The organism is Myxococcus xanthus (assembly GCF_006402735.1).
GTDB classification, from domain to species: domain Bacteria; phylum Myxococcota; class Myxococcia; order Myxococcales; family Myxococcaceae; genus Myxococcus; species Myxococcus xanthus_A.
Map to the genome: position 1 here is coordinate 3792984 of NZ_CP017174.1, position 461373 is coordinate 4254356.

Here is a 461373-nt window from a genome sequence, read left to right on the forward strand (position 1 = left end):
CAGCTTGGGCTTGGACAGGAGGCTGAGCAGGTGCGTGACTGGAGCACTGCGCGTGAGCTGATGGGCCTCGTGTACCGGTCAGCTTCGTCGTGAGGGGCGCGACCTTGCTCGCCTCGCTCGTCGGGTTGGCGGAGGGGTTGGTGACGATGAGGCCCGAGTAGTTGGCCTAGGCCGGGTTGTTCGTGTTCTGCACGCGCACCACGTAGAGTCGCTCGGAGAGGCTGAAGCCTCCGGTGGCCGCCACCTGGGTGCCGATGGGGGTGTACTCGACGCACTTGTCCGCGGCCACGTTGGTGAGGAGCGCGCGCAGCTCGGTGGTCCGTTGACGAAGGCCGCGCGCCGCAGGGGAATCTCCACGAGCTTCGTGGGGGCCGCTTTCAGCGGCGCGAACAGGACGATCTCCGGCAGGCCTCCGGAGAAGGGCTGCTCGTCACTGTTGGAGGGCGTATCGAAGAGGGTGAGGGGCTGGTTCTGGCGCCGCCAGCCGAAGCGCGGGTCGATGTTGAGCGTGCCCAGGCGCGCGAAGCTGACGACGAGCCCCTGGGGCAGGGTGAAGGCACAGCCGTCGGGGGTGGTGAGCACCAGCAGCTTGACGAACCTGTCCAACGAAATCGGGGCAAGCCCAGACCGGCACCGCGCTTGTTCTGTCACATGCACGATAGTGGTTTCACTCCGCACCTGGATGCCTCGCGGCGCGTCGCTCATGCTCGTACCGTGATGGACTCCGTCCACCATGTGCTCCCTGGCTCGGGGGTGAACCGTGATGAGTCGACACGGAATGATGCGGTCAATCGCCATGGCGCTGGCGCTCGTCGCTTCCCTGTGCAGTCGAGGCGCCGAGGAACGCCCGGGCTTGCTTCGCCAATAGGACATGGCGCCGGTCAGCACCGTCATGCTCGCCAGGGGTGGGCGGCACACGTTGGCGCTGAGGGCGGACGGCACCGTGCGGGGAAGGGGGCTGACTTCTATGGTCAGCTCGGAGATGGGACGAATCTCAATCACTCCGCCTTGGCGCTATGCGTAACCACGCCTTCATCCGCGAACCACTCATCGTCGACCCCATGGCCACGGGCGGCCAAGGCGTCACCGACTGCCAGCACAGAGCCTGCCGAGCCGCTGTTGGGATCCGGAGCAAACTGGGCTGCCACGAGGAATCGCATCACTTGAATTCATAGGACAGGACTCCGTGCCCTGGTGATAGGTTTCGCAAGGGCTCGTTCACGGACAGTCATCCCGGGAGCGAACGGGCAATCACGGAGGCATTTCCGTCCCCGAGCCCGTGTGAAAGACAATGCGAGGCGCCCTTCATGCCCTCTCCTCACCCGAAGACCTCAGACTCGGGAGTCATGGACTCAGGGCCCTCACGCAAGGACGGCCTGGACATGCTTCGGGCTTTGGCCATCGTTTCGGTGCTCTGTTTCCACTCCCCGGAGTCCGTGCGGCGGGCCCTGCCGGAGGTGCTCCGTGCCGGCTTCGACGTGGGCTGGGTGGGCGTGGACCTGTTCTTCGTCCTCTCCGGCTACCTCATTGGTCGGCAGGTGTTCGCGACGGAGGACGCAGCGCCTCTGGGACTTCAGCTCCGCACGTTCTGGATCAAGCGGTGGATGCGAACGCTGCCGCTCTACTTTCTCGTCCTCGCCTTCCATGGACTGAAGCCATGGTTGCTCGGGACACCCTTCGTGGGAGGAGGTTGGCACTACCTCGTCTTCCTCCAGAACTACGTCGGCGTGCGCGACTTCGTGCAGAGTTGGTCGCTCTGTGTCGAAGAACATTTCTACGTGGTCCTGCCGCTGCTCGCCTTCGGCCTGCGCGCCCGCTCCGCCCCCGCCTGGGCATGGCTGATGCCCTTGCTCCTGAGCTTGGGGGCCCGAGCCTGGGAGGTACACACCGCCGCGCCGGGCCAGTTGCCCGCGGAGCAGTGGGTGCGTTTGCAGTGGCGCACCCACCTCCACCTGGATGGACTCGCGGTGGGTGTCTTTCTCGCGAAGACCGCGCCGCGCTGGCAACGGTGGCCCCAGGCTTGGCGAGGGGCCTGCGGCGCGATGGGCGCCCTATTGCTCGGGGTGACCTTGGCAGTGTGCGTGCCTCACCTGCCGGACTGGGGAGGCGTGTGGATCTTCGCAGGGCTCGCGATGGGATTTGGCGGGCTGCTCGTGGCCACGGAAGCGGTTGCGCTGCCCGTACCGCTGAGAGGTCTCGTGTACCAGACCGCGGTCCTCTCCTATGGCACCTATCTCTGGTTCTGGGTCGTGGTGCGCGTGTTCGAGCGGCAAAGCCTGACCTTGGGTGTGTGGGGATTGGATCTGCTCGCCTTCATCACGGTGACGCATGGGCTCGCATGGGTGACGTACGTCGCAGTGGAGAGACCTGCCCTGCGGCTGCGGGATAGGCTGCTTGCGTGGCAGTCCTCGCGGGCGGAGGCGCGTGACGGGGTGGTGGCACCCGGGCGCTAACGGCTCGGCAGTACAGACATCGGAGCAGGACCATGCGGGTCACCACTCACTTCGCCCTCTGGTTGGCGGGCAGGGTACCCGCACGATAGGCCTATGAAATGACGAGGGTGAGGAGGTGGGTGCGGTAGGTGTCGTCGTGAGCATCCTGCCGCACGCGTCTGGGCAGACTTGCCTTGAACGAGGTGTCAGCCTTCAGGACGGCGAGAGCGGCTCGGCGTACCACGGCGAGGTTCTGAGCGCCTGGGGCCATTGTGGATGCGCGTGGCATCCTCATGCAGCACGACGTCCAGACGCTGATGCAGCCCATTTTCCACCTCTCAGTGCGCACGCACGAAGGTCGCCATGGCTTCGGCATCGGAGGGCTCGCGGGTGCTGACGAAGAAATGCAGCTCGCGGCTTGTCTCGGTGCCGTTCAGCGTAACGACAGAACGCTCTCGAACCAGCGCCAACACACTGTCCAGTCTCCCCATGACACGCTCCAGGCATGTCGCTCAGCGCCGCTCCAAAGACGATGAGCAGCAGCAGTTCGAGCGGGAAGACCACCTTGTGCGCGCGCCGCCTCGGGTCCTCCACCGCCGCAAAACGCGCAAAGAGCAGCTGGGACATCCCATCACTCGAGGTCGTCTCTCCCGTTCTGGTCATGGCAAGGGGGCACGGACACGACCGGAGTTGCCGCTGCGCACGCTGTGGTCAGTCCGTTTGGGCGTGTCGCTTCCTGGGGATGCCACGTGGATTGACGCTGACATGACACCCTCATGGCGCAGCGACCGAGCGTGGGAGAGGGGCAAGTGCATGCGAATGAGCTCCGCCTGCGCTTGATAGCCTCGTGCCTCAACTTCTCTGAGAAACACAGGCCAAGGTGGGATGTTGCTCATGTATACATTGGTGGCGGACGTGGACATGCCTCCACCCTGGCCCGTCGACAGTCCTCCGCCCTGATCCGTGCTCAAATTGCGCGGCCACAATCTCTCGCCCGGCGCGGCCTTCACTGACGGCCCTCGTCCGCTACTCCGTCCAGGAAGTGCGAGGACTCCTGCTTTCACTCCTGCGTCTGACCGTGGCTCCACTCGCGCACGTCTTGGCCTGGAGTCGCTGGCGACGCCACCACCAAGCCGTCGCCATGCGCTGTCACTACCGCGCACGTGGTGCGCGGCTCAAACTACAACTGTAGGATAGCAGCGCCTAACGAAAGTGTGGACCGGACTGGCCAGTAGCAAGGGCCGTCTCCAGCTTGAGGAGCATGGTCCGCGAACTCGTTCCCGACGCCTTCTGGCAGCGCGTGGCGCCGCTGCTGCCTTCGCCTCGGCCCAAGAAGAAGCTGGGCCGGCCTCGTGCGGACGACCGGGCGGCGCTGGAGGCCATCGTCTTCGTGCTTCAAAGCGGCATCCCGTGGGAGATGCTGCCTCGCAAGCAGTTCGGCCTGTCGGACATGACGGCCTGGCGCAGACTGGAGGAATGGACCCGCGCAGGCGTGTGGGAAAAGCTCCAGGAGCGGCTGCTGGATGAGTTGGGCCTGCGCGGCAAAGTGGACCTCTCCCGCGCCTCCATCGACTCCTCGTCCGTGCGGGCGTCAAAAAGGGGGCCCTCACGGGCCCAAGCCCGACGGATAGAGCGAAGGCGGGTAGCAAGCATTATCTCCTCGTAGAGGCCCACGGCCTGCCGCTGACCGAGTCCGTGACGAGCGCAGGGACGACGTCGACTTCGGCTTCCTCGTCCTCGGCTGCTGCGTCATGCTCCTCCGCCGCCTCTGTCCTGGCATTTGTTAGGAGCTGTTACCTCCGAAGTACTCGCCAGGGACGCGGGCCCTGTCACTTGACAACCCAAGGTGCCCCCGTTACCACAAGGCAAACCGCTGACGTTCGAGGTTGATGCGCAGGAGGCCTAGATCACCCTGAGGCCCCGCCCACACACTGGGCGGACACCGGCTGTTGAGACAGCCGAAGGGGGGGCGTGTGCCCCTCTCCCGCATCAAATTGGTAGGATTCCTCCGTGAACGTCTCACGCAAGGAGCTGCGCGTCCTGAACGTGCTGGCTCAGGGCGGGCGTATTCTGAAGCACAAGGATGAGAACGGGCAGTTGACCCACGTGGCGTGTGTCACGCCAGAGGGCTGGCAGTTGTCGCTCTGCACGCTGGAGGTCTTCCAGCAGTTGAAGCGGCGAAAGCTCATCTCCTCGGTGAAGGGCGGCCCGTACCTCATCACCAGGCTGGGGCTTCAAGCGCTCTGCGGAAGTTCAAAGACACGCTAGAGGCGATCTCAGAATTGCCTCAAGAGGATGAGGATGCACCCGAGTCACCGTTCAGGGGTGGTGTTGAGGTCCTCGTCGCTGTGTGCAGCCCGTGGAGGATGCGCACGAAACCCCTGCGACGCTGGAAGCGAAGATTGAAAGACTGGTTCGCGAACATCTGGTGGAGCAGCAGCTCTTGGTGAAGGCGGCGGTGAGTGCGCATTCTCAGCGCTGACTGCCTCCCCAGATGTGGCGACGCAGCGGCGAAGGACGGGAGTCCGACGGCCATCGAGCGCGGTCGCCGACCTCGCGAAGCGGTTGCTCGAAGCGGTACAGGCGTGCCCAGGCGAGACGATGACGCGGTGAACGTCAAGGTAGTTGTCGCGTGAGAGGGGGCAGCCCATGCGCTTCATCTCCTGCACTGCCGGGGTGAGGTTCGGAGAGGGGCCGAGGCGGACGGGGCCAGCTGGCGTCCCGTCGCGCGTGTCACGACTCCATCGCTCGGGATGCCGGACTCGGGCACGTTGAGACACTTGGTGGCGCTGGGCGAGGTGCGCCATCTCGCGGCCGAAGTGCCTGTCGTCGGGCGTGGCGAAGCGGATGGCGGAGTGGCGGCTTCTCAGGTCTGCAGGCTGGCGAAGCCGTCGTCCCTGCGTCTGAAGTGCAGGCCCTCAAGGCCCAGGTGAGAGAGCTCCAGCGGCTTTTGGGCAAGGAGACGCAGGAGGCGGAAATCCTCCGGAACGCGGTGGAGTTTGCCCGCGAAAAAACTATGCCGGCAAAGCTCTCCTGAGCTCCCGCTCAATCGCGGTGAGGGAGGCGTTCGGATTGGCCCGGAATCGACGGCCCAAGAGTCGAGCGTGTTGCCGTCTTCGAAGGGAGGCACGCAGATACCTCCACGCGACGACGTCTTTGGGGGCCAGTTCAACGCCGACAGTAGGGGCCAGCCGGGTCGCCACTGCGGCGACGACTCGCACCTGACCGCGCACCACCAGGCCCTCATTCGCGAGACAGCCGGACGCGGGTGAACGCCGAGCGCATGCGCATGAAGGGCAACTCCACGTAGGCATACAGCAGGAGTGACAGCGCCAGGGTCAGGGCCCAGCAGAGCGTCATCGCTCCCAGCAACTGGGCGACGGAGGGCACCTCTTTCAGTCCGATGAGCGTGTAGACGCCAAAGATGATGATGGGGTGGAGCAGGTACGTTGAATAGGACAGCCGCGCGATGGGATGCCATGCCTTCGCCGCGAGCAATCGGCCCCACCACGCACCGACTCCGCGTGCGGCGAACCCGGCGAGCAGGAAGGCCGCGGCGCCGATGGCGAACACGGTGTGGTAGGCGCTCAGGTAGGTGATGCTGAACACGGCGGACCATTCGCTGCCGGGCAAGAAGACGGGCGGCGCGATGACCCACACCCAGCTTACGATGCCGACCGCGAGCAGGAGCACCGCACTCCAGGGAGTGTCCACCACCCACCGCCGGTAGGGGCCACGCATCAGCTCCGTGACGGCCACTCCGATGAGCAGGGCGCCGAAGCGGGTGTATGGCTTCACGTAGAACACGTCGTTGTATGACTCGAAGGGCTGTGGGGCGATGCGTTCGTGGATGATGATGGGCAACTCCACCCCGTGGCTCCGGATGAGCCACGCGCGGATGGCGATGCCCACCCCCGCGAGCGCCACCATCACCGCGAGGTTGCGTCGCGCCGACGTGCCGCACAGCAGCAGCAGCAGAGGAAAGAGGAGATAGAACTGCTCTTCAATCGCCAGGGACCATGCCCACTTCATGCACTGCTGGGCGGTGGGGATGAAGTTGTTGACGTAGAGCAGGTTGGCCCAGGCGAAGCGCCAGTTCTCGCCTGACAGCAAGCAGAAGAGCAGGAGCACCACGACATATGCGGGCATCAGCCGCAGCAGGCGGCGGGAGTAGAACTGGAGCAGGTTGATTTCACCCCGCGTCTCCAATTCGCGCACCAGCATCCCGCTGATGAGGAATCCGCTGATGACGAAGAACAGGTCGACGCCCAGGTCGCCGCGGATGAAGAAGGTGAACAGGGGATGGGTCGCGTGTTCGTTCACCACCGCCATCAGCGCGTCGCGCGGGATGAACATCCCGATGCACCAGATGCAGTGCAGGATGAACACCCAGATGATGGCGATGGCTCGCAGGCCATCCACCTGCTTGACGCGTGCCTCCCCTGGGTTCACCAGGGTCGCCAGGGCCTGTCTCAGACGGCCTGCCTCGATGCGCTCACCCATGTTGGTCTCGCTCACTGCACGTCTCGCAGAAGGTCGTCGACCTCTTGGTCGAATTCGTCTTCGGTCAGCCCCGCGATCTCCTGCACCAGCCGTTCGTCGTCGCGAGTGTCAGGCGGTGTGGCCCGGGTGGGAAGACTTGCTGGGGGCGCCTCGGTGGCTTCGCCCCAGATGGACTTCAGCAAGTGCGTCGCCAGCTCCGAGATGGTCGGACTGTCGAAGACCACCACCGAGGGGAGTTCGTGCGACAGCTCGCGCTGGAGACCGTCCTTCAGGTGCAGCGCCGCCAGCGAGTCGAGCCCCAGCTCGAAGAGGGCCCGCTCGGGGTGAATCTCGTTGGCGGCGCGGTTGCCAGGGAGCAGTTGCGCCGCCAGCCGCAGGATGAGGGCCGTGAGCGCCTCGCGCCGCTCGCCCGCGGGAAGTCCGTCGAGCATGCCGCGCGCGAGCGCGCCAGGGGCCTCCTCCCCGGCTCCGCCCAGCGCGGCCAGCCAGCCGAACCTGGACGTGCGGAGCAGGGTGGCCAGCTTGGACCAGGTGAACCGGCCGATGACGACTTGAGGCGCTGTGGCGTCCAGCAGCCAGGGCAGGCATTCGATGCCGCGCTCGGGGGCGATGAGCGACACGCCCCGGCGCTCCATTCCCTGCCGCTCACCGGCCTGGGCCATCAAGCCGGTGCCCGCCCAAGGGCCCCAGTTGATGCTGGTGGCGGGCAGCCCCGTAGCGCGTCGTTCAATGGCCAGCGCGTCCAGCCATGTGTTCGCCGCCGCGTAGTTGCTCTGTCCCGCCGAGCCCAGCACGGCGCTGGCCGAGGAGAATATCCAGAAGAAATCGAGCGCGTGGGTGCGCGTTGCCTGGTCCAGCCACAAGGCACCTTGCACCTTCGCGGCGAAGGCCCGGGAGAAGGACTCCCACGTGTGCTGCCGAATGAGCCCGTCCGCCAGCTCGGCCGCCGCGTGGATGACGCCACGCAGGGGCGGACCCTGGAGCTTCTTCACCAACGCGAGCACCTGCTCCCGGTCGGTGATGTCCGCCTGGAGGACATGGACCTGGAGCCCCTGGGCTCGCATGGCGTCGATTCGTGCCTGCTTCGCGGTGTCGGGGGCCCGGCGGCCCACCAGGGTGACATGTCCGGCCTTGGACCGGGCCATCCACTCGGCGACCAGGAGGCCGATGTCTCCGAGTCCTCCGGTGATGAGGTAGTGCCCGTCCTCGCGCAGCTCCACGGGGCCCGGGACCGCGGCGTCCCGAAGCGGCGCTGGCTGGAGGCGCAGGACCCAGCGCTCCCCCGCGCGCAGGCAGCGTTGATCCTCTCCCGCTTCCGTGCTCAGCGCGGAAAGGAGTGCGTCGACCTGCGCATCAAGCGGACCGTCGTCGAGGTCGAGCAGGCCGCCATACCGCTCCGGCATCTCCTGCGCTAGCGAACGGCCAAAGCCCCAGAGCGACGCCTGGGTCGAGTCCGGAACGCTCGATGCGTGCACCACTTGCTGGGCATTGCGGGTGACGAAGAGGATGCGAGCCTGTTGCTTCATTCCACCCAGCGCCTGGGCGAGTGACAGGGGGCCCGCGCAGGTCAACGCCATGGCGTCGGCGATGCGCCGCGCTGACTCGGGCCTGGTGGCGTCCAGGGCCCAGAGATAGACGGCGTGGGAGCACGCTTCGAGGGCGTGGGGCAGGACGCTTCCGGGAGCCGTGGGCGCGATGACGAACGTGGTGTCGTCGACGCGGTGTGACTGCTCGCCTGCGAGCACCTGCACCCATGGGATTCCGCGGGACGAGAGCGTGGCGCAGAGCTTTTCACCCAGGCCACCCGCGTCCGAGAAGACGGCCACTCGGCTGATGTCCTGGAGCTTCCGTGCCTCGCCCGCTCGTGGCGTCTCCTCACGAACCCACGTGGGCACGTAGGTCTCCAGCACGGAATCGGGCTGTTCGCCTGGGCCTGCCTCGGGGGCCTGCCGCAGTGACTTCACGCGGAAGCCCTCCACTTCCGCGATGCAGTCGCCCGCGGTGTTTCGCAGCAGGAGGTCACAGCTCCACACGCCCTGGGCCGGAGCCTCGGCGTTCCACTGGCCGAGCACCTCCGTGGGGCCTCGGGGCGTTCCCCGGAAACGGAGCCGTTTGACGCCGACGGGGACGAATGTTCCTCCCGACGAACCAGGAGGTTCGACCACCGCCAGGCCATGGAAGGCGGCGTCCAGCAGGGCAGGCGGGATGTCCTGACGTGTGTCGCTCACCGGCTTGAGCCACGCCTGGAAGCGGTGCGCGTCATGGCGCAGACGTTCGACGAGCGCGAACGCGGGGCCATAGTCGAGTCCTCGCGATTTCAGCAGGGCGTAGAAGTCCTTCATTCCCTCCGGACCGACCTGGGGTGCGCCCACGCCCGCGACGAACAGCGCTGGCATGGCGCTTCCGTTCCCCGATTCGACGGCGAGCGGGCCGCACTGGCCCTTCGCATGAAGACGGCTTCGTCCCTCTTCATCCTGGCTCGTGATGGTGAAGGTGCCTCCCTTCACGTCCACCTGGACGGTCGTCTCCCCCGAACCCATGGAGAGCATCTGGACGATGTCCACGTCACGGAGTTCAACGTCCATTGAACCCGAGGCGAGCATGCACGCGGCGCGGGCCATCTCGAAGTAGCCAGCGCCCGGAAAGACGACGCGTCCCTGGACCTGATGGTCGCGCAGCTCGGGATGGCTTCGGGTGGAGAGCACCGAGGTGAAGCGCGCCTCTTGCCCATCGCGACGGGTACACGTCTGGACCAGCGGGTGGAGCCAGTCGTGCTGGGGACCGCGTGCCTCGTGGTTTCTCACGCCACCGGGCCACAGCGCCTCGTGTTGCCACGGATAGCGGGGCAGGGGGACACACCGGCCACGCTCGCCCGACAGGATGCTCCAGTTCACGGATGCGCCAGCCGTGTAGACGAGCGTGACGGCTCGCCGGAGCGCCTCGGCGGGTTCGCGGGCTTCCCCGATGGAGATGACGTGGACGGATTGCAGCGTTGCATCCGGTGAAGAAAGCTCCGCCCCCAGCTCAAGCAGCAGTCCGTGGCCTTCGCGGGTGAGCTTCGCGACATGGGACGGGAGCGCCTCGACGCTCCCTCCTGTCACCGTCAGCTCGCTGCCCCGGACCCAGCCTCCGCTCAGCGTGGAGTAGAGCGGAAGGCCTGTGTCGTGGAGCGGCAGGGCGGCATGCCAGGACGCTCGCGACGCGGTGTCCATCCTGGCGGCGGATTCCAGCGCGGTCGACACCGCGTCGGGAGAGACCCGTCCCGCCACGAAGGCCGCCGCGAGCAGGGCTTCACCGTGCCCCAGCACCGCTTCCGGCACCACGCCCCAGGCGCGCCAGAGGTCCGCGAGCGCCACTGCGACCACGAAGCGTCCGGGAGCCTCGAGGTCGAGCCCCGAGGAGACGGCCGACGGCGCTGTCCCCGCGAGCCAGGTCTCAAGCTCCACGCCCAGCCCTGCCTGGAAACGGTGGCTCCACTGCCGGCACGACTCGGCGAAGCGCGGCTCCTGCTTGAGGAGCGTCGCGGCGAAGGCCCGCCAGTGACTGGGAAGCGCGGTGAAGGCCCAGGCGAGTCGTGGGGGCTCCGAGGGGGCGTTCCAGGGGCCGGGCCGCCGGGCCTGCTGCCGCAGCGCCGTCACGACTTCGTCGCGGGAACGGCCAATGACCGCCGCGCGGAAGCGGTGGTGCGTGCGCCGCGCTCCCGCCGTATGCGCGAAGTCTTCCAGCGACAGTCCAGGCGTCTGCTCCAGCCAGTCCGCATAGCGCGAGACCTGCTCGCGAAGTGCTGCCTCCGAGCGCGCGGAGACGGGCACCAGGTGGAGGGACTCGCCGGCCGAGCATGGCTGCCGAGCCTCTTGCCCTGGCGGGCCTTCGAGGATGACGTGGGCGTTGGTGCCACTGAAGCCGAACGCGCTCACCCCCGCCCGCGCGGGTGCGCCAGCGCCGAACCAGGGGCTGTGCTCGGTGAGGACGCGAAGCGGGGCGTTGGTCCAGTCGAACAAGGGATTGGGCTTCTTCAGGTGAAGATGCGGAGGCACCTCCCGGTGCCGGACGACCAGCGCGGCCTTGATGAGCCCGGCGATTCCCGCCGCGGGTTCCAGATGGCCCATGTTGGTCTTGATGGAACCGATGGCGAGCGGCTCATTCGCCGCGCGACCCTGCCCATACACCGCGGAGAGCGCCGCCAGCTCGATGGGGTCTCCCAGCTTCGTCCCCGTCCCGTGCGCCTCGACATAGGCGATGTCCCGGGGCTCCAACCCGGCGTCGCGCAGGGCATCCCGGATGACCATCTGTTGCGCCCGACCATTGGGGGCAGTGAGGCCGTTGCTCCTCCCGTCATGGTTGATGGCGGAGCCCCGGATGACGGCGGCAATCGGGTCCCCGTCTCGCATGGCTTCCGACAACCGCTTGAGCACGACCATGCCGCAGCCCTCGCTGCGCACGAAGCCGTTGGCCGCGGCATCGAAGGTCTTGCACCGGCCGTCTGGGGCCTGGGACATCAGCACGGAGAAGTAGACGTTGTTCTGCGGCGCGAGGATGAGGCTGACGCCGCCCGCCACCGCCAGGTCGCATTCCCGCGAGCGCAGGCTCCTCACGGCCTGATGGACGCTGACCAGGGACGACGAACAGGCCGTGTCCAGCGTCATCGCCGGACCCATCCAGCCGAACACATACGAGATGCGGCCCGCGGCGATGCTGGCGGTCGTCCCGGTGCCCGCGTACGGGTCGATGCGACGGGCATCACCGGAGTGCATGTTCTGGAGCATGAAGTCCTGCCCGGACAGACCCAGGAAGACACCCGTGCGGCTGCCCTCCAGGTGCTCGAGCCGCTGCCCCGCGCTTTCGAGCGCCTCCCACGTCACCTCCAGCGTGAAGCGGTGCTGCGGGTCCATCTGCACCGCTTCACGCTCGGAGATGTCGAAGAAGCCGCGGTCGAAGTCCTCAACACGCTCCAGGAAGCCGCCGTGCCGGGTGTACATCTTCCCGGCGACCTGCGGCTTCGGGTCGTAGAACGCGTCGAAGTCCCAGCGCTCCCGCGGAATCTCCCCGATGACGTCGCGCCCGCCGCGCAGCAACTCCCACAGCCCGGACGGGTCTTGGACGTCACCTGGGAGCCTGCACGCCATGCCGATGATGGCGATGGGCTCCCGCTGCGAGCGGACCACCGCATCGAGCTGCTCCTGGAGTTGACGCAGTGCCGCCGTGGCCCGCGACAGGAGTGCGGAGCTGTCTCCGGTCTTCTGTTGCATGACTTCCTCCCGCGCGAGCCCGCGCGTCAGTGCTTGATGCGCTGTTCTGCCCGCTGGAGTTCCTGCTCGAGCTCCGACACGACGTCCGTGGGGGCTGCTGCCGGCGCGACGTCACCCGCGGCCTGCTGGAGCGACTGGGCCAGGTCCCGGAGCGTGGGGTGGTCGAAGAACGTCGTCGCGGGCACCTTGCGCCCCAGCAGCCGCTCCAGCGCTCCCGAGAAGGCCAGCGCATCCACGGAGCTCAGCCCCAGGTGCGTGAAGGGCGTCTGCGCCGTCACGTGCGCGTCGGGGAGCCGGAGTTGGCGGGCCAGCCAGGCCCGGCCCCAGGACTCGATGGCGCGCCAGTGGAGCCCGTCCAGCTCCGGCGCCACCGCGGGCGCCGTGTCGACATCGCCGCCACGCGCGTTCTCCCAGGTGGCCAGCACGGACAGGTCGCCCCGCAGCCACGCCTCCTTGCTCTGGAGCCGTTGCAGCTTGCCGCTGGTGGTGCGCGGCAGGCTCCGCTTGGCGACCAGGACGAAGCGCGACAGCGTGAGCCCGTGCGACTCGCTGATGGCGCGCGCCACGGGAGCCGCGAGCTCTGTCACGTCCTCCGCGCCCGCGTCATCTGGCGCCTCCGCGAGCAGGACGATGCTGTTCTCCGTCTCACGCTCCGCGGAGATGGCCACGGTGCTGTCGTCCCGCAGCCGCGGCATGGCCGTCACCGCCGTGGACTCGATGTCCTGGGGATAGTGGTTCTCGCCGCGGATGATGATGAGCTCCTTGGCACGGCCGGTGATGAACAGCTCACCGTGGTCCAGGAAGCCCAGGTCGCCCGTGTCCAGGAACTTCGTGCCGTCGCCGCCCGCGAACTCGTTGTGGAACGTGGCCCGCGTGGCCTCGGGGTTTTCGTAATAGCCGGGGGACACCGAGGGACCGGCCACCCAGACATGCCCCACCTTGCCGGGCGGGCTGGGCTGGCGCGTGCGCGGGTCGACAATCTCCAGGCGCATCTCGTGGGGCCTCTCGCCATGGCTCGTCTTGCCGCAGCTCACGAGTTGCCGGCAGTGGGGGGACGTCTCCTCGACGGGTGTGACGGCGCCTCGTTCCAGCTCATCCCGGTGCAACGCGAGCACGCGGGAGCGCTGGCCCGTCGTCACGCGCAACGTGGATTCCGCCAGACCGAAGCCGCAGTCGAACACGTCATACGAGAAGCCCACGCCCTTGTAGGCGTCCGCGAAGGCGCGGAGCGTCTCGTATCGGATGGGCTCCGAGCCGGACACCGCGCAGCGCAGCGCGCTCAGGTCCAGGTCCTTGCGGTGCTCCGGCGCCACGTGCGTGACACAGCGCTGGTAGCCGAAGTTGGGGCTGCCCGTGTGCGTCGCGCGGTGCTCGGACAGGGCGCGCAACCAGGTCAGCGGGTCCTTGATGAAGGTCTCCGGCGCGAGCAGCACCGCCCGAGCGCCGCTCATCAGCACCGCGAAGAGCGTGAACACCATGCCGAAGTCATGGAACATCGGCAGCCAACTGACGACCAGGCCGTCCTCGGTCAGTCCCAGCGACTGCTGGATGTCCGTGGCGTTGAACAGCGCGTTGCGGTGGGTGATCATCACGCCCTTGGGCGCCGCCGTGCTCCCCGAGGTGTACTGGAGATAAGCGGTGTCACTGCTCCGCGCCGGTGGCGGTTCGCCCAGGGACGCATCCGGCGCGGTGGCCGGGAGCGCATCGCTGGCCACCCACTGCACGGTGGACCAGTCCGGCAGGCCGGACATGGGGCGCAGCAGGGGGAGCAGCTCGTTGCTCGTGAGCACCACCTGGGCCTTTGCGTTGGCTCGCGTGGTGGCGACACGCCGCACGTCGCTCTTGCCACGCGGCGGGCAGAGCGGAACGGGGATGCCACCGGCTTGGAGCACACCGAAGAAGCCGGCGATGAACTCCAGTCCAGAGGGGTAGAGCAGCAGCGCGGTCTCTCCGGGCTTCAGGCCGGGACGCAGCGCCGCGGCGATGGCCGTGGCGCGCTGATGCAGCGCACCGTAGGTCAACGTCGCCACCTTCTCGCCGCGTCCGTCGAGGAAGGAGAAGACTTCCCGGTCCGGTTGTGTCCGGGCCCGGTGTGACAGCAGTTCTTGCAAGGTCTCGAAGCTCATGGGCGTCTCCTCCTGGCGTCAGGACCGCAGGGCCGCCGACACGATGTTGTTCATCATCATCCGGAGCATCCCGCCGGCCGGGAGGCCAGCGTACCGCTGCTTGATGGACTCGGGCGCGGACAGCTTTCCCCACGCGAAGGCACTGAGCGCGTCCGTCACGCTGCTCCCGTCGAAGTGGTGCCGGGAGGGGTCGGTGAGCCCCAGCGCGGGCGACACAATCTGCGCGTGCTGAAGCCCCTGGACGATGAACCTCGTCGCGTCCTCGGAGCTCATCTCGCCGCGCTCCACGGCCTCGATGCTGGCCACGGACTCATCCCAGAGCTTCTTGTAGGCGGCATCGTCGGGGCAGAGCAGGCCCGGGTAGGGCACCTCGTCCATGCCATGGAAGACGCGCTCGTCCTGCGTCTCCTTGAACTGGAACTTGGCCTTGAGCAGCCGCAGGAAGTCCAGCGCCGCCTCGCCAACCACCCAGACGCGGAAGAAGGCATTCCAGAGCTCGAAGTCGCGGAACGCGATGAACGCGCTGTTGACCAGCTCGTCGTTGTGATTCAGCAGTCCCTGCTGCAGCCGGTTGAAGGTCTCGAAGCGGCTGACATCGAAGTCGTCGTCCTTGAGCGCTTCCAGGAGGCGCAGCGACAGCGAGTGCACCGACATCATCGTGCCGGCGAGCCCACGCGAGAAGAGCGGGTCGATGAAGCCGGCGGCATGGCCCAGCAGGCAGTAGCGATGCCCGATGGTCCGCTTCGACGAGTACTGGAGCCGGGGCACGGACACCCACTCGCGCACCGCGCGGGCGCCGACGAACTGCCGCTCGACGACGGGGTTCTCCTTGAGCCAGGCGTTGAATTCCTGCTCCGGCGTGATGCCCTCCGGCACGGGCCAGCGGCGCGGGTCCAGTTGGAGCCCCACGCTGCACAGCGGGTTGGTGGACCACTTGTGGTTGTTGAAGGGAATCACCCAGAGCCAGCCGCCGTCGAAGATGTGGTGCAGCGTGCACTGGAACCACGGCACGGGGGACGGCTTGCGCTCGGCACCCACGAGGACGTCGTCGAACGGCTTCACGCCAATCATGTGCGTGAAGATGGACCGCGAATGTGTCTTGCAACGGGTGGGCGTGTCCCGCAGCGCCTGCTGCCGAGCCACGGGCGAGTTGGGACCCGCGGCATCCACGAGGTAGCGGCAGGTGATGCGCTCGTTGCGCTCGCTCACCAGCGTGACCTTGTCCAGGCCCAGGTCGATGTCCTTGACGCGGAGCTGCTGCTTCAGGTCGCAGCCGTAGCGCACGGCGATGTGCGCGACGTAGGCGTCGATGTCCTGCCGGTACCAGTGGGCCTCTGGGCCGTGAAGGATGGGGGAGATGACCAGTTGGTTCGAGTAGTCGAGGTCGAAGGGCCGCGACTTGTCATGGTGGATGAAGGCGAAGCCACGCTTGATGCCAATCGCGCTGGCGATGTGCTTGCGCGCTCCCATGAAGGTGGAGAGCTGCACGAACTCCGGGATGTCGAACTGCATCCCCAGCAACTCCAACATGCTGGAGGTGTGGCCCACCGTGGACTCGCCGACGGCGAACTTGGGATGCGCGGCCGCGTCAATCATGACGACCCGGGCACCCCGCTTCGCCAGGATGGCGGCGAGCAAGGACCCGGAGATGCCACTGCCGAGAATCGCGACGTCGTAATCAGTACCCATGCCGTTTTTCATGGACGTGTTCCTGTCGTGTGAGGCCGGGCCTCCCTCATCAGGTGGGAGCCCGGCCGGTGAGGGATTCACGCGGCGCGGCGCTCGTGGACCTTGAACAGCAGGGGCCCGGGACGGAGCGTCAGGCTGAAGTCCCGCTTGGGCTCGGGGACGCCGACGTATTCGATTCGGAAGCGACGGGTGAGCAGCGCGAGGACGACCTGCGCCTCGATGACGCCGAAGAACCGGCCGATGCACATGCGGGGCCCACCGCCGAACGCCACGAAGGCATACGCGGCGGAGTCATCCAGGTAGCGCTGCGGCCGGAACTCCTCTGGCGCATCCCAATACTGGGGATGCCGGTTGATGAGGAAGGGGACGAGCACGATGCGGCTGCCCGCGGGGATGTGGTAGCCGTCCAGTTCGTCATCCAGCGCCACGTCGCGGGGAATCATCCAGCCGGGCGGATACAGGCGCATTCCTTCGTAGAAGACGGCCTCCGCGAAGTTCAGCTTGTCCAGGTCATCGCGGGTGGGGTGGTCCCCCGTCAGGCTCTGGTCCACCTCCGCCATGAGGCGCTCGTAGGCTTCGGGGTTCTGGGCCAGCAGGAACCACGTCCAGGCCATGGACGTCGCCGTCGTCTCGTGCCCGGCGTAGAACGCGGCCAGGACCTCGTCGCGGAGGAGCTCATCGGACATGCCCGTCTTGTTGTCCTCGTCCCGGGCATGGATGAGCAGGTCGAGCAGGTCATGGAACGGGCAGCCGCTGGTGCCGCGGCGCTGGCGAATCATCCCGTTGATGACGCCGTCCACCCGGGTCATGGCCTGGATGAAGCGCTGGGCCCGCGCGCTGCCTAGACCCAGCGGGAGCTCGACGCTCGCGGGGCTCGCGTAGTCCATGGTGAACATGATGTCCCGATGGAGCTCGTCGCCGTGCTCGCCAATGCCACCCAGGAGCGTGGTGGTGATGACGTCGAGCGCGACACTGCGCATGTCGGCGGACACGTCGATGACCGAGCCGTCACGCGCCGCCTTCTCCCAGCGCCTGGCGATGACCTCCACGGACTTCGCGATGGCGGGGGTGAATTGGAGCAGGCTCTCCCGGGAGTAGGCCGGGTCCATGAGCCGGCGCTGGCGCTTCCACAGTTCCGTGTTGCTGGTCGTCAGGCCATAGCCAGACACCAGCCGGCTGCGCTCCCACGTCTTGCCCTTGATGTAGTTGTTCCGGTTCTCGACGAAGACGTAGTGGAAGTGCTCCTTCTTCATCGACATGTGCCAGGTGTCGACACCGAAATCGAGCCGGACCAGGTCGCCGTAGCGGGTCCACAGGTCGCGGATGACCTTCTCCATGCCTCCTCGCGCCATCGAGTACATCATCCGCGGGAGCGTCTGATAACCGGGGCCCGGCGCCTGACGGCGGCGCAGCCCGCCGGTGGGGCTGTCGTTGTATTCACGGAGAATGGTGTGGAGATAGCTTTCGCTCTTGGACGCCATGATGACTTGTCACTTTCATTGAGGAGGGTCGAATCCGGGTCGCGGCGTGCGCCGCGCCTCAGGCGCTGGCGCGGCGGATGGCGATGCCAGACCAGATGAACCAGATGGGGGCCACGAGGATGCCGGCGATCACCGCGCCCAGCTCCTGGAGCACCATGATGCGTCCCGCGATGCCGACCACGACCAGCACGTAGCCCGTGGTGGCGACGAAGGTCAGCCCGGTCAGCGGCTTGGACAGAATGCCTGATTTGAGGCTCGCCAGCGCGACGGTCAACGTCCACAGCCCCAGCGCGCCGAAGCGCATATAGGTGCCAGGGTCCAGGCGTGACACGCTGTAGGTGAACTCGACCATCTGCCGCGTGGCCGCGTCACCCGTCGCCCACTGCTGGGCCAGGTGGGGCAGGGTGGCCAGCAGCCGCGAGCCGTCCACACCGGTAATGACATACGCGCTGGCGCCCAGGATGGCGCCCCAGTTGACCCAGCCCGCGTTCTCGTCGCGGCGCACGAAGGTGCTCAGCGCGACGACGAAGCCGACGCCCGTGAAGCCACTCAGGATGTAGGCGACCTGCCGGACGATGAACGGCGTGAGGTTGGAGGCCAGGCCCTGCCAGTATTCGGGGGTCGTCGTGGTGGCCGTCGCCTTGGACGCGCCGGGGTCCACTACCATGGAGCCAGCGATGACGATGTAGAGCAGGCCCGTCAGGACGCCGCAGATGCCGCCGAAACGATAGACGGTGGAAGTCTTGTACATGGGTTGTTCCGCCTTCAGGGGGATTCCGGGAAGCCGAAGAGCTGGTTGGCGGTGGGGGCTTCAATCAGGGTCTTCAGCCGCCGGAAGTCGACGGCGATCTCCCTGCGGAAGACGACGATGCCCACGCGGAGCAGCGCCGAGAACATCGCCGTCTTGAATCGCTCACCCAGCGTCGCGGAAGCTCCGGCCTCCGTCGCGCCCTTGGTGCCGATGCGCGCTTCGATATCAATCTGCGTGCCGCCGTCCGCCGGCTCCAACACGTACTTGCCCCAGAAGGTGAAGGGGCCGGCGGTGCCGTGGAACTCGCCCATGTGTGGCGGCTCCAGGCGAAGAATCTCCACCGACGCGTCGGAGCGGCGCCCCATGAGCTGACGGGAGACCTGGTAGCGCGTCCCCGCGCCCACCGGGCCGTCATTCACCTGACGGAACTCGATGACCTCCGGGCGCCACTTGCTCTCGTGCCGCTCCGGGTCCGCCAGCACGGTGAAGATGTCTTCCCGTCGTCGGCGGATGTGAACGGAGTGATGAATCATGTTGTGACTCATGGATGTCTTCCTCTCTCCACGCGGGACGCGGGAGGCTCGGGCTGCTTGTTCCCCCGCCGCAGCCAGGGAGGCACGGGCAGGTAGCGGGGGCGGTCCATCAAGAGACGGGCGTAGTCGGTGTCTTGCTTCAGGGCCTGCTCTTCCAGGTCCGTCCGGCGGATGAGGAGCGCCGTGTAGACACAGCCAAAGACGGTGGACGTGAGCCAGGCGCCGTGGACGAGCGGCAGGGCGAACATCTCCACCATGACGGCGAAGACACTCGGGTGGCGGCAGTATCGGTAGACGCCTCGGTCGACCACGCCCAGCTCGGGCATCGTGAAGAAGCCCAGCGTCCACTGCACGCCCAGCGCTTGCATGGAGGCGTAGCGCAGGGCCTGGGCCAGCAACACCGCGGTGACCATGGCGATGCCGAGCGGCGCCTGGAAGGGACGGCCCCATGCCCAGACCTCCAGCAGCATGGCCGCGAACCACGCCATGTGGAGCACGAGCAGGGTGCGTGACAGCTCGCGCGGCGTGTGGTCTCTCGCCCCACGCTGACGCAGGGCGGCCGTGTTGCGATCGCTGAAGCGCTGCTCCAGGCCGCGCTGGAGGAAGACCAGGACGACCAGCAGCGTGAAGCCGCCCTGTGTCACCATTGAAGGAGCACCAACTCCTCGGAGAAGCCGGGGCCCATGGCGGTGAGCAGCCCCAACTCGCCCGCCTTGGCGCCGTTCGCGTCATGGTGCTGGTCCAGCATGTGGAGCACCGTCGCCGACGACAGGTTGCCCACGTCGTGGAGGACGCTCCAACTGGGGGCGAGCGCCGCGTCCGGGAGCCGGGTGGCCGCCTGGAGCTCCTGGAGGACTTTGGGGCCGCCGGGATGGATGAACCAGTGGGCGACGCGTGACGCGTCCACCGCGTGCTCTGCGAGCAGCGTGCCCAGGCCCTCCGCGAAGGTCCGCGACGCCATCTCCGGCACGTCGACGCCCAGCACGTTGCGGGGACCCGCGTCCTCCATGTTCATGCCCATGAGGCCCACGGTTCCAGGGACGAACACGGAGCGGGTGTCCACGACCCGAGGTCCCGGCTTCGTGGCCAGCGGGTGCTCGTCACCGACCATGAGGAGCGCCGCGGCGCCGTCACCGAACAGCGACGCGGCTACAACCTGCGAGAGGATGACGGGGTATACCGCTGAGTCGCGTTGGAGCTGCTCGATCAGGTGTTCGAGGTCCCGCTGGAGCGGGCCCGCCCAGATGCTCGAGCCCATCTCCACGCCCAGGAGGATGGCCGCCTCGCGCGGATGTCCACGCAGGTAGTCCGTCACCCGGGAGATGCCCGCGGCGCCGGCCTGACACCCGAGCCCGAGCAGGGGAGCGCGCTTGAGGTCCCGGCGGAACCCGAAGCGGTTCATCATCTCCGCGTCCACCGACGGAATGGACATCACCGAGGTGACGGACGTGAGCTGGGTGATGTCCGACGCCGCGACGCCGGACTTCTCGAAGAGGCGCGAGAGCGCGTTCGCGCAGAGCGCGTTCCGCTCCTCCACCATCCGCCGGTGCCCCTGTCCGATGTCCAAGGGCTCGTAGAAGGAGTCGAGCGGGATGGCGAAGTGCCGGCCCCGCACCTTCGCGTTCTTGAAGATGTCCGCGACGAGCCAGAGGCCCTCGAAGGGGCGCTCCAGCGACGCGATGTAGTGTTCGAGCGTCTGCGCGAGGAGCGTCTGCTCGTAATAGGTGCTCGGCAGCGAACTGGCCGTGGCGATGATGCGAGGCATGTAGGCTCCTACGCGGGCGGGCGCTGGGTCATGAGCGCGCGCAACCGGGCGACGAGTTCCTGGGCGTGCTGCTGGAGGAAGAAGTGGCCCCCTGGGAGCACATGGACGTGGGCTTCCGCGGCGGTCAGCTCCGACCAGCGGGAGAGGTTCTCCACGGGAACACGGGGGTCCGACACGCCCGCGAACACGTCGATGGGGCAGGGCAGCGGCGGGCGACGAGCGTGCACATGGGTGCCCAGCACGCTGAAGTCCGCGCGCAGCACCAGCAGGAATCCGCTCATGAACTCGCGCTCGGCGAGCACCTGCTCGGGCGTTCCACCCATGCGGCGCAGCTCTTCGATGAGGCGCTCGTCGCTCAACCGGAAGAGAGGGCGCTCCACCACGGCATGGGGCGCGCCTCGCGCCCCGACGAAGAGGTGGCGCGGTGGCGGCTGGCCGTCCGCGATGAGCCGCGCGCTGACCTCATACGCGAGCACCGCGCCGAAGCTGTGGCCATAGAAGGCATACGGAACATCGAGCAGCGGCGAAAGCGCTTCCACGAGCGCGGACACCAGGGGCGCCATGCGCTGGAAGGCGGGCTCCTCGCGGCGCGTCTCCCGGCCGGGGAGCTGGATGGGAATGACTTCGATGTCCTCGTCGAAGAGCCCGGGCCAGGCGCGGTAGGCCGAAGCGCCTCCTCCCGCGAAGGGCAGGCAGAACAGCCGAGCGCGCGGCGGCGTTGGCCGAGGACGCTTCAGCGGAAACCAGCCGTCCTGCATCACCATGCCGCCAGGAGACGGTGGCTCCGCCTGGACGGGCGCGGGCGTTGGACCCGGGTCGACCTGCGCGGGCGACGTGGCGACCGTCCCCGAGGGCTCCAGATCCGCGAGCACCCGCTCCGTCAGTTCGTTCACGCTCAGCCCGGGAAGCTGCACGGAGGCGGGCAGCGCGACCTTGAGCTGGGAGCGCAGCCAGTTGCGGACCATCAGCGTCAACATGGAGGTGAAGCCGAACTCCTGAAGCTTCTGGTCCCGAGGCAGCCGGCTCACGGAGACGCCGAGCGTGCGCGCCACCTCCTCGTGAACCTGCCGCGTCAGGTGTTCGCGCCGTGCCTCGGGCGTCAGGTCCTCCTGGGGAGGCGCAACGGGAGCCACGGGGACCGTGGCTTTCGGCGCCTGGCGTGGTTCGCTCGTGGGCCCGGTGCCTCCCGCGCGAAGCTGCGCGGAGAAGGACTCCATGAGCCGGGCGAACTCGTCACGCACGACGGACCGCACGTCGCCTTCGGGGCCTCGCGGCTCGGGCGGTGCCACGTCCTTGCGCCAGGTGCCGCCCGTGCCGGCCTGGAACCAGTGACGTTCCTGTTGCCAGGGATGGTTCGGGTAGTCCACGCAGCGGCTGTCCGGCCCCAGGACGGCGGCCCAGTCCAGCACCAACCCTTCCGTGTGCAGCTCCGCGAGGCATGCGAGCAGTGCCGTCCGTGAGGGCTGGTCCCGGCGGAGCGTGGCGACGCAGCGGGGCGCATTGGCAATCGACGCGAAGGTCGGCGTGAGCACCGGATGTCCGCTGACCTCCACGAACAGGGCCCGCGGCCCCTCCGCGATGGCGGCGACCGTCGGAGCGAAGCGCACCATCTGGCGGAGGTTGCGCGCCCAGTAGTCGGCGTCGAGCCGCGCTCCCTCCACCCGTGCTCCTTCGACCGTGGAGTAGAAGTCGAGCGTGCCTTCCTGGGGGCGCACGTCCGAGATCAGCTCACGGAAGTCCGGCAGCAGCGCGTCCACCTGGGGGCAGTGGGAGGCGAAGTCCACGCCCACGCGCCGGCAGAAGGTGCCGTCCGCGGAGATGCGGGCCATCAGCGCGTCGAGCGTGCCGCTCTCTCCCGAGAGCAACACGGTGTCCGGCCCGTTGATGGCCGCTACGCCCACGCTGTCCTCGTAGCCCTGCAGCGCCTGCCTTGCCGCCTCCAGGCCCAACCCGGCCACCAGCATGCCGCCCTTGCCTCGGAGACGTGGCAGCAGCTGGGCTCGTGCGCTGACCACGCGCGCCGCGTCCCGAAGGCCCAGGCAACCGGCGACGTGCGCGGCGGCAATCTCGCCCATGCTGTGGCCCACCACGCCGCTCGGGACGATGCCCCAGGCGCGCAACTGCTCGGCGAGGGAGACCTGGAGCGCGAAGAGGATGGGCTGCACGCGCTCGGCCGCGGACAACCACGCCTCCGTGTCCGTGTCGGAAGCCAGCCGCTCCATGACGGACCACCCCAAGAACTCCTGGAGACAGGCGTCCGCCTCCTCCAGCTTGCGCTGGAATGCGCCGCCTTCGCTCAGGAGGTCCCGCGCCATGCCCAGCCACTGCGAGCCCTGTCCGGAGAAGACGAGGATGCAGCGCGGGGTACGCTCCACCAGTTCGGGCCCCATGAAGATTCCCGGAGCGCGCTCGTTGGCCGCACCGGCCTCGAGCTGCGTGCGCATCTCCTCCGGCGTGCTGGCCAGGAGTCCCGCGCGCCACTTCAGGTGCTCCCGGTGCAGCGCGGAGGTGTGGCACAGGTCGCGCAACGCGGCGGGAGTGGCGGCCTGGAGGGAGGGCCTCAGTGCCTCCAGGCGCCGTTGGAGTCCTTCCTTCGAGCCCGCGGACACCAGCAACAGGTGTGGACCGTCTTCAACGGACTCGGGAACGGCCCTGACGGGGGCGGGCCCGAGCACGATGTGGACGTTGGTTCCCGAGACGCCGAACGAGTTCACCCCCGCGGCGGGCCTGCCTTCGGGCCACGGCGTGCAGGAGGTGGGAACGCGCAGGTTGAAGGCCTCCCAGTCGACGTTTGGACTGGGCTTCTGGAAGTGCAGGTGCGGGGGAATCTCGCGGTGGTGGAGCGAGAGGATGGTCTTGAGCAGCCCGGCGATTCCCGCCGCCGCCTCGGTGTGGCCGAAGTTCGTCTTCACCGAGCCCACGTAGAGCGCTTCCGCGGAGGCACGCTCCGGCCGGAGGACCTCGCCCAGGGCCTGGAGCTCTATCGGGTCCCCCAGGGGCGTGCCCGTGCCATGGGCCTCCACGTAGCCAATCTCACGCGGAGCCGTTCCCGCGCTCTCCAACGTGCGAGCAATCAGCGCGGCCTGCGCTGCGCCATTGGGCGCCGTCAGGCCGTTGCTGCGGCCGTCCTGGTTGGTACCCGAGCCGCGAATCACCGCGAAGACGCGGTCGGACGGCTGCACGTCCGACAGGCGCTTGAGCACGACGATGCCGCAGCCCTCACTGCGAACGTAGCCATCCGCACTGGCGTCGAAGGTCCGGCACCGGCCCGACGGTGAGAGCGCGCCCGTCTGGGCCAGGCAGACGCTCGTCTCGGTGGAGGCGATGAGGTTGACGCCCCCCGCCAGCGCGAGGTTGCACTCGCCCTGCCGCAGACTCTGACACGCGAGGTGGACGGACATCAGCGACGAGGAGCACGCGGTGTCGACGATGAGTGAGGGACCGCGCAGTCCCAGTTGGTAGGAGATGCGGCCACTGGCCACGTTCACCGCTGCGCCCGTCAGCGAGTACGCGTCCAGCGACGCGTTCGCCTTCAACATCGCGACGGGGTAGTCGTTGTTGCCCGCGATGCCCACGAAGACACCGGTGGCGCTCTTCTGGAGCCGGCCTGGAGGAATGCCCGCGTGTTCGAGCGCCTCCCAGCTCACCTGGAGCAGCAGCCGCTGCTGCGGGTCCATGCTGGCGGCTTCTCGCGGCGGAATGCCGAAGAAGCCGGCGTCGAAGCGGTCCACGCCGTCCAGGAAGGCGCCGTGGCGGCAGTAGCTCTTGCCCGGCACCCCCGGGTTCGGGTCATAGACTTCGTCGAACGGCCAGCGTTCGGGTGGGAGTTCGCCGACCGCATCCTGTCCATCGCGCAGGAAGGCCCAGTAGTCATTGGCGTCCCGGATGCCGCCGGGAAAACGGCAGGCCATGCCGACGACGGCGATGGGCTCGCGTTGCTGGGCGAGCACCCGGTTGAGCCGGGCCTTCGTCGCCTCCAACGCCATGAGGGCTCGCTCCAGCGTGCTGGCTTCTCCGTTGCTGCTCACGTCACGCATGTCGTGGGTTCCCCGCGTCGAGCTCATTCCCTGCCCAGCTCCAGACCTTCACCAATCAAGGCTTCAATCTGTTCCGGGGTCATTTGCCGCACGCGCTCCAGTGCCTCCTGGGCGCGCGGTGTTCCATGGGTGTCCGCGCTGGCCACCGGCGGTGCCGCCAGTCCGGTCGTTTCGAGCAGGACGTCGACCAGGCTCTCCACGGTGGGATGGTTGAAGAGCACCGGGAGCGCGAGCGTCTGGCCCAGCGCACTGGCCAGCGCGTTGCGCAGCTCGACGACCATCAGTGAGTCCATGCCGAACTCGCGCATGGGCTTGGACTCCGGCAGCGGCTCCGCTTCGTCCCATGCCAGTACCCGGCGCACCTGACTGACGACCAGGTCCTGAAGCAGCTCGCGTCGGCGCGCTCCGGCGGCCTGTTTCAGCCGCAGGCGGAGCGCGTTGGTATCCACCGGCACCTCCGCGGCCGTGTGCTCGCCCACGAGCTCCCATAGGAGTCCGCGCGCCATCCGGGGCCCGAGGCTCCGCCCCACCTGCTCCCAGTTCGCGGAGAGGACCACGACGCGCGCGTCCGGTGATGCGCCCAGCAGTGAGGCAAGCACGGCACAGGCCCGCTCCACCGGAAGCTGTTCGAGGCCTTGCCGCGCCAGCCTTCGGCGGCTGTCATCCCCCAGCTCCGCGGCCATGCCGGCTTCCGCCCAGGGGCCCCAGTTGATGCTGAGCGCTGGGAGCCCGAGGTCCTTGCGGTGTTCGGCCAGTGCATCGAGCCCCGCGTTCGCGGCGGCGTAGTTGGACTGCCCCTGAGGGCCGAGCAGCGCGGCCACGGACGAGAAGAGCACGAAGAAGTCCAGCGGCTGTTCTCGCGTCAGCGCATGCAGGTTCCAGGCGCCCACCCACTTGGGCGCGAACACCTTGTGGAAGCGTTCCCAGGACTGCTCCAGGAGGATGCCGTCATCCAGCACGCCGGCCGTATGGAGGATGCCGCCGAGCGCGGGGCCGTCACGAAGGCTGTCGAGGCCCTGCGACAACTCCTCCGCATTGGCGACGTCGCATCGCAGATAGCGGACCTGGACGTGCTCGTTTCGCAGCGAGTCCATCCAGTCCCGTGCCGAGCCGTCCGGTTCGCCGCGGCCCATGAGCACGAGGTGCCGCGCGCCCAGGGAGACCAGCGTCCGTGCGGTGCGCCGCCCCAGTGCGCCGAGGCCCCCCGTCACCAGGTAGCTCCGGTCGTCTCGCACGGTGGGGACCTGCGCGGGAGGCGGGGGCGTGGCGTGCCGCAGCCGCCCGGCGAAGAGCCTGTGTCCCCGGATGACGACCTCGGGCTCGTTCGCGCCGAGCGCCTTCACCAGCATGTCCCCAGCCGTCTCAGAGGCGGTGGGGTCCAGGTCGATTGACAGCGTCGAGGCCTCCTGCATCTCACTTCGCAGCACGCGCATGAGGCCCCAGAGCGGCGCCTGCGCGGCTTGTGACACGGGGCCTTCGCATCGCTGCGCGCCCAGGGTGGTGAGCACCAGCCGGGGGAGCGCGGGCACCGCGCCCGACAGCAGGCGCTGGATGAGCGCGAGCAGGGGCCGGTAGACGCGCTCCTGGGCGTGCGCCAACGGAGAGGTCAGCTCCAGGCCGCTCAGGAAGAGCAGGTCCGAGAAGCCCTGCTGGCACAGTCGTTCGATGAGCGAATCGAGCTCGGGCCCTTCGTCCGATGCGAGCGAGGCGACCTGGACGTGCCGTCCCTGCGCGCGGAGCGTGTCGGCCAGGGGCGCGGCGTGCTCGAGGCTGGGCGCAACAAGCAGCAGCGGGCGTTCGTCCGCCACGGGGCGCGCGGGCAGCTCCAGCTCGCTCCAACCGAGGGTGTAGTGGTCCTGCTCGGACGTCCGCGCTTCGGGGGCGTGCTGGCGCGGCGGAGCGGCGGGCCAGAAGCGGCGGGGCCGGAAGGGATAGCTCGGCGCGGGAACGAAACGCGCCTGCATACCCGCCATCACGCCCCGCCAGTCCACGGGGACGCCACGAAGGCCCAGCTCGCCCGCGCTCTGGAGCAGTTGCCGGCAGTCTCCGCCCTTGGCATTGAGCGACCGGAGCCAGAGGGTTTCAGGGGCCGGCGCGGCGGTGCCGGCGGACGCCTCGACGCACTGCTGGGCCATGCCGAGGAGCGTGGCGCCCGGGCCAATCTCGATGAAGGTGTCGCACTTGAGCCGCTGGAGGGCGCGGATGCTCTCCAGGAAGCGCACCGGCTCCCGCGAGTGGCGCCGCAGGTAGCGGCCATCCAGGGTGCCGCCACGCGGGAGCACCTCGCCGGTGAGGTTGCAGACGAGGTCGAGCCGCGACGGTTGGAAGGTGACGGCCCTCGCCTCGTACTCGAAGGCTTCCAGCATGGGCTCCAGCAGCGAGGAGTGGAACGCGTGCGAGACGCGCAGCACCTGGCTGCGGACGCCTTCCTGCTCGAAGCGGGCCAGCACTGCCTCCACGCCGCTCGCGGGCCCGCTGACCACGGTGCTCTCGGGGCCGTTGATGGCGGCGATGTCCACGCCGCCGCCGAGCTGCTCCAGGACGGTCGCGACGCGCGTCGCGCTGGCGAACACCGCGCCCATGGCGCCTCCGGCGGGCAGCGTCTGCATGAGGCGGCCTCGTACGGCGATGAGCCCCAGCGCCTGCTCGAAGTCGAGGCACCCGGCCGCCCACGCCGCGGCGTACTCGCCCACGCTGTGTCCCATGACGAAGCGAGGCTCTACGCCCCAGGCGCGCCACAGCTTCGTCAGGGCGTACTGGAGGGAGAAGAGGGCGGGCTGGGTATTCGCCGTCGCGTGGATGTCTCCCGCGCTCCCGTACAGCACGTCGAGCAACGGGAGGTCGAAGGACTCGCGCAGGAGCCGATCGCATTCATTCAGGGCGTCCCGGAACACCGGCTCGCTCTCGTAGAGCTCGCGCCCCATGCCGCGGTACTGGGAGCCCTGGCCGGTGAAGAGGAAGGCCACGTTCGCGCGGCGCGGCTGCTGGATGACATGGGCGCGGACGCCAGGGCTGCTGGTGCCGCGGGCGAAGGCCGCCAGGTGCTCGGCCGCCTTTCGCGGGGTGTTCTCCACGAGCGTGAGCCGGTGGGGCAGGGCGGAGCGTCCGACGTTCGCGGTCAGGGCCAGGTCGGCCCACGCGGACTCCGGCGCGGCGGTCAGTTGGTCCGAGTAGCGCTGTGCCAGCTCTCGCAGGGCCTCGTCACTGCGCGCCGAGAGCAGGAGCGGCTGCACCGGCCGCGAGGGCTTCACCCGCCGCTCCTCGTCCGGAGGGGCCTCTTGGACGATGACGTGGGCAATGGTGCCGCTCATGCCGAAGGAGCTCACGCCCGCCATGCGAGGCGTGCCATCCGTGTCCCAGGGCTCCAGCTCCCGGACGACACGCAGGGGCAGGTCCTCCCAGGCGAATGCCGGATTCCCGCGTTGGAAGTGCAAGTGCGCGGGCAGTTGCTGGTGCCGCATCGCCAGGATGACCTTGATGAGACCCGCGACGCCCGCCGCCGACTCCAGGTGGCCGATGTTGGTCTTCACCGAGCCGACCCGGAGCGCGTCGGGACGGGAGCGCCCCTGGCCGTACACGGCGTTCAGCGCCTCCAACTCGACGGGGTCACCCAGCGGCGTGCCCGTCCCGTGCGCTTCGACGTACTGCACCTCCGCGGGCCGGACGCCGGCACACTCCAGGGCCTGCCGCATCACCTGCTGCTGCGCGATGCCGTTGGGCGCCGTGAGGCCCGCGCTCGCGCCGTCATGCGCCACCGCCGAGCCGCGCAGCACCGCCAGGATGCGGTTGCCGTCCCGCCGTGCCTCCGACAGGCGCTTGAGGACCAGCACTCCCACGCCTTCGCCGCGGCCAATGCCCTGGGCCCCGGCATCGAAGGTCCGGCAACGGCCATCCGGTGAGAGCACCTTCGTCTGCGACAGCAGCACGCTGGTGACGGGTGACAGCAGGAGGTTGACGCCCGCGGCCAGCGCGACGTCGCACTCCCCCGTGCGCAGGCTCTGACATGCCACGTGCGTGGAGACCAGGGAGGATGCACAGGCGGCGTCCACCGCGAACGCGGGGCCCTGGAGGCCCAGCAGATAGGAGACGCGGCCCGCCGCGAAGTTCAGGGGGCTGCCCGTCGTCGTGTACGCGTCGAGCCCGGCCAGCCCGAGCCGTGCGAGCTGCTCCTGGAAGTAGTCACTCGCGGTGATTCCGACGAAGACCCCCGTCCGCCCGCCGTGCAGTCGCTCCGGTGCGAGCGCCGCGTCCTCCAGGGCATGCCAGCACGTCTCCAGGAGGAGTCGGTGCTGCGGGTCCATGGCCAGCGCCTCGCGGGGGGACACTCCGAAGAAGTCGGCGTCGAAGTGCTCCACGTTCGAGAGGAAGCCGCCCTCGCGGTTGTAGATCTTCCCCGGGGCTCCGGGCTCCGGGTCGTAGAAGGCGGCCACGTCCCAGCGGCCTTCCGGCACGGGGCTGACGCAGTCGCGCTGCTCCCGGAGCGCCTGCCAGAAGGACTCCACCGAGCCGGCGCCAGGCATCCGGCAGGCCATGCCAACGACGGCGATGGGCTCCGGGCGGCCCCCCTTCAGCCGCTCCACCTCCGTGCGCAGCTTCTGGATGACCGCGTCCGCCTGCTTCAAGCGCGCGACGTGTGGGAACCGTTCGAGCTCCGCCTGGCCCATGTCCTCGATGGAGGCCGGGCTCGTGCTTCCGCCGCCAGAGGGCTTCGCGCGGGAGGCGAGGACGTTCTGGAGGGAGGGGATGCTGCCACCGGCCTCGGGGACGGGCTCGCGGATGGGCTCGGGCGTGGCGCTCTGGGGGAACAAGCGCTTGAGCAGGGTTTCGGCCAGCGACACGACGTTGGGCGTGCTGAAGGCGAAGGTCGCGGGAATCTTGCAGTCCAGCGTCCGCTCGAGGCGCAGCCGCAACTCGACGCTCATGATGGAGTCCATGCCGAGGTCGAAGAAGCCGCGCGTCGGGTCCACGCTCCCCGCGTCTGGCAGTCGCATGGCGGTGGCGAGCTCTGCGCAGAGGTGTGCCACCAGCCGCTCTTGTCGCGAGTCCCCATCCAGCCGCGCCAGCTCGGCGCGAAGCTGCCCACGCGCGGCGCCGTGGGAGGCTGTGCCCTCATCGAGCTGCTTGAGCAGTCCGCGCTCGCCAAAGGCCTCGAAGAGCGGCCGGAAGCGCTGAAGGTCGAGGTTCGCCACCGACGCGAGGTGCCGGTCCGTGCGCAGCAGCGCATCGAATGCGGCCAGTGCATCCGGCGCGGCCATGGCCTGGAACCCGGAGCGGTCGGAGATGCGGCGCTCCTCTTCCGAGGCCTGCCGCATGTACTCCCACCGGCCCCAGCGAACACAGAGGACCGGGAGGCCCTGGCGGTGAAGGTACTCCGCCAGCGCCTCCATGCCGGCGTTCGCCGCCGCGTAGTGGGCCAGTGCCCTGGAGCCGAGCACGCTGGTGATGGAGGAGTACAGGACGAAGAGGTCGGGCCGTGCGTCGCGGCAGGCCTCGTACAGGTTCCACGTCCCCTCCAGCTTGGCCCGCATGAGCGCCTGGGTGTCGCCGGGTTGCAGCTCCGCGAGCGTCTTCGGGGTGATGGACGCCGCCGCGTGGATGACGCCGCCCAGCCTGGGCCAGTCCTGCCCGAAGTGGCGGACGACACTCGCGAGGGACGGGGCATCGCCGACGTCACACGCCTCGATGCAGACGCTCGCGCCTTGTGCCTCGATGTCCGCGACCCGGGCCGCCACGCTGGCGTCGTCGATGAGGCCCTGGCGGCCCTTGCGGCCGAGCAGCACGAGGTGTCGCGCGCCCCGGGAGACGAGCCAGCGCGCCATCTCCAGGCCCAGGTCGCCCAGGCCACCTGTCACCAGGTAGGACGCATCCGCGTGCACCCGGGGATGTGTGTCCGCGCGAGCGGCCGGAAGCGCCTTCGCCGTTTCCGGAGGCGCCTGCTTCACCAGCCGCGCCCCGAGACGCCGGCCCCCACGGATGAGCACCTGGTCCTCGATGGACTCATGGACGAGTTCGTCCGTGAGCAGCGCGGTGAGCTCCGCCGTGGCCACGCCCGGCTCGAGGTCGATGAGGCCTCCCCACAGCAAGGGATGTTCGAGCGCGATGCTCCGGCCCAGCCCCCAGAGAGTGGCGCCGACCGCGCCTTCGAGCGTTCCGCCGTGAGCGCCCTGGGTCACGAGGTGGAGCGGCAGGCGGCGTGATTCCGCTGGCGTTCCGGCGTGCTCCGCGTGACGCAGCAGCGTGCGCAGGAAGGTGACGCATCGATTCGACGCGGCCTCCCACGTCCTGGGCCGGCCATCCCGCCCGCCGTCGAGGGTGGGGGAGGACAGGTACACGGCGCGCACGGCCTTGCGAGGGGGGACGGACGTCAGGGCCCCACTGACGCAGTCCTCGCAGAAGCGCTCCCAACGGGGGGCATCCGTGAGGCAGCCGTCGTCAGGCCGGCAGACGCGTGCCACGTGCCCCCGGGCTTCCAGTGCCGTGGCCAGCGCCTGCCCATGCAGCCCGACCTCATCGACGATGAGCCACAGGGCCTCGCCCGCCTGCTCGCGCGCCTCGCGTCGTTCGGACGCCAGCTCGCGCCATTCGACCTCCCAGTGCCAGTCGGCGTGGGCCTGCTTCTCCGCCGCAGTGCTCTGGAGCACCACGCCCCGAAGCTCCACGACGGTGCGCTTCTGGGCGTCACTCAGGAGGATGTCCGCGACACAGCCCTCCGCGTCGGCCTTGTGCAGCCGGACGCGGCTCGTGACGGTGCCCGCGTAGCCGCGTGGCCAGAGTCGCAAGCGGTCAATCCGCGTGGGGCGCAGCGTGCCCCAGGTGTTGCCGTGGGGCGCCAGTGTCTTGAGGTGCTGGAGTGCCCGCCGCAGCGCGGTGCCCGGCATCACCCACGGCTCATCAGGGACGCTGTCGGAGGGGAGCCATGTGTCGGCCCCGGCGTCCGTCGGGGGCGCCTCCATTGGCTCCGCTTGCGCGAGCCCGCTCAGGCAGGACCGCCACGTACCCGCGCCGCCCCCGGTCCGGCCATGAACGGACAGCATGACGCGGTCCTGCTCGCCGGGCGCGAGGAGCGCCTGCAGGTGACGCAGGTCCGTGTCCGGCGCCGCGCTGGTGTCGAGCAGGGAGAGGCCCTCGGCGATCAGCGCCTTGCCCTCGTTCACCTCGCGGAGCGCCGCGGCCGTCAACTCCAGCGCCAGCCACGACGTCCAGCCTGCGTGGCCAGCATCGTCCCCGGCGCCCGCGAAGCGCTCCCGGAGCGTTCGGGTGAGCTCGGCCTGGATGAGGTGTCCACCTGCTTGCTGCGCCAGGCTGAGTACCTGCTGGAGCAGCGGATGCCCATCATGGGCATCCCCGTTCCGGAGCGGCTGGTAGCCAGGGGCCCGCGTGAGCCAGTAGCGCGTGCGTTGCCAGGCATAGGCGGGCAGCGACACCACCTGGCCGCGCGGATACAGCTCCGTCCAGTCGAGGTCCTCGCCCTCCAGGTAGCGATGCACCTTCCGGGCTTCCAGCGCGCTGAACGCGGCCTCCAGCTCACGGCGGCTGTCCCGCCGAAGGGAGTCTCCCGCCAGGAGCCGGTCGAGCGACGCCACGAGCCGGGTCCGACTCTCACCTGTCGCGAGCGCCCGCAGGGGGTGATGATCCCTTCGGACGGCCGCCGTGTAGCAGAGGTCCGCCAGCTCCTCGTCCGGCGCGTTGGCGAGCCGCTCGCGGAACCGGGCGATCATGGCCCTCAGCGCCGGGTCGTCATGCGCGGAGATGGGAAGCACCCACTGGGCGCGTTCGACGGGCGCCGGGACTTCGACAGGGCAGGGGGGCTCGCCAAGCAGCAGATGCGCGTTGCTGCCGCTGAGGCCGAACGAGCTCACGGCGACCACGCTCTGCTCGTTGCCGCGAGGCAGGTCGGTCAGCTTGGTGGCGACCCGGATGGGCGGCCGCCAGTCAATCTTCGGGCTTGGCACCTCGAAGTTGATCTGGGGCGGTATCTTCCCGTGGCGGAGGATGAGGATGCCCTTGGTGAGGCTCGCCATGCCGGCCGCGGACTCCAGGTGGCCGATGTTCGCTTTCACCGAGCCGACACACAGGGCCTTGTCGGGAGCGCGGTTGGCGCCATAGACGCGGCCGATGGCGCCCATCTCGATGGGGTCTCCCAGCGGCGTCCCCGTCCCGTGCGCTTCGAGATAGCCCACCTCCGCCGGCTCCACGCCGGCGGCGTCGAGCGCGTCGCGCAGGACAGCCTCCTGGGCCTTGCCGCTGGGCACCGTCACGCCGCCGCTGGGGCCGTCGTGATTGCTGGCCGTCCCGCGAAGCACCGCCAGCACCCGGTCTCCATCCGCGAGCGCCCGGGACAAGGCCTTGAGCACCACGACTCCACAGCCTTCACCCCGCACGTAGCCATTGGCCGCCGCGTCGAACGCCTTGATGCGCCCGTCTGGTGACTGGGCGCCAATCTTGGAGAGGCTGATGGTCGTCTGGGGTTGGAGCATCAGGCTCACCCCACCCACCAGGGCGGCCTCGCACTCCCCCGCGCGGATGCTCTGACAGGCCAGGTGCGTGGCCACGAGCGAGGACGAGCACGCCGTGTCCAACGTGAGGCTGGGACCCATCAGCCCCAGCAGGTGGGACAGCCGGCCTGACAGGAAGCTGAAGCCAACCCCAGAGGCCGTGTACGCGTCGATGCGCGCGGGATCCTCCGACTGCATCCGCGCGTAGTCGTCATACATCACGCCCATGAACACGCCGGTGCGCGTGCGCAGCAACTTCTTGCGCACGAGCCCCGCGTCGCAGACCGCCTCGACCGCGACCTCCAGGAGCAGCCGCTGCTGCGGGTCCAGCCGGGAGGCCTCGCGCGGTGAGACCTGGAAGAAGCCCGCGTCGAAGCCGTCGATCTGATCAAGGAATGCGCCGTAGCGCGTGGTCATCTTGCCCGGCGCTTCGGGATTCGCGTCATAGAATGCATCGACATCCCAGCGGTCCGCCGGCACTTCCCGGACCATGTCAGACCCGGCGCATATCATTCGCCAGAACGCGTCTGTGTCTTGTCCGCCGGGAAACCGGCAAGCCATACCAATCACAGCAATGGGCTCTCTGCTCTTGCGTTCGTAGGCTTCGGCCCGCTCCTTCCATTTTCGGGCAGCAAGGAGCGCTTTGCGCTCTGGAGAGAGCGTTGTCATTGGGCGGATTGTCCTGGAAAGACGTTATTTGCCGGTCTTGATATGAAGACAATCTATTTTGTCTCAAGTGAAATATGCCATGGCGATAATATGAAAATTAGTAATTGCTAGATTAGAATTCGTGATGGATGGTGATTATGTGTGGCTGTTTTGGAACCGTTGGGTGGGGCGGTCCGACGCATGAGGTTCTGTGGTGATTGATGTCAGGCTGTCATGCTTCGATTCCAGGGAAAGCTGTGAATCTGTTTGTCTATTTGGGGGTCTTGATCTCATGACCGGTACTTCAATGACGCGCTTGGAAGCTGGAGTCCTCACGCTCACCTTCAACCGGCCGCAAAAGAAGAATGCCTTCAACGGCGAGCTCTACGAGGCAGCGGCGCAGGCGTTGCTCGATGCCGACAGGAATGATGAGGTCCGGGTGGTCGTCCTGACGGGAGCGGGCGACAACTTCACGTCGGGCAACGACATCAAGGACTTCCTCCAGAAGCCGCCCAACAGCGAAGACAATCCGTTCCTGCGGTTCATGCGCGCCATCTCCCGCTTCGAGAAGCCGCTCGTGGCGGGCGTGGATGGCGTCGCGGTGGGCGTCGGAACGACCATGCTGCTGCACTGCGACCATGTGGTGGCCAGCGCACGCGCGATGTTCAGTATGCCTTTCGTGAACCTCGGGCTGTGCCCGGAGGGGGCCTCCAGCGTGCTGCTGCCACGCCTGGCGGGGATGTCGCTGGCTTCGGAGTTGCTGATGTTTGGCGACACTTTCGATGCGGCCACCGCGCTACGGGCGCGCATCGTGCATCAGGTGGTGCCAGAGATTGAGCTCGCGGAGGTGGTCTCCCAGCGTGCCTCGGCGCTGGCCGCCAAGCCCGTGGAGGCGCTCCGTTTGACAAAACGTCTGTTACGAGAACCGCTTCGCGCTGAAGTGGACGCGGCGCTCCAGCGCGAAGGCAAGCATCTCTTTGAGAGAATCGCGTCCGCGGAGGCCCAGGCGGTGTTTGCTGCGTTTCTCAGTGGCCGGAAATAATCTTTCTCAAAGCCAGACAAAGACAGGCCCCAGCACGGGGTCCGTGGTGAGGATAAAGGTGCCCTGGAGCAGGTCGAGCAGTTCCAGCGGCACCGCGACAGGCTTTTCCGCCGACACGGGGGCGCCTCGGTTGCCCGCGTGGATCAGCCTCCCGTCCTCGAGGAGGATGGCCCAGCTCACGTCGCCTGTTCTGTCCGAGTGAGGTTGATGGCAGTGCCGTGCCACGGCCGCGCGCGCGGGGGACGGGAGGTCCGTCAAGGGTTTCAGGCGCGCGGGGGCCTCCAGGCGCCCGTCGGAGCGGAAGCGGACCTCCATCAGGATGGCCTGGTGAGGGTTCTTCAGTGACGCCGCGACCAGGGCCGCATGGACGCGGCCGGCTTCGTCAATCCACACGCCCGGCTCCGAACCGGGAAGGCCGCGCAGTCCACGGATGAGGGTGCTCGCTGCGCGGATCAGCCGTCCGGCGCCAGTGGCGCGCACGTGCTGGACTTCCAGCCCGCCGGGGGCCTCGCTCACCAGGATGATGCTGATGCCGTTGCCCACCGATGCGGGCTGGAGCGTGGCGCGCGCCGCGATGGGGACGGAGTTGAGCTTCACCCGGCCCACCTCCTTGCCTGGGGTGACGTGCACGGCGTCCATGCTGGACTGGAACCGGATGAGGCGCAGGTCCAGGCCTCCTGCCCCGAGGAGCGGAATGAAGAGCTCACCGGCATGCGTCTCGAGCGGCGGGCGGATGAGCTGGGCGGGGGGGGCCTCCAGGTCGAAGCGGAAGGGGGTCTGGGGTGTCGCGGGGGGGGCCAGCGCGAGGAGCGAGGCGCCGTTGCGCCACAGCGTCCAGCTCACGGCCTCGCCGCCCGGCGCGTCGTTGGTCCAGGGGGCCATGGCGTCGCTGGCGCCGGGCTCGACGGTGCCCAGGACCTTCGAGGTCCTCCGGCTGGCGCCGCGCCCTTCCTCGTCCGTCTCGTCCACGAAGACGGCCTGCATCAGCAGGGAGCGTCCCTCCAATTGTTGCAGCCAGACGGCGCTCATGCCCGAGTAGGCCCCACCGCCCAGCATGACGCCCACCGAGGCCGGCCCGGGGGCGCCCGCCATGACGTCGAACTCCACCGGGGCCGACACGGCGTCGACGCCCGCCGCCCGGAGCCGCGCCGTGACCTGGTAGCGGCCGGGCTTGCGGATGGGCAGCCACTCCTGGAGTGCAACGACGGACTCCAGCGTCTGTCCGGTGCCCAGGCGCACCCGTGGCGCCACGACACCGCCGATGGGCTGCGCCAGCTCACGGGAGATGACGGCATGGTGGTTGACGTCATGGCCTTTCGGGTACTCGGGGCCGGTGACGGTGTAGGTCAGGGACTGGTCGGCGTGGCGGAAGGGGTCGGGAAGCTCCAGGGGGGTGGCGCTCTCGTTGGAGAGCAGCACGCGCACGTCCAGGTCCTCCGAGGTGACGAGCTGCGCTTTGGGGAGCCTGAGCTGGATGCGCATGGGCGTACCTCGTGACGTGGGCGTGGGGGGGGGGGCCGAGGACGTGGCGGGGCTCGACGAGGTGAGGGTCATCATGAGCAGCCACGGACCGCGCAGGAGGGCGCTCATGGCCGCGCGTTCCGTGCTCCGTCACAATCCAGGGCGTGGGTGTGCCACCCGCGGAGGCGCAGCATGCACAGGCCGCAGAAGCGCCGCTCCGACGTGAAGTCGTAGCCCATCAGGCAATCCTTCCCGTCGAGGTCGTGCCGCTTCGCCAGGGCCCCGCCAATCTTGCGGTGCACGGGGAAGGGGGCATGGGGCAGGAAGAGTTGGTGCCCGATTTCATGGGCCAGCGTCTGCTCCAGGGTGTTGAGGGTGCGGTGGTAGTTGTCCGCCGCCGCGCACTGGATGACGGCGCAGCGGTCCCGCTTGCGCGAGGGGAACTCCGACGCGAAGCCGTTCACGCGAATCCCGTCGACGGTCGTCTCCAGGTTGTAGAGCCCGGAGAACTGGAAGAGCACGATGCCCGGCGCCGTCCCCAGCGCGGAGTCGAGGGCCTGGGTGAGCAGCTCCTTCGCCCAGTCCTTGCATTGCCGGTGGTAGTCGCGCGCTGTCAGCAGGGACAGCCGTCGCTCCCGCGTGGCCGCGAGCCACCGGGGAAGGTCCGCGTCCTGGCAACGCTTCACGCGCGTCACCTCGGCCAGGAACTCCGGGTAGGTGCGGAAGGTGATGGCGTGGCCGTTCGCCGTGTATTGGTCCACCGCGGGGTCGATGGCCGCGCGAAGCTCCCAGTGCCGCGACGCCGCCACCGCCTTGGCGATGCACGCGTTGTAGTCCCGGGCACTCCAATCCGAGACGCCACCGGTCTTGTCCTCCAGTCGGAGGTAGGCGCGCTCGAAGTAGCCCTGCACGGTGGCGAGCGAGAAGCCGGAGACGCCCGCGTCCTTGCGCATGAGGCGGGAGATGTGGACCTCGCGCCAGGATTCGAAGACGCCGGTGGCGGCGCGCACGGCGGCGGGCAGCGGTCCATCGTCGTCCACGTCCAGCACCACGCCGCCATCCCTGCGGCGGTCATAGGCAAGCTGCACGGTGACTCGCCAGGCGTCTCCCGCGATGCTGGAGGGCTGGAACACCACGCCTGTGCGTCCCGCGAAGGCCCCTGTGGTCCAGGCCTGGCTGTAGGCCGCCCAGCCGCGCTTGTTGCAGGGCGTGACGCGGAAGGGGAAGACGCCGTCACGGGGCTCGGCCTGGGGCGCGTAGCCTGCCTGCCTGGGAAACACCGCCGACGACGGCGCACCGCGCTTGCCGCCCACGTCCCGGTGCGCGTTGTCGCCCTTGGGTTGTGACGTCGAACAGTGACGGTCCAGCGCATGTTTGAGGAAGGCCCGGGCCGTGGGGGCATGGTGTTCGATGGCCTCCGTCTCGTCCTCCCAGTCCCAGAGGAAGCGCACGCGGCCCAGGGCCTTCGGCGCATCCACCCGGTTGCCGCGCGAGTCCTTCAGCCAGGCTCGGGCGAACAGCGGAAGCTCCGGTCCGCTACCCCAGTGCTTGCGGTGCAGTTGGTGGTCCGTGTCATCGGACATCTCCGACGGCTTTGTCTTGAAGGCGTTCCCGACCAGCCGGATTTCAGCCTTCTCGCCGGGCGCGGGGAGCCGCTTCAACGACTGGGTCAGCTCACGGTCGCGTGGTCGCGAGAGCACCCGAGGCTCACCCAGCTCCAGGTCAACGCCCGCCACCAGGACGTGGAAGAACGTCCACGCCACGGGCGCCTGCGCCAGTCCGCTGCCTTGGAGCGTCAGCTTCAGCTTGTACGGCGAGTGCTCCACCGTGACGACGCCATCTGGGAATGTCTCCGACTCGGGCACGCGGCCATCCCATTTCCACCGGTGCTCGCCTTGGACGAGCTCCTCGCGGCTGAGTTCGCGCGACCACAGCGGCGCCGTGCGGTAGCGCGTGAAGAGCTCCAGCTTTCCGGCGCGCACCAGCCCGCCTGTATTGAGCAGGCGCCACGTCAACTCCACCGGCTCGACCTCGGGCGCGAAGTGGAAGCCGTCATCACCCCCTGTCAGCGCGGGGAAGGGCACGGGGCGGTGGCAGCGGGATTGGGGACCTCCAGGGCTGCGGAGCCGGAAGTCCGCGACGCCATGGCTGGCGGGACGGAGGCGGTTGCGGTTGCGTCCTCCGGGCGCAGCGAGGGCGACACTGGCCGTCAGTGAGATGCGTGCCATGGGTGGGGGCCTCAGGCGTCGTGCAGGCGGATGAGCTCGCGGGAGATGTCCGCGAGCTGTCCCGTTTCTGGCAGGCCATGGCGGCGCTGGAACGCTCGCACGGCGGACTTCGTCGAGGCTCCGGGCGACCCGCGCTCACCTTCAATGGCGTAGCCCAGGTTGTGCAACCGCTCCTGCGCGGCCCGGAGGGCGTCGGACTCGAATCCCGGGAGCGACTGGAGCTGCAGCGCCCAGCGGAGCGTCACCGGCTCGGACGCGGCGGCGGCGGGCGCGGCGTCCGGAAAGTCCTCATCGGCGACGGCGGGTGGGTAGGGCGGAGGCACGCCCTTGGCGGCGGCGGGAGGCGCGCTCCGGCGGGGCGGCGGCGCTGGCGGCTTGGACAGCTTCACCAGCAACTCACCCGCGGCGAGGCCCGGGACTTCGTGGCTCAGCGAGCCATCCGCCGCCGTCCTGCCGCAGTGCTCGGTGCGGCCGACCGTGAGCACGTACTCCGTATCCGCGTAGGGCACTTCCTGTGGATCCAACAGGACCAGGTGCAGCCGTCGCTGCTTCAAGATGAAGGTACTGGTGTTTCCTGTCCGGATTGGTGCCGTCCTCGGACTGACCATGCCGCGCTCCCCCCGTGCCTGGATTCGCGATGGTGTCTGTGCGTCGTTGAAGGCGTGCCCAAGGTACGGGAACCCGGAGCGCCCTCTATCACCGGAAGTTCTGGGATAACCCTGTTCTGTGCGTCGGGTTAACGGACCTCAACCTGGTGGGTCAGTCAGAGGACGCATGCATGGCCAGCCGGGCGAGCCGGAGTGATCGCTGCGCGACGAGGCCACGTTCGCGGCCGCGTGCATGCCCGGCGCGTACGGCGTGTCTATCTTGGCCACGGACGTTGAGTCTCGCTTTCTTGGAGGAGCCACGCATGCGCACCACGGACGTTGCCAGGCACGACGAAGCCAGGTGCATCTGGCCCGCACGAGCCGTGCTCGGCGAGGGCCCCTTCTGGATGGCCACCGAGGGCGCGCTCTACTGGCTCGACATCCCGGGCCGCAAGGTGCACCGGCTGGAGCTCCAGAGCGGTGCCCAGGCGAGCTGGGACACCCCTTTGCGTATCGCCTCGCTCGCGCCCCGGCGGAGTGGAGGCTTCATCGCGGGGACGGAGCGAGGCCTGGCCTTCTACGAGCCCCGGAGCGCGCGCCTGGAGCGGCTGCTGGACCCGGAGCCGGAGCGCCCCCACAACCGCTGCAATGACGGGAAGGTGGACCCACAAGGCCGCTTCTGGGTGGGCACCATGGATGACCACGAGAAGGCGCCCACCGGCGGGCTCTACCGGTTCGACGCCCAGGGACACCTCGCTCGAATCGATGAGGGCTACACCGTGACGAACGGCCCCGCCTTCAGCCCCGATGGGCGGACCCTCTATGTGAACGACTCGCCCCGGCGCGTCACCTACGCCTTCGACCTGAGCCCGGACGGCGCGGCCTCCCGTCGCCGGGAGTTCCTCCACTTCGACGAGCCCCACGGCTTCCCCGACGGAATGACGGTCGACGCGGAGGGCGGATTGTGGATTGCCTTCTACGGAGGGGGCTGCGTGCGCCGCTTCTCTCCGGACGGCGCGTGGCTGGCCGAGTACCGGCTGCCGGTGGCGAAGACGACCAGTGTCGCCTTCGCCGGGGACGCGTTGGACCGGCTGTTCGTCACCACCGGGCGGGATGGGCTCAGCGCGGAGGAACTCGAGGCCCAACCGCTGGCCGGTGGGCTCTTCGAGCTGACACCGGGCGTCCGCGGCGTCGCGCCGGTGCCCTTCGCGGGCTGACCCGGCTCAGCCTTCCTCTTCGACTTCTTCTTCGTACTGCCGCGGGGGCAGCTCGGCGGCGCGAGCCGCGCGCAGGTGCTGCACCGCGAGGAAGCCCACCGCGCCCAGGCCGAAGACGAAGACGAAGGGCCCGGGGAGCAGGCGCATGTTCAGCCCCGCGAACGCGAGCGACAGGGCCACCGCGCCCGCGGGCAGGTAGCGCGTCCAGGACGGGCGCTCCACCTCCGGACGCAGCGCCAGCAGGGCGAGCACGGCCAGCAGCGCCAGCTCCACCACCACCGACGCGGGCAAATCCCAGCCGCGCAGGTGGGTGACGCCGCCGCCGTAGCTGTAGAGAATGTCGTCGGTGGGCCGCTGCGTGGCGATGACGCGCAGCTCGGGCGGGCCCTGGGGCACTGGCGCGTTGTCCGGCACGCCCAGGTCCAGCTTCGCCGTGCCCCACGGCGCGAACAGCGCCAGCAGGCACACCGCCACGCCGCCCAGGCCCAACAACCGCGGCATCGCCAGGAGCTGCCGGGGCTCGAAGTACGCGCCCACGCCGTCCTCTCCCGCGATGACCTTGCGATACTGGTCATGGGCCACCAGCCCCACGCCCGCCACCATCAGGAGCGGTAGCACGCCCGGGCTGAGTGCGCGCAGCGCCAGCGCCACCATCACCGTGGTGGCGGTGGCGGCGGCCTCCGGCGTCATCAGCACCGCGGGCATCCGCTCGGTGAAGCCAGGCGACTGCTCCGCGGCGCGCAGCTCGCGTGCGACCAGCACCGTGCCACTCACCACCGCCAGCAGCGTCCCGAGGAGGCCCACGCCAGAGGAGGAGAGCAGGGCGGACAGGAAGACGGCGCAGCCCACCACGATGATGCCCAGCACCGTGGGCGAGTGGGCCGGCACGTGCGCCAGCCACTTCGGCCCGTCGTAGGGCGGGGCGGACTGGCCCGGGTCCGTCTTGTCCTCGGGCGGAAGCTCGGGTGCGTTACTCACGACATAGGGCCGCGAGTGCTCATCCGCCTCCTCGAGAATGTCCGCCGCATAGGCGGGCTCCGCCAGGTCACGCTGGGGCCGCGAAGAGCGGAGCGCGGCCCGGGCGCCCGTTCCCTTGGGCGGCTCGGGCATGGTCGCCCCGCAGTTCTCGCAGTACCGCAACCGGGAATTGGAGTCTTCACCACACTCCAGGCACCGCATACCGCCACCTCGTTGGGACGACAGGGGCTACTTCCGCGCTGCCTCGGCGGGGGCGGAGGGCGTGGACAGCTCCTGAATGCGCAGGGCCAGCGTCTGCGGGTCGATAGGGCCCACATGCTTGCCCCGGATGATGCCGTTGGGGTCGATGAAGTACGTCTCCGGCACGCCCGCCACGCCGTAGTCCAGCGCCATCCGCGAACGAGGATCCACCAGCTGCGGGAAGCTGGCGCCGTACTGCTGGAGGAAGCCGCGCGCGTTGTCGTCGGTGTCCTGGAACACCACCCCCAGGAACACCGCCTGCGAGCCGTACTGCCGCGCGCCCCACTCCAGCACGGGGTGTTCGACGCGGCACGGGCCGCACCAGGACGCCCAGAAGTTGATGACCACCGGCCGGCCCTTCAGGTCGGCCAGGCTCACCTTCTCTCCGCTGTCCAGCGCGCGCAGCCCGAAGTCCGGGGCCGGCTTGCCCTTCATCATGAAGGGGACTTCGTGCGGGTTGCGCCCGAAGCCCTTGAACAACACGAAGAGCAGGCCCGCGCAGAGGACCACGAAGCCCAGCGTGTAACGCCAGCCCTTCATCAGGCGGCCCCTCGCTCGGCGTCACCACCCGTGAGCGGGGATGGGCCCACCGCCGGCGCGCCCGCCATGGCCACGGCGGCCTTCCGGCGCGGCCACAGCGCGATGAGGGTGCCCAGCACCAGCAGGGGGATGCTCCACCAGATCCACCCGACGAGCGGGAAGACCCAGATGTTGATGCTCGCCGTGCCGGCCTGCTCGGAGAAGGCCATCAGCGACACGTAGAGGTCCTCGGCCGGCGTCTCCCGGACACCGGGGGTGCCAATGGGGTCCGTGCTGCGCTCGTAGTAGTTGAGCCGCGGCTTCAGCTCGGAGACCTTGCCGCCCGGGGACGTCACCTCCATGCGCGCCGCCACGTAGGTGCGGTGGGGCTCCTCGCCGCTGACCAGGCCCAGGTACTTCATCTGGTAGCCGCCCAGCTCGATGACCTGCCCCTTCTTCAGCGTGCCGGAGGTGTGCTTCACGTACGCGGAGGACGCGGCCACCGCGACGATGATGAGCACGATGCCCAGGTGCACCACGTAGCCGCCGAAGCGGCGCTGGGCCTTGAGCGCGCTGGTGGTCAGCGCGGCGACGAAGCCTTCCTTGCGCTCGGACATGCGCACCCGCACCGGCGCCACCAGCTCCCGCACCGTGATGACGGTGACGAAGCCCGCCAGACCGAAGGTCATCAGCGGGTACACGCCGCGCAGGCCCACCGCGAAGCACGCCGCCGTCACCACCAGCCCCACCACGGAGGGGATGATGAACTGCCGGCGCAGCGTGGCCGGATCCGGCTTGCCCCAGGGGAGCACCGGGCCCACGCCCATCAGGAAGAGCACCGCGATGCCGCCCGGCACCGCCATCTTGTTGAAGTACGGCTCACCCACGCTCACGCGCACGCCGCGGACCGCCTCGGAGATGAGCGGGTACAGCGTGCCCAGCAGCACCGTGAAGGTGATGGCGACGAACACCAGGTTGTTCACCAGGATGCTCGCCTCGCGAGACAGCGGCGAGGCCAGCTGGCCTTCCGGCACCAGCAGCGGACCGCGCACCGCCAGCAGGCCCACGCACAGCACCAGCAGGACGCCCAGGAACACCAGGAAGGTGGGGCCGATGTCGGACTGGGTGAACGAGTGCACCGAGTTGAAGATGCCCGAGCGCGTCATGAACGTGCCCAGGATGGTGAGCACGAAGGACGCGAGCGCGAGGCTGAGCGTCCACAGCTTCAGCATCCGCTTGCGCTCCTGCACCATGGTGGAGTGCATGAACGCCGTCGCCGTCAGCCAGGGCAGGAAGGACGCGTTCTCCACCGGATCCCACGCCCAGTAGCCGCCCCAGCCCAGCACGGCATAGGCCCACCAGGCGCCCAGGATGATGCCAATGGACAGGAAGAGCCACGCCACCAGCGTCCAGCGCCGCAGGGGCGCCATCCACGCTTCGCCAATCTCGCCGCGCAGCAGGCCCGCCACCGCGACGCCGAAGGGCACCGTCATGCCCACGTAGCCCAGGTACAGCATGGGCGGGTGGATGACCATCAGGATGTGGTTCTGCAGCAGCGGGTTGGGGCCGGGGCCGTCCCCCGGCACCGGGGTCACCGCGCCCCAGGGGTTGGCCGGGCCCGCGATGAGGAAGGCGAAGAAGACGCCCACCGCCAGCATGGTGCCCAGCGCCAGCTGCATGTACCGCGCGTGCTCGCGCCGGTGGATGAAGGCGAAGACGGCGATGTATCCGCCCATGATGAGGCCCCAGAAGAGGATGGACCCCTCCAGGGCGCTCCACAGCGAGACGATGGTGTAGACCAGCGGCGTGGCCCGGCTGCCCACCTGCGCCACGTAGCGCACGCTGAAGTCGTGCGTGACGAGCGCGTGGACCATCACCAGGTTGGAGCCCACCATGCAGGCGGCGAAGCCCCACACCGCGCGCAGCACCCACGGGAAGCCCGCGTCACTACGACGCAGGCCGCTCACCAGGCCCACGAGCGCGCCGAAGGCCGCGAACGCGAGCCCTCCGAGCACCAGGCCGTAGCCAACGGTTCCGTTCACTTCGCACCCATGGCGGTGGCGTCGGAGAGCGTCTCCTGCCACTGACGAGGATCCTCACCCTCCTTGGGGGCGCGGTACTCGTTGGAGTGGTTCACCATCAGCCGGTTGGAGCTGAAGACGCCGGACTTGTCGTAGGTGCCTTCCACGACGACGCCAATCTTGTCGCGGAACATCTGCGGCGGCGTCTCCGTGGCGCGCACCAGCACGCTGGGCGCGCCTTCCTTGACGTCATCCGCCACGCGGAATTGCAGGGTGGTGTGCTCGGCGTTCCACTGGATGCTGCCTGCCTCCACCACGCCACCCAGGCGGATGGTGGCCGAGTACGCCTTGTCACCCTGGCCCAGCATCTCCGACGGGCTCCAGTAGTAGACGAGGTTCTCACCGATGTTGCCGAAGGCCACGAATCCCAGGCCGGCCCCCGCGACGAGCAGGGCCCCCAGGGCAATCAGACGGTTGCGAGCGACGGGGGACATGGCAACTCACTCCTTGGCGTCGGTGGGGGCTTTGGGCCGACGAACCCACAGGGACACAGCGTAGAGAACGAGCATGGCGACTGTAATGCCGTAGCAGGCCCAGACATAGCCCCAGCCGCCAACGATGCGGCCGCTGCCCACCTGTCCGGGCGCCGCCGCGAGGAGCCACAGCATCTGCGTGGAAAGCGTCATCATGTTCAGGCCACCCCCGAGGAGTTGGCGCCACCCGCGGCGGCGAGGTCCGACGGCAGCGCATCCGGGAGGGCCACCTCTGCCTGGCGCTCGGCCAGGGCCTGGCGGTAGCGCAGCACCAGGAACCAGAGGGTGAGGAACAGCATGCCGAACGCCGAAACGCGCAGGGCCAGCGTCATCTCCGGGTCCACCGTCTTCGGCGTGGACTGCACCTGGTGCAGGCTGCGCCACCACCGCACGGAGAACCACACGATGGGCAGGTTGATGGCGCCGATGATGGCCACCACCGAACTCCACGTGGCGCGCTTCTCCGGGTCCTCTACGAAGCGCCGCAGCACCAGGTAGCCGGTGTACGTCACCAGCATGATGGCCTGCGAGGTCAGGCGCGGATCCCAGGACCAGTAGACGCCCCAGGTCGGCCGGCCCCAGATGGCGCCGGTGATCATCCCCGCGGTGCCCAGCACCAGGCCAATCTCCGCGGACGCCTCGGCGGCGGCATCCAGCTTCCAGCTCGCCTTCATGAGGTAGCTGATGGCCACCCCGAAGTTGATGGCCATGGCCACCATGGCCACCCACTGGAGCGGGACGTGGACGTACATGATGCGCTGCACGTCACCCATCTCACGGTCCGGCGGTGCCCACGCCAGTCCCAGCCACCACCCCGCGGCGAGAACGACCAGGGCCAGCGCCGGCAGGCCCCACTTGATGAACTTTCCCATCCGTCAGTCCTCGATGATCCGCGGGAACAGCAAGAAGCCTACGCCCCAATAAATCAGATTGAATCCGCCTAAAAGCCCCGCCCATGAGTCAAACTGACGCATGGGGTCTCCCTGAAGTACGAGCGTGGTCGCCTTGGCCGCGGAGAGGAGGGCTGGGATGACCAGCGGGAACAATAGCAACGGCAGGAGCACATCCCGTGCCCGGGCATTGCTTGAAATCGCAGCGTAGACGGTTCCTGGGGCGCTCAAGGCCAGGCTGCCGAGCAGGAGGATGAGCCCCAGGTCCACCACGCTGGTGACGATGCGCACCCCGTACAGGGCCACCATGACGGGCACCAGCAGGACGCCCAGGGCCGTCAGCAGCAGGGTGTTGCCCAGGGCCTTGGACAGGAAGATGGCGCGGGCGTCGGCGGGCGCCAGCCGGATGCCGTCCATGCACGCGTTCTCCGACTCGACGCGGAACGACTCGCCCAGGGCGAGCACGCTGGCGAAGAGGATGGCCAACCAGAAGTAACCACCGGCGTTCTTCTCCAGCAGCTTCGTGTCGGGGCCCAGCGCGAAGGAGAACATCAGCAGCGTGGCCAGCGCGAAGAAGATGATGGCGTTGAGGCGCGCGCGGGTGCGCCACTCGATGAGCAGGTCCTTGCGCAGCAGCGCCAGGGTCGCCGTCAAAAGGCCGATGGGGCGGGGACGCGAGGTGCTCATGCCGCCACCGCCCGGCCTTCCTGCAGGTGAAGGCGTTCTTCACACAGCGTCAGGCCTTGCTCGATGAGGTGGGTGGCCAGGATGACGGTGACGCCGCTGGCCTTGAGCTCCGCGATGATGGCCTCCATGTCGCGGATGCCGGCGGGGTCCAGCTCGCCGAAGGGCTCGTCGAGCAGCGCGATGGACGGCGCCTTGAGCAGCAGGCGGGCAATCGCCAGGCGCTTGCGCATGCCGGCGCTGAAGCTGCGGACCGGGCTGTCGGAGCGGCGGTCGAGCCCCACCCGGGTCAGCTCGGCGCTGGCGGCGTCAGCGGGCGAGGGCCGTCCCAAAAGCCGGGCCAGCACCGTGAGGTTCTGGTGCGCGGTGAGGTCCTCATAGAGGAAGCTGGCGTGCGACAGCAGCGCCACGTCTCGGCGCACCGCGTCGCGCTCCACCACCGCGTCGCGGCCGAGCACCTCCACCCGGCCCGCGGTGGGACTCAGGGCGGTGGCCAGCAGGCGCAGCAGGGTCGTCTTCCCGGAACCGTTGTGGCCGGTCAGCAGCAGCGAGCGTCCGGCGGGGAGCGCGTACGTGAGACGCGCCAGGGCCCACCGGCGGCCATACCGCTTGCTGACGTCATGCAGGGCAAGCGCGGGGGCGGCGGAGAGGGGAGGCATCGGCGGGGGCGTTCGTATCCGGAAACCAGAACGTCCACCAGTGAAACCCAAGGTGGTGGCCTGGACGGAGAAAGGGCGAGCCCGTCGGGAGGAAAGGTTTTCCTCCCTATGTGGTCGGAGGTGCCCGCCGGGGGCCTCCGGGGTTCCACGGAGGGGAACGTCCACTGCTCACCACGCGACCCGTTCGGACGGATGGCCCTCTCGACTGCCCGGTCCGGGGTGCCCAACCTCCTGGCACCTCCCCTGCAACGGTGCGCGGGCATGCGAGGCGGACTCAGCTGATCCGCGCGGAGGGCGTGAATGGCGACGGGCAAGGTGGTGCGAAGAGCGGTCAAGGCGGCGGCGGCGGGGATGATCCATTACAGCGGGATGCGGCGGGCAATGGCCGCGTATCGGCGCTCCCAGTCTGGCGGGAGGCGCATCCTCATCGTGAGCTACCACCGCGTGGTGAGCGACTTCACCGGGGAGCTGCAGCGCTCGATTCCCGGGCTGCTCATCTCCCAGGAGACCTTCCGCCGGCACCTGGAGGAGGCGCACGCGGCGGGCTTCGAGCTGGCCTCCATCGGTGACGCGGTGGACGTCATGAATGGCCGCCGGGTGGCGAAGAAGGACCTGTGCGTCGTCACGTTCGACGACGGCTACCGCGACGTCTACCGGTACGCCTATCCGGTGCTCAAGGAGATGGGCATTCCGGCCATCACCTACCTGCCCACGGCGTTCATCAACACCGACAAGCGCTTCAACCACGACCGGCTGTTCCACCTGCTTCGCCGTGTCCAGGAGCGCCGCTTCCGGCCGTTCTACGACTCGCTGCCCGCGCCCGCGCTGCAACTGCTGGGGCCCATCCTCTCCGGGCAGAAGACGGTGTCGGCGTCGCTGGACGACTTCATCGGCGAGCACCCCACGCGCGTGCTGACGGAGATCATCGACGCGCTGGAGCAGCAGCTCGGCGGCGGCGCGGACCTGCTGCCGGAGCAGGGCGACATCATGAACTGGGACGAGGTGCGCCGCATGGCGCGCGACGGCTTCGAGTTCGGCGCGCACACGCTGGGCCACACGGTGCTGACGCTGGAGCCGCAGGAGGTGGTGGAGCGCGAGATCCTGGAGTCCAAGCGCGCCATCGAGCGCGAGGTGGGCATCACCGTGCGCGACTTCGCCTACTGCAACGGCTGGTACTCGGACGAGGTCATCCGCGTGCTATCGGCCAACGGCTTCCGTTCCGGTGTCACCACGGAGGACATGCCCAACCGCATTGGCGGTGACCCGTTCACCCTCAAGCGCAAGGTGCTGTGGGAGAACTTCAGCCTGGGCATGCTCGGCGACTACTCGTCGGCACTCACCGGCTGCCAGCTGGATGACTGCTTCGGGGTGCTGGGCATGAGCAGCCCGGTGCCGGGGAAGCGCCCCCATTTCATCAGCGCCCCCACCGTGGGAAACCAGTTGAGCAGTGCCCCGGTGCGGGTGAGCCCCAAGCCAGCGACCAGCAATGAAATCGTGGTGGGTCCGGAGACCGCCACGACCATCCAGGAGGCTCCGTGAGCGGAAGTTCCACGTCGGCCGCGTCCGGGGGCTCGTTCCTCGGGCGCGCCGGCCCCTTGGTGTTGGCCCGGCTGTTCACCGCCGGGCTGACGCTGTCCATTCCCCTCGTGCTCGCCCGGGTGCTGAACCTGGACGACTACGGGACGTACTACCAGCTGTTCCTCATCGCCACGACGCTCTACTACGTCCTGCCGTTCGGCGTGGTGCAGAGCCTCTACTACTTCCTGCCTCGCACGGACGCGAAGCGGCCCTTCCTGGGGCAGACGCTGCTGTTCATGTCCGCCATGGGCCTGGTGGGCGCGGGAGCGGTGTGGGCGCTGCTCGGGCATGTGGCGGGCTGGTTCTCCAACCCCGCGCTGGCCGAGTACCGCCTGCCGCTGGCCGCGTACACCGCCTTCCTGCTGGGGAGCTTCCCGCTGGAGGTGTCCCTCACCTCGCAGGGCCGCACGAAGGCGTCCGCGGTCGTGTACCTGGTATCGGACGCGGTGCGGGCCTCGGTGATGGTGGTGCCACCACTCCTGGGCGCCTCGCTCTACGGAATGATGATGGCGGTGGCGGCCTTCGCGGGCCTCCGCTACCTGGCGACGTGGGTGGTGTCGCTGCGCGGTGCCACCGGACCTTTGGTGGACGGCCAGCGCTTCCGCGAGCAACTGACCTACGCGGCGCCGTTCGGCGCGGCGATGCTGTTGGCCATTCCGCAGCAGAACGCGCACCTGTACGCGGTGGCGGGCGCGGTGGCGCCGGCGCTGTACGCGCTCTATCGCGTCGGCTGCTTCCAACTGCCGGTGGTGGACCTCTTGTACACGCCCACCAGCGAGGTGCTGATGGTGCGGCTGGGCGAACTGGAGCGCGAGGGCCGCCTGGAAGAGGGCGTGGAGGCCTTCCGCGAAGCGGCCGGGAAGCTGGCCTACTTCTTCCTGCCTTTCGCGGCGTTCCTCTTCTCGGCGGCGCCGGAGTTCATCGGGGCGATGTTCGGTGAGAAGTTCCTGCCCGCGGTGCCCGTCTTCCGCATCAGCGTGCTGGGCGTGGTGCTCTCCATCCTCCCCATGGACGGGACGCTGCGCGCCCGGGGGCAGACGCGGGCCATCTTCGCGTCCTACGCGGTGAAGGCGGCGGTGACGGTGCCGCTGGTGTGGCTGGGTGTGAAGCACTTCGGGCTGATGGGCGGCATCGGCTCGTGGGCGCTGGCGGAGGTGGTGGGCAAGGCCATGCTGCTGGCCCGGGTGCCCGCGGCGCTGTCCACGCCGGAGCGGAAGCTGGGCGTGGCGGACGTGGTTCCCTGGCAGTCGCTGGGCAAGGCCACGCTGGCGGCGTGCGCGGCGGCGGCGGCGGTGTTCGTCCTGCGGGCTGGTTCCCACGGGGCCTGGGCGCACCTGCCCACGGGCTTCCTGTGGCGCGTGCTGCCGCTGGCGGTGGCCGGGGCACTGTTCTTCATCGGATACCTGGTGGTGCTGCACTTCACGGGGGTGCGGCCGCTCAGCCTGATCGCGGGGCTGCGAGCGCGAAGGGCGGGGTAGCGCACTTCCCTCCCTGCGGGGCGGTACCTAGTTTGGTGCGGGTCGGAACAAGGGGATTGGGAGACGTGATGGGTGTCGACGCGATGACGTTCTACCGGCTCGCGCGCGGGCTGAAGAAGCGGGGCGTGCCCCTGCTGCCAGCCGTGCTGCGCAAGGCCATCTACTATCTGCACAGTTCGTACATCCCCGAGGACGCGGAGATCGGCGAGGGGACACAACTGGGCTACGGCGGCATTGGCGTGGTCATCCACAAGGCCGCGCGGATTGGACGCCACTGCCTCATCTCGCAGCAGGTGACCATCGGCGGGCGCTCGGGCATCGAGGGCGCTCCCGTCATTGGTGACTACGTGCGCATGGGCGCGGGCGCGAAGATCCTGGGCAACATCCACATCGGTGACTTCGCCGTCATTGGCGCCAACGCGGTGGTGGTGAAGGACGTGGCGCCGGGCACCGTGGTGGCCGGGGTGCCCGCGCGGGTCATCCGGCAGGACCCGGATCCGCTCGGGACGTACCAGCGCGAGATGGGGCAGCTGCCGCCCCGTGTGTCGCTGGTGTCCGTGCCGTCGTCTTCCACGCTGCGCCAGTAGTCCGCGGGAGTCACATCGATGCGCGTGCTCCTCGTCGGGGATTACCCGCCGCCGCATGGTGGCGTCGCGGTTCATGTTCAACAGCTTCATGGCTACCTGCGCGGCCGCGGGGTCGACGTGAAGGTGCTCGATATCGGGAAGGGGGGCCGGCCGGCTCCGGATGTCATCCCGGCTCGCGGCGCCGCTCCGTTCGCCCTGCGGCTCGCGCGGCACGTTGCCACCGGCTGGACGATTCACGCCCACACCAGTGGCAACAACCCGAAGTCCTGGGTGCTGGCGGGAATGGTGGGAAGCCTGCCCGGGCCGAAGTCTCCCCGGGTCATCACCCTCCACTCCGGACTGCTGCCGGACTACCTCGCCGCGTCCGGCACGCGCCAGAACTTCGCGCGCGTGGCGCTGGCGGGCTACGCGCGGGTGGTCGCCGTGTCCGACGCGGTGAAGGCCGCGCTGGTGGGCTGCGGCGTGTCCGCGGAGAAAATCGACGTGCTCCCGGCCTTCTGCCCCTCGCAGGTGCGGCCGGGGCCCGTTCCATCGGCGGTGGAGGCCGCGCGCTCCCGGCGGCGGGTGCTGCTGTCCATGGCGCACCACCCATCGCCCGTCTACGGGCGCGCGCTGATGTTCCGGGCCTTACGCGAGCTGGCGCAGGCGTGGCCGGACGTGGGCCTGGCGCTCTTCGGTCCGGGCCTGGAGTCCGAGGCCTTCATTCGCGACGTCCGCGAGGCGCGTGTGGCGGGCCACCTGGAGGTGCTGGGGGAACTCGAGCACTCCGCGGCGCTGGGGCTCATCTCGCGCAGTGACGCCTTCGTGCGGCCCACCACACATGACGGGGACTCCATCTCCGTGCGCGAGGCGCTGACGCTGGGAGTGCCCTGCGTGGCCAGCGATGTCTGCGTCCGGCCCGAGCCCACCCGCGTGTTCGCCGCGGGCAATGCCGGGGAGCTGGCGCGGGTGATTCGCGAGGCCGTGGCGGCAGGGCCCATGCATGTGCCCCAGGTGGATGCGGGGCCGGAGCTGCTCTCGCTGTACGGGGAGTTGTCCTCCAACAACGGTTTGAAGTCGTCAAACGAACAAGGTTCAGGCCTGGGGGAGACGAGACATGCGGCGCAGTGATGAGCTGGACCTCGCGCGCAGGGCACTGCGCGGACGTGACCTGGTGGTGTTCTCCAACGACTGGGATGGGGACCCGCTGTCGAAGGTCCACATCATGCGGATTCTCTCCCGGGAGAACCGCATCCTCTGGGTGAACAGCATCGGCAACCGCGCGCCGAAGGCCAACGCGCATGACGTGAAGCGCATCTTCGACAAGCTGGGCCGCTTCACCGAAGGCGTCCGCGAGGTGGAGCCCAACATCCACGTGCTGTCGCCGCTGGCCATTCCCTTCTATGGCTCGGAGCTGGTGCGCGGCGCCAACCGGCAGCTGCTGCGGCTCCAGGTGCTGCGGGCGATGAAGAAGCTGGGCTTCCAGAAGCCCATCTCCTGGAGCTTCCTGCCCGCGTCCGCCCCGGTGTCCGGCACGCTGGGCGAGGAGTTCGTCATCTACCACTGCGTGGACGAGTTCTCCGCCTTCAGCGACACCAACGGCCGCCACATCGCGGAGCTGGAGGAGCGGCTGCTCAAGCGCGCCGACCTCTGCATCACCTCCGCGGAGCGGCTGCGTGAGAACAAGGCCCGCGTCAATCCTCGCACGGTGCTGGTGCGGCATGGCACCGACTTCACCCACTTCGTGAAGGCGTGCGACCCGGCCACGACGATTCCCGCGGACATCGCCCGTCTGCCCAAGCCCATCATCGGCTTCTTCGGGCTGGTGGCGGACTGGGTGGACCAGGAGGCCATCATCGCCACGGCCCGCGCCCACCCGGAAGGCTCGGTGGTCATCATCGGCAAGACGACGCCGGACTGCGACGACTCCGCGCTGCGCGCCGAGCCGAACATCCACATGCTGGGCCGCAAGCCGTACGCGGACCTGCCCGGCTACAGCAAGGCGTTCGACGTGGCGCTGATGCCGTTCAAGGTCAGCGAGCTGACGCTCAACGCCAACCCGCTCAAGGTGCGTGAGTACCTGGCGTCCGGCCTGCCCGTGGTGTCCACGGACCTGCCAGAGGTCCGCAAGGTGGGGCTCTGCAAGATTGCCAAGGACACCGGGGACTTCGTGCGCAAGGTGGACGAGTGTCTGGCGGACAAGCCCGGTCCGAACCGCGAGCGCGCCGAGCGCATCTTCGGCGAGAGCTGGGACGCGCGCGTGGATGAGATTCGCCACCACGTGGGCGCGGCGCTCATGGCGGACGGCAAGCCGCTCTGAGGTACCGCCCGCCTAGGCGCGGGCTTCGCGGCCCGCCAGCGCCCGCTCCAGGTGGGCGTAGCGGCGGGCCACCCGCGCGTAGTCCGCCGGTGCCACGGTGGGCTGCGCGTGGGTCCGCGTGAGGTCGGCCTTCGCCTCCAGGTACTCGGTGGCGGAGACGCCTCCGTCCTGTTCCATCAGGCGCGCGGCGTCCGCGTCCGACAGGCTCAGCGGGATGCCCAGGCGCTCCTGCATCTGCTGGCGCAGGGCGTGGTCCAGCTCCGGCAGCAGTTCCTTCTCCACCTTCGCGCGGCGCATCAGCCAGCCCATGCTGCGCACGTACTCCAGCGCGGACCGGTGCCGCTCCACGCGCAGCGGGCGCGGCGCACCGAAGCGTGTGCCTCGCGACACGACGTAGAGCAGGCCCACCGCCAGCACCTGCGCCGCGAAGACCCAGATGCCACGGGAGAAGGGGGGCGGCGGCGCGAGCTGGTGGTGATACTCGTCGAACAGCAGGGGCCCGCGGGCAGCCAGCGCTTCCCAGAAGCGCAGGTTGTCCAGCAGCTCCAGGCGCCGGTTCTCCAGCAGGTCCGAGCCAGCCAGCACGTACACTTCGCCCTTGCCCATGCCCCTGCGCCACACCGCCACCGCGCCACCCAGGCCGGCGACGGGCACGGCGTCATCGTGGCCCATGCGCAGGCCCCGGTCCTGGGAGACTCGAAAGCGGGAGAGTCCGTGCAGGGGGCCCACGGGCAGCCACACGTCCACGGTGGTTCCGCCCACGTCGGACAGTGTCGAGTCCAGGCCGCGGCTGCTCGCCGGCATCATCAGCCCGGACTCCAACTGCAGCCACCCCTCGAGCGCCGCTTGATTCTTCCCCAGCTCACGGGGCGACAGGTACACCAGGGTGCCGCCCTCGTTGATGAAGCGTTCCAGCTCGGTGACTTCTTCCGTCGTCACGGGCCGGCCCTCGGGCGCCGCCAGCACCAGGGTTCGCGTGTCAGGCGGAATGGCTTCGAGCGGCGAAAGCAGTGTGTCCACGGCCCGGCCCCCCTCGCGGAGGTACAGATAGAGCGCGCGAGCACCCTGCGGCGCCGTGTTCTCCACGGTGGGCACCGGGGAGTCAGGCGCGTCCGTGCGCGTGGACAGGCCCATCGCCAGGGCCAGTGCGATGAGCACTCCGAAGAAGACGACGGCCCGGGGGTTCGTCACCGTGCGCCCTCCGTGGCCAGGGTTCCGTTCAGCGACTCGACCTCGGTGACGAAGCGGGCGGCGTCCTCTGGCGCCACCGGCGCGAGCGAATAGAAGGTCCGGTCGTACCAGCCCATGAGCCGCTCCACCTCTCGCACCAGCGCCGCGGGAGCGCCGCGGCCCGGTAGCTCCGCCGCCAGCTCACGGTTCGTCCGCACACGGTCTGGCCGGGCCAGCCGCTGCTCCTCCAGTGAGGACAGCAGGCTCAACAGGCCTTCCCGGATGGCTTCGCGTGCATCGGTGGAGAGCGCCGCGCGGGCCCTGCGCAGGTGCTCCGCCGGAGAGTCCAGGACCAACGGCTCCGCGCTCGTCGCGGAGGATGCGGAGACCCGCGCCGCCCTGCGTCCACGCCTCGCGCGGAGCCGGAGCACGCCCCACAGGATGAGCGCGAGCGCCAGCCCCAGCATCACCGCGCGCGTAGCCACCGCGAAGCCCTGGGCCTCCCTCGATTCGAAGAGGCCCTCCAGCCACGCTGTCACCTCCCGCATGATGCGCTTCAGTGCATCGCCGTGTCGCTGGCGCGCGCGGGCGAACTCGGGCCTGTCGAGGATGGCCTCCAGCCGCTCGGGTTCTGTCGGTGGAGGAGAAACGGCGTTGGGATTGTTCGCCAGCGCCTGGACGTCACAGGCCTCCTTCAGGAAGCGCGCGATCTGCTCCGCGCGCTCGGGCGTGGTGTCCCCATCCTGGGCGGGAGGCAGCGGGATTCCGCCCAGGCGTGCTGACAGCGTGCTCACTTCATCGGCGAACCCGGCGGGGCGGTGTTCGGCCGTCTCGCGCAGGTCCAGGGTGATGTCCTCGCGCTCGGCGCAGGGCAGGGAGGCCAGCAGCAGGAGGAGGGGCAGGCTCGGCACGGTGGAGTCCAGGGGGTGCCGTCAGACGGCGGGCGTCTTCGTGTTGAGCTGGTGCTCCAGGTCCAGGGCTTCGCGGCGCACGCGCATGTCCAGGTAGAAGAGCGCGCAGAAGACGAAGTTGATGGGCGTGAAGAAGGACTGCGCCACCGTCTGCAGCAGCTCCACGGGCACCAGCAGCAGCTGCGGCGTGCGGGCCATGGTCCCCGGGTCGAAGGGACTGCCGTAGGGCATCATCACCAGCCACGACGGCAACCCGGAGACGAGCTGGACGGAGATGAGGATGAGGCTCACCACGGTGAAGAGAATCATCGCCCGCACCATCACCCGGCCCATGAAGCCGGGCTCCACCCGGCCCGACAGGAGCTGACCGGAGCGCTGGAACGTCTCCCAGGCGCTCAGGTCCTCCATGGCAAGCACCGGGGGGACCAGCAGGAAGCGCAGCATGTACCAGAGCGCCGCGGCCAGCAGGCCCAGGCTCGCGAGCACTACGCCGACCACACCCAGGACGACGGCCAGGGTGTTGGAACCCGAAGCCACTCCGACGGCGATGCCGATGACCGCCAGGATGAACCCGGGCAGCATGAGCGCCATCGTCACCAGCGCGGACCAGCCGAGCGACAGCAGATACACCCCCGTCAGCGTGCCCAGCCGCGAGAAGCTCCGGCGCAGGGCATCCGCGGGGCGGACCGGCTCTCCCAACTGGGAGGTGAGGACGTAGCGGGACGCGGCCAGGGTGGCCAGCCAGTACGCCCAGACGAGGAACAGGAAGAGGCCCATCCACAGCGCGATGGTGATGCTCGCTTGCGGCAGCATGACCGCCGGGTCCAATTGGGCGCGCGACTCCGCGTCTCCCATGTAGAGCAGTGGCGCTAATCGCTGACCAATCACCAACGTCGCCTTGGTCACGATGTAGTTCACCAGCGTGAAGCCGAAGCTCAGCAGGAAGAGGGGCTTCAGGTGGGAGCGCCAGAAAGTGGCGGCTCGGTCGATCATCTCCCCCATGGCGAGGGGGCGCAGCGCGGCGGCAGCGGGAGTGGATCTCACGGGGTGCGCAGCATATCCCGCCCGGCGCACGCGGCCAGCAGGCTCCGAGCCGCCGCGGTGGGGTCGTCGGCCTCCAGGACGGACGAGATGACCGCGAAGCCCGCCGCGTCCGGCAGCGTCACCGCGCGCGCGGGGGTGATTCCGCCCAGGGCCAGCGCGGGAAAGGGCAACGCCGCGGCCAGGGCGCTGAATCCCTCGGGTCCAAGAGACGGCCGCGTGTCCCCCGGCTTGGAGCCGGGAGCGAACACCGGGCTCACCAAGGCGAGGTCCGCGCCCCGGGCCGCATGGGCCTCCGCCACGTCATGGACGGCGGCGCTGATCCACCTCCCCGCGGGAAGGTGCGGGCGGACGTCCATGGGGAAAGGGCCATGGGCGGGAAGGTGGACATGGGCGCCGACGAGCAGCGCCACGTCGACCCGCCCATTGATGAAGAGCGGGTTGCCTCGCGGGTGGCACAGCGCGGCCAGCTCCCGCGCCTCGTCGAGGAAGCGGCGCCCGGTGGCCTCGGGGTGGCGGTGCTGGACGGCCACCCCGGGCCCGGCGTCGAGCGCCCGGGTGAGCGCCCACCTCAGCCGCTCGGGCGGCAGGCGCCAGTCGGTGATGACGACGAGCCGAGGAAGGGTGGAAGGCACCACCGTGCGTACCCGGCCGTCAGTGGTGGACGAGCCCTTCAATCGGGCTGGACGCGGAGCCGTAGGCCTTTCGGGGGATGCGGCCCGCAAGGTATGCGTCGCGGCCGGCCTCCACCGCCTTCTTCATGGCCACGGCCATGCGCACCGGGTCCTGCGCGCCGGCGATGGCGGTGTTCATCAGTACCGCCTCCACGCCCAGCTCCATGGCGATGGCCGCGTCGGACGCCGTGCCCACGCCCGCGTCCACGATGACGGGGACCTTCACCGTCTCCAGGATGAGGCGGATGTTGTGCGGGTTGCGGATGCCCAGGCCGCTGCCGATGGGCGCCGCCAGCGGCATCACGGCCGCGCAGCCCGCGTCCTCCAGCTTGCGGGCGGTGATGGGGTCGTCGCTGGTGTAGGGCAGCACGGTGAAGCCCTCCTTCACCAGGATGCGGGCCGCCTTCACCGTCTCCTCGACGTCCGGGTAGAGCGTCTTCTCGTCGCCGAGCACCTCGAGCTTCACCCACTTGCTCATGCCCAGCTCCTCCGCGAGCCGGCAGGTGCGGACCGCGTCATCCGCCGTGTAGCAGAGCGCCGTGTTGGGGAGCAGGCGCAGGCGGTTGCGGTCAATCCAGTTCATCAGCGACGCCTCGCCCGTGGCCTTGAGGTCCAGGCGGCGCACGGCCACGGTCACCATCTCCGTGCCGGAGGACTCGTGGCAGCGCTTCATGATGTCGTGGCTGGGATACTTCCCCGTGCCGAGGATGAGCCGGGAGCTGAACGTCACTCCGGCGATGGTGAAAGGCTTGTCCTGGATGCTCATGTGCGGACTCCTGGCTAGCCGCCGCCGACGAAGGTGACGATTTCCACGCGGTCTCCCGCCTGGAGGTGGTGTTCGGGATGGCGGGCGCGGCGCACCACCTCCGCGTTCACTTCCACGGCGACGCCGGGGCCGCCCACTTGAAGCGACTCCAGCAGCGCCGAAAGGGTGGTGCCTTCCGGCACCTCGCGCGTCTCTCCGTTGACCCAGACCTGCATGGCCTCACGGCTCCTTGCGACGACGGGGACCTGGGCACGCACTACAAGGGTGACTCCGCGCTGTCAACGCGCTCGCCGGCCCATGCGCCCGCCACCGTCACCGGTATACTCGGGGGCATGCTCGTGGCTTCTCGCCGGCACATCGCGCTCGCACTGCGTGTCGCGGCGAGGCCAGGGGAAGGGCGCACCTGTGAAGTGCTGGGACTGCCGGGGGCGCCGGACGGCGGTGACGCGGGGCCCGTGCCCACGTGGTGCGGGGACATCCAGCCCATCATGGCGGCGAGTTGCGTGAGCTCGTGCCACGGCGCCGATACGAGCAGCAGCGGCGTGACGTCATTCCGCCTGGATTATCTCGCGCCCGAGGATGGAGGTGTCCCGGGCGCGCAGGCGATGGCGGCGCGCATCCAGGCGCGAGCGTACGTGTTCCAGGACATGCCGCCTCCGGGGAGTCCGGTGCCCATGCCGACAGCACAGGAGCGCGAGCACATCGCGCGGTGGGCGCGAGAAGGCGCGCCGCTGTGCGCGGACGCTGGCTCCGAAGAGGTGCCCCGTGACGGTGGCGTGGGCGGCGGTCTCTAGCCGTTCTTGCGGTTGGGCCCGGTATCTCCGTTTTCTGCCCTTGTTCCCTGGTAGGGCAGGCGGGCGGCCATGCGCCCCGTGGTCCGCCGTGTGCCCCTAAGGCATCCGTGTGCGCCAGACAACCCCTGTTCAAGGGCAGGGGGAGCACCCAGTTTCTGCCCAACGCCGGGGGAAACGCTCTCTCGGCCGCAAGTGAGTGAGGGGGAAACCTTCTCCCGTTTCCACGTGAAAGGAGCAGGAACAAATGCGCAAGCTCATGATGGCGGTCACTGCGGTTGCGGGTATGTCGTTGGTCGTCACTGGCTGCAGCAAGCGCGACAACGTCGAGTCGCAGCGCCAGGACGTCGCCGAGGCTCAGGTGGAGGCGCAGCAGGAGACGGCGGAGATCCGTCAGGACGCGCGGGAGGACATCGCCAGCACGCAAATGGAGGCCCAGGAGGACATCGCTGGGACGCAGCGTGAGGCCGCGGAAGAGGTCGCCAGCGCGCAGCAGGACGTCCAGGACGAGCGCCAGGACCTGGCCGAGGCCGAGGCTGATCGACGGGCGGACCTGAATGATGACATGGCCCTTGGTGGCTCCGGCGCGGCGGGTGCCACCGCTGCCGCGAGCAGCGTCAGCGGCCGCGTGCTCTCCACCGGCAGCGATGAGCTGACCGTGGTCGACACCAGCAACAACAAGCAGCTCGAGCTGAAGACGAACGACCAGACGCGCATCCTGCACAACAACCAGCCGCTGAAGCTGGATGACATCGAGGAGGGTGCCCAGGTCCGCGCCTCGTATGTCCAGGACGGTAAGGACTTGGTGGTTCGCGAGCTGACCGTGACGCAGCCGGTGCAGAAGAAGAAGTAGTCAACGCGTCGAGCGCAGCGGGCGTCTCGTTTCCTCACGGGCCGCTCAGGGACGGCCTCCGCTTCGGCGGGGGCCGTTTCCTTTTTTCCCTGAATCCGTGCTGGGAGGTTGGAAGGGTGTGTCGGACGTGGGTGGTAGGAGGGATGCGTGAGGTTTTCTCACGCCTTCCCAACCCAGGGGAGGACTTCCTGCCCAGGAGGCATCACCCGAGATGTCCACTCACCCCCCAGAGCCACCCGCTTCAAAGCCGTTCATCCTCTTCACAACCGGGGCCACGGCGTATGAGTTGATCCGCTACCTCGGGGCACGGGGCTCCGGAGAGCTGCTGCTCGCCCGGCGGCACTATGCGGGCGTCCCCGGCGACCTCGTGCTCATCAAACGTTTGCAGGACGTCGGCGACGCGCAGGGGCGCGCGCGCCTGCGCGAAGAGGTCAAGCTGCTGATGCGGCTCAGCCACCCGGCCATCGTGCAGGTGTTCCTGGTGCGGGTGCATGAAGGATTGCCCCATCTGGTCATGGAGCACGTAGACGGAAAGTCGCTGGAGACGCTCATCAGCTACGCGGCCCTGCGGCGTCGGCCCTTCTCAGAAGCGTTCGCCGCCTACGTGGGCGCGGAAGTGGCGGATGCGCTGCACCATGCCCATGCGCTGGAAGATGCCCGGGGCCGTCCGTTGGGCATCGTCCACCGGGATGTGTCGCCGCGGAGCCTGCGTCTGGACGCGCGGGGCCATGTGAAGCTGTCTGACTTCGCCATGGCCTGGGCGAAGCTGCCGGGGCGCATCGTCACGGAGACCCATGTCGTCCGGGGCGACCTGGCCTATGCCTCACCGGAAGCGCTGGCGCGAAAGCCGCTGGACGGCCGCGCCGACCTTTTCTCCCTGGGGGTGGTGCTGCTCGAGGTGCTCACCGGCTTGCACCTGTTGGATCTGGAGGACGTGGAGCGGGCCGCGCTTGCCGCGGGGCCGCTGCCTGACGCGGAGGTGCTGCTGGCGGAGGTGCCCAGCTGGCTGCCCGCGCCCTTGATGGCCGCGCGCATGGCGTGTCTGGCTCCGGCGCATGTGGAACGCGCCACCCAGGGATTGTCCCCGGCCATGCGGGCCATCCTCGGCCGGCTCTTGCGCCGGGAGCCTTCAGAGCGCTTCCAGTCCGGGCAGGAACTGGCGGACGCCCTGCGCGCCGTGTTGGCCGGTCAGGGGTATGCCTACGGACCGACCGAAGCCGCGCGGGAGGCCACCCAGGTCCGCCGCGACGCCCGCTGCCGCCGGCAGATGGCGGATGTGCTGCGCTGGGAGGACTCCGAGCGTCCGGAGGCCCCGCCGCGCACGACATCCGGGTCGGGGCCTTGAGGGACGGCGGAGGCAAAGGGGTCGGGGCAGGGACCTTGAGTGAGCACTGGGACACGGGTGGTGCTTGTTTCGCGCACGCGGGTGGGCAGACTTGCGCGCATGGGTGACGTGAAAGAGTTCCACCAGCGGTGGTGCATCGCGGACGGCCATGCGGATTCCCTCATGTGGAACCGCGACCTGTGTGCACGCTCTGAAGAGGGCCATGTGGACTTCCCCCGCCTGCGGGAGGCGGGGGTGAAGCTGCAGTGCTTCACCATCGTCACCCGGGGCTTCCCCTTCATCGGAGGCTTCCCGGTGTTCGCAGCGTGGCGTGGGTGGCCCCGGGAGGCCCGGGCGAGCGAGTGGACCCGGGCGCTCTGGCAGATTGAACAGATGGCATCCTTCTGTGCGCGCTCCGGGGATGCCGCCCGCATCACCACCACCGGCGCCATGCTGGAGGACAACCTCGCGCAGGGGCGGCTGTCCGCGGTGCTGGGCGTGGAAGGGGGGCACGCCATCGAAGGCCAGGTGGCGCGCCTGACGGAGCTTCACCAGGGTGGGGTGCGCTTCATGGGCCTCACCCACCTGTCCAACAACGACCTGGGCGGCTCTTCCTTCCCGATGATGGGCAACCGGGGCCTCACACCGCTGGGCCGGGATGTCATGGAGGAGATGGCCCGGCTGGGCATGAGCGTGGATGTGGCGCATGCCTCGGAGTCCACCCTCAAGGACCTCTTCACCCACCCCTCGGTCCGGTTCTTCTGCTCGCACACGGGCGTTCGCGCGGCGGGCGGCGGCTGGCGCAACCTCTCCGACGAATCCCTGCGCTTCATCGCGGACCGGGGCGGGGTGGTGGGCATCATCTTCGCCCCCGTCTATCTGGGCGGTGACACCGTGGATGACGTGGTCCGGCACATCGAGCACGCCGTGGGCGTCATGGGGGAGGGCGGGGTGGGGTTGGGCTCCGACTACGATGGAATGGTGCCGCTTCCTCGTGGCATGAAGGATGTCACCGGGTTGCCTTTGCTCACCGAGGCGCTGTTGCGCCGCCATCCACCGTCCTGGGTGGAACGCGTCATGGGTGGAAACTTCCGTCGTTTCTTCCAGGAGACACTGGGTGGTTGACCGGCGGCGGGACGCTCGAAATATTGGCTGGTGCCCATGAACCGCTCACTTCTTGCACTCGTCCCGTTGATTGGCTCTCTGCTCCTCGCTGGTTGTGGCCCGAGCGCGGGAGGCGACTGCGACGGAGGCGGCTTCGTCTGTCAGGAGCGGGTGCTGGCGCTGGAGTGCCGGGGCGGCACCTGGCGTGAGTTGCCCTGCCGGGGCCCGTTGGGGTGCCGTGAGTCGTCGGAGGCCGTGCGGTGTGATACGTCCAACAACGTCGCGGGGGACGCCTGTGCCTCCAGCGCCGAGGGCACGGGGCTGTGCCGCGCGGACGGCCAGGCCGTGTTGGAGTGCCGCCAGGGCGTGTTGATGGAGACGGCCACCTGCTCCGCCTGCACCGTGGAGAACAGCCAGGTGACGTGCCAGCCCTGAGGTTGGCGCTGGCCGGGGTGTCAGTCCCCTCGCCTCGAATCGTGTGGTAGCCTCGGCGCGCCGCTCGCGGGACTCCGATGCGACTTCCGATTCAAGCCTTTGGAGCCTGACCCGCGGTCGTTTCACTCTTCCCCGAGCGGCGCTTCCTTTCCCAAGCCCGGGCGCCCGGGGAGGACGTGCACACGATGGCCGCACTGGCGGAAGTCCGCGTCGAACAGGTCGCCCGCGAAGACCTGGTGATGTTCGTCAACGCCTGCTTCTCCTGCACGGGGCAGCGGGAGTTCTACGGCGACGCGCGCGGCCAGTCCGTCTCCATCGAGTTCCTGCACCAGTACATCCTGGGCAACTACCGCCGGCTCTACGCGCGAACGCTCGCGGCGGGCATCAACCACTTCAATCAAGCGCAGATCATCCTCAACCTGCTCGCCAGTGGCAGCCCAGCGGATGCCCGGGACAAGGCGGAGGAGGGCGCGCTCATCGCCGCCGCGCTGCGCGCCCTGCCGCCCCAGCGGGCCTTCCGTGTCCTGGAGTCCCTGCGCGGCCGGCGCATCAACAATCGCCGGGCGCGGGCGATTGTTCGGGACTACGTGCACGGTCGCGCCAACCTGGCCTTCGACGCCGTGAAGTACCGCTCCAAGCTGCGCGCCGCCGTGTCCCACGGACACCTGAAGCTGGAGGGAGAGCTGGGGCCGTTCCTCTTCCGTGGCTGGAAGAAGCGCTCCTTCACCCAGCCCTTGCTGGAGACCTTTCGCCGCGCGCACTACACCCACGAGGCTCTGTACGAGCTGCCCTACACGGTGGCGGAGGGCCTGGCGGTGAAGCACGGCATCTCCCGCGAGGTGTTCCTCCGGCGCATCGAGCCGCGCCTCACGGCGGCGGAGCGCCTGCGCCTGCAAGAATCCGCGGCGCGCGAGCGCGGGACTCCGCCCCCGGTGGACCTGGGGCGGGCATCCCTGACGAAGTTGGCGCTGTATGTCCTGGCCCTGTCGCTGGAGGTTCGCCGGGAGCGCCACGCGGAGCTGCACGCCGCGCTGGAGCAGGCCGCGGCCCGCGTCCTGCGCAGGGCCCCGTCGCCGTTGCAGCGGGTGGCCGCGATTCTGGACAACAGCTATTCGTCGTCCGGGTCGCTGGAGAAGCGCCGCCGTCCTCTCGGTGTGGCACTGGCCACGCACTACCTGCTGTCCGCTGCCGCCCGGGAGTACCGCGCGTGGTGGACGTGCCCGGTGGAGGAACCGCTGCTCGTCAGTGCACGAGGGCAGACGGACATCGCCACGCCGCTGTTGGAGGCGTTGGCCTGGGGCGCCGACCTGGTGGTCATCGTCTCCGACGGCTACGACAATGATCCGCCCAAGGCGGTGGCCGAGCTGACACGCGTGTTCCGCTCGAAGCTCGACCCGGAGCGCCACACGGCGCTGGTTCATGTCAATCCGGTGTTCGATTCGGAGGGGTATGCCCCCCGTTCCTTCGGTGCGGCCGTGCCCACGGTGGGGGTCCGGGACGCGGAGGACTTGCCCACGGTGCTGGGCTTCGCGCGCTTCGCGGAGGGGGTGGCGTCGCTCTCTGAGCTGGAGGCCTACCTCGCGTCGCGCGTGGGCGCGATGTTGCAGCGGGACGCCGGGGGCCGGCAGGGCCATGACGAGGGGCGCCGTCAGGATGCGCCGCCGGCGGAGGAGGGCGAATCATGACGGACGCACGGCTCATTCAACGGCTGGAGCCCGCGGGCCTGCGGTTGGCTCCGTCTCAGGTCTGCGGTGGCATCCGGTTGGTGCCAGTCTTGAGGGACGAGGTGCGTGGCGACCTCCGCATGACCTTGCGGACGTACGACGACGTGGCCGCGGTCGTCTCGGTGAAGGGTGGGCTGAAGGAGCCAGGCCTCAAGTACATCTCGTATGTTCCTCACGGCCTGGTCATGACGTGGGGAAACCGTCAGGCGGAAGCCGTCTATGGAACGCAGCTGCAAGCCGTGGATGGGAAGAGCCTGAGGGCTGGCCCCTTCTCCATCCGGCTGCTGCACCGGATGGTGCACCGTGAGGACCGCCGCCAGCTTCGGATGCTCCCGTTGCATCTGGCCATGGAGGGCTTCCTGTCCTTGCAGTTCGGCGGGCCGGAGATTGCCTGGGCCGAGTATTCACGCGAGGGCCTCTCGCGAGGCCTGGCCCCTCGCTCCGAGAGCTCGGTCCCTGGGTGGGCATCGCCAATGCTGGATGGGGCGCTGCGCACCTTCGAAATCCATCCGCGGCAGGTGGGTCTGCTGCTGTTCAACGCGGACGTGTTGCTGTCGGCCTTCGTCGTCGCGCACCCGGATGACTACCGCGCGCTCCACAGGACATTGGTGGAGGACTTCTATTGCGACCTGCTGCTCCAGTACGGATTCCTGGGGGACGCGCCCGAATTGGGGCTCACCCTGGATGACGCTCGGGTGTCCAGCTTGGAGGACTTGCGCAACGAGGTGCACCGCATGCGCCAGGACTGGGCCGACTTCCACGGTTTCATGGCCGGGAGCCTCTTCGGTGCCAGCCTGTCGTCCACCCCTGTCTACAAGGCGGGCGGTTTTCTCCTCCAGCGCTTCCACACCTCGCTGGACCCGGCAGAGGAGAACCACATCGGCGAGGCCATCGTCGGTACGGACGGCACCCTGGAGTACCTCAAGACGTATCGCTTGTCGGCGGCCCAGACGCGCCGGGCTTACCTCTTGTCACAGCTTGCCCAGTGCGAATGGCATCTGGAGGACACGGCGGAGCGTCTGCGCACCACGGCCAGCGACCTGTCCCTCCGCCTGCGAAACGCCGGATTCGGCTATCTCCTCAAGGACTCCGTCCTCGAAGCCGCCCAGCGGAAGCCTCGCCGCTGAGTTCTCGCGCGGCGGTGTTACTCCTCGGGCTTCGCGGGCGGCGGCGGCGCATAGCCTGTGGCGGCCATCCGCTGCCCGCTGCGCTGATACATCTCCGCGGGCATGTCCTGCACGCCGGTGCCGTCAATCCATCGATTGTAGAAGTTGAAGAGCGCGCACACCGTCACGGTGTCGAAGAGGGCTTCGTCCGTCCACCCGGCGTCCTTCAAGCGTGCGATGTCCTCCCGTCCCACCTGCGCCGCACGGTGGTTGAGGGTGTCCACGAAGGCAAAGAGCGTCTTCTCGGCCTCGGAGATGGGGGCTGTCGCCACGTCCTCCAAGACTGCTTTCACCATGTCGGGATTGCCCAGCAGTTCCGCCGCGACCGCGGCGTGAGAGCCCGTTCAAAACAAGCATTGGTTGCCGCGCGATGTGTACGCGGCAATCAGCTCTCTCAGTCCGGGCGACAGCGGGGAAGGTCCCCGCATGACTTCATGGGTGAAGCGGGACAGGGCCTCGCCCAATCGCGGCTTGTACGCGAACAGGTGCCAGATCTGCGGGACGGGAGAGCCCACCTCTCGGGCCATGCGAATCAGCCGGCCGTAGTGGCCATCGGATTCGCGGTCCTCGACGTCCTTCAGATGCATGCGGTCCACGGCACCCTCGGCGGCAGCGGGCTGGAATGTCCAGCCCGCATGCTCGCATGGGCCACGGCGTGCCACCAGCCTTCGCTCAGGCGCTGGGCCCCTGAAGCGACGTCAGGAAGGCATCCAGCACGGCGTTGACCCGATCGGGCTGTTCCTGGTTGGCCAGGTGCCCCGCATCCGGAATGACCTCCAGCTTCGCTCCGGAGATCAGTCCGGCGATTTCCTTCGCCTTGGCCAGCGGGGTGAGGGCGTCGTGCTCGCCCACGACGACCAGTGCCGGGCCCGCGTACCGCGCCAGCATGTCCTTGCTGTCCGGACGCAGGGCCATGCCGCGCAGCGCGGCCGCGACGCTCGCGGGCGAGGCCGCGCGCATCAGTGCCGCCACTTCCTGGGCCACCGGTGAGTCCGGTCCCGCGGCCACCATCTTGGGAAGCATGGCCTGGATGATGGGCTCCACGCCGGCCTCCAGCGCCTGGGTCGCGGAGGTCTCCCGGCGCGCCTTGCCCTCCGCGTCGTCCGCGGTGGCCTGCGTATCCATCAACACCAGCCCGCTGACGCGGCCCGCATCCTCGCGCAGCAGGGCCATGGCGGCGTAGCCCCCCATGGACACGCCACCCACCACCACGGTGTCCAGCTTCAGCGCGTCCAGCAGCGCCAGCGCGTCACGCGCGATGCGGGACATCTCCGTGGGGCCGTCGCCCAGCGCGCTCTCACCGAAGCCTCGGATGTCCGGGATGATGAAGCGGTAGCGCCCCGACAGCGCCTTCACCTGTTTGTCGAATGTGCTGCCATTCAGCGGAAACGCATGCAGCAGCAGCACGGGCGGGCCCTTGCCCTCGTCCCGGTAGTGCAGGGGGACGCCATCCACGGCGACGGTCAGCATGTTTCCTCTCCTCGCGAAAATGTCAGAGCCACTCTTTGTGCTTGAACCAGAAGATCATCCCCACCGGCAGCGCGAGAATCGACGCCCACATCAGGTACCAAGCGCCGTTCGTGTAGAGCCGGTCGAAGTTCTGCCCGAAGAATCCGACGATGCAGGACAGCGGCAGGAAGATGGTGGCGAAGATGGTGAGCTGCTTGGAGATATCGTTCGTTTTGTTCGCCACCATGGACAGGTAGCCGTCAATCACGTTGCCGATGATGTCGCGCCCGGCATCAATCTGCTCGTACAGCCGCACCAGATGGTCGTACACGTCACGGAAGTAGAGCGTCGTCTTCTCGTGGACGTGGGGGATGCCTCGCCGGGACAGCAAGCCCACCACGTCGCGCTGGGGCGACAGCACTCGCCGGAACGTCACCAGCATCCGCTTCATGGCGAAGATGCGTTGCAGGTGGGACTTCTCCGGCTTGTCGAAGATGGCGATCTCCAGGTCCTCGAGCTCATCGCTGAACGCGTCGAGGATGGGGAACTGCGCATCCACCAAGGTGTCCGCGAGCATGTAGAAGACGAAGTCCGTCCCGCGGATGAGCGTCGCCTGCGGGTCGTCCTTCACGCGGCGCACCACGGTGTCGTGGCCAGCGAAGGGGAGCTCGTGGACGCTGATAAGCCAGTCCTTCGCCAGGAAGAAGTGGTGCTCGTGCAGCGTCAGTTCGCAGATGTCCTTGCCCGTGACGGTGAATCCCTGGAGTACGACGAACTGGTGGTTGGGGTATTCCTCCAGCTTGGGCCGCTGGTCCAGGTGGAGGCAGTCCTCCACGGCCAGCTTGTGCAGACCGAACCGCGCGGCCAGCCGGGCCAACACCTCCTCGGTCGGATGCAGGACGTCGATCCACTTCCGGCCGTCCTCGCCCAGCAGCTCTTCACCACCGGTGAGAAGTTGACCGTCCTTCACAAGACAGACCTGAATCATCCCGTAGCGCTCCCAAGCCAGCGGCATGGCCCGCATGCGAGTGCTAGAACTCCCCCGCGCGGAAGTCGAGCGCTAGAGTGTGACACCCGTGTCTGAAGCCGCTGAGACCCCCCAGGCCTCGCTGTCCGCGAGGCTCGAAGAAATCCTCCAGTCCCATCCGGATCCGGCGTTCGCCGGCCGCCTGCGCAAGGTGTACGTCGCCACCGCGCACGCCATCTCCCGGCTGAGCGACCTCGACCTGGTGCGGTACGAAACGCCCGTCGTGGATTCCTCGCCGGACCTCTCCTTGTGGGAAGAGATGGCGCCCGTCATCCGTGACACGGTGATGGACGTCAACGGCCTGCTGAACGTCATCCGGGAAGAGTTCCCCGTGCCGTCCCCGGGCGGCGCGAGCGCGCAGGCCCCCGTCGGCATCCTCCAGGATGCGATGAGCCAGATTGCCCAGGGCATCACCCAACTGGGCGAGGCCATGCGCAATCCGTCGGTCGTGAGCGACCGGTGGACGCTGCTGGCGGAGATTCAGCGCATCCGCGCGCGCTTCCGCGAGCAGATGAGCAACCTGGTGTTCGAGTCCGCGAGCCTCCTGGGCGAGGTGACGCGGGCCCAGGTGGTGCCGGGCTACGCGGCGGAGGTGAAGGCCGCGGTGACGGTCCGCGCCATCACCGCCGACCTGGGCCGCATCCTCACCGCGCGCCTGAAGAAGGTCCGCGATGCGGAGGCGCAGGACGTGCAGTGGAACGCCCAGCAGCTCCAGACGGAAATGGACGCCTTCGGGCGCACGGCCGCGTACCGGAATCTGCGCGCGCAGGACAAGCGGCACATCGTGGAGATGCGCGCCGAGGTCGGCCGCCTGGCCATCCTCCCGAACCCGTCCCGCGCGGAGTTGGTGACGGTGGTGGAGGCCCTGGACACCTTCGTCCAAGGCCTGTCCGCGGTGAACCAGCGACAGCTGCTCATCATCCATGACCGCGAGGTGTGGGCGTCGTGTGGCGTCCGGCTGGAGCGCGCCATGTCGCTGGTGGGCTCTGACCCCGCGGGCGCGGCCCGGGCCCTGGCCGAGGCGGCCGGCAGCGGCCAGTCCCTCTACGGCCGTGCGACGGAGCTGGATGCCTTCCTGCGCAAGGCGCGCAAACTCCAGGTGGGCCAGCTCCCGCCCGACGAGCTGCGGTCCACCATCGTCACCTTCCAGGGCCTGCTCGCCGGTCTGGACGTGATGTGATGAAGGCGCTCCTGAAGGCGCGAGTTCCGCGCCCGCTTCGCGAGTCCGACCTGTCCCGCGTGGAGGGCATCTTCACCGACGTGGATGGCACGCTGACCACGGGCCACAAGCTGCGCTCGGACACGGTGCGGGCGCTGGAGCGCCTGTCGTCCGCGGGCCTGCGCGTGGTGCTGGTGAGTGGCCGCCCGGCGGGCTGGGGAGAGGCCTGGGCGCGGCAGCTCCCCGTGGACGGCGTCATCGTGGAGAACGGTGGCCTGTTCTTCCTGAAGGGCGCGCATGGCCGGCTGCGGAAGGTCTACGCGGAGGCGCCGGCGGAGCGGGTGGCGAACCGGCGGAGGCTCCAGTCCGAGGTGGCCCGGGTGCTCAAGAAGGTGCCCGGCGCGCGGCTGTCCATGGACAGCGCGTACACGGAAGTGGACCTGGCGGTGGACTACAACGAGGAGGCCCGCCTGGGGGACGCGGGGGCGGACCGCATCGAGTCCCTGTTGGTTGCGCGAGGCGTGACGGCCGTGCGCTCGTCGGTCCACATCAACTGCTGGCTGGGCCGCTTCGACAAGCTGAGCGCCACGCGGCGCTTCTCGCGGGCGGCGTGGGGCGAACGGCTGGACCCACGTGACGGCCGTTATGTATACGCGGGGGATTCTTTCAACGACGCCCCGATGTTCGCCGCCTTTGGACTGGGCGTGGGCGTGGCCAACGTGCGGGCCGTCCTGGACCGCATCGAGGCGCCACCTGCTTTCATCACCCGGGCGCCCGAGGGGCGGGGCTTCGAGGAACTGGCTCGCGCCATCCTGGCCCGGAGGGGCCGCGGCGCGGCCCGTGAGGAGTGACACCGTGAATGTCGTGAAGCTGGAGCTGGCGCGCGGACTGGGGCGCCACCTGCGCGCGGGGCACCCGTGGGTGTTCCGCAAGGCGCTGGAGCACGTGCCGAAGATTCCGGCCGGCAGCGTGGTGGACCTGACGGAGAACGGGAAGTTCGTGGCGCGCGGGTATTACGACCCGCACTCGGCCATCGCCGTGCGCGTGCTCACGCGCGACTCGCGCGACACCGTGGATGCGGGCTTCATCACCCGGCGGGTGCGTCAGGCCCTGTCCGAGCGCACGGCCCTCATCGACCTCACCGACACGGACAGCTACCGCCTGATTCATGGCGAGGGCGACGGCCTGCCGGGCGTGGTGGTGGACCTGTACGCGGGCTGGGCGGTGATGAAGCTGTACTCCGCGGGCCTCACGCCGTACCGGCCGCTCCTCATCGAGGCGCTGAAGGCCGGCGTGCCCGGGCTCAAGGGCATCATCGGCCGTGATGAGGTCGGCCGCGACGACGTCGACGAGGACGAGGGCCGCGGCTCCGGGAAGATGCTCTACGGCCACGAGGCCCCGGAGCTGATTCCCATCCGCGAGCGCGGGGCCACCTTCCTGGTGGACGCCTGGAAGGGGCAGAAGACGGGCTTCTTCCTCGACCAGCGGGAGAACCGCTACCTCATCCGGCGGCTGGGCAAGGGCCGCGACGTGCTCAACTGCTTCAGCTTCAGCGGCGGCTTCTCCGTCAACGCGGCGCTGGGCGGGGCCAACAGCGTCTTCTCCGTGGATCAGGATCCGGACGCCATCGCCCTGGCCCGGGAGAACTTCACGCGCAACGGCATCGCCGCGGAGAAGCACGACTTCCTGGCGGCGGACGTCTTCAAGATCATCCAGTCCTTCAAGGACGAGGGCCGCACCTTCGACCTCATCATCCTGGACCCGCCCGCCTTCGCGAAGACTCAGCGCGCGGTGCAGGCGGCCATCGACGGGTACGCGTCCCTCAACCGGCAGGCGCTGGGCATCCTCCGGCCGGGCGGGCTGTTGGCCACTGCGTCGTGCTCGGCGCGCGTGAGCCCGGAGGACTTCATGGGCGCGGTGCGCGAGGCGGGTTTCAAGGCGGGCGTGGACCTGGCGCTCGTCGAGGAGCGCTACCAGCCGCCGGACCACCCGGTGCGCCTGCAGTTCCCGGAGGGGAAGTACCTCAAGTTCTACGTGCTGCAGTCCGTGTAGCCCGCCGACGAGAAGCGCGCGCTGAAACGCAAGAGGCCACGAGGTTCATCACCTCGTGGCCTCCGCTGTTTCCCGGTAGGGAAGGGTGCCTCAGAAGTTGCCGGCTCGGCCCTCTTCGAACGGGACGCGGTGGTTCAGGTACGTCTCCGTCAGCGAGTGGGCGCCGCTGAACATTCCCTTCTCTGAGAAGTGGTGCACCTGCGCGCCCTTGCCAGCGTCGCGGAACAGGTCACCCGGCGTCCAGCCCTTGCTGCCCTGGCCGAAGATGACGGGCACCGGGTCCTTGTTGTTGACGTAGTGCACGTAGTTGGGGCCGTCCGGGTAGGTGGTCGCCGCCGCGCCGAAGGTCTCCACGTTGACGCGGCTGAGCAACTGCTCCACCTGCGCCTTGGACATCCCATCTTCGATGCGCAGCCGGTTGCCGACATCCTTCAGCGCGCGCGAGGTGATGAGGCCGCCGTGGCTGTAGCCCACCAGGTGGATGTCACGGCCCGCCTTCAGCTCGGAGTAGACGATGTCCGACAGCGAGTCGACCGCGGGATTCTTGCCCTTGTTCAGCTTGTCCTTCGCGGCCTGGATGACGTCCGCAATCATGCCGGACGTGGCGTTGTGCACGCCGATGGCGCGCATGCCGGTGCTGTTCGCGAGGGCCTGCAGCTCGCGCGCCTGGCCGTCCTTGTTGGTGCTGATGCCGTTGACGTAGACGACCGTCGCCGTGGCGTTCGGGTTGTTCGCAGGAACGAAGGCGGGCACCTGGTTGAGCGGCGTGTTCGGCTCGAACGTCTGGCCGCCAGCGCCCACCAGCTTGCCGTCGAAGACCTTGTCCTTGGAGCCCGCGGGCGCGGTGAAGACGCCACCGACGGCTTGCGTCTGCGCGGAGCGGCTGTCGAAGCCATCCACCACGACGCCGCGCTGAGCGGCGCCACCCGTCACGGGAGGCTGCACGGTGTTGGTGGCAGGTGAGCCACTTCCACGAACGCGGTCGGCAGTGCTGCGAGAGGTCTGCGCGATGCTGTTCCGTCCGCGCTGGATGGTGCTCATGGGGTGGGGGCTCCTGCGGAATCTGGGGGTGTTTCCGCATTGTCCTCGAATCCACCTGGAAGTTTCCTGCTGGCGAAGATTTTGCGTGAAATCGTGTGTGGGTTTCTGTCGGATGGTGCGTGTGGGCGGGTGCGCAAGGGGGGAGGGGTTAAGGTGGGGCAATGGTCCAGAAAGGTCAGTTCCTCGAACGTGCGACGCTGGTGCCGGTGGGCTCGGAGGTCATGGAGGGCACCACGCATCGGGGAAGCCGGGCGCCGCCGCTGCTCGTGATTCCGCCCCGGCCGGACGAGGGGGGCGGCATGGATCACGTCATCGCGGCGGAGCTCGTCTGGGCGGCGGCGAACGCGGGTTTTCCGACGCTGCGCTTCAACCACCGGGGGGTGGGGGCCAGCCAGGGCAAGCGGGGCAGGGACTTGGAGTTGCTGGCGGACGCGGAGGCCGCCATGCGGATGCTGCTGGAGAACGCAGGGGTCAACGCGCTGGCGGTGGCGTCACTCCACGGGGGCGCCCAGGTGGCCCTGGCGCTCCAGGCGAAGCACCCCGCCGTGGGAGGCCTGTGTCTGGTGGCCCCGGCCCTGGTGGCGCCGGAAGTCCTGTCCCGAGTGACATGCCCGCTGCTGGTGGTACAGGGCGAGGAGGACTCCCGGTTGCCTCGGGCCGCCGTCTCCGCCGCTGTCGCTCGGGCAGGAGGCGACTTAGAGGTCATCGACGATGCCGGACCTACCTTCCAGCGGAACCTTCCTCAGGTCGGCCGAGCTGTCGCGGCCTGGCTGCGGCGGCTCTCCGGCGGATGACCGATGTAGCGCAAACCATCGTATTTCATCACGTTTCTCCTCCTTGCCGCCCTTGCACGCAGGGAGAGGGGACATCCAGACTGTCGGTGCAGACCCAATCGTTGCGACGTTCGTTCGTAGGGGTCTTCCAGACGCGTGTTTCGTTTCTCAAGGAGTGGCCTGATGCGGAAGGTGCGATGGACCCTGGGTGGCGCGGCGCTGGCCCTGACGCTGACGGCCGCCTGTGCGTCCGCTTCTCGTGAGCAGGACACGCCTCCCCCCGCGAATCTGCGGACGCTCGATGCCCGGGACGTGGTGGCGAGCGCCATCGTCGTGGACTTCAAGGACGGCACGACGAAGGCGGAGTTCGACGCCTGGGAGGCCGACTGGGGCGTCGACCTGGAGCTCAACTCCGTGGAGAGCGCCGACGAGGCCCTCACGGTGGCGGTGGGCGTGGACGACGTGGACGGGGTGCTCGAGCGCATCCGCCAGCATCCAGCCGTGGAGGCCGCCGAGCCACTGATGGAGGTCCGCGCCAGCTTCACGCCGAACGACCCGCACTTCGCGCAGCAGTGGAACCTGCGGATGATCGACATGCCCAAGGCCTGGGAGCGAAACCGGGGCAAGGGCGTGGTGGTGGCGGTGCTGGACACCGGCATCGCGTACGAGGACCACGGCGACTTCAAGCACGCACCGGACCTCAAGGGCGTGAAGTTCGTGAAGGGCTTCGACTTCGTCAACGACGATGAGCACGCCAACGACGACCACGGGCACGGCACGCACGTGGCGGGCACCATCGCCCAGGCCACCAACAATGGCGAAGGCGTGGCGGGCGTGGCCTTCGAGGCGACGCTGATGCCCGTCAAGGTGCTCAACCACTTCGGTGGCGGGAACACGGCGGACATCGCGGACGCCATCCGCTTCGCGGCGGACAAGGGCGCGAACGTCATCAACCTGTCCCTGGGCGGCGGGGCGTACTCGCAGGTGATGGCCAGCGCGGTGGAGTATGCGCGCAAGAAGGGCGTCACCGTGGTGGCCGCGGCTGGCAATGGCGGGCGGGCGACGGTGGAGTTCCCCGCGGCCTACCCGGGCGCGGTGGCGGTGTCGGCCGTGGGGCCGGACGGAATGCTGGCGCCGTACTCCTCCTACGGCAAGGAGCTGGATATCGCCGCGCCGGGTGGCGACAAGCGCCGGGGCGACCAGGGGGGCATCCTCCAGAACACCCTGGACCCGCGCGATGTCTCACGCTTCGTCTACGCGTCATACCAGGGCACCAGCATGGCCACGCCGCACGTCGCGGCCGTGGCGGCGATGCTCTACGCGGCCGGCGCCAAGGGGCCGGACGAGGTCGAGCAGGCCCTCTACGCGGGCGCGAAGAAGTCGGCGGACCAGGCGTGGAGCGAGCAGTACGGCCACGGCCTGCTCAACGCGGAGGCGTCGCTCGCGTCGCTGCGCGGCGGGGGCTCGGCGCAGTGGCCGCCGCTGTACTGGGCGCTGGCGCTGCTGGCGTTCGTGCTGCTGACGCTGCGCGGCCGTGCGCGGCCGGGCTACCTCAACGTGCTGGTGCGGCCCGCCTTCCTCATCCCGTTGTTGCTGTCCACGGTAGGTGCCTTCTTCCTGCGCGGCTGGTTCGGGGGCGCTGAGGGGGCCGCGGGGGACGTGGTGCAGGTGGCGTCGCTGCCCCTGCCGGACTGGGAGCGCATCATCTTCGGCCGGGGCCGGACGGTGAACCCGCTGTTCTACAGCGCGCTCATCCCGCTGCTCCTGTCGCTGCCGGCCATCAAGTGGCGTGGGCTGCGGTCGGCCATGGGGGGCCTGGCGCTCGGCTTCGCGGGCTTCCTGGCCTACACGGCCTGGGCCGGGGCGCCGGCGCTGGCGTGGCTGCCCTTCGCGTTCCTCGCCAAGCCGTGGCTGGGCTTCAACACCGTCATCTGCCTCGTCATCGCCCGCGCGATGCTCCAGAAGGAGGACGCATGAAGCTCACTGGCCGCGTCGTCTTCCGTGACATCGAAACGGGCGTCTGGGTGCTGGAGGGCGACGACGGCACCACGTACCAGCTCGCTGGCGGGGACCGGAAGCTGAAGAAGGACGGTCAGCGCATCGAAGCCGAAGGCAGCGTGGACGGGGACACGCTCACCAGCGCCATGGTGGGCCCCATCTTCCACGTCAGCACGTACCGCTTCGTCTGAAGCGGCACGTCGCGGGTCAGGGCTTCAGCCCTGGCCCGGTTTGGATGCGGTGCGCGCGAATCTGCCGCTCCCGCTCCTCGTAGTAGGCCTCCATGGGTAGCTCCCCTCGGCGCGCCGAGGCGCGGAGCGCGCTCAACGCCTTGCGCTCCGCATGCAGCGCGGGGGCCTCGGGGGACTCCAGCGTCGGAAGCGGGTGCTGCGCGTCGTAGAAGTTGAGGGCCAACCCTCGCGAGTCCACGGCCACCAGCAGGCCCAGTGACACCGTGGCCCCCACCACCCAGGGCAGCAGCAGTCGCACCAGGGAAGGCGTGGGGCCGGGCTCCTGGGCCTCCTCGTCGCTGGCGCGTGCGCCGGGACCCCAGACGCCAGGCTGCCGCCGCGCGTAGGAGAGCAGGGCGCTCATGCCCGCCCAGCCCGCCGCGGCGAGCACGAGCACCAGGCGGGGGTCTGTCGCTTCAGACGTCGCTTCGGAGGCATCCGTGCCCAGTGCCTTGGCGGACAGGAAGAGCACCGAGGACACCAGGTTGTTGGCCGCGTGGGCGCCAATGGCGGGCCACAGCGAGCCGGTGCGCAGGTAGAGCCACCCGAAGAGCAGGCCCAGTTCCGTGCGAGCCAGGAATCCCACCGGGTCCAGGTGAAAGGCGCTGAACACCACGGCGGAGATGACCAGGGGCGCGGTGGTGGGCGCGGGTGCCGGTGGGGTGAGGCCTCGCTGGAAGATGCCGCGGAAGAAGAACTCCTCGCAGAAGGGCGCGGCCACCGTCACACCCGTGAGGATGATGGCCAGCTCCAGCGGCGTCTGATCCGCGAACAGCTTCGAGCTGTCGAACATCCGCGTCAGCCACTCCGGCGCCACCGACTGGGCCAGGAACTGGATGGGGACCACCACCGCGAAGAAGTTCGCCACGCCCAGGAGGAAGCCGAAGACGGTGGCCGCTCGCGGCGCTGGCAGCAGCCCCGTGTAGAGGACAGGGCGCCAGCCCGCGTTGCGCAGCATCACCCAGCCCAGGCCCAGGAACACGACCAGCTCGGTGAACCAGATGCCGAAGGCTGGGTTCGCGAGCTGGACGGTGCCGCCCACGAGGATGAACGCGCCGAGTGCAAGCGCGGCGCTCACCACCGCGAGCCATTTGGGGCTCGTGCTGAAGCGGGTGCCAGAGGGCGGCCCCGGTGGAGGGGGCGCAACGTCGCTGGGGGTGGCGTCTTCCAACGGGCTTTCTCCTATTTCTATCCTGTTCGAACCTTGACGTCCTTCATCCTGGCTCGAACAGCGCGGCGGACGTGGAGGAGTGGCTTTCGCGTCCTGGGCGTCCTGGGGGGAGGGCTTGGGGGCGGGCACGTCGCACGCGGCGGCGTTCCAGGTGGAAGCCCGCACCGAGGCGCAGGCGTACCAGATTCGCGCGTGGCGTGGCAGCACGCCGGAGAGTCCGGTGCTGTTGCCGCGGCGGCGAATCGTCCAGTACCTGGGGCTCAACGCCTTCGAACTCGCCACCGGCGAGGACATGGGCTTCGAGTCCAACCTCCGCATCTGGGCCGATTTCGGGCTGCCGCGAGGCGAGGCGGCGCTGGTGGACGGCTGTTGCTGGAGGATCTGGGCGGCTTCAACGCGGCGGCGGGGTATCGCAAGGCGCTGATGGAGGGGAAGACGGACCTGGAGCGAGCCGCTGTCCATCCATCCCAACGACTACCTGACGCTGCATCCGGTGCAGGATCGGCCGAACTCGCCCCGCTGTGAGCGCTGCCACCGGGTGCAGTCCTTCTGCGTCGCCTGTCACGAGCGCACGGGCGTGGGCATGGATGCGACGGCTCCGGCCTGGGCGGTGTCGTGCTCACTGGTGTGGCCGCGTGCCTGGAACCAGGAGCCCCGCTCTACGCCGGCCGAGGTCCGCGCGGAGTTCACGACGCAGCCCTGATGGCCAACGGGCCCGCCGTCTCCAGGGCTTGAAGGGGACGCCAAGGTGCGCAGGGCCAGTGCACACCGGCCTACCACCTTGCCCCCCGCCCGCGGGCGCGGACGGGGCCAGTGAGGGCCTGTGGCTCAGCCGCGCTTCAGGTAGCCACGGATGTCGTCAACGAGCTGTGTGCGGGCCTGCTGCTCGCTGGCGGCGGGGCCCAGCGTCAGCTTCTTGTCTGACTCGATGAGCAGCTTCTGGTCCAGGAGGAACGCCACCGCGTTCTCCAGCGTCACCTTGGCCAGGGATTCGGAGGCGGTGATGCGGCCGGCGTGGTACTCCGCGCGGCCCGTCTCCAGGGCCATCTTCACGAAGGACTTCCGGTCCGCCGCGGCGCCGTTGGCCACGTCCTGGAGCGTCATGGCCGCCAGCAGGTAGGCCTCCAGGTAGTCGCGCAGCATGTCGGCCTGGAATTCCAGGTCCGGACGCGCGTGGGCCTCGGGGGCGACGCGAAGCGCCTCGTTCTCCTCGAGCACCAGACCCATGCGCTCCAGCCGCTCCACCGTCTCCGCGAAGATGGAGTCGAACGTGGTGCCCACCCGGTAGATGAACTCCACCTTGAAGAGGCGGGACAGGAACAGTGCGCGCTCCTTCACGGTGTCATAGGGCGCGGGGCTCCCGCTGGCCAGCATGGCGTTGGCCACGAGGCTCCGGGAGGCCACCAGGTTCATCAGCGTGTTCTTGTAGAAGGACAGTTCCGGGCGGCGTGCCTCCTCCGCCTGGTAGATGACCTCGCCACGCGCTTCCTGGGTGCGCACCATCTCGTCGGAGATGAACGTGCGCATGGCGTCCTGGATGGGACCCATCGTCTCCGGGTTGCTGGGGGCGTTGCGCATCTCCACTGACTGCGGCGAGCCCTCCTCCACGGCGATGCGGCGCAGGATGTTGATGCGGTCCGCCATCTCCCGCTGCGTCAGGCCGCGGCGCCGGTGCGAGAGCAGGGCGGTGCTGACCAGCGCGTGCGGCGTCACCGTGGACACCTTGCTGATGCCGTACATCACCCGGTTGCCCAGCGCGCGGACGAGCCCCTTCTTCTGCTCGTCCGACACCGGCTCGTCCGGGTTGATGCCGCGCGCCTGCATGAACGCGCGCAGGGAGATGGGCTCATCGAAGCCCAGGTGGATGCGGCCATATCGCGCCGCCAGCACCTTGGGCGTGCTCAACAGGGCCTTGAGGTCCTCGGGCTTCTTCTCGCCGCCGGCCAGCTCCTTCGAGTAGCTGCTGGACTCGACGACCTTCTCGTAGTCGATGGCCACCGGCACGAAGATGAGGTCATCGCGCGCGCCCTCCAGCACGGACTCCACCTGCCAGGTGAACATGCCCAGCTTGGGCAGCAGCAGCTTGCCCGTGCGCGAGCGGCCGCCTTCCGGGAAGAACTCCTGGTGGATGCCGTCGTGCACCAGCTTGCGCACGTAGGCCTTGAAGGACGCGGCGTAGACCTTGTCGCCCTTGAAGGAGCGCCGGAGGAAGAACGCGCCGCAGCGGCGGAAGAACGTGCCCAGGGGCCAGAAGGAGAGGTTGGCGCCCGCGGCCACCAGGGGCACCGCGTAGCCCCGGTTCCACAACACCCAGCTCATCACCAGGTAGTCGACGTGGCTCTTGTGGCTGGGGCACAGGACGATGGGCGCGTGGCTCGCGGCCTTGAGCGCGCGGTGGAGGCCGGCCTCGTCCACGTGCATGCCGTCGTAGATGCGGTTGAACACCCACTCCAGCACGGGGGAGGTGAACGCCAGCGCGGTGGGGCTGGGCTTGGCGGCAATGGCCTCCAGGTTGCGGCGAGCCTCACGCAGGACGCTCTCCGGCTTGCGCCCGGATTCAGCCGCGCACTCCTCCACCACCTTGCGCAGGGACCTGTCGCGCAGCGTCTCGTCGATGACGCGCGAGGCGGGCTTCACGGGCGGACCGAACACGGCCCGCGTTTCGCGCGCGAGGTGGACGTGGAGACTGCTGCGCACCTTGCGGGCCAGCAGCTCATCCGAGTCGCGAGGGTTCTCCGCGACGAAGCGCTGCAGGTCGATGGGCTCGCCCACGCGGAACTGCGCGCGCTTGTAATTGCGGAAGAAGGCCAGCATCGAGTGCAGGAAGCCCGGTGCCTCCGGGCTCCCGAACACCACGTCCACCCAGTTGGGCTTCAGACGCGCGGGGCGCTTCTCCCAGACGAACAACTCCGGCACCAGGTACACCGGCTTGCCGGACTGGCGGGCCATGGCCACCAGGGCGGGGAAGGGGTCCTCGCGCGTCTCCTTCCCGGACGGACGGAGCAGAGCGGTGCGGCGCAGGAAGACCAGTCCGCTGCCCCCCGTCTGCCGGGCGTGCTCGAAGCGCTGCGTGAAGTCACCGCTCTGTTTCGCCTGTCGCCAGGGTCTGGTGAACCACGGCCGCAGGTTCACCACGGCGCGCACGGGCGGCAGCGCCCGGCGCACCATGGCCCACGTCAGGTAGAGGAAGTTCACCCAGGCGGTGGTGCGCATGACGTGCACCACGAAGCCCTTTGCGTGCAGGTTCCGGAGCTCTGTTTCGGCTTCCGGCGGGAAGTGCACGCTCTCCAGGTAGCGCGTTCCCAGCGCCCGGCCCATGGGGCCGAATTCATCCTTCAGCGAGGACGCTCCCTGATTCGCAGTCGGTGACAGCGCGGTCTCCAAGAATGCTCCCGGCTACATGTTGTCGGGCGTGGGAATGCCCAGCAGCGTCAGTCCCGCGGCGAGCGTAACCCGAGCGGCGTCAATCAGGGCGAGTCGTGCAGAACGCAGCGCGTCATCGCCTTCGACGTTGATGCGCTTGTCCCGCTCCTGGTTGCCGAGCGTGTAGTAGCGGCTGAGCGCCGAGGCTACGTCGAGCAGCAGCCGGGCCACGAGGCTGGGCTCGTACTGCTCCGCCGCGTCGCGGACCACCTCGGGCAGGCGCATGATTTCGCGCAGCAGGGCCTGCTCCTCGGGGAGTGTCAGCAGGGCCGCGTCGTAGCTGGCCGGCGCGCCACCGCCCTTGCGCAGCACGTTGACGGCGCGCGCGTGGGCGTACTGGAGATAGGGGCCGGTGTGACCCTCGAAGCTGAGCACCTCGTCCCAGTCGAAGGTGTAGTCGCTGGCGCGCTTGTGCTTGAGGTCGCCGAAGGCGATGGCGCCCAGGGCGATCTGCTCGGAGAGGGCGTCCGCGTCGTCCGTCTGGATGCGTCCGGCCTCCACGTTCTCCCGCACCTTGACGGAGACACGCTCGCGCGCCTCGTCCAGCACGTCGTTGAGCTGGACCACCTGGCCCTTGCGCGTGCTCATGCCGTGGATGCGGCCGAACGCGACGTGGACGGTGCGGTCCGCCCAGGGCAGGTCCATTTCCTTCAGCGTGCGGAACACCTGCCGGAAGTGCAGCGCCTGGTCCTGAGCGACGACGTAGAGCGACTTGTCGAACTGGAAGCGCTCGTACCGGTCCTGCGCGGCGGCCAGGTCACGCGTGGCGTACAGCGTGCTGCCGTCGTTCTTCTTCAGCAGGATGGGCGGCTCGTTCTCCGCGTAGGGCAGGTCGACGATGAGCGCGCCCTGCGACTCCTTCACGCCGGGCTTTTTCGCAATCTGGTCGATGACCGCGTCCATCTTCCCCTGGTAGCGGCTCTCGCCCTCGATGTGCTCGAACTCGATGCCCATCCGCGCGTAGATCTTCTTGAAGCCCTTGATGCTCGTGTCGCGGAACTGGTTCCAGAGCTTGAGGGCCTCGGCGTCACCGGCCTCCATGCGGCGGAAGAAGGCGCGGGCCTTCTCGTCGAACTCGGGCTCGGCCTCGGCGCGCTTGTTGGCCTTGACGTATACCTCCACCAGGTGGCCCATGTCGTCGATGCGGGCCGGGTCGCCGTACTCCTGGAATCCCACGGCCACCAGGCCGAACTGTTTGCCCCAGTCGCCCAGGTAGTTGATGCCTTCCACCCGCCAACCCAGCGCCCGGTAGATGTTGGCGATGCAGTGGCCGAGGAACGTCGTGCGGATGTGGTGGAAGCCAATGGGCTTGGCGATGTTCGGCGACGAGTAGTCGATGGCCACCGTCTTGCCGCGGCCCGCGTCCTCGTCACCGCCGTAGCGGATGCCCGCGCCGCGCGCGGCGTCGATGACCTCCGAGGTGAAGGGCAGGGCGGTGAAGCGCGCGTTGACGTACGGACCCACGGCCTTGATTTCCAGTCCGGGGACGCTGAGCGACTGCGCCAGTCCTGCGGCGATGGCGGGCGGGGCCTTCTTCTGGGCCTTGGCGAGAGGGAAGGTGGCGAAGCTGAGGTCGCCGTGCGCCGGCTCGGCGGGCTTGACCTGGGCTTCGATGTCGGCGGCCGGCACACCCAGGGCAGTGGCAAGAGCCTGGGCGAAGGCGGCGCGGTAACGGGAGTAGACGGATGTGCTCATGGGACTGCGCGGATACTAGACAAACCGAGGTGGCCTACGGCCACCTCTTGTTCGCACCCACGACGAATCCCCAACTCAAGGCACGGCGGGGGCTCGTCGGCTGGGCCGGACCACCGCGGAGACGGTGTCCAGCAGCTTGGGCAGGTTGAGGGGCTTTTCGAAGAAGCCGTCAATGCGCTCCAGCCCCTGACCCGAGGTGAGTGACGCCACCTCGCTGGCTCCAGAGATGATGTACACGACGATGTCCGCCAGCGACTCGTTGCCACGGATGTAGCGGAGCACCGACTGCCCGTCCTCCTCGCTCAGCCGCAGGTCGAGCAGGACCATGGCTGGCCGGATGTGGGAGAGAATGGACCGTGCCTCGGAGGCGCCCGAGGTGGCCATCACCCGGTAGCCCTCCTGCTCCAGCACCTGCTGAAGCACCTCGCGGCAGTCGGCGTCGTCCTCCACCAGCAGGATTCCGCCGGACTTGGGCGCGGCCTGGGCCATCTCCGGCGCGCTGACGGCGCCGGCGAACATGGGGAGCACCATTTGGAACGTGCTGCCCTCGCCCAGGACGCTGGCGCTCTCCATGCGTCCGCCGTGGAGGGCGACAATCTTCCCCACCAGGGGCAGCCCGAGCCCCGCACCGGGCGGCCGAGGCATGCCCGGGGTGGCGCGGTAGAAGGCGTCGAAGACGTGCTCCAGGGCCTCGCTGGACATGCCCGGACCGCTGTCCTTCACGGTCAGCATCGCCAGGCCGTCCTCGGCGGAGACGCGCACCTCGACGGTGTCGTCCGCCTCACTGTGGTGGATGCCGTTCTCCACGAGGTTGTGGATGGCCTCGGCGATGCGCTCGCGGTCTCCGCGGACGAACACCTCGGGGCAGGGGGGAATCACCACGCGCACCTTGCAGTGCTCCGCGAGCGCCCCCAGCGAGCGCACCACTTCCTCCGCCACGGCCTTGAGGCCGAAGGGACGCTGATTGAGCTGCATCTTCCCGGACTGGAGCCGGGACATGAGCAGCAAGTCATTCACCATGCGCAGCATCCGGTCCGAGTTCCGGTCGCAGATCTGCACCGCGCGGCGCTGGGCATCCGTGAGGGCCCCCAGCTTCTCGCGGCCCATCATCGCCAGGTAGGACTTGATGGTGGTGAGCGGGTTCTTCAGGTCGTGCGAGACGTTGCCCAGCAACTCCTCGCGGTTCTGTTCCAGGCTCTTGAGGCCGGCGATGGCGGTCTGCAGATCCTTGTTCCGGCGGGCGCTGTCGTCACGCAGGCGCGCCACCTCGTAGGCTGCGGTGAGCTGCGCGGCCAGTGACTGCAACAGCGTGTCGGACGGCTCGCGCCGGGAGCCCAGCACCACCAGGACGCCACCGACGCCCTGCGGGCCCTCCAGGGGCACGGCAATCGTGTCCCCATCACGCAGTAGTGCCTTCTGGGAGAAGGCCCGGCCCACCACACCCTCACCGGGGACAGCGGCGGTGACGCGGTCGTCGTAGCGGCCTCGGACGTGCTCGACGTGGAGCTGCTCCCGGGACGGGAAGTAGCGCGCCACGTAGCAGACCTTCGGCTTGAGGAGCGTGTGGATGGTTTGCAGGTGGGAGCGGAGCGCTTCGGTGGGCCCCGCGTTGTCCGTCAGGTGCCGCGACATCTCCAACAGGGCGCGGTGAGCAACATCCGCATCCACCGAGGGGAGCGGCTTCGCGGGCCGCTTCGGAGTCTTCTTGGCCGCCTTCGCAACCGGACGCAGCGGTACGACTTCCGCCAGCGTCCCCTTCTTCTTTGAGCGCACGGGTGAATCCTTGCTCAAGTTCCGCGCGCATGTGAACGGCCTCTGTCCTCCGGGGCCTTCCGGAGGACAGTGTCCATGTCGGGTGGCCGACAGCCGGGGCTCAGGCTCGGCGCTGGATGCGCTGGTCGTTGCCCAGGGCGTAGGGCTCCACCAGCAGCGGCTCCACCTTCTCCTGGTAGCCCTCCACGGAGAAGCCGCCTTCCGCCAGCGCGCTGAGCACGGACGTCTGCACCCGGCGAGCCGTCTCATCGGCGGTGAGCAGCTTCAGCATGGGCTCGCGCGCCGGCTCGTACTTGAAGGCGCCCAGTGCCTTGAGCGCGGCGATCTTCACGTCGTCCGACATGTCCTCCAGGAAGGGCACCACCGCGGGGGGGATGCGGGGATCCTGGCTGCCGGCCACGTGGTGCAGCAGCACCACCTTCTTCTCCGGGTTGCGCGTGTAGTAGGCGGACAGGTGCTGGAGCGCGCTCACGCAGGCGGTGATGGTCTCCTCCTCGGAGATCAGCTCACCGAGCAGCCGCAGGGCCCACGAGGCGGCCTGCTCGCTGGTGCGCAGGAACTCCAGGATGGGCGGCACGGCGACGTCCTTGCCGAAGCTCTTCACCAGCTCGAACGTGTGCTCCTTCTCATCCGCGTCCGTGGTGAGCGGGTCCACGGTGATGGTGAAGCGGCTGAGCAGCACGGACACGGCCTCGGGGACCTTCATCTCCCCCAGCTGTTGAATCGCCTTCTGCCGGGTCGCGGGGTCTCCGTACTTCTGGGTGACCTTGGGCTTGAGCTTGAGGGCTTTCTCGGGGCCCGAGCCGCCTGTGAAGATGTCTAAGAGGCCCATGTGCGCGTGTGCTCCGTATGGTTCGGCGGCGTGAGAAGGTGGGGCGCCGTCCGTCTATGACGGTGCGGCGCCCAGGACAAGAGGCAAGAGGCTAGAGCGTCAGCTCGCGGCGGACGTCGCCCTGATAGGCCCGGGCGAGCGCCTCGGCGGCGGCCCGGGCTTCGGCGGTGGTCTCCTCGGGAACCTTCACTTGGAGGTGGAGGTACAGGTCGCCCTGTGGTCCGCCCTTGAGCGAGGGAACGCCGCGCCCCTTCAGCCGCATGCGGCGGCCGGATTGGGAATGGGGGAGCACCTTCACGGTGACTTCCCCCTGGAACGTGGGGACGCGCACGTCGGCGCCCAGCAGGGCCTCGGAGACCGTCACGGGCAGGTCGAGGTGCAGGTCGTCGCCTTCTCGACGCACCAGGGGATGCTCGGCCACCTCGGTCTCGATGTAGAGGTCCCCTGGGGGGCCGCCCCGTGTCCCCGCCGCGCCCTGGCCGGAGAGCCGCACCTTCGAGCCGGTGTGCACGCCAGCGGGAATCTTCACCGTCAGCCGGGCCTGCTCCTCCTTCACGCCCGAGCCCGCGCACTGGGGGCAGGGCGGCGCGGCCTTGCCCGTGCCGTGGCAATTGGCGCACGCACCCGCGCTGCCGAACAGGCTTCCTGCGCGGCGGGAGCGGCCCGTGCCGTTGCAGACGGTGCAGGTGGACACCGGACCGGACGTGCCCCGGCCGTTGCACGTGGAGCACCGGCCCGGACGGTTGAAGGCCAGGGGGCGCTCGGTACCGGAGACGGCTTGGGCAAGCGTGAGTTGGACGCGGACCGTCAGGTCCTCTCCACGCTCGGGCCCGGCGTTGCGAGCGCGACGCCCGAACATCTCGCCAATGTCGAAGCCTCCCGGGGCGCCGCCCGCCGCGCCACCGCCACGGCCTCCGAACAGGTCGCCGAAAAGGTCACCCAGGTCGAAGCCCTCGGCGCCATAGGGAATGCCCCCGGCACCGGCGCTCCCGGCCGAGGCTTTGTAGGCCCGATAGGCCTCCGCCTTCTTTTCGTCGAAGCCTATCTTCTCGGCGTCCGGGCCGAACTCGTCGTAGAGCTTGCGCTTCCGGGTGTCTGACAGCACCTCGAACGCCGCGCTCACCTGCTTGAACTTCTCCTCGGCGGCCTTGTTGCCCGGGTTGACGTCCGGGTGGTACTTGCGTGCCAGCTTGCGGTACGCCTTCTTGACGTCCTCCGCTGAAGCCGACCGATCGACGCCGAGGGTCTGGTAGTAGTCGTCCGCCATTTGTTCCCGCCGTGGTGTACCCGATTCAACGTAACCAGCCGGTAGGCACGCGCCAGCAAGGACTGTCCAGACCGTGCGAGATGTATAAAGTCGCCGGAGGATGAGGGAGCCCATGTCACCGCCTCGCTGGCTCGGCGCGGATACCCTGTGGCTTGCGGGCTGGCTCTCGCTGGCGCCAGCCGTGGGGACTGCGGCCGCCCCGCCGTCCGCCGTGGAGGGCCAGGTCGCGGACCGGGTGGTGGCCATCATCGAGGGCCAGGTCCTCACCCTGAGCGAGCTGCGCTTCGAGGCCCGGGTCGCGCTCCTCCAGCGAGGCGGCGTGCAGGCCCTGGAGCTCCCGCTCGACGAGGACACGCTCCGGGGCGCCCTGGAGCTCATCATCAACCAGCGGGTCCAGGTCCTGAACGCGGACCGGCTGCAGGCTTTCCCAGCCGAGCCCGCGGAGGTCCAGGCGCGCGTGGAGGCGTTCCAGGCGGGGCTGGGAGGGGAGGCGGCGTTGAAGCGGTTCCTCTCCCGCCATGACGTGGACGTGCAGGGGCTGGAGCGGGTGCTGGCGCGGGGGCTTCGGGCCGAGCGCATCCTGGACAGCCGCATCCGTTTGCGGGCGCAGGTGGGTGAGACCGAGGTCCGCCGCCACTTCGAGCAGAACGCGGACGACTATCCGGAAGGCTACGAGGTGGCGCGCGCCGCCATCCGGGAGAAGCTGGTTCGGGAGCGGTATGGGGCGCTGGCAGCGGAGGAGCTGGCGCAGGTGCGGGCCTCGGCGCAGGTGCGCCGCGTGGCGCCCTTTGCCCGGGAGGCAAGTCGATGAGGCGGATGCGCGAGGAGCCGGCGCCCGGGGCCCGGCACGGCTACACCATCCGGCAGATGATGCCGGAGGACCTGTCCGCGGTCATGCTGCTGGAGCAGGCCGCGTTCAAGAACCCCTGGTCCCAGGACCTGCTCAGGCGCGAGCTTCAACACGAATGGTCCACCATCCTCCTCGTGGAGGAGGAGCGGGAGGGGGACGCGCCGGAGCTGCTGGGCCTGGCCATCTTCTGGATCGTCCATGACGAGGTGCACGTGCTGAACGTGGCCACCGCGCCCAAGCACCGGCGCCGGGGCGTGGCGCGCGCTGTCATGGACGAGGTCCTGGCGCGGGGGAGGGCGAAGCGCTGCTCCCTGGCCACCCTGGAGGTGCGCAAGAGCAATGAGGCCGCGCTCCAGCTCTACCGGGCCTTCGGCTTCCGCCCCGTCGGCATCCGGCCGAACTACTACGTCGACGAGGGCGAGGACGCCGTCGTGATGGTCCTCGACTTCTAACCGCACGCGGAGTAGAGGACCGCCCCGTTGTAGACCAGCCGTGCGCGGAAGCGCCGAGGCGGGGAATGGGACCTGGGACCCTTGCCGGTTGTAGGCAAGGAACACGCCGTGCTTGACACGGGTAGGCCCCTTCCTATACTCGCGCGCCTTTCCGTTGTCTTGTAGGTAGATATGCGCCGCCTGGTGTCTCTGGCGGCGACGAACCCGAAGAAGAGGTATCAGTGCCGACCATTAGCCAGCTGGTCCGCAAGGGCCGCGAGAAGCTCGTCGTCAAGGGCAAGAGCCCCGCGCTCAAGGAGTCCCCTCAGAAGCGTGGCGTCTGCACGCGCGTGTACACCACGACCCCGAAGAAGCCGAACTCGGCCCTCCGCAAGGTGGCCCGTGTTCGTCTGACGAACGGGATCGAGGTCACGTCCTACATCCCCGGCGTGGGTCACAACCTCCAGGAGCACTCGGTGGTGATGATTCGCGGTGGCCGTGTGAAGGACCTCCCGGGCGTCCGCTACCACATCGTCCGTGGAACGCTGGACTCCGTGGGTGTCGCGGGCCGCAAGCAGAGCCGCTCCAAGTACGGCGCGAAGCGTCCGAGCTGATCGCTCGTCACGCGGATCACCTTCTGTAGCGCAGAGTCTGGACGCATTGCCCCGCACCCTGGGGAGCGTCCTTGTGAAGTTCCTCCTGCAGTACTTGAAGCCCCGTGGATTTCTCCCAATGGGAGTGGGGCGTAAGGGAAGAGAGAAGAGATGCCTCGCCGTCGCGTAGTCGCCAAGCGCAAGATTCTTCCGGATCCGAAGTTCCAGGACCGGCTCGTCACCAAGTTCGTCAACGACCTGATGCGGAAGGGCAAGAAGTCCATCGCGGAAGGCGTTTGCTACGGCGCCTTCGCCCTCATCGAGGAGCGCGCGAAGGAAGACCCCCTCAAGACCTTCAAGAAGGCCCTCGACAACGTCAAGCCGGTGCTCGAGGTCAAGAGCCGCCGCGTCGGTGGCGCCACCTACCAGGTGCCCGTCGAGGTCCGTCAGGACCGCCGCGTGGCGCTCGGCATGCGTTGGATCATCACCTACTCCAAGGCGCGTGGTGAGAAGACCATGCAGGAGAAGCTGGCTGGTGAGATCATGGACGCCGCCAACAACCGCGGCAACGCGGTGAAGAAGCGTGAAGACACGCACAAGATGGCGGAGGCCAACAAGGCCTTCGCTCACTACCGCTGGTAGGCCCTAGAGGCTTCGCGGTTGCCGCCCGGATGCAGAGGATGCATCCGGGCGGTTTTGTTAGATGAGCAGGTTCTCTGAAATCGTCCGGCCGGCAGGTGTCGAGGCCTTGGGCCCGCCCTTGCTTCCTGGAGAGGTATTGAGTCATGGCCCGTGAGTACCCCCTCGAGCGCTACCGCAACATCGGCATCATGGCGCACATCGATGCCGGCAAGACGACGACCACGGAGCGCATTCTCTTCTACACCGGCGCCATCCATCGGATGGGCGAGGTGCACGAAGGCAACACCACCACCGACTGGATGGTCCAGGAGCGTGAGCGCGGCATCACGATCACGTCCGCCGCCATCTCCGCCTTCTGGGCCCGGCGCGACCAGCGCTACCGCGTCAACATCATCGACACGCCGGGACACGTGGACTTCACCATCGAGGTGGAGCGCAGCCTGCGCGTGCTGGACGGCGCCATCGCGGTGTTCGACGCGGTGAACGGTGTGGAGCCGCAGTCGGAGACGGTGTGGCGCCAGGCGGACAAGTACAAGGTCCCCCGCATCTGCTTCATCAACAAGATGGACCGGGTGGGCGCCGACTTCGAGATGTCCGTGGGGACCATCCGCGAGAAGCTGGGCGCGCGTGCGGTTCGCATGCAGCTGCCGCTGGGCGCGGAGGACAAGCACCGCGGCGTCATCGACCTGGTGAAGATGAAGGCCCTGGTGTTCCAGGACTCGGAGCAGGGCAGTCGCTACGACGAGACGGACATCCCCGAGGAGTTCAAGGAGGAGGCGGACGCCGCCCGGGCCGAGTTGCTCGAGGCCGCGGCCGAGCAGGACGACGCGCTGACCGAGAAGTTCCTCGAGGGCGTGGAGTTGACCGAGGACGAAGTGCGTGGCGCCATCCGCAAGGGCTGCGTGAGCCTGAAGCTGTTCCCGGTGTTCTGCGGCTCGGCCTTCCGCCACAAGGGCGTGCAGCCGCTGCTGGACGCGGTGGTGGACTACCTGCCCAGCCCGCTGGAGGTGCCGCCCATCCACGGCAAGACGCCCAACGGCGAGGACGCCGTGCGCGAAACGCGGGACGACGCGCCCTTCAGCGCGCTGGCGTTCAAGATCATGAACGACCCCTCGTTCCAGTCCCAGACGCTGACCTTCCTCCGCGTGTACTCCGGCAAGCTGGAGGCGGGTTCAGCGGTATGGAACTCGGTGAAGGGCAAGCGCGAGCGGGTCAGCCGGCTCGTGCAGATGCGCGCGGACAAGAAGGACGAAATCACCGAGTGCTACGCCGGTGATATCTGCGCCGTGGTGGGCCTGAAGCTGGCCGGCACGGGCGACACGCTCTGCGACGACAAGCAGCCCATCATCCTGGAGCGGATGGAGTTCCCCGAGCCCGTCATCGACATCGCCATCGAGCCGAAGTCGACGGCGGACCAGGACAAGATCCTCCAGTCGCTGCAGCGCCTGGCCATGGAGGACCCGTCCTTCCGCGTGAGGACGAACGAGGAGACGGGTCAGACGCTCATCGCCGGCATGGGCGAGCTCCACCTGGAAATCATCGTCGACCGCCTCCTGCGTGAGTTCAAGGTCGACGCGAACATCGGCAAGCCCCAGGTGGCCTACCGTGAGACGGTCACCTCCCGGGTGGAGATGGAAGGGAAGTACATCCGCCAGACGGGCGGCCGAGGCCAGTACGGCCACATCTGGCTGCGCGTGGCCCCCAACGAGCCGGGGCAGGGGTTCTCCTTCGAGAACAAGGTCACCGGCGGCGTGGTGTCCAAGGAGTTCGTCGACGCGGTGAAGGCCGGGTGCGCGGAGGCCATGCAGAACGGCCCGGTGGCCGGCTACCCCATGGTGGACGTGAAGGTGGAGGCCTTCGACGGCTCCATGCACGACGTGGACTCCAGCGAGATGGCGTTCAAGATCGCCGGCTCGCTGGCCTTCAAGGATGCCGTGCGCACGGCCACGCCCGTGCTCCTCGAGCCCATCATGAACTGCGAAATCGTCACGCCCGATGACTTCATGGGCGACGTCATTGGCGACCTGAACGGACGGCGCGGGAAGGTGCTGGGGATGATCCCCCGGCCTGGCCGTGTGCAGGCCATCCAGGCGCAGGTGCCCCTGGCGGCCATGTTCGGCTACTCGACCGACCTGCGCAGCCGCAGCCAGGGAAGGGCGACGTACACCATGCAGTTCAGCCACTACGCGCCCGCGCCCAAGACGGCGCTCAACCGCTGAGTGGCTTCGGCCCGGCCGCGGACCGGACGGGCGATTTCAGTTGACGTTGTGGCAGGTTTGGAGCAGGACGCAGCACCTTCGCAGTTGTTTTCCGCGAGTCGAGACGTGCCGGGCTTCGGACCGGCAACCCCGTGAGGAGAGGCCATGGCCAAGGAAAAGTTCGAGCGTAACAAGCCCCACGTGAACATCGGCACGATCGGACACGTGGACCACGGCAAGACGTCGCTGACGGCCGCCATCACCAAGGTGCTGGCGAAGACGGGCGGCGCCACGTTTCTGGCGTACGACTTGATTGACAAGGCGCCGGAGGAGCGTGAGCGCGGAATCACGATTTCCACCTCGCACGTCGAGTACCAGACGGCGAGCCGGCACTACGCCCACGTCGACTGCCCGGGCCACGCCGACTATGTGAAGAACATGATTACGGGCGCGGCGCAGATGGACGGCGCCATCCTGGTGGTGTCGGCCGCGGACGGCCCGATGCCGCAGACGCGTGAGCACATCCTGCTGGCGCGCCAGGTCGGCGTTCCGTACATCGTGGTCTTCCTGAACAAGGTGGACATGCTGGACGACCCCGAGCTGCGCGAGCTCGTGGAGATGGAAGTCCGCGACCTGCTGAAGAAGTACGAGTTTCCTGGCGACGACATCCCCATCGTCCCGGGCTCGGCGCTCAAGGCACTGGAGGGTGACACCAGCGACATCGGCGAGCCGTCCATCCTGAAGCTGATGGAGGCGGTGGACAGCTATATCCCGACGCCGCAGCGCGCGACGGACAAGCCCTTCCTGATGCCGGTGGAGGACGTGTTCTCCATCTCTGGCCGCGGCACGGTGGCCACGGGCCGCGTCGAGCGCGGTATCATCAAGGTCGGCGAGGAAGTGGAAGTCGTCGGTCTGCGGCCGACGCAGAAGACGGTTGTCACGGGCGTGGAGATGTTCCGCAAGCTGCTGGACATGGGCATGGCGGGCGACAACATCGGCGCGCTGGTGCGCGGCCTGAAGCGCGAGGACATGGAGCGCGGCCAGGTGCTGGCCAAGCCGGGCAGCATCACCCCGCACACCAAGTTCAAGGCGCAGATCTACGTGCTGTCGAAGGAAGAGGGCGGCCGTCACACCCCGTTCTTCAAGGGGTACCGGCCGCAGTTCTACTTCCGCACCACGGACGTGACGGGCACGGTGAAGCTGCCGGAGAACGTCGAAATGGTAATGCCGGGCGACAACATCGCCATTGAGGTGGACCTCATCACCCCCGTGGCCATGGAGAAGGAGCTGCGCTTCGCTGTTCGCGAGGGCGGCCGCACGGTGGGCGCCGGCGTTGTGGCGGAAGTCATCGAGTAGCGCAGGCCCCCAGTGGCTCCTTGAGTTCCCATTCCTGGGAATTATCAAGGAGCCGTTGGGAATCCAGTTGCACACCCTGGGGCGGGATGGTAGACACCGCGCCCCTTCGTTCTGAAGAAACGGCTCTGTGAAATCCAGGGGACGTCGGTCGTAACGCCCTCCCGCGGCAGAGGCAGAGTCCGTTCAAAGAGGTTCTTGCGAATGGCGACACAGAAGATCCGCATCCGGCTGAAGGCGTACGACTCGAAGCTCCTGGACCAGAGCGCGGGTGAGATCGTCGAGACGGCCAAGCGCACGGGCGCGAAGGTGGCCGGTCCGATCCCCCTTCCCACGCGCATCAACAAGTTCACGGTGCTGCGGTCTCCGCACGTGGACAAGAAGAGCCGTGAGCAGTTCGAGATCCGCACGCACAAGCGCCTGCTCGATATCCTCGAGCCCACGCAGCAGACGCTGGATGCGCTGATGAAGCTGGATCTGTCGGCTGGCGTTGACGTCGAGATCAAGTCCTAGGAAGCGGGTGGGCGTTCGAGTGGTTACACTCCGACCCCCGCGAGGAAAGTGCCATGGCGAAGTTTGACGTTGTCGACCTGGATTTGAAGAAGGTGTCGGAGATTGAGCTCTCCGACGATGTCTTCGGCACCGAGCCGAACGCCCACCTGTTTTACGAGGTGGCGAAGATGCAGCAGATCAACCGGCGCCGCGGCACGGTCGGGGTGAAGAACACCTCGCTGGTCAGCGGCGGCGGCAAGAAGCCCTGGAAGCAGAAGGGCACCGGCCGCGCTCGTCAGGGCTCCATCCGCGCTTCCCACTGGGTGGGCGGCGGTAAGGCGATGGCTCCCAAGGCGCGCGACTACTTCTACCGCCCGCCCCGCAAGGTGCGCCGCGGCGCCCTGAAGTCCGCGCTGTCCCTGCGGGCCCAGGAGAAGACGCTCATCATCCTGGACGGTTTCTCCCTGGATGCTCCGAAGAGCAAGCAGGCCTTCGAGGTCCTCACCAAGCGTCTGAAGCTCCAGAACGCCCTGGTGATTGACGACAAGGGCAACACCAACCTGCACCGCAGCGTGCGCAACCTGGCGAAGTTCGACGTGCTGCCGCCCGAGGGCCTGAACCTCGAGGCCGTTCTCCGGCACTCGCACCTCGTGCTCACGTCCGCGGCCGCGAAGACCCTCGAGGGGGCGCTGTCATGAATCTGAACGACGTCATCAAGGGCCCGCTCATCACCGAGAAGCTGGACAAGGCCCGCGAGAAGTTTCGCCAGTACTCGTTCATCGTCGACCGCAAGGCGACGAAGCACGACGTGGCCCGCGCGGTGGAGACGCTCTTCAAGGTCACCGTCGAGGGCGTGAACACCAACATCGTCCGCGGCAAGATCAAGCGGGTGGGTCGTAGCATCGGCAAGCGGCCCAACTTCAAGAAGGCGGTTGTGACGCTGAAGCAGGGCGACTCGATCGAACTCTTCGAGGGAGGGGCGGCCTGACGCCACGGCGTCGAGCCAGCCTGAGGAACACACCATGGGCATCAAGAAGTACAAGCCGACTAGCTCCGCCCGCCGTCTGATGACGGTGTCCGACTTCGCGGACATCACCAAGGACTCGCCCGAGAAGAGCCTCACCGAGCCGCTCAAGCGCTCCGGTGGTCGCAACGTCCACGGGCACATCACCCGCCGGCACCAGGGTGGCGGCCACAAGCGCCGCTACCGTGTCATCGACTTCAAGCGCCGGGACAAGGATGGCGTCCCCGCGAAGGTCGTGGCCGTCGAGTACGACCCCAACCGCACCGCCAACATCGCGCTGCTGCACTACGCGGACGGCGACAAGCGCTACATCCTCGCTCCGGTCGGTCTGAGCGTGGGTGACACGGTGTTCGCCGGCGAAGGCGCGGACATCCGGCCGGGCAACAGCCTGCCGCTGCAGAACATCCCGGTGGGTACGGTCATCCACAACGTGGAGCTGAAGCCGGGCCGTGGCGCCCAGGTCATCCGCTCCGCCGGCACGTCCGGACAGCTGATGGCGAAGGAGGACCGCTACGCACAGGTGCGTATGCCCTCCGGCACCGTCCGCAAGGTCCTCATCGAGTGCCGCGCCACCGTGGGCCAGGTGGGCAACATCGAGCACGAAATCATCCGTATCGGCAAGGCGGGTAAGAGCCGCTGGTTGGGCATCCGTCCCACCGTCCGCGGTCTGGCGATGAACCCGGTCGACCACCCGCACGGCGGTGGTGAAGGCAAGTCCGGTCAGGGTAACCCGCACCCTGTGTCCCCCTGGGGGAAGAAGACCAAGGGTCTCACCACGCGCACCAACAAGCGCACTGACAAGTTCATCGTGTCCGGCCGCCGCCAGGGCGCGCGCAGCCAGTAAGAGGATTCCATGGCTCGTTCGATCAAGAAGGGTCCGTTCGTCGATGACTTCCTCGTGAAGAAGATCGAGGACATGATCAAGACGAACAAGAAGGCCGTCGTAAAGACGTGGTCCCGCCGCTCCACGATTCTTCCGGAGTTCGTGGGTCACACCTTCGCGGTGCACAACGGGAAGAAGTTCATCCCGGTGTTCGTCACGGAGAACATGGTTGGCCACAAGCTCGGCGAGTTCGCCCCGACGCGTACGTTCGGCGGTCACTCGGCGGAGAAGAAGGTCGCCAAGGCCCCGGGCAAGTAGCCTGGCGCATTGCCTGAGAGCCTGAGGAGAAGACCATGGAGTCGACTGCACATCTGCGTTTCCTGCGCATGAGCCCCCGCAAGATTTCTACCGTTGCGGAGCTCATCCGGGGCAAGCCTGTTGAGGCGGCCCTCAACATCCTGAAGTTCACCAAGCGCGCCGCGGCCAAGCCGGTGGAGAAGCTCATCAAGAGCGCCGTGGCCAACGCGACTGACAAGTCCAAGGGCCAGGTCGACGTGGACACGCTCTACGTGAAGACCATCTCCGTGGACCAGGGTCCCACCCAGCGCCGGTTCATGCCGCGCGCCATGGGCCGGGCCACCCCCATCAAGAAGAAGACGGCCCACGTCCACGTGGTGCTCGCCGAGGCGAAGAAGTAGGACCCGTCGGGCCCTGCCCGGACGCTTCAAGGAGAATCACGTTGGGACAGAAAGTTCATCCGATCGGGTTCCGGCTTGGTGTCATCAAGACCTGGGACTCCAAGTGGTTCGAGCACAAGAACTACGCGCAGTGGCTCCACGAGGACATCCGCATCCGCGAGTTCGTGAAGAAGTCGCTGAACCACGCGGGCGTGTCGAAGGTGGAGATCGAGCGCGCGGCCAACAAGGTCAAGGTCAACGTCCACACTGCGCGGCCGGGCATCGTCATCGGCAAGCGTGGCGCGGGCATCGAGACGGTGAAGAAGGACCTCCAGCAGTTCACGAAGAACGAGGTCTTCCTCAACATCGTCGAGGTCCGCAAGGCCGAGACCGACGCGCAGCTGGTGGCGGAGAACATCGCCACGCAGCTCGAGCGCCGCATCGCGTTCCGCCGCGCCATGAAGAAGGCCCTGCAGACGGCGATGAAGTTCGGCGCCAAGGGCATTCGCGTGGCCTGCTCGGGCCGCCTCGGTGGCGCGGAGATGGCGCGCTACGAGTGGTACCGCGAGGGTCGCGTGCCCCTGCACACCCTGCGCGCGGACATTGACTACGGTTTCGCCGAGGCGAAGACGACCTACGGCAAGATCGGCTGCAAGGTCTGGGTCTGCAAGGGCGAGGTCCTCCCGGGCAAGGGTGGCCAGGCCCCCATGCCCTCCAACCGGTAATCAGCCCACCCGCGCCGGGCGCTCCCAAAAGGGGCGCCCGGGGCAGGGCGGCGAAGGACAGCGACGATGCTTCAGCCTGCTCGTACGAAGTACCGCAAGATGCACAAGGGCCGCATGCCTGGCAGTGCCCACCGGGGTAGCGACATGACCTACGGTGAGTACGGCCTGATGAGCCTCCAGCCGGGGTGGATCACCTCTCGGCAGATCGAGGCGGCTCGTATCGCGATGACGCGTCACGTGAAGCGTGGCGGCAAGATCTGGATCCGTATCTTCCCGGACAAGCCCATCACCAAGAAGCCCGCTGAGACCCGTATGGGTACCGGTAAGGGTGGCGTGGAGTACTACGTCGCGGTGGTGAAGCCCGGCCGCATCCTCTACGAGATGGAGGGTATGACGCCGGAAGTGGCCACCGGAGCGCTGAAGCTGGCGCAGGCGAAGCTGCCGGTGCTCACGAAGATCGTGAAGCGGGCGGACCTGAGCCTCTAAGGCACCGAGCGGCGGGAGCTGGTCCCCAGGACGGCTTCCGCTCGCATGGAGAGTGAAATGGCGACTGCGAAGGAATTGAAGGAACTGTCGGCGGACGACCTGAAGCAGCGCGCGGCCGAGCTGCGTGAGACGCTGTTCCAGGACCAGCTGAAGCGTCGGACCGGTTCGCTGGACAACCCGGCCGAGCGCACCCAGCACCGGCGGGACCTGGCGCGGGTTCTGACCGTGCTGACCCAGAAGATGAAGGCTTAAGGGCTGAACACCCACGACTCCAACCGCGCTCAGCTGATAGAGGAGCGCGTGCGGCCATCCGGGCGCCAATGCCCGGGTGCATGAGAGACAGTGAGAGAGAAGATGGCTGAAGCGACCGAGACGCAGTCTCCCGAGACTTCCACCCGTGGCCGTCCCAAGACGCGCGTGGGGATTGTCACCTCCAACAAGATGCAGAAGACGGTGGTCGTCACCGTCCAGCGCCGGGCTCCCCACCCGAAGTACGGGAAGATCATGAGCCTGCGCGAGAAGTACAAGGCGCACGTGGAGGATCACGACTACCCCAAGAAGATCACCATCAACGAGGGTGATCGGGTCCGGATCGCCGAGACCAAGCCCGCTTCGAAGGACAAGCGTTGGCGCGTGGTCGAGGTGCTGGAGAAGAGCAAGAACGTCTAGCACGCATGTCCCTTCCGCGCGGCCGTGAGGTGGCGCGGGATGGTCACCGGCGACAGGAGATTCCCAGATGATTCAGATGACGAGCGTGCTCGACGTGGCGGACAACTCGGGCGCGAAGAAGGTGTTCTGCATCAAGGTGCTCGGCGGCTCGAAGCGCAAGTATGCGTCCATCGGCGACGTGATTGTCGTCTCGGTGCGCGAGGCGCTTCCCAACTCGAAGGTGAAGAAGGGTGACGTGGCCAAGGCCGTCATCGTTCGCACCAAGCGCGAGGTGGGTCGCCCGGACGGCAGCTACATCAAGTTCGACGGCAACTCCGCGGTCCTCATCAACAAGGACATGGAGCCCATTGGTACGCGTATCTTCGGGCCGGTGGCCCGTGAGCTCCGCGCCCGCAAGTTCATGAAGATCATCTCGCTGGCGCCCGAAGTCCTCTGAGAGGACAGCAGGCCGGACGGCGAGCAGCCAGAGAGAGGAAGCCATGCAGAAGCTGAAGGTAGGAGACACGGTCCAGGTCATGGCCGGGGCCGAGGCCTCCGAGAAGAACCCGGCGACCAAGCGCGGCAAGGTACTGAAGATCGATCGCGAGGCTGAGCGCGTGACGGTCGAGGGCCTGCGCCTGGTCAAGCGTCACATGAAGAAGACGCCCCAGAGCCCGGAAGGCGGCATCGTCGAGAAGCCGGGCACGATCGCGCTGGCGAACGTGCAGGTGGTTTGCGTCAAGTGCGACAAGCCGACTCGGGTGGGCATCCGTACTGAAGGTGAAGAGGGCAAGAAGAAGCGGTTCTGCAAGAACTGCGACGCCCTGATTGACTAGGTGTCCGCGTTGGTGCATGTATGCGCGCCCTTTGCCCACCCCAGTGGTGGCGAAGGGCGGGCGTGCAGGCATGGAGGGCCCGTGGAGCAACAGGGGCCCTCGCGGTGTTTCCAGGTTCCATACGAAGGACTGATCGGGCGTGCTGGGTCCACGACGGCGCCCCGAAGCAGAGGACAGGACGATGGCTGACGAGAAGAAGGCCGAGCAGAAGGAAAAGAAGGCGAAGCGGGGCAAGAAGGAAGAGGCCAAGAAGGTTGGCTTCGCCGCCAATATCGAGGAAGGCCTGGAGTCCAAGCCTGCCCGTCTGAAGGTGCGTTTCTTCAAGGAAGGTGTTCCGTCCCTCCTGAAGGAGCTGAGCCTGAAGAACCCGATGCAGGTTCCCCGGCTGGAGAAGATCGTCGTCAACATGGGTCTGGGCGAGGCGCTCGCCAACAACAAGATCCTGGAGTCGGCGGTGGACCAGCTCGCGGCGATCACCGGCCAGAAGCCGATTGTCACGCGCGCCCGCAAGTCCATCGCGAACTTCAAGCTGCGCCAGGGGCAGGCCATTGGTGCCGCCGTCACGCTGCGCGGCGACCGTATGTACGAGTTCATGGACCGCCTCATCACCGTGGCGCTGCCGCGCGTGCGTGACTTCAAGGGCGTGTCCCCCAAGGCGTTCGACGGGAAGGGCAACTACACGCTCGGCGTGCGCGAGCAGATCATCTTCCCTGAGATCAACTACGACCAGATCGAGAAGGTGAAGGGGCTCAACATCAGCTTCGTCACCACTGCGGCCAACGACGAGCAGGGGCTGGCGCTGATGCGTCACTTCGGCATGCCGTTCCGTCAGTAAGCCCTCGAGCCAAGGACCCGACGAAACATGGCCAAGCTCTCCAAGATCGCCCAGGCAAAGCGCAAGCCGAAGTTCTCGGTGCGCCAGTACAACCGCTGCCCGCTGTGTGGCCGGCCGCGCGCGTTCCTGCGCAAGTTCAAGATGTGCCGTATCTGCCTCCGTAATCGCGCCCTCCGCGGCGAGATCACCGGCGTTACCAAGTCGTCCTGGTAGCCGGAAGGGCAGGGTGCCTGGCGGGCCTCAGCGGCCGGCCAGGCACATCGAAGTAGGAAGTTCGTAGTGGCGGTCAGCGCGAACCCCCGGGATGGGCCCGGCAGGCGCGGTGGCTGCGAACGCGAGGCGCTCGGTACGAGGCCTCGCTTTGGAAGGTACTCCATGCCGGTCAATGATCCCGTCGGCGACATGCTGACCCGCCTGCGCAACGCTTCGCGCGCGCGTCACGACAAGGTCGTCATCCCCCACTCGAAGCTCAAGCTCGAGATCATCAAGGTCCTCAAGGATGAGGGCTACATCGGTGAGTTCGTGGTCCACGAGCAGACCGTGCAGAACAAGCGCACGGTGTTCCCGGAGATCTCCGTGCAGCTGAAGTACGGTCCGGACCGTGCGCCTGCCATCACCGGTATCCGCCGCGTGTCGAAGCCGGGTCTGCGCCGCTACGCCGCCGTGCGTGAGATTCCGCAGGTGCTGGGTGGCCTGGGTATCTCCATCCTGTCCACCTCGCGCGGCATCATGGTGGATTCCGAGGCCCGCAAGCAGAAGGTCGGCGGCGAGCTGCTCTGCACCGTCTACTAGCCAGCCGCCCGGGTGCGGCGCCCCGTGAGGGAGCGCGCCCCAGGCACACAGGACCGAGGCAACCATGAGTCGGATTGGAAAACTGGCGATCAAGCTCGGCGACAAGACGAAGGCCGTCATCGCCGGCGAGCAGGTGAACTTCGAGGGCCCCAAGGGCAAGCTGTCGGTGAAGCTGCCTGGCAAGGTCAAGGTCGAGATCAAGGACGGCCAGATGACCGTGCAGCGCGAGGATGACTCGCGTGAGGCGCGCAGCCTGCACGGCCTGACCCGGACCATCCTCGCGAACGCGGCGAAGGGTGTGACCACGGGCTTCGAGAAGAAGCTGGACATCCGCGGCGTTGGTTTCCGCGCCGAGGTGAAGGGCAAGGCCATTCACTTCGCGCTGGGTTACTCGCACCCGGTGGTCTTCAACCTGCCCGAGGGCGTGACCGCCGAAGTCGACAAGGCGCCGCGCAACGAGGACAGCTTGCCTACCGTGGGCCTGACGCTCCGTTCTTCGGACAAGGAAGCGCTGGGCGCGACGGCGGTGAACATCCGCTCGCTGCGTCCGCCCGAGCCCTACAAGGGCAAGGGCATCAAGTACTCCGAGGAGCGCATCCGCCGCAAGGAGGGCAAGACCGGTACGACCTAGTCGTCCTGTCTTTCCTAAGTGTTCCAAACTCCACCGGGTCCTCAGGACCTGGTGGCATCATCCGGCGGCGGAAGGCCGCATCGCCTCCGGACGGAAAAGGAAGCAGCCATGCCTACGAAGATCGAAGCCCGTCTCAAGAGGAAGAACCGCATCCGCAAGAAGCTGTCGGGTACGACAGAGCGGCCGCGGCTCACCGTCTACAAGAGCCTCAAGCACATCTATGCGCAGGTGGTGGATGACACCACGGGCAAGACGCTTGCGTTTGCTTCGTCGCTGTCCAAGGACCTGAAGGGTCAGGACGAGGGCGACAAGAAGGCGGATGCGAAGCGTGTTGGTTCCCTGATTGCGCAGAAGTGCAAGGCCGCCAACGTCGAAGCGGTGGTGTTCGACCGCAACGGCTTCCCTTATCACGGGCGCATCGCCGCCGTGGCCGACGCCGCGCGCGAGGCCGGGCTGAAGTTCTAAGAATTCGAAAGGAATCCCCCAAGTGGCAACTCCGATCAATCCGAACGATCTGGACCTCACCGACCGCGTGGTGAATATCAACCGCGTGGCCAAGGTCGTGAAGGGCGGCCGCCGTTTCTCGTTCGCCGCCCTGGTGGTGGTGGGGGACGGCGCCGGACACGTGGGCGTCGGCCTGGGTAAGGCCAACGAAGTCCCCGAGGCCATCCGCAAGGGTGGCGAGAACGCGAAGAAGAACCTGTTCCGCGTTCCGCTCGTGGGTCACACCATTCCGCATGAGGTGCTCGGGCACTTCGGCGCTGGCTGGGTGCTGTTGAAGCCGGCCAGCCAGGGTACGGGCGTCATCGCCGGCGGCGCGGTTCGCGCGGTGCTGGAGGCGGCGGGCATCCGGAACATCCTGACCAAGAGCCAGGGCTCGCGGAACCCGCACAACGTGCTGAAGGCCACTGTCGCTGGCCTGAAGCTGCTGCGCAGCGCGGAGCAGGTTTCGCGTCTCCGTGGCAAGGACGTCGAGCCGGCGAAGCTCGCCGGGGAGCAGAGGGGCTAGCCCATGGCGCTCAAGGTGAAGCTGGTGAAGAGCTTTGCGGGTGCGTCCAGCGACATGCTGGACACCATCCGTGGGCTGGGCCTGAAGAAGTTCGGTGACGAGCGGCTCCTCAAGGACACGCCTGCGGTTCGCGGGATGGCGTTCAAGGTGAAGCACCTGGTCACCCTGGAAACCGTTTCCGGCGACGCGCCGGCGCCCAAGCGCCGCAAGCCCGCCAAGATTGCCCTGCGGGAGCGGGCGATCGCGTATCAGGCCAAGCAGAACAAGGCCTGAGTCACGAGAGGATCGAGACGATGAGCACTCTGAACAAACTGCAGCGTCCGGCGCGCTCGTGGCACCGCAAGAAGCGCGTGGGCCGCGGCCAGGGTAGTGGTCTTGGCAAGACGGCCGGCCGCGGTGGTAAGGGCCAGAAGGCCCGCAGCGGCAACATGCGGTTCGAAGGCTTCGAGGGTGGCCAGAGCCCCCTGCAGCGGCGTCTGCCGAAGTTTGGCTTCACGCCGCCGAACCGGACTGTCTACGCGGTCGTCAACCTGTCGGACCTCGAGCAGCACTTCGATGCCGGCGCCACGGCGGACGTGGAGACGCTGCGCAAGGTCGGCCTGGTCAAGGGTCGCTACCACGGCGTGAAACTGCTGGCCCGCGGCGAGCTGACCAAGAAGGTCACCGTGGTCGTGCACAAGGCTTCTGAGGCGGCGAAGGCGGCCATCCAGAAGGCGGGCGGCGCGGTGGAAGAAATTCCGCTGGTGGCCCACAAGCCGGAGTCCGCGGCCAAGGCGCACGCTGGCAAGGGCGTCAAGGCTCCTCGGCAGCCCAAGGCCTGAGCGTGTCTAGCGCGCATCACTTGCTAGTGGTGCGCGCAGTTTCGCTTGTGTAGGCTTCTGCGCCCCTTTCCCGCTCGTGGAACAGGGGCGTTTTGTCGTCCTGGCAGAACCCTCTCGAAGAGGATGGCTACCCCGTGGCTCTGAACGCCTTCGCCAACGTCTTCCGTATCGCTGAGCTGCGCAGTCGGCTCGCGTATACGCTCGCGCTGCTCGCCGTCTATCGCATCGGCATCTTCATCAACACGCCAGGCGTGGACCGTTCGGCGATGAACGCGTTCATGGACGCCCAGAAGCAATCGGGCGGCCTCGTCTCGCTGTTCAACCTCTTCTCCGGCGGCGCGCTGGAGCAGATGTCCATCTTCGGATTGGGCATCATGCCGTACGTCAGCGCCTCCATCATCATGCAGCTGCTCGCGGTGGTCGTACCCAGCCTGGAGCGGCTGCAGAAGGAAGGCGCCGGCGGCCGGCAGAAGATCAACCAGTACACCCGCTACGGCACGATCGCGCTCTCCATCGTGCAAGGCATCGGCATCTCGCGGTGGCTGGCGTCTCTGGGCCGCTCCGACGGTGGCCAGAGCGGCTTCAACCAGGTGGTCGTCCCCGACGACAGCGTCTGGTTCACCTTCATGACGGTGGTCAGCCTCACGGCCGGCACGGCCTTCATCATGTGGCTGGGTGAGCGCATCACCGAGCGCGGCATCGGCAACGGCATCTCGCTCATCATCTTCGCCGGTATCGTGGCGGGCCTGCTCCCGGGCGCGAAGCAGCTGCTGGACCTGACCCGTCAGGACGTCATCTCGGTGGCCGAGGTGCTGGCGCTGGTCTTCTTCATGCTCGTCATCATCGCCGCGGTCGTCTATGTCGAGCGCGGCATGCGGCGCATTCCCATCCAGTATGCCAAGCGGATGGCGGGACGCCGGATGTTCGCCGGCCAGGCGACGTACTTCCCGATGAAGGTGAACACCTCGGGCGTGATTCCGCCCATCTTCGCGGGCGCGGTGCTGTCCTTCCCGGCCACGCTGGGAACTTGGTTCCCGTTCCTGCAGGGCTTCCAGCGCGCCATCGAAGGCAACCTGTGGATCTACAACGGGTTGTTCGTCCTGATGGTCATCTTCTTCGCCTACTTCTATACGGCGCTGACGTTCCGGCCGGACGACGTGGCGGACAACATCAAGAAGCAGGGTGGCTACATCCCGGGCATCCGTCCGGGCCGTCAGACGGCGGAGTTCATCGAGCGCGTGCTCAACCGGCTCACGTTCGGTGGTGCCATCTACCTGTCGGTCGTCTGCGTGATTCCGTCGGTCATCAGCGGCTTGCTGGGGGTGCGGTTCACCTTTGGCGGCACGGCGCTGCTGATCGTCGTGGGCGTGGCGCTGGATACGGTGCAGCAGATCGAGGGCCACCTCATCAGTCGTAACTACGAGGGCTTCGCCGGCCCTCGCGGCCCGCGCATCCGGGGCCGGGTGCGCGTGGCGGCCTGAGCCTCCGCGCGGGCGTTCCGGGCGCCTCTCCCCGTCGCGGGGAGGGGCGCCTCGTCGTTCCCAGGCTAGGTGTTGTTCAAGGGTATTCGCTGGTGCACACGGAGCGCGCTCGGGGGTTTGAGTCCTACGACTTCCGTGCCTTCCTTCGGAGCTGAGAGGACACATGAACCTGATCCTGTTGGGGCCGCCAAACGCGGGGAAGGGGACGCAGGCGAAGCGACTGTTCGCCGACTTCCAGATCCCCCAGATCTCCACCGGGGACATCCTCCGCAAGGCAGTCGCGGAGGGTACGGAGCTGGGCAAGGTGGCCGGCCCGCTGATGGCCGCTGGGCAGTACGTCCCGGACGACGTCGTGATTGGCATCGTCGAGGAGCGCCTCAAGGAGGCGGACGTGGCCAAGGGCTTCGTCCTGGACGGCTTTCCGCGCACGCCGGGCCAGGCCGACGCGCTGGACAAGATGCTGGGCCGCCTGGGCAAGCAGCTGAGCGCCGTCATCTCACTGGAGGTGCCGCACGCGAAGCTGGTAGAGCGCGGCTCCGGGCGGCGGGTCTGCCCGGCGGATGGCAGCGTCTACCACGTCTATCAGAGCCCCCCGAAGCGGGCGGGGTACTGTGACAAGTGCAATGCCGGGCTTGTCCAGCGCCCGGATGACATGCCCGAGGTCATCGAGAAGCGCCTGCAGAAGTACGACTCGGAGACGGCGCCGCTGAAGGCCTTCTACGAGAAGAAGGGCCTGCTCAAGAGCGTGGACGGTGTGGGGACGCCGGAGGGCATCTACGAGGAGATCAAGGCCGCCGCGGGCAAGGCCTGATCCGCCCGGAGAGGTGGGGAGACGGCCTGGTGGGTGCCTCCTCACCGGCTCGCCGCTCCAGGGACAGAGCTTGCTTCTCCCGGGCACGGGGAACTTCGGCCTGGGGGAGATCTGGACTCCCGTGAGGGGCGGGCGCAAGTTCACCCCGCAGTCAGAGCACTCGCTCCAGGTGTGGACCTTGACGAGGTCTCACCGTAGGAGTTGATTTTGTTGTGACTGCAGGTGAAATAGCCCGCCGTTATGTGGGGTTGGTAGGAATCCGAGTTTTGCAGTCGCGCGACGCTTGCCACTTGCGGACCAAAGTGCTATCCCGCCGCGCTTCCAAGAGGTTCGTGGTCCGGGGAAGAGAGTCTGACGCTTGCCGAAGGATGATTCCATCGAAGTCGAGGGGACCGTGATGGAGCCCCTCCCGAACGCGATGTTCCGCGTGGTGCTGGACAACGGCCACAAGGTGCTCGCGCACATCTCGGGCAAGATGAGGATGCACTTCATCCGCATCCTCCCGGGTGACAAGGTGAAGGTCGAACTGTCTCCATACGACCTGACGCGCGGGCGGATCACGTACCGGGCGAAGTAGTAGGGTGTACCCGCCTGGGAATGGCGGGCCGCCCGTTGGGCTTTTCTTTAGCTGAGGAAGGAAGTTCGCTCCAATGAAGGTTCGGGCGTCCGTCAAGAAGATCTGCGACAAGTGCAAGGTTGTTCGCCGTAAGGGAATCGTGCGCGTCATTTGCGCCTCCAACCCCCGGCACAAGCAGCGCCAGGGCTAACGGCCAAGCGGCCGTTGGCTTCAGACCAACTCCACTTAAGAAGGAAGACCGAAGATGGCTCGTATCGCCGGCATCGATCTGCCGCCCAACAAGCGCGCGGTGATCTCGCTCCAGTACATCTACGGGATCGGCAACAAGTCCGCGCAAGATATCATTGCCGCGGCGGGCATCGATCCCACGACCCGGACCAAGGACCTCACCGAGGAGCAGGCCCGTAAGATCCGCGAGATCATCGAGGCCAGCTACAAGGTGGAGGGTGACCTCCGGCGTGAAGTCACCATGAACATCAAGCGGCTGATGGACCTGGGTTGCTACCGGGGCCTTCGTCACCGCAAGGGCCTGCCGGTTCGTGGCCAGCGGACCCACACCAACGCGCGTACCCGCAAGGGTCCGAAGCGTGGCATCGTTCGGGCGAAGCCGGCCGCTCCGGCCCGGTAAACGCAGCGCCGGCCCGTAAGGTGCCGGCGTCGATCACCTCCTCCCAGGAGCAGCAATTCACATGGCTGACGAGATCAATACTTCGGCTGCGGCGCCCACGGGCACCGAGGGCGAGGCCCCTGCCGCGAAGAAGTCGAAGCGCAAGGGCAAGAAGAGCATCCTCAACGGCGTGGTCCACATCCAGTCCACGTTCAACAACACCATCATCACGATCACGGACGTGTCCGGGAACGTGATCTCCTGGTCGTCCGCCGGGGCGCGTGGCTTCAAGGGAAGCCGCAAGTCCACCCCGTTCGCGGCGCAGGTGGCCGCTGGCGACGCCGCGGCGAAGGCGATGGAGCACGGCCTGAAGAACGTGTCCGTGTTCGTGAAGGGCCCGGGCGCGGGCCGCGAGTCGGCGCTGCGCGCGCTGGCCGCCGCCGGTCTGAAGATCAACCTCATCCGCGACGTGACGCCCATCCCGCACAACGGATGCCGTCAGCCCAAGCGTCGCCGCGTCTAACCCCTTCGTCAGGGCAGCCCTCACACCCTGGTGTGGGGGCGGCTCCAGATCACCTCTAAGGACCTCTCAATGGCTCGTTACACTGCCAGCGCCTGCCGCATCTGCCGGCGCGAAAACCTGAAGATGTACCTCAAGGGCGACCGTTGCTACACGGACAAGTGCGCCATTGAGCGCCGCCCCTATCCCCCGGGTCAGCACGGCCAGGGCCGCGTGAAGTTCTCCGGCTACGGCGTGCAGCTGCGCGAGAAGCAGAAGGTCAAGCGCATGTACGGCCTGCTGGAGAACCAGTTCCGCGGCTACTACCACCGCGCGTCCGCCGCCAAGGGCAAGACGGGTGAGAACCTCCTGCAGCAGCTGGAGCTCCGCCTGGACAACGTGGTGTTCCGCATGGGCTTCGCGGACACGCGCAACGAGGCGCGCCAGCTGGTGCGTCACGGTCACTTCCAGGTGAACGGCCGCAAGGTGAACATCCCCTCGTTCGCCGTGAAGCCGGGCACCGCGGTGGAGGTGGTGGAGAAGAGCCGCAAGGTGCTCCGCATCTCCGAGGCGCTGGAGACGGTGGACCGCCGTGGCGTTCCGCAGTGGATCTCCCTGGACAAGAAGGCGTTCAAGGGCACGGTCACCACGGTTCCGAACCGTGAGGACCTGACGATGCCCATCTCCGAGCAGCTCATCGTCGAGCTCTACTCGAAGTAAGTACGCTGGATGTCGCAGTGGACGCCCTGGCCGACGAGGCCGGGGCGTCTTGCTTTCAAGCAGTCGCAGTCCCGCGTGCGCATCCTCCCGCCAGGCCGGTGGGTAAGTCGGTGGTGCGGCACGAACCGAGGAGCGGTACACCATGGCTGATACGTTCGTTGCGAAGAACTGGCGTGACCTGATCAAGCCCCGTCGCATGGAGGTGGATCAGGACAGCGCGACCCCCACCTACGGCAAGTTCGTCGCGGAGCCGCTCGAGCGCGGTTTCGGTACGACGCTGGGCAACTCGCTCCGCCGGGTGCTGCTGTCGTCGCTGCAGGGCGCCGCCATCACCTCCGTGAAGATTGAAGGCGTGGACCACGAGTTCACCACCATCCCCGAGGTGTCCGAGGACGTCACGGACGTCGTGCTGAACCTGAAGGAAGTCCTCCTTCGGATGCACACGAACGAGACGAAGACGCTCCGCATCGAGGCGGAGGGCCCCAAGGAGGTCAAGGCCGGTGACATCATCACCGACCCGGACACCGAGATCCTCAACCCGGGCCACCACATCTGCACCATCTCCGAGGGTGGCAAGCTCCGCATGGAGCTGACCTGCCGCCGCGGCCGCGGTTACACGCCGGCCAACGTGAACAAGGTCGCCGGTTCGCCCATCGGTACCATCCCCATCGACTCGCTGTTCTCGCCCATCCGCAAGGTGAACTACCAGGTCACCAACGCGCGCGTCGGTCAGGTCACGGACTTCGACAAGTTGTCGCTAGAGGTCTGGACGGACGGCTCCGTGTCCCCGCAGGACGCGGTGGCGTACGCGGCGAAGATCATCAAGGAGCAGCTCACCGTCTTCGTGAACTTCGACGAGACGGAGGAGCCCGTCGTCGCCGAGGCGCCGAAGGAAGAGGCGAAGCTGAACGAGAACCTGTTCCGCTCGGTGGATGAGCTCGAGCTGTCGGTCCGCTCGGCGAACTGCCTGCAGCAGGCGAACATCAAGTCCATTGGCGACCTCGTGCAGCGCACCGAGGCCGAGATGCTCAAGACGAAGAACTTCGGCCGCAAGTCTCTGAAGGAGATCAAGGAGATCCTCGCGGAGATGGGCTTGTCGCTGGGCATGAAGCTGGAGAACTGGCCGCCGAAGCAGGCGCCGGCTCCCGCGCAGCCGAAGGCGTAGTAGGGTTCACGCAGGGCCTCCCCACGCGGCCGCGGGTACGGCGGTCAGCGGCGCGAGGGGAGGGGGCTGGGACGTCTTCCGGTCCGAATGACAGCGGCGGGCCCCGTACCGGGTCCGCCCATCCCACCCGGTACCTGATACGGCCGGAGTGGTGGAGTCCTCACCAGGACTCCGGAGCACGACGATGCGCCATAAGGTCGGACAGAGGAAGCTTCACCGCAGCACGAGCCACCGGCTCGCGATGCTCAACAACATGGTGACCTCGCTGCTGGAGCACCAGGCCATCCGCACCACGCTTCCCAAGGCCAAGGAGGCCCGGAAGATCGCGGAGCGGATCATCACCCTGGGCAAGCGTGGCGGCCTCGCCAACGTTCGCCTGGCGGCCCGTACGGTCAAGGACCGCGACGTGCTGCAGAAGGTGTTCAGCGAGTACAAGGACCGGTACGCCAGCCGTCCCGGTGGCTACACCCGCATCGTTCGGCTCGGCTTCCGCCGGGGCGACGCCGCGGAGATGGCCCTCCTGGAGCTCGTGGACCGGCCGGAGAAGGCCGCTCCCGTCGACACCGAGGCGGCTGCGCCCGCGGACGAGACGAAGGCGGAGTAGTCCCGTACTGACTGCATACCTGGCCCCTTCGAGAGAAGGGGCTGGGAGCAACGCGAGGGCGCGCTTCCGAAAGGAAGGGCGCCCTTCGTGTTTCCACGGCGGACTACCGCTGCGGCTTGCGAATGCGCTCCCAGGCGGCGTTGAGGTCCTCGGTGAGGTCCGCGCTGTCATCCCGGCTGCGCATCTGGATGGACTGGAAGCGGAGGTCCGCAGGCGCGGCGCCGCTGGAGCCCATGAGCTGCTTGGGGGTGATGGTGATGAACTCACCCGGGGCCACCGTCAGCACCGCCGCCTGATACTGCCCGTTGACGGTGAGGGTGACGTCGTACCAGGGCTCCTTGCTCTCGTTCCAGATGGTGACCGAGGGCCGGTCCAACCTGTCACTGAGCACCAGGCGCGCGTCCATGTCCCCCTTGCGCACCGTGCTGCCCGGGCACGCAATGGCCAGGCTCATCACCGTCATCACCAGCCAGCCGGCGATGATGGACGCCTTGTATTTGAAGAAGCGGTCGCTCCGTCGGAAATCCGCGACCAGCTCCTTGAGGATGGAGAGGCCGTTGAGGAGGTGGTTCGACGCATCTCCCGCCAGGCGCTTCCCCAGCGGGCCGTCTGGCTTCTCCTTCAGCAGAGGCTCGGTGCGCGCGGCGGACATCACCCGCAGGTTGGACTGGCTGGGCGCGCGCGGCATGCCGGGGTTCGTCGGCGTGCGCGGCTGAGAGCCAGACGGAGACGCCGCCCGAGGAGGCTGCGTTCCAGGCTGAGGGGGCTTGCGACCGTCGCTCATCGGACAGCGAGTGTAGAGGGCTGGGCCCGTGGATGGCTACTGTGCCTTGAGTTGCTGAAGCGCTCGTGACGCCACCGCGTTTTCAGGCTGGGTCTCCAACACCTTCATCAGCCAGCGCTCGGCCTCACTGGCTGCGGTCTTCCGTGCCTCGGGACGCGAGGCCTTCATAGCCTGCTCGGTGTAGAGCAGCCCCAGCCGCAGGCTGAACTCCATGTTCTCCGGGTCCTTTTTGACCACGCGGCGCAGCTCGCGCTCGGCGGCGGCGAAGTCACCCTCCAGTTGGTACACGAGCGCCAGCTTGCCTCGCATCGCCACGGCTTCCGGTGCCAGGGAGGTGGCCACGGTGAAGGACTCGCGGGCGGCCGTGAGGTCCCTGCGCTCCAGGTGGATGTCACCCAGGTGGAACCACGCGGTCTCCAGCAACGGATGGAGCGCCACGGCTTTCTCGAAGGAGACACGGGCCGCGTCGGGGCGCTGGCGCGCCAGGTAGAGCTCGCCCAGATAGAAGTGGTTCTTGCCGTCGCGGGGGGCGCGTTCGATGGCCTGCTTGAACTCATCCACCGCGCGACCCGCGTCATCCAGGCGTTGGTAGGCCAGGCCCAGCAGGGCATGCACGACCGCGACGTCCGGGTAGTCGAGCAGGATTTCCTCGAAGGCGAGGATGGCGTGCTGGGGCGCATCCAGGTCCTTGAGGTAGCGCATGCCTTCTTCCAGCTTGGCCTCGGCGGCCTTGGGGAAGCCGGAGAAGGGATCCGCGATTTGCTCCATCAGTGCCCGCGCGGTGGTGACGTCGGCCGGCGTGGGCTGGCCCCGCACCACCGTGCCCAGGGCTTCCACGGCCCCGGGCGCGTCTCCCGTTCGGTGCAGCGCCTTGGCCAGCGGCAGGCGCCAGGCGGTGCGGTCTGGCGCCAACGCCGTGGCGCGCCGCAGGGGCCCGAGCGCCTCCGTGTACTGTTCGGACTCCAGCTGCGCGAGCCCCAGCCGGTAGTGGAACTCCGCAGTGTCCGGTGCCAGGGTCGTGGCGCGCTCGAAGGCGGCGACGCTGGGCGCCCCCGCATCGCGAGCGCGTGAGAAGAGGGCGAGGCCCAGCATGTACTGGTCGACCGCACGCTCACCCGCCGCGATGCGTTTCTGGAGCTCCGCGATCCACGCGTCCGTCTGCCCCGCCTTCACGTAGGCCTCGGTGAGCGAGCGCGCCACGTCCAGGTCGTCCGGCGTTTGCCGGTGCAGGTCCGTCAGCAGCCCCAGGGCCTTCGTGGGCTGATGCTCGTCCAGGTAGGCCCGCGCCTGGGAGAGCGGATCGGTGGGGCGCGCCTTGGCGGAGGTCGAGGAGGTGGTGCTGCAACCAGTCAGGAGGCCCACGCCGAGAACCGCGGCGCGAATCCAGGGACGGGAACGGAGGTGGCGAATGGTCATCTCGGAGAGGCGTCTCAGGTGGAGGAGAGGGCTCGGGCGCGCGCGTCGCTGACGCCCTCGGCGCCCGCGGCGGCCACGGCGTCATCCACGTCGCCGCCCTTGCCCCCGAGGGACAGGCTGTCCGCGATGATGACGGCGCGGACGGCTCGGGCCAGCCCTTCGCGGTCGTTCTCGGCGAACGTGGTCGTGTCGATGGGCTTGCCAATCTTCACGCGGATGGGACCGGGGGTGATGTTCCAGGTGGACTTGGGCATCAGGTCGCCGGAGCCCTCGATGGTGACGGGGCAGACGGGGACGCGGGCCTTCAGCGCCAGGGCGAAGGGGCCCTTCTTGAAGGGCAGGACGCGGCCGTCCGTCGAGCGGGTGCCTTCCGGATACAGGAAGATGCTGGTGCCGCCGCGAATCTTGGCCGCTGCCGCGTTGAGCGAGGCAATGGCCTTGGAGCGGTTGGACCGGTTGATGAAGACGTGGCCCGCGAGCGCCAGGTACCAGCCGATGAGGGGCACCCACTTGAGCTGCGTCTTGGCGACGTAGCGGAAAGGGACGGGGACGGCCAGGAAGTGCGCCGGGATGTCGATGGTGGACTGGTGGTTGGCCACATAGATGGTGGGCCGATTCGGGTCCACGTTCTCCTGGCCGATGACTTCCAGCTTCGCGCCCCCTGCCCACAGCAGCACGGGCGACCAGAGCTCGCGCGCCACCCAGATGGAGCGCGATGGGTTGAGCGTGAGCAGCATCGCCAAGATGGCAAGGGGGAAACAGAAGAGCGTCCAGACGCCCGCCACGAAAATGCAAAAGAGCTTGCGCATCCCTCAGCCCGCCTCCTGGGGGCCGATGTTCAGGGCCGGAAGGTGCCCGGGCCCGCGGGCTTGCCCGCCGAAGCTCCCTGGACAGACGCTCAGGCGGCGACTCCCACGAGGGAGGACGGCGGCACCTGTCACGCGTTGAACGGGACGACGGGGGGGCATGCACTTCTTCTACCACGTCCTACCTACACGTTGTTTCTGGTGCGCGCCGCTCGGCGGGGTTACAAGCAGGGGTGGTGTGGCCAGGAAAAAGTTCATCGCCATCGCGGGCAACATCGGCGCCGGAAAGACGGAGCTGACGTCCTTCCTCTGCCGGAAGTACGGGTTGACGCCCTCCTTCGAACCCAACGACCAGAACCCCTATCTGGCAGACTTCTACAAGGACATGAAGACGTGGGCGTTCCGCTCACAGCTCTTCTTCTTGACGCACAAGTTCCGCCTGCACCGGGAGCTGGAGCGCACCTCCGGGACGGTGCTTCAGGACCGCACCCTCTATGAGGACGCGGAGATCTTCGCCAAGAACCTCCACCGGCAGCGGCTCATCGACAAGCGGGACTGGAAGACGTACTGCGAGCTGTACGAGACGATTTCGGAGTCGTTGCGCCCCCCCGACCTGATGATCTACCTCCGCTGCCCGGTGCAGACGATTCGTGAGCGCATCCGCATCCGCGGCCGGGCCATGGAGCGGGACATCCCCACCCGCTACCTGCAGCGCCTCAACGCCCTCTACGAGGAGTGGTTCGAGGGCTACCGCCTGTCGCCGGTGCTCGTGCTTCCCACGGACAAGCTCGACTATTTGACCAACCTGGTGGACCGCGTGGACCTCTTTCGGCAGATCGAGAAGCACCTGTGATGGAGGTCTACCTGCTGGCGACGGAGCAGGAGGGCTCGGCTCCGCTTGATGCACTGCGCGCGTCCTTCGCGAACGATGAGGTGGAGTTCACCCCGGACGCGGACGGCGAGGGTTTCACGCTGCGGGCGGACGGCTCCGAGGTGCTGGTGCGTCTGACGCGGGGCTCCGAGGGACTGCCGCGCTTCCGCAAGGAGGTGTTCAGCGGCAGCCCGGAGGCCTTCGAGCGGCTGGGGCGCGCCAAGGCCTACTACCATCTGTCCGTGGAGCCGGGCGGGGCGCAGCCCACGCTGCCTGTCTTCGAGGCCCTGTGGGCCGTGCGCACGCTGCTGGAGCACGTGCAGGGCGTGCTGGTGGACCTCACGGCCTTCAAGCTTCATGAGCCCGACGACGTGGCGGAAATCACGGAGCTGGACTTCGACATCCGCGACCACGTCCACCTCCATGCCGTGGAGGCGACGGAGGGGGACACGCCCTTGTGGGTGCACTCGCACGGGATGGAGAAGTTCGGGGCCCGGGACCTGGAAATCTTCCACCTGGCCGAGAAGGACCTGCTGGCCGCGGAGAGCTTCCTTCACGAGCTGTGCACCGACCTGGCCTTCGGGCAGGGGCCAGCGCTGCGCACCCAGGTAGGCACCAGCGAGGGACAGGTCTTCACGCTCGTGCCCTCGGAAGAGGCCCGCGCCAACCTGTTGGGCGTCCCCCTAGACACCTTCGAGGGCCACGAGGGGCTCTTCCTCACGGTGGTGTCCCCGCTGGGCCGGCACAACACGTCCCAGTTGTTGGAACCCTATCGCGAGCGCTTCGAGAAGGAGCCGGAGGAGCAGACGCAGGCCATGCGGCGGGAGGCCCAGCTGGTGCTCCCGTCCTTCCTGGCGCGCTTCCAGCGCAAGGGCCTGATGGAGCCACTCACCTTCCTGGTGCGTGCTCCCTTCGACACCCATCCCGAAGGGAACACCGTCACGGAGAACTTGTGGTTGGAGGTCATGGGCAGGGACGAGGGCTCCGTGGTGGGCAAGCTCGTTGATGGCGCGGTGCATACAACCGAGTGGCGCAAGGGTGCCCACGTAGAGGTCGCGGAGACCCAGGTCAACGCGCTGGCCATCAGCCGGGAAGGCCGGGCGTTGGACGAGCGGGAACTCCGTGAACTCCTGAACGCCGAACGGCCGATGTAGCAAGCGGCGCCAGGGGGCCTTGCCCAGCCATCGCGGGGCGCTAGGCTCCGCGCCCCATGCCCGCCCTCCTGCTGCTCACCGGTCCTTCCGCGGGGCGTCGTCACGACGTGCTCGTGGAGGCGACGATTGGCCGCAGCCCGTCGTGTGAAATCCCGCTGGATGACCATCAGGTCTCCCGCAAGCACGCGCTGATTTCCGTTCTCGACGGGCAGGCGCGCATCCGCGACTTGCGCTCGCGCAACGGGACGTTCGTCAACGGCGAGCGCCTCGTGGATGAGGTGGTGCTCAAGCCCGGTGACCAGGTGCGCGTGGGCGCGACGACGGCCCTCTTCGAGCCGCCTCCAGTGACCCTGGTGGCCGACGGGCCGGAGAAGATGGGGCAGGTGCCCATCGAGGAAGTGTTGCCTCACGTGGGCACGGCGGCGGCGATTTACTCGGCGGGCATCGCCCTGCTGGGAGCGACGAGTGGCGCCCTGGTGCTGCGGCGCCTGGCGGATGAGGTCGCGCACGCACTCAATGCCGACCGCGCGGCCGCGCTGCTGGGGAGCAGTGATGGCTTGCTCACCGCGGCGGTGGCGGGCGCGGAGGCGCTGACGATGCCGCGCGCGCTGGCGCAGGCCGCGCTGGAGCGCAAGGAGTTGGTCCAGACGGATGACGTCCTCTGCGCGCCCCTGGTCGCCTCAGGCGGCATGCCCTTCGGCGTGCTGTACGTGACGCGAGCGGAGCCGAAGTTCAGTGAGGGCGAGGGCCAGTTGCTCGCGGCGCTGGGACGGTTGGGTGGCGAGGCCTACACCACCGTGCGCTCCCGCGTGGATGCGGAGCCGCCAGTGGCCGCGCTCTCCGGTACGTCCCGGCCGCTGCGGGCCTTGCTGGAGCTGGCGCGCCGGGTGGCCGCCAGCGCCGCGCCGGTGGTGATTCATGGCGAGCCGGGCGTGGGCAAGGCGCTGCTGGCTCGCTTCGTCCATGCGCGTTCACCTCGGGCCCTGGGGCCTTTCATCGTGGTGGACTGCCGGGAGCCGGCCGAGGCCGTGGAGGAGGCGCTGTTCGGCAGGGCGAGCGCGCCCGGGCAGCCGCCTGTCGTGTCCGCGCTGCTTCGCGCGGATGGGGGCTCGCTGGTGCTGCTTCATGTGGAATCGCTCGCGCGGCCAGCTTCGGAGCGGCTTGCGAGGGCCCTGGCGCGTCGCTCGGCGCCCGCGCGGCACGGCGGCGAGGAGCCCGTGGACGTGCGGGTGCTGGCCACCGCGCCTGCGTCGGTGTCGTTGCTGGCGGCGCGCGGCGACGTGGAGTCCTCGTTGGCTCGGGCGCTGTCGGGCTTCGAACTGGACGCTCCGCCCATCCGTGAGCGGCGCGCGGACGTGCTGCCGCTGCTGGAGCAGTTCGCGGCGCGCGCGGCCCGCCGGATTCGCAAGGAGCCACCGACGCTCAGTCCCGAGGCCCGGCGGCTGCTGACGGAGTACGCGTGGCCGCAGAACCTGCGGGAGCTGGAGCTGGTGGGGGAGCGACTGGGCCTGCTGTACGCGGCGAGCCGAGTGGGCGCGCTGCAACTGCCCCCGGAGTTCCAGGAGGGCGGCGACGAGGGCGCGAAGACACTGCAGGGACGCGTGGCTCGGCTGGAGCGCGATGCCATCGCCGAGGCTTTGCGCGAGGCGTCGGGAAAGAAGGTTCGCGCCGCGGCGCTGCTCGGCATCAGCCGGCCCACGCTGGACAAGAAGATCGAGGAGTACGGGCTCGCGGTGGAGCGGGGTCGCCGGGAGTGAGTCGGGCCGCGGCGCCTAAGACTTCCGCCGGCTGAGCAGCACGCCGGAGAGGACGAGTCCCGCTCCGAACACCTGCATCCAGGTGGGCCGCTCTCCACGCACGGCCCACGCCGTGAGGGCGGCCACCACGGGGATGCCCGTGTTGTAGAGCCCCGCGCGGCTGCTGCCCACCTTCTGCACGGTGCGGCCCCAGATGAAGTACGCGAGCACCAGCGGCACCAGCGCCGAGTACACGACGCCTGCCCAGGCGCTGGCGCGGATGTTCTCGGTTTCCAGGCGCAACAGCTCGGGCACTCCCGCGAGCACCACGCCCGGTGCGCCCGTGAGCATGCTGATGGCGGTGATGCGCAGCGCGGACACCTCCGGACCCACGGTGCGGATGCCCACCGTGTAGATGGCCCAGCAGAGGCTCGCGCCGACGATGAGCCCGTCGCCAAGCAAGGACGCGCCATGTTCGGACGCGCCGCGTCCCCCCAGCACCAGCAGCATCCCCAACACGCCCAGCGCCAGTGCCGCGACGAGCGGGCGGGTGAGTCGATCCACGCCGAACATGGCGCCGAGCGTGGCCACCAGCACTGGCGTCACCGCCGTCAGCATCCCGCTGTTCGCCACCGAGGTGTTCGCCAGGCCGAGGATGAAGCACAGCTGGTACACGGTGTTGCCCACCAGCCCCAGCCCCAGCAGCTTGAGGAACACCGGGCGGGGAAGCGGCTTCCAGCCTTCGACGCCGAGGAGCAGCGCGCCCATGGCCAACGCCGCGATGGTGAAGCGCAGCGACATGAAGGCCAGGGGAGGGAGCGTCTCCATCGCCTCCTTCACCACCGTGTAGTTGGTGCCCCAGGCAATCACGACACCGACGATGGCCAGGTCGGACACGGAGAATCCGCGTGAGGGGGCGGGCACAACGGCGGTGGTGGGCGTGGACACGGCGGCAGGGGAATAGGCCCGAGGGGCCGCGCGCGCAAGCCGACGTTTGGAGCCGGGCATGCTAAACGCCTGGGCATGGACCTACGCTTTTCGGAAGAGGTGCGCCGCGCGCTCGAGGCCGGCCAACCGCTGGTGGCCCTGGAGACGAGCGTCGTGGCCCAGGGCCTTCCGTATCCGGACAACCTGGCCGCGGCCCGGGCATGCGAGGAGGCCATCCGCCGCGCTGGCGCCGTTCCCGCCGCCACCGCCCTCATCGACGGGCAGCTGTGCATCGGGCTGGAGGAGCCGGAGATGCGCCGGCTGGCGGAGGGCAAGGAGCGCCTGCTCAAGGTGGGGTCCCGGGACCTGGCCATCGCCATGGCCACGCGCGCCACGGGAGGCACCACCGTGAGCGCCACGTGTGAGATGGCCGCCGCCGCGGGCATCCGTGTCTTCTCCACCGGTGGCATTGGGGGTGTGCACCGCGGGGCGTCGGAGCACTTCGACATCTCCCAGGACATCGCCGCGCTGGCTCGCTTCCCCGTCGCCGTGGTGTGCGCGGGCGCGAAGTCCGTGCTGGACCTGCCCAAGACGATGGAGCTGCTGGAGACGGCCGGCGTGCCCGTCATCGGCGTGGGGACGGACGAACTGCCGTCGTTCTACAGCCGGGGTTCCGGCATTCCCCTGGAGCACCGCGCGGATGACGTGGACACGGCCGCCCGCATCGCCCGCGCCCGCTTCGAGACACTGAAGCAGGGTGGGGTGCTCTACACCGTGCCTCCACCCGAGGAGACGTCCCTGCCTCGCAACGAGGTGGAGTTGCACATCGCCGCGACGCTCGCCGACGCGGACCGGCAGGGCATCCGCGGCAAGGCCGTGACGCCCTTCCTCCTGACGGAGATGGCGAAGCGCACCGGGGGCAAGACGCTCAAGGCCAACCTGGCGCTGCTCACCAACAACGCGCGCTTCGCCGGTCAGCTCGCCGTGGCGTACGCACGCGCGAGCTGAGTGTCCGGACGCGGGCCGCCGCTACTTCTGGAACCAGCGCACCAGATCTTCCAGTTCGCGGCGGTCCACCTCGTCGAAGGTGCCCTTGTGCTCGGAGTCGATGTCGAGCACGGCGAGCAGCTCCCGGTTGCGGCCGAACACCGGGACGACAATCTCCGACGCTGAGCGTCCGTCGCAGGTGATGTGACCGGGGAAGGCGTGGACGTCCGCCACCACCACCGTCTCGCCCTTCGCCGCGGCGGCGCCGCACACGCCCTTTCCGAAGGGGATTTCCAGGCACCCGAGCGTGCCCTGGTAGGGGCCCACGCGGAGCAGCTTGCCCGGCGTGACGACGCGGTAGAAGCCCGTCCACAAGTGCCCGAAGGCGTGGTGCAGCAGGCAGCTCAGGGTGGCCATGCCGGTGATGTCGTCATCGATGCCCTCGAGCACCGCGCGCGCATGCTGCTTCAGCTCGGCGTAGGCTTCGGCCTTGGGCATGCCGCGCAGATCCAGGGTGACTTCCGCCATGATGGGACCTCGCAAGGCGACCCCCCGCGAGCGTCAGGCCCCGGTAGGGTCAGCGCCCCATCCATAGCTTGATTCGCTTTCCACCGCACAGGAGCCGACATGGATTCGCTCATCCTCGATTCGAATACCTGGCTGCTCGTTCTCACGGGCGCGGGAGTCTCCGCTGAAAGCGGAGTTCCCACCTTCCGCGGGATGAGCGGACTCTGGGAGGACCAGCCCGTGGAGGCCGTGGCGTCGCCCGAGGGCTTCCGGAAGGACCCGGCGCTGGTGTGGCGCTTCTACTCGGAGCGCCGCAAGGCCGCCGCCGCCGTCCACCCCAACCCGGGCCACGAGGCGCTCGTCGCCTGGGAGCGCCATCTGGGGGACCGCTTCCTGCTCGCCACCCAGAACGTCGACGGCCTGCACACGCGCGCCGGAAGTCAGCGGGTGGTGGAGATGCACGGCAACCTCTTCAAGACGCGCTGCAGCGGCTGCGAGCGGCCCCCGTTTGAGGACACCACCGTGTACCCCACGGGGTCGGTGCCCGAGTGCGACGCGTGTGGAAAGCGGCTGCGGCCCCACATCGTCTGGTTCGGCGAATACCTGGACCCGGCGGACATCCAGCGCATCGAGGACTTCTCGCTGCGGGCCGCCACCTCGGGTGGACGCTTCGTCTTCCTGGCGGCGGGGACTTCTGGCGCTGTGTACCCGGCCGCTGGAATCGTGGACCAGGTGCGCAAGGCGGGCGGGAAGACGTGGCTCGTCAACCTGGACCCGGCGGAGAACTCCAACCGCTTCGAGCACCGCGTCGTAGGCAAGAGCGGGGAAGTCCTCCCGACACTCGCGAAGCTCGCCTGACGCGGGTGGCGGAAGGACAGGCGGGCACTGCGGCGCTTCCGCGTGCCGCCCGTGGGGGGACTACTCGAAGACGGAGATGTCCGGACCGGACGGGCTCGACGGCTTCGGCGGGGGGCGAGGCGAACGCCCAGGGGCCGCGGCTCGCACGGGCTCCAGCACCACGTTTGCCGTCTGCGTATCCCCGGCCACCCGGCGCAGGTTGAGCGTGAGCTCCTTGTCCTGGTGCCCCGGCATGCGGAAGCTGAAGGAATGCACCTTGTCGCGGCGGAGCTGGAGCTTCGTGGGCGTGGTGCCCACCATCTCTTCGCCTTCGTAGATGGATGCGCCGGACGGCGTCGAGTCGAGGCTCACCGTGAGGACGGACGACTCCTCGGGCGTTCCCGTCGTGCCGGTCGCGACCTGTGTCGTGGTCGGTGACGCATCGCGGGGGACGTTCACCACCACCGGCGTCGCGGGTGCGCTGCCGCCACCCTGGTTGCCGAGGACCACGGCCGCGCCAATACCCAGCAGGACCAGCGGCACGGCGATCAGGGCCACCTTCTTGCCGGTGGACATGCCCTCCGGCTCGGGAGGCGGGGGAGGCGGCGCGGACCGCGACGTCTGTGAGCGGACGCGGCTGGGAGAGGACGAGGTGGCGCCACCGCCGCCCTGGGCCCTGGCGACGACGACGTTGGACGGCGTGGAGCCCCGGCCCAGGGTCGGCGAGGCGCCCACCCGCGAGGAGCGGATGCCGCTCTGGCTGCCCTGACGGCTGGAACGGCTGCGGCTGTTGCTGCCGCGCTCGCTGGCGCTGGCGACGCCGCCGCTCGGCATCGCGTCGAGCTCCTCGGAGGAGAGGTCCGCCACGGTGTCCAGCATCGCGTCGATGAACTCCTGCGCGTTCTGGTACCGGTCCTCCTTCTCCGGGGCGAGCGCCTTCTTGAAGAAGGCATCCAGCGTGGCCGGCACGGGGGCGCCCTGGCGCTTGGTGTTGACGGAGGGCACCGCCTGGGTGAGCGACGCCGTCAGCGCCTTGCGCACCGTGTTCGCGCCGAAGGGCGAGCTGCCGGTGAGGCAGAAGTAGAGAACGCCCGCCATGGAGTAGAGGTCGGAGCGCTGGTCCACGGACTCGCCGCCGGCCTGCTCGGGCGGCATGTACTGGGGCGTGCCCAGCACCTGTCCGGTCGAGGTGAGCTGCTCCTCCTCCTCGGACTCCATGGCCTTCACCAGCCCGAAGTCCAGCACCTTGACGAAGTCCTGGCCGCTGAGCTGCTGCACCATGATGTTGTGCGGCTTCAGGTCGCGGTGGACACAACCTTCCGCGTGCGCGTGCGCCAGGCCCTGCGACGCCTGCTCCACGAGGCTCAATGCCCGGCGCAGGGACATGGGGCCCTGGCGCTTCACCGTCTCCTTCAGGCTTTCGCCTTCCAGGAGCTCCATCACGTAGTAGCAGGTGCCGTCCGGCGACCGGCCGAAGTCGAAGATGGTGATGACGTTGGGGTGCCGCAGTCGGCTGGCGAGCTCCGCCTCCCGGCGAAAGCGCTCGAAGAACTGGGGGGCGGCGGCCAGCGACGGGTTGAGCGTCTTCACCGCCACCGGTCGTTGCACGGACGTCTGGGTGGCGCGGAACACCATGCCCATGCCGCCCTGGCCCAGGACGCTTTCGATTTTATAACGGCCGTCGAGCACCTGGCCGAGGAGCTGGAGGCTCTGGCCTGAGCAGAGGTGGTCGACGCCGTCGGTGCTTCCACAATGGGGACAGGGGGCAGCCATGTGGGGCCGGAGTATAGACAGGCCCCGGCCCAACCCGGAAAGCCCCTGTAGGGCCCCAGAGCGAACGGGCAGGCACATCCGACATTCCCGAGGGGCTCGCGGGCTGTTACATCCCCGGCGCCATGAGCCTCGTCATCGCCCAGGACCTCAGTCTCTCCTACGGAAAGAAGGTCCTCTTCGATCAGGACAGTTTCACGCTGGGTCCCAGGGACCGGGTGGGCCTCGTAGGGGCCAACGGGACGGGCAAGAGCTCGCTGATGAAAATCCTGGCGGGCGTGGCCCAGCCCGACTCCGGGACGGTGCAGTACAGCCGCAAGGCCCGGGCGGGCTACCTGCCGCAGGAAATCGCCGGCCTGCCGGATGGCACCGTGGTGGAGGCGGTGATGAGCACCGTGCCCGGCCGCGATGCCATGGAGGCGCGCCTCAAGGAGACCGAGGAGGCGCTCGCCGCCGCCACGGACGAGGAGGACCAGCTGGAGCTGTCCCAGTCCCTGGCGGACCTGCACGCGGAGCTGGACGACTTCGAGAACCGCTACGGCCGCCACCACGCCGAGCGCATCCTCAAGGGCCTGGGCTTCCGCGACGCGGATCTGGCCAAGCCCACCTCCGCGCTGTCCGGCGGCTGGCGGATGCGCGCGGCCCTGGCGGGACTGCTGCTCCAGGACCCGGACCTGCTGCTGTTGGACGAGCCCACCAACCACCTGGACGTGCCCACGCTCACGTGGTTCGACGACTTCATGCGCCGCTCCAACAAGGCGCTGGTGCTCATCTCCCACGACAAGGACTTCCTCAACCGGCAGATCAACCGGGTGGTGTCCCTGGAAGTGGAGGGTGTGCGCGAGTACGCGGGGAACTACGACGAGTACAAGCGCCTGCGCGCCGAGGAGAAGGAACTGTTGAGGGCCCGCGCGGAGAAGGTGGAGTCGCGCCGCGCGGAGCTGCAGGGCTTCATCGACCGCTTCGGCGCCAAGGCCACCAAGGCGCGTCAGGCCCAGAGCCGCGCCAAGATGTTGGAGAAGCTGGAGAAGGTGCAGGTCCTGGAGGAGCGGACGTCGATGAAGTTCCGCTTCCCCGAGGTCGAGCGGAGCGGACGCGACGTGGTGACGCTGGAGGCCATCACCAAGCGGTACGGCGCGCAGACCATCTACGACGGCCTCACCGGGCGCGTGGAGCGTGGGCAGCGCATCGCCGTGGTGGGCGCGAATGGCGCGGGCAAGACGACGCTCCTGAAGATGGTCGCTGGCGAGCTGGCGCCGGACACCGGGACGGTGACGCTGGGGCACAACGTGGTGGTGGGCTATTACGCGCAGCACCACGCGGACAAGCTGAACCGGCAGAACACCATCATCGAAGAGGTGCGCCCGCTGGCCGCGGACAAGCCGGAGAGCTACGTGCGCGGCGTGCTGGGCGCGTTCCTCTTCAGTGGCGACGATGTGGAGAAACCCATCGGCGTGCTGAGTGGTGGTGAGCGCGCGCGGGTGGCGCTGGCCAAGCTGTTGCTGGTGCCGTCCAACTTCCTGCTGATGGACGAGCCCACCAACCACCTGGACCTGGACTCGGCAGAGATGCTGATTGACGCGCTGAAGGGCTACGGCGGCACGTTGCTGTTCGTCAGCCACAGCCGGAGCTTCATCAACGGCCTGGCGTCGCACGTGTGGGAGGTGGCAGACGGGAAGCTCACGCCGCACCCGGGCAACCTGGACGACTACCTGTACCACCAGCAGAAGCTCCAGCAGGCGGAGGCCTCGGCCATCGCGGCGGGCCAGGCGCGGGGCGAGAAGGTGGCCTCCGGGCCGATGACGGAGAAGGACCGCAAGCGGCTGGAGGCGGAGGCGCGCCAGCGCCGCAGCGTGGTGGAAGGGCCCCTCAAGAAGGAGATCGCGAAGCTGGAGGCGCGCATCGCCGAGGTGGAGGCCGGACAGAAGGAGCGCGAGGAGCAGCTCGCGGACCCGGCCCTCTACAACGACTTCGCGCGCGCCAAGCCGCTGATGGAAACGCACCGCGCGGGCAAGGAGGAGCTGGAAGACCTCTATGCCCGCTGGGAGGCCGCGCAGGAGAAGCTGGCCGAGGCGTCCGCGTCACTGGGGTGAGGGCCGCGTGGCGCTCGCCCGGCTCATTGGGTGAACATCCGGTGGAGCAGCCACATCAAGCCCTGGGAGGCATACCCGCCCAGGTTGAAGGCCTGGCCTCCACGCCGGGTGGGGACGAACATCGGCATGTCGTGGCTGCTGAACCTTTCCCGGTAGGGGGTGGCGCCACTGGGCGCGCAACTCCCGCAGTAGAGGCGCTCCTCCGCGACGAAGCCGTGCTCCAGCCGTAGCTTGCGTCGGCACGCGGCACAGCAGGGGGGCCCTTCGAGCCGCACCGTGGCGCGGGCATCCAGCGGCTCGTTGCGGTACGTCTCCACAGCGTCTTGCAGTTGCTGGAGCTCGCCCGCGTCCAGGGCCACGCCCGCGCAGCCCGAGCACACCTCCATGGGGACCCCGAACACCTCCACTACGGGCAGGGGCGCGCAGCCACAGCGTGGACAGGTAGGGGCGCGGGTTCCGCAGTGTGTGCACTCCGGGACGAACTGGAGCTCGCCCTGACAGCCCTTGCAGCATCCTGGGCGGTTCTTCGCGCGTCGCAGGAGCGCATCCGACACGGAGCCTCCCATGACTTTCGTGAGCGCTTCGCCCTCGAACCACACCGCGCCACAGGCGCCACAGGTCTCCAAGGGAAGCTCACCGCTGGGCGTGAGCTGCATCGAGTTCTGGCAGAAGGGGCATGCGCTCATGGGGATGATCTATAGGCGCTCGCCCCCAGGGGCGAAAGCAGCAATGTCCGGAAGGTGCGTTCCCCAGGCTCGCCGCCCGGTGTCGTCAAGCGCGGAGCCGCTTGCGGCGCTCCCGCTTGGCGCGAGCTTCCGCGTGCGATGGCTTGCCCGCGTCGCGCAGTTCGTCGGACACGGGCAATGACTGCGACGGCCGCTTCCCGTCAGGCAGGCCGTCCACGGAGGTGGCCTCCGCGGGTGGTTGCTCGGAGGGGAGGGCGGGGAGGCGGATGACGAACATGGTGCCTTCGCCCACCTTGCTCTGCACGGAGATGCTGCCGCCGTGGTTCTTCACGATGCGTTGGCAGATGGCCAGCCCCAGGCCGGTGCCTTTCTGCTTCGTCGTGTAGAAGGGCACGAAGATGTGCGGGTGCTGGTCCGGAGGAATGCCGGGCCCGTTGTCGGACACCTGTACCTCCACGAACTCGGCGCCGGCGCTGCGCAGCTCACCGAAGCGCTCCGGCTTCTCCGTGCGCACGCTGATGCGGCCCTCGCGCGTCTCGAGCGCCTGCACCGCGTTCTGCACCAGGTTGATGAGCACCTGTTTGAGCTGTTCCGCGTCGCCGTCCACGCGCGGCAACATCAAGTCCAGCTCCACGGCCAGGTGGAGGTTGGGCGGCACGTCGTTCTGGATGAGCCGCATGGTGCGCGTGACCACCTCGTTGAGGTCGGTGGTGCCGAAGCTCTGCTTCAGCGGGCGCGCATAGTCGAGGAACGCCGTCACCACGCCGTTGAGCCGGTTGACCTCCTCGACGATGACTTCGAGGAACTCGGCGTCTTCGCCCTGGAAGTGCGCCGGGTCCAGGCACTGCGCCGCGCCCTTGATGGCGCCCAGCGGATTGCGAATCTCATGCGCGAGACCCGCCGCCATCTCACCCAGCGCGGCCAGGCGGTCCCGCTCGCGAATCTTCTCGTAGAGCTTGGAGTTCTCCAGCACCGTCGCCAGCCGCTCCGCCACCTCCAGGATGATGGCGATTTCGTCGGACGCGAAGGCCTCCGGCACCCGTTCGTCCCACAGGTTGAGGAACCCGATGACGCGGTCATTGCCCATCAGCGGCACGGCGATGCCGGCCTTCACCTGCACCAGCGCCGTGCGCGTGTCGTTGAGCCGCTTGAGCTCGTCCCGGTAGCGCTTGCCCTCCACCGCCTGCAGCCGCATGGTGGCCATGCGGCGCTCCACGTTCTCCCGCAGCACCGCCTTCTGTCCGCTGGCCGCCGCGAAGAGCAGGCCGCGCGCCGCCGCCGTGTCCAGGAAGGCCACCGGCAGCGGGCCGCGCGAATCCAGCAGCCGGTATCCGGGCCGGTCCTCCGCCAGCAGGTACACGGAGGCGTGCGTGACGCGGCCCGTCTCGTGGAGCGTGTCCAGCACCAGCCGGGCCAGCTCGGAAATCTCGATGACGTTCGCCATGCGCGCGCGCAGCGAGCCCAGCGAGTCCAGGAGGGCGAAGCGCTCGCGGAAGAAGATGCGCACCACCATCTCCTCCACCTTCACCTTCAGCGGCTCCAGGAGGATGAGGATGACGAACGCGGCCACCACCGTGTTGAAGAGGAAGAGGCCGGTGTTCTCCTTCCCCCACGCAGTCAGCACCGTGAAGACGGCGGCCAGGATGCTGGCCAGCACCGTCTGCGAGGCGATCTTGCCCAGCAGCTCGTGCAGGTCCATGAGCCGCAGACGCAGCAGCGTGTGGGCCAGGAAGAACAGGTACAGCGTGGAGAAGACCGACCCCAGCGTGGGGAAGGGGATGCCGAAGCTGACCAGGAAATCCAGCGCGGAGAAGAGGATGGCCGCGCCCGCGCCAATGGCCAGGTACGCCAGCCGGAACTTCTCGATGCGTGACTCTGTGGTGCGGACCCGGTGGAGCAGCAATGAACCGTAGGTCAGCAACGTGCCCAGCACCCACACGCCCATGCCCACCCGGGCCCAGAGCTTGTCGGCCAGGGGGGTGACAGCCACGGTCAGCCCCAGGACGGCGGACAGCAGGGCGAGCCGGCGGCCCACCAGGTTTGTCCCCTTGCTGACGCCCAGGAACTCCAGGAAGAAGGCAACGGCCGCGCCCGGCACCAGTGAGCCCACCAGGATGGTGGCGCCCACGAAGATGCGGGATGTCCACGGGTAGTCGCCGGCCGGGAAGACGCTGTGAAAGAAGAGCGAAAGGTAGTAGCCGGCCACCGTCAGCGCGAAGACGGAGTACAGCGTCAGTACCCTGGGCCTGCCGGGCCGCAGCAACATGGACACGCCCAGGGCGAGCCCGATGATGGATGCCAGCAGCGCGCTCTGTGTCCGGATGTCCATGAGGAGGCGGACAGTCTAACCTGTGTCAGCCTCCGGAAATTTTCCATGACCTGCCGGTTGTCCTGGGGCGAGCCCGCGCGCATTTCCCTGGGACCCAGCCCCCGCGTATGAAGCCCTTCCTTTCCAAGCTCGCCGTCGCCGCCTCCGCGCTCCTGATGACCGCGCAGGCACCCGCCCCGAAGGCGGTTTCGTCCACCCCGGCCGAGCCCGAGGCGTCCGAAGCGCCGGCCCAGCACCCCAGCAACGCGCCTCCAGAGGCGCAGCTGTCGCCCCCTCCCGACTCGGAGAAGGCGCCGCTGCCGGTGGGCTACGTGGAGGTGCTCAACCCCGCCTTCCCCAATGCCGCGCCGCCCACGCCGGTGGTGCACCGGGGCCGCCGCTACGCGCTGGAGGACCTGGCGCCGTACTTCGGCGAGGGCAAGAAGAAGGAGGCCCGTGACGCGTTCGACCGTGGACAGTACACGCGCGCCCGCGAGCTGCTGAAGGACGAGGGCGACAGCCCGCCGGTGCGCTACCTGCGCGCCCTGGCCGCCGTCCGCGCCGGAGATGACGCGTCCGCCGCCAAGGAGTTCGCCGAACTGGCCCCGGACTACCCCGCGCTGAAGGACCGCTGCCTGACGCATGGCGGCGTGGCGCTGGAGAGCCTGCGCCGCTTCGATGAGGCCGCGGTCCTGCTGGAGCAGGTGCCACCCGAGTCCAAGCTGTACGTGGACGCGCGGCTGGCCCTGTCGCGCGTGCTGCGCAAGAAGAAGGACGCGGCGGGCGCCATGGCCGCGCTGGAGCCGCTCACGTCGCGCGCGGCGCCCAGCTGGGGCCGCAACGTGGGCGCCGAGGCGCTGATGGCCATCGCCGACATCGCCGCGGAGAAGAAGGACAAGGCCGCCGAGCGCGCCGCGCTGTGGCGCCTGTGGGCCGCGCACCCGCTGTCCGCCTTGTCGAAGCAGGCCGAGAAGCGCCTCAAGGGGCAGACGCCGCCCGTCGATGCGAGGGTGGGGCGTGGCGAGGCGCTGGTGGAGTTGCACCGGAACAAGGCCGGCCTGGAGCAGTTGGAGCCGCTGCTGCCGAAGCTGGAGCTTCCGGACCCGCTGGCCTGCCGCGCGCACTTCGCCTTCGGCAAGGGCATGCGCAAGGAGCGCCAGCACACGCGCGCCATCCAGGTGCTGACGCCCGTGGCGGAGAAGTGCCAGGACCGGGACCTGCTGGCGCGCGTGCTGTACGTGCTCGGCTCGTCGCGCTCCATCGTCGACCAGGCGCGGGGCACGGAGACCTACGAGCGGCTGGCGCGCGAGTTCCCGGACCACTCGTTCGCGGATGATGGCCTCTTCTACGCGGCCGACCTGTACCTGAAGACGGGCCGTCCGAAGGAGGCCATGGCCCGCCTGGACACGCTGGCCCGGCTGTACCCGCAGGGGGACTTCCTGGGCGAGGCGCTCTTCAAGGCGTTCTGGATTGCCCGCACCACGGGCGTGGAGGACTCCGGCCTGTCGTTCCTGGACCGCATCGAGGCGCAGTTCGCCAAGGCGGACGAGAGCTACGACGTGGAGCGCGCGCGCTACTGGCGGGCGCGGACGATGCAGGAGAAGGGCAACATCCAGGGCGCGGCGGAGCTGTTCGAGAAGCTCTCCGTGGACCACCCGGCGACCTACTACGGGCTGATGGCGCGCTCGCAGCTGGCGAAGGTGGATCCGCCTCGGCTGGAGAAGGTGTCCGCCGAAATCTTCACCGTGCCCGAGGCCGCCAGCCCCTGGCCGCTGTTCGCCGGCCCCATGGGCGAGGACCCGCACTTCCGCGCGGGCGTGGAGCTGTACCGCCTGGGCTTCAAGGAAGCCGTGTCGTCCGAGATGCTGGCCGTCAACCGGACCAATCTGCCCGCAGAGTCCGTGCGCCTGCTGGTGCTGGTGCTGCACGAGGCCGGGGACGAGCGCTCCGCCCACGCGGTGGCGCGGCTGGCGCTGCGGAAGGACTTGAGCGGGCGCATCACGCCGGAGACGCGCGTGGTGTGGGAGGTGGCCTATCCCAACGCCTTCCGCGACAGCATCGAGAAGCACACCGCGGACGTGGGCGTGGAGCCGGACCTGCTCCAGGCGTTGATGCGGGAGGAGAGCGCGCTGGACCCCAAGGCGCTCTCGTGGGCGGGCGCGATGGGCCTCACCCAGTTGATGCCGTCCACCGCGAAGGGCGTGGCGCGCGAGCTGAAGCTCAAGCGCTTCAGCGTGGACCAGTTGCTCCAGCCCGACCTCAACATCCGCATGGGGGCCCACTACCTGGGCGGCTTGCTCAAGCGCTTCAACGGGCACACGCCCTATGCGGTGGGCAGCTACAACGCCGGACCTGGCGCGGTGAATCGTTGGAGGTCCGACAGGCCGGACCTGGCGCTGGACGCATGGGTGGAGGAAATCCCCATCTCCGAGACGCGCGGCTACATCAAGCGCGTGCTGCGCTCGTTCAACACGTACCAACTGCTGTACGGACGGGCGCCCAAGCTGCCGGTGCTCAAGAGCGCCGCGAAGTAGGTGCGCTGCCGCCATCCGGCCGCCTGCTGGGTGGTGTCGGTGGAGAATTCGTGCGGAATGGGGCGCGGATGCCGCGGGTTATGTCCACGCCCGGAAAAAGGGTGCCTGCGTGTGGGGGACCCCTATGCAACTGGCCGGAAACGTGACACATGGCCAAGGCCGCACCCTCACACGGCGTGGCAACCAGCTCAATTCATGAAGCTGGCAGAGAAAGACGAAGAGAAGCGTAATGGCGACTGGTACCGTGAAGTGGTTCAACGACGCGAAGGGCTTTGGGTTCATCATGCAGGACGGCGGGGGCGAGGATCTCTTCTGCCACCACACTGCGATTCAGACCCAGGGCTTCCGCACGCTGCAGGAAGGCCAGAAGGTCGAGTTCGATGTGGCCCGTGGCCCCAAGGGCCTGCAGGCTCAGAACGTTCGCCCGGTCTGAGTACCTACTGAGCGCTCATAGCGCTTAGTCCGAAGGCTCAGTCTCCCCGAGGGAGGCTGGGCCTTTTCCTTTTTGTCACCCCGATGTTCCAGGGCTCGCCTGGAACTTGCCCGGCGGCTCCCCTAGACTCCGGGCGTGGGCGCCCCGTCGAACAGTGGAGACGGTGGGAAGAATGCGCTCTTGCGCGCGCTCCCCTCCGTCGAGCAACTCCTTCGGCGCCCGTCGCTGGAACCCCTGTTGAGTGGAGTCCCCAGGGCCCGTGCTGTGGCCGCGCTCCGGCTGGCGGTCGACCGGGCCCGGGGCCGGTTGGTGGCCTCAGGCGGGCCAGGCTTCGAGGATGCGGACGTCCAGCACGCCCTGGACACGCTGGCCACACCGGGGCTGCGGCCCGTGCTCAACGCCACCGGGGTGGTGCTGCACACCAACCTGGGACGCGCACCCTTGGCGGCCTCGGCCGTGGCGCGCGTGGCCGAGGTGGCACGGGGATACTCCAACCTCGAGTACGACCTGGATGAGGGAGAGCGGGGCAGTCGCTACGCTCCGTTGGTGGGCCTGCTGTGCTCACTGACGGGCGCGGAGGACGCGGTCGTCGTCAACAACTGCGCGGGCGCGGTGCTGCTGGTGCTGGCGGCGCTGGCGTCCGGCCGCGAGTGCGTGGTGTCGCGCGGTGAGCTGGTGGAGATTGGCGGCGGCTTCCGTGTCCCGGAGGTGATGCGGCAGTCGGGCGCGAAGCTGGTGGAGGTGGGCACCACCAACCGGACGCGGCTGTCGGATTACTCGGCGGCGCTGGGCCCGGAGTCGGCGCTGCTGGTGAAGGTGCACCGCTCCAACTTCGCGTTGGTGGGCTTCACGGAAGAGGTAGAGGTCGCGGAGCTCTCGGCGTTGGGCCGCGCGCGCGGCGTGCCGGTGTTCCAGGACCTGGGCGCGGGCGCGCTGGTGCCGCTGCAGGGCGAGGGCCTGAGCCAGGAGCTCACGGTGGCCCAGGCCGTGGCGGCGGGCGCGGACGTGGTCGCCTTTTCGGGAGACAAGCTGCTGGGAGGACCCCAGGCGGGAGTCGTGGTGGGCCGGTCCGTGCTGCTGGCACGCATCAAGGCCCACCCGCTCATGCGGGCCCTGCGGGTGGACAAGCTGACGGTCGCCGCGCTCGAAGCCACCCTGGTGCTGTACCGGGATGGCCGGGCGGAAGAGGTTCCGGTGCATCGCCTGCTTGCCCAGTCGCCGGAGGACCTTCGCGCCCGGGCGGTACGGCTGCAGGGCCTGCTGACGGGGCGGGGTGTGCGTGCGCGTGTGGCCAGCGTGGTGGGGCAGGTGGGTGGGGGTGCCATGCCGCTGGCCAGGTTGCCGTCCTCCGCGTGCATCCTCACCCTAGAAAAGCCGGAAACATTCCTGGACTGCCTGCGCGGGGGAATGTCGCCGGTTATTGGCAGGATCGCGGATGGCGAGGTGCTCCTCGACGTCCGGTGTCTCAAGGAGGAGGAGCTCCAGGCTGTCGCGGATGCCGTCGCGGCCGCCATTCCAGGGAACCCGCCATGATCAACAGCGCCGTGCTTGTCCTCAACCGGTACTACCAGCCGGTGCATGTCACCTCGGTGAAGCGGGCGTTCTCGCTCCTGTACCTGGGGGTGGCCAAGGCCATCGACTCGCAGTACCGGCTCTACGAGTTCGCGGATTGGGCGGAGCTGAGCGCGACGCAGGACTGCATCACCACCATCGAGCGCACCATCCGCGTTCCCCGTGTCCTGGTGCTCAGCGCGTATGACCATCTGCCCCGAGGGCGGGTGCGCTTCTCCCGGCTCAACATCTACGCGCGCGACAACGACACCTGTCAGTACTGCGGCAAGAACCTGCCGCGCAGCGAGCTGAACCTGGACCACGTCATGCCGCGCACGCAGGGCGGCAAGACGACGTGGGAGAACGTCGTGTGCTCCTGCGTGCCCTGCAACCTGAGGAAGGGTGGGCGGACGCCTGAGCAGGCCCACATGAAGCTGCTCAAGAAGCCCGTGCGTCCGCGCTGGACGCCGCTGTTCCGCGGCGCCTCCCGCAAGGTGACGTACCGGGAGTGGCTGCCGTTCCTGCACCTGGCGGATGCGTCGTACTGGAACGTCGAGCTGCTCGACGAGTAGCGCCTGCCTGGTGGGCATCCGGGCTCGCCGCAGGGGCTGGAAACACCGGGAGTGACGGGTTTCCGGCGCATGCGCGGGCCAGGATGTTCCACTGAACGGATGCAGAAGGTCGGGGAGTCGACGCGACCCCGGGTTCGGGATTTGATGGGGGGGCATGTCCCAACCCTCGCGAGCGCCCCGGACCGAATCCCGTGTCCTGGGCCCCACGGAACCAAGCCCCATGGTCTCCGGTCCTCCTGGTCTGTCACGCCGTCCTCGCCCCCGGCGCATCATCGCCGTAGGAGGCGGGAAGGGCGGTATTGGCAAGTCCATGGTGTCCGCCAACCTGGGCGTGGCCCTGGCCCAATCCGGGGCCAACGTGCTGCTCGTGGACGTGGACCTGGGCGGTGCCAATCTCCACACATGCCTGGGGGTGGGGCAACCCAACGCGACGCTGTCCGACTTCCTGCGGCGGAACAAGGCGCAGCTGGAAGAGGTCATCGTTCCGACGGGCGTGCCCCGGCTGTCGCTGATCGCCGGCGCGCAGGATGCGCTGGACGCGGCCAACCTCAAGTACGCGCAGAAGCAGAAGCTGCTGCGGACGTTGATGGGCACGTCGGCGGACTACCTCATCCTGGACCTGGGCGCGGGGACGAGCTTCAACACCATCGACTTCTTCATCCTCGCCGACCACGGCGTGCTGGTGATGCTGCCCGAGCCCACGTCGGTGGAGAACGCCTACCGCTTCGCGAAGGCGGCCTTCTTCCGCAAGCTCCAGCAGGTGGAGTCGCAGTACGGCATCGAGGACCTGGTGGAGGATGCGCTCACCACCCGCGAGGGGGCGCTGCGCACCCTGCATGACGTGCTGGCGCAGGCCCGGCGCAAGGACCCGGTCATCGCGGACCGCCTGGAGCGCGAGCTCTCCGCGTTCCGCATCCGGCTGATCGTGAATCAGGCGCGTACGGACGCGGACCTGTCGGTGGGCGCCTCGGTGGCCGCCGCATGGAAGAAGTTCTTTGGCATCGAAATGGATGTCCTGGGTGCCATTCGCTACGACGACGAGGCGTGGCGAGCGGTGCGCAAGCGCAAGCCCGTCCTCATCGAGCGACCGGATTCCGCGGCGGCCACTGCCATTCAGGTCATCGCAACGCGTATCCTCACACTCGACGGCTCCCCCCAGCGCTCCACACCATGAAGCCCTTCGAGCAGCAGACCTATTACGAGATTCTCGAAGTCCCCGTCACCGCTCCGATGGAGGAGATTCGGGCGGCATACGAACGGCTGATGGAGCTGTATTCGCCGGACTCCATCGCCGTCTATGCGCTCGTGGACGAGGGCCAGGTGGATGGGCTCCGCACTCGGATGGCCGAGGCGCTGGAGATTCTCTCCGACGAAGAGCTGCGCGCCGAGTACGACAAGGATCTGGGGCTCCCGGCCCGCCGGTTGATGGACGCGGTGTCGACCGGGGGCGAGGTGGCCCACGCCGAGGCGCCGGTGGAAAAGCGTGCGGAGCCGGAGCTTGTTGGGGTTGCCGCATCCGGCGCGGAAGATCAGACTGGCGGCCTTTTGACACAGGTCCCCGAAACGGGGACGAACGGGAGGCCAGGAGCAGTGCGAGACGTGCCGGTGGAGGACTCGGAGACCGCGATGACGGGGCGGGACGGGGAAGGGGAGGCCGCGGCCAATGCGACGGAGCCTCGAGTGGAGCCGGTGCCGGCGTCCTCGGGGCAGGCGGACTTCCGGGCGTCGTTCTTCCGTGGGTTCTCGTTCGCGTATGTGTCCAGCTCGTTGCAGGACACGCAGCGGCTGGGGAGCGCGGTGGATGTTCCCGCTTCGTCGATTCAGCCCCAGGTTTCCGGTGGTGGGACGGGCACGATGGCTGCGAGCGCTGAGTCGCAGCGCGAGGCCTCCGGGGCGGTGCCTGCGGCGTCGGTGGGTGAGACGGCTGTGACCCAGGGGGCTGCTGCGGTGGCGCCTGGTACTGTTCCGGCCAGCGAGGCTGCTTCGGTTTCCCCGAGCGCCCCTTCGGTAACGGGCAGCGCGCCGATTCCGGCGACGTCTCCGCAGGTCAACGTCAGCGTCCCTGCTTCGGGCAGTGATGCCTCGGTGACTGCTTCTGCCGCTGTGCCGACGCCTGCTACGGCAGCCACTGTCAGCGCGCCGGCTTCGGTCAGCGATGCACAGGTGACTGCTTCTGCCGTGCCGCCGCCTGCATCGGGAGCGGCCGTCAGCGCGCCGGCTTCAGTCAGTGATGCCCCGGCGACGGCTTCGGCCGTCGCACCGACTCCCGCCTCGGCCGCTCCCGTCAGTGCCCCGGCGTCGGAAAGCAGTGCCACGGTGATTGCCCCGGCAGCTCCGGCCAGTGGCCCAGCCGCCGCGTCGGTTCCCACGCAAAGTGCCACGGTCAGCGCCGTGGCGGCGCCATCCCCCTCGGCGCCTGCTACCGCCGCGCCTGGCGCCCCGACATCGGAAGCCAGCGCGGAGCCCCTCCCGCCGGTTCTAGCGAGCGCCAGCCCGGTACCTCCGGCCCCCCAGGCACCCGAGGCCGACTCGACCGCCCTCGTCCCTGTCCGTCCGTCGCCCGCCTCGGCGGCTCCGTCCGAGCCGGGCCGGGCTGGGGCGCGTCCCGGGCGGCCCCTGGAAGACGCGCCGCAGATCGCCCAGGACTCCGCCATCGCCACGGCGGAGGCGGCGCTGGCGCAGGTGTCCCAGGCCGCGTCGAGGGCCCGTGAGCCCCGGCCTCGCGTCCCGGACATCCCATCCGACGCCGAGTTCAACGGCGAGCTGCTCCGCCAGGTCCGAGAGGCCCGGGGGATGACCCTCCAGCAGGTGGCCGACCGCACCCGCATCACGCGCATGCACCTGGAGAACGTCGAGGCGGACCGCTACAACCTGCTCCCGCCCTCGGTCTACCTGCGAGGTATCCTGATGAGCCTCGCCCGCGAGCTGGGGTTGGATCCACTCCGCGTCTCCAAGAGCTACCTGGCCCTGTCTTCTGAGAAGTCAGGCCGGAAGTAGGGGAGGCGCCCGGAAGTGCTCGGATGTCACCGGCGTTGCGAGGAAAGTTGACTCGCCTCCAGCCGCTGCCTAAGTAGGTAGCACGATGACGGACGAGGAAAAGGTCAAGGCGATGCGGCTCGCCCGTGCGATTGCCTCGGATATCTCGCTCTACAACGAGCAGAAGATCATCAAGGGAATCGAACAGGACAACCTCTTCGAGGTCCTCAAGGAGGAACTGGAAGAGGGCCGCGAGCTCTACAAGAGCCGCGTCAGCCAGGAGATCTTCACGAAGATGAATTTCTTCGAGCGGGCGATCAACGACATCGTCCTGCGCTCGAAGGCGCATGTGAAGTCGAAGATCTGGTAACCCCTCCCGTGGTAGCGCCTGACACGCGAGAGCACCGCGCTCCGCCCGAAGCTCGCGGCGAGCGCGTCGATCAGTACCTCGCGCGCGCGTTCCCGGACCTCACACGCTCTCGCATCCACGGCCTCATCGAGGCCGGGCATGTGCTCGCGGACGGCCAGCCGGCGAAACCGGCCCGGCGTCTGCGCGGCGGTGAGCTGCTCGTCCTCCACATTCCGGCGCCCGTTCCCGCCGTCCCGTTGGCGGAGGAGCTCCCGCTCGCGCTGCTGCACGAGGACCGCGACCTGGTCGTCGTCGACAAGGCGGCGGGCATGGTCGTCCACCCCGGCGCGGGCCATGCCTCTGGCACCCTGGTCAACGCGCTGCTGCACCGGGTGAAGGACCTGGCCGGTGTCGGGGGCGAGCTGCGGCCGGGCATCGTCCACCGGCTCGACAAGGACACCACCGGCTGTCTCGTCGTGGCGAAGAACGAGCAGACGCTGGTGGCGCTCCAGAAGGCCTTCAAGACGCGCGCGGTGGAGAAGACGTACCTGGCGCTGGTGCACGGCGTGCCGCCCGCGGAAGGGCGCATCGAGACGCTCTATGGCCGTCACCCCGTCCACCGCCAGCGCTTCACGGGCAAGGTGAAGGAGGGCAAGAACGCCATCACCGTGTTCCGCGTCCTCGAGGCCTTCGATGGTGCCGCGCTGGTGGAGGTGGACCTGCTCACCGGCCGCACGCACCAGATTCGCGTGCACCTCGCAGAAGCCGGCCACCCCCTGCTGTGCGACGCGCTCTACGGCGCCGGACGCAAGGCGAAGGGCGCCGCGTCGGAAGCCCAGGAGCGGCTGGGGCGGCAGGCGCTCCATGCGTGGCGCCTGTCCTTCGCGCACCCGCGCTCGGGCAAGGTGCTGAAGCTGGAGGCGCCCATTCCCGCGGACCTGGAGGCGGCCCTGACGCTGCTCCGGGCCACCGTCCCCGCGCCGGAAGCCCCGCCTGCCACCCGGAAGCAGCCCGCGCCCCGGAAGGCGGCGGGCGGCTCGAAGCGGACTACAGGCCGGACACGCTGAGCGACTGCTGGCGCTTGGACAGCACCTTCACGGGCTGGATGGCCATCACCCGCATGAAGACGGCCAGCAGCTCCGGGTCGAACTTGTTCCGCATCTCCGACCACATCAGCATCAGCGCCACCTCTGGGCCGTAGGCATCCCGGTACGGGCGCTTCGAGGTGAGGGCGTCGTACGCGTCGCAGATGGCGATGATTTTCGCGTACGCCCCGAGGTTCGTCTTCGGGATGATCATCTGGATGTTGCCGCGGGAGTCGCGCACGGCGGTACCGAAGTCCGTCTTGTGCTCGAACGTCGTCACCACGCGCAGCAGCGTGGAGCGGCTGAAGCCCTTCTCCATCAGGATGTTGCGCACGGAGATGAGCGGCGCGCGCTGCACCGTCTGCTTCTCCTCGGGCGTCAGCGCGCCTCGCTTCGTCGACAGCTCTTCCGACAGCGTGGCCATGCCGGCGTCGTGGAAGAGGGCGATGTAGCCCAGGTCACGCAGTTGCGGCTTCGTCAGCCCCAGCTCCGCGCCGAAGACGACGCTCATGAGGCACACGTTGACCTGGTGGTACACGAGGTAGTCGTCCTCGCGCCGCATGGTCGTCATGCCCAGGAAGTGTGTCCGCTGCTCGTAGGAGATGTCGACGAAGTCCTGCACCAGGCGCAGCGCCTTGGAGGCGTTGATGGGCTTTCCGGCGCGCACCGACTGCAGGTACTTCGTGAGGAAGAACACGGCGCGCGCGTAGATGGTCATCGCGTACTTCTTGCGGTCCACCTTCTGGTCGCCCGGGTTGTCCAGGTCCTTGTTCAGCTTCTCCTTCAGCTTGGAGAACTTGGCCACCCGCATGTTGAGCAGCTTGCGGTTGGACAGGCCGTCCTCTTCGGACGCGGTCGTCTGCTCCTTGCTGAAGATCCAGATGAAGTTCTTCAGCTCCGGAACGGTGACGGGCTTGGTGAGCGTGAATCCGCCCACGTCCTTCGAGCGCAGCTCCGTCAGCAGGTATCGCTGGTTCTCGATGGAGTTGAGGTCCACCTTCACCAGCATGCCGTTCAGGTAGAACGACTCCTTGACGCCCGTGAGCTCCAGGCGGCCTTCCTTGCCGATGATTTGATTGATGATGTCCTGAAGCTGGTGCAGCGGCTTCTGGAAGACCGCGTTCTCCGGGTCATACATCTTCACCGAGCGCACCAGCATGTACATGCCGGCCACCAACGAGCGCGCCAGGCTCTGGAGCTTCTCGTTGTGCTCGCGGCCGAACTCGCTGGTGTTCTCGTCCTGCGACTGGGTGATTTTCAGGTTGTCGGCCATACGCCTATGCCTCCTCCGACAGCGCCGAGTCTCCGAAGAGCGCCTTCTTCGTCTGGTACATCGCCTTGCGAGCCGAGGTGAGGACCTCCAATGGCTGGTTCTTGTCCTCCACCACCGCCTGCAACAGTTTGTAGCCCTGGATGGAGCACGCGCCGCCCAGGCCGTGGATGGCCAGCAGCTTGTCCTCCAGCACGCGCTTCTTGTTGAGCAGCGAGGGCTTCGTCGCGAGCATCTGCTGCATCATCGACAGGGCTCCCGGGGTGCCCGTGGAGCCGATGGCCGCGTACACCGCGGCGCGCTCGTCGGGCGTCTTCTTGTCGAAGCCGGGCTCCCGCACCAGGCGCATCAGGTCCGCGTAGCCCTTGTCGCGGTCGAACTCCGGCAGCAGCTTCGCCGCCAGCATGCGCACCTGGGAGATGGAGTCCGTGAGTGCGTCCATGATGATGCGCCGGGCCTCGCCCGTGCGGCCGCGGCCGATGATGTTGAGCACCTCCAACTTCACCACCAGGTTGGGGCTCTTGAGCACCTGGCCGAACATCTTCACCCGGTCCGGGTGGTTGCTCTTCTCCAGGATGTAGACCATGTCGCGTACTGTCTGCGGCCGCTCTGACATCAGCCGCGCGACGAAGGGCTCGGGCACCTCGCGCGCGAAACCCGCGAGGGCGTCACATAGCAGGGTGCGGTTGTCGGCGACCTCGATGCTCTCCAGCACCGACAGCAGGGGGATGATGGAGTCCCGGTCCAACACCTGGAGGTAGCGCGACACGTCCGCGGGGTTCTTCGGTCGCGTCGACTTGAGCGACTCGCCCACCCGCATCAGTCGCTGCTCCTCGCCCATCTTGTGGAGGAAGTTCTCCAACATCTTCGCCAGGTCCTCGCTGCCTTCGCGCTGGGACAGCGCGCGCAGCTTGAGGACGATCTGGTTGATGGTGCCGAAGTCGTCCTGGAGGAGGAGCATGTCCAGCAACTGCACGAAGATTTCCTCGAGCAGGGACGCGTCATCCACGCCGCCTTCCACCACCTGGAACACGGCGCTCACCAGCTTGGGAAACAGCCGGGCGTTCTCCTCCTCGGAGACTTCGCGCTGCAGCTTCGCCTTCAGCTCGTCCGAGGCATGCCGTCCACCCACCACGAGTCCGCGAATCTGCTCCACGCCGTCCAGCTTGGCGTCCAGGTCCTCCGCGGACACGCGCGCGAAGCGCAGGTAGTCATCCGAGTTCGTCTGCAGGCGCGAGTAGAGGTAGCCCACCACCTTGTCCACCTCGACCTGCACTTCCTCCTCGCTGGCGTTCTCCATGGAGAAGCCTTCCACCACCACGTACTCCACGTGCTCCATGCTCGCGCGCCACAGCTGCGCCAGCACGTCCTCCGCGCCGCGCTCCGGCTCGGACAGGGCGATGAGCGTGAAGGTGGTCAGCTCCTCCACCGTGAGGCCCGGGCGGAAGATGAGCTGCCGGATGCCGTCGCGGAAGAACTTGTAGGGCAGCGGGGTGTCCTCGGAGAAGAGCGACTCACCGAGGAGCAGGAAGTTCTGCTGCTCCACCTTCATCGACAGGGGACCGAACTTGTCGGTGTAGGAGGCAATCGACTCGAGCGCCTTCCCGAGGAACTCCGGGAAGCGCGACTCGTTGTGGCGATACATCCCGATCTGCTTGATGCCCTTGAGCAGGTGGAAGGCGAACGTCTTCGCCAATTCAACCTTCTCGCGTGCCTCAGGCGAAAGCTGGGGCTCCGCGCTGGATTCTTGGATGGCTTTAGGGGGGTGGGCCATGCTGTCACCCAAGCCTAACCCGATTTTGGACGGCGACCCAGGAGACGGCCCGTAGCAGTCTCATGGCTTGGGTGTCGTCCCCGTGACGGGGCATGAGAATGACGGGGATTCCCGGTTGTGTTGCCACATGCGTCATCCGCCGGAACGGGGCGACGTCCATGGCGCGGTTGCTGACGTGCTCGCTGCTGCTGCTTTCGTTGACGGGGTGTTTCCGGATGAGCCTCCGTTCCGGCGCGCCGCGCGGAGGCGCGCCCGAAGAGCAGACCGGCGTGAGCCTGGTCGCCGGGCTGACGACCTCGAATGTGGTGACGCCGGAGTGCCAGCACGGCTTCTCCCGCGTGGATGTGTATTGGCCGTGGTGGGGCCCCGTCGTCTTCGCGGCGACCTTCGGCATCGTCACGCCGCTGCGCACGGAGTACGTGTGCGCGGAGGCCGCGGAGGCCGCTGGCCTCGTGCCGCCGGAGCCCGTGCCGTCCTCCCACTCGCCGCTCTGAGCGTGACGGCCCGGGTGGGTGCTCGCCGCCTCCTGGACGGGGTTTCAGGAGGCACGCCGCACCCGCCCCGGAAATGAGCGAGGCGGCGAGGATTGCGCCTCGCCGCCCCGGGTGTCTCAGCGGTGTTTCACCCGGCCTCCAGGAGGAGGCCCGGGCACGTGGCCTACGCCTCCTTCTGCGGCGGGGACACGGCGGCGCTCGGGCCCTTGAGGGCGGAGCGCAGCAGGAACAGCGTCAGGCCGGCGAAGAAGAGCAGGCCCCAGAGGTTGGACCACAGCGGGTGGGCGTGCTCGCTCTCGCCTACCATGTTGAGGAAGCTGCCCAGGCCGCCCTGGTTGCCCAGCAGGGCCGGCAGGTTCAGCGCGCGGGTGCCTGCTCCGTCGGTGACGATTTCCAGGAAGGCGATGAGCACGCCCGCGATGGAGCCACCGGCGATGAAGCCGGAGGAGAGCAGGGTGCCCGGCGAGAAGTCGGACTCGCCGCCGCGGATGCGGTCCACGAAGTAGCGCACCATGCCGCCCACGAAGAGCGGCGCGCTGCTGCTGATGGGCAGGTACACGCCCACCGCGAAGGGCAGGGAGGACACGCCGCACAGCTCCAGCATCAGCGCGATGAAGACGCCCAGGAGCACCAAATCCCACGGCAGCTTCTGGGTGAGGATGCCGTCGATGATGAGCGAGAACAGCTGCGCCTTGGGCGCCGCGTAGCGCGTCAGTTGCTGGCCTTCGTAGACGCTGATGCGGCCGCCGATGCCCGGGTCCACCACGTACTGGATGGTGTCGGACTCATCGAGCAGGTACTTGCCCGCGGGCACCGGCGTTTCCGCGCCGCGCACGTAACCTTCCTTGTACGTGCGCTCCGGTCCGTCCGTGACGGCGCCCAGGTCCGCCACCTTGATGGGGGCGCCGCTGGGAACGTTGAGCGTCACCGCGCCCACGTCCTGCGAGGACACGTCGCGCCAGCTGCGCAGCTCCATCGCGCCGCTCTGCGTGTTCAGCTCGTAGCCCTTCGCCCAGACGGCCTTGCGCAGCGCCGCCTCGTCCAGGCCGCGGGCCGCCATCGTGTCGGCGGAGACGGCCCAGGGGAAGGTGTGCTGGACGCGCGTCTCGTTGGAGAACTCCGTCACCTTCACGCCCGGGTGGGGCTCGGGGATGGTGACGGTGGCGCCGCGGTTGAGCGTCACCAGCACCAGGCCGATGAACATCGCGCTGGTGAGCACACCGACGAACAGCGCCATCTGCTGGCGCCGGGGCGTGCCGCCCACCAGGAAGGCCGTCTTGAGGTCCTGCGCGGTGGTGCCACCGTTGGACGCGGCGATGCCGACGATGGCCGCCGTGGTGAGGGCCATGAAGCGGTCCTCGGACGACGTCCAGCCCATGAGCAGGTACACGAGGCAGGTGATGAGCAGCGTGGCCACCACCATGCCGGAGATGGGGTTGGACGAGCTGCCAATCTCACCGGTGATGCGCGCGCTCACCGTGACGAAGAAGAAGCCGAAGATGACGATGAGGATGGCGGAGATGAAGTTCACCTCCAGCGGCGGCGCAAGCCAGATGGCCAGCACCAGCAGCGCGCTGCCACCCAGCACCACGGTGATGGGCAGGTCCTGCTCCGTGCGCAGCAACTGTGGCATGGCGCCCTGGCCCCGCGACGCCTTCAGCGACTCCAGGCTGCGCTTGAAGGCCCCGATGATGGTGGGCAGCGAGCGGATGAGGCTGATGAGACCGCCCGTCGCCACGGCGCCCGCGCCGATGTAGAGCACGTACGCATTGCGAATCTGGTCCGGCGACATGTCCCGGATGAGCTGGCCGTTGTGCATCAGCAGCGGCGTCTCCAGCCCGCTGCCGAAGAACGAGATGGCCGGGATGAGGATGAGGTAGCTCAGCACACCACCGGCGAAGGTGATGGCCGCCACGCGGGGGCCGATGATGTAGCCCACGCCCAGGAGCTCCGGGCTCACCTCGGTGGAGAGGGTGGCGCTCTTGAGCCCCTGCAGCGGCGTGCTCAGCACCTCGCGGAACAACTTCATGCCGGAGTAGGCGAGCTTGTAGACGCCGCCCACCACGAAGCCGGTGATGACGGTGCGGGCGTTGGTGCCGCCCTGCTCGCCGACGATGAGCACGTCCGCGCTGGCGGTGCCCTCCGGGTAGGGCAGCTTGCCGTGCTCCTGGACGATGAGGCCCTGGCGCAGCGGAATCATCATCAGCACGCCGAGCACGCCGCCCAGCGCCGCCGTGAGGAATGCGTGGGTGAGGCTGATGTCGTAGCCCAGCAGCAGCAGGGCGGGGAGCGCGGCGGCCACACCGAAGGAGATCGACTCACCGGCCGAGCCCGTCGTCTGGACGATGGTGTTCTCCAGGATGCTGGAGTTGCCCAGGGCCCGGAAGATGGCGATGGAGAGCACCGCGACGGGAATGGACGCGGAGACCGTGAGGCCCACCTTGACGGCCAGGTATACGGACGAGGCGGCGAACACGATGCCCAGCACCGAGCCGAGCACCAGGGCTCGTATCGTCATCTCCGCCGGAGACTTGTCGGGGGGGACGTACGGGGTATGGGCGACTGTCGCGAGCATTTGCGCGATCGGGACGCGATCCTCGGAGATCGGCGGCGAACCGTGGGCCAAGCAGGGGGCTCCTTCGAAGGGAAACCGGCTCTTTCTAGCAGGCCCCCGGCTGGCCGTGAAACAACGCCCTCAAAAGGCAAGCGCCCCCGCCGGTAGGGCGGAGGCGCCTTGATGCGGGCCTGCCCCGGAATGCCGGGACAACTGGCCGGGTCAATCCAGGCTCACTGCTGGGCGGCGACGGCCTCCGGGTCCACCTCGGCCATGAGCGCGGCCAGCTCCGATTTGAGCTTGTCCTTGGCGCGAATCTCCAGCTGGCGGGCGCGCTCGCGCGAGAAGCCGAAGTGCTCACCCAGCTCCTTGAGCGTCATGGGGCGCTCGTTCATGACGCGTTGCTCGATGATGAAGCGCTCACGCGGGTCCAGGCGCATCAGCGCGGTACGGACGCGGGCGTTGATGAGGCCCGCCTCCTCCTTGTCCGCGAACTCGTCGTCCTGCGGGGCCGCGGCGCTCACCACGAAGTCCACGTGGCTGTTGCCGCCGTCCTCGCCCATGGGCGCGTCCAGCGACAGGTCACGGCCACCCATGCGCTGCTCCATCTCCCGCACCTCGCCCGGCTTCACGTGGAGCCTGCGGGCGATGTCATCCACGTTCACCGCCGCGTCACCGCTGCCGAACTTCTCCAGTTCGCGGCGCGTGCGGGCCAGACTGAAGAACAGCTTCCGCTGCGCCTGGGTGGTCCCCAGCTTCACGAGCGACCAGCTCTTGAGGATGTAGTTCTGGATGTACGCGCGAATCCACCACACCGCGTAGGAGATGAGGCGGATGCCCTTGTCCGGATCGAACTTCTGCACGGCCTTCATCAGGCCGATGTTCCCCTCCTGGATGAGGTCGGACATCTTGATGCCGTAGGAGCGGTACTCATAGGCGACCTTCACCACGAAGCGCAGGTTGGCCGTCACCATCCGGTGCCCGGCCGCCAGGTCGCCCTTGAGGAAGCGGCGAGCGAGCTCCTGCTCCTCCTCCACCTTGAGGAGGGAGTAGTGGTTGATCTCCGAGAGGTACATCGCCAGGGAGCCGGAGTTGGACGACTGCTCGGTGGATGCCTGCATGAATGATTTCTCCGACGGTGAGCCTCGCGGTGAGGCTGGGATGGATGGATTTCGTCTGACGACGTGACGAAGGGAGCTTGAGCAACAGAAATGCCAACCTGCCCCGAAGGGCCATTCCCAATGTCTGCGAGGGGTTGGCGTGCTCCAGCGGCGTGTACAGCGCCGCAATCCTGTAACCGTTACGTTGCACCGGCATGAATCGCCGGATGCGCTAGCTGTAGGAGATTCAGAACTGTTCGCATTCAAGCCTCCCGGGGGCTGCGCAGGGCCGTGCTCCCAGTGAGGGCGCGGCCATTGGAGCGATGCCCGTCACACGACGTGGCCGCCCCGCGGGAAAAGGCGTAACGACGCCTCAGGCCGCTGACACACCCGGGCCGCCGGCACGCGCGGTGGGCGGCCTGGCGGTCAGGCGCGAGGACCGAGGTCTGGGTGTCAGGAAGCGCGCGCTTGGGGCGGGCGAGTGCCCTCGCTGGCGACGCGCTGGGACTCCGTGAGAACAGCGCGTCTCAAGTCCGTCAACAGCCGCGCAGCCTCTCCCTGCTGGAGCGGACGACCGCCGAAGCGGGCTTCCAGGTAGCGTCGGGCGACGGGCGCCAGGGCGGGGGACAGCGGGTGCCGCTCCCGGGCAAGCCGAGCGTCCAGTGCTTCCAGTGTCTCCCCGTCGACACGTGTGATTCGCGCGGAGGCGAGCTGCGCCTCCACCGCGTCCGCGAAGCGCGTGGCCTCCAACGGCCGCTCACGCGACAGGAACTGCGTCAGCAACCGCCAGGCGGTATAGGCCGCGGCGGCGGCGAGCAGCGCGGCACCAAAGGCCCGGGGGGGCGGCGCGCGGCTGGGCGGCTCGTCCTTCTTCGGGACCTCGTGCGAGCGAGTGAGCGAGCGGACGACCGTCAGCTGATCGCGGAAGTTGTAGTCCAGGACGACGTCACGCCACTGCGACTCCACGACTTCATAGAAGTTGATGAGCTGCTCCAGCAGGCGAGGGGACTGGCTCGCGCGGTGGGCCGGCGGCGTCGCGTCCACGGTGATGAAGCCGCGCCCCGGCACCAGCACGTGCGTCCAGGCATGCGCATCACCCGCGCGGACCACGTAGCCGCCCGTCACGCGCTCGCCGCCGAAGAAGCCGGTGGCCAGCCTCGCCCGCATGCCCTGGGTGCGCAGCATCAACGTGAGCGCGGTGGCGAAGTGCTCGCAGTGGCCCTGCTTGCGCTGGAAGAGGAAGTCGGCGACCGGGTCCGGCACGTCGCCGCTCAACTCCAGCGTGTAGCTGTATTCGCGTTGCAGCCACGCGGACAGCTTCCGCGCGGCGGCCAGCGGGTCGCGTTCGCCATTCAGCACCCGCGCGGCGGTCTGGCCAACGCGGACGTCCAGTCCCTCCGGCAGCGACAGCAGCGCATCCTGCTCCTCCGGGGGCAGGTCCTGGATGTCGTCGCCGCTGGCGCCGGGCGGGAGGCTGTAGGCCTCATAGGAATACGAGATGCCGGAGTCGCGGAAGCGCACCTCGCCGCCGCCCAGTTCGTGGATTTGCGTGCGCCGGGAGCCCACCTGCGTATTGGCCACGGCGTTGCCCAGCCGCGAGGGCGTCTCCAGCGCCACCAGCGTGCGCGCGCCGTACGCGGGCATCAGCTCCACGCGCTGATGGATCAGGTTCTCCCGGCCCGGCCGCAGCGTCGTCATGGACTCGGAGCCGTCGCTGGTGGCGCGCGCGTTGGACCACTCCATGCCGTCGAAGACGTCATAGGTGCGGCCCACCCAGTACGCGTCGAGCGCTTCCTTCTCCGGGTCCGGGGACAGGGTGGCGCGCAGCACGATGCGGGGGTTGCCCTTGATGGTGCCCGCGCCGCCCAGGCGCACGGTGTTGGAGAAGCCCGCGGTGGCCACGCCCAGGCCGGGCGAGGCGCTGGGGCCAATCATGTTCCAGTTGAGGCGAGGGAAGAGGATGAAGAAGGCCACCGCGCCCAGCACGGCGAAGCCCACGCCCGTGGCCAGCGGGCCCATCACCGCGCGCACCGGCACCGGCTCGCCTTCGGGGACCGCGGACTCCACCACGCCCAGCGCCAGGGCGATGCTGGCCAGCACGCCGAAGGCAATCAGGAAGAGGCCGTAGACGAGCTCGCCAGAGAGCGCCGCGCCGCCCGCCACCATCAACAGGCCGGACAGGTGGACCTGGCCGTCGGTGGCCGCGTCCGGCGTGGACAGCAGCCGCTGCGCGGAGATGAGGCCCGCGAAGGCACAGGCCGCCACCACCAGGTTGAGCGAGCCCGCGAGCACGTTCGTGCCCAGTGTCAGCGCCACGGCCAGCAGCAGCAGCGCGGTGAGCGTCACCCGGTTGGCGAAGGGCCGCCGCCCCGCAAGCGCGACCACCAGGGCCACGCCGTAGAGGACCAGCGACCAGATGGGGAGCTGGCCCGACACCGCCATGGAAGCGAAGGCGAACCCGGAGCCCAGGTCTCGCAGCACCAGCCTCAGCCGCGTGCCCTTCCTCATGCCGCCTCCTCGTCACCGCGAGGGCGCTCGTGCCCCAGCCACGCCAGCGCCCGCAGCAGGCGCCGCTCCTGGGCCATGCCCGCGGCGGGCCGGATGCGCTCCTCCGGCGTGTCCAGGCCCACCTCGTGACCTTCCTCGATGAGCCGGCGGGCAAGCGCTGCCACTTCCTCGCAGCGGCGCTCGAGCGCCTCCGCGTCGAGCCCGTCCGCCACCTTCAGCACGAAGGTGCGCCGCTCCTCGCGTTCTCGCTCCACCCGCAGCAACTTCCCGGCGGAGGCGCTCTTGAGCCAGTGGATGCGCCGCGCGTCCTCACCCGGCGCAAGCTCCCGCAGGCCGCTCAGGTCCCCGTTGCCGTCATTGCGGCGGGGATTGCCCGCGTCGCCCACGGGGCCTTGCTCCGGCGCGCCCGGGTCCTGACAGGCGTAGGTCCGCCGCGGGTAGATGAGCAGCGTGCTCTCCAGCGGAAAGGTGCGTGTCTTGGCGAACAGCCCCAGCGGCCAGGTGGTGGTGACGCGCACGCCTGTGAGCCGCACGGGACCTCGCTGAGGCGCGGAGAGGTCCGCTCGCACGACGTGGTCCACACCCGTGGGCAGGTAACCCACGCCGCCCGCACCGGTGAGCGGCGAGTCCGCCTCCGACAGCGTGAGGGCGAAGGCGTGGCCCTGTCCGCGGGAGATGGCCCACCGGAAGGTGAAGGGCTCCTGGGCGAAGGCCGCGTCCGCGCCCACGCGCCGCACCGACAGGTAGCGCAGGCAGCGCTCGGACAGGACGCCCGACACCACCACCATGCTCAGCAGCAGGCCCAGCAGCAGGTAGAGGAGGTTGTTGCCGGTGTTGAGGGCGCCCAGGCCCACGCCGAACGTCACCACCAGATAGGTGCGTCCGATGCGCGTCACCTTGAGGGTGCGCGGCGGGCGGAGCCGCGAGCGAGCCCGGGCCCACCATGACGGCAGCCGGGGCTTCACCGGGGTGCCGGAACCTTTCGGGCAATCTCCTCCAGCAGGTGCGCCGCCTCGTCGCGCGCGGACACGCCCTGCACGGCGCTGCGCAGCAGGATGCGGTGGGCCCAGCAGGGCACCAGCACCGCGTGGACGTCGCCGGGCGTGGCGAAGTCCCGGGCGTCCCACAGCGCGTTGGCCCGTGCGGCCGCGCCCAGCGCCAGCACCGCGCGGGTGGAGGCGCCTCGCTCCAGGTCTCCGTGCGAGCGCGTGGCCGTGGCCAGCCGCACCACGTAGTCCGCCACCGACGCGTCCAACCGCAGCGCCGCGGCGAACGAGCGCAGCGACGCCAGCTCCTCGGGCCCGGAGACAGTCTCCACCGCGTCCAGGGGCGGCGTGCCGTCGCGGGTGACGAGCAGCCCGGCCTCCACCTCCGGCGTCGGGTGGCCCAGGGACATGCGCACCATGAAGCGGTCCAGCTGCGAGTCCGGCAGCGGGTAGGTGCCGGAGAAGTCCACCGGGTTCTGCGTGGCCACCACCGTGAAGGGCGCGGGCAGCGCGTGCGTGGCGCCGTCCAGGGAGACCTGCCCCTGGGCCATGGCCTCCAGCAGCGCGGACTGGGTGCGCGGCGGGGCGCGGTTCAGCTCATCCGCCAGCACCAGCTGCCGGAAGAGGGGACCGGGACGGAACTGGAAGGTGGCCGTCTGCGCGTGGAAGACCTGGGCGCCCAGCACATCGGCGGGCATCAGGTCCGCGGTGAACTGGACGCGGGCGAAGCTCAGGCCGCAGGCCTTGGCCATGGCCTCGGCGAGCGTCGTCTTGCCCACGCCCGGGACGTCCTCCAGCAGCACATGGCCGCCGGCGACCAGGGACGTCACCACGAGCTGGAGTTGGGAGGATTTTCCCTGCACCGCGCGGCCCAGCTGGGTGGCGATGCGTTCCATCGCCGAGCGCGCGTTTGCGAGGGAAGGCACCGGGGAGAGGGCGCGGGCAGGCTGGTTCATCTGCCGCCACTGTAGCCGACTCCCTCGATTGCCAACACGCCTCGCGTCCGAGCTTGCACCGCGGACGCTCCCTCCCTCCCGAGGCGGCGAAGCGCCTACGCCAGGAAGACGTCCTCGGGCGTGTAGTAGGCAGGGCGCGGCGACGTCCCTGTGCCCACACCGAAGTACCGGAACATCCGCTCGTGGTGGGTGGCCAGGCCGCGCAGTTGGACGGGGCGCTCCACCAGGCCTCGTGTCAGGACTCCCACGGCGCTGTCCTTGAACTCCCGCAGGTGGGCGAAGTCCAGGACGACCTCACACCCACTCAGGGCGCTCAGCGAGGTCCGGACCTCTTCTGCCGTCTTGCCGTCCAGCGTGCCTTCCAGTCGCAGCGTCACGGAACCTGCGGACTCCTCACGATGGATTTGTAGCCCCGACATTGCTGTGCTCTCCAAGTTGGCGCGGAGCCCTGGTTGGAGCGTCATCGCTCCAGTCCTTCCACGGAGGACCCGTGGGGTTCTCCCGCCCGGCGCACAGTGCACATGGTCCGCGGGTTTGGTTACCCCCCACATCGCAACTTTCTCGCGACTGTCGTGCAGCCGTCGCAAGGCTTGTTGCTCAGCGCTCAGCTCTTCTGGCCATGCGCCTTCTGGGCCTCTCGCAGTGTGAGCTGCTTCTCCTGCGCGGCCTTCAGCTTGCGGAATTCCTTCACGACCTTGGCGGGGTAGCCGGCCATGAACTTCGTGCGCGCTTCCTTCTTGGCCAGGATGCGGCGGGCCAGCCCGGGGCCGGCGTTGTAGGCGACCAGGGCCTTCTCCACGGTGCCGAAGCGCTGGATGAGGTCCGCCAGGTACGCGGTCCCCAGCTCCACGTTGGTCTCCGAGTCGAAGAGGTTGCTGGTGCGGCCCAGCCGCAGGCCGGCCTTGTCCGCCAGCCAGGTTCCAGTGTCCGGCATCACCTGCATCAGGCCCATGGCCCCTACGTGGGACACCGCGTAGTTGTTGAAGGAGCTCTCGCAGCGGATCACCGCCACCACCAGGAGCGGGTCGATGTTGTTGCGAGCCGCCTCGCGGACGATGGCCACCGCCAGCCGGCGCTGCTGCCGGGCGGGGAGGCCAGAGGCCTTCACCATCTCCGTGATACCCAGGGCTTCGGCCTCGGCGTAGTGGGCCTCATCCTCGTAGAGGTGCAGCTTCGCCAGGGTCGCCTTCAGCTCGGCGTCGCGCTCGGCCAGCTTCGCGCGCAGCTCCGTCACCTCCGGCCCCTCGCCCTGGGCACCTTCCGGCACCTGCACCGGAAACGCGACCGCCGCCGTCCCCATCCCCACCCACCAAGCCGCCGCCACCGCCACCGTCCAGCCCCTCATCCCACCCCTCCCGGCGCCGCCGTGCCGCTCGCGCCCCGTGCGCTCATACGGATGTACAGACCTGCCGACGGAGCAACGCCTAAGCAGCCCGCGTGCCAGAGGTTGCACGCGGCGTGTCTCTCCTTAAGAGCGCCAACGAATTTGCCGTTACTGGCGCGCTGGATTCCCCGGCGGATCTGAAAAAATGCCCGGGTGGAGAAGTGCCGTTCCCAACGGGAGACTGTGAAAAGGACCGGGTTGCCCGTCCGGGTTCCTGTTCCTAGGTTTGCCCGCGCCAGGCTGTGGTGCGTGTGGAGGTGCGGCGTGTACTGGACGATGGGAATCATCCTGTTGGTGTTGTGGGGGCTGGGGCTGACCACCGGCTCCACCGAGGGTTACTGGGTCCACCTGCTGCTGCTGTTCGCGATGGTGGCGCTCCTGCTGGCGGTGGTGTCTCAGGGCCGTCGGGCGGCCTCGGCGTGAGGCGCGGGGCGCCGGAGGTGACGGGGGTAGAGCTGCCCCGGGACTCCGTGGGCTTCACGCGCCGCGAGTGCCCGGAGTGTCAGCGGCCGTTCAAGACGCGTCCGGGGCCCATGGACTCGCGCGCGGTGCTGCACAAGCTCCTGGGCTTCTTCCCCTTCGAGAATGCCCACGAGTGCGTGGAGGGCATTCCCGTCTGGGGCTGCCCGTACTGCGGCTACCGCGCGGAAGCGGACGCCTTTCTCACGCCTGCCCAGCAGGGGCACCTGGAGGCCGTGGCGCGCGCCTGGGCCAACCACGTGCGGTACGAGCAGCTGGCGCACGTGGCGCGCACGCTGTCCGTCAACCCCAGGCCGACGTTCGTGGCGGTGGAGCCGGAGGCCCTGCCGGGCCCCATGGAGCCGGAGCCGGACGAGCTGCTGCGCGTCATGCCCATGCTCTGCTGTGGCGAAGAGGTGAAGGTGGTCTGGGAGTGGGACCAGGCACTCCACTGCTTCTCCTGCGGCGCGCGGCATGATCCGATGAGCGGCCGCCAGCAGGTGGAGCTGCGCTTCGTCTCGGAGTAGCGCCCGGGGTGGACGCGGGCGGGCGGTGACGGCAGGCTGGAGGGGACATGACGTGGGTCTCCCCCCGGGCCATGCTCGCGTGCCTGCTCTTGGCCGCGGGCTCCGCCGCCGCGCACGACGCCGACATCCTTTATGTAGAAGCGCACCGCGCCCGGCCCGAGGCGCCCGAGGTCCGTCAGATTCTGACGATGACGCCGGAGACGCTGGCCTTGCTCCTGGCCGACGCGGATGGGGGCTCGCTCCTTACGCGGAATGGACTGGACGCGCGGCGTGACGCCATCGCCACGGGCATCTGGGATGCGATGCCGCTGGTTTCCGGAGGCTTGCCGTGCGTGCGGACCGCGCACGCCGCGGCGCCGAGGCAGTCCTTCGTGGAGCTGTCCGCCACCTTCACGTGCCCGCCGGGTGGAATGCGCCAGCGCTTCCTGGTGCTGACGCGGCTGCCGCCGGAGTACCGGGTGATCCTGGGCAGCGTGAGGGAAGGGGAGGTTCCAGGCGCCGTGTTCGCGGATGCCACGCGGCCGGAAGTGGACGTCCCGGAAGGCGGACGCGGCACGCCGCTGCTGAGCCGCTTCGCGGGCTGGGTGGGCCTGGGCATGCGCCACATCTTCGAGGGCGTGGACCACCTGGCCTTCCTGCTGGCCGTGCTGCTGGTGGGGGGCGGCTGGAAGCGGGTGTTGTTGCTGGTGACGTCCTTCACGGTGGCGCACTCGCTGACGCTGGGGGCCGCCGCGCTGGGCTGGGTGGTGTTGGACGGAGCCCAGGCCCGGTGGGTGGAGGCCGCCATCGCCGCGTCCATCATCTATGTGGCGGTGGAGAACCTGGTGCTGCGCGAGCACCGGCACCGGGTGCTCGTCACCTTCCTCTTCGGGCTGATCCACGGCTTCGGCTTCGCGGGCGTGCTGGCCGGCTACGGCCTGGGCGAGTCCGTGGTGACGGCGCTGCTGGGCTTCAACGTCGGCGTGGAATTGGGCCAGGCGGTGGTGGTGGCGGTGCTGCTGCCCGTCCTCCGCATGGTCCAGCGCCGTCCGGCTTTGCACACGAGGGCCGTGAGGGGACTGTCCATCGGAATCCTCGCGGCTGGTGGGTACTGGATGGTTGAACGCGCCCTCGGTTGAATCCCGCGCGAGGCGTTCCTACGTTGGCGGATTGAAGGTAGGGAACAGGGGGACGTCAATGGGTGCGAGGCATACCCGGTTGGCCGCGGCGCTGGCCGCCGCGTGGGAGGCGGAGGTCGTCTCCGCCCGGCGGATGACGGCGCTGGCGGAGCGAATCGCGGATGCGAGGGTCCGGGCACGGCTGATGGTGTTGGCCGCGTTCTGCCGGGCTCACGCGTCGCGATTGCTCGCACGGCTGGCCGCGCTGGGCCGAGGTCCACTGCCGGTTCCTCCCGAGGACATCGAGCTGGATTCGGATACGTTGCTGGAACTGCGCCGGGAGGGGGCCTTCGCCCGCGCGTCGGCCGCCCGCTACGAGACGACCGCGGAGCTGGCCCGTCAGCAGGCGGACCTCTCCTCCGCGTGGGTCTGCGAGCTGAACCGCACCGAGGAGCAGGACCGCTCCCGGGAGCTGCTGTCCCTGGCCGAAGGGGCCCTGGGGCCCGTGGTCCACGCCGACGCGCCGGCCAGCGCCGTCCCGGGTGACTCCTGAGGGAATGACACGGGTTTCTCGCTCTGCCGGTGACAGTTACCGAGCATTGGGCGTAGAAATCCGTTCATGGCGAAGGAGAGCTACAACGATCTCATCTTCCAGCTGGGCGATCTGGCTCGGGACAGGTTGCCGGGCAAGCCCACCTGTCCTCGTTCCATGGACCGCGTCTACCGCGCCGAAGAGGCCGTGGTGGCGCGCCGGGATGAACTGGCGGCGCTCGAGCAGGAGATGAACGACGAGGACGCGGCGTATTCGGACTTTCTCGCCGTGCAGGACGAGGAGCGGGCGAAGCACGCCGTCATCGTCAAGAAGTGGAAGAAGGCGGTGGACGCCATCGACGGCAAGGTGAAGGAGCTGCGCAAGACGCTCGCGTCTCGCAAGGCCGAACAGCGCTACGCCGAGGATGGTCTGGTCAAGCTCGAGAAGAAGATCAGCGACATGGAGCTGACCGGCGAGCCGCCCGACAAGATCGAACTGGCCCGCGGCAACCTCAAGAAGAACCGGCTCCAGCAGATGCGGCTCGGCCGGCAACTGGAGGATCTGGAGTCCAACCTGGCCACCGCCCTCACGCCCGTGCCCGGTCAGCCCGGCGCGGCCGGCATCCTGGCGCACAAGCGCATGCTGGAGATGGAGGACGAGGCGGAGGAGCGGAAGCTCGACCACGAGCACCGCATGGCGGAGATCGACCAGGCAATCGCCGCCAAGGAGGAACAGGTCCAGGCCTCGGAGGATTATCTGGATCAGGCACTGTTCCTTCTGGGCGAAGACGTGTATGCACAGCGCATCAACGATGCGCAGCTCGCACCGTTCTACCCGCGGTTGGATCGCGCGCAGTGAGAGAGGCACCCGCCCGTAGTGCTTGACGGCGGGGACCTGTCTGCTACATTGCGCCGCTTCCTGGCGACCGCGGGGACGCGTGCAGTCCAGGTCATTGAACTTATTGGGTTTTTCCGCGCCACCAGCGCGCTGGCAGTGAGGACGACGTGAAGGGTCTGATTGGCAAGAAGATCGGCATGACCCAGGTGTTCAACGATGAGGGCAACCTCATCCCGGTCACGGTGATCGACGTGGGCACCTGCCAGGTCGTTGGCAAGCGCACCCCGGAGAAGGACAGCTACTCCGCGGTGACTCTGGGCTTTGGTGAGATCCGCGAGAAGATTCTCAACCTGGCCGAGCGCGGCTTCTTCAAGAAGGCCAACGCGCCTTACCGCCGCCACCTGAAGGAGTTCCGCGTTACGCCGGAGGAGGCTGCCTCCTTCAACGTGGGCGACGCCGTCAAGGCGGACATGTTCACCAAGGGCGAGCTGGTCGACGTGACCGGCATTACCAAGGGCCGCGGTTTCGCCGGCGTCATGCGCCGCTGGAACTTCAAGGGTTCGCAGACGAAGACGCACGGTACGCACGAGTACCAGCGTCACCCGGGCGCCATCGGTCAGCGTAAGACGCCGGGCCGCGTGTACCCGAACAAGAAGATGCCCGGTCACTACGGCGTGGATCAGGTCACCACCCAGAACCTGACCGTGGTGGACGTGGACGTGGAGAAGGGCCTGGTGCTCGTGAAGGGTGCCGTCGCCGGCCACAACGACGGCGTCGTCTACATCCGCCCCAGCATCAAGGTGGCCATGCGCGCGCAGCACAAGGCCGCGCGCGGCGCGTAGTTCGCTGCTGAGCGTCTGAACGCTCGAAACGCCCCGCTTCCGGGCCCGATTCGTCGGGCATCCGGGCGGGGCGTTTGTCTTGCGGGGCAGGGTGCGTGCGGTTTCCGCGGGTGGGCAGGTGTCTGCCCCGCGTGACGACCCGCCTGCCTGCTTCATCACGTCCCGTGCCGCGGGATGCCCCGGAAACGTTGACCGGTGGGCGTCCGGTGGGGACGACCGTGAAAAGAATTCCGACTCCAGGCCATCTCGGCTTGTCGGTCGTGGAAGCCGTGCGCACATCCAGGCCCCACGAAGGAGTCTGAGCGTCAGGTGACGCGGACTCCGTGGCTCGGGGAGTTCCTTGCACTCCCGCTCATGGCGGCCCACCCCACGGGCCGGGCAGGATTATGATCGCACGCACGCTCTGCGTCTTTGCTTCGTTGGCCGTCTCGCTGGCGGCACCGGTTGCCGCGGCACAGGACGACGAGAACGTCCTGGACAACGTCGTCGTCCGCAACCGGCTGTACGAGCCGGGCGGCAAGTTGGAGGTGTCCTTCGGGGTCGGTCTGCCGCTGCAGACGCACCTGACGGCGCACTACGTCTTCAACGCCGGCGTGGCCTACAACCTCTTCGACACCTTCGCGGTGGAGGCACGGGCCGGCTACGCGGCCAGCCGTCACACGGGCCTGGCGCGTTCCATCTCCGAAAGCTTCCTCAACCGCGAGGACAAGCGCGTCACCGACGAGCTGGAAGACCTCTGGCAGATGAACGTGCACGGGGTGGCGGGTGTCCGCTGGGCGCCCATCTACGGGAAGCTCAGCCTGCTGTCGGACCTGCCAGCCCACTTCCAGGCCTACGTCTGGGCGGGCGGGGGCCTCGCCTCGCTCAAGCGCAACTCCGTGATCCAGTGCGCGCAGGTGGTGAACCGCGAGCTGGGCATCTGCGACAACCGCACGTCGGTGGATGATCGCGGGTCGGCCACCCAGAACTTCTGGGTGAGTGAGTCGCGGGTCGCCCCGGTGGTGTCGGCGGCGGTGGGCTTCCGCTTCTTCATCCTGGACAAGCACGGCGTGCGCCTGGAGCTGCGCGACTGGGTCTTCCGGGACAACTACCGCGTCAACCTGGTGCGCGATGCGTGGGAGGCGGGGCAGGCGACGGGTGATCCCGCGCGCAGCCCTGGCCTCACGCACCTGGTGCAGTTCGACCTTGGCTACACCTTCTCCTTCTAGGTCCACCTGACTATGCGACCGTTCCTGTCCCTCGCGCTCCTTGTCGCCACGGCCACGCAGGCCGCGCCACGCGTCCCGGCTCCGGCCTTCGCGCTGGCGCAGGTCCAGCAAGTGCCCGCGCCCGGTGCGGAGACGTCCGTGCCGCCACCATCCACGCAGTCCCAGTCGCTTCCGGAGGCCCCTGTCGGGCCCTCGTCCCGGCCCGAGCCGCTGGTGCCCGCCGAAGCCACGGAAGCGTCCGCGCCGCCCGCGGGTGTCCGCCCCAACTCGGCCCCGGCGCATGGCACCGACGAGGTGCCCGCGAGCGAGCCTTCCCGTGTTGACGACACCGCGCCGGTGCCCGCCGCCGAGCCCACGCCCACCGTGGAGACGGACTCTGCTCCCGCGACGACGGGCATGGCCGGGCAGGAGGCGCCGCCGGCTCCCGATGATGCGCCGGTGCTGGCGTCCGACCTGGGCTCCGATGCGCCGCGCACCACGGATGCGCAGCAGCAGCGACTGGTGAACGGAGCGCCGCTCTACAACCCCAACGTGTCGGTGCACATCGTCCAGAAGAAGCGCTTCGCGGACGAGGGCCGTCACGAGCTGACGGTGTACCCGGCCACGGTGCAGGTGAACGGGAAGTACACCCACCACGTGGGCACGGCGGCGCACTACACCTATCACCTGCAGGAGAACTTCGCCCTCCAGGTGATGGGCCAGTACAACTGGTACTCGAACGAGAGCGCCTTCAACATGGAGCTCATCGACAAGGTCCGTGAGCAGGCGCAGGCGGCCTCGTCGCTGCTCCTGGTGTGGGGCGCCCATGCGGGCGTGGAGGTGACGCCGCTCTACGGCAAGTTCGCCTTCCTCAACAACTCGCTCGCGCAGTTCAGCGTGGTGCTCAGTGGCGGCGCGGGCATCGGCTCCACGCGCCACCTCATCCGCCCTGAGGTGACGAACGATGTAGAGGGCGAGTCGTTCCGGGTGCCCGCGCGCTTCGGTGACACGGGCACCAAGTTCATGGGCTCGGTGGGTGGCGGCTTCCGGCTCCAGTTCGGCGAGTCGTACGCGCTGCGCGTGGAGGTGAGGGACCTCATCTACACCGCGCGCGTGGACCGGGTGGATGGCTGCAACCTGGCGGACTTCGAGGCGCTCGAGGCGGCGCGTTCCACCAACCAGTCCTTCGCCTCGCTGAACCTGAGCGGCGGCTGCCGCTACGAGAAGTTCGACGGCATCGACCCGAAGACGAAGAAGAACTACCGCGAGGACATCATCCTGGGCCGCGACCTGGTGGCCGAGCCGTCCTCGGACGTCCTCAACAACGTGAGCTTCTACGCCGGCTTCTCTGTCCTCTTCTGATGCGCAGGAAGGCCCGAACCGCCATGAAACGACTGCTCAGCCTCTTCGTCGCCCTGGCGCCGCTCGCGGTGTCCGCCCAGCCTGATTCGGGTGGCTACAACCGCGCGCTGGCCGCCTTCAACGCCGGTGACATGGACACCGCCGCGCCCCTCTTCTTCGAACTCGCGGAGAGCGCCTCCGACGCGGAGGTGAAGGGCAAGGCGGAGTACTTCCTCGGACAGGCCCTGGCCCAGAAGGGCCTGCCCGTGGCCGCCTTTATCGCCTATGCGGCCATCGTCAACGCCGGGCCCTCGCACCCCTCGTATCTCAAGGCGGTGGAGGGGCTGGTGGACATGCAGCAGCAACTGGATGAGCACAACCTCATCCCCAGCATCCTCAACCAGGCCTACACCGACGAGGTGCGCGACCGCTGGGTGACGCTGCCCAAGGAAGTGCTCGCGCGCATCAACTACCTGGTGGGCACGGTGAGCCAGCGCAAGAGCCGCTTCGAGGAAGCGCGCTCGCTGCTGGAGGCGGTCCCCCAGGACAGCCGCGTGTACGCGAAGTCGCGCTACCTGCTCGGCGTGGTGCTGGCGGACCCGCGCTTCCCGGGCCGTCCCGGCGAGTCCACCGGGTTGGACAAGGACGCGCTGGCCGCCTTCAACGCGGTGCTGGCCGCGAAGGAGGGGCAGCTGGACCTGCGCGCCACGCAGCACCTGGCGCTCCTCGCCCTGGGCCGGCTCCACTACCGCCGCGGCGAGTACGCCAACGCTAGCGCCGCCTATGAGCGAGTGCCGCGCTACTCGCGCTACTGGGACCAGGCCCTCTTCGAGAACGGCTTCGCGCGCTTCCAGAACGAGGACTTCGGTGGCGCGCTCGGCAGCCTCCAGGCGCTGCACGCGCCGCAGTTCGCCGGGGCCTTCCAGCCCGAGTCGTGGATCCTGAAATCGACTGTCTATTACTACTCGTGTCTCTACGACGAGGTGAAGACGACGCTGGCGGCCTTCGACGAACTCTACGGCCCCATGGAGAAGCAGCTGGAGCCCTTCACCGGGGAGGACGTGCCGCTGGTGCAGTCCTTCAACCTGGTGGCGGCGGAGAACCGCCGGCTGCCGCGCCCGGTGTACCTGTGGCTGCGCAACAACGAGCGCATCCGCGAGGTGATGCGGATGCTGGAGCGCGTGGACAACGAGAAGCGTGCGCTGACGAACGGACGCTGGCGCGGCACGCCGCTGGCGGCGCAGTCCACCGCGTCGCTCGAGGAGGTGCGCGGGACGCTGCTGCAGGTGGGCGGCACGCTGGCGCAGAGCCGCATCCGTGAGGCAGCGGACAATCTGCGGACCTTCTCCGACCAGGCGGAAATCATCCGCGTGCAGACGGCATTGGATGAGAAGGATTTACTGCAGGCCGGCGTGGACCAGAAGGCGCTGCTGACGCGGCAGTCGCTGTATCGCCCGAAGATGCCAGGCGCGGCCTGGAACTACTGGAAGTTCCAGGGCGAGTTCTGGATCGACGAGATTGGTTATTACCAATACACGCTGAAGCGCGGCTGTCCGACGAAGACCGCTGAACAGCAGCCGTAGGTTCACGAGCGCCGCTGTCACGCATGCACGTACCTTGAGGGGCCGGCTCCACGCGACACCGCGTGGAAGCGGCCCCTTCGTCGTTGTTGACAGTGCGCAAGCACCGTTCCACCGCCACTTCTCAATCCAGAAGTGCGCATCTACTTTCCGTCGTCCCTCGTCAGTGGGTGCTGGATTGCCCGCATGCCGGGTCGGCTTCACGGCAGGAGCTCGCATGAAGGTGGTTCTTCGTTTCGGTGCGCTGGCGGTGGGCGCGGTGCTCATCACTGGCGGGGTGGGAGAGGCGGCGGAAACGCAGGCCCGCAAGGGGGGGAAGAAGCCCGCCGCGGCGTCCGCGTCGAAGACCTCCGGTGCGTCCAGCAAGGCGGGCGGGAAGAAGAAGTCCGCGAAGGCCCAGGTCGACCGCAAGGCAGGGGAGAAGGCGCCGCCGCCGGGTGTCGCGCCGGAGGACGTGCGGCAGGGGCCCGCGCGTGTTCAGCCCGCGTCGGCGAAGTTCGCGGAGCTGCCCCGCATCCCGGACGCCAAGCGGGACGCGCTGGCGGACAAGAAGCGCGACGAGGCCATCGCCGCCTTCAAGCGCCTCATCCCCAAGCTGCGGGACGGCAATCCGCAGAAGGCGGAGATGCTCTACCGCCTGTCGGAGCTCTACTGGGAGAAGTCCAAGTACCTCTACCAACTGGAGATGACGCGCTTCCTCGCGGCGGAGAAGGAATACGACGCGGCCGTGGCGCGCGGCGAGAAGGTGGAGCCGCCCCAGAAGAACCACGCGGACAGCGAGCGCTACCGCACCGAGACAATGGACATCTACGAGGACATCCTCCGCGCGTACCCGGACTATCCGCAGCGCGACGAGGTCCTCTTCTCCATGGGGTACAACTACTACGAGCTGGGACGCCGCGAGGACGCGGTGGCCCGCTACGAGGAGTTGATCCGCGACTTCCCCAAGTCGCAGTTCGTGCCGGACGCGTACATCCAGCTCGGCAACCACTACTTCGAGAACAACAAGCTCATCCCCGCCAAGGCGAACTACGAGAAGGCGCGGGACTCGCGCGTGCCGAAGATCTACGGCTACGCCGTCTACAAGCTGTCCTGGTGTGACTTCAACACCGGCGACTACGAGCCCGGCCTGAAGAAGCTCCACGAGGTGGTGGACTACGCCGCGAAGAGCCCCGAGCTGGGTGACCTGCGCACCGAGGCGCTCAACGACCTGACGGTCTTCTACGTCCAGCTGGATCAGCCGAAGGAAGCCATCGCCTACTTCAAGGAGAAGGCGCCGGCGCAGCGCGTGGGCCGCCTGCTGGCCAAGACGGCCGCGGGCCTGGTGGACGCGGGCCACTTCGACAGCGCCATCCTCACGTACCGCACGCTCGTGGACGACGCGCCCATGGGCGCCAACGCGCCGGAGTACCAGCAGGCCATCGTCCGCGCCCACGAGGGCCTCCGCCAGCGCCAGCTGGTCCGCAAGGAAATGAAGCGGATGGTGGACCTCTACAGCCCCGGTGGCGAGTGGTGGAAGGCCAACGAGGGCAAGACGACCGTCCTGCGCAATGCCTTCAACGTCACCGAAGAGGCCATGCGCGTCATGGTCACCGAGTACCACCAGGAGGCGCAGAAGACGCGCCAGGTGGAGACCTACCGGCTGGCGCGTGACATCTACAAGCAGTACGTGGAGGCGTTCGCCTCCAACGCGAACCCGGACTTCGTGGCGGACTCCGCCTTCAACCTCCGCTTCTTCTACGCGGAAATCCTCTGGGCCCTGGAGGAGTGGGAAGCGGCCGCGGCCGAGTACGACGCCGTGGTGGCCTTCAAGATTCCGGACCGCGACACAGCGCGCGAGGTCTCCAACGAGACGTACCGCAAGAGCGCTGCGTACAACGCCATCCTCGCCTACGACAAGCTGGTGAAGATCGAGCGCGGCCAGCTCGCCAGGAGCGACCTGCGTGACGGCCAGAAGGTCGACGAGAAGAAGGACAAGGGCGACGTCACCAAGCAGAAGATCGTCAAGCGCGACGCGAAGGACCGCCAGGAGGAGGCGCTCACGAAGTTCGAGGACCGGCTGGTCGCCGCGTGCGACGTCTACGTGAAGCTGTATCCGAACACGCAGGACGAAATCGACCTGCGCTACCAGGCCGCCGTCACCCTCTATGACCGCAGCCACTTCGTGGACGCGGCCCGGCGCTTTGGCGAAATCATCGAGAAGTTCCCAGAGGAGCGCCGCTCGCGCGACGCGGCCGACCTCACCATGTACGTGCTGGAGAGCCGCGAGGAGTGGCTCGAGCTGAACACGCTGTCGAAGAAGTTCCTGGAGAACAAGAAGCTGTCCAAGCCCGGAACGGACTTCGCCGTGCGCGTCAGCCGCGTCGTCGAAGGCAGCCAGTACAAGTGGGTGGACGAAGTCGTCTACAAGAAGGAGAAGAACCCGAAGAAGGCCGCCGAGGAGTTCCTCCGCTTCGTGTCGGACTTCCCCAAGTCGGAGAACGCGGACCGCGCGCTCACCTACGCGATGGTCATCGCGCAGGAGGCGGGCGAAATCGACAAGGGCCTGGCCGCGGGCGAGCGGTTCCTCAAGGAGTACCCGCGCAGCCCCTTCGAGCTGAAGGCGCGTTACTCGCTGGCGGGCCTCTACGAGAAGGTCGCTGAGTACCGAAAGGCCGCCGTCATGGCGGAGTCCTTCGTGGCCAGCTACGACGCCGCGATGAAGGTGGACGACGCCAACGGCAAGCGCAAGGCGACGAAGACGGCCGCCAAGGCGGCTGTCGCTCCGGGCGCCGAGGACGCGGAGTCCAAGCGCGAGCGGAAGGCCGCCGAGCGCAAGGCGCTGCTGGAGGAGGCCGACGCCTGGGTGGCGGATGCGCAGTTCAACGCGGGCGTCTGGTGGGAAGGCGCGGGCGAGCCACAGAAGGCCGTGGCCGCCTACAACACCTACGTGTCCCGCTTCAAGGACCGCAAGGACGTGCCGCAGGTGGCCTTCGCGGCGGCGCTCGCGTGGGAGAAGGAGAAGCGGTGGAGCGAGGCGGCCCGGGCCTTCGGCGTCTTCGCGGAGACGTACGGCCGTGACTCGCGCTCCAGCTCCGCGCAGGTGTACCAGGCCCGCTACCACGAGCTGCTGGCGTACGAGCAATTGAAGAACGCGCGCGAACAGGAGCGCGTGCAGGGCGAACTGGTGCGGGCCTGGAACCGGTTGCCGGAGAGCGCGCGCAAGGACACGGCGGTCCTCAATGCCTACGGCCATGCGCGCTTCCTGTCGCTGGAGCCGGCGTGGAAGCGCTACACGGGCATCCGCTTCTCGCGGGTGAGCACCATCCGCCGGGACCTGGCGGCGAAGCAGAAGGAGATCCAGCGGCTGGAGAAGGAGTACCTCGCGGTGCTGTCCACCGGCTCCGGTGACTGGGGCATCGCGGCGCTCACGCGCATCGGACTGGCCTATGCCGACTTCGCGCGCAACATCATGGACTCGCCGGACCCGTCCGGGCTCGATGAGGAGCAGCTCGCCATGTACCGCGGCGAGCTGGAGAACCTGGCGCTGCCGCTGGAGGACAAGGCCTCCGAGGCCCTGGAGAAGGCGCTGGAGAAGGCCTACGAGCTGGGCGTCTACAGTCCGTGGACCCTGGCCGCGCAGGACCAGGTGAACCGCCTGCGTCCGGGGGCCTACGCGCAGGTGCGGCAGGTGAACTACCGCGGCAGCGACACGCTCGTCCGGTCGGACCTGGTGCGCGTGCTGGAAGGCGCCACCGCGACGACGCCGGTCCCGGCGGATTCCTCGAAGCCCTCGGATGACGAGGCGCAGACACCCACGGCGGCGCGCGGGGAGGTGCTGCGATGAAGCCGTTTCGCATCGATTCCTTTCAGGTTGGGGCGGGGAAGACGCAGATGACCTGGTTCCGTTCGCTCCTCGTCGGCTCGCTGGCCTTCACGGCGGCGTGCGCGTCGGGGCCTCAGAAGAAGCAGACCGCCGTGCCGGAGGTGCCTCCGCCCGCGGCGCAGCAGCCCGCGCCCGAGCAGAAGCCGGTGCCGCCTCCCGCGCAGAAGTCCGGCAGCGCGAAGTCCGCCTTCGCGGCGGCGCTCCAGTCCTATGAAGCGGGGGACCTGGACGGTGCGCGCAAGGGCTTCGAGGCGGTGGTGGATGAACTGCCGCAGAGCCTCAACGCGCAGTTCAACCTGGGCGTCATCGCGGAGCGCCAGGGCCGTCCGGATGACGCGCGCGTGGCCTACGAGAAGGTCCTCCTGCTGGACCCGGCGCACGTGCCCGCGGTGGTCAACCTGGGCGTCATGTACCGGGAGCAGGGGCGGCTGGACGAAGCCATCGCGTTGTTCGAGCGGGCGCTGAAGATGCCTGGTCGCGAGTACGACGCGTCGCTGCTCAACAGCCTGTCCATCACCTATCGCGTCGCCGGAAAGCTGGACGAGTCCGAGGCCGCCGCGCGCCGCGTGCTGGTGCGCAACAAGGACAACCCGGGGGCGTACAAGAACCTGGCGCACGTGGCCTACGCACGGGAGAAGTACCGGCTGGCGGAGCTGCTGGCCGGCAACGCGCGCAAGCACTCGGAGAACGACCCGGCGCTCTACAACCTGCTGGGCATGGTCTACCTGAAGCTGGACGACCGGGCGCGCGCGCTGGTGCAGTTCCAGAAGGCCATCTCCCTGGATGCGAAGTTCACCCCGGGCTACCTCAACCTGGGCGCCCTGGCGCTGAGCTTCCGCGACTACGTGGGCGCCGAGCGCTCCTTCGGCAAGGCTGCGGAGCTGGAGCCGGGCTCGCCGGACGTGACGCTGTACCTGGCCTGGGCGCTGGACGGGCAGAAGGGGCGCGACCCGAAGAAGGGCCTGGCCGCGGGTGAGGCGTTCGAGAAGGTGCTGGCCACGCGCTCGGACCTGCCAGAGGCCGTGTGCGGCGCGGGCTGGGCGTATGCGTCGGACCGCGCGGGCTGGCAGAAGGCCATCGCGTTCCTCGACCGCTGCAAGGGGTTGGAGACGACGACCGACAATGACAAGCAGATGATCACCGCCAAGGTCCAGGGCCTGCAGAACATGCTCAAGGCTCCACCGCCCGCCACCGCGCCCGCCACCGCGGAAGGCGAAGGCGATGGCGCTCCGGCGGATGAGGCCATTGGCGGCGGCGGTGCGCAGCCCGCGCAGGGCGCCGAGGGTGTGGCGCCTGGTCAGGGCTCGGATGTTGCGCCGAAAGGCGATGCCACGGGCGGCGCGGGCGCACAGCCTGGGCAGGGCGCGGGCACCCAGCCCGAGCAAGGCACCACGGGCGAGTGAAGCGGCTGCCCTTGGGGAGCGGCGTGCGTCGCTAGCAGCGGGGGCTGGGTTGGACAGGCACCCGTGGCATCACCCCAGCAGGCAAGCTGGAGTTTTGACGAAGAGGGACGGAACTTTTTTCCTCTCTCCAGGCTGCAACACCCGGATGAGCAGGCGAGCTCCTCTGGATTCAAGGACTTGAGGTTGGATCGCGCTGTGCATTGGGAGGTTGAGCATGAGGCGACTGGTATCAGCGGTGGTGGTGCTGGGCCTGTGGGCGGCACCCTCGGTGGCGATGGCACAGGCGTCGAAAGATACGGTGAAGGTCGTCCAGGAGGAGGACCGCACTGTCTTCCAGAAGAAGACGGTCATCGACTTCACGGATGTCGCGGTGGAAGGCGAGCTCACGAAGCCTGAGGGCTCGTACGTCCTCCACCGGAAGAAGACGGACTTCCAGAGCCTCATCAAGGTCCGGGACAACTTCGATCCAGAGTTACAGAAGTCAGTCGACAACCTCTAGCGGCAGCGGGCGGCGGCAGTCGTTCTAAGGGCGGAAGGGAAGAGGGAAAATCCTCATGGCGGCGGCGAAGAACAACGGCTTGACGCTTCGGATCACCGGGCCGGATGGCTCCACGGCGGAAGCCGTGTCGGAGGCCGAGAGCGTCATTGTGGGGTCGGGCGCTCAGGCGGCAGTGAAGATTCAGGACCCGGGGGTCTCGAATCTCCATGTGATGCTGAAGGTGGACAAGGATGGCTCGGTCACGGCCATCGACCTGGGGAGTGAGGGTGGCACGGAGGTGCGTGGACAGCGGCTCGTCCTCCCCACGGCGCTCAATCCCGGGGATGTGTTGTTGGTGGGCGGCAGCCGGGTGGAGGTGCTCTTCGGAGCGACCCAGCCCGAGCGTCCGCTTCCCGCGGGTGCGCGGGTGGCGGGGCCGGTGTTCCAGGGGCCGGTGGCCACGCCACCGCCGCCGCCGCGTGCCATGCAGATGCAGACGCAGGCGCGCGCGGATCTACCGAACCTGGTTCCCACGCCGCCGCCGCCCATGCGCCAGGTGTCCACGGCGCTGGGCAACCGCGTGGAGCGGGTGGCCTCTCCCGGTGTGATTCCGGTCGAGCCGCCCCGGCAGGTGCCTCCGGGGCTCCAGCCTCGCACGACACCCTCCACGGCGCGGACGTCCACGCCGAACGCGGCGAACACGGCCACGACGCGGCGGACGGTGGCGCCGCACCTCCAGGAGCCGCTGCCTCCCGAGGCCATGCCCACGCCCGAGGCGCGCGTCCTCCAGGTCGCGCTGCTGTGGGGCGACACCATGCTGGAGGTCCAGCACTTCAAGGACGGCGTGCCCGTCACCATCGGCGAGGCGAAGAAGAACTTCTTCAACGTCTTCGCGCCGTCGGTGGGCAAGAGCCATGTGCTGGCCGTCAGCGAGAAGGACGTGCTGGAGGTGCGCGCTCCCGCGGGCTCGCGCGCCTTCGTCACCAACCAGGGCAACGTGCGCACCAAGGACGCGCTGCGGGCCGCGGGCGCGCTCTCCGGCCAGGCCGGTGACGACGCCGAGCAGCGCTTCACCCTGGGGCTGCACGACCGGGTGGAGGTGTCGCTGGGCACGGTGTCCTTCGTCGCGCGCTACGTGAAGCCGTCTCCGGTCATCACCGCCGCGTCGCTGAAGGACTCCGACTTCACGTTCTTCAAGATCACCAGCATCTGCATGCTGACGGGCCTGGCGGTGGTGCTGGCCATGGTGCTGACGCCGCGCCAGGAGCTGCCGCAGAGCGCGGACATCTTCGAGTCCCAGCAGCGCGTGGCGAAGTTCCTCATCACCCCGGAGAAGAAGCTGGAGGCGAAGAAGCTCCAGCTGTCCGCGCCGGAAGAGGGCGCCAAGGCGAAGGACGAGGAAGGCAAGTTCGGCAAGGAGGAGGCGAAGCAGCAGGAAGCGGCGCCCTCCAAGCCCGGCACGCCCGTGGTGGACAAGAGCAAGAAGGAGAAGGACCGTCAGGCGGTGGGCAAGGCCGGCCTGCTGGGCGCCTTCAAGGGCATGAAGGGTGGGGCATCGGACGTGTTCGGTCCCGGCGGCTTCGGCACCGGCATCAACGACGCGCTGGGCGGCCTCAAGGGCGGCGCGGCCATGGGTGACGCGCAGGGCGTGGGCGGCCTGGGCTCGCGTGGCACTGGCAAGGGCGCTGGTGGCACCGCGCTGGGCATCGGTGGTCTCGGGACGCAGGGCACCGGCCGTGGCACGGGCGGGTCGGGCGGCATCGACCTGGGCGGCCGTGGCAAGTCCATCACCAAGGTCATCCCTGGCAAGACGACGGTGGTGGGCGGCCTGGACAAGGACGTCATCGCCAAGGTCATCCGGCGGCACCAGGGGGAGATCAAGTACTGCTACGAGTCGGAGCTGAACAAGGACCCGAGCCTCGCTGGCAAGGTGGCGGTGGCCTTCGTCATCGACCCCACGGGCGCGGTGTCCGACGCGAGTGTCTCCGAGACGACGCTGAACAACGCCGCGGCGGAGCGCTGCATGCTGTCGCGAATCCGCCGCTGGAAGTTCCCGGAGCCCAAGGGCGGCGGCGTGGTGTCGGTGACGTACCCCTGGCTCTTCTCGCCCGCGGGCGCGGGAGGGTGAGCGGCGGTAGCGGCCCGTGAAGCATTCGAGTGGCGTGGACGAAACGGTCCACGCCACTTTCGTTTTCCCCCACTGCCGGTTCCGGGGGGGCGTCATTAACGTCTGCGGCGCTCCCGCGTTGCGCTGGGAGGGCACGTCTGTCGGGAGGACCCGTGAAGAAGTCTCAGTTGATTGCCGCGCTCGCGCTGCTGTCGTCTCCGGTTCTTGCGGCCACACCGCCGGAAGGGGTGGCGTTCGAGCCGCGCCGTGGTTTCTTCACCGAGACGGACATCGGCGTGTTCTTCACCGTGGGCGGGGAGAACGTCTACTCCAACGCCCAGACGTATCTTCAGCTCGGCGTGGGGTACGACCTCACGGAGAAGCTGTCGCTGGGGGCGCACTTCGGGCTCGGCTCGTCCGCGCAGAACTGCTTCGCGGGCTACCTGCCTGGCACGGAGACGTGCGCGCTGTCGGACAACTTCACCATGGCCTTCTTCAACGCGTCGGCGGCCTACCACGTGCGTGTCATGGACCGGCTGTTCCTCACGCCCAAGGTCGTGGCGGGCTACACGCGGCTGGATCCGGCGCCCGTGGACCCAGGCGAGGGCGACCCGGGACGCGCCGTCAGCGCGCCCAACGCGGGCCTGGGCTTCGGCGTGGAGTACGCCACGGGCATGGACCACTTCTCCGTCGGCGCGGACCTGCTGGCCCGCTACATCATCGGGCCCAACATCACCTCCTTCGCCATCTTCCCGAAGGTGAAGTACACGTTCTGAAGCCCGAATACACGAAGGGCCCGCCCCCAACGCAGTGGGACCGGGCCCTGGTGATGCGGGGCGCCCAGTGAGCGCCCCTGAGCGAAGGCTTACTCGCCTTCGGCCGCGCGCTCCTCGCGCTTGCGGTCACGCTCGGCGCGGTAGCGCTCGCCCACCGCCAGCGCCTTCTTGCGCATGCGGATGGACTTGGGCGTCACCTCGACCAGCTCGTCGTCGGCGATCCACTCCAGCGCCTTCTCCAGGCTGATTTCCCGCGGCGGGGTGAGGATGACGTTCTCGTCGCGGCCGGCGGCGCGGATGTTGGTGAGCTTCTTCTCACGGCAGCAGTTCACGTTCAGCTCGGACGCGTGCGAGTGCTCGCCGATGATCATGCCCTCGTACACCGTGGTGCCGGCGCCGATGAAGAGCGAGCCACGCTCCTGGATGCTGAAGAGCGCGTAGGGCACGGTGTCGCCCAGGCGGTCGGAGACGATGGCGCCATTCTGCCGCTTGGGGATGTAGCCGAACCACGGCTCGTAGCCGTCGAACTGGCTGCTCATGATGCCCTCGCCACGGGTGATGGTGAGGAACTCCGAGCGGAAGCCGATGAGGCCGCGCGCGGGGATGCGGAACTGGAGCCGGGTGCGGCCCGAGCCCAGGGTGCCCATGTCCACCATGCGGCCCTTGCGGGGCCCCAGGCGCTCCGTCACCGCGCCCACGCTGTTCTCCGGCACGTCGCAGAAGAGCAGCTCCATGGGCTCGTGGACCTGCCCGTCGATCTCCTTAGTGATCGGCTCCGGGTTGGAGGCCGTCAGCTCGTAGCCCTCGCGGCGCATGTTCTCGATGATGACGGCCAGGGCGAGCTCGCCGCGGCCCACCACGCGGAACGCGTCCGGCGTGTCGGTGTCCTCCACGCGGACGCCCACGTTGCGGTAGGCCTCGCGGTAGAGGCGCTCGCGCAGGTTGCGGGAGGTGACGAACTTGCCTTCCTTGCCCGCCAGCGGCCCGTCATTGACCTTGAAGACCATCATCATCGTGGGCTCGTCCACGGTGATGCGGGGCAGGGGCACCGGCTTCTCCGCGTCGGCGATGGTGTCGCCGATGGAGATCTCCTCGATGCCGGCGATGGAGACGATTTCACCCGGACCCGCGTCCGGGATCTCCACGCGCTTCAGGCCGGAGAAGCCGTACAGCTTGACGATCTTGCCCGGCTGCACCTTCCCACCCTCGCGGCAGACGGCCACGGGCATGTTGGCGGTGATGCGGCCGGCCTGCACGCGGCCCACGGCCAGACGGCCGACGTAGTCGTCGTAGTCCAGGTTGGCGACCAGCAGCTGCAGCGACGTCTCGTCCGACTTCGGCGGAGGCGGGATGTGGTTGATGATGGCGTCGTACAGGGGCTCCAGCGTCTTGCCGGGGACCTCCAGCTGCGTGGACGCCTGACCCTGGCGGGCGATGGTGTAGAGGACGGGCATCTCCAACTGCTGCTCGTCCGCGCCCAGGTCGATGTAGAGCGAGTACACCAGGTCCAGCACGTCCTTCGCGCGGGCGTCCTGGCGGTCGATCTTGTTGATGACCAGCACCGTCTTCAGGCCCATGGCCAGGGCCTTGCTGAGCACGAAGCGCGTCTGGGGCAGGGGGCCTTCGGCGGCGTCCACCAGCAGGATGACGCCCTCAACGAGGCGCAGACCACGCTCCACCTCACCACCAAAGTCGGCGTGACCCGGGGTGTCGATGATGTTGATCTGCATGCCCTTGTAATTGACCGCGGTGTTCTTCGCGAGAATGGTGATGCCCTTCTCGCGCTCGAGGTCGTTCGAGTCCATCACCCGTTCGGCGACGTGCTCGTTGCTACGGAAGGTGCCCGCCTGGCGAAGCAGGTGATCGACGAGCGTGGTCTTGCCATGGTCGACGTGAGCGACAATGGCGACGTTACGAATATTTTCGCGAGGAATCATACGAACCGAACTGTGATGGCTGGTGGGGAACGCCCGAGGAGGCCGGGGCTTCCGAACCCCACCGGAACCCGGGAGGTCGGCGCTTATATGCCGCGAGTGCGTCCCCTGCAATGCAGCCGGAAGCCCAGCGTCCGTGCGGGCGGGTTTTCACTCCTGTCACCCATGAACAACGCCAGGGGGCCGGCCTCTTCCGGAGGGCTCAGGGGCCAGCGGGAGGGCTCACCGCCGGTGTAGGCGTGGGCGAGGGGGGGCCGGTACGCACGTTCAGTCGCTCCCGGAGGAAGCGCTCGACGCGGGCCTCCACCCGCCCGGGGGCTTCGAGTGGGGTGGTGTGGGTGCCGTCGGGGATGAGCTCCAGCTCGGCGCCGGGGATCCGGTCGGCCATCTCCTCGGAGATCCAACCCGGCGTGAACTTGTCCTGGCCGCCCGCCACCACCAGGGTGGGGACGTCCACGTGGGGCAGGTGGTCCCACGCGTTGTGCTCCGCCATGGACTCCAGGGTGCGCACGAAGACGACGGGGTCCATCCGGGCCAGGTGGTCGAAGTAGGGCGCCAGGTCGTTGCGGGCGATGCGCTCCCGGTTCATCTCCAGGGTGATGGCCAGCTGCACGGCCAGCTCCGTGCGCAGCACCGTGTGGATGATGCGGGCGGACTGCCCAGGGTAGCGCTCCACCACGCGGCGGATGAGCGGGAACGCCCGCTTGAGCACGGTGGAGTCGTGGAAGGTGTCCAGCGGGTTGCCGTAGCTGCCGCACACCAGGACGAGCCCGCACACGCGCTGGGCGTAGCGGCGCTGGAACTCCAGCGCCACCTGGACGCCCATGGAGTGGCCGAAGAGGACGGCGCGCTCCATCCCCACGGCGTCGAGCATCCGCCGCAGGTCATCGCAGGTGTACAGCATGCCGATGCGAGAGCGGTCCTCGGGGACGGTGGAGCGGCCGTGGCCCCGGTAGTGCCAGCGCAGCACGCGGTGGTTCCGGACCAGGTAGGGCGCCAGGTACTTCCAGGCGAAGCCGTCACAGCCCAGGCCGTCGCAGAAGACGATGCCCGGAAGGCCGTCTCCCTGGACCTGGTAATACAGCTCCGCGCCGTCCGGGACGCGCAGGCGGTCCTGGTGGAAGTACCGCGCGCCGGGACTCATGCGTCGCCCATCTCCGCCTCGTCCTCGGGCAGGCCCTTGTCCAGGCCGTAGCGGGAGATCTTCAAGATGAGGTTGGAGCGGCTGATGCCCAGCTCTCGCGCCAGCCGGCTCTTGTTGTGGCGCGTGCGCATCAGTCCCTGCTGGATCATCTCCCGCTCCAATGCCTCCACGGCCTCGTGCAGCTTGCCGTGGGCGCGCGGAGAGATGAAGGGGCCTCCGCCGGGCAACACGGCGTCGCGGATGCGGCTGGAGATGAGCTCGGCGGGAATGGACTCCAGCTCGCCCCCCAGCACGAGCAGGCGTTCGATTTCGTTCTCCAGCTCGCGGATGTTCCCCGGCCACGCGTAGGCGCCCAGGATGGCCAGTGCCTCCGCGTCCAGCCCTCGCGCGCGCTGGCCCTCGCGGTGGTGCTTGCGCAGGAAGTGGTCGATGAGGACGGGCATGTCGTCGCGCCGCTCCCGCAGGGGGGGCAGCTGCACGCGGATGACGTTGATGCGGTAGTAGAGGTCCTCGCGGAATTCGCCCCGCTTCACCAATTCGCCCAGGTCCTTGTGGGTGGCGGCGATGACGCGGACGTTGACCTCCTTGAGCTGCGTGCCGCCCACGGGCAGGAAGGTGCCCTCCTGGAGCACGCGCAGGAGCTTCACCTGCAGCGCGGCGGACATGTCGCCCACTTCATCCAGGAAGAAGGTGCCGCTGTCGGCGACCTCGAAGAGGCCCTTCTTGTCGCGCAGCGCGCCGGTGAAGGCGCCGCGGGTGTGGCCGAAGAGGGCGCTCTCCAGCAGGTTGTCGTTGAAGGCGGAGCAGTTCTGCACCACGAAGGGTTGCTGCGCGCGCGGGCCGCTGAGGTGGATGGCGCGGGCCACCAGCTCCTTGCCGGTGCCGGACTCGCCGTTGATGAGGACGGTGGAGTCGGAGTTGGCCACCTTCTCCATCAACCGGAAGACCTCCATCATGGGCCCGGAGCGCCCGATGATCTTCTCGAAGCGGTAGCGGTCGCTCAGCTCGCGGGACAGCACGGGCGCGCCGTCCTCCTGCCGGGAGGCCTCCGCCGCTTCGTGGTTGGCGATTTCATTCGCCGCGCACTCGAGCAGGTCGGACAGCTTGCTCAGCTCGGCGCCGTCCAGGACGGGGACCTGCTCGCTCAACCCGTCCAGATCCACGTGCGACGGGGCGAACTGGCGCACCTTCGACTTGAGGACGTCCGCTTCGCGCGCGTCAAGAGGCTGACGGGCAAAGCCCTCGACGAAGAGGAAGCCCTCGTATTCGTTGGCGATGTAGAGGGGCGCGCCCACGATGCTGAAGTTGAGGTGGCAGTCGTGGATGAGCGAGCGGCGCACCTTCTTGTTGGCTTTGAACTTCTCGTTCAGTACACGGACGGACTGGCCGCAGCGCCGCAAGCCCTCCTTCGAGGTCAGGGCGGCACGGCAGAAGGCGTTCGGCGGCGGGCTGACGTCCCCGCGCTGCCACTCATGCACCACGCCGTGGCGGTCCGCGAACGCCAGCTCGACCTGCCACCACTTGCGGATGACATCCCTGAGCATGATGATGGTGTGCAGGTTCAGATGCTTCCCGTAGTCCATCCCCACCTCCGTCGCGTCTCCCCACGCTCCGGAGCAGGGGACGCCGGGCCTGGCGGCAGCCAGATTCCCGGCCTCTCATACCTCATGAACGGGCATTATCCGCACCCCCCTCTCCCGTGACTACTTCCCCTTACACCCGCGGTGAATCCGGGCATGGCCACGAGCATGACCACGGCGACGGCCATGGCCACCACCATCATCATGGCCATGGGCACGGCCATGGGCACGGTCCCCGGAAGGGCGGACTGGCGGAGGAGCGGAAGAAGGACAAGCGCCGGCTCATCTTCGCCCTGGTGCTGACGGCCACCATCGCGCTGGCGGAGGCGGTGGGCGGCTGGCTGACGAACTCGCTGGCCCTGATGTCCGACGCGGGCCACATGCTGACGGACGTGTCCGCGCTGGCGCTGAGCCTGGTGGCGCTGTGGTTCGCGGGCAAGCCGGCGGACGTGAAGAAGACGTACGGCTACTACCGGATGGAGATCCTCAGCGCGCTGCTCAACGGCGTGCTGCTGATGGGCATCACCGGCTTCATCCTCTATGAGGCATGGGAGCGGGTGCGAACGCCGGCGCCGGTGGACATCGGGCCCATGGCCATCGTGGCCTCGGTGGGCTTGTTGGCCAACCTGGGCGCGCTGGGGTTCCTGCACCGTTCCCACTCCATGAACGTGCGCGGGGCCTTCCTGCACGTGCTGGGAGACACGCTGTCATCGGTGGGCGTGCTCGTGGGCGCGGGCATCATGGCGTACACGGGCTGGTACGTCGTGGACCCCATCATCTCGGTGGTCATCTCCATCGTCATCGTCATCGGCGCGGTGCGGCTGGTGCGCGACGCGGTGGACGTGCTGATGGAGGCGGTGCCGGCGCACGTGGACCTGGCGCAAATCAAGGAGCTGATGCTCCGCGCGCAGGGCGTCACGGCGGTGCATGACCTGCACGTGTGGACCATCTCCAGCGGCGTGTATGCGCTGTCCGCGCACCTGGTGGTGCAGGACCCCATGGTCTGCAACAACGACGAGATTCTCTCCGCGGTGAAGCACGACCTGTACGACCGCTTCGGAATCGACCACACCACGATTCAAATCGAGAGCGAGACCTACGCCCACCTGGGCGAGGTCCACTGACGGCCCGCGGCCGGGGGGCGTGCCCCAGCGGACGCTCCCAGCAGCTTCGCCTTGCCTCGGGCGGCGCGGGCGGATGATTCTCCTCGCTCCATGAACGTGTTGGACAAGGTGCTGACGTTACGGCCGGGGAACACGGTGGCGCGGGTGGGCGCGGGTTCGCGCGTTCCGCTGCTCAATCCCCGGGAGCTGCTGCGTGCCCTGGCGGAGGCGCCGGTGGCGCTGCCGTGTCTGCCGGTACAAGCGAAGGGCGCCTTGCCGGGCCTGCTGCGCGCGGCCCGGTCGGAGGACGCCCTGCTGGGGCTGGCCTGCCCACACCCTTTGTCGGACCGGGGGGCGCCCGAGCGCTTCGTCGTGGCCGCGCACCAGGCGGCCGCCGAGGCCGAACACGCGCGGCCCCTGTTCCTCCAGGCTGGGCCCATTCGGGTGGCCCGGGCGGACGCGGACACGCTGGACGCCTTGAAGGACGGCATCTACCGCGTGGTGGACGCCGGCTTCTCGCTGGTGTCGCTGGATCTGTCCCGGCTGGACTCCTACGAGGCCGTGGAGGCCGTGAATGCCCTGGTGGCGCCGGTGACCGAGCGCGAGCTGGCGCTGGAGCTGACGGGGCCGGCCGCTTCTGGCGGGTTCGTGGACGCGTACCGGACGCTGCTGGAGGGCCTCAGGCAGTGGAAGGTGCCGGTGGACTTCGTCCGCGTGCCGGAGTCCGCGCTGGGCGAGGGAGAGCCGGATGTGCGGCTGCTGCGGAGCCTGGTGGAGCTGGCCGCGGAGTACGACGCCGTGCTGTCGGTGGGCGAGGCGGGCGCGACGCTGGCCGGCGGACTGCCCACGTATGTGGCGGCGGGCGTGCGCAAGGTGGACTGCGTGGGCGGCTTCGAGCGGCTCTCGTTGGGGGCGTGGCCCCTGGATGTCCGCGCCAGCGTGGAGGAGAAGGCCGCGGCCGCCGGCCTGCCCGCAGGACAGCTGCTCAGCGTGCTGGAGGAGCAGCTGCCACCGCTGGATGACGCCGCGCGGGAGAAGCTGGAGGCCCTGTCCTTCATGGAGGCCACCGAAGTCCTGGCCGCGCTGGGCGCCACGCGCACGGGTCAGGCGTCACTGCGCTTCCTGGCGGAGAAGCGGGGCGACTGAGCCCGGAGCGGTGTAGAAGGGGCCCATGCGAATCGTCGCAGGCACCGCCAAGGGCCGCGCCCTGGCCGGCCCCAAGTCCTCGTCCCTTCACATCCGTCCCACGGCCGACCGCGTCCGGGAGACGCTCTTCAACGTGCTGGGCCAGTTCCTGGACGGCCAGCGGGTGCTGGACCTCTACGCCGGCACCGGCGCGCTGGGCCTGGAGGCCGTGTCTCGCGGCGCGGGGCATGCGGTGCTGGTGGACCAGGACCGCGAGGCGCTCACGCTCTGCCGTGAGAATGCGCGGGCCGTGGGGCTCGCCGGGCAGGTGGAGGTGCTGTCCGCGCCGGTGGCCCGGGCGCTGGAGACGCTGAAACGGCGGGGCGACCGCTTCGAGCTCATCTTCGCGGACCCGCCGTACGCCGCGCGCGTGGTGGAGACGGTGCTGGACGGCATCGTGGCCGCCGGGCTGCTGACGCCCTCCGGCATGGTGGTGGTGGAGCACGACAAGCGCGAGGCGGCGCCGGACACACATGCCGGGCTTGACCGGGAAGACCAGCGCCGCTTCGGGGACACGTTGGTGAGCTTCTATCGGGCGCCGTGAGCAGTCCTTGACCGGCTCCCGGGGGGCATCCGAGACTTCCAGGCACATGCTGGTCGCCATCTATCCTGGTTCTTTTGATCCGCTCACCAACGGGCACCTGAGCCTCATTCAGCGCAGCCTGAAGATGTTCGATCGTCTCATCGTGGCCATCGCGGTGAACCCGAAGAAGACACCGCTCTTCTCCGAGGACGAGCGGCGCACGTTGATTCGCGAGGCCATCCAGGACGACCGGGTGGAGGTCGACGCCTTCCACGGCCTGCTGGTGGACTACGTGCGGCGCCGCAACGCGGGCGTCATCGTCCGCGGGCTGCGGGCGGTGTCGGACTTCGAGTACGAGTTCCAGCTCGCGAACATGAACCGCAAGCTGGCGCCCGACGTGGAGACCGTCTTCATGATGACGGGGGAGGACTACTTCTACATCTCCTCCAACCTCGTCCGGGAGGTGGCCTCTTTCGGTGGGGACGTCACCGGGCTGGTGCCGCCCAACGTGCACGAAGGTTTGAAGGCGAAGTTCGCTGGAAGGAAGTAACAGGAAGGCCCCTTGTCCCGCGTGGTCCTCCGCGTTAGGCAGGGGACATGAAACTCGCTCGCCGGCTCCAGGCCATCAAGCCGTCTCCGACGCTCGCTCTCAACTCGCGCGCCAAGGCGCTCGCCGCCAAGGGTGTGGATGTGGTGGTCCTGGCCGCGGGAGAGCCGGACTTCGACACACCGGACTACGTGAAGCAGGCCGCGGTGGACGCGCTGCGAGCGGGCTTCACCAAGTACACCGCCACCAACGGCATCCCGGAGCTGCGCGAGGCCATCTGCGCCAAGCTCGAGCGGGACAACGGGCTGCGCTACATGCCGGACCAGGTGCTCGTCACCTCCGGTGGCAAGCAGGCCCTCTACAACTTCTGCCAGGCGGCGCTGGAGGAGGGTGACGAGGTCATCATCTTCGCGCCCTTCTGGGTCAGCTACCCGGACATGGTGCGGCTGGCGGGCGCCACGCCCGTCATCGTCCCCACGCGTGAGGAGGACGGCTTCGCGCCGGACCCGGACGCCATCCGCCGCGCGCTCACGCCGCGCACGCGCGCCGTCATCATCAACAGCCCGGGCAATCCCACCGGCGCCGTCTATTCGCGCGCGGCGCTGGAGCGCATCGCGGAGGTGCTGCGGCCCCACGACTGCCTCATCGTCACGGATGACATCTACGAGAAGCTGCTCTACACCGATGAACGCCTGGGCATCAGCGACGTGGCGCCGGACCTGGTGCCGCGGCTGGTGGTCGTGAACGGCATGAGCAAGGCGTACTCCATGACGGGCTGGCGCCTGGGCTACATCGCCGGGCCCAAGCCGTTGGTGGCCGCCATGCAGATGGTGCAGGACCAGTCCACCTCCAACGCCTCGTCCATTGGCCAGAAGGCGGCGTTGGCGGCGTTGCAGGGACCGCCGGACACCATCACCAACATGGTGAAGGAGTACCGCGAGCGCCGTGACTTCTTCGTCGCGGGACTGAACGCGCTGGACGGCGTGCGCTGCCGGATGCCCGAGGGCGCCTTCTACGCCTTCGCGGACGTGCGGGGCCTGCTGGGCCGGTCGTACAAGGGCAAGCCGGTGACGTCCGCGATGCAGCTGTCGGAAATCCTCCTCGACGACTTCCGCGTCGCCGCCGTGCCCGGCGAGCCGTTCGGCGCGGACGGCTACGTGCGCATGAGCTTCGTCACCTCGCGTGAGGTGCTGCAGAAGGGCCTTGCCCGCCTGGGTGAGCTGGTCAAGGCCCTGAGCTGACCGCTCAGTCCGTGTAGGCGAAGGCGCGGAACTCGTCGCGGTACTGGCGGTAGACGAGGACGGCGGGGCGGCCGGAGAGGTTGCCCACGGCCGTCCACACGTCCTTGGGGTTGCGCAGGTCCAACCCCAGCCGCGCCGGCGCCTTGCCGTACTTCTTCTCCATGGCCTCCAGCGGCATCACCTCCACGTCATAGAGGGTGATGAGGTCCGTGCGCTTCAGCCGCAGCTGCTTCACCCACGCCGAAACCAGCTCCTCCGGCGTGGCGTAGCGCTCCGCCTCCAGGCTGAACGGGTAGAGCAGCTCGTTCGAGGCGGTGCGTACGTCCCCCGTCAGCAGGGACTGGAAGAGGAAGCGAGCGTCCGCCTGGATGTCCCTGCGGATCTGCTCCTCGGGCGACAGCGGCGGCGCGTCCGGGATGGGGTCGCGCTTGAAGTCGGCAAGCCCGGGGGGCAGGTCGACCGGCGGTGCGTCCGCAGGGGGCGGTGTGGGCGCCGCGCGGGTCGGCTGGGCGGCGGCTGCCGACTTCTTGGCGGCGGTGCTTGCCTTCTTGGCGGGTGCCTCAGAGGGAGCCGGCACAGCGGGCGCTTCTGCGGCCGGAGGCGTCGCGGGGGCCTCGGTCTTCTTGGGCTCCGCCTCGGGCGTGGGCTCCGCGGGTGTGGGGGCCTTCACCTCGGGTGGTGGGGGCTGGGCGCTTTCGGGCGCGGGGGCGGCGGCATCCTGGGCGAGGGCGGGTGACGCGAGCGAAACGAGCAGTGCCAGGGACCAGTGGCGCATGGAACCTCCGTGGGCCGCCGAGCCTAGCAGAGGACAGCGGGTGGGGCCCGGCGTCCGTGCGAGCGGGCGGCTTCAACACAGTCCTCGCATGTGGGGGCGGAGGTTGGTATGGGGGCGCCCCGATGCCCAAGCGTACCGATATCCGCAAGGTTCTGGTGATTGGCTCGGGTCCGATTGTCATCGGGCAAGCCGTCGAGTTCGACTACTCCGGTACACAAGCCATCAAGGCGCTCCGGGATGAAGGCGTGGAGGTGGTGCTGCTCAACAGCAACCCCGCCACCGTGATGACGGACCCTGAGTTCGCGCATCGCACCTACATCGAACCGATTACGGTGGAGGCGGCGGAGCGCATCCTCGCCTCGGAGCGGCCGGACTCACTCCTTCCCACCATGGGTGGCCAGACGGCGCTCAACCTCGCCAAGGCCCTGGCGGAGCAGGGCATCCTGGAGAAGTACGGCGTGCGCCTCATCGGCGCGTCCCTGGACGCCATCAACAAGGCCGAGGACCGCCAGCTCTTCAAGGCGGCCATGCAGAAGATTGGCGTGGCCCTGCCCAAGAGCGGCTACGCGACGACGCTGGACCAGGCGATGAATCTGGTGGAGGACATCGGCTTCCCGGCCATCATCCGCCCGTCCTTCACGCTGGGTGGCACCGGCGGTGGCATCGCGTACAACCGCGAGGAGTTCGAGACCATCTGCCGCTCGGGCCTGAAGGCCAGCCCCACCACCACCATCCTGGTGGAGGAGAGCGTGCTGGGCTGGAAGGAGTACGAGCTCGAGGTGGTCCGCGACACGGCGGACAATGTCATCATCGTCTGCTCCATTGAAAACCTGGACCCCATGGGCGTGCACACCGGTGACTCCATCACCGTGGCGCCCGCGCAGACGCTGACGGACCGCGAGTACCAGCGGATGCGGCAGGCGTCGCTGGCCATCATCCGGGAGATTGGCGTCGATACGGGTGGCTCCAACATCCAGTTCGGCATCCACCCGAAGGACGGCCGCATGGTCGTCATCGAGATGAACCCGCGCGTGTCGCGCTCCAGCGCGCTGGCGTCGAAGGCGACGGGCTACCCCATCGCGAAGATCGCCGCGAAGCTGGCGCTGGGCTACACGCTGGATGAGCTGCGCAACGACATCACCCGCGACACGCCGGCCTCCTTCGAGCCGACGCTGGACTACGTGGTGGTGAAGGTGCCGCGCTTCAACTTCGAGAAGTTCCCGCACGCGGACCGGACGCTGACCACGAGCATGCGCTCGGTGGGCGAGGTGATGGCCATTGGCCGCACCTTCCCGGAGGCGTACATGAAGGCGCTGCGCTCCATGGAGCTGGGCCGCGTGGGCCTGGAGTCCCCGGAGCTGCCGGCGGAGAAGGAGGAGCGGGAGAAGGTGCTGCGCGAGGCGCTGCGCATCCCTCGCCCGGAGCGTCCCTGGTTCGTGGCCCAGGCCTTCCGCGAGGGCCTGACGGTGGAGGACGTGCACGCGCTGTCCGCCATCGACCCGTGGTTCCTGCGCTACATCCAGATGCTGGTGAACGAGGCGCAGTCGCTGCAGGAGTACGGCCGCCTGGACCAGCTCCCGGACGAGGTGCTCCGGCAGGCCAAGGCGCACGGCTTCTCCGACAAGTACCTGGGCAAGCTGCTGGGCTACCCGGAGGAAGAGGTGCGGGCGCACCGGCACGCGCGCAGCATCCGGCCCGTCTTCAAGCGGGTGGACACCTGCGCCGCGGAGTTCGAGGCGTACACGCCCTACCTGTACTCCACCTATGAGGAGGAGGACGAGGCGCCCCCCACGGACCGTCAGAAGGTCCTCATCCTGGGCAGCGGCCCCATCCGCATCGGCCAGGGCATCGAGTTCGACTACGCCTGCGTCCACGCGGCCTTCGCCCTGCGCGAGGCTGGCTACGAGACGGTGATGGTCAACTGCAACCCGGAGACGGTGTCCACCGACTACGACACGTCGGACCGCCTCTACTTCGAGCCGCTGACCATCGAGGACGTGCTCGAGGTGTCCCAGCGCGAGAAGCCGGTGGGCGCCATCGTCCAGTTCGGCGGCCAGACGCCGCTGCGCATCTCCGTGCCGCTGGAGAAGGCGGGCCTGCCCATCCTGGGTACGCCGCCGGACGCCATCGACCGCGCGGAGGACCGTGAGCGCTTCTCCAAGCTCATCGAGAAGCTGGGCCTGAAGCAGCCGGAGAACGGCGTCGCGCGCAGCCACGCGGAGGCCTTCAAGGTGGCCGAGCGCATCGGTTACCCCGTCATGGTGCGGCCCTCCTACGTGCTGGGCGGCCGGGCCATGGAGACCGTCTACGACGTGTCCAGCCTGGAGCGGTACATGCGCGAGGCGGTGAGCGCTTCGCCCGAGCACCCGGTGCTCATCGACCGCTTCCTGAAGGAAGCCATCGAGGTGGACCTGGACCTGGTGGCGGACCGCACCGGCGCGGTGATGATTGGCGGCGTGCTGGAGCACATCCAGGAGGCGGGCGTGCACTCCGGTGACGCCGCGGCCACGCTGCCGCCGCACTCGCTGTCGCCGGACCTGGTGGAGCGGATGAAGGACCAGGCCATCGCCCTGGCGCGCGAGCTGGGCGTGGTGGGCCTGATGAACGTGCAGTTCGCCATCCAGGGGAAGACCATCTACATCCTGGAAGTGAATCCGCGCGCGAGCCGCACGGTGCCCTTCATCTCCAAGGCCACCGGCGTGGCGATGGCGAAGATCGCCGCGCTCTGCATGGTGGGCAAGACGCTCAAGGAGCTGGGCGCCACGCATGAGCCGGAGTTCAAGCACGTGGCGGTGAAGGAGAGCGTGTTCCCCTTCGCGCGCTTCGCGGGCGTGGACGTCATCCTCGGGCCGGAGATGAAGTCCACCGGCGAGGTGATGGGCCTGGCGAACGACTACGCGTCCGCCTTCGCCAAGAGCCAGCTCGCCGCGGGCGTGAAGCTGCCCAAGAGCGGCAAGGTGTTCATCTCCGTCAAGGATGACGACAAGCCGGCGGTGGTGGACCTGGCGCGGCGCCTGCGGAGCATGGGCTTCTCGCTCATCGTCACCTCCGGTACGCACACCTACCTGGCGACGAAGGGCATCGAGGCGCAGGTGGTGCAGAAGGTGAAGGAGGGCCGCCCGAACATCGTCGACAAGATCGTCGACGGCGAAATCGTGCTGGTCATCAACACCACCTTCGGCAAGCAGGAGATCGCCGACAGCTTCTCCATCCGCCGCGAGTCGCTGATGCACTCGGTGCCGTACTACACGACGGTGCAGGCGGCGCGGATGGCGGTGGGCGCGCTGGAGTCGCTCAAGCGCACGGAGCTGGAAGTGAAGCCGCTCCAGGAGTACCTGGGCATCACCGCGGCGCCCCCGGGCACCCGGCGCTGAACCGCAGCGCTCATTTGACGTGAGTCATGCGGCCCCGCTCCTCCTGGGAGTGGGGCCGTCTGCGTTTCGGGGCCGCCTCAGGCCGGTTGGTCCGTCACGAAGCCGCGCCAGTTGCGCATGTAGTTCACGAAGACGTCGGACAGTCCCTCGGCGTTGAGCGCGGTAGGGGACAGCGGCGGCACCTGGAGCGCGTCGCCTCGCTGCACGCGGCGCGGCCAGTCATGATTCGCGATGGCCGCTCGGCCCACGGCCACGGCATCCGCGCCGCGCGCGAGCTGGGCCTCTGCCTCCTCGCGCGTGCGCACCTCGCCCGCGACCACGATGCGAACTCCGGCGCCCACGGCCTGCCGGAAGAGTGGCGTCGCGTGCTGGTCCGGCCGCTTCTGGGTGTTGAGGGCCGCCTTCCACAGGGACAGGTGGAGGATGTCCACGCCCTCGCGCGTGAGCATGCGCGCGACCTCCAGCGACTCGTCCAGGTCCAGGCCCTTGGCCTGCCCCGCGTCCTCCGGTGACAGGCGCACGGAGAGGACCAGGGAGGGCGCCGCGCGCCGCACCGCGCGGACTGTCTCCTGAAGCAGACGCCAGCGGTTCTCCAGCGAGCCGCCCCATCGGTCCTTCCGGCGGTTGAAGACGGTGCTCAGGAACTGCGAGAACAGGTAGCCGTGCGCCCCATGGAGTTCCACGGCGTCGAACCCCGCCTCCGCGCAGCGGCGAGCTGCGTTCGCGAAGGCCGCGATGACGCCCTCGATGTCGGCCTCGGTGGCTTCGCTGCAGCGGAGGCCGTCCGCGTCATACGCGCTGGCGCTCCACACCTCTCGCTGGCTGACCTCGGCGTTGGCGCGAAGTCCTCCGTGGAAGAGCTGCGCGGAGAGCAGGGCGCCCCCTTCGTGGATGCGCGCGGCCATGCGCTTCAGTCCGGGCAGCATCGCGTCGTCGTGAACGCCCAGCTCGCCCGGCCACGTCTTGCCGTCCTGCGAGACGTAGGCGGCGCACGTCTCCACCATGCCGAACCCGCCGTCGGCGCGCATCGCGAGGAAGCGGAGCTCCGCATCGGAGAGCGTGCCATCGGGATGGCTCTGGGTGTTCGTCAGCGGCGCCAGCCAGATGCGGTTGGGCGCGATGACACTCTTTCGGAGCTCGAGGGGAGCGAACAGGTCCGTCATGTCGGCATCTCGCTTTCGAAGTGGGTGCGTCCGTCACGGCGGCCTGCTTCCTCTTGACGTCGGAGCCACCCCGTGGGCCGGAATCAGGACGCGGGGTATAACCTGTGCCTCGTGCCTCCGCATGGCCTCGTTCGAAAGCAGGGGCCGAGGGAAAAGCGTGGCTGGACGCCCGCGGACCCTGGCGGCTACCGTTCGCGCCGAGCCGTTGCCCCCCCTTTCCCCCGCGCCACCACCGTGACCGAGGAGAGCCCTTGATGCCGTCCCAGGCCGCCCCCGACTTCGACATTTCTTCCGTGGACGTGGAGGGGTTTCACCGTGAGTTGAAGGCGTTGCGTGAGCAACTGGACGCATCGCTGGGCGAGGCGGATGCGGCGCACCTCCGGAAGATTGAGCGTTGGGGCAGGGCGGCGACCGCGCTGGGCGCGGCGACCTGTTGGCTGGCGCCGAACCCGCTCAGCGCGGCGGCGCTCAGTGTGGGGCGTTCCACGCGCTGGCTGCTGATGCACCACGTGGGGCACCGGGGCTATGACCGGGTGCCGGGGCTTCCGGCGTCTCGCACGGGTAAGGGCTTCGCGAAGGGGAGCCGCCGCTATCTGGACTGGCTCGACTGGATGCTTCCGGAGGCCTGGGTGTACGAGCACAACGTGCTCCACCACTCGCACACTGGAGAGGATGCGGACCCCGACCTCCTGGAGCGCAACGCGGAGGGGACGCTGCGCAACCCGGAGCGCTCGCTGGCGCTGCGGTACGTGCAGCTCGCGCTGCTCGCGCTGACGTGGCGGGCCAGCTACTACGCGCCGGAGACGCTCAGCTCGCTGCGCCGGAAGGGCCGGCGCAAGGGTGGGGAGCTGACGCGCGAGGAGCTGAAGGAGCTGCTGCTGAGCTGCTATCTGCCGTATTCGGCCGTGCAGTTCGGGCTCTTCCCGGCGCTCTACCTGGTGTTGGGGCCGTGGGCGTCGTTCAGCGCGTTCTGCAACTCCGTGATGGCGGACATCCTCACCAGCCTGCACACGTTCCTGGTGGTGGGGCCGAACCACACGGGCGAGGACCTGTACCGGTTCGACTCGAAGCCGGAGAGCCGTGGCGAGCGCTACGTGCAGCAGGTGATTGGCAGCGCGAACTACCGCACGGGCGGGGACCTGAACGACTTCGCCCACCTGTGGTTGAACTACCAGATTGAGCACCACATCTGGCCGGACCTGCCGATGCTGAAGTACCGCGAGGTGCAGCCGCAGGTGAAGGCGCTCTGCGAGAAGTACGGCATCCCCTACGTGCAGGAGAGCGTCTGGACCCGCGCGAAGAAGATGGTGGACGTCGTGGTGGGCAAGACGTCCATGCGGAAGCTCGCGCCGAAGCGCCAGGCCAGTGATGCCGGAGTGGCCGCAGCGCCTGCTCCCGCGGCGTGAGGGAGGGACGTTCGGCTACTCGGTGTAGGCCGCGAGGTTCGCCAGGGTCGAGGTCAGTCCCTCGATGTGGTCTTCCTGGCGAATGCCTTCGGGCACGTCTACACAGATGATGGTGACGCGCGTGCCCCCGGCGACGGGCGTCAGCGTCCAGGTCATGGTCATCGTGCCCGCGTAGGCGGGGTCGTCCGATTCGAACTCGAATCGCTGCACGACGCGTTCGTTGGGGACGAGCTCCACGAAGAGGCCCTCGACGACGTCCTCGTGCGCGGAGGTCTTCCCGGGCGCGGTGTGGTCCGCGTTGTCGTAGGAGAGTGTCATCCGGTACGTCCCGCCCGCGCGTGGCTCGAACGCGTGGATGTGGCCTTTCATGCCTTCCGGTGGGAGCCAGGTCGCCACGGCCGCGGGCTCGACGAAGGCCCGGTAGAGGGCTTCTGGCGAGGCCGCGATGACTCGCGAAGCCGTGTCGGTTCTCTTCCCGGGGCCTGTCGTGTTCGTCACGGGGGCATCCTGTTCGTGAGCGGTGCGGCTTACGCGCGCCGCGTGGTGCGTGTCAGCGTCTTCCGCGGCGGCGCTTCGGCGGCGTCGTGCCGGACGGCCTCGACATCCACCACGCGCGAGCCATCTGGCGGAACCGGTGGGCCCAGCGTCACCACGAGCACGCGGTAGGACTCCTCCAGCCGCTTGTGCAGCTTGGAGAAGATCACCTGGGCGGTGCCGGGCATGTCCTCGGTGTACGTGAAGTACCAGCGCAGTTCGTCCAGGCGGCCGTAGAAGTGGTCCACGACGGCTTGTTCCTGTTCGGGCAGGTGGATGAGCTGGTCGAACGCGCCGTCGGCGTACCGTGACGCGATGGTGCCCAGGAGCGGTTCGCGGCTGCGCAGGCGGGAGAAGAGGGCGAACATCTCATCCCGGCGGGCATCGAGCCTGCGCATGATGCCCGCGGCGTCCATCGCGAGCAGGTTTCGGACGCGGGAGGCCATTTCATCGGCCTTCTTGCGACGAGCCATGGCGCGTCAGCCTAGCATCAGTAGACGCGCAACAAGTGGGACCGGCACACGAACCGCGGGTTGCGGAAGTCGATGACCTCGACCTCGCCCGTCGTCTCCTCGAAGCGTCCGGCCAGGATGCCAGCAGCGCTCGTCGCGGCGATGTACCAGGCGTCCTGTCCCTTCAGTTCCTTGAGCTTGCGCAGGTACACGACGCGGCCTTCCACGGCCCACAAGGTATGGATGCCGTCGGCTCGGACACCGCGCGCGCCAGCGGGTGGCCCAGCGAGCTTCGCCAGTGACGCCGGGATGGCGTTCAGGACGTAGGCGTCGTAGGCCGGGTTGCCACTCAGCGAGATGAGCTTCGCATCGCGGAGGGTGCCATCCACTTCCTGCGTCAGCTCCAGCGTCACGACGAGCTTTGAGCCGCCACCCGTGGCCAGATGTTGGAGCTCCTGACCCGCCTGGGCGAAGAGGCGCGGCCGCTCCATGGATTCGTCTCCGGCGCGCTGCTGAATGTCATAGAGACGTTCGGTCGTGGTGGGCGCCTTCGGCGGTGGGCCGGCTCCTGGATTTCCAGTCGCTCCGAAGCTGCTCGCTCGGGAAGCCCAGGCGGTCCCTGCCTGATTCACCAGGCTGGTGCCTGGGAATACCGGCGCATCTTCAAGGCCCTTCTCAAGCGCTTCTCGAAGGCGGCTGAAATACGGGTCGATGAGACCGTTGGCGACGCGAAGCTGGGCCTGATCGTCGACGATGAATTCCTCCACACGCCCCGCGACGGTGGCCTCCTCCTGCGCGGCGAGCTGCTCACGGGAAGGTGCCGGGTCGCCAGGACGCAACGTGCGTCCACTCGGTGTCTTCGGACCGGCGAGCGGCGCTCCTCCTGGCACCAGGAACGAGGGCAGGGAATCGGCGCCAGCCTGGAGTTGTTGCGGCCTGCGCGGGGCGTCCGGCGGCGATGCGGTGGTCTCCGGCGCAGCAGCAGTGTCGGGTGCCTCGGGAGGGGCAGGGGATGGCGCTGCGGCGAGGCCATCCCCGGCCGGTGTCTTTCTCACCTGCTTTCCCTTGGGACGAGGCGTGGACGCCGAAGGTGCAGGCTGCCCCACGAGCGGTGGAGAAGTCAGGACGGGCGGTGTGGTGACGATGTCCACCGAGAGCGGCTTCGACGTGACGGCCTGGCGAGGCGCACGCTCCGGCGGGTCGACAGACCCAAGCAGCATGAGCAGCCCCACGTGGATGACGAGCGATGCCAGCGCGGCCCCGCCGAGTCGTCGCATTCGCCGCATCTCGACTCCCACGCTCCCCGGGACGGGGCCTCCACGTCCCGCCAGCATAACCGGCACGGATCTTGGCTTGGACACGTCTACGTCCCGCCGTGCGCGACATTGCGTACAGTCCCCATCAGGGCATGGGCTGCGACCGTGGGGTGCCCAACGCGATGACTCACTGCGACAAGCGATTCCTTTCGCGCGGTCTGTCTCGCGCGTCGGTTACGCTCAGTGCTTCGAGGCCACCATGAACAACGCTCCTGATGATGGCTGTCCGGCCGACCAGCGCTTGCTCCGGAGACCGGGGAGAACGATGCCAGACGCGCTCCGGCAGTTCATCGCGGAGACCTGGGTCTTCCGCAGGCAGGAGGAACTGGCCGCGGGGCTGCGTTTCGCCCGGCTGGCAGGAGCGCTCGAGCAGTTGGCCACGCCCGAAACGCTGGTGGAACTCGCGCGCCGCGCGTCGGAGGACGAACGGCGCCACGCGGGCATGTGCGAGCTGATGGCGCGCACCTACGGGCAAGAGGTGATGCCGCCGGTGCCCCTGGAGGCGCGGGAGACCGCTCCGCAAGACCTCAGCTTCCGCGAGCGCGTGCTCTACGAAGTCGTCGCCGCCTGCTGCATCTCGGAGACGGAGAGCACGGCCGGGTTGACCTCGGTGTTGGCCGTGGACGGACCACCCCGGGTGCGCGCGGTGCTTCGAGACATCCTTCGGGACGAGGTCGCGCACAGCCGTCTGGGGTGGGCCTACCTCGCGCATGCCGCCGAATCGGGCTCCGTGGCATTCCTGTCGCCGTACCTGCCTGAGATGCTGGAGGACAGCGTGTCGCCCAGGCTCTTCGCGAAGGGCCTGTCCGATGCGGAGGGTTCCATGCTCCTGGCGCACGGCGTGTTGCCGCATGCGCGCAAGAGCGAGGTGTTCATTCAGGCCCTGCACGACGTCGTCTTTCCCGGGCTGGAACGATGCGGAGTGGACACCACTCCCGGACGGCAGTGGGTGGAGCGTCGTCGTCAGTCCGGAGCGTAGCGGGCCCTGCTACGCTGGCGGCATGGTGCTCAAGATTGTCCAGGCAGGGGACCCGGTGCTGCGTCGGAAGGCGCGCGATTTGACGCCGGAGGAGCTTGCCAGCCCGGAGACGGCACGGCTCATCGAGCAGATGCGCGACACGATGCGGGACGCGCCCGGTGTCGGGCTGGCGGCGCCCCAGGTGGGCGTGGGCCTGCGAGTCATCGTCATCGAGGACCGGGCCGAGTATCAGGCGGGCCTCTCGGAGAGAGAGCTGGCAGCGCGAGGACGGAAGCCCGTGCCCTTCCATGTGCTCATCAATCCCAGGCTGGTCGTGGAGGACGCGGCACCCGCGGAGTTCCACGAAGGGTGCCTGAGCGTGTCGGGCTTCGCGGCCCTGGTGCCCCGCGCCAGTGCCGTGCGCGTGGATGCACTCGATGAACACGGCCAGCCCGTGACGGTCCAGGCCCGGGGCTGGTACGCGCGCATTCTCCAACACGAGCTGGACCACCTGGACGGCACGCTCTACGTGGACCGGATGGAGACACGGAGCTTCTCCACCGCGGAGAACCATCGCCGGTACCAGGCGGGGCGCAGCACCGCGGAGCTGCGCGCCGAGCTGGGGCTGCCAGTGCCCGACAAGGGGTAGGGCACGACGTCTTTCGCGTCAGCCTTCGCGGCCGTGCGCCGCGGCCTTCAACTGGGCCGTGTCGACGCGGACGAAGATGGAATCACCCGCCGCGGTCAGCGTCTCGCCCGCGAAGACTTCACAGAGGACTCGGCTCTTGCGTCCGACTTCGCCCTCGACGCGTGCACGGAGGGTGAGCGGGACGCCCATGGGCGTGGGTTTGATGAACTTCACGCCCAGGCTCCCGGTGACGCATTCAATGGCAGGCGAGCTGCCAGGAGAGCGGCCTTCGGCGCGGTAGTGGTACGCCATGGCCGTCCAGTTCGAGTGACAGTCGACCAGCATGGCAATCAGGCCGCCGTAGACGAGTTCCGGCCAGCCGCTGTACCGGGCATCGGGCGTGTGGCGTGCCACCACGTGGATGCCGTCCTCATCCCAGTAGCTCTGGATGTGCAGGCCGTGAGGGTTCTTGCTGCCGCAGCCGTAGCAGATGCCTTCCGGCGCGACGACTTCCTGGAGAGATGAGGTTTCCATGTGGGGCCCTGACTGGAGGGGAGGTGCAACGATGCGCACATCCTGGCCCAGCAGGCGCCTTTCGTCGCGTGTCTCGACCAGGGCCCGGGATAGTGTCCGTGTCGATGCTCACTGAAGTCCAGGCAGGTCCCTACACAGTCCGAGGCGTGTCCGTGGGTGGCGTGTACACGTCGCTCCAGGTACCCGAGCTGGACGTGGTGCTCGACGTGGGGCTGCCCATTCGTTCCTTCTGTGGCTCGGACCGCATCTTCTTGAGCCACGCGCACCCGGACCATGCCAGCGGGCTGGGCTCTCTGCTCGGCATCCGTCGGCTCATCGGCAAGGGTGCACCCCAGGTCTTCCTGCCCGCGGAGATCGAGGAGAACGTCCAGGCGTCGCTCGCCGTGATGTCGCGGCTGCATCACACCTCCATGGAGGTGCACACGGTGCCGATGCTGCCTGGGGACGTGCGGCCCCTGGGGCAAGGTCTGTTCGTCCGCGCGTTCCGAACGCATCACCCGGTGCCGTCGCTCGGGTATCAGTTCTTCCGCCGTGTCGCGAAGCTCCGTCCCGAGCACCAGTCTCTGCCGCCCCAGGAGATCGCCAGGCGGAGGCAAGCGGGCGAGGCGCTCTTCGACGAAGTCGAGCGGCTGGAGCTGGCCTATGCCACCGACACCGTGTCCCGCGTCCTGGACACGGAGCCGAGTTTGTTCGACTCGCGAGTGCTCATCCTCGAGTGCACCTTCGTCGACGCGCGCCACTCCGTGCAGGACGCTCAGGCGAAGGCGCATCTCCACCTGGACGAACTCCTCGCGCGCGCGGACCAGTTTCGCAACGAGGCCCTGGTCCTCATGCACTTCAGCCAGGCGCTTCCTCCTGAATCCGTCCACGCCACGTTGCGCGCGCGACTGCCGCCGTCGCTGGCCGAACGCGTCCGCGTCTTCGCTCCCGAAGCGGGCCGTTGGTTCGGGTGAGCCGCGCCCGTGAAGTACGTGTCGGAGAGCCAGACCCGGTACGGCAACGACGTGGCGGTGGTTCTGCACTGACCTCCCGTCACTGCGTTGCACATGAATCGCGACTCGCCGCGGCATACCTGTTAAATCGCGGCGCATGAGCACGTCATCGCCCAGGCATGTTCTCGTGGCTGGGGCTGGAATTGGTGGACTCACGCTGGCCTGCGCGCTTCGGCGCGCGGGCCTCTCCGTCACCGTCTTCGAGCGCTCCGATGCCCTGAAGTGGGTGGGCGCGGGCCTCACGGTGCAGATGAACGCCACGGCGGCCCTGCGCCGCATCGGTCTGTGTGACGAGGTGGTCCATGCCGGTGCGTGTCCCACGGACAGCGCGATCCTGAAGCCGTCGGGTTCGGCGCTCACGCGGCTTCCGGTGACTCGGATTCAGGAGGAACTGGGGCTGCCCCTGGTGTGCATCCACCGGGCGCGGCTCCAGTCCGTGCTGCTGGCCCATGCCGGGGAGGAGAACGTCCGGCTGGGGCTCACCGTGACGGCGTTTCACGACGACGGCCAGACAGTGACGGTGCGGTTGTCGGACGGCAGCTCGGTGACGGGCGATGCGCTGGTGGGCGCGGACGGGCTGCGCTCGGTGGTGCGTGGGGCGCTGCTGGGCGACGCGCCGCTGCGCTATTCGGGTTACACGAGCTGGAGGGGCGTGTGCTCAGACGTCCCGAGCGCGACGCCGGGATTTGTTTCAGAGACGTGGGGCCCGGGGGCGCGCTTCGGTGTGGTGCCCATCGGCTTCGGACAAACGTATTGGTTCGCCACGCAGAATGCGCCGGCTGGAGGGCAGGATGCTCCCGGGGAGACACGGGCCCGGCTGCAGTCCATCTTCGGCGGGTGGCACGCGCCCGTCGCGGACCTGATTGCCGCGACGGATGAAGCGAACATCATCCGCACGGACATCCACGACCGGCCGCCTGTCAGCCGCTGGAGCCGGGGCCGGGTGACTTTGCTGGGAGACGCCGCGCACCCGATGACGCCCAACATGGGGCAGGGCGGGTGTCAGGCCATCGAGGATGCCGTGGTGCTGGCGGAGTTGCTGGCCGGGGAGGGCCCCGTGGACGCGGCGCTGGCGGCCTACGAGCAACGCCGGCTCGCGCGTGCCAACAGCTTCGTGACGCGTTCCTGGAGCCTGGGGCGCGTGGCCCAGTGGGAGAGTTCAGCGGGGCGCTTCATTCGCAATGCGCTCTTCCAACTCGTGCCTCAAGGGCTCGCCGCCCGGCAGGTCCGAGAGTTGGTGCGCGACGCCGCGTAGGGCGCTCAAGGAGCGGTTTCTAGAGGTTCAGTCCGAGCAGCGCCCCCGCGAACGGGCCGTCGAGCGAAACCGTGAACGCGGCCGCATCAGGAGTCGGCTGAAGCCCGTACGCCTGTTCGAAGTAGTGCGTATAGCCCCCATGAACGCGAGCATGCATGTAGCGACTCAGCTTGACCTGGATCGCAGCCAGTCCGCCCGCGCCGAAGGCCCACTTGCGTATGCGGCCCTCGTAGAAGTTGTTGCCGCCAATGGGTGTGTAGCCCGGCTCCCCTGGCTGCACCTGACCAATCTGCCCCGTGGGCAGTGAGACCTCCGCCGCGCTGCCGAACGCGCTCACCCCGAGCGTCACGTTTCGTGTCAGCGAGAACCGCTTCTCCAGCCCCGGCCTCAGCGCCAGGACCTGGACGTCACCACCCGCCAGGTACCAGTCGATGCCGTTCGTCCACCACCAGTCGCTCCGCTCGGAGCCACGGACGAGGTTGAAGTGGAGCCCGCCGGAGAGGCGCGCGGCTCCGCTTCGGGCGTTCACCGTCTTCACCCGTGAACGCAGCGTCGGCACCTCCGTCGCGGGATGCCGCATTGGAGACAGCGTCCCACCGACCTCCACCGCGAGCTGTGGCGGCGGGAGCGTCGCTTCTTGCTCCGGGGACGGCGCTGCCCCCAGGGCCGGAGAACACAGGCAGGCAGACACCAGCAAGCCGAAGGTGGACACCGCGCGAGTGACGCTCATGAGGCTTCCTCCCGGGGGGATGAATGCTGCCGCCTGAACCATGGCGGAAGTCCCGGCCCCCCAGGGCTGTTTCGCGGTGGAACCCGAGCCAGCTCAGAGCCCGGCCACCTTCGCCGCGCTCGTCACCACGTAGTCCATCGCCAGCTCCTGCTGCGAGCGGGGCGACGCCGTCAGCTCGAAGCGGACGATGCCATCCTCGCTGACACGCGCGGGCGCGGGCTTCGTGTGCTCCCTCACCAGCTGTATCTCCACCGACTCCACCTCGGAGACGGGAATCCGTTCCTCGATGGCCACCGGCACCGCCTTCGCGCCCATGTTGGAGAGGAACAGCCGCACCTTGTGCGTCGTCACCTTGCGGCCGGTGAGCCGGCTGGTCTCCCGCCCCACGTCCTCCGTTCGCGCCACGCGCAGCGCGTCCTCGCTCCCGAAGCCCAGCTTCACGCGCTCACCCTTGCCGGTGAAACGCAGCTGCGCACGCCCCACATAGCCGTGGGTACGCACCAGCTTCACGGGGCCCGCGAGCAACACCGTGGGGCCCGTGTTGTCGAACCGGGCCACTCGGTGCACCAGGGGGGACTGCTCCGGCATGGCCACCAGCTCGGATGCCGCGGGCGCGGTGAACTGGAACAGGGGCACGCGGTAGGGCTCGCCGTCCGGTGGCACACTGGCCCGATGCGGGGCCGTCACCGTTAGCGGCTCACCTCCGTCGTCCATGCCTGGCAGCGCATCCTCCCGCCGGGCAGAGCCGGGCTCGCCCGCGGTCTGGATGACCTCCTCACGGATGGCCACCTCCACCACCTGCTTCTCGCGCTCCGTCTTGTCCCGCAGCCACAGCCGGTCCTCCTGGAGCCGCGGCGGCGTGGCGCCCAGCGTGGGCCGCGCGGTGGAGAACGCCAGCTCCACGTCCTTCCACTCCTCACCGGTGCGCTGCCAGACGACGGCCTCGCACTCCAGTGTGACGGCCTCACCGGAAGCTTCGGGAGACAGCGTGGCGCGGTAGGAAGGCCGCCAGGCCGTGCAGGGCACCAGGTACGTGACGGACAGCGTGGCGGGCCCGCCCGTGGGGTGGCCCACCTCCAGCTCGGCCTGGACGTCGACCGTTGGCTCCAGGATCTCGACTGCCGTCTGCGAGGCCCGTGCTGCGTCGAGCTGCTCCCGCAGTCGCAGCGTCCGGCGCTGAGCCTCACGGAGCGCCGAGTCCGCCGACAGCTGCTCGCGGCGCATGGTCTCCAACTGCTCCCGCCACGTCTCCGGCCGCGACTGTCCGGCGCCTGCCTGCTCGGAGATGGCGCGGTGGACATCGGCGCGCGCGGTGTCCAACAGCCGCAGCCGCGCCGCCATTCGGGTTTCGTCCGCGACCATGCGCTGGAGCTCCTGCTCCAGCTCCGCGACGCGCTTTCCGAGCGCCGTGCGGTGTTCGCGCTCGGCCTCGGGCGGTTGTGGTTTCGTCGCCCGGCGGATGCGTGCCTGGGAGATGGTGCCACCCGCGACCTTCGCCTGGAGTGAGCGGTCCACGGCGAGCGGGGACAGTCCCTGGATGACCAGGCGCTGCGTTCCCACGGACAGGGGAATCTCCCCCCGCCGCTCGACGAGCGCCCGGTCCTCGAGGACGGTGACCTTGACCACGGGCAGGATGAAAGGGGTGCCCATCATGTCCTCCGGTTGCCGCCGCCGAGCATCTTGTTGCCCGGAATCTTGACGGTCCATGTCGCCTTCAGCGTCTGCGCTTCACCTGGCTGGAGCACCACGCGCCACGCGCGCTCGCCTTCCACCTTCGCTTCACCGGGCAAGGGCAGGCGCTTCTGCCAGAGCGGGGCCACTTCCAATTCCTCCACCTTGATGTCCTTTTCCGTGCTGATGGGGACGGTGGGCACGCGCTCGCACACCTCGACCAGGATGCGATTGCTCAGGCGGTTGGCCAGCTCCACCGACACGTGGTGCGTCAGCATCGTCGAGCCGCCGAACATGCCGCCCGTCGCCTCGTCGAACCGCGTGTTGCGCGCGACCTTGATGGACTCCTCCACGCCGAGCCCCAGCCGCTGCGTCGAGCCTGGGGCCATAGTCGGGAGGGGAGACGTCATCAGGAACTCGTTCTCCAGCGTGACGTCCACGGGACCTGCCAGCAGCGGATACGGCGTCCGGTTCTCCACGCGCACCGTGCGGAACGCACGCGGCTCCACGGAGGGGACGCAGACGTATTCCGCGGACAGCCCCACTGGCACCGACAGCACCGGCACGGTGTGCCACGCTCCGTCCGAAGGCACGTCCGCGCGCGTCTCCACATCGAAGCGCGCATCGAAGTGAGGCGAGGACGTGCGTGGCGGCTGGGTCCACGCCGGCGCGGGGGCCGCCCAAATGGAAGAGGTCTCCTGCAGACTCAGGGCGACTCGCACGGTGATGTCGATCTGCGCGTGGACCTCCGCAAGGGCCACCAGCTCCCGGGTGAGGTGCCCGGGGCGCGGTTGCAGCCTGCCACGCGCGCTCAGGTCATCCGCGGGCGGCATGGTCAGGCGGTCGTAGTCCAGCAGTGTGTCGGAGGGCTCCTGCCTCGGAGGTGTTCGCTCGCCACCACCACCGCCACCGCCCAGCGAAGCGGCATCCATGCTGAGCCCGTCCTCGTCATCGTCGAATGAGCTCTCGGGCGCTTCCTCGAGCTCGGCCGGAGGTGGCGGTCGGCGCGCGCGCGACATCAGGCTACCGCCTCGCGATCGCGCTCGCGTCTCCTCTTCCTCGGGGGCAGCGGCACTGGGGCGCATTGGAGCACTTCGAGGGGCCGCCGCCGGCGGAGGCGGTGGCGCGGCCGCTCCTGCCATGGCGAAGTCGGGCTCGGGCGCCATGGGCACGGCACTGCGCTTGTTCTTCTTCTGGGGCTGATCGAGGACGGCGGGCATGGGCTCGGGTTCGGCGCGGACCTCGGGCTGAACCGGCGTGGGCGGCCGCGTGGCGTCGTAGCCCGCGAACAGCTCCTCGAGCCCCGGTGGCGCCTCCCTCCAGCCCGAACGCGCGGGAGGCGGTTGATGGCGGCCAATGCGCAGCGCCTTCAGCTCGGGGACCTCCGCGTGCCGGGCGAGGTCCGCGGTGGAGACGGCGAGCTTCACCCCCATCCAGTCCTCGCCGGTGCGCTGGAGCACGGAGGCGCGCATTCGCAGCGTTCCCTCTTCCAGCGTGCGCGGCAGGCGCAAGTCATAGGTGGGCACCCAGCGCGCCCCCTGGACGGCGTACTCCAGCGCGAGCCGCGCACCCTGGTCCGCGGGAAGGGGGCCCGACAGCGTCAGCACGACCGCGCGGTACACGAGAGCGCGCTGGCCTCGCACGGACGAAGAGGCTTCGGCGATGCGGTCGCGCCGCAAGCGCAGCTCGGCTTCGGCGTCACGCTGCTGCCGCTCCAGGTCCAGCTTCCGCGAATGGAGCGCGGCGAGCTCGGTGTCCACGAAGGACATGAGCGACAGCATCGCGGACACGGGGGCGTCCCTGGGCTCCTGCGCTTCCTTCGGCCGGGGCGGGAACCCAGGGGACAGCTTCGACAGCGCATCCAACTCCTGAACTACGCGCGCGAGCTGTTGGGTGAGGTCGGAGAGGCGGTGCTCGGCTTCCTCCAAGGCGAGGTGCTCCGCGGGCACGTCGACTTCTGGCGGAAGCTGGACGTCATAGGTGGGACGAAGGTCGCGCACGACGAGTCCCGACGGGCCGTGCACCACGGACGCCCGGAGCGAGCCGGGTTGCAATGACAGCGGCAGGCCATTGATTCGCACCTGCGAGGGCAACATCCCTCCCGCCGTGGGAATCGTGGCGCCCCGCGTACAAAGCGCCCCCTCCGCGTGGACGGTGACGGCTTCGAGGTTCGATGTGACGACGAGCATGGCTGCTCACCGTAATCGAGATGTCTTATAAAAATCAGTCCCCCCAGACAAAAGGCCCCAACCCGTGAGGTCGGGATGCCCTTGGGCCGGATTGACGACACGCCGCATTGGAGCTAGCGCGCTTCAGCTCTTCTCGGTGCTCGCCACGGGCGGAGACTGGGTCCGCTGACGCTTCAAGGGGCGGCCCACGCAGTCACGCCCCGGCTCCGGCTCGCGGGTGCTGCGCGGGCGGTACTCCCAATGCCAGGGCTCGGAGCGCACCGTGCGCTTGAAGCCGAAGCGGCATGCATTCGACATGAGCCAGTCATAGGTCGGCGTCTTGACGCCGCCGATGACCAGGTCCACCGCGAGGCCCCGCTGATGGTTGGAGCGCCCGGGTCGTGCCGCCTGGGGCCCCTTGCCCTTGCGGTAGCGCTCATAGAGCCGCCGCTGCTTCGCGGGAGAGCGGTAGCCGCTGCGGACCCAGAGGTAGATGTTCTTCGAGCGGGCTTCGGCCTTCATCCGCCGGTATGCGTCCGCGGCGTCGTGATGGAGCATCTGCCCGTTCTTGAGACGAACGAGCCGAGCCCCCTTCGCCTCACTTCGCCGGGGCTTTGCGTCGCCGGCGACGGCTTGGGGCGCGAACAGGCACAGGAGGATGAAGACTCCCCAGCGGAGCAGCGCGAGCGACATGTTTGGACGCCGGCCCCGTGGCCGGAATCCGAACTTTCGCGCGTCTGTGCCTCGACGCAAGCAGACGGGAAGGCGAGCGCCTGTTCAGAACAGATTCAATTGTGCGTCCGGAGTCTTCACTTCACGCGGAGGCAACGGCTGGAACCCATGTGCGCGGGCCCACGTCTCACTGGGGCCCGTCCAATGGTGTGATGCCATCTGGACGTGGTCGCGCTCGTCGAAGGTGACGCCCTCCGCCTCCAGGGCCTCGCGCTGTCCGTAACCGGAGGTGCTGATGCCACCCGTTCGGTTGATGACGCGCTGCCAGGGCACGCTGTCCGCGCGGGCGCCCAACGCGCCCAGTGCATGTCCCACGACGCGGGCATCGCAGCCATCACCGACGATGACGGCGATGTCCCCATATGTGGCCACCTGCCCATGCGGCACCTGCTGGGTGACGGTGTAGATGCGCTCGAAGTAGTCGCGCTCATCGCGTGGCGGTGTGGACATGCGGGCTCCTATCCCGTTCGGAAACGGCGTGGGGGCGGCGTCAACCCTTGCGGTCTCGCAGCCGGGGGAAGGCTCAGCCGCTGCGCGAGCCCAGCCCGGTGGCCTCGCCCGCGCGCAGGCGCTCATGCAGGGTGCGGGTGAGCAGGTACCAGAACTGCACGTTGCCCACGCTCAGGATGTCGCCGTCGCGCAGCACCGCCTCGCGGCCACTCAGGGAGCGGGCGTTGAGGAAGGTGCCGTTGGTGGAGCCCAGGTCCTGCACGGTGCAGCGTTGGTCGGCTTCGTTCCACCGCAACTCCGCGTGCATCTTGGACACGGACGCGTCGTCGACGACCAGGTCACAGTCCATGCGGCGGCCAATGCGCAGCCGGTCGGTGGCGTTGAGCGGCGGCAGGGTGGCCACGCGCAGGTGTTCGAATTCGAACAGCAAGGCCAGCATGCCCTGCTCGATTTCCGAGGGCGCCGCCATGCGGGTGGGGGCGAGCACGGCGGTCGAGGCCTCGGAAGGCGGGCGCTGGATGAGTGCGAAAGGCCCCAGTTGACGCTGGAAGGCACTGGAGGGCAGGGCGGCACCGAGCCCGCGCAATTCCTGGACGGACAGCACGGGGGGCAGACTAGCGGGTCAACGGGCGCGCGCCCAGCCCATCTCCCGTTCCCTGTACGGGTTTCATTGACCAACTTGTCAGTGGTTCCTTACATTGGGCTTTTGGTCGCGGGGGCCGGGCTCCGGAAGAGGAGCGCCGGCCCTCCATCGTCTTGAACCTGGGAGTGGTGGAAGGAGCTGTGTCGATGAGCAGCGGGAGCGACAACATCCCGATGACCCCGTCCGGACTGCGCAAGCTGAAGGAGGAGTTGAAGCACCTCCAGTCCGTCGAGCGGGGGAAGATCTCGCGCGAGATCGAGGTCGCTCGCGCACATGGCGACCTGCGCGAGAACGCGGAGTACCACGCGGCGAAGGAGAAGCAGTCGCACATCGAGGGGCGCATTCTGACCCTCAACGACTGGATTGCCCGCGCGGAGGTCATCGACCCGGCGAAGCTGGGCGGCGACAAGGTCATCTTCGGGGCGACGGTGGACCTGCTCGATACCGAAACCGACAAGCCGGTGAGCTACCGGCTCGTGGGGGAGATCGAGGCAGACCTGAAGAAGCGGTGGATTGCCGTCACCTCGCCGGTGGCGCGCGCGCTCATCGGCAAGAAGGTGGGTGACATCGCCACGGTGCAGAGCCCCGGCGGCGTGCGCGAGCTGGAAGTCCAGGAGATCCGCTTCGAGGAGCCCGAGGAAGAGGCAGCGGCGAGCGAGAGCTGAACCTCGGAAGCCGCAGTGAGTTGCCGGGGGAGCGGGCCAGGGCTCGCTTCCCCGGTCTCGTTTTGTGGGAGACGTCATCCCCGTTCCGTAGGATGTACGGCGGAACCCCCGCGTGAACCACCCGCTCGCCAGCCTTGTTGGACCCCTCCGGTACGTGTGCCAGCGCGACTTCGCGATGCTGGCCACCGTGAAGTCGTTGCGCCCGGTGTTGGAGCGCGCGCTTGCCGGTGCCAGCGGCGTGGATGCACGGGCACTGGACCACTTGAGGGCCGCGCTGCCCGACGTGGACCACGCCATGCCCGAGCGCCGCAAGGCCGCGCTGCGGCGAGTCGTAGCCGGGCTGAAGGTCAGTGGTGTGGAGCTGCCCGCGGAGCTGCACGGCGTGACGATGGAGGGCGCGGTTCCGGCTCGGCCGAGGTCCACGCAGGGCGCTCCGGTGGGCGCGGGAGGCACGACGCCCCCGGGGTATGTGCCGCCCTGGAAGTCGGCGGAGCCACTGCCCACGTCGCGCCCGCGGCCAGACGCGCCTCGAGGACCGGCTTCGCCTGGAGCCGCGGCCCCTGCGCGCGGAAGCAGCGTTGATGGCCCCATGCCGCGCATGAGTCCTGATGGGCCGCGGGGACGTCAGGCCGGCATGGACTCGGACCTCCTGTCTGCCCGTCCACCGCGGATGGCGCCGACGACGCGGCCTCCGCAGTCGAACGTCGCCGCGCCGCAGCCCGCCACCGGGCGGCAGGGCGCGCCGTCGTCTCGGGCGAAGCCGGGTCCCCGTCAGGCCGCGCTCGACACGGGGCCAGAGGCGGTTCCCGGAGCGAAGACGCGCAAGGAGAAGGCTCAGCGAAAGAAGAAGCGGGCGGTCGCGGCGGAGGCCTCTCGTTCCGAGGCGAAGCTCCTCTCCATCGCGCCGCGCACCGGGCCGCTGTCGTCGCCGCTGAAGACGCTGGGCAAGCGGCTGGGGCCCAGGCTCGTCTCGGCGCTCGACAAGAAGGGGCTGCGCCGCATGGGCGACATCCTCTTCATGCTGCCGCGCTGCTACGAGGACCGCCGCCAGTTGCGCACCATCGCCGAACTGGAGCCCGGCGAGCGAGGCGTCACGGTGGGCATCGTCAAGGTGGCCGACTTCGTGGCGGGCCGTCAGGGCCGGCGCATGTTCCGCGCCGTCGTGGGGGACCGCTCGGGCAGCATCGCCGCCACATACTTCAATGCGGGCCCCTGGTTGAAGAGCCGGTTCACCGTGGGCAAGCGCATCGTCCTCTCCGGCGAGGTCCGCGCCACCATGACGGGCCGGGAGATGCCCCATCCGGAAATCGAACCGGCGGAGGACCTCGAGTCCACGACGTCGGTTCACTTCAACCGCATCGTCCCCGTGTATCCGGGCTTCGAGCGCGGCGAGCAGCGCTCCTTCCGCGAGCTGACCTCCCGCGTGGGCGAGCAGTACGCGCACGAACTGGATGACCCGCTGCCCGCGGACCTGCGCCGCCGCTTGGACCTGATGGGCCTGCCGGACGCGCTGCGCTTCATCCACTTCCCGCCAGGGGACGCGGACCTGGAGGCGCTCGACGCGCACCAGAGCCCCGCGCACCGGCGGCTCGCCTTCGACGAGCTGTTCTTCCTCCAGCTGGGCATGGCGCTCAAGCGTCAGGGCGTGAAGGCGGAGGTCGGCATCTCCTTCGACGTGTCCGAGCCCCGGCTGGCGAAGGCGCGCAACGCGCTGCCGTTCCAGCTCACCGGCGCGCAGGCGCGGGTGGTGGAGGAGCTCTGCTGGGACATGGCGCGCCCGGAGCCCATGAACCGGCTGGTCCAGGGAGACGTGGGCAGCGGCAAGACGGCGGTGGCCATGGTCTCCGCCCTCATCGCGCTGCAGGCCGGCTACCAGGTGGCCGTCATGGCGCCCACGGAAATCCTCGCCGAGCAGCACGAGCGCAACTTCCGCAAGGTGATGGAGCCGCTGGGCTACCGCGTGGGCCTGGTGAGCGCGGCGGGCACGGCGAAGGCCAAGCGCCAGGTGCGTGAGGCCGTGGCCCGAGGTGAAATTCATCTGGCCGTGGGCACGCACGCGCTGCTTCAGGCAGACGTCTCCTTTGAACGCCTGGGCCTGGCCGTCATCGACGAACAGCACCGCTTCGGCGTGCTCCAGCGCCACACGCTGATGAGCAAGGGGCCCAAGCCGGATGTGCTGGTGATGACGGCCACGCCTATTCCCCGCACGCTGGCCATGACGCTGTACGGCGACCTGGACTTGTCCGTCATCGACCAGCTTCCGCCGGGCCGCACGCCCATTCAAACGCGGGTGTTCAACGACAAGCAGCGCGCGCTCGTCTACGAGTCCGTGGGCGCGCAGCTGGCCAAGGGGCACCAGGCCTACGTCGTCTACCCGCTGGTGGAGGAGTCGGAGAAGCTGGACCTGGAGGACGCCACGCGCGGCGTGGAGAAGCTCCGGAAGGTGTTCCCCGACGCGAAGGTGGGACTGCTGCACGGGCGGATGAAGGCGGAGGAGAAGGACTCCGTCATGGAGGACTTCCGCGAGAAGCGCCTGCACCTGCTCGTCTGCACCACGGTGGTGGAGGTGGGCGTGGACGTGCCCAACGCCTCCGTGATGGTGGTGGAATCCGCCGAGCGCTTCGGCCTGTCGCAGCTTCACCAGCTCCGGGGCCGGGTGGGGCGCGGCGCGGCGGCGAGCTTCTGCCACCTGGTGGCCGGAAGCGCCCGCTCCTGGGAGTCCGCCGAGCGCCTGACGGTGATGGAGCAGAGCAGCGACGGTTTCGTCATCGCGGAGAAGGACCTGGAGATTCGAGGCCCGGGTGAATTCCTGGGCACGCGCCAGAGTGGCCTGCCCGAGCTGGCGGTGGCCAACCTGGCGCGGGATGGCGACCTGCTCTCCATGGCGCAGTCCGAGGCCCGGCGCATCCTGGAGAAGGACCCGGACATGAAGGCGAAGGAGAACCAGGGCCTCGTGAAGGCGCTCGAGGAACGCTGGGAAGGGCGGCTCGCGCTCGCGCGGGTGGGTTAGGGCGCCTGTCATGACTAGGCTAGGAGCATGGGTGACTGGGGAAGGGCCGACTACCTGTCGCGGCACGGCATCAAGGACGCGCGAGTCCTGGAGGCCATCGCTCGGCTGAACCGCGCGGAATTCGTGCCGGAGGACCTGCGCGAAGAGGCGAGCGCGGACGCGCCGCTGCCCATCGGTCATGGGCAGACCATCAGCCAGCCCTACATCGTGGCGCTGATGACGGAGGCGCTCCAGCTCCAGGGGGACGAGCGCGTCCTCGAAATCGGCACCGGCTCGGGCTACCAGACGGCGCTGCTGTCTCTGCTGTGCAGAGAAGTCTACTCCGTGGAAATCGTCCCCGAGCTGGCCCAATCGGCGCGCGAGGTGTTGGGGCGGCAGGGCTTCGAAAACGTCTCGTTCCGGGAAGGAGACGGCTCACTGGGCTGGCCGGACCAGGCGCCCTTCGACGCCATCCTCGCCGCCGCGGCGCCACCAGACGTTCCGCTTCAGCTCCTTTCACAGCTCAAGCCGGGCGGACGCATGCTCATCCCGGTGGGCCCCCAGGGGGGCGCCCAGCAACTGCTGCGTATCCAACGCGCCCTCCGGCCCGGCGAGGTGCCCCAGGTGGAGTCCCTGCTGCTGGTTCGCTTTGTTCCCATGACGGGGCAGCCGCTCTCGCAGGGGTGACATCCTGGGCTCGGGTGGCTCCTGACCCAGCGAGGCGGGAGGCAGGCTCTCTGTCCGCTTGCTCGCCATGTCGGCGGCGGCCCGCTAACGTTCGCACATCATGATTATCTGTCCGCTCTGCGACCACGTTCAGCCCGAAGGGACGGAGTGCGACGTCTGCGGCAAGCGGTTCCCCGCGGCCGTGGCGGAGACCGCGCCCATCGCGACGTTGCCGGAGCTGGAAGTGACACCGCATGCCGGAGGCCGCGCGCCGGTGGACGCGGCCGTGTTGCCCGACCTGGACGTGACGCGGCTCCGTTCAGGGCCAGATCTGCCGGCGCAGGTGGTTCCCGACCTGCAGCTGACACGCGCCAGGGACATGGGGGCCGTTCCGGTGACGCCCATGTCAGAGCTGGACACCGGACGTGCCCCGGACGACGGCGTACGCACCGCCGCGCCGACGGGCGCCGTCGTCTGCCGTTACTGCCGCAACACCCAGGCGGCGGGGCTGCTCTGCGACAACTGCGGCATGCGGTTGCCTCGGGTGAAGCCCACGGTGGCGGCGGCGCCTGGAAAACCTGCTGGCGACGACGATGGCTGGCTCTCTTGCGCGTCGTGTCATACTCGCGTGCGGCCCGGAAGGAGCTGCCCGGAGTGCGGCACGAGGGCACAGGAGGAGGCATGAGCGAGGGGTCGGCTTCGGAGTTCCGCGCGGAGTACGCGTGCAGTGAGGGCTGTGACTTTCGCGCCTCGCTGATGGAGGTGGTGTACCGGTGCCCGCGCTGCGGCGGCCTGCTGGAAGTCGCGCACGACGTGAAGGCCCTGCGCACGGTGTCCGCGGCGGAATGGAAGCGCCGTTTCGAGACGCGCTTCGGCTCCGCGCGCCTGCCGGATGGCTCGGGCGTGTGGGGCAAGCGGGAGTGGGCGTATCCGCAGCTGCCGGCGGAGGACATCGTCTCGCTCGGCGAGGGCCGCGTGCCGCTCAAGCCGTTGCCGCGCATGGCGGCGGAGCTGGGGCTGGCCGCGCTGGACTTGAAGGAGTGCGGCGTCTCGCCCACGGGCAGCTTCAAGGACTGGGGCATGACCGTCCTGGTCTCCGCGGTGAAGCACATGCGCGCCCAGGGCGTTCCGCTGCGCGCGGTGGCGTGTGCCTCCACGGGCGACACGTCCGCGGCGCTCTCCGCCTACTGCGCGGCGGCGGGGATTCCGGCGGTGGTGTTCCTGCCGCGCAACAAGGTGTCGCTCGCGCAGCTCGTGCAGCCCATTGCCAATGGGGCGCGGGTGCTGTCGCTGGACACGGACTTCGACGGCTGCATGAAGCTGGTGCAGGCGGTGACGGCGGACACGGGGCTGTACCTGGCCAACTCGATGAACTCGCTGCGCATCGAGGGCCAGAAGATGGTCGCCGTGGAGCTCTGCCAGGACCTGGGCTGGGAGCCGCCGGACTGGGTGGTGATTCCCGGCGGCAACCTGGGCAACGCCAGCGCCCTGGGCAAGGGCTTCGAGCTGATGCTGTCGCTGGGGCTCATCACCCGCCGACCGCGCATCGCCGTGGCGCAGGCCCAGAAGGCCAATCCGCTGGCGCGCTCGTTCCGGGGCGGCTTCCAGGAACTGGTGCCCCTGCAGGCCGAGCCCACGCTGGCGTCGGCCATCCAGATTGGCAACCCGGTGTCCTTCAAGCGCGCGGTGAAGGTGCTCAAGGCGTTCGACGGCGTGGTGGAGGACGCCAGCGAGTCCGAGCTGGCCAACGCCGCCGCGCGCGCGGACCGCGAGGGGACCTTCACCTGTCCGCACACGGGCGTGGCGCTGGCGGCGCTGGAGAAGTTGGTGGCGCAGGGCGTGATTGCCCGGGGCTCGCGCGTGGCGGTGGTGTCCACCGCGCACGGCTTGAAGTTCGCCGACTTCAAGGTGGGCTACCACCGCGGATCGCTCGCGGAGGTGACGAGCCAGTTCGCCAACCCGCCGGTGGAGCTGCCCGCGACGCTGGACGCGGTGAAGGGCGCGCTGGCGGACCTGGGCTGAATCACGGGCCCGGTCCGCCCGGCGAGGGGCGCGTCAGTCCGGCTGGAGGGGGACGCGCTTCTCGATGGTGAGACCGAAGCCCGCGAGCCCGCGGTAGGTGATGTCCGAGTTGGTCATCACCTGGAGCGTGCGGACGCCCAGGTCATTGAGAATCTGGCAGCCCATGCCCAGGTCGCGCGACTCCTGCGGGCCCCGCGTGGGGCCGCTGCTGCCGTCGGTGTTGCGCTTGTGGTGGATGCCGAAGTCGTCTCCGTGCATGCCCGGCAGGTACACCAGCACGCCGGAGCCCTCGCGGGCGATGCGCGCCAGCGCCTGATCCAGCAGCACGTTGCAGTTGCACGACGGGGAGCCGAACACGTCACCCAGGGCACAGGCGGCGTGCAGGCGCACCAGGGTGCTGGGCCGCGACGCCGGGTCGCCCTTCACCAGGACCAGGGACTTCACGCCGTCGGGCAGCCACGAATAGGTGAGGGCGGTGAACTCACCGTAGCGGGTGGTGACGGTGTGCTGGCCGGGCTCACGGCGCACCAGCCGGTCCTTGCGGCGGCGGTACTCGATGAGGTCCGCGATGGTGATGAGCGACAGCTTGTGCTCGCGGGCGAAGACCTTGAGGTCCGGCATCCGCATCATGGTGCCGTCGTCCTTCACCAGCTCGCAGAGGATGCCGGAGGCGGACAGGCCGGCGAGGCGGGACAGGTCCACGGTGGCCTCGGTGTGGCCGGCCCGTCGGAGGACGCCGCCCTCGCGGTAGCGGAGCGGGAAGATGTGCCCGGGGCGCAGGAAGTCGTCGGCCTTGCTGGAGGGGTCCACCAGGGCGCGGATGGTCTTCGCGCGGTCCGCCGCGGACACGCCCGTGTGGGTGCCGTGGCGGTAGTCCACGGAGACGGTGAAGGCGGTGCGATGGGATTCGGTGTTGTCCGACACCATCTGCGGGAGGTGGAGCTCGTCCAGCCGCTCCGCCAGCATGGGCATGCAGACGATGCCGCTGGTGTGGCGCACCATGAAGGCCAGGTGCTCGGGCGTCACCTTCTCCGCAGCCATGATGAGGTCGCCCTCGTTCTCACGGTCCTCGTCGTCGGCGACGATGACGAACTTGCCCTCCTGGATGTCACGGATGGCGTCGTCGATGGAGGAGATCTCGCTGTCGTGACTCATGGAGGTTTCGGTCCGGGCGGAGGGCTGCATGAGTCGCGCATGTAGCGTGGGCGAGGGTGGCTCGCAAGCCAACCGGTAGCCGGGCGCATGTGGGGATGATGGCGGGGATGAGGTGGGCAGGGGGCCGTTGGAGGGCCTACGGCCGGCCGGTGGGTAGGCGCCGACTCGACGCGACGGGCGCAGTGATGTAGGGTGTTTGGCGCCGTGATGACTTCCAATACCCAGGAACTCCGGGCTCGGCTCGACCAGCTCCAGGCCAATCTTTCCACCCGCGAGAGCACGACGCGCTTCGCCCATGCGGGCGTGTCCACCGTCATCGCCACCCTGGTGGGTGGGGCGTCGGGCAAGCTCTTCTACGATTCTCTTCGCACGCCCCTGCTGGCGTGGGCGGCGGCCCTGGTGTCCGTGTCGCTGCTCGTCTACGCCTTCATCAGCTACCGCGCGGGCCGGAAGGTCCTGGTGGATGAGCTGAAGCAATACGAGTCGATGCTGGCCCTGCGCAGCGAGCTGCGGCTGGACGACCCCTCGGCGCTGCTTCCCCGGTGAGCGCCGCACGGAAGAAGGCCGCGGCGCACCGTCCAGGGCGCTTCATCGTCCTGGAGGGACTGGATGGGGCTGGCACCACGACGCAGGTGGAGCGACTCGCCGCGGCCCTGCGCGCGGAGGGGCACTCGGTGCTGACCACACGGGAGCCGTCTGACGGCCCCGTGGGGACGATGATTCGCCAGGCGCTCACGGGCCGGTTGGGACTGCCCGGTGGGGCGGGCCCGCTGGCGCCGGAGACGCTGGCGTTGCTGTTCGCCGCGGACCGGACGGACCACCTCACGGCCCGGGTGCTCCCGGCGCTGGCGGCGGGCCAGATTGTCCTGTGTGACCGCTACGTCCTGTCGTCCCTGGCCTACCAGGGCGCGTCGCTGCCCATGGAATGGGTGGAGGCGGTGAATGCGTGCGCGGTGTCGCCGGACCTGACGCTGTTCGTCGGCGTGGCGCCGGAGGTGGCGGCGCGGCGCCGCAAGGCACGCGGCGGGGCGGCGGAGCTGTTCGAGGCGGACGAGGCACAGCGGCGGATTGCGAAGCAGTACGTGGCCGCCATCCGCCGCAGGGAGAAGCACGAGCGCATCGTCCACATCGACGGCGAGCAGGGCATCGAGGCCGTGACGGCCGCGTCGTTGGTGGAGATTCGCAAGCTGCTGGCCCGCAAGCGCTGAACTGTCTGGGGCGGTATTCCCCGCCCGGCGGTTGCGGGAGGACCACGTGGCGGACCCAAGCCTTGCCTCGCGGACAAATCCACCTCCTGCTGCTTCTTGGCGCTCGTCTCCAGCACGAGCGCCTCCCGGGTCGAGAATCCGGCGGGGCGGCGGTCAGAGGTCCAGCCGCCTCAGCCGCAGGGCATTGGCGATGACGGAGACGGACGAGATGCTCATCGCCGCGCTGGCAATCATGGGGCTCAGCAGCAGTCCGAAGAACGGGTAGAGGACCCCCGCCGCGATGGGGACGCCGAGCACGTTGTAGATGAACGCGAAGAAGAGGTTCTGGCGGATGTTGTGCACGGTGCCCCGGCTCAGGTGCCGGGCGCGGACGATGGCACGGAGGTCACCCTTCACCAGCGTGACGGCGGCGCTCTCCATGGCGATGTCAGTGCCCGTGCCCATGGCGATGCCCACGTTGGCCTGGGCGAGCGCGGGCGCGTCGTTCACCCCGTCTCCGGCCATGGCCACCACGTGCCCTTCGGCCTGGAGGCGCTTCACCATCTCGTTCTTCTCCTCGGGGCGCACCTCAGCGTGGACTTCGTCGATGCCCAGGCGACGGGCCACCGCCTCCGCCGTCGTCCGGCTGTCACCCGTGAGCATCACGAGGCGCAGCCCATCGGCCCGGAGCTGTTGAACGGCCTCGGGGGTGCTGGCCTTCACCGGGTCGGCCACGCCGAGCAGCCCGGCCGGCTTGCCGTCCACGGCGACGAACATCACCGTCTGCCCTTCTCGCCTCAGGGCCTCCGCCCTCTCCAGGAACGCCCCTGCCTCGATGCCGAGTCCCTCGAGCAGCCGGGCATTCCCGAGCGCCACCTGCGCACCATCCACACGCCCCGTCACGCCCTGGCCCGTCACGGACTTGAAGCCGTGCGTCTCAGTGAGGACGGCACCTCGTGCCTCTGCGCCCTTCACGATTGCGGACGCGAGCGGGTGCTCGCTCCCGCGCTCGATACTGCCGGCCAGGTGAAGCAGCCGCGCCTCGTCGAAACCGGGGGCGGCCACCACCGTGGTGAGGCTTGGCCTGCCCTCGGTGAGGGTGCCTGTCTTGTCGACGACGAGGGTGTCCACCTTCGCCAGTTCCTCGAGCGCCGCCGCGTCCCGGATGAGGACGCCGGCCTGCGCGCCACGCCCCATGCCCACCACGATGGAGATGGGCGTGGCCAGGCCCAGGGCACACGGGCACGCGATGATGAGGACGGCCACGGCGTTGACCAGCGCGTAGGCGAGCCGGGGCTCTGGTCCCCACATGCTCCAGATGAACGCCGTCAGGACGGCGATGACCACCACCGCGGGCACGAACCACCCGGAGACGGTGTCGGCCAGACGCTGGATGGGGGCCCGGCTGCGCTGGGCCTCGGCCACCCGCTGTACGATTTGAGCGAGGAGCGTGTCGCGGCCGACGCGCTCGGCCCGCATCACGAAGCCGCCGGTGCCGTTGACCGTCCCTCCTGTCACCCGGCTGCCAGGTGTCTTCTCGGAGGGAATCGGCTCACCCGTCACCATGGACTCGTCCACGGCGCTCTCGCCCTCCAGGACCAAGCCATCCACGGGCACCTTCTCGCCCGGTCGGACGCGGAGGCGGTCACTCACGTGGACCCCGTCCAGCGCCACGTCCTCTTCGCGCCCGTCCTCGCGCAGCAGCCGCGCCGTCTTCGGAGCCAGCCCGAGCAGCGCCTTCAAGGCTCCCGAGGTGGCATGGCGGGCCCGGAGCTCCAGCACCTGCCCCAGCAGCACCAGCGTGGTGATGACCGCCGCGGCCTCGAAGTACAAGGGCACGTGGCCACCGTGGCCGGTGAAGGCGTGGGGCAGGAGGCCGGGGAAGAAGGTGGCGAAGACGCTGAAGCCGTAGGCGGCGCCCGTCCCAAGGGCAATCAGCGTGAACATGTTGAGGTGCCGGTTGCGCACCGACGCCCAGCCCCGCTGGAAGAAGGGCCAGCCCCCCCACAACACCACGGGCGTCGCCAGGGCGAACTGCACCCAGGCCATGAGCGGCCCTGGGATGAGGCGCTGGATGGGCTGGCCCGGAATCATCTCGGACATGCCCAGTACGAACACAGGGAGCGAGAGGACGACGCTCACCCAGAAGCGCCGCCGCATGTCGAGGTACTCCGGGTCGGGCGCGTCCTCGAGGGTGATGGTCCGTGGCTCCAGGGCCATGCCGCAGATGGGGCACGCCCCCGGCTCGGGGCGCACGATTTGCGGGTGCATCGGGCAGACGTACTCGGTGCGCGTCTGGAGGACCGGCTGCTCGGGCTCGAGGGCCATTCCGCACTTGGGGCAGGTGCCGGGATGATCCTGCCGAACCTCCGGGTCCATCGGGCAGATGTACATGGTGCCCGCGGGGGCAGGCTCCGGTGTCTGGGGCTCAGGCGCGAGGTACTTTCGCGGCTCCGCCGTGAACTTCTCGCGGCACTTCGGGTTGCAGAAGAAGTACGTGTGCCCCTCGTGCACGTGGCTGCCGCCCTTCGGTGCCTGGGGATCCACGAACATGCCGCAGACGGGGTCCTTCGCCTTGCCCTCTGGCAAGTGTGGAGGGTGGTGCCCGGTGTGAGCTTCTGGGGGGAGATGAGTCGTCATCGTCGCGCTTCCTTTTGCCGGGGATCACGAAGCACCCCGTTCCTTCTTACAGTTCCGAGCGAAGCGGCCTGTTGCCCCAAGCGGGCTCATGGCTGCCTGCCAGGAATGCTCTCAGGGCGAACCCGCGCGGCTTGTCAGCTCGGGTAACAAGCAACCCCGAGGCCAGCTGTGACAACGGGCAACCTCCGAGATTGACTCGGGCGTGCCTCCCTCTGGCGTAACCCGCGCTGTTACACCCGGATGAGGTGCGTCACACCCAGTTGGTGCGGTGACGGAGACGGGCTCGTGGCGGCCATCCGCGCGGCGGTGGAGGCGGTGGCTCGCCGCCTCCAGTCGTGAGTGCGCCAATGCCCGCTACGGTTGACTGCCGTACCAGGACTTGCGCCACTCAATCAGCTGACCGATCTCCTTCGTCTGTGCGTCGATGATTCCGCGGGCAAGTGCGCGAATATCCGCGTTGCTGGTCCGCCGAAGCGCGACGCTCGCCATCAGAATGGCACCTGAGTGGTGCGGCATCATCGAATCGATGAACGCCTTGTCGACGTCCGGTTGTCGCGCGAGCTCGGCGGTCATCAGCATGCCGCTGTTTTGCATCTCGGACTCGCTCATCATCGTCGGCACATCCGAGGAGCCGAAGTGGGCCTGCTTGAGGGCCTTCAGTTCCTCGATTTCTTGACGTTGGTCCTGAATCATTTTCGTGGCCAGCGCCCGGAGCTCCTGACGCGTGCCGCGTTGCTCCTCGACCATGGCCATCTCGGTGGCCATTTGGTGGTGCGCGGCCATCATGTCGATAAACCGCTCGTCGGAATAGTTGCCGTCCACGACGAGCCGATCGGGGGCAACGTCACTGTCCATGGACATGCCCTCGTGCGACTCGTCATCTCCACACCCCGCTACCGCTGCGAGGAAGACGACCGCCAGGGCGCTGCATAGCATTGAGGATTTCATACGTTCACAGCCTCCAGGTCGGACGCCTGGCATCCGCGGTGTGCCGAATTGCCAGGGGCGTCCGCCGCGCCGGATGCTGTGCATGGAGGTGGCCCGTGGCACCTGTGAGCGGCGGGGTTACAGGCCACCTCACAGGGGCGCGCCGCGGCAATCACCCCGCACCTCGAGACGGGTCAGTTCTCGCGGAAGACAAGTCCGTTGGGCTGGGTGCCCACGGTGAGCGTCTTCCGAACGGTACGCGAGGCTACGTCGACGATGCTGAGCGTCCCCGCGGTCTGGTTGGTGATGAATGAGGTGGCGCCATCGGCGGAGAACGCGATTCCATGGGCTCCGGCGCCAGTGGCCAGTTCCCCCTGACGTGTCGTCGTACCTGCGGCGAAGAAGATGACCTTGCCGTTGTCGGTGTCCGTCACCCAGAGGTCCCCATTGGGGGCCGTGGCGGCCATGGCCGGCGTGAAGCCCAGCGGATAGGTGCGCGCCACATCGAGGGTGTTGGCATCAATGCTGGTGAGGCTCTTGCCGTCCTCGTTGTCCACGTACATGAGGCCGTCGTTTCCCGGCCAGGCGCCGACCGGGTTGGCCCCGACGGTCACCGTCTTCACCACCGCCTTGGTGGCCGCGTTAATGACGGAGACGTTGTTGGAGTCGCCATTGGCGACGAAGGCGTAGCGCCCGTCCTGGGAGAACGTCACCTCCGCGGGCATGTCGCCCACGTTGATCGTTTGCTTGGGCTCGAGCGTCTGGCTGTCGAGCACGACCACCGCGCCCGGCTCCGCCATCAGGGCCGTCCACACCTCGGTGCCGTCCGGCGAGAAGGCGCCGTTGTGGGTCATCGCGTCGAACTGCCGCGTGGCCCGTGTCTTACCCGTCTTCGCGTCCAGCAGGAGGAGCTTGCCACGCATGGTGTGACCGCCGTGCCCGCCGCCGTGCCCGCCGCTCAGGTCCATGCCGGGGACCGCCACCACGAGCAAGCTCCGGTCCGGGCTGAGGCTGATGTGGTGGGGATAGGTCATGTCCTTCAATCGAAGGGTGCTGGTGACCTCCTGCCGCTCCACGTCAATGACGCTGAGGGAGTTGCTGCCACCATTCACGACGAACACGGCGTCCTTTTCGAGGACGGGGAACGAGTTCGAGTCCTTGTCGGCGCAGCCACTCATCGCCAGCGCAGTCAGGAAGGGCATCATCCACAGTGTCGGCTTCATGCGTTCCATATCGACGGTCCTCTCGGCGGAATCATGTCGACGGCATCTACACAGGCTGTGTTCGGTTGTGAATGCAGCTTGATTGCATGTATTGCTTAGGGTGACTCCTTGAAGTCATCGGAGCGCAGGCCAAAGCGCTTGAGGAGCCGGTGGAGGCTCTCGCGCTCCATGCCCGCGCGTTCAGCAGCCCGCGTCACATTGCCCCCGAATTCCCGCAGCAGGGCGATGAGGTAATCGCGCGATGCACGGTCCCGCGCCAGGTCCACCGCCTCCCGGAAGGGCATCTTCACCAGATGGTCTGCGGGCAGTGCTCCCTGTTGTCCGCCCGTGACTTCAGGGGGGAGCGCGTCAGCGCCCACCCGGGAGCCAGTGGTGATGGCCACCGCGCGTTCGATGGCATTCTCGAGCTGGCGCACGTTGCCCGGCCAGCTGTACCCGGTGAGCGCACGCAACGCGTCCGGCTCCAGGCCATCCACCGGCTGCCGGTAGGTCTTCGCCGCCTTCTGTACGAAGTGCATGGCCAGCAGGGGGATGTCCTCGCGCCGCTCCCGCAGGGGCGGCAGATGCACCGGGAAGACATTGAGCCGGTAGTAGAGGTCTTCGCGGAAGCGGCTCGCCGTCACTTCGGCCTTGAGGTCGCGGTGGGTGGCGGTGATGACACGTGCGTCGATGCGGCGCGCAACCGCGTCTCCGACACGGCGCACCTCCTTGTCCTGGAGCGTGCGGTTGAGCTTCACCTGGACGGACAGGGGCAGCTCTCCAATCTCGTCCAGGAAGATGGTCCCCCCGGAGGCTGCCTCGAAGAGACCGGCCTTGGTCTCTACCGCGCCGGTGAATGCACCCCGGGCGTGACCGAACAGCTCGCTCTCGATGAGTTCGGAGGGCAGCGCGCCGCAGTTGACCGCAATGAAGGGCCGGTCCTTGCGTGGGCCGTGGTGGTGGATGGCTCGCGCCACCAACTCCTTGCCCGTCCCCGTCTCCCCGGTGATGAGTACCGTGATGTCCAGCTCGGAGGCGCGCTCCAGCAGGCCGTAGAGCGCACGCATGGGCGCGCTCCTGCCAATGATGTTCTGGAAGCTGTAGATGCCCTCCAACTCGCGCCGCAGTGAGGCGGCCTGCTCCTTGAGCCGCTTGCGCTCGAGGGCGCGGGCTACCACCAGGGACGCCTCGTCCGGGTCGAAGGGCTTGGGCAGGTAGTCATAGGCCCCCTCCTTGATGGCCTCTACCGCCTTGGGGACGGAGGCGTACGCCGTCATCAGGATGACCTCGGTGGTGGGCGAGTGCTGCTTGACTGCCTTGAGCACCTCAAAGCCGTCCGCTCCCGGCATTCGGATGTCCGTCACCACCACGTCGAACGGCTGCGTCTGGATGAGGGAGAGTGCACGGCCTCCGTCTTCAGCCGTCCTCACCTGATAAGCGTCACCGAGAATGCGGGTGATGAGGTGGCGCATGTTCTCCTTGTCGTCGACAACGAGAACACTCGGTCTGTCCGTCACGGCGTACTCCGGGGGAGATGCAGGGTGAATTCCGCACCACGGCCAGGCAGGTTGCGCGGCTGGATGCGGCCACCATGGGCCTGGGCGATGGCCTGCGACACCGCCAACCCCAGCCCGGTGCCTTGGGGTTTGGTGGTGAAGAAGGGCTCGAACATCCGCTTCTGTGCCTCGGGAGAGAGGCCGGGCCCGCTGTCGCGGAATGAAAGCGCCACCTCGCCTTCGTGGGCGTGGATGGCCACTGTCACCTGTCCCGAGGGACCTGCGGCCTCCATGGCGTTCTTGACCAGGTTTGTGACCACCTGCCGCAGCCGCTGCGGATGCCCTGCCACCCGGGCTTCGCCTTCCACCGTCAGGGATGCCTCGGTGCGCTGGGCGGACTCCCGCAACCGGGAGAAGACTTCCTCCACCAGCTCTCGCAGCTCCAGCGTCTCGCCCGGGACCTGGAGTGGCCGCGACAGGTCGAGCATCCCCTCCACGATGTCGCGGCAGCGCAGCGTCTCCTCTTCGATGATGCGCAGGTCGTCCGCGAGCGCACCCTCCGCCTTGCGCTGAAGCAGGCGCACGTAGCCGAGGATGACCCCCAGGGGATTGTTGATTTCATGCGCCACACCCGCCGCCAGGCGGCCGATGCCCGCCAGCCGCTCGCTTTGAACCAAGCGCTCCTGGTGCTCACGTAGCGCGGCGGTCATCCGGTTGAACTGCTGCGCCAGCCTTCCGAACTCATCCGGGCGGTCCAGCGCGATGCGAGTCATGAGGTCGCCCGCGGCGATACGGGCCGCGCCGGCCTCCAGCAGCGAGACCGGGCGGGCCACCGAGCGGCCGATGTAGAGGCCTACGCCCGCCGCGAGCAGGGCTGCACCGGCCAGGATGGCGACCGTCCACTGGAAGCTGGCGTGCTGGACCGTGCTCGCGTGCTCCTCGAAGTTGCCAATGGCACGCTCGTAGTGCGAGGCCAGGGTGTCCGCGCTCTCCTGGATGACGCCGACCAGTTCCAGGGCCCTGGAGTGTTCACGGGCCGCGGTGGCATGGTCCTCGCGCAGCACGGCTGGCACGAGTGCCTCGCGGAAAAGCCTGTCCAGCTCCGTCGTGGTGCGGCGCATGGTCTCCACCTGGGCGCGTTCCTCGGAGGTGGTGGCCTGGGCTTGGACCGCTTCGAGCCGCTCCATGGCACGGTGATAGGCGCTGTCGTAGAGCGGCAGGTGGCTGGCGTTGCCGAGGATGACGGTGTGGGCCTGGTGTGCGTAGAGGTCTCGCACCGAGGTCGCGAGCGACAGCGTGGTGCGCACGGCCGTTTCCTGCCGCCGCACGCTGTGCAGGGCCTCGTGGATCTCCGCCATGCCCTCGAGCGCGGCATAGGCTGCCGCGCCGAAGGTCAGGACGAGGAGCGAGAAGGCGTAAAAGAGCCTGCGGGCGGTTCCGGACACGACATCCCCTGGCGAACGAAGGTAGGGGTTTAGCAACAGGCAGGCCAATGTGGTGCGCGCTGCAAGTGGCTGAACTCATTCCTGGGCGGCGCTCCCTCATCGTTGCGAGAAAAGGGCCGGGTGTGACCAGGCTGGTCACACTGTAATGGGCCGGGGGCTCGCTTACTGGGAACCCTCCGTATGGACGTCCACGAGCGTCATCATCCCGGCCTCGGCGTGCTCTTGGATGTGGCAGTGGAGCATCCAGGCCCCCACGTCCTGCGGGAACATCGCCACATCCACCGTCTCCCTTGGACGAACCAGCACGGTGTCGCGCCAGTGTCCCTCGTCCACCGATGCACCATCGCGCGCCACCACGCGGAAGAACTGGCCATGCACGTGCATGGGGTGCAGGCGGGAGGACTCGTTGACGAACCGCAGCGTGGCCCATTGGTGGGCAGGGAGCCGGTAGACCTTGTGGTGCGCGGAGGCATGCTCCCCCTCGTGGTGGAACGCCTCGTCATTGATGGTCCACTCGATGCCGAAGGGGCCTCCCCGCCTCGCATTCAGCCGGAAGGTCTCCGCGGGTAGCAGTGCACGCGCTGGAGAGAGGTCAGGGCTCGGGGGTGGGGCAAGTGCTGCCACTTCGGGCGGCCGCACGACCTCTCCAGACACCACCAGCGTTGCGAGAGGGAACGGCCTGCGAGTGAAGTGGTCCATCACCTCCAGGCGCTCGTTGCTCGGCGCCTCGGGAACGGTGAAGTCCAGGTCGACGCGGTTCCCTGGCGCGAGCTCCAAGCGGGAGGCCGGCAGCGGCCGGTCCGTGGCCAGCCCGTCGACCGCGATGACAGATGCGCCCAGCCCTTCGAAGGAAGGCGCGAACACGCGCCCGTTTGCAACGTTGACCATCCGCAGCCGCACCCGCTCGCCGGGCCGCAGCGGGACTTCTGGCTGGACAGTCCCGTTCACCGTGGAGACCTGCCCCCAGCGGCCGTCGTGCGCAAGGTCCTGGCGCGTGTTGAATCGGCCATCAATCTGGCCACCCGCGTCGAGGCGCCAGTCGTCGAGCACCCAGACGAGCTCGCGTGAGAAAGGGCCGGGCTTCTGGTCCTCCACGATGAGCACGCCGAACAGCCCCCGCTCGACTTGCTCGCTCCCGCGCAGGTGCGGGTGAAACCAGTAGGTTCCTGCGTCCTTCACCTTGAACTCATAGACGAAGGTTCCCCCAGGTGGGATGGGAGGCTGGGTCACCCCGGGCACGCCGTCCATTCCGTTCGGAAGCCGGATGCCGTGCCAGTGAATGGTCGTCGGCTGAGGCAGCTTGTTGGTGAAGCGCACGCGGACCGTGTCGCCATGGGTGGCGCGAAGGGTGGGGCCGGGTACCTGGCCGTTGTATGCCCAGACCTCCAGACTCCGGCCATCCAGGAGCGGGAGGGCTGTCGGGGCCGCGACGAGCTCGAACTCGCGCACGCGGCCCGTGGACGGCGTGTCTTCAGGGTAGGGCGGTGCCGCGCGCGGCTGCCGGTGCGTCGCCATGGCGGCATCCTCCTGGCCGAGGCCGAGTGCCGCGAGCATTGCGAGGAGGGCAACGAGAGCTGCCCCGATGAACCAGCGATTGCGATGCATGAAGCCTCTTCACGAATGGATGGAAGGTGCAGGAGCCCTCGCTCCGCCTCCGTGAGCGGGCGAGGAGGGGACCAGGTCGCCGTGGTGGCGTGGCCCAGCCCCAGGCGCGCGACCTCGGTGCGCGGCCTTCGCTTGCCTGGGAAGGGCGCCGCCTGAGAGGCCACGATGCTGGAGTCACGGTGTAACCCCAGGAATCACACCACGAGTTGCGTGCCGCACCGGCCCTGCGACGCTGCCTCGAGGCCGGGTTCTCCCGGCGCAACATCGTCCCGGAACGGCGGTCTACTGGATGGTGACGAGCCCGCTGATGTGGTCCATCGCGCAGGCGTAGCGCAGCGTGCCCGACTTGCTGGGGGTGAACTCCACGGTCACCGGCGTGTCCATGGGGAGCGGCTTGTTGATGCCCAGGTCGGCCATGACGATTTCCGTGGCGCACGTCTTGGCCGTCTTGCGCGTGACCACGAGGCGGACGGGCTGCCCCGCCTTCACCTTCACGTTCGAGGGCTCGAAGCCCTGGGGGGTCACCGTGAGGTCCACGGTCTGGACGCCGTTCTTGGAGGCCGGGGCCGAGGCGGGCTTCTGCGCGGGCGCAGCGGCCTTCTTGGCCGTGCCTCCGTGCGCGGAATGCTCGCCGTGCCCGGCGTGCTCGCTCTGTTTGGCGTGCTCGTCACACGCGACCGCGGGGGCCGCGGCAATCAGGGGGAGTGCGGCAAGGAGTCCCATCAGGCTCTTCTTCATCGCTTGGTTGCTCCCAGAGTGAGGATGCCCTCGGGGACGTCCGGCATCCTGTGAAGTCGGTCCGCTGGAGCACAACGCGTGCCGATGACTGAACGCGCCTGTTCATGCGGGGTTGCCGTGGCGCGGCGCCTGTCCGGAGTACCCAGACGGGTTTCGCTGTAACCGGCCCGGTCACAGGTGGAGCGTGAAGCGGCGTCGTTTCACGGCGCCGTGAAGTGCGGTTCATGGCCGACACGCTGCGGGTGGCGCACGAGGCGCTGACCACCGCGGCTGGACCTCTTCGCAGGTGTAAGCCTTTCGGGGGAGGCGCGTCAGTGGGGGGAACCCGCTAGCTCGCGGGCAGGAGGAAGCCCCATGAATGCCGTTGAAGCAGCCTCGTCCCGGTCTCCCGCGGGCGCCCTGGAGCGGATGGACCTCGCCGTGTCGGGTATGACGTGCGCCGCATGCGCGCGCCGCGTGGAGCGCACTCTGAGCGAGGTGGAGGGGGTCCAGGAGTGCAGCGTCAACTTCGCCACCCGCCGGGCCAGCGTACTCTTCGACGCTCGGACCACGTCCGTCAGTGCACTGGCCCATGCGGTGGCCGACGCCGGCTATCGCGCCGAGGTGCCGCAGGCTTCCACCGCCGAAGAGACGGACGCCGCGGAGGAGCGAGGGCTCCGGCGCCGGCTCGCCGTGGCCGTGCTCTTCGGCTTGCCGGTGGTCGTCCTGGCCATGTCCCACGGAGCGCTCGACTTCACCGGTTCCACCTGGGTGCAGCTCGGCCTGACGCTGCCAGTCATGGTGTACAGCGGTGGTCCCATCTTCCGGGCTGCGTGGGCCGCGTTGCGGCACAGGTCGGCCGACATGAACGTCCTGGTGGCGCTCGGGACCGGCGCGGCTTTCATCTACTCAGTGGTGGCCACCGTGTGGCCGACATTCATGGTCGCCGGGGACCACGGTGGTCATGGTGGGCACGGAGCCGCACCTCCCATCTACTTCGAGGCTGCGGCCGCGGTGATTGCCTTCGTGCTGCTCGGGCGCTTCCTGGAATCGCGAGCACGCACCCGGGCAGGGGATGCCATCCGGCGGCTTCAGGCGTTGGCCCCTTCCATCGCCACCGTGCTGGAGAATGGCGTCGAGCGAGAGGTTCCACTCGCCGAGGTGCGGGTGGGGGACCGTGTGGTGGTGCGTCCGGGGCAGTCCATCCCCGTCGATGGCTCCGTCGTGGACGGGACCTCCTCGGTGGACGAATCCATGCTCACGGGGGAAAGCCTGCCGGTGGAGAAGGCAGCGGGCGCGGAGGTCTTCGCCGGGACGATGAACGGCACGGGCCGCCTGGTCTTCCGCGCGGCCAAGGTGGGGAGTGACACCGCGCTCCAGCAGATTGTCCAGGTGGTGGAGCGGGCCCAGGGCACCAAGGCGCCCATCGCGCGCCTCGCGGACGTGGTGAGCGGCGTATTCACTCCGGTGGTGCTGCTCATCGCCATCGCCACGTTCGCGGCCTGGTTCGTCCTGGCCCCCGAGGAGACGCGCCTGACGATGGCCCTGCTCAACGCGGTGGCCGTACTGGTCATCGCTTGCCCGTGCGCCCTGGGCCTGGCCACGCCCGCGGCGCTCATGGTGGGGATGGGACGGGGTGCGCAGCTCGGAGTGCTGGTGAAGAGCGCCGCTTCGTTGGAAGGAGCGAGTCGTATCGACACCGTGGTGCTCGACAAGACGGGAACGCTGACCCAGGGGCGCCCGGCGGTGGTCCGCGTCCTCGCCGCGAGCGGCATGACGGAGGAGGAAGTGCTGACCCTCGCCGCCGCCGCCGAGTCGGCGAGCGAGCATCCGCTGGCCCGCGCTGTCCTGTCCGAGGCCTCCAACCGGGGCCTGAAGGTCGGAACGCCCGAGTCGTTCACCTCCACTCCGGGACATGGTGTGGAGGCCCAGGTTGGCGGGCGCAGGGTGCTCGTGGGCAGTCGTCGGATGCTGGACGGACGGGGCGTGTCCGGGAGCGAGGACGCCGAGCGTGTGCTCACGACGGACGGGCAGACGCCCGTGCTCGTCGCGGTGGACGGGCGCTGGGTCGGTGCCATCGGCATCGCGGATCCGGAGCGGGAGGAGGCCGCCACGGTGGTCCAGTCCCTGCGGAGCATGGGGCTTCACGTGGTGATGCTCACGGGCGACCATGAGGGACCGGCCGCACGGGTGGCGCGCGCTCTCGGCATCGACCGGGTCTTCGCTGGTGTACTGCCGTCCGGCAAGGCGCACGTGGTGCGTACGCTCCAGGCGGAGGGACGGCGCGTGGCCATGGTGGGGGATGGCGTCAACGACGCGCCGGCCTTGGCGGAGGCGGACCTCGGAGTTGCCATGGGGACGGGGACGGACGTGGCCCGGGATGCCGCGGGCGTCGCGTTGCTGCGCTCCGATTTGCGAGGACTGCCGGCGGCACTCGGACTGGCTCGCACCACGATGCGGGTCATCCGACAGAACCTGTTCTGGGCTTTCCTCTACAACGTGCTGGGCATCCCGGTAGCGGCGGGGTTGCTCTACGGCCTGACAGGATGGCTGTTGTCACCGATGCTGGCGAGCGTGGCCATGTCCCTGTCGAGTGTGTCGGTGCTGCTCAACAGCCTGCGTCTGCGGCGCCTGCGCCTGCCAGCGCCCCAGGCGGCCTGAGCCAGACCTTCCTCACGAAGTCCCCACGGCGCCACGGTCCTCCCTTCGGGACCGTGGCGTTCGTGCATTCACGGCACCTGTAAGAGCCCGGCTCTTGGCCCGTCAACAGGGATGAACGCGGTGGACATGAGGGCGCGACCTGCTCCCTGGCCTGCCGCGTGGAACCTGCGTCCAGGGAGAGAGCGTCATGTTGGATTCTATCGAAGTGGGAGTCGTCTCTGGCAGCGTGCTGGCCGCGGCGGCCACCGTCCTGTTCTTCTTCGGCCCGCGCCAGCGCACCCGGGCCCGGAGCGAGGTCGGCGGCGCGCAGGAAGTGGACCTGATGGTGGACGGCGGCTACCGCCCCGACCGCATCGTGGTGCGCGCGGGCGTGCCGGTGAAGCTCAATGTCCTGCGCACGGACCGCTCCGCGTGCTCGGAGCAGCTCGTGCTCGGCGACCTCGGCGTCTCGCGCACCCTGCCCACCGGGCGCGTGGTGACCATCGAGCTGCCCGCGCTCACGCCCGGCGCGTACGACTTCACCTGCGGCATGAGCATGCTGCGCGGCCGCCTCATCGCAGAGGTCTGAGCCCCGAGCCTGTAAGTCGCCGGCCCCTGCCGCGTCCAAGGGGCTGAAGCCGGTCACCTGCTCCGAAAGGAATCCCATCATGAAGAAGCTCCTCGTCCTCTCCTTGTTGTCTCCCCTCACCGCCTGCGCCGCCGCTCCCTGGAGCGCGCTCGATGAGGATTCCACGTCGCCCACTTCGCTGCGTGCTCCGGAGGCCCCCCGTCCGAATCTGGTCGCAGTGCTGACAGATGCTGATCCGCTGCGTGCGCCGTCGGGGATTGCCTCCGAGGACGGAGTCAAGGGGAGCGACCACTCGGGTCATCAAGGGCACTCAGGCGGTCATGGTGGCACCGCTCGGCAAGGCAACGCGACGGGGCATACCTCTGGGCACTCGGGCCATGGTGGACACACGGGGCATGGCGCGAAGCAGGGGAGCGCTCACGATGGACACGGGGGGCACTCTGGTAGCGCCCCGGATGCCGGCATTCCCGCCCCCAGCCACGACCATCACCAGCACTAGCCGCCCGCGACGGAGAGAGGCACCATGAAGACCTGGTCATCGTCACGCTGGAAGCGGCCCGCTGCGGGCACCCTCGTGGCATCCATGCTCACATTGGGGGGATGCGTCACCGTTCCCCTGGCGAATGATGCGCGTGACGTGCACACGACGCTCGGCGCTCGTTGGATGCCTGGGGGCCCGGTCGTCGGGCTCACCAGCGAGGCCCTCCGGGGAGAGGACGCGGACGCGGCCGTGCGGGCGCTGCTGGCCCAGCCGCTCACCGCCGACACGGCCGTCCGCATCGCCCTGCTGAACAACCGCGACCTGCGCGCCGCGATGCACGAACTGGGCGTCGCCACTGGCAACCTGGTGCAGATGAGCCTTCCTCCCAATCCAGAGGTAGAGCTGGAGATGCGAAAGCCCACCCGTGGCGGGCAGCCCCTGCAAGGGGACATCGGGCTCGAGTACGACCTGTCCGAGCTCATCCTCCTGCCGCAGCGTCGCGGGGTGGCCCAGGCCGAGCGCACGGCCGCGCGCGCACTCACGGCGGGCGAGGTGCTGCACCTGGCCTACCGCACGCGCCTGGGCTTCTACGAGGTCCAGGCCCGGCACCAGCAACTGGAGCTGCGCAACCGGGCTCTGCAAGTCGCACAGGCGGGCTACGGCACGGCGGTGGAGCTGGAGAAGGCGGGCAACGTCCGCGCGCTGGAGGTGGCCACCGAGCGCTCCGCCGTGGAGTCCGCGCGCCTGGCCGTGGCCGAAGCCGAGAACGCCCTGCTGGACTCGCGCGAGGCCCTCAACGTGTTGCTGGGCCTCTTCGGTCCCCGCACGCAGTGGACGGTGGATTCGCCGCTGGCCGACCCCGTCAACGACCTGGATTCGGGGGAGGGGCTGGAGGCGCGCGCCATCGAGGCGAGCCTCGACCTGGCCGAGCTGCGCGGCCGGATGGAGGCCGCCGACCGGCGCCACGGGCTCGCGCGGACGGAGGGTTTCCTGCCCCACCTGTCTGGCGGCTTCCACGGCGAGAAGGACGAGGACCGGTGGGAGATGGGGGCGCACCTCACGGTGGGGCTGCCGCTGTTCGACCGCAAGCAGGGCGTGCGCATGGCGGCCCTTTCTTCGCGCGAGTCCCTGAAGGCCCGTTACGAGGCCACGGCCACCGCCATCCGCGCCTCGCTGCGCCAGGCCCGCGGCCGAGTGGAGTCCACGGGGCGACGAGCGCGGCACGTCCGTGACGTGCTCCTTCCGGCCCGGCGCCAGGTGCTCGACGAGACGGTGCTCCAGTACAACGCCATGCAGGTGGGCGTCTTCGAGGTGCTGCGTGCCCAGGCCGCCGTGACGGACGCGGCCAGCACCTACGTGGAGACGCTGCTCGACCACCACCGCGCCCGCTCAGCGCTGGAGCAACTCCTGGCGGGCCGTCACCAAGGCTTGGAGCTGGGCTCCATCCGCGTTTCGTCGATGAGCGCGAGCTCCGGTGCGGCCGCCGCGGCGGACGCGCACTGACCTTCGCATTCACGGCACTTCGACATCGAGAGGACACACCACCATGGACCGCAGGCAGTTCATTCAGCTCGGCGCACTCGCTGGGGGCACGCTGGTCGCAAGCCACGCCCTCGCGCAAGGACAGTCCCACGCCGTGCCCTCCGCTCCCGTCAGCGCACGCGCCAGGACGCCGAGCATCGTCGCTCCGGGCGGGCAGGTGGCCGTCACCACGCCCAACGGCTCCACGCTGCCCTGGAGGAAGGTGGGTGGAGTGAAGGTGGGCCACCTGGTGGCCATGCCTGTGAAGCACACCTTCGCCCCTGGGCTGGAGGTGGAAGCGTGGGGCTACAACGGCTCGACGCCGGGGCCCACCATCGAGGCGGTGGAGGGAGACCGCCTTCGCATCTACGTCACCAACCGGCTGCCCGAGCCGACCACCGTGCACTGGCACGGGCTCATCATTCCCAATGGCATGGATGGCGTGTCCGGGCTGAACCAGCGCCCCATCGCCCCCGGAGAAACCTTCGCCTACGAGTTCACGCTGAACCAGCCGGGCACGTACATGTATCACCCGCACTACGACGAGATGACCCAGATGGCGCTGGGGATGATGGGCATGTTCATCGTCCATCCGAAGCGTCCGCGCGGCCCGAGAGTGGTCCGCGACTTCGCGCTGATGACGCACGAGTGGAAGGTGCTTCCAGGCATGCGCCGGCCGGACCCCAACGCGATGAGCGACTTCAATGTCCTCACGTTCAACTCCAAGGCCTTCCCGGCCACCGAGCCGCTCGTCATCGGACGCGGGGAGCGGGTGCGCATCCGCCTGGGGAATCTGTCCGCCATGGACCACCACCCCATTCACCTGCACGGCCTGTCCTTCGAAATGACGGGGACGGATGGGGGCTTCGTCCCCGAGTCCGCCCGCTACCCGGAAACCTCGATCCTGGTGCCGGTGGGGAGCACCCGGGTCATCGAGTTCGTCGCGGACGAGCCGGGTGATTGGGCCATGCACTGCCACATGACCCACCACGTGATGAACCAGATGGGACACGCGGCTCCGGTGACGCTGGGCGCTGACGCACGGGCCATCGACCGGCGGGTGCAGGCGCTGGTGCCGGGGTACATGACGATGGGGCAGGATGGCATGGGCGGCATGGAAGAGATGGGCATGCCAATGCCGGCCAACAGCATTCCCATGAAGGGCGGCAAGGGGCCCTTCGGCCCCATCGACATGGGCGGCATGTTCACGCTCCTCAAGGTGCGCGAGAACCCGGACACCGAGGATGGAAGCGGCTGGTACGTGCACCCGAAGGGGACGGTGGCGGACAAGGCCGACCCGGTGCGCATGGACGCGGACGGCATCAATCCGGACGTGCGCTTTGGTTGATGACGCAGGGGGCGGAGGACGGCTTGCACCAGGTCCTCCGTCCCTGTACCTGAACGGCATGAGTGACATGAATCAGGGAGCGGACGCGGAGACCGATGGCGCGGTGCGGCCTCTGTCCGCCGACGTCATTTCCAGTCTGGTGGAGAACCACCGGGAGTTCTTGCGCTTTCTCGAGCGGCGGGTTGGGAGCCGCGCGGTGGCGGAGGACATCCTTCAGGATGCGTTCGTCCGCGGCATGGGCAAGGCGGAGACGCTCCGCGAAGATGAGTCGCTGACGGCATGGTTCTACAGCGTGCTGCGCAACGCGGTCATCGACCATTACCGGCGTCGTGGCACGACGGAGCGCGCGCTGGCTTCGCTGGCCAGCGAGCTCGAGGAGGGCCATGCACCGGAAGCGGAACTGGCGCAGGCTGTTTGCCAGTGCGTGGGCCGACTGGCCGGCACCCTCAAGCCCGAGTATGCCGAGGCGCTGCGGCGTGTGGAGGTGGAGGGCGTCAGCGTCCAGGCTTTCGCTCTGGAGGCGGGCATCACCTCCAACAACGCGGCGGTGCGATTGCACCGTGCTCGCAAGGCGCTCAAGAAACAGTTGGAGGTTTCTTGCGGTACGTGCGCCTCGCACGGCTGTCTGGACTGTACGTGTGGGACGCAGGGCGCCGAGAAGAAGGCCGGGGGTTGCGGGAGCGCGACGGCATGACCTGACCGCAGCTTCCAATCGATGGGCGCAGCCGAGCCGCGCGGAGCCCGAGTCTTTCTGGGCTTCACGCGCATGTTGGCTGTCATTGCCGCGACGGCGCCTCACACGAGGGACTATGTGTGGGGAGGGGCTGGTGGTGCGGACGGGCAAGGGGGCCCGTCCGCACACGGGGGCAGCTCATGCGGTGGGGGCGGACTCGTACCCGGCCTCGCGGAGTGCCTCGATGAGGGTGTTGACGTTCGCGGCCGCGGCGTCGTGTTTCACGAGTACCTGGCCGTGCTCGAACCGCACGTTTACGTCCTGCACGCCTTCGACTTCACGCAGCGCGGTGTTGATGTGGCTGACGCAGGACCGGCAGGACATTCCCTCGACCTTCAGGAGGGTCTCATCATTCGGGTTCATCGGGTGGCTCCATCATCCAGCGGCGTTCATCGCCGCCTCGAAGAGGGAGACGCAAACTGTCGCGGGTACTTACAGTTGCGCGGCTCATCACCCGCGCGGCCCCGAACTCACTGCTGACAACCGGCGTGCCAAACCTTCTGGCGCGACGACGTCTACGTCAACGAACCAACCTTGGTTTGAGCGTCGTGCTCCGTGTTCTCGGCCCAAACTGCGTATTCCTGACAGTTTCAATGTCCCGGAGAGTCAGTGCTCCACCGGTGGCTTTCGCCATGCGGATGCAGGTGGTACGGCACCCCCATCGAGGTCCCCATGTGCCGAAACCTATGGCTGCTGGCGAGCATCGTTCTCTTCGCTGCCTGTGTCTCCGAGCCGAAGAGGCTGCCCGCCTCCATGGACCCATCGAATCCGGATGCACCCGAGGCCCCTCCTGCGCCCCAGTTGACCGCATTCGCGGCCTCCACTCCGGAAGTGCCTGCGCCTGACATGTCGCAAGAAGAGATGGGGCACTCCCATCGCGGTGCATCCTCGGATGGAGGCGTTGTCGTCTACACGTGCCCCATGCACCCTGAAGTGCAGTCCAACAAGCCAGGAAGGTGCCCGAAGTGCGGTATGGCGCTGGTTCCGGAGAAGCCTGGAGACACGGAGGTAAGGGACGCAGGGTCACCCGGCGCTGCACCGGCCGACCATGACCACGCCCCCGGGCACGGAGGGCATCCGTGAGGCTGTCTTTGCTCGTGGGCGCGGCACTGCTGGCAGGAGGTTGCGCGTCCATCCAGAAGGAGCGGGGCCACGCGGAGGTCGCGGCGCTCGTCGAGGAGCGGCTGGGCCGCAAGACGCGCTGGAACCAGGGCACTCCGGAGGACGCCGAGGTCGCGCGCCATCTCGACGCGCTCCTGAAGGAGGACCTCACCTCGGACCATTCGGTGGAGGTGGCCCTGCTCAACAATCCGGCGCTCCAGGCCACCTACGAGGACCTGGGCGTCTCGCAGGCCGACATGGTTCAGGCCGGCCTGCTCTCCAACCCGACTTTGGACGGGAGCATCGGCTTTCCCATTTCCGGGCGTGGCGTGTCAGAGCACGAGGTCTCGCTGGTGCAGGACTTCGTGGACCTCTTCACGCTGCCCCTGCGCAAGCGCGTCGCCCGGGAGCAGTTCATGGCGGACACGCTACGGGTGGCGCACGAGGCGCTGGCCACCGCGGCCAAGGTGCGCAAGGCCTTCAGCGAGGTGCAGGCCCTCCAACAGCTCATGGAGCTGCGCCGCATGGCGCTCCAGGCAGCCGTGGCGGCGGCGGACCTCTCCGCCCGGCTGCGCACCGCGGGCAACATCACCGAGCTGGAGCTTGCGAGTGAACAAGCCGCCGCCGAGGGAGCCCGGCTCGAGCTGGCGGAGAGTGAACTCGCCTTGGTGGAGGCTCGGGAGCACCTCAACCGCCTCATGGGGCTGTGGGGGCCCCGTACGCAATGGACTCTCTCCGAGAAGCTTCCTCCGTTGCCTGACCAGGAGGTCTCACTGGCGCACCTGGAGTCGCTCGCCATCCGTCAACGGCTGGACATCGACGCCGCCCGAAAGCAGGCCATGCTGCTCTGGAATACGCTGGAGCTCGCGCGGAGTGCTCGCTTCTTCGGGCGCGTGGAAGTGGGCGTTCACGAGCACCGGGACGCGGACGGCCCCAGGCTCTTTGGCCCGACCCTGTCTCTGGAGTTGCCCATCTTCGACCAGCGCCAGGCCCTCATCGCCCGGCTGGAAGCTCAGCACCGCCAGGGTGAGCGGCGGCTGATGGAGCTGTCCATCAACACCCGCTCGGAAGTGCGCGCCGCCCGCGCCCGGCTGCTGGCGCTTCGCATGGTGGCCGACCGTTACCGGCGAGTGGTGTTGCCCCTTCGTGAGAAGGTCGTGGAGCAGTCGCAGCTCCAGTACAACGCCATGCAGATAGGCCTCTTTCAACTGCTCTCCGCCAAGCGCGAGCAGGTGGAGGCGTATCAGGGCTACATCGAGGCCGTCCGCGACTACTGGATGGCGCGGGCCGACCTTGAGCAACTCGTGGGTGGCCGGCTGCGGGAGGGCAGCGAGGCACCCACGCCATCGCCCTCGCAGCCGTCCCAGCACGTACCACCTGGGCCGCCCGGCCCACCCGCGCAGCCAGCACAACCCGGGACACCCACCGGGCACGGACAGGACGTCACCCATGGCACGGAGAGCCCCCATGAGCACCCGCACGACTGAGACCGAGCGCGCACCGGGCCGTGAGGATGACGCCCCTGGGACTCTGGAGCGGAGGGGCGCCCCTGGAAACGCTCCGGCGATTGGAGCCGATGGAACGCTGACGCGGCGGAGCATGCTAGCCACGGCGGGAGCCACGCTCACGGGAGGATCGCTGCTGCTGAGTGGTTCCGCGGCGCGCGCCCAGTCAGCCGTCCCAGGAGCACGCGGGCCTCGCGAGGGCTCCGCGGCTGACACCGGCCAGCGGTATGCGCGGCAGGACTGGCAGCGCCCCGGAATGCCCGACCGGGACTACCGGCCCGTGGTGGTGCCCAATGGCTCCAAGCTGCCGTGGAAGGTCGTGGACAACGTGAAGGTCTTCCACCTGGTGGCCGAGGAGGTGGAGCATGAGTTTGCCCCGGGACTGAAAGCCTTCTGCTGGGGCTACAACGGCCGAGTCCACGGGCCCACCATCGAAGCGGTGGAGGGTGACCGGGTGCGCATCTACGTCACGAACCGGCTACCCGCGGCCACCACCGTCCACTGGCACGGACTCCTGCTTCCCAGCGGTATGGATGGCGTGGGCGGCCTCAGCCAGAAGTCCATCGCTCCAGGCGAGACGTTTCGGTACGAGTTCACCCTGCGCCAGGCGAGTACGAACATGTACCACTCGCACCATGACGAGATGACGCAGATTGGCCTCGGGATGACGGGCATGTTCATCATCCACCCGCGCCGACCCGTGGGGCCCCGCGTCGACAGGGACTTCGTCATCCTCCTGCATGAATGGCGCATCGATGTCGGCACCGAGCGGCCCAATCCGAATGAGATGACGGACTTCAACGTGCTCACCATGAACGCGAAGGCGTTCCCGGGCACGGAGCCGCTCGTGGTGCGCCAGGGCGAGCGGGTGCGCATCCGGCTGGGCAACCTGAGCCCGCAGAACCATCACCCCATCCACCTGCACGGCTTCCACTTCCATATCACCGAGACGGATGGCGGGCGCGTCCCCGAGTCCGCGCAGCATCCGGAGGGAACGGTGCTCGTCCCCGTGGGCAGCACACGCGTCATCGAGTTCGTGGCGGACGTGCCCGGGGACTGGGCCATGCACTGTCACATGACGCACCACATGATGAATCAGATGGGCCATGAGTTCCCCAATATGATTGGCGTGAAGCCGGGGGGCCTGGACGCGAGGGTTCGCACGCTGCTACCGGGCTACATGACGATGGGCCAGACGGGGATGGCGGAGATGGGCGAGATGGGGATGCCCGTTCCGCCCAACTCCATTCCCATGCTGGGGGCCCAGGGCAAGCACGATTACATAACGGCGGGGGGCATGTTCACCGTGCTCAAGGTTCGCGCACGGTTGGAGAGCTACGCGGACCCAGGCTGGTACGACAACCCGCCCGGCACGCTGGCCGTGGCGGCCACCTCGGACGAGCTGCGCCGGGACGGTATCGACGTGAATGCCCCGGCCCTGGTCAATCCCGGCGCACCGGCCTGACCCTTCCCATGATGAGGCGGGCTCCGCCTCCAACTCACGCAGGGGCACCAGCCGCTTCAGTTGGTCCGGAAATCGGGGGGCAGACCACCCGTCGCCTTGAACCAAGTCCTAACGGCCTCACTTCTTCGGGGGCGCCTCCACCCCCGAGAAGACCAGCACCTGTTCCGGGAGCCGGGCGCCGCGGATTGCGATCGCTGAGACGGCGCTATTCAGCTCAGCCAGTTCGGCCGGCGTGAAGCGCACATCAGCCGCCCCAATGTTCTCGAGCATGTGTGCCATCTGTGTCGTCCCCGGGATGGGGACGAGCCAGGGCATTTGCGCCATCAGCCAGGCCAGCGCGATCTGGGCGTGCGTGGCACGCTTCCGCTCGGCCCAGCGCTTGACGAGTTCAATGAGGGTCAGGTTGTGCGGCAGGTTCTCGGGAGCGAAGCGGGACTCAATGCCGCGAATGTCGCCTGGAGCGAAGCGCGTCTTTGCGTCGATGGCCCCCGTGAGAAACCCCACGCCGAGCGGGCTCCACGGTACGAAGCCGATGCCCAGTTCCTGGCACAGCGGGATGATGACCGCTTCGGGGCCACGCCACAGCATCGAGTATTCGTTCTGGACGGCGCTCACGGGCAGCGCGGCATGAGCGCGGCGCAGTGTCTTGGGCCCCATCTCGGACAGGCCCCAGTGCATAACCTTGCCCTGGGCCATCAGGTCCTTGACCGCCCCGGCGACGTCTTCGATTGGGACCTCGGGGTCGACCCGATGTTGGTAGAGGAGGTCGATACGGTCGGTGCGGAGGCGCTTGAGCATGCCCTCGACGGCCAACTTGATACGGTCCGGGCGGCTGTTGAGGCCTGGGCGGCGCTCGCCGGTCTCGAGGTCGATGTTCCAGCCGAACTTGGACGCGATGACGGCCTTGTCTCGGAAGGGGGCGACGCCCTCGCCGAGAATGCGCTCGACCTCATGAGGACCGTACGCCTCGGCTGCATCGAAGAAGGTGACACCCCGGTCGAAAGCGGCCCGGATGATGTTGAGCATCTCGGGCCGGCTCGGGACCGTGGTCTGGTAGGTGCGGCTCATATTCTGGACGCCGAGCCCAACGCTGGAGACCTCCAGTGAGCCCAGTTGTCGCCGTCCGAACGCCTTGGGGGCAGGCCGCCTGCCCGGCGCCGTCGGCTTCGCGGAGACCTGTGAGGCCGCACAGCCCAAGAGCGGCGTGGTGGCCAGGGCTCCCGCCGACAGCAGGAAGGAGCGGCGTTCCATCTTGTTCTTGCGTCCTGATGTCATGTGCAGTCGTTCCCTCAATGCAAGGTGCGCAGTGCGTTCAGTCCGTCGAGCACCTGCTTCGGCTCGCCCTCCAGCGGCATGTTCGCCATGTCGCGCACGCCATCCAGCGCGCCCGGAGATTCCGCATCGAGCGAGGCGAACAGTGCGTCGACGTCCTTCGGTGCCGGGCCGGTCGTGGCGATGAGTTCGAACGTCTTGCCCAGCGCATCACCTGGGCGACCAGGATTGGGTCGCGATCCCGTGCTTCTCGTGCACATGGGCCTGTCTTTCTTGCGCGTCCGTTGCGCGGTTTGCGGTGGGCCTCGACTCGAGGCTCCGCACCGCCGCAAACGAAAGTAGCCATGCGGGCTGCACCGAACTAGATGGCGCGAGGGCGAAGGGCCTTGAAGCTGTGATTGAAAATGGCTGTTGCCAAGACACTGCCCAATCGGAGCGTCAGCGCCTGGGTGCGGTGCGGTTCTCGGCGTTCACCCGGCGGGTGAAGGCGAGCGCGGGACGCTCCGCGACACGGGGCTGGCTCATACCGTCTTGACGGCCAGTTCCTTGGCTACATCGATGAAGAGGCGCAGCGGCGCCGAACGCTGCGCCCGGCTGGGGAAATAGAGGAAGTAACCGGGTACGGTGGGCGCGTACTCCTCAAGCACACGCACGAGTCGCCCCGTGCGCAGCGCCTCTTTCACCAGCGGCTCGAAGGCGTAGGCCAACCCCAGGCCCTGCTCCACCAGTGCCAGCGTCAGCTCACGGTGGTTGGTGACGATTCCGCCGCGTACCGGCACCCGCCAGTTCCTCTTTCCCCGCTCCAACTCCCAGGCGTAGAGCCCTCTGCTCGAAGGCATGCGGATGGTGAGGCACTCGTGGCGCAGCAGGTCCTCGGGCTTCTGGGGCGTGCCGTGCCTCGCGAGGTACGAGGGGGCGCCCACGACAACGAAGCGGAAAGCTTCGGTGAGGCGTACCTGCACCATGTCGCGCTCGATGGCCTCGTGCAGGCGCACACCCGCGTCGTAGCCCTCCGCCACGATGTCGACGAGGCGGTTCTCGACGACGACCTCTACCTCTATCCGCGGGTGGCGTTTGCGGAATGCAGGCAGCACCGGTGTGATGACGAAGGGCACGGCAATCTCGGGCACCGTCAGCTTCAGCCGCCCCACTGCTTCGCCCGGCTGAGCCGACACTTCCATGAGGCTCGCGAGCACCTGACTGAGGCCTGGACCTGCGCCCTCCAACAGCCTCCGTCCTGCGTCGGTGAGTGCCATGCTTCGGGTGGTGCGGGCGAAGAGCACGACGCGCAGCTGCGTTTCGAGCTGGCGCATGGACTGACTCACCGCTGCGGGGGAGACGCCGAGTTCGCGGGCCGCGGAGCTGAAGCTCCCAAGGCGCGCCACCACGAGGAACACTTGGAGCTGCGGGAGGAGCGTCGTCTTCATCGCGTGCGTCCCTTCGGGCCTCCGACGCCGTGCTCTGCCAGCAGGTAGCGCCCTGAGCGTCGGTGCGCGTTCAATGACGATGTTCTATCAACCGCCCATCTTCAAGCACGGCTTCAAGGCCCTTCGCTCCTCCGCCACCTGGTCCGACGCGTCCGGAGCGGATACTTCTCTTTGCGTTGGCGAGGGCAGTCAACGAAGGCAAGTCAGGGAGGCGCAAAGCCATGAACCGAAGCGCATGGGTCCACCTGTTGCTCGTCGCGAGCGCGATGACGACGTCGTGCGCGAAGTCCGCCGCGGTCCGCGCTGAAGGCCGCGAGTCACCGGGCACCGTCGCGTCGGGCAACGGGAACAATTCCTTCACCCTGGTCTACGAGGGGGCGATTACGAAGAATGAGCCCGGCAAGGTCAACATGCAGACCGTCACGTACAAACTGAACGGCCTGGATATTTCGGCCAACGTCTACACCCCTGCCAACTACGAACCGAAGAAGGCTTATCCGGCCGTCGTGGTTGCGCACCCGAACGGCGGGGTGAAAGAGCAGGTGGCGGGCCTGTATGCGCAGCGATTGGCGGAACATGGCTACATCACAATCGCAGCCGACGCGGCATACCAGGGGGCCAGTGGCGGTCAGCCGCGCAACGTGGACAAGCCCGCATACCGCATCGAGGACATCCACGGCATGGCGGACTTCATCGCCCGCTATCCGGGCGCCGATGTCGCGCGTCTGGGGTTGCTCGGAATCTGTGGTGGCGGCGGCTACTCGTTGAAAGCCGCGCAAACCGACAAGCGATTCAAGGCGATCGCGACCTTGAGCATGTTCAACTCCGGGCGGGTGCGTCGTAATGGCTACCTGGATTCACAACCGTCCACCATCCAGGAACGCCTGCAGCAGGCTTCGGCTGCCCGCGCCCAGGAAGCGGCTGGCGGGGAAATTCTCTATTCAGGGGATGCCAATCTGACCGATGAGCAGATCGCCCAATTGCCGTTCGATTTGTATCGGCAGGGTTACGAGTACTACTGGAAGACGCACGCGTACCCCGGCTCGACCTTCAAGTACACGACGAGCAGTTTGCTGGACCTGATGAGCTTCGACGCCACCGACCAGCTCGAACTGCTCGACAAACCCTTGCTGATGATCGCGGGCAGCAAGGCCGACAGCCTCTACATGACCGAGGATGCGTTCGCCAAGGCCACCGGCACGAAGGACAAGGAGCTCTTCAAGATCGACGGCGCCACCCATATCGAGACCTACTGGGTCCCCAAGTATGTGGACGCCGCCATGAACAAGCTGACGGAGTTCTTCGGAAGGTCGCTCGGGAGGTGATGCCAATCCGGACGCTATCTTCTTCATGGTGGAGCCGACTGTGGCTCGTCGCGTCCTCGAGGGGCCGTCGTCGAACCCCGGGCAGGACAATTGACGCGTCCGGCTCTCGATGGCGCGGTTCTGGCGCGACGCGCTCAATCGCCACGGTGGCGACGCCACCGTCGTCCACCTGCCGGAACTCGTGATCCGGGGCAACACCCACTTCCCGTTCTCCGACACGAACAACGTCGAGATCGCCAATTTGCTGTCGAAGTTCCTTGCGGAGAAGCACCTCGATGGAGGCGGACGCCCATGACGGAATGGGGTGATCGCTATTTTGAGCACGCTCAGCGAGATAGGACCCTCCTCATGAATAAGTCCCTCTGCGGAGTCGCGGTTTGCGCAGCGGCCCTCTTCACGGGCTGCGCAGCCGCCCGACATGGCGCTGCGAAGTCCCCCGCGGCCGCCCAGCAGATCATTCGCGCAGGCACCCAAGCATCCACAGCCGGGTCGATGGATTACTTCACCGGGCGAGTACGCGTCGAGCCGTTGTCTCCCGCCAGCAGCGACATCAATGCCTCGACCGCCTACGTGACCTTCGAGCCTGGCGCCCACTCGGCATGGCATACCCATCCCAGGGGGCAATTTCTCATTGTGATTGCCGGTGCAGGTTTGACGCAGGAGTGGGGAAGGCCTGTTCAGGAAATCCGCCCCGGCGACGTGGTGCGGTGCCCACCCGGTGTCAAGCATTGGCACGGTGCCGCGCCGACGAGTTCGATGACTCACCTGGCCGTGACCGGTTCTGTGGATGGCAAGAGTGTGACCTGGTTGGAGAAAGTGACGGATGACCAATACAACGCCGCCGGCGCTGCCGCACCCCAGGAGCACAAGGCGATGACGGCCGAACAAGTCCTTTCAGCCAAACAGCAGGCCATTCCACTGATCGCGTCCTTCATGGCCGCGAGCGACATGCCCAAGCTCAACGCCGCCTTGAACCAAGGTCTGGACGCGGGACTGACCATCAGCGAGGCCAAGGAGGTCCTCGTGCAGCTCTATGCCTACGTCGGTTTTCCACGCAGCCTGAACGCGCTGGGTGAGCTGATGAAAGTGGTGGAGGAGCGCAAACAGCGCGGTATCCAAGACGCACCTGGGCGTGAGCCCAGCCGAGCCATTCCCACTGGGGACGAGCTTGTCGCCATCGGGACAGCCAACCAGACCCAGATTTCTGGCGTGCCGGTTCAGGGGCCGCTCTTCGACTTCGCGCCGGTCATCAATCAGTATTTGCAGGCGCATCTGTTCGGCGACATCTTCGAGCGTGACAATCTCGACTGGCAAAGCCGCGAGCTGGCCACGGTCGGCGCGTTGGCCGCCACGCCGGGCGTGGAGCCACAGTTGCGCTCGCACATGGCCGCCAGCATGCGGGTAGGCCTGACGGCTGGACAATTGCGCCAATTGACGGAGGTGCTGGCCGAGCGTGGTGATGCAGATGCCGCCAGGCGTGCGACCAAGGCGCTTGCCGCGATGAAGGGACAGGACTGAACAACACTGACCTGCTCAGCGTGCGGTGTATCCGCCGTCGACCGGGAGCGCCACACCAACGACGAAGGCTTGACGCGTGATGGACAGGTCGACCAGGCAGGCCGACGAGGCCACCGTGCAGCGCGCTTCGGGTTTCGACGCCCCTTCGCCAGCTCGCTGGCTCGCGCCGCGAAGCTTCAGGAGCGCGCCGACGGACAGAACGGGTGGACCGACCTCCTGGGGGCCACCGTCGAGCCACTGACGGCCCTCAACGCCGTGGTTGAGGGTGGAGCCGAGAGTGCTTCAACTCGCTCACGTGCGGCCCTCCGCGGGCTGCTAGAGAATCGCCTCAAGGGCCGACTGAAGTTCAGAGTCGCCGTAAAGCTGGTCCGAGTAGCCGTAGAAGCTTTCGCGCACAAAGAGGGTTTTGTCTTTGATTTCAAGACTCTTCTGACCCGGGTCGTCGGCATTCTTGGCGACATTCAGGAAAACAATCCTGTTGAACTTTGCTCTGACGGCCTCACGGCCCATGTCATCCTTGCAGATTTCCTTCATCACATTGACGACGAGGCCCGGGCCATATGACTCGTAGTAGCTGTCGTAGCAGTCAAGGATCGTCTTGTCCTCGGGGAAGCTCGCAATGTCAATCTCAAACGGCAATTCGAATCCAATCGCTGCGTTGAGTTCTGACTGGAATCGAGCGGAGTGAGAGTCTTTGATGGCGGCGATGCGCCGACGCTCGGCGAGTCCCATGGTGTCGTCCTTGTAATCGAAATGCCTGATTGTTACTCCGAGTATTCTCGGGGAGCTTTTGTGCGTCAACCTGTTTCTTGCCGCACCCATGTCGAGACAGCATCCCGTCACCAGCTCCCTGCTCCCGTCTCGGCGTGCGGCGCGGCGCTGGAAGTCCACTGTCCTCAGTCGGGTTTTGGCGCTTCCGGGACCGGCATCGCCTGTATTGAACGCGTGGCCTACTCGATACGCGAGCGCACGAATCGCACCCGCTCCGGGAGCGATGCCTGGGGTAGGGGGAGCAGCTCGTAGCCAAGGCTCGTGTAGACCTCTACCATCGAACGATAGGTCGCCTTCGCCTCGTCGGGGGCCTGTTTGCGCTCGGCATCTTGCCCGAAGATTTCGGGCCAATGCGGCGCGATGAAGACACGTCGATTGTAGCGAAACAGCTCCGCGGCCTTCCAGAGGTGTGGCGGCACTGGAAGACCACATACCCGAAGGTATCCGATGACGTCGGGAACGCCGCGATCCAGGATGACAGGACGGCGTAGCTCGCAGGCCTCCTTGTGGGTTCGCATCTCCCATCCCAGCATCAGCTCGGCGAAGGCCGCCCGATCAGCCCAAGGGAGGGCGTCACCGCCTATGGCGACCTGATGCTGAATGATGGCACGGCCTGCCTCGGGCATGTGCGCGAGTCCCTCCACCGCCAGCGCCTCGATGAGACTGCTTTTGCCGGAGCCGGGGCCGCCTGTGATGACATGAAGATGAACGGTCATGGTCTCCTTCGAATGGGCGGGTATGTACCGCACCGGATTGTCGAGACACCAGGTTGGTCGCAATCAGGCCGCTTGCTTCGTCTACGGCAGCTCGCGGCCCACTGCTTCGCACGGGGATAGTGGGGTTAAACGACCACGATGTGCGGTAGCTCGACCTCACCTTCGCCACGGCTCAATGGCTGCAGAAAGGCGCGCTGACCGTCTACGGGCTGCGCTGGCCTTCGCCTGCGCTGGATGAACGCCTGCGCCGGGAGGAGCCCCTGATTGAAGAGCCTGCGGATGCGAGTGAGTCATTCGCGCAGCTCTGGCGGGACACCTTGGCGTTCGTGAGCACGGGGGAGTTGGTGTTCACGCCCGACGGCCGCTACGTCCTCCTGGCTGACAAGCGGGGAACCCTCCACCGGCTCTTCCTGCCCCCGATGACTGCCGAGGACCGCGACGGCCTCCCACGCTGAATCGTGAGTACCGAGCCTCGAGCCCAACCACAACGAACGCGAGGAGATCACGGCGGCGGGCCCGGTGCCGGTGCGCGCGCCGCGGGTCAACGACAAGCGCACCGAGCCGGCTACTGGGGAGCGGAAACGGTTCGCGTCGGCGCTCCTGCCCGCGTGGGCCCGCAAGTCGCCGCGGGTGGCCGAGGTGCTGCCGCTGCTGTACCTGCACGGCCTGTCCAGCTCGGATTTCGGTCCGGCGTTGACGCAGTTCCTGGGCACCAGCCACGGCCTGTCGGCGGCGACGAGCACGAGGTTGACCAAGGACTGCATCAAGGAACTCATCGCGTTCGACGACGGGCACCGCGAATCGACCGAGTCGTGGCTCGATCTGCTCCGCGGCTGTAATCGCCGTGGCTTGGCCGCGCCGGTGCTCGCGGTCGGCGACGGTGCCCTGGGGTTCTGGTCCGCGGTCCGCGAGGTGTTCCCCGAGACCCGCGAGCAGCGGTGCTGGTGGCACAAAATCGGCACCGTGCTCAACGCGCTGCTCAAGTCCGCCCAGCCGGGCGCGAAGAAGGCGCTCGCCGAGGCCTTTTCGGCGTTGGGGAACACGGACGCGCTCGCGACGAGCCGCCGGATGTCACGGCCCGACATCGGGTTGGCGATGACGCCGACCGTGGCGTCGGCCACCAGCCAGTGGCGGCTCACCCGCCAGCCGTTGGCGTGCTGCTCACCCATCGCCCTCCCTGCCCGCCGCCGTCGCGTGTGCCGTCTCCCGGATGCGCGTTTCCGCAGCCGCTGACAAGGGGCACGATCGTCATCTGACAAGACCCGCCTGATGCCTCCGGCTTGACGCATGCCGATATCGGCATATGATGGTGACCCATGGCACGAGCAGCGACGACGTCGGACGTCTTCAACGCGATCGCCGAGCCGCAGCGCCGGGAGATCCTGGTCCTGCTGCGGGCGGGTGAGCGGCCGGTGACCGAGGTGGCCCAGGAGCTGGGGATGACCCAGCCGGGGGCGTCCAAACACCTGCGGGTGCTCCGGGAGGTCGGGCTGGTGCGGGACCGCAAGGCAGGCAAGCAGCGCCTGTACGGCCTTGACGCCCGCAAGCTGCGGCCGGTCCACGAGTGGACCGGCGGGTTCGAGCGGTTCTGGAGCGAGAGCTTCGACCGGCTGGACGCGTACGTGCAGGACCTCAAGCAGGCAAGGCAGGAGGAGTGACCGATGGCAGCGACACCAATGGCAGTGACAGGACGGAACTCGCCGGCGCAGTCAGCGACGGCCGATCGCGAGATCGTGATCTCCCGGGTCATCAATGCTCCACGGGAGCTGGTGTTCGAGGCGTTCACCGAAGTCCGGCACCTGTCGCGATGGTGGGGACCGGAGGGGTTCACCACCACCACGCGGGCGTTCGAGTTCCGCGTCGGCGGGGAGTGGGACTTCGTGATGCACGGACCGGACGGGACGGACTACCAGGAGTGGATCTCCTGGACCGAGATCGCCCCGCCGGAGCGGATCGCGCTGCTGCACGGTGAGTCCCGCGGCGACCCGAACGCCTTCGAGTCGGTCCTCACGTTCGCGCCCGACGGCGCGGCGACGCGGATCGAGATGCGCACGGTGTTCCCCACCAAGGAGCTGCGCGACGTGGCTGTCGAGAAGTACCACGCGATCGAAGGCGGCCAGCAGACCCTGAGCAAACTGGCTGCCTACGTCACCGAGATCGTTCGGAAGGGAGTTGAGGACTGATGGCCGGAAAGGTGTTCTTCAGCGTGACGATGTCGCTGGACGGGTTCATCGCGCCCGAGGAGCGCACCAGGCCCGCGAGGCCGCCGGTGACCGAGACGTCCGCGTCGCGGGCGGCGGCGCAACGATCCTGGAGTACGTGAACGCCGGCCTGATAGACGAGTTCTCGATCGCGCTCTCACCCGTGCTGTTCGGCTCCGGAATCCGCCTGTTCGAGGGCGTGGACGAGGGCCGCGTGGCCCTGGAGCCGGTCCGCGCGGAGCCGACGCAGCGGGTGACCCACCTGACCTACGCAGTCCGGAAGCGGTAACTGTCTCGACCTCGGCGCCCCCCGCCGAGGTCAGTAGCGTGGTTGAGATCCTCGACGCTCTGAGCGTCAGGACGGGCGCGCGTTCGGGCCGCGAGCTCGGCCGCGCGCTCCTCCGGGAGGGACCTCACGGCGTTGTCGTGGAACTTCCTCGCCAGCTCAGGCTTCGCCAGCGAGTCACCAAGGGCCCCGGCTCCCGCGCCGCCGGTGTCGTGATGGCGTTCAACGACATGACGTCGCGCACCTCGCTCATTCGCCTTGATGCGCTCATGTCGCGGCGCCCGAGTTTTGGGTAGGCACACTCAGCTGGACTTGAGCGACATCGAGCGGCGCTTGCTCAGGCCCGCTGGTAGCGGAGGTACAGCGCGCCAGACTGGAAGGTGCGGGTTTCTTTCAGTCGCAGCGGGACGAGGTGATCGAGCTGCGGGAAGTATGGCTTGCCTCCGCCCACGAGAACCGGCGAGAGGACCTGCCGGTACTCGTCGAGCAGCCCCAATCGCGCGAACGCCGATGCGAGGCCCGGGCCGCTGACCGCCAGGTCTCCGTGGTGCTCCTGCTTCAGCCTCGCCACCTCGGCGGCGATGTCGCCCCGGACCAGCAGACAGTTCTCGCTGACCTTTTCGAGCGTGGTGGAGAACACGGCCTTGGGCTTGCTCTTCCAGATGCGCGCGAACTCCGCCATGAAGCCCGAGGCCGACGGTTCCGTGTCGACGGTCTGCCAGACCGACATCACCTCATACATGCGCCGGCCGTACAGGAACGCGCTGAAGTCCTGGGCCTGTTGGTTGAAAAACTGATGCAGTTCCTCGTCCGGCCGGCCCCACGCGAACGACCCGTCAGGGCCTTCGATGAATCCGTCCAGCGAGAGGTTCATCAGATAGACGATGTGACCCATGATACCCGCTCCTTCTTGGTTCATCTGGAGCCCAATAATTAGCATGTTTTCACCTGGCAATTGTGTGCGAATACTGCCGATGACGTCCACACGCAGGTGTTCCTTAGTGAACTGGCTGCCGTTGTCGTATCGGACGCTCAGCTCCCTCGCCACGCCCCGACCGTACGCACCGAAGCGAGCCTTGACGCGCTCATGACGCAGCGACCGAACTGTGGATGGGCACACCGGGAAGGGCGCCGCCAAGTTCCGAGGCGAGGGCGACGAAATTGACCAACTTCGTGATGTCCGAGGGGACCTACCTGTCCACCATCCCAGTTCGCGGGATGGAGGGTGGGAATCTCCTTGAGCCTGTCGATGACCCACGCGTGTGGCACGGCGTCGAGGCTGTTCCAGATGTTCCGGTTCCAGGCGTATTGGGGGTGGGGCAGGAGCAGGCTGACCGGCGGCCGGGAGCACGTAGACGTGGCCCCAGTCCCCGGTGCTGAATGGCCCGCCTGATGGATTGAACAGGGCCAGTGCGAGCGTCGGCGCTAGCGTCGCCCAGGCAGTGGCCACTGAAGATGAGCGTCTTTGAACCTGTCGCGCTCAGCGATCGTAGAAATTCCACCAAGGTTTGCTGGGTCGTCAGCTTGTCGGTCATGCCCAGCAGCTTGTTGTTGATGCTGTTGTCCTTGTTATTCTTGTCATGGTCGGAAGACGCGTTTGTTCCCGCGATGTTCTGGACGTCCGACAGGGCCAGGAAGGTGGTGAGCTTGGTTTGCGGTGTCTGGGCCAGCGTCTTGGTTTCGCCTGGCGTGTCGCCGACACCGATGGACTCCCAGGCGAGGAGGAAGGCCTTCTGACAGAGATTGAGGGGAAGGATGGTGGATGACATAGGAGCCCTCTGCGCCGTTGTGGGACCCACTCAGGGATACTGAGTGTGGGATGGGCCTCCAGGGCTTTGGCCCGGGTGCCCACTCGCCGGAAGTGCAGGGGAGGTGTCAGCCCTCTGCTTTGACGTGTCTGTTCTCTCAACGATTTCTATTGCTTCATCGGAAAGCGGGATCGCCCGTGAGGAGTTGGCCGTTGATGCGTCGTCTTGGCGCGCGCCTGCCTATGATGTTCCCGGGCCGAGGCAATCGCGACGCCCGTCAGGCGTACTTGATGCAGGCCATTGCCATGGAGTGCTCCCATGTTCCGCCGCCCGTTGCCGTTCGTACTGCTCGTCCTTCTGCCCGCGATGGCTTCCGCCGCCGCATCTCCAGAAGCGGAGCGCTGGTGGGGTCACGTTCGCGTGCTCGCGGATGACGCGCTGGAGGGGCGGGAGACGGGCAGCGAGGGCTATCGGAAGGCCGCGAGCTACGTGGTGGAGCAGCTCTCGGCGATGGGAATCAAGCCGGGAGCGGGGGAGGGCTACGCTCAGGAGGTGGAACTGGTCTCGCGGCGACTGGTGGATGCGAGCTCGGGGCTGGCCCTCGTGCGGGGTGGCCGGCGCATGCCGCTGGTCATCGGCCGCGATGCCATCATCGCCTCATACCTGGGGGAATCGGGGCAGGTGGATGCCCCGTTGGTGTTCGTGGGGCATGGCCTTTCGATTCCCGAGGCGGGACATGACGACTTCGCGGGGCTGGACCTCCAAGGGAAGGTGGTCGTCATCCTCTACGGCGGGCCCGACCACATCCCCGGTGCGCTCCGGGCCCACCACAGCTCGCTCGAGGAGCGGGTCAAGGTGCTCCGGAAGGCAGGCGTGGTGGGGGTCGTGGTGTTGCGGAATCCGAAGAGCGAGGAGCTGCCCTGGGCGCGCATCGCCACGTCGCGGTTCGAGCCGGCCATGACCTTCGCCGACCCGTCACTGGTCGAGAATCAGGGCCTGAAGGTGAGTGTCGTCTTCAACTCCCGCCACGCTGAGAAGCTGTTCGCTGGCGCGCAGCACTCCTTCAAGGAGGTGCTGGCGATGGCGGATGCGAACCGGCCGCTGCCACACTTCGAGCTGCCCACCCGGCTCGAGGCGCGGGCCGAGTGGAAGGAATCTCCGGTGAAGTCCGCCAACGTCGTGGGCGTGCTGCCCGGCAGTGATGCCACGTTGGCGCAGGAATACGTCGTGCTCACCGCCCACCTGGACCACATCGGCGTCGGGGTGCCGGTGAAGGGCGACGCCATCTACAACGGCGCCATGGACAATGCGACGGGAGTGGCCGCGGTGCTGGAGGTGGCACGGGCCCTCCAGGCACTGAAGCCGAAGCGCTCCGTGCTCTTCCTGCTGGTGACGGGAGAGGAAAAGGGGCTCTTGGGGGCCCGCTACTTCGCGGCGAGCCCGACGGTGCCCCTGTCCTCCATCGTCGCCAACTTCAACATGGACATGTTCCTTCCGTTGTTCCCACTCCGCCACCTCTTGGCCCTGGGGCAGGAGGAGTCCTCCCTGAAGGCGCCGCTCCAGCAGGTGGCCACGGCCCATGGGGTGACGCTGGTCCCGGCCCCCGAGCCCGACCGCATGCTGTTCATCCGCAGCGACCAGTACGCCTTCATCCGGAAGGGCGTGCCCGCCCTGTTGTTCAAGTTCGGCCATGCGCCGGGCTCTCCCGAGGAGCGCACGGTGAAGGCCTGGCACACCCGGCACTACCACGCGCCCTCCGATGACCTGCGCCAGCCGATGGACCGGGAGGCGGCGGCGAAGTTCGTTCGGCTGCTCTCTGACCTCACCCTCACCGTGGCCAACGCCCCCGAGCGCCCGCGTTGGAACGACAACAGCTTCTTCCGGAGGTTCGCTTCAACGCCGGTGGAGGAGGCTCACCAGCGGATACCGTGAGCGCGGTGAAGCGGCCAGTCTCCAAACCTGCCTCCTTTTGCGATGCGCGGAGTGCGTGCAGAGTTCCGTGAAGCGCTTCTCGCGGAGGCCCAGACGGCCATGTCCATGCTCCAGGTTCCCAGTCTCATGCGCCGACGTTCGGGCGCCATCCTCGTCCTCTCCACCGTCGTGCTGCTCATCGGAGCCGCGCCGGAGAGCGCCCAGGAGCAGGTGCTGGGTTCAGCGGGAAGCGACCCGCGTATCGAGGCCGTGGCGATGCCGTGCAAGAAGGGCCAGCGTGCGCTTCGTGTTCGCCGCGGCGACGCGAAGCGCACAGCGACGCTGTCCGAGCCGTATGATGCACTCACGTGCGACGTGGCGAAGGCCACGGCGCCTGAATGGAACTGGACCGGTGGCGATGAGTCGACCTCCTGGGCCCTCCATCTCCGGGCCGTGGACCTCCAGGGAGGGCCGACGGCGCTTCTCATCACCCACGCGGCCGGCTACGAACATGTGCACCGCCAGCATGCCCTGTTCCTCGCGGACGCGAAGGGCGTGACCCGGGCCTGGGAGGGGGCCGAGGGGCAGGGCCCCACCTCCTCCAGCGTGGAGGTCCAGGACGGCCGGCTCCTCTTCTCACGCACACTCGACATCGGCGTGGGAGATTCGGCGGACAGATGGGCCCTCTCCGAGCTGCGCTGGGACGTGGGACGGAAGAAGGTGGTGGAGCGGCCTGCCGAAGCCTGGGCCGTCATCCTTCGTACGGAGGACTCGGTGCCGGCGGCCCGCGCGGCCGAGGCGCAGTTGGAAGCGGACTGCAAGGGCTCGACGCTGCTCATGGTGGACACCAACGACTTCGCGCGGCTCACCCGGGACAAGTGGGTGGTGGCCAGCTTCCTGCCGACACGCCAGGGCGCCGAGGCCGCGCTCAGGCGGCTGCGGCCGTGCGCACCGGACGCGTACCTCAAGCGCGTCCAGTGAGTGCTGCCGCACGCGGTGGAGGGTCTGCTGTCGGATCAGTTGTCCTGCTTCAGGTCCACGTAAAGTTCGGCCCGTCGTTGGCGACCTCTGGCATGGCTCTCCCCATGTCGAGTCCCGGCGTCAGGTGGTGAAAGAGCGGTAGCAAGGCATAGGCGGCACCGCCGTAGTGCGCTCCGTGCGTCTTGAAATGCGTGAGGTTGTAGTCCGCCGCCGCCTCGATGTTGGAGGGGGTGACATGGTGTCCCGGGTTGTAGTGGTTGAGCAGGTTCGTCAGCGCACCTTGCGCGACGTGGGGTGAGTCGACGAAGGCGGCGATCTCCCCGTCGTACTGCATGCTGCGGAAGGACCAGTTGGCGGTGCCACACACCAGCCAGCGGTCATCGAAGACCGCGACCTTGGAGTGAACATAGACGTTGGCCGCGCCACCCGCCCCGAAGCAGGAGTAGAAGTGGAGATCCCCCTCCACCGTGGTGATCTTGTGAAGGGGCACCGTCGTGGTGGGGCTGGCCAGGGTCTGCTTGAACTGGATGCAATCTTGTTCGAGCCACCGGTTCCTCAGTCCGGGGGTCGGACTGTTGGTGTCGAAGCTGTCCACGACGTTCCATGTGGCACACGTCGTGCGGTCGACTTGCTGGGGCGTGCCCGCGTCATCGAGATATCTGACGATCCGGCAGTAGGGCGTCCCAATGGGCTTCAGGAAGCGCAGCACCATGTGCAGCCAGGCACGGCGAGTCATGTACGCCATGGAGCCGCCCTGCATGGGCACGACGATGACGACCTTCAGTTCGTGATTCGCGAGTCTTCGCGCCTCATGGCGGCGATAGACGGCCTGGAGCAGGTCAGGGTCCGCGAAGTGGTAGTTCTCGAAGTAGAGGTAGTCGTTCGCCGCGTTGATTCGCTCGATGACCTTGTCTCGGATGTGGCGGTAGCGGGTCGACCCCACGGAGCGCGTGAGCGCGATGCTCACGCTGCGGTTGTCAGGGTGGCGAGCCTGCCGGGTGGTGTTCTCGTGGATGCTGACGGCCTGCTGCTTCACGGTCGTGCTGGACCAGTAGGCGTAGTTACGCGCCACGACGTCGCCGCCGCTCCCAAAGGCGTTCCACACCCATTGGGTGGCCACGTCGTTGGTCCGTCTCCAGCGCCGCATCCACTCCGCTTCGACGTCATCGGTCACCGGACCCCGGAGGCGCACGGCGGTGTCGTGCCAGGTCTGGGCCCCGCCATGGTCGTGGGGCGCGAAGTAGTGGTTGGAGAGGTTGAGCCCGCCAACCAGGGCCGTGCGCTGCCCCGCGATGGAGACAATCGCGATTTTCTGATGGTTCGCCGCGCCGACGAGGTCCCCCTCGTAGTGTTCCAGGAACATTCGCGCGCGTCCCACCCCGGGGCCCGTGGCGAGGGCGTCAGTGTCGATGCGCCGGATGGCTTCGGCGAAGGACTCGTTTGCCTTCGCGACTTCGTCTGCCATTCCGTTGAACTGCCGCTCATGCCTCGGGGCATGCCAGGCGATGACGTCGACGTCGTGACCCGCCCGCACGATCTTCTCGATGTAGGTCAGCAAGCGATGGGCGGGCTGCTCGAAGCAGGTCGCGTCACCCACCGTCACCGAGGGCTCAATCATCCAGAAGGCCAGGCGAACATACGTGTTCGGGTTCCGCGGCGCCTGCCGGACCTGCTCCAGCATCAACCGGAGCTCACGGAAGTACGCCTCCCCATCCAGGATGAACACCACCTCGTTGTCACCCGACTCGACGGGCGTGGTCATGTAGGTGAAGGCGTTGTTCAATCTCGCGGGACGGGGCTCGTCGGGGTTCCGTACGGAGAGGTTGACCGCACCCGGTTCGTGTCCCGGAAGCCGGACTTCCAGGTGTTGGTCATCGACGAACGTCACCCCGGTGAGCTCGGTGTTGTCCAGGAAGACCCGCGCCCCCGCGGTGAAGTTCTGTCCGGTGAGCGTGACCCACCGGCCACCGACAGGGCCTCGCGCCGGGGCCACCGAGACGAGCCGCGCCGCGTCCCGGTAGGTGTAGAGCCCGGCACCGATGACCGCCGCGGCGCCTGGGTTCGTGACACCGACATTCGAGGCGACCCGCAGCCCTCCCATGCCTGGAGGTGGGCCGAAAGGGGTCCTCGCGGTGATGGTGGTCGGCGACACCACCTGGACGTGGGTCGCGGGCTGCCCGTTGACCGTCACGGCCGCGCCTGCCTGGAAGTGGTCGCCCGTGAGGGTGATGGTGGTGCCGCCATCGAGCGGGCCCTGGCTCGGCTCGACGGCGTGGATGACCGCGAGCCCCTGATAGACGAAGCCACCGGCGACCCGGTTCACCGCCGCGTTGTGGCGCACGGCGATGTCGACCGGGCCGATGCCGGCTCCCACCGGCGTGGTGGCCGCGAGCTCCTGCGCTGAGCGACGGACGAGCGCCGCGGCGGCGAGCCCTCCAAACTCCACCGTCGTCCCATCGGCGAAAGGGCCACCGCGGAGGACCACCACGGTCCCTCCCGCGAGCGGGCCGGCGGCGGGCTCGATGGCCGTGACGGGCGAATAGGAGAAGCCATTCGCGAGGCTGAGCGCACCCGCGAGGTTGTGCACCTGGAGGTCCACCGTCCCCTCGACGTGCGCGGGGGTCGTGGCGGCGAGCTCGTTGGCCGAGCGCCAGACCACCCCCGTCGCGGGGACTCCTCCCAGGGTGACGGTCGCGGCCGGGTCGAAGCCGCTCCCTCGGATGACAATGGCCGTTCCTCCCGCGACAGGGCCCCGGCTCGGCTCCACGGCGCTGACGTCCGAGTAGGTGAAGGCGTTGGCGAGCGTGACCCAGGTGCCGCCAGCATTCTGGACTTCGACATCCACCGTCCCCGCCGCGTGCGCGGGCGCGGTGGCCGTGAGGGTGCTCGCGGAGACCCTGACGACATTCGTGGCCGCGACCCCTCCGATGCGGACGTTCACCTCCGCGGCGAAGTGGTTGCCTGTGAGCGTGACGGCTGTCCCGCCGGCCGTCACGCCTCGCGGGGGCTGGACCCCAGCGGCCACCGGGGCACCAATGGACTTGAAGCGCCGGGGCAAGGTCACCGCGGCTTCGCCCGGGTTCTGGACGACGACATCATGCTCGCCCGCTGGGAGGGCGGGGGCCGTCGCGGTGAGGGTGTTCGCGTTGCCCCAGGTCGTGGGCACGGCGTTGATTCCGCCGATTGTAACGACGGCGCCGTTGGCGAAGCGCTGGCCTTGGACCGTCACGACCGTGCCACCGGCCGCCGGTCCCAGCACGGGCGTGATGGTGGTCACCTCCGCGCCAACGTACGTCAGCCCACCCGCCAGCGTGCCGACGGGGGCGGCCCCCACGGTGACAACCACGTCCGCGGCCCCGGCTGCATGCGCGGGCGTGCGCGCGGTGATTCGCGTGTCGGACTGAACGACGACATGGGTCGCGGGTGTTCCTCCGATGGTGACGGTCGCACCCGCGCCGAAGTACTGCCCCTGGATGGTGATGTCCGTCCCACCTGCCAGCGGCACTTCGCGCGGACTGACCCCCGTGGTCGCCGGTCCACTGAAATGAAAGCCGTTGTCGCAGCGTCCCCCCGCGGTGCGCGCCGCGGTGGTCCAGACGTCGACGTGTACCGCACCCACGGCGTTGGGAGGTGTCTGACAGGTCAGCTCGGTGGCGGAGACGATGTTGACGGCGGCCGCGGCAGCGCCGTTGAAGTTGACGACCATGCCGGCGACGAAGCCCCGGCCGGTGACGGTCACCTGGGTGGCGCCCGCGATTGAACCCGCGTCGGGACTGCACTTGCTCACGACCGCGTAGTATTCGAAGGGGTTGGCCCACGGGGCCGACGTTCCGTCGGGGTTGGTCGCCGTGACAGTGACCTGACCTGCCCGCTCCCGCTTGGGCGTTCGTACCCTTATCTGGGTGGGCGGCGTGACCTGGATGACCGTGGCGCTGGTGCCCCCAAAGCTGACCCGGGCCCCCGCCTGGATTTGCGTTCCCGTGAGGGTGAGCTCAACGCCTCCGTCCACGGAGCAGCCGTTGATATCGAGATGGGTGATGGTGATGGGCACGCTTCTTCCCCCGGGCCATGCGTGCACGGCCCATGGCTTGCCGCGCCGTTGCTAGGCGAGGTGTTTTTCTTCGATGGTCGCGCGGGTGCTTGCGTCCGGCTCACCGGTCACCGTGAGCCCCTCATCACGCTGAAAGTCCTGCAGCGCGCGGCGAGTCAAGGCGCCCAACTTCCCCTCATCCTTGGCGCAGGGATAGCCCAGGTTGGTCAGGCGTCCCTGCACTCCAGAGAGTGTGTCGAGCGGGTCGAGATGCGCCGCGCGGAAGATGAACGTCTCGCGTTCGAGATCCTGGCCCAGGGTGACCCTGACCTCGGTGGTGGTCGCTGACACGGACTCCCGCACGAAGCCCTCCCCATCCGTCTTCCCCGTGCGCTCCTCGGTGCCATTCGGGCCGTCAATGGCTATCAGATAGGACGCTCCGCTTCGGGGCCGGTCCTGCCGGTCCAGGAAGCGGATGCGCAGTTGCTCGGACGCATCCTTGCGGCGGATGCGATAGGCGTTCGAGGGCTCCACGTCCCGCAGCGCGAGCTGTCGCGGAGGAAGGATGACGGTGTCCCCCGGCAGGAGGATGTTCTTGTTCTTCCGCCGGCTCTTGAGGTCGCGGTTGTCCGGCAGGTCCCAGACCGTGTCCGCGTGGAGCCCATGCTGGTGGGCGAGCGTCGAGAGGCACTCGCCTTGCTGGATGACGTGAGAGGTGGGGCCCGTCCGTGCCACGGGGCGCGGCGCCGTCCAGGTGGCTTCGTCGCGGCAGGCGGCCCGCTCCGCTGACAGGGGCTCACTGCCGAGAATCTCCCAGCGGTCCTGGTCCAATTCGAGGAGCCCGAGCTGATACGTCCCCGGCGCGAGGCCCTGGAAGCGCAGCGTCCCCGCCGCATCGGTCCTGGCGGACAGGGCTTCGGTGGAGCTCTTGCGCAGCTCGATGAGGATGTCGTCGAGCGGCTTTCCCTCCATGTCGACGACCGTGGCCTCCAGGGTCTGCAGCGCAGCTTTCATGCAGGGCAAGATGACGTCGCCCCCGGAGGAGATGGACGCGGCGGCGGCCTTCGCGGCCTTCAGCTGGGTGAGCTTCGCCTCGCTCGAATCCTGGGGGCTGGGAGGGGGCTCTGTCGGGCCACACTTGCTGAAGTACGCCCGCTCCGGGTCGAAGACCGCCGAGGGCTTGAAGACGATGTCATGCGCCATGGGGGGCCCTCCGCCGCGTTACGCTTCGATGCCGAATGCCATGCGTGCCTTTGCGTTGCGCGCGGACGTCTCCAGCCGCCGCTGGAAGCGGGTCTCGACCCTGTTCATCCGCTCATCGGGTTCAAAGGTCGTGTCGGAGAGGGCCTCCGCCACCCAAGGCTCGTCCTGGTCGAAAGCCCAGCCAAAGAGGGCCGCGAGCCCGATGAAACGCGTCTGCAGCTCGCTACTGGCGAGTCCGTAACCGCGGGCGCGGGTCAGCCCCTTCCGGAGCTCCTGTCGCAGCGAGTCCCCGGAGAGGTCCTTGACCTCCTCCGGAAAGTGGGTGTGCAGGTGCACCACCAGCTCTTCGACGAAGTGCGTCTCCCTGACGTCGCGCAGTGCTTCGACCTGGGCGTCACGGATGCGCACTTCACTCTCCCGGAATTACTTGATTTGAACGCTAACTGACAGTGAAGTCGAGTTCAAGCACGTTACGGGTTGACCGCCTCCGAGGCCACCGGGAGGCGCCTGCTTTCAAGGCCCGGGGGCGCGCGGATGCGGCGTGAAGGTCATGCATCAAGTCACCGCATGGCGACGGTTCCACATGACGTGCTCCTGCTCGATGAGCTGCACGGCGCGCCACGCCACGTCAACCGTCGGCCTACACCGTGGCCGCGCGTGGGGTGAAGCTGTGCAGCCCAGTCCGCTCGGCACGTCAGCCCAGGCAACTGCATCTCTGACACGGGGGGGCACCAAGCCGTCGCTCAGCACCTCCGGGGTGAATTTGACGCGGCCTTGACGCGGCACCATCCCCACTCGGATTCGACTAGAATCCCGCCCCTTATGGAGCGGACCGGCGCAGCGGCAGTCATCATCGGCAACGAGGTCTTGACGGCGAAGGTCCATGACCTGAACGGGCCGCACCTCATCAAGCGCCTGCGCGAGGTGGGCATCCCGCTGCACTCGGTGGAGACGGTCCTCGACGACGTGGACGCCATCGTGGACGCCGTGGCCCGGGCCCGGCGCAAGGCGCGCTACGTCTTCACCAGCGGCGGCATCGGCCCCACCCATGACGACGTCACCGTGCGCGCGGTGGCCCTGGCCATGGGACGGAAGGTGGTTCGGCTGCAGGAGATGCTGGACCTCATCATGTCCCGCGCCACCGAGGAGCGGCCGGTGACGGCGGAAGGACTGCGGCTCGCCGATGCCCCGGAGGGCGCCGTGCTGCTTCCCCAGGCAGACATGTGGTTCCCCGTGCTCACGGTGGAGGACATCTTCCTGCTGCCCGGTGTTCCGCAGTTGTTCCGGATGCAGTTGGAGACGGTGCTCGCGCGGCTGAGCGGGTCGCCCGTGGCCGTGAGCTGCCTCTACCTCCGGCTGGGCGAAAGCGACATCGCCGCCGTGCTGGACCGGGTGGCGCTCGACATGCCGCACGTGGCCATCGGCTCCTACCCGGAGTTCGACACGGACAAGGACTACCGGGTGAAGGTGACGGTGGAGTCCGCCCAGCGCGGGCCCGTGGATGACGCCCTGTCGCGCATCCTCACGGGCCTGCCGGAAGGCGCGGTGGTGCGGCGGGAGTAGGGCTCCCGCCGCGTTCCGAACGCGCCTACAGCCCCAGTCCCAACCGCTGGCGCAGCCGGAAGAAGTCGTCCGTGAAGGCCCACGCCAGAATCGTGCGCAGGCGCTCGCCTTCGCGCACGGCCTGGATCATGGGCTCGGGCGTATCCAGCCGGGCACCCGCGAAGTTCGGGTCCTCGCGCAGCACCATGCCCAGGCCCACCGCCACGTCGCCGCACATCAGCAGGCCCGCGCGGTCCGCCGAGTAGTCGATGGCCTCCAGCCAGGGCGCCAGGTCCACCTTCTGCGCGTCGCCCAGCGACATCGCCGGAATCTCCAGCGCCTTGAGCGCCTTGCGCGGGAAGGCCCGCTTGAGCTGCTTCACCGACTCGTCGTTGCGCCGGCCCAGCGCGCTGAATTGCGGCGCGTGCAGGCGGACGGCGCTGCCGAAGAGGTCCGCCGTTTCGCCCTGTGACAGCTTCTCCAGCACCGCGGTCTTGTTGAGCAGCCCCAGCGCCGCGCGGCCCAGGAGGAACTTCTGCTCGCGCGCGTTGAAGCGCCGCACCACGTCCTGGCCAATGCACACCGACATGGGCTCCGTGGTCTCCAGCACCGTCAGCCCGCGCCGCGCCTGGTAGGCCTCGAAGCTCTCCACGCCGAACACCTGCGCCACGGCGCGGATGGCCTTGTACACGGCCGAGTCCGGCTTGAGCCGGTCCGCCTTCGGATTGACGCCCACGATTTCGAAGTTGGGCGGGTACACCTTCTCCAGGTGCTCGCCCATCGCGCGCAGCACCTCGAGCAGCGGGCCCCGGGCCCCCGGGTGCATCAGCACCGAGTCCACGTCCGTCTGCGTGAGCGCCTCGCGCGCCTCCTGCGCCAGCCTCGTGCGGGCCTCCATGTAGAAGGCCAGCTCCACCTCGTTGGCGGAGCGCAGGAAGTGCAGCGCCGCCGCCGCGCAGAACGCCTTGTCGAGCTGCTTCAGGCCCTCCCAGAGCTTGAACAGCGCGTGCAGGCTGTCCACTCGCGTCGGGTCCTGCCGGAGAATCTGCCGGTGCTCCTCGATGGCCATCGGCACCGATGACGAGTCCCGCGCGTACAGCTCCGCGAGCACCGCGCGGGCCTGGAGGTTCGTGCCATCACCATCCACCACCTGCCGGTACAGCGCGGTGGCGCGAGCGGGCTCGGACAGCGGACCCGCGTACAGGTCCGCGGCCCGCATCCGCAGCGTCGCGGCGCGCTTGGGCTCCACGGCCAACTGGCCCGCGGCCTGGGCCTCCAGCAACTGCGCCAGCTCCGGCAGATTGCGAGCGCGCTCGTAGAGGACCACCAGCCGGTCCACCAGGGCGGGGTTGCCCGGAGACAGCTCCAGCGCGCGGCGGTAGAGCGGGGTGGCCGCGCCCGCGTCGCCCAGCCCTTCGTCATACGTACGCGCCAGTTCCAGCGTGAAGCGGGCCCGCGGCTCCGGCGGCAGCTCCTGCTGGAGCAGCTTGTGCAGGCAGTCCACCGCGCCCGCCCAGTTGCGCGCCTGCGTGTGAAGCCCGGCCAGGCGCTCCAGCGCCTCCAGGTGACGGGGCAGGGTGGCCAGCACCGTCTGGTAGTGCGCCGCGGCCCGGCTCGGGTCATTGAGGTGCGACGCGTACAGGTTCCCCAGCGTCATGTGGAACTGCGCCAGGACGCGTGGGTCGCCACCCAGTTGCACGCGCTGGCTCAGCATGGCCGCGGCCTCGGGGTACTGCTGCGCCTCCAGCAACAGCGCGCCACGCAGCTCCAGCGCCTCCGGGTGTCCCGGCTGCGCGGACAGTGCCTTCTCCAGCAGGGCCAGCGCCCGCGCGCGGTCATTCAGCGTGGTGTGGTGCAGCCGCGCCGCGCTGACGAACGCCGTGGCCGCCGCCAGTCCGTCCCGCTGCGCCAGCTTCGCCTCGGCGCGCCGCTCCTGCAGGGCCGCCAGGTCCGCGGAGCCACCGCGCTGCGCCAGCAGCTCCTCCAGGCCCGCCTGCGCGCCCGCGTGCAGCGGATCCTTCTCCAGCGCCTGCCGGTACAGCGCCGTGGCGCCGTCCGCGTCATTCAGCCGGCCCACGGCCAGCTTCGCCGCGCCGATGAACGCCTCGATGGCGCCACGCGGATCGCGCGACACTCGGGCCTCGGCCTCCAGGGCGGCGCGGGCTCCCGTGAAGTCGCCCCGCTTCAAGGCCACGCGGCGAGCTCCCTGAATCGCGGGCAGGCACTGCGACTGGAGCTCCAGGGCCTGCCGGTACAGCGCCGCCGCCCGCTCCAAGTCGTTGAAGCGCGTGTCCGCCAGCTCGGCGGTGCGCAGCAGCATCTCCAGGGCCTCTTCGGCGTCCTGCGCGGACGCGAGCCGCATGGTGTACAGGCGCGCCAGTCCCGCGGCGTCACCCGCCTGTCGCAGGCCGCGCTCCAGCACGAAGGCCAGCCGCGCATCGCCCGGGTCGGCCTCGAATGCGCGCTTGTAGGCCTCCAGCGTGCCCTCGGCGGGGCTGCGGTCCAGGTCCACCGCGGCGGACAGGCGGAGGGCCGTGGCCAGCCGCGGGTCATTCACACGGTCGGCGATGCGCTGGCGCAGCTCGGCGCGGCGCGGCCGGTCCGAGGCGCGGATGCGCTCCAGCAGCGTGAGGGCGGTGAGGTTGCCGGCGTCCAGCGCCAGCACGGCCTCGCAGCACTGGGCCGCGCGTGAGGGCTCCTGGAATCGGTCCAGGTACAGCCGCGCCAGCTTCAGGTACGCCGTCACCTTGGCCGCGGACGTGCTGCCCACCTGCGTCTCGCGGTCCAGGATGCCGACCAGCTCCTTCACGTTGTCTTGCGCCAGGTACAGCCGCTCCAGCGCGCGAAGCGTGGCGGCATGGGCCGGCGTCAGGCGCAGCACCTCTTGATACGTGTCGATGGCCAGCTCGGGCCGAAGGAGCTGCTCCTCCCAGATGGCCGCCGCCTGATACAGGGCGTTGGCGCGCTCCAGCGGGTCGGTGCGGTTGGCGGCCTCGGCGCGCAGCACCTCCACCAGGCTCTCCCACGCGGCCTGCGCGCGGTAGATGCGGGCCAGCGCGCGCAGCGCCGGGAAGTAGCTGGGCGCCAGCATCAGCGCCTCGTTGTACGAAGCGATGGCCTCGTTGTCCTGGTTCAGCCGCTGCTCGTACAACTCGCCAATCTTGTAGATGAGCGCGGCGGCCTGCTCGGTGGAGGCGGAGCTCTCCGACTCCGCCCGGTACATGTCCACCAGCTTCTCCCACCGGCCATCCTGCGCGTACAGCCGGCCCAGCGCCTTGAGCGCGGGGAGGTAGGACGGGGACAGCGCCAGCACGCGCTCATACGCGGAGATGGCGCCCGCGCGGTCCTTGAGGTTCTCGTCGAGAATCTCCGCGTTGCGGTGCAGCAGCGACAGCACCTGCTTGGTGTCACCCGCGAGCGACGCCTCCAGGTCGTGCGTCTCCAGCAGCTCGCGGAAGCGGCTGGCCCGCTCGTGGAGCCGCGCGAGGTTGCGGATGGTGGGCAGGTGGTCGGACGCCAGGTCGAGGATGCGCTTCATGCACTCGATGGCGTGGTCCAGGTCGCCCAGGCGGTCCTCGTACACCACCGCCATCTTGTTCAACGTGGTGATGAGCTGATCCCGGTCGCTCGTCTGGAGCAGGTCCTGCTCGTACATCGCCACCAGCTCCGCGAAGCGGCCCTGGCGCTCGTAGAGGCGCGTGAGGGCCTTCTGCGCGGGGAGGTAGCCCGGCTGCAACTGGAGGCAGGCGTTGTAGCGGGAGATGGCGTCCTCCTGCCGTCCCAGCCGCTCCTCCAGGATTTCGGCCGCCTTGTACATGCGCGCGGCCTTCTGCTTCGCGTCCTCGGCGGCGGCGACCTCCGCGTCGAAGACGGCGACCAGCCGCTCCCAGTCCTGCATGCGGTAGTAGAGCTTGCCCAGGCCCGCCAGCGCGGCCGCGTGGCCGGGGATGCGGGCGACGATGGCCTGATACCGCGCCGCCGCGTCCGACTCGCGCTTGAGGACCTCCTCGTACAGCGCCGCCAGCCGGAGGTTGGTGGCCACCAGCTCGCTCTCGTCGTTGAGCGAGCCCACGCGCGCCAGCAGCACGTCCGACAGCTCCTCGAAGCGGCCTTGCGTCTCGTAGATGCCGGCCAGCTCGCTCAGCACCAGCGGCTCGTTGGGGGACACCTGCCGCGCGGCGAGCAGCGCGGCCAGCGCGTCGTCCTTGCGGTCGTTGCGTTCGTAGACCTTGGCGATCTGCAGATACGCGGGCGCCGCCTGCGCGCCCAACGCGGCCGCCTCCGCACCCAGCGCGGCGAGCAGCTCATCCACGCGCCCCTCGCGCTCGGCCAGCCGCTTCATGGCCGCCAGGAGCTGGAGGTCCGACCGGTCCAGCGCGAAGGCCTCGCGGAACAGGGCCGCGGCGCCTTCCTTCTGCTTCAGCCGCTCTTCCAGCAGCAGGCCCGCGGCGGTGAGGTAGTGCGCGCGCAGCGAAGGCTGCTGCACGGTGGCGGCGATCAGCCGGTACACCTCCACCAGCGCGGGCGCGTCATTGCGAGCGGCGTAGACGGACTCGAGCTGGGTGAGGACGACGACGTCCGTGGGCCGGCGCTCCAGGCACTGCTTCAGGCACGCGGCGGACTCCTCGTCCCGCGACAGGCGCTCCTGGAGGATGATGCCCTTCTCGAAGAGCAGCGCGGCCTGGTGGCGCGCGTCGTCGGTGGCCGCCAGCTCCGCGTCCATCAACTGGAGCACCATCTGCCAGTTGCCCACGTCCGCGAAGAGCCGGCGGGCGGCGCGGATGTTGACGAGGTAGCGCGGCGCCAGCTTGTACGCGTTCTGGAACGCCACCGCGGCGTTGCGCGGATTCTTGAGCGGCTCCTCCCAGAGCAGGCCCACCTCGTGGAAGAGCAGCGCCGCCGTGTGGGGCTCCGTGGTGCTGAGGGCCTTGGCCTCGCGCTCCAGGGATGCGATGCGCTCTCGCGCTTCATCCTCGGCGCGGGTGTTGGCGGCAGCCGCGGGTGCGGTGGGCGCGGCCTGGGCCTGCGTCTCCGTGACCGGAGCGTTCGGGCTCGCGGGCGCGCCAGACACAGGCAGGGGGGCCACGGGAACAGTGGTCCTCGGGACGTCGTTGCGCTCGCTCATGGAAAGCCGGCTCCGAATGGCCAATACGGGGGAGGAAGGACTGGCCGTCGCCGGTCGTAACATGCGCTTGGCCGATCCCTCAACTTCCCGTCTTTCCTGGCGATTTGGGTGCCAGCCGCCCCAGGGAGCGGGCAGGCGAACCCCTGCATTGGGGCAACGCGGCGCCTACTTCCGCCGAGCGCGCCACTCGTCGCGGCTCTGCCCCCAGCGGTCGACGAAGAGCGTGTCGTGCGGCGGTGGCATGTGTGCCTGTCCCAGCACGCGCGACCCCAGCCGGAGCGCGACCTGCTGGGACGGGGTGTTCTCCGGCACGATGCAGTGGATGACGTCGGTCCAGCCGAGGTGGTCGAAGGCCCAGTCCAGGGTCGCCGCCGTCGCCTCCGTGGCGTAGCCCCGGCCCCAGTACTCGCGGAGCAGGCCCCAGCCAATCTCCGTTCCCGGCCAGCCCTCCGGCTTCCACGGGCCCACTCGCCCCACCCACGCGCCCGTGGACTTCTCCAGCACGGAGAACATCGCGAAACCCTGGAGCGACCACGAGCCCGCCATCACACACAAGTTGCGCCACGCCATCGTGCGCGGCTGGACCCCTCCGATGAAACGCGCCGACTCCGGGTCGGCCGACAGCGCCGCGAAGCCATCCAGGTCCTCGGCCAGGGGAGGCCGGAGGATGAGACGCTGTGTTTCGAGCACGGGGCCATTGCTTGCCAGGTGGGACATTCAAAACGCCTTCATGTTTGGCATTGAATTCGAACCGCTAGGCGGGAACGACGGCAACGTGACTACAGGCCGGGCCGGCACACCTTGCCCACGCAGGTGAAGCCGTCCGGACAGGGCTTCGGCTCATCCACCTTGCACATCGGCAGTTCCTGCTCCTGGTCCTCCAGCATCGGGTCCAGGTTGTCGTCCACGGGGCCACCACAGCCCACCATGGCCAGCACTGCCAGGACTCCCAAGCCACTCCGCAGCATGTTGCGCATCATTCGGCTCCTCCTGGGTGAGGGCATTACAGTCCTTCAACCCAGGAGAAGCCGTCAAATGACGCTTACCAGATGCGGACGCGCTGCTCGGGCGTCAGGAACAGCGTCTGCCCGGGCTTGACATCGAACGCGCCATACCAGGCATCGAGGTTGCGCACGGTGGCGGTGCGGTACGGGCCCGGCGCGTGGCCGTCCGTCATGATGATGCGGCGCAGGTACGGCTCGCGGTAGTTGGCGCGCCACACCTGACCGAAGCCAAGAAAGAAGCGCTGGTCGCCGGTGTAGCCGTCGATGACAGGCGCGGGCTTGCCGCCCAGGGAGAGCTGGTAGGCGTCATAGGCCACCGCCACCCCCGCCATGTCCGCGATGTTCTCACCCAGCGTCAGCTCGCCATTCACAGACAGGTCTGGCAGCGGGCGGTAGGCGTTGTACTGGGCCGCCAGGGCCTTCCCCGCGGCCTGGAACTTCGCTTCGTCCTCCTTCGTCCACCAGTTCTCCAGCTTGCCGCGCGCGTCGAACTTGGCGCCCACGTCGTCGAAGCTGTGGACGATTTCGTGACCGATGACCGCGCCGATGCCGCCGTAGTTGACGGCCGGGTCCGCGTTCGCGTCGAAGAAGGGCGGCTGCAGGATGGCGGCCGGGAAGATGATGGAGTTCTGCTGCGGTGAGTTCAGCGCGTTCACCAGCTGCGGGACCATGTACCACTCCTTCCGGTCCACGGGCTGGCCCAGCTTGGCGACGTTGCGCTGGTACTCGAAGCGGACGGCGCGCTCGGCGTTGCCGTAGGCGTCACCGGCCACGATGTCGAGCCCCGAGTAGTCACGCCACTTCTCCGGGTGACCGATGCTCGCCTGGAGCGTGCCCACCTTCTCCTTGGCGCGGGTCCGCGTGTCGGGCGACATCCACGTCAGCGCGTCGATGCGCTTCTCGAACGCGGTGATGATGTTGCGGACCATGGCCTCCGCTTCCGCCTTCACCTCCGGCGGGAAATACTTCGCCACGTAGAGCTTGCCCACCGCCTCGCCCATGGAGAGGTTGGTGGCGTCCACGCCACGCTTCCAGCGCTCCTTCTGGGCGGGCGTTCCGCTCAGCGTCTTGCCGTTGAAGGCGAAGCTCTCGTCGACGAAGGACTTGGACAGGTACGGGGCCGCGCGGGCCACCGCATGGAAGGCCAGGTAGTCCTTCCACGCCTGCAGGGGCTCGCTCTGGGCGAGCTTCGACAGGGCCGTCAGCGCGCTCGGCTGCCAGACGATGACCTGCTCCTGCGTGCCCAGGCCCGCGGCGTCGAAGAACTCCTTCCAGGCGAGGCCAGGCGCGCGCTTCATGAACTCCGCGCGCGGCCAGGGGTTGTTCGCCTTGGAGATGTCCCGCGTGTCGACCTGCGACACGTGCGCCTGGGCCATCTTCCGCTCCAGGGCGAAGACGCGACCCGCGCGGGTCTCCACGTCATCGAAGCCGGCCAGCTTCAGCATGGCCGCGATGTGGGCCTGGTAGCGCTTGCGCAGCTCGGTGAAGCGCGGGTTGTCGGCCAGGTAGTAGTCCCGGTCCGGCAGCCACAGGCCGCCTTGCAGCAGGTAGGGGGCGTAGCGCGACGGCTCGTTCAGGTCCTCGGCCACCCAGAGGCCGAAGAGCCGGTCCGTGGTGACGTCGCCCATGTTGAGCGCGTCCACGTCCGCGCGGAGGGTGGCGCCCAGCACCGTGGCCAGCTGCTTGCGCTGCCCGATGGCGGCGATGCGCTCCAACTCCGGCTTGAGCGGCGCCACGCCCTTGGCCTCGATGGCCGCCTCATCCATGAAGCTGGCGAAGATGTCGCCCACCTTCCGGGCTTCGCTGCCCTCGGGGGCCTGGCGCTGCGCCTCGATGAGCTCGCGGTTGCGCTGGTCCGCCTGCTCCGCCAGCGTGGTGAACATGTTGTAGCTGGAGCGGTCCGGCGGAATCTCCGTCCGCTTCGCCCAGGTGCCGTTGGCGAAGCCGTAGAAGTCGTTGCCCGGCACGATGTCGCGGTCCATGCCGTGGGTGTCGAAGCCGAACGTCCCATACGTGGGCTTCGGCTTGGACGCGGGCGCCTCGGCGGGCGCCGTGGCGACAGGCGCGGGCGGTTCTGTTTTCTCCGCGGAGGTGGAAGACGCACAGGAGGTGAGCAGCGCAGTGGTGCACGCGGAGACCAGCACATGCCTGGCGCCGGGGAAACGTCGATGGGGATGTGTCAAGGAGTGCTCCTGAAACAGGGGCTGCGAGCCGAAGACCGGGGATATAGACGGTCTGGCGTACGAAGGCGCGGACCGAACAACGGATTCGGCGGTTTCATCCCGAGCGGGCGGACCTTTCGCTCGGACCGGCTCCGCCACAGTCGCCGAACGGCCGGGCCGTACCCGAGGGGCGCGTGACGGACGCCTAGGTTTGCAGGGAGCCGGGGCCGCGATGTGTCCGCGCCCCGACATCCAGGAGGCTCCCATGCGGCTGTTGTTCCGAATCACCCCCGTGCTGTTGGGGCTGGCGCTGGCGGCCTGCTCGGGCATCCGCGTCAACACCAACTACGACCCCACGGCCGTCGAGCGCATCGAAGACTTCCGCCGGTACGCCTGGCTGCCGCAGCCCCAGGGCAAGGACGCCCGCGTCTACAACGACATCGTCGACGTGCGCGTGCGCATGGCGGTGGACCAGGAGCTGAAGGCTCGCGGCTACCAGAAGGTGGACATGAACGAGGACCCGGACTTTTTCGTGGGGTGGCAGGGCGCCATCGACACCAAGTTGTCTGTCGACACGGTGGACTCCTTCTATGGCTACCCCTGGGGCCCCTACTGGAGCCCCTGGAGTTCCTTCTACGGGCCCTACGGCTATCCGTACGGCATGGGCGGCCCGCGCACCTATGTCCGCGAATACGACGTAGGCACGCTCATCCTCGACGGCGTGGATGCCCGGGAGCAGCGGTTGGTCTGGCGTGGCACGGCCCAGGCGGAGCTCCACCGCGACCTGTCACCCGATGCACTCCAGAAGAAGATCAACGACGCCGTGCACAAGCTGCTGTCGCGCTTCCCGCCCCGCCCGGAAGCGTCCTGAGCCGGCCAGGCAGCCACTCCCGCACGTTTTCGGTTGCGAGCCCCCAGGCCGGTCGCCAGTATTGGACCGGTGGTCCAACCGCCGGTCCATGGTGGGGTTCGATGAACGAGGCGACAGGCTCGAAGCACGCCGAACAGTGGGCGGCGCATTGGTACGCGGTGGCGCGGTCACCGGCGCTCGGGAAGGGACGGCCCTTGGGAATCCAGCGCCTGGGGCGGCGGCTCGTGCTCTGGCGGGACGCCGCGGGCGAGGCCCACTGCGCGGATGCGGCCTGTCCCCACCGGGGCGCGGACCTCGGGCTCGGACGCGTGCAGCAGGGGGCGCTCGAATGCCCCTACCACGGCTTCCGTTATGGCGGTGGCGGCGCCTGTCTGGCCATGCCCTGTGAGGGGCCTGACGCGAAGCCCTCGCGAGGCCTCGCGCTGCGCATGCATCCGGTGCGAGAGGCGCATGGGTTCATCTGGGCGTGGCTGGGGGGTAGGGCGCCCGCGTCCCTTCCCGCGCTGCCCTGGCTCGCGGACGCGCCGGAACCTGATTCGAGCAGCGCCGCGGTGGAGGAGGTCTGGAACGCACGCTTCACCCGGGTCATGGAGGGGACTCCAGCCTGCCTCGCTCAGGTGCGCTGACCCACGGCACGCTCATCCGGGCGGACCGCGCCATCGTCGCGTGGCATCAGCTGCATCGCGCGGCGCTCGGCGACACTCCTGGCGCATCCTGATAGAAGCGCTGCGTCCGATGCCCCGTCCCCGCGCCAGCAGGCTCGACCCCGAGCGCAGACAGACACTCCTCGCCGTGGCCGCGGAGGAGTTCGCGGAGCACGGCTTCGATGGGGCCTCCTACAACCGCATCCTGGAGCGCGCGGGCTTCTCGAAGGGGGTCGCGTACTACTACTTCGAGGGCAAGGACGACCTTTATGCCGCCGTGCTGGCCCTCACGTTGGACACGCTGGCGCAGCGCTTCGGGGCCTGGCAGCGTCCCGCGGACGCGGACGGCTTCTGGCACACCCTGCGTGAGCGTTACTTCGCGCTGACGACGCACATCGTGAACGACGAGCGCTCGGCCCGGCTTCTCCGAAGCATGTCGCAGGCGCGCACTCACCCGAAGCTGCAGGAGGCGTGGCTGCGCTTCGAAGGGCCGCTGGTGGCGTGGTTCCAGCGCGTCCTCGCGGACGGGCGCGCGCTCGGCGCGGTGCGTGGCGATGTGCCGGAGTCCCTGCTGCTGACGTCCCTCATGGGCATCGGACAGGCCACGGATGGGTGGCTGCTCGAACAGTGGGCGCACAGCGGAGTGCCGGCGCTCCAACGCGGGGCGGAGCAGGTGTTCTCCCTCTTCGAGGACCTGCTGGTCCCCAGGCCCGTGGGCCCGCCTCCCGCGAAGCGGCGCTGAGGCGGACCCTGGCGGGCAGTGTGTCTCAGTAGGCGCAGGCCCGGTTCGCGCAGTACCCCTGGACGCCGCGGCAGACACAGTCCGCGTCATCGCTACACTTCGTCACCGGGCACTTCGGACCGCCGCCGCCTCCTCCTCCACCACCGCCTCCACCGCCGTACGTGTAGCTGCAAGCGTTGCGGGAACATGTCGCCGTTCGCGCCGTTGGGCATGCGTCCCAGCACTGCTGCTCGGAGCTGCACCGGACGATGACACAGGCGAGGCCCGAGAGGTCCGGCTCGCTGACCTCCAAGTCGGACTGCACGCTCTGCGAGCACACCGCCGCGCTCGCCACGGCGACGTTGGGATCAGGGGACTCCGCGCTCGCGGCGGTCGCCGCGAAGGTCAGCAGGACGGCGACGCTCCAGGACAGACTGTGTCGGCGGGAAGGCATGGCGACGTTCCTCTCAATCCCCGAGGCTGGGTCCCTGTCGCTGCGCAGGGGTTCCGGGGATGTGAAGTCTATCACAGCTGGGTCTGGCCATTCGCCGAGCGCGAAACCTGTTCCCCTGGCGGGCGGGGCCGTCAATCATCAGGCGCATGCCCCCGCCATCATGGACTTCTCCCGTGCCCCGGAACGTGCAGCGACGGGTACGGGCGCTCGTCTTCGTCACGGTGTTCCTGGACCTGGTGGGCTTCGGCCTCATCATCCCGTTGCTGCCGTTCTACGTGGAGTCCATGGGCGGGACGGCCACGACGGCGGGGGTGCTGCTGGCGTTGTTCTCCTTCGCGCAGCTCGTCGCCTCGCCGGTGCTGGGGCGGCTGTCGGACCGGGTGGGGCGCCGCCCCGTCATCCTGCTGAGCCTGCTGGGCAACGCGATCTCCATGGCCCTGTTCGCGTACTCCACCCACGTCCAATGGCTGCCGTGGTTGTTCGCGTCGCGGCTGCTCGCGGGAGCCACCGCGGGCAACCTGGCGGCGTGTCAGGCGGCGGTGGCGGACGTCACGGACGAGCGTGGGCGGGCGGCGGGCATGGGGCTCGTCGGCGCGGGCATTGGCCTGGGCATGGTGCTGGGGCCCGTCATCGGCAGCCTCCTCCATGTGCATGGCGCCTGGGCGCCACCGCTGGCGGGCGCGGTGATGGCGGCGGCGGCGATGCTGGGCGTGCTCTTCTTCTTTCCGGAGACGCACCGACCGCAGGCGGAGCGGCACGAGGAGCAAGGCCGTCCCCGGGTGCGGCTGGCCGACGTCCTGGCTCGGCCCGGGTTGGGCGCGGTGCTGGCTTTGACGTTCCTGGTGTTCATCGGGATGACGAACCTCCAGGTGTCGCTGGGGCTGTTGGCCCAGGCGCGGTTCGGCTGGGGCGAGCTGGAGATCGGGCGGCTCTTCGCGTTGATGGGCCTCGTCACCTTCGTGCTTCAGGCCTTCGTCATTGGTTGGCTGACGCGCCGGGTCCGGGACACGACGTTGGTGCTGGTGGGCGCCGCGTGCATGGGGACCGGGCTCACGTGCATCGCCGCCGCGAGCCACGGTGCCATGTTGGTGCTGGCCATGGTGCTGGTCGGCTCGGGGACGGGCCTGTTGCAGCCGCTGATGGCCAGCCTGGCCTCCGGGTTCGCGGGGCGCGAGCTGCGTGGCGGGGTGCTGGGCGTGGTGCAGTCGGCGGGCGGGCTCGCGCGCGTGGTGGGGCCGGTGTGGAGCGGCTTCCTCTACTCACGGCTGGGGCCTGGTGCGCCCTTCACCAGTGGGGCGGTGGCGGCGGGCGTCGCGCTGTTGGTGGGGGCTTCGCTCCTGCGGCGGCGCGTTCCGGACGCGCCGCCGCCGTCGAGCTTGAAGGTCTGAGCGCGGGGCCGCTTACAGGCAGTACTGCGCGAACGTCGGGCTGCTGCACAGGCTCTGGAAGGCCGCCAGGTTGCAGGTGTCAGCGCCGGGACCGACGTTGCACGGATTGCCATGCGGGCTGCCGTAGTCGCTGCACGTGAACTCGACGCGTTCGCCGAACAGGTAGGTGACGGCCACGGTGTTGTTCGCGTACTGGCCGTTGACGACGCAGCGGTCCAGGTTGCCCGAGTGGTCCACGGTGTAGACACCGTGGGACAGGAAGCCGGGGCACTCCACCGTGCAGCTCGTCGGCGACTCCGGCGGGCGGAAGCCATACATGAAGGTGTTCGGCTGGCCGGTGGTCGCGCCGAACGTCCCCGTCGGTGCGCCGGTGGGGCTCAGCGGGTCTCCGGTGCCGTTCCAGTTTCCCTTGGCCAGCGAGTACGTGCTCGCGCCCACGGCCGACAGGGCATTGAGCGCGTCAGCCTGGTTGCCCGCGGCGCCGTAGAACGTCCGGAAGGAGCGGACCTGTCCGACGGCGAGCGAGCCCAGCCGGAAGTCGAGCTGCGCGCCCAGGTCCCCAGGGCCCACGTTGGTGAAGTCACCCGTGCCGCCCATGAGCGAGTAGTTGATGGCCAGCGGGTTCAGTGACACGAAGTTGTTGTCGACCGCGCTCACCACCCAGGGGTTGCCCGCGGTGCCCGCGACGGTGACGTATTCGGAGAAGGTGTTGGGCAGGATGTCGTAGTCGATGCCGCGCGTGTAGCGCAGGTCGGAGATGAAGGCCGTGCCGATGTTCTCGATGAGGACGTCCACCTGGTACAGATGGTTCGTCACCGGCGACGGCGTGTAGATGTGCGTCACCCGGAACGTGTTCCCCACGCGCACCACCGACATGGTGGAGATGGGCGACGGCGCGTTGATCTCCACCGTGAGGTTGGAGGACGCGCCGCAGTCCGCGGAGCTGTAGCCGGAGATGCCCAGGTCGGCGCTCGCGACGCCCCAGCCCTCACACGCGCTGCCTGGCGCGGCGGCCTCGCCGTTGGTGGGCAGGTAGCGCAAGCCAATCGTGCGGGTGCCGAAGGTGCCGCTGGAGACCGCGTTGGTGGGGCAGGGGAGGTTCAGGTGGCCCGCCGGTGCAACGCCGAGGCGGACGACGCCGTTGTCGATCATCCCGGGACAGTCGGGCAGCGGCGGCGGGAGGAAGTGAGGCTCGGACGCGAGGAGGCGCTCCGCGCGCAACAGGGCCCTCGCGTTCTGGGGATGGATCCGCGCCTTCGCGTCGGCGGGGGCAAGCTCCTCCGCGCCGGAGGCCATCGCCTGGCCGCTCCAGGACAGGGCGCAGAGGAGTGCCGCGTGCAGAAAGCGCTGGGGATTCTTCGATGTGAGCATCCAGGTTCTCCTGTACCCGGCGGGACCGGGCAGTGAGAGGGCCATGACCGGCCCGCCGTGCAGCCGCGGGGCCTGACCTGGATGCGCTGCCACTGGCGGCGGCGCCCGGTGGACCCGTGGCGCGCATAGCCTAGCCAGTTACAGAGCGTGCGTGTGTGCTGTGCTCGCTGTTACACAGACTGCGTGTGTAGTCCGCTCAGACGGGAATGAAGACTCGCTGCGTACCGCCCGTGCTGAGCTTCATGCTCGCCGCCATGGAGCGGGCCGAGGCGGCCAGCCGCTCCGCGTTGGGGCTCGACTCGCTCTGCTGAGCAGAGGACGCGCGCTGGCGGACGTTCCACTTCCTTGGAGGGTGGAACCCTGCGTGCGGGCGCTGGGCCTGACCTGTCGGAATGGGTTATGGACGGTGTGGAATCCTCCGTTGTGGGCATCCTCAACGGCCCACCTGACCCGAGAACCCTTCAAGCCGACCTTCGTCCACATGAATCGCAGACCCGAGTTCGACAGCCTGCGCGGCATCCTGCTCGTGTTGATGACGCTGACGCACCTGCCGACGCGACTGAACACGATCAGCAACCAGCCTTTCGGATTCGTCTCCGCGGCCGAGGGCTTCGTCTTCCTGTCCGCGTTCCTAGTGGGCGTGGTGTACACCAACAAGATTGAAGCGGCGGATCCGAACGTGCTGTGGCGCAGCCTCTGGCAGCGTGCGCTCAAGGTCTACGGCTACCATGTGGCGCTGCTGGCGTTCGCGTTCGCGGTCATCGGGACGTTGGGCATGGCGACGCACCGTCCCGCCATCCACAACCTGCTGGGCTTCTTCCACGAGGACCCCGTCACCGCGCTGTGGAGCAGCTTGTTCCTGCTCTATTGTCCACCGCTGCTCGACATCCTCCCGCTCTACGTCGTGCTGCTGTTGCTGACCCCCTTCATCCTGCTGGGCGCGCGCAAGGCGGGGTGGACGCGCATCCTGTGTCTGAGCGGGTTGGTGTGGTTGTCGGCGCAGCTGGGCTTGAAGCGCGCGCTCTACGATTTGCTGGTGTTCATCCCGGTGCTGCCGTGGCCACCGCTGCGCATCGAGCTGTCGGGGGCCTTCGACTTATTCGCCTGGCAGTTCCTGTGGGTGCTGGGCGTGTGGCTGGGCGTGGGCCGTGCCACGGCGCCGGAGAAGCGCGAGGTCGTCTCGCCCGTGCTCCTCAGCGGGGCGCTGGTGGTGAGCGTGGCGTTGCTGCTGATGCGCTACCAGGTGGGCATCTTCAGCATCGACATGGACCTGTATGGCGCCCTCGTCGACAAGTGGACCCTGGCGCCCGTGCGGCTGGTGAACTTCCTGGCCGTGGCGCTGCTGGCGAGCTGGCTGAGCCCCAAGGTGTTCCGCTGGCTGCGCCCCCGCGTGCTGGAGGCGCTGGGTCGTGCGTCCCTGCCCGTGTTCTCCGTGCACCTGGTGCTGTGCCTGCTCAGCCTGGCGCTGCTCAATGAGAACGAGGACCCGCTGGCCGACTGGGAAGAGGTCGTCGTGCTGGTGGCCACGTTCACCGTGATGCTGCTGGTGGCGTGCAGACAGGCGGCCGCGCTGCGCAACAGTCACACCCCATAGGGCTTCTCTGAGAATTCTCTCAGGATGCCCTCAAACGGCATGCGCGCGCCCTCCTTAGGGTGCGCGGCATGTGGGTCCTTCTCGTCACACTCCTCGCCGCGGCCCCGGCGCGAGAGTCCCCTCCACTCACCTTCGCCGAGTCCCAGGCGCTGGCCGCGAAATCCGCGCTGCCCGCGAGCCTGGCGCGCGCCGTGGAAACGCGGCGTGTGTGGGACGCGCGGTTGCCGTGGCTCGCCGCCAACCCCACGCTCAGCGTGGTGCCGGGGCGGCGCGCCCAGCCCGAGGGCCCAGGCTTCGAGCTGACGGTGTCGGTGGAGCAACCGCTCTTCCTGTCGAACCTGGCGGGGGCCCAGCGCGACGCGGCGAGCGCGGAGACCCGGGCGCTGGAGCGGGAAGCCGTGGCCGCGCTGCTGAACCGCCGGCTGGAGGTGGCGCGGGCCTGGCTGACGCTCTGGTCGGCCCAGCAGGCCGCGGCGACGGCCAAGCAGGAAGCGACGTTGGCGGGTGCGCTGCGCACCTCTGTCGCGGATGCGCTGGCGCTGGGCGGCGCCACCCGGTTGGAGCTGGCCGAAGCGGAAGGGTTCGAGGCCGAGGCCCAGGTGGCGCTCCTGGCTCGCGAGGCGGAGGTGACCCACGCGCGGCTGTCGTTGGCGGTGCTGGTGAGCCGTCAGCCCGATGCGCACCTGGTGGTCGCGGAGGCGCTGCCGGAAGTGGCATTGCCGCCGTCTTCTGAAGAAGCGCGCTGGCTGGCGCGCGCCTCCGAGCTTCCAGAGGCGGAGGCCCGGCGCCTGCTGGGTGTGGCGGAGCGGGCCCGCGCGGCGGAGGTCCGGGCCGCGCGGGGCTGGCAGGTGACGGTGGGCGCGCAGGGCGTGCGTGAGTACTACGGCGGGCTCAGTGGCCTGCTGATGGTGGGTGTGACGCCGCCGATGTTCGACGCGGGTCAGCGCGAGCGTGGCGCGCTCCTCGCCGCCGCTGAACGTCTGGAGGGCGAAGCCCAGGAAGCCGCGCTGCGCGCCGCCGCGGAGCTGGCCCTGGCGTTCCGTGAGCGCGAGCACACCGCAGCGCAGCTCTCCGTCGTCGAGAAGTCCCTGGCGCCCAAGGCCGAAGAGGCCGCGCGACTGGCCGACGTGTTGCTGCGCGCGGGCCAGAGCACGCTGCCTGACGTCCTGCGCGCCCGCCGCGCCCGGGCCGCCGCCAACATCCGGCTCGCGCTCGCCCGTGGCGAAGCCTCGCTCGCCGCCGCGCGGCTCCACCTCCTGCTCTCCGCTCTGCCATGACGCCCTTCGTCCGTCGTTTCGTCGCTGTGCCGATGCTCGTCCTGTCCGGGGCGTGCACGTCCGGTTCCTCCACCGCGGAGGTTCCTCCCGCGCCGCCCCCCGCGCGCGCCTCCGCGGCTTCGGCGTGGGTGCCCGTGCGCGCGGCGTCTCGCGTGGCCCTGGCGGAGGCTCCCGCGCTGGTGCTGTCCAGCCCGGACGCCGTCGCCGCGCTCTCCGCGCCGTTCCGCGCCCGAGTGCAGCAGGTGCGCGCGCGGCCGGGTCAGCAGGTCAAGGCGGGAGACCCGCTGGTGGAGGTGCTGATGCCGGAGGTGGTGGAGGCGGCGGGGGCCGCCAGCGCCGCCTCGCTGCGGCTGGAGGCCTATTCGCGGCAGGTGGAACGCCTGGAGGCGCTTCATGCCCAGGGCCTGGCGAAGCTGCCCGACCTGGCCGACGCCCAGACGCAACAGGCCGAGGCCCGCGCCGCCCTGGTCGCGGCGCACGCGGTGCTGCGCGTGGCGGGCATTTCTCCCGGGGAGGCCCGGGGCGTGGCGGAGCGCGGCACCGTCTGGCTCAAGAGCCCCATCGGAGGAATCGTCACGGAGGTGCGCGCGGTGCTGGGGGAGATGCAGCCGGAGGCCAGTGCCGCCTTGGTGCGGGTGGCCGCCGACGGTCCCGCGCGCCTGGAGGCCCGGCTGTCCGTGCGTCCTCCCGTGGACGCCAGCTTCGCCTTCGTGTCATCCCAGGGCATCGCCGTTCCGGTGCGGTGGGTGGGGCAGTCCCCGGTCGTGGACGCCGCGGATGGAACGTGGCGTGCGTGGTTCGAGCCAGAGGACACCGCCGCCGTGCTGCGCGCTGGGCAAGGTGGCCGGTTGCGCATCCAGGCCGCCGCGGGCGAGGACACGGTGCTGGTACCCGCGCGCGCCCTGGCCTTCGACCGCGCGCGCACGGTCGTCTTCACGCGCGGCGGTGAGGGACAGGCCGTGCTCCAGGAGGTGGAGGTGCTGGCCACCTCCGGCGCGGAGGCCTTGGTGAAAGGGCCGCTGTCTGCCCGGGACGCGGTCGCCGCTGACGGCGCGGCGCTGCTGTTGGAGTCTCAGGCCGGTGACGGCGATGAGGTGACGCCGTGATTGAAGCCCTCGTGCGCTGGTCGGTGCGTCACCGGGTCTGGGTCCTGGCCCTCACGGGCGTGCTCGCGCTGGCGGGCGTCGCGGTGTCGCTCCGCCTGGAGCTGGACGCGATGCCGGATATCACCACGAACCAGGTGCTCGTTCTCACGCGTGCGCCCGGCCTGACGCCCGAGGAGGTGGAGCGGCTGGTGACGCGGCCGGTGGAGGTGGCCCTGGGCGGCATGCCAGGACTCGAGGAGCAGCGCAGCCTGTCCCGCTATGGCCTTTCCTCCGTCACCGCCGTGTTCGCGGACGGCGTGGACCCGTACCGGGCCCGGCAGCAGGTGCAGGAGCGCCTCAACGTGCTCGGCTCCACGCTGCCCCCGGGCGTGGACCCACCGGAGCTGGGGCCGCTCACCGGTGGGTTGGGCGAGGTCTTCCACTTCACGCTGTCCTCGCCGGAGCGCACGGGCGCGCAGTTGCTCGAGCTGACGCAGTTTCGCGTGGCGCCCCGCCTGCGTTCGGTGCCGGGCGTGGTGGAGGTCAACAGCTGGGGAGGCCACCAGCGCACGCTGGAGGTGCGCGCGGACGCGGTGCGTCTGGCCCAGCGGGGCGTGACGCTCGCGCAGTTGCGTGACGCGCTGGAGCGAGCCACCGGCAGCGCTCCGGGCGCGAGCCTTCCGGTGGGAGAGCGCCACGTCCTGATTCGCGCCGTGGCGCGGCCTCGGGCGCCGGCCGACCTGGCGGAGGCGTTGATTCCCCGGCCTGGGGCCATGGCCGTGCGCCTGGGCGACGTGGCCGAGGTCACCGAAGGCGCGCTGCCTCGCATTGGCAGCGCCACCTCCAATGGGCGCGGCGAGACGGTCTACGTCATGGTGCAGATGCTCCGGGATGCCAATGCGCTCGCCGTGACGAGCGCCATCTCCGACGCGCTACCCGATGTGCGAGCGCTGCTGCCCGAGGACGTGCGGTTGGACGTCGTCTACGACCGCGCCACGTTGGTGCGCGGCACGGTGCGCACCGTGGGCAAGAACCTGCTGGAAGGAGGGCTGCTCGTCGTGGGCGTCCTCTTCCTGTTGCTCGGCAGCGTGCGCGCGGGCCTGCTGGTCGCTTCGGCCATTCCGTTGTCCATGCTGGGCGCGACCACGGCCATGGTGGCGCTGGACATCCCCGGCAACCTGATGAGCCTGGGAGCCATCGACTTCGGCCTGCTGGTGGATGGCGCGGTGGTGATGGTGGAGGGCCTGTTCCACCGGCTGGCGCATCTGTCGCCGGAGGAGAAAAAGCGACCGCCCCGTGAGCACGTCGAGGAGACGGCCGTGTCCCTGGCCCGTCCCGTCTTCTTCTCCGTGCTCATCATCCTGCTCGTGTACCTGCCCATCCTGTCCCTGCGAGGGGTGGACGGGAAGATGTTCCGGCCCATGGCGATGACCGTCGTCTTCGCGCTGGCCACCGCGCTGCTGCTGTCGTTGACCTTCATCCCCGCCGCCGCGAGTTGGCTGATTCGCCCCGAGCACGTCCCCGCGCGCGAGCCACTGCTGGTCCGCTGGTTCGAGCGTCTCTACGCCCCGGTGTTGCGTCAGAGCGTGCGCCGGCGCGTGCCCGTGGCCGCCGTGGCCGTGTTCCTGTTGGCCGTGGGTGGGTGGATCTTCGCTCGCGCGGGTACGGAGTTCACGCCGCAGTTGGACGAAGGCGACATGGTGATTCAAACCACGCGTGTCCCCGATATCAGCCTGGACGCGGCGGTGAGCGAAGCGGGCCGGATGGAGCGAGTCCTGCTCGAAGCGATTCCGGAGGTCCGCCAGGTCGTCTCGCGCGTGGGCAGCCCCGCGGTGGCCACGGACATCATGGGCTTGGAGATGGCGGACGTCTTCGTGTCGTTGGCGCCGAGGGATGCGTGGCGGCCCGGGCTCACCCGTGAGTCGCTCATCGAGGAGATGGGGCAGGTGCTGGAAGCCCGTGTCCCAGGTGGAGACCCGTCCTTCACGCAGCCCATCCAGATGCGCTTCAACGAGCTGCTCGGGGGCGCGGTGACGGACGTGGCGCTCAGCATCTACGGCGAGGACCTGACCGAGCTCGGGCGCCTGGCTCGCCGGGCCGCGGCGCTGTTGAGCCAGGAACCGGGTGCCGTGGACGTGCGTGTACTCGCTCCGCCGGAGGTGCCGCTCTTCGAGGTGACGCCGCGCTCGCTGGATTCGGCCCGTGCGGGCCTGGGCGCGGTGGATGTGCTGGAGGCGGTGAGCGCGGTGCGCAGTGGCGTGGAGGTGGGCGCTACCTGGGATGGGGCGGTGCGCGTGCCCATCGTCCTGCGGTTGACGGGCGCGTCCGATGCCTTCTCCCTGTCCGAGTTGCCACTCCCCACGGAGACGGGGGGCCTGGTGCCGCTCTCCCGCGTGGCCGACGTGCGGTTGACGTCCTCGCCCGGGCTGGTGAGCCGGGAAGGGGGCCAGCGCCGGCTGGTGGTGGGCTTCAACGTGCGCGGCGCGGACCTGGGGACGGTGGTGGAGCGGGCACGGAGCCGCGTGGAGCAGGCGCTCGCTCCGCCTGATGGCTATCGGCTCGAGTGGGGCGGTCAGTACGAGACCTTGACGGAGGCACGGCAAAGGCTTTCGCTGGTGCTTCCCGCCGTGGCCCTCCTCATCTTCGCCGTGCTGCTGTTCGCCTTCCGCCGCATGCGTCCCGCTTTGGCCATCTTCGCCAACGTCCCCTTCGCGTGCGTGGGCGGGATGATGGCGCTGGCGGCCCGGGACCTGCCCGTGTCCATCTCCGCGGCGGTGGGCTTCATCGCGCTGTCCGGCATCGCGGTGCTCAACGGCGTCGTGCTGATGTCGCGCGAACAGCGGCTCGAAGCGGACGGCCATGCTCCCGGCGAGGCGGTGGTGATGGCGGCACGCGAGCGGGCCCGGCCCGTGTTGATGACGGCGCTGGTGGCGGCGCTGGGCTTCATCCCGATGATGCTCGCTCGCGGGGTAGGCGCCGAGGTGCAGCGGCCCCTGGCCACGGTGGTGGTGGGCGGGCTCGTCACCTCCACGCTGTTGACCCTGGTCATCCTCCCCACGCTCTACCCATGGTTCGCGGGTGGGACGCGCACGCAGACGCGTGCATGATGGGGCGAAGGAGGCCGGTGCCGTGAGGCTGCTGCTGGTGGAAGACGAGGAGCGGATGGCGAACCTGCTCCGGCGGGGGCTCGGGGAAGAGGGCCACCTCGTGGACACCTGCCGCACGGCGGAGGACGCGCTCGACCAGGCAGGCGAGGTGGCCTACGACGCCATCATCCTCGACTGGGCCCTGCCCGGCATGGACGGCGTGGCGCTGCTGCGGCGCTGGCGCGAACGCGGCTTGATGACGCCGGTGCTGATGCTCACCGCCCGCGGCACGGTGGGGGAGCGAGTGACGGGCCTGCGTGCTGGCGCGGATGACTACCTGGTGAAGCCCTTTGCCTTCGAGGAACTGCTCGCGCGCCTGGAGGCGCTGCACCGCCGCTCCGAGGGCCAGACGCAGTCCTGGGGCGGAGGGTCCATCCACATCGATGCCCGGCGGCGGATGTTGACGTGTGGCGACCGTGAGGTGGCCTTGACGGGCCGCGAGTTCGCCCTGCTGGGTGAGCTGGCTTCGCGCGCGGGCGAGGTCCACACCCGCTCCAGCCTGCTGGCGAAGGTGTGGGGCCCCAGCTTCGATGGGCCTCCCAACATCGTGGACGTCTACGTGGGCTACGTGCGCACGAAGCTGACCGAGGTGGGCGCGGAAGGGGTGACCATCCAGGCGGTGCGTGGGGTGGGCTTCCGGTTGGTGATTGAGGGCGCTCGGTGAGGTTGGTCCGGCGGATGTGGCTGTGGGGCGCGGTGGTTCCCGTGGTGGCGGTGGTCGCCGCGCTGGGCGTGGCCGTCCAGGTGTTCCGCGTGGTGCTCGAGCGGACCCTGGACGAAGCCTTGCTGTCGCAAGCCGCGGCGGAGAGCGTGAGCCTCTTCGACGCTCCGGATGGGCGCCCGCATCTGCACGTGGAGCCCTCCCCGTTGGCGGGAGAGGTGCGTGCCTTCGTCCCCGCGACCCGGCTCTACGGACCGGATGGGACGCTGCTTTCCGTCTTTCCGCCTGAGTCACCCACTGTCTACGAACGGGTGCTACCCGAGGACGGGCCCACGTCGCGGCTGGAGACGCAGCGTCTGGGCACGGGCCTGCGGCTTCGCGTGCTGACGGTGCAGGTGCGCTCGCCGAAGGGCGTGCCCCATGTCCTGCAGTTGGTGGCGTCCCTGGGGACGGTGGACCAGGCGGTGGGCACCTTCACCTCCGTCGCGACCGTGCTGGCGCTGCTCCTGGGCGGGGTGCTGATTGGCATCCAGGGCTGGCAGGCGAGGGGGCTCGCGCGACGGCTTCACGGCATCGCGGACCAGGTGGCTCGCTCGCGCGACGGAGGCATGGTGGCCCCCGTGCCCGTGGATGAGCCCCGGGACGAAATCATGGAGGTGCGCCTGGCGCTGACCGAGGCCGCGGTGCGCGTGCGCGCGGCGCGTGAAGCGCAGGAACGCCTCATCGCGCGCGCCGCGCACGAGCTGCGCACGCCGCTGGCCCTCATGCGCACAGGCTTGGACCTGGCGCTGCGACGCGAGCGGGGCGCGGAGGAGCTTCGCACCGTGCTGGAGGAGAACCGGCGCGAGGTGGACCGGCTGGCCAGCGTCGCCGGTGCGCTGTTGGAGCTGTCGGCGGCGGGCGGTGCCCTCGATTTGCAACAGGGGGATTTGCGCGGGCTGCTCGACGAAGCCGCCGCGGGGGCTTGGGCGGAGGCGGACCGTCGCGGTGTGTCGCTGCGCGTGGTGGGCCCCGACGAGGCCGACTGCCGGATGGATGCGATGGCCGTTCGTCGAGCGGTGGACAACCTGCTGGCCAACGCCCTCCGTTACGCGCCTCGTGGGTCCGAGGTGCGAGTGGAGCTGGTGCACCGGGACGCGCATTGGGAAGTCGCTGTCCAGGACGAGGGGCGCGGCATCCCGGAGGCGCACCGTGAGGACGTCTTCACGCCTTTCCACCGCCTGGAGCGGGACGCGGGGGGCGTGGGGCTGGGACTCAGTCTCGTGCGCGAGGTGGCGCGAGGCCATGGCGGCGACGCGCGCGTGGTGGAGAGCCCGGGCCCGGGCGCGCGGGTGCTGCTGACGCTGCCTGGCAGGTGAGCCCGGGAGCGTTCGTGGGGTCCTGGGCCATGGCCCGTGTTCCCGCGTGTCTCCCACATCCGCCTCGGGTACAACGACGCCGGAATCCATCCCTTCCGACAACTCAGCGTGGGGCGCATGGCCAGGGCTCGTCGTTCGAAGCAACACCCAGCTTCATCAGGTTCCGCCGAGCAGGGCTTCGTGGCGGTGCGCGGCGCCCGCCAGCACAACCTGAAGAACATCGACGTCCGAATTCCTCGTGACGCGTTCGTCGTGTTCACCGGTGTGTCGGGCTCGGGCAAGTCGTCGCTGGCGTTCGGCACGCTCTACGCGGAGGCGCAGCGGCGGTACTTCGAATCCGTGGCCCCCTATGCGCGCCGTCTCATCGACCAGGCCGGTGTGCCGGAGGTCGACGCCATCGACGGGCTGCCCCCGGCCGTGGCGCTCCAGCAGCACCGGGGCGCGCCCACCACGCGCTCGTCCGTGGGCAGCGTGACGACGCTGGCGAACTCGTTGCGGCTGCTGTACTCGCGCGCGGGCACGTATCCGCGGGGGCAGCCGCACCTGGATTCGGATGCCTTTTCCCCCAACACGCCCGCGGGCGCGTGCCCCAAGTGCCACGGGCTGGGCCGCATCTACGACGCCACCGAGAAGTCCATGGTGCCGGATGACTCGCTCACCATCCGGGAGCGGGCGATTGCCGCCTGGCCGCCCGCGTGGCACGGACAGAACCTGCGTGACATCCTGGTGACGCTGGGGCACGACGTCGACCGGCCGTGGCGGGAGCTGCCGAAGAAGGTCCGGGATTGGATTCTCTTCACGGACGAGCAGCCCACGGTGCCCGTCTACGCGGGCTTCACGCCGGCCGAGACGCAGCGGGCGCTCAAGCGCAAGGAGCCGCCCAGCTATATGGGGACCTTCACGGGTGCCCGGCGCTACGTGCTTCAGACCTTCGCCACCACGCAGAGCGCGCTGATGAAGAAGCGCGTCTCGCAATACATGGTGAGCGGCGACTGTCCCGAATGCCACGGCAAGCGGCTGCGCCGCGAGTCCCTGTCCGTCACCTTCGCGGGGCTCGACATCGGCGAGCTGTCGCGCCTGCCGCTCAGCGAGCTCACGGACCTGCTCGCGCCCGTGGCGGATGGAACGGCCAAGGACGTGGCCACGCTCGCCCGCGCGCATCCGGAGAAGGCGCTGGTGGCCCAGCGCATCGCCCATGATGTGTTGGAGCGCGTCAACGTCCTGACGGAGCTGGGCCTGGGCTATCTGTCGCTCGAGCGCGGCACGCCCACGCTGTCTCCTGGCGAGCTCCAGCGCCTGCGGCTGGCCACGCAGGTGCGCTCCAACCTGTTCGGCGTGGTGTACGTGCTCGATGAGCCGTCCGCCGGGCTGCACCCCGCGGACACCGCGGCGCTGCTGAAGGCGCTGGACCAGCTCAAGGGCCAAGGCAACTCCTTGTTCGTGGTGGAGCACGAGGTGGACGTCATCCGCCACGCGGACTGGATTGTCGACGTGGGGCCCGACGCGGGCGAGCAGGGCGGACAGATTCTCTACAGCGGCCCGCTCGAAGGCCTGAAGGCGGTGAAGGCGTCCCGGACGCGGCGCTATCTCTTCGGCGACGCGGAGAAGCACCGCGGCACGCGGCGTTCGCCCAAGGGTTGGCTGCGCCTGCAAGGCGTGTCGCGCAACAACCTGAAGGAACTGGACGTCGACTTCCCGCTGGGCGTCCTCACCACGGTGACGGGCGTCTCCGGCTCCGGGAAGTCGAGCCTCGTGAGCCAGGTCCTGGTGGAGCTGGTGGCCGGACACCTGGGCCACGCGGTGCCGGAGAACGAGGAGGAGGGAGAGTCGCTGGAGCGCACGGTCATCCACACCACCGGCGGCAGGATTGCCTCCGGCATGGAGGGCATCAAGCGACTGGTGCAGGTGGACCAGAAGCCCATTGGACGCACGCCGCGCTCCAACCTGGCGACGTACACGGGGCTGTTCGACAACGTCCGCAAGCTCTTCGCCGCGACGCCCGCCGCCCGCTCCCGGCGCTATGACGTGGGCCGCTTCTCCTTCAACGTGGCCAAGGGCCGCTGCGAGACGTGTGAGGGCGAGGGCTTCGTCAGCGTGGAGCTGCTCTTCCTGCCCAGCGTCTACGCGCCGTGCCCCACGTGTCAGGGGGCCCGCTACAACGCCAAGACGCTGGAGATTCAGTACCGGGGCAAGAACATCGCCGAGGTGCTGGGCATGACGGTGGACGCGGCCCACGACTTCTTCAGCGAAGAGCCCCTGGTGCAGCGCCCCCTCGCCGTCCTGCGGGAGGTGGGGTTGGGCTACCTACGGCTGGGGCAGCCCGCGACCGAGCTGTCCGGCGGCGAGGCCCAACGCATCAAGCTGGCCACGGAGCTTCAGCGGGCCCAGCGCGGCAGCACGCTGTACGTGCTGGACGAGCCCACCACGGGCCTGCACCCCTCCGACGTGGACAAGCTGATGACGCAGTTGGAGGGACTGGTGGCCTCCGGCAACACCGTCATCCTCGTCGAGCACGACATGCGCGTGGTGGCCGCCAGCGACTGGGTCATCGACATGGGGACGGGCGCTGGGGACAAGGGTGGGCGGGTGGTGGTGGCGGCGCCACCGGAGGAGGTGGTGGGCCTGCCCTTCAGCCAGACCGCGCCCTTCCTGGAGGAGGCGCTGGGCTGAGCTTCCAGCGCCCGCCGGAGCCTCCGAGCCTTGGCCTTGAGGGCCGCCGGGCTCGGAGGTGGAGGCCGCGGAATCAGCGCGCCTGCGCCTGCGTCGCGGGCACGGACAGGCCTTCCGCCTTGAGCGTCTGGCTGGCCATGCCGGACATGCTCTCCGCGAGCGACTGCACGGAGCGGGTGGCTTCCTGCGTCTCTTGCACCGTCTTCAGCGTGCGCTGCATCTGTCCGGACAGCTCCTGGATGGCCTGGGCCATCTGGTGGGTGCCCGCGTCCTGCGCGCTGACGGCGGCGGTGATCTGCCGCACGCTGGAGCTGGTGTCGCCGATGATGTCGGCCAGCTGCTGGAACTGCGCGCTGGAGGTCCGCACGGCGTCAAGGCTCAGCCGCACGCGCTCGTCGCCCTTCTCACTGGAGCGGGCCGCCTCACGCATGCTGTTGCTGACGCCGTCGAGCACCTCGCGGATGCGGTGCGTGGCCTGGATGGACTGGTCCGCCAGGCCGCGCATCTCCCGGGCCACCACGCCGAAGCCACGGCCGCTCTCACCACTGCGCGCTGCCTCGATGGCGGCGTTGATGGCCAGCATGTTGGACTGGTCCGCCAGGTCCTTCACGGAGTCCACGATGCCGGAGACCTCGCGGGTGCGCTCGTCGAGCGCGAAGATGCGCCGGGCCATGTCGGAGACCTCGGTGCGGATGGCCGCCAGGTCCGACAGCGTGCGCTCCAGGGCGGCCGTTCCCTCGCGGCCCACCTGTTCGGCGCTCTCCGCGGAAGCCGCGAGCGCGCTGGCCTTCTCCGCCGTCATCTGCGAGCTGCGGCGGATCTCCTTCACCGTCTGCTCCGCCTCCTGGAGCGCCACGGCCTGACGGCTGACGCCCTCGGTCTGCTCGTCGCTGGACGAGCGGAGCTGCTGCACCACCGTGGAGAGCTCGCCAGCGCCGTTGCCCATGCGCTCGGCCAGGTTGCGCACTTCCTGCGCGCGCGCCTCCAACTGGTGGGTGTGCGCTTCAAGCGTGCGCACCACCATGATGGAGCGGCGGGTGACGATGCCCAGCAGCGACAGCGTCAACGCGACGTAGCCCCAGTGCGTGACGTTGCCCAGCGACCAGCCCACCAGGCCGATGACGGGGAGGATGGTGAGGACGATGGAGAGGACGAGCCCCGCGAAGCCACCGACGAAGAGGCGCGCGTCCGGGTTGCCCAGCCACGCCTGGGTGAGGGCCACCGAGAGCACCACCAGCAGCACCACCATCGCCATGGGGAGGAAGGGAACGAGGATGCGCTGCCCGATGCCCAGGTCCAGGAGCGTCGCCAGGGCGCACACGCCCGCCACGGGCGAGAACACCATGGCCGCCTTCTGGAACCAGCCGCGCCGGTTGTCGAGCAGCGCGTCCGAGACGAACTCCATCAGACCGGCGACGAGCAGGAAGATGCCCATCGTGGTGCCCAGCGTCGCGGTGGCGGACGAGCCCCACAGCGCCGTGGGCATGCCGCTCAGGCCCAGGAGGATCAGGCCGCCGCTCGCCGCGGAGACCGCCAGACCCGCCAGCATCCGGCGCCGCCAGTGGAGCGCGAAGGCACCACCCGCGCCGAGCGCCACCGCCAGCAGCAGGCAGCAGATGACGAAGGGCGCCTGGCCCTGGCGCGTCACGTAGACCAGCAGGTCATACTTCGAGCCCACCTGCGCGGCCTGGGACACGCCGATGTTGGGATTGCTGGACTGGATGCGCAGCAGCACGCGCTTGCCCTGCGCGTCGCGCGGCAGGGGCACGATGTGCCAGGACAGGTTCTCACCAATCTCGTAGCTGTCCGGCCGGATCTTGCCACTCGTGTAGATGTGCTGGCCGTTGGCGTACACCTCGATCGCGTGGGTGATCTCGCCCAGGTACAGCGCGGGGTCCGTCCAGCCGCCGTCGGGGATGGGGATGCTGAGCCACATGAACTTGTGGTCGCCGCGTCCCTCCGGCGCCGCGAGCGCGGGGGTGGTCCGCCATTCCTTCGAGTCCCCCGTTTCCTTCGCCCACAGGGGCGTGCCCTCCGAGCCCACGGGGGAGTCACCCCACCGGAAGCGCCACCCGTCGAGCACGTTGACAGGAGGTCCCGCCTCGGCGGCATGGGCCGAGGACGTGAGGGCAAACATCAGCAAGAGGGCGGAACAGAAGCGGAAGCCAGCCATGGAGTGCGTATGGTCTTCCGCCCGGGCACCGAATGTAAATGGGTCTTCCCGACCTCTCCCGAGAATCGATTGCCGTTGCTTGGAATTGGCGTCCACAGAGAGCGTGTCAGGCAATGAATGCCGCGAATTTTATACTTCCGGTGAATTCCTCGTTCCAGCAGGTCATGGGGGAAGCGGCCCACTGGCAAGGTTGTTCCTGGAAAGCAGGGTGATCCTCCGCGTCTGGACCACGTTCCGATCGGGTTTGAACGGCGACCCGGTGCGTCATGTTGAGTCCGAGGCGGGCAGGGGCGTCAGCCGGGGGCCCGCCCTTCCCTTGGGGTGGGCCAAGCGGCGACACTGGGGCCATGGCGCATCTGGAGTTGATCCCCAAGCGGGACCTGTCGAGCTTTCGCAAGCTTGCGATTGGAAGTTGGAAGACGGCGTACGACCCCACCGTCTACGGAACGCTGACCGTCCGCATGGACAAGGCGATGGCCTACATCGAGGCCTTCCGTCAGCGCACGGGCGTGCGGCTCACGGTGACGCACCTGGTGGCCAAGGCCATGGGCGAGGCGCTGCGCCGCTGCCCGGACGCGAACGCCATCCTCCGCTTCAACCGCATCTACCTGCGCCAGCGCGTGACGCTGTCCACGCTCGTCGTCCAGACGGACGGCGGCAAGGTGGACCTCACGTCGGCCCGCATCGAGGACGCGGACAAGAAGAACCTGAAGGAGATTGCCAACGACCTGGAGGAGGCGGTGCGCCGCGTCCGCGAGCGTCGGGACGTGGCCCTGGAGAAGGGCAAGGGCACCATCCAGAAGATTCCCTACCTGTTCCTCAACACCTTCACCTGGCTGCTGTCCTTCTTCATGTACACGCTGAACCTGGACATGAGCCGGTTCGGCATGCCGAAGGACGCCTTCGGGTCCGCCATCATCACGAACGTGGGCTCGCTGGGGCTGGACACGGCCTACGTCCCGCTGGCGCCGTACACGCGCGTGCCCATCTTCGTCGCGCCCGGCGCGGTGAAGGAGGTGCCCGTGGTGGAGGACGGCAAGGTGGTGCCGGGCAAGGTGATGAACATCAACGCCACGTTCGACCACCGCTTCATCGACGGGTTCCACGCGGGCGTGCTCGCCAACACGCTCCGGGAGATGCTGGAGAACCCGTTCGAGAATTTCGACGCGCTTCCGGAGACCGCCGATGCGGCTCCGGTCGCCGCCGTGGGGTAGGGCGGCCCACTGGCCGGCTGAGTCACCTCCGCGAGGGAACCCGGACCAGGCGGAAGCCGATGTTGGGCGCCGCCCCGGTGTCGCTCGCGGAGCGGAAGCTGACCCGTAGGGCGTCCGCGCAGTCCGCCCATGAGCCGCCGCGCAGGACGTGGACGCGCTCGGGGATGCGCTCGCCCAGCACGCACAGGGGGGACGTCTTTGGCGAGCGCCGGTAGTAGTCGGCGTCGTAGTGGTCCTGGCACCACTGGCTCACGCCGCCCGCCATGCCGAAGAGGCCGTAGTCGTTGGGCGGGAAGGCGCGCATGGGGCGCAGAGAGAAGTCGTTGAAGCGGTCGAAGTCCGCGCGGCTCGCGTCCGGAGGTTCGTTCCCCCAAGGGTACGCCGCGCCTCGGAAGCAGCCCCGCGCCGCGCGCTCCCATTCGGCTTCGGTGGGCAGGCGATAGGTGACGGAAGGCGTGCTCAAGCGCCGCGCGAACCGTTCCGCGAGCGAAGGAGCGACCGCGACCATGGGCTTCTGGTCGTAGCGCAGCGGGCCCTCGCCCGCGCGCGCTGGCGTGCCGAACAACTCCTGTGAGGTCTTGATGACGCCGTCGCCCGTTTTCCACTGGGTGTGGATGGCGTGGGCGTGCCAGTCCCTAGCCTGCAGGGTGTCGTTCTCGCAGTACTGCAGACGAATCTTCGAGTCGTTGAAGTACGCGAAACTGTCGGCGAATCCGCCGAGCTGTTCGTCCGTGGGGAACTCGGGCGGTTCAGGCCAATCCAGGAGGCGAACGAAGGCGCTCCAGGACAGCGGCGTGTCGCTCATCCAGAAAGCGGACAACGTCACCGCGTGGGCGGGGCGCTCGTCGGGCTCGCCGTCGTCGCTGCCCATGATGAACGTGCCCCCAGGGACATAGCGGAACACGAAGCCGTTCTCGATGACGGTGAGCTGTTCCAACACGTCCTGGAGCAGCGGTAGAGCGTCCTCGCGCGCTTGCCAGGCCACCGCGTCCAGCGTCGCGGCGGCGCCTTCCAGGTCTCCACTGGCACGCTGAGCCCGGGCTTTTCCCAGCGCGGCTTGAATCACCGACATGCGCCCCCCTGTCCCCGCGCTACGCCGAGCACGGGCAGTGGATGTGACGCCTGGCCAGGTCCCTGGGCCTGGGCCTGCCAGGGATCCTCCGCGAACGCGGAGCCATTGTAGAACTGCGCACGCGCGCGGCAGCCCCCGGTGAAGCGGTCTCCCACCTGCTTCGCTCGGAGGCGCTGGAAGGCCTGGCCGTCTCGCCAGATGTCCTCGAACGGCCGCGTCCGGATGTTGCCAGACTCGAAGGCCCGGCCCAGGAAGCTGCACGGATTCACGTTGCCCTGGACGGAGATGGAGGCAACCGTGTTCGCCGCGCCGCAGCCCGGGCCCTCCGTCACCACGCCGCGCAGCTCCTCCCGCGCAGAAGGACTGAAGGGGTCGAGCGCGAAGAGGTCCGAGTCGGCTTCGACGCGCTCCAGCCGCGCGAGTGCGTCCACGTAGCCGTCGAACGTGGGCATCAGCTCCGGGTGCCGGGTGGCGGTGCCGACGGGATACAGCGGGCGGAAGACGGCGGTATGCGCGCCCACCCGCCGGGCCAGCGCCACGCAGGCCTCGACTTCCTCCACGTTGTCGCGCGTCAGCGTGAAGGCGAGGGTGAAGCGCGCATGTTGGCCGAGCAGTGCGAGCTTCTCCATCACCCGGTCGAAGACGCCAGCGCCTCGCACGGCATCGTTCGTCCCCGCCTGGGCGCCTTCCAGCGACACGTTCAGCCACACCAGCTCGCGCTTGCCGAGCTCACGCGCCCACCGTTCGTCGATGAGCAGCGCGTTCGTGGTGATGCAGGGGTGGAGCCCGTGGCCCGTCGCCGCGTCGAGGATGTCCAGCAGGTCCTTGCGCATCAGCGGCTCGCCGCCGGTGAGCCCCAGCCGGAAGCTGCCCAATCCGGCGAGCTGCGCGAAGAGCGCGTCCATCTCCTTCACGGAGAGCGGGGACTGGTTGCGCGGCAGCTCGCCCGCGAAGCAGTGCGTGCACGTGAGGTTGCACGCGCCAATGACCTCCAGGTGGACGGCGAGCGGGCCCAGCAGGTGGTCGGATGGGGGGGCCCGGTCGATGCGGGCCGCCGCCAGCCGGCCATCCATCCGGAGGTAGCCCTTCGTGGACAGGTGCTGGACGAACCCGATGATGGCCTCCCGGTCGTCATCCTCCGCATCGCCGATGACGTCGTCCGCGGTGTGCTCGGTGAGCCGGGTGAGGACGGCCGCTGTGGGGGCGTCGAACGGCATGTAGCGAGAGGAGCGCCGGTCGAAGAGGAGGGCGCCGAAGTGCTGCGGAATGAGCACCAGGGAGGGGCGGCTCATTTGAAGCCCTCGTTGTCTACGTGGAATGTCCACCGCACCCAGGCCTTCGTGGCGCTCGAGGCCAGGCCCAGGCCCGTGACGTCGTCGGTGAGCATCTGCCACCGCCAGCGCTCGTTCGTCTTCGGTTCGGGAACGGGCCGTTGCACCAACGGCGCGAAGCCCGCGTCGGCGAAGTCCGATAGGCGCCAGCCTTCGGGAGGTGGCCGCGTCGTGGCCTTCCATCGGCCATCCGGAGCGGATGCCAGTTCCGGGTGGAGCGCGCTGGCGATCTCCGGATTCAGCCGGGCCTGCATCAGGACGAAGCCCTTGTCACCGGGATGGTTCACTTCGAAAGACAGGACGTGCGCACCCGGGGTGACGTTCACCCGTTGTTCCATGAGGGGATTCCCATCGAGGAACAGGCCATCTGGGACGCCTTTCAAGTAGGAGGACAGCGACAGGCCGATGGACGCACCGGGTCTTCGCCAGCGAAGCACCACACCGCCACAGCCCGCGGGCACCTCGCAGTGGCTGTGGACCTCCAGCGCGAGCTGGCTCGACGTTTTGCGGTAGCGCGCCAACGCATTGAGACGGAAGTCGTCCGAGTCCGACATGCCGGCGTTCTACCGCGCGCCGCGCACCTCCGCGAACCGCGCTCGAGCCGAGCATTCACGGCATTCCTGGAAGGTGTCGGGTCAAATGTCGGACATCGGCGGAAAATTGCGCCATGCGCACGCCCAAGCTCTCCGCCCCCAGCGCGCCGGTGAAGGACTTCTTCGACGACGCCCGTCAGACGCGCAACTCGGAAGCCCAGCGGCACAATGCCGGCCAGCGGCACGCTGAATAACTTGGGACCCTATAGCGTGCTCACTCTCTCCTAGGACAAGTGATGAAGCTCGAAGGCTCCTGCCACTGTCGCGGCGTGCGGTTCAGCGTGGAGACGCATCACCCGTCTCCCTTCATGCGGTGCTACTGCTCCGTGTGCCGCAAGACGCAAGGGGGCGGAGGCTTCGCCATCAACCTGTCGGGGGACGCGCGCTCGCTCAAGGTGCGCGGCCGGCAGCACCTCAAGGTGTACCGGGCGCGCATCCAGAATCCGGAGGACGCGAAGGCGTACAAGAGCAAGGGGCAGCGCCACTTCTGTGGCCGCTGCGGCTCCGCGCTGTGGCTGTATGACCCGACGTGGCCGGAGCTCATCCATCCGTTCGCGTCGGCCATCGACACGCCGCTTCCCGAGGCGCCCGAGCTGGTCCACATCATGCTGGAGTTCAAGCCGGACTGGGTGCCCGTCCATGCGGGCAAGAAGGACAAGAAGTTCCAGCGCTACCCAAAGGAGTCCATCGCGGAGTGGCATCAGCGCCACGACGCGGAAGTGGACTGAGTCGGCTCGGGAGGCCGCCTGCTGTCCGGACGGGCGGCGCGACGTTGCGCGGAGCGTGGGTTGTGGCGGGTGCCTCCGGGGCCCAGCGTGTCTCTCACACGCGGAGGCAATCGATGGCACAGGGCAGCTCGCGGCGAATCCGGTATGCGGTGGTGGGGGCGGGGAATATCGCGCAGGTGGCTGTACTTCCGGCCTTCCAGCACGCCCGTGAGAACTCGGAGTTGGTGGCGCTCTTTTCCTCCGACGCGGAGAAGCGCGACGTGCTGGGGAAGAAGTACGGCGTGCGCCACACCGCGAGCTACGACGACCTTGAACAGGTGCTGCGCGACGCGGACGTGGACGCGGTGTACATCGCGCTGCCCAACACCCAGCATCGCGCCTTCACCGAGCGGGCCGCTCGCGCGGGTGTGCACGTCCTCTGCGAGAAGCCCATGGCGACCTCGGTGGAAGACTGTGAGGCGATGATTCGCGTCACGGACGAGAATCACGTCAAGCTGATGATCGCCTACCGGCTCCACTTCGAGGAGGCGAACCTGCGGGCCATCGACCTGCTGCGTTCGGGGCGCCTGGGTGCGCCGCTGATGATGTCGGCGCTGCTGACGCAGCAGGTGCGGACCGGGGACATCCGGACGCGCGTGGACGTGGGCGGAGGCGCGCTGCTCGACGAAGGGCCGTACCCCATCAACGCCGCGCGCTACCTCTTCCGTGACGAGCCCACCGAGGTGTTCTGCTACACCAACGGGGAGCAGGACCCTCGCTTCAAGGGCGTGGATGCCACGGCCTTCGCGTTGATGCGCTTCTCGAATGGGCGCATCGCGCAGTTCGGCATCAGCCACGCCGCGTCGGCGGTCTCCAGCTACCGTGTTGTGGGGGAGAAGGGCGATCTGCTCGTCGAGTCCGCGTTCGGCTACGAGAAGGAGCGCAAACATGTCCTCACGCTAGAGGGCAAGACGGAGGAGCGCGTCTTCGCGACGCACGACCAGTTCGCGCCGGAGCTGATCTACTTCTCGAAGTGCGTGCTGGAGGACCAGGAGCCCGGGCCCTCCGGCCGGGAAGGGCTCGCGGACGTGCGCGTCATCACCGCGATGCAGGAGTCCGCGAGGACGGGGCGCCCGGTGAAGCTGGATGCATTCCCGATGAAGCGGCGGCCGTCCTTGGACCAGCTCATCGTCCGCCCCGCGGCCAGGCCGCCAGAGCCGGTGAACGCGCCCGCGCCAGCGCAAGGATGAACTCGCGTCCACTGGAAATATTTCCCGCGAGCGAGCTTTTTCGCGCGCTGAATGTGCGGCGACATCCGCCTCCGCAAGTCGTGTCAGACCCCTGATGCATTCATTGCCGCGAACCGGGAAACCAGGGGTCGGCAATGACAACGCACGCATCTCATCAGGGCACTTACGCGGTCGAGCACGTTCTCCAGCGGATTCGCCGTTGTGCCGCGGACGTCACGCGGTACCCCATGGACATCCTGACGGCGGACGCGCAGCTCGAGGACGAACTCGGCATTGATTCCGTCAAGCTGGCGGAGATCGCGGCCGTGGTCGGGCGCGAGTTCAACACTCCGCCCGAGCGGCTGCCACGAGGCGCTCAGGCGCGTACATTGGGCGCGATGGCGGAGGTGGTGGCGCGGCTGCTCGCGGACGCGCAGCCTGCCGCCGTCGCTACGCCTCCGCCAGCGCCTGTCGCGGCTCCCGTGTCCCCGGTGGCATCAGCGGGCCCTCCGGTGGAGAACCTGGAGGCGCGGGTCCGTGCCGTCTTCGCTCGGGTGACGCGCTATCCGGAAGAGCTCTTGACGCCGGAGGCGGACCTGGAGGACGAGCTGGGTATCGACTCGGTCAAGCAGGCCGAGGTGATGGCCGTGCTCATCAAGGAACTGGGCCTGACCGATGCTCCGCAGCCTTCGCAGCGGCTGCGGACGATTTCCTCTATCTGTGAGATGGCGCGCGCTCGGCTGGCGGTCGCGGCGCCCGTGCGCGAGGACCGAGCGCCGCGTCAGTCGCCGCCGTCAGCCGTGCTGCCCTTCGCGGGGAAGGTCGCGTTCGTCACGGGCTCTGGGAAGGGGATTGGCAAGGTCATCGCGGCTCGCCTGGCCAGCTCGGGGGCGACGGTGGTGGTGAACTCGTTCCACTCCCGTGACGAAGGAGAGCGGACGGTTCAGGAGATTGTTGACGCGGGGGGGAAGGCGTTCCACGCCTGGGGCTCGGTCGCGCAGGAAGAGCACCTGGACCGGATGTTCGCCAGCATCGAGGCGCAGTTCGGTGGTTTGGACTTCCTGGTGTGCAACGCGTCCAACGGCCTCATCGGACCGTTCGACCGGATTACTCCGCGCGACTGGGACAAGGCGTTCCGCACCTGCATCACGGGGACCTATGAGTGCGCCATGCGCGCGCGGCCCCTGATGGCCCGGCGTGGCGGCGGCAGCATCGTGACGATGTCCACCTCCATGTCCCAGCGGTACATGCACGACCTGGGCTGTCAGGGCGTGGTGAAGGCCGGGGTGGAGTCATTGACACGCTACCTGGCCGCTGAGCTGGCACCGGATGGCATCCGGACCAACTGCGTGTCCGCGGGACCGGTGCATGGCGAGCTGCTGCGCATGTTCCCCGACGCCGCGAGCCGGGTCGCGCGCTGGGAGTCGGCAACGCCGGGCGGGGAGATCTGCACCGCCGAGGATGTCGCCGACGTCACCGAGCTCCTCCTGGGGCCCAAGACGCGCCGGGTGAACGGCGCCATCTGGGTGGTGGATGCGGGACTCTCCGGCACGGTGGACGGGTTGCTGCCGGGCGCGCCGGAGGCACGGCGTCCCGAGGGGCAGCGCTGGTCTCACAGCAGTGAGCACGACGTGCGAGCGCTCCTCGCGCTCGATTCCTGAACCTCGTACCGGAGCCAATTGCCATGGGCTACTTCGCGGTCCCGTACGACATTCATTTCGATGACACGATGGCCTACGGGAGCCATCACTTCCTCACGAACTTCAAGTTTCAGTGTGCTGGGCGGGAGCACTTGCTCTTCAGTCCGGACGTGTTCGACGTGCCAGAGTTCCGGCGCGACTTCGACCAGGTGCTGCTGCTCACCTACGAGGGCTACTCGCGCAACCTGGCACCGGCCAACCTGGGAGACCGGTTGGTGGTGCTGACGACATTGGAGGAGCGGGGAGAGGTCTCCATCCGCTTCTGCTTCCGGACCCTCAAGAGCGATGGGACGCCGGTGGCGTGTGGCTTCCAGACGGTTCTCTGCGCGGACCGGACGTCGGGCGCCCTGTGTTCGTTTCCCAAGTCTTTCCTTCGGTGCTTCGACTCACTGTCGGGCATCTTCGAGCGCGCCGGGGCACGGAGCTTCCGGGACTGTGTCCAGAAGGGAGGCTCCGCACTCAAGGACGTGTTTCCGGAGTCCATCCGGGCGCTGGCGAAGTCGCTGCTCGCGGACCCGGCGTCACTGGGGGCGTCCCGCGTCGTTTCGTTGGAGGGGGCGCCCGCGGCGCGGACTGCCGAGAGTCCCGACGCGCTGGTGCTGCCGCAGGGGGCGACGGCATTTCTGTTCGCCGGGCAGGGTTCGTTTGAGCCAGGGCTCTATCTCCAATTGAAGGCGCTCGACCCTGACCTCGGAGACGAGCTTCAGGGTGTCGCCGCCGCATGTCGTGCGGTCGGAGTGGAGGCGGAGCCGTTGCTCGCCGCGCGTGACGTCTCGGACGTCCGGCGTGCGCTGGAACAGCTGCCTCAGCTCGACCAGTTGGGCATCTACCTGTCCGGAGTCCTGGGCGCCCGGTGGATGCAGCGCCAGGGGGCGAGCCCGGACGTGTTCGTGGGGCACAGCTTCGGGGAGATTGCCGCGATGGCGGCGGCGGGTGCGCTCGACTTGCGCGCTGGCGCGCAGGTCGTCTGCCAGCGCATCCGAGCGCTTCAGGTTCTTCCCGACGACTTCGGAACGCTGGCGGCGGTGGCGCTCGGGGAGTCCGAGGCCGTTCGCGCCATCGCGGAGTGCGGCGCTTCGGGATTGCACATCGCGGGCCGCAACCACGCTCGGCAGACGGTGGTCGCGGGAGCGCGCGGTCAGCTCGCGCGACTCCGCGCGCTGCTGGAAGGCCGGGGGCAGGGATTCACCTTCGTTTCAAGCCGGTACCCCTTCCATCATCCGGACATGGCCCCGGCCGCGAAGTCCTTCCGCGAGATGCTGGGCCGTGTGCCCATGCAGGCGCCGCGGGGCCGTGTCTATTCGCCCATTGAGCGGCGCGCCTATGTGGGCGGGCAGCCAGAACTGGCGGATGCGCTCGCATCGCACCTGGTGCGCTCGTTCGACTTCCTGGGGACGGTGGAGACGCTCTCCCGCGCGGGATGCACGCGCTTCGTCGACTGCGGAACCACGGGCGTCCTGGCGCGCATCGTCCAGAAAATCATCCCGGCGGAGACGGCCGCGGAGGTGAGCGTCATCAGCAACCTGCTTCCGGCGGAGCGGTCAGCCCCGTCGGCTGGCATTGAGCCGAAGTCCGTGGAGGCCGCCGCGGTCGACGACAGCGGCATTGCCGTGGTGTCGCTGGGCTGCATCCTTCCGGGGGGAGCGAAGGACCCGGAAACGTACTGGCAGAACATCCGGAAGGGCATCAGCGGCATCGTCGACCAGGGCCTGTTGCAGCCCGAGTTGGTGACGGACTTCGCGGGTCCCGCGGGAACTCCAGACCGGACGTACACCCTGCTCACGGGGCATGTACGGGATGAGGACCTGGTTGCGCCGCCGGGCTTCGACCCGACGCGTTTCCAGCAGTACGTCCGCGAGCAGAAGCTGCTGGCCATCGCCCTCTCGCAGGCCATGCAGGGACTGAAGCCGGTGGCATCGAAGTCGCCGGGGCGCATCCAGTGCCTGCTCGGTTCGACGGCGGAAGGGTCGGCCGAGTACGACGCCGCGCTGAGCGTGGAGGCTGGAGAGGCGCTGCTGAGTGCCCGGGGTGAGCGGGGTCATGACGTCGCGGCGCTTGCGAGCGCGGCGCGTGAGGCACTTGGGGTGGAGGCCATCTCCCGTGACCTGGCGCCGCATCCCACCCTGCAGGCCGTGGTGACGGACGTGGTGGGGCAGGGTGTCGCCACCACGCTGCTCGACGCTGCTTGTGCATCGTCGCTCTATGCCATGGCGCTGGGCATGAAGGCGCTGGAGCGAGGGGACTCGGACCTGATTCTTGCTGGCGGCGTGTTCTCGCCGGGGCCTGGCAACAGCTGTCTGTTCTCACAGTTCAACGGACTGTCTGCCACGGGGAGCCGGCCCTTTGACGCGCGCGCGGACGGCGTCATCTTCGGTGAAGGCGCGGGCGTCGTTGGGCTGATGCGCCTGAAGGACGCAGTCGCGGCGGGGCACCGGGTCCATGCCGTCATTCGAGGCGCGGGGCTCTCCAGTGATGGACGGAGCAGCTCGGCGAACGTGCCCCGGTCGGAGGGGCAGGTGGCGGCGATGGAGGCGTGCTACTCGGGAGCCCAGGTTGACCCGGCGAGCGTGCAGTACATCGAGGCGCACGGAACGGCGACTCCCGCGGGGGACGCCACCGAGCTCAGGTCGATTGCCCGCGTCTTTGGTGGCAAGCGCAGCGGCGTTCAGCTCGCCAGCGTCAAGGCACTGATTGGCCACGTTGGTTGGGCCGCGGGTGCTGCTTCGGTCATCAAGCTGTGCAAGGCGATGGAGCACCGGCTCTTCCCGGTGCAGTCCAACTTCGATGCGCCCGGTGCCGCGCTGCGCGCCATGGGGCCCGGCTTCGAGGTGAACACGCGCGAGCAGCCTTGGCCGGAGAATGGCGAACTGCCTCGTCGTGCCGCCACCAATGGCTTTGGCTTTGGCGGAACCAATGCGCACCTGGTGCTGGAGGAGTACCGGGGGCCTTCGTCGGCGCCGAGGTCCCGCGAGGGCACTTCATCGGAGGCGGAACTCGTGGTCGTGGCCACGGAGGGCTTGTTCCCGGATGGGCGCGGGCGGCCCGAAGCGGGTGTTCCTGTCGAAGTGGGCACGCGCTTCGACCTGAAGGCAATGCGCCTGCCGCCCACGGTGCGCCTGCTGCCCGACATCTCCGAGGACATGGATGCGACGCAGCACCTCGGGCTCGTGGTCGCGAGTGCGCTCGCCCAGAAGCTGGGGACGTTCGACGCGCTTCGCTCGGGGACGGCCATCGTGCTGGGGCTCGAGGGCAAGACGCGCCGTGGTGTCGAGGCGGTCCAGCGCGTCCTGGCTTTCACGCTGCAACGGCGCTTGAAAGAGAAGGCTCGTCGCGAGCCAGCATCCGCCGCGGTGCTGCCCCTGGCGGAGCGTCTTCACTCGGCGGTGATGGGGAGCCTCCGTCCCTCGGGGCCGTACACGCTCCAGGGGATGATGCCGAACGTCACGCCCGGCCGTGTCGCGGGGGCGCTCGACGTCAAGGGGCCCAATTTCGTGGTGGATGCGGGGGCGGCGTCGTCTTCAGCGGCGCTCCAGGCCGCGCGGGGGCTGCTGGAGAGCGGCTTCGAGCTGGTCCTCGTGGGCAGTACGCACATTGGCAGACCGGGTGAAGTCGGAGGGGCGCAGCAGCCCGAGGAAGGCGCAGCGCTCTTCGCGGTGACGACGGCGGAGAAGGCCCGAAGGCTCGGCTTGAAGCCCATGTGCCACCTTCAGCTTTCCACCCGTGGCACGAAAGGAACAGGTGCGGGTGTCGACCTGCCACCGCACTCGGCGGCGGAGAGCCTGGCGTTGCTGCGCGCCGTACAAGCGGCGGCGGATGGTCGTGCTGGCACGCTGCGGTTCCACCCCGATGCCGCGACAGGTGTCCGGCTCGAAGTGCGGCTCCATCCGATGGCGGATGTGCAGGATGTCGAAGGCTCGCTGCCTTCGCTGCGAGCACGCTCCGAGGCTGCGACGGGGGGCTCGTTCGAAGCTCAACCTCGGCCGATGTCGGACGGGCAGCCCGTGGAATCAATGCAGTCGTCATCGCGAGCCCACGCCAATGCCGCAACGGAGGGCCGGCTCGGCGTGTCATCTCGGGCAGCGGAGCAGGGAGGGCGGATTGACGCCTCCACGTCACCTCTTCGGACTCATCCTGATGCCGTGACGGACGGTCGAAGCGAACTGCCGTCCCGACCGTCAGAGGGGATGCGGCTTGCTCCTTCCCGTCCTGTTGAATCCGCGTCGTCACCAGTCGACGGCGCATCGGGAGCCGAGTCGCAAGCCGCATCGGGAGGCTTCGACCACGCCGCGCCCATTCAGTATCTGTCGCCTGTGCTGGTGGAGCGGCCAGCTCGGAAGACGCAGCCGTCGTATCTCAGAGGCCGTCGGGTGCTGTTCATCGCGGAGGACGTGGCGCTCGCGCGCGAGCTTGCAGCTCGGGCGGAGGCCCTGTGCGGAACGGAGCACGTGATTCTCTGTCCGGGAACAGGTTCGGATTCGGGACGCCTCCGGTACGTCGACCTCACGACCGAAACCTCCGCGGAGGCCGGGCTGGCCGCCCTTGGCTTCGAGCCCGAGGTCATCCTCGCGGTCAGCCGCATCGAGGCAGGGGCGCTCGAGGCCGCGGTGGTCGCGGACACGGCCATGAAGCACGGGGCCCTGGAGTTGCTCTTCCTGGCGGCCCGTCGCGCCTATGAGCGCCTGTCTCGTGGCGAGGTGGCGCTGGTGAGTCTGTGCATTGGCGCTGTGGGCCCACGGCGGTGCCTGCATCCAATGTCGGGACTGTTCGCAGGGATGCTCAAGTCCATCGGGCGGGAAGTGCCTGCCCGGAACGTTCGTGCCGTCTCCACCACGGCCATGCCGATCCAGAAGGCGCTCGAGCTGGCCGAGGCTGAGCTGGGCTCGGATGTGGACGGGAATCACTCCATCGAGGTTTGCTTCGAAGGTCCGGTGCGCTGTGTCCGCGTGTTGCGGGTGACGGACGTCACCGCGGACCAGGCGGCGACGCTCGATTCGCGCTCGGTGGTCCTGCTCACGGGCGGGGGACGGGGCGTCACGGCAGTCCTCGCGGGAGCCCTGCTCAAGCGGTTTGGATGCAAGGTGGTCCTCGTAGGGCGGAGCGATCCGGATGAGGCACCCCTGCGCGTGCTCCAGGCCCGTGAGGAAGACCTGCCGGCGATGGAGCGGGAGTTCTACGCCTCGGAGTTGGCCAGCAATCGGGGCGTGCGCATGCCAGAGCTGCGCAAGCGCTTCGAGCGCTTCCTGGCCGCTCGCGAGCTGAAGGCCACGCTCGAGGGCCTGGGCCGGCTCCCGGGCGAGGTGCTCTACCGGGCCGTGGACGTCACGCGAGCGGCGGACGTGGACCGCGTGGTCCAGGAAATCGTCGATACGCATGGGCGGCTGGACCTGGTGGTGCATGGGGCGGGCACGCAGACGTCCAAGAAGCTGAATCGCAGGCAGCTCGGAGAGTTGCGCACGAACCTGGGCACCAAGCTGCTGGGGCTCCGGAACCTGCGGGAAGCCTGCGTGAGTCGGCTCGCGCGGCCGGTGCCGTTCCACGTCCTCACCTCCGCGTTCAGCTACATCGGGAATGACGGGCAGGCGGACTACGGCTCGGCGAACGAGGCGCTGGACCGGCTCTGCGCCTGGGTCAGCGACGCGAGCCAGGAGGTCCGCTGGTGCAGCGTGGGCTGGCTGGCCTGGGACGGAATCGGCATGACGCGGGGCTCGGAGTACCGCGTGCTCGGTGCCAGCCGGCATCTGCGTGGCATCCGCGCGGAGGAGGGCGAAGCGCTCTTCCTCCAACTCGTGGATGGGCGGCCTCGACAGGCCATCAACGTCCAGCTCACGGAGAGCGAGCGTTCCTACTACGCACTGGAGGTCTTGCCCGCGGAGGAGGCGCGTTCTCTGTCGGCCGGGCCCGTGCAGCGCGAGTTGGTCGTGGATGCGGCGAGTGTGCCGTGCCTGGAGGACCACCTCGTGCGTGGCACGCCCACGTTGCCTGGGGCCTGGGCGTTGGACCTGATGCTGCAAGCCGCGGTGGGCAACGGGCGGCCAGAGCTGCGCACCGTCACCATCGAGGACGTCCGGTTCTCACGCTTCATCCGCGTCAAGCCGGGGAGCCGCCAGCATCTGCGCGCCGAATGCACGCCCCTCATCGATGAGCCCGGACGGCATGGCGTGCGGGTCCGGCTGATGGGGGACATCGTCCATGCGTCGGGTGTCGTGCTGGAGAAGGACCTCGTCTATGCGGAGGCGCGGTTCACGCTGACGGCGGAGCCGCCTCGGGGCACGCCGGAGCTGGATGCGGCGGCGCCGTCGGGACAGGCACTGCGGGTCCACGACCCACACTGCGCCGCTGGTGCGCCCATCGAACTGCGGAAGATGTTCGACTGCCTGGAGGAGATTCACATCGAGCCGTCGGCCCGGTTTGCGCGGTTGGGCCTGCCGACCGAGCCTCGTCAGGCGGGAAGCACCGTGCCCGCGCTCGTCCTGGATGCCGCCTTGCGGCTGAGCGCGATGCATGTGGATGGGGAGTCGAGCGCGGTGTTCGCGCCCATCCAGTTCCAGCGGGCCACGTTCGACCGGGGCCTGGTGGACGTCCGGGGGGGAGCGCCGCTTCACCTCTCGTTGAAGGCACTTCCTCCGCGAGTGGATGGCGACCTGCTGGAGTGCGGCACCGTCGCTGCGCTCGACGAGGCGGGACGGCTTCGGATGTTGCTCGAGGGCGGCCTTGCGCGGCCCATGGCTTGAGACCTCCTTCCTTCGGATGAACGCATGAATTCTTCCAATCCCCAGGCGGGTCCCATTCCCGCCGATGACCCCCGGCGGCTGCGGTCGGAGCTGCGCCGGGTGATGCCGCCGGAGTCCTTCCAGCCGCAGCCCCTGCGAGGCATCGTCGCGTTCGGGCTGGTTCCGGTGATGGTGGTCTTGATGTGGGCCGCGGGAAGCGGGCGGCTGCCATGGTGGGCGTGCCTGCTCAGCTCGTTCGCGCTCGGGCAGATGGTGACGGCCGTGGGGCTGGCGGCGCATGAGGCGCTGCACCACGCGGTGTTCCGCAGCAGGGCGCTCGAGAGTCTCCTGGGCTGGGTGGGCTTCAGCCCGTTCCTGGTGACACCCGGGAACTGGCGGGCGTGGCACGTCCAGGCACACCACAGCGCGGCGAACGTCCTGGTTCGGGACCCGGACATCCTGCCGCGTCAGAGCGAGTGGCGGACCCAGTGGTTCGCGAAGGTGTTCCACGCGATGTCCCCGGGATCGGGCTCGTTGCTGAGCTTCGTCAGCTTCAGCTTCTTCTTCACCGCCCAGGGACAGGCCTTCCTCTGGCACCACAGCCGGCTGCCGCAGTTCAAGCATGTGCACATGCATCGAACGCGGGAGCGCATCCTCACGGTGCTCGTGACGCTGGGGTGGGTCGCGGTGGGCTGGTGGATGGGGCCAATGGGGGCGCTCTATGCGCTCATCCTCCCGCTCCTCATCGGCAACATCACCTTGATGATCTACATCGCCACCAACCATTGGCTGCTGGCCGCGCACGAGGAGTCGGACAACCCCTTCGTGAACACGGCCAGCGTGGCGACGCATCCGGTGATGGACTGGCTGCACTACAACTTCAGCCACCACCAGGAGCACCACATCTTCCCGGCCATGAGCCCGAAGTTCGCGCCGCTGCTTCGCAAGCACCTGCGCGAACTCAACCCCGAAGCGTCACAGGTGTACCCGCACCTGCACGCGCTCCGGATGCTGTACCGGCGCCCGGCGCTCTATGCCGAGGACGGACAGACGCTCATGGCACCGGAGGGGACGCCTTCGATTTCGACGGAAGCGCTGCGCAGCCAGCTCAAGGGAGGTGATTCAAGTCTTGAACACGGCCTGCCCCGGTGAACGGCTACGCCTATGTTATGGGGCACCATGCCTCCGTCCGACACCGAGTCCTACCTCCTCGATTACCACCGCCGGCTCGCGGGCGTGACCGCGCGGTGGTTCGCGAAGACTCCCGTGATTCGGGGCGACAGCCGATTCGCTTCCACCTATGAGTTGCTGGCGGCGGAAGTCCCCCAGGACGCGCGGCCGAGGACCGTGCTCGACCTGGCTTGCGGCGATGGCTACCTGCTCGAGTTGCTCGCTCGGCGGGCGCCTCAGTGTCCGGGACTCGTCGGCCTGGACATGAGCGAGGACGAGCTCGCCCAGGCCCAGGCGCGATTGAAGGGGGCCGCCACGCTGATTCGAGGCGTGGCGCAGTCGCTCCCCTTCGAGGACGCCAGCCTCGACGTCGTGCTCAGCCACCTGGCGCTCATGCTGATGGATGACTGCGAGAAGGTCCTCTCCGAGATTCGCCGCGTCCTGACGCCTGCCGGGAAGCTGTCCTGCGTCGTCGGCGGAGGCTTCGTGCCTTCCGGGGCGCTCGCGGTGTTCCGCGCCCTGATGAAACCCGCCATCGAGGCGCAGCCGCGCCCCCTGCTGAGCCTGGGCGACACGCGCTTCCGCTCCACCGAGGGGCTGAGGGCACTCTTCGACCTCGCCTTCGAGCATGTCGAGGTCTTCGACCTCGAGGTCCAGGAAGGCGGGCCGCCCGAGCAGGTCTGGGCTTCCCTCTCCACCACCTACGACGCCGACCAGCTCTCGCCCGACGCACGCGAGGACGTCCGGCGCGCGTTCCTCGCGGCCGTGGAGCCCATGAAGGATTCAACTGGAAACATCACCTGTCTCTGGAGCATGCGGCAGGTGACGGCGAGCGCGCCACGACGCCGCGGCGTGTAGGGCCTGTCGTGACCTGTCTGGCGCCTTGTCGCCCAAACGACAAGGTGACCGACTCGTGATGAGTTGGCGCGCGGGCATGTGCAATCCAATCTCCTGGGCCTTCTGGCGAATGGAGACGTGCCCATGCAGCGCAGGAGCTTCCTTCGACTCACCGCGATGAGCAGCGGACTCCTGGTCCTGGGGCCGGGTTTCTGGCGTTCCGTCTATGCCGCTCCCGCCCGGCCGGGGCCTGGCCCCTACGGTGCCATCTCCGGTGCTCCGGATGCTCAGGGGCTGAGGCTGCCCGCGGGTTTCAGCTCACGCATCATCGCTCGCACCGGACAGCGCGTTCCCGGCACCCACTACACGTGGCACGCCGCTCCGGACGGCGGCACCTGTTTCCCCACCGACGATGGCGGCTGGGTCTACACCTCCAACTGTGAGTTGCCGCTAATTGGAGGTGCCTCATCGATTCGCTTCGATGGCGGCGGCAACGTGACGAGCGCCTACCGCATCCTCGAGGGCACCCAGCTCAACTGCGCCGGAGGGCCCACGCCCTGGGGCACCTGGTTGTCCTGTGAGGAGTGGGACGGGGGCCATGTCTGGGAATGCAATCCCCAGGAACCCTCACAGGGGCAGCGGCGTAGTGCCCTGGGCACCTTCGCCCACGAAGCCGTCGCCGTGGACTCGGTGGGCATGCGCCTGTACCTGACGGAGGATCGGCCGGAGGGGCGGTTCTACCGCTTCACTCCCGCCCAGTGGCCCTCGCTGTCCTCGGGCACCTTGGAGGCCGCGAAGCTGAACGGCAGCGCGCTGGATGGCACCGCCACCTTCAGCTGGGTGAGGGTCTCCGCCTCGCTTCCCGCGTCTCTGCAGCTCGCCCGTTTCCTGACCACCGCGTTCGATGGCGGCGAGGGTTGCTGGTACGACAGCGGCACCATCTACTTCACGACCAAGGGCGACAATCGTGTCTGGGCCCACACCCCGGCCACCGGCACGGTGGAGCTCCTCTACGACGACGACCTCTACCCGGAGTCGCCGCTGCGCGGCGTGGACAACATCACCGTGTCCCGCTCGGGTGACCTCTACGTGGCTGAGGATGGTGACGACCTCCAGCTGTGCGTCTTCACCCCGGGCCCTGAGCGCTCCGTCGCGCCATTCCTCCAGGTGGTGGGGCACGCGGGCTCCGAACTCACCGGCCCCGCCTTCAGTCCGGATGGCCAGCGGCTGTACTTCAGCTCGCAGCGCGGGACGGATGGCAACGGCGTCACCTTCGAGGTGCGTGGCCCGTTCCGTTGACGCAAGGGCGCGTCTCGCGCGGCGTTGTTCGTCGCGTGGGGCCGTGTCACGGCGGTGGGCCCGAAGCCATCGAGCGCAAGCTCTCGGCTCCGGGCCCTGCGTCAGTGGAGACGCCGATGCCACTCGTACGACGTCAGGCCGTGGCGGAGCGCACCGCCGCGAGCAGTTCGCCGGAGTCGACGAGCTGGCTCACCGCCTCGATGTCCCGGTGCAGCTCGCGGTCCTTGTCCATGTGGGGGACCTTCGAGCGCACCAGCTCATACGCCGCGAGGGCGCCCTTGCCGGGCTTCAGCGGCAGGCGGAAGTCCAGGGCCTGCGCCGCCACCAGGATTTCAATCGCGAGGCACGAACGGGCGAAGTCGCTGACCTGACGGCCCTTGAGCGCCGCCGTCATGCCCATGGACACGTGGTCCTCGCGGCCCGCGGATGACGGAATCGAATCCACCGACGCGGGGTGGCTGAGCACGCGGGACTCGGCCACGAGCGCGGCGCTGGTCACCTGCGCGATCATGAAGCCGGAGTTCAACCCGGAGTTCTTCGCCAGGAACGCCGGCAGGTTGGACAGCGACGGGTTCACGAGCTGCTCCACGCGCCGCTCGCTGATGGACGACAGCTGCGTCAGCGCCATGGCCACCACGTCCATGGCCAGGGAGATGGGCTGGCCGTGGAAGTTGCCTCCCGACACGATGCGCTCCGTGTCCGCGAAAACGAGCGGGTTGTCCGTGGCGCTGTTGACCTCCACCTCCAGGATGCGTCGGGAGAACGCGATGCCCTCGCGCGCCGCGCCGTGCACCTGCGGCATGCAGCGCAGGGAGTAGGGGTCCTGCACCTTGCTGCAGTTGACGTGCGACTCCACCAGCTCGCTGTCCACCAGGATGCGCCGCAGGTGCGCCGCGACGTCCTTCTGGCCCGGGTGCGCGCGCACATCGTGAATCTCAGGGATGAAGGGCTTGTGGCTTCCCAGCAGGCCCTCCAGCGTCATGGCGCCCGCGACGTCGGCGATGTCCGCCAGGGACTCCGCGCGAAGCTGGAGCAGGGTGCCCACTGCGCACATGGCCTGCGTGCCGTTCACCAGGGCGAGGCCCTCCTTGGCCTCCAACACCACCGGTTGCAGGCCGGCGCGCTCCAGCGCCTGCTTCGCGGGCATCCGCTGGCCCTGGTGGAAGGCTTCACCTTCGCCGATGAAGACGAGCGCCAGGTGCGCCAGCGGGGCCAGGTCTCCGGAGGCGCCCACGCTGCCCCGCTCGGGGACCACGGGCACGACGTCCCGGTTCAGCATGTCCAGCGCCAGGGCCAGCGTCTCCATGCGGATGCCGGAGTAGCCCTTGGCGAGCACGTTGCAACGGAGCAGCAGGAGCGCCCGCGCCTCCGGAAGGGGGAGGGGCGTGCCGACGCCACAAGCGTGGGAGAGGATGAGATTGCGCTGGAGGTCGCGCAGGTCCTTCTTGTCGATGCGGACTTCGGCCAACGTGCCAAAGCCGGTGTTGATGCCGTAGGCGGGCGTGTCTCCGGCGGCGACGCGGTCCACCAGGGCGCGCGAGGCCCGCACGCGGGTGGCGGCGTCGGGCGACAGCTCCACGGTGGCCTCGTTGCGAGCCACCTGGAGGATTTCCTCGAGCTTCAGGGTGTCACCGTCGATGAGGATACGGGGGCGCGACATTCGGGGCTCCAAGGGGTGCGGCGAAAGGGCGGGCACCCTAGCGTAAACGGGTGCGGTGGTGCTGGCCGGCGCTTTACACCCGCTAGCCGGGCTCGTATAGCTCCCGCCCGTCTGAAGAGGGAGGTTGCAGGCGCCATGGCACTCATCGTCCAGAAGTATGGCGGTACCTCCGTGGGTGACGTGGCCCGCATCAAGAACGTGGCCCTGCGCTGTCTGGCCGCCCAGGAGGCGGGGCATGACGTGGTCGTCGTCGTGTCCGCCATGTCCGGCGAGACGAACCGGCTGCTGAAACTGGTGGCGCAACTCACCGACCGGCCGGACGAGCGCGAGCAGGACGTGGTCGTGGCTACCGGTGAACAGGTCTCCATCGGCCTGCTGGCCATGGCCATCCATGCCCAGCAGGGGAAGGCGACCAGCTTCCTCGGCCACCAGGTGCGCATCGTCACCGACAGCACCTTCTCCAAAGCGCGCATCAAGAGCATCGACGCGCAGCCCATCCGCGCCGCGCTGGCCCGGGGCCACATCGTCGTGGTGGCGGGCTTCCAGGGTGTGGATGAGTCCGGCAGCGTCACCACGCTGGGCCGTGGCGGCTCCGACACCACCGCCGTGGCCGTGGCCGCCGCGCTGAACGCGCACGCCTGTGAAATCTACACGGACGTGGACGGCGTCTACACCACCGACCCCAACATGGTTCCGTCCGCGCGCAAGCTGGACCGCATCACCTACGAGGAGATGCTGGAACTGGCCAGCGTGGGCGCCAAGGTGTTGCAGATCCGCTCGGTCGAGTTCGCCATGAAGTACAAGGTGCCGCTGTGGGTGAAGTCGTCCTTCACCGATGACCCCGGCACCCTCGTGTGTGAGGAGGACAGTTCCATGGAGGATGTGCTGGTCCGTGGCGTCGCGTATGACCGCAACGAGGCGAAGATCACGGTGTGTGGTGTGCCGGACGTCGCGGGCGCCGCGGCGAAGATCTTCGGTCCGCTCGATGAGAAGCACATCGTGGTGGACCTCATCGTGCAGAACCCGTCCAAGAATGGCCGCACGGACCTGACCTTCACCGTGGGCAAGGCGGACTTCCTCACCGCGCAGGAAGTGGTGCGGAAGGTCGCCGAGGAGATTGGCGCGTCCGGTATCGAGACTGACGGGGACATCGCGAAGGTGTCCATCGTGGGCGTGGGCATGCGCAATCACTCGGGCGTGGCGGCGCGGATGTTCCAGGCGCTGTCCGCCGAGGGCATCAACATCCAGATGATCTCCACATCGGAGATCAAGGTGTCGTGCGTGGTCCACGCCAAATACACGGAGCTGGCCGTGCGCGCGCTGCACACCGCCTTCGGGTTGGATCAGCCCATGCCTCCGGAAGGGGTCTCCGCCGTCTCGGAGACGGCGGCCCTGATGGGCGAGAAGGTCTGAGCACATGGCGAGCCGCACCGCCGCGCTCGCCGCCGTCGCGCTGGGGGTGCTGGGCGTGGGCGTCGTCGCACGCCTGCGCTGGCCGGATGCGGCGCCCGCGTTGGACTGCGCCGCTGAGTCAGTGCGGATCCGTCCGGATGGTGTGGCCCTCTGTGGTGACGGCGCCGTGCCGACCGGGGCTCAGGCGCTGGCCCTGGGGCGTCCGTTGGATTTGAACTCGGCGACCGAGGAGGAGCTTGCCCTGCTCCCGGGCGTCGGGCGTTCCCTGGCGCGGAGCCTCGTGGAGGCACGCGAGGAGCAGGGCGGCTTCAAGAGCTGGGATGACGTGGATGCGGTCCGTGGCGTGGGTGCTGCCAAGTTGCAGACCCTCCGGGCGGCCACGGCGCTTGGAGCGCCTCCCGACGCCGGGCCCGTGTGGTAAGCACGTCGAGTGCAGATCTCGTGCCCTCAGTGCTCGATGCAGTACGTCCTCGACTCCCGCTTGCTGCCGCCGGGGGGCGCCTCCGTCCAGTGCACGCGCTGTGGTCACGTGTTCATGGCCGCGCCACATGGTGCGCCGCCGCCCTCGCGATCGACTCCGGCGGTGACGGGTGGGGCGGGGCCCGCGCGCTCGAGCATGAAGTCCACGCAGCTCTTCGCGGGAACTCCGCCTGGAGCCACGGCGGGTTCGTCCGTGACGACGACGACGCAGGTGTTCGGCGCGGGAGCCGCGGAGCGTTCGGCGCAAGCGCCTTCGTCGGGGGCGCCGATGGGTACGACGCAGTCGTACGGTGCGGTGGCGTCGAAGGGGCAGGGTGCCGGCAACGCGACGCAGACATTCGGGGCGGTGCCTCCCACGGCGAGCAACGCCACTCAGACCTTCGGGGCAGCGCCCCCAGTAGCCCCCGTGGGCGTGACGCAGGCTCCTGGCGCAGTTCCCACGGCGAGCAACGCGACGCAGACGTTCGGAGCGGTGCCTGCCGTTGCACCCGTTGGAGCCACGCAGACGTTTGGGGTCGCTCAGGCGACTGGGCGGAGCGCTGGCAACGCGACGCAGGCGTTCGGGACGATGCCTTTCAGGGGACCGGCGGCTGATGCCGGCACCTCGTCGCAGGGCGGAACTCCCGGGGTCGGGACACAGGCGTTCGGCGCGGTTCCTCCAGTGGCACCTGTAGTTCCCCCTGTAGGAAGGACGCAGACCTACGGCGCGGTTCCCGGACAGCAACATGGGTCGCCAGGGAGTGCCAGACAGGGCTCCGTGGCACCAGGCAACGCGACCCAGACCTTTGGTGCGTACGCACCTCCGCAGGCTGGCGCCTTCATGACGCCAGACCCGGGTTCCGTGTCCACGCCTCCTCCCGTGAGCCCGAGTCACGTCGGCGGGGCGCGGGTTGCATCCCAGGGCTCCGCCTCGACGGACGGCGTCCCCGTTGGATTCTCCGCGCCACCCGCGAGCGATTCCGTGGCCCCACTAGGGCGCAGCCAGACGTTCAGCGCCGTTCAGCCGTCTGCCTCCGAGGCACCGGTGGGGTCGAAGCGTGTCTTCGGCTCCGTGCCGCCCATTCCCGCGCCCGCGAGCCTGTCCGGAGACGGCGCCACGGACGCGCCCTTCTCGGGCGTCCGAGCGACGAGCCCCTTCGGCCTGTCACCGCTGTCCGGCGCCGACAGTGGCATCCAGCTCCCGCCAGAATCGGACCCCACTGCGACGCCGGGCGCCGGGGCAGGGGGGCTGAGTTCCCTCGATGACTCCAGTGCCTCGGACCTGGGCCCTGTGGCCGGAGCCGCATCGCGCCGGGCCCCACTGGAGCTCCCTCCGGACCTGATTGCGTCGACCCGTCTGTCGATGGACGGAGCGCGGACGTTCGAGAACGGCAGCTCCCAGCGAATCCGTCCCCGGGTGGTGCTGGCCATCCTGGTTGGACTCATCGTGGTGGCCTCGCTGGGCTACGTCGCGCTGAAGAATCGCGGGGTGGAGATCCCCGCCAATGTGGTGGATTCGACGGACCGTGCGTCGGTGCTGCTCCGTCGGGATGACGCCACCTCTCGTAAGCAGGCCATCGAGCGGCTGCGAAGCATCGCCATCGAGAATCCCGGCTACGTCGACGTCCAATCCGAACTGGCGGTAGCGCTCACGCTGAACCTGTCCGACGTCCAGGCCGATGCCGAGCGTCTGCGTCTCCGGGGCGATGCCATCGCCCGGGGCCTGGAGGCCGCGGCGAAGATGCGCGTCCTCGCCGACCAGGTGGCTCGCCGCACCTCCCTCCAGCAGGAGCAGGAGGCCACCGCGCGCGACATGGCGTCCCTGCGTGTCACCACCGCCACGCTTCGCAAGGAACTGGACGTGCAGTTGGCCCAGTTGAACAAGGCGCCGGAGTCCGAGCCGCCCAGCGCCGCGGCGGCACGGCTCAAGGCACGCGCCCTCCATGCCTCCGTCCTGGCGGCGCCGGACTCCCTGGCCCTGGCCGAGCGTCTGCGCAACGTGGAGAGCGCGCCGTACCCGTGGAGCACGCTGGCTCGGGCCGAGTACGCGCTGGTCGCCGGGTCGCCGCCGGAGTCGCTCCAGGCGGTGGCCAAGGACTTGGAGGCGCTGCGCCAGGCCGACAGCACGCTCCTGCGCGCCTACCTGCTCGGTGCCCGCGTGGCGCTGAAGCTGAAGGACACAGCCGCGGCCCGTTCACTCCTGGACGACGCCGTGGCGTTGAACCCGAACCACCAGGCGGCGGCTCGGCTGATCGCGCAGATTGACGCGGATGCCGCCTCGCCCTGAAGCGACGACCGCTTCCTCGGTCTCGAGGGCTGGAGAAAGTCCAGTCCTTCACCCGGTGCCGAGCCCTCCGTGGCGCCACTGCGTGTGATTTCAAGCGCGTGGACGAGGCACGCCTCTTGCTGAACCCGGACCCGTTTCGAGGAATGGGTGCTGGGAGGCAGGGGTGATGGCGGAGGTCTTCTTCTGGTGTGCCGTGCTGCTGCTCGCACACACTTACTTTCTCTACCCCTTGAGTCTTTTCTTGCTCGAAGGGGCCGCGCAGGTGCTCAAGAACGCCCGCGATGTACGGCGCGCGGAAACAGTCAATCACAGCTCCGGCGGGCAGCGGGCGTTGCCCTCGGTGAGTCTGGTGGTGGCGGCCTACAACGAGGTTTCGTGCATCCAGCAGAAGCTGGAGAACAGTCTCGCGCTGGCGTACCCGGCGGAGCGGTTCGAGGTGCTCATCGGTTCGGATGGTTCGTCGGACGGGACGGATGACATCGTCTGCGGTTGCTCCGACGCGCGCGTGCGGCTGTCGCCGGCGCCTCGGGCGGGCAAGACGACGGTGCTCAACCGCTGCATCCCCATGGCGCAGGGGGACATCGTCGTTCTTTCCGACGCCAACACGATGATCGAACCCGAGGCCATCGAGCGGCTGGTGCGCCACTTCGAGGACCCGGAGGTGGGGGCCGTCTGCGGCAAGCTTCGGCTCTACAACCCCACGAAGCAGGACTACGAGGAGAGCGCGTACTGGAGCTACGAGTCGCTCATCAAGATGTACGAGGGGCGGCGCGGCGCGGTGGTGGGGGCCAACGGTGGCCTCTATGCCATCCGGCGCTCGCTGTTCACCCAGCTGCCGCCGTCCACCATCGTGGACGACTTCGTGATTCCGCTGCGCATCCTGGATCAGGGCTACAAGGTCGTCTACGAAGAGCACGCCGTGGCGCACGAGGAGACCACGGAAGATTACGGCAAGGAGTTCGGCCGCCGGGCGCGCATCGCCGCGGGCAACTTCCAGAGCATCCGCATGGTGCCCGGGCTGTTGCTGCCGACCGCGGGCTTCCCGGCCTTCGCCTTCTGGTCGCACAAGCTGCTGCGCTGGTTCGCTCCCGCGTTGATGGGGTTGGCGCTGGTGGCGAACCTGTTCCTGCTGGACCGGCTCTTCTACCAGTTCACCCTGTTCAGCCAGGTGCTGTTCTACGCACTCGCGTACCTGGGGAAGACGGGGGTGCTGAAGCGGGGCACGGCGAAGAAGGCCGCGTCGGTGGCGTACTACTTCGTGACCATGAACCTAGCCATCGTCGTGGGGTTCTGGCGCTTCCTGCGCAACTCGCAGCGCGCCGCGTGGGACCGGACGGCGCGCGCGTAGTCGGAATCCAGGAGCCCGTTACCGCAGTGCCACGGGGACGGGCTTCTGGGCCTTGGGGCTCTTGGGCAGCACGCTGCCGTAGCCCCCGAAGAGCTGCCCGGTGAGGACGGGCTCGCGGTTGGGGCCTGGGTGCCGGAGCATGTCGTTGAGCACCTCGCCCGTCTTCGGATCCCTCCGAAGGTGCGGGCGTTCCAGGTTCATGCGGTAGCGCACGACGCCTCGGCGCACGCGGTGGATGACGGTGACCGTCCCGCTGGCGCTGACGTTCTCCACGATGCCCACGTGGGTGAGGCCGTCATTTCGGCGCCCATCGCGGTTCTGGTCATACGTCTCGTTGAAGAAGACGAGGTCGCCCGGGGTCGGCCGCTCTTCCGAGTACACGTGGCCTCGCGAGCGGGCGAAGCGGTACATGGCGGTGACGCCGTTGTCGCCGGGCTGCACCGTTCCCCGGAAGGTGACGCCGGCCTGGGCGTAGACGCCTTCGATGAGGCCGGTGCAGTCGGACGGGTACTTCCGGCCGTTGAGTGCAACCTGCGTCTTGCCCACCAGCGAGCGCGCCGTGGTCACCACCTTGGCGCGGGCATCACCGGCCACGGGGGTGGGGCGCGTGGCCCGGGCCGGCGTCGCGCGGGACTTGCCACCCGGCGCCTTGGCCGGGCGGGCGGCCACCGTGCCGGGACGCTCCGCGGGCGCCTTGGGGGCCGCGGTGGCCACCTGCTTGGAAAGGGACTCGCGCGGGAAGGCGGGCGGGGAGGCGGAGCGGTAGCGAAGACTGTAGGAGTCCAGCCATGGCTCCAGCGGCGCGCCCGTGGTGGCGCAGCCGGTCGCCAGCGTGGCGAGGATTCCCATCAGCGTGACTGTCCTCATGGTGCGACCTCCCTGTAGCGTCCTGGGGCACATGGTCCGCCTGGGAAGCTGTGTCGTCAAAAAACCTACCCAGGCAACCGTCCGTCCACGCTCGGGTTTCCGGGTGGGCGCGGGTGCGGTATTGCTCCAGGGACATGGCCTCCTTTCGCCGAGCCCTCGCCGTCCTGTTGCTGGCCACTGGCTGCATCCCCTCGCCGTATGACCGCGCGGCGAAGAAGGACACCATCGACGGCTATCGCGCCTTCCTTCGCGAGTACCCCACGCACGCGGACACCGACGCGGCCGAGGCGCGGCTGGAGGAGCTGGAGTTCGAGGAAGCGAAGCGCCTGCACACGGTGATTGCCTACAAGCGCTTCCTGGAGGCGTACCCCGACGCGGCCCAGGCGCGCACGGCGAAGACGCTGTTGGAGGGCCTGCGCTTCAACGGGGCGAAGGAGACGGACACCGTCGCCGGCTGGCGCCAGTTCCTGCAGGAGCACCCGGAGGGCGTCCAGCGCGACGAGGCGAAGCGCCTGCTGTCGGAGGCGGAAGCGCGCGAGCTGGCCACCACGGAGGATCCGCGCAAGCTGGCGGAGTACCTGCGCGCGTCGCCGGATGATCCCCGCCGCCAGGACGTGGAGGCCCGCCTGGATGCCCAGGCCTTCGCGCAGGCCAAGGCCTCCGGCGCGACGAAGCTCTTCGCGTACCTCAAGGAGCACCCGGCCGGCGCGCACCGCGAGGAGGCGCGCGTCCTGCTGCTGCTGCTGGAGGTAGAAGGCCTGCTCGTCTCCGGCCTGGTGGACGAGGCCGAGGCCAGGGTGAAGGCCCATCCCCTGGGCCCGAAGCTCACGGCCTTCCCGGAGCGGCTCGCCTCCGCCCGCGCCGAGCGCGCCGCCCTGGCCCGGCCGGAGCCCCTGGCCCAGGCCGCCCACGTGGGGCACTACCTGCGCGGAGTGGAGGACCTGAGCCGCGCGCTGGTCGCGCCCGACGCGCTGGACCGCTGGCAGGCCGCGGAGGAGCTGGGGCAGCACGTGACGGTGCGCGTGTTGGATCCGTTGTTGGAGAGCCTGCGCGCGGCGCGCAACCCGCTGATCCGTCAGCACGCCCTGGAGTCCCTGCGCACGGTGCTGGCGGCGCTGCCCAAGCCGGTGGCGGAGTACGAGGTGTCCTCGCGCCTGGACGCCCTTCGCGAGCGCGCCACCAGCGCGGAGATGTACCTCACGGTGGCGGTGCTGCTGGACCTGTCCGGCCAGCTGGCCCAGGCGTCCACGGAGTACCAACGCGCCGCCGAGTCGGGCGTGCCAGATCCAGTCATCCTGCGGCGCTGGGTGCAGATTCGCGAGGAGCGGCGCCAGCACTTCTCCGCGGCGGTGGCGGCGCGGCAGCTGGCGCTGTGGTCGCTGGAGGTGGCGCAGGAGGAGCCGGTGACGCCCGAGGGCCGTGTTCCCCTGGCGTCGGCGCGGCAGCTCTGCGCGGCGGCCGTCAACGCGAACTTCGCCGTGGCGGCCATTGCCCGCGCCCGGTCCGAGAGCACCGAGTTCCCCGAGGACCTGGCGGAGTTCGAGCGCAAGGCAGCGGACGCCAAGCGGCTGGCGGACGCGCGGCTGGCCGACGCGGAGCTGCTGCTGCGTGAGCAGTCGCCCGGCGTGAAGACGTGCGCGGACCGCGGTGTGCGGGACCGCCTGGAGAACGCCGTGAAGGAGCGCACCGCCGCGCTGGACTCGGTGGCGACGAAGCTGCCGCAGGTGGGGCGGCTGCTGCTGGAGGTGGCCCGGCAGCGGGATCCGTCGCCCCAGGTCCGCGCGGCCGCGTCCGCCCGGCTGACCGCGCTCAAACCGGTTCCCTGATCCGGGTGTCCCGGGGCGCCGGGCCGGTTAGAGTCTGCGCCCCCATGTCCTCCCGCACCGATACGCTCCAGGCTCCGGCCACGACGCCCTCGCTGCGGATCGACTATGCCGCGCTCCTCAACGAGGAGCAGCTGCGGGCGGTGGAGGCAGGGGAGGGGCCCGTGCTGGTGATTGCTGGCGCGGGCTCCGGCAAGACGCGCACGCTGACCTTCCGGGTGGCGCGAATGCTGGAGCGAGGCGTGCCCCCCGAGGGCATCCTCCTGCTCACGTTCACCAACAAGGCGGCCCGGGAGATGACGCGCCGGGTGGAGGAGCTGGCCGGCGCCTTCGTGGACGTGCGGCGCATCCTGGGTGGCACCTTCCACCATGCCGCGCACGTGCTGCTGCGCCAGTACGCGGGCGTGCTGGGCTTCTCCACGAACTTCACCGTGCTGGACCGCGAGGACGCGCGGGACTTGATGGTGACGTGCATCGCCGAGCGCCGCCTCAAGAGCGACAAGCGCTTCCCCCGGCCGGACCTGGTGTTGGACCTGGTGTCCCTGGCGGCCAACCTCCAGCAGCCCGTGTCACACGTGCTGATGGACCGCCGGCCGCAGATGTTGCCGCTGGCGCCCGAGGTGCTCGCCGCCGCCGCGCGTTTCCAGCAGCGCAAGGCGCAGATGCACCTGATGGACTTCGATGACCTGCTGGTGCACCTCAAGCGCCTGCTGACGCACCATCCGGACGTGAAGGCGCAGCTCACCGAGCGCTTCCGCTGCGTGCTCGTGGACGAGTACCAGGACACCAACCGGCTCCAGGGCGACCTGGTGGATCTGCTCGCCGGGGAGCGCAAGGACCTCACGGTGGTGGGGGACGACTGCCAGTCCATCTACAGCTTCCGGGGGGCGGACTTCACCAACATCATCGGCTTCCCTGAACGCTACCCGGGCTGCTCCGTCCACGCGCTGACGCGAAACTACCGCTCCACGCCGGAAATCCTACGGCTGGCCAACACCTCCATCGCCCTCAACACGAACCAGTTCCCCAAGGTGCTGACGGCGGCCCGGTCCCCGGGCGTCAAGCCGCTCATCGTCCCCGCCCGGGATGCCGGGGAGCAGGCCGCCGACGTGGCCCAGCGCATCGGTGAGCTCCGTGACCAGGGCCTGTCCCTGGAGGCCATGGCGGTGCTGTACCGGGCCCACAATCACTCGCTGGAGCTCCAACTGGAGCTGACCCGGCGCGGCATCCCTTTCCGGGTGCGCTCCGGCGTCCGCTTCTTCGAGCAGTCCCACATCAAGGACGTGCTGGCCCACCTCCGGCTGGTGAACAACCCCGGGGATGAGCTGGCCTTCAAGCGTGTCATCCGGCGCGTCCCAGGCGTGGGACCGGCGACCGCCGAGCACCTCTGGACCGCCCTGCGCGCATTGCCGGAGGGGACACCCCTGGCGGAGGGGCTGGCCCATGCGGACGTCCGTGCGCACCTGCCACGCAAGGCGCAGAAGGGATTCCAAGCCTTCGGTGACCTGATGGGGCGGCTGACCCTGCCGGAGGCGTCCCCCTCACCGGGACGGCTCATCGAGGACGTCCTCGCCGGGGGCTACGCGGACTTCCTCCGGGCGGAGTTCTCCGAGGAGGAGCACCGGGAGGACGACGTCCGCCAACTGGCGGAGTTCGCAGGCCGCTTCGAGGACGTGGCGCGCTTCCTGTCGGAGATCGCCCTGGTGTCGGAGTTCGCGGCGGGAGAGGCCCTGAGGGAAGAGGGGCCGGAGGCGTGCCTGACGCTGTCCACCGTCCATCAGGCCAAGGGACTGGAGTGGCGGGCCGTCTTCGTCCTGTGGCTGGCGGACGGGCGGTTTCCGCTGTCACTGGCCACGCGCCTGCCTGAGGAGGAGGAAGAGGAGCGGCGGCTGTTCTACGTGGCCCTGACGCGGGCACGGGACACCCTGGTGCTGGTGTACCCCCAGTCGGTGCTGCCCCGGGACGGGGAGCGGATCCTCCTGCGGCCGTCCCGCTTCCTCCAGGAACTGCCCGGCGGGGAGGACGCACCGTTCGACCGGTGCATCCTGTCCACCCTGGAGGCGGAGCCCGAGGCGGCCGTGGGGCAGGACGGGCCCCCTCCGGGTGGATCGGACCCGGTGGACTGACACCGTCGCCCAGAAACGCGCACTCCTGTGCGCGACGTGATAGACAGTGGAATCAGGGGCGGCGTCTTCCGGCACGAGCCCCCTCACTTCATGGCGGACAGACCTCGCATCATCGGGATTGACCTCGGCACCACCAACACGCTGGTGGCGTCCGTCCGCAACCGCATCCCGAAGATCGTCCCCACCGATCGCGGCAACCTCACGCTGCCCTCCGTCGTGGCGCTGTCGGCGCGCGGCGATCTGCTGGTGGGCGGGGTGGCCAAGGATCAGATGGTCACCAACCCCAAGAACACGCTCTGGGGGACCAAGCGGCTCATCGGGCGGAAGTACAACTCCAAGTCGGTGGAGGAGCTCAAGGGCTACTTCCCCTACGACATCGTCGAGGGAGCCAACGGGGACACCGCGGTGATGATGGGCGGCAAGCTGTACTCGCTGCCCCAGGTGTCCAGCTTCGTGCTGGGCCAGGTGAAGACCATCGCGGAGCAGTTCCTGGGCGGCCCCATCGAAGGGGCGGTCATCTCCGTCCCGGCCTACTACAACGACAACCAGCGCAACGCGGTGAAGGAGGCCGGCCGGCTGGCGGGCTTCGACGTGAAGCGCATCGTCAACGAGCCCACCGCCGCGGCGCTGGCCTACGGCTTCAACCGGGGCCTGGATCAGAAGGTCCTCGTCTACGACCTGGGCGGCGGCACCTTCGACGTGTCCGTGCTGCACCTGGCGGGCAATGTCTTCGAGGTCCTGGCCACCGGCGGCGACACCTTCCTGGGTGGGGCGGACTTCGACAACCGCATCATGGAGTACGTGCTGGAGCGCTTCCGGGAGGAGACCAAGGTCGACCTCAACACGGAGAACCCCATCGCGATCCAGCGCATCAAGAACGCGGCGGAGGCGGCGAAGATCGACCTCACGCTGATCCCCAACGTCGTCATCGACCTGCCCTTCATCGACGAGCGCAAGGGCAAGCCGGTGGATCTGCGCATCCCCCTGACGCGCGAGTTCCTCAACAGCCTCACCGGCGACCTGGTGGACCGCACGTTCGAGATCTGCGACCGCGTGCTGGAAGAGAAGGGCATCTCCCGCGCGGAGATCGACGAAATCATCCTGGTGGGCGGCCAGAGCCGCATGCCGCTGGTGCAGCAGAAGATCCAGGCGCATTTCGGCAAGGCGCCGCGCAAGGGCGTCCACCCGGACGAGTGCGTGGCCCTGGGCGCGGCGCTGCTGGGCGACTCGCTGGGCAGCATCGACGCGGTGACGCTGCTGGACGCGCTGTCCATGCCCATCGGCTACGCGATGCCCAACGGGCGCGTGAAGCGCATCATCGAGAAGAACTCGCTGATTCCCATGGTGAAGAGCTTCCGCCTGCCTCCGCCGAAGGAGCCGGGCTCGCCCTTCATCGAGCTGGACATCTACCAGGGGGACAGTGACCTGCTGGTGGACAACGAATATCTGGGCACGGTGCGCGTGCCCTCGGCCGCCGCCGGCCGGAAGATCGACTTCCGCCTCACCGAGGAGTGTCTGCTCCAGGTGACGGTGGAGGAAGCGAGCGGCATGCGCAAGGTGGACCTCGCCACCCGCGACACGCCGGAGCAGCTCAAGCGGGCGCTCCAGGAGGTCGCGTCGCGTCACTCACAGCAGGTGCCCAGCTCCAGCAGCAGCGGGAGCGACGACCGGGGGCTCTTCTCGAGTATCAAGAGCATCTTCCGGAGGGGCTAGGAGTCCAGATGGCGAAGTTCCCGTCGAAGGAGTGGGTGGACGAAGCGGTCCGCCTCACCAATGAGGATCCCGAGTGCGCCATGGCCGGCAAGGGCTGGAAGGGCGACTTCGGGGCGGTGGTGGAAGCCGAGCCCGGCATGCTGGCGAGGGCTTTCGTGGTGCACGTCGTCCCCGGTGACTGCCGCATCGAAAAGGCGCGCGTCCTGGCGGATCCAGACGACCTGGACGAGCTGGAGCCGGTGTACCTGGCCCGCGCGCCCTACAGCGTCTGGAAGCAGCTCCTCAAGGGGACGCTGGACCCGGTGGAGGCGGTGCTCAAGCGCCGCATCTCCATGAAGGGCGACCTGCAGCCGCTGATCGAACGCATGAAGTACAAGGGCATCGCCGACCGCGTCTTCGCGCAGCTGCAGACGCAGTTCATCGACGAGCCCTGAGCGAGGCACCCCATGGGAATCACGGACGACCTGAAGAAGCAGGCCCTCAACGTGTCGGGCAAGGCCATGGAGAAGCTCATGGCTGACGACCGCCGCGCCATGGCCATTGCCAACGCCATTGGGAAAGCACAGCGCGGCAAGCAGGCGCTCGACCGGGGGCAGGAGGAGCTGATGAAGGCGCTGAACTTCGCGCCCCGCAGCGAGTTCAAGGCCCTGGGCAAGCAGCTGTCCGGCCTCAAGCGCCGGCTGCGCGAGCTCGATGAGAAGCTCGGCGCGCTGTAGTCGAAAATGCGTTGACACCTGAGCGGGCGAATGGCATCTACACCCGCGTTCGCCGCTGGCAACACCGGCGGCGGTCAGCAGACAGCAGAAGGGCGTATAGCTCAGCGGTAGAGCACTGCCTTCACACGGCAGGGGTCGCAGGTTCAAACCCTGCTGCGCCCACTCAAGAAAGGCCGTGAGTCCGAATCGGGACTCACGGCCTTTTTGCTTTTTGGGCTCCGTCTCCGCCGCTGCGCCGGACGCAAGAAAGCCCACCCCGCATACCGCGCGGAGTGGGCTTGGGATTGCGGCGTGAGGCCGCGGTGCGGCTCAGACCTTGGGCGCGTCGGCGTCGCCGGTGGGCGTGTTCCGGGACTTGATGAGCGACGCGACGATGCTCGCGCCCAGCAGGCCGGCGATGACCGACAGGGACACCTCGGGCGGCACCTTCACGAAGTCGATGACCGCCATCTTCGTGCCGACGAAGACGAGCACCGCGGAGAGGCCCACCTTCAGGTAGCTGAACTTCTCCACCGCGCCGGCCAGCATGAAGAACATGGAGCGCAGGCCGAGGATGGCGAAGATGTTGGACGTGAAGACGATGAAGGGGTCCGTCGTCACGGCGAAGATGGCGGGGATGGAGTCGAGCGCGAAGAGGATGTCCGACGCCTCCACCAGCAACAGCGCCATCAGCAGCGGCGTGGCCAGCTTGCGGCCGTTCTCCACGGTGAAGAAGTGGTGCCCGTCGAAGTTGGGCGTCGAGGGGATGGTCCGCCGGGCCAGACGCATCAGCGCGCCTTCCTCCGGGTTGTCCTCCTTGTTGCGCTGGAGGAAGAGCTTCACGCCCGTGAGGATGAGGAAGCCGCCGAAGACGTAGATGAGCCAGTGGAAGCGGGCCAGCATCGCCACGCCCGCGAAAATCATGATGGCTCGCAGCGCCAGCGCGCTGAGGATGCCCCAGAAGAGGACCCGGTGCTGGTACAGCGAGGGGATTCGCAGCGCCGAGAAGATGACGACGAAGACGAAGATGTTGTCGACGGAGAGCGACTTCTCGATGAGGTAGCCGGTGATGAACTGGAGGCCGGGCTCGGGCCCGAACTTCCACCAGACACCCGCGCCGAAGACGAGCGCCAGGCTGACCCACAACGCGCTCCAGCCCAGGGCCTCCTTGAACTTCACCACGTGGGCTTTGCGGTGGAAGACGCCGAGATCGAGCGCCAGCATCGCGATGACGAAGGCGACAAAGCCGGCCCACAGGCCCGGACTGCCGACGCTTGGGAAGGTTTCCATATGGGAGCGTCAGATAAGAGTCATCCGAGTCTTCCACAAATAGGAATTCCAGCCGAACTCCATCGGGAAAACCGAAGGACCCGGGCAAAATGCGGCCGTGCTCCCTCTGTCGCTCAGGGGGCATACGGTTAGTCAAAAACATCCCAAATGTTTGGGAAGTGGTTTTGAAGGCGACGGGTTTGGAACCGTCCCGGTTGGAAAAATCAAACACGGGGCTATGAGACCAGCCAGGCGTCACCGTCCCTGAGGGCAGTTACTCCTCCCGGCGGAAGGACGCGTCGAGCCGACTCCAGGCGATAGGCGCCTGGGGACTCGTCACCCTCATGCCTCAAGCAGTAAGGACGCTATTTTGACTCGGAATCGTTTTCTGTCCTCGACGTGTGGTGCGCTCTTCGCTCTCGCCGCCATCACGGGCTGCGGGAATGAAGCTGGCAACGAGGATTCGAATGCGCCAGGGCGGACCGAGCCCCCTGGTCAGTCTCCGCAGGTGCCTGCTCCCTCTCCGTCCGAGCAGACGCCCGGTGGCCAGACCCCCGGCACCCCGGAGCCTGGGGACTCTGACACGTCGCCGGATGACCCTGTCGCCACCACGCCGCCCGACGAGCCCTCGACCAATCCCGAGGACCCGTCGACCGAGCCCGAGCAGCCTGTCGAGTCGGGCGCGGACAAGTTCGGCGTGACGATGATCCACCCGTCCGCCGCCGGTGGTGAGCAGTGGTTCCTGGCCGACGACGCGATGTCCGACAGTCGTTTCGATCCGCAGGACGACCTTACGCGCAACTCGGACGGCTCCTGGAATCTCAAGAGCGACAAGGTGCGCATGAACGTCTTCACGTCCACCGGCTACAAGCCGAAAGAGATCGCCACGTATGACCGTGACGTGCTCGCCAGCCGTGGCTACATGCAGTCGCCAAACGACTGGAAGAACATCGAGATGACGGGCTTCGTGAAGCTCAATTCCGCGTCCGATGAGTCCGACAACTTCGACATGTATGCGCGTGGCGGGAAGCACAACGACGACCACGAGGGCTGTGAGGGCAGCAGCTATAAGGGCGCGCTGCACTTCAATGGCCAGGCTCGTTTCCAGAAGGAGGCGTGGCACGTCTCCTACGAGCAGGCGCCGTACAAGAAGGTGACGGAGCCGCTGACGGGCCGCTGGGTGGGCTTCAAGACGGTGATGCGGAACACGCAGGTCAACGGCAAGGAGGCCGTGCACCTGGAGATGTACCTCAACGAGAACGCCGACAAGGTCTCCTGGGAGAAGGTCTACGACTTCGTGGACGCCGGTGACTGGGGTGGTGACGCCGAGCACTGCGGCGGCGCGGATGGCGCGATTCCGCTCACGTGGGGCGGCCCCATCGCCACGTTCCGTTGGGACAGCACCGACGACGTGGACTTCAAGTGGCTGTCCGTGCGCGAAATCGCGCCGGAGCAGTGAGCCGCTGATTCCTGGCGCGTCCGCTGAACGGAGGCGCGCCTGAACAGAAGTCCGCAGTCCCACGAGGGCGTGGGGGACCCGACGAGGTCCTCCGCGCCCTTCGTGCGTCCATGGACGGGAAGGTCCACCTCCCGGGCGGGTGGCGAGTGTGGCTTCGGCCTCCCCACCTTGCGGGCGTCGACGCGCCAGCCAGCCGCCGGCAGCCCTGTTTCGTCGGGGCTCGGCGCTCAGGCCGGCCCACTGGCTGTCAGAGAGGAAGACTTCCCATGCACATCACTTTCCTGGGCCACGCCGGGTTCGTCGTGGAGACGGCGGGGGCCATTGTCGTCATGGACCCGTGGCTGTCGTCCCGCGGGGCATTCGACTCGGCGTGGATGCAGTTGCCGTGCAACCACCACCTGGCGCCGCGCGTGCGGGAGAAGCTGGAGACGCCCGGCAAGGAGCGCTACCTCTACGTCAGCCACGAGCACAAGGACCACTTCGACCCGGAGTTCCTGGCCACCATCCGCCAGAGGGACTTCACGGTGCTGGTGCCGCGCTTCCACCGCTCCGAACTGCAGGACGTGTTCGCCAGGTATGGCTGCAAGCAGGTCCTCGCCTGCGAGGACGGCCACGAGGTCCCCATCAAGGGCGGCTACGTGAAGCTGTTCGTGTCGGAGCAGGGGACCAACCGTGACTCCGCGGTGATGGTGCGCGGTGACGGGCAGTGCTTCCTCAACATCAACGACTGCAAGCTCCATGACCGGATGGGGCGCATCGTCGCGGAGGAGGGGCCCATCGACGTGTTCTCCGCGCAGTTCTCCGGGGCCATCTGGCACCCCACCTGCTACGAGTACCCGACGGAGACCTACGCGGCCATCTCGCTGAAGAAGCGGGAGAGCAAGTTCGAGGCGGTGGCGCGCACGCTCGAGGTGATTCATCCGCGGGCGTACATCGCGGCGGCCGGGCCCGCGGCCTTCCTGGACCCGGCGCAGTTCCACCTCAATTTCGAGAAGGTGAACATCTTCCCGAACGCGACGCAGCTCTTCGCCTTCCTGCGGCAGCGCCTGCCCCAGGGGAAGACGCGCTACCTGGAGCCGATGCCCGGGGACGTGCTGGACGCGAAGTCGCTGGAGTTCGTCTCGCAGGTGGCCGAGCGCGTGACGCCGGAGAACCTGAAGGCGTACCTGCACGACTACGCGAAGCGGCAGGAGTCCGTGTTCCGCGAGCGGCGGCGCAACCTGCTCGTCGCGGAGGTGGCGGAGATTCACGAGCGGCTGCGCGTGGAGCTGCAGCGCAAGCTGGACCTCCTCGACCTGCACGAGCGCGTGGGCATGCCGCTCTACGTGGAGCTGACGGAGCTTCCGGAGCAGCTGCTGCGCGTGGACTTCAAGGCGCGCCGTGTCCACGTGGTGGCGGACATCCAGGAAGAGGTCCGCTACACGCTGAAGACGAGCGCGGCCGACGTGGGGCGCGTGTTGGACCGCAAGCTCACGTGGGAGGACTTCCTGCTGTCGTTCCGCCTGCGCCTGAGCCGCAACCCGGACGTATACGAGCCGGTGCTGCACGGCTTCCTGGGTGTGGAGATCGAGGACATGCGCGAGTTCTGCGAGGGCATCCGCTCCACCGAGTCCCAGCGGGAGCGCACGGTGGTGGAGGCCGGTGGGCGGCGCTTCTCCATCCAGCGCTTCTGCCCCCACCAGGGCGCCGACCTGTCCGAGGGCTGGGTGGAGGAGGGGCGCTACCTGGTGTGCCCGCGCCACCGTTGGCAGTTCGACCTGGACGCCGGAGGCGTGTGCACGCAGAACACGTCCACGCTCTGCGCGGAGCTGCTGCCCGAGCGCGAGCAGGAGAAGCCCCAGACGCCGGCGGCGGACCCGCAGCCTCAGCTGTAATTAATGCCGTGTTCCCTGGGCGCCGCGCGGTTGCCGTGGCGCCCGGGGGGACGCGCAAGCGCGGATCCGGTGACGGCGTGTCTCTGGCGCGCCTCCCGGATCGGCCGTGGGCGTTCTGTGAGCTGGCGCGGAAGGTCCGCACACTTCAGGGCGGCGGCGTGGAGAGCTGAAGACTCAGCCGAACGTTGTCCGAGCGCAGGCCCACCGGGGCATCCGGCGCGAGCGCCTCTTCGGGCACCTCGCCCGTCCACGCGAGCGTGTCGTCCGCCCAGACGCGGAGGACCTTGCCGTCGAGCTGGGCGCGCAGCGTGTGGGGCTCGCCTGTCGAGGGCGCTTCGAGCCGGACGTGCTGCTCGGGGTGCAGGATGGTGTAGCCCCGGTTGCCGCACTCGCGGCTGGTGTGCTGTCCCGGGTTGCGCTTGAAGTTGACGACGATGCCCGGCTTGGGTGCCAGCCGCCACATCGCGTACAGCACGTTGCAGGCATCCACCGCGAAGAGCTTGAGACCCACCTGCTGGCGCTGCTCCCCCGATGCCAGGGCCACCTGGCGATCAGTGGGGCCTAGAATGGTGAAGCGCAGCGCCACGTTGCTCGTCGTGCTCCCTGGGACGATGGCGCGCATGCGCGGCCCGTCGACGAGGAACTGCTCGCCGGGGCCGGGCTCCAGGCTTCCTTCAGTGACCGTCAGTCGGGACAACGGGACGCGCGTCAGCATGGGCCTGCCTTTCTTCCGGTGAGCCCCTGGGAGGTGCGGCTCATCCCGTTCCTTCGGCGCGAGCCGTTGCCCCATACCGCCATCCCGGCCTCCATCCGCCGGACTGGAGCCGGCGCCTAGCAGCGCGGCCAGGACGCCGCAGCCCACGATCAGCCGGCGCGGTGTCACGGCGACCGGGCACCCAGGAAGGACTGAAGCGATTCCACATGGGCACGCAAATAGGCCTGCTCCGCGCGCAGACGGGTGAGTTCCATCATCAGGTAGCCGCGGAAGCGGCGAATCTCCCGCGTCTGGAGCGCGTCCATGGACTGGAGCTGCGCTTCCAGGTCCGACACCAGGGTGCTCACCTCACGCAGCCGGCCCTCCTCGGTGCGGTGGACGGTACGCAGCTCGGCGACCAGCTCGTTGATCCGCTGGGGCACGCCCGACACGTCATCGAGCGTCGCGCGGCGGCGGCCCTCCCTCGCCCGTGCGTTGGCCGAGCCCTGCCACAGGTGGCCCAGGTTGTAGGACAGCGTGAGCTGCCCGAAGAGGGGCAGGTTCTGGTCGACGTCGATGAGCTCGTCGTACCCACCGCGCACGTTGATGCGCCAGGCGCGCGAGCGGCGCAGCGCACCGTTATACGCCTCGAGCTGGTCATCCGCGGCTCGCAGCTCGTTCAGCACGCTCTCCAGCCGCTGACCTTCTTGAAACGAAGGCCGGGCCGCCAGCCGCTCGCGAGCAATCTGTGTGTTGCTAGAGAGCTGTCGCAGCCCATCCAGCCGGACCTGCACCGCGTTCAGCTCCTCCAGCGTCACCATGCCCTGCTTCATGTCGTTGCGAAGCGACGTGAGCAACGCCTCGGCGTGGGGCAGCGCCTCCTCCAGCACGCGAGCCCGCGCCTCCAGCGCGGCCTGTTCGCCCAGGCCGCTGCCCTGGCGGATGGCGGACTCCAGCACCGTCACCGCGCGTTGCCGGCGGCACTCCGCTTCCGCGCGCTTGTGGATGGTACGGCCGCGGTAGATGCCCAGGAAGTCGTACATCAACCCCGCCGTCACACGCGGGGTGGGCTCACCCAGCGGCGTGGTGCCGGCGCCTCCGCTGGCTTCGCCCGCGTTGACCACGCCGAAGGCCCCGAACAGCTCGGGCGCCAGCTCGAGCGCGGCCTCCGCGCTGCCCACGCCGCGGACGAAGTCGCAGTAGCCGGCGGCCCGGTCCTCGCCGGACGGCGACGTGAGTTCTCCCGCGGGAGGAGGCGCCGGCTGGGCCAGCGCCATCCGCGCGGCGAGTGACAGCAATGCGCCACAAGTGACGGTCATCCGCATAGTCGAGTGTCTCCGGCTCCGAGGCCGTCTCCAGGCAAAGGGGGGTGGGACTCACAGCAGCAGCGGCGGCCGGCCCAGGTGGAGCAGGTCTTGCCGGGCGGAAGGAGCGTCCGACAGTTGGACCTCCACCATGACGCCGCGGAGCATGTACTGGCGGATGGGGTGCTTGAGGGACACCTCACCCTCGAGCACGCGCCCGATGACGCCCACCTCGTGGCACCAGAAAACACTGGCCGCGCACGAGTACAGCGGCGTGCCCTGCTCGGCGTTCGGGATGTTCTCGTACGGGACGAAGGCGACCGTGAGGTCCTTCTCGATGGCCTTGAGGTACGGCGACGCACGCAGCGACGCAATCAGCGTGTCGTAGCGCAGGGCCACCTCGTCCAGGGCGGCCAGGTCCGTCTGGAGGCTCTTCAGCGTCGCCTCCGCGCGGGCCTGCTCCAGGACGGAGTGCGTGTACTCGCGCTCCAGCAGCAGCACGTCGGACGTCATGCCCTGGGGCGTCTCGTCCTTGCCCATGCCGGACTGCACCGCCGAGAGGCCGGCAATCTCCCGCTGGAGCGAATCCAGCCGCGTCTCCAGGTCCGCCGAGGACTGCGCCAGTGACAGGTTGCTCTGCGCCAGCTGCGCCAGGTGGTGGTTGATGGTGAGCTTCTCCTCCTGCTCCATCAGGCGCGCGTCGTACAGCGCGTCGGTGCGCGTGCGCGCCAGTCCGGCGTAGGCGCGGTTGGACTGGAGAATCTCCGCCCGGGCGTTGCTGTACTCACGCCGCAGCAACGACAGGCGCCGTGCCACCCGGTCCTTGGCGTCGCGCTCGCCGCGCAGGGCGACGAGGAAGCGCTGCTGGAACGCGCGCTCCGCGGCGATGGAGCGCTCGGCGTCGGCGATGCGGTTCTCCACCGACCGACGGTCCGACAACACGTGGTCGCGCGCGGACGTCTGCGCGGCCACCTGGGTATTGAGCGTGAGAATCTGTGGGTCCGTCGGCGAGATGACCGTGGGTGTCACCCAGCTGCGGCTCACCAGGAAGAAGCCCTGGACGGACAGGAAGGACACCAGCCCGAGCATGATGAGCGTGAGCAGCAGGGAACCGATGAACTTGTAGGCCGAGACGGCGATGCTGTTGACGCGATTGGCGACGCGTTGGTTCATGGTGTAGTGCCCTCACCAGCATGGGTGGGAGGAAAGCGGCCCCCGGAGTCGGCCGGCGACGTCTCGGGAGCGGTGTTGGCGCTGCCCCGTGTCTCCCAACTCCCCGAGTCCAGCGTCAGAAGTGCCAGCGGTGTGAAGAGCGCGTACGTCACCGGCATCAGCAGGGCCATGGGCAGGAAGCTGGCGCCGTGGACCCGGCGGTCCGCGGGAAGGTGCCGCGTTTCGATTCGATAGATGACTCCCAGCAATCCGATGATGAGGAAGTGGAAGGCGAGGATGTCCCAGAACTCGCCGGTCAGGACGTTGTGCACGATGACCAGCGGGTAGGAGAGGAGCAGCGCGAGCTGTGACACGTAGTGGACCGTCACCACCGGATGGAGCCGCCAGGCGTGTGACAGGCCGCCCAGCAGGTCCACCAGGTTGGAGCGGCGCCACCGGAGTTGCTGGGAGAAGTACCCGGCCAGCGTCGACGGCGCGGCGGTGAAGCAGAAGGCGTCCAGCGTGTAGACCGTCTCGTAGTCGTGCTTGACGATCTGCCGCGTGAGGAACCGGTCCTCGCCGTACTTGATGGGGATGCCCGCGATGGCTCGCGCCTCGAGGATGGGCTCCAGCTCCAGCAGCACGTGGCGGCGGTACGCGGTGAGGCAGCCCGACAGGCACATCACCTGGCGGAAGCTGCGCTCCAGGTCCTTGAGCCACTCCTGGGCGAAGTGGAACTTGATTTCAATCATCCGCGTCATCCAGTTGTGATGACGGTTCGTCACGTAGGTGCGGCCGCCCACCGCGGCGATGCGCGGGCTGACGAAGCGGCGCACCAACTGGCGGACGGCGGCCTTGTCGACGATGACGTCCGAGTCCACCGAGACGATGATTTCCGCGTCCGTGGCGGCCTTCACCGCGCGGTTGATGCCCTTGCGCTTGCCCATGTTCTCCGGGTTGCGCATGACGATGACGTTGGGATTTCCCTCCGCCGCCTTCAGTGCCCAGGCGTAGCTGTCATCCTTGGAGCAGTCATCCACCACCACGATTTGCAGCAGGTGGCTGGGATAGTCCTGCTCCAGGAGACTGCGAACGCCGTGGTAGATGCCTTCGCCTTCGTTGAACAGCGGGATGACGATGGCGACTCGTGGGAGGTAGGTGTCGTCGACTCTGTCGAACTGCCGCCCCTTCAGGCGCCGTAGCAATGGCCCGAGGACATAGCGGTTCATCAGAACCACCATGAAAAGTAACTGAATTGGAAAGAGCTCCATCCGTCCCTGCCCCCCATCACGCCACTAGCAGCCCTTGTCGCTGCCCCTGCATCCGCCACGACCCCCAAGATGGGCGAGCGAAAGGTTGGCGGGGACGACGGTGTGTGCCAACTGCCTCGGGGGTCAGAGACAGTGGCCATCAGTGGCCATGCCACGCAGAAGCACGCAGGAGCGAGCAGGCGGCGGTGGTAGAAAGGGGGCATGCCGACAGACTTCCAGCCCCTGGCGCTGCGTCCGGATGAAGTCCATGTATGGATTGTCGAGCCCGAGCGCATCGACGACCGGCGCCTCCTGGATGCCTACTGGTCGCTGCTGGACGCGAAGGAGCGCGACAAGCAGCAGCGCTTCCGCTTCGAGCGGCACCAGCGTCAGTACCTGGTGAGCCATGCGCTGGTGCGGTTGACGCTGTCGCGCTACGCGCCGGTGCCGCCGGAGGCCTGGGCCTTCGACACCAACGCGTATGGCCGGCCGATGGTGCGGGGGGAGTGGGGCCCAAAGCTGCGCTTCAACCTGTCCCATACGGACGGCATGGCGCTGGTGGCGGTGGGCTGGGACGCGGAGCTGGGCGCGGACGTGGAGGACGCGCAGCGCAAGGGGGAGACGGTGGAGATCGCCGACCACTACTTCGCCGCGTCGGAAGTGGCGGCGCTGAAGTCCCTGCCGCCGGAGCGGCACCGGGAGCGCTTCTTCGAGTACTGGACGCTGAAGGAGTCCTACATCAAGGCGCGCGGCGCGGGGCTGTCACTGCCGTTGGAGCAGTTCGCCTTCCACCTGGAGCCGGGACAGGCGCCGCGCATTTCCTTCGACCCACGGATGCAAGACGTGCCGGAGGCGTGGCAGTTCGTGCAGTTGCGCCCGTCGGAGCGGCACCAGGCGGCGGTGGCGGTGAACCGGCCCCGTGGGCAGCCGCTGACGGTGCGCTGGCAGTTCACCGTGCCGCTGGCCGGGGACACGCCGCCCCGGTTCCAGGCGGCGTAGACGGCGGACTCAGGGCGCGCGGCCCATCCACCGGTTCAGGTCCTCGCTGATGTGCGCGAGGAGGGCGTCCCGCTGCGACTTGATGAAGAAGTGGCCGCCGGGGAAGAGGCGGACGCGGACGTCCTCACTCCGCGTCTCGTCGCGCCAGCGCTCCAGGTTCGCGGTGGGGACGTGCTTGTCCTCGGGCGAGCCGACGACGGAGATGGGGACCTCCAGCTTCGCGGGCTGGGGGCCGTCCTCCGTGAAGGCGATGCCGAAGTCGGCGCGCAGCATGGGCAGCACCAGCTCCAGCAGCTCGCGGTGCTGGAAGATCTCCTCGGGCGTGCCGTCGTAGCGCCGCAGCTGCGCGATGAACTCCGGTTCGGGCAGGTGGTGGATGGGCTCGCGGGTGTTGACGGACGGCGGCCCGGCGGCCCCCAGGAACAGGCCCACGGGGCGCGGGCCATTGCGGGCCTGGAGGCGCCGAGCGAGCTCCAGGGAGATGCGAGCGCCCATGCTGTAGCCGAAGAAGGCGAAAGGCCGGTCCAGCAGCGGCGCGATGGCGGGCAGCAGCGCGTCCACCAGGGCAGGCAGGCTGCCAATGGGCTTCTCCGACAGACGGCGCTCGCGCCCGGGGAGCTGGACGGGGCACAGCTCCACACCTGCCGGCAGGCCCTGGCTCCACTGGTTGTAGATGGCCACGCTGCCACCGGCGTACGGCAGACAGAACAGCCGCAGCCGCGGGTCCGTCAACGGCTTCCGGGTGGGGAACCAGCGGTCGGGGGCATGAGGGCTCAAGTTGGACGCGCTTTGCATGACGTGAAGGCTCTGTCGCATGGCCACGGAAAACGGGTCAAGTCCCGGAGGCCGCGTGGCGTGTTAGCGTTTCGGGGACGCGCAGGGGCGTCATTCTGGAGTCACAATGGGGCGTTCCGCGGGCTTCATACTCTGGCTGACAGGTCTGTCAGGTGCGGGCAAGAGCACCTTGTCCCGTACCCTGCGTGCGCACCTGACCGCGTCGATGCCCGTGGAGGTGCTGGACGGGGATGAGGTGCGCACCTGGCTGTCCCGCGGACTGGGCTTCACCCGCGAGGACCGCGAGGAGAACGTTCGCCGCATCGGTCATGTGGCCCGGCTGCTGGCGAAGCACGGGGTGGGCGTCATCGCCGCGGCCATCTCGCCCTATGCGAGCTCGCGCGCCGAGGTGCGCCGGCTGGCCGAGGAGGCGGGCATCCCCTTCGTGGAAATCCTTGTCCAGGCGCCTCTGGACGTGCTCATCGCCCGGGACGTGAAGGGGCTCTACAAGAAGGCGCTGGCCGGCGAGCTGGCGCACTTCACCGGCGTGTCGGACCCCTATGAGGTGCCTGACGCGCCCGACGTCACCGTCCGCTCGGATGTGGACACCGTGGAGGCGGGCCTGCGGCGCGTCTTGGAGACGCTGCGAAGGCGGGGCCTGCTCGACGCCGCGGCGGCGGCGTGAAGCGCGTCCCCGAGGTGGCGGAACGTCCGCGCACCCCGGGGGAACGGAGCCGCGGACTCAAGCGAGGATGCGCTCCATCTTCACGTAGGGGCGCTCGGCCTGAATGCCCTTCGTGCGGCAGTGCTCCAGGAACTTGTTCGACTCGACAATCTGTGGGGCCTTGTCGTCATAGACGAGGATCATCACGTGGCGCAGCCACGGCTCCTGGCCCATGGCGTAGACGTAGACCTCCTTGGGCGACAGGTAGTTGGTGATTTCGATGGCGCGAGCGCTGTCGGAGCCGTTGAGCCGGCGGGCCTGGTCCATCTTCCGGGGCAGGGGATTGCACAGCAGCGGGCCGTACATCCAGCTCATCGGGCCGCCTTCGCACTCCATGCCGAGGAACAGCACGTCGATGGTGCCGACGATGTCGCGCAGGTGCTGGTACATGCGCGGCTCGATGGCGTTGGAGTCCGCCGCCATCAGCATGGACTTGCCGCCCAGGCGCACCAGGTGCGCCGTCTTGGCCTGGATGGCCAGGTCGCTGTGCTCGCCCAGGAAGGGCAGGCCGGTGATAGAGCCGCCCGGCACGGGGATCTCCTGGAGGTCGTCGATCTCCACCACGTTCTTGAAGCCGTTGTGGTGGAGCATCAGCCTCAGCGATGGGTCCGCCAGCGAGTTGCCGTTGTTGCGCGGGACGATGATGCAGCCCACCCGGTGCCGAAGCTGGATGAGCGTCTCCATCATCAGGTGGTCGGCGTGGCCGTGGGTGAGGACCACGTAGTCGATGCGCTCGGGCAGGTCGGAGTGGGTGAAGCGGGGGAGCTCCGTGGGGAACTCGTAGCTGATGACGGGGTCGGTGAGGATGCTGACGTCCTTCGTCTCCAGCAGCACGCAGGCGTGGCCGAAGTAGCGCACGCGCACGCCCTCACCGGTGTAGCGCTCCGTGCGGCGGGGCTCGGTTTCGGTGAAGAGCGCGGCGAAGGCGTCCGCGGCGGAGGCGGGCACGCCGAGCATCTCCGCGACCTGGCCGGGCGAGCCCGGCGTGTGGCGCATGCGGAAGAGGGCGTCCAGGCCTTCGTGCTTGTAGGGGACGCGCAGCCACAGGGGCGTGTCCTCCTCCAGGCGGGGCGTGCTGAAGATGTAGGGCCGCCAGTCGCCGTCCACCTGCATGAGCGTCACGCTCTGCGAGGACTCCTTGTGGAAGGGGCTGCGGTACAGGAGCGGCTCGATGTACCGCGCGCTGGCGCGGTTGCTCAGGTCGTACGTGAGCTCCACGTAGCCGCGGAGGATGTCGGGCACCTTGGCGTAGAGGCCCTCCAGGGAGCCGCCGTTGTTGGGCGCCATGAGCTGCTCCAGCTCGGCCACCGCCTTGGTGTACGCGAGCATGTTGGCCTGCTCCTTCTGCGTCCGCTCCAGGAGCTCCTTCACGCGCGGGGCCTTCGCCGCCGGGTGGTTGATGAACGGGCCGCCCATCAGCATCGGGTTCTTCAGGGCCGCCACGTGCACGTCCGGATTCGCCACGAAGGACTGCATCAGCTTCTGGTGCAGGTTCGTCACGAACAGCGGGGCCGTCGCCGGAGACAGCAGGTACCACCACGCGTACCACTGATTGTAGAGCGGCTCGATGGCGACGTTCGGCTTGAGGTACATGGGTCGGTCCAGCATGGCGAGCTCCTCCGAGCGAGGTCCGGAAAACGTCGGGAACTTGGCAAACTTGGAGCCCGTAGATACACGGATTCGAAGGGTGATGCACGGGACCAACGCAGCGCAGCTTTTGCGTTAGTGCAACCGTGCGAGCATTCGGGCGCATCCCTTTCATCGTGCAGCTCGAGCAAGGAGCGTCCCATGAAGGCAGCTTGGAATGTTGTGATGGCCCTGATGGTGGGAGTGGCTGTGGGCTGTGGCGTTGGCGCCATGGATCCGGAGGGCGCGCAGGATGAGGCGCTCGACACGTCGGAAGCCACGCTCGCGGTCTGTGGAGATGGTGTCTGCGAAATCGGAGAGCGGTTGAGCTGTCCCCTGGATTGCCCACGTGGCGAGTTCTGTGGAAACGGCGCGTGCTGCCCTGGGGAGACGGCCCGGACCTGTCCCGAGGACTGCACGCAGGGGGACCCCGGGCGTTACTGCTATCGATCGCACTGAGTCGCCGCGGGCGCGCGAGCAGCGAGGTTCTCTTTGTTCGCGCGCCGTTCCGCCGTGTCAGGTAGGGCGGGGCGTCTTCGCTACATCGCGAAGCAGCCGTAGACCTTCTCGTAGTAGGAGGTCTTCGTTCCGTTGAGGACCGTCTCTGGCGTGCTGCAGCCGCAGAGGAGCTCACCGACCTTGGTGACCTTCGCGGGCTCCGCGTAGTACGTGATGACGTAGTCCCGGCCGGTGATGTCACGACAGGGGATCGCCTGGGCCTCCGTTTCGAGTCCGGCGGCCTCCTCTTCGATGCCGCCACAGCCCGTCATCAGCCCTACTGCCAGCAGACCCACCATGATGCCCGTACGCATGAATTCCCCTTTTGTGAGACGGTGATGCGTTCCCAGGATAGCCAGAGAACGCGTCAATGGCACCCGGGGGCTGCGGACTGTCGGAATGCCAACGGGCCTGCTCGGCCTGTCGACGAGGTGCCCGTGGGGGGAAGAGCACCGCTTCGTGGCGGATGCCCTTCATCGTGAGGTCCGCGGGCTATGTCTGGATGGTGTTCATGACATTGATGGGCAATAGGAGATTGAAGACCAGTGCCTCCGGCACGTGCGTGCTGTCAGGGTTCAGCGCCAGGTAGCGGGCAATGTCTCGGGCCTGCCGCAGTTGGATGGCGTCGCCGACGGCGCGGATGTCCTGGAAAAAGCTGTCCACCACCGCGCGCAGCTTGCTGTCATTGAACAAGTATGAGTCCCGGCTCCTCGCCTGCTGGGCAGTAGCGCGGCGATCATCGGCCATGCACTGCGATTGCACTGGGAGATAGGCAGCGTCGGGGCGGAAACCCTTGTCACCCCGGGCACGAAGATCGACTGAAGTGATCAGGCAAGGGCTGGGGCGGCTACTTTGGTGAAATGCGCTGTAGCAGTTCCACGGCAGTTGCCTGTGGGAGCGGTTCCGCTTGTTCGACAGAGTACCCACTGGGCTGCGACGAGAAGATCGTACTCGCAGCCTGAGCTAGAATTGCGTCTTTGACTCGTTCGTTTGCCGCAGACGCCGCGAATACGCCGAACGTGCTAAGCGCAACTGACCTGTGCCTGTTGACGATGTAGTTGTGCCGACTTGTTCTGTAGTTTCGAGCGCAGAGCGAGAGCGCGTAGAATGCGACCGACAAAACCAGGAACCTGGGAGCGTATGCAAATATTGTCAGGGACATTGAGCCTTGTACAAGGGCCGCAGGAGTGTTTGCGCTGGCGAACCATGCGATCGCTGCGATAATTGTTGCTGCGACTGCGACGCCGATGAGCCACTTGGTTGCGGAGTCTTTGTGCTCAATTGCTTCGTTGGCGAAGTGCTCTGACTGTCGGGCAATGACCGTATCTATGGAGAGCTTCTTGAGGTCGTCGGCAAGTTGTTCACATTCGACTCGCGTCTTCTTGACGGCCACCAGTTCGTTTTCGAGTTTTGACTGGGTGCTCTCGATGTTGGGGGATCTTTGCATCTCAAGGGCGATTATTGGGGCGGCGACTCTGTAGAGGGTGTTGTACTGGCTGCTTATTTCTTGGCTGTATGACTCTGGCGGGGTGGGGTTGGTTGTCGTCTTTCTGCTGCTGGGGGTTGTTAGGGTGGTAATTGCGCTGTGGATGCGACTCCTTAGTTCCTTGCTGGTTTTTGAGGGTATGTTGTTGATGTCTATTGAGGCGATGGTCTTGAGGAGAGAGATGAGGTTGGTTAGGTCTGTCGTGGGGTCATGATCGGGGTCTGGCGTGCCGTCTCGTGTGATGGCGTTTTGAATTTTCTCCATGTTGAGGTTGGAGATGTTTGATTCAAGGTGTTCGCGATAGTTGTTGTTGGGGTTGATTTGGTTGGTTGGCATGCGCGGAGCGTATCGCAGGCTGGTTTGGATGGCGAAGGGGTTGCGATTATTCGCTCCGCGACGCCCTCGTTCTCCGAAGTTTTTACCGTGTGCTTGCGAATGGGCCAACCCATGGTCCCGTGCCGTTGTGCCTCGGGTGGTTGCGCTCCTAGCTGGTTGCTTTCGCCAGCGACTCCTTGAGTTGTTTGTCCTTCCGCCCGATTGGGATGCAGGGCCGACGAGGAGGATGGGGCACCCGAGGCTGGTGTGCTTCGCGTCCACCTTCCATCACACACATCTCGGGTGTCCACCGAACCGGGCCAAGCTCAGAACGTGTACGACTGCAACGCGGGGAGTGCTGGCGGGTGGCTTCCGTCGGATGCGTGGAAGGCCCAGGTGCTGACAGAAATCGTTTCCGGGCACCGCGGCGCGTCTGGGAAGTGGGCGGTGCGCGTGGTGCTGGAGGTTCTCCGTTGAACTGGGTGTTGCGTGGGATGGCGTCGCGAAACGCGACGTCACCTGCCCGAAATGCAGCGACGCTGGCTGCGTAACTCAGGGCCGGTGCGACGACCCGGAGGTCTTCTTCGGAGGCATTGGGCGATGAATGACGTGGTCGCGTATGTCCTCATCACGCAGGGGGTCCTTCGCATCCTCTGGATTTGGAGTCTTCGCCTCAGACTTCAGAAGCTGGTGCGCCAGCAGGGGGATGCGCGCGAGGCGGCATGAGGGCCTACTACGTACCCGAGACAGGCGACGCATGCATCCCTCGGCGGTTCAACTTCCGTGGCGACGGCATGCGCGACGGACACAGGCTGGTTGCGGCCAACAGCTCCCGACGCTGCTCAGTGGGAACGACGTCAGGAGGCCGATGCCTGAGTCGATGCGTTCCTGTCTTTGGAGATCGAAGACATCGCAATAGCTTTGTCGAAACTCAGCATCGGCTGGCCGTGACGAGCGATTGGTCCCAAGTCATCCCAAATCCTCTTGGTGGTGGCCACCAATTCGTCGTGACGCTCTTTGCTGGGAAAACGCTCACTCCCGACTTGGAGAGTGCCTGCTGGGTGCATTTTGTGCAGAGAGCGGAACGTCTTGTGGCCGGACAGGAGCGACGAACGTAGCACCCAAAGAGAATCAACACCCATGAGGAGTTTTTCTGGGAGGTGCAGTGCGGCAAGTCCCCAGGACTCCAGGAGCGCGTCGCTTGCAGTCTCGATGCGATGGCGAGTACCGGAAGTGCGACGGTCGTAGTGCTCGCCCGGAGAGAGGTGATGTGCATCCTTCTCGTTGGTTTCTCCATGCTTGTCGCTGTGGGGCGTGCCTATCAGAGCCGCGATGTCGGCTGGCAAGCATAGTGCCTCCAGTTCGCGAAATAGGCGGAATGACGCGACCCAAAGATGCTGGGCTGCCTCGCCGCGCCTCTCATCTGCCTTCGACGCGCGAAACGAGGCTAGTTCATTGGGGACGACGCTCCATGCCGTCCAGATGGCCGCAATGACCGCTCCGAGGGCACCAAGACCGCCCGCCAAGGATCCGACGGTATCGAGGATGTTCCGTAAGCTTTCGGCATCGTCCATAGCGTGACGCTATGGCTGCCACCTACGTCACGCCACTGCTTGAGAGGGGCACCCGAGGAGGGGCTTGCTAGCTGCCGCCTGTGCGGCCAGCCCTTGGGATCCTGTGCCCGAGGCTTCCCTTTCGAACTCTGCCAAACGCGCGGAGATGGCGGGCCATGCTGGACGTGTCGATTCCTGATTTCCTATGGTCGCCGACCTTTCGCTCAGCATGAGGTGGGACAGTCCATGGAGTTGCTGTGCTTTCTCGGATCGTTTGCTTCGGCATGTGGCGTGTCTGTCTACCTTTTGGGGAAGTGGCTGAGCCGCCGCCGCGCTGCTGCTGCGTCCGCGCTGGCGCTGGTCACCACGCATCAGGGGAAGCTGACATCCTTGCCGCGCGGGGCAGTGGTTGAGGTGGTCGGCGAGTCCCACTATCAGGAGACGCTGGAAGCCCTCTCCGAGGAGCGGACGGGCCGGAGCCAACGCATCGCCACGACAGCCCACCTGGTGCGCGAGCGCGTCAACCGCTTCGACGAGAACGCCGTGGCCGTCGTCATCGAGGGACGCTTGGTGGGGTACCTGTCCCGGGCGGACGCGCTGGGGTTCCGTGCCCTCATTGAGGAGATGGAAGCACGTGGTGAGATTGCCGCCTGCGCCGCCACAATCGTTGGGGGCTGGTCCCGCGGGGAAAGGGGCAGCGGGAAGTTCGGCGTGAAGCTGGACGTCATGCACCCGGACAAGGCGCCCGCAGATGCCACCATTATCTCCCATGCGGTGACGGGGCTGTGGGAGGCGAAGGGGCCCGCCGGCCGGAGGAAAGTGGTCCAGCGCGCGCTGGAGTCGCTACGGACGGAGGATGCGAAGACGCAGCTCCTCAACGAGGCATCGTCTGTGGAGGTGGTGGCGGCGTTGGAGCAGTCTGCGGGCCTGAAGACGCCCGCCGCCAAGCGACGGAGGCTCCAAGCCGCGCTGGACGCATTGAGGGCGGACGAAGTGCCGGACGAGCTACAGCGCCAGCAGGTGGAGTGGTTGGAGGCGGCGCTCCGGGACCTCGACGCGCCGCCCGAAGCCTAGCCTGGCACGTAGTTCCAGCGGGCATACGGCGCGCCTCTCATGCGCCTGCGTCCGCTGAGCGATACTGGAGTTGCGATGCCTGCTTGCTCTCAACCTGCCCAGTGCTCCGAGGCCGACTGCCGCAACGCGGCCGCGCCCCGGTGCGTATTCTGAAGTTGCCCCGGTTTCGTGGAGTCCCCCCCGCTGTGCGAAAAGGGTTCCACGATGCCGAAGTCACGCCCCCCATACCCGCCGGAGTTCCGTGATCGGGTCGTCGAGCTGCTGAAGGCCGGCCGGTCCGGCAAGAGTCTCGCAAGAGAATTCGGTTGCACCGAGCAGAGCATCCGCAACTGGAAGAAGCAGTTGGAGGAGAGCTGCAGTGGCGCCCCCAGCAGCAACGGCGAGAGCAGGCCAGCACCCAGGGCGAGCAGTGCCGCCTCGGAGGAGCGAGCCGAACTCGAGCGGCTGCGGCGCGAGGTGCGGGTGCTGCGCGAGGAGCGCGACATCCTAAAAAAAGCTGCGGCCTGGTTCGCGCAGGAGTCCGTGGCGACGCCCAGGCGGCGTACCGACTCGTGAAGGCGAACCAGGCCGTCCACTGCATCACGACGCTCTGCCGTGTCTTGGAGGTGTCCGAGAGCGGCTACCACGCGTGGCGGACGCGCCTGCCCTCGAAGCGCGCGGTCGCTGACGCCCTCAATGGTCACGTGAAAACCGGCCAAAGAGGGTCCCTTCAAAACCGGCCAAAGGGAGAGGACCGAGACAGGAGGACTCCTACCCCGCGGACTCGGAGGTCCGCAACTCCATGGCCCCCTTGGTGCGCCAGCTGCGGGGACCGAATTGGACGACGTGGGCATGGTGCAGCAGACGGTCGAGCATGGCGGCCACGGCGGCGTTGTCCCCCAAGAGCTTCCCCCAGTCCTCCACTGGCCGGTTGGAGGTGATGAGGGTGGAAGCCTTCTCGTAGCGGCGCATGATGAGCTCGAGCAGGTCCTCGGCGGCGGTGGCCGGCAGCTTGCGCATGCCGAGGTCATCGATGATGAGCAGAGGCGCGCCGGTGAGCGCATCGAGCTTCTGGCGTCGGGTGCCTTCGAGGCTTGCTTCGGCGAGCTCCTCGAGCAGGTGGTGCGCCTCGCGGTAGAGGACGCGATGGCCCTGGGACTGGATGACGGCGCGGCCGAGGGCCTGGGCGATGTGACTCTTGCCGGTGCCTGGAGGGCCAAGGAAGAGCGCGTCCTCGCGCCGCTCCACGAAGCCGCCGGTGGCCAGCTCGAAGACGAGGCGGCGATTCATCTTCTTGTTGAAGTCGAAGTCGAAGCCGTCGAGCGTCTTGCCCGCGTCGCGGAAGGCGCCCTGCTTGAGGCGGCGTTGGATGAAGCTGTCGCTTCTGCGAGTCAACTCGTCGTTGACGAGGGCGGAGAGGAAGTCGAGTGGAGCGAGCTTCTCGGCTTGCGCCTGGAGGATGCGGGCCTCGACGGCCTGGGCCATGCCGGACAGGCGCAAGGTGGTGAGGGCGCGGGTGATTTCGACGAGATTCATGTCTCGGTGTCTCCTGGGTGAGGGGTGGGTTGAGTCAGACGGACGATGACGTCGCGGTAGTGGGTGAGCTCGCGGATGAGCGGGTCGACCTGGCGCAGGGTGACGGGAGTGGGCGTGCGTCTTTCGAGGTAGCGGCGCACGAAGCGGTAGGTGGGGACGCCCACCTCGAGAGCCACCTCGCAGGCGTCGTCCAGGGCAGCGGCGCCGTGCTTCTTCACCAGGGACAGCACGCCCAGGATGCGGCGGGTGCCCACCTCTCCTTCTCGGCGGTGCACCTCGGCGCAAAGGGCGGCGACGCCGCGTCCGGCCCTGGCGGCGCGCTCGAGAAGTTGCACGGTGGTGCGCGGCGCGTGGGAAGGCCTGTCCTCCTCGCGTGTGCGGTGGTGGCCGCGAGGGGCCCGGGTGTGCTCCCGGAGCAGTTGCCCCGTAGCGGGCAGCAGCAGGCGGACGTGGAGGCTGTCCCACTGCACGTGCAGCTTGCGGCCGATGTGTCCCGGGGGCACCGAGTAGTACGCGCCGTCCACCTCGACGTGCCCGTCCAGGTGCACCACTCGCTCACCGTAGGCGTAGTAGCGGAAGGGCTCCACGGGCAGGGCCAGCAGCCATGGGCGCTCCTCGCCGAACATGGCGGCCACCTGGCGCTTGGTGGTGCCGTGGATTCGGGTGTCCGCCCACTTCGCCTCCCACGCGTCGAGGTAGACCTGGGCGGCCTCCAGCGACTCGAAGCGCAGGCCCTTCAGCGGCGTGCGCTGCGCGTGGCCCACCGCAGACTCCACCTTCCCCTTCCTGTCCGGGTGGCGGACTCGGGCCGGCAGGGCCGTGGCCCCGTAGTGGGCCAGCACGTCCCGGAAGAGCGGATTGAGGGCCGGCTCGTAGACGTCGGGCGAAAGCACCCCCTCACGCAGGTTGTCCAGCACCACCGTGCGCGTCACGCCTCCCAGCCGCCGGAAGGCCTCCTCGTGCAACTGCGCCCACGCGCGGCTGGAGGACTTCCAGCACAACAGCCGCACTGACTTGCGGCTGTAGCCCAGCGTCATGACGAACATGCGCGTGCGCCGGTATTTCCCCGTCTCCGGGTGGCGCACCATGGGCCCCTCCCCATAGTCCACCTGCGCTTCCTCGCCCGGCGTTGTGTGGATGACGGCCTTGGCCTCCGGGCCCTGGCTGTCGCGCAACGCCCGGACGAAGCGGCGCACGCTAATGTAGCTGCCCGTGTAGCCCTGCGTGTCGACGAGCTCCTCGTAGATGGCGCGCCCGTTGCGGCCCACCTCCAGCCGCTGCCGCACCAGCTCGACGTAGGGCGCGACGATGCTCGCCGATACGTGCCGGACTCCGGCTCGGCTGCGCGGCATGGAGTCGGTGGTCCCCTCATTGGCCGGTTTTGCTCCGGCGGCCTCGGCCTCCGGCTCACTCGCCTCGGTGGTCCCCTCATTGGCCGGTTTTGACTTGCCCCACCGGCGCGGTGGACGGATGCCCACGCCCGCGGCCTTCAGGTAGCCGCTGGCCGTCTCACGGCGCACCCCCGTCGCATCCTCGATACGTCTCAGACTCCAACCCAACCGCCCCAGGGCGATGACCTGCTGCTTCTTCTCGTCGCTCAAGACGTTGCCCATCCCCCGGGCGGACTCCACGTCCTACCCGGGCGTCAACGTCTCGGCCCTCCCCATTGGCCGGTTTTCAGGGGACCTTCATTGGCTGGTTTTGGGTGACCACTGAGGCTGACGCGGGCCTCAGCGAGCGCATTCGCGCCATCCACGCGATGAGCGACGGCACCTACGGCGTGCCGCGCATCCACGCCGAGCTCGCGGCGGAGGGCGTGCACATCGGCCGTAAGCGTGTCGCCCGTCTCATGCGGGCAGCTCGCCTCGAAGGCGTCAGTCGCCGCAGGTGGTGTGTCACAACGACGCGCGACGAGCGCGTACGCCCTGCTCCCGACCTGGTCGACCGCAAATTCGTGGCCCCTGGACCCGACCAGCTCTGGGTTGCTGACATCACGTACATCCCGACGCACGCCGGCTTCCTCTACCTCGCCGTTGTGCTCGACGCCTGGAGCCGCAAAGTCGTCGGCTGGGCAATGGCTGGCCACCTCAAGACGCAGCTCGTCGTGCAGGCACTCGACATGGCTGTGGGGCAGCGTCAGCCCCAGAGCGTCGTGCACCACAGCGACCAAGGGACGCAGTACACCTCGATTGGCTTCGGGCTTCGGTGCAAGGAAGCCGGCGTGCGGCCCTCCATGGGCAGCGTTGGCGACGCGTACGACAACGCGATGTGTGAGAGCTTCTTCGCCACACTCGAGTGCGAACTGCTCGCACGCCGCCGTTTCACGTCTCACGCCGAGGCGCGGATGGCCGTCTTCCGCTTCATCGAAGGCTGGTATAACCCGCTCAGGCGCCACTCCGCGCTCGACTACGAGTCACCCGCTGGTTACGAGAAGAAGCACCGCGCTGCCGCTTGAGGGCGAAAGCGCGAAACGCTCTGCGGAACCGGGGCAACTTCAATTCCGGTGATGGTGAGCACCTCAAGCGGGTGACGCGGGGCCGGTCGATGTCAACGCCCCTGGCGCCGGCATATGTGTCCCCCTGGGAGCGCCTCACCGCCGCCGCCCTGGCCTACGCCGATGCCAGCGACGACGAGGAGGAGTTCGCCAAGGCCCGGGACAGGCTGCGCAAGGCGGCTATGGCCTACGCGCGCACCGCTCCGGCGCATCCGATGCCGCCCGCGCCATTTGCACCTCGGGTGCGCAAGGCGCGCACGCCGGGACAGCTTGAGTTGTGGCCAGGCCAGGCGGAGCGGCCGTAAGTCAACCGCAACCGCCTGGCACACGCGTTCATCGGAGAGCAGGCCAAGGGCACGACAGCCGTTGGCTGCTAAGGCTTAGCAGCACCAGCAACTCGTTTCGTTGCGGCAACAGCCGGCCGTGCAGTAGCAGTCCTGCGCCCCGTTTCTGGCTGAGCAACTCTTCCCGGGAGGCGGGGGAGGCGGGCGCGCCGAAGTCGAATCCCCAGAGGCGTCGACGGCAGGGTTGGCGGCCATCGACAGCAGTTCCTCGCCTTCTTGCGACTCTGGCGCGAAGGTCGCCGCAGCGTCCTCACCCGAGACAAAGCGGTCGATGGGCGTACCGTCGTTGAGGGACGCATTCCCACAGCCGACCATCACAGCAAACGCCACCGACAACAGCAGTGTGCGACCGACACTCATATTCCCCTCCCTGATTGAGTGCAGATGAGTCCGGGCCAATCCGCGAGGCTCGTCCGCAGACAACGGTGAAACGTCGTGGCGCACGTCCCTTGTGGGAATTCGCCCTCGTACTCCGGGGAGGGGTGGTGAGCGTCACCCGCTTCGGTGGCTCTCCCGCACTTCGTGTGGTTCCCCTCGGAGGAATGGGTAGATGCGGCAGACGGCCAGCAGGGCGAATACACCCAGGGAATGGAAACGCTGTACTCCCTTCCTGGCTGTCGCGTGGAGCGGGTGATGCTCACCTGAACAGTGAGGACGCTCACGTCGGTGTAGAAGCGCTGGGTTGTACGCTTGTCCTTGTGGTTGAGGAACTCAGGCACTAGGGGCGGCGCTGCGCCCTGTTCTACGCTCCAGGTCGTCACCGAGTGGCGCATGACGCCGAAGGTGAAGGCGGGCACTCCAACTGCGACGCCGAGTGGGTCTGCCTCGAACCGCTCGAGCTGCTTCATGGCCAAACGGAGGTTGTGGCACCGCGTCGAGACATGGAACCGCTGCCCGCGAACGCGACGATCGATGATGAAGAGGGGCTGTCCATCCTGCTGCTTGTGGAAATAGCCGCCTGGCCAACGCTGCTTGCTGCTCACCGGCACCTCCGCCCACAAAGGTGCCACAACGGAGGCCGACATGAATGCAGTGACCCCGACAGGAATCGAACCTGTGGCCTGCGGTTTAGGAAACCGCCGCTCTATCCAACTGAGCTACGGGGTCGTGCTCTCAAGTCACTGCGCTTTCTGGAGGAGGCCCGCCAGAAAGGTCCATCCATGCTACCCAACGCGGGGGCGCATGCACAACGACGTGCGTTATAGCAGGCGGCCCGGCGCGCGCAACGCGCCAGCATCACCGTTTCCATCCTGCCGCCCCCTAGGGGCCCTGCCGGGCGCCCTCAGCGTGACGCGGGAACGTCCCGGAACCGGACCATGCGGCCCCGCTCTCCGTCCCAGACGTTGAGTCGCAGACAGGCCAGCACGTCCCTGGGGTGCAGGGTGGTGGTGCGCGGGTTCTGCAACTCGGGGATGGCGGCCATGGCCTCCGGCAGCCGGTAGAAGGGGATGCGCGGGTTGAGGTGGTGGACGTGGTGGTAGCCGATGTTGCCGGTGAACCACGCCATGACGGGGCCGCAGGCCAGGTAGCTCGAAGCCTCCAGGGCCGCGCTCGCGTGCGTCCAATCCTGGTCCTCGCGCAGCGCGACGTCCGGGAAGTTGTGCTGGGAGAAGAAGAGGTACGCCCCCAGCGCGTAGCCGATGGACAGCGGCAGCACCATCGCCGTGAGGTACACGCCCAGGCCCCCGAAGTGGAACACCGCCACGCTGATGGTCACGTGGAGGAGCACGGCGAAGCCCGCGCTCCAGTAGCGCAGCGGGTGCTTCACGAACGGCACGAAGCACAGCCCACCCAGGAACGCGAGCGGGTACGCGAAGATCATCACGAGCGGATGCCGCTCCACCACATAGGCCAGCCGCTCCAGCGCTGTGGCCTCACCCCACTGCCGCGCCGTCCACGTGGTGAACGTCCCTGACGCGGAGGCAGCCAGCCGCGCCGTGTTCGCATGGTGGTGGTTGTGCGTCTCGCTCCAGACGCGCGGCGGCGTGAGCAGCAGCACCGCGTGGGTGTGGAACAGGGCCTTTCCGAGCCGCGAGCCCGACAGCAGTGAACCGTGCAGGTAGTCGTGGACCAGGATGAAGGAGCGGATCAGCACCAGCGCTTGCACCACGCTTCCCACGACGCGCAGGGGCCACCAGGAGGGAAGGGTGGCGAGCGCGATGGCGCTCAGCAGGGCCACGAAGGTGGTGCCCACTTCCCACCAACTCCGCCGCGTGTCCTGTGCGGCGAAGGGCCGCGTGCGGGCGATGAGGTTCCGCTCGGCGTCTCGGGAGAGTGAGGTGAAGGCGCTGCTGCGGGTCGCGGAGTCCATTCGGAGGTCCAAGGCTGGCACGGCGGCGGCTGCCGCCGATTCGAGTCCCTGGAACCATGCCCGCCCACTGTCATGCGCCCGTCATGGGCGGTGCTATTGGCAGACACCACTCACGGATGCTGTGATGCGTCGGAGGCCGCGCTGCCCCGTCGGGCCCATTTGGCTCGACGGGGCACGGCACGTCACGAGCGATGCTTGTTGGCCCGGAACTCGCTGGCCCACTGCTCGACGATGGATGCCACCTGCTCGCGCTCGGAGCGCTGCGCGGTCGGAATCACCAAGGCTTGGGCCAACTGCTGAAGGACCGGCGGGCTGTCGCCACTGGGCGTCGGGACCACGGGGCTGGCGCCCTTCTTGCGGACCCAGACGCGGGGCCCCTCGCTGGGACGCACGGGCTCCGGGGTGACGGCGATCTCCGGCGCCTCCGAAGACTCGCGGCGCTTCCGGCCCAGGATGACGTCCGGAATGCTGTTCGGTGCGGCTTCTTCCGTCCACGCGTGGTGCAGGCGGCCGGACGCCACCATGAGGCGCCGCTTCTGGTAGTGGGCCGCGCAGTAGCCCAGGCTGCGCACCGGCCGCTTGCAACCGATGACGGCGCAGGCCCGGGCTTCCGGGGCGGCTTCTTCCTCGGCGGTGTCGTCGGGCCCCGCATCCAGGGTCGCGAGCGACGACGCCAGGGCGTCCAGGGCCGCGTTCGGCAGCTCACGCCGCGGCTGGCGGCGGGGGGCGCTGGGGGACAGGCTCTCCGCGATGCGCAGAAGCGTGTCCGTCAGCGGCGACAGTTGCCCGGCGAGTTCCTCGGCCAGCACGGTGCGGAACGCGCGTTCCAGCGGCGGCAAGGATGACGCGGGAACGCGAGTGATTCGCGTGGATTGATGAGAAGGGGCGGAACGAAGGCTACGGGGTCTTGGCATGTGGATGAGTGCCTGTGGTCGCTGCCGGTTGCTTCAGGGGACCGTGGAGCGGACGGCCGTTGCGTTAGCACACCTGTGGCCGACCGCCCAGGACAGCCTGTCAAAGGGCTCGTGAGTGGATGTTTCGCGGCGATGACCCAAGCGGTGCGTCCCCATGTCAACACGGCCCACGTCCATTCAATCCCGAGCCGCACCCGCACCTTCCCAGGTATGTCGGAATCCTACCTGTCAAGTGGTCGGCAGGACATAACTTCCAGGGAGCACGCTTCTTCCTCGGCTGAAACAGACTACTGCGGAAGGATGCGCGTGTCGTGCAACTTCACTGAGAGGATTTGCCCGTGCGAAACATCTCGACTGTCGCGGTGTCCGTGGTTGCGCACCTACTGCCCCTGACGTGACGTCTCAGCGCTCCACGCGGGAGGCACCCTGCGTGGATTTGCTTTCCGACTGGCGGCATCGCGATTCGGCCGCGCGAGCGTTCGCGGCCTCGTAGCCGCGACCCGCGGCTTCGAGCAACGCCGCCGCGCGAGCGTAGTGTCCGGCGGCCTGTCCCTTGGGCAGCAACTGTTCGTCAGCGTGCGCGGCGGCGAGCAGGAAGGGGAGGGCGCGGTCCTCCTGCCCCGCTTCCATCCAGTGGTGGGCCAGGATGATGGCGGGCGCGCCATCCCGTTCGAAGACGCGTGCAAGCCGGCCGTGCAGGAAGCGGGCGGCGGAGTCGGACACGCTGGCGTGGACCGCTTCCAGGACCAGGTCGTGGGTGAAGCGCTCCGCCACGAGGAGCTGCGCGGACTCCAGCTCGGACAGCGCCGCGTGCAGCTCCGCCACGCTGACCTGGAGCGCCTCGGGCGCCAATGCGGCTCGGAAGTGGAGGTCCGCTCGCGCCGCCAGCTGCGCCGTGAGCCGGGCCAGGGGTGTGAGGCGCTCCAGACGGCGTTGGATGAGCGGCCCCACTCGGCCCGGAGGTGGGAGCCGGCGCGGCCAGTCCCGGTGGAGAGCGTCCGTTTCGATGAGGTGCTTCAGCGTCTCCACGATGTACAGCGGGTTGCCCCCCGTGTAGCGCGTCAGCGCCTCGGCGTGAGGTTCCGCGCCCGGAAGCTCCAGGCCCGCGAGCAGTTGCCGGACCTCTTCGAGCGCGAGCGGTCCCACCTCGATGACTCGCGCGAGCCCCGTGTCCACGAGCTTGCGCACGTTGGCTTCGGAGTAGGGCGGGAGCTCTCCCTTGCGGTAGCAGTCGATGAAGGCGGGCGCGCGGGCCGGCGCTTCGTACTTCCGCTCCATCAGCCGGGCCAGCGAGTACATGAACAGCTTTGCGCTGGCCTGGTCCCAGTATTGGACGTCGTCGACGACGATGACCTGGTCACCTTCGTGCAGCAGGGTCATCGCCTCCGCGTGGGCCTCGTAGAAGCGCAGCTCGTCGGCCTCGGAGGCGAGCGGTGGCAGGGCGGTCCCATTGCCCAGCTCTGGCACGATGCGCGACAGCTCCGTCCGGACCCAGTCCGGCATCACGATGCCGGGCCGCCGGGCCAGGTGGGCTCGGACCGCGCGCGTCTGGGAGGCATAGGGCACCTCCTGGTCACCCGGGCGTGCTTCGAGCCGGAACCACGTCCCCACGGACGCGGCGAACTCCTCGGCGAGCCGTGTCTTTCCGCTGCCCGCGTCTCCCGCCACGAAGAGCAGCTGCCCCGCCTCCAGACCTTCCTGGAGCTGGCGCAGGGCGTGCTGCCTGCCCGCGAGGACGGGCGGGCGCATCACGCTCATGGGCAGCGGTGCTCGGGTGGGCTGGGGGGAGGCGGTCCACGCCGCATCCTTTTCGATGTTGCGCACCAGGGTGAGCGTCTCCGGCATGGGAGAGACGCCAAGGTCGTGTGACAGCGTGCTGCGCAGCCGCTCGAAGGCCGCGAGCGCCGCGCCCCGGTCACCCCGGAGGTAGTGCAGGCGGATGAGGTGGCGGCCGGCCTGTTCGGACTCCGGCTCATGCTGCACCCAGGCCTGGGCCAGGGCCAGCGCGGTGGGCCAGTCCCGCGCGTCCATGCGGTGTTGGACTTCGGCCTCTCGGGCGTTGCGCACCCATCCCTCCACGGCGGCACGGGCTCCATCCAGCCACCGCGACAGCTCGTCGCAGTCGTCGAAGCTCACCCCCGTCAGCAGGCCGACGCCGGTGCCCTGCAGCAGCGCTTGGAGGACATCGGAGGATAGGGGCTTGCCCGCGGCGCACTTCAGCCTCGCGAGGTCCAGCGTGACGTCTGGTGACAGGCCCAGTCGGTGGGAGTCCCCGTCCACCAGGTCCGTGCCGCCGCAGCTCAGCCGGAGCCGGCGCAGCAGTTGGCGCATGTTGTTGCGCACGGAGGCGGGTGGTGAGTCCGGCCACAGCAGGTGGGACACGGCGGCCTTCGACGCGGGGCCCTCCATGCCCAGGTAGGCCAGGAGGGTGGCGGCTCGGCGGTCCATCCTCACGCGCTGCCCGTCGGGACCTTCCAGGTGGGCATGGCCCAGGACCCGAGCGCTCCATCCCGGCAGCTTCACCTGCGCCACTCCGTCATGAGACTCCGCTTCCGGCCAGTTCGACCCCATATCGAACATACGGAACGGTACCGGAAACAGGTCTTTGGATTAGTGGTTTTATTTGAATTAACTGTTAGGCCCAAGCCGTCTCGGGGCTTGGAACGCGGGAGTCTGGCCGGTACAACGCGCCCCTGGGCCCGCGGGCATGTCGTCCTGGCCCCGGCTGTCATGATCGCGAACCTCCACAACGCCGACATCCCCCAGCCCGTGCTGGACGTCATCGCGCGGCTGCGCGAACTGGGCCACGCCGTCTACCTGGTGGGTGGCTGCGTCCGGGACATGGTGCGCCTGGTCCACCCCAAGGATTTCGACGTGGCCACCAGCGCGCTGCCGCAAGAAGTCCAGGGCGCCTTCCGCAAGGTCATCCCCACGGGCATCCAGCACGGCACCGTCACCGTCCTCCAGAATGGCACGCACGTGGAGGTGACGACGTTCCGCTCGGAGGGGGATTACCTTGACGGCCGCCGGCCCAGCTCGGTGGCCTTCGAGCGCGACATCGTCAAGGACCTGTCCCGGCGCGACTTCACCATCAACGCGATGGCCTACAACCCGCTGGACCGCGAGTTGGTGGACCCGTTCGGCGGACAATCGGACCTCCGGGCGCAGCTCATCCGCTGCGTGGGCTCCGCGCAGGAGCGCTTCTCCGAGGACGGCCTGCGCCCCTTGCGCGCCGTGCGCTTCGCCGCGGTGCTCGGCTTCGCGCTCGATGCCGCCACCCGCGACGCCATCCCCGCCACGCTCGGCGTCTTCCGCAAGGTCGCGCTGGAGCGGGTGCGTGAGGAACTGGTGAAGCTGCTCCTGTCACCCCGGGCGGAGAGCGGCCTGCGGTTGCTCGCGGACACCGGGCTTCTGGACGTGTTCCTTCCGGAGCTGGCGCGCGCGGAAGCCTCGGCCGCCGCGTCCGTCCGGGCCGCGGTGCAGGCCTCGCCGCTGGAGGTGGAGGTCCGCGTCGCGGTGCTGCTGGCCGATCTGGTGGACCGAGCCCAGGCGCGCGACATCGGCCTGCGGCTGAAGTTCCCCAACAAGGTGGCGGACCTGGTGGCGCTGCTCGTCGAACACGCGAAGGCGGAGACTCGGGTGGGGGCGCCGGACGCCGCGCTTCGCCGGCTCCTGGCTCGCCTGGGCCCGCCGCAGCTTCCGCTGTGGGCAGCGGTCGTTCGCGCCCGGGTCGGCGTCCGCCAGCCGGACGCGCTCCCAGCGGTGGAGGCGCTCATTGCCCGCGTGGAGGCGCTCGCCGCCGCGAAGCCGCCGTTGACGGCGAAGGACCTGTCGCTGACGGGAGGCGACATCATGGCCGCCCTGGGCGTGGGGCCTTCTCCCATCGTGGGCGAGGCCACCCGGTTCCTCGTCGAGTCCGTCCTGGATGATCCAGGCCTGAACACGGCCGACGCCTTGCGGCAGCGGTTGCAGGCGTGGCAGGCGCAGGCTGCTCGCTGAGCCGGCGGGCTGCGCGGGGTGAAGGGTGTCGGGAAAGGGCGCCCTCCGCGTCCCCCCGCGTGCGCCCGGACGCGCGGGCGTGTAGGAAGGAGCACCATGCGAGTCGTCGTTGCAATGAGCGGCGGGGTGGATTCCTCGGCCGCGGCTGCCCTGCTCAAGGAGCAGGGCCACGAGGTCATCGGTATCACCCTGCGCGTCTGGTCCTACGAGGGCAAGGCGACGTGTGGGAGCTGCTGCAGCCCGGATGACATCGATGACGCGCGGGCCGTGGCCCAGACGCTGGGGATTCCCTTCTACGTGGCCAACGCGGAGGAAATCTTCCAGGACCGGGTCATCAACCCCTTCGTCCAGTCATACCTGGGCGGGCGCACGCCCATCCCCTGCGTCGCCTGCAACCGGGACGTGAAGTTCAACTTCCTCCTCAAGCGCGCCCGCGCGCTCGGCGCCCGGCTGGCCACGGGCCACTACGCCCGCGTGGAGGAGGTGGACGGCCGCTTCGTCCTGCGTCGCGCCGTTGATGCCGCCAAGGACCAGAGCTACTTCCTCTTCACGCTCGGCCAGGACGAGCTGCGCGACATCCTCTTCCCCGTGGGCGGCATGACGAAGGCGGAGGTCCGCGCCGTCGCGGAGCGGCACGGCCTGGTCACCAGTCAGAAGCCGGAGAGCATGGAGATCTGCTTCGTGCCGGACGGCGACTACGCGGGCTTCGTGGAGAAGGTCGCCGGGCCGCAGCCGGCCGGGGACATCGTGGACACCGAGGGCAACGTGCTCGGCACCCACCAGGGCATCCACCGCTACACCGTGGGCCAGCGCAAGGGACTCAACCTGGGGGGCGGCGAGATTCGTTACGTCCACCGGCTGGAGCCGGAGACACAGCGTGTGGTGGTGGGCCCCGCCGAGGGTACCGGCCGCGACAACTTCGGTCTGCTCCAACCCCACTGGGTGGACGGGCCGCCTCCGGCCAGTCAGCCGGTGGAGGTCCGCATCCGGCACCGCCACTCGGGCGCGCAGGGGCGGGTGCATGTCTCGCCGCACGGGCTCGTCTCCGTGAAGCTGGATGCGCCCGCGCGCGCCGTCACCCCCGGGCAGGCCGCGGTGGTCTACGATCAGGACCGCGTGCTCGGCGGCGGTTGGATTGTCTGACCCCGCGTTGCCTCGGAGGGTGCAGCACATGGCACAGCGCCTCGTGGGATGTCTGATCGCGGTCGTCACCGTCTTCGTGGCCGCTGGCTGCAAGGAGCGCTCGGACAAACCCGTCGCGGGGCTGCTCGCCGCTGGTGCGCCGGTGCTGCGCGCGGAAGGCAAGCAGTGGCGGCCCATCGCCGTCGGCTCACAACTGCTGGGGCATGACGAGCTGAAGGCCACCGGCCCCGCGGTGCTGGAGTTCTTCGGCGGTGGCCTGCGCTTCCTGGAGAAGGGCGACACGCTGGAGGTGGGCGAAGCGGACGAGGCGAAGCTCCATGGTGTCAACCTGCCGTCCCGCCACATCGTCGAGGGCAATCTCCAGGAGGCGCCGCGCCCGCTGCGCATCATCGCCGCGCGTTACACCCACGTGCAGGTGACGCCCGCGAGCGCTCAGCAGGAAGACCCGTACAGCTCCAACGGCTACTTCGCCGCCTTCTTCACGCCCAACGGGCTGTCGCCCAACAAGGCCTCTGACGAACCGTCGCGCGATGGCCCTCGCAAGCCGTTGCCGCCTCCGCCACACCGCCCCCGCGTGCCCCACATCCACGCGGGCAACCTGGGCGAGGGCGGTCTGGTGGCCACCGTGGAGGACGGCTTCATCGTGGCGGAGACGGACGACCTGGCCACCGCCGTGCTGATGGAAGGGGGCGATGTGCCTCTGGGCCGCACGGTGCGACTGATGGTGCCCGACGGCGCGGAGGTGGTCCTGCGCACGCAGCAGGGACGCAAGATTGAAGTCGAGGGGCCCGCGGACGTCCGGTTGCGGTGAGGGGAGGGGGAGGGCGGTTTGTCCTTTGGGGGCCCGCTTCGCTAGAGTCCTCGGTCGCCCAGCGGGAGGTGTGCATGACGCGCAGTGAGCTCATCGAGCGCATCGTGGAGCGTGCCCCGCATGTTCCACGGCGTGAGGTAGAGGCCATCGTCCACGCCGTCTTCGAGGAAATGTCCCAGGCCCTGATCGCCGGACGGCGAATCGAGCTGCGGGGCTTCGGCGTCTTCTGCGTCCGCACGCGCCGGGCTCGCACGGGCCGTAACCCCAAGACGGGCCAGCGCGTGTCGGTGCCCGCGCGGCGCACGTTGTCCTTCGCCGCCGGTAAGGAGTTGCGGGAGCGGCTCAATGCCCCGCCCGCCACGGCGGCGTCGCCCGTTCCGGACACCCCACCCGGCGAGGCGCTGTCGCCGCTGCCGCTCGCCGCGGGGGCCTCGTTCTCCGTGCCCGTCACGGGTTGACGGTGAGGCTTGGAGTCGTTCCGCGAATTTGACCGGCCCAGGGGTGGGGCGTACTTTGCCCTCCATGCCGTCGCTACAGGCCGCAACACGGATTTCGTGTGGCCGTTGCGACCGCGCCCGAGGACTTTCAAGCCATGCGTGATGCTCACCGGATGAAGGAGAAGTTCGACGTCTCTCTGGACAACCGGCAGATCGTCAGCCTGCTCATCGCCGGCATTGTCGTGATGGGCGCTGTCTTCGTGCTGGGGGTCGTCGTCGGCAAGAAGCTCGCGGGCAACGCGGATGCCGTGGCCGCGCCGGACCTGCTCTCCGCGTTGGATGCCAACGCGCAGGCGCTCCAGAACGTGCAGCAGGAGCAGCCGCTCACCTTCCCGGACGAGCTGACCCGCAAGGCCGCTGCCGATCCGGTGGCCCCGCCGCAGCCCAAGCCCGCCGTCGCCAAGGCCCCGCCGCCGGCGGAGAAGCCCGCCGCCGCGAAGCCGCCCGAGTCGAAGCCGGCCACCGCGCAGCGCGCCGCGCTGGCGCCCACGCCGGACCCGGACACGGGGGAGCTGCCGCCGGAGGAGCCCAAGGCCGAGCCGGAGCGCGTCGTGGTCGCCGAGGCCCCCACCGCACCGACTCCCGCGAAGGCCGTGCCGGTGTCGGGCAAGGTGGAGGCGTCCGCCGTCCCCACGCGCACCACCACCACGGAGGGTGGCGGCCTGAAGGAGGCCATTGCCCGCGCCACCCAGCAGCCGGCGCAGCCCGCCTCGCCGCCCGCGCAGGCCGTGAAGGGTGGGGCCTTCACGCTCCAGCTCTCGGCGTTCCAGGACAAGCAGGAGGCCGACCGCTTCGCCGCTCGGTTGCGTGATCGGGGCTATGCCCCCTATATCCTGACGGCCGAAGTGGCCGGTAAGGGCACGTGGTACCGCGTCCGCATGGGAAGCTTCGCCTCCCGGGATGCGGCCACCCGGTATCTGTCAGACTTCAAGCGTGAGACTTCGCTCGACGCATTCGTGGCCGGCACGAACTAGAGCGGGACGAGGAAGACGGGAAGCGCCATGACGACGACGAAGCGGGTGGAGAAGCCCTGGGGATACGAACTCATCTGGGCTCACACCGAACGCTACGTGGGCAAGCTGCTGCACGTGAAGCAGGGCCACAAGCTCAGCCTGCAGTTCCACAACCGCAAGGATGAGACCATCCACGTGCAGAGCGGCAAGCTGCTCTTCGTCGTCGACGAGGGTCAGGGGCTCATCGAGAAGGAGATGAACCCCGGTGAGAGCTACCACATCAAGCCGCTCACCAAGCACCGCATGGTGGCGCTGACCGACTGTGACATCCTCGAGGTCAGCACCCCGGAGCTGGACGACGTGGTCCGGCTCGAGGACGCCTACGGGCGCACCGGCACCAGCAACCCGTAGCCGCTGTCCACCGCGGCGGCCCGCCTACTCGCGGGCCGTGTTGTTCGGGTTGCGGGTCCACTTGTCCACCGTGCCGTCCCCGTCCAGGTCCTCGCCGATGCGGTCCACCTGGCCACCTTCCCAGTACTCCCAGTAGTCGATGCGGCCCGTCCCTCGCGTGTCGCGCTCCTTGCGCACCAGCTTGCCGCCTTCGTAGTAGGTGAAGCTGTCCGGGCGGCCGTCACCGTTGGTGTCGCGCTCGCGGCGCGTGTTGACGCCCTTCTCGTGGAAGTAGGTGGCGTCCACGCGCCCGTCGAAGTCCAGGTCCAGCGACTCACGCGCCTTGTCGCCGTTGGCGTCGAAGTAGCGCGTCAGGTCCACGCGGCCGTCCCAGTTCAGGTCCAGCTCCTGGCGCACCTTCCGCCCGTCCACCGTGTAGGTCCACACGTCCGGGCGGCCGTCGCCGTTGGCGTCCTGCTGCGTGACTTCCTCGTTGGCCCCGCCTTCCGGGCGGATGGCCTCGCCGGCCTGCCGGGCCCTCGCGGCGCCCGCGCCGTCCTGCTCCGCCGACTTGCTACTGGCGCAGCCAGCCAGGGCACCCGAGGCCATGAAGCCCAGGAAAATCAACTGCTTGTAGCGTGGCATTGAGAACTCCCAGTGTCTGGGGGCCGCCTGGCGACGTCATTCGCACGAGATGCTTTCGCGCGACACGTCATTCCATATATTTTCACATATCGCCATGGCCCGAAAGAAAGTCAGCACCACCATCTACATCACCCCGGAGCAGAACGAGCTCCTCAAGGCGCTGAACCAGAAGACGAAGGTGCCCGTGGCCGAGTACATCCGCCAAGGCATCGACCTGGTCCTGGAGAAGTACAAGGCGCAGCTGCCGGGGCAGTCGACGTTCGACGAGCTGTGAGAGAGAGGCGTGACGTGAAGAGCATGCGTGGCAAGCGGGTAGCGGTCCTGGGCGGCGCCGGCTTCGTCGGGTCGCACCTGTGTGAGCGTCTTCTGGATGACGGCGCGGCGGTGGTCATCGCCGTGGACAACCTCATCACGGGCAACGAAGAGAACCTGCGCACGCTGAACGGGCGGCCGGGCTTCTCCTTCGTCAAGGCGGACATCACCGAGCGCATCCCGGTGGAAGGGCCGCTGGACTACGTCTTCAACATGGCCTCACCGGCCTCGCCCATCGACTATGCGCAGCTCCCGCTGGAAACGCTGCGTGTGGGCTCCATTGGCACGGAGAACGGGCTGAAGCTGGCGGAGGCGAACAAGGCGGTGTTCCTGATGGCCTCCACGTCGGAGGTGTACGGGGATCCGCTGGTGCATCCGCAGCGCGAGGACTACTGGGGCAATGTGAATCCCATTGGCCCCCGGTCCGTGTACGACGAGGCCAAGCGCTATTCGGAGGCCATCACCGCGGCCTACGGGCGCACCAAGGGCGTGCAGGTCCGCATCGTCCGCATCTTCAACACCTACGGTCCGCGCATGCGCCTCAATGACGGCCGCGTGGTGCCGGCCTTCGTGGGCCAGGCCCTCAAGGGCGAGGACTTCACCGTCTTCGGGGACGGCAGCCAGACGCGCTCGTTCTGTTACGTGAAGGACCTGGTGGACGGGCTGGTCCGGCTGATGCTGTCGGATGAGCCGAACCCGGTGAACATCGGCAATCCCCGGGAGATGACCATCCGTCAGTTCGCGGAGGCCGTGCGCGCGGCGGCGGGCGGGGGCGGGACCATCATCGAGAAGCCGCTGCCCAAGGATGATCCGAAGCAGCGTCAGCCGGACATCACCCGGGCGCGGACGCTGCTGGGCTGGGAACCGAAGGTGCCGCTGGAAGAGGGTCTTCGGGAGACCATTGCGTGGTTCCGAGAGGTTGCCGGTACGAGGCCCCCGGCATAGTTTGCCGGCGCGAAGATCCTGCAAGGCCTGCAGGCGGGAGGTTGCGTGAAGGTCCTGGTGACAGGTGGCGCGGGCTTCATTGGCTCGCATGTGTGCGATGAGTTCCTGCGCGGTGGACACGACGTCGTCGCGTTGGATGACTTGTCCGGCGGCAAGCGGGAGAACCTGGACCCGCGTGTGCGCCTGGCGGTCCACGACATCCGCAGCCGCGAGGCGTCGGAGCTCATCAAGTCCGAGAAGCCCGACGTGCTCTGCCATCTGGCGGCGCAGATGGACGTGCGCCGCAGCGTGGACGACCCGAGCTTCGACGCGGACGTGAACATCCGCGGCATGCTCAACCTGCTGGAGGCCGCCCGCGTCTCCGGGGTGAAGAAGGTCATCTTCAGCTCCACCGGCGGCGCCATCTACGGCGAGCAGGACGTGTTCCCCGCGCCGGAGAGTCACCCCACGCGGCCCATTTCTCCGTACGGTGTCTCCAAGGCGTCCGGTGAGCTGTACCTGGGCTACTACCGGGCGCAGTACGGCCTGCCCTACGTGGCGCTCCGCTACGCCAACGTCTACGGCCCGCGGCAGAACCCGCACGGCGAGGCGGGCGTGGTGGCCATCTTCAGCCAGCGGCTGATCGCCGCTCAGGGCTGCACCATCTTCGGCGAGGGCAAGCAGACCCGCGACTTCGTCTTCGGTCCGGACGTGGCCCGCGCCAACCGGCTCGCCTTCGAGAACGACTACGTGGGCGCCATCAACATCGGCACGGGTGTGGAGACGGACATCAACCGCCTCTACGCACTGCTGGCCGAGGCGGCGGGCTCCAGCGTCTCCGTCGCCCACGCGCCCGGCAAGCCGGGGGAGCAGATGCGCTCCTGCGTGGACAACGCGCTGGCGAAGAAGGTGCTTGGCTGGGAGCCGAGCGTCGACGTGCGGGAGGGCCTGCGCCGCACCATTGAGTACTTCCGCCAGAAGGCCGGCGCGCCCGCTCGCGCGCACGGCTGAGTGGCGTCCAGCGCCCCCGCTGGCAGACGAGGCGGGGGAGGGCGGTACCCCATCCCACGAGCGTACCCGGGCCGGCCCTGAGGGCCGGGGACCGGGCGTGCCGGGAGGGGGCTCAGGGCCTGTCCCAGGGGAGTTCGCCCGGGACGGGCGCTGATGACTGGGGAACAAACAAGCTCCCCCGGTGGGTTGCTCATCGGGTGTACGCGTGCGCGTAGATTTTCGCGCGATTCCCTGTTACGCACGCCCGCTTCTTCCGACGAGCGCCCTGAACATGCCGGCTGAAAACGCGCACATCCGCAACTTCTGCATCATCGCCCATATCGACCATGGAAAGTCGACGCTGGCGGATCGTCTCCTCGACAAGACGGGGACTCTGACCAAGCGCGAGGCGCAAGCCCAGTTCCTCGACAACATGGACATCGAGCGCGAACGGGGCATCACCATCAAGGCCCAGTCCGTGCGGATGAACTACACCGCGAAGGACGGCAAGCAGTACGTCCTCAACCTCATCGACACGCCGGGACACGTCGACTTCGCCTATGAGGTCAGCCGAAGCCTGGCCGCGTGCGAAGGCGCGCTCCTGGTGGTGGATGCGTCGCAGGGCGTGGAGGCCCAGACGCTGTCCAACGTCTACATGGCGTTGGACCACAACCTGGAAATCATCCCGGTCATCAACAAAATCGACCTGCCGAGCGCGGACGTGGAGCGCACCCGGTCGGAGATTGAAGACGTCATCGGCATCGATGCGTCCGTCGCCGTGCCGTGTTCCGCCAAGGAGGGCATCGGCATCCAGGAGATCCTGGAGTCCGTCGTCCAGAACGTGCCGCCTCCGAGCGGCTCCGCGGACGCGCCGCTCAAGGCGCTCATCTTCGACTCCTGGTACGACAACTACCGGGGCGTGGTGACGCTGGTTCGCGTGCTGGAAGGCACGCTCAAGCTGAAGCAGAAGATCAAGCTGTTCAGCAACAACAAGGTCTTCGAGGTCCAGGAACTGGGCGTGTTCAGCCCGTTCTCCCGCCCGGTGCAGCAGCTCATCGCGGGCGAGGTGGGCGTGCTCGTGGCCAACGTGAAGGAGCTGCAGGACGCCAAGGTCGGTGACACCGTCACCGATGAGGCGCGTCCCACGGCCGAGCCGTTCCCGGGCTTCAAGGAAGTGAAGCCCATGGTGTTCTCCGGCATCTTCCCGGTGGACTCCGCGGACTACGAGAACCTGCGCGACGCGCTGGCGAAGCTGGTGCTCAACGATTCGGCCTTCACCTATGAGCCGGAGTCGTCCACCGCGTTGGGCTTCGGCTTCCGCTGCGGCTACCTGGGCCTGCTGCACATGGAGATCGTTCAGGAGCGCCTGGAGCGCGAGTACAACCTGAACCTCATCACCACCGCGCCCAGCGTGGTGTACCGCATCACCACCAGCAAGGGTGACACGCTGCTGGTGGACAACCCGGCCAAGCTGCCGCCGGTGCAGCACATCGAGAAGTTCGAGGAGCCCATCCTCACCTGCCACATCCACGTCCCCAACGACCACCTGGGCGCCATCCTCAAGTTGTGCCAGGAGCGCCGCGGTGTTCAGAAGGACATGAAGTACCTGGGCAGCAGCGGCCAGCGCGTGCAGGTCACGTACGAGATGCCGCTGGCGGAGGTCGTGTTCGACTTCTTCGACAAGCTCAAGAGCGTGTCGCGCGGCTACGCCAGCCTCGACTACGAGCTGGCTACATCGAGTCCGACCTGGCCCGGCTGGACATCCTCATCAACGGGGACCCGGTGGACGCCCTCAGCGTCATCGTGCACCGCGAGCGCGCCTACCTGCGCGGCCGCGAGGTGTGCCAGAAGCTGAAAGAGGTCATCCCGAGGCAGATGTACGAGGTGGCCATCCAGGCGGCGATTGGCGCGAAGATCATCTCGCGTGAGACCATCTCCGCCATCCGCAAGAACGTGCTCGCCAAGTGCTACGGTGGTGACATCAGCCGCAAGCGCAAGCTCCTGGAGAAGCAGAAGGAGGGCAAGAAGCGCATGAAGCAGGTCGGAACGGTGGAGATTCCGCAGGAGGCCTTCCTCGCGGTCCTCAAGTCGGAGCAGTAGTCCATGAACGCGGCCATGCCTTCCGCCACCCCTCCCGCGAAGCTCTCCGAGGCGATGTCGGCCCGCCGCACGCCGGAGATGCTTCGCGCCCACCGTGTGCTGGTGTGGCGCGAGCGCCTCACCAGCCTCTGGGCTCCGTTGATCATCCTGGCGCTGCTGTACGTGCCGTATACGGTGATCATCGAGTACTCGCGCGCTTCCGCCGCGTGGGCCCAGCCGGTGATGAAGGGGCTGGGGCTGTTGCTGGTCCTCTACTTCGTGGCCCTGCTGGTGTGGCGCAACGTCTCCCCCAAGGAGAAGGCGCTGCGCGGCGTGCGCCACGAGGCGAACGAGCTGTTGGAGGAGAACGAGCGCATCCTCCGCAAGCCCGGCGTGAGCGCGAAGGTGGCGGGGCCGGTGCTGGACCGCATCGCCGAGCAGGCGCTGCGCGTGGAGCAGGCCTCCGCGGCGGGTGACGCGGAGCAGTTGCGCACCGAGGTGAAGGGGCTGGAGGCGCTCACCGCGCAGCACCTGGGTGCGTTCCGCAAGCAGTCCGCCATGGACTTCCTGGGTGGGTTCGGCAAGGCGCTGCTGGTGGCGCTGGTGTTCCGCACCTTCATCGTGGAGCCGTACCGAATCCCCTCCGGCTCCATGCTGCCCACGCTGGAGATTGGCGACCAGGTCTTCGTCAACAAGTTCATCTACGGCGTGCGCGTCCCGTTCCTCAACTTCGTGCCGTTCGTCATCGTCCGGCCGCCGGAGCGTGGAGACGTCATCGTCTTCAACAACCCGGTGAACGAGTCGGTGGACTACATCAAGCGCGTGGTCGGCGTGCCGGGCGACGTGGTGGAGTTCATCAACGGCGTCATCCACATCAACGGCCAGCCGCAGAAGCGCGAGCTCGTCTCCAACGAGTTCACCGTCCACAACATCACCGACGACGGGCGCTGGTACGACCAGCAGGAGACCCTCTACGAGGAGAACCTGTCCGGCGTGGCGCATTCCGCGCTACAGACGCTGCCGCGCATGCCGCGCCGGGAGGGCCCCTACGAGGTCCCTCCGGGACATGTCTTCGCCGTGGGTGACAACCGGGACAACAGCGCGGACAGCCGCCACGGCCTGGGCGTCACGGGGTACGGCAAGGCGGAGTACGTCCCCTACGGCCACATCAAGGGCAAGGCGATGGTGGTGTGGCTGTCGCTGGGCTACCACGGGCTGCTGCACGGCCTGTTCGGTGGCACGGGCCTCCGCGTGGATCGGTTCTTCGAACCGGTCCGTTGAGGCGTTCGCTGGAAGCAGGCAGGCCGGCGCACCGCGCACGACGCTTGACGTGCCGCACGCCCCGGGGTACGCGGCGCCCCCGGCCATGAGACACCTGCTTGGAATCGAAGGCTGGCGCCGGGACGAGCTGGAGTCACTGCTCGACCGGGCGAAGGCACACCTCCCCGGCGCTCCCGACACCACCCACCTGCTTCGCGGCAAGGTGGTGGCGAACCTCTTCTTCGAGGACTCCACCCGGACCCGAACGTCGTTCCACATGGCGGCGAAGGGGCTGGGGGCCAGTGTGCTCAACTGGACGCACACCGGCTCCTCGGTATCCAAGGGTGAGACGCTGCTGGACACCGCCCGCAACATCGAGGCGACGGGGCCGGTGGCCATCGTCATGCGTCACCGCTCGTCAGGAGCGCCGCACCTGGTGGCGAAGCACGTGAAGTGCGCCGTCATCAACGCGGGTGACGGCACGCACGAGCATCCCTCCCAGGCGCTGCTGGACGCCTTCACGCTGCGCCAGCGCTGGGGCTCGCTGGACGGGCGCACGGTGCTCATCGTAGGGGACGTGCTGCACAGCCGCGTGGCCCGCTCCAACCTGCACTGCCTCAAGGCGCTGGGCGCCCGGGTGGTGATGTGCGGCCCGCCCACGCTGATACCGCCGGGGCTGGAGTCGCTGGGCGCGGAGGTGACGCACAACCTGGACGCGGCGCTCCCTCGCGCGGACGCGGTGATGTGCCTGCGCGTCCAACTGGAGCGCCAGGAGCAGGCGTTCCTGCCGTCCACGCGTGAATATGCACGGCTGTTCGGCCTCAACGCGGCCCGAGAGGAGCGGATGAAGGCGGGCGCGGTGGTGATGCACCCGGGCCCCATCAACCGGGGCGTGGAGCTGGCGCCGGCGGTGGCGGATGGCGCCCGCAGCGTCATCCTGGAGCAGGTGTCCAACGGCGTCGCCGTGCGGCGGGCCATCTTGGAGGTGTGTACGGCATGAGCTCCACGGTGCTCTTCAGACGGGGGCGTGTCATCGACCCTCGCAACGGGGTGGACGGCGTCCGCGACGTGCTGGTCCGCGACGGCAAGGTGGTGGAGGTGTCGGAGACCCTGCTGCCAGTGCCCTCCAGCGCCGAGGTGGTGGATGCCACCGGCAAGTGGGTGCTGCCGGGCTTCATCGACCTGCACGTCCACCTGCGCGAGCCGGGCGAGGAGGGCAAGGAGACGGTCCTCACCGGCTGCCGCGCCGCCGTGGCGGGTGGTTTCACCGCCGTGGTGGCCATGCCCAACACCAAGGTGGTCAACGACAACGCCATGGTGACGGAGCTGGTGCTGAACCGCGCCCGCGCCGCGGGCCTGTGCCACGTCTATCCCGCCGGGGCCATCACCAAGGGCCTCAAGGGCGAGGAGCTGGCGGAGATGGGCGAGCTCGTGTCCGCCGGCTGCGTGGCCATCACCGACGACGGCCGCCCGGTGATGAACGCGTCGCTGATGCGGCGCACGCTCCAGTACGCCACCCAGTTCGACGTGCCCGTCATGGTCCACGAGGAGGACCTGACGCTGTCCGCGGGTGGGGCCATGCATGAGGGCACCACCTCCACGCGGCTGGGGCTGCGCGGCATCCCTGCTTCCGCGGAGGTGGCGATGGTGGCGCGAGATCTGGTGCTGCTGGAGGAGACGAAGGGCCGGCTGCACGTGGCGCACGTGTCCTGCGAGGGCAGCGTGCGGCTCATCCGCGAGGCCAAGCGCAGCGGTCTGCGCGTCACCTGCGAGGTGGCGCCGCACCACTTCATCCTGGATGACCGTGCCGTGGGGGACTACGACACCCACGCGAAGATGGCCCCGCCGCTGCGCGCGGACACCGACGTGCAGGCCCTGCGCGAGGCGCTGGTGGACGGGACGGTGGACGCCATCGCCACGGACCACGCGCCGCACGGCGTGTTGGACAAGCAGGTGGAGTTCGAGAAGGGCATCAACGGCATCGTGGGGCTGGAGACGGCCCTGGGGCTGACGCTGGAGCTGGTGCATGCGGGCGTGCTCACCGCGAACCGCGCGGTGGAGCTGCTGACGCACGGGCCCGCGAAGGCGTTCGGCCTGCCGGGCGGTCACCTGGCGCCTGGGGCGCCGGCGGACGTCACGGTGGTGGACCCGGACGCGGAGTGGACGGTGGACGCCCACCAGTTCCATTCCCGCAGCCGGAATACACCGTTCCATGGCCGGAAGCAGAAGGGGCTCGTTATCCAGACGTGGGTCGCGGGCCACAAGGTGTTCGACAAGGGCCAGGTCGGCCAGAGCAAGGAGTCGCGGTGATGACAAAGCGGGCAGTGCTCGCCCTGGCGGATGGCACCACGTTCGAAGGCCGTGCGTTTGGCGCGGTGGGCGAAACGGTGGGTGAAGTGGTGTTCAACACGACCATGTACGGTTACCAGGAGGTCCTCACGGACCCCTCGTACGTGGGCCAGATTGTCACCATGTCGTACCCGGAGATTGGCAACGTCGGCGCCAACCCGGAGGACGAGGAGGGCGCCCGGGTGCACGCGGTGGGCATGGTGGTGCGCGCCCTCAGCGAGCAGCCGTCCAACTGGCGCGCGAAGGAGTCGCTGGACGCGTACCTGAAGCGCAACGGAGTGGCCGGCATCGAGGGCATCGACACCCGCCGCCTGGTGCGCCACCTGCGCACGCACGGCGCGCAGATGGGCGTCATCTCCAGCGAGGGCCAGTCCCCCTCTGCCCTGGTGGAGCGTGCCCGCTCCGCGCGCGGCATGGAGGGCCTGGACCTGGCCACGGGCGTGTCCACGAAGGAGGCCTACACCTTCACCCAGCCCTCGCCGGACGTCTTCACCGGCTTGGGAGAGGTGCGGGTGCCGGCCGAGCCCCGCTTCGACGTGGTGGCCTACGACTACGGCCTGAAGAAGTCGATGCTGCACTTCCTGGTGGACGTGGGCTGCCGCGTGACGGTGGTGCCGGCCACCACCACGGCGGAAGAGGTGCTGGCGCGCAAGCCGAACGGCGTCTTCCTGGCCAACGGCCCTGGAGATCCGGCGGCGGTGAAGGGCGCGGACCGCACCGTGGCGGCGCTGCTGGGCAAGGTGCCGGTGTTCGGCATCTGCCTGGGGCATCAAATCATGGCGCTGGCCCTGGGCGGCCGGACGTACAAGATGAAGTTTGGCCACCGGGGCGGAAACCAGCCGGTGAAGGACCTCACGACGGGCAAGGTGGAAATCACCGCGCAGAACCACGGCTTCGCCGTGGATGACGCCAGCCTCAAGGGCCTGGCCGTCGTGACGCACATCAACCTCAACGACGGCACGGTGGAGGGTCTGGCTGTTCCGGACGCGCGGGCCTTCAGCGTGCAGTACCACCCCGAGGCCTCGCCCGGCCCCCATGACGCGCGCTATCTCTTCGACAGGTTCGCGAAGCTGATGGCGGGGTAGGATGGCGCCACCGAATATGACCTCGTCGCTGTCACCGCTCTCCTATCAGCCGTATCTGGATCAGCTCATCGCCTTTGGCAGTGCCGAGTCGCGCAAGGAGGACCTGCTCCAGGCCAAGGCGGAGTACTTCCGTCTGACGGGCGAGGTCTTCGAGGACGACAAGCTCTTCGAACTGCGGATGGCGTCCTTCCTGGACTTCTACCTCTATGACCGCGTCCCGCCGCTGACGAACAAGACGCCGGCCACGGAGTTCTACGAGCAGCGCCTGGCCGGTTCCGCGCCCGAGGAGGCCAACGCCTTCCGGAGCTTCACGGAGACGGTCCATGGTCTCTTCGAGGTCCGCAAGCTGGGCAAGGGCGAGGTCCGTCTGCGCGAGCTGTACTCGGGCAAGGACTTCGACGTGACGGAGCGCCGCCACGTCGCGGGCCTGGAGACGGGGGACATCATCGAGGCGCGCCTCATCCCCTTCGGTGGGCACCTGCTGTTCTCCTCCGCGTTCTGCTACCACCCCCGCATGGCCGTGAAGGCCATCAAGGCGGAGGTGAAGCGCCGAAAGAAGAAGGAGCCGGATCGTACGCCCAACGAGCTGGTGTGGGAGTGCGCCCGCCGTGCGCTCAACATGGAGCGCTACCGGCAGCTCGCCGTCGAGAAGATCTACGACTTCGAGCAGAAGGTCCTCTGAGCCCGCTGGCCGCGGAGCGCCCCGGTGACGGCATGTCCCGGGGCCCCGCTGGCCCGCTCAGATGCGGTGGATGCTCATCAGGTTGGTGTTGCCCGGGACGTTGAGTGGGACCCCGGCCACCACCACCACGGGCGTACCGGGCGCGCCGATCTTCTCCTTCCGGCACAACTGGCGCACCTGGCTGAGCATGGCGTCCGTGGTGGAGACGCGCGCCACCTGCAGGCCCGTCACGCCCCAGTAGAGCGCCATGCGATTCACGGCCGTCTCGCTCGGCGTGAGGGCGATGATGCGCGCGCGGGGCCGGAACTCGGAGATGAGGCGCGCGGTGTGGCCGCTCTCCGTGTAGGCGACGATGGTGCCAATGCCCAGCTGTGTCGCCGCCGCCACGGCCGCCGCGGCCACGCCGGTGCCCAAATCCTCGGAACGCTCGAAGGGGGAGTGGTGCTGGTGCTTCACCACGCCGCGCTCCGTCTCCTCCACGATGCACGCCATGGTGGACGCCGCTTCGATGGGGTAATTGCCCGCGGCCGTCTCGCCGGACAGCATGACGGCGTCCGCGCCGTCGAGGATGGCGTTGGCCACGTCGGACACCTCGGCGCGGGTGGGGCGCGCGTTGGCCACCATGCTCTCCAGCATCTCCGTGGCGACGATGACGAGCCCGCCCATGCGGTTCACCGCGCTCACCATGCGCTTCTGGATGGCGGGCAGGCGCTCCAGGGGCATCTCCACACCCAGGTCGCCACGCGCCACCATGATGCCGTCCGCCACGGCGGCAATCTCCTCCACGCGCTCCACCGCCTGGGGCTTTTCAATCTTCGCGATGAGGGGCGTCTTCAGCTTCGCCACGTGCGCGCGCGCCTTCTTGATGTCCTCGGGCGTGCGGACGAAGGACAGCGCCACGTAGTCCACGCCCACCTCCTGGCCAAAGGCCAGGTCCACCGCGTCCTTGCGGGTAATCGTGGGCACCGACATGGGCGAGCCGGGCAGGTTGAGGCCCTTGTGATTCTTGAGCACACCGCCCACCTCCACGCGGCACTGCACGTCCTGCCCTTGGACGCGCAGCACCCGCAGCCGCACGCGCCCGTCATCCAGGAGGATTTCGTGGCCCTTGGCCACGTCCTTCACCAGCGTCTTGATGGGGGTGGGGATGACGCCGTCCTGGCCCAGGACGTTGCGCGTCGTCACCGTGACGGACTGGCCCTGCTTCACCAGCAGCTGGCCCCCTTCGAAGCGGCCCAGGCGGATCTTCGGCCCCTGGATGTCCTGGAGGATGGCCACCGGCGTGCCCAGGCGCTTCGCGACCTTGCGGATGGTTTCCACCCGGCGGCGGTGCTCCTCGTGCGTGCCGTGCGAGAAGTTCAGCCGCGCCATGTTCATGCCCGCGCGGATGAGCCCTTCGATGACCTCGGGCGAGTCCGAAGCGGGGCCCAGGGTGCAGATGATTTTCGCCTTGCGCATAGGGCCGCGCATCCTAGGCGGCGGGGTGCCCGGCTTGACAGCCTTGCGCCCACGAGACTAACTCTTCTGCCAACGCGGGCCTCTCACCAGGCGCCGCGGAGCCTTTGCGCTCTCGATGGCAGAGAGAGAAAGCCCGGCATCCCTGGGAGGGGGGGCCGGGCTTTCTTGCAAGTGCTCCGCGTCAGGACCTAGAGCTCGATTTCCTTGCCCGTGCCCAGCGGCGCCTTGGGCATCGAGTGGCCCGGCGGCAGGCCCCGCATGTCCATGTCGATAGGCGGCTCGCTCGGGGCACCCGGGGCAGGGAAGCCGGGCGCGTCCAGCGGCCCGCTGCCGCCCACGCCGGGGCCTTCCTGCTGGAGGCCCTCGATCTCCTCGCGGGTGATGCCGGCCAGCGTCAGCACCTTGCGGGTGACGCGGATGCGGGCATGGCTGGTGAGCGCCATGGCGATGGAGTCCGACGGCCGGGCGTCCAGCGTCATCTTCTTCTTGCCCTGCTCCAGGAAGACGCGGCCCGAGTAGACGTTGTCACGCAGGTCGTCGATGCGGACCTCCGTCACCTTGGCGCCCAGCTCCGTCACCACGTCGTCCAGGAGGTCCTGTGCGAGCGGCTGGGGTGGCTGACGCTCCGCCAGCCGGAAGGCGATGGAGATGGCCGAGGCCTCGTCCACGAACACCGGGAGGACGATGCCCTTGTCCTTGGTGGCCAGGACCACGGCGTGGGCCTGGGCCTCCTCCAGCGGGACGACATCCTGCACCTCGAGCTCGACGAGCTCGGAGCAGGCCTTGGGGTCGTCTTCTCCTTCGGTGATGCAGGGCTGACCCTGAGCCTTTCCCAGGGCCGCCAGCGCTACTGGTGGAGTGAAGGCGGGAAACATCAGCAGCCCTCCGAGCGCCAGAAGCACGGCCGAGAGAGGTGCGACGAACAAAGTGGCGCGGTTGGGCGTTTTCACGCCTTTAAGCTACGCACCCGGCCATCTGCCGGGAGGGTTGCGCTCCAGGCCCGGTTACCCCCTGCTGCGTGGGGCGCTCCCCGGGCTGGAGGGCAGGCGAACAGGCTCAACGACGGTCGTCGTCGTCCTCGTCCTCGTCGTAGTCCTCCTCGTCGTCGACGTCCTCGTCCTCGTCCTCATCGAGGTCGTCGTCCTCCGAATCGTCCTCGTCGTCTTCCTCGTCGTCGTCGTCGAGCATGTCCTCCAGGTCCTCGGACTCCAACGTCATGGACACGGCGAACCGCTTGTCGAGCGCGGCGATCTGCGCGCGCATCTCCGTGAGCGCTGCGACGAAGTCCTCCGTGAGGTTGGCGGGCGCCTTGGCGTCGCAATGCGGGCAGACGATTTTTTCAGTCCCTTCGATGAGGTCCTGAGCGTCCAGCTCGAAGCTCGCCTCGCACTTCTGGCAGGTGAAGTCGATGCTCATGGTCGGGCGCGGCATACAAAGCACTCCAACCAGCTGTCAACGTCCGAGACGTGGGGACATTGGTCGGGGGCCTTGCTTCCGCTAGCGTTCAGGGCATGGACCTTCCCAAGACGGTGGTGCATGCGCTCCATGACCGGGCCGCCCAGCAGGAGCAGCGCCCAGCCCTGTGGACGCGCCGTGGGGGCGCCTATGCGCCCACCTCATGGTTTGAATATGGGCAGCGGGTGCGGCGCTTCGCCCTGGGGTTGCACGCGCTGGGCGTGGGCACGGGCCAGCCGGTGGGCATCCTGAGCTTCAACCGCGAGGAGTGGCACGTCGCCGATCTGGCGGCCATCGCCATGGGGGGCGTCCCTGTCGGTCTCTACACCACCAGCGCCCCGGAGCAGCTGGAGTACATCCTGGGGCACTGTGAGTCCACGCTCCTGGTGGTGGAGAACGAGAAGCACCTGCGCACCGCCCTGGCCCTGCGCGAGCGGCTGCCCAAGCTGCGCCACGTGGTCGTCATCGATGCGCCCACGGTGCTTCCGGAAGGCGTGCTGCGTTACTCGGACGTCATGGCCCTGGGCACCGGCGCGGACGAGAAGCCCTATTGGGACAGCGTCCACTCCCTGACGCCGGAGGCCATGGGCACGCTCATCTACACCTCTGGCACCACCGGCCACCCCAAGGGGGTGATGCTCAGCCACCACAACCTGGTGTGGACGGCGAAGCAGCTCACCGACTCGGTGACGTTCGGCCGGCCCGACGCGTCCTCGCTCGTGTCGTATCTGCCGCTGTCGCACATCGCCGAGCAGATCATCTCCCTCCACAGCCCCTTGCTGAACGGGGTGCAGGTGTACTTCGCGGCGTCGGTGGACACGATGCCGCAGAGCCTGCGGGAGGTGCGCCCCTCGTTCTTCTTCGGCGTGCCGCGCGTGTGGGAGAAGTTCAAGGCAAAGGCGGAGGAGGGACTGGCCTCGCAGCCGCCCTCGAAGCGCCGGGTGGTGGCCTGGGCGCGTCGAGTCGCCTCGGAGCGGCATGAGCGGGTGATGCGCCACCAGAGCGTCCCGATGACGCTGGAGGCCCAGTATCTGCTCGCCCGGCGGCTCGTCTTCGCCCCGCTGAAGGAGCGCATCGGCATGGAGCGGGTGTCCTTCTTCGCCACGGCGGCGGCGCCCATCGGCCGGGACGTGCTGGACTTCTTCGCCTCCATCGACATGGTCATCCACGAGGTGTGGGGCATGACGGAGGTGACGGGCCCCGGCACGGTGAATACCGAGTCCCACACGCGGCTGGGCTCCGTGGGCCGGGCGATGATGGGGGTGGAGCTGCGCATCGCGGACGACGGCGAGCTGCTGGTGCGCGGCGGCAACGTCTGCATGGGGTACTACAAGAACCCGGAGGCTACCGCCGAGCTGCTGGTGGACGGGTGGCTGCACTCCGGTGACGTGGGCCAGCTGGACCCGGACGGCTACGTCCAGATCACCGGCCGCAAGAAGGACATCATCGTCACCTCGGGCGGGAAGAAGACGTCACCCTCCAACATCGAGGAGCTGCTCAAGGCCCTGCCCGGCGTGGGCCAGGCGGTGGTGCTGGGCGAGCGCCGCAACTTCCTGGTGGCCTTGCTGACCCTGGACGCGGAGAAGGCGCGAGCCCTGGCCAAGGCGCAGGGGTGGCCGGAGGACGCCGCCCAGCTCGCGGAGGACGCCCGCCTGCATCAGTTCCTCCAGGAGCTCGTGGAGCGCGACGTGAATCCGAAGCTGTCCCGCTTCGAGACCATCAAGCGCTTCGCGGTGCTGCCGAAGGACTTCTCCGTGGAGGGCGGCGAGCTGACGCCGAAGCTGAGCGTGCGCCGCAACGTGGTGGCGGAGAAGTACGCCGACCTCGTGGAGTCGCTCTACGACGAGTCCCCGCAGGGCGGTTCTCGGACGGGCTGAGCGCACCGGCGCCGCGGGAAAGCGAAAGGGGCGGGAAACCTCGCGGTTCCTCGCCCCTTCGTGCTTCTGGCCCACGCGAGAAGCGCGGGCCTTGTGTCACGGTCTACTTGGCGGCGCGCTTGTCCATGGGGACGTAGTCGCGGCGCGGGGCGCCCGTGAACACCTGGCGCGGACGGGCAATCTTCTGCTCGTTGTCCGTCACCATCTCCTCCCACTGCGCGCACCAGCCCACCGTGCGGGGGATGGCGAAGAGCACCGGGAACATCTCGACCTGGAAGCCCATCGCCTCGTAGATGAGGCCCGAGTAGAAGTCGACGTTCGGGTACAGCTTCCGCTTCACGAAGTACTCGTCCTCGAGCGCGATGCGCTCCAACTCGACGGCGATCTCGAGCAGCGGGTTCTTGCCCGTCACCTCGAAGACCTCGTCGGCCACGCGCTTGATGACCTTGGCGCGCGGGTCGTAGGACTTGTAGACGCGGTGACCGAAGCCCATCAGCTTCTTCTCACCCTCGCCGCTCTTCACCGACTTGATGAACTCCGGGATCTTGGAGATGTGGCCGATGTCGCGGAGCATGCGGAGCACCGCCTCGTTGGCGCCGCCGTGCAGCGGGCCGTAGAGGGCGCCGATGCCCGCGCTGACCGCCGAGTACGGATCCACCTCGGACGAGCCCACCGTGCGCACGGACGTGGTGGAGCAGTTCTGCTCGTGGTCCGCGTGCAGGATGAAGAGGATGTCGAGCGCGCGCTCGAGCACCGGGTGGACCTTGTAGGTCGACGTGCCGATGCGCTTGATCATCGCCAGGAAGTTGGCGACGTAGGACAGGTCGTTGTCCGGGTAGATGTACGGCAGGCCCATCGTGTGCCGGTAGGAGAACGCGGCGATGGTAGGCATCTTCGCGATGAGCCGCGTGATCTGGATGCGGCGGCTCAGCGGGTCCTTGATGTTCTTCGCGTCGGGGTAGAAGCTGGACAGCGCCGCCACCGTGGAGCTCACCATGGACATGGGGTGCGCGTCGTAGCGGAACCCGTCCATGAAGCTCTTCACGTTCTCGTGCACGTACGTGTGGTGCGTGACGAGGTGGTTGAACTGCTCCAGCTCCTTCGGCGTGGGCAGCTCGCCGTTGAGCAGGAGGTAGGCGACCTCGAGGAAGCTCGACTTCTCCGCGAGCTGCTCGATGGGGTAGCCCCGGTACTCCAGGATGCCCTTGTCCCCATCGATGAAGGTGATGGCGCTCTTACAGTTGGCTGTATTGAGGAACGCCGGGTCGTATCCCATCAACCCAAAGTCATCGTCGCCCGCTTTGATCTGGCGGAGAGCATTGGTGCGAATACAGCCGTTCTCGATCGGGACCTCGTAGGTCTTCCCGGTCCGATTGTCGGTGATCGTCAGCGTGTCCTTGGCCATGGGGCGGAGATTTCACAGGGCGGAGAGTGCTTTCAACAAAAAAGAACGATAAGTCTGCTGGTCGGACACTGAGGGTCTCAGCGTGCATCAGTTATCCGAACACCCACCCCCGACAACTGCCGCCAGAACCCAGGAAAGCTCTTTTCAACGCACTCCGGACCGGTGAGCGTCAGCGGCGTGCCGGACAGGACACACAGTGTCGCAGCTGTCATCGCGAGACGATGGTCCCCCTCGCTGCTCATCTCGAAGCCCGAAGGTGGCGTGCGGGGTGGTTGGATCTGCAGCCGTTCCCCCTGAAGCTCCGTGGTTCCGCCGAACGCCTTCACGAGCGTCCGGATGCCCTCAAGACGGTCGCTCTCCTTGACGCGGAGGATGCCCACCTCCGTGAGCGTGGAGGGCGCCGGAAGCACGCAGGCGAGCGCGGCCAGCGTGGGGAGCAGGTCCGGGCACTCCTCGCCGGAGGCGCGCAGGCCTCCTGACAGTTGACCCTCCACCTTCAGCGTGAAGGGCGCACCGGTGGGCACCGCGCGCAGGCCCACCTGCTCAATCAACCGGACAATGGCGTCGTCCGGGTGGGCACTGTCCGTGTTCGCGCGGACCACGGTTCCGCCCGTCTTCCATGCCACCAGCAGCAGGTAGCCCAGGGACGACCAGTCTCCCGGAAGCGTCGGGACGGCCGGGGGCGCCACGTACCCGGCGACGGTGTAGCTCGACGGTGAGCGCTGGATGTCGAAGCCGAAGCGCCGCAGCCACGTCAGCGTCAGCTCCAGGTAGCCCGCGCTGGTGAGGGGGCCGTCAATCTCCACGCGCCAGGGGCGGCGCTCGCGCAGGTACAGCGCCGCGCAGCCCAGCAGCAGGCTGGAGGCGTACTGGCTGCTCTGGGCGCCGGGCACGCGGAACACGGGTGCGATCGTCGACGTGTCACGGGGCGCGCGCAGCTCCACCGGCCAGGGCGAGCCCTCCGTGAGCATGAGGCCCGCGGGACCCAGGGCCTCGCGAAGGGACGTGAAGAGCGGGCCGTGGGGCCGCTCGCCCAGGCGGGGCGTGCCGGTGAAGCGCGCCTGTGCGCTGGGCGTCACCGCCGCCTGGGTGGCCAGGATGCGGAAGGGCGCACCGCCATCCGCGCAGTCGATGTCGCGCACGGCGTCCGGAGGCAGACGCAGGGCCTCGATGCCCTGGCGCAGCACGCGCACGTCGGCGGGGAGGTCCTCGTCCGCCTCGGCCTGCACCGAGGGCAGCGGCCATGTGCCCGTGAGGTGCCCCAGCACCAGTGCCCGCTGCGCGTCCGACTTGGACACCGGCGGGGTGAGGGGCGCGGCGTGCAGCGCGGAGGGGTCCACCCGGATGCGGGAAGCCTTCGCCGTGCTCATGGGCGCACCCCCTTCGTCCACGCGGGCCACAAGGCACGCCAGCTCGGTTCGTCCACGTCTCGTACCTCGGTGGCGCCAATGGCCGTCAGCAGCACCATGCGCAGCTCGCCCTTGGCGCCGGCCTTCTTGTCGGCGGTGAGCAGCGCCAGCACGTCCTTCATCGGCGCGCGGCGAAGCAGAGCGGCGGCGCGCTCGCGGCCCAGTACGCCAGGGCCATTGGCCAGGGCGGCTTCGACCTCGGCGGCCACGGGCTCCGGTGTCACGCCCAGGTGACGGCCCACGTCCAGGGCCAGCAGCATGCCCAGGCCCACGCCGTCACCGTGGGACAGCTTGAAGCGGGACACGCTCTCCAGCACGTGGCCGAAGGTGTGCCCGAAGTTGAGCACCCGTCGCAGCCCCGTGTGCTCGTACGGGTCCTGCGCGCAGATGCTTTCCTTGAGGGCGCGGGCGTCCTTCACCAGCTTCTCGAGCGCGGGCGGCTTGCGCACGTAGCGGCGGAAGAGTGGCGCGTCGAGGCTGGCCACCATCTTCCAGGCCTCCAGCGCGCCTTCGCGGCGCTGCGCATCGGAGAGGGTGTCGAAGAACTCGGGGCACACCCAGCCTTCGTCCGCGTAGTGGAAGACGCCGGCCGGGTTCTTCACCACGCGCCCGCGCACCGTCATGTCGACAGCGCCCTTGCCGCCGACGCTGCTGTCCACCGCCGCCAGCAGCGTGGTGGGGACCTGCACCAGGCGCACGCCGCGCTTGAGGAGGTGCGCGGCTACGGTGGAGACGTCACCGATGGTGCCGCCGCCCACGGCCACGAGCGTGCCGGAGCGCGGGAGGGCCAGGCCGTTGGCCAGGACCTTCTCCAGGGCGGTGAATGTCTTGGCGCTCTCGCCGCCGGTGAGCTGGATGATGGCGCGGGGGCTGCGCGCCTCCAGGGTGGGGATGAGGGTGGGGTGGAGCTTCGCGACCGTGCGGTCCACCACCGCCACGCTGCCCTCGGGCAGGTTCTTGGCGAGGCGGGCGAAGGTGCCCCAGCGGTCGGACGGCGGACGGTAGGCCCCGGGAGGAAGAGCACTCATGGCGCGTGGGGCCTCGCGTTGAGGTGGAGGACGAGGTCGGCGATGACGAGCGACACCATGGCCTCCAGCACCGGGACGGCGCGGGGCATGATGCACGGGTCGTGACGGCCACCCTTCGCATGCTCCTGTAGCGTCGCGGGCGGCTTGAAGAAGGTTCGGATCTGCATCGGCTCGCCATTGGCGAGCCCGCCCTGGATGCCGCCGTACGCGTCCTTCACGGCGTGGAACTGGATGCCGGGCTGGCCAATGCGCTCGAGCAGGTCCGGCGGGCCCCAGACGACGCCCGTGACGGCGCCGATGCTGCCCAGGGCCTGGGCGATGCGCGCCTTGAGCTTGCCGAAGATGGGCTCGCCCAGACCCACGGGCAGGCCCTCCACGCGCACGTCAATGGCGCCGCCCAGGCTGTCGCCCGCCTCCTTCGCGGTGAGGATGCGCTGGGACATCTCGTCGCGGATGGCGACGTCCGGGCAGCGCGTGGCGTGGGCGTCCACCTGCTCGCGGGTGAGTCCTGGCGCGGGTACGGCGGCCACCAGGTTGCCCACCTGGGACACGTAGGCGACGGTGCGGATGGAAGGCACGTCACGGGCGAGGTACGCCTCGGCGATAGCGCCGCCGATGACCCGGCAGAGCGTCTCGCGCCCGCTGGTGCGCCCGCCGCCGCGGTGGTCACGGTGCTTGAATCGCTCGCGCCACACGGCGTCCGCGTGGCCGGGCCGGTCCTCGGCCTTCAGCTTCTCGTAGTCCCCCGAGCGCTGGTTGGTGTTGCGCACGATGGCGGCGATGGGCGTGCCCAGCGTCTTGTCCTCGAAGACGCCGGACAGGATCTCCACCTGGTCCGGTTCGCTGCGCGCGGTGGTGATGGTGGACTGGCCGGGGCGCCGACGGTCCAGCGCGACTTGAATCTGCTCGCGCGTCAGGGGCACGCCGGCGGGGCAGCCATCCAGGATGGCGCCGAGCGCGGGCCCGTGGCTCTCTCCAAACGTCGTCAGGCGAAACAGTTCGCCGAAGGTATTCATGTCGCGGACTCCCAGAGTTGGCGCTGACGCCGGGCTTGCGCGATGAACCACGCCGCACCCAGCAGCACCGGAGTACCGCCGCGACGGACAATCTCCGCGGCGATGCGCCGGCCCGGGGCGCCGTAGGCGATGACCGCCACACGGGCCCCGTCGAAGCGCAGGTCGTCAGGAGCGGGCACCCTATCGGGCCAGGTCCAGACGCCCGCCCCTGTGAGAGGCGCCTGGATGTCGGCGCGTCGCAAGACGCGCAAGTCGCAGCTCAGCTCCGCCGCCACGGACCGGAGCGCCGAGGTGGCGCCACCGTCCCCCAGGACGAAGACTTCGCGAGCCCCGAGCCGCTCGAGCACCGTGCGGGCGCCGAACGTGTCGGTATTGAAGGATTCCCACCGGTCGCCCCGGCGGACCAGCGTGTTGATGGCGTCCAGCGAGGACCCCGTGTGCTTCGCCAGCCGCAGCTTGAAGGGGCTGGTGACGGCGAAGCCCGCGTAGTGGGGCAGCAATGCGTCCACCACGGCCTCCACGGGCCCGTCCTCTGGCAGGTCGATGCGGTCGAAGGGCTGACGGTGGATGCGCGGCGAGCGCGAGTGGACGATGGACGTCCCCAGGATGCCCAGCCGCAGCGGCGGCGCCACTGTGTACCGGTCCGCGCCGCGCAGCTCTCGCACGACGTCGTCCAGCAGCCGCTGGCCGGGCGCCGCGACCCAGGCGCCTCCCGCCGCGACATAATCCAACACGTTGTTCCGGGCGAGCAGCGCCCGCGTGGGCAACGCCACCGCGCCCATGCCCAGCACCGTGACACGCGTGGCACCGAAGCGCTCCACCATCCGCCGCTGCGTCTCCATCAGTGTGACGAGGTGTGCCGGGTCTGCCATCGGCTCCACATGCTTCACCAGGGCGTCGGCGGGCAGCTCACGTTCCCACAACTGGAGCGCTTCCTCGGTGGATAGCTGCCGGCTCGCGTGGTGCGACGCGAGCAGCTTTCCCGGGGGTGCCGCCAGCGATGCCTGCTGCCCCGACGCGTCCATCAAATCCCTGTCCACGCGCCAGGCCGCGGCCACCCAAGGGGCGGGCAGCGGCTTGCCCCGCTCGGAGACGAGCAACGGCAGCACCGCCGCCAGCGCCTCGGGCGAGATGGCGTCCGGGGCGTGCAGGTCCGTACGGATCTCCAGGACGTCCGCCCCACGGCGCTGGCCGTCGCGCGCGAAGCGGACAGCGTCTTCGCCGATCAGGGTGGGGGGCAGGGTGACGACGCGCCGGGCGGGCGTCACAGGGGCACCTCGGGGGCAAGGCAGCCTCGGAGGAAGTCCTCCAGGGCCACGGTGGGGACGCGGGCGTGCAGAACCTCGCGCTCATTGAACACGGAGGACAATTCTTCTTCGAGCGACACCTCGGCACGCAGCCGCGGGCGTGTCCGGTCCGTGAGCAGCCGCTCACGGTAGGTGTCGAAACATACGGGGACGACCAGGGTGAAGAGCCCGGTCAGCGCGTCCGGATGGTGGGACAGGAAACCGCCTCCCACGGCCACCAGCCCTCCGGCCGGCAGGGCTAGGAGGGCGCTTCGTTCAGCGGCCCGGAACTCTTGCGGCGCTTCGGCCACCCATCTGCGCAGCGGGCGCCCGTGCAGGCGCTCCAGGTGCGCATCCAGGTCCAGCCCGGGCCGCGCGAGCATGCGGGCCACCATGGGCAACAGACGCGACTTGCCCGCGCTCCGGTGGCCGGCGAGCACCACCGTCTGTCCGGAGACGGGGAACAGGGAGGGGCCCGGGCGGGCTACCGCCTCCCTCAGTCCCGGCGCGAGCCGGGGATCCACCGAGGCGAGAATCTGTTCAACGAGGTGCCGCCGCTCCTCAGCGGACGGTGCCGACATAGACGTAGGCGGTGCCGAACGTGAGCGCATGCGCGGACTTTGCCGCGTAGGCCCCGGACTGGTCCATCAGCTCCAGGAACTTGTCACCGGCCGGGAAGGAGGCGGATGTCTTGGGCAAATATTGGTACGCGGCGCGGTTGCCCGTCAGCAGCCCACCGATGGTGGGCATCACCGTCTTGCTGTAGAAGCGGAACAATGCCCCGAAGGCGCCCGTGGGCTGGCCGAACTCCAGCACCACCACGTGACCACCGGGGCGGACCACTCGCGCCATCTCCTTCAGGCACTTCACCGGGTCATCCACGTTGCGGATGCCGAAGGAGATGGAGGCCACGTCGAAGCTGTCCGCCGCGAAGGGCAGGTCCATCGCGTCGGCCACCTGGAAGTCCACCTGGAGGCCCGCCTTCTCCGCCTTGGCGGGGGCGCTCTCAAGCATCTCCGGGCAGAAGTCCGTGCCCACGACACGGCCGGAGACGCCCACCTTGCGCTTGAAGGCCAGGGCCAGGTCGCCGGTGCCCGAAGCGCAGTCGAGGACGCGGTCTCCTTCCTTCGCGGTGCTGAGCCGGACGGCACTCCGGCGCCACAGCCGGTGGATGCCGAACGAGAGGACCTCATTCGTCACGTCGTACTTCGTGGCGATGGAAGAGAACATCTCACGGACTTCAGTAGTCATCGTGCCCTCACGACCTGGGCCGGGCTTTCCGGCCGCCAAAGGTGTCGGTCCACCGCGTCTAGCACGGCTGGCAGCCGTCGCATCAACGTCTCGAAGCGTTCGGGCGTCAGGGCCTGGTGCCCATCGCACATGGCCAGCTCGGGCTTCGGGTGGACTTCAATCAACAATCCATCCGCCCCCGCGGCCGCGGCCGCCAGCGACATGGGGAGGATGAGCGCCGGGTCGCCCGTCGCATGGGACGGGTCGACGATGACGGGCAGGTGGGAGCGCTGCTTCGCCCAGGCCACCGCCGCCAGGTCCAGCGTGTTGCGCAGCTCCGTCTCGAAGGTGCGGATGCCGCGCTCGCACAGCATCACCTGTTCGTTGCCACCGTCGAGGATGTACTCGGCGGCCAGCAGCCATTCCTGCAACGTGGCCGACAGGCCTCGTTTGAGCAGCACGGGCTTGCGCACCTTCCCCAGCGCCCGAAGCAGCGAGTAGTTCTGCATGTTGCGCGCACCCACCTGGAGGATGTCCGTGGACTCCTCCATGAGGGGAATCTGCGCCGACTCCATCACCTCGCTGATGATGGGCATGCCGTGGCGGCGCCCGGCCTCCGCCAGGACGTGCAGGCCCGGCTCGCCCATGCCCTGAAATGCGTAGGGACTGGTGCGAGGCTTGAATACGCCACCGCGCAGGACATGGGCACCCGCGGCGGCCACCACCGAGGCGGCGTGCTGCACCTGCTCCGCGCCTTCCACCGCGCAGGGGCCAGCCATGACGACGAACCCGGGGCCTCCGATTTCCACGGGGCCCACTCGCACGCGAGTGCCTTCGGGCCGCTCCACGCGAAGCACCCGCAGCGCGCCCGGGGCCCGTCCGGACCCGGCTGGTTCGTCTGGCCGCTTGCCTCCCACGGACCCTCCCATTCATGGAGTTCAAGAGGTTTTGAACTCCTTGGTGCATGTATAGCCGAGATGGCTTAGAAGACAACCGAAGGTGATTGCGACGCAATCGCCGATGAGGAACGCTGATGAAGACGCACAATCCCGTTGAGAGCCAGCGCTGGGTGGCCGGAATGACGCCCCTCGCGGTGGTGGATCCGCTCGCGGGTGCGGACGTATTGGGCGTTCCGACCGTCTATTGGGAGCGTCCGCTGGCGCAGGACGCGGCGGCGGGGTGGGGTGAGGCGGCGGTGGTGGAGGCGCAGGACGCCTCCGACATTCCTGGCGTGCTGGCCTCGCTGGGCCGCGCGCAGGTGCGCTGGCTGGGCGAAGCCCCGGAGTCGATGCCGGGCCCCTGGTTTGGCGGCATCCGTTTCGGTGACTCGGGCACGGTGGACACGGCGTGGGCGTCGCACGGTGTGACGCGCTGGACGCTGCCCGAGGTGCTGGTGTTCCGCACGGCGCGCGGCGTGTGCCTGGTGGCGTTCGCGCAGGAAGGCCGCGGGGGTGAGGACCTGGTGCGCTCGCGGCTGGAGCGCGTCCGTGCCTGCTTCCCGGAGGCGTACCGGCATGCGCGCGGCGAGCCCGTGGCGTTGGAGTTGCGCGCGTCGCGGCCGGACTTCGAGGCGCGGGTGCAGCGCGCGCTGGACGCGATTGCGTCCGGGCACCTCCAGAAGGTGGTGCTGGCGCGCCCGCTGGATGCGGAAGGGCCCGCGCCCTTTGATGTGGTGGACGTGCTGGCGCGGCTGCGTGAGCAGAATCCCCGCTGCGCCACCTTCCTGTTCCGCGCGCCGGACGACACGTGTTTCCTGGGCGCGACGCCGGAGACGCTGTGCCGGGTGGACGGTCAGGTGCTGGAGACGGAGGCCCTGGCGGGCACGGCCGCGCCCGGCCATGCGGACGGGCTGCGGGGCCATGACAAGAACGTGCGCGAGCACGCGTCCGTGGTGCGCTACCTCGTCACCGCGTTGACGCCGCTGGCGGAGCAGGTGTCTTCGGACGCGGAGCCCGCGCTGCTGGCCTTGAAGAACGTCGTGCACCTGCGGACGGGGTTTCGCGCCGAGCTGCGGCCGGGGGTGACGCCGGCGCAGGTGGTGGAGGCGCTGCATCCCACGCCGGCCGTGGGTGGTACGCCCCGTGAGCGCGCACTGTCGTTCCTGGTGGAGCACGAAGGCCTGGACCGTGGGTGGTACGCGGGGCCGGTGGGCTGGGTGGGGCCTGGGCGGGCGCACCTGATGGTGGCGCTGCGCTCGGCGCGCGTGAAGGGCGCGAAGGCCCGGCTGTTCGTCGGCGTGGGGCTGGTGGCTGGCTCCAACGCGGACTCGGAGTGGCGGGAGACGGAGATGAAGAGCCTGGCCATGTTGCGGGCCTTGGGAGGCGGGGATGTCGTCCGACGCTAACCTCAACGTGCTGTGGGCGCGCGCGTTGCTGGAAGAGCTCGTGCGCGGTGGGGTTCGTCACGCGGTGGTGTGTCCGGGTTCCCGGTCATCGCCCCTGGCCCTGGCCTGCGCCGGGACGGAGGGGCTGCGCACGTGGTCCGTCATCGACGAGCGCAGCGCGGGCTTCTTCGCCCTGGGGCTCGCGAAGCAGTCGCGCGCGCCGGCCGTGGTGGTGGCGACCAGCGGCACCGCGGGCGCGCACTTCTACCCGGCGGTCATCGAGGCCGCGCTGTCTCACGTGCCCCTGGTGGTGCTGACGGCGGATCGGCCCCTGGAGCTTCAGGGCTGGGGCGCGCCGCAGACCGTGCCACAGGCGCGCTTCTTCGGAGAGCACGCGCGCTTCTACGCGGACCTCGGTCAGCCCGAGGCGCATGACGCGGCGTTGATCCACATGCGTGCCACCGTTGCCCGCGCGGTCGTCAGCGCGTGGCGCACGCCGCGGGGCGCCGTGCAGCTCAACGTCCCGTTCCGCGAGCCGCTGGCCCCCATCGCCGAGCCCTTCGCCGAGGCGTCGCTGAGCGCGCTCGCGAAGTCGGGACGCGCCGGTGCGCCGCTGACGCGCATCGTCCCGCCCGAGCCGGTGCCGGACGCGGCCACCCTGGACGAGGTCCGCCGTAAGATTGCCGCGACCCCTCGCGGCGTCATCGTGTGTGGCCCGCGCGATGAAACGGATGGATTCGCGGCGGCCATCAGCGCGCTGTCGCAGGCCACGGGCTACCCCGTGCTGGCCGAGTCCACCTCGCAGGCCCGTTATGGCGGCGGCCCGCTCACGCTGTCCTATTACGACGCGATGTTGCGGCACGCGCCGTTCGCGAAGGCGCACCGTCCGGAGCTCGTGTTGCGCTTCGGAGGTGGGCTCACGCCGAAGGTGCCTCAGCAGTGGCTGGACGGCTCGGGCGCGGACATCGTCCTCTTCAGCGACGGGGGCGGGCTGTTCGACCCGGCGCACCGCGCATCCACGGTGGTGGAGGGCTCGGCGGTGGCGGCCTGTGAGGCCCTGACGCGAGGGCTCGCGCGTGGCGCGGGTCCATGGGCGCGAGGCTTCCTGGCCGCGGAGCATCGGGTGCGCACGGCGCTGGAGTCCGCGTTCGCGGAGCAGCCCGACATTCTCTCCGAGCCGCGCATCGCTCGCGAGGTGGTGGCGGCGCTTCCGGCGGGCGCGCCGCTCTTCGTGTCCAGCAGCATGCCCATCCGCGACCTGGACGCCTTCGCGCCGGCGGGCACAGTGCCGCTGCGGGTGCTGGCCAACCGGGGGGCCAACGGAATCGACGGCATTGTCTCCAGCGCGCTCGGCATGGCAGCGGCGGCGGGACGTCCCGCGGTGCTGCTCACGGGGGACCTGGCGTTGCTGCATGACGTGGGAGCCTTCGTCACCGCGTCGCGCACGCGAGTGCCGCTCACGGTGGTGGCGGTGAACAACGATGGCGGCGGCATCTTCTCGTTCCTCCCCATCGCCCAGATCGCGCCTCGGGACACGTTCGAGACGCTCTTCGGCACGCCGCATGGTGTGGACCTGTCCCACGCGGCGGCGCTGGGCGGCGCCCGGTTCCACCGGCCGGAGACGCCCGTTGCGCTCAGGTCGGCCGTGCGCGAGGGCCTGGAGGGCGGACTCCACCTGGTGGAAGTGCGCGTGGACCGCAACGCGAATGTGGATGAGCACCGGCGGCTGTTCGCTCGAATGGCGGCCTCACTGGGAGAAGGACCATGGGCGTGAAGCTGGCCTACGAGACGTGGGGTGAGGGCTCCCGTCCGCTCGTGTTGCTGCATGGCTTCACCGGCAGCCGCAGGGCCTTCGACGGGCTGCGTCCGCTCCTGGGCCGCGACGTGCGCGCGGTGGCGGTGGACCTTCCCGGCCATGGGGCCACGCCGCTGCCGGACCAGCGGGGGCGTGAGGCCTTCGTGGAAACGGTGGACGCGCTCGTCGCGCTGGTGGACTCGCTGGGCCAGGGGCCCGTGGATCTGCTGGGCTATTCGCAGGGGGCACGCGTGGCGCTTGCGGCGGCCGTGCGCGCGCCGGACCGCTTCGGCCGGCTCATCATGGAGAGCGGTTCGCCCGGGCTGCACCGGCGCCAGGAGCGCGCGGCCCGGCGTGAAGCGGACGGACAGCTGGCGGCCTTCATTCGTTCGCGAGGCGTGGACGCCTTCGTGGACCGCTGGGAGCAGCTGCCGCTGTTCGACGGCCTGCGCCAGCTTCCGCAGGAGCGCAAGGACGCGCTGTGCTCACAGCGCCGCGCCTGCACGGCGGAGGGTCTCGCTGGTGCGCTGGAGTGCCTGGGCCTGGGCGTCCAGCCGGATTTCTGGCCCGCGCTGCACGCCCAGCGGCTGCCCACGCTCCTGCTGACGGGCGCGGCGGATTCGAAGTTCACCCAGATTGCCCGCCGCATGGCCACGGAGCTGCCGGTGGTCTGGCGCCACGCTTTCGAAGGCTGTGGCCACGCGCCGCACCTGGAAGCGCCGGAGGCCTATGCCCGTGAAGTCCTCGGGTTCCTCCAGACGCCCTGGTACGAGGCCCCGCAGTTCGACAGCCCCATGACCGTGAGCGAGGGAAGGGTGACGTCGTGAGCACGTCGGTTCCGGCGCCGGGCCCGCTGTCGGTGAAGCCCCGTCCCGGGGTGAAGCACTGGGTGATGGCGGCGCGTCCCAAGACGCTGACGGCGGCGCTGGTGCCGGTGTTGGTGGGCACGGGGCTCGCGTTCGGCTCGGGCGTGGGGCGCCTGCTGCCCGCGCTGGCGGCGCTGCTGGGCGCGGTGCTCATCCAGATTGGCACCAACTTCATCAACGACTACTACGACTTCAAGAAGGGCGCCGACACGCACGAACGGCTGGGCCCTCAGCGCGTGACGCAGAGTGGCCTCATCGCGCCGGGCACCGTGCTGGCGGGCGCGGGTGTGTGCTTCGCGCTGGCCACGGCGGTGGGCCTGTACCTGGTGGCGGTGGGGGGCTGGCCCATCATCGCCATCGGCCTGGCGTCGCTGCTGTGCGGCTACGCGTACACGGGCGGTCCCTTCCCCCTGGGCTACAACGGCCTGGGAGACGTGTTCGTCTTCATCTTCTTCGGCCTGGTGGCGGTGACGGGGACCTACTACGTGCAGGCGGGGACGGTGGACCCCGCGGCGTGGTGGGCGGCGGTTCCCGTGGGGGCCAGCGGCACGATGCTCATCGTCGTCAACAACCTGCGCGACGTGACGACGGACGTGAAGGCTGGCAAGCGCACCCTGGCGGTCCGCTTCGGCACGGGCGTGGGGAAGGCGGAGTACATCCTGCTGCTGGTGCTGTCGTACGCCACGCCCTTCGCGATGTACGCGCTGAAGCTGGCCAGCCCCTGGGTGTTCCTGTCCCTGCTGAGCCTGCCCCTGGCGGTTCCCCCGCTGCAGCGGGTGCTGAGGCAGGAGGGCGCGGCGCTGAATCCGGCCCTGGGGTCCACGGCCAGACTGCAGCTCGTGTTTGGAGTGCTGTTCGCGTTGGGCCTCTACCTGCGATGATGTGAGTCCATGCGGATTGCCCAGGTTTCGCTCATTCCCCTCCGGTTGGAGCTGCGCCAGCCCCTGAAGACGTCTCAAGGGGCGCACGCGGTACGAGAAGGCTTCCTCGTTCGCGTCCTCGACGAGGAGGGGCGCGAAGGTCTGGGCGAAGCGATGCCGTTGCCGGCGTTCGGCACCGAGTCGCTCGAAGATTGTGGCGTGACGCTGAACGCCTGGCTGTCCGAGCTGAAGGGCCAGTTCCTGGGCGACTCGGTCCGGGCCATCGAGGACACGTTGTCGCCGTTCCCCCCTGCCGTGGCGCGAGGCGACGGCGTGCGCATCCGGGCACGTCAGGTGACGCCAGTGGGCCCCATGCCGGCCGCGGAACACGCGCTGGAGCTGGCGCTGCTGGACCTGCTCGCGCAACGCCAGGGTGTGCCGCTGTGTTGGCTGCTGGCGGAGGAGTCGCGGACGGAAGTGGCGGTGAACGCGCTGCTGGGCGCCGACACCCCCGAGGCCCTGGCGGAAGAGGCCCGGCAGGCCGTGGCCGAGGGCTTCGGTACGTTGAAGCTGAAAGTCGCCGGCCGGCCGCTGGACGCCGACGAGGCGCGAGTGAAGGCCGTGCGCGACGCGGTAGGGCCGGACGTAAAGCTCCGGCTGGATGCGAACGGCGGCTGGTCCGAGCCCGACGCGAAGCGCGCCCTGGACCGGCTGGGCTGGTACGGCCTGGAGTTGCTGGAGCAGCCCACGCCGCCGGAGGACCTCGCGGCACTCTGGCGCGTTCAGCGCCGCGCCCCCTGCACGGTGGCGGCGGACGAGTCCCTGGCTTCTCCCGATGCGCTGCGGGCTCTGCTGACGGTGGACCCGTTGCTAGGCGGTGGACCGGCGGTGGGCGCGGTGGTGTTGAAGCCCATGGTGCTGGGCGGACTGTTGCCGTGCCTCGTGGTCGCGATGCGCGCGGCGCGGCTCGGAATGCAGGCCTATGTCACCAGCTCCATTGATGGCGTGGTGGCTCGGGCTGGCGCGGCACATCTCGCGGCGGCACTGCCATCCGGAGCGCTGGCCTCCGGGCTCGCGGTGGGGCGCTTGCTGGCGAAGGAGCCGGAAGGTCATCCGTACCATCCGCAGCGAGGCGTCATTCGCCTGTCGAGCACCCCGGGGCTCGGACTGAACTCCCAGTCACTGGTGTGATGGCTCGACGCACGGGAGCCCAGGGATTGGCCTCCGTTAATGAAGCCCAAGGTGACGGAATGTCGGTCCTGCTGTGTCCCATTCGAGTAGGCGCTCGTCATCAGCCCGAGGCGGAGGCCCTGACGTTCGCGGGCCGCTCCTGGTCCTACGAAGCGCTGGATGCGGAAGTCTCCCGATGGGTGGCCGCACTCGAAGCGGAGGGCGTCGGAGCTTCGGACCGGGTGGCGTCGCTCGCGACGAACCACGTCGCCTCCGTGTGCCTCTTCTGGGCGCTGGGCCGGCTGGGCGCGGTGTTGGCGCCGCTCAATGCCCGGCTCACGTCCGCGGAGCTGGCGCCCATGGTGGAGGACATCCAGCCCCGTTTGAAGCTGGCGCTGGGAACCCTGGTGGAGAGGCTCCCTGGAGCCCGGCCACTCGAGTCCTTCGCGGAGGCTGTCTCCACGGGGTCTTCGACGTGCCAGCCCCTGGAAGAGTCGTCGCCCCGGGTCGTGCTCTTCACCAGCGGGACAACGGGCCGGCCCAAGGGAGCGGTCCTCACAGAAGGCAACTTCCGGGCGTCTTCACGGGCGTCCGCGGCCAACCTGGGGGCGCATCCAGCCCCGCGTTGGCTGGGCACATTGCCGCTCTTCCACGTGGGGGGCATCGCCATGCTCACTCGCACTGCCTACGAGGGAGGCTGCCTCGTCCTGCACGAACGCTTCGACGCCGATGCGGCCAACAGGGCCATCGACGGGGAGGGCGTGTCCCACGCGAGCCTCGTGGCCACGACGCTGGAGCGAGTGCTGGACGCTCGAGGGGACCGGCGCATGCCGGACTCCTTTGCATTGGCGCTGATAGGCGGAGGTCCGGTGCCGGTGCCCCTCCTCGCACGAGCGAGGGCCGCGGGCCTGCGAGCTCTTCAGACGTACGGCCTGACGGAGGCCTGCTCACAAGTAACGACCGAGCGCCCCGACAAAGCGGACGGCCGCACCGCCGGCGTCCCGTTGCCGGGTGTCGAGGTGCGCATCGTCGGCGTGGGGGGCGAAGTCCTCGGCGCAGGGGTGGAGGGCGACATCGAGATACGCGCGCCCACGGTGATGGCCGGGTACTGGCAGCGCCCGGAGGCCACCCATGAGGCGGTTCGGGGCGGCTGGCTGCGCACGAAGGACGTCGGTGTGTTGGATGCTTGGGGGCGGCTCACCGTGCTGTCACGCCGCACGGACCTCATCGTCCGAGGTGGGGAGAACATCTACCCGGCGGAGGTGGAAGCGGTGCTCGTCAATCACCCCGCGGTGCAGGAAGCCGCCGTGGTGGGCTTCCCGGACGACCGCTGGGGCGAAGTGCCCGTGGCCTTCATCGCCCCGCGCCCGGGGCAGTCGCAACCCGGGAAAGAGGCACTGGCGGCGTGGTGCCGTCAGTCCCTGGCGGGCTTCAAGACGCCCGCGCGATTCGTCTGGGTGGACGCGCTGCCTCGCAACGCCATGGGGAAGGTGGAGCGCACCGTCCTGAGACGGCACGCCCTCCGCTGACCCACGGGGGTGGGGCGGGCGCCCTGTCTCAGCACTCCGAGATCGGGTGGCCCCAGGGGTTGGTCCGCGGGAACTGCCGCAGGACGGTGCTCAGCCGGCAGGTGGCCGACACGGTGGTGGCAGCCCCGGACCGACGGGAGGCCTGCGGGCCCCGGTGCTCGAAGGTACCCAGTCGGGCCGCCTGCATCGCCAGTTGCTTTTCGACCTCCGGGGACCAACGGGAGAACTCAAGCCATTCCATGTGCGTGCTCCTTCGCGCCGCAGTGTTCGGGCACATCCGACCTCTTCAAGTCGCGAAAATCACGACGCCGCGCGTTGAAGCCGGCGACCAGTGGCGATTTCCCGACAAGGGTCGCCGTCTCAACCCGGGGACGTGGTCGCCATCTTTCAAAAGCCACTCCGGGATGTCGTGTTCCCGCGCGGCCGCCTGCCCTCCGAGGAGGGGCCTGCATTTCCTGCGCGGACCTGGGACACGTGGACATTCTTGCGCCGTCCGCGTCGTGCCCTCGTCGTGATTGCTGATACGGCTGCAACCTTTCACTCCCAAGGTCAAAACTCAAACATGCAAGGATTTCCACACCCAACGTTGAAGAGTTGAAGAGACAACGCAGGGGGAGGGTGGGGAATGACGCCGGCTTCCGAGTGAAAACAGGACATTCCAGGTCGTGGCTGATTTTGATATCGAAATGACTCAAAGGCAGCTCAGCACACGTACTCGCAACGGGAGGGAGAGATGGCTCCGGAGTCCGTTGATGTCATCATCGTGGGTAGTGGTCCGGTGGGAGCGATGGCGGCGAATCTCCTGGGACAGCAGGGGATTCGGACGCTGGTGGTGGAGCGTGAAGTCACGCCTCATGGCCAGTCCCGCGCCATCAGCGTGGATGACGAGGGCCAGCGCATCTTCCAGTCCGCGGGGCTGGTGGGCGACCTGGGCGCGGGCTTCTATCCGTGCAAGCGGCTGCAATACCTGAATGACTCGCTGCGCTCGCTGGCGGAGGTGGACTTCACCCGGTTGGACCGGCCGTTCGGCTACGTGCCCGCGGCCTTCTTCCAGCAGCCGCGCATGGAGGCGGTGCTTCGTCAGGGACTGAAGCGCTTTCCGCATGTGGACCTGTGGCTGGGCCACGAGGTGGAGTCCTTCGTCCAGGATGAAGACGGAGTCACCGCTCGCGTGAAGGAGGTCGCGGGGGAGCGCGCCGTCAATGTGCGCGCGCGCTTCCTGCTCGCGTGCGACGGCTCGCACAGCTCCATCCGCCGGCGGCTGGGCCTGAAGCTCGTGGGGACGACGGCGCTGGAGCACTCGCTGGCCATCACCGTGAAGGCGTCCTCACCCGAGCCCGACTTCACCAGCTACCTGTGCGGTCCCGTGCGCCGGGGGTTCATCGCCCGCACCGCGCCGAACGAGATTCGCTTCGACATCATCCTGGAGCCGGATGCGGACCTGAAGGCGGCGCGCTCGCCCGAAAACGTGCGGCGGCTGATTGGCTACTACCTGGACCCGGATTCGGTGGAGCTGGAGTCCGTCAAGATCTTCTCGTACCACAGCCGCATGTCCGAGCAGTGGCGGGTAGGCCGCGTGTTCCTCCTGGGCGACGCGGCGCACCTGATGCCGCCGTTCCTGGGGCAGGGGCTCTGCGCGGGCCTCCGGGACGCGGCGAACCTGACCTGGAAGCTCGGGCTGGTGCTCTCGGGCGCGGCGGATGCGTCGCTGCTCGACACCTACGAGGAAGAGCGGCGTGGCCACGTGTCGGAGGTGATTCGCGGCTCGGACGCCATGGGCCGGGTGATGATGTCGGGCGGGCGGGTGATGGCTCGCGTCCGCAACGCGCTCATCCAGGTGATGTACCGGCTGCCGGTGACGGGCGACTTCATCCGCGACTACAAGGTGAAGCCGCAGATGCCGCTGCGCCGGGGCTTCATGCACGGCGCCCAACGCGAGAAGGGGGACGTGCCGGAAGGCTCCTACTTCCCGCAGCCACGCGTGGAGCGGCCCGACGGGGAGACGGCGCTGCTGGATGACTGCCTGGGCGAGGGTTTCGTGGTGCTGACGCGTCCAGGCGCCTCTCAGGAGGCCCAGCGCGAGGCACTGGCCCTGGCGGACGAACTCGGGGCACGCTGGTGGCAGGTGGCCGCGGCGGACCGCGCGGGAAGTGGCGGGCCGGACACGCTGGTGGACCTGGACGGCCGGCTGGGCGCCTGGTTCGCGCAGTACGCGGCCGACCTCGTGGTGCTCCGGCCGGACCGCTACGTGTTCGGCGTCGCAGGGGGTGGCAAGCGGGGCCACCTCCTGGGCTCGCTCAAGGGCCGCGTCCGCCCTCACTCGCGTCCGAAAGGCGCGGAGGTCCGGCGGGCGGGCTGAAACGCGGGGGAACGGAAAACAACAGGCGCCCGGGCCGGGGCGCCACACGACCGCGAAGTGGGGCCGCGGGGAGGCTCAGGCCGCGGCGGCGGACTGGACCAGCTTCCCGGCGCGCTCCACGCAGTCGCCCATGAAGCGCAGGTAGATGTCGAGCGCGCTGGCGCCCGTCTTGGCGATGATGGGCGCCTTGTCCGGCACCTGCGACAGGAGCTTGTTGAGCATCACCTCGTTGAGCGCGGTGTGACCCACGTCAATCTCCGTGTGCTCCTTGAGGAAGGACATGCCCTGGAGGATTTCCTCGCCACAGACGCGCTTGGCCTGCTCGAGAATCACGGGGCCGAGCACCGTCGACAGGCCCTCGATTTCGTACTCGATGGCCACCTGCGCGGCGGGCATCTCACCGGTGATGGTGTTCTCGTGAATCTCCCGGTACTCCTTCATCGCCTCCGTGGGCGGCTGGGCGATGAGCTCCTCGGCGTTCAGCTTGGGGCTGCGGCGCTCGTTCCACCGGGCCACCAGGTGCTTGGTGTCCTCGACCATCATCAGATGGTGGCCTGCCTCGTGCTTGGCGTGGGCGATGAGCTTCTGGCCCACGTCGTCCAGTCCCACCTTCACGGTGGCCTCACCGGCGCGGCGAATCCACCCGTCCACTGGCTCCGTCATGTAGACGCCCAGCGAGTTCCAGGTGATGAGGAAGGCCTCGAAGAGCGCGGGGTCCGCCTTGTCGTCCAGCAGCACCTTCAGCCGGGGGTCCGTCTTGATGCGCTCACGGGTGGCAGTCAGGTTCGGCGTGTACAGCTCCTCCACGAGTTGCTTGCTCATATTCATTACCCCTGGCGAGTGTTGGGAGCGCTTCGGCGCCCGATGGAGACTTCACTGATGTGTTCGAGATAGTCGGGGATCAGCTTCGCGGAGATGATCCACATGTACGGGTCCGGACCTGCGTGAATCCCGGCGTCCTGTACGTACTGCCCACCGTCGTCCTCACAGAGGTAGTGGAACGAACGGCGGTGGCGGGCGGCGTACCAACGGCGTGCCGCATCCACCAGGGCGACGTAGGTGGACGGCCCCGCGTCGCTCAGGGGGAACAGCCGTGCCATGTCGAGCAGGCTGTAGAGATTGGTGCCCGGCTGGCCCAGCTCCAGGACGGCGGCGCCCACGGCCACGCCATTGCGGCGCGCGATGAGGATTTCGCGCTCGCGCTCCAGGCCAAAGGTGTTCCACTGGCCCTGCACCGCGCGCATGTCGATGCGGTCGCGCGTGAAGTCGAGCGCCTCCACGTAGCAGGACGGGCGCGAATGGGCGATGTGGTCCGTCAGCAGCGTCAGCTCGGCGGAGGTGGCGGGGCTGATGGTGATGCCCTCGTGCAGCCGGCCCGTCTGCTCGTGCGTGTAGACGTCCATCATGTGGACCTTGCGCGTGAAGGCCAGCTCCGGGTTCGCCGCCATGTGCCGCTCGCCGTAGCGGACGTGCGCGCGCGCAATCCAGGGGTTGAGGCCTTCCACGTAGGCCACGGCCCAGCGGAAGTCGGAGTCGCTCTGCGGGTGCTCGAAGCAGCGCACGTACAGGTCGTGCATGATGCGGCCCGGCTCCAGCCCCTTGAGGGCGGGCTTGCCCGGGCGCTTCGCCACCTGGTGTCCCATCCAGGTATGCCGGTACGACTTCATGATGGACAGCGTCGCCTCGGGGCCGCGCTCGGACGGCCAGACGGCCTGGCAGAAGAGCTGCGGAACTTCCGCGGCGCGCTTGGCCATGTGGCTGAAGGCTTGCTTCAGCGCGTCGAATTCCTGAGAGGACTTGTTCGCCAGGCTGAAGAAACCAGACAGCGTGAAGACATCCCAGAGCCCCTCTTCCTGCACATCACTGGTGCAAGTGTTGGGATTGGTCGTCTGGGAGACGAAGCGCACCCAGCGCGCCTCGTCGGAAGAGTAGGGCGACACGCTCAGGCCACACAGCACGGTGCCGTCAGCGCGCGCGCTGGTGACGTAGCGGATTTCACCGCGCAGGCTGATGGACTGGCCGTCCGGCGTGTGGAGCTCGAGCAGGGGCGGCAGCAGGCCCGGGAACAGCAGGTCCTCCGGGCGGCAGCGGATGCACATGCCGGAGAAGGACAGGTCCAACACCGCGCGCTCCATCTCCCCCTGCTCGCGCCACAGCGGGTGGTGGAAGGTGACGCGCACGCCCTCGGGCGCGGGCGTGCGGCGGTGCCAGCGGTGACGGATGCGGAAGAGGACGTCGGGCAGCGGCGACGTGAAGCGCTGGCCTTCCGGCGTTCCCGCCTCCAGGCGCATGCGGTACGCGCTGTTGTGGCCGATGACGTCGATGTCGTAGGGCGCCTCGCCCCAGTCGCTCATCGGGTCCTCGGCGTGCCACTCCAGCTGCTCCGTCTCCGCGTTGTAGCGCTCCAACACCAGGCGGACGGTGCGGCCCATGCGGCGCAGCACACCCTTGTTGCCCGCGGTGCTGATGGCCAGGAGGATGGCGCGGATGCGCTCGGCCTCGTCGATGGTGTCCTGCACCGGAAGGGCAGACGCGGCCGGCTCCGCGACGCCACGCTTCAGCGCGTCCGCCAGCAGCGCCAGGATTTGACGGCCCTGCTCCAGGGAGACGTTCACCAACTGCAGCCCCACCGGGGACACGGCCGTCTCCGCGTCCGTGCGGATGAAGGCGCCCCGGATGGGGCCCAGCGTCACGCCACAGCCAGACAGATAGACGGGCAGGCCGCGCGCGTCGGAGGTGTCCACCTCACCCTTGGGCATCACCCACACCACGGTGGGGCTCAGCCGCGTCACCACGCCAATGGCGCCATCCGGCGTGCCCACGGAGCAGGTGATGGCATCCGAGCCCGTCCCGTGCAGGGAGTAGCCCGAATCATCCAGCGCGGCCTCGGCGGGCGGCAGCGGAATCACGTTGAACAGCGCGTCACGACTGCGGAACTCGACCGACCGACGGTCGGAGAGCGGGTTTCCCCCTTCCATGATCAGGCGCCCCCTTCTCCGGTGCTGAGGAACCCCTGATGCAGTCGTCGAAATTGCAAGCACGGTTGTTCCTCCCTGCTCCAGCGGTGCTGCGTTAGGCGGCGAATCGCTATAGGTCCGTATCATACGGATTTCCGAGGAACAGTCAAATCGGATTTGTGCAGTCAGGCTGTTTTCTGGCTGGCGGAATGGACGTCCGTGGGTCGTAGGTGACAGCAGCCCACTTCCAAGTCTTACGAAGCGATTCGCCGCGACGGCACACTCATACGGCCAAGATGCTGCGCGGCTGTAATGTCATAAGTCTGGCAGGCTGTGCGTACTTTCTCGTAGTGAAATGGCGTTCGTCAGACCGGCTCGTTAGAGTTCCCTCAGTACAGCGAGCGGGAGGTGTGAGGGATGAGTGCTGTCGTGAACGCTGTGGGAGGGACGCAGGCTTCGGAGCAACTCCAAGCGCCTGTTCACGGCCGCGCCACGGGCCTGATGCCGGTGGACTCGCCAGACGTACTCCGAGTGGATGTCGCGGAGGTCGTTGGCGGTGCGGTGGAGCTCCTCTCAGTCACGCGCCGCTTGCGAGGAGTGCAGGTTTCCCTGGAGCTTCCTGAGGAGCCGGTCCCCGCTAATGTTAGTCACCGGCGGCTGCAGCAGGTGCTGCTGCTGTTGCTGGCGCACGCGGCGGATGCATCGAACGGGCAGGGCGTTCGCGTGATGGTGGATTCCGCTGATGACTTCGGGGACCTGCCGCCCCGCTTCCAGGTCCAGGTCGCGGGGGCGTCGCTGTCCTCGCGGGAACTCCAGGCTGTCTTCCTGTCGCCCATGTTGGTGGGGCCGCTGCACCGCAAGCTGGCCCGGGCCCGGGAGCTGACGGAGTCCATGGGTGGCACCTTGGAGGTGGCCAGCAGCGCGGCCTCCGGCATCACCGTGACGGTGGAGCTGCCCGCGCCGGGGATGTCCAGCTGGTAGTCCGTGCGGGCCGCCGTGCCCGCCGCTGATTCACTCCTTGAAGAGGAAGAGGAGGGCGGGCCACCAGTGCCTGGCCCTCCTTTTTCGTTGAGCCGCCGGGGATGCCGGCCGCGTCGTTTCGTGCACTCGCGGGTGCCGGCCGTTATTCCGCGCCCGGCCGTTGGCTCCGATAAGTCGTTCCGCGTGAGCCCGTGGCCAAACTCCTTGACGTCTCGGGGCGGGTTCTCGACTATCCCGCGCCGATTCTTACACGGTCACACCTTCTCAGGAGCACATCCATGGCGCCCCCGTCATCCGGAGAAAAGATCTCCCTGCAGAGCGGCAAGCTGTCCGTCCCGGACAACCCGATCATCCCCTTCATCGAGGGCGACGGCACCGGCCGCGATATCTGGCGTGCGTCCCAGGCGGTGTTCGACGCCGCGGTGGAGAAGGCCTACAAGGGCAAGAAGAAGATCGCCTGGTACGAAGTCCTGGCCGGCGAGAAGTCCTTCAAGGCGGTCAACAGCTGGCTGCCCGACGAGACGGTCGAGGCGTTCCGCACCTATCTGGTGGGCATCAAGGGCCCCCTGACGACGCCGGTGGGCGGCGGCATCCGGTCGCTGAACGTGGCCCTGCGGCAGATGCTGGACCTGTACGTCTGCCTGCGCCCCGTGCGCTACTTCAAGGGCGTGCCCAGCCCGGTGAAGACGCCGGACAAGGTCGACATGACCATCTTCCGTGAGAACACGGAAGACATCTACGCGGGTATCGAGTTCGAGGCCGGCACGGCCGCCGCGGAGAAGTTCCTGGGCATCCTGAAGCAGGAGTTCCCGAAGGAGTTCGGGAAGATCCGCTTCCCGTCCGACGTGGGCCTGGGCGTCAAGCCGGTGTCCCACGAGGGCAGCGACCGGCTGATCCGCGCCGCCATCCAGTACGCCGTGGACCACAAGCGCAAGAGCGTCACGCTGGTCCACAAGGGCAACATCATGAAGTTCACCGAGGGCGCCTTCCGCAAGTGGGGCTACGAGCTGGCCGCCCGGGAGTTCGGTGACAAGGTCTACACCTGGGACCAGTGGGAGGCCACCAAGGCCGCCAAGGGCGAGGACGCCGCCAACGCGGAGCAGAAGGCCGCGCTGGCCGCCGGGAAGATCCTGATCAAGGACTCCATCGCGGACATCACCCTGCAGCAGGTCCTCACCCGTCCGGACGAGTTCGACGTCATCGCCACGCTGAACCTCAACGGCGACTACCTGTCGGACGCGCTGGCCGCGCAGGTGGGCGGCATCGGCATCGCGCCGGGCGGCAACATCAACTACGTCACGGGCCACGCGGTGTTCGAGGCCACGCACGGCACTGCGCCCAAGTACGCGGATCAGGACAAGGTGAACCCGGGCTCGGTCATCCTCTCCGGTGAGATGATGTTCCGGCACCTGGGCTGGCACGAGGCGGCCGACCTGATGATCCAGGGCATGGACCGAGCCATCGCCAGCAAGACGGTCACCTACGACTTCGCCCGCCTGATGAAGCAGGAAGGGCAGAGCGGCGTGTCCGAGGTCAAGTGCTCCGAGTTCGGGCAGGCCATCATCAAGAACATGTAGTCCCCCCTCTGGGGACCAAGGAGAGGCGAATCCATGGCTCAGAATGGCAAGAAGAAGATCGGCCTCATCGGTGGCGGCCAGATCGGTGGCAACCTGGCGCTGCTCGCCGTGCAGAAGTCGCTCGGTGACGTGGTGCTGTACGACATCCCGGCGGCCGAGGGTCTGGTCAAGGGCAAGGCGCTGGACATCAACCAGCTGGCCGCGGTCGACGGTTACGACTGCCGCGTGAAGGGCACCACGGACTGGAAGGACGTGGCCGGCTCGGACGTGATCATCATCACGGCCGGCATGCCCCGCAAGCCGGGCATGTCCCGCGAGGATCTGCTCGAGATCAACCTGAAGATCATGACGGACGTGGCGGGCAACATCAAGCAGCACGCCCCCAACGCCTTCGTCATCAACGTGGCCAACCCGCTGGACGCGATGGTGTTCGCGCTCCACAAGATCGCCGGTCTGCCCAAGCACATGGTCGCGGGCATGGCGGGCGTGCTGGACACCAGCCGCTTCAAGTGCTTCGTCGCCGAGGCGCTCGGCTGCTCCATCCGCGACGTGGAGGCCCTGGTGCTGGGCGGCCACGGCGACGACATGGTCCCGCTCGTCCGCCACAGCACGGTGGGCGGCGTGCCCCTGACGGAGCTGATCGCCAAGGACAAGCTGGACGCCATCATCAAGCGCACCCGTGAGGGCGGCGCGGAGCTGGTGGGCCTGTACAAGACGGGCAGCGCCTACTTCGGCCCCGCGGCGTCCGCCATCGCCATGGCGGAGAGCTTCCTGCAGGACCGCAAGCGCGTGCTGCCGGCCGCCGCCCTGCTGGAGGGCCAGTACGGCATCAACGGCTACTTCTTCGGCGTCCCCGTGCAGATCGGCGCGGGCGGCGTGGAGAAGATCCACACCGTCGAGCTGAACGACAGTGAGAAGGCCGAGCTGGAGAAGTCCTTCCAGTCGGTCAAGAAGACGGTCGACTCCGTCAAGCTGTAGTCGCTGGACAGTCACATGCGGCCCGCTGGGGAAACCCGGCGGGCCCTGTGCCTGATGCTGTGGATGACGCGGGCTAATTGCCCCGGACGCCATCATTGCAGCGCGTTTTCACCAAGTTAACTAGCCTGTAGAACTCGCACGGGACGTCTGGGCCCTGGCGCGCCACCTGGCGGGCCGGCTCAACCGAGCAGTGTCCGGCGTCCGGCAGTCAAGGAGACGATGATGGCAGCAGCAGCGCGGTTCACGGTGGTGGGCGGCGGTCTCGCCGGGCTGATGACGACGATCAAGCTCGCTGAGGCGGGCCACCAGGTGGATGTGCTCTCGCTCGTCCCGGTGAAGCGTTCCCACTCCGTCTGTGCCCAGGGTGGCATCAACGGCGCGGTGAACACCAAGGGCGAAGGTGACCACCCGGACATCCACGTGAAGGACACGCTGCGAGGCGGCGACTTCCTCGCGGAGCAGGTCTCCGTGAAGGGCATGTGTCACGCGGCGCCCGGCATCATCTACCTGTTGGACCGTATGGGCGTGACGTTCAACCGCACGCCGGAAGGTCTGCTGGACTTCCGCCGCTTCGGCGGCACGCTTCACCACCGCACGGCATTCGCCGGCGCCACCACCGGCCAGCAGCTGCTGTACGCGCTGGACGAGCAGGTCCGCCGCTACGAGGCCGAGGGCAAGGTCACCAAGTACGAGTACTGGGAGTGGCTCGGCACGGTGAAGGACGACAGCGGGCGCTGCATTGGCAGCGTGGCCGTCGACCTGCGCACCATGGAGATCCGTACCTTCCCGGCCGAGGCCGTCTGCCTGGCCACGGGTGGTCCGGGCATCGTCTTCGGACGCTCCACCAACTCCATCATCAATACCGGCACCGCCGCGGGCCGCGCCTACATGGAGGGCGCGCACTACGCCAACGGTGAGTTCATCCAGGTGCACCCGACGTCGATTCCGGGCGAGGACAAGCTCCGCCTGATGAGCGAGTCGGTGCGCGGCGAGGGCGGCCGCGTCTGGGTGCCCCGCAAGAAGGGCGACACGCGGGCGCCTCAGCAGATCCCGGAGGCGGAGCGCTGGTACTTCCTGGAGGAGAAGTACCCCAAGTACAAGAACCTGGTGCCGCGCGACGTGGCCACCCGCGAGATCTTCATGGTCTGCCGCGAGCTGGGCATGGGCATCAACGGCCGGGACGGCGTGTACCTGGACGTCACGCACATCCCCGCGGCGGTGCTCGACGCCAAGATCAAGGGCGTCATGGAGATCTACGAGAAGTTCGTCGGTGACGACCCGCGCAAGGTGCCCATGGTCATCTTCCCGGGCATGCACTACTCCATGGGCGGCCTGTACGTGAACTTCGAGGCCGACTCGAAGACGCTGACGCCGGCCGAGGGCAGCCCCAAGAACCAGTCCACCACCATCCCCGGCCTCTACGCCGCGGGCGAGGCGGACTACGCCTTCCACGGCGCGAACCGCCTGGGCGCCAACTCGCTGCTGTCGTGCATCTACTCCGGCATGATCGGCGGCCCGGCCATGGCGTCCTTCGCCAAGAGCCAGGGCACCAGCGCCGCGGCGATGCCGGAGAAGCACTTCCAGGCCGCCAGGCAGTACTGGCAGGACCGCTTCGCCACCATGATCAAGATGAGTGGCGCGGAGAACCCGTACGGGCTCGCCAAGGAGCTGGGCGAGACCATGACGGAGAACTGCACCGTCGTGCGCTACAACGACCGTCTGAAGAAGACGATCGAGAAGATCCGCGAGCTCAAGGAGCGCTGGAAGAACGTCAACGTGCTGGACACGGGCAACGTGGCCAACCGCGCGCTGTCGTACACCAACCAGCTGTGGAACATGTTCGAGCTGGGCGAGGTCATCGCGACCAGCGCGTTGCTCCGCGACGAGAGCCGTGGCGCCCACTACAAGCCGGACTTCTCGCTGCCCGAACCGAAGACGAAGGACCCGACGCAGGACCCGGAGTGGATGAGCCTGTGGCGTGCGCGCCACGAGAAGTGGGCGAAGACGACCGTCGCGACGTACAGCGAGGCCGGCCCGAAGATCCACTACGAGGACATCCCCACGCCCGTGCTGGACCCCGAGCCGCGCTGGTACGCCTGAGACGGGAACCACTCAACCGATTTGGAAGTGAAGGGTCGAGCCACATGGACAATGCACAAGCATCCGCTGTCACCACCAAGACCATCACCTTCCGCATCTGGCGGCAGGATGATCCCGCGAAGCCAGGCCACTTCGATGAGTTCAAGGTTCCCTATGTGAAGGGCGCCAACGTCATCTCGTGCCTGATGGAGATCCAGCGCAACCCCGTCACCGTGGAGGGCAAGAAGGTGGCCCCGGTGATCTGGGACGCCGCATGTCTGGAGGAGATCTGCGGCAGCTGCGCCATGAACATCAACGGCCGCGTGCGCATGGCCTGCTCGGCGCTGATCGACAAGCTGGAGCAGCCGATCACGCTGGAGCCCATGAGCAAGTTCCCCGTGGTGCGTGACCTCACGGTGAACCGCGACCGCATGTTCGACGCGCTCAAGCGCATCAAGGGCTGGGTGCCCATCGACGGGACGCACAACCTGGGGCCGGGTCAGCGCCAGTCGCCCGTGGACCAGTCGGTGATGTACGTGCTGTCCACGTGCATCACCTGCGGAAGCTGCTTGGAGGCGTGCCCCCAGGTGACGCAGGAGAACGACTTCGTGGGCGCGGCGGCCATCAGCCAGGCCCGCCTGTTCAACATGAACCCCACGGGCAAGATGAACTCCGAGGAGCGCGTGCGCTCGCTCATGGGGCCCGGCGGCGTGCAGGACTGCGGCAAGGCGCAGAACTGCGTGAAGGTCTGCCCGAAGGAGATTCCGCTCGTCACGTCCATCGCGGTGATGAACCGCGAGGTGACCAAGCTCACCATCAAGGACATCTTCTTCCAGGACGAAGCCCCCAAGGCCCACGGCAGCGGTCCGGGGTAGGGCGCTCGCCCGCGGCTTCTAGGCTTTCTCTGGCTTCAAGCGGCCCCGGGCCGGCGTCCAACTGCGACGCCGGGCGGGGCCGCCGCCGTTTGGGTGTCCGTGGCTCGTTCCGTAGTGAAGGAAGCCTCATCTTCGCGGACATCCCTGGTTATCTGCCATGCACCCTGTCGGACGGTGCAGGTGTACCGGGGTCAAACGGTCTTGCACTCCGTCGTTTTCTGCGCAATGAGGGCCCGGCGCTGACGCCTCTATTCAGGCTGTCTCCCTCGTCTCCACCGGAGCCTCGATGAAGATCCACGAGTACCAGGGCAAGGAAATCTTCCGGAAGTACGGCGTGCCCACGCCGAAGGGCATCCTCGCTCTTTCCGCCAACGAAGCGGAGGCCGCCGCGAAGGAACTCGGCACTTCCGTGGTCGTCGTGAAGGCCCAGATCCACGCGGGTGGTCGCGGCAAGGGCGGCGGCGTGAAGCTGGCCAAGAGCCCCGCGGAAGCCAAGGAGCTGGCCAAGCAGATGCTTGGCATGAAGCTCAAGACCATCCAGACCGGGCCGGAAGGCCAGACGGTCCACAAGGTCTACATCGAAGAAGGTCTCGCCATTGGCCAGGAGCTGTACCTGGGCGTGACGCTGGACCGCGCCACCAGCCGCATCACCTTCATGGCCTCCCGCGAGGGCGGCGTGGAGATTGAGGAAGTGGCGGAGAAGCACCCGGAGAAGATCCTCCGCGAGTCGGTGGACCCGGCCGTGGGCTTCCAGGACTTCCAGGGCCGCAAGCTGGCCTTCGGGCTGGGCCTGTCGGGCCCCACGGTGAACAAGTTCGCGCAGTTCTGCTCGGCGCTGTACCGGATGTTCATCGACACGGACGCCTCGCTCGTGGAGATCAACCCGCTGGTCATCCTGAAGGATGGCGGCGTGGTGGCGCTCGACGCGAAGGTGACCTTCGACGAGAACGCGCTCTACCGGCACAAGGACCTGCTGGAGTACCGCGACCTGGCCGAAGAGGAGCCCCGTGAGATCCAGGCCAAGGAGTGGGACCTGGCCTACATCGCGCTGGATGGCAACATCGGCTGCATGGTGAACGGCGCGGGCCTGGCCATGGCCACCATGGACACCATCAAGCTGGTGGGCGGCAGCCCGGCCAACTTCCTGGACGTGGGCGGCGGCGCCAACAAGGAGAAGGTCACCGCGGCCTTCAAGCTCATCCTGGCGGACCCGGCCGTGAAGGCGGTGCTGGTCAACATCTTCGGCGGCATCATGAAGTGCGACGTCATCGCCGAGGGCATCATCGCCGCGGCGAAGGAGGTCCAGCTCAAGGTTCCGCTCGTGGTGCGGCTGGAAGGCACCAACGTGGAGAAGGGCAAGGAGCTGCTGAGCAACTCCGGCCTCGCCATCACCCCGGCGGACAACCTGCGTCAGGCGGCGGAGAAGGCCGTCGCCGCGGTGAAGTAATCCCGCGCACTCTTTCCTGAAAGAACGCCATGGCCATCCTCGTCAACGAAAACACGAAGGTCCTCTGCCAGGGCATCACCGGCTCGGCGGGTTCGTTCCACGCGAAGCAGATGCTCGAGTACGGCACGAAGCTCGTCGCCGGTGTGACTCCGGGCAAGGGCGGCACCACGTTCGAGGGCAAGGTCCCCGTGTTCAACACGGTGGCCGAGGCGGTGAAGGCGACGGGCGCGAACACGTCCGTGGTCTTCGTGCCGCCCCCCTTCGCCGCTGACTCCATCATGGAGGCCGCTGACGCGGGCGTGTCCCTCATCATCACCATCACCGAGGGCATCCCCGTCAACGACATGGTGCGCGCCAAGCGCTACCTGCAGGGCAAGCCGGGCGTCCGGCTGGTGGGCCCCAACTGTCCGGGCGTCATCACCCCCGGCGCGCTGTGCAAGATCGGCATCATGCCGGGCCACATCCACAAGCCGGGCCGCATCGGCGTGGTGTCCCGCTCCGGCACGCTGACCTACGAGGCCGTGCACCAGCTCACCCAGCTGGGCCTGGGCCAGTCCACCGCCGTGGGCATCGGCGGTGACCCGGTCAACGGCACGGACTTCGTGGACGTGCTGAAGCTCTTCAACGCGGACCCGGACACCGACGCCGTCATCATGATTGGCGAAATCGGCGGTGACGCCGAGGAGCAGGGCGCCGAGTACGTCGCGCGCGAGTTCACCAAGCCCATCGCCGGGTTCATCGCGGGCCAGTCCGCGCCCCCGGGCAAGCGCATGGGCCACGCCGGCGCCATCATCTCCGGCGGCAAGGGCACTGCGACCGAGAAGATCAAGGCCATGGAGGCCGCGGGCATCCTGATGGCCGCCAGCCCCGCCGAGCTGGGCACCACCCTTCAGGAGGCCCTCAAGCGGGGCGCTCCGAAGAAGCGCTAAACCCCAACGAAAACACGAGAAGGAGCCAGTCACATGGCGATTGAGCGTACGCTGTCCATCATCAAGCCGGACGGCCTGGAGAAGGGCGTCATCGGGAAGATCATCAGCCGCTTCGAGGAGAAGGGGCTGAAGCCGGTCGCCATCCGCCTGCAGCAGCTGTCCCAGGCTCAGGCCGAGGGCTTCTACGCGGTCCACAAGGCCCGGCCCTTCTTCAAGGACCTGGTGCAGTTCATGATCTCCGGCCCGGTGGTCCTGATGGTGCTGGAAGGTGAGAACGCGGTCCTGGGCAACCGGGACATCATGGGCGCCACCAACCCCGCGCAGGCGGCCGAGGGCACCATCCGCAAGGACTTCGCCACCAGCATCGACAAGAACACGGTGCACGGCTCCGACAGCCTGGAGAACGCGAAGATTGAGATCGCGTACTTCTTCCGGGAGACGGAGATCCACGCCTACCCGTACCAGAAGTAGCCGGCCGGCCCCCTGGCGGGGCCGCTGTCCCTGGCCCGGTGTCCGCGCTTCAGAAGGCGCGGGCCCGGGCCGCTGTTCTTTCAGGAGACGAACCGGGTAGTGTCCACGAGGCGGGCAGGGGAGCATGGGCTCCTTTGACTTGCCGTGCCCAGGTGTGGGAAGGGACGCCCCTGGGCCCACCGTTAAGCGCAACGACGATGTCAGAGACCTCCGCCACCTCCCTGCCAGTCACCGAGCCGCTGCCGGCTCCCGCGCCCGCCAAGCTGGTGGACGTTGCCAGTCTGTCGTTGGAGGCGCTGTCGCGCTTCGTCACCGAGGAGCTGGGTGAGCGCGCCTTCCGTGCCCCGCAGCTCTACCGCTGGCTGCACCAGCGCGGCGCCACCTCGTTCGACGAGATGACGGACCTCTCCAAGGTCCTTCGCGAGAAGCTCAAGGCGCGGTCGGAGATCATCCCCCTGGTGAAGGACTGCGAGCTGCGCAGTATCGACGGCACCATCAAGTACCGGTGGAAGACGCGGGACGGGCGCTTCATCGAATCCGTCTACATGCCCACCGAGGACCGCCGGACGTTGTGCGTGTCCACGCAGGTGGGCTGCGCCATGGCCTGCGGCTTCTGCATGACGGGCACCATGGGGCTCAAGCGCAACCTGACCCCCAGCGAGATTGTGGCCCAGGTCCACGCGGTGAACCGCGAGGTCCGCAAGAACGAGGGCCACGAGACGCTGCGCCCGCTCTCCAACCTGGTGTTCATGGGGATGGGGGAGCCGCTGCACAACTTCGAGAACCTCAAGACGGCGCTCTCCATCCTCCAGTCCGAGGACGGGCCGAACTTCAGTCACCGGCACATCACTGTCTCCACCGTGGGGCTGGTGCCGATGATTGAGCGCTTCGGCAAGGAGACGGACGTCAAGCTGGCCATCTCCCTCAACGCCAGCACCGACGAGCAGCGCAGCAAGACGATGCCCGTCAACCGCAAGTGGAACATCGCGGCCCTGTTGGACGCCTGCCGGAAGTTCCCGCTGCGTCAGGGCCGCCGCATCACCTTCGAGTACGTCCTCATCAAGGGCTTCAACGACGCGGACGAGGACGCGCACCGGCTCATCGAGCTGCTCAAGGGCATCCCGGTGAAGGTGAACTTGATCCCCTACAACGAGAATCCCGGTTTGGGGTTCCACACCACTGGCGAGGAGCGGGCGGAGGAATTCCGCGCGATCCTCGCGGACGGCCATGTCGCCGCCTACATCCGCAGGAACCGGGGCCGGGACATCGCCGGCGCCTGCGGGCAGCTCGCCAATCGCGGCGAGACACAAGCCGGGGCCGACAGTACGACATAAGGTCCCGAGCTTCCTTGACAATCCAGCGGGAGCGGCGTTAAGAGCGCCACCCCTTTCCTAAGACGTTTCCTGTTCGTTGGAGAGCATTCAATGGCCGTAGTCCTCCGTCTTGCCCGCGCGGGCGTCAAGAAGAAGCCGTACTACCACGTGGTCGCCACCGATTCCCGCAACCCCCGGGACGGCAAGTTCATCGAGGCCGTGGGCGCGTACGACCCGAACCAGGAGCCGCCGAAGGTGGAGTTCAACGAGGAGCGCCTCAACTACTGGCTGAAGACTGGCGCGACGCCGTCTGAGACCGTTGCGGACCTGATCAAGGTCGCCGGTAAGGCCAAGCCCGCTCCCGCGGTCTGAGCCACGCCCGAGTGGACGTGGAGCAGCTTCTCAACTATCTGGCGCGGGCCCTGGTCGATCATCCTGACCAGGTCAGCCTGCGCATTTCCGAGGCGGAAGGGGCCCGGCTCTTCGAGCTGAAGGTCTCCGCCGAGGACGTCGGCAAGGTCATCGGCCGTGACGGGCGCACCGTGAATGCCCTCCGGACGCTGCTCAATGCCGCCGCACAGAAGTCCGGGCAGAAGGTCCGCCTGGAGATTCTCGACGACCGGCGCAATGCAGCAGGCGCTCCGGTCGCGCCGGACTTCGCGCAGTGACGGCCACCAGTCTCTATCTGGAGTTGGGATACGTCGCGCGCGCTCACGGGCTGCGTGGCGAGGTCGCCATTCGCGCGTTGGATCCGGCGTCGGAGACGCTCGACACCGTCGATCGCATCTGGGTGCGGACGCGCGCCGGTGTGGAGCGGGAGATGCGGCTGGAGGCGCTCAGGCCCACGCCCAAGGAGGACATCGTGGTCCTCGAGGGCGTGGAGTCGCGGGAAGACGCGGAGGCGCTCGTGGGCGCCAAGGTGTTCGTCTTCCGCGAGGATCTGGAGCCGCCCGCGGAGGGCGAGTTCTTCCAGGGTGACCTGGTGGGGCTCGATGCCGTGGACGCCAACGGGAACGCGTTGGGCCGGGTGGAGGAGATCTGGGCCACCGGCGAGGTGCCCAACCTGGTCATTCGCGCTTCCGGGCGCGAGGAACTGGTGGTTCCCTTCGCCGACGAGTTCGTCCCCACCGTGGACATCGAAGCGCGGCGAATCGTCATCCGTCCGCCCGAGTACGTGGATGCGGGACGCAAGGGTGCCGAGTCGGGTGGAGGCCCGGAGGACGCGGAATGAGCCCACCGTATCCGGTGGAGATCCTCACGCTGTTCCCCGGCATGGTGACCGGTTACCTGGGGGCCAGCATCCTCGGGAAGGCTCAGGAGAAGGGCCTGCTGGCCACCACCGTCACCGATATCCGCGAGTACGCCGAGGGCAAGCACCGCGTCACCGACGACGCGCCCTACGGCGGTGGCGCCGGCATGGTGATGAAGCCGGAGCCCCTGGTCGCCGCGATCGAGGCGGCCAAGGCGCGGCATCCGGGCGCACGGGTGCTGCTCATGAGCCCCCGAGGGCCCACCTTCACCCAGACTACCGCGCGTGAGTTGGTCCGTCACGAGCCGGGGCTCATCCTGGTCTGCGGCCGCTACGAGGGCGTGGACGAGCGGGTGATGGCGCACCTCGACGGGGAGCTGTCCATGGGTGACTTCGTCCTCACCGGCGGCGAGCTGGCGGCCATGACGGTGGTGGACGCGGTGGCGCGGCTGGTGCCCGGGGTGCTGGGCAACGTGGACTCGTCCGTCACGGAGAGCTTCGAGGAAGGTCTGCTGGAGCATCCCCAGTACACCCGCCCGCCTGTCTTCCGGGGCGTCGAGGTGCCGGCCGCCCTCCAGTCCGGAGACCATGCGCGGATTGCCCGCTGGCGGCGCTGGAAGTCGTTGGTGCTCACCCATGCGCGTCGCCCGGACCTGTATGCCCGCGTGGCGTTGTCGAAGGCCGACCAGAAACTTCTGGCCCGGCGGGAGGAAGAGCTGTAACCCTGAGCGTTGCTAGCGGGTTGGATCATCAGGGCTTGTCCGACACCGCTCTCTCTGTTAGTACGGCCCGCTCTTCACGCGACCATCGCGTCAGTTCAAGTTTTTCCGGAGTTTGTCATGCGCAACGCCGCCATTCAGCACATCGAGGCCAAGTTCCTGCGCCAGGATGTCACCGTGTTCAATACCGGTGATTCCGTGCGCGTCCACTGGAAGGTCAAGGAGGGCGAGAAGGAGCGCGTGCAGGCGTTCGAGGGCATCGTCATCCGGAAGACCAAGGGCGCCCACCGCGCTACCTTCACGGTGCGCAAGCTCTCCTTCGGCGTCGGCGTGGAGCGCGTGTTCCCGCTGCACAGCCCCCGCTACGAGAAGATCGAGGTCCTGTCGCGCGGTGACGTGAACCGCAAGCGCCTGTTCTACCTCCGTGACCTCAAGGGCAAGGCGGCGCGCGTCGACGTCATCGAAGAGCCGAAGCCCGCCAAGAAGGCCGCCTCGGCCTCCTGAGCGCTTTCAGCGTCTCGGCAGTGAAAAGGAGCGTCCGATCCCGGACGCTCCTTTTTTCATTCGCGCTAACATGCGCGGGCCATGCAATTCGCTGAAGTCGCCGTCCAGAACGTCCGCGGTTTCTCCCCCGCGGGGCGCTTTGCCCTGAAGGCGGGATACCTCGTCCTCAAACCGCCCTCGGCGGAGTCGAGCCCCCTGGCGGGCCTTTCCCTCGCGCTGCTCTTCGCGGACGGGCGCGGCAGTGATGCCAGCTTCATCGCTTCCGGTGCGAAGTCTGGCAAGGCGGCCCTGACGTTCGTCGGAGTGGATGGGGTGACGTACCGCGTGCTGCGCGACCTCGGCGGCTCCGGGACGTTGCACCGGATGAATCCCACGACACAGCAGCCGGAGCTCGTCTCGTCGGATGCGTCGGAGATCAGCCAGTTCCTTCGCGGACAGGCGGGACTTCCACCGAAGACCACGTTCGAGCAGGTGTACTGCCTTCAGTCCGCGCAGCTTCCCTCGCGACGCCCGAGGAAGTCCGCTGCCGCCGCGGCGAAGGTGGACCCCAAGACGTCCGGCAGGTACCCGTCGCTGGCGTCCGCGTCCACGGTGTTGCCCGCGGAGGACATCCCCGCCGCCGAGGCGAAGCTGCGCGCGCTGGAGCAGGAGCTGAGCGCCTCCACGGAGGTGGACAGCCTTCAGTTCAAGGCGGATGGCGTGGCCTCCCAGATCTTCGACGCCGAGCAGCGGCTGAAGGGCACCGAGGGGCTCAAGGTGGCCATCGCCGAGGCCGAGGCCGCCTGGCGCGCGGCGCCGACACCCGAGTCCCTGGGGCTGCCCCAGGACATCGTGAATCGCCTGAAGCGCCACCCCAAGGTGATTGCCCGACGTGACGAGGCCCTGGCGCGCCTCAACGCGGACCGGGAGAACGAGGCGGAGGCGCGTCCCGCCTCGGTGCCACCCCTGACGCAGAACATGGGGTTCTGGGCCGGCCTGGGCGCGGGAGTGCTGTTCCTGGCGCTGGCCATGGGCCTGGGCTTCGGTGTGGACCGGACCTTCCGCTATCTGGCGCTGCTGGACATCCCGGCCTTCGGCGTCGCGGCCTTCCTGGCGCTGCGCTACGTGGATGACCTGCAGAAGGCCACGCGCCATGGCAGCAAGGAGAACCGCTTCGACATCCGGGAGAAGAAGATCCTCGAGGAGTACGAGGCGGAAGCCGCGCCGCTGCGCATGGCGCAGAAGGCGCTCGACGTGGAAGAGTTGGACGGCATCGCCCCGGCCCTGGAGCGCAAGGAGCTGCTGGGCGCGCGCGTCGCGGAGCTGAGGGACCAGTTGCATACGATGGAGTCGGATCCGGACTACCTCGCGGCGGCCGCCCAGGTGCAGTCGCTGAAGGCGGAGGCAGAGGCGCTCAACGAGGAGCTGACGCAGAAGGGCACGTACGTCCGCGACATGCGCGAGGTGGAGCGTGAGATGGGGCGGCTGAAGGAGTCCATTGCCCTGGCCAAGGCGCCCCCGCCACCAGCCGCGCCGGGCCCGGATGGCTCCGTGCCCGTGGAGACGCTGGAGGATCCGTCGCCCGTGCTGCTGTCCCAGGCGGCGGACGTGTTCACCACGGACATCCTGTCCGTGCAGGCGATGCTGAAGGAGCGGTGCGTCCAGTACCTCACCGCGCTCACGGACCGGCGGTACCAGGGCATTGAGTGGGACCGCGAGGGCAAGGCCTTTGCCCTGACGGCGGGCCGGCGGGTGCCGGTGGGCGAGCTCCCCGCGAAGGACTTGGACCTGTACTACCTGGCCCTGCGGCTGACGGTGGTGGAGAAGACGAGCGCCCGCGTGAAGCGTCCCTTCCTGTTGGAGGACGTCTTCACGGGGATGGAGGAGGTGAAGCTGCCCCTCATCGCCCGGATGCTGAAGCACCTGGGCACGCTGACGCAGGTGCTGCACGTCACCTCGCACCCGGGCTTCGCGCAGATGTCGGACGGCCCCGTTAACGTCTGAGGCGACGTGGCGGGTTGCCTCCAGTGGGAGGGCCGTCAGGGGAGGGGTGGATGCGACGGGCGGCGCCGGCTGAGCGGCGGGAGTACGGGAATGCGGGGGAGGAGGCGGCTGTGCGCTTCCTGGAGGCGCAGGGGTGGCGGGTGCGGCATCGCAACTGGACCTGCCGCTTCGGGGAACTGGACGTGGTCGCCGAACGTGACGACCTGGTGTGCTTCGTGGAAGTGCGGATGCGCTCCACGGCCACCTGGGGCGACCCCTCCCACAGCGTGTCTTTCGCCAAGCAGCGCCGGGTGGTGAAGGCGGCGCTTCGGTACCTGTTCGCGCATGACTTGCGTGGACGGATGCTCCGTTTCGACGTGATTTCGGTGGTGGGGCGCGGGGAGCGCGCCACCGTGGAGCACATCCCTGGCGCCTTCGACGCGGGGATGTGAGAGGACGACGCCATGGCTGGAACGCTCTATCTGGTGGCGACGCCCATCGGGAACCTGGGGGACGTCACGTCGCGCGCGTTGGACACCCTGCGCGCGGTGCGCTTCATCGCGTGTGAGGACACGCGGCACTCGCGGGTGCTGCTCGACCACTTCGGCATTGGCGGGAAGGACCTGGTGAGCCTGCCTGCCTTCGCGGAAGGGCAGCGCGCCGGACGCATCTTGGACCGGATAGGGGAAGGGGAGGACTGCGCGCTCGTGACCGACGCGGGCAGCCCCGCCATCAGCGACCCGGGCGAGAAGCTGGTATCCGAGGCGCTGGAGCGCGGATTGACGGTGGTGCCGGTGCCAGGCCCCACGGCGCTGGTCGCGGCGCTGAGCGCCTCTGGATTGCCCACGGGGCGCTTCCACTTCCTGGGCTTCCTCCCGCGCAAGGGCGCCGAGCGCCGGGCGATGCTGGAGGAAGTGGCGCAGCTGTCCGCCACCCTGGTGCTCTATGAGTCCCCACGCCGTCTGTCGGAGACGTTGCCCGACCTGCTCGACGCCTGGGGCGACCGGCGCGCGTGCGTGGCGCGGGAGCTGACGAAGCTGCACGAGGAGTTCGCTCGGGGCACCTTGTCCGAGCTGGCCGCGCGTTACGCGGCGGAAGAGCCCCGCGGCGAGGTGGTGGTGCTGGTGGAAGGCCGCACTGGCGAGACGCGTTGGTCCGAGGAGGAACTGCGCCGGGCCCTGGAGGAAGGGCTGTCTCGCGGCGAGAAGCTCAAGGCGCTGAGCACCGAGCTGGCCCGCCGCGCGGGCTGGGCCGGTCAGGACGTCTACCGGCTGGGGCTTTCGCTGAAGCGCTGAGTCCCTGGGTGGGCGCCGTCATCGGCGCCCACCGGGCCACTCATTAGAAGCTGAACGTGGCGCTCAGGTCGAAGCGGAACGTGGTGCTCTCCACCGCGCGGAAGCGGCGGGACACCAGGTCATAGCGCCAGTCGAAGTTGGGGTTGAGCTCGGGGGAGTTGAGCGCAAGGTCCACGGCGCCGTCGTTGTTCACGTCACGCCCCGGCTCCTCGGCCGTGATGGCGTGGTTGGTGTTGTAGAGGAACATGCCGGACGCGCGAATCTGGAAGGCCTTCGACGCGTTCGCGGTGACGCCCAGCATGCCACCCACCTGGAAGTAGTCCTCGGAGGTGAGCAGCTTGCGCAGGGCGGCGCTCAGCTCGTTGTAGTAGCGGCCGCTGCCCACGTAGTTGCCAATGCCTCGGACGTCCAGGGCGAAGCGCTGCGACTTCGCTGGCCGGTTGAAGGGCACCAGTTCCACGCCGAAGAGCATTCCCGCGGTGTGAGGGGCGTTGATGCCCGTCTCCTTGCGGTTCCACGGGCCCGTGAAGCAGTTGCCCGGGGCGCCCAGGTTGTCCGGGTTGGACTCGGCCTGGGCGCAGTTGGAGTAGGCGCCCGGACCGCGCACGGGGATGGTGTAGTGCGCCTTGAAGTACGGCTCTGCCGCACCGATGCGGCGCGAGAAGGCCGTGTAGAGCTGGTACTTGTGGACGCGGTCGCCGATGTTGCCGCGGTTGTCCGAATCGGTGGTGTCCGCGGCCGCGTCGCGCAGCTTCGCGGTGGGGGCCTCGTACTCCAGGCCGACAATCCAGGTGGGCTTCGTCTCGTCCTTCTCCTGGTTGAAGAAGGCGTAGGCCAGGCCGAAGCGCATGTTGCCCAGGCCGCCGCGGAAGCTCTCCTGCGGTACGTCGAACAGGGCGTTGCCCGGTGCCGAGCCCTCCAGACAGCCCGGGATGGCGGAGCCGTTGGCGTTCAGGCAGTTGTTGGTGATGGTGGACGTCTCGGGCGACGAGTTGGACGTGAAGTCCCAGCGCTCGTTCTGCGAGAAGACGACGGGCAGGGCGAAGGAGAACTCCAGGTCCCTGTAGAGGCCGACGGACAGCTCCAGGTTGAGCCGGGCGTCCACGCCCTTGTACCAGAGCTCCGACGCATCCACGCGGCCCCCCGGTTGCCCGGCGGGGGCCAACTGCTCGCGGATGATCTTCGCGCGGTTCTGCGTGCGCTCGAAGCCGACGTCGATGAAGAGGTCGAACGGGTCGTCCTCCTCAAGCGACGACGCAATCCGGGTGATGTCCGCCGCGGTGGCGGCGAACGGCGCGCCCAGCGTCAGCGCGGCAAGTACGACGCGAAGCCTGTGCATCCGACCTCCGACGGCAAATCTCCCCGGCCTTCCGGCAAGCCCGGGGGCTTCCAGCTAGCCGTGCCGTCGAAGGAGTGTCAAGAAACGGGTGGCTTTTACTTGCCGGCCACCACGGACGCGCTCAGCAACCCGTCCATCCGGCGCATCTCCGCCTCGAAACCCGACCGGTGCTGCGCGGCCAGTGAGCGGCGGTAGGTCTTGTGCTGGTCGTAGGGGTCCAGCACCCGGTCATCCTGCGTCATGAGCTGGTAGTGGAGGTGGGGGGCGAAGCTGCGGCCCGTGTTGCCGCTCTTGGCGATGACTTGCCCCACGGAGAACCGGGTGCCCGGCTTGACGCTCTTGTCCACCTCGTCCAGGTGGAGGAAGAGCGCGCGGCGACCCTTGCCGCCCGACTCCACCAGCTCGATGCAGTTGCCGTTGCTGCTGAAGTTCCAGTTCTTCCGCTTCACCACGCCGTTGAAGGGGGCCTTGATGGGCGTGCCCACCGGGGTGCGGAAGTCCACGCCCTTGTGCTTGCGGCCGTCGCGGAGCAGGGACGTCACCTGCTCGTAGTCGTCGATGGGGGAGCGCTCCAGCCTCAGCTCCAGCTCGTCGCCGCCGGACAGGTAGTACCGGGCATTGGGCTCGCCGCTGCCCTGGTAGCGGTACGCGCTCATCGTCTTGCCCAGCTTGGCGCTGGTGAAGCGCACCGCGTGCACCAGGGGCTCCTCATTGGTGCGGCGCTGGTAGAGCACCTCCAGCGTGTCACCGCGGAGGATTTCCCCGGGGACGGAGACCCACCACACCAGGGTGCGCGTCACCACCTGCGCCAGCGCCGGACCCACGTCCGAGCCAGCGGCGTTGACGAGCGCGGTCTCCAGGGGGCCGTTGATGCTCACCGACACGCGCTCCAGGCCGGCGGCCTTCACCGGGTCCGTGGCCACGGGTGCCGGCGTGGGCGCCGCGGCGACGGCGCCCGCATCGGGGACGGCGTTGGGCATCTGGGCCGCGGCCTCTTCCGTCGCCTGAACCATCCGCTGCTTCCACCACCACACGCCGCCGGCGGCACCGCCGAGGATGAGTGACACGGCGACCACCGTGCCGAAGGGACTGCGCTTCGGAGGGGCACCGAGGGTGGGAAGGTTCGGCCGCATACAAGCTCCCTGAGTTGGAATGGGTGGGCGGGCCCGGAACCGACGCGCGAGAAGCGGAATTCCGCCTCCTCGCGGTCTATTCGTCCGGGCCGTCTTCCTGCCCGTCTGGTGTGGTGTCGCGCAAGCCGAACTCCTTCATCTTCGTCTGGAGTGACTTGCGGCTGATTTGAAGCAGGCGAGCGGCCCGGGTGACATTGCCACCCGTCTCCTCGAGCTTCTTCACGATGAGGTCCCGCTCGAGCTCGGCGGCCTTCATCCGGACGATGTCCTTCAGGCCGACTTCCCCCGTGGGAACGTCGATGGAGGCCACCGCGCTGGCTAGGTTGGCGCCCGCCTGGACGCTCGTTCCCTGGCGGACCGGCTCCGGCAGGTCGCGGGCGGTGATGAGGGGCCCGTCTGCGAACAGGAGCACGCGCTCGATGAGATTCTCCAGCTCGCGGATGTTGCCCGGCCACGCGTAGCCCTGGAGCAGGGCCATGGCGTCGTCGGCGATGCCTTCAATCTTCTTGTTGAGGCGCCGGTTGTACTTCTCCACGAAGTGCCGGGCGAGCATGGGGATGTCGCTGCGGCGCTCACGCAGGGCGGGCAGGGAGATGGGGACCACCGCCAGGCGGTAGTAGAGGTCCTTGCGGAAGCGGCCGGCTTCAATCTCCGCCTGGAGGTCGCGGTTGGTGGCGGCCACGAGCCGCACGTCCACGCGCGTCGTCTTGATTCCGCCCACGCGCTCGAACTCGCCCTCCTGGAGCGCGCGCAGCAGCTTCACCTGCATCTCCACCGGAATCTCGCCGATCTCGTCCAGGAAGAGGGTGCCCTCGTCGGCAAGCTCGAAGCGGCCGGGCTTGGACGTGACGGCGCCGGTGAAGGCCCCGCGCTCGTAGCCGAAGAGCTCGCTCTCCAGCAGCGTGTGGGGAATGGCGGCGCAGTTGATCTTGATGAACGGCTTGTCGCGGCGGCTGGAGGCCCCGTGCAACGCGGTGGCGATGAGCTCCTTGCCGGTGCCGCTCTCTCCGGTGATGAGCACCGTGGACGGCGTGTCCGCCACCTTGTCGATGATCTTGTAGACCTCTTGGATCGTCGACGAGTCGCCGATGATGGCTGCGCGCGCTTTCACGTCCGGGCGCACGGAGCGGCGGGCGCTCTCGTTCGTCTTCGCGGCCTTGGCGACGACGGAGGACAACTCCGCCTGATCGAAGGGCTTGGTGATGTAGTCGAACGCGCCCGCCTTGATGGCGTCCACGGCGGAGTCCACCGTGCCATGCGCGGTGATGATGATGACGGGGACGTCCGGGTTGGCGGCGCGGATGGTGCCGAGCACCTCCATGCCGCCCACCTTGGGCATCACCAGGTCCGTCACCACGATGTCCGCGCCGTTCTTGTGGAACTCGGCGAGCCCTTGCTCGCCGTTCTCCGCCACGGTGACGTCAAAGCCGTCCCGGCGCAGCATCGTGGCGAGCACCTTGCGGAGGTTCGCCTCGTCGTCGATGACCAGGACCTTGGCCATGGTGGAAGTCGTGACCGCGGGCGATCGGAACTAGCGACGTTCCGTGGCGCCGGCGCCCTCCAGGGTGCAGATGGCGTCCGGGTGCTTGATGCGCAGCAGCAGCGCCTCCAGCACGCGGAACGGGTGGTTCATCCGCGACGCGCCCAGGTACGCCGCCACCATGTCCATGGACACAGCGAGGTCCATGTTCTCCCGGCCGGTGGACACCACCACGCCGGAGTCCCCGCGCAGGCGGTTGGACTGGTAGACGCCGTCCGACGCGAGCTGGCGGATGGTCTCAATCTCCAGCACGCCCGTCTTCTCGTAGATGCGGTGCAGCTGCGAGTACAGCCGCGGCGACAGGACGACGGCGTAGGGGCCGAAGTGGCCCTGCTCATTGAGCTTGCGCGTGGCCTCGACGATGGCCTGGAACCCACCACCCGGCGACGTCCAGTCACCCAGCGGCACCGTGAGCCGGCCGTTGGCCGTCATCAGGCCTTCGTAGCCCAGCCGCGCGTCACCGTAGAAGATGAGCTCGTCTTCCTGCTGCGCGCACAGCGCGGCGGCGCCGGCGGCGGCCGACACGTCCAGCGGCATGTTGTGCGTGCGCGCGGCCTCGATGTCGCGCCAGTGCAGCAGGAAGTCCTTGTAGATGATGGGGATGGTCTTGAACTTGCGAGCATCGGTGAAGACCATCGCGGTCTCCTGCTCGCCGACGATGTCCACGGCGCCGGGCGACACGCCCTGGAACTCGTCGTAGGGCACCGTCTGCACCCCGGCGCCCAGCGGCCCGTAGATGTCCAGGATGCGCCTGCCCACCAGCGAACGCCGGGCGACCTGGATGACAGTCTCGTTCAGACGCGCCCACTCCTCTTCGCGGAGCGGGTTCTCGGCATGTCCAAGGAAGTCAGGCATGAAATGGGGCTCCAGAGGCATCGACTAGAGAAGGGGGAAGAAAGCTTCAGCGACCGCTGCCGGAACCACCACCCCGGCGCAGCGAACCCACGGTGAGCGGGTGCGACTCCACGGCGGGCGGCGGCGCGGGCAGGCCGTACAGCAGCCGCTGGGGCGGCAGGGACGTTGGCGGCTCGGAGGGGAGCCGGCCGTTGCGGCCGTTGACGGAGAAAGCCGGGCCGTCCGGTGCGGGCACATGGACGGAGGCGGGGGTGGGGGCGGGGGGCTCGGCGGCCTGGAAATGACCGGGGACGAAGGGCTTGGCGAAGTGGTCGTTCTGACCACTGTCCAACATGCGGAGCATGTGAACGGCCTCGGAGACGTGCTCTTTCTCCTCGGCGGCCAGGTGCTGGAAGAACGCGCGGACCTCCGGGTGGGAGGAGGCACGAGCGTAGGCTTCGTACTCGTTGATCGTCTCCAGCTCACGTGCCAGCACGAGGCGGATGCGCGCCACGTCGTCCAAGTCACTGTCGGGAGGGCCGGCCATTGGAATGGACCCTTGCAATCCAGGGGGTTCGGCGTCAAGCGAAACAGGGGGACGGGGTTTCGGGCTTCATGACACCGAACGGCCCGCGTAGAGTCCGCCGCTCTCGTGACCACGTCCTCGCCCGAGTCTCCGCCCCCGCCGATTGCGCCGGTCGCGCCTCCTCGTCCCGAGCGTTCAGGGGGGGGCGCCGCGCTGGTAGCGGCCGGCATCCTTGCTTCCCGGCTGATGGGCCTGGTGCGCGAGCGCGTCTTCGCTCACTACCTGGGCAACGCGGAGGCCGCGGCCGTCTTCAAGGCGGCGTTGCGCATTCCCAACTTCCTGCAGAACCTGTTCGGCGAGGGCGTCCTCTCCGGCTCGTTCATCCCCGTCTACGCGCAGCTCTTGGGCCGCAAGGACACGGAGACGGCGGACCGGGTCGCGGGCGCCGTCTTCGGCATCCTGTCCCTGGTCACGGCGCTGGTGGTGGCGCTGGGCATGGTGTTCACCCCGCTGCTGGTGGATGCCATCGCGCCTGGCTTCCGGGGACAGGAGCGGGAGCTGGCCGTCCACCTGGTGCGCATCCTCTTCCCCGGCACAGGCATGCTGGTGCTGAGCGCCTGGTGCCTGGGCATCCTCAACAGCCATCGGCGCTTCCTCCTTTCGTACCTGGCGCCCGTCGTCTGGAACCTGGTCATCATCGCCGCGTTGGTGGCCGCGGGAGGCCGCTACGAGGAAGAGGCGTTGGTCTCGGTGCTGGCCTACGCTGTGGTGCTGGGCAGCTTCCTCCAGTTCGCGGTGCAGGTGCCCTCCGTCCTCAAGTTGCTGGGCCGCTTCCGCCCGACGCTGTCGCTGGCGGCGGAGCCCGTGCGGCAGGTGCTGAAGAACTTCGGGCCGGTGGTGCTGGGGCGCGGCGTGGTCCAGTTCAGCGCCTGGGTGGACACGGCCTTCGCGTCACTCATCTCCAATCGCGCGCTGTCCTCGCTGCTCTACGCGCAGACCATCTACCTCATCCCGGTGAGCCTCTTTGGGATGGCGGTGTCCGCGGCGGAGCTGCCGGAGATGTCGCGCGCCACGGGGGAGGGCGCCGACGTGGCCGCCAGGTTGCGCCAACGCATCGACGGAGGCGCACGCCGCATCTGCTTCTGGGTCGTCCCGTCGGCGGCGGCCTTCCTCTTCCTGGGGGACATGGTGGCGGCGGCGTTGCTGCAGACGGGGCGCTTCGATGCGGCGGACTCGCGCTACCTCTGGTACCTGCTCATGGGGGCGGCGCTGGGGTTGGTGGCCTCCACGGTGGGCCGCCTCTATGCCTCCGCCTTCTATGCTCTGAAGGACCCGAAGACGCCGCTGCGCTTCGCGGTGGTACGCGTGCTGGTGGGCACCCTGGGCGCATGGGTGCTGGGCCTGCGGCTGCCGGGCTGGCTCGGGGTGCCGCAGTACCTGGGCGCCGTGGGCCTCACCCTGGCCAGTGGCCTGGTGGCCTGGCTGGAGGCGGGACTGCTGCGCCGCAAGCTGGTGAAGCAGCTGGGGCCGGTCGGCGTCCCGTCTGGACTGCTGCCTCGCTTGTGGGGCGCCGCGGTAGTGGCTGGATTGGTGGCGGTGGGCATCAAGGTGGGCCTCACCTCGCTGCTCGGGCCGATGCCCGGCGTGACGGCGGAGTGGGGGGGAGGCTTCCTGATGCCGCCGCGCCTGCACCCTGTTCTGGGCTTCGCAGCGGTGGCGCTTCCGTTCGGTGCTGTTTATTTCGGGATGTCAGCGGCCCTGGGCATCCCGGAGGCGGGAACGGTGTTGCGCAAGGTGGGGCGGAAGCTGCGTCTGGTGCGCTAACCGCCGGGGATTGCTTGGCTCCCTGCCCGGCGAGCGGCCGCTATTTGGTGTTGCAATCATCGGGTCCGGGATGCTCTGACGCGGTGCCTCCGTTATGGACGGAGCGTTGGCGTCAAAGACATGTGCGTCATCTGGCTTCCTCCGGACATGGCGCGCGTGTAGAGTGCGCCGCCTTTTTCACCGGGGCCCGGCTTCTCGGGAAGCCAGGGTCGAATTCGCTTCAGGAAGGTCTCGCAGTGAGCGACGAGAAGAACGGTTCCAATTCTGGCGGGATGGGTCCCAAGAAGCCGAAGGCCACCTTCGGTGACGTGATGCTCGGCATCCCTTCCGGGGGAGCTCGCAGCGAGGGCGGTCGGGGCGAACAACGTGGCGGTGGCCGTGGAGGCGAGCGCGGCGGCAGTGGCCGTGGCGAGCGCGAGGCCCAGCCGCGTCCGGCGGGTGGTGCGCCGCGCGACGAGCGGGGTCCCCGTGGCGGGGGCGAGCGCCGTGGCGGAGGCGACCGTCGTCCGTCGGGCCCCATGGTTGTCGTGAAGCGGGCGTCGGGTGCCATCGAGACGCGCGGCCCGGTGGGGGATGCTCCCGCCGAGGCGACCGCGACGGCCGAGGAGACGACCGCCGCCGCCGAGTCCTCCGCCGCGACGCCGGCCCCCACGCCGCGTCCGGTGACGCCGACGCCGGCGCCGACCAGCGCGCTGTATGAGGAAGTCCCCGAGGCCCAGTCCTTCGCCGAGATGTTCGAGGCGCAGGCCAAGGAGGGTGGAACGCCCAGCCGCAAGGGCCTGCGCGTGGGCGAGAAGGTCCGTGGCACCATCTTCCAGCTCGGCGCGGATACCGCGTTCGTGTCGGTGGAAGGCGCTGCCAAGAGCGAAGCGATGATCGAGCTTCGCGAGCTGAAGGACGATGAGGGCATCCTGCGCTTCGGCGTGGGTGACACCATCGACGCGCACGTGGTGGAGGTGGGCGCCAAGGGCATCCTCCTCAGCCGCGCGCTGGCCAAGGGCAGCGCGAACCTGGCCCTGCTGGCCGAGGCCCGCGCTTCCGGCATGCCCGTCGAGGGACTGGTGCTGAGCGTGAACAAGGGCGGTGTGGAGGTCGCCATCGGTGACATCCGCGCGTTCTGCCCCATCAGCCAGCTGGACCTGCGCTACGTGGAGAAGCCGGACCAGTTCATCGGCGAGAAGCTCCAGTTCCGCGTGAGCGAGGTCCGCGAGCGCAACGTGGTGCTGTCGCGCCGCGCGCTGTTGGAGGACGAGCAGCGTCAGCTGGCCGCGGAGACGCGCAAGAACCTGGCCCAGGGCAAGATCGTCAAGGGCAAGGTCACCGGCGTGCGCGACTTCGGCGTGTTCGTGGACCTGGGCGGCGTGGAGGGCATGATTCCCGTCTCCGAGCTTTCGTACACCCGCGTCGGTCACCCGAGCGACGTGGTGAAGGTCGGTGACGACGTCGAGGTCGAAATCCTCCGCATGGAGGCCGGCCAGCCCAACTCGCCGGACAAGTCCAAGCAGAAGGAGCGCATCACGCTGTCCATGCGCTCGCGCCAGGAAGATCCGTTCCAGAAGGCGCTGTCCGAAATCAAGGAAGGCGACCGCGTCCAGGGCAAGGTCGTCCGCCTGCAGCAGTTCGGCGCCTTCGTGGAGCTGCGTCCGGGCGTGGACGGTCTGGTCCACATCTCCGCGCTCAGCGACCGCCGCATCGCGCACCCGCGCGACGTGGTGAAGGAAGGGGAGAGCATCTGGGTGTCGGTGGAGAAGATCGACACGCAGGAGAAGCGCATCGGCCTGCGTCGCATCTCCGAGGAAGAGGCGCAGCGTCCTCCCGAGGAGCGCTCGGCGCCCGCCGCAGCGGAGGCCGCCGCTCCGGCGCAGCCCGCCGCGCCCCGTCCCAAGGTGGGCCAGGTCGTCGTGGGCAAGGTGGATCGCATCGAGCCCTACGGCGTGTTCCTCGCGTTCCCGGGCGGCAAGGGCTTGCTGCCCGCGAGCGAGACGGGCACCGAGCGTGGCACCGACCTGCGCAAGCACTACTCGCTGGGCCAGGAGGTGAAGGTGGCCATCCTGGACATCGACGCGTCCGGGAAGATCCGCCTGTCCGTCACCGCCGCCATCCGCGCGGAGGAGCGCGCCGAGGTGGAGGCCTGGCAGAAGACGCAGCAGCCGCAGGGCGCGGGCAAGAAGGGCTTCGGCACCTTCGCGGATCTGCTCAGCAAGGCGCGCAAGTAATTCCCTGTCTCCAGCGCTGATTCCGTTGATGTGGTCAGCGCTGGAGAAAGGTGTTGACGGTACAGGCGAGGGACGGTACTTACCGCCTCGCCTCTCTCTACCGCGGGGTGGAGCAGCCTGGTAGCTCGTCGGGCTCATAACCCGAAGGTCGCAGGTTCAAATCCTGCCCCCGCAATTCGTTGTACTTCGAAACTTGATTGGAATCGCAGTCAGGTTTCGAGTAGTTGAGCTTCAAGACATGTCGCGGGGTGGAGCAGCCTGGTAGCTCGTCGGGCTCATAACCCGAAGGTCGCAGGTTCAAATCCTGCCCCCGCAACTCGTTGTACCTCGAATTCTGATTGGAATCGCAGTCAGGTTTCGAGTTGTTGAACCCAAACATGACGCGGGGTGGAGCAGCCTGGTAGCTCGTCGGGCTCATAACCCGAAGGTCGCAGGTTCAAATCCTGCCCCCGCAACTCAGGTCGGCCCGGTCATTCTCATGGAATGGCCGGGCCGATTTCTTTTGCACGTCTCGACACGGCGACCGTCCTCCGCCGCGGCTGCCCTGCGTCCGGCCGAGCGCGTTGCGTTCGCTGGTGAAGGCGTACCCGGCACCACGGTCCATCTTCCTCGTAGGGGATTACCCCCACCGGTGATGCGCGGCTCACGCCGCCGACAACGACGAGGAGGAGTCCATGGACACCGAGATCACGCATGTTCTGCTGGTCGGCGGTACGGGGCGTTTTGGCGGCAGGTTGGCGTCGGCGCTGCTGGCGCGTCCCGGCATCCACCTGCACGTGTTGGTACGTCCGGGCACGCGCAGTGATGCGCTGGTGCGCCTGGCGGAGCATGGGGTGACGTTGGTGAGCGGGACGCTGGATGACATGCGCTCGCTCGATTCGGCGTTGGAGGGCGTGGACGCGGTGGTCGCCGCCGTGAGCGGACCACCCGAGGTGCAAGTGGAAGGGCAACTCCGCTTGCTGGACTCCGCGCGGCGGCATGGCGTCATCCGCTTCATCCCTTCGGACTACTCGCTGGACTACACCGATGCGGACGCGGGTGACGCCTTCATGGATGCGCACCGCCGTGTCGCCGACGCCGTGGTGAAGAGTGGCGTGCCGTACACCTTCGTCCTGTGCGGCGCGTTCATGGAGACGGCGCTGTCGCCGCAGGCGCAGGTGTTCGACTTCGCGCGCGGCGTTGTCTCGTACTGGGGCACGGGAGACGAGCCCTTCGACGTCACCGCGATGACGGATGCGGCGCGATGGGTGGCGGAAGTGGTGGTGGATCCTCACGCCGCGGGCCGGCGGCTGGAGTTCGTGGGTGACGTGGCGACGGTGAATGACGTGGCCGCCCTGTACGAAGCGCTGACCGGTCAGCGCTTGCGCCGCGTGTGCAGGGGAAGCGTGGAGGACCTTCGCCGGCAACTCGTTCGCGCGCGTCCCGAAGGCGTGTCGGTCCAGGTGTCTTCCGCGCAGCTGAGTCTGCTCTCGCAGCTTGCGGGGAAGGGGAGACTGCGCGATCCGGCCAATGCCGAGTACCCGCGGCTCCGGCCCACGACGTTGCGCGACTTCCTTGACGCACGGTGGATGGTGCCAGCATCCGCGCGGGAGACGTTGCCACTCGCTTCACAGCCGTAGCCCGTGTGCGTCGCGGACACTCGGTGGTGTCAGCGCGTCTCGGTGGCGGTGCGCTGCGGGCTCGGGTCGCACGCAAGCAGGGCGCACCGCGTCGCGGGTGCGCACTGATCATCACAGCAGCGCAGATGTCCCCAGGCGCAGCCACGGGATGTGGCCGTGCTGTTTTTCTCCTCGGAGGCGGATTGCGTCGCGCTGCCTGAGTCCTTCGCGCCTCCGTTGCCGCGCGTCATGGACTCAGGTGTCGCGTTACCCGGGTCCCTGGCGGCCTCGGCGCGCGGGAACGGGCGTTCCGCGGTGCCCAGACACCCAGTCGCGCCAAGCACAAGTGCCCAAAGCACCACTCCCCAAGCCCATGCGCGTCCATAACCAGTGCTCATGGCTCCCCCATGTTCGACGCAACCTGCCGTAATTGCGGAATTCTGCGCTGCATTGGAAAAAATGCGCGTGTCGCCTTTTAACTTACATCCGATCGGGCACTAATCTCTCCGCCAGGTGACAATCTGTCACTTGGTCGCCTTCTGACCGTGACTGGGAGTTTCGGCGATGGGGCCGGAACCTTCGACCCAGGCTGTAAGGAAGGCGGCCACCCCCGCCGTCGTAAATGGAGTCTCCCCACGTGAGAAGGTTGGTTGCCACGCTGTCCGGGCTTGCCCTGGTACTGTCCGGTACCAGTTCCGTCGCCCGGACGTTGCCGAACTACGATGCACTCCAGGACGCGAAGCCCGCGGGCCGTGCCGCCGCGGGATTCAAGCCGGTCAACAGCAGCCTGAAGGGGGCGCGGGTCGCCCACAAGGACTCGCTGACCGGTTCCCCGACGTTCATCTGGACGCACCCGACCTCGGAGCAGACGAAGCTCCGTGGCGAGTACGCGAAGATGTCTCCCGCCAAGGCGGCGCTGGCGCAGATTTCTGCCCACGCTCCTCTCTACGGTCTCGCTTCGTTTGAGGCCGCGGGCGCGAAGGTCACCAACGTCAGCACCAACACGCAGGGCGTGAAGGTCGTGACGCTGGCCCAGGAGTCCTCGGGGATCGAGGTCTTCCGCCAGTCGCTGAAGGTGCTGCTGAACAAGCACAACCAGGTGGTTGCCATCTCCGGCAGCCTCTCCAAGCACGCTTCCGTGGAGATCCCGAAGGGCAAGGCGCGCTTCACCGTGCCCGCGGCCGAGGCGATCGCCGTGGCCTACAAGGACCTCACGGGCGCCGCGCTGGACCGCAACCTGCTCACCCGCGTGAGCGACGCGAAGAAGGGCGACAAGTACTCGCACTTCACTCTGGCCAGCTACGCGCGTCCGCTCGAGGAGGGGTTTGTCATCCCCGCCCGCGCGAAGCAGGTCTACTTCCCGCTGCCTGGCAAGCTGGTCCCCGCGTACTACGTGGAGATCAACACGGGCCGCGCGAACAGCGTGGACTCGGACTACTTCGCGTACGTCGTCTCCGCCACCGACGGTCAGTTGCTGATGCGCAACGACCTGAAGGCGCACGCGGAGTTCAGCTACCGCGTGTTCTCGGACGCGACGCCGCCGTACACGCCGCACGACGGTCCGATCGGCAGCGGCGGTACGCCGCACCCGACCGGCACCCCGGACGGCTACGTCTCGCCGTACGTTCCGGCGAACCTGATCACCCTCGAGAGCCTCCCGTTCAGCCGGAACGATCCCTGGCTGCCGGACGGCGCGACGGAGACGCAGGGTAACAACGTCGACGCGTACGCGGACCTCACCGCGCCGGACTACTTCAACGCCGGCGACCTCCGCGCTTCCGTCACGGCTCCGGGCGTGTTCGACCGGACCATCGACTTCGGCATCCAGCCGAACGCCAACGCGGAGCAGATCGCCGCGGCGACGACGAGCCTGTTCTTCCTGAACAACTGGCTCCACGACTGGTACTACGACGCCGGCTTCGACGAGGCCTCCGGCAACGCCCAGCATGACAACTTCGGGCGTGGCGGCATGGGTGGTGACCGTCTGCAGGCGCAGGCGCAGGACTACAGCGGCACCGACAACGCCAACATGCTCACGCCGGCGGACGGTGCGTCGCCGCGCATGCAGATGTACCTGTTCGCCGGCCCGCGCAACTCGCGCCTGACGGCGAACGCTCCGGCGCAGGTCGCGGGTGACTACCAGGGTGGCGTCTCCTCCTCCTTCGGTCCGCAGACCTTCAACGTCACCGGCGACGCGGTAGCGGCGCTGGACGCGGCCAACACCGCGGGTCCGACCGACCGTGACGGCTGCACCGCGCTGACCAACGCGGCCGAGGTCGCTGGCAAGATCGCCATCATCGACCGCGGCGGCTGCGACTTCGTCATCAAGGTGACCAACGCGCAGAACGCGGGCGCCATCGGCGTCATCATCCACGACAACGTCGCGGGTCCCACGATCGACCTGGGTGGCGACTCCACCACCATCACCATCCCCACGCTTCGCGTGAACCTGGATGATGGCAACGTGCTGCGCAGCGGCCTGCCGGCGCTCAACGTCACCCTGTGGCGTGGCCCGACCACGTGGATCGACGGCACCATCGACAACGCCATCGTGGCGCACGAGTGGGGCCACTACATCAGCAACCGCCTCGTCGCGAACTCGTCCGGTCTGGTGAACAACCAGGGCCGCGCGATGGGCGAGGGCTGGGGTGACTTCACCGCCCTGCTGATGATGGTTCGCGCCGAGGACATCAACGTCCCGTCCAACGCGAACTGGAACGGCGCCTACGCCGCCGCGGGCTACGCCACGCGCGCGGACGCGAACTCCGAGTTCTTCGGTATCCGCCGTGGCACGTACTCGTCGGACCAGACCAAGAACGCGCTGTCGTTCCGTCACATCATGGACGGCGTGGCGCTGCCCACGGGCGTGCCGTTCAACGGCAACACGGGTCTGCCGAACTCGCAGGTCCACAACTCCGGCGAGATCTGGGCGACGATGCTGTGGGAGTGCTACACGTCGCTGCTCCGCGCGCATCCGTTCCAGGAGGCGCAGGACCGGATGAAGAGCTACCTGGTGAACGGGTATAAGCTCACGCCGGCGGCCCCCACCTACCTGGAGGCGCGTGACGCCGTCATCGCGGCGGCCTACGCCAACGACCCGGCGGACGCCGAGCGGTTCTGGACGGCCTTCGCCAAGCGCGGCGCGGGCGTCGGTGCCGTGGCTCCGGACCGCTACTCCACGAACCACGCCGGTGTCGTGGAGAGCTTCGTGGTCGGCTCGGCCATCCAGATCGTGTCGGCCGAGTTCATCGACGACGTCGAGGCTGGCTCGTGCGACCTCGACGGCATCCTGGACAACGGTGAGACGGGCCGCATCGAGGTCACCGTGCGCAATGCGGGCGCGCTGACTGCGTCCGCCTCCAGCGTCAACCTGTCCTCCGCCTTCTCGGGTCTCGAGTTCGGCAACGGTGGTCAGGCGAGCTTCCCGGCCATCCCCGTGTTCGGTGAGGCCACGGTCTCCATCCCGGTCTCGCTCACGGGCGCGACGGGCCAGCAGGACGTGACCATCGACATCGCGGCGCGTGATGCGGGCCAGGCGATCCCCGGCGACATCACGGATAGCATCATCCTCACGACGCACTTCGACGAGCGTCCGAACTCCTCCAACATCGAGGACGTTCAGATCACCCCGTCCAAGCTGCCCTGGACCACCGAGTACGACGAGGCCCTGACCCCGGCCGTGTTCAGCGTGGTCACGTTCGACGACGGCAACCGCACGTTCTACGCGGAGAACACCGCTTCCTTCGCCGACGTCCGCCTCATCTCGCCTGAGCTGCACGTCAGCGCGACCGAGCCCTTCGTGATCAACTTCCTGCACGCTTGGGACTTCGAGGATGACTACGACGGCGCCACGGTCGAAATCTCCGAGGACGGTGGCAACACCTGGGTGGACATCGGCGATCCGATCCACAACACGATTCTCGAGACCTACCCGGGCAACGATAACCCGCTGGCTGGCAAGCCCGCGCTGTCCGGTTACAACCCGCAGTTCCCGGGCATGCTCCCCGCGACCATCGATCTGGGCACGGCCTACGCCGGCAAGACGGTGCAGGTCCGCTTCCGCGTCGGTACGGACATGAGCTTCGGCTACACGGGCTGGCTGCTGGACGACCTCGAGTTCAACGGCATCACGAATACTCCGTTCACCACCATCGCGGCTGAGGATGGCGTCTGTGTGAACCCCTGGCCCATCGCCAACGCCGGTCCGGACCGGTCCATCGCGCCGGGTGAACTGGTGAGCCTCTACGGTTCGGCTGCCGATCCGGAAGGCCAGCCGGTGACCTTCACCTGGGCACAGACGTCTGGCCCCGCGGTCACCCTGGCGGGTGCCAACACCCTGACGCCGTCGTTCACGGCGCCGCAGGTCACCGAGGCCACCGCACTGGTGTTCACGCTGACCGTCTCCGACGGCGTCAAGACGGCCACGGACTCGGTGACCGTGACGGTGGCGCTGCCCAACCATGCACCCACCGTGAACGCGGGCCTCGACGGCATTGTCGAGGAGCGCGCTGCGTACACGCTGAGCGGCTCCGCCAGCGACGAGGACGGCGATGCCCTCACGTACCTGTGGACCCAGGTCTCCGGTACGCCGGTGGCGGTGAAGGACTACACCACGCCGACGGCGACGTTCATCGCGCCCGAGGTCACGCTGGATGAGCCGCTGGTCTTCCGTCTGACGGTCAGCGACGGCATCGCCACGGCGAACGACACGGTCACCGTGACGGTCACCAACGCGAACCGCGCGCCCATCGTCTCCGACACGTCCGTGGCCTTCGCCGCGGGTACTGTCACCGTGACGGCCTCCGCGGTCGACCCGGATGGTGATGCGCTCAGCTATAGCTGGGAGCAGACGGGTGGTTCGACGGTTGCCATCAATGGCGCCGGCACGTCCGCCATCTCCTTCGCCACCCCGGTCCCGGGCTCGTACGAGTTCACCGTGACGGCGACGGACGGCTCGGCCTCTGCCTCCAAGGCGGTGCCGGTGACCATCATCGATGGTTCTCTGCCGGCGAACTCGGCGCCGACCGTGAACGCGGGTATCGATGCCACGGCGAACGCCGGCGACACCGTGACGCTCAGCGGCTCCGCGAGCGACGCCGAGGGTGACACGCTGACGTATCACTGGGAGCAGATCGGTGGCACGGATGTGACCCTGACGGGCGCCGACACCCTGACGCCGTCGTTCACCGCGCCGAGCACGGTCAACGGTGACACGCTGGGCTTCATCCTGACGGTCAGCGACGGCACCTCGACCACCAGCGACGTCGTGCGCGTCCTCGTGGCGGCGGACCCGGGTGCAAACCCGAGCAACACTGCTCCGGAAGCGGACGCGGGCGAGTCGGCCGTCGTGGCGGAGGGCGCCACCGTGACGCTCAACGGCACGGCGACCGACGCTGACGGTGACACGCTCGTCATCGTCTGGACGCAGATCGGCGGCACGCCCGTGACGCTGTCTGACGCGTCCTCGCTGACGCCGACGTTCACCACCCCGGCCTCCTCCGAGCCGCTGACCTTCCTCCTGACGGTCAGCGACGGTACGGCGACTGTGGTCGACGTGACGTCCATCAGCGTGACCGAGGAGAACGTCGCGCCGGTGGCGTCCGCTCGCGCGGTGCTCTCTGGCAACCAGACGTCGGCCACGCTCGACGGCTCGGCTTCCAGCGACGCGAACGGCGATGCGCTGACGTACCGCTGGACGCAGGTCTCCGGTCCGAACGCGACCATCTCCGGCGCGGACCAGGCGGTTGCGGTCGTCAACCTGCCTGACCTCGACGACAAGACGGCGTCGTTCTCGTTCCGCCTGACGGTGACGGACTCCGCGGGCGCCGAGAGCAGCAACACCGTGCAGTTCTCCGCCCGCAACGGCGGTGACAGCGGTGGCTGCTCCGCGACGGGCGCGGGCGCTCCGGTCGGGATGATCGGCCTGGCGCTGCTCGGCCTGCTGCGCCGCCGTCGTCTGAACTGAGACGCGCGGGTCCTCCTCCTGCCTCCGGGTGGGAGGAGGCCTCCGCGGGGCCCGGATGAAGTGAGTGTCCGGGCGTCGCGGAACGCCGACTGAAGATGAACTTCCTGGCGGCCGGCTCCCGGATTCAAGGGGGCCGGCCGTCGACTTTTCCGGGCCGAGGGGCTGCGGACCTCAGAGGGGCCGCACGTGCTCCGCGAGGCGTCCGGTGGCCATCAGCTCGTGTAGCTCGTCGCCCATGCGCTCGCTCTCGGAGACCACCTGGTTCCAGGCGCGCATGCGCTCGGCGTCCTTCATCCGTTCGAAGTCGACCCGGTCCGGAATCCGGCCTCCGGGAAGGCGGGCCACCAACGCCTGGGACGGGGCGATGAGCAGCGCCCGGCGGAAGTTCTGGGGCCGTGCCCGCCGCCACCGCAGCGACTTGTCGAACCAGCCCGGCACCACGTACGGGTAGAAGTGCGGGTACAGCACCAGGCCCGTGCCCGGGCCGAAGTCCAGGTCCAGGTGGTAGTCGACCACGCCGCCGTCGCGAAACACGCCCGCGGGCGCGCCGGGAATACGCACGCCGCTGAAGAGCAGGGGGATGGAGCCTGACGCCAGCAGCGCCAGTCGCAGGTTCTCCCGCGTCAGTGGCAGGTGGGTGGAGGGCAGGTCCTTGAGCCCGGCGAAGGGGCTGGTGTCCCCGGCCGTGTGGAAGATGACGCGCTCCATGTGGAGCCCCAGCGTCCGCCGGCTGACCATGTTGCCCAGGGCGCAGAGCACGAGCCCTAAGAGCTGCGCCCCCGGGCCTTCCATTCCCACCGCCCCCCGGCACAGCGCGGTGACGACATGCAGCCGTGCCCAGGGGTGGCCCAGAATCTCCGCTTCACCGTCCTCGCCCAGCAGCGCATCCAGGATGCGCTCGCAGGTCTCGCTCACTTGAGTGGGCGTGGGCTTGGGCGGATAGCGTTGGTCGATGTACGCCGCCTCGAAGCGGCGCAAGGCCAGCACCGGGTCCTTCTGGGCCACGCAGGCGAGCCGCCAGCTTCCAATGGAACTGCCGATGAGGTGGAGGGGGCGCGAGCGGTTCTGGAAGAGGCCGGCGAAGAGCGCCCGGTCCAGTCCCGCCAGCACCAGCCACTTCGGACCGCCGGAGGCGCCGGGGACGACGTCCACGTCGTCTCCGCGCAAGCCTCGTTCGCGAACGAGCCGGAGCGCGTCCGGCCCGGCCAGGAGCGTGAGGTGGGAGGCCATATCGGCCCGCCAACCTAACGAAGCCCCACCGGGGTTGCGACTCTTCGCGTGCCGCCGGGGTGCTGTAGCCTCCCCACCATGAAGAAAACCGCAGCCTCTCCCGGCTCCCCGGTGGGCCTCAGCCGCCGCACCCTCCTGGGCGGAACGGCCGCTGCCACGGCGCTCGCCTCACTGGATGCCCCCGCCTACGCGGCCCCGACGCCCGCGCGGCCCTTCGAACTGGCCGAGGCCACCGTGGTGGACCTCCAAGCCGCGATGAAGGCAGGCGAGCTCACCGCGCAAGGCCTCGCGGAGCGCTACCTCGCGCGCATCGCCGACTGGGACTCGCGCGGGCGCCTCCCTCTGCGCTCCGTCATCGAGCTGAACCCAGACGCGCTCGCCACGGCCGCCGCGCTCGACCAGGAGCGCCGCGAGAAGGGGCCCCGGGGCCCGCTGCACGGCATCCCGGTGCTCCTCAAGGACAACATCGCCACCGCGGACCAGATGCAGACGACGGCGGGTTCCCTGGCGTTGGTGGGCGCGCGGCCGCCTCGGGACGCGTTCATCGTGGAGCGCCTGCGAGCCGCGGGCGCGGTCATCCTGGGCAAGACGAACCTGAGCGAGTGGGCCAACTTCCGCTCCACGCGCTCGGCCAGTGGCTGGAGCGCGCGGGGTGGCCAGACGCGCAACCCGTATGCGCTCGACAGGACGCCTTCGGGTTCCAGTTCGGGGGCGGGCGCGGCCACGGCGGCCAACTTCTGCGCCGTGTCCGTGGGCACGGAGACGGATGGCTCCATCGTGTCGCCCTCGGCGGCCAGCGCGTTGGTGGGGCTCAAGCCGACGGTGGGACTGGTGAGCCGCTCCGGCATCATTCCCATCTCCCACAGCCAGGACACGGCTGGGCCCATGACGCGCACCGTGGCGGATGCCGCGGCGCTGTTGAGCGTGCTCGCGGGCGTGGACCCTTTGGACGCGGCGACGGCGGCGAGTCGGGGCAATGCCCATGCGGACTACACCCGGTTCCTCGACGTGGACGGGCTGAAGGGCGCTCGCATCGGCGTGCCCCGGGAGCGCTTCTTCGGCTACCACCCGGCCACCGACGCGCTCGTGGAGGAGGCCCTGGCCTTGATGAAGTCCCGCGGCGCCATCCTCGTGGATCCGGCGCCGATTCCCGCGGCGGCGCAGGTGGCCGCCCCCGAACTGGAGGTCCTCCTCTACGAGTTCAAGGCGGGGCTGGAGGCCTACCTTGCGACGCTGGAGGAGGGGACGGCCCCTCGCACGCTCGCGGACCTCATCCGCTACAACGAAGCGCACGCGCCGTCGGAGCTGCCGTACTTCGGCCAGGAGCTCTTCCACATGGCTCAGGCCAAGGGGCCCCTGACGGACAAGGCCTATCTCAAGGCCCTCCAGGCCTGCCGCCGTCTGTCGCGCGCGCAGGGGCTGAACGCGGTGATGAAGAAGCACAAGCTGGATGCGCTGGTCGCGCCGACGCAGGCGCCCGTGGGGCTCATCGACCCCATCAACGGTGACCACTGGCTGGGCAGCAGCTCCACGCCCTCGGCTGTATCAGGCTACGCCTCCATCACCGTGCCCGCGGGGTTCGTGTACGGCTTGCCCGTGGGGCTGTCCTTCGTCGGCGGGGCCTGGAGCGAGCCCGTCCTGTTGAAGCTGGCCTATGCCTATGAGCAGGCGTCGAAGCACCGGCGTCCGCCCACCTTCGCGGAGACGGCGGACCTGCGGGTGCACGCTGGCGCGGGAGGCCCAACCGCGAAGCCCTGACTCAGGGCTCCGGCGACGTGGCCCAGGGCGTGGTGGCCTGGAGCACGGCTTCCTGGAGTGCCTCCGTGCGCAGGTGCGCGATGTGCTGGTACTCCGGGTCCGCCACCATCTGCAGGAAGGCGGCGCGGCTGGGATAGCGGACCAGGAGCACCGCGTCCCACGTCTGTCCGGGATCGGCCACCAGCGCCGTGGAGCCGTCTCCAGCGTAGAGGGGCTGGGCGCCCACCTTCTGGATGAAGGGCATCACCGCGCTCGCGTAGGCCTCGTAGGACGCGCGGCCGCCTTCCTTGAAGCGCACCAGGTTCAGGATGACCACGGGGCCTCCCGGATCCTCCTGCATGAAGCGTTCAACGTCGGTGTGCTGGGGATCGACGGCCATGGTGCCTCCTCGGTTCGGGATGAACGCTATTCCAATGTGCCCACGGAGCCGCCACCGGGCTGCTCGCGCTGGTGGTCGAGATACGCGGCGAAGCCTGCCTTGGATTGGATGCGGAAGGCGGGGATTCGGGCGAGCGCCTCGGGCGGGAAGACGTATTGCTCACACACGAGGCTGGCGCGGCTCGCGCCTTCCTGGCTGCCAGTGAAGGGCCGCACCTCATGTTGGAGGTCGCCGCGGAAGTGCACCAGCAGGCCCTCTCGAGGGCGGATTTCACCCACGGGGGTGTCATTCTGGAGCAGGCGCAGCTCGCCGCCCTGGGCGCGCTCGGGGACCTGGAGATACAGCACACTCACGTGCCGGGGCGTCGCATCGGGGACGCCGCTGGGCTCCTGCAGTGTCGCGTCGATGTGTCGCCCCACGCCGCGCCCCGCATCGAGCAACAGGAGGTTGAGATAGAATGCATTGGGGACGGGCCGCTCCCGCCGCGAACCCCAGAGCCGCTCATGCCAAGGCAACAATCCTGTCGCACTTGCCGGGTCCAGCACGCGGCCCAGGTAGGGCACCAAAAAGGGGAAGCGGGCCTCCAACGTGGCGCGGCCCTCGTGCGTGAAGATGAAGGCAAACCCCCGGCTGGCCTGGAACGTCCCCATCAACGGACTGCGTGCCACGAAGCGCGAGCCGAGCAGGGCGGTCCGCAGCTCAAGAAGCGTGCTGCGGGGCAAGGCCTCTCGGCGGGTGATGTAAGCGCGCACGGGGAGACTCGGCCTTCAGGGTGAATGAGAGAACCGTAGCAGTTTTACAGCCTACCTTATAGGTTGCAGCCTTGCCGATGCTACTCAACTCCTTGGAGACGGACACATGAGCCAGCAACCTCGATCCTCTCACGCGCCTCCGCCCGCCGCTCTGCAGATGACGCAAATGGTCTATGGCTTCTGGGTTTCCCGAAGCCTTCAAATCATGGCGGAACTCGAGCTCGCGGATACCATCGGTGATACGCCCAAGACGGTGGAGGAGCTCGCCGAGGCCAGTGGGACTCATGCGCCCACGCTGCGCCGGCTGTTGCGGCTGCTCAGCGGCCTGGGCGTGCTCGTGAAGGATGAGTCCACGCAGCGCTGGGCCCTCACGGAGCTGGGCGGAATGCTTCGCAAGGACAACCCCGGCTCTGTGTATGGCTCGCTCCGGGCGCATGGACACATCCTGTCGTGGCAGGCGTGGGGAGACCTGGCCACCGCCTTGAAGACGGGCAAGCCCACGGTCGAGAAGTTCATGGGCGACACGTTCTTCAACTACATGACGACGCATCCCGACGTCGCCGCCATCTTCAATGGCAGCATGGCCGCGTACCAGACGCTGAACGCGCCCGCCGTGGTGAACGGATATGACTTCTCCTCCGCGCGCAGCATCGTCGACGTGGGCGGCGGTACGGGCATGCTGCTGACGCACATCCTCAAGGCCAATCCCGGCGTCCGCGGCACCGTCTTCGAAATGCCTCACGTGGCGGTGGAAGCCCGCGAGCGAATCGCCGAGCAGGGACTGTCGTCGCGGTGTGACGTCGTCGCCGGTGACTTCTTCGAGCGCATCGTTCCCGAAGGCAAGGACGTCTACATCCTGTCGCAGATCCTCCATGACTGGGATGACGAGCAGAGCCTGCGCATCCTCAAGTGCATCCGCGCGGCGATGCGTCCCGACTCGCGGTTGCTCATCGTGGAGACGGTGCTGCCCGGCGACAACGTGCCGCACTTCGGCAACCTCTACGACCTGGCCATGCTCGTGCTCGTGGGCGGCCGGGAGCGCACGGGGCCGGAGTACACGGCGCTCTTGGAGAAGGCGGGGCTGAGACTGTCCAACGTCTTCCCGACGACGATGCCGCCCAGCGTCGTCGAAGCCGTGGTGGCCTGAGCCACCACCGGTCGCCGTGAGGCGGGGGCTCACTGGTCCGCCCGCCTCCGGCGCTGCTGGGACGTGTCGAGCATGTTCAGCAGGGCCCAGGCACCTTCAGTAGGCGGCGCACCAGCGTGGCCTCGCGCCGGTCCCGAAGCTGCCTCCGTTGCTGTTTGCCGCTCTTGCCCGGGACGTCGAAGTACCTCTCGGGCCGGGTTGCTGGCCGGGGACTGGGCTGCCGGGCTGGTTCCGCTTGAGGGGCCATGCGCCTTGCGTAAGGGGAATCCCGCCCCCCCATGTGAGCCGTCCTCCTGTAGGCCTCAGGGGGGCCGCGCGGCAACGCAGGTGCTGCCCGGCCGACCGCCCAGGGACGGGGCAGAAAAGCGCAAGGTACGTTTTCGATGGGAATGACATTCGTTTAGAGTGGGGCGCAAGCCGTATGAGCGCCTTCCTCGACACCATTCTTGCCTTCCCGACCGCCATCTTCACCATCGTCCTCGGCGTGGTGATGACGTACTGGCTGTTCGTCATCGCGGGCGCGGTCGGCATCGACCTGTTCGATGGGGACATCACGCTGGAGTCGGGCGGCAAGGCGCTGAGCGGGGCCATCGAGGGGGGTGGCAAGGCATTGGGCGGGGCCATCGAGGGTGGTGGCAAGGCATTGGGCGGGGCCATCGAGGGGGGTGGCAAGGCATTGGGCGGCGCGAAGGCGCTGGGTGCCCATGATGCGGATTTCGACGTCGATGGTGGCGGAGTCCTGGCCGCCATGGGCTTCGCCGGCATCCCCATCACCGTGTCCGTGAGCTTCGTGGCGTTCATCGCCTGGTTCCTGTCGGTGATGAGCGCGCAGCCGCTGCACGAGGCGCTGGGCGGGGTGGTGCCGTCGTGGCTGCTGAGCAGCGGGCTGGGGCTGGCGTGTTTCGCGGCGGGAACGGTGACGGCGGGCTTCGCGGTCCGGCCCCTGCGGCCGGTGTTCGTGACCAAGCGCGCCCCGGGGCGCGACGCGCTGATGGGCCGCGTGTGCACCATCTCCAGCGGCAGCGTGACGGCCAAGACGGGCCACGCGACCTTCGAGGACGGCGGAGCGGGCGTCATCCTCAACGTCGTCTGCGCGAAGCCCAATGAACTCAAGCGAGGCCAGCCGGCGCTGATCCTCGCGTACGACGCCGAACGGCGCGTCTACGAAGTGGAGCCGGTCGACTGGCTGCTGCCGGAGGAGATGGAACAGCTCCAGGATCCGGCCCGCGCCGCGGCATTGGCTCGCGTGAAGGCACGAGGCTGAGTTTTACCGGTCGCGCCGAGGGGGCGACCGTCACATTCGACGCCGGAGGGCTTTTGCGGGGGACCTCCGGCGCCTGATACAAGGCCCGCTGTCATCATCAATCAGGAAATGGCCATGGACCCCATTACCGCGGTCGCTGCCGGCATCGGTGGCATCATCCTTCTCGGAGGCATCCTCCTCACCATCGTCCGGCTCTACCGGCAGGTGGACCAGGGCAAGGTGCTCATCGTCAACACGCTGAAGAACGAGCCGGTCGTCACCTTCACCGGCGCGGTGGTGTTCCCCATCATCAACCGGGCCGAGGTGATGGACATCTCCTTGAAGACGGTGGAAATCGACCGCCGTGGCAAGGAAGGCCTCATCTGCAGGGACAACATCCGGGGTGACATCAAGGTCACCTTCTTCGTCCGCGTGAACAAGACGCGCGAGGACGTGCTGAAGGTGGCGCAGACCATCGGCTGCGCGCGCGCCTCCGACCAGGAGACGCTGGAGAACCTCTTCGAGGCCAAGTTCTCCGAGGCCCTCAAGACGGTGGGCAAGAGCTTCGACTTCGAGGAGCTCTACACCAAGCGCGAGGAGATCAAGGACCAGGTCGTCAACGTCATCGGCCGTGACCTCAGCGGGTACATGCTGGAGGACTGCGCCATCGACTTCCTGGAGCAGACCCCGGTCGAGATGCTGGACAAGGACAACATCCTCGACGCGCAGGGCATCCGGAAGATCACCGAGCTGACGACGAAGCAGAACGTCTTCACCAACGAGCTGCGCCAGGACGAGCGCATGGCCGTCACCAAGCGCAACGTGGAGGCGGATGAGGCCATCTTCGCCCTCGAGCGTCAGCGTGAAGAGGCCGCCGCGAAGCAGAAGCGCGAGATCGACAGCATCCAGGCCCGCGAGACGGCCGAGGCCGAGCGCGTGAAGCAGGAGGAGTACGCCAAGGCCCAGCTGGCGCGCATCAAGGCCGAGGAAGAAATCAACATCAACGAGCAGAACAAGTCCCGGCAGATCGAGGTCGCGCAGAAGAACCGCGAGCGCGTGGTGGGCGTGGAGACCGAGCGCGTGGAGAAGGACCGCGCCCTGGAAGCCATCAACCGCGAGCGTGAGACGGAGCTGCAGCGCATCGCCAAGGAGAAGGCGCTCGAAGGCGAGAAGAAGCTCATCGCCGACGTGGTGCGCGCCCGCATCGCCGTGGAGAAGACGGTGGCGGAGGAGGAGGAGCGCATCAAGGACCTGCGCGTGAAGGCCGAGGCCACCCGCCGCAAGGACGCGCTGCTCATCACCGCCGAGGCGCAGGCGCAGGAGAAGCTGGTCAAGGACATCAAGGCGGCCGAGGCCTCCAACGAGGTGGCCAAGTTCACCGCCAAGGAGAAGCTGACGCTGGCCGAGGCCGAGCTGGAGGCCGCGGACAAGACGGCGAAGGCGAAGGTCCGTCTGGCCGAGGGCATCCAGGCCGAGGCCGCCGCCGAGGGTCTTGCCGAGGTCCGCGTGAAGGAGGCCGACGCGCAGGCGCAGGAGAAGCTTGGCATGGTCAACGTCCGCGTGAAGGAAGCGGAGGCGGGCGCCATCGAGAAGCAGGGCCAGGCGCAGGCGAACATCGTCCGCGAGAAGCTGCTGGCCGAGGCGGCGGGTGAGCAGGAGAAGGGGCTGGCCCACGCGCGCGTGCTGGAGGCGGAAGCCAGCGCCATCCAGAAGCGCGGCGAGGCGGAGGCCATTGCCACGCGCGAGAAGCAGCTGGCCGAGGCCGCTGCCATCCAGGAGAAGCTGCTGGCCGAGGCCCGCGGCCTGGCGGAGAAGGCCGCGTCCATGAAGCTGATGGATGGTGTCGGCCGCGAGCATGAGGAGTTCCGCCTCAAGCTCAACAAGGAGCGCGACGTGGAGCTGGAGGCCATCCGCGCGAAGAAGGACATCGCGCACGCGCAGGCCGAGGTGCTGGCCAAGGCGTTCGCCAACGCGAAGTTCAACATCGTCGGTGGCGACGGCCAGTTCTTCGAGCGCTTCGTCAAGGCGGTGTCGTTCGGCACCGCGGTGGACGGCGCGCTGGACCATGGCGAGGCGCTGAAGACGGCGCTGGGCGGCTACCTCAACGGCGAGAAGGACCTGCCGGCCGACCTGAAGGAGATTCTCTCCAAGCCGGGCCTGAGCAACGACGCGCAGAACCTGGCCGTGGCCGCGCTGCTGCACAAGATGGCGGCCAGCCCCGTCGCCGCGACCTCCGCCGGCCTCAAGGCGCTGGTGGAAGACGTGGCGCGGCCGGGCACGGTCGACAAGCAGGGCTGACAGTCCCAATGGGCCACCGCCGTGAACAGGCGGCGGTGGCGCGGCCGTAAGACGACCCTCACTCCGGCCTCCCCTCCGGGGTGGCGCCCCTCCGCTCGGGAGGGTGCGGGGGTGGGGGTCTTCGCTTTTCCGGTGAACACTCATGGCAACTGACGGTGGCAAGGGCGCGGCGCCCGCGGGCGAGGCGGCGCTGGAAGGCGGCAGCTACGAGGTCATCCGTTCGCGGCTCCTGTCGCAGGCGGATGTGCTGGGCGCGAAGGCGACGGACCTCAACGGGCGGCGCAAGGCGCTCTTCGGTGGGACGGAGCTGGCCGTCATCGGCAACGAGCGGGTGCGCACCGAGCACAACTGCGTCCCGTGCGACATCGCCAGCGTCGGCAAGTACCTGCTCTTCGGCTACAACGTCTTCATCGGTCTGAAGCGGGAGACGTCGGTGTCCGACGTGTTCTCCCTGCACAAGTTCGAGAAGACGGCCGATGGGTACGACTTCTCCACCGTGCCCAACTCCGAGGCCGGCGGGTTCCTGGCGGACCCGCGCTTCGTGAAGGACTTCGGCGAACTCTACAAGTACTACAAGGACGCGAAGCTCCTTCAGATTCGCAAGCTGGACTCGCGCCTGCTGGCCATCTTCCAGACGGGCCAGTCGCTGCGCGACATCAAGGTCTTCCGCTTCAGCCTGGACCTGGAGGGCCGCGCCACCTACCTGGACAACCAGGGCGAGCGCGACCACGTCTTCCCGCCGTCGCACGACTTCGAGTGGACGGTGGCCACGCGGGACAACTACGTCACCGGCCAGCACCCGCACGTCAACGTGCTGGACCAGGTGTTCGTGGAGACGGTGAAGGGCGACCTCACCATCAAGGTGGAGGACAACACCTCCACCGGCATGGGCATCTACAGCGAGCCCGTGGACGACCCGGACCAGTCGCTGGACGACGCCGAGTTCGCCTGGGCCCAGGTGGGCACGCTCATCCTGCTGCGGGTGCTGCCGTTCCGGGAGAAGGCGCACCGCTACCTCGTCTTCAACTCGCGCACGCAGCACGTGGTGCGCATCGACGCCATTGGCCAGGCGTGCGTGCGGCTGCCGGAGGACCAGGGCATCGTCTTCCCGGGCGGCTATTACCTCCAGACAGGGGACTTCAAGGTCTTCGATGGCGCCGCGGCGTCGGAAGGCATGGAGTTCAAGCGCGCCATCCGCTCGCCCAACGGCGAGGACGTGCTCTACATCTTTCACCGGCGGACGGACGGCTGCTACGTCCTCTTCCCGTACAACCTGGTGCGCAAGGAGGTGCAGAACCCCCTTGTCGCGCACGGCATGAGCCTGTTCTCCGACGGGCAGCTCGTCATCTTCCGCTCCGCGTCGGAGGAGCCCACGCGCGTCCACCCGATGCAGGTGTGGCAGACCCCGTTCGTGTCCGCGGAGCACGCCGCGGCGGCGCCCTCGGCCCCGGGCTATCTGGGCAAGGTGGGCAACGCGGAGCTGGTGCGCGGCATCTCCGACGCGCTGACGATTCAGCGGGTCGCGAAGTCGGAGAAGCCCACGCGGCGCACGTATGAGGACCTGGTGTCCTCGGCCACCCGCGCGCTGGACGCGTACTACTGGCTGGGCCATGAGGAGACGGGCCTCCAGGAACCGGTCGAGACCCTGCGGCGCACCGCCGAGCTCATCATCGATGAGTTCGAGAAGGTGGTCGCGATGCAGAAGCGCGCCACCGAGTCGCTGGCGGTCGCGGAGGTGGAGCAGGAGACGCTGCTGCTGCGTGTCCAGCCGGAGAACCTCACGCACGCGGAAGCCTTCATGCAGGCGCTGGCGGACCTGCGCAAGCAGCGCGGGCACCTGATTACGTTGAAGGACATCCGCTACATGGACCTGGGACGCGTGGACGTCCTGGAGACCGCGGTGGTGGAGGCGTCCGACCGGGTCAGCACGGCCTGCGTGGATTTCCTCCAGACGGGCGAGGCGCTGGCGCCGCTGGCCTCGCGCCTGGATGAGCTGCTGGCGCAGTTGGAGCCGGTGCAGACTTCCGTGGAGCTGGCGCCCCTGGGCGAGGACATTGACCGGACGGCCCACGGCCTGGAGGTCCTGGGCGAGGTCGTTGGCGGTCTGCAGGTCGGTGACCCGCTGGCCCGCGCTCGCATCCTGGAGGGCATCTCCGAGCTGTTCAGTCGCCTCAACCGCGTGCGCGCCAGCCTCGCGGCCAAGCGCAAGGAGCTGTCCGGCCGGGAGAAGCGCGCGGAGTTCGGCGCGCAGTTCAAGCTGCTGGGGCAGAGCATCGAAAGCTCGCTGTCGCAGGCGGACAGCCCGGAGCGCTGCGACGAGGCGATGTCCCGCCTCACCGTGCAGTTGGAGGAACTGGAGGGCCGCTTCGGCGAGTTCGACGAGTTCCTGGAGCAGATCACCCAGAAGCGCGAGGAGCTGCTGGAGGCCTTCGGCGCGCGCAAGCAGTCGCTGGTGGACGAGCGGCAGCGCCGCGCGCAGAGCCTCTTCGGCGCCGCGGAGCGCATCCTCCAGGGCGTGCAGCGCCGGGCCAAGTCCTTCAAGACGGACGACGAGCTCAACGGCTACTTCGCCTCCGACGCGATGATCCTCAAGCTGCGCCAGCTGGCCGACCAGCTGATGGAGCTTCAGGACAGTGTCCGCGCGGACGAGGTCCTGTCGCGCGTGAAGTCCGCCAAGCAGGACGCGCTGCGCGCCCTGCGGGACCGGCAGGACCTGTTCGCGGACGGCGACAACGTCATCAAGCTGGGGACGCACCGCTTCAACGTCAACACGCAGCCGCTGGACCTGACGTTGCTGCCGCGCGACGGCGAGCTGTACCTCCAGCTCACCGGTACGGACTACGCGCAGAAGGTGGATGACGCGGAGCTGCTCAAGTACCGCGACCTCTGGGACCAGCACCTGGCCTCCGAGTCGCCGGGGGTCTACCGCTCCGAGTACCTGGCGGGCTGCCTGCTGGCGGACGCGGAGGACGGCAAGCGTGGCCAGTCGCTGGACGCGCTGCACGAGGCGCTCATCAGCGGCACGCTGCTGGAGAAGGTGCGCGCGTACGCGGCCGACCGCTTCGACGAGGGCTACGAGCGCGGCGTCCATGACTCGGACGCGGTCTCCATCCTGGAGAAGTTGCTGGGGTTGCACCAGGGCGCTGGGCTGTTGCGCTTCGCGCCGGTGCCGCGGGCCTGGGCGGCGCTGTACTGGGCGTTCGACGCGGACGAGGCGGCCCGTACCGTGTTCCAGCGGCGCGCGCGCAGCCTGGCTCGGCTGCGCACCACCTTCGCGTCCGGCGGAAGCCTGGCCGAGGTGGGCGAATCACTGGGCGCACGCATCGCCGCGTTCCTCACCGCGCACGGCCTGGAGCACTCGCCAGCCGAGCCGCTGCAAGCGGGCCGTTATCTCGTCGAGGAACTGGGCGCGGAGCACCCGCGCTTCACCACCAGTGGCGAGGCGGTGGCGCTGCGGGACGCGTTCCTGCATGAGCTCGACCGGCACGGGACGCGGTCCGCGTTCGAGGACGACCTGCGCGGTCTGGAGAAGGATCTGGGCGCCCGGTTGGAGCTCGCCCGGGTGTGGCTGGACGGCTACCTCGCGCAGCGCGAGGGCGGTCCGGGGGATTCCGTCCATGTGGCGCTGGAGACGGCGGTGTTGCTGCTCACTGGCTCCAAGCTGGACCGTGAGACGGCGGGCGCGCTGACGGCCACCGAGGTCTCCGCGCTGCTGGGCAACCATTCGCGCATCCACGACCGGAAGCTGCCGCTGCGCCTGGACGAGTTCCTGGCCCGCCTGGGCGAGTTCCGGCAGGTGCGGGTGCCGCAGTACCAGGCCTACCGCGCGCTGCTGAGGGACTTGCTGGAGCGCGAGCGCCGCAAGCTGCGCCTGGAGGAGCTGACGCCGAAGGTGCTGTCGTCCTTCGTGCGCAACCGGCTCATCGACGAGGTGTACCTGCCGCTCATCGGCGCCAACCTGGCGAAGCAGCTGGGCGCGGCGGGCGAGGGCAAGCGCACGGACCGCATGGGCATGCTGCTGCTCATGTCGCCTCCGGGCTACGGCAAGACGACGCTGATGGAGTACGTCGCCAGCCGCCTGGGACTCACCTTCGTGAAGGTGAATGGCCCGGCGTTGGGTCACTCCGTGAAGTCGCTGGACCCGGCCGAGGCGCCCAACGCCACGTCCCGGCAGGAGGTGGAGCGCATCAACCTGTCCTTCGAGATGGGCAACAACGTGATGCTCTACCTCGACGACATCCAGCACACGGACCCGGAGCTGCTCCAGAAGTTCATCTCCCTGTGCGACGGCCAGCGCCGCGTGGAAGGCGTGTGGAACGGCCGGACGCGCACCTATGACCTCCGCGGCAAGAAGTTCTGCGTGGTCATGGCCGGAAACCCGTACACGGAGACGGGCGAGCGCTTCCGCATCCCGGACATGCTCGCCAACCGCGCGGACACCTACAACCTGGGTGACATCCTCGACGGCAAGGAGCACCTGTTCGCGCTCAGCTACATCGAGAACGCGCTCACGTCGAACACGGTGACGGCGCCGCTGGCCACGCGCGACCCGGCGGACACGCACCGCCTCATTCGCATGGCGCAGGGCGAGGAGGTCCAGACGGGCGAGCTGAAGCACGGCTACGCGGCGGCGGAGCTCCAGGAAATCGTCGCCGTGTTCCAGCGCATGTTCCGGGCCCAGTCGGTGCTGCTGAAGGTGAACCTGCAGTACATCGCCTCGGCGGCGCAGGACGAGCGCTTCCGCTCCGAGCCCGCGTTCAAGTTGCAGGGCAGCTACCGCAACATGAACAAGCTGACGGAGAAGATTGTCTCCGCGATGACCGACGACGAGCTCGAGCGGCTCATCGACGACCACTACCAGGGCGAGTCCCAGACGCTGACGACGGCGGCGGAGCAGAACCTGCTCAAGCTGGCGGAGATGCGCGGGCGCCTGACGCCGGAGAAGGCGAAGCGCTGGGAGGACATCAAGCAGGGCTTCGCGCGCGTGAAGCGCATGGGCGGCAAGGACGACGACCCCGTGGCCCGCGTCACCGGTCAGCTCAGCGGCATCGAGGAGCAGCTGGGCGCGGTGCGGGACGCGGTGGTGCAGGCGGCCAACCACGTCTCCGCCAGCCATGCGCGTGACGAGCAGCCGGGGCCGGTGGTGGAGGTGCTGCCTCGCCTGGAGTCCCTGCGTGAGGCCGTGCTGGAGGTGGCGAAGGTGGGCCGCGAGTCCGTGAAGGCCGCGAAGGCCACCCCGGCGCCCGTGGTCGCCGCGCCCGTGGCCGCGGGGCCGGACCTGACGCCGTACCTCAAGCACCTGGCGCACCTGCTCAAGGCGCTGACGGAGCGGGTGGCGGCGCAGGCGGAGCGGCCGCCCGAGCCTCCGGCGGAGTCCGCGCCCACCGTGCGGATGGCGGCACTGGCGCCTTCGCCTGACTTCGGCGCGTACATGGAGCAGCTGTCCCGCGCCATCACCGCGCTGGCGGAGCGTCCCGTGAATGTGTCCGCCAACGTGCCCGCGGAGGCCCTGCAGCGCACCGCGCTGACCGGGCCTTCACCCGCCGAGCTGAGCCGTCAAATCGAGCTGGTGGAGGGCGTGCTGCTTCCGCTGGAGCGCGCCTCGCGCCGCGCAATCCAGGGCGAGGGCGAGGGCGTCATGAAGTCGCTCCAGGTCTGGCAGAACGTCACCGAGGCCCTGGAGCTGTTGCGCTCCATGCTGCGGCGCTGAACCGCACGCCGCGCGCTAGCGGAACTGGCCAGAGCCCTCGGCACTGCGGTTGTCGAGGACTCTGTCCAGCGTGTCTTCCAGTTGCTGGCCGTCCACGGCGGTGACGCGCACGGAGAAGGGGCCGTCGCCCATGCCGCTCAAGTTGACAAAGTAGTTGTAGCTCTCGCGCGGGACGTCCTGCCATCCGCCGGTGCCGCGCCGCCACTCCAGCTTCTGGATGGGCAGGCGGTGGTTGCGGACCTGGATGGCGGTCCACCAGGGATTGCTGCCGTTCTTGAAGTGGTACTCGATGTTCCCCGCCACGTCGCAGGACACCGGCGTCCAGGTGATGTTGACCCGGCCCTGCTGCATCTCCGCGATGCGGGCGAAGGCCTGCCGGCTCAGGTCCAGGTGGCCGGATTCGCACTCCGGGCAGCGGTCCACGATGCGCACGCGGACCGAGCCCTTGGGCCCGGTGATGTCCACGCACTGCCCACAGGCCGCGCTGTTGGCGTACTGGGGCGTGTTCATGGCGGCCACCATCAAGTCGCCGGTCGGCTCGTAGCTGCAATTGCCGGAGCCGTCGGCGTCGTAGAAGGTGGCGATGCCCTGTTGCTCCTCGCCCAGCGGCGCGCCGCCGCCAGACGGGTCGTCACTGCAACCGCCACAGGCGACGAACGCCGTGGCGACAGGGAGGAGGAAGCGTCGGGACTTCGAGCGAAGGGGGTGCATGGCCGCTCAGCATACCCCGCCAAAACGGCATCGGGGTGGAAGGGCCCCAGGCACCCTCCACCCCGACGTGTGTGCGGGCTCGCGCCCCGATGTCAGCGGCCCCGGACGGAGGCACCCTTGAGGGCGCGGGCCTGCGTCACCAGCCGCACGAACTCCTTGCGGTCGGCGTCACCCTCGGTGGCGCCCTCGGCCAGCTTCTCGGCCGTGGCCAGGCTCCAGCCCTCCGCGGCGGGGCTGTCGCGGAGGACGTCCGCGGTGGCGGCCACGGCGACGGCGAAGCGGAAGTCCGGCGACGCCTGCGCCAGCGTGTCACGCAGCTTCGTGCGCTCGAAGGGGAATTCGCGCTCGGAGGCCTCGGTGCCGTTGGGCGCCTTGGCGCGGACTCGGACGGTGGCCAGCGGCTCGGTGGCTTCACCCGTCAGCTCCACCTCGTACACGGCGGTGACGTTGTGGCCGGCGCCAATCTCGCCCGCGTCCACCTTGTCGTTGCGGAAGTCGTGGTCGGCGACGTCGCGGTTCTCATAGCCCACCAGCCGGTAGCGGCGGACGGCGGCGGGGTTGAACTCCACCTGGAACTTCACGTCCTTGGCGATGACCTCCAGCGTGCCGGTGAGCTGCGTCTCGAACACCTTCTTCGCTTCGCGCAGGCTGTCCACATAGAAGCAGTTGCCGTTGCCCTTGTCCGCGAGCTTCTCCATCAGGTCGTCGCGGTAGTTGCCCATGCCGAAGCCCACGGTGGTGAGGGTGACGCCCTCGGCCGTGTACTTGTGGATGCTGTCCAGCATGGCATTGGCGCTGACATTCCGGCCGATGTTGGCGTCACCGTCGGTGAGGACGACGACGCGGGACACCACGCTGCCGGAGGCCTTCTTCACGGCGTGGCGGTAGGCCATCTCCATGCCGGAGCCCATCGCCGTGCCGCCACCGGCCGTGAGCGAGTCGAGCGCGGCGTGGATGCTCTTCACGTCGGTGGCGGGCGTTGGCGGCAGCACGTCCCGGGTGTTGCCCGCGTAGGTGACGATGGCGACGGTGTCGTTCTCGTTGAGGTTCTTGACGGCGACCTTGATGGCCTCCCTCGCGAGCGGCAGCTTGTCCTCCGAGTGCATGGAGCCGCTGGTGTCCACGAGGAACACGAGGTGCGCGGGCTTGCGCTGCGAGCGCGAGACCACCTTGCCCTGCACGCCCACGCGCAGGAAGTGGCGCTTGGAGTCGAAGGGCGAGGGCGCGCCCTCCAGGTGCACCGCGAAGGCGCCCGTCTCCGGGGGCGCGTAGCGGAACTTGAAGTAGTTGACGAACTCCTCCACGCGGACGGCGGACGCGGGCGGGAGCTGGCCGTTGACGAGGTAGCGGCGCGACACCGTGTACGACGCGGTGTCCACGTCCGCGGCGAACGTGGAGAGCGGGTCCTTGGCCGTCTCGACGAAGGCGTTGGCCTTCCAGGCCTCGAAGGTATTGCCGCCCGCGGGAGCGGCGTCCCGTGGTTTGGACTCGAGGGGGGCACCCGCCAAGGCGTCCGCCGACGGCTTCGCGGGCCCCGGTTCGCGGCGATGCAGTTCGGCTTTGCTCCTGGAGACCTTCTTGGCGGCTTCAGGCGCCGGCGCGGGCTGCATGGGCATGGCGAGAGAGGGCGCGGCCGGCGGGGCGCCGGCGAGGGTGGCTGCGCCCACGGAGGGCTCGGCGCTGTCCCGGTCGCTGGTGAACTCCTCATGTTCCGGGGCGCGTGCGGCGCTCTCCGTCTGGGCCGCGGGACGGGGCTTCTCGAGGCTGGCGCGCTCATCGTTGGCGGGGCTCCGGTTGTGACACGCGGACAGGGTGCTGGCGACGAGAAGGGCACTTCCCCAGGCAGTCAGTTGGCGCTTCAGCGAGAAGGGGGACATCGGGGCTCCAAGGTCGGTGAGTAGGTCGCCTCCCGAAAACGCATGGCCTGCGAAAAAGGGTCTAAAGCCGAATGAATTTTCCGGCGAACACCCGGGCCGGGCGTCCTTGTCTGGGGCACCCCCGTCTGACAGGGTGCCGCTCCATGCAGACCGCCAGGCCATTTCGAATTCTGGGTGTCCAGCAGATCGCCATTGGAGGCGCGGACAAGGCGCCGCTCCGCAAGCTCTGGGTCGACCTGCTGGGCTTGACGCCCCACGGCACCTACCGCAGCGAGCGCGAGAACGTGGACGAGGACATCGTCACCGCGGGCGCGGGCCCCTTCAAGGTGGAGGTGGACCTGATGCAGCCCGTGGACCCGGAGAAGAAGCCCCGCGTCCACGAGACGCCGCTCAACCACGTGGGCCTCTGGGTGGACGACCTGCCCGTGGCCGTGCAGTGGCTGGAGTCCCAGGGCCTTCGCTTCGCCCCCGGCGGCATCCGCAAGGGCGCCGCGGGCTTCGACATCTGCTTCATCCACCCCAAGGGCAGCGAGCAGTTCCCCTTCGGCGGAGAGGGCGTGCTCATCGAGCTGGTGCAGGCGCCGAAGGAGGTCATCGCCGCCTTCGAGTCGCTATCCGCCGCGGGCCACTGAGTCAGCGTCCGGCGGGGGCGTGCTGGCCCTGCCGGAACAGCCGTCCCGAGAGGTTCCGGAGCGCGGGCCGCAGCACGCGCTCCAGCCGGTCCAGGGCGACGCACAGCACGAAGGTGAGGCCGATGATGACGGCCGTCAGCACCCAGTACTGGAGCCATCCGCTGCGGTCTCCCCAGAAGCGCTGGAAGGAGAAGACGCCGCCCAGCCGGTAGAACAGCAGCATCTCGTGGAAGAAGTACGCGGACAGCGACGACGTGCCGAACACCTCCACGAAGCGCCGCAGCCGGGACGGCGCCGCGTCCACGGGGATCCGGGCCTCCAGCCACGTCAACACGAGCAGCACCGTGCTCACCCAGCCGAAGCGCGCCGCCGCGTTGGAGGGATTGGCGACGAAGAAGCGGTGGGGCGGATAGAGGCCGTAGAGGAAGTCACCGAGCACCGCGCCCGTGAAGCCCAGGCCCATCAGCACCCACAGCGCCTTGATGAGCCCGGCGCGGCCCCAGGCGCCCGCCACCGTTCCCGCGAAGACGCCCAGCCATGCGTAGCCCAGCCAGGGCAGCAGCGGGAAGGGCGCGAAGGAGGACTTCTCCGTCAGCGTGGCCCAGGGGCCATCCACCTGTTCGCCCAGGGGCGACACGGCGAACGTGGCCATGGCCAGCACGAAGGCGCCGGTGCCCAGCACCTTGGGACGCGCGGAGAGCAGCGCGGCCACCGGCAGGACGATGAGCAGGCACAGGCCCACGCACTGGAGGATGTCCATGCGGAAGATCCACTGGGGCTCGCGCAGCAGGGGGAACCACGCCCAGTTGACCAGGGTGGCCACCGCGAGCACCTCGCCAGCGCGGCGGAGGTTGCGGTGGACACGATCGCGGAGCATGCCGCTGGCGGCGCTGCGGACCATCATCAGGGCGGTGGCGAAGCCGGCCGAGAAGATGAACGCAGGGGCCACCAGCCCGTCGACGCGCAGCAGCCGCGCCACCCATTCGCTCTGCCGCAGCTCGGGCGTGAGCAAGGCCAGGGTGTGCGTCTGGACCATGAAGAGCACCGCGATGCCCCGGAGCCAGTCGATGGCTCGGATGCGATCACGGGAGACGAGGGCAGGGGAGGCGGGCGTGGACGTCACGGCCCGCCTACCCTAGAGCATCAGCGGACCCAGCTCACGTTACTGATGGAGAATTTGGAGCCGTCCTGCTTCTCCGCGTTCGTCATCGGCGAGTACACCCGCGTGGAGAAGGTGTTGGCCGCGGTGTCCACCTCCACCAGCCGCGTCAGGTTCGATGCGTTCTCGTGGTACGCCGTCAGGATTTGATGGATGGTGTTGCCGTGGACCCCCGTGCTGGCCCGGTATGCGGCATTGCCCGTGTGTCCGGAGAAGACGAACCGCACGTTGGCGTACTGCTTGATGAGCTGGTCGAACACGTACTGCGGGCTGTTGTTGCCATAACCGCCATTGCTCTGCTCGATGGCGCCGCTGCCGTTCAGGTGGGAGTGGGTGTTGATGATGACGTTGTGACGCGGATGTTGCGCCAGCACCGTCTTCGCCCAGTCCACGGCGCCCGTGCGGGCCCACAGCTCCAGGTTGAGCACCAACCAGTCCAGGCTGCCGGCGGAGAAGGTGTGGTAGGAGTTGTCGATTCTCCCCGGCTCGTAGACGCCACCCAGCGCGGTGAAGCGCGTGAGCGGGAAGTGCGTGTTGAAGGTGGTGGTGTCGCGCAGGTTGGCGTTGACGTTGCCCGGGCAGGCGCTGCCGCCGGGGCACACGGCCGCCGTGTCATGGTTGCCAATGGCGTAGACGTAGGGGAGGTCGGCGGCGTCCAGAATCTCGGTGGCTTCGCTGGCGCGCACGTACTGGATGTGGTCCGGCGTGTCCCAGTTCACGACGTCGCCCGTGTGCAGCACGAAGCGCAGGTCGAGCGAACTCCGGTTGTCCACCAGCCACTGGTACCGGTGGCTGAGCCTCGCGGGGGGCGTCGCGAGGACCTCGTTCTGCGTGTCGGGGATGACGGCGAAGGTGAACTTCGTGTCGACCGGCGGCGCGGACTCTGGTGCGGCGTAGAACTTGATGCCCTGGTCGACCCAGCCGGCGGAGGTGAGCGCATTGCGCTGGGCCTCGGTGATGGCGAAGCGGTGCTTGCGCAGCGTGGTGTTGGAGAAGCGGTACACGGGAACGAGGCACGCCGCCGCCGTCTTCGACGCGTAGAAGCCGACGTTCTCGTTCGTCGTGTAGCCCCCGTTCTGCATGAGGTCGTTCCGCTCGGCCTCATCGATGGTCCAGAAGTGCTCCTGCTGGCTGGGACTGTAGATGCGGTAGACGGGGGACAACCCCGTCCCCGTGGAGGCCGCGGCGAGGAAGGCCACACCCTGGTCTTCCGTGTAGCCCCAGGTGGTGGCGGCGTTGGCGGCCTCGTTCGCGTTGAGCGTGTAGAGGCTGTCTCCGTTGACCGGCTTGATGCGGTGATGGACGGCCCGGCTCAGTGAGGCGCAGTTCAGCGCGGACTCGGCGCTGGTGACCTCGGGCTGCGACTCAACCGGGCCGCCGCACGCCGCCAGCAGGCCCAGCAGTGCCATAGGGACCGCGGTTCTCAGGTGTCTCAAAGCTGTCTCCTCGCAAGGGGTGTGTCGCGGACAGGGATGGCCGCAAAACGCGTATTGCGAGGAAGTCAATAGCACCTGGGTTGCGGTCCTGGAAGACCCACCCTGGGCAGTGTCTACCGGTAACCAGTGGCGTCGGCGGGCTTGCCCGCGTCCTGGACCTCGACGACGTAGCGCCAGGCATCGGGCTGGCTGCCATCCAGGTCCGTGAAGCCGTAGACGCGTGCGAGCTGGCCGCTGGACAGGGACTGTCCGTTCCACCGGGCCTTGTCCGCGTCCGATGCCAGCGCGGCCACGGCACGGCCGACATAGGCCGGCGTCTCCGAGATGACGAAGTGGGGCTCCTTCACCGTCGCATCGCGCCAGTTCGCCTCCGTGACGCCGAAGTGCTCCAGCATGCCTTCGGAGCGCATCCAGCCCGGCGTCAGCGAGACGGCGGTGGCGCCATGGGGCTTCAGCTCCCGCGCCTGGCTCCACGCCAGCCGGAGGACGGAGGCCTTCGCGAGGTCATAGAACGTGGAGATGCGGTAGTTCGTCGCGTTGTAGTCGGCGGTGCCGTCGGTGACCTCGACCACGAGCCCTCCCGGGCGGCGGATGAGCAGCGGCAGGGCGAAGTGGCTGGTGATGAGGTGCGTGTCCACGCCCAGCCGGAGCAGCCGCAGCCCCTTGTCGAGCGAGTGCTCCCACACGCTCTTGTTCCACTCGAAGATGTGTTCGCCGCCCCAGATGTCGTTCACGAGCACGTCGAGCCGGCCCTGTTCCCGGTCGATGCGCTCCACCAGGGCCTTCACCTGTTCGGGCACCAGGTGGTCCGTTTGCACGGCGATGCCAATCCCACCCGCCGCCGTCACCTGTTCGGCGGTGTCCTCGATGGTCTCCGGCCGGTTCTGCTCCGAGCGCTGCGCCCGTGTCGTCCGGCCCGTGACGTAGACAGTGGCGCCCGCCGCGCCGAGCTGCACCGCGATGCCCCGGCCCGCCCCGCGCGTGCCGCCCGCGACCAGTGCCACGCGTCCCTTCAGGGAATCTTTCATGTCCCGCATGCCTGCCTCCTTCTGGAATGTGCGCACAACGGGGAGAGCCTACGGAGGATTGTTGACACCTCTTGTCATGATTGGGCGAGTTGGCGCGGTTCGCGCAAGAACGCACCGCAACCTTTTCACGGCTCACCTGTTCGACGTCTCGCGAGGAGGTTGCGTGATTCGACGACTCATTCTGGGCGCCGTCCTCTGTCTGCCGGGGGAAGCGCTCGCCAAACCGCCAGCGGGAGGCGTCGTCTGTGCCACCTATCCCTCGGCCCCCGCGTGCGCCGGACAACAGCCAGCCTGCACGCTCTGTCACACGGCCCCTCCGCAACGAAACGCCTTCGGGACCTCGCTGGAGCCGCACCTGGTTCCGGGCGCAGCGCGGCCGCTTTCGGATGGCGATTTCTCCATGGCCCTGCCTGCCGCGCTGCGCGCCGTCGAGCCAGAGGACGCGGATGGCGATGGCGTGACGAACGTGGAGGAGTTGTCGCGGGGCACGCTGCCCGGGGACCCGGCCAGTGTGCCCACGGAGCTAGGGGGCTGCGTGGCGGGGCAGAACCCCGATTACGACATCTGCCGCTACGACTTGCGCTTCGCCTACCGGCGCGTGCTGCTCGACTTCTGCGGACGGTCGCCGACCTACGCGGAGCTCCAGGCCTTCGCCGCGCGCGGGGACGACAGCAAGCGCGAGTTCATCGACGCGGAGTTGGAGCGCTGCACGGGCAGCGAGTTCTGGCGGGGCAAGGACGGGCAGCTCTGGAAGCTGGCCCACCCGAAGATCCGGCCCGTGGGCTCCATCAAGTCGGGCGAGGACGCGGGCCCGATTCCGCTCGCGGACTACTACGACGACTACGCGCTCTACGCCTACGCCCAGCTCGACCACCACGATGCGCGTGAGGTGATGACGGCGACCTACTACGTGAGCCGTCAGACGGAGCCCACGCGCTACACCGCGACGCCGTCATTGCCCTCCCAGTTCGTGGAAGAGAGCCGTCGCGCCGGCAACCTCACATCGGCGTGGAGTCTCACGTCCTTCGTGATGTTCACCGCGCTGCCTCGGAACGCCGCGTCCCAGAGCTACCGCGCCTACCTGGGGCTCGACATCGCGCTTCAGGAGGGGCTCTACAGCATTCCGGGTGAGCCTCGGGACTACGACGCCAAGGGTGTGCAGGCGTCTGCCTGCGCCGCCTGCCATGCGACGCTCGACCCGCTGAGCTATCCCTTCCGTAACTACAACGGCATCGCCGCCGGGGCGTCGGCGCGCTACGTGCCCGGCCGAATCGAGCGGTACTTCAGCACCGAGGCTCCCAACATCACCCAGATACCGGAGTCTGGCTTCCTGCTGGGCCAGCCCGTGAGGGACCTGCTCGAGTGGGCCCACGTCGGCGCCAACAGCGACGCCTTCGCCATCTCCGCCGTCACCGACTACTGGAAGCTGCTCGTGGGCCACCCTCCGACGGCGGAGGAGCAGGCCGAGTTCGTCACCCTGTGGCAGCGCTTCAAGGGCACGCATCAGTACAGCGTGCAGCGGATGCTTCATGACCTGATTCGCACGGAGGCCTACGGTGCGCCCTGAAACGCTGGTGGTCACCGCGGTGCTCGTGCTCGCTGGCTGCACGCAGCAGCCGATTGCCACGGTGCTGGACGTGGATGCTGGAGTCCCTCCGGTGGGGAACGAATCGGACGCGGGCACGCCCGTGGCTGTCGCCAGGTCGACCCGGAACAACCTTCGCTTCAAAGGGCCCGAACGACTGACGACGGACTTCGCGGCGGCGCTCGAGCTTCCTCCAGCGGGGCTGTGTAACGAGCTGGGACAGTACCCGTGCGCGACGTTCGTCCACACCGTGACGCTGGGCGGCGTGGACCCGTACCGGAGCGGCTTCTATGAGCCACTGCCCGTCACGGGGGTGACGACGCCCATCGCCGTGGAGCGGATGGCCCTGGCGGGCTGCACCCAGCGCGTCGCGCTCGATGTGAGCGCGCCAACGGCGGCCGTCATCTTCAAGGGCGTCGGATTGGATGCCCAGGGCCGACTGGAGGACCGGTCCGGGCCGCCGGTCCGAGCCGCCATCCACGCGCTCTACCAACGCGGCCTCCTGCGTGAGGCCGAGGAGGCAGAGGTGAATGCCTGGATTCAACTCGCCGCTGACATCGAATCCTCGGGCAGCACGCGTCCGGGCCGCGACTGGATGACCGCGGTCTGCTTCGCCGTCCTTTCCTCCGCTGAGTCCGTCTTCTTCTGAGGGAGCCTTCCATGTCACTTCGCAAAGATGGCCGGCTCTCGCGCCGGGAGTTGGTGAGGGCGATGTCTCTGTGCGCCGCGGGCTCGACGGTGTTGGGGCCGCTGTTGACTGGATGCCGCGAGGCGCTCGATACGCCCGATTCGCTGGGGCAGCGTGGCGGCGCCCGTCGGGCACGGCTCGACGGTAAGCCCCGCTTCCTCATCGTCGTGGGGGCGGCGGGCGGCGCCTCCATCATCGACAGCTTCCTGGCGGTCCGGGCGTCGGAGGCGGGGCCGGATGCGGCGCGGCTCAACACGTTCGCGGATGGTCAGGTGCAGAGCGTGCTGGACTCGCCTTTCAGGGCGGTTCAGGTGAGCAGTCCGCGGCTTGGAAACATCCCCGTGCCGGTGAGGACGGACCAGCTGCCTTTCGTGACGAAGCACAAGGCGTCGATGCTGGTGGCGACGTCGGTGGGGACATCGGTCAACCACGTCATCGCGCAGAAGCGGAGCCTGACGGGGAACTCGGCGTGGCGGGGAAGGACGCTTCAGGAGTGCGTGGCCTTGCAGTACGGCGCGGGCTTTCCCATCCCCAACGTGAACATGGGCATGGGCGGGTACGCGGAGCGGGGGACGGACACCTCCCTGCCCGCGCACTGCTACGGCGAGGTGGTGACGAATGCGTCGCTGTGGCCCCTGGGGCTCGACGGGCGCAAGGGGCTCAAGGACGTGCCGCCGGAAGACGTGGTGGCCCTGGCGCGCCAGACGCGGAACGCGCTCGATGCGAGGTCCGTCTTCGGCCAGACGTTCGAGAACGCGCCCGCGCTCCGGCGGTGGAATGAACAGCGCATCGTTGGGCAGCCCGCGCTGGAGATGAAGGACCTCATCAACCGCCTCAGCGTGCTGCCGGACGCGCCGCCGCGGATTCCCCTGTCCGAGTTCGGCCTGTCCAGCTCCCCGGACGGAGCGCGCCTTCGCGCGGCCTTTCCGGACTACTTCACGGACCCGGTGGAGGGCCAGGCGGCGCTGGCCTTCCTGCTGCTCAAGTACCGGGTGTCGGTGACGGTGACGCTGGGGCCTTCGTTCAACGTAGCGGTGGGCGGAGAGACTGGCATTGCCAACCCGCCTCTGGCGTTCGACTTCAGCCACAACGACCACCGGACCGGGCAAGCCTTCATGTGGGCGCGCGTCCTGGGCGTGGTGGACCGGCTCATCGGCCTGCTCAAGGAGGAGCCGTTCGACGAAGCGTCCGGTGAGAGTCTCTGGGACCGCACGCTCATCTATGTCGCCACTGAGTTCGGCCGCACACGGCCCCGTGCATTGAATGCCACCGAGTTCGGCACCGGGCATGACCTCAATAATGGCTTCCTGATGCTCTCACCCATGCTCCGGGGCAACACGGTGCTGGGGGGAATCGACTCGCGCACGACGTTGACCTACGGCTTCGACCCGCGCACGGGAGCGCCCGCCCAGGGGAAGCTGGCGTCGAACGAGGCGGACATCTTCTCCGGCATCCTGACGGCCATGGGCGTCGATACATCCGGCAGTGGGCTGCCCGATGCGAGCGGATTCCTGCCCACGTGACGGCACGCGCGGCTCAGCGCGCGGGGCACGTCAGCCCCGGCTCCGGCGCACCGCGGTCCTGGAGCTGCATCAGGCAACGAAGGGCGTCGGGGTCCGCGGAGTCAGCCAGGTACGTGCGGCGCCACAGCATCGCGGCCACTCTCCGGGGAAGCTGGGGATCCGGCGCCACCAGGGCCCGGCGGACGCCGTTACCTCCGCGAGGCGCTGCCGCTGCCGCGGCTTCGAGCTTTGCCACTTCGTCAGGACAGCCGTCCGGGCAGTTGTAGAGGAACACCGCGTGCCCGTGCTCCAGGTTGTGGACATAGAGGCAAGGGGCCACGGGCTCGGAGGAGACCCCGCACGGAGCCACGTTTCCGCAGTGGAGGCCGGAGTTGGGCGGATTCTCCCCGTTGCCGCACCCTTCACTCGAACAGCTGTCGAGGTGGTGCGAAGGGCTCGGCTCCGACAGCGGAAAGCTGAATCGCTCACACGCGTCGCCATCGTCGGAAGTGGTGTCGCCGCAGCCGGTGAGCGCGAGGAGCGTGAGGAGGGGGAGGAGAGGACGGGGCATCACGGCCGCGTCATACCGCATCAGCCCGGGAATGCGCCTCGCCGCTCCACGTCGATGTCGCGTAGGCCCTTGAAGCCCAGGCGGGCGGTGAAGCGGAGGAATTCCTCTCGGGACAGGCTGCCCCCGGTCGCGTTCGGAGAAAGCACGTCGAGGTCCACCTTCACGCGGCTGCGCACAGCGAAGTCCACGCGGCCCGGCAGGTAGCCCGCATTGGCGGCGATGATGATGTGCTCCGGGAGCCGCTGGGCCCAGCGCACCGCGACCTGCGGATGCACCTGGGCCTCCGAACTGAACAGCAGCAGCGCGACGGGGCTGGCGATGCGCGGCGGCGTCTTCGAGCACCGCAGCACCTCACGCTGCACCTCCAGCCGGCAGTCATGCAGCGTATCGACGCCGGGGACATTTCCCCGGGTGATGTCCGTGGCGCTTCCCGCCCGGAGGAGGACCTCCAGCGCCACCGGTGCCGCGAACCGGGAGGACCGCCGGGCCGCGTTCAGCAGGGCCACGGATTCCGTCACGGCGGTGCGTCCGGCTCGGCGGAGCGCGTCCTTGAGGAACGGGATGGGGGCATCCACGCCCTGATCCGCCACGGTGCCTAGAACGGCCAGCCATTCCAGTGGGCCCGGTACCACGTGGGGTGACACGAGCGCGTAGGCGAGCAGGCTGCAACTGACCGCGGGCTCCAGGTCCCTCGCGGAAAGCACCATTGAACCAGAAGCCCTGGCCGCCTCTGCCTGCGGGGCAATGACGAGCGTGGGGACGGCCGGGGAGACGCTAGGGGCGCCCCTTGGCGCCGGCATCAGACCTTCTGGAGGCCCGGCATGCGAGCGGCCCTGGCCGCCAGCTTCGAGCGTCCCGGGCGCGGGGGACGTCTCGGCGGAGGCTCCGGGGTGGTGGGCCTCCTCAGCCGTGGCACGCGGCGGTCCGGGCTTCGAGCCACGTTCGAGCACCACCAACGCATCGGGTGGCGGCGCGCGCAGGCGCTCCTGAAACGACGGCGAGTACGCATGCTCGCCCTTGCCTGGCACCCGCGCCGTCACGCGCGCCCCCACGGCCTGGAGCGCTCGGATTACCAGCGCCGCCGCGGCGAGCCCGTCCACACCGGGGTGGGGCGCCACCACCACGCGGCGGCCCTTCAACTCCGTCAGGAAGCGGCGAGCATCCTCCAGGGCCTCTTCCTCGGCGGGCCAGCGAGGGTCCTTCATATGTCCGAGCAACATGAGGCGAAGGTGTAACGCCGCCGGGTGACATGAGAGGTCGGGCACGGACCGCCCGCACGCTACCCGGCCGGACGGAGTCGGGACGGGGGAGCGTGGGTTGTCGCGGGTCGTCACCGGACGCGAACCAGGCGTGTCGCGCCGCATCGGCGGAGTACGCTCTTCGCGACAGTGCGGGGGCGCTACGGGAGGGAGACCACCCAGTTTCGGAGTGTCATCAGTCGCGGGTTCTTCTACGGTCCGCAGCCATGAACCGGAAACGTCCCCTGAATTCCCTCCTGCGTGTGGCCGCGGCCATGGCGCTGCCCGCCTTCCTGGGGTGTGCCCAGGATTCGCAAGTGACGCGCGAGGCGCCCACGCCCGCCGAGTCTCCCGCCGCCGCGTCGCAGCCCACGCCGGAAGAGGCGAAGGCCTTCGCGGAGAAGGTGAACGCGGACCTCAAGCGCCTGTGGACGAAGCAGGCCACCGCGGAGTGGATCAAGTCCACGTACATCACCGATGACACCGAGCAGAACGCCGCCTTCGCCAACGAAGAGGTGCTGGCCTACGTCAACGGCGCCATCAAGGAGGCACGGCGCTTCGAGGGCCTGACGTTGGACGCGGACACCGCGCGCATTCTGCACCTGCTCAAGGTGTCCCAGGCGCTGCCGGCGCCGTCGGACGCGGAGAGGCGGTCCGAGCTGGCCGCCACGGCGGCGAAGCTGGAGGGCCTCTACGGCAAGGGCAAGTACTGTGGGCCGGACGGGAAGGGGAAGTGCCGCGACCTGGAGGTGCTGTCCGACGTCATCGCGGAGAGCCGCAACTACGACGAGTTGCTGGACGCGTGGCAGGGCTGGCACTCCGTGGCCCGTCCCATGCGGCCGATGTACGAGCGGCTGGTGTCCCTCTCCAACGAGGGCGCGAAGGACATCGGCTTCAACGACCTGGGCACGCTGTGGCGCTCCGCGTACGACATGCCTCCGGCCGAGTTCGAGGTCGAGGCCCAGCGCCTGTGGGGCCAGGTGAAGCCGCTCTATGACGACCTGCACTGCTACGTGCGCGGCCGTCTGGCGAAGCAGTACGGCGCCGACAAGGTGCCCGATGGCAAGCCGATTCCCGCGCACCTGCTGGGCAACATGTGGGCGCAGGAGTGGAACAACATCTACCCGCTGGTGGAGCCCTTCCCCGGGCAGGCCAGCCTGGATGTGGACTCGGCGCTGAAGCAGCAGAAGTATGACGCGCTGCGCATGGTGAAGCTGGGTGAGAAGTTCTTCACCTCGCTGGGCCTCAAGGAGCTGCCGCAGAGCTTCTTCGAGCGCTCGCAGTTCACCAAGCCCGTGGGGCGCGATGTCGTCTGCCACGCCAGCGCCTGGGACGTGAACTTCAGCAACGACCTGCGCGTCAAGATGTGCATCAAGCCCACGGAGGAGGACCTCGTCACCATCCACCACGAGCTGGGCCACAACTACTACTTCACGTACTACTACCAGCTCCCGGTGCTCTATCAGGCCGGCGCGAACGACGGCTTCCACGAGGCCATTGGTGACGCGCTCACGCTGTCCATCACCCCGGGCTACCTGCAGCAGGCGGGGTTGCTGAAGGCGGTTCCGAAGAACGAGAAGAACCTCATCAACCTGCAGATGAAGGACGCGCTGGAGAAGATTGCCTTCCTGCCGTTCGGTCTGCTCGTGGACCAGTGGCGCTGGGAGGTGTTCTCCGGCCGCGTGCAGCCGGCGGACTACAACAAGTCCTGGTGGACGCTGCGAGAGAAGTACCAGGGCGTCGCCGCGCCGGTGGCCCGTTCGGAGCAGGACTTCGACCCGGGGGCCAAGTACCACGTGCCCGCAAACGTTCCATATACGCGGTATTTCCTGGCGCGCATCCTCCAGTTCCAGTTCCACAAGGCGCTCTGCGAGGCGTCCGGCTACAAGGGCGCCCTCCACGAGTGCTCCATCTATGGGAACAAGGAGGCCGGCAAGCGGCTCCAGGCCATGTTGGAGCTGGGTGCGAGCAAGCCGTGGCCCGACGCGCTCCAGGCCATGACGGGAACCCGGCAGATGGATGCCACGCCGCTGCTCGACTACTTCAGCCCGCTGCGCACCTGGCTCCAGGCGCAGAACAAGGGCCAGAAGTGCGGTTGGTGACGGTCTGGAGTAGACGCGCCGGGCGGCCACGCTTAAATTGCGGCCGTCTAGGCGGGTTCGCTCGTAGGACCGGACGGCGGATATTCGCGTCCGTGACGAAAGAAGAAGAGAGCAAATGGCTACTGGTACCGTGAAGTGGTTCAACGATGCGAAGGGTTTCGGCTTCCTCACCCAGGACGGTGGTGGTGAGGACGTGTTCTGCCACCACACCGCCATCAACATGGATGGCTTCCGCACCCTCCAGGAGGGCCAGAAGGTGGAGTTCGAAGTGACCCGCGGCCCCAAGGGCCTGCAGGCCCAGAACGTCCGCGCGGCCTGAGCCGAGCGTCGTTCGAACTGCTTCTGTTGCATCATGAGGGTCCGGCCCCACGGGGTCGGGCCCTTCGTGCTTTCTGGAGAGCGCTCCGTGCCTTTGTCGACGAAGTTCCGCCGCTCACGCGTCTGTCTGTTGCCCGTTCTCGCCGCGCTGGGTTGCTCCACCACGCCAGCCGTGCCGTCGAGCACGGGCACGGCCGCCCTCCCTGCCGGGTCGTCCAAGGCACCACCCCCCGTCAACGTCCCGGAGAAGGAGCCCACCGCCATGACGTCCACGTTCGACGCCGCGGCCCTGAAGGCGGAGCTCGTGGCGCGGCACGGCGAGGCGCAGCGGGGCCGCATCGAGCGGGGCGTGGATCAGGTGGTGGCGATGTGGCGGCCGGAGGACGGAGACCTCGCGGCGTTCGCACGTGAACAGTTCCTGTCGGACCCGAAGGCGCTCGACGCGACCTTCCAACGGCTGGAGCGGCTGTTCGAGCAGCTCGACGGGCACCTGTACGAAATCGGGCGCGAGCTCCAGTGGTACACCGACCTGGACCTGGGGCCGTTGCTGCCAGTGGAGCCCCTGGTGGCGGCGTATGATCCGGCCGCCCACGTCACCACGGACCTGTTCCGCGCGCGCGTGGGCTTCGTGGTGTTGCTCAACTTCCCGCTCACCACGTTGGCGGAGCGCGTGGAGCAGGGGCCGTCATGGACGCGGCGGCAGTGGGCCGAGACGCGGCTGGCCGGGCGCTTCAACCAGCGCGTCCCCGCGGAGATTGAACAGGCGTCCTCGCGCGCCATCGCCGCGGCCAACCTGTACATCGCCGAATACAACATCTGGATGCATCACCTGGTGGATGCGCAGGGACGGCGCCCCTTCCCGAAGGGGCTGCGGCTCATCAGCCACTGGAACCTTCGTGACGAGCTGAAGGGGGACTACTCCGACGCGGTGACGGGCGCGCTGAAGCAGCGGATGATCGTCCAGGTGATGGAGCGCATCATCACGCAGACGATTCCCGCAGCCGTCATCGACAACCCGCGGCTGGATTGGGACCCCTTCACCAACACCGTCACGGTGGCGCCGTCGGAGACGGTGGAGGCGGATGCGCCCGCACGCACGACGAAGCCGGATGCGTCGCCGGAGCCGGACACGCGCTACACGCACCTGCTGGCCACCTTCCAGGCGGCGCGTCAGGCGGACCCCTACGTGCCGGTGGCGCCCACGCGAATCGCCCGGAGCTTCGAGCTGGGCCGCGAGCTGCCGGAAGCGCGCGTCCGGTCGCTGTTGACGCAGGTGCTGGAGTCACCGCTGGTGCCGCGCGTGGCGAAGGAGATTGAAGCGCGCCTGGGCCGGAAGCTGGAGCCGCAGGACCTCTGGTATTCGGGCTTCAATCCGGGCGGCAAGCGGCCGGAGTCCGACCTGGATGCGCTGACGCGCAAGCGCTACCCCACGGCGGAGGCGTTCGCGAAGGACCTGCCGCGCATCCTCCAGGGCATGGGCTTCACGAAGGCGAAGGCCGTGTGGCTGGCGGAGCGCATTCGCGTGGACGCGTCGCGCGGTGCGGGGCACGCACAGCCGGCACTTCGGCGAGGCGACTTCCCCCGGCTGCGCACGCGCGTGGAGAAGGGGGGCATGGACTACAAGGGCTACAACATCGCGGTGCACGAGCTGGGGCACAACGTGGAGCAGGTATTCAGCCTCTACGGAGTGGACCACACGCTGCTCGCGGGGGTGCCCAACAACGCCTTCACGGAGGCGCTGGCCTTCGTGTTCCAGTCGCGCGACCTGGAGTTGCTCGGGCTGGGCAAGCCGGACGCGGCGAGCGAGCGGGAGCGGGTGCTCGGCGAGCTGTGGCAGACGTGGGAGCGCGCGGGCATCGCGCTGGTGGACATGTCGGTGTGGCACTGGATGTACGCGCACCCGGACGCCACGCCGGCCCAGCTTCGCGAGGCGGTGGTGGGCATTTCTCGCGACGTGTGGAACCAGTACTTCGCGCCGGTGCTGGGAGGGGAGGGGAGTTCGCTGCTGGCCGTCTACAGCCACATGATCAGCTACCCGCTCTACCTGTCCGACTATCCGCTGGGCCACCTCATCGCGTTCCAGATCGAAGAGCACCTGAAGCGCAAGGGACCGCTGGGCGCCGAGTTCGAACGCATGGCCACCTACGGTTCGGTGACGCCGGACCAGTGGATGATTCATGCGACCGGGGCCCCGGTGAGCGCGGAGCCATTGCTCCGCGCCGCCGAGGCCGCCCTGAGTCGCTGACCTACGGCTGCCGGGACGTGTCGCCGGGGATGTCGATGAGCTCGACGTCGAAGGTGAGGACGGCGTTGGGCGGAATGCGCGAGCCGGAGGGCGGCCGCTCGCCGTAGGCGGTGTTGCCGGGGCAGGTGAGCTTCGCCTTGCCGCCCACCTTCATCTTCGCCACGCCCTGCGTCCAGCAGGGGATGACGCCGTTGAGCGGGAACTCAACGGGGATTCCGCGGCGGGCGGAGGTGTCGAAGATGGTGCCGTCCACCAGCCGGCCCTCGTAGTGGACCTTGACGGTGTCGACGGCGCGCGGGCTGCGGCCGGTTCCCGCCTGGACCTGCTTGTAGACGACGCCGGAGGGAAGCACCTCCGCGCCGGGCTCCTTCGCGGCGCGCTCCAGCGCGGCCTTGCCCGCAAGCGCCTGCCGGCTCTTTGCGAAGGCCTGAATCCGCTGCGCCTGCTCCTTCGGGTCGATGTCGGACGTCTTTCCACCGAGTCCGTCGGCCAGGCCCTGTTGCAGCACCTTCAGCTCCTCGGGCGACAGCGCGAAGAGGGACAAATCACGGCCAATGGAGAGGCCGAGCGTGTAGAGGGTCTGCTGGTCTTCCTCGGACAGCGCAGCGGGCGCCGCCGGCGCGGCGGCCGGAGGAGTCGCCGGTGCGGCCTTGGCCGCGGGCTTCTTCGCCGACTTCGAGTCCTGCGCCTGGGCGCCCGTCGCGCCGAGCGCGAACACCAGGGCCGCCGTCCACATCGATCGCATGCATCCACCTTTCATGAGAACCGGCGCACTATAGAGCGTGGCCGCGCGCCCGGAAGACACAAGCCCGCGCGAAGAATTCACCGAGGAAGCACAGCGAGCGCGCGAGGCCTCCGCGCGCCGTCCGTTTTCTTGCGAGTTCAGCGCGCGCCTCTACCCTGCATCCAGGTTGCTTCACCCCCGGAGCAACCTGTTGCACCACCTGACCGGAGGCGAAGAAGCCATGAGCGACAAGCGGAAGAACAAGCGGGCGCCCCTCGACATCTACCTGAACAAGTACATGGGTGGCGTGCCGTACATGTCGCGGGCCGCGGACATCAGCCAGGAAGGGCTGAGCCTCGCCCGGCTGCTCGAGCCTCAGCACGAGGCCAAGCGCATCGGTCTCCAGTTCCAGCTCCCGGGCTCGGAGGAGATCATCTACGCCGAGGGTGAAGTGGTCCGTGAGTGGGCCGAGCTGGGGGCCAAGCGCGAGCGCTCTGGTGTGCGCTTCACGCTGCTCACCGACCGTCACCGCAAGATGATCGACGCCTACGTCGACCGTCACGGCAACGAGAACTGACGCATACCCGCCGTGCCGCAGGGGCCTGCCTTGACTTCCCCGGAAGCAGGCCCGTTGAATGGGAAGCCATTCTGCCCTGACACGACCCGCGACGTCGGACGAGGGGCTGGAGGATTTCCCGTGAGGCACTCGCTGTGGGGGATATTGCTGGCCGTGCCACTGACCGCGTCTGGCCAGGGCAAGGAAGCGAAGGCCCCGAAGCCCACCGTCGCCGCCGTGAAAACGGCACCGGGGGCACCGGGCGTCAATTGGGAAGGGCAGGTGCTGCGGGCCACGGGAGCGGGTGCTCCCGACCTGAAGGCCTCCAACCCCGGACAGGCCCGGCTGGGCGCCGAGCGGACCGCCAAGCAGTCCGCCATCCAGAATCTCATGGACCAGGCCGGGCGCCTTCACATCAGCGCGGGCCGCACCGTGGCGGACGAACTGGCCCGCGAAGAAGTCCGCAAGCGGGTGGAGGCCGCGATGGGCGGCTACAAGGTCGTCGCCCGGCGGTTCTTCTCCGACAGTGGCGTGGAGATTGACGTGGAGGTGCCGCTATCGGCCCTCACCGCGTCGTTGTTCTCGCCGCCCGCCGCGGACACCGTCATCGCCGTCAACGGCGCGGGCGCGAAGAAGTACACGGGGCTGGTGGTGGATGCGCGAGGGCTCGGTGTGCAGCCCGTGCTGGCGCCCCGCCTGCTGGATGACAGCGGCAAGGCGCTGTACGGCGCGGCGGCGCTAGCCAACGAACGCCGTGCTGCGACAGCCGTGGCCGCGTGGTTCCAGAGCCTGGATGCGGCGAAGAAGGCCTCGCTGGTGGGGGACAAGCCCCTGGTGGTGAAGGCCACGGGTTCCAAGGGTTCCGACCTGGTGCTCGCCTCGGAGGACGCGAAGGCGCTCGTCGAGGCCAACACGCGCTTCCTGGCCGAGGGCCGGGTCGTGATTGTCACGCAGTGACTACGAGGTCCTCGGCGAGCTGATGCGGAAGCTTTTGCTGTTGGTGATGGTGTCCACGTTCGCTGGGTGTGCGAAGCGTCAGGAGCCCGAGTCCCTGCTCAAGGCCCGCGAGCTGATGGCGGAAGCCCAGAACTCCAGCGGCAACCTGGCCCTGCTCTGCGAACCCGTGGACGCGGAGGTGTACCTGGATGGCGTCTGGCAGGGGCTCTGCAGCGACTTCTCGGGTTCCCCCAAGGCGCTGCGAGTGGGCAGCGGCCTGCACGAGATTGAAGTGAAGAAGCAGGGGTACTGGCCCTATACGACGTACTTCGAGCCCAGCCGGGCCCGAGCGCGGCTGACCATCCAGCTTCGCGCCTCTGGGCCGAAGGCCGGCGGTTCGGAGTGACGCCGGGCCGGGTGTAAAGCGAGCGGGCTTCCACGAAAGCCCGTTTCCTGTGCTTTCGTGAAGTGCAATCAGGACATGACGCCGCCGTAGCTGGGACTGAAGAGGAGAGCGCCATCGGACGACGCAGGAAAGGTCATTCCCCCGCCGCCGTGAAACCCGCCGCCGCTGCCGTGCCGCCGTCGGCACGGCCTGCCCCCGTGCTTCACGAGGTGCCGCCGCCGCGGGGACAGGGCAAGTCCGCGGCCGAGACCGCCCGTGTGCAAGTCGCCGAACCCGTGGCGGTGGCCGAGACCGCCCTGTCCGAGACGGACGCCCGGCGCATCGACCTGTGGTGGTCGGCGGTGATGGTAGGCTCGCTGGGGCTGGTGTTCGCGCTGCTCTCCGTCTTTGGCGGTGTGGCGGTGCCAGTGCTGCTCGCGCTGTCGGGCGCGTACATCTTCAACCCCATCGTCACCGAGCTGGAGAAGCGGCGGCTGGACCGCACGTGGGGGACGACGCTCGTCTTCGCGGCGGGGACGCTGATGTTGGTGGGCGCGGTGCTGTACCTCATCCCGGTGTTCCGGGAGGAGGCGTCGAAGCTGCCGGATTTCTTCAACCGCGCGAGCACCCAGGTGGTGCCGAAGGTGGAAGGGCTGGTGGGGCATTCGTTGCCGGACCTGGTGCGCCAGCGCACCACCGAGCTGGGAAAGCAAGCGTCAGAGCTGGTCCAGAGCGCGGGGCCGGCGGCGGCGCGCATCCTGGCGAGCTTCGCGGGCAACACGGCGCGGCTGGTGGTGACGTTGCTGGGCCTGTCGGTGGTGCCGGTGCTGGCCTTCTTCTTCCTGCAGGACTACCCCCGGCTGATGGGCATGGTGAAGGACCTGCTGCCCCGGCGCGCGGTCGGGCTGGTGAGCCGGCGCTTCGCGGAGGTGGACGAGGTGCTCTCCGCCTTCGTGCGCGGCCAGCTCATCGTGGGCGGCGTGCTGTCGGTCATCTATGCGGCGGGCCTGTCAGCGGCGCGCATCGACATGGCCATCGTCATTGGTGTGATTGCCGGCTTCGGCAACATGGTGCCGTACCTGGGCACGGGCGTGGGCATCGTGCTGTCGCTGGTGGGGCTCATGCTGTCGTGGCAGGGGCCGTGGCAGTTGGCGGCGGTGGCGGCCACCTTCGTCATCGGGCAGATGCTGGAGGGCTTCGTCATCACCCCGCGAATCGTGGGGGAGAAGGTCGGGCTGGCGCCGGTGGCGATCATCCTGGCCATCCTCGCCTTCGGTGAGCTGTTCGGCTTCGTGGGCATCCTGCTGGCGGTGCCGGTGGCGGCCATCCTCAAGGTGGTCCTGAGCGTGGTGGTGGAGCGCTACCGCCGGACGCGGCTCTACACGGGGGAGCCCAAGTCGCCGTGACGAAGCTGGAGGCGCTGCACAAGGAGATCACCAGCTGCCGGGCCTGTCCCCGGCTGGTGGAGTGGCGGGAGGAGGTGGCGCGGGTGAAGCGCCGCGCCTACCGCGACTGGAACTACTGGGGCCTGCCCGTCCCCGGCTTCGGTGACCCCAAGGCCCGGCTCATCATCGTCGGGCTGGCGCCGGCGGCCCATGGGGCGAACCGGACGGGGCGGATGTTCACCGGGGACCGGTCGGGCGACTTCCTCTATGCCGGGCTGCACCGCGCGGGCTTCGCGAATCAGGCCCTCAGCGAGCACCGGGATGACGGGCTCCGGCTGAAGGACGCCTTCATCGTGTCGGCGGCGCGCTGTGCTCCGCCCGACAACAAGCCCCTCCCAGAGGAGCTGGCCCGCTGCGCGCCGTTCCTGGATCGCGAGCTGGCGCTGCTACCGGGCCGGGTGATGCTCGCGCTGGGGGCCATCGGCTGGAACGCCGCGCTCGTGGCCCTGGCGCGGCAGGGGATGGAGGTTCCGTCGCCTCGGCCTGCGTTCGGGCATGGGGCGGAGCTGCCCCTGCCGGGCGGCCGGACGCTGCTGGGCTGCTACCACGTCAGCCAGCAGAACACGCAGACGGGGCGGCTGACCCCGGCGATGTTCGACGCCGTCATGTCCCGGGTCCACGCGCTGCTGGAAACGTCGAATCCGAAGGCGCGCGGGAAGAGTTGAAGAAGCCTTCTGTGTTTGCTTGACAGTTGGGGGAGCCCGCTGTTATTCCCCGCGCCACCGAAGCGGCTGCAACGGGTCGTTAGCTCAGCGGTAGAGCACTACCTTGACACGGTAGGGGTCAGTGGTTCGATCCCACTACGACCCATCATCAAAGAGTGACTTCAGCGGGCGGCACGGCTTTAAAAGAGCCTGCCGCCCGTTTTTTTTCCGAGGTTCGTATGTCCGACATCATCACGGTGACGCTCCCCGACGGCTCGCAGAAGCAGACGGCCCGGGGTACCACCATCGCGGACTTCGTGCGGGAGAGCATCGGTCCCGGCCTGGCGAAGGCCGCCCTCTTCGCGCGCGTGAATGGCCAGGACATGGACCTGGCCCGCAAGCTGGACGAGGACGTGAAGCTGCAGATCTTCACGCCCAAGAGCCCCGAGTCCCTGGAGTTGATCCGCCATGACGCCGCCCACGTGGTGGCCAGCGCGGTGCAGAAGCTCTTCCCGGGCACGCAGGTGACCATCGGTCCCGCGACGGAGGAGGGCTTCTATTACGACTTCTTCCGCGAGAAGCCCTTCACGCCCGAGGACCTGGAGAAGATCGAGGCCGAGGCGAACGCCGAGCTGAAGCGGGACATGGCCTTCGTCCGCACCGAAATCTCCATGGACGAGGCCGTGCGCCTGTTCGAGGAGAAGGGCGAGAAGTTCAAGGTCGAGATCGTCAAGGACATCGCGGCCAAGGGCGCCAAGACGCTGACGCTCTACACACACGGTGACTGGGTGGACTTCTGCCTGGGGCCCCACGCGCCCAGTACGGGGAAGATCGGCATCATCAAGATCCTCTCCTCCAGCGGCGCGTACTGGCGCGGTGACCACCGCAACCCGATGCTCCAGCGCGTTTACGGCACGGCCTTCTTCGACAAGAAGCAGCTGGCGGAGTACCTGACGCGCATCGAGGAGTCGAAGAAGCGCGACCACCGCAAGCTGGGCAAGGAGCTGGACCTCTTCCACTTCCACCCGTACTCGCCGGGCTCCGCCTTCTGGACCCCGAAGGGCACCACGCTCTACACCACGCTGTCGAACTGGATGCGTCAGCTGACGCAGAACGACGGCTACGTGGAGATCAAGACGCCCCTGATGTTCAACAAGGGGTTGTGGGAGACCAGCGGCCACTGGGGCAAGTACAAGGAGAACATGTTCCTCGTGCTCGACAGCGAGTCGGGGGAGCATGACTTCTCGCTCAAGCCGATGAACTGCCCGTCGCACCACCTGTTCTACGGCTTCAAGAAGCACAGCTACCGCGACCTGCCGCTGCGCTACCACACGCAGGACGTGCTGCACCGCAACGAGGCGGCGGGCTCCCTGGGCGGCCTCACGCGCGTGCGCCAATTCGCGCAGGATGACGCGCACATCTACTGCACGGAGGCGCAGATCACCGACGAGGTGCGGCGCTTCGTGAAGCTGCTGGACCACGTCTACAAGGCGGTGGGCCTCACCTACGCGGTGAAGCTGTCCACGCGGCCCGAGCAGCGTCTGGGCGATGACTCCCTGTGGGACCGGGCCGAGGGCGGCCTCAAGGCGGCGCTAGAGTCGTTGGGCCTCGAGTACGAACTGGCCCCGGGTGACGGCGCGTTCTACGGCCCGAAGATCGACTTCGCGGTGTCGGACAGCATCGGCCGCCGGTGGCAGCTGGGCACCATGCAACTGGACTATCTGGCGCCCGAGCGCTTCGACCTGACCTACGTGGGCGAGGACAACGCCGAGCACCGCCCCGTGGTGCTCCACCGCGCCATCTTCGGTTCGTTCGAGCGCTTCACGGCCATCCTCATCGAGCACTTCGCCGGCGCCTTCCCGGCCTGGCTGGCCCCCATCCAGGCGGTGCTGGTGACGGTGGCGGATCGGCAGAACGACTACGCCCGGAAGGTTCGGGACTCCTTGAGGGCGAAGGGTTACCGGGTGGAGTTCGACGAGCGCGGCCTGTCGATGAACGCCAAGATCCGCGAGGCCCAGCTCCAGAAGGTGCCGTTCACCCTGGTGGTGGGCGACAACGAGGTGTCGGGCGAGGGCGTGTCGCCGCGGCGGTACGGCGGCGAGGACCTCAAGACGATGAAGGTGACGGACTTCGAGGCCCTGCTGGCGAAGGAAGCGGCCCTGCCGTGATCGGGAGGTCAGGACGCCTGGCAGCTTGCTGACGGGCCTTGACTCCCTGTTGCACCTAAGTATCTTGACGCACTTTCGAGGGGAACCTGCCCAAGTTCCCCAATTTTCGAGAGTTCTCGCACCTGCCGCTCAAGTCCAACGGCACGGGGCATGGAAGGATCAGGACGATGCCGAAGTTGAAGACCCGCAGCAGCGCGAAGAAGCGCTTTGAAGTGAAGAAGAGCGGCAAGGTCAAGCACGGCAAGGCCTTCGCGAAGCACCTCTTCACGTTCTCGAAGACGCCGAAGTCCAAGCGCAGCGGCCGCGGCACCGGCCATCTTCGCGACATGGACGCGAAGAAGGTCATCAAGGAGATGTTCCCCTACGGGGGCTGATTTCGCGGTTCTGAAGTCAGGGATTACGTGGCCTCGTTGGAGCGGCGGTAAGCCTGCGCCGGGGGGCTTCTCAACTACGCAGTCCGAAGTGAGGCAGTCATGCGCGTGAAGAAGGGTGTAAAGGCTCGTCGTCGTCGTAATAGGATTTTGAAGCTGGCCAAGGGTTTCCGCGGCCGTCGGAAGAACTGCTACAAGCGCGCCAACCAGGCGGTTGAGCGGGCGCTGGACTACGCCAGCCGCGACCGCATGCAGCGCAAGCGGGACTTCCGTCGCCTGTGGATCGTCCGCATCAACGCGGCCGCCCGCACGGTGGGCCTCTCCTATTCGAAGCTGATCGCGGGCCTCGCGAAGGCGAAGATCGGCCTGGACCGCAAGGTTCTGTCCGACATGGCCATCGCGGATCCGTCGGGTTTTGCGGCCGTCGCCAACATCGCGAAGGCGGCCTGAGACACATCCAGCTCGCAAGGCTGGAGACAGAACGGGTGGGGTGGTGGGCTGACGCTGGCCACCCTTTCCGGATGTTTGAACGGGCTGCCTCTTCGGGGCGGCCCTTTTTTTTGCCTCGGCGCCAAGGGCGCGCGGGGAACTGGAACGGAGGCGGAAGTCCATGCGGGATCGGTTGCTGGCGCTCGCGGAGTCCGCGAGGCGGGAGATTGGCGGCGCGTCGGAGCTGTCCGCGGTGGAAGCACTGCGGGTCCGCTACCTGGGCAAGAAGGGCGAGCTGTCCGGCGTGCTGGGCGGTATGGGCAAGCTGCCCCCGGACGAGCGGCGCTCGCTGGGCGAGGTGGCCAACAGCGTGAAGGCGGAGCTGGAGAAGCTGCTCGCCGAGGCCGTGGAGCGCGCCGAGGCGGCCGCGCTGGAGGCCCAGCTTCAGGGCCCGGGCCTGGACGTGACGCTGCCGGGACGCGGCGTGGCGCTGGGCAGCCGGCACCCCGTGTCGCGGACGATGGAGGAGATTGTCCGGACCTTCTCACGGCTCGGCTTCGACGTGGCCAGCGGCCCGGAGATCGAGCTGGATTACTTCAACTTCGAGGCGCTGAACCTGCCGAAGGACCACCCCGCGCGGGACATGCAGGACACCTTCTACGTGGACGAGGCCACGCTGGGCCACGCGAAGAAGGCGGACAGCTCGGCGCTGCTGCGCACGCACACGTCCCCGGTGCAGGTCCGGTACATGCTCAACCGCAAGCCGCCCATCCGCGCGGTGATGCCGGGCCGGGTGTACCGGCGCGACTCGGACATCACTCACACGCCAATGTTCCACCAGGTGGAAGGCCTGCTGGTGGACAAGGGCGTGACGTTCGCCGAGCTGAAGGGCTCGTTGGCGGCGTTCGTGACGGCGTTCTTCGGTTCGGACACGCGCACGCGCTTCCGCCCGTCCTTCTTCCCCTTCACGGAGCCCTCCGCGGAGGTGGACATCACCTGCACGAACTGCGGTGGGAAGGGCTGCCGCATCTGCAAGCAGACCGGGTGGTTGGAGGTGCTGGGCAGCGGCATGGTGCACCCGAACGTCTTCACCTCGGCCGGGTATGACCCGAACGAGGTGACGGGCTACGCGTTCGGCATGGGCGTGGAGCGCATCGCCATGCTGCGCTACCGCATCGACGACCTGCGGATGATGTTCGAGAACGACGCGCGCTTCCTCGAGCAGTTCTGAGATTCCAGGGGGCCTCTCGTGGGCCCCCGTGTTCCAGCCGATTGAAGAAGAGGGTGGACCTGTGAAGATTTCGGTGAAGTGGCTGGGCGATTACGTGGCGCTGCCTCCGTCCGTGGACGAGCTGGCGCGCAAGCTGACCGCCGCGGGCCTGGAGATTGAGGGAATGGAGCGCCCCGCGGAAGCCCTTCGCGGCGTGGTGGTGGCGCAAATCAAGGAGTCCGTGCAGCACCCCAACGCGGACAAGCTGTCCGTCACGCAGGTGGACATCGGCGGGACGGCGCTGCTCCAGGTGGTGTGCGGCGCGAAGAACTTCAAGGTGGGCGACAAGGTGCCGCTGGCCACCGTGGGCGCGAAGCTGCCCAACGGCATGGACATCAAGCAGGCGGCCCTGCGCGGCGTGGACAGCTTCGGCATGCTCTGTTCGTCCAAGGAGCTGGGCCTGAGCGAGGAGTCCAGCGGCCTGCTCATCCTCCCGGTCGATACGCGCGTGGGCACGCCCATCGCGGAGGCCGTGGGGCTGGATGACGTGGTGCTGGAGGTGAACGTCACGCCGAACCGTCCGGACGCGCTCAGCCACCTGGGCGTGGCGCGTGAGGTGAGCGTGGTGACGGGCTCCGCGCTGAAGGTGCCCCAGCCGAAGCCTGCGGAGTCGGGCACTCCCGCCGCCGAGCAGGTGAAGGTGCGCGTGGAGGCCCCGGACCGCTGCCCGCGCTACGTGGCGCGCGTGGTGGAGAACGTGAGGATTGGCCCGTCTCCGCAGTGGATGCAGGACCGGCTGAAGGCGGCCGGGGTGCGCGCCATCAACAACGTGGTGGACGTCACCAACTATGTGAACCTGGAGTACGGGCAGCCGCTGCACGCCTTCGACCTGGAGAAGCTGGCCGGGCAGGAGATTGTCGTCCGCACGGCGACGCGCGGCGAAAAGCTCAAGACGCTGGACGGCAAGGACCGCGTCCTGGACGTGGATGACCTGGTCATCGCGGACAAGGACCGGGCGCAGGCCATCGCCGGTGTCATGGGCGGCGGCGACAGCGAGGTGACCGAGAGCACCAAGCGGCTGGTGCTGGAGTCGGCGAACTTCCAGGGCTCCACGGTGCGGCGCTCGTCGAAGCGGCACGGGCTGCACACGGAGGCGTCGCATCGCTTCGAGCGCGGCGCGGACATGGACGCGGTGGTGCCTGCGATTGACCGGGCGGCGCAGCTGATCGCGGAGCTGGCGGGGGGCACTGTGGCTCCTGGCCGCGTGGACGTGTACCCGGCGCCGAAGCCGCCTCGAAAGGTGACGCTGCGCTTCGCTCGGGTGGGGCAGGTGCTGGGCGTGTCCGTGGCGGAGCAGGAGGTCCGTCGCATCCTGGAGGCTCTGGGCTTCAAGGCGGTGGAGGAGGGGACGGGGCAGGCGACGTACGAGGTGCCCCGGGCCCGCGTGGACGTGGAGCGCGAGGAGGACCTGCTGGAGGAGGTCGCGCGCATCTATGGCTACGACAACATCCCTGCGACGCTGCCGCGGGGACTCGCCACGCTGGCCCCAGAGCCCGCGCATGCCGAGGCCGAGCGCCGCATGCGTCAGGCGCTGGCCGGGGCGGGCTTCGACGAGGTGGTGAACTACTCGTTCGTCGCGCCGCGAAGCCTGGAGGTGCTGGGGGGGGCGGAGAAGCCGGTGGCGCTGCTCAACCCGCTGAGCACGGAGCAGTCGGTGATGCGCACCAGCCTGCTGCCGGGTCTGCTGGAGAACCTGTCCCGCAGCGTGCGGCACCAGGTGGAGGCGGTGGCCATCTACGAGACGGGCCGGGCCTACTTCCAGGAGGCGGAAGGCGGGCAGGGGCAGCGTCCGGCGGCCCGCGAGGTGCCTCGCGTGGCGGGCCTGGTGTGGGGCCTGCGCGGGGGCGGCCGGAACTGGACGCACAAGGATGCCCGCGCGGACTTCTACGACGCGAAGGCGGCCGTGGAAGGACTGCTGGGTGCACTCCGCGTGGAGGGCGTGACGTACGTGCCTACGGGGTCGGCGGCGTACCACCCGAAGGCCGTGGCGCAGGTGAAGACTGCGGACGGCACGGTGCTGGGCCACGTGGGCGAGGTGCACCCACGGGTGGTGAAGGCGCTGGGACTGCCGGACGGGGTGTTCGTCTTCGAGTTGGATACGGAGCCGCTGTACGCAGCCTCGAAGCTGGTGCCGGCGTACCGGTCGCTGCCGCGTTTCCCGGCGGTGCTTCGGGACCTGGCGGTGGTGGTGCCGCTGGAGTTGCCCAACGACGAGGTGCGTCGGGTGATCCTGGAGGTGGGCAAGCCGCTGGTGGAGGACGCTCAGGTGTTCGACGTGTACACCGGTGAGCAGATCCCCCAGGGGCGGAAGAACCTGGCGTACGCGCTGCGCTATCGCTCGTCCGAGCGGACGCTGACCGACGTGGAGGTCAACGAGGCGCACCAGCGCATCGTGGACGAGGTGAAGCAGCGACTGGGAGCTGCCTTGCGCGCCTGAATTCCTGAATGAAGTCAGAGGGTTGACACGTCTTCGGGAAGGCTGCAACAGTGCCCGGCGTTCAGCCCCGAGGGCTTCCCGAGGATTCGCATGACGAAGGCGGACATCATCGAGGGTGTCTACGAGAAGGTCGGCTTCTCGAAGAAGGAGTCAGCCGAGATCGTGGAGCTCGTGTTCGACACGCTCAAGGAAACCTTGGAGCGCGGGGACAAGATCAAGATCTCCGGGTTCGGCAACTTCCAGGTGCGCCAGAAGAAGGCGCGCGTGGGCCGCAACCCGCAGACGGGCAAGGAGATCGAGATCTCGGCGCGCCGGGTGCTGACCTTCCGGCCGAGCCAGGTGCTGAAGAGCGCCCTGAACGGCGAGGCGCCGCCTGAGGATCATGCGGAGATCGACGCCCGGGAGGAGGCCGCCGCTGACGCGGCCGAGGCCCGTGGCGAGGACTTCGACGAAGAGGGAATGGAGGACATGGAAGGGTGAGTTTTTTGGACGGTGCCCTGCTGCTCTTGCTTGACCTGAACGTCATGTGGGGGCATAAGGGCGCACCCTTTCACGGCAGCAGCAGTGCCGGGGCGTAGCGCAGCCTGGTAGCGCACTTGCTTGGGGTGCAAGTGGTCGCAGGTTCAAATCCTGTCGCCCCGACCATCGAAGGCCCTGGAGTTCTTGGCGAAAGCTGAGGATTCCAGGGCCTTTGTTTTTGTGCTTTCGGGAGGATGGCGAACTGCCGTCCGCGTGGCTGGCCCAGTGTTGGTATCAAGCAGGAGTTCAGCGGTGCCCAGGCCCGCGGCCCCGAGCGCAGGCAGGTTACAGCCCTCGCGCAGTTTCTCTGCGTCGAGTCGCTCATAGAGCCACGGATGATACCTCGATCCGGATGTGCAACATCGAGGCCACCAGGACCACTGGCTGGTTGATACGCCAGGGGACGTCTGCGGTGCTCGGCGTCCATCCTTCTAGGGGCCCAGTAGCGCCGCGCACGCTAGCCACGGTCGCGTTCCCGTCGATGCCAGTCCATAGGGGGCGCGCTGGAGCCGCTCTTGCAGTTCTTTACGGCGTCATTATGCCACGCGGATTTTGGCCTGTGTCTTTCGGGGGTCCTCCGAGAGATTCGGCCGCACTTTCGGGGTGATGCCCAGGCTACGGAGTAGTTCGTCCGCGATGTGCCAGGCCAGGAGTGGTGGGACGCTGTTGCCGATCTGTCGGAAAGCGGGGTTCATGGTTCCGGCGAAGCGGAAGCCATCGGGAAAGGACTGAAGGCGCGCAGCCTCACGCACCGAAATCACTCGCTGCTGATCTGAATCGTAGTGGATGTGGCTGTAGGTATCCTTGCCCAGGTGAGCCATCAGCGTTCTGGCGGGCTCATCGGCGGCCATCTTGCGCCACTTGTTGGGGAACTTTCCGGGGTTGTATGGCGGAACGAATGCGGCTTTGAGCTCCTCGTACTCAAGTGAGCCCTCTGTGAGGCGAGCACCCGATCTCCGTCGCTTCTCCAATTCCTGTGCGAAGAACTGCGTGGCTCGCACATGTGCCTTCGGATAGTCCTCCCCGGACTTCATGGCTTCGAAGAGCCGGTAGTCGCGCTTGGTCAGGCAGCGGGTGACGTGATCCCTGAGAAAACCGTCGGACTCGAATCCTGGCCACTCCCGCATCAGTCGTGCGAAGGCGCTGTGCGGGGCCGTGGTATGGGGCACATGACCGTTGAGGTGACGCGCGCCACGACGATCCCTGTTGTGGAGATGATCCGTCAATTCGGGCAAGTCCGCGAGGGCCTCGGCGACTGTCACCGCGGGAGGTGCGTTCGCTGGGGCGGCAGGCGGCGCGACATACCAGGACCCTTTGTCCGAGGACTTCGCCAGGACGTTCTTGAGGGCCACATTGCGGCTGCTGGAATATCCCCGTGGAAAATCCACCTTCCGCGTCGGCACGGGAAAGCTGGGGTCGCTCCTGGTCTCCTTGTGGACTGCGACGAGAAAGAACCGTTCGCGCATTTGCGGAACGTCGTAGCTCGCCGCATTCATGAGTGTATATGCGCAGCGGTAGCCCATGGTCTTGAGCGACTCGCAGATTTCATCCCCGAGGTTGTGCCCACCCCAGTTGAGGATGTCGGGGACATTTTCCATGACGAGTGCCAGGGGCTTGAGCGCCTGGACATACTGCAGGTACTGCACATAGAGCGTTGCCCGGGGGTCCTGCTTGAAGGCCTCGGGATGCTGGAACACTTCCCGGAGCTTCGCCCGGCCGACGCGTGTGAATGCGGGGCAGGGCGGACCGCCGACGATCACGTCGACCCCCTCATTTGGGGGACGCTTCAGCAGATGGTTCAGCGAGCTGGGCTTGAGCTGCAGGATGTCCTTGGACATCGCGTGCCAGGGAGCCGCTGAGCGATCTTTCAGCGGGTGGAAGTTCAACGCGTGTGACTTGGCGGCATGCGCGTCGATCTCGACTCCTCCAACGCTGACGCAGCCCGCGCTGACGAAGCCGAGCGTGAGGCCCCCACACCCGGAAAAGAGGTCCAGCAGCCGCAGCGGCTCTCCTCTCCCGATCCTATCCAGCTTCGCCCTGATGCCTGGAGCCATGCCGTCCGGACTTATACCGTAGGGTCTCCGGCCATCCCACTTCTTGATCTGCTGCTTCGGTCCGGAGTTCATGGCCTCTTCCACTTCTTCGTGCTCCGTCGTCCGACCACGGTTCGAGTCTCGGTGGCGTCTCGAAGTTCCTCCATCCAGCGCTGCTCCATGTCGCCCTCGCCGACCTGTGGGATGACCTGGACGACCCTCCACGATGCGGATGGAGTCCATTCTCTGTCCTGGAGTGCTTGGCGGACCCACTCGACTACCTCCGCGAGGGACTCGAAGATCTGGTGCTCCCAGAAGCGGCAGACGCGCCAGCCACCTTCTTCGAGGAGGAGCGTTTGTCGGCGGTCCCGCTCGACGTTTTCTCGCAGCTTGGAGGACCAGAACTCGTCACGCGTTCGCGGGCGCACATAGTGCTCGGGGCACCCATGCCAGAAGCAGCCATCGATGAAGACAGCAACCTTGTGCCTGGGGAAGACCACATCGGGCCTTCCATGAGTAGTTCGCGTGTGCAGGCGGAAGCGCAGTCCGGCCCGCCAGAGCGCCGACCGGAGCAGACGCTCGGGAGAGGTGTCTCGGCCGCGGATCCGCGACATCTGTTCGGAACGGGAGAGGCCCATTGGTAGGTCCTACCTAACAGGTTCTGTGTATCATTCCTACTGAAGGGTGGCCCGGTGTTCATGGGCGGTCAACCAGCGCAGGAGCCTGTACCAGACCAAGCATGTCGGGCTGACTGTTCAGCTGCCGTGCCACGCGTGGGCGGATGACGCCACACTCAGTCTGTCTGCCCGGACTGCACCTTGGCCGCGCCTGCCACAGTCGACTTCTTGTCGCCAATGGGTCTTAGGCAACCCTGGTGCCGTACTGGTGACGGCGCTCGGTTATCTGCTCGGTCTGCATTCCCGGAGCCGCTTCTTGGGAGTTCGGAAACTAGGATAATGTGGAACAGACCTGCCACCGGGGGGCTGGCTTCTATTGCTCGGGGCTAATACGCGCTCCGGGGGGCATGCCGGGGAAGACGAGGGAGCGTTGCGCAAGGTTGGCGAAGTCGTGTCGGAGGCCGACTACGAGATTGCAGAGCCGCGGGCGTCGTCCATGCTCGAGGCGCTTCGGGCAGTGGGCTATAGCGTGCAGACGGCGCTGGCGGACTTGATCGACAACAGCATCACGGCGGGAGCGCGCAACGTCTGGCTCACCTTCCACTGGGGTGGTGAGGACTCGCACATCACCCTGCGGGATGACGGCCGCGGGATGTCCGAGGCTGAGTTGGCGGATGCCATGCGCCCCGGCAATCGCAGTCCGCTGGACGAACGGGCGCCGAACGATCTCGGGCGGTTCGGTCTTGGTCTGAAGACGGCCTCCTTCTCTCAGGCACGCCGTCTCACGGTTGCTTCGCTCAAAGCCGGAGGCAGGTGGGCCATCCGGCGTTGGGATCTCGATTACGTGAGAGACAGCAGGGAGTGGCGCCTGCTCAAGACGGAGGCCCCAGGTTCTGCTTCTCGTCTCTCCACGCTGGACGGGCAGCGGCAGGGAACTCTCGTGCTGTGGGAGCAGATGGACCGCATCGTTGGGAAGGTGCGCAAGGACGATGCCCAGGCCCAGAGCCGCTTCCTAGCATTGGCGCGCACTGTAGGGCGGCACCTTGGAATGGTCTTTCACAGGTACCTCGAAGTAGAGGACGGTCGGCCGCCCTTGCGCATATATCTCAATGGCAGCGATGCCGACTCGCTGGTTCGCCCATGGGACCCCTTTCTCTACTCTCATGTGGCCACGTACCAGTTTCCTGAAGAGGCACTGAAGCTCCGGAAGGAGCAGGTCCAGGTGACTGGCTACGTCCTGCCGCACAAGGACCGCATGAGAGAGGACGAGTATGAGGCTGCTGCCGGCCCGGGGGGCTGGAACACCCAACAGGGCTTCTATGTCTATCGGGAGCGCCGCCTGCTGGTCGCTGGAGGGTGGCTCAGTCTGGGGTATGCGACCGAGGAACACTACAGGCTCGCTAGGTTGAAGGTGGACATCTCCAACTCGACGGACGCCGAGTGGGAAATCGATGTCAAGAAGTCCCGAGCCCGGCCTCCAACGGAACTGGAAGAGCGCCTGAGGGAGCTTGCGGATGCGGTCCGCAAGCTGGCTCGGGAGGTGTTCGTCCACAGGGGGGCTCGAGGGCGGACATCTGGTGTTCACGAAATCGATGATGCCTGGGAGTCGGTCACCACCCGTGGTCGGTTTGGCTATCGCGTCCGTAGGGCGCATCCGCTCGTGAAGTTCGTCATCGAGCGCCAGGGCAGCGATCAGAAGCCGCTCAAGGCACTCCTTCGTCTGCTGGAGGAGACGGTTCCCGTCCAGCGAATCTGGCTGGATGCGTCCGAGAAGCCCGAAGCCCACGCTGAAGCCTTCGAAAGCGAGCCGCCCGCCAGGGTCGCGGAGGTGCTTGGGGAACTCTTTAAGGCTCTGCGCGCAGATGGCGAAACGGAGGAGTCCGCTCGGGAGCGCATCCTCTCCATGCGTTCATTCGCTCAGTACGCGAAGGCCATCAACGAATTGGGCTCGAAGAAGCGCTAAGCCGCGCCAAGCAGCAGCTCATGAAAGGAATGAGCAGATGAACAATGCCTACGATAGCGCCTGGAGCATTGCGCAGATTCTACTCAGGGGCCAAGTGCAGCAAGGCCAGGTGCTGACCCGGGACATGATTGCAGCGAAGGTCGATCTTGCGCTGCAGATGGATCTGAACATCAAGAGCCAAGTTGATCGCGAGCGCCTCGTCGCGGACCTGGAGTCCTCATTCACGGTGTGGATGGGCAACGCAGTGACCCTCGAGCACAACGAGGACCACATCGCATGGCTGAACAGCCGCAAGTCGGACATCGATTGGAAGTTCTGGAAGCGCTACCAGCGCCTCCTCCAGCAGAAACGATGGGCTGCCGCGAGCCTCGAGAAGCTCGATGAACTGACCTATGAAACGCTCGGCCGGCTCGAAGATCCGAACCGCAAGGGGATGTGGAGCCGCCGGGGCTTGGTAGTAGGGCACGTTCAGTCGGGAAAGACAGCCAACTACACGGGGCTCATCTGTAAAGCGGCGGACGCTGGCTACAAGGTCATCATCGTCCTCGCGGGTATTCACAAGAGTCTGCGCAGCCAGACGCAGATTCGCTTGGACGAAGGCTTCCTCGGCTACGAGAGCAAGGACGAGTCCGTTGAAGGGTCAATCTCAAAGCATATCGGCGTCGGGTTGATCGATCCCAGTATTCGCGCGAACACCATCACGACTCGATCTGACGACGGCGACTTCAAGATGAGTGTTCGACGAAACTTCCACATCGGGCCTGGAGGCATCCCGCTTCTCTTCGTCGTCAAGAAGAACGCGCGAGTGCTGGCGAACCTGAATTCGTGGGTCGAGCGCTTCGCGCAGAAGACGCTCACAGTCCGTGACGTTGAGAGGCGTGTCGTGCCCGATGTGCCTCTCCTGGTCATTGATGACGAGGCGGACAACGCATCCATCGACACCCGGGCCCAGGAGTTCAATGAAGAGGGGCGGCCGGACCCTGACCACGATCCAACCGCCATCAACAAGCAGATCCGGAAGCTGCTCCACCTCTTCGAGCGGAATGCCTACGTTGGCTACACGGCCACTCCGTTCGCAAACATTTTCATCCACGATGTTGGCCAGACCGACGCTCACGGTGCGGATCTGTTCCCCAGGAGCTTCATCACGAATCTCCCCGCACCGTCCGATTACGTCGGCCCAGTACGTGTCTTCGGGTTGGACCCGGACCCGATGCTGAACGCCGAGGAGAGGGAGCCACTCGGCCTCATACGACACATCTCCGACCATGCCGAATCGCCCAACCCTGGAGAGCGAAATGGTTGGATACCTCCTGTTCACAAGAAGGAACACAAGCCCCGTTTCAAGGGGAAGAGTGAGCTCCCACCGTCCCTGCGAACGGCGCTGCACTCTTTCGTGCTCGTGTGTGCAGCACGCCGCGCGCGTGGACAGATCAACGAACACAACTCGATGCTTGTGCACGTTACCCGGTTCACCGATGTGCAGAAGGAGATCTTCGGCCAAGTGAAGCGTGCTCTTAAGGAAGTGCAGGACCACCTGGAGTTGGGGACGGCAGCGGGAGTTACAGGCCTTCACTCGGAGCTGCGTCGCCTCTGGGATGAGGACTTCGTTCCTACCACCCAATCCATCAATGATCTGTCGCTGCCAGTTCTTTCGTGGTCAAAGGTTTCGTTGCACCTCAAGGCCGCTGTCGCTGGCATCAAGGTCAAGCAGATCAATGGCACGGCTGGAGACGTGCTCGATTACGAAGAGCACCGCGCAACGGGGTTGAGCGTCATTGCGGTAGGGGGGGACAAACTCGCGCGCGGCCTGACCCTGGAAGGGCTCTCGGTAAGCTATTTCCTCCGCGCCTCGCGAATGTACGACACTCTCATGCAGATGGGCCGCTGGTTTGGCTACAGGCCCGGCTATCTGGATCTCTGCCGATTGTACATGACCGAGGAACTCGATGACTGGTTCCAGCACGTGACGATGGCCGGAGAAGAACTGCGTCAGGAGTTTGATCGGATGTCCGCCGTGGGTGGCTTTCCGGCCGACTATGGGCTCAAGGTTCGCTCCCACTCAACGTTGCTGATTACTTCTCCAGTCAAGATGAGGAACGGGGTTGATCTTATGATCTCGTTCGATGGAGATATCATCGAAACGACCAACTTCGACCCCCGGCGGGAGGTGCTGGAGCACAACTTGGCCAGCACGGTCAGGTTTCTTGAGAAGCTTGGCAGGCGTGCTCCAGGTTGGATTCAGTCTCGTCCGAGTGGGTCGGAGGAGTGGGAGACTTCCTACGTATGGCCAGAGGTGTCGGCTGAACAAGTCGCTGCGTTCTTAGCCACACTCCATGTGCCGCAAAGCTCTACAAAGGCTGTGGGGGTCTTGCTTTCCGAGTACATCAAGAAGCAGCTCTCCCAGAGTGAGTTGAGTCAGTGGACTGTGGTGCTGTTCGGCGGTGGCGAGGGAGTGAAGGAAAATATTGCTGGGTTGCCCATCGGGCTCACGAAGCGACAGGCCAAAAACAAAGACGCTACGAATGGCTTATACAAGATCCGTCGCTTGGTAAGCCCGAGAGATGAGGCTATAGACCTTGATGCTGTTGCGTATGCACGGGCGCTTGAGTTGACCAAGGATAATTTTCATCCTGACTCTGGTCGAACGAAACGGGACAAGATGCCGGAGGCGCCCAGCGGCCCATTCATCCGCCAGGTGCGTTCCAAGGACCGTGGTCTCCTCATTATTTATCCGCTGGATCCGGCGGCAGACACCAGCAAGGTGCTGCAGCTCACCAGTCCGATTCCAATCGGCTGGGCAGTCAGCTTTCCTGCATCTGACACCGCCCTGAAGGTTCCATATCGTGTCAATAATGTTTATTGGGAACAACAATATGGGAGTGTGATGTGAAATCTGTCGAGGAGGCATGGAGGCTCATTGCCGAAGAGCCCAAGCTCCAGGCCGGGCTGGTCGCGCGACGCATCTACCCCGAATCTCGTCTCGAAATCTATGCTGGCCTCGACAGGCCATCTGACGTACCGCTCGTCTGCATCCATGCCAAGCCCGCTGCGCTTCGTATGGCTGGCGAGCGTCTCTCTTCGGCTGGCTTCGTGCTGCTGCGGGAGATTAACCCGCACCCCGGCCCGAATTCAGTCAGGCTTAGTCTCAGGCTCGCGGCCCCACCATATCGTGATGTCTTCGGAGTCCTTGCCCAGGATATTGTCGACAGCGTTGCCAAGGCGGTGGACCAGCGTAACGCTGTTTCGACCTTCGTTGAGCGGCTCCGTCGGTGGCAGGAGTTTCTCGAACGGCATGGTCCAGAAGGTCTCGGGGCTCATGCCCAGCGCGGTCTGTATGGTGAGCTCTGGTGCCTGCGTCATCAAGCCATTCGGCTCATGGGTGCAGAGTGCGCCATCCCTGCATGGACAGGGCCCGATCGGAGCAACCAGGACTTCCAGTTCGCGTCCTGCGCCGTCGAGGTGAAGACGACCGCGAGCAGCCCGCACCATCAGGTGGCGATCTCCAACATCCGGCAGCTCGACGAAGTGCATGTGCCAGCCCTGCTCTTGCTGCATGTGGCGCTCGAAATCCGACATGATTCCGGCGAGACGCTCGTAGGGATGGTGGAGTCGCTGCGGGATCTACTACGCCCTTCCGGGCAGCCACTTTCCCTGTTCGAGGAGAAGCTCCGAAGTTGGGGCTACCTCGATGTTCACGCAGTTCGTTACGGGGAGGCCGCGTATGTGGTGCGGTCACATGGCTTCTATCGCGTGATGGGCTGCTTCCCCCGGCTCACCGAAGCGGACATACCCGACGGAGTCGGAGACGTTCGGTACTCCGTCGCGCTGTCGGCATGCTCTGCCTACCGGCTGTCACCGGATGCAGCGGCAGCGCTCATCGTTGGGAAGTGACAATGTCATTGAGCCCGGAGCTTCTTGAGTTTGCCAGTGAGTTCCACGCTGAAATCGTTTCCTTTGCCCGAGGAGAGATGTCGGGTCACGCGAGTGAATCGCAGGCGGCGGAGTTCAAGGAGAACGCCTTCACCGAGCGGGTGGTGGACATCATCGCGGAAGCCGGTGCCATTACTGGTGGGCATACCTGCTACTTCCGCAAGGAACTCGGGAACCGTCAGCTCAAGGCGAACGGTTACAACGTGGGGGACGACGAGGAGCATCTCGACATCATCATCAGTATCTACAGAGATACTCCCGTTCCGCCGACTCTGCGCATGACAGAGGTTTATCAGGCTATCCAGCGTGCCTTGAACTTCGTCAGTGCGGCTGCGGCTGACCTCTCGAGTAAGATGGAACAGGCCCACCCTGCCTACGACATGGCGGAGCGGGTCAGGGAGGTCTTCTCTAAAGGCAGTGTGCAGCGTGTGAACGTGATCGTGCTCACGGATTGTGTGGTGCGTGAGCACCAACTGCAGAGGCCGCTGAAGATTAGCAAGCAATCCCGGATCGATGTTCGTGCGGATATCTGGGACATCGAGCGTCTGTATCGGAGCATGAGTTCGGGGCGCGTCCGCGAGACGATCGATATCGACTTTGGCGAATTCGAGCGCACCATCCCCTGTCTGCCGGTTCCAATCTCCGAAGGCGAATACGGAGCCTACCTCGCCGTGGTTCCGGGGGAGGTTCTCTACAAGCTGTACGACGAATACGGTGAGCGGCTCCTCGAACTCAACGTTCGTTCCTTCCTTCAGGCTCGTGGCAAGATCAACCGCGGCATTCGTGACACGCTGCTCAAGGAGCCTCAGCTCTTCTTCGCCTACAACAACGGTATCACAGCGGTGGCGGAGGACGTGAAGACGAAGTTGCTCCCGGACGGGACGACGGCTCTTGTCTGGATCAGGGGGTTGCAGATCGTCAACGGTGGCCAGACGACGGCCTCCATCCACCGTGCTGGAAAGAAGGACCAGGCGGAACTCTCTCGGGTCTTCGTGCAGATGAAGCTCTCACAGGTGCGCTCAGTGCATCTTGAGACACTCGTTCCGCGCATCTCCCTGTATGCGAACAGCCAGAACAAGGTAAACGAGGCCGATTTCTCCGCGAATGATTTGTTCCATCAGAAGTTGGAGAGCCTCTCGCGTACGATTTGGGCACCAGGCGAGCAGAGCCGCTGGTTCTACGAGCGCGCGCGCGGTCAATACCAGGTAGCCCGTGGGAAGGCCTCTACACCCGCCAAGCAGCGACAATTCGACAGCATCCATCCGGCATCACAGATGTTCACGAAGACGGATCTTGCGGTCTTTGAGCACAGTTGGGGTCAACGGCCCGACTTGGTCAGCAAGGGATCCCAGAAAAACTTCGTGGAGTTCATGCTCTTGTTCAAAGCGCAGCAGCCCGATTTCATCCCGGACGAGCAGTACTTCACCCAGCTCGTAGCTAAGGCAATCATCTTCCGTAAGGTCCAGGCGCTTGCACGTGAAGCCAGGATTGGAGCGTATAGAGCGAACATCGTTACTTACTCGGTGGCGTATCTTGCATCCCGAGTCGGTGCGCGCTTGGATCTTGCCGAAATCTGGCGAGCGCAGAAGCTGGCGCCTCAGCTGGAGGCTGCGCTTCATGGGCTGCTGATGCCCATTGAAGAAGCCATCAAGCGAACAGCTGAGGGGCGGAACGTTACGGAGTGGTGCAAGAAGGAGGAGTGCTGGGACGCTATCAAGGCCATGAATTTTCCCGTCCCGGCCAATGCGGTGGGCGCGTTGTCCGCTTCGCGTGTCGCCCGGAAGGGGGCCATGAAGGAGGTGCAGGAGAACCTCCGGAAGGCAGCGTTACCCAAGCTTGCGGAAGCCGTGAATATCGCTCTGATCAGCTTTGCCCGAGCGGGACAGAAGGGAGATGCGGCTTCGATTGCGGACGCAATAACGAAGACACTTGCACCAGGGGGGCTCGAGATTATCAACAACGTCCCGTCCGGAGGAGTTCTCTGGGTTGTTGGCGGTATGGAACTTTCATCGATCATGAGGGGTGTGCGTGAGCATGGGCTTCGCGCCGAGTTTCGCGAAGGTGGCGGCAGGGCAACCGAGCACCGCCCTGCGTGGTACATCACCTGCTGAGAGCGGCTGTCGGCCTCGCACGTGGCGAGCAGGGAGCTCAGTCCCGCTAGGTTCCAACCTGCCTCGTCACTGCCGACGAAGAGGTAGTTCTTTCGTAACCGACCGACGGTCAGTTGCCGGCGATCTGCTCATCGACTGGCCAGCGACACGAGCAACTACTCGGATCAAGCGCAGTGCGTCCGACGCACTCAAGGATAATGCACAACGCCCTTGGCCATTTTAACCATTTCCCATACTGCAAAGGCCTTTTCGGGAAGAGGAGTCTTCGGGTCGCGTGCGAGCGCTTGTGACGCCGCAAGAAGACTTTTGGAAAGAAGCTTGGCGCAGGTTGCTGCATCTGCGCCAACGTTCAAATGTGCAAGTATCCCCTCAAGCAATGCGTTCGTTTGTCGCTCGAACATTGAGGGATGGGTCGCAAACTTGTACTTGATCTTAAAGCCAACAAAGCCAGATGCGCCTGCGTCAATGAGAGTAGGACCAAGCGCGACGGCAGTGCAACAGGCTATGAAATAACAAAACTTGCCTTTGACTAGATGCGCATCATCAGTCCCAATGGCGGTCTGACTACTTGGGCAAAGCAGGCGGTCATCATGCCCGTGCGTAAAGGCGACTACGACGTTTGCGACGTCCCGTTCCAATACATCATGTAGGCGCGCAGCGGCCTGTGGGGAAAATGCGCCATAATCGATATACGAGCGTGGAACAATGTGTTGTAGAAAAACATCAACAATTCGCCGCGCCACAG

General features: G+C 68.3%; 385 protein-coding genes, 7 tRNA genes and 5 pseudogenes (1 of these 397 cut by a window edge). 241 read left to right on the plus strand and 156 right to left on the minus strand.

What is annotated here, in order from left to right; translation table 11 throughout:
* Positions 1–166: 166 nt before the first annotated feature.
* On the minus strand, positions 167–289 hold the full coding sequence (locus tag BHS09_RS39920; RefSeq protein ID WP_257792144.1) for a hypothetical protein: 123 nt from the start codon (positions 287–289) through the stop codon (positions 167–169).
* Between the two features lie 1093 nt (positions 290–1382).
* Between BHS09_RS39920 and BHS09_RS16115 the strand changes: the two genes are divergently transcribed.
* The gene (locus BHS09_RS16115; RefSeq protein ID WP_237078330.1) at positions 1383–2453 is read left to right on the plus strand and encodes an acyltransferase family protein; all 1071 of its coding nucleotides are present in this window, start codon (positions 1383–1385) and stop codon (positions 2451–2453) included.
* Positions 2454–2770: 317 nt separating this feature from the next.
* On the opposite strand, the gene BHS09_RS38600 is transcribed toward BHS09_RS16115, so the two are convergent.
* On the minus strand, positions 2771–2923 hold the full coding sequence (locus tag BHS09_RS38600) for a hypothetical protein (RefSeq protein WP_161604888.1): 153 nt from the start codon (positions 2921–2923) through the stop codon (positions 2771–2773).
* A gap of 770 nt (positions 2924–3693) precedes the next feature.
* Between BHS09_RS38600 and BHS09_RS16125 the strand changes: the two genes are divergently transcribed.
* The 3 genes and pseudogenes from BHS09_RS16125 to BHS09_RS40300 all read left to right on the plus strand — a co-directional run.
* A complete protein-coding gene (locus BHS09_RS16125) occupies positions 3694–4098 on the plus strand; it encodes a transposase (protein ID WP_140798307.1) in 405 nt (134 codons plus the stop codon).
* A gap of 344 nt (positions 4099–4442) precedes the next feature.
* Positions 4443–4700, plus strand: a complete 258-nt coding sequence (locus tag BHS09_RS16130; RefSeq protein WP_140791077.1) for a YjhX family toxin — start codon at positions 4443–4445, stop codon at positions 4698–4700.
* Between the two features lie 607 nt (positions 4701–5307).
* Positions 5308–5451 (plus strand): annotated as a pseudogene (locus BHS09_RS40300) (IS3 family transposase); the annotation flags it as partial.
* A gap of 224 nt (positions 5452–5675) precedes the next feature.
* On the opposite strand, the gene BHS09_RS16145 reads toward BHS09_RS40300, so the two are convergent.
* The 11 genes from BHS09_RS16145 to BHS09_RS16195 all read right to left on the minus strand — a co-directional run bounded on the left by BHS09_RS16145 (position 5676) and on the right by BHS09_RS16195 (position 33730).
* Positions 5676–6950 carry an acyltransferase family protein gene (locus BHS09_RS16145; RefSeq protein WP_140798308.1) on the minus strand — a complete coding sequence of 425 codons (1275 nt, stop codon included), beginning with the start codon at positions 6948–6950 and terminating at the stop codon, positions 5676–5678.
* Positions 6947–12184, minus strand: a complete 5238-nt coding sequence (locus BHS09_RS16150) for a type I polyketide synthase (RefSeq protein ID WP_140798309.1) — start codon at positions 12182–12184, stop codon at positions 6947–6949. The genes BHS09_RS16145 and BHS09_RS16150 overlap by 4 nt, the downstream gene beginning before the upstream one ends.
* Before the next feature lie 26 nt (positions 12185–12210).
* Positions 12211–14310, minus strand: a complete 2100-nt coding sequence (locus BHS09_RS16155; RefSeq protein ID WP_140798310.1) for an AMP-binding protein — start codon at positions 14308–14310, stop codon at positions 12211–12213.
* Positions 14311–14328: 18 nt separating this feature from the next.
* Entirely contained in the window at positions 14329–16011 is a 1683-nt protein-coding gene (locus BHS09_RS16160; protein WP_140791085.1) for an NAD(P)/FAD-dependent oxidoreductase, read from the minus strand.
* A gap of 65 nt (positions 16012–16076) precedes the next feature.
* A complete protein-coding gene (locus tag BHS09_RS16165; RefSeq protein ID WP_140798311.1) occupies positions 16077–17480 on the minus strand; it encodes a cytochrome P450 in 1404 nt (467 codons plus the stop codon).
* A 58-nt stretch (positions 17481–17538) separates the two neighbouring features.
* Positions 17539–18231: a DUF4386 family protein gene (locus BHS09_RS16170; protein ID WP_140798312.1), complete on the minus strand. Its 693-nt coding sequence runs from the start codon at positions 18229–18231 to the stop codon at positions 17539–17541.
* 14 nt (positions 18232–18245) lie between these two features.
* On the minus strand, positions 18246–18776 hold the full coding sequence (locus tag BHS09_RS16175) for an SRPBCC family protein (protein ID WP_140791091.1): 531 nt from the start codon (positions 18774–18776) through the stop codon (positions 18246–18248).
* Positions 18773–19411, minus strand: a complete 639-nt coding sequence (locus BHS09_RS16180; protein ID WP_140791092.1) for an isoprenylcysteine carboxyl methyltransferase family protein — start codon at positions 19409–19411, stop codon at positions 18773–18775. Before BHS09_RS16180 ends, BHS09_RS16175 begins: the two co-directional genes overlap by 4 nt.
* Entirely contained in the window at positions 19405–20529 is a 1125-nt protein-coding gene (locus tag BHS09_RS16185; RefSeq protein ID WP_140798313.1) for a type III polyketide synthase, read from the minus strand. The genes BHS09_RS16180 and BHS09_RS16185 overlap by 7 nt, the downstream gene beginning before the upstream one ends.
* Before the next feature lie 8 nt (positions 20530–20537).
* Positions 20538–24593 (minus strand): type I polyketide synthase, encoded by a 4056-nt coding sequence (locus BHS09_RS16190; protein ID WP_140798314.1) that lies wholly within the window; start codon positions 24591–24593, stop codon positions 20538–20540.
* Positions 24590–33730 (minus strand): type I polyketide synthase, encoded by a 9141-nt coding sequence (locus BHS09_RS16195; protein WP_140798315.1) that lies wholly within the window; start codon positions 33728–33730, stop codon positions 24590–24592. Before BHS09_RS16195 ends, BHS09_RS16190 begins: the two co-directional genes overlap by 4 nt.
* A 193-nt stretch (positions 33731–33923) precedes the next feature.
* Here BHS09_RS16195 and BHS09_RS16200 point away from each other — a divergent pair, with 193 nt between their 5' ends.
* The gene (locus tag BHS09_RS16200; RefSeq protein WP_237078331.1) at positions 33924–34751 is read left to right on the plus strand and encodes an enoyl-CoA hydratase-related protein; all 828 of its coding nucleotides are present in this window, start codon (positions 33924–33926) and stop codon (positions 34749–34751) included.
* A 6-nt stretch (positions 34752–34757) separates the two neighbouring features.
* On the opposite strand, the gene BHS09_RS16205 is transcribed toward BHS09_RS16200, so the two are convergent.
* The 3 genes from BHS09_RS16205 to BHS09_RS16215 form a co-directional block, all read right to left on the minus strand.
* Entirely contained in the window at positions 34758–36233 is a 1476-nt protein-coding gene (locus BHS09_RS16205) for a hypothetical protein (RefSeq protein ID WP_237080380.1), read from the minus strand.
* Positions 36234–36337: 104 nt separating this feature from the next.
* Positions 36338–38440, minus strand: coding sequence for a hypothetical protein (locus BHS09_RS16210; RefSeq protein WP_140798317.1), 2103 nt, complete (start codon positions 38438–38440; stop codon positions 36338–36340).
* A gap of 11 nt (positions 38441–38451) precedes the next feature.
* Complete coding sequence (locus BHS09_RS16215; RefSeq protein ID WP_237078333.1) at positions 38452–38994, minus strand: peptidoglycan-binding domain-containing protein; 543 nt, start codon at positions 38992–38994, stop codon at positions 38452–38454.
* A 356-nt stretch (positions 38995–39350) separates the two neighbouring features.
* On the opposite strand from BHS09_RS16215, the gene BHS09_RS16220 reads away from it, so the two are divergent.
* Positions 39351–40244 (plus strand): SMP-30/gluconolactonase/LRE family protein, encoded by an 894-nt coding sequence (locus BHS09_RS16220; protein ID WP_140791104.1) that lies wholly within the window; start codon positions 39351–39353, stop codon positions 40242–40244.
* 6 nt (positions 40245–40250) lie between these two features.
* Here BHS09_RS16220 and BHS09_RS16225 read toward each other — a convergent pair whose 3' ends face one another.
* The 8 genes from BHS09_RS16225 to ccmA all read right to left on the minus strand — a co-directional run bounded on the left by BHS09_RS16225 (position 40251) and on the right by ccmA (position 46768).
* A complete protein-coding gene (locus BHS09_RS16225; protein ID WP_237080381.1) occupies positions 40251–41354 on the minus strand; it encodes a zinc ribbon domain-containing protein in 1104 nt (367 codons plus the stop codon).
* 96 nt (positions 41355–41450) lie between these two features.
* Positions 41451–42002 (minus strand): TlpA family protein disulfide reductase, encoded by a 552-nt coding sequence (locus BHS09_RS16230; protein WP_140791107.1) that lies wholly within the window; start codon positions 42000–42002, stop codon positions 41451–41453.
* On the minus strand, positions 42002–44023 hold the full coding sequence (locus BHS09_RS16235; RefSeq protein ID WP_140798319.1) for a heme lyase CcmF/NrfE family subunit: 2022 nt from the start codon (positions 44021–44023) through the stop codon (positions 42002–42004). The genes BHS09_RS16230 and BHS09_RS16235 overlap by 1 nt, the downstream gene beginning before the upstream one ends.
* On the minus strand, positions 44020–44496 hold the full coding sequence (locus BHS09_RS16240; protein WP_011553299.1) for a cytochrome c maturation protein CcmE: 477 nt from the start codon (positions 44494–44496) through the stop codon (positions 44020–44022). The genes BHS09_RS16235 and BHS09_RS16240 overlap by 4 nt, the downstream gene beginning before the upstream one ends.
* Positions 44497–44502: 6 nt before the next feature.
* Positions 44503–44691 (minus strand): heme exporter protein CcmD, encoded by a 189-nt coding sequence (locus BHS09_RS16245; RefSeq protein ID WP_140791110.1) that lies wholly within the window; start codon positions 44689–44691, stop codon positions 44503–44505.
* 2 nt (positions 44692–44693) lie between these two features.
* Positions 44694–45407: a cytochrome c biogenesis protein CcsA gene (ccsA, locus tag BHS09_RS16250; protein WP_140791111.1), complete on the minus strand. Its 714-nt coding sequence runs from the start codon at positions 45405–45407 to the stop codon at positions 44694–44696.
* Between the two features lie 3 nt (positions 45408–45410).
* The gene (locus tag BHS09_RS16255) at positions 45411–46112 is read right to left on the minus strand and encodes a heme exporter protein CcmB (protein WP_140791112.1); all 702 of its coding nucleotides are present in this window, start codon (positions 46110–46112) and stop codon (positions 45411–45413) included.
* Positions 46109–46768: a heme ABC exporter ATP-binding protein CcmA gene (ccmA, locus tag BHS09_RS16260; RefSeq protein WP_140791113.1), complete on the minus strand. Its 660-nt coding sequence runs from the start codon at positions 46766–46768 to the stop codon at positions 46109–46111. Before ccmA ends, BHS09_RS16255 begins: the two co-directional genes overlap by 4 nt.
* 381 nt (positions 46769–47149) lie before the next feature.
* Between ccmA and exoL the strand changes: the two genes are divergently transcribed.
* From exoL to exoP, 5 genes are all read left to right on the plus strand, one after another.
* On the plus strand, positions 47150–48307 hold the full coding sequence (gene exoL, locus BHS09_RS16265) for a spore coat polysaccharide deacetylase ExoL (RefSeq protein WP_140800689.1): 1158 nt from the start codon (positions 47150–47152) through the stop codon (positions 48305–48307).
* Positions 48304–49824: a spore coat polysaccharide flippase ExoM gene (gene exoM / locus BHS09_RS16270; RefSeq protein WP_140798320.1), complete on the plus strand. Its 1521-nt coding sequence runs from the start codon at positions 48304–48306 to the stop codon at positions 49822–49824. Before exoL ends, exoM begins: the two co-directional genes overlap by 4 nt.
* A 68-nt stretch (positions 49825–49892) precedes the next feature.
* Positions 49893–50411: a serine O-acetyltransferase gene (locus BHS09_RS16275; protein ID WP_140796472.1), complete on the plus strand. Its 519-nt coding sequence runs from the start codon at positions 49893–49895 to the stop codon at positions 50409–50411.
* Positions 50412–50429: 18 nt separating this feature from the next.
* Positions 50430–51521 (plus strand): spore coat polysaccharide biosynthesis glycosyltransferase ExoO, encoded by a 1092-nt coding sequence (gene exoO, locus BHS09_RS16280; protein ID WP_140798321.1) that lies wholly within the window; start codon positions 50430–50432, stop codon positions 51519–51521.
* Complete coding sequence (gene exoP, locus BHS09_RS16285; RefSeq protein ID WP_140791117.1) at positions 51508–52710, plus strand: spore coat polysaccharide biosynthesis glycosyltransferase ExoP; 1203 nt, start codon at positions 51508–51510, stop codon at positions 52708–52710. Before exoO ends, exoP begins: the two co-directional genes overlap by 14 nt.
* A gap of 12 nt (positions 52711–52722) precedes the next feature.
* Here the strand turns inward: exoP and BHS09_RS16290 are convergent, their stop codons facing one another.
* Genes BHS09_RS16290 through thiS form a run of 6 tightly spaced genes read right to left on the minus strand, consistent with a single transcriptional unit; the run spans position 52723 to position 57487 of the window.
* Entirely contained in the window at positions 52723–53901 is a 1179-nt protein-coding gene (locus BHS09_RS16290) for a DUF4350 domain-containing protein (RefSeq protein ID WP_140798322.1), read from the minus strand.
* Positions 53898–54791: a DUF4129 domain-containing protein gene (locus tag BHS09_RS16295; RefSeq protein WP_140798323.1), complete on the minus strand. Its 894-nt coding sequence runs from the start codon at positions 54789–54791 to the stop codon at positions 53898–53900. The genes BHS09_RS16290 and BHS09_RS16295 overlap by 4 nt, the downstream gene beginning before the upstream one ends.
* 21 nt (positions 54792–54812) lie before the next feature.
* The gene (locus BHS09_RS16300; protein ID WP_140798324.1) at positions 54813–55835 is read right to left on the minus strand and encodes a hypothetical protein; all 1023 of its coding nucleotides are present in this window, start codon (positions 55833–55835) and stop codon (positions 54813–54815) included.
* On the minus strand, positions 55832–56470 hold the full coding sequence (locus BHS09_RS16305; RefSeq protein ID WP_140798325.1) for a thiamine phosphate synthase: 639 nt from the start codon (positions 56468–56470) through the stop codon (positions 55832–55834). The genes BHS09_RS16300 and BHS09_RS16305 overlap by 4 nt, the downstream gene beginning before the upstream one ends.
* Before the next feature lie 16 nt (positions 56471–56486).
* Entirely contained in the window at positions 56487–57272 is a 786-nt protein-coding gene (locus BHS09_RS16310; protein ID WP_140791122.1) for a thiazole synthase, read from the minus strand.
* Between the two features lie 14 nt (positions 57273–57286).
* Positions 57287–57487, minus strand: coding sequence for a sulfur carrier protein ThiS (gene thiS / locus BHS09_RS16315; RefSeq protein ID WP_140791124.1), 201 nt, complete (start codon positions 57485–57487; stop codon positions 57287–57289).
* Between the two features lie 117 nt (positions 57488–57604).
* Here thiS and BHS09_RS16320 point away from each other — a divergent pair, with 117 nt between their 5' ends.
* The 7 genes from BHS09_RS16320 (at position 57605) to BHS09_RS16350 (ending at position 64630) form a co-directional block, all read left to right on the plus strand.
* A complete protein-coding gene (locus BHS09_RS16320) occupies positions 57605–58066 on the plus strand; it encodes a hypothetical protein (protein WP_237080382.1) in 462 nt (153 codons plus the stop codon).
* A gap of 244 nt (positions 58067–58310) precedes the next feature.
* Entirely contained in the window at positions 58311–58916 is a 606-nt protein-coding gene (locus BHS09_RS16325; protein ID WP_140798326.1) for a hypothetical protein, read from the plus strand.
* 211 nt (positions 58917–59127) lie between these two features.
* Positions 59128–60261 carry a serine/threonine-protein kinase gene (locus BHS09_RS16330; protein ID WP_140798327.1) on the plus strand — a complete coding sequence of 378 codons (1134 nt, stop codon included), beginning with the start codon at positions 59128–59130 and terminating at the stop codon, positions 60259–60261.
* 99 nt (positions 60262–60360) lie between these two features.
* A complete protein-coding gene (locus BHS09_RS16335) occupies positions 60361–61365 on the plus strand; it encodes a dipeptidase (RefSeq protein WP_140798328.1) in 1005 nt (334 codons plus the stop codon).
* 36 nt (positions 61366–61401) lie between these two features.
* Positions 61402–61779, plus strand: coding sequence for a hypothetical protein (locus BHS09_RS16340; RefSeq protein WP_237078337.1), 378 nt, complete (start codon positions 61402–61404; stop codon positions 61777–61779).
* A 185-nt stretch (positions 61780–61964) separates the two neighbouring features.
* Positions 61965–63464, plus strand: a complete 1500-nt coding sequence (locus BHS09_RS16345) for a hypothetical protein (protein ID WP_140798329.1) — start codon at positions 61965–61967, stop codon at positions 63462–63464.
* Positions 63461–64630 carry an ARPP-2 domain-containing protein gene (locus BHS09_RS16350; RefSeq protein ID WP_140798330.1) on the plus strand — a complete coding sequence of 390 codons (1170 nt, stop codon included), beginning with the start codon at positions 63461–63463 and terminating at the stop codon, positions 64628–64630. The genes BHS09_RS16345 and BHS09_RS16350 overlap by 4 nt, the downstream gene beginning before the upstream one ends.
* A gap of 17 nt (positions 64631–64647) precedes the next feature.
* Here the strand turns inward: BHS09_RS16350 and BHS09_RS16355 are convergent, their stop codons facing one another.
* From BHS09_RS16355 to BHS09_RS16370, 4 genes are all read right to left on the minus strand, one after another.
* Positions 64648–64965, minus strand: a complete 318-nt coding sequence (locus BHS09_RS16355) for a carboxymuconolactone decarboxylase family protein (RefSeq protein ID WP_237080383.1) — start codon at positions 64963–64965, stop codon at positions 64648–64650.
* 48 nt (positions 64966–65013) lie between these two features.
* A complete protein-coding gene (locus tag BHS09_RS16360; RefSeq protein WP_216609412.1) occupies positions 65014–65256 on the minus strand; it encodes a carboxymuconolactone decarboxylase family protein in 243 nt (80 codons plus the stop codon).
* 85 nt (positions 65257–65341) lie between these two features.
* A complete protein-coding gene (locus BHS09_RS16365) occupies positions 65342–66139 on the minus strand; it encodes an alpha/beta fold hydrolase (RefSeq protein WP_140791138.1) in 798 nt (265 codons plus the stop codon).
* Positions 66140–66161: 22 nt separating this feature from the next.
* On the minus strand, positions 66162–67142 hold the full coding sequence (locus BHS09_RS16370; RefSeq protein ID WP_140798331.1) for a magnesium transporter CorA family protein: 981 nt from the start codon (positions 67140–67142) through the stop codon (positions 66162–66164).
* A gap of 43 nt (positions 67143–67185) precedes the next feature.
* Here BHS09_RS16370 and BHS09_RS16375 point away from each other — a divergent pair, with 43 nt between their 5' ends.
* The 3 genes from BHS09_RS16375 to BHS09_RS16385 are packed head-to-tail and all read left to right on the plus strand — an operon-like array spanning position 67186 to position 70356.
* The gene (locus BHS09_RS16375; RefSeq protein WP_140791142.1) at positions 67186–68325 is read left to right on the plus strand and encodes a hypothetical protein; all 1140 of its coding nucleotides are present in this window, start codon (positions 67186–67188) and stop codon (positions 68323–68325) included.
* Positions 68325–69155: an HAD-IIB family hydrolase gene (locus BHS09_RS16380; RefSeq protein WP_174260552.1), complete on the plus strand. Its 831-nt coding sequence runs from the start codon at positions 68325–68327 to the stop codon at positions 69153–69155. Before BHS09_RS16375 ends, BHS09_RS16380 begins: the two co-directional genes overlap by 1 nt.
* Positions 69156–69159: 4 nt before the next feature.
* Positions 69160–70356: a class I SAM-dependent rRNA methyltransferase gene (locus BHS09_RS16385; protein ID WP_140791146.1), complete on the plus strand. Its 1197-nt coding sequence runs from the start codon at positions 69160–69162 to the stop codon at positions 70354–70356.
* A gap of 90 nt (positions 70357–70446) precedes the next feature.
* Here the strand turns inward: BHS09_RS16385 and BHS09_RS16390 are convergent, their stop codons facing one another.
* Positions 70447–71397, minus strand: a complete 951-nt coding sequence (locus BHS09_RS16390; protein WP_140791148.1) for a hypothetical protein — start codon at positions 71395–71397, stop codon at positions 70447–70449.
* A 161-nt stretch (positions 71398–71558) separates the two neighbouring features.
* Between BHS09_RS16390 and BHS09_RS16395 the strand changes: the two genes are divergently transcribed.
* The 3 genes from BHS09_RS16395 (at position 71559) to BHS09_RS16405 (ending at position 74359) form a co-directional block, all read left to right on the plus strand.
* Positions 71559–72191 (plus strand): alpha/beta hydrolase, encoded by a 633-nt coding sequence (locus tag BHS09_RS16395; protein WP_140791150.1) that lies wholly within the window; start codon positions 71559–71561, stop codon positions 72189–72191.
* A 162-nt stretch (positions 72192–72353) separates the two neighbouring features.
* Positions 72354–74147 carry a S8 family serine peptidase gene (locus BHS09_RS16400; protein ID WP_140798333.1) on the plus strand — a complete coding sequence of 598 codons (1794 nt, stop codon included), beginning with the start codon at positions 72354–72356 and terminating at the stop codon, positions 74145–74147.
* The gene (locus BHS09_RS16405; protein WP_140798334.1) at positions 74144–74359 is read left to right on the plus strand and encodes a DUF5818 domain-containing protein; all 216 of its coding nucleotides are present in this window, start codon (positions 74144–74146) and stop codon (positions 74357–74359) included. Before BHS09_RS16400 ends, BHS09_RS16405 begins: the two co-directional genes overlap by 4 nt.
* 16 nt (positions 74360–74375) lie before the next feature.
* Here BHS09_RS16405 and BHS09_RS16410 read toward each other — a convergent pair whose 3' ends face one another.
* Positions 74376–75569 carry a type II CAAX endopeptidase family protein gene (locus tag BHS09_RS16410; protein ID WP_237080384.1) on the minus strand — a complete coding sequence of 398 codons (1194 nt, stop codon included), beginning with the start codon at positions 75567–75569 and terminating at the stop codon, positions 74376–74378.
* Between the two features lie 79 nt (positions 75570–75648).
* On the opposite strand from BHS09_RS16410, the gene BHS09_RS16415 reads away from it, so the two are divergent.
* Both BHS09_RS16415 and BHS09_RS39395 read left to right on the plus strand, forming a co-directional pair.
* Positions 75649–75993 (plus strand): hypothetical protein, encoded by a 345-nt coding sequence (locus BHS09_RS16415; protein WP_237080385.1) that lies wholly within the window; start codon positions 75649–75651, stop codon positions 75991–75993.
* Between the two features lie 114 nt (positions 75994–76107).
* Positions 76108–76272 (plus strand): hypothetical protein, encoded by a 165-nt coding sequence (locus BHS09_RS39395; protein ID WP_162520983.1) that lies wholly within the window; start codon positions 76108–76110, stop codon positions 76270–76272.
* A gap of 125 nt (positions 76273–76397) precedes the next feature.
* On the opposite strand, the gene BHS09_RS16425 is transcribed toward BHS09_RS39395, so the two are convergent.
* The 5 genes from BHS09_RS16425 to BHS09_RS16445 all read right to left on the minus strand — a co-directional run bounded on the left by BHS09_RS16425 (position 76398) and on the right by BHS09_RS16445 (position 84559).
* Entirely contained in the window at positions 76398–78953 is a 2556-nt protein-coding gene (locus BHS09_RS16425) for a 1-acyl-sn-glycerol-3-phosphate acyltransferase (protein WP_140798335.1), read from the minus strand.
* A gap of 12 nt (positions 78954–78965) precedes the next feature.
* Complete coding sequence (argS, locus tag BHS09_RS16430) at positions 78966–80687, minus strand: arginine--tRNA ligase (protein WP_140798336.1); 1722 nt, start codon at positions 80685–80687, stop codon at positions 78966–78968.
* A gap of 75 nt (positions 80688–80762) precedes the next feature.
* Positions 80763–82460 carry an ATP-binding response regulator gene (locus tag BHS09_RS16435; RefSeq protein ID WP_140798337.1) on the minus strand — a complete coding sequence of 566 codons (1698 nt, stop codon included), beginning with the start codon at positions 82458–82460 and terminating at the stop codon, positions 80763–80765.
* Positions 82461–82560: 100 nt separating this feature from the next.
* Positions 82561–83292 (minus strand): HEAT repeat domain-containing protein, encoded by a 732-nt coding sequence (locus tag BHS09_RS16440; protein ID WP_140791162.1) that lies wholly within the window; start codon positions 83290–83292, stop codon positions 82561–82563.
* 91 nt (positions 83293–83383) lie between these two features.
* Positions 83384–84559, minus strand: a complete 1176-nt coding sequence (locus BHS09_RS16445; protein ID WP_140798338.1) for a DnaJ C-terminal domain-containing protein — start codon at positions 84557–84559, stop codon at positions 83384–83386.
* A 112-nt stretch (positions 84560–84671) separates the two neighbouring features.
* Here BHS09_RS16445 and BHS09_RS16450 point away from each other — a divergent pair, with 112 nt between their 5' ends.
* The 35 genes from BHS09_RS16450 to rplQ all read left to right on the plus strand — a co-directional run bounded on the left by BHS09_RS16450 (position 84672) and on the right by rplQ (position 106889).
* On the plus strand, positions 84672–85370 hold the full coding sequence (locus BHS09_RS16450) for a hypothetical protein (protein WP_237080386.1): 699 nt from the start codon (positions 84672–84674) through the stop codon (positions 85368–85370).
* Complete coding sequence (gene rimI, locus BHS09_RS16455; protein ID WP_140791168.1) at positions 85367–85861, plus strand: ribosomal protein S18-alanine N-acetyltransferase; 495 nt, start codon at positions 85367–85369, stop codon at positions 85859–85861. The genes BHS09_RS16450 and rimI overlap by 4 nt, the downstream gene beginning before the upstream one ends.
* Before the next feature lie 221 nt (positions 85862–86082).
* A complete protein-coding gene (gene rpsL / locus BHS09_RS16460) occupies positions 86083–86454 on the plus strand; it encodes a 30S ribosomal protein S12 (protein ID WP_002637381.1) in 372 nt (123 codons plus the stop codon).
* Positions 86455–86604: 150 nt separating this feature from the next.
* A complete protein-coding gene (gene rpsG / locus BHS09_RS16465) occupies positions 86605–87075 on the plus strand; it encodes a 30S ribosomal protein S7 (protein WP_011553340.1) in 471 nt (156 codons plus the stop codon).
* A gap of 143 nt (positions 87076–87218) precedes the next feature.
* Complete coding sequence (fusA, locus tag BHS09_RS16470; RefSeq protein ID WP_140791170.1) at positions 87219–89294, plus strand: elongation factor G; 2076 nt, start codon at positions 87219–87221, stop codon at positions 89292–89294.
* A 144-nt stretch (positions 89295–89438) separates the two neighbouring features.
* Positions 89439–90629, plus strand: a complete 1191-nt coding sequence (tuf, locus tag BHS09_RS16475) for an elongation factor Tu (RefSeq protein ID WP_140791172.1) — start codon at positions 89439–89441, stop codon at positions 90627–90629.
* 201 nt (positions 90630–90830) lie between these two features.
* Complete coding sequence (rpsJ, locus tag BHS09_RS16480) at positions 90831–91139, plus strand: 30S ribosomal protein S10 (protein WP_002633608.1); 309 nt, start codon at positions 90831–90833, stop codon at positions 91137–91139.
* A gap of 53 nt (positions 91140–91192) precedes the next feature.
* Positions 91193–91816: a 50S ribosomal protein L4 gene (rplD, locus tag BHS09_RS16485; protein WP_002633607.1), complete on the plus strand. Its 624-nt coding sequence runs from the start codon at positions 91193–91195 to the stop codon at positions 91814–91816.
* Positions 91813–92106, plus strand: a complete 294-nt coding sequence (locus tag BHS09_RS16490; RefSeq protein WP_002633606.1) for a 50S ribosomal protein L23 — start codon at positions 91813–91815, stop codon at positions 92104–92106. Before rplD ends, BHS09_RS16490 begins: the two co-directional genes overlap by 4 nt.
* A gap of 34 nt (positions 92107–92140) precedes the next feature.
* Positions 92141–92986 (plus strand): 50S ribosomal protein L2, encoded by an 846-nt coding sequence (gene rplB, locus BHS09_RS16495; protein WP_140791174.1) that lies wholly within the window; start codon positions 92141–92143, stop codon positions 92984–92986.
* Between the two features lie 9 nt (positions 92987–92995).
* Positions 92996–93283: a 30S ribosomal protein S19 gene (gene rpsS / locus BHS09_RS16500; protein ID WP_002633604.1), complete on the plus strand. Its 288-nt coding sequence runs from the start codon at positions 92996–92998 to the stop codon at positions 93281–93283.
* A 35-nt stretch (positions 93284–93318) separates the two neighbouring features.
* A complete protein-coding gene (gene rplV, locus BHS09_RS16505) occupies positions 93319–93663 on the plus strand; it encodes a 50S ribosomal protein L22 (RefSeq protein ID WP_002633603.1) in 345 nt (114 codons plus the stop codon).
* A gap of 41 nt (positions 93664–93704) precedes the next feature.
* Complete coding sequence (gene rpsC, locus BHS09_RS16510) at positions 93705–94367, plus strand: 30S ribosomal protein S3 (protein WP_002633602.1); 663 nt, start codon at positions 93705–93707, stop codon at positions 94365–94367.
* 66 nt (positions 94368–94433) lie between these two features.
* The gene (gene rplP, locus BHS09_RS16515) at positions 94434–94853 is read left to right on the plus strand and encodes a 50S ribosomal protein L16 (RefSeq protein ID WP_002633601.1); all 420 of its coding nucleotides are present in this window, start codon (positions 94434–94436) and stop codon (positions 94851–94853) included.
* A 45-nt stretch (positions 94854–94898) separates the two neighbouring features.
* Positions 94899–95105, plus strand: a complete 207-nt coding sequence (gene rpmC / locus BHS09_RS16520) for a 50S ribosomal protein L29 (protein ID WP_174260553.1) — start codon at positions 94899–94901, stop codon at positions 95103–95105.
* Positions 95106–95195: 90 nt separating this feature from the next.
* The gene (gene rpsQ, locus BHS09_RS16525; protein WP_174258795.1) at positions 95196–95522 is read left to right on the plus strand and encodes a 30S ribosomal protein S17; all 327 of its coding nucleotides are present in this window, start codon (positions 95196–95198) and stop codon (positions 95520–95522) included.
* 67 nt (positions 95523–95589) lie between these two features.
* Positions 95590–95958, plus strand: coding sequence for a 50S ribosomal protein L14 (gene rplN, locus BHS09_RS16530; protein WP_002633598.1), 369 nt, complete (start codon positions 95590–95592; stop codon positions 95956–95958).
* A 43-nt stretch (positions 95959–96001) separates the two neighbouring features.
* Positions 96002–96337 (plus strand): 50S ribosomal protein L24, encoded by a 336-nt coding sequence (rplX, locus tag BHS09_RS16535; protein WP_002633597.1) that lies wholly within the window; start codon positions 96002–96004, stop codon positions 96335–96337.
* A 181-nt stretch (positions 96338–96518) separates the two neighbouring features.
* Entirely contained in the window at positions 96519–97172 is a 654-nt protein-coding gene (gene rplE, locus BHS09_RS16540) for a 50S ribosomal protein L5 (protein WP_140791180.1), read from the plus strand.
* Positions 97173–97199: 27 nt separating this feature from the next.
* Entirely contained in the window at positions 97200–97385 is a 186-nt protein-coding gene (locus BHS09_RS16545) for a type Z 30S ribosomal protein S14 (RefSeq protein WP_002633595.1), read from the plus strand.
* 162 nt (positions 97386–97547) lie between these two features.
* Positions 97548–97964, plus strand: a complete 417-nt coding sequence (gene rpsH / locus BHS09_RS16550) for a 30S ribosomal protein S8 (protein ID WP_140791182.1) — start codon at positions 97548–97550, stop codon at positions 97962–97964.
* A gap of 64 nt (positions 97965–98028) precedes the next feature.
* A complete protein-coding gene (gene rplF / locus BHS09_RS16555) occupies positions 98029–98595 on the plus strand; it encodes a 50S ribosomal protein L6 (protein WP_140791184.1) in 567 nt (188 codons plus the stop codon).
* Positions 98596–98703: 108 nt separating this feature from the next.
* Positions 98704–99060 (plus strand): 50S ribosomal protein L18, encoded by a 357-nt coding sequence (rplR, locus tag BHS09_RS16560; RefSeq protein ID WP_002633592.1) that lies wholly within the window; start codon positions 98704–98706, stop codon positions 99058–99060.
* Positions 99061–99082: 22 nt separating this feature from the next.
* The gene (gene rpsE / locus BHS09_RS16565) at positions 99083–99604 is read left to right on the plus strand and encodes a 30S ribosomal protein S5 (protein WP_140791186.1); all 522 of its coding nucleotides are present in this window, start codon (positions 99083–99085) and stop codon (positions 99602–99604) included.
* A gap of 3 nt (positions 99605–99607) precedes the next feature.
* Entirely contained in the window at positions 99608–99877 is a 270-nt protein-coding gene (rpmD, locus tag BHS09_RS16570; protein ID WP_011553353.1) for a 50S ribosomal protein L30, read from the plus strand.
* A 20-nt stretch (positions 99878–99897) separates the two neighbouring features.
* Positions 99898–100425: a 50S ribosomal protein L15 gene (rplO, locus tag BHS09_RS16575; RefSeq protein WP_140791189.1), complete on the plus strand. Its 528-nt coding sequence runs from the start codon at positions 99898–99900 to the stop codon at positions 100423–100425.
* A 134-nt stretch (positions 100426–100559) separates the two neighbouring features.
* Positions 100560–101906: a preprotein translocase subunit SecY gene (secY, locus tag BHS09_RS16580; protein ID WP_140791191.1), complete on the plus strand. Its 1347-nt coding sequence runs from the start codon at positions 100560–100562 to the stop codon at positions 101904–101906.
* Between the two features lie 163 nt (positions 101907–102069).
* Positions 102070–102717 (plus strand): adenylate kinase, encoded by a 648-nt coding sequence (locus tag BHS09_RS16585; protein WP_140791193.1) that lies wholly within the window; start codon positions 102070–102072, stop codon positions 102715–102717.
* 358 nt (positions 102718–103075) lie between these two features.
* The gene (gene infA / locus BHS09_RS16590; protein ID WP_002614803.1) at positions 103076–103294 is read left to right on the plus strand and encodes a translation initiation factor IF-1; all 219 of its coding nucleotides are present in this window, start codon (positions 103076–103078) and stop codon (positions 103292–103294) included.
* A gap of 73 nt (positions 103295–103367) precedes the next feature.
* Positions 103368–103484 (plus strand): 50S ribosomal protein L36, encoded by a 117-nt coding sequence (rpmJ, locus tag BHS09_RS16595; protein ID WP_002633586.1) that lies wholly within the window; start codon positions 103368–103370, stop codon positions 103482–103484.
* 54 nt (positions 103485–103538) lie between these two features.
* Entirely contained in the window at positions 103539–103922 is a 384-nt protein-coding gene (gene rpsM, locus BHS09_RS16600; RefSeq protein ID WP_011553358.1) for a 30S ribosomal protein S13, read from the plus strand.
* Between the two features lie 61 nt (positions 103923–103983).
* The gene (gene rpsK / locus BHS09_RS16605; protein WP_140791196.1) at positions 103984–104424 is read left to right on the plus strand and encodes a 30S ribosomal protein S11; all 441 of its coding nucleotides are present in this window, start codon (positions 103984–103986) and stop codon (positions 104422–104424) included.
* A gap of 69 nt (positions 104425–104493) precedes the next feature.
* Entirely contained in the window at positions 104494–105120 is a 627-nt protein-coding gene (rpsD, locus tag BHS09_RS16610) for a 30S ribosomal protein S4 (RefSeq protein WP_090491283.1), read from the plus strand.
* 142 nt (positions 105121–105262) lie between these two features.
* On the plus strand, positions 105263–106285 hold the full coding sequence (locus BHS09_RS16615; protein WP_140791198.1) for a DNA-directed RNA polymerase subunit alpha: 1023 nt from the start codon (positions 105263–105265) through the stop codon (positions 106283–106285).
* A gap of 184 nt (positions 106286–106469) precedes the next feature.
* A complete protein-coding gene (gene rplQ / locus BHS09_RS16620; RefSeq protein WP_140798341.1) occupies positions 106470–106889 on the plus strand; it encodes a 50S ribosomal protein L17 in 420 nt (139 codons plus the stop codon).
* 103 nt (positions 106890–106992) lie between these two features.
* Here rplQ and BHS09_RS16625 read toward each other — a convergent pair whose 3' ends face one another.
* The 3 genes from BHS09_RS16625 to BHS09_RS16635 all read right to left on the minus strand — a co-directional run bounded on the left by BHS09_RS16625 (position 106993) and on the right by BHS09_RS16635 (position 109898).
* The gene (locus BHS09_RS16625; RefSeq protein WP_237080387.1) at positions 106993–107577 is read right to left on the minus strand and encodes a hypothetical protein; all 585 of its coding nucleotides are present in this window, start codon (positions 107575–107577) and stop codon (positions 106993–106995) included.
* Positions 107578–107709: 132 nt separating this feature from the next.
* The gene (locus BHS09_RS16630; protein WP_140798343.1) at positions 107710–109089 is read right to left on the minus strand and encodes a tetratricopeptide repeat protein; all 1380 of its coding nucleotides are present in this window, start codon (positions 109087–109089) and stop codon (positions 107710–107712) included.
* Positions 109090–109103: 14 nt separating this feature from the next.
* Entirely contained in the window at positions 109104–109898 is a 795-nt protein-coding gene (locus tag BHS09_RS16635; RefSeq protein WP_140798344.1) for a lysophospholipid acyltransferase family protein, read from the minus strand.
* A 235-nt stretch (positions 109899–110133) separates the two neighbouring features.
* On the opposite strand from BHS09_RS16635, the gene BHS09_RS16640 reads away from it, so the two are divergent.
* The 3 genes from BHS09_RS16640 to BHS09_RS16650 are packed head-to-tail and all read left to right on the plus strand — an operon-like array spanning position 110134 to position 113677.
* The gene (locus BHS09_RS16640) at positions 110134–110748 is read left to right on the plus strand and encodes a deoxynucleoside kinase (RefSeq protein WP_011553366.1); all 615 of its coding nucleotides are present in this window, start codon (positions 110134–110136) and stop codon (positions 110746–110748) included.
* Positions 110745–111920 (plus strand): DUF2314 domain-containing protein, encoded by a 1176-nt coding sequence (locus BHS09_RS16645; RefSeq protein WP_174258796.1) that lies wholly within the window; start codon positions 110745–110747, stop codon positions 111918–111920. Before BHS09_RS16640 ends, BHS09_RS16645 begins: the two co-directional genes overlap by 4 nt.
* A gap of 56 nt (positions 111921–111976) precedes the next feature.
* The gene (locus tag BHS09_RS16650; RefSeq protein ID WP_140798345.1) at positions 111977–113677 is read left to right on the plus strand and encodes an FHA domain-containing protein; all 1701 of its coding nucleotides are present in this window, start codon (positions 111977–111979) and stop codon (positions 113675–113677) included.
* A 15-nt stretch (positions 113678–113692) separates the two neighbouring features.
* On the opposite strand, the gene BHS09_RS16655 is transcribed toward BHS09_RS16650, so the two are convergent.
* Complete coding sequence (locus tag BHS09_RS16655; protein ID WP_140796475.1) at positions 113693–114604, minus strand: DMT family transporter; 912 nt, start codon at positions 114602–114604, stop codon at positions 113693–113695.
* A gap of 75 nt (positions 114605–114679) precedes the next feature.
* On the opposite strand from BHS09_RS16655, the gene BHS09_RS16660 reads away from it, so the two are divergent.
* On the plus strand, positions 114680–115591 hold the full coding sequence (locus BHS09_RS16660) for a pseudouridine-5'-phosphate glycosidase (protein WP_140791212.1): 912 nt from the start codon (positions 114680–114682) through the stop codon (positions 115589–115591).
* Between the two features lie 21 nt (positions 115592–115612).
* Here BHS09_RS16660 and BHS09_RS16665 read toward each other — a convergent pair whose 3' ends face one another.
* Complete coding sequence (locus BHS09_RS16665) at positions 115613–116098, minus strand: GAF domain-containing protein (protein ID WP_140791214.1); 486 nt, start codon at positions 116096–116098, stop codon at positions 115613–115615.
* 99 nt (positions 116099–116197) lie between these two features.
* Between BHS09_RS16665 and BHS09_RS16670 the strand changes: the two genes are divergently transcribed.
* Entirely contained in the window at positions 116198–116935 is a 738-nt protein-coding gene (locus tag BHS09_RS16670; protein WP_140791216.1) for an SIR2 family NAD-dependent protein deacylase, read from the plus strand.
* Between the two features lie 60 nt (positions 116936–116995).
* On the opposite strand, the gene BHS09_RS16675 is transcribed toward BHS09_RS16670, so the two are convergent.
* Entirely contained in the window at positions 116996–118687 is a 1692-nt protein-coding gene (locus tag BHS09_RS16675; protein ID WP_174259284.1) for a serine/threonine-protein kinase, read from the minus strand.
* Between the two features lie 122 nt (positions 118688–118809).
* Here BHS09_RS16675 and BHS09_RS16680 point away from each other — a divergent pair, with 122 nt between their 5' ends.
* Positions 118810–120777, plus strand: a complete 1968-nt coding sequence (locus tag BHS09_RS16680; protein ID WP_140798346.1) for an ABC-F family ATP-binding cassette domain-containing protein — start codon at positions 118810–118812, stop codon at positions 120775–120777.
* Between the two features lie 23 nt (positions 120778–120800).
* Here BHS09_RS16680 and BHS09_RS16685 read toward each other — a convergent pair whose 3' ends face one another.
* Both BHS09_RS16685 and BHS09_RS16690 read right to left on the minus strand, forming a co-directional pair.
* A complete protein-coding gene (locus tag BHS09_RS16685; protein WP_140791220.1) occupies positions 120801–121463 on the minus strand; it encodes a TFIIB-type zinc ribbon-containing protein in 663 nt (220 codons plus the stop codon).
* A gap of 85 nt (positions 121464–121548) precedes the next feature.
* Complete coding sequence (locus BHS09_RS16690) at positions 121549–123792, minus strand: ATP-binding protein (RefSeq protein ID WP_140791222.1); 2244 nt, start codon at positions 123790–123792, stop codon at positions 121549–121551.
* A gap of 107 nt (positions 123793–123899) precedes the next feature.
* Between BHS09_RS16690 and BHS09_RS16695 the strand changes: the two genes are divergently transcribed.
* The 8 genes from BHS09_RS16695 to BHS09_RS16730 all read left to right on the plus strand — a co-directional run bounded on the left by BHS09_RS16695 (position 123900) and on the right by BHS09_RS16730 (position 133253).
* Positions 123900–126305, plus strand: coding sequence for a lytic transglycosylase domain-containing protein (locus BHS09_RS16695; protein ID WP_140798347.1), 2406 nt, complete (start codon positions 123900–123902; stop codon positions 126303–126305).
* 229 nt (positions 126306–126534) lie between these two features.
* Positions 126535–126738, plus strand: coding sequence for a cold-shock protein (locus tag BHS09_RS16700; protein ID WP_011553379.1), 204 nt, complete (start codon positions 126535–126537; stop codon positions 126736–126738).
* A gap of 135 nt (positions 126739–126873) precedes the next feature.
* Positions 126874–128271 (plus strand): L-seryl-tRNA(Sec) selenium transferase, encoded by a 1398-nt coding sequence (gene selA, locus BHS09_RS16705; protein WP_140798348.1) that lies wholly within the window; start codon positions 126874–126876, stop codon positions 128269–128271.
* On the plus strand, positions 128268–128861 hold the full coding sequence (locus tag BHS09_RS16710; protein ID WP_140791228.1) for an HNH endonuclease: 594 nt from the start codon (positions 128268–128270) through the stop codon (positions 128859–128861). Before selA ends, BHS09_RS16710 begins: the two co-directional genes overlap by 4 nt.
* 220 nt (positions 128862–129081) lie before the next feature.
* On the plus strand, positions 129082–130035 hold the full coding sequence (locus BHS09_RS16715; protein WP_140791230.1) for a P-loop NTPase: 954 nt from the start codon (positions 129082–129084) through the stop codon (positions 130033–130035).
* Positions 130032–131858 carry a helix-turn-helix domain-containing protein gene (locus BHS09_RS16720; protein ID WP_140798349.1) on the plus strand — a complete coding sequence of 609 codons (1827 nt, stop codon included), beginning with the start codon at positions 130032–130034 and terminating at the stop codon, positions 131856–131858. The genes BHS09_RS16715 and BHS09_RS16720 overlap by 4 nt, the downstream gene beginning before the upstream one ends.
* 85 nt (positions 131859–131943) lie before the next feature.
* Entirely contained in the window at positions 131944–132207 is a 264-nt protein-coding gene (locus tag BHS09_RS16725; protein ID WP_011553384.1) for a hypothetical protein, read from the plus strand.
* A gap of 8 nt (positions 132208–132215) precedes the next feature.
* Positions 132216–133253: an RluA family pseudouridine synthase gene (locus BHS09_RS16730; protein ID WP_140791234.1), complete on the plus strand. Its 1038-nt coding sequence runs from the start codon at positions 132216–132218 to the stop codon at positions 133251–133253.
* On the opposite strand, the gene BHS09_RS16735 is transcribed toward BHS09_RS16730, so the two are convergent.
* Both BHS09_RS16735 and BHS09_RS16740 read right to left on the minus strand, forming a co-directional pair.
* Positions 133234–134544, minus strand: coding sequence for an HD-GYP domain-containing protein (locus tag BHS09_RS16735; protein WP_140791236.1), 1311 nt, complete (start codon positions 134542–134544; stop codon positions 133234–133236). The genes BHS09_RS16730 and BHS09_RS16735 overlap by 20 nt on opposite strands.
* A gap of 4 nt (positions 134545–134548) precedes the next feature.
* Positions 134549–136315, minus strand: coding sequence for a HEAT repeat domain-containing protein (locus tag BHS09_RS16740; protein ID WP_140798350.1), 1767 nt, complete (start codon positions 136313–136315; stop codon positions 134549–134551).
* 158 nt (positions 136316–136473) lie between these two features.
* Between BHS09_RS16740 and BHS09_RS16745 the strand changes: the two genes are divergently transcribed.
* On the plus strand, positions 136474–136809 hold the full coding sequence (locus BHS09_RS16745; RefSeq protein WP_140798351.1) for a hypothetical protein: 336 nt from the start codon (positions 136474–136476) through the stop codon (positions 136807–136809).
* Between the two features lie 163 nt (positions 136810–136972).
* Here BHS09_RS16745 and BHS09_RS16750 read toward each other — a convergent pair whose 3' ends face one another.
* The 7 genes from BHS09_RS16750 to BHS09_RS16780 form a co-directional block, all read right to left on the minus strand.
* A complete protein-coding gene (locus tag BHS09_RS16750; RefSeq protein WP_140791242.1) occupies positions 136973–139435 on the minus strand; it encodes an OPT family oligopeptide transporter in 2463 nt (820 codons plus the stop codon).
* A 161-nt stretch (positions 139436–139596) separates the two neighbouring features.
* Entirely contained in the window at positions 139597–140484 is an 888-nt protein-coding gene (locus BHS09_RS16755) for an RNA polymerase factor sigma-32 (RefSeq protein WP_020478755.1), read from the minus strand.
* 432 nt (positions 140485–140916) lie between these two features.
* Positions 140917–142971, minus strand: a complete 2055-nt coding sequence (locus BHS09_RS16760; RefSeq protein ID WP_140798352.1) for a transglutaminase TgpA family protein — start codon at positions 142969–142971, stop codon at positions 140917–140919.
* Complete coding sequence (locus tag BHS09_RS16765) at positions 142968–143936, minus strand: DUF58 domain-containing protein (protein WP_140798353.1); 969 nt, start codon at positions 143934–143936, stop codon at positions 142968–142970. The genes BHS09_RS16760 and BHS09_RS16765 overlap by 4 nt, the downstream gene beginning before the upstream one ends.
* Positions 143933–144913 carry an AAA family ATPase gene (locus BHS09_RS16770; protein WP_140791248.1) on the minus strand — a complete coding sequence of 327 codons (981 nt, stop codon included), beginning with the start codon at positions 144911–144913 and terminating at the stop codon, positions 143933–143935. Before BHS09_RS16770 ends, BHS09_RS16765 begins: the two co-directional genes overlap by 4 nt.
* 95 nt (positions 144914–145008) lie before the next feature.
* Entirely contained in the window at positions 145009–145332 is a 324-nt protein-coding gene (locus BHS09_RS16775; RefSeq protein WP_020478756.1) for an STAS domain-containing protein, read from the minus strand.
* Between the two features lie 185 nt (positions 145333–145517).
* Entirely contained in the window at positions 145518–146258 is a 741-nt protein-coding gene (locus BHS09_RS16780) for a lytic transglycosylase domain-containing protein (protein WP_140798354.1), read from the minus strand.
* A 303-nt stretch (positions 146259–146561) separates the two neighbouring features.
* Between BHS09_RS16780 and BHS09_RS16785 the strand changes: the two genes are divergently transcribed.
* The 14 genes from BHS09_RS16785 (at position 146562) to cglE (ending at position 163328) form a co-directional block, all read left to right on the plus strand.
* Entirely contained in the window at positions 146562–146720 is a 159-nt protein-coding gene (locus BHS09_RS16785; protein WP_020478757.1) for a lmo0937 family membrane protein, read from the plus strand.
* A complete protein-coding gene (locus BHS09_RS16790; RefSeq protein ID WP_140791252.1) occupies positions 146717–147283 on the plus strand; it encodes a hypothetical protein in 567 nt (188 codons plus the stop codon). The genes BHS09_RS16785 and BHS09_RS16790 overlap by 4 nt, the downstream gene beginning before the upstream one ends.
* A 47-nt stretch (positions 147284–147330) precedes the next feature.
* Positions 147331–148401 carry a HupE/UreJ family protein gene (locus BHS09_RS16795; RefSeq protein ID WP_140798355.1) on the plus strand — a complete coding sequence of 357 codons (1071 nt, stop codon included), beginning with the start codon at positions 147331–147333 and terminating at the stop codon, positions 148399–148401.
* Between the two features lie 58 nt (positions 148402–148459).
* Positions 148460–148933, plus strand: a complete 474-nt coding sequence (locus BHS09_RS16800; protein WP_140791256.1) for a hypothetical protein — start codon at positions 148460–148462, stop codon at positions 148931–148933.
* 66 nt (positions 148934–148999) lie between these two features.
* Positions 149000–149770, plus strand: a complete 771-nt coding sequence (locus BHS09_RS16805; RefSeq protein ID WP_140791258.1) for a hypothetical protein — start codon at positions 149000–149002, stop codon at positions 149768–149770.
* Positions 149771–149916: 146 nt separating this feature from the next.
* The gene (rplC, locus tag BHS09_RS16810; RefSeq protein WP_140791259.1) at positions 149917–150591 is read left to right on the plus strand and encodes a 50S ribosomal protein L3; all 675 of its coding nucleotides are present in this window, start codon (positions 149917–149919) and stop codon (positions 150589–150591) included.
* Between the two features lie 386 nt (positions 150592–150977).
* Complete coding sequence (locus BHS09_RS16815) at positions 150978–151799, plus strand: outer membrane beta-barrel domain-containing protein (RefSeq protein ID WP_174260048.1); 822 nt, start codon at positions 150978–150980, stop codon at positions 151797–151799.
* Between the two features lie 12 nt (positions 151800–151811).
* Positions 151812–153140, plus strand: coding sequence for an outer membrane beta-barrel domain-containing protein (locus BHS09_RS16820; protein ID WP_140791262.1), 1329 nt, complete (start codon positions 151812–151814; stop codon positions 153138–153140).
* A gap of 23 nt (positions 153141–153163) precedes the next feature.
* On the plus strand, positions 153164–154702 hold the full coding sequence (locus tag BHS09_RS16825) for a tol-pal system YbgF family protein (RefSeq protein ID WP_140791264.1): 1539 nt from the start codon (positions 153164–153166) through the stop codon (positions 154700–154702).
* A 214-nt stretch (positions 154703–154916) separates the two neighbouring features.
* Positions 154917–158525 (plus strand): tetratricopeptide repeat protein, encoded by a 3609-nt coding sequence (locus BHS09_RS16830; RefSeq protein ID WP_174260554.1) that lies wholly within the window; start codon positions 154917–154919, stop codon positions 158523–158525.
* Positions 158522–159967 carry a tetratricopeptide repeat protein gene (locus tag BHS09_RS16835; protein ID WP_140798357.1) on the plus strand — a complete coding sequence of 482 codons (1446 nt, stop codon included), beginning with the start codon at positions 158522–158524 and terminating at the stop codon, positions 159965–159967. The genes BHS09_RS16830 and BHS09_RS16835 overlap by 4 nt, the downstream gene beginning before the upstream one ends.
* A 214-nt stretch (positions 159968–160181) precedes the next feature.
* The gene (locus tag BHS09_RS16840; protein WP_140791270.1) at positions 160182–160466 is read left to right on the plus strand and encodes a hypothetical protein; all 285 of its coding nucleotides are present in this window, start codon (positions 160182–160184) and stop codon (positions 160464–160466) included.
* Positions 160467–160521: 55 nt separating this feature from the next.
* Positions 160522–162573 carry a TonB family protein gene (locus BHS09_RS16845; RefSeq protein ID WP_140798358.1) on the plus strand — a complete coding sequence of 684 codons (2052 nt, stop codon included), beginning with the start codon at positions 160522–160524 and terminating at the stop codon, positions 162571–162573.
* A 152-nt stretch (positions 162574–162725) separates the two neighbouring features.
* Positions 162726–163328, plus strand: coding sequence for an adventurous gliding motility protein CglE (gene cglE, locus BHS09_RS16850; protein ID WP_140791273.1), 603 nt, complete (start codon positions 162726–162728; stop codon positions 163326–163328).
* Between the two features lie 89 nt (positions 163329–163417).
* Here the strand turns inward: cglE and typA are convergent, their stop codons facing one another.
* The 3 genes from typA to BHS09_RS16865 all read right to left on the minus strand — a co-directional run bounded on the left by typA (position 163418) and on the right by BHS09_RS16865 (position 167989).
* Positions 163418–165265 (minus strand): translational GTPase TypA, encoded by a 1848-nt coding sequence (gene typA / locus BHS09_RS16855; protein ID WP_140798359.1) that lies wholly within the window; start codon positions 165263–165265, stop codon positions 163418–163420.
* A gap of 199 nt (positions 165266–165464) precedes the next feature.
* The gene (locus BHS09_RS16860; protein WP_140798360.1) at positions 165465–166406 is read right to left on the minus strand and encodes an alpha/beta fold hydrolase; all 942 of its coding nucleotides are present in this window, start codon (positions 166404–166406) and stop codon (positions 165465–165467) included.
* Positions 166403–167989 carry a sigma 54-interacting transcriptional regulator gene (locus BHS09_RS16865; protein WP_140791279.1) on the minus strand — a complete coding sequence of 529 codons (1587 nt, stop codon included), beginning with the start codon at positions 167987–167989 and terminating at the stop codon, positions 166403–166405. Before BHS09_RS16865 ends, BHS09_RS16860 begins: the two co-directional genes overlap by 4 nt.
* A 116-nt stretch (positions 167990–168105) precedes the next feature.
* Here BHS09_RS16865 and BHS09_RS16870 point away from each other — a divergent pair, with 116 nt between their 5' ends.
* The 5 genes from BHS09_RS16870 (at position 168106) to BHS09_RS16890 (ending at position 172585) form a co-directional block, all read left to right on the plus strand.
* Complete coding sequence (locus BHS09_RS16870) at positions 168106–169110, plus strand: cation diffusion facilitator family transporter (protein WP_140791281.1); 1005 nt, start codon at positions 168106–168108, stop codon at positions 169108–169110.
* A 90-nt stretch (positions 169111–169200) separates the two neighbouring features.
* Complete coding sequence (locus BHS09_RS16875) at positions 169201–170235, plus strand: hypothetical protein (RefSeq protein WP_174260049.1); 1035 nt, start codon at positions 169201–169203, stop codon at positions 170233–170235.
* 25 nt (positions 170236–170260) lie between these two features.
* Positions 170261–170818 (plus strand): 16S rRNA (guanine(966)-N(2))-methyltransferase RsmD, encoded by a 558-nt coding sequence (gene rsmD / locus BHS09_RS16880; protein ID WP_140791284.1) that lies wholly within the window; start codon positions 170261–170263, stop codon positions 170816–170818.
* 46 nt (positions 170819–170864) lie between these two features.
* Entirely contained in the window at positions 170865–171347 is a 483-nt protein-coding gene (coaD, locus tag BHS09_RS16885) for a pantetheine-phosphate adenylyltransferase (RefSeq protein ID WP_140791285.1), read from the plus strand.
* A 47-nt stretch (positions 171348–171394) separates the two neighbouring features.
* Positions 171395–172585, plus strand: a complete 1191-nt coding sequence (locus BHS09_RS16890; protein ID WP_140791286.1) for a pyridoxal phosphate-dependent aminotransferase — start codon at positions 171395–171397, stop codon at positions 172583–172585.
* Positions 172586–172589: 4 nt separating this feature from the next.
* Here the strand turns inward: BHS09_RS16890 and BHS09_RS16895 are convergent, their stop codons facing one another.
* Positions 172590–173360, minus strand: a complete 771-nt coding sequence (locus BHS09_RS16895; protein WP_140791288.1) for a hypothetical protein — start codon at positions 173358–173360, stop codon at positions 172590–172592.
* Positions 173361–173482: 122 nt separating this feature from the next.
* Between BHS09_RS16895 and carB the strand changes: the two genes are divergently transcribed.
* Positions 173483–176734 (plus strand): carbamoyl-phosphate synthase large subunit, encoded by a 3252-nt coding sequence (carB, locus tag BHS09_RS16900; protein WP_140791290.1) that lies wholly within the window; start codon positions 173483–173485, stop codon positions 176732–176734.
* A gap of 77 nt (positions 176735–176811) precedes the next feature.
* Here the strand turns inward: carB and BHS09_RS16905 are convergent, their stop codons facing one another.
* Positions 176812–177897, minus strand: coding sequence for an NADH:flavin oxidoreductase (locus BHS09_RS16905; RefSeq protein WP_140798361.1), 1086 nt, complete (start codon positions 177895–177897; stop codon positions 176812–176814).
* A 254-nt stretch (positions 177898–178151) separates the two neighbouring features.
* On the opposite strand from BHS09_RS16905, the gene BHS09_RS16910 reads away from it, so the two are divergent.
* Positions 178152–179303 (plus strand): fatty acid desaturase family protein, encoded by a 1152-nt coding sequence (locus BHS09_RS16910; protein ID WP_140791293.1) that lies wholly within the window; start codon positions 178152–178154, stop codon positions 179301–179303.
* A 15-nt stretch (positions 179304–179318) separates the two neighbouring features.
* Here the strand turns inward: BHS09_RS16910 and BHS09_RS16915 are convergent, their stop codons facing one another.
* From BHS09_RS16915 to BHS09_RS39400, 3 genes are read right to left on the minus strand one after another with little or no spacing between them, the layout of a single operon-like run.
* Positions 179319–179801, minus strand: coding sequence for an SRPBCC family protein (locus BHS09_RS16915; RefSeq protein ID WP_140791294.1), 483 nt, complete (start codon positions 179799–179801; stop codon positions 179319–179321).
* A gap of 29 nt (positions 179802–179830) precedes the next feature.
* Complete coding sequence (locus tag BHS09_RS16920; RefSeq protein ID WP_140798362.1) at positions 179831–180310, minus strand: hypothetical protein; 480 nt, start codon at positions 180308–180310, stop codon at positions 179831–179833.
* A gap of 17 nt (positions 180311–180327) precedes the next feature.
* On the minus strand, positions 180328–181566 hold the full coding sequence (locus BHS09_RS39400) for a TonB C-terminal domain-containing protein (protein WP_237078342.1): 1239 nt from the start codon (positions 181564–181566) through the stop codon (positions 180328–180330).
* Positions 181567–181870: 304 nt separating this feature from the next.
* Between BHS09_RS39400 and BHS09_RS16930 the strand changes: the two genes are divergently transcribed.
* Positions 181871–182584 (plus strand): ferritin-like domain-containing protein, encoded by a 714-nt coding sequence (locus BHS09_RS16930; RefSeq protein ID WP_237080388.1) that lies wholly within the window; start codon positions 181871–181873, stop codon positions 182582–182584.
* 22 nt (positions 182585–182606) lie between these two features.
* Entirely contained in the window at positions 182607–183212 is a 606-nt protein-coding gene (gene def, locus BHS09_RS16935) for a peptide deformylase (protein WP_140791299.1), read from the plus strand.
* 18 nt (positions 183213–183230) lie between these two features.
* Here def and BHS09_RS16940 read toward each other — a convergent pair whose 3' ends face one another.
* A complete protein-coding gene (locus BHS09_RS16940) occupies positions 183231–183725 on the minus strand; it encodes a PaaI family thioesterase (RefSeq protein ID WP_140798364.1) in 495 nt (164 codons plus the stop codon).
* Positions 183726–183829: 104 nt separating this feature from the next.
* On the opposite strand from BHS09_RS16940, the gene BHS09_RS16945 reads away from it, so the two are divergent.
* On the plus strand, positions 183830–184678 hold the full coding sequence (locus BHS09_RS16945; RefSeq protein WP_140796478.1) for an MBL fold metallo-hydrolase: 849 nt from the start codon (positions 183830–183832) through the stop codon (positions 184676–184678).
* Positions 184679–184844: 166 nt separating this feature from the next.
* On the plus strand, positions 184845–185972 hold the full coding sequence (locus BHS09_RS16950) for an FAD-dependent monooxygenase (RefSeq protein WP_237080389.1): 1128 nt from the start codon (positions 184845–184847) through the stop codon (positions 185970–185972).
* A gap of 19 nt (positions 185973–185991) precedes the next feature.
* Here BHS09_RS16950 and BHS09_RS16955 read toward each other — a convergent pair whose 3' ends face one another.
* The 6 genes from BHS09_RS16955 to BHS09_RS16980 all read right to left on the minus strand — a co-directional run bounded on the left by BHS09_RS16955 (position 185992) and on the right by BHS09_RS16980 (position 192327).
* Positions 185992–186702: a hypothetical protein gene (locus BHS09_RS16955; RefSeq protein ID WP_237080390.1), complete on the minus strand. Its 711-nt coding sequence runs from the start codon at positions 186700–186702 to the stop codon at positions 185992–185994.
* Positions 186703–186795: 93 nt separating this feature from the next.
* The gene (locus tag BHS09_RS16960; protein ID WP_140800692.1) at positions 186796–188352 is read right to left on the minus strand and encodes a DUF4139 domain-containing protein; all 1557 of its coding nucleotides are present in this window, start codon (positions 188350–188352) and stop codon (positions 186796–186798) included.
* Positions 188352–190562: a DUF4139 domain-containing protein gene (locus tag BHS09_RS16965; protein ID WP_140798367.1), complete on the minus strand. Its 2211-nt coding sequence runs from the start codon at positions 190560–190562 to the stop codon at positions 188352–188354. The genes BHS09_RS16960 and BHS09_RS16965 overlap by 1 nt, the downstream gene beginning before the upstream one ends.
* A gap of 123 nt (positions 190563–190685) precedes the next feature.
* A complete protein-coding gene (locus tag BHS09_RS16970) occupies positions 190686–191234 on the minus strand; it encodes a M15 family metallopeptidase (RefSeq protein ID WP_174258801.1) in 549 nt (182 codons plus the stop codon).
* Positions 191235–191318: 84 nt separating this feature from the next.
* Positions 191319–191723 carry an MGMT family protein gene (locus BHS09_RS16975; protein WP_140798368.1) on the minus strand — a complete coding sequence of 135 codons (405 nt, stop codon included), beginning with the start codon at positions 191721–191723 and terminating at the stop codon, positions 191319–191321.
* Positions 191724–191796: 73 nt separating this feature from the next.
* Positions 191797–192327, minus strand: a complete 531-nt coding sequence (locus BHS09_RS16980; protein ID WP_140791313.1) for an FHA domain-containing protein — start codon at positions 192325–192327, stop codon at positions 191797–191799.
* Between the two features lie 185 nt (positions 192328–192512).
* Between BHS09_RS16980 and greA the strand changes: the two genes are divergently transcribed.
* The 5 genes from greA (at position 192513) to thrC (ending at position 198708) form a co-directional block, all read left to right on the plus strand.
* Positions 192513–193031, plus strand: a complete 519-nt coding sequence (gene greA / locus BHS09_RS16985; protein WP_140791315.1) for a transcription elongation factor GreA — start codon at positions 192513–192515, stop codon at positions 193029–193031.
* 112 nt (positions 193032–193143) lie between these two features.
* Complete coding sequence (gene recG, locus BHS09_RS16990) at positions 193144–196041, plus strand: ATP-dependent DNA helicase RecG (protein WP_237080391.1); 2898 nt, start codon at positions 193144–193146, stop codon at positions 196039–196041.
* Positions 196042–196068: 27 nt separating this feature from the next.
* Positions 196069–196707, plus strand: a complete 639-nt coding sequence (locus tag BHS09_RS16995; protein ID WP_140798369.1) for a protein-L-isoaspartate(D-aspartate) O-methyltransferase — start codon at positions 196069–196071, stop codon at positions 196705–196707.
* A 100-nt stretch (positions 196708–196807) separates the two neighbouring features.
* On the plus strand, positions 196808–197371 hold the full coding sequence (locus BHS09_RS17000) for a P-loop NTPase family protein (RefSeq protein ID WP_140791319.1): 564 nt from the start codon (positions 196808–196810) through the stop codon (positions 197369–197371).
* Positions 197368–198708: a threonine synthase gene (gene thrC / locus BHS09_RS17005; protein WP_140798370.1), complete on the plus strand. Its 1341-nt coding sequence runs from the start codon at positions 197368–197370 to the stop codon at positions 198706–198708. Before BHS09_RS17000 ends, thrC begins: the two co-directional genes overlap by 4 nt.
* Before the next feature lie 33 nt (positions 198709–198741).
* Here thrC and ribB read toward each other — a convergent pair whose 3' ends face one another.
* Positions 198742–199893, minus strand: coding sequence for a 3,4-dihydroxy-2-butanone-4-phosphate synthase (ribB, locus tag BHS09_RS17010; RefSeq protein ID WP_140791323.1), 1152 nt, complete (start codon positions 199891–199893; stop codon positions 198742–198744).
* 177 nt (positions 199894–200070) lie between these two features.
* Between ribB and BHS09_RS17015 the strand changes: the two genes are divergently transcribed.
* On the plus strand, positions 200071–200409 hold the full coding sequence (locus BHS09_RS17015) for a hypothetical protein (protein WP_216619628.1): 339 nt from the start codon (positions 200071–200073) through the stop codon (positions 200407–200409).
* Entirely contained in the window at positions 200406–201071 is a 666-nt protein-coding gene (tmk, locus tag BHS09_RS17020) for a dTMP kinase (RefSeq protein ID WP_140798371.1), read from the plus strand. The genes BHS09_RS17015 and tmk overlap by 4 nt, the downstream gene beginning before the upstream one ends.
* Before the next feature lie 153 nt (positions 201072–201224).
* Here tmk and BHS09_RS17025 read toward each other — a convergent pair whose 3' ends face one another.
* The 7 genes from BHS09_RS17025 to BHS09_RS17055 form a co-directional block, all read right to left on the minus strand.
* Complete coding sequence (locus BHS09_RS17025) at positions 201225–203690, minus strand: heavy metal translocating P-type ATPase (RefSeq protein WP_140798372.1); 2466 nt, start codon at positions 203688–203690, stop codon at positions 201225–201227.
* Positions 203691–204044: 354 nt separating this feature from the next.
* Positions 204045–204671 carry a DUF305 domain-containing protein gene (locus BHS09_RS17030; RefSeq protein ID WP_335929079.1) on the minus strand — a complete coding sequence of 209 codons (627 nt, stop codon included), beginning with the start codon at positions 204669–204671 and terminating at the stop codon, positions 204045–204047.
* A 140-nt stretch (positions 204672–204811) separates the two neighbouring features.
* A complete protein-coding gene (locus tag BHS09_RS17035) occupies positions 204812–205840 on the minus strand; it encodes a YncE family protein (protein WP_237078349.1) in 1029 nt (342 codons plus the stop codon).
* A 95-nt stretch (positions 205841–205935) separates the two neighbouring features.
* On the minus strand, positions 205936–207336 hold the full coding sequence (locus BHS09_RS17040) for a sigma-54-dependent transcriptional regulator (protein WP_140791333.1): 1401 nt from the start codon (positions 207334–207336) through the stop codon (positions 205936–205938).
* Complete coding sequence (locus BHS09_RS17045; protein ID WP_140791335.1) at positions 207333–208760, minus strand: sensor histidine kinase; 1428 nt, start codon at positions 208758–208760, stop codon at positions 207333–207335. Before BHS09_RS17045 ends, BHS09_RS17040 begins: the two co-directional genes overlap by 4 nt.
* A 162-nt stretch (positions 208761–208922) precedes the next feature.
* Positions 208923–210275, minus strand: coding sequence for a multicopper oxidase family protein (locus BHS09_RS17050; RefSeq protein WP_237080394.1), 1353 nt, complete (start codon positions 210273–210275; stop codon positions 208923–208925).
* A gap of 372 nt (positions 210276–210647) precedes the next feature.
* Complete coding sequence (locus BHS09_RS17055) at positions 210648–211103, minus strand: cupredoxin domain-containing protein (RefSeq protein ID WP_140791339.1); 456 nt, start codon at positions 211101–211103, stop codon at positions 210648–210650.
* A gap of 354 nt (positions 211104–211457) precedes the next feature.
* Between BHS09_RS17055 and BHS09_RS17060 the strand changes: the two genes are divergently transcribed.
* The 5 genes from BHS09_RS17060 to BHS09_RS17085 all read left to right on the plus strand — a co-directional run bounded on the left by BHS09_RS17060 (position 211458) and on the right by BHS09_RS17085 (position 218355).
* On the plus strand, positions 211458–213743 hold the full coding sequence (locus tag BHS09_RS17060) for a heavy metal translocating P-type ATPase (protein ID WP_140798374.1): 2286 nt from the start codon (positions 211458–211460) through the stop codon (positions 213741–213743).
* Between the two features lie 187 nt (positions 213744–213930).
* Positions 213931–214311, plus strand: coding sequence for a cupredoxin domain-containing protein (locus tag BHS09_RS17065; RefSeq protein ID WP_140798375.1), 381 nt, complete (start codon positions 213931–213933; stop codon positions 214309–214311).
* A 523-nt stretch (positions 214312–214834) separates the two neighbouring features.
* Positions 214835–216295: a TolC family protein gene (locus BHS09_RS17075; RefSeq protein ID WP_140798376.1), complete on the plus strand. Its 1461-nt coding sequence runs from the start codon at positions 214835–214837 to the stop codon at positions 216293–216295.
* Between the two features lie 43 nt (positions 216296–216338).
* Positions 216339–217661 (plus strand): multicopper oxidase family protein, encoded by a 1323-nt coding sequence (locus BHS09_RS17080; protein WP_140791347.1) that lies wholly within the window; start codon positions 216339–216341, stop codon positions 217659–217661.
* A gap of 58 nt (positions 217662–217719) precedes the next feature.
* Positions 217720–218355 carry an RNA polymerase sigma factor gene (locus BHS09_RS17085; protein ID WP_140791349.1) on the plus strand — a complete coding sequence of 212 codons (636 nt, stop codon included), beginning with the start codon at positions 217720–217722 and terminating at the stop codon, positions 218353–218355.
* A gap of 177 nt (positions 218356–218532) precedes the next feature.
* On the opposite strand, the gene BHS09_RS17090 is transcribed toward BHS09_RS17085, so the two are convergent.
* Positions 218533–218757: a heavy-metal-associated domain-containing protein gene (locus BHS09_RS17090; protein WP_140791351.1), complete on the minus strand. Its 225-nt coding sequence runs from the start codon at positions 218755–218757 to the stop codon at positions 218533–218535.
* Positions 218758–219255: 498 nt separating this feature from the next.
* Here BHS09_RS17090 and BHS09_RS39405 point away from each other — a divergent pair, with 498 nt between their 5' ends.
* The 3 genes from BHS09_RS39405 to BHS09_RS17105 all read left to right on the plus strand — a co-directional run bounded on the left by BHS09_RS39405 (position 219256) and on the right by BHS09_RS17105 (position 222465).
* Positions 219256–219477, plus strand: coding sequence for a heavy metal-binding domain-containing protein (locus BHS09_RS39405; protein ID WP_257792157.1), 222 nt, complete (start codon positions 219256–219258; stop codon positions 219475–219477).
* On the plus strand, positions 219474–220982 hold the full coding sequence (locus BHS09_RS17100; protein WP_140798378.1) for a TolC family protein: 1509 nt from the start codon (positions 219474–219476) through the stop codon (positions 220980–220982). Before BHS09_RS39405 ends, BHS09_RS17100 begins: the two co-directional genes overlap by 4 nt.
* Before the next feature lie 274 nt (positions 220983–221256).
* A complete protein-coding gene (locus tag BHS09_RS17105; RefSeq protein ID WP_335929702.1) occupies positions 221257–222465 on the plus strand; it encodes a multicopper oxidase family protein in 1209 nt (402 codons plus the stop codon).
* Positions 222466–222582: 117 nt separating this feature from the next.
* Here BHS09_RS17105 and BHS09_RS17110 read toward each other — a convergent pair whose 3' ends face one another.
* From BHS09_RS17110 to BHS09_RS17120, 3 genes are all read right to left on the minus strand, one after another.
* Positions 222583–223740, minus strand: coding sequence for an aldo/keto reductase (locus BHS09_RS17110; RefSeq protein WP_140791359.1), 1158 nt, complete (start codon positions 223738–223740; stop codon positions 222583–222585).
* A gap of 14 nt (positions 223741–223754) precedes the next feature.
* Positions 223755–223997, minus strand: coding sequence for a hypothetical protein (locus tag BHS09_RS17115; protein WP_201799759.1), 243 nt, complete (start codon positions 223995–223997; stop codon positions 223755–223757).
* 261 nt (positions 223998–224258) lie between these two features.
* Positions 224259–225164, minus strand: a complete 906-nt coding sequence (locus tag BHS09_RS17120; protein ID WP_140791361.1) for a LysR family transcriptional regulator — start codon at positions 225162–225164, stop codon at positions 224259–224261.
* Between the two features lie 221 nt (positions 225165–225385).
* On the opposite strand from BHS09_RS17120, the gene BHS09_RS17125 reads away from it, so the two are divergent.
* The 3 genes from BHS09_RS17125 to BHS09_RS17135 all read left to right on the plus strand — a co-directional run bounded on the left by BHS09_RS17125 (position 225386) and on the right by BHS09_RS17135 (position 228007).
* On the plus strand, positions 225386–226489 hold the full coding sequence (locus BHS09_RS17125) for an alpha/beta hydrolase (protein ID WP_237080395.1): 1104 nt from the start codon (positions 225386–225388) through the stop codon (positions 226487–226489).
* 109 nt (positions 226490–226598) lie between these two features.
* Positions 226599–226784, plus strand: a complete 186-nt coding sequence (locus BHS09_RS17130; protein ID WP_201800557.1) for a hypothetical protein — start codon at positions 226599–226601, stop codon at positions 226782–226784.
* Between the two features lie 53 nt (positions 226785–226837).
* The gene (locus BHS09_RS17135) at positions 226838–228007 is read left to right on the plus strand and encodes a (R)-mandelonitrile lyase (protein WP_140800695.1); all 1170 of its coding nucleotides are present in this window, start codon (positions 226838–226840) and stop codon (positions 228005–228007) included.
* Positions 228008–228322: 315 nt separating this feature from the next.
* Here BHS09_RS17135 and BHS09_RS17140 read toward each other — a convergent pair whose 3' ends face one another.
* The gene (locus BHS09_RS17140; RefSeq protein ID WP_140800696.1) at positions 228323–228739 is read right to left on the minus strand and encodes a hypothetical protein; all 417 of its coding nucleotides are present in this window, start codon (positions 228737–228739) and stop codon (positions 228323–228325) included.
* Between the two features lie 218 nt (positions 228740–228957).
* Entirely contained in the window at positions 228958–229494 is a 537-nt protein-coding gene (locus tag BHS09_RS17145) for an AAA family ATPase (protein WP_140798380.1), read from the minus strand.
* A gap of 317 nt (positions 229495–229811) precedes the next feature.
* On the opposite strand from BHS09_RS17145, the gene BHS09_RS38605 reads away from it, so the two are divergent.
* The 6 genes and pseudogenes from BHS09_RS38605 (at position 229812) to BHS09_RS39415 (ending at position 231984) form a co-directional block, all read left to right on the plus strand.
* On the plus strand, positions 229812–229949 hold the full coding sequence (locus BHS09_RS38605) for a hypothetical protein (RefSeq protein WP_161606768.1): 138 nt from the start codon (positions 229812–229814) through the stop codon (positions 229947–229949).
* Between the two features lie 28 nt (positions 229950–229977).
* Positions 229978–230526: pseudogene (locus BHS09_RS17150) on the plus strand (transposase); the annotation flags it as partial.
* A 284-nt stretch (positions 230527–230810) separates the two neighbouring features.
* A complete protein-coding gene (locus BHS09_RS17155; RefSeq protein ID WP_140798381.1) occupies positions 230811–231152 on the plus strand; it encodes an ArsR/SmtB family transcription factor in 342 nt (113 codons plus the stop codon).
* A gap of 3 nt (positions 231153–231155) precedes the next feature.
* Positions 231156–231677, plus strand: a complete 522-nt coding sequence (locus BHS09_RS17160; RefSeq protein WP_237078352.1) for an SRPBCC family protein — start codon at positions 231156–231158, stop codon at positions 231675–231677.
* Positions 231677–231817, plus strand: a complete 141-nt coding sequence (locus BHS09_RS39410; protein WP_237078488.1) for a hypothetical protein — start codon at positions 231677–231679, stop codon at positions 231815–231817. The genes BHS09_RS17160 and BHS09_RS39410 overlap by 1 nt, the downstream gene beginning before the upstream one ends.
* On the plus strand, positions 231814–231984 hold the full coding sequence (locus BHS09_RS39415; RefSeq protein WP_328285534.1) for a hypothetical protein: 171 nt from the start codon (positions 231814–231816) through the stop codon (positions 231982–231984). The genes BHS09_RS39410 and BHS09_RS39415 overlap by 4 nt, the downstream gene beginning before the upstream one ends.
* Positions 231985–232318: 334 nt before the next feature.
* Here BHS09_RS39415 and BHS09_RS17170 read toward each other — a convergent pair whose 3' ends face one another.
* On the minus strand, positions 232319–232876 hold the full coding sequence (locus BHS09_RS17170) for a dihydrofolate reductase family protein (RefSeq protein ID WP_161605157.1): 558 nt from the start codon (positions 232874–232876) through the stop codon (positions 232319–232321).
* A 295-nt stretch (positions 232877–233171) separates the two neighbouring features.
* Positions 233172–233750 (minus strand): hypothetical protein, encoded by a 579-nt coding sequence (locus tag BHS09_RS17175; protein ID WP_237080397.1) that lies wholly within the window; start codon positions 233748–233750, stop codon positions 233172–233174.
* 297 nt (positions 233751–234047) lie between these two features.
* Here BHS09_RS17175 and BHS09_RS17180 point away from each other — a divergent pair, with 297 nt between their 5' ends.
* Both BHS09_RS17180 and BHS09_RS17185 read left to right on the plus strand, forming a co-directional pair.
* Positions 234048–235661, plus strand: coding sequence for a M28 family metallopeptidase (locus BHS09_RS17180; protein WP_140798383.1), 1614 nt, complete (start codon positions 234048–234050; stop codon positions 235659–235661).
* 126 nt (positions 235662–235787) lie between these two features.
* Positions 235788–236621, plus strand: coding sequence for a hypothetical protein (locus tag BHS09_RS17185; RefSeq protein ID WP_237080398.1), 834 nt, complete (start codon positions 235788–235790; stop codon positions 236619–236621).
* Positions 236622–236670: 49 nt separating this feature from the next.
* On the opposite strand, the gene BHS09_RS17190 is transcribed toward BHS09_RS17185, so the two are convergent.
* Genes BHS09_RS17190 through BHS09_RS17200 form a run of 3 tightly spaced genes read right to left on the minus strand, consistent with a single transcriptional unit; the run spans position 236671 to position 242262 of the window.
* Entirely contained in the window at positions 236671–240672 is a 4002-nt protein-coding gene (locus tag BHS09_RS17190) for an IPT/TIG domain-containing protein (protein WP_161605158.1), read from the minus strand.
* Between the two features lie 51 nt (positions 240673–240723).
* Complete coding sequence (locus BHS09_RS17195) at positions 240724–241854, minus strand: peptidoglycan-binding protein (RefSeq protein ID WP_140798385.1); 1131 nt, start codon at positions 241852–241854, stop codon at positions 240724–240726.
* Between the two features lie 18 nt (positions 241855–241872).
* Positions 241873–242262: a hypothetical protein gene (locus BHS09_RS17200; RefSeq protein WP_140791379.1), complete on the minus strand. Its 390-nt coding sequence runs from the start codon at positions 242260–242262 to the stop codon at positions 241873–241875.
* 414 nt (positions 242263–242676) lie between these two features.
* Between BHS09_RS17200 and BHS09_RS17205 the strand changes: the two genes are divergently transcribed.
* Positions 242677–243417: a competence/damage-inducible protein A gene (locus BHS09_RS17205; RefSeq protein ID WP_140798386.1), complete on the plus strand. Its 741-nt coding sequence runs from the start codon at positions 242677–242679 to the stop codon at positions 243415–243417.
* A 25-nt stretch (positions 243418–243442) separates the two neighbouring features.
* Here the strand turns inward: BHS09_RS17205 and BHS09_RS17210 are convergent, their stop codons facing one another.
* The 4 genes from BHS09_RS17210 to BHS09_RS17225 form a co-directional block, all read right to left on the minus strand.
* Entirely contained in the window at positions 243443–248521 is a 5079-nt protein-coding gene (locus BHS09_RS17210; RefSeq protein WP_140798387.1) for a tetratricopeptide repeat protein, read from the minus strand.
* A gap of 165 nt (positions 248522–248686) precedes the next feature.
* A complete protein-coding gene (locus BHS09_RS17215) occupies positions 248687–249238 on the minus strand; it encodes a GNAT family N-acetyltransferase (protein WP_140791385.1) in 552 nt (183 codons plus the stop codon).
* Positions 249239–249300: 62 nt separating this feature from the next.
* Positions 249301–249501 carry a hypothetical protein gene (locus tag BHS09_RS17220; RefSeq protein WP_140798388.1) on the minus strand — a complete coding sequence of 67 codons (201 nt, stop codon included), beginning with the start codon at positions 249499–249501 and terminating at the stop codon, positions 249301–249303.
* A 62-nt stretch (positions 249502–249563) separates the two neighbouring features.
* Positions 249564–251708 (minus strand): M13 family metallopeptidase, encoded by a 2145-nt coding sequence (locus tag BHS09_RS17225; protein WP_140798389.1) that lies wholly within the window; start codon positions 251706–251708, stop codon positions 249564–249566.
* Between the two features lie 244 nt (positions 251709–251952).
* On the opposite strand from BHS09_RS17225, the gene BHS09_RS17230 reads away from it, so the two are divergent.
* The 3 genes from BHS09_RS17230 to BHS09_RS17240 all read left to right on the plus strand — a co-directional run bounded on the left by BHS09_RS17230 (position 251953) and on the right by BHS09_RS17240 (position 253944).
* Positions 251953–252558, plus strand: coding sequence for a DUF4136 domain-containing protein (locus tag BHS09_RS17230; RefSeq protein ID WP_140791389.1), 606 nt, complete (start codon positions 251953–251955; stop codon positions 252556–252558).
* A 101-nt stretch (positions 252559–252659) separates the two neighbouring features.
* The gene (locus tag BHS09_RS17235; protein ID WP_237078354.1) at positions 252660–253184 is read left to right on the plus strand and encodes an aromatic ring-hydroxylating oxygenase subunit alpha; all 525 of its coding nucleotides are present in this window, start codon (positions 252660–252662) and stop codon (positions 253182–253184) included.
* Between the two features lie 109 nt (positions 253185–253293).
* On the plus strand, positions 253294–253944 hold the full coding sequence (locus BHS09_RS17240) for a TetR/AcrR family transcriptional regulator (RefSeq protein ID WP_140798390.1): 651 nt from the start codon (positions 253294–253296) through the stop codon (positions 253942–253944).
* Between the two features lie 25 nt (positions 253945–253969).
* Here BHS09_RS17240 and BHS09_RS17245 read toward each other — a convergent pair whose 3' ends face one another.
* Complete coding sequence (locus BHS09_RS17245; protein WP_140798391.1) at positions 253970–254377, minus strand: hypothetical protein; 408 nt, start codon at positions 254375–254377, stop codon at positions 253970–253972.
* 173 nt (positions 254378–254550) lie between these two features.
* On the opposite strand from BHS09_RS17245, the gene BHS09_RS17250 reads away from it, so the two are divergent.
* A complete protein-coding gene (locus tag BHS09_RS17250; RefSeq protein WP_140791395.1) occupies positions 254551–255765 on the plus strand; it encodes an MFS transporter in 1215 nt (404 codons plus the stop codon).
* A 12-nt stretch (positions 255766–255777) separates the two neighbouring features.
* Here the strand turns inward: BHS09_RS17250 and BHS09_RS17255 are convergent, their stop codons facing one another.
* Positions 255778–257136: a hypothetical protein gene (locus tag BHS09_RS17255; RefSeq protein ID WP_237078355.1), complete on the minus strand. Its 1359-nt coding sequence runs from the start codon at positions 257134–257136 to the stop codon at positions 255778–255780.
* A gap of 481 nt (positions 257137–257617) precedes the next feature.
* Here BHS09_RS17255 and opgC point away from each other — a divergent pair, with 481 nt between their 5' ends.
* From opgC to uvrA, 7 genes are all read left to right on the plus strand, one after another.
* The gene (gene opgC, locus BHS09_RS17260) at positions 257618–258730 is read left to right on the plus strand and encodes an OpgC domain-containing protein (RefSeq protein WP_237080400.1); all 1113 of its coding nucleotides are present in this window, start codon (positions 257618–257620) and stop codon (positions 258728–258730) included.
* A gap of 68 nt (positions 258731–258798) precedes the next feature.
* Positions 258799–260007, plus strand: coding sequence for a TolC family protein (locus BHS09_RS17265; protein ID WP_237080401.1), 1209 nt, complete (start codon positions 258799–258801; stop codon positions 260005–260007).
* Entirely contained in the window at positions 260004–261113 is a 1110-nt protein-coding gene (locus BHS09_RS17270) for an efflux RND transporter periplasmic adaptor subunit (RefSeq protein WP_140798393.1), read from the plus strand. Before BHS09_RS17265 ends, BHS09_RS17270 begins: the two co-directional genes overlap by 4 nt.
* Positions 261110–264199, plus strand: coding sequence for an efflux RND transporter permease subunit (locus tag BHS09_RS17275; RefSeq protein WP_140791403.1), 3090 nt, complete (start codon positions 261110–261112; stop codon positions 264197–264199). The genes BHS09_RS17270 and BHS09_RS17275 overlap by 4 nt, the downstream gene beginning before the upstream one ends.
* Positions 264200–264221: 22 nt before the next feature.
* Positions 264222–264902, plus strand: a complete 681-nt coding sequence (locus tag BHS09_RS17280) for a response regulator transcription factor (RefSeq protein WP_174258803.1) — start codon at positions 264222–264224, stop codon at positions 264900–264902.
* Positions 264899–266257 carry a sensor histidine kinase gene (locus BHS09_RS17285; protein WP_140798394.1) on the plus strand — a complete coding sequence of 453 codons (1359 nt, stop codon included), beginning with the start codon at positions 264899–264901 and terminating at the stop codon, positions 266255–266257. Before BHS09_RS17280 ends, BHS09_RS17285 begins: the two co-directional genes overlap by 4 nt.
* 117 nt (positions 266258–266374) lie before the next feature.
* A complete protein-coding gene (uvrA, locus tag BHS09_RS17290) occupies positions 266375–268927 on the plus strand; it encodes an excinuclease ABC subunit UvrA (RefSeq protein ID WP_140798395.1) in 2553 nt (850 codons plus the stop codon).
* A gap of 73 nt (positions 268928–269000) precedes the next feature.
* Here the strand turns inward: uvrA and BHS09_RS17295 are convergent, their stop codons facing one another.
* The gene (locus BHS09_RS17295; RefSeq protein WP_418764026.1) at positions 269001–271100 is read right to left on the minus strand and encodes a methyl-accepting chemotaxis protein; all 2100 of its coding nucleotides are present in this window, start codon (positions 271098–271100) and stop codon (positions 269001–269003) included.
* Between the two features lie 347 nt (positions 271101–271447).
* Here BHS09_RS17295 and BHS09_RS17300 point away from each other — a divergent pair, with 347 nt between their 5' ends.
* Positions 271448–272314 (plus strand): 2-oxo acid dehydrogenase subunit E2, encoded by an 867-nt coding sequence (locus BHS09_RS17300; RefSeq protein WP_140791412.1) that lies wholly within the window; start codon positions 271448–271450, stop codon positions 272312–272314.
* A 22-nt stretch (positions 272315–272336) separates the two neighbouring features.
* On the opposite strand, the gene BHS09_RS17305 is transcribed toward BHS09_RS17300, so the two are convergent.
* From BHS09_RS17305 to BHS09_RS17315, 3 genes are read right to left on the minus strand one after another with little or no spacing between them, the layout of a single operon-like run.
* On the minus strand, positions 272337–273386 hold the full coding sequence (locus tag BHS09_RS17305; RefSeq protein WP_140798396.1) for a formylglycine-generating enzyme family protein: 1050 nt from the start codon (positions 273384–273386) through the stop codon (positions 272337–272339).
* Complete coding sequence (locus BHS09_RS17310; protein WP_140798397.1) at positions 273377–274678, minus strand: radical SAM protein; 1302 nt, start codon at positions 274676–274678, stop codon at positions 273377–273379. Before BHS09_RS17310 ends, BHS09_RS17305 begins: the two co-directional genes overlap by 10 nt.
* Complete coding sequence (locus tag BHS09_RS17315; protein WP_237080402.1) at positions 274675–275271, minus strand: hypothetical protein; 597 nt, start codon at positions 275269–275271, stop codon at positions 274675–274677. Before BHS09_RS17315 ends, BHS09_RS17310 begins: the two co-directional genes overlap by 4 nt.
* A 275-nt stretch (positions 275272–275546) precedes the next feature.
* Here BHS09_RS17315 and BHS09_RS17320 point away from each other — a divergent pair, with 275 nt between their 5' ends.
* From BHS09_RS17320 to BHS09_RS17350, 7 genes are all read left to right on the plus strand, one after another.
* Positions 275547–276038, plus strand: coding sequence for a GFA family protein (locus BHS09_RS17320; RefSeq protein ID WP_174259286.1), 492 nt, complete (start codon positions 275547–275549; stop codon positions 276036–276038).
* A gap of 113 nt (positions 276039–276151) precedes the next feature.
* Positions 276152–277267 carry a Gfo/Idh/MocA family protein gene (locus BHS09_RS17325; protein ID WP_174259287.1) on the plus strand — a complete coding sequence of 372 codons (1116 nt, stop codon included), beginning with the start codon at positions 276152–276154 and terminating at the stop codon, positions 277265–277267.
* Between the two features lie 134 nt (positions 277268–277401).
* Complete coding sequence (locus BHS09_RS17330; RefSeq protein WP_140798399.1) at positions 277402–278907, plus strand: SDR family oxidoreductase; 1506 nt, start codon at positions 277402–277404, stop codon at positions 278905–278907.
* A 23-nt stretch (positions 278908–278930) separates the two neighbouring features.
* Positions 278931–285677: a type I polyketide synthase gene (locus BHS09_RS17335; protein WP_140798400.1), complete on the plus strand. Its 6747-nt coding sequence runs from the start codon at positions 278931–278933 to the stop codon at positions 285675–285677.
* Positions 285678–285701: 24 nt separating this feature from the next.
* Positions 285702–286808 carry a fatty acid desaturase family protein gene (locus BHS09_RS17340; protein WP_140798401.1) on the plus strand — a complete coding sequence of 369 codons (1107 nt, stop codon included), beginning with the start codon at positions 285702–285704 and terminating at the stop codon, positions 286806–286808.
* 27 nt (positions 286809–286835) lie between these two features.
* Positions 286836–287684 (plus strand): class I SAM-dependent methyltransferase, encoded by an 849-nt coding sequence (locus BHS09_RS17345; RefSeq protein WP_237080404.1) that lies wholly within the window; start codon positions 286836–286838, stop codon positions 287682–287684.
* A 123-nt stretch (positions 287685–287807) separates the two neighbouring features.
* Positions 287808–288962 carry an alkaline phosphatase PhoX gene (locus tag BHS09_RS17350; RefSeq protein ID WP_174260556.1) on the plus strand — a complete coding sequence of 385 codons (1155 nt, stop codon included), beginning with the start codon at positions 287808–287810 and terminating at the stop codon, positions 288960–288962.
* 133 nt (positions 288963–289095) lie between these two features.
* Here the strand turns inward: BHS09_RS17350 and hutH are convergent, their stop codons facing one another.
* Entirely contained in the window at positions 289096–290622 is a 1527-nt protein-coding gene (hutH, locus tag BHS09_RS17355; protein ID WP_140791431.1) for a histidine ammonia-lyase, read from the minus strand.
* Between the two features lie 135 nt (positions 290623–290757).
* Here hutH and BHS09_RS17360 point away from each other — a divergent pair, with 135 nt between their 5' ends.
* Together BHS09_RS17360 and BHS09_RS17365 are read left to right on the plus strand one after the other, a co-directional pair.
* On the plus strand, positions 290758–292035 hold the full coding sequence (locus BHS09_RS17360) for an aspartate kinase (RefSeq protein ID WP_140791433.1): 1278 nt from the start codon (positions 290758–290760) through the stop codon (positions 292033–292035).
* 4 nt (positions 292036–292039) lie between these two features.
* Positions 292040–292456 carry a ComEA family DNA-binding protein gene (locus BHS09_RS17365; protein WP_140791435.1) on the plus strand — a complete coding sequence of 139 codons (417 nt, stop codon included), beginning with the start codon at positions 292040–292042 and terminating at the stop codon, positions 292454–292456.
* Positions 292457–292560: 104 nt separating this feature from the next.
* Here the strand turns inward: BHS09_RS17365 and BHS09_RS17375 are convergent, their stop codons facing one another.
* Positions 292561–292887, minus strand: a complete 327-nt coding sequence (locus tag BHS09_RS17375; protein WP_237078360.1) for a hypothetical protein — start codon at positions 292885–292887, stop codon at positions 292561–292563.
* Positions 292888–293539: 652 nt separating this feature from the next.
* On the opposite strand from BHS09_RS17375, the gene BHS09_RS17380 reads away from it, so the two are divergent.
* Positions 293540–294781, plus strand: coding sequence for a tetratricopeptide repeat protein (locus BHS09_RS17380; RefSeq protein ID WP_237080405.1), 1242 nt, complete (start codon positions 293540–293542; stop codon positions 294779–294781).
* A gap of 166 nt (positions 294782–294947) precedes the next feature.
* Entirely contained in the window at positions 294948–296129 is a 1182-nt protein-coding gene (locus BHS09_RS17385) for a glycosyltransferase family 2 protein (protein ID WP_140798403.1), read from the plus strand.
* A gap of 18 nt (positions 296130–296147) precedes the next feature.
* On the opposite strand, the gene BHS09_RS17390 is transcribed toward BHS09_RS17385, so the two are convergent.
* Positions 296148–296996 (minus strand): CHAP domain-containing protein, encoded by an 849-nt coding sequence (locus BHS09_RS17390; protein ID WP_140798404.1) that lies wholly within the window; start codon positions 296994–296996, stop codon positions 296148–296150.
* Positions 296997–297046: 50 nt separating this feature from the next.
* On the opposite strand from BHS09_RS17390, the gene BHS09_RS17395 reads away from it, so the two are divergent.
* The 6 genes from BHS09_RS17395 (at position 297047) to BHS09_RS17420 (ending at position 303536) form a co-directional block, all read left to right on the plus strand.
* Positions 297047–298822: a HEAT repeat domain-containing protein gene (locus BHS09_RS17395; protein ID WP_140791441.1), complete on the plus strand. Its 1776-nt coding sequence runs from the start codon at positions 297047–297049 to the stop codon at positions 298820–298822.
* 44 nt (positions 298823–298866) lie between these two features.
* Positions 298867–300945 (plus strand): ATP-dependent helicase, encoded by a 2079-nt coding sequence (locus BHS09_RS17400; RefSeq protein WP_140791443.1) that lies wholly within the window; start codon positions 298867–298869, stop codon positions 300943–300945.
* Between the two features lie 90 nt (positions 300946–301035).
* Complete coding sequence (locus BHS09_RS17405) at positions 301036–302658, plus strand: Hsp70 family protein (RefSeq protein ID WP_140791445.1); 1623 nt, start codon at positions 301036–301038, stop codon at positions 302656–302658.
* An 8-nt stretch (positions 302659–302666) separates the two neighbouring features.
* Complete coding sequence (locus BHS09_RS17410; RefSeq protein WP_140791447.1) at positions 302667–303092, plus strand: SCP2 sterol-binding domain-containing protein; 426 nt, start codon at positions 302667–302669, stop codon at positions 303090–303092.
* Positions 303093–303104: 12 nt separating this feature from the next.
* Positions 303105–303374 (plus strand): hypothetical protein, encoded by a 270-nt coding sequence (locus BHS09_RS17415; protein ID WP_140791449.1) that lies wholly within the window; start codon positions 303105–303107, stop codon positions 303372–303374.
* Between the two features lie 90 nt (positions 303375–303464).
* Positions 303465–303536: transfer RNA gene (locus tag BHS09_RS17420), tRNA-Val, on the plus strand.
* 147 nt (positions 303537–303683) lie between these two features.
* Here the strand turns inward: BHS09_RS17420 and BHS09_RS17425 are convergent.
* A complete protein-coding gene (locus BHS09_RS17425; RefSeq protein ID WP_140798405.1) occupies positions 303684–304643 on the minus strand; it encodes a TerC family protein in 960 nt (319 codons plus the stop codon).
* Between the two features lie 349 nt (positions 304644–304992).
* On the opposite strand from BHS09_RS17425, the gene BHS09_RS17430 reads away from it, so the two are divergent.
* Positions 304993–306081, plus strand: a complete 1089-nt coding sequence (locus BHS09_RS17430; RefSeq protein ID WP_140791453.1) for a carbohydrate-binding protein — start codon at positions 304993–304995, stop codon at positions 306079–306081.
* Between the two features lie 266 nt (positions 306082–306347).
* Entirely contained in the window at positions 306348–307955 is a 1608-nt protein-coding gene (locus BHS09_RS17435) for a Rieske 2Fe-2S domain-containing protein (protein ID WP_140791455.1), read from the plus strand.
* 145 nt (positions 307956–308100) lie between these two features.
* Here BHS09_RS17435 and BHS09_RS17440 read toward each other — a convergent pair whose 3' ends face one another.
* The 4 genes from BHS09_RS17440 to BHS09_RS17455 form a co-directional block, all read right to left on the minus strand.
* Positions 308101–308670 carry a hypothetical protein gene (locus tag BHS09_RS17440; RefSeq protein ID WP_237078362.1) on the minus strand — a complete coding sequence of 190 codons (570 nt, stop codon included), beginning with the start codon at positions 308668–308670 and terminating at the stop codon, positions 308101–308103.
* A 164-nt stretch (positions 308671–308834) separates the two neighbouring features.
* Positions 308835–309974 carry a hypothetical protein gene (locus tag BHS09_RS17445; protein WP_140798406.1) on the minus strand — a complete coding sequence of 380 codons (1140 nt, stop codon included), beginning with the start codon at positions 309972–309974 and terminating at the stop codon, positions 308835–308837.
* 51 nt (positions 309975–310025) lie between these two features.
* Positions 310026–311126, minus strand: a complete 1101-nt coding sequence (locus BHS09_RS17450) for a coiled-coil domain-containing protein (protein ID WP_140791461.1) — start codon at positions 311124–311126, stop codon at positions 310026–310028.
* A complete protein-coding gene (locus tag BHS09_RS17455) occupies positions 311123–312376 on the minus strand; it encodes a glycosyltransferase family 2 protein (protein ID WP_140791462.1) in 1254 nt (417 codons plus the stop codon). The genes BHS09_RS17450 and BHS09_RS17455 overlap by 4 nt, the downstream gene beginning before the upstream one ends.
* A gap of 201 nt (positions 312377–312577) precedes the next feature.
* On the opposite strand from BHS09_RS17455, the gene BHS09_RS17460 reads away from it, so the two are divergent.
* Positions 312578–313354: a 4'-phosphopantetheinyl transferase family protein gene (locus BHS09_RS17460; RefSeq protein WP_140798407.1), complete on the plus strand. Its 777-nt coding sequence runs from the start codon at positions 312578–312580 to the stop codon at positions 313352–313354.
* 9 nt (positions 313355–313363) lie between these two features.
* On the opposite strand, the gene BHS09_RS17465 is transcribed toward BHS09_RS17460, so the two are convergent.
* Entirely contained in the window at positions 313364–314149 is a 786-nt protein-coding gene (locus BHS09_RS17465) for a thioesterase II family protein (protein ID WP_237080406.1), read from the minus strand.
* Positions 314150–314255: 106 nt separating this feature from the next.
* Between BHS09_RS17465 and cysC the strand changes: the two genes are divergently transcribed.
* Positions 314256–314813 carry an adenylyl-sulfate kinase gene (gene cysC / locus BHS09_RS17470; RefSeq protein ID WP_140798409.1) on the plus strand — a complete coding sequence of 186 codons (558 nt, stop codon included), beginning with the start codon at positions 314256–314258 and terminating at the stop codon, positions 314811–314813.
* A gap of 57 nt (positions 314814–314870) precedes the next feature.
* Here the strand turns inward: cysC and BHS09_RS17475 are convergent, their stop codons facing one another.
* From BHS09_RS17475 to BHS09_RS17500, 5 genes are all read right to left on the minus strand, one after another.
* On the minus strand, positions 314871–316460 hold the full coding sequence (locus tag BHS09_RS17475; protein ID WP_140791466.1) for an MBL fold metallo-hydrolase: 1590 nt from the start codon (positions 316458–316460) through the stop codon (positions 314871–314873).
* A 557-nt stretch (positions 316461–317017) separates the two neighbouring features.
* Entirely contained in the window at positions 317018–317290 is a 273-nt protein-coding gene (locus BHS09_RS17485) for a hypothetical protein (protein WP_140798410.1), read from the minus strand.
* 178 nt (positions 317291–317468) lie between these two features.
* Positions 317469–317669: a hypothetical protein gene (locus BHS09_RS17490; protein WP_140798411.1), complete on the minus strand. Its 201-nt coding sequence runs from the start codon at positions 317667–317669 to the stop codon at positions 317469–317471.
* Between the two features lie 154 nt (positions 317670–317823).
* On the minus strand, positions 317824–318798 hold the full coding sequence (locus BHS09_RS38610) for a hypothetical protein (protein ID WP_161605159.1): 975 nt from the start codon (positions 318796–318798) through the stop codon (positions 317824–317826).
* Between the two features lie 836 nt (positions 318799–319634).
* The gene (locus BHS09_RS17500) at positions 319635–320351 is read right to left on the minus strand and encodes a hypothetical protein (protein ID WP_140798413.1); all 717 of its coding nucleotides are present in this window, start codon (positions 320349–320351) and stop codon (positions 319635–319637) included.
* 270 nt (positions 320352–320621) lie between these two features.
* On the opposite strand from BHS09_RS17500, the gene BHS09_RS17505 reads away from it, so the two are divergent.
* Both BHS09_RS17505 and BHS09_RS17510 read left to right on the plus strand, forming a co-directional pair.
* The gene (locus tag BHS09_RS17505) at positions 320622–321404 is read left to right on the plus strand and encodes a hypothetical protein (protein WP_140791475.1); all 783 of its coding nucleotides are present in this window, start codon (positions 320622–320624) and stop codon (positions 321402–321404) included.
* A gap of 204 nt (positions 321405–321608) precedes the next feature.
* Positions 321609–322075 (plus strand): annotated as a pseudogene (locus tag BHS09_RS17510) (transposase); the annotation flags it as partial.
* Positions 322076–322154: 79 nt separating this feature from the next.
* Here BHS09_RS17510 and istB read toward each other — a convergent pair.
* Together istB and istA are read right to left on the minus strand one after the other, a co-directional pair.
* Complete coding sequence (gene istB, locus BHS09_RS17515; protein WP_140787629.1) at positions 322155–322919, minus strand: IS21-like element helper ATPase IstB; 765 nt, start codon at positions 322917–322919, stop codon at positions 322155–322157.
* A complete protein-coding gene (istA, locus tag BHS09_RS17520) occupies positions 322916–324532 on the minus strand; it encodes an IS21 family transposase (protein ID WP_140793108.1) in 1617 nt (538 codons plus the stop codon). The genes istB and istA overlap by 4 nt, the downstream gene beginning before the upstream one ends.
* Before the next feature lie 104 nt (positions 324533–324636).
* Between istA and BHS09_RS17525 the strand changes: the two are divergent.
* Both BHS09_RS17525 and BHS09_RS17530 read left to right on the plus strand, forming a co-directional pair.
* Positions 324637–325374: pseudogene (locus BHS09_RS17525) on the plus strand (IS3 family transposase); the annotation flags it as partial.
* Between the two features lie 89 nt (positions 325375–325463).
* The gene (locus tag BHS09_RS17530; RefSeq protein WP_140798414.1) at positions 325464–325718 is read left to right on the plus strand and encodes a hypothetical protein; all 255 of its coding nucleotides are present in this window, start codon (positions 325464–325466) and stop codon (positions 325716–325718) included.
* A gap of 1072 nt (positions 325719–326790) precedes the next feature.
* Here BHS09_RS17530 and BHS09_RS17540 read toward each other — a convergent pair.
* The 4 genes from BHS09_RS17540 to BHS09_RS17555 all read right to left on the minus strand — a co-directional run bounded on the left by BHS09_RS17540 (position 326791) and on the right by BHS09_RS17555 (position 331562).
* Positions 326791–326864: transfer RNA gene (locus BHS09_RS17540), tRNA-Arg, on the minus strand.
* A 175-nt stretch (positions 326865–327039) separates the two neighbouring features.
* Positions 327040–328068, minus strand: coding sequence for a fatty acid desaturase family protein (locus BHS09_RS17545; protein ID WP_140798416.1), 1029 nt, complete (start codon positions 328066–328068; stop codon positions 327040–327042).
* Positions 328069–328250: 182 nt separating this feature from the next.
* Positions 328251–328907: a cell wall protein gene (locus BHS09_RS17550; protein WP_140791483.1), complete on the minus strand. Its 657-nt coding sequence runs from the start codon at positions 328905–328907 to the stop codon at positions 328251–328253.
* A gap of 477 nt (positions 328908–329384) precedes the next feature.
* Positions 329385–331562, minus strand: coding sequence for an ATP-binding protein (locus BHS09_RS17555; RefSeq protein ID WP_140798417.1), 2178 nt, complete (start codon positions 331560–331562; stop codon positions 329385–329387).
* Positions 331563–331712: 150 nt separating this feature from the next.
* Between BHS09_RS17555 and BHS09_RS17560 the strand changes: the two genes are divergently transcribed.
* From BHS09_RS17560 to BHS09_RS17585, 6 genes are all read left to right on the plus strand, one after another.
* The gene (locus tag BHS09_RS17560) at positions 331713–332981 is read left to right on the plus strand and encodes a CCA tRNA nucleotidyltransferase (RefSeq protein WP_140798418.1); all 1269 of its coding nucleotides are present in this window, start codon (positions 331713–331715) and stop codon (positions 332979–332981) included.
* 96 nt (positions 332982–333077) lie between these two features.
* Positions 333078–334124 carry a tRNA 2-thiouridine(34) synthase MnmA gene (gene mnmA / locus BHS09_RS17565; protein ID WP_011553529.1) on the plus strand — a complete coding sequence of 349 codons (1047 nt, stop codon included), beginning with the start codon at positions 333078–333080 and terminating at the stop codon, positions 334122–334124.
* Positions 334125–334152: 28 nt separating this feature from the next.
* Positions 334153–334935 (plus strand): hypothetical protein, encoded by a 783-nt coding sequence (locus BHS09_RS17570; RefSeq protein ID WP_174260557.1) that lies wholly within the window; start codon positions 334153–334155, stop codon positions 334933–334935.
* 74 nt (positions 334936–335009) lie between these two features.
* Positions 335010–335393 (plus strand): integration host factor subunit beta, encoded by a 384-nt coding sequence (locus BHS09_RS17575; protein ID WP_140791490.1) that lies wholly within the window; start codon positions 335010–335012, stop codon positions 335391–335393.
* Positions 335394–335527: 134 nt separating this feature from the next.
* Positions 335528–336406, plus strand: coding sequence for an SPOR domain-containing protein (locus tag BHS09_RS17580; RefSeq protein WP_174260558.1), 879 nt, complete (start codon positions 335528–335530; stop codon positions 336404–336406).
* A 27-nt stretch (positions 336407–336433) separates the two neighbouring features.
* Positions 336434–336796 (plus strand): cupin domain-containing protein, encoded by a 363-nt coding sequence (locus BHS09_RS17585; protein WP_011553533.1) that lies wholly within the window; start codon positions 336434–336436, stop codon positions 336794–336796.
* A 24-nt stretch (positions 336797–336820) separates the two neighbouring features.
* On the opposite strand, the gene BHS09_RS17590 is transcribed toward BHS09_RS17585, so the two are convergent.
* Complete coding sequence (locus BHS09_RS17590) at positions 336821–337420, minus strand: hypothetical protein (RefSeq protein WP_140798420.1); 600 nt, start codon at positions 337418–337420, stop codon at positions 336821–336823.
* A 94-nt stretch (positions 337421–337514) separates the two neighbouring features.
* Here BHS09_RS17590 and BHS09_RS17595 point away from each other — a divergent pair, with 94 nt between their 5' ends.
* From BHS09_RS17595 to BHS09_RS17635, 9 genes and pseudogenes are all read left to right on the plus strand, one after another.
* Positions 337515–337694 carry a ribbon-helix-helix domain-containing protein gene (locus BHS09_RS17595; RefSeq protein WP_002640579.1) on the plus strand — a complete coding sequence of 60 codons (180 nt, stop codon included), beginning with the start codon at positions 337515–337517 and terminating at the stop codon, positions 337692–337694.
* A 23-nt stretch (positions 337695–337717) separates the two neighbouring features.
* Positions 337718–338677, plus strand: coding sequence for a UDP-glucuronic acid decarboxylase family protein (locus tag BHS09_RS17600; protein ID WP_140796491.1), 960 nt, complete (start codon positions 337718–337720; stop codon positions 338675–338677).
* Positions 338678–338722: 45 nt separating this feature from the next.
* On the plus strand, positions 338723–339667 hold the full coding sequence (locus BHS09_RS17605; RefSeq protein ID WP_140798421.1) for an NAD-dependent epimerase/dehydratase family protein: 945 nt from the start codon (positions 338723–338725) through the stop codon (positions 339665–339667).
* 271 nt (positions 339668–339938) lie between these two features.
* A pseudogene (gene lepA, locus BHS09_RS17610) lies at positions 339939–341746 on the plus strand (translation elongation factor 4).
* 3 nt (positions 341747–341749) lie between these two features.
* Positions 341750–343006, plus strand: a complete 1257-nt coding sequence (gene lepB, locus BHS09_RS17615; protein ID WP_140791500.1) for a signal peptidase I — start codon at positions 341750–341752, stop codon at positions 343004–343006.
* A gap of 85 nt (positions 343007–343091) precedes the next feature.
* Positions 343092–343985, plus strand: coding sequence for an aspartate carbamoyltransferase catalytic subunit (locus BHS09_RS17620; protein ID WP_140791502.1), 894 nt, complete (start codon positions 343092–343094; stop codon positions 343983–343985).
* Positions 343982–345295, plus strand: coding sequence for a dihydroorotase (locus BHS09_RS17625; protein ID WP_140791504.1), 1314 nt, complete (start codon positions 343982–343984; stop codon positions 345293–345295). Before BHS09_RS17620 ends, BHS09_RS17625 begins: the two co-directional genes overlap by 4 nt.
* A complete protein-coding gene (gene carA, locus BHS09_RS17630; RefSeq protein ID WP_140798422.1) occupies positions 345295–346419 on the plus strand; it encodes a glutamine-hydrolyzing carbamoyl-phosphate synthase small subunit in 1125 nt (374 codons plus the stop codon). The genes BHS09_RS17625 and carA overlap by 1 nt, the downstream gene beginning before the upstream one ends.
* A gap of 16 nt (positions 346420–346435) precedes the next feature.
* Positions 346436–347101: a DUF7986 domain-containing protein gene (locus tag BHS09_RS17635; protein WP_140800702.1), complete on the plus strand. Its 666-nt coding sequence runs from the start codon at positions 346436–346438 to the stop codon at positions 347099–347101.
* 57 nt (positions 347102–347158) lie between these two features.
* Here the strand turns inward: BHS09_RS17635 and pyk are convergent, their stop codons facing one another.
* From pyk to BHS09_RS17650, 3 genes are all read right to left on the minus strand, one after another.
* Entirely contained in the window at positions 347159–348559 is a 1401-nt protein-coding gene (gene pyk / locus BHS09_RS17640) for a pyruvate kinase (RefSeq protein ID WP_140791508.1), read from the minus strand.
* A 188-nt stretch (positions 348560–348747) separates the two neighbouring features.
* Positions 348748–349434, minus strand: coding sequence for a bifunctional nuclease family protein (locus BHS09_RS17645; RefSeq protein WP_140791510.1), 687 nt, complete (start codon positions 349432–349434; stop codon positions 348748–348750).
* A 181-nt stretch (positions 349435–349615) separates the two neighbouring features.
* On the minus strand, positions 349616–349990 hold the full coding sequence (locus BHS09_RS17650) for a hypothetical protein (protein WP_174257006.1): 375 nt from the start codon (positions 349988–349990) through the stop codon (positions 349616–349618).
* 80 nt (positions 349991–350070) lie between these two features.
* Here BHS09_RS17650 and BHS09_RS17655 point away from each other — a divergent pair, with 80 nt between their 5' ends.
* Complete coding sequence (locus tag BHS09_RS17655) at positions 350071–351891, plus strand: AMP-dependent synthetase/ligase (protein WP_174260559.1); 1821 nt, start codon at positions 350071–350073, stop codon at positions 351889–351891.
* A 103-nt stretch (positions 351892–351994) separates the two neighbouring features.
* On the opposite strand, the gene BHS09_RS17660 is transcribed toward BHS09_RS17655, so the two are convergent.
* From BHS09_RS17660 to aroF, 8 genes are all read right to left on the minus strand, one after another.
* Positions 351995–353296, minus strand: a complete 1302-nt coding sequence (locus tag BHS09_RS17660) for a citrate synthase (RefSeq protein WP_140791512.1) — start codon at positions 353294–353296, stop codon at positions 351995–351997.
* Between the two features lie 77 nt (positions 353297–353373).
* Positions 353374–354666, minus strand: a complete 1293-nt coding sequence (locus BHS09_RS17665) for a 3-phosphoshikimate 1-carboxyvinyltransferase (protein WP_174260560.1) — start codon at positions 354664–354666, stop codon at positions 353374–353376.
* Entirely contained in the window at positions 354663–355733 is a 1071-nt protein-coding gene (locus BHS09_RS17670) for a 3-dehydroquinate synthase (RefSeq protein ID WP_140791516.1), read from the minus strand. Before BHS09_RS17670 ends, BHS09_RS17665 begins: the two co-directional genes overlap by 4 nt.
* On the minus strand, positions 355730–356749 hold the full coding sequence (gene aroC, locus BHS09_RS17675) for a chorismate synthase (protein WP_140791518.1): 1020 nt from the start codon (positions 356747–356749) through the stop codon (positions 355730–355732). Before aroC ends, BHS09_RS17670 begins: the two co-directional genes overlap by 4 nt.
* Positions 356746–358017 carry a shikimate dehydrogenase gene (locus tag BHS09_RS17680; RefSeq protein WP_140791521.1) on the minus strand — a complete coding sequence of 424 codons (1272 nt, stop codon included), beginning with the start codon at positions 358015–358017 and terminating at the stop codon, positions 356746–356748. The genes aroC and BHS09_RS17680 overlap by 4 nt, the downstream gene beginning before the upstream one ends.
* The gene (locus BHS09_RS17685) at positions 358014–358559 is read right to left on the minus strand and encodes a shikimate kinase (RefSeq protein WP_237078364.1); all 546 of its coding nucleotides are present in this window, start codon (positions 358557–358559) and stop codon (positions 358014–358016) included. Before BHS09_RS17685 ends, BHS09_RS17680 begins: the two co-directional genes overlap by 4 nt.
* 37 nt (positions 358560–358596) lie before the next feature.
* Positions 358597–359286 (minus strand): bifunctional demethylmenaquinone methyltransferase/2-methoxy-6-polyprenyl-1,4-benzoquinol methylase UbiE, encoded by a 690-nt coding sequence (ubiE, locus tag BHS09_RS17690; RefSeq protein WP_140791525.1) that lies wholly within the window; start codon positions 359284–359286, stop codon positions 358597–358599.
* The gene (gene aroF / locus BHS09_RS17695) at positions 359283–360182 is read right to left on the minus strand and encodes a 3-deoxy-7-phosphoheptulonate synthase (RefSeq protein WP_228559141.1); all 900 of its coding nucleotides are present in this window, start codon (positions 360180–360182) and stop codon (positions 359283–359285) included. The genes ubiE and aroF overlap by 4 nt, the downstream gene beginning before the upstream one ends.
* 116 nt (positions 360183–360298) lie before the next feature.
* Here aroF and BHS09_RS17700 point away from each other — a divergent pair, with 116 nt between their 5' ends.
* Genes BHS09_RS17700 through menE form a run of 6 tightly spaced genes read left to right on the plus strand, consistent with a single transcriptional unit; the run spans position 360299 to position 367808 of the window.
* Positions 360299–361609, plus strand: coding sequence for an isochorismate synthase (locus BHS09_RS17700; protein WP_140791529.1), 1311 nt, complete (start codon positions 360299–360301; stop codon positions 361607–361609).
* A complete protein-coding gene (gene menD, locus BHS09_RS17705) occupies positions 361593–363362 on the plus strand; it encodes a 2-succinyl-5-enolpyruvyl-6-hydroxy-3-cyclohexene-1-carboxylic-acid synthase (RefSeq protein WP_140791531.1) in 1770 nt (589 codons plus the stop codon). Before BHS09_RS17700 ends, menD begins: the two co-directional genes overlap by 17 nt.
* The gene (gene menH, locus BHS09_RS17710) at positions 363353–364210 is read left to right on the plus strand and encodes a 2-succinyl-6-hydroxy-2,4-cyclohexadiene-1-carboxylate synthase (RefSeq protein ID WP_140791533.1); all 858 of its coding nucleotides are present in this window, start codon (positions 363353–363355) and stop codon (positions 364208–364210) included. The genes menD and menH overlap by 10 nt, the downstream gene beginning before the upstream one ends.
* Entirely contained in the window at positions 364207–365130 is a 924-nt protein-coding gene (locus tag BHS09_RS17715) for a 1,4-dihydroxy-2-naphthoate polyprenyltransferase (protein WP_140791535.1), read from the plus strand. The genes menH and BHS09_RS17715 overlap by 4 nt, the downstream gene beginning before the upstream one ends.
* A 9-nt stretch (positions 365131–365139) precedes the next feature.
* Positions 365140–366300 carry an o-succinylbenzoate synthase gene (menC, locus tag BHS09_RS17720; RefSeq protein ID WP_140791537.1) on the plus strand — a complete coding sequence of 387 codons (1161 nt, stop codon included), beginning with the start codon at positions 365140–365142 and terminating at the stop codon, positions 366298–366300.
* Positions 366301–366359: 59 nt separating this feature from the next.
* A complete protein-coding gene (gene menE / locus BHS09_RS17725) occupies positions 366360–367808 on the plus strand; it encodes an o-succinylbenzoate--CoA ligase (protein ID WP_140791539.1) in 1449 nt (482 codons plus the stop codon).
* 28 nt (positions 367809–367836) lie between these two features.
* Here the strand turns inward: menE and BHS09_RS17730 are convergent, their stop codons facing one another.
* Entirely contained in the window at positions 367837–368049 is a 213-nt protein-coding gene (locus tag BHS09_RS17730; RefSeq protein ID WP_020478306.1) for a hypothetical protein, read from the minus strand.
* A gap of 492 nt (positions 368050–368541) precedes the next feature.
* On the opposite strand from BHS09_RS17730, the gene BHS09_RS17735 reads away from it, so the two are divergent.
* Complete coding sequence (locus BHS09_RS17735; protein ID WP_140791541.1) at positions 368542–370167, plus strand: bifunctional 3-(3-hydroxy-phenyl)propionate/3-hydroxycinnamic acid hydroxylase; 1626 nt, start codon at positions 368542–368544, stop codon at positions 370165–370167.
* A 75-nt stretch (positions 370168–370242) separates the two neighbouring features.
* Here the strand turns inward: BHS09_RS17735 and BHS09_RS17740 are convergent, their stop codons facing one another.
* Both BHS09_RS17740 and BHS09_RS17745 read right to left on the minus strand, forming a co-directional pair.
* Positions 370243–370989: a hypothetical protein gene (locus BHS09_RS17740; protein ID WP_237078365.1), complete on the minus strand. Its 747-nt coding sequence runs from the start codon at positions 370987–370989 to the stop codon at positions 370243–370245.
* 5 nt (positions 370990–370994) lie between these two features.
* A complete protein-coding gene (locus tag BHS09_RS17745) occupies positions 370995–373145 on the minus strand; it encodes a hypothetical protein (protein ID WP_237078366.1) in 2151 nt (716 codons plus the stop codon).
* 408 nt (positions 373146–373553) lie between these two features.
* Between BHS09_RS17745 and BHS09_RS17750 the strand changes: the two genes are divergently transcribed.
* The 17 genes from BHS09_RS17750 (at position 373554) to rsmI (ending at position 389503) form a co-directional block, all read left to right on the plus strand.
* Complete coding sequence (locus tag BHS09_RS17750) at positions 373554–374105, plus strand: ATP-binding protein (protein WP_140791547.1); 552 nt, start codon at positions 373554–373556, stop codon at positions 374103–374105.
* A 278-nt stretch (positions 374106–374383) separates the two neighbouring features.
* Positions 374384–375682, plus strand: coding sequence for an NADP-dependent isocitrate dehydrogenase (icd, locus tag BHS09_RS17755; protein ID WP_140791549.1), 1299 nt, complete (start codon positions 374384–374386; stop codon positions 375680–375682).
* Positions 375683–375715: 33 nt separating this feature from the next.
* Positions 375716–376660: a malate dehydrogenase gene (gene mdh, locus BHS09_RS17760; RefSeq protein WP_140791551.1), complete on the plus strand. Its 945-nt coding sequence runs from the start codon at positions 375716–375718 to the stop codon at positions 376658–376660.
* Between the two features lie 222 nt (positions 376661–376882).
* Positions 376883–378760: a succinate dehydrogenase flavoprotein subunit gene (gene sdhA / locus BHS09_RS17765; protein WP_140800704.1), complete on the plus strand. Its 1878-nt coding sequence runs from the start codon at positions 376883–376885 to the stop codon at positions 378758–378760.
* Positions 378761–378804: 44 nt separating this feature from the next.
* Positions 378805–379614, plus strand: a complete 810-nt coding sequence (gene sdhB, locus BHS09_RS17770; protein ID WP_140791553.1) for a succinate dehydrogenase iron-sulfur subunit — start codon at positions 378805–378807, stop codon at positions 379612–379614.
* 286 nt (positions 379615–379900) lie between these two features.
* Positions 379901–381061, plus strand: a complete 1161-nt coding sequence (gene sucC / locus BHS09_RS17775) for an ADP-forming succinate--CoA ligase subunit beta (RefSeq protein ID WP_140791555.1) — start codon at positions 379901–379903, stop codon at positions 381059–381061.
* 29 nt (positions 381062–381090) lie between these two features.
* Entirely contained in the window at positions 381091–381990 is a 900-nt protein-coding gene (gene sucD / locus BHS09_RS17780) for a succinate--CoA ligase subunit alpha (protein ID WP_140791556.1), read from the plus strand.
* A gap of 33 nt (positions 381991–382023) precedes the next feature.
* Positions 382024–382461: a nucleoside-diphosphate kinase gene (ndk, locus tag BHS09_RS17785; protein WP_140791557.1), complete on the plus strand. Its 438-nt coding sequence runs from the start codon at positions 382024–382026 to the stop codon at positions 382459–382461.
* A gap of 197 nt (positions 382462–382658) precedes the next feature.
* Positions 382659–383795 (plus strand): dual-specificity RNA methyltransferase RlmN, encoded by a 1137-nt coding sequence (gene rlmN, locus BHS09_RS17790; RefSeq protein ID WP_140791559.1) that lies wholly within the window; start codon positions 382659–382661, stop codon positions 383793–383795.
* A 90-nt stretch (positions 383796–383885) separates the two neighbouring features.
* Positions 383886–384146, plus strand: a complete 261-nt coding sequence (gene rpsP, locus BHS09_RS17795; RefSeq protein ID WP_011553574.1) for a 30S ribosomal protein S16 — start codon at positions 383886–383888, stop codon at positions 384144–384146.
* A gap of 11 nt (positions 384147–384157) precedes the next feature.
* Positions 384158–384442, plus strand: a complete 285-nt coding sequence (locus tag BHS09_RS17800; protein ID WP_140798424.1) for a KH domain-containing protein — start codon at positions 384158–384160, stop codon at positions 384440–384442.
* Entirely contained in the window at positions 384439–385005 is a 567-nt protein-coding gene (rimM, locus tag BHS09_RS17805) for a ribosome maturation factor RimM (RefSeq protein WP_140798425.1), read from the plus strand. Before BHS09_RS17800 ends, rimM begins: the two co-directional genes overlap by 4 nt.
* Positions 385002–385745 (plus strand): tRNA (guanosine(37)-N1)-methyltransferase TrmD, encoded by a 744-nt coding sequence (gene trmD, locus BHS09_RS17810; RefSeq protein ID WP_140798426.1) that lies wholly within the window; start codon positions 385002–385004, stop codon positions 385743–385745. The genes rimM and trmD overlap by 4 nt, the downstream gene beginning before the upstream one ends.
* Positions 385746–385862: 117 nt before the next feature.
* Positions 385863–386246: a 50S ribosomal protein L19 gene (gene rplS / locus BHS09_RS17815; RefSeq protein WP_140791565.1), complete on the plus strand. Its 384-nt coding sequence runs from the start codon at positions 385863–385865 to the stop codon at positions 386244–386246.
* Positions 386247–386327: 81 nt separating this feature from the next.
* A complete protein-coding gene (locus BHS09_RS17820; protein WP_140791567.1) occupies positions 386328–388229 on the plus strand; it encodes an ATP-binding protein in 1902 nt (633 codons plus the stop codon).
* 50 nt (positions 388230–388279) lie between these two features.
* Positions 388280–388660 (plus strand): YraN family protein, encoded by a 381-nt coding sequence (locus BHS09_RS17825; RefSeq protein ID WP_140791569.1) that lies wholly within the window; start codon positions 388280–388282, stop codon positions 388658–388660.
* Between the two features lie 12 nt (positions 388661–388672).
* Positions 388673–389503 (plus strand): 16S rRNA (cytidine(1402)-2'-O)-methyltransferase, encoded by an 831-nt coding sequence (rsmI, locus tag BHS09_RS17830; protein ID WP_140791570.1) that lies wholly within the window; start codon positions 388673–388675, stop codon positions 389501–389503.
* Positions 389504–389546: 43 nt separating this feature from the next.
* Here the strand turns inward: rsmI and BHS09_RS17835 are convergent, their stop codons facing one another.
* The 5 genes from BHS09_RS17835 to encB form a co-directional block, all read right to left on the minus strand.
* On the minus strand, positions 389547–390842 hold the full coding sequence (locus BHS09_RS17835) for a hypothetical protein (RefSeq protein ID WP_140791572.1): 1296 nt from the start codon (positions 390840–390842) through the stop codon (positions 389547–389549).
* A 95-nt stretch (positions 390843–390937) separates the two neighbouring features.
* Complete coding sequence (locus BHS09_RS17840) at positions 390938–391975, minus strand: peptidoglycan DD-metalloendopeptidase family protein (protein WP_174258811.1); 1038 nt, start codon at positions 391973–391975, stop codon at positions 390938–390940.
* A 76-nt stretch (positions 391976–392051) separates the two neighbouring features.
* Positions 392052–393476, minus strand: a complete 1425-nt coding sequence (locus BHS09_RS17845) for a sigma-54-dependent transcriptional regulator (RefSeq protein WP_140791574.1) — start codon at positions 393474–393476, stop codon at positions 392052–392054.
* A 30-nt stretch (positions 393477–393506) separates the two neighbouring features.
* Entirely contained in the window at positions 393507–394370 is an 864-nt protein-coding gene (gene encA / locus BHS09_RS17850) for an encapsulin nanocompartment shell protein EncA (RefSeq protein ID WP_140791576.1), read from the minus strand.
* Between the two features lie 46 nt (positions 394371–394416).
* A complete protein-coding gene (gene encB, locus BHS09_RS17855; RefSeq protein WP_174258812.1) occupies positions 394417–394896 on the minus strand; it encodes an encapsulin nanocompartment cargo protein EncB in 480 nt (159 codons plus the stop codon).
* A 105-nt stretch (positions 394897–395001) separates the two neighbouring features.
* Between encB and murJ the strand changes: the two genes are divergently transcribed.
* The 7 genes from murJ (at position 395002) to mepA (ending at position 406478) form a co-directional block, all read left to right on the plus strand.
* Entirely contained in the window at positions 395002–396699 is a 1698-nt protein-coding gene (gene murJ / locus BHS09_RS17860; RefSeq protein ID WP_140791580.1) for a murein biosynthesis integral membrane protein MurJ, read from the plus strand.
* 272 nt (positions 396700–396971) lie between these two features.
* Positions 396972–398915, plus strand: coding sequence for a S1 RNA-binding domain-containing protein (locus BHS09_RS17865; protein ID WP_140791582.1), 1944 nt, complete (start codon positions 396972–396974; stop codon positions 398913–398915).
* Between the two features lie 101 nt (positions 398916–399016).
* Positions 399017–399090 (plus strand) — tRNA-Met (locus BHS09_RS17870).
* Positions 399091–399157: 67 nt separating this feature from the next.
* Positions 399158–399231 (plus strand) — tRNA-Met (locus tag BHS09_RS17875).
* Between the two features lie 65 nt (positions 399232–399296).
* Positions 399297–399370, plus strand: a tRNA-Met gene (locus BHS09_RS17880).
* A 219-nt stretch (positions 399371–399589) separates the two neighbouring features.
* The gene (locus tag BHS09_RS17885) at positions 399590–400534 is read left to right on the plus strand and encodes an aromatic alcohol reductase (protein ID WP_140798427.1); all 945 of its coding nucleotides are present in this window, start codon (positions 399590–399592) and stop codon (positions 400532–400534) included.
* A gap of 601 nt (positions 400535–401135) precedes the next feature.
* A complete protein-coding gene (gene mepA / locus BHS09_RS17890) occupies positions 401136–406478 on the plus strand; it encodes a myxosortase-dependent M36 family metallopeptidase MepA (protein ID WP_140798428.1) in 5343 nt (1780 codons plus the stop codon).
* Positions 406479–406649: 171 nt separating this feature from the next.
* Here mepA and BHS09_RS17895 read toward each other — a convergent pair whose 3' ends face one another.
* Positions 406650–407708: a patatin-like phospholipase family protein gene (locus BHS09_RS17895; protein WP_140791588.1), complete on the minus strand. Its 1059-nt coding sequence runs from the start codon at positions 407706–407708 to the stop codon at positions 406650–406652.
* 78 nt (positions 407709–407786) lie between these two features.
* Between BHS09_RS17895 and BHS09_RS17900 the strand changes: the two genes are divergently transcribed.
* Entirely contained in the window at positions 407787–409466 is a 1680-nt protein-coding gene (locus tag BHS09_RS17900; RefSeq protein WP_174258813.1) for an amidase, read from the plus strand.
* A 1-nt stretch (position 409467) separates the two neighbouring features.
* Here the strand turns inward: BHS09_RS17900 and BHS09_RS40055 are convergent, their stop codons facing one another.
* Positions 409468–409845: a DUF1330 domain-containing protein gene (locus tag BHS09_RS40055; protein ID WP_140791590.1), complete on the minus strand. Its 378-nt coding sequence runs from the start codon at positions 409843–409845 to the stop codon at positions 409468–409470.
* Between the two features lie 26 nt (positions 409846–409871).
* Positions 409872–410597: a 2OG-Fe(II) oxygenase gene (locus BHS09_RS17910; protein WP_140791592.1), complete on the minus strand. Its 726-nt coding sequence runs from the start codon at positions 410595–410597 to the stop codon at positions 409872–409874.
* 166 nt (positions 410598–410763) lie between these two features.
* On the opposite strand from BHS09_RS17910, the gene BHS09_RS17915 reads away from it, so the two are divergent.
* From BHS09_RS17915 to BHS09_RS17935, 4 genes are all read left to right on the plus strand, one after another.
* On the plus strand, positions 410764–411744 hold the full coding sequence (locus BHS09_RS17915; RefSeq protein WP_140796496.1) for a methyltransferase: 981 nt from the start codon (positions 410764–410766) through the stop codon (positions 411742–411744).
* Positions 411745–412165: 421 nt separating this feature from the next.
* A complete protein-coding gene (locus BHS09_RS17925; RefSeq protein WP_140791593.1) occupies positions 412166–413008 on the plus strand; it encodes a hypothetical protein in 843 nt (280 codons plus the stop codon).
* A 114-nt stretch (positions 413009–413122) separates the two neighbouring features.
* Complete coding sequence (locus BHS09_RS17930) at positions 413123–415285, plus strand: SPFH domain-containing protein (RefSeq protein ID WP_174258814.1); 2163 nt, start codon at positions 413123–413125, stop codon at positions 415283–415285.
* A gap of 142 nt (positions 415286–415427) precedes the next feature.
* Complete coding sequence (locus BHS09_RS17935; protein WP_140791595.1) at positions 415428–420995, plus strand: DNA repair ATPase; 5568 nt, start codon at positions 415428–415430, stop codon at positions 420993–420995.
* A gap of 15 nt (positions 420996–421010) precedes the next feature.
* On the opposite strand, the gene BHS09_RS17940 is transcribed toward BHS09_RS17935, so the two are convergent.
* Both BHS09_RS17940 and BHS09_RS17945 read right to left on the minus strand, forming a co-directional pair.
* Positions 421011–421706, minus strand: a complete 696-nt coding sequence (locus BHS09_RS17940) for an expansin EXLX1 family cellulose-binding protein (RefSeq protein ID WP_140791597.1) — start codon at positions 421704–421706, stop codon at positions 421011–421013.
* Between the two features lie 92 nt (positions 421707–421798).
* Positions 421799–423583 carry a vWA domain-containing protein gene (locus tag BHS09_RS17945; RefSeq protein ID WP_140791598.1) on the minus strand — a complete coding sequence of 595 codons (1785 nt, stop codon included), beginning with the start codon at positions 423581–423583 and terminating at the stop codon, positions 421799–421801.
* Positions 423584–423726: 143 nt separating this feature from the next.
* Between BHS09_RS17945 and BHS09_RS17950 the strand changes: the two genes are divergently transcribed.
* A complete protein-coding gene (locus tag BHS09_RS17950; RefSeq protein ID WP_171410362.1) occupies positions 423727–424215 on the plus strand; it encodes a VOC family protein in 489 nt (162 codons plus the stop codon).
* A 1-nt stretch (position 424216) separates the two neighbouring features.
* On the opposite strand, the gene BHS09_RS17955 is transcribed toward BHS09_RS17950, so the two are convergent.
* The 3 genes from BHS09_RS17955 to BHS09_RS17965 all read right to left on the minus strand — a co-directional run bounded on the left by BHS09_RS17955 (position 424217) and on the right by BHS09_RS17965 (position 427847).
* Positions 424217–425338 (minus strand): heparan-alpha-glucosaminide N-acetyltransferase domain-containing protein, encoded by a 1122-nt coding sequence (locus tag BHS09_RS17955; protein WP_140791602.1) that lies wholly within the window; start codon positions 425336–425338, stop codon positions 424217–424219.
* Between the two features lie 20 nt (positions 425339–425358).
* On the minus strand, positions 425359–426810 hold the full coding sequence (locus tag BHS09_RS17960; RefSeq protein ID WP_140791604.1) for a metallophosphoesterase: 1452 nt from the start codon (positions 426808–426810) through the stop codon (positions 425359–425361).
* Between the two features lie 113 nt (positions 426811–426923).
* Complete coding sequence (locus BHS09_RS17965) at positions 426924–427847, minus strand: SDR family oxidoreductase (protein WP_140791606.1); 924 nt, start codon at positions 427845–427847, stop codon at positions 426924–426926.
* Positions 427848–428238: 391 nt separating this feature from the next.
* Between BHS09_RS17965 and BHS09_RS17970 the strand changes: the two genes are divergently transcribed.
* The 3 genes from BHS09_RS17970 to BHS09_RS17980 are packed head-to-tail and all read left to right on the plus strand — an operon-like array spanning position 428239 to position 431634.
* Positions 428239–429405 (plus strand): hypothetical protein, encoded by a 1167-nt coding sequence (locus tag BHS09_RS17970; protein WP_237078370.1) that lies wholly within the window; start codon positions 428239–428241, stop codon positions 429403–429405.
* Positions 429395–430072 (plus strand): hypothetical protein, encoded by a 678-nt coding sequence (locus BHS09_RS17975; protein ID WP_237080409.1) that lies wholly within the window; start codon positions 429395–429397, stop codon positions 430070–430072. The genes BHS09_RS17970 and BHS09_RS17975 overlap by 11 nt, the downstream gene beginning before the upstream one ends.
* An 11-nt stretch (positions 430073–430083) precedes the next feature.
* Entirely contained in the window at positions 430084–431634 is a 1551-nt protein-coding gene (locus BHS09_RS17980; protein WP_140791610.1) for a DUF1501 domain-containing protein, read from the plus strand.
* 13 nt (positions 431635–431647) lie between these two features.
* Here the strand turns inward: BHS09_RS17980 and BHS09_RS17985 are convergent, their stop codons facing one another.
* Entirely contained in the window at positions 431648–432205 is a 558-nt protein-coding gene (locus BHS09_RS17985; protein ID WP_140791612.1) for a DUF3105 domain-containing protein, read from the minus strand.
* Positions 432205–433389, minus strand: coding sequence for a hypothetical protein (locus BHS09_RS17990; RefSeq protein WP_174260155.1), 1185 nt, complete (start codon positions 433387–433389; stop codon positions 432205–432207). Before BHS09_RS17990 ends, BHS09_RS17985 begins: the two co-directional genes overlap by 1 nt.
* 260 nt (positions 433390–433649) lie before the next feature.
* Here BHS09_RS17990 and BHS09_RS17995 point away from each other — a divergent pair, with 260 nt between their 5' ends.
* From BHS09_RS17995 to BHS09_RS18005, 3 genes are all read left to right on the plus strand, one after another.
* Positions 433650–435524, plus strand: a complete 1875-nt coding sequence (locus BHS09_RS17995) for a M2 family metallopeptidase (protein WP_140791616.1) — start codon at positions 433650–433652, stop codon at positions 435522–435524.
* A gap of 115 nt (positions 435525–435639) precedes the next feature.
* Positions 435640–435843 carry a cold-shock protein gene (locus BHS09_RS18000; protein ID WP_011553608.1) on the plus strand — a complete coding sequence of 68 codons (204 nt, stop codon included), beginning with the start codon at positions 435640–435642 and terminating at the stop codon, positions 435841–435843.
* A gap of 33 nt (positions 435844–435876) precedes the next feature.
* On the plus strand, positions 435877–438087 hold the full coding sequence (locus BHS09_RS18005) for a hypothetical protein (protein ID WP_140791618.1): 2211 nt from the start codon (positions 435877–435879) through the stop codon (positions 438085–438087).
* A gap of 1 nt (position 438088) precedes the next feature.
* Here the strand turns inward: BHS09_RS18005 and BHS09_RS18010 are convergent, their stop codons facing one another.
* On the minus strand, positions 438089–438832 hold the full coding sequence (locus BHS09_RS18010; protein WP_237078372.1) for an FKBP-type peptidyl-prolyl cis-trans isomerase: 744 nt from the start codon (positions 438830–438832) through the stop codon (positions 438089–438091).
* A 220-nt stretch (positions 438833–439052) separates the two neighbouring features.
* Between BHS09_RS18010 and BHS09_RS18015 the strand changes: the two genes are divergently transcribed.
* From BHS09_RS18015 to BHS09_RS18075, 13 genes are all read left to right on the plus strand, one after another.
* Entirely contained in the window at positions 439053–439388 is a 336-nt protein-coding gene (locus BHS09_RS18015; RefSeq protein WP_171410519.1) for a PilZ domain-containing protein, read from the plus strand.
* A gap of 120 nt (positions 439389–439508) precedes the next feature.
* The gene (locus BHS09_RS18020; RefSeq protein WP_237078373.1) at positions 439509–440324 is read left to right on the plus strand and encodes a hypothetical protein; all 816 of its coding nucleotides are present in this window, start codon (positions 439509–439511) and stop codon (positions 440322–440324) included.
* A 22-nt stretch (positions 440325–440346) separates the two neighbouring features.
* Complete coding sequence (locus BHS09_RS18025) at positions 440347–440709, plus strand: PEGA domain-containing protein (RefSeq protein WP_140791624.1); 363 nt, start codon at positions 440347–440349, stop codon at positions 440707–440709.
* Between the two features lie 209 nt (positions 440710–440918).
* Entirely contained in the window at positions 440919–442094 is a 1176-nt protein-coding gene (locus BHS09_RS18030) for an AI-2E family transporter (RefSeq protein ID WP_140796498.1), read from the plus strand.
* On the plus strand, positions 442091–442798 hold the full coding sequence (locus tag BHS09_RS18035) for a uracil-DNA glycosylase (protein WP_140791626.1): 708 nt from the start codon (positions 442091–442093) through the stop codon (positions 442796–442798). The genes BHS09_RS18030 and BHS09_RS18035 overlap by 4 nt, the downstream gene beginning before the upstream one ends.
* 73 nt (positions 442799–442871) lie before the next feature.
* Positions 442872–442943: transfer RNA gene (locus BHS09_RS18040), tRNA-Val, on the plus strand.
* A 73-nt stretch (positions 442944–443016) separates the two neighbouring features.
* Positions 443017–444945: a threonine--tRNA ligase gene (thrS, locus tag BHS09_RS18045; protein ID WP_011553616.1), complete on the plus strand. Its 1929-nt coding sequence runs from the start codon at positions 443017–443019 to the stop codon at positions 444943–444945.
* A gap of 167 nt (positions 444946–445112) precedes the next feature.
* The gene (gene rpmI / locus BHS09_RS18050) at positions 445113–445319 is read left to right on the plus strand and encodes a 50S ribosomal protein L35 (RefSeq protein ID WP_140791628.1); all 207 of its coding nucleotides are present in this window, start codon (positions 445113–445115) and stop codon (positions 445317–445319) included.
* Positions 445320–445418: 99 nt separating this feature from the next.
* Positions 445419–445766, plus strand: a complete 348-nt coding sequence (rplT, locus tag BHS09_RS18055) for a 50S ribosomal protein L20 (RefSeq protein ID WP_013940187.1) — start codon at positions 445419–445421, stop codon at positions 445764–445766.
* Between the two features lie 160 nt (positions 445767–445926).
* Entirely contained in the window at positions 445927–446976 is a 1050-nt protein-coding gene (gene pheS / locus BHS09_RS18060; RefSeq protein WP_140791630.1) for a phenylalanine--tRNA ligase subunit alpha, read from the plus strand.
* Between the two features lie 61 nt (positions 446977–447037).
* Complete coding sequence (gene pheT / locus BHS09_RS18065; protein WP_174258818.1) at positions 447038–449452, plus strand: phenylalanine--tRNA ligase subunit beta; 2415 nt, start codon at positions 447038–447040, stop codon at positions 449450–449452.
* A gap of 90 nt (positions 449453–449542) precedes the next feature.
* Positions 449543–449932 carry an integration host factor subunit alpha gene (locus tag BHS09_RS18070; protein ID WP_002639669.1) on the plus strand — a complete coding sequence of 130 codons (390 nt, stop codon included), beginning with the start codon at positions 449543–449545 and terminating at the stop codon, positions 449930–449932.
* Between the two features lie 88 nt (positions 449933–450020).
* Positions 450021–450097, plus strand: a tRNA-Pro gene (locus BHS09_RS18075).
* A 410-nt stretch (positions 450098–450507) separates the two neighbouring features.
* On the opposite strand, the gene BHS09_RS18080 is transcribed toward BHS09_RS18075, so the two are convergent.
* Entirely contained in the window at positions 450508–452097 is a 1590-nt protein-coding gene (locus tag BHS09_RS18080; protein WP_140798430.1) for a DNA cytosine methyltransferase, read from the minus strand.
* Positions 452094–452642 (minus strand): very short patch repair endonuclease, encoded by a 549-nt coding sequence (locus BHS09_RS18085; protein ID WP_140798431.1) that lies wholly within the window; start codon positions 452640–452642, stop codon positions 452094–452096. The genes BHS09_RS18080 and BHS09_RS18085 overlap by 4 nt, the downstream gene beginning before the upstream one ends.
* Before the next feature lie 409 nt (positions 452643–453051).
* Here BHS09_RS18085 and BHS09_RS18090 point away from each other — a divergent pair, with 409 nt between their 5' ends.
* Genes BHS09_RS18090 through BHS09_RS18105 form a run of 4 tightly spaced genes read left to right on the plus strand, consistent with a single transcriptional unit; the run spans position 453052 to position 460628 of the window.
* A complete protein-coding gene (locus BHS09_RS18090) occupies positions 453052–454584 on the plus strand; it encodes an ATP-binding protein (RefSeq protein WP_140798432.1) in 1533 nt (510 codons plus the stop codon).
* A 37-nt stretch (positions 454585–454621) separates the two neighbouring features.
* Positions 454622–457477 (plus strand): Z1 domain-containing protein, encoded by a 2856-nt coding sequence (locus BHS09_RS18095; RefSeq protein WP_140798433.1) that lies wholly within the window; start codon positions 454622–454624, stop codon positions 457475–457477.
* Entirely contained in the window at positions 457474–458478 is a 1005-nt protein-coding gene (locus BHS09_RS18100) for a PD-(D/E)XK motif protein (protein ID WP_140798434.1), read from the plus strand. The genes BHS09_RS18095 and BHS09_RS18100 overlap by 4 nt, the downstream gene beginning before the upstream one ends.
* 2 nt (positions 458479–458480) lie before the next feature.
* Positions 458481–460628, plus strand: coding sequence for an AIPR family protein (locus tag BHS09_RS18105; RefSeq protein WP_140798435.1), 2148 nt, complete (start codon positions 458481–458483; stop codon positions 460626–460628).
* Between the two features lie 188 nt (positions 460629–460816).
* Here BHS09_RS18105 and BHS09_RS38615 read toward each other — a convergent pair whose 3' ends face one another.
* Positions 460817–461373 carry the 3' portion of a hypothetical protein gene (locus BHS09_RS38615; RefSeq protein ID WP_161605160.1) on the minus strand. Its footprint extends 55 nt past the window's final position, so 557 of the gene's 612 nt are visible here — the last part of the coding sequence; the start codon falls outside the window, past its right edge; it ends in the stop codon at positions 460817–460819.

Excerpts from the sequence above, each read along its gene's own strand:
- BHS09_RS16115 (WP_237078330.1), top strand. The coding sequence starts at position 1,383 with ATGCTTCGGGCTTTGGCCATCGTTTCGGTGCTCTGTTTCCACTCCCCG.
- BHS09_RS38600 (WP_161604888.1), bottom strand. The coding sequence starts at position 2,923 with ATGGGGAGACTGGACAGTGTGTTGGCGCTGGTTCGAGAGCGTTCTGTC.
- BHS09_RS16125 (WP_140798307.1), top strand. The coding sequence starts at position 3,694 with ATGGTCCGCGAACTCGTTCCCGACGCCTTCTGGCAGCGCGTGGCGCCG.
- BHS09_RS16150 (WP_140798309.1), bottom strand. The coding sequence starts at position 12,184 with ATGCAACAGAAGACCGGAGACAGCTCCGCACTCCTGTCGCGGGCCACG.
- BHS09_RS16155 (WP_140798310.1), bottom strand. The coding sequence starts at position 14,310 with ATGAGCTTCGAGACCTTGCAAGAACTGCTGTCACACCGGGCCCGGACA.
- BHS09_RS16160 (WP_140791085.1), bottom strand. The coding sequence starts at position 16,011 with ATGAAAAACGGCATGGGTACTGATTACGACGTCGCGATTCTCGGCAGT.
- BHS09_RS16165 (WP_140798311.1), bottom strand. The coding sequence starts at position 17,480 with ATGGCGTCCAAGAGCGAAAGCTATCTCCACACCATTCTCCGTGAATAC.
- BHS09_RS16170 (WP_140798312.1), bottom strand. The coding sequence starts at position 18,231 with ATGTACAAGACTTCCACCGTCTATCGTTTCGGCGGCATCTGCGGCGTC.
- BHS09_RS16175 (WP_140791091.1), bottom strand. The coding sequence starts at position 18,776 with ATGAGTCACAACATGATTCATCACTCCGTTCACATCCGCCGACGACGG.
- BHS09_RS16180 (WP_140791092.1), bottom strand. The coding sequence starts at position 19,411 with ATGGTGACACAGGGCGGCTTCACGCTGCTGGTCGTCCTGGTCTTCCTC.
- BHS09_RS16185 (WP_140798313.1), bottom strand. The coding sequence starts at position 20,529 with ATGCCTCGCATCATCGCCACGGCCAGTTCGCTGCCGAGCACCTATTAC.
- BHS09_RS16190 (WP_140798314.1), bottom strand. The coding sequence starts at position 24,593 with ATGAGCTCGACGCGGGGAACCCACGACATGCGTGACGTGAGCAGCAAC.
- BHS09_RS16195 (WP_140798315.1), bottom strand. The coding sequence starts at position 33,730 with ATGACAACGCTCTCTCCAGAGCGCAAAGCGCTCCTTGCTGCCCGAAAA.
- BHS09_RS16205 (WP_237080380.1), bottom strand. The coding sequence starts at position 36,233 with ATGCGCATCCAGCTCAGGCTCCCCAAAGCGCAGCTCGTCACCTCGGAG.
- BHS09_RS16210 (WP_140798317.1), bottom strand. The coding sequence starts at position 38,440 with ATGGCACGCATCTCACTGACGGCCAGTGTCGCCCTCGCTGCGCCCGGA.
- BHS09_RS16220 (WP_140791104.1), top strand. The coding sequence starts at position 39,351 with ATGCGCACCACGGACGTTGCCAGGCACGACGAAGCCAGGTGCATCTGG.
- BHS09_RS16225 (WP_237080381.1), bottom strand. The coding sequence starts at position 41,354 with ATGCCCGAGCCGCCCAAGGGAACGGGCGCCCGGGCCGCGCTCCGCTCT.
- BHS09_RS16230 (WP_140791107.1), bottom strand. The coding sequence starts at position 42,002 with ATGAAGGGCTGGCGTTACACGCTGGGCTTCGTGGTCCTCTGCGCGGGC.
- BHS09_RS16240 (WP_011553299.1), bottom strand. The coding sequence starts at position 44,496 with ATGTCCCCCGTCGCTCGCAACCGTCTGATTGCCCTGGGGGCCCTGCTC.
- BHS09_RS16245 (WP_140791110.1), bottom strand. The coding sequence starts at position 44,691 with ATGATGACGCTTTCCACGCAGATGCTGTGGCTCCTCGCGGCGGCGCCC.
- ccsA (WP_140791111.1), bottom strand. The coding sequence starts at position 45,407 with ATGGGAAAGTTCATCAAGTGGGGCCTGCCGGCGCTGGCCCTGGTCGTT.
- BHS09_RS16255 (WP_140791112.1), bottom strand. The coding sequence starts at position 46,112 with ATGAGCACCTCGCGTCCCCGCCCCATCGGCCTTTTGACGGCGACCCTG.
- ccmA (WP_140791113.1), bottom strand. The coding sequence starts at position 46,768 with ATGCCTCCCCTCTCCGCCGCCCCCGCGCTTGCCCTGCATGACGTCAGC.
- exoL (WP_140800689.1), top strand. The coding sequence starts at position 47,150 with ATGGCCGCGTATCGGCGCTCCCAGTCTGGCGGGAGGCGCATCCTCATC.
- BHS09_RS16275 (WP_140796472.1), top strand. The coding sequence starts at position 49,893 with ATGGGTGTCGACGCGATGACGTTCTACCGGCTCGCGCGCGGGCTGAAG.
- exoO (WP_140798321.1), top strand. The coding sequence starts at position 50,430 with ATGCGCGTGCTCCTCGTCGGGGATTACCCGCCGCCGCATGGTGGCGTC.
- exoP (WP_140791117.1), top strand. The coding sequence starts at position 51,508 with ATGCGGCGCAGTGATGAGCTGGACCTCGCGCGCAGGGCACTGCGCGGA.
- BHS09_RS16310 (WP_140791122.1), bottom strand. The coding sequence starts at position 57,272 with ATGAGCATCCAGGACAAGCCTTTCACCATCGCCGGAGTGACGTTCAGC.
- thiS (WP_140791124.1), bottom strand. The coding sequence starts at position 57,487 with ATGCAGGTCTGGGTCAACGGAGAGACGCGCGAGGTGCCGGAAGGCACC.
- BHS09_RS16320 (WP_237080382.1), top strand. The coding sequence starts at position 57,605 with ATGCTCGTGGCTTCTCGCCGGCACATCGCGCTCGCACTGCGTGTCGCG.
- BHS09_RS16325 (WP_140798326.1), top strand. The coding sequence starts at position 58,311 with ATGCGCAAGCTCATGATGGCGGTCACTGCGGTTGCGGGTATGTCGTTG.
- BHS09_RS16330 (WP_140798327.1), top strand. The coding sequence starts at position 59,128 with ATGTCCACTCACCCCCCAGAGCCACCCGCTTCAAAGCCGTTCATCCTC.
- BHS09_RS16335 (WP_140798328.1), top strand. The coding sequence starts at position 60,361 with ATGGGTGACGTGAAAGAGTTCCACCAGCGGTGGTGCATCGCGGACGGC.
- BHS09_RS16340 (WP_237078337.1), top strand. The coding sequence starts at position 61,402 with ATGAACCGCTCACTTCTTGCACTCGTCCCGTTGATTGGCTCTCTGCTC.
- BHS09_RS16345 (WP_140798329.1), top strand. The coding sequence starts at position 61,965 with ATGGCCGCACTGGCGGAAGTCCGCGTCGAACAGGTCGCCCGCGAAGAC.
- BHS09_RS16350 (WP_140798330.1), top strand. The coding sequence starts at position 63,461 with ATGACGGACGCACGGCTCATTCAACGGCTGGAGCCCGCGGGCCTGCGG.
- BHS09_RS16355 (WP_237080383.1), bottom strand. The coding sequence starts at position 64,965 with ATGGTGAAAGCAGTCTTGGAGGACGTGGCGACAGCCCCCATCTCCGAG.
- BHS09_RS16360 (WP_216609412.1), bottom strand. The coding sequence starts at position 65,256 with ATGCATCTGAAGGACGTCGAGGACCGCGAATCCGATGGCCACTACGGC.
- BHS09_RS16365 (WP_140791138.1), bottom strand. The coding sequence starts at position 66,139 with ATGCTGACCGTCGCCGTGGATGGCGTCCCCCTGCACTACCGGGACGAG.
- BHS09_RS16370 (WP_140798331.1), bottom strand. The coding sequence starts at position 67,142 with ATGCGGGCCATGCCGCTGGCTTGGGAGCGCTACGGGATGATTCAGGTC.
- BHS09_RS16380 (WP_174260552.1), top strand. The coding sequence starts at position 68,325 with ATGAAGGCGCTCCTGAAGGCGCGAGTTCCGCGCCCGCTTCGCGAGTCC.
- BHS09_RS16390 (WP_140791148.1), bottom strand. The coding sequence starts at position 71,397 with ATGAGCACCATCCAGCGCGGACGGAACAGCATCGCGCAGACCTCTCGC.
- BHS09_RS16395 (WP_140791150.1), top strand. The coding sequence starts at position 71,559 with ATGGTCCAGAAAGGTCAGTTCCTCGAACGTGCGACGCTGGTGCCGGTG.
- BHS09_RS16400 (WP_140798333.1), top strand. The coding sequence starts at position 72,354 with ATGCGGAAGGTGCGATGGACCCTGGGTGGCGCGGCGCTGGCCCTGACG.
- BHS09_RS16405 (WP_140798334.1), top strand. The coding sequence starts at position 74,144 with ATGAAGCTCACTGGCCGCGTCGTCTTCCGTGACATCGAAACGGGCGTC.
- argS (WP_140798336.1), bottom strand. The coding sequence starts at position 80,687 with ATGAGCACATCCGTCTACTCCCGTTACCGCGCCGCCTTCGCCCAGGCT.
- BHS09_RS16440 (WP_140791162.1), bottom strand. The coding sequence starts at position 83,292 with ATGGGCCTCTTAGACATCTTCACAGGCGGCTCGGGCCCCGAGAAAGCC.
- BHS09_RS16445 (WP_140798338.1), bottom strand. The coding sequence starts at position 84,559 with ATGGCGGACGACTACTACCAGACCCTCGGCGTCGATCGGTCGGCTTCA.
- BHS09_RS16450 (WP_237080386.1), top strand. The coding sequence starts at position 84,672 with ATGTCACCGCCTCGCTGGCTCGGCGCGGATACCCTGTGGCTTGCGGGC.
- rimI (WP_140791168.1), top strand. The coding sequence starts at position 85,367 with ATGAGGCGGATGCGCGAGGAGCCGGCGCCCGGGGCCCGGCACGGCTAC.
- rpsG (WP_011553340.1), top strand. The coding sequence starts at position 86,605 with ATGCCTCGCCGTCGCGTAGTCGCCAAGCGCAAGATTCTTCCGGATCCG.
- fusA (WP_140791170.1), top strand. The coding sequence starts at position 87,219 with ATGGCCCGTGAGTACCCCCTCGAGCGCTACCGCAACATCGGCATCATG.
- tuf (WP_140791172.1), top strand. The coding sequence starts at position 89,439 with ATGGCCAAGGAAAAGTTCGAGCGTAACAAGCCCCACGTGAACATCGGC.
- rpsJ (WP_002633608.1), top strand. The coding sequence starts at position 90,831 with ATGGCGACACAGAAGATCCGCATCCGGCTGAAGGCGTACGACTCGAAG.
- rplD (WP_002633607.1), top strand. The coding sequence starts at position 91,193 with ATGGCGAAGTTTGACGTTGTCGACCTGGATTTGAAGAAGGTGTCGGAG.
- BHS09_RS16490 (WP_002633606.1), top strand. The coding sequence starts at position 91,813 with ATGAATCTGAACGACGTCATCAAGGGCCCGCTCATCACCGAGAAGCTG.
- rplB (WP_140791174.1), top strand. The coding sequence starts at position 92,141 with ATGGGCATCAAGAAGTACAAGCCGACTAGCTCCGCCCGCCGTCTGATG.
- rpsS (WP_002633604.1), top strand. The coding sequence starts at position 92,996 with ATGGCTCGTTCGATCAAGAAGGGTCCGTTCGTCGATGACTTCCTCGTG.
- rplV (WP_002633603.1), top strand. The coding sequence starts at position 93,319 with ATGGAGTCGACTGCACATCTGCGTTTCCTGCGCATGAGCCCCCGCAAG.
- rplP (WP_002633601.1), top strand. The coding sequence starts at position 94,434 with ATGCTTCAGCCTGCTCGTACGAAGTACCGCAAGATGCACAAGGGCCGC.
- rpmC (WP_174260553.1), top strand. The coding sequence starts at position 94,899 with ATGGAGAGTGAAATGGCGACTGCGAAGGAATTGAAGGAACTGTCGGCG.
- rplN (WP_002633598.1), top strand. The coding sequence starts at position 95,590 with ATGATTCAGATGACGAGCGTGCTCGACGTGGCGGACAACTCGGGCGCG.
- rplX (WP_002633597.1), top strand. The coding sequence starts at position 96,002 with ATGCAGAAGCTGAAGGTAGGAGACACGGTCCAGGTCATGGCCGGGGCC.
- rplE (WP_140791180.1), top strand. The coding sequence starts at position 96,519 with ATGGCTGACGAGAAGAAGGCCGAGCAGAAGGAAAAGAAGGCGAAGCGG.
- BHS09_RS16545 (WP_002633595.1), top strand. The coding sequence starts at position 97,200 with ATGGCCAAGCTCTCCAAGATCGCCCAGGCAAAGCGCAAGCCGAAGTTC.
- rpsH (WP_140791182.1), top strand. The coding sequence starts at position 97,548 with ATGCCGGTCAATGATCCCGTCGGCGACATGCTGACCCGCCTGCGCAAC.
- rplF (WP_140791184.1), top strand. The coding sequence starts at position 98,029 with ATGAGTCGGATTGGAAAACTGGCGATCAAGCTCGGCGACAAGACGAAG.
- rplR (WP_002633592.1), top strand. The coding sequence starts at position 98,704 with ATGCCTACGAAGATCGAAGCCCGTCTCAAGAGGAAGAACCGCATCCGC.
- rpmD (WP_011553353.1), top strand. The coding sequence starts at position 99,608 with ATGGCGCTCAAGGTGAAGCTGGTGAAGAGCTTTGCGGGTGCGTCCAGC.
- rplO (WP_140791189.1), top strand. The coding sequence starts at position 99,898 with ATGAGCACTCTGAACAAACTGCAGCGTCCGGCGCGCTCGTGGCACCGC.
- BHS09_RS16585 (WP_140791193.1), top strand. The coding sequence starts at position 102,070 with ATGAACCTGATCCTGTTGGGGCCGCCAAACGCGGGGAAGGGGACGCAG.
- rpmJ (WP_002633586.1), top strand. The coding sequence starts at position 103,368 with ATGAAGGTTCGGGCGTCCGTCAAGAAGATCTGCGACAAGTGCAAGGTT.
- rpsM (WP_011553358.1), top strand. The coding sequence starts at position 103,539 with ATGGCTCGTATCGCCGGCATCGATCTGCCGCCCAACAAGCGCGCGGTG.
- rpsK (WP_140791196.1), top strand. The coding sequence starts at position 103,984 with ATGGCTGACGAGATCAATACTTCGGCTGCGGCGCCCACGGGCACCGAG.
- rpsD (WP_090491283.1), top strand. The coding sequence starts at position 104,494 with ATGGCTCGTTACACTGCCAGCGCCTGCCGCATCTGCCGGCGCGAAAAC.
- BHS09_RS16615 (WP_140791198.1), top strand. The coding sequence starts at position 105,263 with ATGGCTGATACGTTCGTTGCGAAGAACTGGCGTGACCTGATCAAGCCC.
- rplQ (WP_140798341.1), top strand. The coding sequence starts at position 106,470 with ATGCGCCATAAGGTCGGACAGAGGAAGCTTCACCGCAGCACGAGCCAC.
- BHS09_RS16625 (WP_237080387.1), bottom strand. The coding sequence starts at position 107,577 with ATGCCGCGCGCGCCCAGCCAGTCCAACCTGCGGGTGATGTCCGCCGCG.
- BHS09_RS16630 (WP_140798343.1), bottom strand. The coding sequence starts at position 109,089 with ATGACCATTCGCCACCTCCGTTCCCGTCCCTGGATTCGCGCCGCGGTT.
- BHS09_RS16635 (WP_140798344.1), bottom strand. The coding sequence starts at position 109,898 with ATGCGCAAGCTCTTTTGCATTTTCGTGGCGGGCGTCTGGACGCTCTTC.
- BHS09_RS16650 (WP_140798345.1), top strand. The coding sequence starts at position 111,977 with ATGCCCGCCCTCCTGCTGCTCACCGGTCCTTCCGCGGGGCGTCGTCAC.
- BHS09_RS16660 (WP_140791212.1), top strand. The coding sequence starts at position 114,680 with ATGGACCTACGCTTTTCGGAAGAGGTGCGCCGCGCGCTCGAGGCCGGC.
- BHS09_RS16665 (WP_140791214.1), bottom strand. The coding sequence starts at position 116,098 with ATGGCGGAAGTCACCCTGGATCTGCGCGGCATGCCCAAGGCCGAAGCC.
- BHS09_RS16670 (WP_140791216.1), top strand. The coding sequence starts at position 116,198 with ATGGATTCGCTCATCCTCGATTCGAATACCTGGCTGCTCGTTCTCACG.
- BHS09_RS16675 (WP_174259284.1), bottom strand. The coding sequence starts at position 118,687 with ATGGCTGCCCCCTGTCCCCATTGTGGAAGCACCGACGGCGTCGACCAC.
- BHS09_RS16680 (WP_140798346.1), top strand. The coding sequence starts at position 118,810 with ATGAGCCTCGTCATCGCCCAGGACCTCAGTCTCTCCTACGGAAAGAAG.
- BHS09_RS16685 (WP_140791220.1), bottom strand. The coding sequence starts at position 121,463 with ATGAGCGCATGCCCCTTCTGCCAGAACTCGATGCAGCTCACGCCCAGC.
- BHS09_RS16690 (WP_140791222.1), bottom strand. The coding sequence starts at position 123,792 with ATGGACATCCGGACACAGAGCGCGCTGCTGGCATCCATCATCGGGCTC.
- BHS09_RS16695 (WP_140798347.1), top strand. The coding sequence starts at position 123,900 with ATGAAGCCCTTCCTTTCCAAGCTCGCCGTCGCCGCCTCCGCGCTCCTG.
- BHS09_RS16700 (WP_011553379.1), top strand. The coding sequence starts at position 126,535 with ATGGCGACTGGTACCGTGAAGTGGTTCAACGACGCGAAGGGCTTTGGG.
- BHS09_RS16710 (WP_140791228.1), top strand. The coding sequence starts at position 128,268 with ATGATCAACAGCGCCGTGCTTGTCCTCAACCGGTACTACCAGCCGGTG.
- BHS09_RS16715 (WP_140791230.1), top strand. The coding sequence starts at position 129,082 with ATGGTCTCCGGTCCTCCTGGTCTGTCACGCCGTCCTCGCCCCCGGCGC.
- BHS09_RS16720 (WP_140798349.1), top strand. The coding sequence starts at position 130,032 with ATGAAGCCCTTCGAGCAGCAGACCTATTACGAGATTCTCGAAGTCCCC.
- BHS09_RS16725 (WP_011553384.1), top strand. The coding sequence starts at position 131,944 with ATGACGGACGAGGAAAAGGTCAAGGCGATGCGGCTCGCCCGTGCGATT.
- BHS09_RS16735 (WP_140791236.1), bottom strand. The coding sequence starts at position 134,544 with ATGGCCGACAACCTGAAAATCACCCAGTCGCAGGACGAGAACACCAGC.
- BHS09_RS16740 (WP_140798350.1), bottom strand. The coding sequence starts at position 136,315 with ATGGCCCACCCCCCTAAAGCCATCCAAGAATCCAGCGCGGAGCCCCAG.
- BHS09_RS16745 (WP_140798351.1), top strand. The coding sequence starts at position 136,474 with ATGGCGCGGTTGCTGACGTGCTCGCTGCTGCTGCTTTCGTTGACGGGG.
- BHS09_RS16755 (WP_020478755.1), bottom strand. The coding sequence starts at position 140,484 with ATGCAGGCATCCACCGAGCAGTCGTCCAACTCCGGCTCCCTGGCGATG.
- BHS09_RS16760 (WP_140798352.1), bottom strand. The coding sequence starts at position 142,971 with ATGAGGAAGGGCACGCGGCTGAGGCTGGTGCTGCGAGACCTGGGCTCC.
- BHS09_RS16770 (WP_140791248.1), bottom strand. The coding sequence starts at position 144,913 with ATGAACCAGCCTGCCCGCGCCCTCTCCCCGGTGCCTTCCCTCGCAAAC.
- BHS09_RS16775 (WP_020478756.1), bottom strand. The coding sequence starts at position 145,332 with ATGTCGGGGCTACAAATCCATCGTGAGGAGTCCGCAGGTTCCGTGACG.
- BHS09_RS16780 (WP_140798354.1), bottom strand. The coding sequence starts at position 146,258 with ATGAGGGGCTGGACGGTGGCGGTGGCGGCGGCTTGGTGGGTGGGGATG.
- BHS09_RS16795 (WP_140798355.1), top strand. The coding sequence starts at position 147,331 with ATGACGTGGGTCTCCCCCCGGGCCATGCTCGCGTGCCTGCTCTTGGCC.
- BHS09_RS16800 (WP_140791256.1), top strand. The coding sequence starts at position 148,460 with ATGGGTGCGAGGCATACCCGGTTGGCCGCGGCGCTGGCCGCCGCGTGG.
- BHS09_RS16805 (WP_140791258.1), top strand. The coding sequence starts at position 149,000 with ATGGCGAAGGAGAGCTACAACGATCTCATCTTCCAGCTGGGCGATCTG.
- BHS09_RS16815 (WP_174260048.1), top strand. The coding sequence starts at position 150,978 with ATGATCGCACGCACGCTCTGCGTCTTTGCTTCGTTGGCCGTCTCGCTG.
- BHS09_RS16820 (WP_140791262.1), top strand. The coding sequence starts at position 151,812 with ATGCGACCGTTCCTGTCCCTCGCGCTCCTTGTCGCCACGGCCACGCAG.
- BHS09_RS16825 (WP_140791264.1), top strand. The coding sequence starts at position 153,164 with ATGAAACGACTGCTCAGCCTCTTCGTCGCCCTGGCGCCGCTCGCGGTG.
- BHS09_RS16830 (WP_174260554.1), top strand. The coding sequence starts at position 154,917 with ATGAAGGTGGTTCTTCGTTTCGGTGCGCTGGCGGTGGGCGCGGTGCTC.
- BHS09_RS16835 (WP_140798357.1), top strand. The coding sequence starts at position 158,522 with ATGAAGCCGTTTCGCATCGATTCCTTTCAGGTTGGGGCGGGGAAGACG.
- BHS09_RS16840 (WP_140791270.1), top strand. The coding sequence starts at position 160,182 with ATGAGGCGACTGGTATCAGCGGTGGTGGTGCTGGGCCTGTGGGCGGCA.
- BHS09_RS16845 (WP_140798358.1), top strand. The coding sequence starts at position 160,522 with ATGGCGGCGGCGAAGAACAACGGCTTGACGCTTCGGATCACCGGGCCG.
- typA (WP_140798359.1), bottom strand. The coding sequence starts at position 165,265 with ATGATTCCTCGCGAAAATATTCGTAACGTCGCCATTGTCGCTCACGTC.
- BHS09_RS16860 (WP_140798360.1), bottom strand. The coding sequence starts at position 166,406 with ATGAGTCCCGGCGCGCGGTACTTCCACCAGGACCGCCTGCGCGTCCCG.
- BHS09_RS16865 (WP_140791279.1), bottom strand. The coding sequence starts at position 167,989 with ATGGACTACGGGAAGCATCTGAACCTGCACACCATCATCATGCTCAGG.
- BHS09_RS16875 (WP_174260049.1), top strand. The coding sequence starts at position 169,201 with ATGAACGTGTTGGACAAGGTGCTGACGTTACGGCCGGGGAACACGGTG.
- rsmD (WP_140791284.1), top strand. The coding sequence starts at position 170,261 with ATGCGAATCGTCGCAGGCACCGCCAAGGGCCGCGCCCTGGCCGGCCCC.
- coaD (WP_140791285.1), top strand. The coding sequence starts at position 170,865 with ATGCTGGTCGCCATCTATCCTGGTTCTTTTGATCCGCTCACCAACGGG.
- BHS09_RS16890 (WP_140791286.1), top strand. The coding sequence starts at position 171,395 with ATGAAACTCGCTCGCCGGCTCCAGGCCATCAAGCCGTCTCCGACGCTC.
- BHS09_RS16895 (WP_140791288.1), bottom strand. The coding sequence starts at position 173,360 with ATGCGCCACTGGTCCCTGGCACTGCTCGTTTCGCTCGCGTCACCCGCC.
- carB (WP_140791290.1), top strand. The coding sequence starts at position 173,483 with ATGCCCAAGCGTACCGATATCCGCAAGGTTCTGGTGATTGGCTCGGGT.
- BHS09_RS16905 (WP_140798361.1), bottom strand. The coding sequence starts at position 177,897 with ATGACGGACCTGTTCGCTCCCCTCGAGCTCCGAAAGAGTGTCATCGCG.
- BHS09_RS16910 (WP_140791293.1), top strand. The coding sequence starts at position 178,152 with ATGCCGTCCCAGGCCGCCCCCGACTTCGACATTTCTTCCGTGGACGTG.
- BHS09_RS16920 (WP_140798362.1), bottom strand. The coding sequence starts at position 180,310 with ATGGCTCGTCGCAAGAAGGCCGATGAAATGGCCTCCCGCGTCCGAAAC.
- BHS09_RS39400 (WP_237078342.1), bottom strand. The coding sequence starts at position 181,566 with ATGCGACGACTCGGCGGGGCCGCGCTGGCATCGCTCGTCATCCACGTG.
- BHS09_RS16930 (WP_237080388.1), top strand. The coding sequence starts at position 181,871 with ATGCCAGACGCGCTCCGGCAGTTCATCGCGGAGACCTGGGTCTTCCGC.
- def (WP_140791299.1), top strand. The coding sequence starts at position 182,607 with ATGGTGCTCAAGATTGTCCAGGCAGGGGACCCGGTGCTGCGTCGGAAG.
- BHS09_RS16940 (WP_140798364.1), bottom strand. The coding sequence starts at position 183,725 with ATGGAAACCTCATCTCTCCAGGAAGTCGTCGCGCCGGAAGGCATCTGC.
- BHS09_RS16945 (WP_140796478.1), top strand. The coding sequence starts at position 183,830 with ATGCTCACTGAAGTCCAGGCAGGTCCCTACACAGTCCGAGGCGTGTCC.
- BHS09_RS16955 (WP_237080390.1), bottom strand. The coding sequence starts at position 186,702 with ATGAGCGTCACTCGCGCGGTGTCCACCTTCGGCTTGCTGGTGTCTGCC.
- BHS09_RS16960 (WP_140800692.1), bottom strand. The coding sequence starts at position 188,352 with ATGGGCACCCCTTTCATCCTGCCCGTGGTCAAGGTCACCGTCCTCGAG.
- BHS09_RS16965 (WP_140798367.1), bottom strand. The coding sequence starts at position 190,562 with ATGCTCGTCGTCACATCGAACCTCGAAGCCGTCACCGTCCACGCGGAG.
- BHS09_RS16970 (WP_174258801.1), bottom strand. The coding sequence starts at position 191,234 with ATGTCGCTCGCGCTGCTCCGCTGGGGAGTCTTCATCCTCCTGTGCCTG.
- BHS09_RS16975 (WP_140798368.1), bottom strand. The coding sequence starts at position 191,723 with ATGTCCACACCGCCACGCGATGAGCGCGACTACTTCGAGCGCATCTAC.
- greA (WP_140791315.1), top strand. The coding sequence starts at position 192,513 with ATGAGCAGCGGGAGCGACAACATCCCGATGACCCCGTCCGGACTGCGC.
- BHS09_RS16995 (WP_140798369.1), top strand. The coding sequence starts at position 196,069 with ATGGGTGACTGGGGAAGGGCCGACTACCTGTCGCGGCACGGCATCAAG.
- BHS09_RS17000 (WP_140791319.1), top strand. The coding sequence starts at position 196,808 with ATGATTATCTGTCCGCTCTGCGACCACGTTCAGCCCGAAGGGACGGAG.
- thrC (WP_140798370.1), top strand. The coding sequence starts at position 197,368 with ATGAGCGAGGGGTCGGCTTCGGAGTTCCGCGCGGAGTACGCGTGCAGT.
- ribB (WP_140791323.1), bottom strand. The coding sequence starts at position 199,893 with ATGCAGCCCTCCGCCCGGACCGAAACCTCCATGAGTCACGACAGCGAG.
- BHS09_RS17015 (WP_216619628.1), top strand. The coding sequence starts at position 200,071 with ATGACTTCCAATACCCAGGAACTCCGGGCTCGGCTCGACCAGCTCCAG.
- BHS09_RS17025 (WP_140798372.1), bottom strand. The coding sequence starts at position 203,690 with ATGACGACTCATCTCCCCCCAGAAGCTCACACCGGGCACCACCCTCCA.
- BHS09_RS17030 (WP_335929079.1), bottom strand. The coding sequence starts at position 204,671 with ATGCCAGGCGTCCGACCTGGAGGCTGTGAACGTATGAAATCCTCAATG.
- BHS09_RS17035 (WP_237078349.1), bottom strand. The coding sequence starts at position 205,840 with ATGAAGCCGACACTGTGGATGATGCCCTTCCTGACTGCGCTGGCGATG.
- BHS09_RS17050 (WP_237080394.1), bottom strand. The coding sequence starts at position 210,275 with ATGGCGACGCACCGGCAGCCGCGCGCGGCACCGCCCTACCCTGAAGAC.
- BHS09_RS17055 (WP_140791339.1), bottom strand. The coding sequence starts at position 211,103 with ATGAAGAAGAGCCTGATGGGACTCCTTGCCGCACTCCCCCTGATTGCC.
- BHS09_RS17060 (WP_140798374.1), top strand. The coding sequence starts at position 211,458 with ATGAATGCCGTTGAAGCAGCCTCGTCCCGGTCTCCCGCGGGCGCCCTG.
- BHS09_RS17065 (WP_140798375.1), top strand. The coding sequence starts at position 213,931 with ATGTTGGATTCTATCGAAGTGGGAGTCGTCTCTGGCAGCGTGCTGGCC.
- BHS09_RS17075 (WP_140798376.1), top strand. The coding sequence starts at position 214,835 with ATGAAGACCTGGTCATCGTCACGCTGGAAGCGGCCCGCTGCGGGCACC.
- BHS09_RS17080 (WP_140791347.1), top strand. The coding sequence starts at position 216,339 with ATGGACCGCAGGCAGTTCATTCAGCTCGGCGCACTCGCTGGGGGCACG.
- BHS09_RS17085 (WP_140791349.1), top strand. The coding sequence starts at position 217,720 with ATGAGTGACATGAATCAGGGAGCGGACGCGGAGACCGATGGCGCGGTG.
- BHS09_RS17090 (WP_140791351.1), bottom strand. The coding sequence starts at position 218,757 with ATGAACCCGAATGATGAGACCCTCCTGAAGGTCGAGGGAATGTCCTGC.
- BHS09_RS39405 (WP_257792157.1), top strand. The coding sequence starts at position 219,256 with ATGGGGCACTCCCATCGCGGTGCATCCTCGGATGGAGGCGTTGTCGTC.
- BHS09_RS17105 (WP_335929702.1), top strand. The coding sequence starts at position 221,257 with ATGCCCGACCGGGACTACCGGCCCGTGGTGGTGCCCAATGGCTCCAAG.
- BHS09_RS17110 (WP_140791359.1), bottom strand. The coding sequence starts at position 223,740 with ATGACATCAGGACGCAAGAACAAGATGGAACGCCGCTCCTTCCTGCTG.
- BHS09_RS17115 (WP_201799759.1), bottom strand. The coding sequence starts at position 223,997 with ATGTGCACGAGAAGCACGGGATCGCGACCCAATCCTGGTCGCCCAGGT.
- BHS09_RS17120 (WP_140791361.1), bottom strand. The coding sequence starts at position 225,164 with ATGAAGACGACGCTCCTCCCGCAGCTCCAAGTGTTCCTCGTGGTGGCG.
- BHS09_RS17125 (WP_237080395.1), top strand. The coding sequence starts at position 225,386 with ATGAACCGAAGCGCATGGGTCCACCTGTTGCTCGTCGCGAGCGCGATG.
- BHS09_RS17130 (WP_201800557.1), top strand. The coding sequence starts at position 226,599 with ATGGCGCGGTTCTGGCGCGACGCGCTCAATCGCCACGGTGGCGACGCC.
- BHS09_RS17135 (WP_140800695.1), top strand. The coding sequence starts at position 226,838 with ATGAATAAGTCCCTCTGCGGAGTCGCGGTTTGCGCAGCGGCCCTCTTC.
- BHS09_RS17140 (WP_140800696.1), bottom strand. The coding sequence starts at position 228,739 with ATGGGACTCGCCGAGCGTCGGCGCATCGCCGCCATCAAAGACTCTCAC.
- BHS09_RS17145 (WP_140798380.1), bottom strand. The coding sequence starts at position 229,494 with ATGACCGTTCATCTTCATGTCATCACAGGCGGCCCCGGCTCCGGCAAA.
- BHS09_RS17155 (WP_140798381.1), top strand. The coding sequence starts at position 230,811 with ATGGCACGAGCAGCGACGACGTCGGACGTCTTCAACGCGATCGCCGAG.
- BHS09_RS17160 (WP_237078352.1), top strand. The coding sequence starts at position 231,156 with ATGGCAGCGACACCAATGGCAGTGACAGGACGGAACTCGCCGGCGCAG.
- BHS09_RS39410 (WP_237078488.1), top strand. The coding sequence starts at position 231,677 with ATGGCCGGAAAGGTGTTCTTCAGCGTGACGATGTCGCTGGACGGGTTC.
- BHS09_RS17170 (WP_161605157.1), bottom strand. The coding sequence starts at position 232,876 with ATGGGTCACATCGTCTATCTGATGAACCTCTCGCTGGACGGATTCATC.
- BHS09_RS17175 (WP_237080397.1), bottom strand. The coding sequence starts at position 233,750 with ATGTCATCCACCATCCTTCCCCTCAATCTCTGTCAGAAGGCCTTCCTC.
- BHS09_RS17180 (WP_140798383.1), top strand. The coding sequence starts at position 234,048 with ATGTTCCGCCGCCCGTTGCCGTTCGTACTGCTCGTCCTTCTGCCCGCG.
- BHS09_RS17185 (WP_237080398.1), top strand. The coding sequence starts at position 235,788 with ATGCGCCGACGTTCGGGCGCCATCCTCGTCCTCTCCACCGTCGTGCTG.
- BHS09_RS17195 (WP_140798385.1), bottom strand. The coding sequence starts at position 241,854 with ATGGCGCATGACATCGTCTTCAAGCCCTCGGCGGTCTTCGACCCGGAG.
- BHS09_RS17205 (WP_140798386.1), top strand. The coding sequence starts at position 242,677 with ATGGAGCGGACCGGCGCAGCGGCAGTCATCATCGGCAACGAGGTCTTG.
- BHS09_RS17210 (WP_140798387.1), bottom strand. The coding sequence starts at position 248,521 with ATGAGCGAGCGCAACGACGTCCCGAGGACCACTGTTCCCGTGGCCCCC.
- BHS09_RS17215 (WP_140791385.1), bottom strand. The coding sequence starts at position 249,238 with ATGTCCCACCTGGCAAGCAATGGCCCCGTGCTCGAAACACAGCGTCTC.
- BHS09_RS17220 (WP_140798388.1), bottom strand. The coding sequence starts at position 249,501 with ATGATGCGCAACATGCTGCGGAGTGGCTTGGGAGTCCTGGCAGTGCTG.
- BHS09_RS17230 (WP_140791389.1), top strand. The coding sequence starts at position 251,953 with ATGCGGCTGTTGTTCCGAATCACCCCCGTGCTGTTGGGGCTGGCGCTG.
- BHS09_RS17235 (WP_237078354.1), top strand. The coding sequence starts at position 252,660 with ATGAACGAGGCGACAGGCTCGAAGCACGCCGAACAGTGGGCGGCGCAT.
- BHS09_RS17240 (WP_140798390.1), top strand. The coding sequence starts at position 253,294 with ATGCCCCGTCCCCGCGCCAGCAGGCTCGACCCCGAGCGCAGACAGACA.
- BHS09_RS17245 (WP_140798391.1), bottom strand. The coding sequence starts at position 254,377 with ATGCCTTCCCGCCGACACAGTCTGTCCTGGAGCGTCGCCGTCCTGCTG.
- BHS09_RS17255 (WP_237078355.1), bottom strand. The coding sequence starts at position 257,136 with ATGCTCACATCGAAGAATCCCCAGCGCTTTCTGCACGCGGCACTCCTC.
- opgC (WP_237080400.1), top strand. The coding sequence starts at position 257,618 with ATGAATCGCAGACCCGAGTTCGACAGCCTGCGCGGCATCCTGCTCGTG.
- BHS09_RS17265 (WP_237080401.1), top strand. The coding sequence starts at position 258,799 with ATGTGGGTCCTTCTCGTCACACTCCTCGCCGCGGCCCCGGCGCGAGAG.
- BHS09_RS17270 (WP_140798393.1), top strand. The coding sequence starts at position 260,004 with ATGACGCCCTTCGTCCGTCGTTTCGTCGCTGTGCCGATGCTCGTCCTG.
- uvrA (WP_140798395.1), top strand. The coding sequence starts at position 266,375 with ATGGCCAGGGCTCGTCGTTCGAAGCAACACCCAGCTTCATCAGGTTCC.
- BHS09_RS17295 (WP_418764026.1), bottom strand. The coding sequence starts at position 271,100 with ATGGCTGGCTTCCGCTTCTGTTCCGCCCTCTTGCTGATGTTTGCCCTC.
- BHS09_RS17300 (WP_140791412.1), top strand. The coding sequence starts at position 271,448 with ATGGCGCATCTGGAGTTGATCCCCAAGCGGGACCTGTCGAGCTTTCGC.
- BHS09_RS17305 (WP_140798396.1), bottom strand. The coding sequence starts at position 273,386 with ATGTCGGTGATTCAAGCCGCGCTGGGAAAAGCCCGGGCTCAGCGTGCC.
- BHS09_RS17310 (WP_140798397.1), bottom strand. The coding sequence starts at position 274,678 with ATGAGCCGCCCCTCCCTGGTGCTCATTCCGCAGCACTTCGGCGCCCTC.
- BHS09_RS17315 (WP_237080402.1), bottom strand. The coding sequence starts at position 275,271 with ATGTCGGACTCGGACGACTTCCGTCTCAATGCGTTGGCGCGCTACCGC.
- BHS09_RS17320 (WP_174259286.1), top strand. The coding sequence starts at position 275,547 with ATGAAGCTCGAAGGCTCCTGCCACTGTCGCGGCGTGCGGTTCAGCGTG.
- BHS09_RS17325 (WP_174259287.1), top strand. The coding sequence starts at position 276,152 with ATGGCACAGGGCAGCTCGCGGCGAATCCGGTATGCGGTGGTGGGGGCG.
- BHS09_RS17330 (WP_140798399.1), top strand. The coding sequence starts at position 277,402 with ATGACAACGCACGCATCTCATCAGGGCACTTACGCGGTCGAGCACGTT.
- BHS09_RS17335 (WP_140798400.1), top strand. The coding sequence starts at position 278,931 with ATGGGCTACTTCGCGGTCCCGTACGACATTCATTTCGATGACACGATG.
- BHS09_RS17340 (WP_140798401.1), top strand. The coding sequence starts at position 285,702 with ATGAATTCTTCCAATCCCCAGGCGGGTCCCATTCCCGCCGATGACCCC.
- BHS09_RS17345 (WP_237080404.1), top strand. The coding sequence starts at position 286,836 with ATGCCTCCGTCCGACACCGAGTCCTACCTCCTCGATTACCACCGCCGG.
- BHS09_RS17350 (WP_174260556.1), top strand. The coding sequence starts at position 287,808 with ATGCAGCGCAGGAGCTTCCTTCGACTCACCGCGATGAGCAGCGGACTC.
- hutH (WP_140791431.1), bottom strand. The coding sequence starts at position 290,622 with ATGTCGCGCCCCCGTATCCTCATCGACGGTGACACCCTGAAGCTCGAG.
- BHS09_RS17360 (WP_140791433.1), top strand. The coding sequence starts at position 290,758 with ATGGCACTCATCGTCCAGAAGTATGGCGGTACCTCCGTGGGTGACGTG.
- BHS09_RS17365 (WP_140791435.1), top strand. The coding sequence starts at position 292,040 with ATGGCGAGCCGCACCGCCGCGCTCGCCGCCGTCGCGCTGGGGGTGCTG.
- BHS09_RS17385 (WP_140798403.1), top strand. The coding sequence starts at position 294,948 with ATGGCGGAGGTCTTCTTCTGGTGTGCCGTGCTGCTGCTCGCACACACT.
- BHS09_RS17390 (WP_140798404.1), bottom strand. The coding sequence starts at position 296,996 with ATGAGGACAGTCACGCTGATGGGAATCCTCGCCACGCTGGCGACCGGC.
- BHS09_RS17400 (WP_140791443.1), top strand. The coding sequence starts at position 298,867 with ATGTCCTCCCGCACCGATACGCTCCAGGCTCCGGCCACGACGCCCTCG.
- BHS09_RS17405 (WP_140791445.1), top strand. The coding sequence starts at position 301,036 with ATGGCGGACAGACCTCGCATCATCGGGATTGACCTCGGCACCACCAAC.
- BHS09_RS17410 (WP_140791447.1), top strand. The coding sequence starts at position 302,667 with ATGGCGAAGTTCCCGTCGAAGGAGTGGGTGGACGAAGCGGTCCGCCTC.
- BHS09_RS17415 (WP_140791449.1), top strand. The coding sequence starts at position 303,105 with ATGGGAATCACGGACGACCTGAAGAAGCAGGCCCTCAACGTGTCGGGC.
- BHS09_RS17425 (WP_140798405.1), bottom strand. The coding sequence starts at position 304,643 with ATGGAAACCTTCCCAAGCGTCGGCAGTCCGGGCCTGTGGGCCGGCTTT.
- BHS09_RS17435 (WP_140791455.1), top strand. The coding sequence starts at position 306,348 with ATGCACATCACTTTCCTGGGCCACGCCGGGTTCGTCGTGGAGACGGCG.
- BHS09_RS17440 (WP_237078362.1), bottom strand. The coding sequence starts at position 308,670 with ATGCTGACGCGCGTCCCGTTGTCCCGACTGACGGTCACTGAAGGAAGC.
- BHS09_RS17445 (WP_140798406.1), bottom strand. The coding sequence starts at position 309,974 with ATGCGGATGACCGTCACTTGTGGCGCATTGCTGTCACTCGCCGCGCGG.
- BHS09_RS17450 (WP_140791461.1), bottom strand. The coding sequence starts at position 311,126 with ATGAACCAACGCGTCGCCAATCGCGTCAACAGCATCGCCGTCTCGGCC.
- BHS09_RS17455 (WP_140791462.1), bottom strand. The coding sequence starts at position 312,376 with ATGGAGCTCTTTCCAATTCAGTTACTTTTCATGGTGGTTCTGATGAAC.
- BHS09_RS17460 (WP_140798407.1), top strand. The coding sequence starts at position 312,578 with ATGCCGACAGACTTCCAGCCCCTGGCGCTGCGTCCGGATGAAGTCCAT.
- BHS09_RS17465 (WP_237080406.1), bottom strand. The coding sequence starts at position 314,149 with ATGCAAAGCGCGTCCAACTTGAGCCCTCATGCCCCCGACCGCTGGTTC.
- cysC (WP_140798409.1), top strand. The coding sequence starts at position 314,256 with ATGGGGCGTTCCGCGGGCTTCATACTCTGGCTGACAGGTCTGTCAGGT.
- BHS09_RS17475 (WP_140791466.1), bottom strand. The coding sequence starts at position 316,460 with ATGCTGGACCGACCCATGTACCTCAAGCCGAACGTCGCCATCGAGCCG.
- BHS09_RS17485 (WP_140798410.1), bottom strand. The coding sequence starts at position 317,290 with ATGCGTACGGGCATCATGGTGGGTCTGCTGGCAGTAGGGCTGATGACG.
- BHS09_RS38610 (WP_161605159.1), bottom strand. The coding sequence starts at position 318,798 with ATGCCAACCAACCAAATCAACCCCAACAACAACTATCGCGAACACCTT.
- BHS09_RS17500 (WP_140798413.1), bottom strand. The coding sequence starts at position 320,351 with ATGGACGATGCCGAAAGCTTACGGAACATCCTCGATACCGTCGGATCC.
- istB (WP_140787629.1), bottom strand. The coding sequence starts at position 322,919 with ATGAATCTCGTCGAAATCACCCGCGCCCTCACCACCTTGCGCCTGTCC.
- istA (WP_140793108.1), bottom strand. The coding sequence starts at position 324,532 with ATGGGCAACGTCTTGAGCGACGAGAAGAAGCAGCAGGTCATCGCCCTG.
- BHS09_RS17530 (WP_140798414.1), top strand. The coding sequence starts at position 325,464 with ATGTCAACGCCCCTGGCGCCGGCATATGTGTCCCCCTGGGAGCGCCTC.
- BHS09_RS17545 (WP_140798416.1), bottom strand. The coding sequence starts at position 328,068 with ATGGACTCCGCGACCCGCAGCAGCGCCTTCACCTCACTCTCCCGAGAC.
- BHS09_RS17555 (WP_140798417.1), bottom strand. The coding sequence starts at position 331,562 with ATGTTCGATATGGGGTCGAACTGGCCGGAAGCGGAGTCTCATGACGGA.
- BHS09_RS17560 (WP_140798418.1), top strand. The coding sequence starts at position 331,713 with ATGATCGCGAACCTCCACAACGCCGACATCCCCCAGCCCGTGCTGGAC.
- mnmA (WP_011553529.1), top strand. The coding sequence starts at position 333,078 with ATGCGAGTCGTCGTTGCAATGAGCGGCGGGGTGGATTCCTCGGCCGCG.
- BHS09_RS17570 (WP_174260557.1), top strand. The coding sequence starts at position 334,153 with ATGGCACAGCGCCTCGTGGGATGTCTGATCGCGGTCGTCACCGTCTTC.
- BHS09_RS17575 (WP_140791490.1), top strand. The coding sequence starts at position 335,010 with ATGACGCGCAGTGAGCTCATCGAGCGCATCGTGGAGCGTGCCCCGCAT.
- BHS09_RS17580 (WP_174260558.1), top strand. The coding sequence starts at position 335,528 with ATGCGTGATGCTCACCGGATGAAGGAGAAGTTCGACGTCTCTCTGGAC.
- BHS09_RS17585 (WP_011553533.1), top strand. The coding sequence starts at position 336,434 with ATGACGACGACGAAGCGGGTGGAGAAGCCCTGGGGATACGAACTCATC.
- BHS09_RS17590 (WP_140798420.1), bottom strand. The coding sequence starts at position 337,420 with ATGCCACGCTACAAGCAGTTGATTTTCCTGGGCTTCATGGCCTCGGGT.
- BHS09_RS17595 (WP_002640579.1), top strand. The coding sequence starts at position 337,515 with ATGGCCCGAAAGAAAGTCAGCACCACCATCTACATCACCCCGGAGCAG.
- BHS09_RS17600 (WP_140796491.1), top strand. The coding sequence starts at position 337,718 with ATGCGTGGCAAGCGGGTAGCGGTCCTGGGCGGCGCCGGCTTCGTCGGG.
- lepB (WP_140791500.1), top strand. The coding sequence starts at position 341,750 with ATGAACGCGGCCATGCCTTCCGCCACCCCTCCCGCGAAGCTCTCCGAG.
- BHS09_RS17620 (WP_140791502.1), top strand. The coding sequence starts at position 343,092 with ATGAGACACCTGCTTGGAATCGAAGGCTGGCGCCGGGACGAGCTGGAG.
- BHS09_RS17625 (WP_140791504.1), top strand. The coding sequence starts at position 343,982 with ATGAGCTCCACGGTGCTCTTCAGACGGGGGCGTGTCATCGACCCTCGC.
- carA (WP_140798422.1), top strand. The coding sequence starts at position 345,295 with ATGACAAAGCGGGCAGTGCTCGCCCTGGCGGATGGCACCACGTTCGAA.
- BHS09_RS17635 (WP_140800702.1), top strand. The coding sequence starts at position 346,436 with ATGACCTCGTCGCTGTCACCGCTCTCCTATCAGCCGTATCTGGATCAG.
- pyk (WP_140791508.1), bottom strand. The coding sequence starts at position 348,559 with ATGCGCAAGGCGAAAATCATCTGCACCCTGGGCCCCGCTTCGGACTCG.
- BHS09_RS17645 (WP_140791510.1), bottom strand. The coding sequence starts at position 349,434 with ATGTTTCCCGCCTTCACTCCACCAGTAGCGCTGGCGGCCCTGGGAAAG.
- BHS09_RS17650 (WP_174257006.1), bottom strand. The coding sequence starts at position 349,990 with ATGCCGCGCCCGACCATGAGCATCGACTTCACCTGCCAGAAGTGCGAG.
- BHS09_RS17655 (WP_174260559.1), top strand. The coding sequence starts at position 350,071 with ATGGACCTTCCCAAGACGGTGGTGCATGCGCTCCATGACCGGGCCGCC.
- BHS09_RS17660 (WP_140791512.1), bottom strand. The coding sequence starts at position 353,296 with ATGGCCAAGGACACGCTGACGATCACCGACAATCGGACCGGGAAGACC.
- BHS09_RS17665 (WP_174260560.1), bottom strand. The coding sequence starts at position 354,666 with ATGAGCACGGCGAAGGCTTCCCGCATCCGGGTGGACCCCTCCGCGCTG.
- BHS09_RS17670 (WP_140791516.1), bottom strand. The coding sequence starts at position 355,733 with ATGAGTGCTCTTCCTCCCGGGGCCTACCGTCCGCCGTCCGACCGCTGG.
- aroC (WP_140791518.1), bottom strand. The coding sequence starts at position 356,749 with ATGAATACCTTCGGCGAACTGTTTCGCCTGACGACGTTTGGAGAGAGC.
- ubiE (WP_140791525.1), bottom strand. The coding sequence starts at position 359,286 with ATGACTACTGAAGTCCGTGAGATGTTCTCTTCCATCGCCACGAAGTAC.
- BHS09_RS17700 (WP_140791529.1), top strand. The coding sequence starts at position 360,299 with ATGAAGACGCACAATCCCGTTGAGAGCCAGCGCTGGGTGGCCGGAATG.
- menD (WP_140791531.1), top strand. The coding sequence starts at position 361,593 with ATGTCGTCCGACGCTAACCTCAACGTGCTGTGGGCGCGCGCGTTGCTG.
- menH (WP_140791533.1), top strand. The coding sequence starts at position 363,353 with ATGGGCGTGAAGCTGGCCTACGAGACGTGGGGTGAGGGCTCCCGTCCG.
- menC (WP_140791537.1), top strand. The coding sequence starts at position 365,140 with ATGCGGATTGCCCAGGTTTCGCTCATTCCCCTCCGGTTGGAGCTGCGC.
- menE (WP_140791539.1), top strand. The coding sequence starts at position 366,360 with ATGTCGGTCCTGCTGTGTCCCATTCGAGTAGGCGCTCGTCATCAGCCC.
- BHS09_RS17730 (WP_020478306.1), bottom strand. The coding sequence starts at position 368,049 with ATGGAATGGCTTGAGTTCTCCCGTTGGTCCCCGGAGGTCGAAAAGCAA.
- BHS09_RS17735 (WP_140791541.1), top strand. The coding sequence starts at position 368,542 with ATGGCTCCGGAGTCCGTTGATGTCATCATCGTGGGTAGTGGTCCGGTG.
- BHS09_RS17740 (WP_237078365.1), bottom strand. The coding sequence starts at position 370,989 with ATGAGCAAGCAACTCGTGGAGGAGCTGTACACGCCGAACCTGACTGCC.
- BHS09_RS17745 (WP_237078366.1), bottom strand. The coding sequence starts at position 373,145 with ATGGAAGGGGGAAACCCGCTCTCCGACCGTCGGTCGGTCGAGTTCCGC.
- icd (WP_140791549.1), top strand. The coding sequence starts at position 374,384 with ATGGCGCCCCCGTCATCCGGAGAAAAGATCTCCCTGCAGAGCGGCAAG.
- mdh (WP_140791551.1), top strand. The coding sequence starts at position 375,716 with ATGGCTCAGAATGGCAAGAAGAAGATCGGCCTCATCGGTGGCGGCCAG.
- sdhA (WP_140800704.1), top strand. The coding sequence starts at position 376,883 with ATGGCAGCAGCAGCGCGGTTCACGGTGGTGGGCGGCGGTCTCGCCGGG.
- sdhB (WP_140791553.1), top strand. The coding sequence starts at position 378,805 with ATGGACAATGCACAAGCATCCGCTGTCACCACCAAGACCATCACCTTC.
- sucC (WP_140791555.1), top strand. The coding sequence starts at position 379,901 with ATGAAGATCCACGAGTACCAGGGCAAGGAAATCTTCCGGAAGTACGGC.
- sucD (WP_140791556.1), top strand. The coding sequence starts at position 381,091 with ATGGCCATCCTCGTCAACGAAAACACGAAGGTCCTCTGCCAGGGCATC.
- ndk (WP_140791557.1), top strand. The coding sequence starts at position 382,024 with ATGGCGATTGAGCGTACGCTGTCCATCATCAAGCCGGACGGCCTGGAG.
- rlmN (WP_140791559.1), top strand. The coding sequence starts at position 382,659 with ATGTCAGAGACCTCCGCCACCTCCCTGCCAGTCACCGAGCCGCTGCCG.
- rpsP (WP_011553574.1), top strand. The coding sequence starts at position 383,886 with ATGGCCGTAGTCCTCCGTCTTGCCCGCGCGGGCGTCAAGAAGAAGCCG.
- trmD (WP_140798426.1), top strand. The coding sequence starts at position 385,002 with ATGAGCCCACCGTATCCGGTGGAGATCCTCACGCTGTTCCCCGGCATG.
- rplS (WP_140791565.1), top strand. The coding sequence starts at position 385,863 with ATGCGCAACGCCGCCATTCAGCACATCGAGGCCAAGTTCCTGCGCCAG.
- BHS09_RS17820 (WP_140791567.1), top strand. The coding sequence starts at position 386,328 with ATGCAATTCGCTGAAGTCGCCGTCCAGAACGTCCGCGGTTTCTCCCCC.
- BHS09_RS17825 (WP_140791569.1), top strand. The coding sequence starts at position 388,280 with ATGCGACGGGCGGCGCCGGCTGAGCGGCGGGAGTACGGGAATGCGGGG.
- rsmI (WP_140791570.1), top strand. The coding sequence starts at position 388,673 with ATGGCTGGAACGCTCTATCTGGTGGCGACGCCCATCGGGAACCTGGGG.
- BHS09_RS17835 (WP_140791572.1), bottom strand. The coding sequence starts at position 390,842 with ATGCACAGGCTTCGCGTCGTACTTGCCGCGCTGACGCTGGGCGCGCCG.
- BHS09_RS17840 (WP_174258811.1), bottom strand. The coding sequence starts at position 391,975 with ATGCGGCCGAACCTTCCCACCCTCGGTGCCCCTCCGAAGCGCAGTCCC.
- BHS09_RS17845 (WP_140791574.1), bottom strand. The coding sequence starts at position 393,476 with ATGGCCAAGGTCCTGGTCATCGACGACGAGGCGAACCTCCGCAAGGTG.
- encA (WP_140791576.1), bottom strand. The coding sequence starts at position 394,370 with ATGCCTGACTTCCTTGGACATGCCGAGAACCCGCTCCGCGAAGAGGAG.
- encB (WP_174258812.1), bottom strand. The coding sequence starts at position 394,896 with ATGGCCGGCCCTCCCGACAGTGACTTGGACGACGTGGCGCGCATCCGC.
- BHS09_RS17865 (WP_140791582.1), top strand. The coding sequence starts at position 396,972 with ATGGGTCCCAAGAAGCCGAAGGCCACCTTCGGTGACGTGATGCTCGGC.
- BHS09_RS17885 (WP_140798427.1), top strand. The coding sequence starts at position 399,590 with ATGGACACCGAGATCACGCATGTTCTGCTGGTCGGCGGTACGGGGCGT.
- mepA (WP_140798428.1), top strand. The coding sequence starts at position 401,136 with ATGGAGTCTCCCCACGTGAGAAGGTTGGTTGCCACGCTGTCCGGGCTT.
- BHS09_RS17895 (WP_140791588.1), bottom strand. The coding sequence starts at position 407,708 with ATGGCCTCCCACCTCACGCTCCTGGCCGGGCCGGACGCGCTCCGGCTC.
- BHS09_RS17900 (WP_174258813.1), top strand. The coding sequence starts at position 407,787 with ATGAAGAAAACCGCAGCCTCTCCCGGCTCCCCGGTGGGCCTCAGCCGC.
- BHS09_RS40055 (WP_140791590.1), bottom strand. The coding sequence starts at position 409,845 with ATGGCCGTCGATCCCCAGCACACCGACGTTGAACGCTTCATGCAGGAG.
- BHS09_RS17915 (WP_140796496.1), top strand. The coding sequence starts at position 410,764 with ATGGTCTATGGCTTCTGGGTTTCCCGAAGCCTTCAAATCATGGCGGAA.
- BHS09_RS17925 (WP_140791593.1), top strand. The coding sequence starts at position 412,166 with ATGAGCGCCTTCCTCGACACCATTCTTGCCTTCCCGACCGCCATCTTC.
- BHS09_RS17930 (WP_174258814.1), top strand. The coding sequence starts at position 413,123 with ATGGACCCCATTACCGCGGTCGCTGCCGGCATCGGTGGCATCATCCTT.
- BHS09_RS17935 (WP_140791595.1), top strand. The coding sequence starts at position 415,428 with ATGGCAACTGACGGTGGCAAGGGCGCGGCGCCCGCGGGCGAGGCGGCG.
- BHS09_RS17940 (WP_140791597.1), bottom strand. The coding sequence starts at position 421,706 with ATGCACCCCCTTCGCTCGAAGTCCCGACGCTTCCTCCTCCCTGTCGCC.
- BHS09_RS17945 (WP_140791598.1), bottom strand. The coding sequence starts at position 423,583 with ATGTCCCCCTTCTCGCTGAAGCGCCAACTGACTGCCTGGGGAAGTGCC.
- BHS09_RS17950 (WP_171410362.1), top strand. The coding sequence starts at position 423,727 with ATGCAGACCGCCAGGCCATTTCGAATTCTGGGTGTCCAGCAGATCGCC.
- BHS09_RS17965 (WP_140791606.1), bottom strand. The coding sequence starts at position 427,847 with ATGCGGGACATGAAAGATTCCCTGAAGGGACGCGTGGCACTGGTCGCG.
- BHS09_RS17970 (WP_237078370.1), top strand. The coding sequence starts at position 428,239 with ATGGCCCTGCCTGCCGCGCTGCGCGCCGTCGAGCCAGAGGACGCGGAT.
- BHS09_RS17980 (WP_140791610.1), top strand. The coding sequence starts at position 430,084 with ATGTCACTTCGCAAAGATGGCCGGCTCTCGCGCCGGGAGTTGGTGAGG.
- BHS09_RS17985 (WP_140791612.1), bottom strand. The coding sequence starts at position 432,205 with ATGCGGTATGACGCGGCCGTGATGCCCCGTCCTCTCCTCCCCCTCCTC.
- BHS09_RS17990 (WP_174260155.1), bottom strand. The coding sequence starts at position 433,389 with ATGAAGGACCCTCGCTGGCCCGCCGAGGAAGAGGCCCTGGAGGATGCT.
- BHS09_RS17995 (WP_140791616.1), top strand. The coding sequence starts at position 433,650 with ATGAACCGGAAACGTCCCCTGAATTCCCTCCTGCGTGTGGCCGCGGCC.
- BHS09_RS18000 (WP_011553608.1), top strand. The coding sequence starts at position 435,640 with ATGGCTACTGGTACCGTGAAGTGGTTCAACGATGCGAAGGGTTTCGGC.
- BHS09_RS18005 (WP_140791618.1), top strand. The coding sequence starts at position 435,877 with ATGAGGGTCCGGCCCCACGGGGTCGGGCCCTTCGTGCTTTCTGGAGAG.
- BHS09_RS18010 (WP_237078372.1), bottom strand. The coding sequence starts at position 438,832 with ATGCGATCGATGTGGACGGCGGCCCTGGTGTTCGCGCTCGGCGCGACG.
- BHS09_RS18015 (WP_171410519.1), top strand. The coding sequence starts at position 439,053 with ATGAGCGACAAGCGGAAGAACAAGCGGGCGCCCCTCGACATCTACCTG.
- BHS09_RS18025 (WP_140791624.1), top strand. The coding sequence starts at position 440,347 with ATGCGGAAGCTTTTGCTGTTGGTGATGGTGTCCACGTTCGCTGGGTGT.
- thrS (WP_011553616.1), top strand. The coding sequence starts at position 443,017 with ATGTCCGACATCATCACGGTGACGCTCCCCGACGGCTCGCAGAAGCAG.
- rpmI (WP_140791628.1), top strand. The coding sequence starts at position 445,113 with ATGCCGAAGTTGAAGACCCGCAGCAGCGCGAAGAAGCGCTTTGAAGTG.
- rplT (WP_013940187.1), top strand. The coding sequence starts at position 445,419 with ATGCGCGTGAAGAAGGGTGTAAAGGCTCGTCGTCGTCGTAATAGGATT.
- pheS (WP_140791630.1), top strand. The coding sequence starts at position 445,927 with ATGCGGGATCGGTTGCTGGCGCTCGCGGAGTCCGCGAGGCGGGAGATT.
- BHS09_RS18070 (WP_002639669.1), top strand. The coding sequence starts at position 449,543 with ATGACGAAGGCGGACATCATCGAGGGTGTCTACGAGAAGGTCGGCTTC.
- BHS09_RS18080 (WP_140798430.1), bottom strand. The coding sequence starts at position 452,097 with ATGAACTCCGGACCGAAGCAGCAGATCAAGAAGTGGGATGGCCGGAGA.
- BHS09_RS18085 (WP_140798431.1), bottom strand. The coding sequence starts at position 452,642 with ATGGGCCTCTCCCGTTCCGAACAGATGTCGCGGATCCGCGGCCGAGAC.
- BHS09_RS18095 (WP_140798433.1), top strand. The coding sequence starts at position 454,622 with ATGAACAATGCCTACGATAGCGCCTGGAGCATTGCGCAGATTCTACTC.
- BHS09_RS18105 (WP_140798435.1), top strand. The coding sequence starts at position 458,481 with ATGTCATTGAGCCCGGAGCTTCTTGAGTTTGCCAGTGAGTTCCACGCT.